Genomic DNA, 461,373 nt, shown 5'->3' with positions numbered 1-461,373 from the left:
ATCAGACAACGCCTTATAACTTAGATGAATTAAATGCGAGTGTATAATTCGCGTAGTGCCGCAGACTGAGATGTATTAATGAGTAAAACTAAAGAATTACATGACCTTGCGCGACAAAGGATCCTGATTTTGGATGGGGCAATGGGTACCATGATCCAGCGTCACAAACTGACTGAGGCCGACTACCGCGGCGAGCAATTTAAGGATTGGCCTACCGATCTCAAAGGCAATAACGATCTTTTGGTGTTAACCCAGCCGAATATTATTAAGGGTATCCACGCAGAGTATTTTGCTGCAGGTGCAGATATCATCGAGACCAATACATTTAACGCGACAACCATTTCAATGGCCGATTATGATATGCAATCTCTGTCGCGTGAGATCAATGTGGCCGCTGCGAGAATCGCGCGGGAAGTAGCCGATGAGTTTACCCGGCAAACTCCGGAAAAGCCGCGCTTTGTTGCGGGTGTGTTAGGGCCAACCAATCGCACGGCGTCAATTTCTCCAGATGTGAATGACCCGGCTAAACGCAATATTACCTTCGATGAGCTTGTCGCCGCTTACACTGAATCGACTGAAGCTTTGATTGAGGGCGGCGTGGATTTAATTCTTATCGAAACTGTGTTTGACACCCTGAATGCTAAAGCCGCCGCCTTTGCGGTACAACAAGTGTTTGAAGAGCAGGGCTTGGCGTTACCGGTAATGATTTCAGGGACTATTACAGATGCATCGGGTAGGACTTTGTCAGGGCAAACAGCCGAAGCCTTCTATTACTCATTGCGCCATATTACGCCTTTTTCCTTTGGGCTAAATTGTGCACTCGGGCCAGACTTGTTGCGTCAGTATGTGGCTGAAATTGCGCGAGTCAGTGAGTGCTATGTGTCTGCTCACCCTAACGCAGGGCTACCCAACGAGTTTGGTGAGTATGATATGCAGGGAGATGAAATGGCTCAGCATATCCAAGAATGGGCGAGTAGTGGTTTGGTTAATATTGTTGGCGGCTGTTGTGGCAGCACACCAGAACACATCCGTGCAATTGCTGCGGCAGTCGCGCATGAGTCGCCGCGTCAAATTCCTCAAACTGAGGTGAAAATGCGTTTATCTGGCCTCGAGCCGTTCGTCCACTAGGAGTTGTATTGTGACCGAAGAGATAGCTACTTTTATCAATGTGGGTGAGCGCACTAACGTCACAGGCTCGGCTGTATTCAAGCGTTTAATTCTCAGTGGCGATTTTGAAGCTGCATTGGATGTGGCACGCCAGCAAGTCGAAAACGGCGCGCAAATTATTGATATCAACATGGATGAGGCAATGTTGGACTCAAAGGCGGCGATGGTGCAGTTTTTGAACTTGATTGCGGCTGAGCCAGATATCTCCCGTGTACCCATCATGCTGGATTCGTCGAAGTGGGAAGTGATTGAAGCAGGCTTAAAGTGTGTGCAGGGCAAAGCTATTGTTAACTCCATTAGTTTGAAAGAGGGCGAAGAATCCTTTATTGCCCAAGCTCGTTTGATAAAAAAGTACGGTGCTGCCACCGTGGTCATGGCGTTTGATGAAAAAGGCCAGGCAGATACTGAAGATCGTAAAGTCGAGATTTGCACACGGAGCTATAAAATTCTGACGGAAGTGGTTAAATTCCCGCCCGAAGACATTATTTTTGACCCCAATATCTTTGCCGTTGCAACAGGGATCGAAGAGCATGATAGTTATGCAGTTGACTTCATTGAAGCCACGCGACGGATCCGACAAACCTTACCGCATGTGCATGTCTCTGGCGGGTTGTCCAATATTTCGTTTTCATTTCGCGGAAATAATCCAGTGCGCGAAGCCATGCATTCAGTCTTTCTCTATCATGCTATTCGTGCCGGAATGGATATGGGGATCGTGAATGCCGGGCAGCTGGAAGTGTATGATGAGATCCCAGTTGAACTGCGCGATGCAGTGGAGGATGTGATCCTTAACCGGCGCAGCGATGCTACCGAACGACTGCTTGATCTAGCTCCGAAGTATCAGGGGGACGGCAAAGCTGCTGCGGTGGAAGACCTATCCTGGCGTGAATGGCCCGTTGCCAAACGGCTGGAGCATTCATTAGTCAAAGGGATCGGTGACTACATTATAGAAGATACAGAAGAAGCGCGCCTAGCCGCCGAACGGCCACTGCATGTGATAGAAGGCCCGTTAATGGACGGCATGAATGTTGTGGGTGACCTGTTTGGTGAAGGTAAGATGTTTTTACCGCAGGTGGTAAAATCTGCGCGTGTAATGAAAAAGGCTGTGGCTCACTTACAACCCTTTATTGAAGCTGAGAAATCCGGTGGCAGTGGTAGTAATGGCAAAGTCCTAATGGCTACGGTGAAAGGCGATGTGCACGATATCGGTAAAAATATCGTTGGTGTTGTGTTGCAGTGCAATAACTTTGAAGTTATCGACCTCGGTGTAATGGTGCCTTGCGCCAAAATACTGGAAGAAGCCAAGGCCCAACAAGTAGACATGATAGGCTTGTCGGGTTTAATAACCCCGTCGCTCGATGAAATGGTATATGTCGCCAGTGAAATGGAGCGTTTGGGCTTTGATATTCCTTTGTTGATCGGCGGGGCAACAACCTCTAAAGCCCATACGGCGGTTAAAATTGAACAAAACTATTCAGGTCCTGTGGTCTATGTGCCTAATGCAAGTCGCGCCGTAGGCGTTTGTCAAAAATTGATTTCTGCAACGACGCGGCAAGAGTATGTGGCACAGTTAGATGCCGAATATACGAAAGTAAGAGAACAACACGCGAATAAGCGCCCGCGCACTAAACCGGTCACATTAGCACAGGCTAGGGCGAATAAATTCTCAGCAGACTGGACAAGTTTCACTCCCGTCAAACCGCAGCAGTTAGGCGTTACACCGGTTACTGCAGATATTGAAACGCTGCGCAACTTCATTGATTGGACACCCTTTTTTATGACGTGGTCGTTGGCGGGCAAATACCCGCGCATTTTAGAGGATGAGGTTGTTGGCAAGGAGGCTCAGCAGTTATTTGCCGATGCTAATCAAATGTTAGATAAGCTTGTCGAAGAAAAATTGCTCATGCCGAAAGGCGTTATTGGGTTATTCCCAGCTAACGCACTGGAAGACGACATAGTGGTTTATCACGACGAGTCGCGGGCAGAGCCAAAACTGCGCTGTCATCACTTACGTCAGCAAACCCACAAGGGCGATAAGCCCAATTACTGTTTGAGCGATTTTGTTGCGCCAGCAGACAGTGGTTACACTGATTATATCGGCGCATTTGCGGTTACAGCAGGTGTGGAAGAAGATGCCCTCGCGAATGCATTCACGCAAGACGGTGATGATTACAATGCGATCATGGTGAAAGCGGTGAGTGATCGTTTGGCTGAGGCATTTGCTGAGTATTTACATCAACAGGTACGCAAACGCTATTGGGGTTATGTGCCAGAGGAGCAACTCGATAACGAGGCTTTAATCGCAGAGAAATATCAGGGAATACGCCCCGCGCCTGGTTACGCGGCTTGTCCAGAGCATACAGAAAAGCAACAAATTTGGGATTTGTTGGATGTTGAACAGCATACCGGCATGAAGTTGACGGAAAGCTATGCTATGTGGCCTGGCGCGTCAGTTTCGGGTTGGTATTTCGCCCATCCAAGCGCGCGCTATTTTGCGGTTGCCAAGATCCAGCAGGATCAATTAGAAGACTACGCCTTACGCAAGGATTGGTCATTGGATCAGGCGCGCAAGTGGCTAATGCCGAATCTGGATGACTAGCTGAGCTCATGCAACAAGAACTTCCCTATAGTCAGGCGTGTGAAAACAACAAAGCGGTCATTCTCGCTGAACTGAAGGTCCACTTCGCGAGAGTGCATCGTGTGTTAGAAATTGGTTCGGGAACAGGGCAACACGCCGTGTTCTTTGCACAAAGCCTCCCGCATTTAGTATGGCAACCGACCGAGCAGGGCGAATATTTACACCGTTTGTCCATGCGTCTGACAGCCTTTCCGCAAGCCAATATGCTCGCTCCGCTACCATTTTCTATTGGCCAGACTGAATGGCCAAGTGACACATTTGATGCGGTTTTTACCGCTAATACTGCGCATATTATGCAGCGGGAAGAAGTGAATCAAATGATGGCATTGATTGCTGAGCGTTTGCCTAACGGAGGCGTATTGTGTCAGTACGGTCCATTTACTCACCAAGGCCGTTTTACCAGTGCCAGTAATCAAGCGTTTCACCAGCGCCTATTGGCGCAAGGCTATGGTGGCTATCGCGATGTAGAAGAGCTCATCGACTGGGCTTACCCTCTCAAACTTAGTAAGATCTATGCTATGCCAGCCAATAATCACTTACTGGTTTGGCAGAAGTAGTGTTGCCCACTAGGATCGATACTTCTAAGCTTACACCTTTTGCATAACACTAAGCTTATAAGCTAGGGCGTTTAGAGTTAGGCTTAGAATAAATAGGTGTAGGTTAAATAGCCAAAAGTAGGCATAACTGAAGTACAAGGCGCACATGGAAATCGATAATCCGAGCAGCACAACGAGTATCGAATGCGCGGTTTTTGTCTGCGTTTCAAAAGGATTGTTCCATTCCCAAGCCTCGGCTAATTCATTGAGTGGGTTATTTTTTCTCAACTCTTTGCCTAACCAACCCAGCAGCAAGTAAACCAACAGGACATACTCAGAAAATCCGAATATCAAAGCGAACACAGCTGAATTCGTAACCCTGTATAAGGATATCGGCAACAGGAAACATGCAGCGCACATTACCACCAAACCGAGTTTGTAACAGGTATTTCGATTCAACATTGAAGCGCTCTAATTTATTGGTGATTAAGTGTTTGTATGCGTTTACCCAATTAGTTCATACCCGCGCTTGATGTTGCGACGAAAGTTAACCGCGAGTATTCCCAAAAGGGAGATAAACCAAATCAAAGCCGTTGTAGGCTCAGGCACTTGATTGGCAGGGGCCGCAAGGTAAGTAATTTCAAACAGTGACCACGGTGTATTGAAATCAGAAAAGGTCCTGCGCAAGCGAAAGTCGGTAGCAGATGTGTTGGAAATGCCAAGAAACGCGCTATTCCAGGTCATTGCAGGCGTATCGGTAATTTGAGTACTAAACAGCGCAATACCAGCAGCAGCATTACTGACTTGTAGATCCCATACACTGCGGCCCGACTGACCCTGATGATCTTCGTAGGCTAAAATACCAAAGGCCTGTACGGGAGATTGGAATTGGATATGCAATGTTTGCGTGGTAAATCCATCAACGGCACCACTGGAATTTTGGATCCCAACCCGAATACGCGAGTCAGGGTTTGTGCCTACACCAATCCCGAATGGGGCTAAGTAAGTGATGCCATTAATCATTTGCCCGCGTAGTGAAGTGCCATTGGCAATTCCGTGAAAATTTTCTTCAACAAAGCCTGCTGTTCCATAGTAGTTAGAAACAAACGCACGGTGGGATTCCCATTTAATAAAGCCAGCTTGCACTGTCATTGAGCATGCTGTAGTTAGCGTCAGCAGTAAACGTAGTAACATATTTGATCGTCCCTGAAAGTAGTGCTATTTAACCTTAGTTAATAAGAACGGGGGAATAGAGTCAAGTCAGATTCGGATTCAAGAATTGATGTAACTTGCGCCTTGCGACATTAAGACGCGTAAACACTGCAGGAAAATGAGCATTAAATAATGTGTCAAATGCACCTGATTGCATCGCTTTTAAAAGTCCTGAGTCAACCCTTTGGGCTACATCGGAGCGTTTGGGATTAATCAAAAAAACTAACGGCAAGGGATAGTGAATGACATGATTGGGCTCGATGACAAGTCCACGGCCGGTGCAATCATACTCGTTAAATATGGCTTCAATTTCGTTCGCTCCAAGCGGGACATAGTCACATTGCCCATTCTCAAGTGCCTGAAGTATGTGTTCAAGATTGCCGTATTCATAAACTTGGCAATGATTACTCCGCAGAATATCTGCATCTGCCCAAGTGGCAGGGATCCCCGCAGTTAATCGTTGTAAGTGCTGGTAAGTCAGATCCGGTGAAAAGGTATCCAGTTGGTCTTTTCTCGTTATTACTAAGCGATGACTCAGTAAATCTTTGCACAGTGGCGTGTTAATTTTGATATACGGTTTTCCAGCAAACTTTTGATTGCCATCAACAGTGATTAGCACGTCACACCCGTTAGCAAAGATATTGCCTTCATCTTCAGCACGCGGGTAGTCAGTTTCATCGATAATAACGCGCGAGTCCCAGCCATCTGCGAGGTTTAGGCATAACGCAATTAACGCTTTTTCATATTGTCGTCGGATCGGAGACTTATTGCCGTTCCAAAATATAATTGGTGAAAGTGACAAATTTAAACCCTTTAAAAACAGGTGGTTACAATATTTATTTGAATAAATGATTAATTAGTATGCGATTTCTAACTGTGATCTTTATTCTTCACACCATCAAGCGAAACATTCATTTTATTTTACATTTTTGGAGAGACTATTATGAACAACAATATCGAAATGATTAAACAAACTGCTGCTAACGCTGAAGAAATCGCACGTAACATCTGGTTAGCGGGTATTGGTGCATACGGTAAAGGCATTGAAGAAGTTAAAGGTCGTTTTGACACACTTTCTGCTGATTCAAACAAATTGTTTGCTGAGTTAGTAGCGAAAGGTGAAGTAATCGAAGCGCAAGGTAAAGCAAAAGTTGCAGAAGTTAAGTCTTCAGTTACAGCTAAAGCTGATCTTGACGCTCGTGTTGAGACCGTGCGCACTAAATTGGGTCTAAACAAGACAGATGCTGATGTAAAAATCGAAGAGCTAAATGCAAAAATCGATGCATTGACTGCAGCAGTAGCTAAACTAAACGCAAAGCCAGCAACTAAAACTGCGGCAAAAAGCGCATAAGTGATTGTCTTATAAATAAAAAGGGAGCCGCGGCTCCCTTTTTTTATGGTTAACGGTTGGTCAAACTCTTACCAAATACGCACGCGTTCTTCTGGCGCTAAGTACAACGCATCACCCGGTTGAACATTAAAGGCTTCATACCACGCATCATGATTGCGCGGCGCTAATGCCCGATAGCGGCCAGGTGAGTGTGTGCCACCACGCAATTGGTTCAACATGCTCTCTTCAGTGCGTTTTTCTTTCCACACCTGAGCCCACGCAAGGAAGAAGCGTTGATCGCCAGTAGTACCATCAATTACCGGCGCTTCCTCACCGTTGAGGCTAAGCTTATAGGCATGATAGGCCATCGCCAGTCCACCGACGTCGCCAATGTTTTCACCTAAGCTGTTTTGACCATTGACGAAGTTACCTTCAATAGGCTCATACGCGCTGTATTGCGCGATTAACTGCTGTGTTTTAGCTTCAAAGGCGGATCTGTCTTCATCAGTCCACCAATTGCGCTGGATGCCATTGGCGTCTGATTTAGAGCCCTGATCGTCAAATCCATGCCCCATTTCGTGTCCAATAACAGCGCCAATAGCACCGTAGTTCACTGCCGGATCGGCGTTAGGATCGAAAAACGGCGGTTGCAATATGGCTGCGGGGAATACGATTTCGTTGAAGGAACTGTTGTAATAAGCGTTAACGCGCTGCGGTGTCATGCCCCAACGGTTACGATCGGTTGGCTCTAATTCTTGGGCAACTGATTTATCTTGGAAGAACTGGCGAATGCGTTGCACATTGGCGACTAGGTCGTCACGTGAAATTTCTAAACCGTCAAAACTTTCCCACACATCCGGGTATCCGATTTTCGGATTGAACGCAGCCAGTTTAGCTTGTGCATTTTTCTTGGTTTCTTCGCCCATCCAATCGAGGTTTTCAATACGTTCACCCAACGCTGTTCGTAAGTTTTCGACAAGCTCTGCCATCTGAGCTTTTGAACTTTCAGGGAAAAAACGCTCGACGTAGACTTTACCAATTGCAAAACCCAGTGATTCGGTGCCTGACATTTGGCTTACCGCACGCTTCCAGCGGTCACGCGGCTCTTGCTGACCGTTCAGAGTAGTGCCGAAGAACGCAAAGTTGGCGTTATAGATGTCCTCAGACAGTAGTTCAGCATTATTGCTGATCGTATGGTACTGCAGATACGCTTTCCAAGTTTCGAGTGGTTCCTGATTGATCAAGTTGATCGCGCCGCGTACCGGCTCTGGTTGCGTCACATTTAGATTGGGTACTTGATAACCTGTGGGTTCAAAAAATACATTCCAATCGAAATAGGGATAGGCGTCTGCCAGCTCGCTGCGGTCGATTTGATTCAGGGTTAAATCGCGGTTACGGCGTTTTTCCCGTGGCCATTGGATTTCAGCAATTTTGGTTTCAAGGGCTAAAATTGCCGCAGCATCCTCAGTGGCTGTCTCGCTGCCGGTAAACGCAAGCATTTCAGCAATATGCGCTTGATAGGCTTCGCGAATTTTCACAAAACGTTCGTCTTCACTTAAATAGTAGTCGCGATCAGGTAAGCCTAATCCACCCACGCCGACATTCACTTGGTATTTATTTGGATCTAAGCGGTCATACCACATGCCGGCCCACAAGGGAGAATTGCTGTCTGTCAACCAGGCTTTGCCAAATTCGCGGGTGAGATCGGTGACAGATTCAATGGCAGCGATATCGTCAAGCTGTGATTGAATCGGCGCGATACCTTTGGCGTTGAGCGTTTCCGTATTCATATAGCTGTGATAAAAGTCAGCAATGAGTTTTGCCTCACCGCTAAGGTTGTCACTGCTGTTTAAATCGTCAATGATACTTTTGACCTGTTCTTCACTGCGTTCAGCTAACGCAGTGAATGCGCCAAAGCGGGTTTTATCAGCCGGCAATTCATAGTTGTCATACCACGTGCCTGAAGCATACATAAAGAAGTCGTCACCAGGTTTAACCGCCTCATTACGGGCGGTTAAATCAACCCCAAAAGAGCCAATCTCAGCGGCTGCGTTTACTGGGGCTTGTGCTGCTTCAGGCGCTGACCCACCGCTGGCTACTTGCTCTGTTGATTTTGGGCTACACGCAGCTAAGCCAAGGCTTGCTGCAATGGTTAAAGCTAATACTGATTTTTTCATGATATTCCTGTGTTTTTGAGGTGACTTGACCAGAATTTATGGCTTGTCACTCTGTTTTCTTAAATGGCATAACCGCCTGAAGTTGAGCATGATACGCCTCAACTGAGTGGCGTTCTTGCTCGGTAAAATCAATCACCGCTCGTTGAAAAGCAGGTTCGCAGCAATGATGGTAAGACTGACAAAATATGGGTTCAAACCCGCGCAGTAACTTGTGCTCTCCTTGCGTCCCCGGATTAAACAGGGGCAATTGCTGTTCGATAGCGAATTCAATGCCTTGATAGTAACAACATTCAAAATGCAAACTGTCAATGTCTACCAACGTCCCCCAATAGCGACCATATAAGCCGGACTGATTGTACAAGTACAATGCAGCGGCGACAGGTTGATCATTTTGATAGGCGAGTACCAGCATCAACGAATCCTTTAACATATCACAAAGCTGAGAGAAAAAATCTGCTGTGAGATAACCTGCATGCCCGCTGCGTTTAAGATACGTAGACTGATAGCAGCGATAAAAAAAGTCCATCAAAGGAGCTGAGATTTGGGCATTATTGTAGCGCTCGATGCGTACGTTTTGCTGCGCAACTTTATTTCTCTCTTTACGGATATCTTTGCGTTTGCGAGACGTAAACCGCTGTAAAAAGTGCTCAAAGTCGATGTACTGGTTGTTTTGCCACTGGAACTGCACCGATAGGCGTAGGGGGAGTACAGATTCATCTAGCGCGGAGTCTAAGCAGTTGTCAAACAACCAGTGGAAAGACGATAATTGATAGTGTTGGCAATAGTCAGCAATTGCAGCAGGTAAATAGGCAGCAATCCTTGCCGTGTCTTGTTCGTCACAAAGCAACTTGCTCGCGGTAACGGGTGTAAAGGGCACAGCAATCAACAATTTGGGGTAATACGCCAGGCCGTGTTGATGATACGCATTCGCCCAAGCGTGATCGAAAACGTACTCACCATAGCTATGGTCTTTTAAAAACGCGGGTATGTAGGCGATTTCGCGCTGCGAGCTTGGTTCAACCACAATCAGATAATTAGGTTGCCACCCCGTATCACGGCCCACGCTCTTGCTGGTCTCCAGTGCCTGTAAAAAGTCATAGTGCAGAAATGGCGGTGCTGCAGCCGACAATCTGTTCCAGCGTTCACGATTGCAATGACGAATAGATGGAACCGATTTAAGCGCTAAATTCATGGTCACTTTGGGTATACTGCACGAGTAATTTATTTCAGTTTAAGGTTGTTTTTGCTTGATAAATAATGCCCCTGAAGACGATAAACAACAAATTTATCATGCGTTGGTGCGATTACTGAGTCGTCGTGAACACAGTCAACTCGAACTATTACGCAAGTCATCCCAAAATGGATTCGCTAAAAAAACCGTTGCCGAGGTTATTGAACGTTTAACAGAGCAAGGCCTGCAGTCCGATCAGCGCTACACTGAAATGATGGTACGATCGGCTGCATATAAAGGGCATGGACCATTGCGGCTACAACAACAGTTGCAGCAAAATGGTGTCGCGAAGCCGATAATCCAGCAAGCGTTAGACAATGCAGAGATTGATTGGTGGGAATTGGCCAGGACGGTTAAAATAAAGAAATTTGGTGCAACCATTGAGACAGATGCGAAACGCAAACAAAAGCAACAGCGGTTTTTAGTTGGGCGCGGATTCTCCTTTGAGCAAATAAATTACGCGATCCACGCGGATCCTTTATCTGACGCTTAACAGCGCACAGTAAAACATGCTATCTTTGCGCCCTTGAATGCGGGGGCTTGCGCCAGTCGCAGCGACTTTTAATTTTTCTATCAGACAGGATTTTTCATGACGCTATCAACTGCTCAGATTCGACGGAAGTTTATCGATTTCTTTGCCAAACATGGTCACCAAGAAGTGGCGAGCTCTTCGTTGATCCCCCATGATGATCCAACCCTGCTATTTACCAATGCGGGTATGAACCAGTTTAAGGATGTGTTCTTAGGCACAGACAAGCGTTCCTATACGCGCGCGGTGTCGTCACAACGCTGTGTACGCGCCGGTGGCAAGCATAACGACTTAGATAATGTTGGTTATACCGCACGTCATCATACGTTTTTTGAAATGTTGGGTAACTTTAGCTTTGGCGATTATTTTAAACAGCAAGCAATTGCGTTTTCTTGGCAGTTCTTAACCGAAGAATTAAAGCTGCCAAAAGAAAAGCTGCTAGTCACTGTTTACTCAGAAGATGACGAGGCATACAACATTTGGCTCAATGATATCGGTATCCCAGCGGAAAAAATTATCCGTATTTCTACCTCAGACAACTTCTGGTCTATGGGAGATACAGGCCCTTGTGGTCCTTGCTCAGAAATTTTTTATGACCACGGTGAACATATTTGGGGTGGTCCTCCAGGCAGTCCAGAGGAAGATGGTGATCGCTTTATCGAGATTTGGAATCTGGTCTTTATGCAGTTCAATCGCCAAGCTGATGGCGAAATGCAGCCACTACCCAGCCCATCGATCGACACAGGGATGGGCTTAGAGCGGATCAGCGCAATCTTGCAGAACGTACATAGCAATTACGAAATCGATTTATTTCAAGCTTTGATCAAGGGTGCAGCTGAGATTGTAGGTACCACTGATTTGGAAGATAAGTCATTGCGCGTGATTGCGGACCATATTCGTTCGTGTAGTTTCTTAATCTGTGATGGTGCGATGCCATCCAATGAAGGACGCGGTTATGTTTTGCGTCGCATCATTCGCCGTGCGGTCAGACATGGCTATAAACTGGGGGCCAGCGACATTTTCTTCTATCGCCTAGTTGAGGTGCTTTGCCAGCAAATGGGAGAGGCTTATCCGGAGTTGGTTGAACAACGCGTGGTGATTGAAAAAGTATTACGCGTTGAAGAAGAACAATTCAGTCGCACCCTTGAGCGCGGGATGAATTTATTGAATCAGGCGTTAGAGGACATGAGCGGTGATACAGTGCCTGGTGATGTGGTGTTTAAGCTTTATGATACGTATGGCTTTCCGGCTGATTTAACTGCCGATGTGGCGCGTGAAAAAGGCTTCAGTATTGATGAAGCTGGGTTTGAAGAGAATATGCAGCAGCAGCGTAAACGCGCGCAGCAGTCCAGTCAGTTCGGCGCTGATTACGCAAATGTTGTTAGCGTGGATAGCGTGACCCAGTTTACTGGTTACGAGCAACTGGAATCGAACAGTACCATTGAAGCAATCATTGTTGACGGCAAGCAGGTGGAACAAGTGACTGATGCCAGCGCAGCGTTAATTATTCTAGATAGCACCCCGTTCTACGCTGAATCAGGTGGCCAAGTCGGTGACACAGGATTGCTTGCGGCACCGAACGCTGCGGTGACTATCGTCGATACAGTCAAGCTTGGTAGTGCCTTTGCGCATAAGGGTAATGTGCAAGGCACCCTAAAAGTGGGTGATACGGTAACCGCAACCATTGATGCAGCCTTACGTCAAAGTATTAAGCTAAACCACAGTGCAACACACTTACTCCATGCCGCGTTAAGAAAAGTGCTGGGTGAGCATGTGAATCAAAAAGGTAGTTTAGTGGACAGTGATAAATTGCGCTTTGATTTCTCACATTTTGAAGCGGTAACTGAAGAACAATTGCTAACAATCGAGCGCATGGTCAATCAGCAAGTACGTGCCAATCATGCCTTAACTACACGTTTAATGGCACTTGAAGACGCAAAGGCTGCTGGCGCAATGGCACTGTTTGGCGAAAAATATGATGATGAAGTTCGTGTAGTGAGTATGGGCGAGTTCTCGACCGAGCTTTGTGGCGGTACGCACGTGACGAGCACTGGAGAAATAGGCTTGTTTAAGATCGTATCCGAAAGTGGTATTGCATCAGGCGTGAGACGTATTGAAGCGATTACCGGTGAGGCCGCACTCGGCTACGTGCAACAGCAACAATCCAGAGTTGCGCAAGCCGCTCAATTGGTCAAGGCTGATCCAAATGCCTTGGTAGAGCGAATTAAAGCTGTATTACACAGCAATCGTGAACTAGAGAAGGCCAATCAACAATTAACGCAAAAGCTCAACGCGCAAAAAGGCGCAGATGTGCTGTCGCAAGCAACTGAGATCAATGGAGTTAAAGTTTTAGTGACCGAAATGCCAGGCATTGAAAGCAAAGCTTTGCGAGGTATTTTGGATGATCTGAAAAATAAGATTGGCTCAGGTATTATTTGTTTGGGTACCGCGAGCGATGGCAAAGTAGGCTTAATTGCTGGGGTTACCAACGATTTGACTGGCAAGGTGAAAGCCGGTGAATTGGTCAATTTTGTTGCTGCTCAAGTCGGTGGTAAAGGTGGCGGTCGCCCTGATATGGCACAAGCAGGTGGTAGCCAGCCAGAAAATTTGGCAAAAGCGCTGAATTCAGTTAATACTTGGTTACAGGAAAAGTTATAAAAAAGGCCGAGTGGTTTGCAGTGACATCAAGCCACATGGAGCGCTGTCGTTAATTGCTAGAGCTGAGTAATTAGCGTTTGTAGATAGGGACTTGAACTTAATCGTTAAGGAACAGGAGCAATAGAATGCTTATTTTGACCCGTCGTGTAGGTGAAACATTAATGGTAGGTGACGAAGTAACCGTCACCGTTTTGGGAGTGAAAGGGAATCAGGTTCGAATCGGCGTAAATGCTCCGAAAGAAGTCTCTGTGCACCGTGAAGAGATTTATATGCGGATCCAAGCTGAAAAAGGTGGTAACGCAGCAAAAAATCCCGGCAACGAATAAACTTTCTGCAAGTGGTTAAGGGGCCGAGCAGCTTTCCGCGCTCGGCCCTTTTTTATTCTGGGGATTTGCCGTTTTGGTGTGAAACTGAACAATTAATGAAGCTTTTTGAATCAATTGGTTAAAATATCCGCGACCCGCAGTTTTAGCGCTAAAAAAGGTTTGACTTCCCCTTGTGAATCATTAAACTGCGACTCCACATTTTGGAGAGGTGGGTGAGTGGCTGAAACCAGTTCCCTGCTAAGGAACCATACGTATTGCGCGTATCGAGGGTTCGAATCCCTCCCTCTCCGCCATTTTGCTTGTACGCGTGTGTAGCTCAGCTGGATAGAGTACCTGGCTACGAACCAGGCGGTCGGAGGTTCGAATCCTTCCACACGCGCCACTTGCTTAACTGGTAATTTACGCTAAATTAAAATGTACAGCGCGTGTGTAGCTCAGCTGGATAGAGTACCTGGCTACGAACCAGGCGGTCGGAGGTTCGAATCCTTCCACACGCGCCATTTCTTTCTTTCGAATATTCTATGGCTAGAGCGTTCGGCCCGGTGACCGGAGAGGTGAATCCTTCCACACGCGCCATTTTTTTCTGGTGTTCGGCCTCGTGACCCAAAAGACGAATTCTTTCATACGCAACATTTCTCTGTTCTTGAAGCTCAATCACCAATAACACCAATATTGACAATTTTGTTGCTGTAGAAACGATTCGGCTGACGAGCCTTGCAGTAATGCGAGAGTCGCTAATAGGCCTGCCTGAGTGCAATGTGCTGCAGCGACGGTTACAGAGCGTGGCGCACCTTCAATTGGATAGCCTGTCATAGGGTTGAGAACGTGCCCATAGCGTTTGCCATCTTTGAGTAAGAACCGTCGTGCATCGCCGCTGGTTGCTAATCCGCCCCCCAAAATTTTTACTGCCCGTTGTTGATCGTTCTGTGGGGTGGGATTTTCAATACCAACTACCCAGTGTTGCTGGTTGCGGCGTGGCTGTGTGACCTGAATATCACCGCCGAAGTTAACGAGCACTGAGGTGTCCGGCGCGTGCGCCGCACAAATTGCGGCTACGTTGTCAACGGCATATTCTTTACCTATGCCGCCTAAATCTAATTCAAATCCCTGTGGTAAACGAATAACTTGCTCATTGTACTCTACACGTTGCCAACCAATATAAGGTAGCAACGCATTGACCTGTGCCGGAGTTGGCAGATGACTTGACCCGTCAAACCGCCATGCTTTGCGTAATACCCCAGAGGTAATATCAAAGCGTTGCTGACTCAGCGCATAGCATGTATCGGCAAACTCAAGCAGGCGGAATGTTTCTGCATCAATTTCAATCGCAGCACCATTGCTTTGATTCAGTCGACTAAGCACACTGGTTGGTTGGTAACGGCTATACTTTGCTTCAATGCGCGCAGCTTCTTGCTGCGCGAGTTGAACCAATAACCGCGCTAACTCAGTGTCTTGACTGTCAATCAATACCTCACAGGGACTGGCCATCGCGGTAAACTTACCAATAATGAAGTCGTCCTTTACTTCAATCTGAATATTCACTGCGACGCACCTGCATACTGTTGACTAAAAGCTATAGCTTACCTGGGTAATGATGGCTTTTACACTGGGAAACAAATCAAGCCCCTGCAGCGCGCCGATTGGAGTTATACCAGGGTTTTCTGGGTCTTGTTGATAGTACTCCACCCTAAATGCCAGTTCATTGCCATTGTTAAGTTGCATGGCGTATTTCAGACCAAGTGTGATGGCTGTCATTTCACCAATGCGATAGTCGGCACTGACGAATTCGACCGGTAATGTATCTGCGGTTAAAAACGGCTGGTAAAAGTCGGCTGCAGATTGCTGGTAATAACGCACATGTGGCTCAATATAGCTTGCATCAGACAAGTGATACCGTAAGCGTGATTCGATCGTATGTGAATCAATTTCCCAGTCATCAGTTGCAAAGCGATAGGACGCGTCTAGCGTCGCGTTATCGAAGGCGTATTTTGCTTGCCCATAAAAGCTATGTTTAGTGCGCTTATCGGGGCGTGACTCATACCGCAGATCTTGAGTGATCCCCTGCGCATCAACTAAGCTCACGACTTTATAGGGGTCATTATGGTACCCGTCAGATTGTGAGTAACTGTAATTAAGCTGGGTGATCATGCGCCGATTGATCACTTGAGTTAAGCCGAACAAAACATCCAAGGTGTCTTTGTTGTCTGTGCCCGCTTGCCTTGTAGCATCAAATGCTGGTTTAAAGTCTGGCGGTAGTTCAGAGCTTCCCTCTTGATAATTGGTATTGATTGCCATACTGGCAAGCGGTACTGGTCGACCGCCAACAGCGTCGATTTCATCATTCGCATAATTAAAGCCAATGGATGTTGTGGTGTTCTTCAAATTGAAGTCATAGGCTAATGACGCGTTGACGGAGAGCGAAAAGTAATCATATTCATTGGACACTTGACCACCAAAACTGCCGCGCAAATCTTTGCCGAGCGGTTGAGTCCACTGCGCATTGGCCTGCACCCGAGTGTCTCTGAATGTATCGTCAAGCGGAGTTTCGCCAGCAGCTACAGTGTATTGTCCAACACCTGAAGGTCGGGTAAAGGTTTGTACGTCAGGTTGCGCAACAGCGCCTGATGCAGAAGCACCGGTGAGTGTGTCCAGTACTAACTTACCACTGAATATATGCTCCTCACCAAAGTCTTTCTTCGCGGCGAATACGCCCTCAAGCAGCTGTACTCGGTCGGTTTCGCCATAATATAAAAGCGCGGTATCCAATTCCCATGCTTGCTCCTGTGCTTGCACCGGACTGCCTAAAAGCGCGCAAGTTGCCGCAGCGAGCGAACAACTAATATTTTTCGTATTACTTAGTTGCATCCGCAGCCACCTCCAGCAAATGCGCGCCCACCACTGGTGCCTTCTTTACTAAAATAGATGTGATCATCAAGGCCTGTATCGATACTATTGCTACCAATTTGCATTTCTTCTTTTGCGAGCAAGTCTCGTTCCCAGGGTTTAACGCCAAGCGAGCTACAACCGCCCAGCGAGAGTAGTACGCTGATCACAGCTAGCTGTTTAATTCGTTGGTGCATTGCTTTATTCCTCGTTTAATAAGAGCTCAAGTTCATATTCGTATTTATCTTGCATCCCGACAAAGAAGCCTTGATGAGCAAAGCGCACCTTGCCTGCTTTATCGATAAGGTAGCTACTAGGCATGCCTAATAATTCAAAATCAGTCGCTATGTTGCCGTCAGGATCGCGAACAATCGGAAAGTTCGTCGCGAAGCGAGTTAAAAAAGCATCAACAGCCTCAGGGTCGGTATCAAGGTTAATTGCAATGACCTGTAGCCCTTGCGAGCTATGCTGGTTTTGCATGTCAATCATCCATGGAAATGAGGTACGGCAGGGGACACACCAACTGGCCCAAAAATCGAGGTATACCACTTGACCCTTAAAGTCACTGAGTTGCACTGTTTCTCCATTCTGAGTGAAAGTGAAATCAGGCGTGGCATAACATATAGGGCTCAAGGCAATGCAAAAGCAGAATAGATAGAGATACTTCATAAGGTATAACGCTGGTATAGTGATATTCATAACTTAACCATCTAACCTTAAGCTAACCTTAAGAAAACTCATTTAAGCTTTAATAAATATAAAATTATGCAGTGCATGGTTAACGCTAAAGAGATAAATTTTATTCATGCGTATATTACTCGTTGAAGACGATATTCCCCTCGCTGACGGACTTAAGCGTTCATTGAAACGCGAACAATATGCAGTCGATTGGGTTGAAACAGGGCGCTATGCCATCGCCGCTATATCGACTGGCGCTGCAGACATGGTGATCTTGGATTTAGGGTTACCCGATATGGATGGTTTAGAGGTCTTGCGCCACGCCAAACAAGCGCAAAAAGCACTGCCGGTTTTAGTGCTGACGGCACGGGATGGTATTGATAACAAAGTGAAAGGTCTGGATCTAGGCGCTGACGACTATCTTGCAAAACCCTTTGATATGGCCGAACTGTTAGCGCGCATCAGGGTTATTGAGCGACGTCAGGGTACTGCTAATACATCACGCATAAGCATCAATAATGTGGTGTTAGATAGCGCTGCAAATTTGGTCGAGGTAGACGCCCAACCCGTCAATCTCTCTCGCCGCGAGTATATGATTGTTAAATCGCTAATCGAAGGTGCAGGGCGGATCCAGTCAAAAAGTCAACTTGAAACCAAGCTGTACGAATGGGGTGAAGAAGTCAGTAGTAATACCATTGAGGTGCACGTGCATAATGCACGCAAAAAGCTTCCTGAAGGCTTTATTCAAACCGTGCGTGGGGTCGGTTATGTGGTGAGAAACAAGTAGTGTCAATCAAGCGTCAACTGACTCTGTTAACCATTTCAACCTTTGTGTTGGCAACGTTTTTGGCGGCACTGCATGGTTATCGCAATAGTTTGGCACAATTGGATGAACTGTTTGATCAAGAATTGCGCACGGTTGCGGCATTGCTGGTGAACCTTGTTGAATCAGGGTCGCGCATTCCGACCGATTTTGACGCCGAATTGGCGTTTCAGGTTATTCAACAAGGAGTCGTCACGAAAGCCAGTAGTAATGTCACGCGTCAACAAATAAGCAATGTCCCAACAGGGTTTTCCAATCAAAGCTATAACGGTAAACGTTGGCGTGTTTTTCGTGTTGCGAAGGTGGAATTTGAAGTCATAGTCATGCAGCCCATTAATCTGCGGGCTGCGTCTGCGGAGTCTATTTTGCGCGTGACAATTACGCCGATTATTTTAACCATCCCGCTCATTGCATTGCTCATTTACTATATCATCAAACGCAGTCTGTCAGGCTTGATATCACTATCTCATCAATTAAAGCGGAAAACCGCAAACGACCTCACAACCGTGTCATTGCAAAACAGTCCTGATGAGTTAGTACCGGTCGTTGAACGCCTCAACAATTTGTTTGAGCGTCTCGCACAGTCTTTTGAACGTGAACGCGAGCTAACGGCAAATGCAGCTCATGAGTTGCGTACACCAGTCAGTGTTTTGACCTTAACTGCGCATAATTTAGAGCAGGATTTTATTAATCAACAACTGTCAGGTGCTGGATTTACCGAGTTGAAACAAAACATACAACGCATGGCACATGTGATTGAGCAGATGATTGCCTTGTACCGTTTTTCGCCTGAACAGTTTACCAATGAAATGCAAGCGGTTGATATACAACAAGTCTTGCAGGACGTAATTACGAGCAACTTTACCGAGATTGACAGAAATCAGCAGGCCATTGAGTTAGATGCGCAGCAAAGTATTGTGCATGGCGATTATTTTGCCTTGTACACAATGTTTGAGAATATTATTCGCAATTCAATTAAATACGCCGGCATAGGAGCAAGAATCCAAGTCGCAACCCAATGCAATGCAGAGCAAGTAGAAATCATCATCGAGGATTCGGGAAAGGGCATTGATGATGCTGAATTAGAAAAAGTATTTGGTCGTTTTTATCGCAGTGAGTCAGCCGCGATCCGGGAAAAAGGGTCAGGCTTAGGATTATCGATTGTCGCTCACATCGTAAATTTGCATCATGGCAAGGTTTCCGTTGCCCGCTCCACACTCGGTGGATTGCAAACTCACATAAGTATACCGACGGGTAGGTAATATGAGAGGTAAACTCGTTCGCAACTTATTTATGTGCGCCACGGTGTGTTTGCTGACAGTGTCTGGGATCGCAGCTGCCGCGCAGGACAATGTTTTCGAGTTGGAGCTCGTTGAACATACGTTTTCACCCAGTGAGTTAGTGATACCAGCGCACACTAAAGTCCGCTTAGTGATCACCAATCGAGATTCAACCGCAGAAGAATTCGATAGTTTTGATCTTAATCGTGAGCGTGTCATTTTCGCCAACAGTCGTTCAACGATTTTTATTGGCCCATTACCGCCAGGGCGTTATGAATATTTTGGCGAGTACCATCCGGTTTCAGCGCGTGGATATATCCTCGTTAAGGAGGCTATTAATGCTGACTAATACAGTGATTGTCTTTTTACGCGATTTCTTGCCAATCGTTATTTTGTTGTCCTATCTCGCCGTGTTCACGCGCCAACCTATAATCAGTGCGGCAGTGTGGCAACGATGGTTTTTGCCAGGATTTGGTTTATCCATCATTACCATCTTTGTTATTCAAACCATAGCTGCGATGTTTGCCGGTGCTGGCCTGGAAGTGTTTACTGCGAGCCTCCTTGTTATCGCCTATTGTTCATTAGCATTGAGTGCGGTAAATCTGCTGCACGCAACGACGAGTTCTCGAGCTGCAGAGGTTTGGCTGATGATTGGGGCTGCTGCATTGGTTACAAGTAAATTGTTAACGTTGTTTATTTTCTTCGGAGTGTACCTGCAGCAAATAGATTCACTCCAAACCGTGACGATGGGAACTATTGTTGGACTTGGCATTTGTTTCAGCTTTGCGGTCATATTTCATTTTTTAATTAATGAGCTTTATCAATCCTCTTGGTCTTTATTGGTATTGCTACTCTGGGCAGCATTTATCGCAGGTCAACTGGCTCAAACTACCGGACTGTTAGCCCAGGTTGATTTGGTTTCATTGGGTACGCCGATGGTAAATTTAAATGCTTGGGTGGCAGACAGTTCTGAGTATGGGCATGTACTCAACACATTGATTGGCTATGAAGCATCGCCCTCATTTGATTTTTTACTGGTATATCTATTCGCCATGTTTACCCCTTTAGGCGTTTACTATTTCCGCGCGCGGAACGGCGGTAAACAAAATAGGAGCAAGCGCCATGTTTAGGTGGTTAGTTAGTTTTGCCGTCATTTGGGCATCGGGTGTATGGGCCGATGGAATGGTGGTTGATAAAGTTTATCACCCTTATGTCACCGCAAATGAACGCGAATTTGAGTGGCGTTTTATGTCGAGCCAAACAGACGACACCAATGTATTGGCACAACGCTTTGGCTATGGCCATGCGTTATCTGAATCAGTAGCGCTTGAGTTTTATCTGTTTGGCGAGCGCGACGAAGCCGATAATTTTGAACTGGCCGGGTATGAAATTGAAACCCGTTGGATGTTAACTCAACAAGGCCAGTACTGGGCAGATTGGGGGGCTGTATTTGAGTTTGAAAAACGCAAGGCGCTCGATAACTATGAAGCAACAGCCGGTTTAATTGTTGAAAAAGAAATCGGTAAAACCAGTATTACCATGAATCTATTTGTGATCCGAGAATGGGGCGAGACAATCAGCAGTGAATGGGAAACCGAATTTAGATTGCAATATCGTTATCGCTATTTACCCGCCGTCCAACCCTCATTAGAGCTATACAGCGGTGAGGATTTCGTTGGTATTGGTCCGGGCTTTATGGGGGTTTATCGGATTGATGGGCAAGAACAGATTAAATGGGAATCAGGTTTTATTACTGAAATTGCGCATTCTGGCAAGAATCACACATTACGATTCGCTATAGAATATGAGTTTTAGTCAGCGGTTTGTAATAATTATGTAAAAATACTGAATAAATAGTGTTTTTTGAGGGGTTTTTATCACGCCTTGATAAATTTTTATGCATATTGGTTGGCGTGACGATTGCAAATCTTCAGGCTCCATGATACTTATGCATGAGTAATTTTAGCCAAATGACTATCTTCGGGATTAGTTATGTCAACCGTCAATACCTTAACATCACAACTGGGCGAAGCCGCTATCCTAATGGGCGTTGGCATGGTTTCTGTGTTTGCGTTTTTGACTCTGCTAATTGTCGCAATGAATCTGCTCAAACGCTTTGTAGAACGATTCCCGCTACCCGAAGTAGAACGACCTGCGAAAGCAAACAAAACAGACCAAGCGAGTCTTCCTGATCAGTCAGTTGTCGCAGCTATAACGGCTGCCGTTCATCAATACCGCCAGTCGAAATAATTAAGTCCAAGGAGATACTATGCGCCAACCATTAGCGTTAACCGAGCTAGTGCTAAGAGACGCACATCAGTCACTGTTAGCTACGCGTATGCGCCTGGAAGATATGTTGCCAGTCGCTGAGCAATTGGATAAAGCCGGCTACTGGTCTGTGGAATCTTGGGGTGGAGCAACATTTGACGCATGTATTCGCTACTTGGGCGAAGACCCTTGGGAGCGCATTCGTGCGCTTAAGGCGGCAATGCCAAATACCCGCCAACAAATGCTGCTGCGTGGGCAAAATTTATTAGGTTACCGTCATTATGCTGATGATGTGGTGGCAAAATTTGTTGAACGTGCGCATACCAATGGCGTCGATGTGTTTCGTATTTTCGACGCGATGAATGATGTGCGCAACCTACAAACTGCGATCAAAACTGCCGTTGCTATAGGTGCTCATGCACAAGGCACGATTTCTTACACCGTAAGTCCAGTGCACACCTTACAAATGTGGTTGGATATGGCTAAAGCGCTTGAAGACCTAGGTGTGCATAGTATTTGTATTAAAGACATGGCAGGCCTGCTTAAGCCTTACGAATGTGAGACCTTGATCACCGAACTGAAGCGCACGGTTGATGTGCCGATTGCCATGCAGTGTCATGCCACTACAGGCCTAAGCACAGCAACTTATCAAAAAGCGATTGATGCAGGCATCGACATGCTTGATACCGCGATATCACCCATGAGCATGACTTATGGGCATACGGCTACCGAAACCATAGTAGCGATGCTGCAAGATACCCCTAGAGATACTGGGTTAAGTTTAGAGCAGCTAGCGCCGATTGCAGACCATTTTCGCGCGGTAAGGAGTAAGTATGCACAGTTTGAAGGCAGCTTGAAAGGCATTGATGCGCGCATTTTGTCTGCCCAGGTACCGGGTGGAATGTTGACTAATATGGAAAATCAATTGCGTGAGCAAGGCGCTGAAGATCAGTTTGCTGCAGTACTCGATGAGATCCCCCGTGTGCGCGAAGATCTAGGCTTTATTCCGCTAGTCACACCAACCTCGCAAATCGTCGGTACACAAGCGGTAATGAATGTGTTATCAGGCGAACGTTACAAGGGGATCAGTAAAGAAACGGCAGGTGTGTTAAAAGGTGAATACGGTGCAACTCCAGCACCAGTGAATGCTGATCTACAAGCACGTGTGCTGGCGGGAGAAGCACCGATTACTGATCGTCCTGCCGACCACCTGCCCCCGGAATTGGAGAGTCTACAGGCAGATTTAATCAGTCTCTCAGGGTCGGAGGGGTTTACCCTTGCCGATGCCGTTGTGGACGATACGTTAACTTTTGCATTGTTCCCGCAAGTTGGGCTTAAGTTTTTAAAGAACCGCGGTAATCCTGACGCTTTTGAGCCGACTCCTGACGCGACTTCGGAGCGCTCGAATCAACCGGCGTTGTCAGCCAGCCCTGCATCAACGGCGGTTGCCTCCTATGACGTTAATGTGAATGGCACGCTGTATCATGTAGATGTAGCGCCTAGTGGCGAACTGCAGTCGATCCAGCCTGCTACTGCGCCTGACAATACACAGGGAGCAGCGGTAACTTCGGCGGCAACCTCCCAGTCAATTGATGCACCTTTGTCAGGGACGATTATAAAGATTCTGGTAAAACCGGGTGAACCAATTGATGAGGGTGAAGTTGTGATCATTTTGGAAGCCATGAAAATGGAAACTGAGGTGCGCAGTGCCATCAGCGGAACTGTGTCGCAAGTCAATGTATCAGAAGGTGACAGCGTGCAGTCTGGCCAAGCATTAATCGTGGTGTAGTTCATGGACAAACTAATGATCTTGTGGGAAAGCACAGCGTTGCCACACTTTAGCAGTGGCCAGCTGGTGATGATGGCTGTTGGTTTATTGCTGCTCTATCTTGCCATCGTGCGCAAATTCGAACCGCTATTATTATTGCCCATTGGCTTCGGTGCTCTACTGACTAATATCCCGTTAGCGGGATTTTCAGATGCGGGTGGAATACTGCATTATATTTATGCCGTCGGTATTGAGACTGGGGTGTTTCCGCTATTAATCTTTATGGGCGTTGGTGCAATGACCGATTTTGGTGCCCTGATCGCGAATCCCCGGATGTTGTTGCTCGGAGCTGCTGCTCAGTTTGGTATCTTCGCGACCTTATTTGGTGCGATTGCACTAAATGCCCTTCCGGGATTTGAGTTTAGCTTAAAAGATGCTGCTGCTATCGCGATTATTGGTGGTGCGGATGGGCCAACAGCAATATTTCTTGCTTCACGTTTAGCCCCCGACTTACTTGGTGCCATTGCGGTTGCAGCCTATTCATACATGGCGTTAGTCCCGATTATTCAACCGCCCATCATGAAGGCATTAACCACGCCAGACGAACGGGCCATCAAAATGGAACAATTGCGCACCGTATCCCAACGCGAAAAAATACTGTTTCCGCTTGCAGTCTTAATGCTAACGATCTTGTTTTTACCGACGGCGACTCCACTGGTAGGTATGTTTTGTTTCGGCAACTTGATGCGCGAATGTGGTGTGGTCGAGCGCTTAAGTAATACTGCGCGCAATGAGCTGATCAATACCGTTACCATTTTCCTCGGCCTGGCCGTTGGCTCCAAGTTGTCGGCAGATAAATTTCTGACTGTAGAGACCTTAGGGATCTTGGCCTTAGGCGCGGTAGCATTTGCCATTGGTACTGCTGCGGGAGTTATCATGGCTAAGATAATGAGTAAGCTCAGCGGCGGTACAATTAACCCACTGATCGGGGCGGCTGGTGTGAGTGCCGTGCCTATGGCTGCACGGGTGGTGAATAAAGTGGGGTTAGAATCTAATCCGCATAATTTCCTGCTGATGCATGCTATGGGCCCTAATGTTGCGGGTGTTCTGGGGTCTGCTGTGGCGGCTGGTATTTTGTTGTCGTTGGTAGGTTAAACGCAACAGAGTTTGAACCCAGTCAAAGCGAGGCTCAACGTTAGTTTTGGGCCTCTTTGAGTCGGTTAGCTACTTCGTGCGTTGCGATTGTGGCAGCAACGATTGGTGAGCAGAAATCAGTTTCTGAGTGACTTCGTGTTTCGGCCAGCGAAACAGCGTATCAGTCTTGCCCGACTCAACGATTTTGCCATTGTCCATCACCAGTAACCGGTCAGCTATATGCCTGACAATACCAAGATTATGGCTGATAAAGACGAATGATAAGCCTAAGTCACGTTGCAAGCGTAAAATCATGTTTACCGTTTGTGAGCGAACCGAGGGATCGAGAGCGGCAAACGGTTCATCGGCAACTATAATACTTGGGTTTAGGATCAATGCCCGCGCCATAGCCACACGCTGTTGTTGTCCATCTGACAACATATGCGGGTAAAAGAAATAATGCTCGCGTAATAATCCAACCTGGATCAAGGTTTGTTCAATCCGTTCATCCCGCTCGCTGGCTGTTAAATTTGTATTTAGCTTCAACGGCTCTTGCAGAATACCGCCAATGGTTAGCGCTGGGTTCAAAGACTCTGAGCTACGTTGGAAAATCATACGCACTTGGCATTTCTGCCATTGGCGTTGGGCATTACTGTTGTCTTGAAATGCATCCTGATGAAATACTATCTCGCCAGAGCTTGGCTCTAATGCACCGCACAATAGCTTCGCCAAGACCGACTTTCCTGAACGGTTGCCTCCGATAATTGCTACTGTTTCAGCGCGTTCAATGGTCAAATCGATAGGGCCTAAAACAAACGCCTGCCCAGTGTCTCGTTCAAAGAACGAGCGCTGTTTTGGATTATAAGTGAGTGCCTTCGCAGAAAGTAATGTGTTCATGATGACTTGGTGTGCAGCGGAAAGTGACAACTGTATTCATGGTCATGTATTTTGCGTACCGACGGGGTTTGCACACAGGTTTTTTGTGCGCGATTACAGCGTGGTCCTAAACGGCAACCAATGGGCAGATGTTGCAGTGTTGGAATGGTTCCGGGTAAGGTGACCAATGGCGATTTGGGAGGTAAATCGATCCGAAAGCTGGGCGCACTGTCGAGCAGCGCTTTGGTATAAGGGTGCAAAGGGCGCTTTTGCAATTGTTTTAACGGGCCGGATTCGACCGTTTGACCACTGTATAAAACCGTCATTGAGTCAGCCATACTTGAGATGGCTAACAAGTCATGGCCAACAAATAAAATGCTCAGGCCCTTGGTTTGATTTAATCGTTTAAATAATTTTAGGATTTGGGTTTTGGTGGTCGCTTCCATTCCGCGGGTTGGATCATCGGCAATCAACAACGCCGGCTGAGACACTAACGCCATTGCGATCATGAATTTTTGCCCAATGTCGTTGGTTATCTGATGGGGATACGAGCGCATAATGCTTTGATGGTCTCTCAGCCCCACTTTATGGATCAGTTGAGCCGCGATTTTTCTGCGCTGCTGTTGTTTTTGCCAAAACCAGCCACGACCTACAAACTCGCGCGGTACGCTTTCCTCTAGTTGCTCACCTAATGGGACCGTGGGATCTAAGGTCGCAAGCGGATCCTGAAACACCACGGCAATATCGCGCCGCATGATCTCACGGCGTTCGGCACTCGACATTGCCAACAAGTTATTCCCGCGCCACGTAAGGCGATCTGCGGTTAAACGCATTTGCTGGGGTAAACCACCAGATATGGCTCTAACAATCAAGCTTTTGCCCGATCCTGACTCCCCAACCAACGCTTGGATTTCGCCATCGCGCACATTCAGATTCACTTTGTCTAAGGCCTTGATCCAGCCTGACTCGGTGTCTATTTCCAGGGTGAGGTTTTTAATGTCAAGTAATGCCATTAGTGTCGTAATCGTCTTTTTAGTGCAGCCCGCAACCCATCGCCGACCACATTGATTGAAAATACCATTAAAAAGATCGTCAAGCCGGGGAGCGCGATATTCCATGGCGCGATATATACCACATTTAGACTTTCTGCGAGCATCGCTCCCAACTCAATCGTTGTGCCTTGTGCCCCGAGGTTGAGAAAACCTAAGGCACTGATATCAAGCACCGCAATGGAGAGTGCAATAGTGCCTTGTACGACGAGCATTTCGATCATATTAGGTAATAAAGAGTATAGAAATATATGGGGCTTACTGGCGCCGTCTAACTTGGTCGCAATAATAAATTCCTTTTCCATCAACTCACGAATAGTGTTTCGCGTATGGTGTACAAAATGAGGGATCAAAGCGAGGGTAATTGCCCACATACTATTAACGAGTCCGGTACCCAAAATTGCAACGATGATTATGGCTAACAGTAAAGTAGGGATCACCATAAGGCCATCGAGTAAATGATTAATGATGCTGGCTCTCACGCCATCGCTCATGCCGGCCATAACGCCAATAGCAACCCCAACCAGCATCGCTACAATAACTAGCATGACGCTGGTTCCGAATGTCACCTGAGCACCATAAATGAGGCGCGAAAATAAGTCTCTGCCAAGCGCATCTGTACCCAATACATAGCGTACGGTTCCACTGGCATCCCAAGACGGAGGAATTAGTGTGGTATCTGTGTTTTGCATGAGCGGGTCATAGGGAGCAAGCAGCGGCCCAATGATCGCTATCAGGGTAAATACGCCAAGCATAATGAGCCCAGCCATTGCGACATGACTGTTCTTGAACTCACGCCATGTTTGTTGCCAGGGAGAGGGATGATGCTCGTCTTGGTAGAGATCAAAGCGCGACACGTTCAAACTTCTCCCGGCTTGGATCGATCAATCGATTCAATAATTCAATGAGTATGGTCACTACGATAACGGCGCCGGCTACCGCAAGCATACCAGCACGGATTGCTGGATAGTCTTGCTGATAAATAGCCTGTAACAACCAATTACCTATACCTGGCCATGAAAAAATAGATTCTACAATCATGACATTAGTAATGATCGCGGTAACTTGCATAGCAAGAATGGGCAAAATCGGTAATAGGGCATTCCGCAGCCCGTGTTTGAAGAAGATCTGGGCGTTACTTAAACCACGTGACTGAGCTGCAATAATATAGGGTTTTCGCATGACCTCTATGGTTGATCGGCGTACTGCGCGGATTATGGTTGCCATGGTTATGATTGCAACCGATAACGTTGGCAGGATCATATGTTTGATTGCATCACTGAAAGCGGCTGCACGGTCAATATCTCGGGCAAGAGCAATATCGATAAGGATAAATCCCGTCTGTTGCGGTACATCCATTAATAAATTAATGCGCCCGGACATCGGGAGCCACCCCATGGTTAGACTGAACACCAGTACAAACAGCATCGCTAACCAAAAGACCGGAAAAGAATACATGACCGCGCTTATTCCAAGTACGCCGTAATCAATCGTTCTATGTGGATTAAGAGCAGCCCAAAAACCACAAGGCAAGCCTATTAAAAGCGCTAATAGCAGGGCGTAAAAGCTCAATTCAAGGGTCGCCGGAAGGGTGAGTGTGATTTCCGCATACAGGGATTGACCCGTTTTTAAACTTTGCCCCCATTCTCCATTTATGACGGCTTCCACATACCCCCCAAACGCACTGAAAATGCTTTGCTGATGAAACGCTTGCATACCTGCAGTATCGGTTAATCCGGTTAGGTTAGTATAGGGATCGCCCGGAAATAGATAGGCCAAGCCGAAAGAGAACACGGTAATGACAATGAGTGTCAGTACTAAAAGGTTAAAGTAGCGCAGAAAAATATTAATCATTATTTTTCTCTACCGCACCAAGTCTTACGCCACCAAAGGTGTTGATAGCGACATTTTCAACCCCACGGCGTTGTGCTTGATAACGAAAAGCGTGCGCAATAGGCATTAATGGCATTTCTTCATACAACATTCGATTGGCTTGCGCGTATAGTTGTCGCCGCCGCTCAGTATCATTGACTAATAAGGCTTGCTCAATTAATTCATCATAGGCCTTGTTGCACCACATTGCTCGATTCGTTCCGCTGGGGATCGCGCTGCACGTCAAGAGTGGACGATAAAAGTTGTCCGGATCAACATTATCGGCTGACCAACCAATCAACACTGAATCGTGCATACCCTGTTGTAGGTTATTGCGGAAGGTCGTCCAATCATAGCTAACAATCGTCGCAATAACACCCACTTCGGCAAGATATGCTTGCATCAAGCGCGCCATTTTCATGGCGTTTGGATTGTAAGCTCGTTGTACCGGCATTGCCCAAAGGGTCATTCTGAAGCCAGGTTCAACACCCGCCGCGCGCAGCAACCGTTCGGCTTGTACGGGGTTGTAATTTATATCATCCGCATTGGCCTGATAGGCCCAGGAGGTCGGTGGTAAAATACTGGTTGCACGTCTGGCACTACCAAAGTAAACCGTATCTAACAGAGTGCTTTTATCAATAGCCATGGCCAGTGCGCGTCTGACATCGGGATTATCAAATGGTGGTTTTTGCGTGTTAAATGCCCAAAAACCGACATTCAGCCCCGGTCGCTCAAGCAGCGTTAATTGTTCATTTTCACGGATGGTATCCAATTCACTCTGCGCTGGGAAAACGGAAATATCACATTCGCCGGTAATTAGTTTTGCTAAGCGCAATGCACTCCTTGGCGTAATGTCGAATACCAGGTGTTCGTTGTTAACCGTGTGGCGCCAATATTCTTCGTGACGAGCAAAGCGCACGTATTGGTTGGGGCGATAGCTAACGAAGCGATAAGGGCCTGTGCCGATTGGACGTTTATCAATCAAGTCAGTTTGTTGCTGTACCAATAACTGTTCAGCATATTCGGCTGACAGAATAACCGCAAAGTCAGTGGCTAAATTGGCCAGAAATGCACTGTCTGGGCGATGTAAATGGATTTCTATTCGATAGCCGTTGATACGTTTAACGTCGGCGATGATATTCGCTAAATCAAGGCTTTGAAAGTAGGGATAACTGCCGCCAGACACGTCATGATAAGGGTGTTCGGGTAGGCGCCAGCGATTAATGCTAAATAACACATCATTGGCATTAAAGCTGCGTGACGGCGTAAAGTATTCAGTGCGATGAAACATAACGTTGCGACGTAACTGAAAGGTGTAAACCAAGCCATCCTCGCTGACCAGCCAACTATCAGCCAGCGCGGGCATTATCGTGCCCGTTTCCTGATCAAAATCAAGCAGTCGATCATAGATCTGATGTGCAGTAGCATCAGCGGTTGTGCCAGAGGTATCTAGCTGAGGATTGAAGGTGTTGGGATCGCTTTCAGAGCAAAAGACCACACCTTTATTACGCTCAGGTGCCTGCTCGACAGGCGCGCATCCAATACCGCAGATTAGCCCCGAGGCAATAAGTACAATCCTAAGCTTCATCATCACCGTCTTGCGTACTACTTGATTCAAGCAGATTGTATTTCTTCAGGTAACCGCGTAACTGATGGTATGTAAGCGAAAGCTTTTCCGCAGTTTTCTTTTGATTAAATTGGCTGTCTCGCAAGGCTTGTTGGATCAAGTCAATTTCGAAATCTTGCGCTGCTTGTTTCAAGTCGACCGGGTATTCTAGCTGCCGTTCTGGCTGCATAGCAGACGTTGCCACTGCATTATTTTGTGTGCTTGCAGTTGGTGGTGTTTGAGCTTCCGCTGTGTCTACTGCGTCTACCGCTTGAGGTTGCCGATCGACCGTCTTGATCCGTTTTTTAGGGCGATAAATTGACTCAAACGGATCGAGTACAATTTCGTGCACGGGTAAATGTGGGTTGTTGGCACGATACACTGCACGTTCAACGACATTCTTTAATTCTCGAATGTTTCCCGGCCAGTCATGGTCTAATAGCGTACGCTTAGCCTTTTCAGTAAAACCACTAAAGAGTTCCAGTTCTAATTCTCGGGTCATGTTGATCGCGAAATGTTCCGCCAACATTAAAATATCTTCGCGTCGCTCGCGCAGTGGCGGGATCGTAATGACATCAAAGGCCAAACGATCCAATAAATCTGCTCGGAACTCGCCACTCTCCGCAAGGCTTGGTAAATCTTCATTAGTTGCTGCAATCAGACGCACGTCAACCTTCACTGGGCGCGAGCCGCCAACCCGCTCAAACTCACCATACTCAATGACACGCAACAATTTTTCTTGGATCATGCCAGACGTATTGGCGAGTTCATCAAGAAACAGTGTGCCATTGTGAGCTACCTCAAAGCGCCCTTCGCGACGTTTTGTGGCCCCGGTAAAAGCACCGGCTTCATACCCAAACAGTTCAGACTCCAGAAGACTTTCACTTAAAGCTGCACAGTTCAGTTTTAGATAATTTTGATCCCAACGCTTAGATAAGTAGTGCAGCCGTGCCGCAACCAACTCCTTACCTGTACCGCGTTCACCGATAACTAATACCGGTTTATTTAATGGTGCGATTTGTGAGATTTGCTCAAGCACCTCTAAAAACGCATTGGCCTGGCCCAGTAAATTGTCTTGCTTACTAAAACGACTCATTTATTTAAAAGGTTGGTTAATTTCGCTAACAGTTAGTGTAATTGATTATAAGTGAAATGACAGCGTTTTTATCTTGCAACTATAAATTTATAAAAAACATAGAGTTAGCAGCATTGTCTTATTGGCATCGTATTTGAATAGCTTTACCTAGACTTTTAGTATGAGTTTTAACCAAGAGGTAATAAACATGGGAATTTTCTCGCGTTTCTCAGATATCGTAAATTCAAATATCAATTCTTTATTAGATAAGGCGGAAGATCCTGAAAAAATGGTTCGTCTTATCATTCAGGAAATGGAAGACACACTTGTTGAAGTACGCTCGGCTTCTGCTAAGACGATTGCGTCAAAAAAAGAAGTGAGTGCTCAGATCGCGAAGCTGCAAGCTGAAGCCGCCGATTGGGAAGCGAAAGCTGAGTTGGCCTTAAGTAAAGACCGCGAAGATCTTGCACGTGCTGCCTTGCAGGAGAAAAGCAAATGCGAGGACGCCGCCAGTTCGCTGGAGAAAGAGTTTGCCATTATTGAAGAGCAAATTGGCAAACTACAGGATGAAACCGCACAGCTACAAGATAAGTTAGCCGATGCCAAAGCACGTCAAAAAACCATTATTATGCGTCAAAAGACGGCGAGTTCACGTTTGGAAGTCAAGAAAAGCCTGGACAGCGGTAAAGTTGATTCGGCGATGGGACGGTTTGAACAATATGAGCGTAAAATTGACGATTTAGAATCGCAAGTTGAAGCCTATGACCTAGGCAAAAAGTCCTTGCAAGACGAGTTTGCTGACCTGGAGTCAGATGGAAAAGTTGATGATGAACTTGCAGCATTGAAGAAAAAGATGCAAGCGAAAGCAAAAGCCAAGAAATAAACACCCGTCTCGGTTAGCATTTACGCGTAGAGTGATTGAGGAGTATTCACATGAATGAGGGAATTATAGCCATAATTGTCGCCCCGATACTGTTGTTTTTAATATTCGTGGCACCGATCTGGCTGATCTTGCATTACCGCAGCAAGAAGCAAGTTAATCAGGGCTTAAGTGAAGAAGAATATATGCGCCTGCAAGAACTGGCTAATAAAGCAGAATTAATGAGCGAGCGGATCAATACGTTAGAATCTATTTTAGATACTGAAGCGCCGCAGTGGAGGGAAAAAGTATGAACTTAAACAAAACCCTTTATCGAGATGAAGCGAATGGCAAGATTGCCGGAGTTTGTGCAGGCATTGCGCAATACTTTGGGATTGAAACTTGGTTGGTTCGAATTCTGACCGTCACTAGTTTCTTTCTGCTCGCAGGTCCGTTTATCTTTGTCGCCTACATTGCGTGTTGGTTTATCATGGATAAAAAACCAAAAGGTGCAGAGGGAATAAGCAAAGGCTATGCGACAGCGTCACACAAGACACAAGGTAAAGGTTGGGTGAGCAGTTCGGCCGCAAGTAAGCCCATCGAAGTAAAAGCTAAAGTGTGGCAAGCCGGCGAGCCGCCCAAACAAGCGTTTTATGATATTCAACAACGTTACCGGAGCGCTGAAGAACGGTTGCGTAAAATAGAGTCATATGTAACGTCCAAAGAGTTTCAATTGAATCGAGAGCTGAGTCGTTTATAAACGTCAATCGAGCTAAGTAAAAAAGACCACCCCCGGGTGGTTTTTTATTAGGTGTAAAAAAACTGTTACATTCCGGTGAACTGGGTTGCGAGGTAAACACTGATGTTAATGTCGCAAAGCATTAAACTGTAGCGACTAGTAAATGCGATGTAGTGGTTATGAAAAAGCAAACTCAATATCAATCCAAGCAGTCTGACGCCAACGGTTTTATTGCGTGGACCGACGAAGAAAATCAGATTTGGTCAGAATTGCATGCGCGACAAGTCAAGCTGCTTGACGGGCGCGCCTGTGATCAATATATCAAGGGGCTAGATTTGCTTGGCATGGATAGCCAAAAAGTACCGCAACTTCCCGACGTAAATGAAGTGTTAATGGCAACTACCGGTTGGCAAACCGCTGAGGTGCCAGCGCTGATCCCTTTCGGCGAGTTCTTTCGGCTATTAGCTAATAAACAGTTTCCTGTTGCGACCTTCATCCGTACGCGCGAAGAGTTCGATTATTTGCAAGAGCCTGACATCTTTCATGAACTCTTTGGGCATTGTCCGTTATTGACCAATCCTGCTTTTGCGCATTTCACTCACACTTACGGTAAATTAGGTCTAGAGGCGAGCAAGGAAGATCGTATATTCTTAGCGCGCTTGTACTGGTTTACAGTAGAGTTTGGTTTAATGAAAACGGCACAAGGTTTGCGAATTTATGGTGGGGGCATTCTATCCTCTCCTGGCGAAACGCTTTACGCGTTGGAAAGCGATAAACCTGAGCGCCGCAAGTTCGACCCCATTGATGTATTACGCACGCCTTATCGCATCGATATAATGCAGCCAATATACTACATCCTCGAGCAGGCGGATGATTTGGATGCATTGGCGGATCAAGACATTATGGGCATGATCGCAAAAGCCAAGGCTTTAGGTTTGTTTGCCCCAGCATTTCCCCCCAAGGAAGCTATGGCGAGTTAAGCCTAACGACCAGCAAGTCATTGGTCTATCTGGGTCGGCACTTTGGCGCAAGGGTGTAAAATAAACATTACGAAGTTGGTATGTGCATGCTATTATGTACAAAAAACTTTACAAGCACCCTATGCGCCTAGAGATTACATGCCAAGATCGCTTGGGAATCACCCAAGACGTGCTCGATATTCTGGTAGAGCATAAGATTGATTTGCGCGGAATTGAAATTGATCGAGCCGGTAAGATATTTCTTAACTTCCCCAATATTGAATTCGCTGACTTTCAGCACTTGATGCCAAAAATTCGTCGTATCGACGGCATTACCGATGTTAAAACCACTGCTTTTATGCCGGTAGAGCGCGAAAAACACCAATTGCGCGCCATCTTACAAACATTACCAGACCCTGTGTTTTCAATTGACCGCAAAGGGATCATCACACAAATCAATGATGCGGTTGAACTTGGATTGCCTGATCCTAAAACTGAGTTATTGGGAGCCGAAATCAGCGAAGTCGTCAAAGGTTTCAACTTTGCTAAATGGCTCGATAGCGAACAAGTGTTAGCGCAAGCGCATAAGTTACAGTTTGCCGAGCAAGATTACTTGGCCGATATTTTACCCATTTACATCAGTGATTCGCATGACGAGAAGATCCTCGCTGGGGCTGTAGTGCTGTTAAAATCAGAAGTTCGTTTAGGTGAACAACTATCAGCGTTTAATCGCCCGAATGCAGAAAATTTTGACCGCTTTGTTGCCCAGTCAGTAGCGATGCAACGCGCCCTGTCTGAGGCGCAACGGTTGGCCGCGATTGAGCAACCATTATTGATCCTTGGTGAAAATGGAAGCGGGAAAAAATTACTGGCCAGTGCCATTCATTACGCATGCTCGTTGGACAAAGTGCAACTAGCAGTTGTAGAAACTGCGGGTAAGTCGACTGAAGCATTGCTGCACGAAGTGTTTGCAGCGGACGGTTGCCTCATGTCATTGCTTAAGTTGAGTGTTTCTGATAATCATACTGCGCAGCAAGGAACATTAGTTGTTGATGAGGTTATACACCTTGACGTGGCAATCCAGCAACGCTTGTTAAGACTGATCGAAAAGCAAGAATTTACGCCGCTTGATAGCCATGAAAATATCCAACTAGGTGTACGCATTATTGTTTGTAGCAGCCAGGATCTAGAGCGGGCAGCAGAGCAAGGTTCATTATTGCCTGAACTATTAGTGCGGCTCACTCCCTTCGGCATCGCGATGCCTTCACTGCGCGAGCGCAAAGCAGATATTTTGCCGCTGGCGGAGCATTTTATCCAACATCACTGTATGGCGCTGGGGCGCAAACGCTTAAGGTTAGCGAAATCGGCAGGTGATTACCTGATTAATTATCCATGGCAGGGAAATGTGCGACAGTTAGATCAGATCCTGCAGCGCGCAGTGGCGCTAACAGAGCAATTAGAAATCAAAGTCGAAGACTTACAATTGCCGGCGCCAACCTCGCATATCAGCTTTGTTGATGAAGACTTTGAAGGGAGTTTAGATCAAGAGGTGAAACGCTTTGAAAAACAGGTTTTGGCGAAACTGTATCCGTTTTATCCAAGTACTCGGCAATTAGCCAAAAAACTAGGGTTAAGCCATACCGCGATTGCCAATAAGCTACGCGATTATGGGATTAGTAAAAAATAATTTAAAGTGAAGGGTTTGGCTTTAACGAGTCATGCTTAAGAGGTAGTTATGAGTATACATGTTTATGGTTACTGGCGGTCTTCAGCCACTTATCGCTTGCGCATCGCGCTCAATCTGAAAGAGTTGGAGTATCAATACACGCCTATCCATTTAGTCAAAGAGGGCGGCCAACAGCACTCAGACGACTATCTGCAATTAAACCCATCAGCGCTGGTGCCGACTTTTGTTGATGACGATGAAGACTTCACCCTTAATCAGTCATTAAGCATCATTGAATATTTGGATGAGCGCTATCCACAACCGTTGAAATTTTTACCTGAGCACGCGCTAGATCGCGCCCGTATCCGTTCGATCGCGCAAGACATAGCCTGTGACATTCAGCCGTTGGCTAACCTACGTGTTCTTAATGCTGTCGCTGAATTAAGTGATGCTGAAGACGCCAAATCAAAGTGGGCTCGGCATTGGATTGATAAGGGATTTACCAGCATTGAAAAACGTCTACAAACGCGGGCTGGAAAATATTGTTTCGGCTTTGATATATCCCTGGCTGACATCGTGTTGGTGCCGCAAGTTTATAATGCACAGCGTTTCAATGTAGATATGCAAAAGTATCCTTTGATTTGGTCAATCTATAATAATTGTCAAGAGTTGGCTGCTTTTGAGCGAGCTCGCCCCGAAAATCAGCCTGATGCTCAGTAGCGGTTTTATCCCGCTACTGGTTTTTTATGGGTAGCTCTGTGGTGTTTTTTACTTGCTTTAACGCAAAAGTTGAACTGAGATGATCGACGAGTGGTAAATGGGTCAGTTTTGATTTGAGCAAGTGTTCATACTCTTCAATGCTTTCAACGATAACTTTGAGTAGGTAATCGCGATCGCCACTTGTTGTGTGGCATTCGACAATTTCTTCAATGTTCTGGACCGCTTTTTCAAAATCATTGAGTGACTCACCGTCATGGTTTTTAAGTGTAACGAAGATAAATACAGAGACTCCAAGACTTAGCTTTTTACCGTCCAACAGCGTGACTTTGCCCTTAATAATGCCTTCCGCTTCTAAGCGTTTCACCCTGCGCCAACAGGGCGTATGCGACAAGCCTACACGTTGACTTAAATCAGCCATTGAGACTGTTGCATCACGTTGCATGACACGCAGTATTTCTCGGTCAAACTTATCTAGCTTCATTTATTTCCTTTTTCCTGCCGAAGGGCTGTTTTCTTTATTTAATAATTATAGGACAAGTATCCTACCATTTACGAGCAGCTTGCAACTGTTATTCAAGCAATTTGTTTAGCATGAACAAAAAGGCAACACGTGTCCTCCTCGCATTCTATTACTATGACCAAATTCAGTATAAAAATGACGAGTACCCGACAGTGAGTGTTTTTGATCATAGTGAATTTGATAACCACGAGCGTGTGGCCTTTTGGCACGACAGTAAGACCGGATTAAAAGCCATAATTGCAGTGCACAATACCAATTTGGGGCCAGCCCTCGGTGGCTGTCGCATGTGGCCTTATGCGGACAGCGAAGAGGCGCTTACAGATGTTCTCAGACTCTCCCGCGGGATGACCTATAAGGCCGCGATGGCTGAGCTTAAACTGGGCGGTGGTAAGTCGGTTATTATGGGCGATCCGCGCACAATCAAAACTGCTGAAATGATGGAGTCTATGGGACGGTTTGTTGATTCGCTCGGTGGCAGTTATTTTACTGCTGAGGATTCGGGTATCAGCGTCGAAGACTTACAAAACATGGCAAAGCATTCGAATTACATTGCTGGCATTAACGCTAAGTTTAGGTATACCGGTGAGCCCTCAGACGGTAATCCTGCACCGTCAACAGCCTACGGCGTTTATGTTGGCTTGTTGGCAGCGGTCAAGCACAAGTTCAACGCTGACGTCAATGGTTTGACAGTGGCTATTCAAGGCCTGGGGCATGTTGGGTATCGTCTGGCGCAGCATTTACACCAAGCGGGCGCAAAATTAGTGGTCGCGGATATTTATCCAGAAAACGCCGAGCGCGCGCGCACCGAGTTCGGTGCAACGATTGTGGCCGCTCATGAAATTAATAGCGTTAAAGCCGACGTATTGGCACCCTGTGCAATGGGGGCAACCATTAATCCACAAAGTCTTGAAGCTATTCAGGCGCAGGTCATTGCAGGGGCTGCAAATAATCAGCTGAGCACCGAATCTATGGGTGAGGAATTACGTAAGAAGGGGATCTTGTATGCACCTGACTATGTGATCAACGCAGGGGGGGTTATCGATATCTATCATCAGCGTTTTGACTCAAATGCAACGGCGATGAAAGCCCATATTGAACGCATTGGTGATAACCTGGCTGATATTTTTGCGCGTGCAGATGCTGAGCAAGCCGCAACGAATCAGATTGCTAATGCAATCGCAGAAGAACGTTTCAATGCTTGATTAGAGGCGTGGATTTTTTTGCAGAGCGGTTGCAATCGCAACCGTTACTAGGGATAATGCGCGCCGCTGTGAAGGCAGCGCACTTTTCTTCAATGGTGGGTGCCTGGTTCCTCCGCAATGATAATTCGTAAACCCGGTCAGGCCCGGAAGGGAGCAGCCGTAGCGAATGACTCATGTGCCGGAGTGTGGCTAGGTACCTGCCACCCTAAATCTGTTTATCTATCTCGGTGTTGATTTAAAAACGCAAGCGCTTTGTCAACGGCATTAACCACATTCATTTCCATTTGTTGGCGTTCGTTTTGCGGCAAGTAAAATGCCATATCAACTTCGTAGCGAATATAGCGAGGCGGTACCTGATTTAATGCCAAGCAACACAAGTCAGCAAGAAAATCGCTATCTTTGGTTTTATCTAAATTTAATTTTGCTATCCGTTCAATCACCAGATGCTCATAATAGTTATGAATGTCATCATCTAGTTTCATAGTTACCTCCGCGTTTTATGCTGCAATAACTATAGGCATTGCCGTGCAGGTTTGTCGACTAATTTATTTCACCAAAGGCGCACGGGTCAATAACCACCGGTTTGCGTTTTTTATGGATAAAAATGGCATATGTCCGAACACCCACTAAAATAGGCTATGTAGCAGTAGATAAAAAACGTGATGTGTGAGTTTCTATGATTGATGCAACTGAAAGACCATCGATTTTTCAACCTCATGGCCTAAGTGATTTGTGGTGTGCCAACAATATCGTATATGCGAAGTTACTCGGCACTTGGAATTTGCAGGCCGCCGAAGCGTTTGCCGCTGAATTTAAGCAAGTAGCAGCGCCATGCGTAAAGCAAGGCGCTTGGGGGCATTTGGTTTTGCTTGAAGATTGGGATTTATGCGCTGCAGAGGTCTTCCCTGTCATTGCAGAATTGGTGGATTGGTGTATCTCAAATAATCTCAAAAGAGCGGCACAAATCTATCCGCCATCACCAATAAAAAGCTATTTCATCGATCAAATGGTTATTGAGGAACAGGGGGACTTTAAACGGCGTACGTTTGATTACGAAAATGAGGGCCTGCAATGGCTGCAAGCAGAGATGTCAAAGCTGCACGGATAGCCAAATAAAGCAATGTTCTGGTATTCTATGCGCAAATAAAACAAGAATAACAATTATGAAAAATAAAGTGCCTCCAGTTTACTACGGCGATTATTTGCAACTGGATAAAATTCTATCCGCTCAGCACTTACAAAGCGCAAAATATGCCACGCCAGCGCATGAAGAAACCTTATTTATCATCGTGCATCAGGTGTACGAGTTGTGGTTCAAGCAAATTTTGCATGAGCTCAACAGTATTATTAAAGTGTTTTCCGCAGATACGGTCGATGATCGAGACTTAACGATTGTGGTGCATCGATTGCGTCGAATCACCGCCATACAACAGTTAATGAACGACCAGATTAGCGTAATGGAAACCATGACCCCACAAGAGTTTTTGGCCTTCCGTGACTATTTGGTGCCAGCGTCAGGTTTCCAGAGTATTCAATTTAAACAGCTGGAAATATCGCTCGGACTGAAACGTGAGTATCGCATTGATTTTGATAAACAATCCTTTTATCTACGTTTAACCGATGAGGATAGAGCTTATCTCACCGAGCTTGAGGCACAGCCCAGTTTGTTTGAGCTGGTGGATCGATGGCTGGCACGCATGCCACTATTGGAGATTGATGGGTTTTCTTTTTGGCAATTATATAAAGATGTTACATCGAGCTATCTTGCTGAAGATCGTGAGATAGTTGAAACCAATGACGGCTTGTCTAGTGAAGATAAGGCGCGCGAATTGGCTGGTTTAGACGAGACTCAAGCGAAATTCGATGCCTTGCTCGATGAAGCTAAATATGCAGAGTTGCTAACTAACGGTCAATTTCGTCTGAGTCAAAAGGCCATGCTGTCAGCACTCTTTATCAAACAATATGCTGAAGAACCCATTTTTAATCTGCCCTTTCAATTTATAACACTATTAACTGAAGTTGATGAGAAATTGACCATTTGGCGTCACCGTCATGCCATGATGGTGCACCGTATGCTGGGTGGCAAGATTGGCACAGGCGGCTCGGCGGGCCATCATTACCTGCACCGCACGACACAGGCTAACCGAGTGTTTACCGACTTTTTTGATATGGCGACTTTTTTATTACCGAAAGCGTTACTGCCGCAATTACCGCCTGAAGTACGGCGCTATTTGGAATTCCATTTGTATCAAGCGGGTCGATAACTCTGACCGGATGTAACTTTTTGTTTACGGCTAGTAAAAATAAGCAAAAAAAATAATGAACTTTTTTTCCTCTCGTCGTAAACGCTGTTGACCGCGCCCTAGGGATGTGGTTATTATCAACGTGAGGTTCACTACCTTACTAATAAAAAACCGCCTAAACGGTTATAACAAATCACTAAACATATTAGTGGTCCAGGGAGACAATACATGTTTACAAACTCTAAGCTGGCACAGTCAGTCAAGTTGGCTTGTGCTTTCGGCGCAGTATCATCACTCGGTTTTGCCGCTCCAGCAATCGCTCAAGACGCTGGTGCAGATGAAGGCGCTGTTGAAAAAATCCAGGTAACTGGTTCTCGTATCCGTCGTGCAGACATCGAAGGTGCGAACCCAGTATCTGTTCTAGACTCAATCGAAATTGAAAAGTTCGGTATCACTTCAATCGGTGACGTTCTTCAGTCAATTCCTGCAGCTGGTTCAGCAATCAACACTAACAACAACAACGGTGGTAATGGTACAACGACGATTAACATTCGTGGTATCGGTTCTAACCGTACGTTGGTATTGGTAAACGGTAAGCGTTGGTCTCCAGGCCTTGGCGGTTCTGTTGACTTGAACAACATCCCTTCTTCAATCATCGAGCGTATCGAAGTATTGAAAGACGGTGCTTCTGCGGTTTACGGTTCTGACGCAATCGCGGGTGTTGTTAACATCATCACTAAGCAAGATTTCGACGGCTTACACGCAAGTGCTTACCAAGGTGAGTACATCAGCGAAGGTGATGGTAACAAAGAGCAGTATGATATCGGCTTCGGTGTATCTAATGACAAAGGTAACGTTTACTTCAACGTATCTTACGTAGAAGAAGAGCCAACATTTGCAGGTGACCGTCCGATTTCTGCAGTGCCAGTATTCGGTACTCCAGATGGCTTCGGTGGTTCTTCAGGTACTCCAGAAGGTCGTTTTTTCTTCTATGATAACGATGGATTTGTTAGCGCTAATGGTTACGAGAACGGTGCCTTTACCCCTTGGGATAACGTTGGTAGCCGCTTTAACTTTGCTCCGCTAAACTATTTATCTACACCGCAAGAGCGTACTAATATATACACGCAGGGTCGTTACGAGTTGACTGATAATGTATCAGTAACTGCTACAGCCTTTTACGGTAACCGTAAGTCAGCTCAGCTTCTTGCACCTACTCCATTATTCATGGGTTGGGCATTTGGTGAGTTCGGTTACAATATTGCAGCAAACAACCCTTTCAACCCTACTGGCTTGGATTTGAACTCAGATACAGCTCCAGGTGAGCCTGGCTCTCTTGCAATCTATGGCCGTCGGATGTTGGAGACTGGATTCCGTCAATTCTCTCAAAATGTCGATCAGTTCCAGTTTAATGGTGGATTCGAAGGTGTGCTAGAGCTTGGCGACCGTGAGTTCTACTGGGATGTTGGCTATACTTATGCAGACATCGCACAGAACACTATTACCGATGGTCTATTAAACACTGACCGTGTTAAGCGTGCAATCGGCGATGTAAATAATTGTGTTGGTGCAGATGATGGCTGTGTTCCTTTAGACTTGTTTGGTGGCGCTACAGCAATCGGTCAAGGTACAATCACACAAGAAATGATCGACTACATTAGCTTCACTGCACAAGACGCTGCAGGAACTACTCTTGAGAGTTATGCTGCGAACATTACAGGTGATGTTGTTGAGCTACCGGCTGGCTTCATGTCATTTGCTGCGGGTTATGAGAAGCGTTGGCAGTCAGGCTACGACCAGCCAGATGCATTGATCGCTGCAGGTATTACTTCTGGTAACTCTCGTCAGCCAACTGAAGGTTCATTCAGCGTTGAAGAGTTCTACTTGGAGTTAGCAGTTCCATTGGTGGCTGATGTTGCTTTTGTTGAAGCGTTAGACTTAGAACTTGCGACTCGCTACTCTGATTACAGCAACTTTGGTGATACGACTAACTCTAAAGTAGGCATTAAATGGCGCGTAAACGAAGAATTGATGGTTCGTGGTACTTGGTCTGAAGCGTTCCGTGCTCCTTCAATCTCTGAGTTGTTCCTAGGTAACAGTGATAGCTTCCCACCACTAACTGACCCATGTAATGGAAGCAATCCTGACCGTGCTAGTCTGCCTGGTTGTGCTGGTATTCCGGCTTCCTATGAGCAACCAAATTCACAGATCCGTATCACTGTTGGTGGTAACCAAGATCTGAATGCCGAAGAAGCAGAGAGCTTCACTTACGGTGTGGTTTATGCGCCAACTTGGTTAGAAGGTGCGTCATTAACGTTTGACGTATTCGATATCGAAGTAGAGGGTGCAGTATCATCTGTAGGTGCTCAGTCTATCCTAGATGCTTGTGCACAGACAGGTGTTACATTGTGTTCTCTAATTGAGCGTGGTTCTCAAGGTAACATTCTTGATATCTTTAACGGTCTCGTTAACCTTGGTGGTCAAACAACGAAAGGTTTCGATATGGAGTTGGCTTACAACTTTGAAACTGATTTCGGTGATTTCAAATTCCGCGTAGACGCAACGTATGTTGACGAACGCAGCGTAATCGTAGTTGACCCAGTTACAGGAACTTCAGAGGTGTTCCGTGAACATGGCCGTGCATTCGACCGTGATGTAGTTCCTCGTATCCGTTCTAACATCAGCTTAAACTGGGTTAACGGTGACTGGACTGCGAACTACTTGATTCGTCACATCGGTTCAACAGTTGAGAACTGTTCAATCGGAACTGCCGGTGGTGTAGACCTGAACGACGCACTATGTAGCTTGCCAAACAGTGGTCCTGATGGCGAAGATTACAACGAGTTAGGTGCAATGGGCTACCATGACGTTTCAGTTGGTTACTTCATCAATGATAACCTTCGTGTAACTGCTGGTATCAACAACTTGTTGGATCAAGATCCACCAGTATCATTCACTACGTTCGCGAACAGCTTTGACCCGTCAATGTACGAAGTACCTGGACAGTTTGGTTATGTTCGTTTCAGCATGACGTTCTAAGAGTTTCTTAGTACTATAAAAAGCCTCTCTTCGAGAGGCTTTTTTTTTTGCTATTGACGTGTCTGTATCGTGCAAAATAGCGTTGACTCGTTTCAAACATATTAATGCGGCAGTATTGAATATAAAGAGTGTGCGTCTGCTATAGGGATTTACGATAAAGGCAAAATCAGCGTTGGTAGAATTAGTGGACAAAGGTGACAAAACTATTTCTGAAGTTCATTGGCTTAATGCTTTCGTGTGATAAGGATGCCCACTCAAATTGATTACAGCATGAACGAATCTAAACTTCGTCTAAGACCGAAGACCGAAGACCGAAGACCGAAGACCTAAGTAAAAAGAAAGAATAACCAAAAAGAATTTATCAGCGAGAAGCCATCGGTACGACACAATTAACAAGAATCAAGAATCAAGAATCAAGAATCAAGAATCAAGAATCAAGAATCAAGAATCAAGAATCAAGAAGTATGAATAGTGAAGCGTTATTCCAACAAGCCATGCAGCATTATGCGCAGCAAAATAATGCCGCAGCAACCCAAGCCTTGGAACAGGCCGCACAGATGGGCCATACTATGGCGACCTTGTACTTGGCCGAGCAGTACTTTCGGGTAGAGCCAAAACGCGCCTTTGGATTTCTTAAAGAGCAATGGCAACGTGGGGTAAAGGGCACACTACACCGTTTAGTTACATTGCGCGCGTTCTTTACAGAGGAAGTTTTATCCTGTGAAGATTTCGAATTGTTGTATGCTGAGGCAAAGCAGGGCCACGTAGAATCTGCGCTCATCCTATTGGATTTCACTTATGCACATGCGGATAGTTATCTATTTACGCGTTTAATAGAACAGTACGCACCGGGTTTATTAAGTGATCTTGGTGTTGAAGTGCCTACTACCCAACCAATACAAGGGCTTACAGAAGATAAAGAGAAGCAATTGTTTGAAGTTGCTTTAGCGCATTGGCAGCGGTTAGGCACGAATAAACCAACGTTAACAATGCAGTCCTGTGGTATTCGCTATTATCAAGGGGTGTATTCACAACTTGCCTGTAATTATATTAAGTTGCGCTTACAACCTCATTTAAAGCCTTCGCTAGTGCATGATCCTGTCACCGGGAAAGGGATCCAGAACGATGTTAGAACCAGTTACATTGTGCATGTGACACCTGAACACCTCGATTGGTTTGCATTGCAATTAGATATGATTTTAGAGAAACTGACAGGAGTCTCACGGGCACGCGGTGAGTCACTTAACTTATTACGCTATGAAAATGGACAGCAGTATAAGCCGCATTACGACGCTATCGTCGGGCAGGGGCCGCATTTTGAACAAATACGCGCCGATGGCGGCCAACGCATGCGTACGGCTATTACCTATCTATCTGACGGTTATATGGGTGGCGAAACCCAATTTCCACGCTTAGGTTTGAATGTAAATGCGACGATTGGTGACGTTCTGGTCTTTGATAATTTGGACGAAAATGGTAATGTAGACCGCGATTCTTATCACGCTGGTGCGCCAGTTACTGAAGGAACGAAGTGGATCCTAACTAAATGGATCCGAGAATCAGCAACACACTATGGCAGTGTTGTTTATCCAAAAAAGGTGAATAGTTTATGAAATACTTATTAGTATTAGCAGCATTTATGGCGCTTGCAGGGTGTAACAGTACGTCTTCTTCTAAGACAAGTGCGCAAGAAAGCAACAGTGAAGTTGCATCAGTCAGTGACGACGATGGGGTTGTGTGCAAAATGGAAAAGCGCATTGGTTCAAATATGATGACCCGTGTTTGTCGTACGGCAGAGCAGCGCGCTGCACAAGAAGAAGCCGGGCGTGAAGGTATGTTGCGTTTACAACGTGGCAGCATGACGTCGGGTGCTGATGGCGAGTAATCGCAAGCTTGATTTAATAAAAGCGCCCTTTATGGGCGTTTTTTTATAAATGATGACAGAATTTACGAATAAAATAGAACTAGCGCTTAGTCACGGTCACTTTGCGGTTGCTTTAGAACATTACCTTGAGTGGTTTGAAACTTTGGGAGCGAAGCACGAAGAGGCTGCGCGACAATGGCACCCAACACATCGAGCCAATGCGGCCAGTCTTTCTCGGCAGAACTTATTTCAGCGTGTGGCTGATGAAGCTAGGGTATCCGAGCGCTGTCAAAAGGCAGTATCGAACTTCATTGGTCTGCACAGAGAACCTTGGCAAGACGATTTGCAACAGCCGAGCTTTTTTTACTTCCCAGATCTCGTGGCAAAGCCTTTCTACCAAGAAGATGAAATCGGAGGTCTAGCTGACGCGATTGATAATATTCAAGCCGATAAACCGCAGCTAGAGCAATTCATTGGTGAATGTGAAAAAAGTTATATTGACCATATTGGCAGCGCACCGAATACGCAAGAATGGGTTGAGCTTAAACAGAGCTGGCGAGCGACACATTTTATTGATGGACAGGGACTGTGTCAGGCGCTGGGTACTGTCCCATCCTGTATCAACGACCTACAAAAATCATTATTGCCACAGTGTCCGCCTTTAGCACCTGAAGCCTTTATTTCAAATCTAGAACCTGGTGGTTATATCCCCCCGCACTATGGTTTGAGTAATATAAAGTTGACGGTACATGTGCCACTAAGAGTAAATCCTGATGCGTGGCTGCGAGCAGGTGACGAAACCTATAAGTGGCAAGCAAGCGATCGTTGTATGATTTTTGATGATTCATATCAACACAGTGCTAAGAATTCAGGTGATACACTTAGAAGTGTATTGATTTTCGATGTTTGGCATCCAGATTTAACCTTAGCTGAGAAAAATTTTATTCAACATTTTGTTGAGCAACACAATGACTGGTCGAACAGTGTGGGTATGTTGGCAGGATTAGATAAGAATTAAGCAAATGAATATGCAATTAAATCAACAAATTCTCGGTGCCTATCAACAACGTAATTATGCTCAAGTGGTGAATTTATTTAATGCACAGCTGTCGGTTAAACAGTGTGAGCCAAACCTCGGGTTATGTTATGCCAATGCCTTACGCCATACCGGTCAAATCAAGCTTGCTCAGCGAACCTTTGAATTATTAGTCAAGCGATTCCCTGCATTACCGCCGGTACTGAACAGTTTTGCCAATTTTCTGATCGCACAGAATCGCTGGGATGAAGCTGCTAAGCAATTAAAAGGTGCGATTCGCCTAGATGCGAATTTCTGTGATGCCTATGTCAATCTTGCGCGCTTACAACTGATGCAAGGTAAGTCTGAATTGGCGATCAAAACGTACTCGAAGGCCAGTCAACTTAGGCCGCAAGACCCGAATATTCAAATCGGCTTGGCCGGTGCTCTGGTTGCACAGAATAAGCTCAGTGATGCTGAGACTATTTTTCAACGATTGCTAGCTACTCCGAGTGGGAAGAATGATTATCGTGTACTGACACAATATGCAGGGTTACTGCGCAGCAAACAACAGTACCAAGATGCGCTAGCCCTGCTGCAGCGTGCGCAACAGGTAAACCCCAATGACGCACAATTGTATACCATGCTAGCTGCTAATCATGCTTTGGCTCAGCAAATGCCTGAAGCGCAAGACTGTTACGAGCGGGCGATAGCAATTGCGCCGACGGATGTGACCATTCAGATAGAGTTTGCGCATTTTCGTTGGTCGCAAGGAATTGAGGAACCTTTTGGTCCATTGTTAGCAGCAGTTAATGCTCCTGCGCAGCAATATGAATTGACTGTCGCAGCATTAGATTTATTGATTAATGCTGAACAATTTGAATTAGCGAAAACTCTGCTTGACCGCGCAATTCCTGTCCTTAATAAAGACCCAATGGTATTAATGTTTGCTGCCAGAGTCGCACGCTTAACCAATGATCTTACACATGCTGAGGATTGCATTAAAGAAGCCATTAAGCAAAGTGGCAAACCGGTCCCTGTGTCTTTAGAAAATGAGCGGGGTTATATTGCGCTGGCAATGGCCGATGGTGATACGGCCAAAAAGCTATATCGTCGTCTACAGCAGCGCGAGCCGGCTGATCAGGGGTGGTGGACGCTGTACTCTACTGCGCTTAAATTGGTCGATCCATGGTCTGCTGAATACGCTAACCTATGTGACTATTCTTTAACTCACAGTGCCCTGATCCAAAAGGATAAAGGCTATGAGTTTTTACAACGGTTAACGCGCAAATTGGAGCATGTGCACGCAAATACCCATCATCCCATTGGTCAATCATTACGCAATGGTACGCAAACCTATGAAGATATTTTTGATGATCAAGATGAGGTGATTCAAACCTTAAAGTTATGGATCAAAGCACAAGCAGAATCCTTTACTAAGGGGTTAACACGGCAATCAAAACATCCTTTTTTGAGTCGAGTAGGGCAGGATATCGCATTTACTGGCTCATGGTCGGTTTGTCTCAGAACAGGCGGGTACCACACCTCGCACTTTCATCCCCAAGGCTGGCTGAGTGGTGTGTTTTATGTGGATGTTCCCGCTGATGTTAATCATGGTGGGCAAGGCTGGCTGCAATTCGGTGTGCCTGAAATCAGTCAGCTTTCGTTACCCGCTGATTATATGATTAAGCCTGAAAATGGTCGCTTAGTGCTGTTTCCGTCGTATATGTGGCATGGTACGCGCCCCTTCAGTGGAGGCGCGCGGCGCATGACTGTTGCATTTGATATGGTGCCGGCTTAAGCGTCGAATTTTTACTGCGCGGGTTCGAGTTTAAATGCCAGTGTATAGCGCGGCTTGTAACAAATGCGGTTAGGAGGGCGGCCGACGTGCTTTATCGCACCGTGAAAAACCACGACACGGCCAGGTTTTGGGGTGCATGCATAAGCGCAATCATCATGCTTATTGAAAAACAGCGTTTCACCACCCCATTCAATATCCCATTCAGGGCATACATAAACCAGAGCTGTCATTTCATCACTATCCGGTAGACAGTCAGTGTGGGTAAACAGCATGTCTCCAAACGCGGCATGATTGCAGTACCCACGATAGGCTTGGTAACGCTTACCCGCACTCTGTTCAACCGCATTCATGAGCTTTGTATACAGAGGAAGCGCTTGGATCTGTTCGTTATTAAGATTTACTGCCCAATGCTTGAAATCCTGTGTGTCAGGGCGGGCAACTTCGTTTTTCCGGTAGGCGCTATTGTCTAATCCTGCATAGAGTGATTTTACTTCACTCAAATCACAGACATCGTCAAATACGTATACGGGACGTCCATCGACGTCAAGTTGGTAACTGGGCTTATACTTCATGGCAATTATCGTTTGCTTAATAGTAAAACGCCAGCAGTGGCTGGCGTGAATATTTAATTAAGTATAACTTTTTTGGCCGCTCAGTAAGAGCGCTTTTCGCAAATAATTTCACGAATATTTGAACCTACCTGAGTTCGTTTCAAACAGCTCAAGTCTTGAGCATCGGCGCCATATTTGGCAATGTGTTCTGCGACAAAGGGTTCCATTGCTTTGATAAAGTCTGCAGGTAATGCCGCAGTTAATTGTCGCTCGGCATCACGCCATTCTTGTGTGCGCTGCTCAAGCGCGACTTTAAACCACATCCAGCCTTGCTTGTAGTCTGGCTCCATGCCCCAACCGTTAAGATACATCTGTGCAAGGTAGAATTGCGCTTCTTTACTACCTAACTTTGCGCCTTCAGTGAGCTTTTCATACGCTCTTTCATAATTTTTAGAGTTCAGGGCATACAATCCGTTTTGCACGGTATTGGTGTACTCTGTCATCCACATACCTTCCTTAGTTCGTTCTTGCGCCAACGACGGTAAGCTAATGGTGGCAATTGCCACGCACACCAAAAGTTGCTTTCTAATCGACATAATGTTTCCTTTACACTGTGATTCGTATTTGTTTATAAGGATACGACCTCGCGCTAAAAAAGCACCTGTACCATTGTTACGAATTGTAAAATCTGTTTCATATTCTGTAGTGTCCAATCGTGAGCCCAATAAAACTGGTATGAGCTGCTTACAAACCTGTAACAAATAATCTGCATTTGATCCCAGCCAGCTTGACTTTGTTAGCGTATCCATGTGACCATCCGTAAGTCGTGGGCAATTTTCGATTGTCTACATCTATCAGAAAATTAACTAACGGTTTAATAGCCCCTCGCTGCAACATTCGGTTACAAGCGAGGATTCGAACAAGAAAATTGGTTGGGAACTATGTCCAATATGAGCAAGAGAACTCTTATTGCTGCTACCGTCATGGGTGCTTTCGCACTTGGTAGTAGCGCCATTGTCTCTGCAGATCCGCTTAAAGATCTTCATGAAGAAGAATTCAAGATCCACGCTGCGGCTGCAAAATCTCAAGAAAAAATTAACGCCTTGTTTGAGCAATCACAGGAATTGCTTGTTGAGTATCGGTCGGTCGTTGATGAAACAGAAAACTTAAAGGTCTACAACGACTATCTCGCAGGCTTAGTTGCAGACCAACAGCGCGCGATTGACTCTTTGCAGCGCCAAATCGATAGTATCGAAGACACGAAGAAAGGTATCGTGCCATTGATGTATCGTATGATTGACAGCTTGGATAAGTTCATTGACTTAGACATTCCAATCAACCTAGTCGAGCGTAAAGAGCGTGTGCAACGGTTGCGCGATATTATGAGCAACTCGAACGTAACGGTATCTGAACAGTTCCGTCAGGTTATTGAAGCGTATCAAATTGAAAATGAGTACGGCACGCGTATCGCTTCGTATCAAGGCACGTTGGATGATGCGGGCACTGAAGTGACCGTTGATTTCTTCAACTTAGGTCGTACAGCGATGCTCGCTCTATCGTTGGACCAAACCGCAGCATGGCGCTGGGATAATGACGCACGTAGGTGGGAACGCTTAGGTGACGAATATCTTAACTCAGTTGTTGATGCAGTGAAGATGGCGCAAGGCATCATTCCTGCTGACCTCATTAAATTACCTATCAAAGCTGCGGAGTAATTAGTAATGAATAAGATTATTAAAACATTACTGACAGCGGCAACTGTAACGGTTTTGTCTGCAGGTGCCTATGCACAGGACGCTAAGTCGCTGAAAGAATTGCTTGAAGAAGTTAAAGAAAATCGTGTTTCTCAAGCGCGTATCAATGAACAACGTGAAGCGGAATTCCGTAGTGAACGTGCCGATAAACAAGCACTTTTGCGTCGTGCTGAAGCGCAGTTGAAAGCTGAGCAAGACCGCGGTGACCGTTTACAGCAACAATTTGCTGATAATGAAACCACGCTAACAGAAAAAGAAATTGAGCTGGACAATGCAACCGGTACGCTAGGTGAAATGTTCGGTGTGGTTCGTCAGGCCGCTTCTGAAGCTTATGGTCGAATCGCTACGTCAATCGTTAGTGCTGAGTATCCTGGACGTGATGCCTTCCTAGCTGAAATGTCTGAAGAGTCTAAAGGCTTACCAAATATCGGTGAATTAGAAGACCTTTGGTTTGCACTACAAACCGAAATGACTGAATCTGGTCAAGTTTCGCGCTTCACTACTGAAGTTATTAGCTTAGACGGTGGTACGACAACGCAAGAAGTTGTGCGTGTTGGTACGTTTAACCTTATTGGTGACGAAGGCTACCTAGTATACGACGATGCGAACGATGCGGTGCAGCCTCTTGGTCGTCAGCCAGATGGTTATTTGGTCGATTCAGCGATGGAATTACGCGGCGCAAATTCTGGTGTTGTACCTTTCTATGCAGACCCTTCACGTGGCGCGATCCTTGGCCTATTGAAGCAAAAAGCGACGCTTGAAGAGCGTTATCACGCAGGTGGTGTAGTGGGTTACGTAATCACTGGTATGTTGGTTATCGGTCTATTGATTGGTTTATACAAACTCATCACATTGACCTTGGTTGGTGGCAAAATTAAAGCACAGTTGAACAACCCTGATAATCCTTCTAGCTCTAACCCATTAGGTCGTATTCTTGCGGTTTATCATGAAAACAAGAATGCTGACGCAGAAAACCTAGAGTTGAAATTGGACGAAGCCATTTTACGTGAATTACCACGCATCGAAGCGGGTATCAACGTAATCAAGATTTTTGCTGCTATCGCTCCGCTACTTGGTCTATTGGGTACGGTATTGGGTATGATTGCAACCTTCCAAACAATCACATTGTTCGGTACAGGTGACCCACGTATGATGGCGGGTAGTATTTCAATGGCGTTGGTAACAACGGCTCAGGGTATCATTGCGGCACTACCGCTTATCCTTACGCATAGCATCGTGGCGTCACGCAGCAAGTCTATTGTACATATCCTAGACGAACAAACTGCTGGCATCATTGCAACTCACGCAGAGACGGAGAAAGCTTAATATGCTTTACCTGATTGGATTATGGGAATCGGTCAGGGAGTTTATCGCTACTGGCGGTGACGTGCTGTATTTCGTTGCCGCTGCGCTCTTTCTCATGTGGGCTTTGATGATAGAGCGCTACTGGTATCTGTCAGCCGTGTTTCCCAAAGTTAAAAGCAAAATTATTGCTGATTGGGACGCACGGAAAGACACTACCTCTTGGTATGCGCATAGAATCCGTGATGCCTGGATTTCACAAGCGTCAGACGCTTTAAATGCTCGTTTATTGATTATTCGAACTTTGGTTGCCATGTGTCCTCTAATAGGATTATTGGGAACGGTAACTGGTATGATCACAGTATTTGAAACGATGGCGACACAAGGTACTAGTAATGCCCGTTTGATGGCCGCTGGTATCTCAATGGCAACAATCCCAACAATGGCTGGAATGGTTGCGGCGTTATCTGGCTTGTTTGTCAGTTCTCGTCTAGAGGCTAAAGCAAAGATCGCCAAAGAAGGCTTAGTTGATAGCCTGCCGCATCACTAAAGAGAGATTGATATGGGTCGTAAAGTAAGAGAGCCAGAAGAGGAAGCGGCAATTGATATGACGCCGATGCTAGACATCGTGTTTATCATGCTGATCTTCTTTATCGTAACCACGGTTTTCGTTAAGGAAGCCGGTATTGAAGTGAATAAACCAGACGCGAGTCGTGCGGTACTGCATAAAAATGCCAATATTTTTATCGCAGTGACCGAAGATGGTGACGTCTGGTTAGATAAGCGCCAAGTCTCTGCCGATAGTGTCAGAGCAAATATTGAACGTTTGTTGACGGAGCAGCCAACTGATTACGTAATCATTCAAGCCGATGTCAAAGCCAAGCATGGCTTAGTCGTTGAGATTATGGATCAGGTTAAAGCGGCTGGTGTCGATCGCGTTTCAGTAGCGGCGAGGGGGTAAGATGGTTAGATTCATACTATCTATTTTAATTGGTGCAGCTATAGCTTTTGGTTTGTTCGTTGTGATGGCGAAACTGATCGAAAACTCGGCGCGTCCTGCGGACGAAGTCGCACCGGCCCCAATCATTGATATTGTTATGGCCGAGCCGGAAGAAGAGACGCAAACGCGTACTCGTAAGCCGCCTCCGCCACCACCGCCACCACAAGAGCCGCCAAAGCTTGAACAAACCGAGCCTGAAGCGGAAGAGCCTAGCACGGACGGTTTTAGTCTAGTCGTTCCTGGTATTGATACCGGCGGTGTTGGTGTTGATATTGGTGGTGTTGGCGCAATGGCGCGTGATGGTGAAGCAACGCCGATCGTTCGTATCGATCCGAAGTATCCTGTGCAGGCTGCTCGTGACGGTAAGGAAGGTTGGGTAAAACTTCAGTTCACGATTAACGAAGTGGGCGGAGTTGAAGACATCGTTGTTCTTGAAGCCGAGCCAAAGCGTCTGTTTGACCGCGAAGCGCGTCGTGCGTTAGCCAAATGGAAATACAGACCAAAGATCGTTGATGGTAAGCCAGTTAAGCAGTTCAACATGTTTGTGCAACTTGACTTTACCTTGGAGCAATAATCATGATGAAGAAAATGTTTAATCGTTCAATCGTCGGGTCAGTGCTTGCAGGTACATTTTTACTCTCGGCGCAAGTGTACGCGCAATCGCAACCGATCGTGTGCCCGGGGTATCAGAAAGGCAAAACTCAGTTAGTGGGCGAGCGTACGGGCAAGAAAGTGCAACAAGCTTTTGAGTTCTACAATCAGGACTTGATGACCGAAGCACTTGAAGTTTTGTACGACATCGACGCTTCCGATGACTTTGATAGAGCCTACGTTGATCGTTTTATAGGGAACTTACTTGCAGCACAAGAAGGTCAGGGCACTAAAGCCTTGGATTATCTTAAAGGTGCCGTAAGTACACGCGTGCTAAATGACCTTGAATATACCCAAACGCTAAAATTGCTTGGCGATTTGAGTATGCAAGAGAAGAAGTACGGTGATGCGATTGAGTGGTACACTCAGTGGATGGACATCACGTGTAAACAAGATCCTGATGTTTATACGCGTATTGCCCAGGCGTATTATGAAAATGGTCAACTCGACAAGATGATCGACCCTGCTGATAAAGCGATTGCGCTGTATGAAGAGCCTAACAAGAACCCCCACGTTCTGAAGCTTACTTCATATTACGAGCGCAAGCTGTATCCGCAAACGGTTGAAGTTGCAGAAACTCTGGTCAAACTATTTCCTGAGACTAAGCAGTGGTGGACGCAATTAGGGTTCTTCTACATGTTAGTTGAAGACTATAAGCGTGCGCTTTCAATCTTTGAAATTGCCCATGACCAAGGGTTTTTGACCAAGACTTCAGAAGTTAAAGCATTGGCGCAGTTGTATGCGACAAATGATATTCCTTACAAATCAGCCAAAATACAACAAAAGTATATTGAGCAAGGTTTGATTAAGCGTGATGCTGACAGTTTGGCTGCACTTGCTAACACATTGCACCAAGCCAAAGAGTATCTTGACGCAGCGAAGTTTTACGGTCAGGCGGCTAGCCTGAGCTCAGATCCAGAGCATTTCCGTAAGCAAGGCGTATTATTGTTAACTGCTGAGCGCTATAAAGACGCGATTGTTGCATTGAATAGTGCACTTGAGCGTGGCGCACCTGATGAAGGACGCATCCATTTCTCACTAATGGAAGCAAACTTCTATACGGGTAACTTCCGTGAAGCCTATCGTCACGTGCAACAAGCGAAGAAAGACAATTCAATCCGACGTAACGCACTTGCGTGGGAACCTTATATTCGTGAAAAAGCGAAGAATAGAGGCATTAATCTTTCCTAATGAAAAGCCCCGCAAGGGGCTTTTTTTATGCGTTCAGGATTGTCCTAGTTATTCTACTCGCTGATTTAAAATCCCTGCGGCGCTGCTTGCCATTGACACTTTACTTATCGTTCGCAATCGGTGGGCAACACAATTTGCAACTCGCTACGCAAGTTATCAGCGAACTGTTTCTTACCTCCTGGTGCAAATGTACTAATAAGTTCTTGCAGATCGCAGCGTTGTTGCACGGCGATGTGGCTTAAGATTGGTAGATTTTCGTTGTTAGCGGCTATATAGCTACAAGCTATCAACGCCTCTTGAATAGTAGCCACTCCGCGCCATCCTGCAATAAAATCTCGCAGTTTTTGTTTCTGTTGGTCCTCAGTTAGGGATCCCCCCTGACTAAACCATTGATTCACGGTAGGGTTTAACACCTTGGTGTACAAAAGATTTAGGCTGTTGCTGGCTTTGTTGGGGCGGCTGCCCGTATAAAACTTGGAATAGCCGTTTTTCTCCCAAAACTTTTTCAATAAGGTTTTTTCGCCAAATATTGTGGTCATAATATCGGCATGGTTGCTGATTGCGCTTTGTTCCGCAAAATCCAATAGTGCACTGGCTGTTCCCTGCTGACGGTACTCGTCTGCAACAACAATTCGATTCACTCGCCATGCGCTCAGGTGACAATATTCAAGCTGGGTCGTATGGAAAGCCATTAATTGTAATGAAAGATGGCCCTGTGGACGCCTCTGTCCGCGAGCAATGGGGCTGGCAAGGTCGGCTAATTGTGAATTCCCTTCCTTGATCACCACGCACGCACCCAGCAATGTAGCGTTTTCTTGAGCAATAAAAATCACGTGGTCCGGCGAGTCTAGTAAGCGGACAAGGTCAGCGATTGTCGTTTGATAGTGTGCGTCGCGTAACAGTGTAAATAAGGCCTGAAGCATCTGCGGAGATTGCACTAAGGCTGCAGGCTCTATGAGATTACAGGTAAATGCTTGCGTCTCTTGCACATTGCTATGTTCGGTTGCCAGTGGCATGGATTTACAACTTAAATGAGCGAGGAGGTTTTCGAGGCTATCATTGCGATACCAACGGATGGGTTGTTCAAGTTGGTATTGATTTAGTTGTTGGTAAAAAGGTTGAATGGCAGGGAGCAAACGCTGCAAAAATCCCTGACCAGTCCCCTCGTAACCGTCAGTTGTGGTCGTTAACAGGCAGGTTGACGCTGCTTGGCATATCCTTTCGAGCATGGGGGCGGGTATGCTCGCGGCTTCATCAATGACGACTAAGTTATATACCGATAAATCTGAGATATCTGTGTCAGGAGCGGCAAATTGCAGGAGCTTTGCTGAATTATTTTGATCGGTTTGCTTAAAGATAGTTTGTACCGCAGTAGCACGTGAAGAGATAAGTAACACAGGTTGCTGGTTTTGGTTAAACTGTTGGATAAGCCAGCCTGCCAGCCAGCTCTTCCCGCGGCCACGCGGCGCAGTGATGACCGCACATTGCTTGTGCGTCGATGTTAGCTGCTGCAAGACTCTCTTTGCTACATTGCACTGGTCTTGCGTTTTAAATGGCGCTGCTACATCAAACTGAACGATGTCTGATGGGGCAACAGGGGATTGCGGTAATTTTACCTGCAACGTTTGCTGCTCTATCAAGGCGACGTTTGGTTGGCTCTCAATAACTGCGTTGAACCATTGCCCGAAATAGCTGTGCTTTACCTTAGTACCCAACGACGGGTGTTGCATGTAATTCAGTCCTGTTGACCAAGTGTCGCGCGGTGGACACAGCAGTACAATCAACCCCTGATGACGCAAGGTACCACAGATGGCTAGCAATCCATCAATATCGAATCGCGTATGCGCGCTGTATATTACTAGGTCGAGCTCTTGGCCCAACCACGCCTTCGCATTGGTTAAAGGCTCATATTGCCCATTGCAACTGCGCTCGCCAAGCCAAAGACCCTCTAAAACCGTGTTACTGAGTGTAGAACTAACACGCCAACACTCTTCAGCAATAGTTTCGCTCCAGCTTTGCTCACCGCATAGCAACAATAACTGACGATGATTAACAGTTTGGCTACGTTGGCTTAACCAATCAGCAATTTGTTTAACAGCATCAGTTGGAGCAATCATCTATACTCAACGCTAATATAATTTGAAAGCTATAGTGTATAGGATTTTGTATGCGGTTTTTATCTCGTCGTTTAGTTATGCCCGGGGATCTCAATTATGCCGGCTCTTTATTTGGGGGGCGGGCGTTAGAATGGATCGATGAAGAGGCGGCGATATATGCCATATGTCAGCTTGAGACCAATTGTTTGGTTACCAAGCACATCGGTGAAATCAGTTTTGAATCGCCGGCCTTACAAGGGGATATTGTCGAGTTTGGTCTTGCCACGAAGGCGGTGGGTAGAACGTCGATTACCGTTACCTGCCTTGTGCGCAACAAGGCGACAAAAAAAACCATATGTCTTGCGGACGATATTGTCTTTGTTCAGGTTGACCCGAGCACGCGTCAACCCGTAGCGCATGGGAAGACGCCGGAAGATTTAGAGCAACAAACTAAAGATGAATTAAAAACCCTTAACTTTTTACCAGACGTGTAAAAAATAGTTGGTTTATCCACTGCAGCAGGGATAGTGCAAGCCAGCATGGCGTGTTAGACTTTAGCTGTCATTTGAGACAAATAACCTAGGGGTGCTCGATCATTGCTTTGGCAATATCAGCTGAGATCCATTGGGAAACCCTTATACCTGATCCGGATAATACCGGCGTAGGAATGGTAAAGCCTTATCTTTAACACCTGCCGTGAAAACCGGGTCTTTTCATGTATTTTTACGAAGAGATCCTATGACCATGAAACTTGCGAAGTTGACGCCGCTAGCCGCGTTCTTTTTAGCTCACACTGTACAAACCAGCGTATTTGCGCAGGGTAATGAGTCTCCACCAGCCGAAGAGTCAGCCCTTGAGCGTATTGTTGTTACCTCAGATTTTCGCCAAGCCTCGCTCGAACAGATAGCCGGCAGTGCCACCGTGCTTTCAAGTACAACCATTGCACAGCGGCAAGCACAACACATTGATGCTCTGATCGGGGCGATCCCGAATGTTAATTTTGCTAGCGGTGCTTCACGTGGACGCTTTATTCAGATCCGTGGCATCGGTGAACGCAGTCAGTTCAGCGAACCTTTAAATCCGTCGGTAAGCTTTACTCTGGATAATATTGATTTAACCGGCTTGTTTGCCCTCGCACAGCCTTTTGATATCACCCAGGTTGAGGTACTCCGTGGCCCACAGGCTACCGAATTCGGCTTAGGCGCTTTAGCGGGCGCGGTCAACATGCACAGTGTGCAGCCGGGCGCAGAGCATGCAAGCCAATTACTGTTGTCCTATGGCACTGAGAACACCTGGCGCACGGGATTAGCGATTGGTGGTGATTTGAGTGCCAGAGTAGGGTATCGAGCGTCTTGGCTAGAGCAACGTAGTGATGGTGGTATCACCAATACATTTTTAAGTCAGGACGATACCGACAATATTAATGAGCGCGCAGGGCGCTTAGCCTTGCAGACACATGTTGGAGACAACAGCAGCATCGTGTTCAATTATCGCTACTTTGACATCGATAATGGTTATGATGCGTTTTCTCTCGATAATGATCGTAAAACGCGTTCAGATGAGCCTGGATTTGACCGCAATGAAACACACGCAGCCAGTCTGCGGTTTGACTCTACCACTGACCGAGCGGATTGGTTGGCGGTTTTTTCTGCCACGGACAGTGAATTGGGTTATGGCTATGATGAAGATTGGACGTTCAATGGTTTTCATCCGAACGGTTATAGTTCATTTGATGCCTATTACCGCGATGTAAGATCCCATTCATTAGAATTGCGCGCGACGTCCAAACAGTCATTGATTATCAGGCAACAAGCGTTTGATTGGGTGGTAGGTGCGGTTTACCGTAGCCGTGACGAGGACATGCGGCGAGACTATACCTTTGCCGACAGCCCGTTTAGCAGTGCATATTCGCCGACTAATTTCGCCGTTTATGCGCGCCTGGATACTGAATTAGATAACCAACTGGGTATTCAATGGGGCATGCGTATCGAACATTCAGCATTGGAATACGCTGATGTAACCGGCTTTAATGATGAAAGCAGTGATACTTTGCTCGGCGGCAAGCTAGCGGTTAATTATCCAATCGCGCAAGGGTTAATTTACGGGAGTGTTGCACGCGGTTATAAAACCGCGGGGTTTAATCCCGATGAAAGAGTTTCAGACGCAGCGCGTTTGTATGCGCCCGAGTATAATTGGAACTACGAACTGGGACTGAAACAGCGCTTGCCTCAGATCGATGCCAGCTTCCGCTTGGCATTGTTTTACATGACGCGCGAGGATACCCAAGTCGCTGACTTTGACATCTTATTGCGTGATAACGGCTCAACGGATTTTATCGATATCATCGGCAATGCAGACATCGGAACTAATCGCGGCATTGAATTGGAAGCGCAGTGGCAGGTGTCTAGCCATTGGGCCATTGACGCGGCGGTGGGCTACCTTGATGCCACGTTCGAAGATTACATCACTAGCAACGGTGAACGCATAGCTAAGCAGCGGCAAGCGCAAGCGCCAGAATTTACCGCAAATCTGGTTTCTCGCTTGGATATCGGAGACGATTGGTTATGGCGAGTTGAAGTTGATTTCACTGACGATTATCGCTTTTCTGATGGTCACGATGTGACTTCACCGGGTTACGCATTAGTCGATACATCGCTGGAATGGCATTGGCAAACGTTGCAAGTACAACTCTGGGTAAAAAACCTGTTTAATCGCGATTACTATGTGCGTGGCTTTGGTGGTTTTAGTAATGATCCGAGAGATGGTGAATTCGGCTATGCCGAGCCAGAAGCTTATTATCAATTTGGCAGTGAGCGCCAGTTGGGCGCCACCCTTAATTGGTATTTCTAACTAAACACCGGGAGTTTAAGGATGGCTTTGTGCACCGCCGAGTTATCGCTGTATCCATTGGCTGATAATTATTTGCCAATCATTAAAGATTTTATTGGTCATTTACGGGGTTATTCCGAACTTGTGATAGTGACTACAACAACGAGTACACAAATTCGCGGTGAGTATAGTCAGGTATTTGCCATCCTTGCGCGCGAGCTTGAAACATTGCACGAGGCAACTGGGCAGGCTATTTTAGTTTGCAAATTTCTGGCGGGAGCAGAGGTAGCACCAGGGTTGTACAAGGATGAGTAATGATAAGCTAACGCTGAGTGACGTGTTGTGGCAACAGCTTATCGCGCTGCAAGGATTAGAGGCGTTTGCGGTGGTGTTAGCCATTGCTTATGTCGTGTTGGCAGCACATAAAAATATCTGGTGTTGGTTGTGCGCCGGAGTGAGTACGCTGCTGTATACAATCGTCTTTTGGCATGTGAACTTGCCTTTTCAGGTGGCGTTGAATGCCTATTACGTGGTGATGGCTATCGTCGGTTATTGGCAATGGCAGCGCGATGATACTGAAGCAGAGGTCACGCGTTTAACGCTTTCTCAGAACACCGTAATCATTACAGGGATTGTACTTCTTACCGCGGTTTTAGCGCATACAGTATCGAGTTATGTGGCTACACAATATGTGTATATCGATGCATTTATTACTATCGCTAGTGTTGTGACCACGGTGATGGTGGTTTATAAGAAAATTGATAACTGGGTTTATTGGTGGGTGATCAATGCGATTTCTTGCTGGTTATACTGGCAGGTTGAGCTTTATCTGACCAGTCTACTGTTCTTGCTATATGTTGGGTTGTCAGTCTATGGTTTAATGCAATGGCAAAAAAGTACCGGACTGTCTACCGCGAAGGATTAAGGCTTATGCTTGGTCACAAGGATTTACCCCAGTCATTATTTGATTCCTTAGGGATCGACGATGACTTTGAAATACGCGAAATAAATGCGACTCCGGTAAATACTACCTATTGTATTTCTGCTGATGGTGAGCGCTACCTTATAAAACGTTTTCATGCGGACCATGTGACGGGCCGATCAAGGCCGACGCTTATGGCTATGCAACGTAAAATAGCACGTACTGGGTTGGCACCCATGCCGTTGTACTTAAACCAAACGCAAGGTTTATACGCCGAAGATTGGGTGAGACATTCGATGGAACCGCTCACTGTACTAGATGACAGTATAAAAATGGAGCGTTTAGCCAAAGCATTGAGTTTGATCCATGAATTACCGATTTCCACGCTCACGAATGATTTGCCGAGTCAGTGGGCGCAATATCTTACCGCCATTCCAAATTCAGAACTCCGAGTATTAGAGGACAAGATTGCTCAGGTTAAAGCTGTTTATGAACGGGAATTTGCTGATTCTGAGCATTGCGTGTTTTGCCACAATGATTTAGCGCTGAATCATATTATCGATCATGCCAAGCCAGTAATCATCGATTGGGAGTATGCCGCCTCAGGCAATCGTTTTTTTGATATTGCATCAAGCATTAAGATCAACCAGCTAAATCGCCATCAAGTAGAATGTCTAACCGAACAATATGCGCACTTTTCAGGACTCAGTGTTACCGAACTGCAAGCTGGACTCGCGCGGGTCCACCCATTGGTCGAATTAACTTATCAGCTCTGGTATGGCGCGGTTAAGGCATTCACAAAAATTACGGAAAAGTGACTTTTTTCTTTACCTTTAAGCGCGCATACGTATAATGCGAGCGCGCTAGGGGTGTAGTTCGAATTGGTAGAACAGCGGTCTCCAAAACCGATGGTTGGGGGTTCGAGTCCCTCCACCCCTGCCACTTTTCTCTGTTACACTATGCGTCTATTGAGAATCTTCTTTATGGCGGCTCGCAATGTCCACATCTAGGCAAAACTACCAAAATGCTGTGCTCCAAGCCATGGGGATTACCGTGTGGCGAGCAAACACTGAAGTCACAGAGGCGCAGTTAAACCCGGTGGAAACCTCAGAGTCTGCAGCTAACCCAGTGCCACTTGGTACAGTGGATGATAAACCCATTGCCGCACCGTTGCTTTCACCCGAACAACTACAAGACCTTACTATTGCCGCACAAAGTTTACGTCCTGACTGTGCGCCAATGGTGGAATCTTCGACACGATTCCCCACTCTGCAAATCGAAGGCTCAAACATTTCTTTGCCGCACGGAGCGAGCGCTCTAACTCCGGCATTAAAGCGCCAGATTTGGCAACAACTGATTGACCGTGGTTAGTCAATTTCGGCGCTTAGAGGCTGGCTCAAACTTGTGTGGTCAGGCTTATCAGGTGTGTATGAATGCTCATCCGGTACCCTGGTCTGAGAAGGTATTTAATGATTGCTTAAGCTCACCGTATTTCGCTAATGCCGCGGTGGAAAGTGATGACTTACTGGGCTATTACATCGGACTTATGGTTGCTGACGAGGCGACCTTGATGGACATCGCAGTGCATCATGTTGCGCGAAAACGGGGCATTGGAAGGCGTTTGTTGATGCACTTTATCGAACACTGCGAACGGCACAACGCGGTCACTTGTTGGTTGGAGGTCCGCGCGTCAAATACGCCTGCGATTGCATTGTATCAGCAGTATGACTTTGTCCAAGTCGCGCGCAGAAAAGGCTACTACGCCATGGCTTCAGATAAGAACGCCAAAGAAGACGCGATTATTATGCAGCGTGTCTTAAAAAATTCATGAAACTTGGACTTTGCCCAAGACTTAGCGCCAAACCCTTGTATAATACGCGGCATTCAAAAAGCTCGCGATGATTTTGGCAAATGAGAGGGGTTAGCCCACGTCGTTAGCTGAGGTCGAAGTCGTCAAGCAAACTCAGAGATTAACTGCGTGATACTGAAGCACGCACAGTGGGACAGAATTGAACATGGCTAATGCCAAACTTTTAAGTGAAATCAACAAACGCCGAACCTTTGCGATTATATCGCACCCCGATGCGGGTAAGACTACCATTACTGAAAAGGTATTGTTGTTCGGGAATGCGCTGCAGACTGCAGGTACCGTGAAAGGTAAGAAGTCCGGTCAACATGCCAAATCAGACTGGATGGAAATGGAAAAAGAGCGGGGTATCTCGGTAACGACCTCTGTTATGCAGTTTCCTTATGCCGACTGTTTAGTCAATCTGTTGGATACTCCAGGGCACGAAGACTTTTCGGAAGACACCTATCGTACGTTAACAGCTGTCGACTCTTGTTTGATGGTTATCGACGCAGCGAAAGGGGTTGAGGATCGGACTCGCAAGTTAATGGAAGTCACGCGCCTGCGTGACACGCCAATACTCACCTTTATGAATAAACTCGACCGTGATATCCGGGATCCTATGGAGTTACTCGACGAGGTTGAGACAGAATTGGATATCTTATGTGCGCCAATCACTTGGCCAATAGGCTGCGGTAAGTCGTTTAAAGGTGTCTATCATTTACATCGTGATGAGACGATTTTGTATCAGTCGGGGCAGGGGCATACCATCCAAGCGGTTAGGATCATCAAAGGTCTGGATAACCCCGAGTTGGACTCATCGATCGGCAGTGACTTGGCTAGCCAATTGCGCGAAGAACTCGAATTAGTCGTGGGCGCATCTAACGAGTTTGATCACGAAATGTTTATGCAAGGGCAATTGACTCCGGTCTTTTTCGGTACAGCACTCGGTAACTTTGGTGTTGACCATATGCTTGACGGATTGACCCAGTGGGCGCCTACGCCGCAAAGCCGAGAAACCGATGCGCGAGTTGTAGAATCCACCGAAGATAAGTTCAGCGGCTTTGTATTTAAGATCCAGGCCAATATGGATCCTAAGCATCGTGACCGGATCGCGTTTTGCCGAATTGTTTCGGGCAAGTATGAGAAAGGCATGAAAATGCGTCATACGCGGGTCGGCAAAGATATTCGTATTTCTGACGCCTTGACGTTCTTAGCCGGTGATCGCGCATTATTAGAAGAAGCCTATGCCGGTGATATCATTGGTCTGCATAATCATGGCTCTATTCGCATCGGTGATACGTTTACCGCAGGTGAAGACCACCGTTTTAAAGGGATCCCGAATTTTGCACCGGAGTTGTTTAAGCGGATCCGTTTGAAAGATCCGTTAAAGCAAAAACAGTTGCTTAAAGGTTTGATCCAATTGTCGGAAGAAGGGGCGGTACAGGTGTTTCGTCCACTCATTAACAATGACTTGATCGTTGGCGCTGTGGGCGTTTTGCAGTTTGATGTCGTTGTGGCTCGCTTAAAGGCGGAGTACAACGTTGAGGCCATTTATGAGTCTGTCAATGTTTCAACCGCGCGTTGGGTGTATTGTGACGATGCTAAAAAGTTGGATGAATTCAGACGTAAATCTGAGAGCAATCTAGCACTGGATGGCGGTGAAAATCTCGCTTATATCGCACCGACTATGGTGAACTTGTCCCTAGCGCAGGAGCGCTACCCTGACATTACCTTCAAAACCACTCGAGAACATTAAGTTAATCGATTATGAATTTACACGCGTTAATCACCCAACGATTTCAACAGGCCCTGCAACAACTCGGCTTTGATGACAGTAAAGTGCCACTTAGCCGGAGTACACGGCCAGAATTTGGTGACTATCAGTTTAATGGCGCCATGGCGCTAGCGAAAGCGTTGAAAAAGAATCCGCGCGAGATTGCGCAACAAGTTTTGACGACAGTGCAATTGCAGGATATTGCCAGTCAGCTTGAAATTGCCGGGCCTGGATTTATTAACATTCATTTGAGTCACGACTTCTTAGCCAGTTGGGCAACCACGGCAAGTCAAGATGAGCGTGTCTCGATTAATGAACAGTCCGCACAAACGATTGTGGTTGATTATTCTTCACCCAATCTTGCCAAAGAGATGCACGTGGGACACTTGCGTAGCACCATCATCGGTGATGCTACGGTTAAAGTTCTTGAGTTTCTTGGTCACAAAGTTATTCGCCAAAATCATATGGGTGATTGGGGCACGCAATTCGGGATGCTGTTGGCCCACCTTAGCGATCAACTTGCTGAGAATACCGTGGCAGAAACCGCACTGAGTGACTTGGAAGACTTTTACCGAGCAGCTAAGGTGCGCTTTGACGAAGAAGCTGGCTTTGCCGACCGCGCCCGCGAGTATGTGGTTAAACTGCAAAGTGGAGACGCGCAGTGTATGGCGCTTTGGCAACAGTTTATCGACGTGTCTATTCAGCATAGTGAAGAGGTCTATGCGCTACTTAATGTAAGCTTAACACGTGAAGACGTTATGGGTGAAAGTGCCTACAACGATGACCTTGCTGCGGTGGTAGCAGAACTCAAAAGCCAGGGTATTGCGGTTGAAGATCAGGGCGCGCAAGTGGTCTTTCTGCCGGAAATGGCTGATAAGGAAGGCAAACCAGCCGTTTATATTATTCAAAAATCGGGTGGTGGCTACTTATATGCAACGACAGATTTAGCGGCTATTCGTTACCGCAATGGTAAGCTTAATGCGGATCGTACGCTGATTTTTACTGACGCGCGGCAAAGCTTGCACTTTAAACAAACGGAAATAGTCGCACGTAAAGCCGGCTTTATCCGCGAAGAGCAAAGCTATGAGCATTGTCCCTTTGGCATGATGTTGGGTAAGGACGGAAAGCCATTTAAAACCCGCACGGGTGGCACGGTTAAACTACATGATTTATTGATTGAGTCAGTGCAACGCGCGCAGCAGCTGCTGACCGAGCGAGCGGCAGGTCAATCAGTGGATGCTGAACTGGCTAAGAAAATCGGTATTGGGGCGGTAAAATACGCGGATTTAAGTAAAAACCGCACGACTGACTACATCTTTGACTGGGACCAAATGCTCAGCTTTGAGGGCAACACAGCCCCCTACTTGCAGTACGCATACACTCGTATCCAGAGTGTTTTTGAGAAGTTCGCTGGCGAATTCAATCCAGCGACGGTACAGATTGGTGCAAGTGAGGAAAAGGCTCTCGTAACAAAACTGGTGCAGTTTGAGGATGCCTTGTTGACGGTTGCTGACGAGGCGACTCCACATGTGCTATGTGCTTACCTTTATGATTTAGCTAGTGGCTTTATGCGTTTTTATGAAGCCTGCCCAATCTTAAAAGAGGGCGTCGATCCACAGACTCAAGAGAGTCGTCTGACGCTGGCTCACTTAACTGCCAATACATTGCAGTTAGGTCTCAACTTGCTCGGCATTGAAACAGCGCAACGGATGTAATGATCAAAATAGTGTTGCGTCCGTAACAGTTAACATTGAATTCGCAAGGAACTGAAATGACAAAAATACTCGCTTTTTCCGGTAGTGCGCGCAAAAACTCCTATAATCAAGCGGTTGCTGCCGCAGCAGCGAAGGCTGCTGAGGCAGCCGGTGCTGAAGTTACGCTGATTAATTTGGCAGATTTCCCAATGCCAATTTTTAATGAGGATGATGAAGCTGAGCAAGGGATTCCAGCCAATGCGCAGGCATTTAAGGAGCTTTTAATGGCACACGACGGTTTTATTATTGTGTCGCCAGAATACAATTCCAGCTATCCTGCGTTATTGAAAAATGCCATTGATTGGGCCAGCCGTAAAGTCGGAGACGAGAAGCCATTACAGGCCTTCAAGGGCAAGAGTGCATTGATCATGGCATCATCTGCGGGAGCGCTTGGCGGCATGCGAGTGTTGGTCGTATTGCGCATGTTATTAGGCAATATCGGCATGCACGTACTACCCGACCAGAAAGCCATCGGCAAGGTCGATACATTAATGAACGATGCGGGCGAGCTAAGCGATGAAAAGACCAACCAGCAAATTGCGCGCTTAGTTGGTAATTTGATTTCCTTTACTCAAGGACTGAAGAATTAAAATGGCGCAGTAGCGCCATTTCTTTGGTATTGGCAGACGTCAAACGGCAACGATAAGAGGCCTAAACGGCAAGTTAACAGTAACCATAGAAACGCCTGTGTTAAGACAACGATTAGTTTGACACTGGGGGATAGGAATTATCCGATAAAGTTTCCGTTTGTATTGACACGTTCTGCCTCACTCAATTCATCTAATCTATAGCAAATCAAGCTGTAAACTCAGCGCTAAATTCGGTAGTATCCGCAATCATTTTAGTAATCCGAAGTTCAGCATGTTTGAAGTGAATCCTGTCCATACCGCTATTGAAGATATCCAATCCCGTACGCAGTTGCTTAGGGGGTATCTTTGACTACGATCTTAAAGTAGAGCGTCTCGAAGAAGTTAATCGTGAATTGGAAAGTCCCGATGTGTGGAATGAGCCAGACCGAGCTCAAGCATTGGGCAAGGAGAAGGTCGCTCTAGAGCAAGTAGTAGAAACGATTCGCGAACTGGAGCTAGGCAGTGAAGATGTTCTGGGTTTGGTCGAACTGGCGGTAGAAGCAGAAGATCAAGAAACCTTTGACGAGGCTCAGCAAGAGCTTTCCGCGCTAACTAACAAACTCGAAGTATTAGAGTTTCGCCGTATGTTTGCAGGCCCGCACGATGAGTGTGATTGTTACTTAGATATACAGTCTGGCTCAGGCGGCACGGAAGCGCAAGACTGGGCAAATATGCTGCTGCGCATGTACTTGCGTTGGGGGGAAGAGCATGGTTTCAAAACGGAATTGATTGAAGTATCTGACGGGGATGTGGCTGGTATCAAGAGTGCCACCATCCGTTTTGGCGGTGAATACGCGTTTGGTTGGTTGCGTACAGAAACTGGCGTACACCGGTTAGTGCGTAAATCACCGTTTGATTCGGGTAATCGTCGGCACACCTCCTTTGCTTCGGCATTCGTGTACCCCGAAATTAATGATGATATTGAGATCGATATCAATCCTGCGGACCTTCGCATCGACACTTACCGCGCTTCAGGTGCGGGTGGACAACACGTTAACCGGACGGACTCTGCCGTGCGGATTACGCACATTCCGACCAATATTGTTGTGCAGTGTCAAAATGACCGCTCACAGCACAAAAACAAAGACCAAGCGTTTAAACAGCTAAAAGCCAAGCTATACGAATTCGAGTTACAGAAGCAAAACGCTGAAAAGCAAGCGATGGAAGACAATAAATCGGATATCGGCTGGGGCAGTCAAATTCGCTCCTATGTGCTCGACGACTCTCGAATTAAAGATCTGCGCACCGGCGTAGAAACCCGAAATACACAAGCCGTGCTCGATGGCGATCTCGATCGCTTTCTGCAAGCAAGCTTAAAATCTGGACTCTAAACAGGACCTGCAATGACTGAATCAAATACCACTGTGTCACAGGCGACACTCGAAGAAAACAAACTAATTGCAGAGCGTCGGGCGAAACTCGATAGTATTCGTCAAAATTGCGCCGCCAATGGCTTTCCTAATACCTTTCGGCGAGAGCATTATGCCCAGCAATTGCAGGATACCTTTGGTGAGCAAACAAAAGAAGCGTTAGCAGAACAAAACATTCCCGTAAGTATTGCTGGCCGGATCATGGCGAAGCGTGGCCCGTTTCTACTATTGCAAGATATGACGGGGCGGATCCAGTCGTATGCTAGTAAGGATACGCAAAAAGTTATTAAGGAGCGTTACGGTAGCCTTGATATTGGCGATATTATTGGCGTTAGTGGGCCTTTACATAAGTCGGGTAAAGGAGACTTATATGTTGATATGCAAAGCTTTGAGTTGTTGACAAAAGCGTTGCGCCCGTTACCTGAAAAGTTTCATGGACTTGCAGATCAAGAAACCAAGTATCGGCAGCGCTATGTAGACTTAATTACTTCTGAACAAACCCGTAAGACCTTTAAAGTGCGCAGTCAGGTTGTATCAGCGATCCGTCAGTTTTTAGCTGAGCGCGATTTCCTCGAGGTTGAGACTCCCATGCTACAAGTGATCCCAGGCGGTGCAACAGCAAAGCCGTTTATCACTCATCATAATGCGATGGACATCGATATGTACTTGCGTATTGCACCTGAGTTGTACCTGAAGCGTTTAGTCGTCGGTGGTTTTGAGCGCGTATTTGAGATTAATCGTAATTTTCGTAATGAAGGTTTATCGACGCGGCATAACCCGGAATTCACAATGCTTGAATTCTATCAAGCGTATGCGGATTACCATGATTTGATGGACCTGACCGAGGAAATGTTGCGTTCGGTTACCCAAAAAGTCCTTGGCACTCATAAGGTCACAAGCACGCAAAAAGACAGTGAAGGCAACATTGTTGCCTCGACTGATTATGATTTTTCTCAGCCATTTGTGCGCTTAACCATGAACGATGCGATTTTACGCTATTGGCCTGAGCAACAACTCGGTCCTATCTCGGCAGGGGATAAAGACGCTATTCAGGATCCGGAATCAAACCTAGAAGCTTTGCAGCGCATTGCTAAGCAACTGCATATTAAAGAGCCAGAAGTTGAGGGGATTTGGGGTGCGGGTAAATATTTGTGTGAGATTTTTGAAGCGACAGCGGAAGAAAAGCTCGATCAACCTACATTTATCACCGCGTATCCTTGGGAAGTTTCACCGCTGGCGCGCCGTAACGATAAAAATCCGTTCATCACCGATCGATTCGAGTTTTTTGTCGGTGGACGTGAGATTGCTAACGGTTTCTCAGAGTTGAACGACCCTGAAGATCAGGCCGAGCGTTTCCTTAAGCAAGTGTCAGAAAAAGATGCTGGCGACGACGAAGCCATGCACTTTGACGCGGATTACATTCGTGCTCTTGAGCATGGATTGCCACCAACTGCGGGTGAGGGTATCGGTATTGATCGTTTAGTCATGCTGTTAACAGACAGCCCAACGATTAAAGATGTCATTTTATTCCCGCATATGAAACCAGAGCTCTGATAGGATAGCCGTTTGCATCCAACAAACGGCTATGCTGGTTTTTTTAGTGCCCGGACTTGTGCTAACAATTGTGCATTGCAAGGGCACGCCAAACCGAGTGCTCGTGCACGCCGTACAAGATACCCATTAATTTCCTCTATTTCAGTTTCTCGCCCATGCAGGACATCTTGGTGCATCGAAGAATAATTCCGTTGCGTAAGCATGGCTATGGTGTTGACGCGTTCGATAATGGTTGCGCAGGTCGTTTTTAGTCCCTCAGCACCCATAATCTTATCTATTTCATCGGCTAATTGAGCAATCGCCTCGTGCCACTCGGGTTTAAGCAAGGCGCCATTGGGAAGGTTATGCAGAGCCGTTAACGGGTTGATAATGGCATTGACCGTTAATTTGTCCCACAAGGTCTGCTGAATATCATTGGTCCATTTTACTGTGCCAAATCCAGTGCTGAGTAATTGTACAATCGCCTGTTGTTGCGCCTTTGGAACCTGTTGACGACTTCCGATTAGGGTTAAGCCGCTGCCCGTTTGTTGACATGTGGTGGGTGTCGTTTTGATTGCCCCGATGCTCGTCGTTGCTAGAAACACGCGATGTTGATCTTCATATTCGCGCAACAGCGCCGGATCGAGCATGCCATTGTGCAGCAAGAGTAAGCTCGTATCGGCGCTAAAGTGTTGCTTAAATTGCTTTAGCGCTGCTAACACCTGATAGCTTTTTACCGGGACGATCACCAGGTGCGGCGAACCTGCACTGGCCCACACGTTGAGTTTCGTGTGCAGACTATGTTCAACGCCGTAAAGAGTGATAAACCGACTAGCCGCTGCAGTGCGCACATGACGCGCCAAGTGCCCAATGTGGTCAACTGTTTGCAGGTGATAAGCGAGTACATTACCAATGGCACCATTGCCAATAATATCGATTTGTCGAAATGCCATTGCGGTATTCATTGGGCTAATTGTGCACGCGGCCAGTTTAATTCATTCAAGGGGCCGATTTCGGCTCTCCAACGATGGTAATCGGGCGTTTGAAAGTGAACTCCTGAAGGGGATAAATCGCAGAAGCTATAGGTCTGATTGCGCCATTCAAAGGTGATTTGGGCGGCGTGCAAATACATCCGATCGGAAGTGCTTTTAGCGTAACGAGGGTCGCCTAAAATGGGAGAACCAAGAGCTGCCAATGAAACTCTTAACTGATGGGTCTTACCTGTATACGGTTTTAATACGAAGAGCCTACCTGTGCCTTCTGATAAAACACAGTGATAACTAAAAAATTGGGTGTAGGCGGGATTCTCCCATCTATTTGTCAACTTGTAGTTACCCCGTCTGACTTTTTGCATATCGCCTAATATATGGCCTTGTTTTTTGCGTGGTTTCTTATCACTGATCGCAAGGTAATACTTTTGCACACTGCGTTCACTGAACAGTTTATTTAATTCAGCCGTTGCGACTTTGTCTTTACCTATCAGCATTAATCCTGAGGTATCAGTATCAAGGCGATGCACTAAGTAAAAGGATCCTATTCCCGCATGAGTTAAATGTTGTTGCAAATTGTTCTCACCATCGGCGTAATGCATACAAATTCCCGCCGGTTTGTTGATCACGGCAAAGGAATCATTCTGGTAAACAATGGTTATCTGCGGTGTAAGACTTGCCTGCTGCATCAGTTACCAATTAGCGCTTGCGCAGTGGCATAGTCTAAGTCGGCAATGGCAGCGTGGATTGCTGGATGTTTGCTTGCTGGAACCTGCGCTGCAGTTAGCCAGTCGTCAAGCTGATCAGGGCTAATAAAGCGATGAGCACTCAAGGCCTGCCGTAACTCGTTAAGTGCTTGATTGTCCGTACCATCGCTCGCCGCATCACTATCGCAGTATTCGTCAATCTGGGCTAATGTTTGGTTGAGGGCAGATTGCAGGTTGCCAAGTTCCGCTCCCGCGCCTTGGATTTTGATATTATCATCAGTGCTTTTGGCCGCCGCGTGCAAATAGTCTAATCCCAAGTTGCCACTGACACCTTTGATCGTGTGCACGAGTAATTGCATCGCTTCTTGGTTGTCTTGCGTTTGAAATTCCGCTACCGTCTCAGCACTTTCACGATACTCCTGCAAAAAACGCATTAATAATTTTTTGTACAGAGATTCATTGCCACTGAGTTGTTTTAAGCCGAACTCTTTATTGATAAACGGTAAATCTGCAATCATGGTGAGCCTCTGAAAAAACCTATCGTTTGAGTGTACTTGAATATTCTGGGCAGGTGTAGCCTTGGAATGAGTTGAAGAATAAAGATTGGTAGCAAATGAATAAATATGGATGGTTTTTGGCAACGGTGTGTCTAATCGTTGCTAGTTGTTCGTCGTCGTATAAACCAGAAACGACCGCGCAGAAGCAAATTTCAATTAACCATGAAAAGTATCAGTTAGCCAACGGATTAACGGTAATTCTGCATGCAGATCATTCAGATCCGTTGGTGCATGTCGATGTTACCTATCATGTTGGTTCAGCGCGCGAACAAGTGGGCCAGTCTGGCTTTGCGCATTTTTTTGAACACATGATGTTTCAGGGCTCAAAGCACGTCGCAGATGAACAGCATTTTGCAATGATCACTGAAGCAGGCGGTGATATGAATGGTACAACCAATTCCGATCGAACTAACTATTATCAAACCGTGCCACGCAATCATTTAGAGAAGGTTCTATGGTTGGAAGCAGACCGTATGGGATTCCTACTCGACGCTGTTACGCAAAAGAAATTCGAGAATCAGCGCGAGACAGTCAAAAATGAGCGCGCGCAACGGGTTGACAATCAGCCGTATGGGTTACGCACTGAACGTGTAAGTGAAGCTCTGTATCCAGAAGGGCATCCATACTCTTGGCCAGTTATTGGCTATATTGAAGACTTAGAACGTGTCAACGTAGACGACCTGAAGGCGTTTTTTCAACGCTGGTACGGGCCCAATAATGCGATTCTAACGATTGGCGGCGATATTGATATTGCACAAACCAAAGCATGGATTGAACAGTATTTTGCGCCGATCCCTGCAGGCCCCACGGTTGCCAAGCTTCCCAAAACACCGGTAACTCTTGCAGAAACCAGACATGTAGTTCTGAAAGACAGTGTGCATTTACCTTTAATCCAAATGACGTTCCCAACGGTGTACGCGCGCCACCCCGATGAAGCCCCCTTGGATGTATTAGCAGACATTTTAGGCGGTGGGAAGACGTCAATTTTTTATCAGGACTTAGTGCTCACGGGTAAAACCGTGCAGGCTGCAGTCATGCATCCCTGTCGAGAACTTGCGTGTGAGTTTCAGATGCTAGCACTGGCGAATCCAGCGGTGACCCAAGATTTGGACACACTGCATACGGCGTTTCAACAAGCCTTGGCCGATTTTGAACGGCGTGGGGTTGAGCCCGACGATTTAACGCGCGTTAAAATGAGTATCGAAGCAGGCACGGTTTTTGGTTTGCAAAGTGTTGCCAGAAAGGTCAGTTCATTGGCAAATGGTGAGTTGTACGCACAACAACCTGACCTCGTGCAAGCTGATATTGATCGCTATAATGCTGTGACAGCTGATGATGTTATGCGGGTTTTTAACCAATACATTAAGAATAACCCGGCAGTTGTAATGAGCATTGTGCCAGAAGGGCAAACTCAAGCAGCCGTTAATCTGCCCGAGTACACTATTCCGCCGCGTGACATTCCGCCGCAACAAGCGCATGCAGCTGTTACTCCTAAGTCGATTACTGACACCTTTGATCGCAGTCAGATACCGCCAACAGCACCTGCACCATTGGTTGCTGTACCCGATTTTTGGCAAGCTGAAATAGCGGCACAAATACCGGTATTGGGAGTAAATACTGACGAGACGCCGACGGTTAGTCTTACCATCAATCTCGAGGGGGGGCCGCTTTTAGATCCTATCGAGAAAGCAGGGCTAGCGTCACTCACTGCGCAAATGATGAATGAATCCACTGCGTCACGTTCGGGTATCGAGTTGGCCAATGAGTTGGCTAAATTAGGCAGTGATATCCAGTTTTCAGCATCGGGACGTTTCACTACGGTGTATGTCAGTAGTCTGACTAAAAACCTTGCAGCAACCCTGACAATACTATTTGAGAAACTCTTCACGCCAGGGTTTAACGCGGCAGATTTTGCACAGCTAAAACAACGCACCTTGCAAGCTATGCAACAGCAAATGAAAAACCCCAATACGCTGGCTCGGCGTGTGCAAGATGCCATTCTCTACGGCAACGACAATCGAATTAGCTTGCCTGATAGTGGCACCGTCACTACGGTAGAGGCGATTACTTTGGATGATATCAAAGCGTTTTACCAAACCTATTATAATCCAGCACAAGCCAATATTGTGGTGGTGGGAGACGTGACACAAGACCGAGCTTTGGCCGCTTTGACACCGTTACAAGAGTGGTCTGCTAAACCCTATGAAATACCAGATTATAATCCCTTTCCGGAGTACGCGGCGGGCAATATTTATTTAGTTGATAAACCTAATGCAGTGCAGTCGGTGATCAGTATTGCCAAACGCTCTATGCCTTACGATGCTACTGGTGACTATTTCCAAGCGCGACTGGCAAACTTTCCGTTAGGCGGGCATTTTAATAGTCGCATCAACCTTAATTTGCGTGAAGACAAAGGATTCACCTATGGCGCAGGGAGTTATTTCAGTGGCGGTAAAACCTTAGGTACGTTTTCCATCGGTGGCGATTTCAATGCGAGTGCTACGCTTGCAAGCATTCAAGAGATGCTGCGTGAAGTGAGCGCGTATCAGCAGCAAGGGCCGACTGACGCTGAACTGGCATTGCTGCAAAAAGCCTTTACCCAAGGCGATGCATTGGATTACGAAACGCCTGCAAATAAGGCTCGCTTTTTACGCCACTTGCTAGTCTATGAATTATCGCCAGACTTTACTGAGCAACAGCTAAGTATCATTCAAGCATTAACGACCACGCAGCTACAGCAGTGGGCGCAGCAATACATGGATGTTAATGAGATGCATATTTTTGTGGTCGGCGATGCACAAACATTAAAGCCGCAACTCGAAACTCTAGGGCGCACTGTCATTGACTATACGGTGGCTGATTGATCTAGGTTAGTGTAACAAAATCTAAGTAAGGCAAGTTTTGCGGATAAAACGCGATATACTTGTCAGGTAACTATTTTCAACAATAAGTGAGTGATCCTTTGCCGACTGTTTCATTGAATCTAGAAAACATTCTCACAGGCCTTGATACTGCAGAATTTCGTGCCGCGTTAACCGGGATTAAACATGGGGTAGAGCGCGAAGCGTTGAGGATCACTCCACAAGGACAATTGTCGCAACAAGCTCATCCACAGGTATTAGGTTCAGCGTTAACCCACGACAGTATCACTACGGATTTTTCTGAGGCTTTATTGGAGTTTATAACTCCGCCAGAGGAAGATCCGCTAACCACATTGGCGCAATTAAGCGATATTCACAAGTTTGTCTTAGGTGAACTGGACGACGAAGCGCTTTGGCCAATGAGTATGCCGTGCTATGTCGATAGTGAAGACCAGATCCCGATCGCACAGTATGGGTCGTCGAATATTGCGCGAATGAAAAGCGTTTATCGGCAAGGTCTTAAAAATCGCTATGGCGCGATGATGCAGGCGATATCAGGCATCCACTTTAACTTTTCACTCTCGGATGATTTTTGGCAGCAGTATGCCGAGCTTAAAGGGAGTGTCTACAGTCAAGATTTTGTTTCGCAGCAGTATTTTGACTTGATTAGAAATTATCGGCGCTGGTGCTGGTTGATCCCCTATCTTTATGGAGCTTCTCCTGCGCTGTGTGGTTCTTTCCTGCGTGGCAAAAAGCATAACTTTGAGTTTGAAAAAATCGGTAAAGGCACCTTATATTTGCCGTATGCGACATCTTTACGCATGAGCGATCTCGGCTATACCAATAGTCAACAATCGGGTCTGCATGTGTGCTACAACAATTTATCGGATTATGTGGCGTCAGTGCGCAAAGCCATTCGGACTCCAAGTGCTGAATACGCGCGTTTTGCTGCTGGGGAACAGGGCGTTTATGAGCAGTTAAATAGCAACATCCTGCAAATAGAGAATGAGCTTTATTCGCCCATCCGCCCGAAACAAGTAGCGCGTTCATTAGAGAAGCCCACCGACGCTCTTGAAAGCCGTGGGGTTGCTTATGTTGAGGTGCGAGCGTTAGATGTTGATCCTATGCAACCAGTCGGTATCAGTTTGGAGCAGTTCTATTTCTTGGATGTCTTTTTGTTAAGCTGCCTAGTGACTGAGTCGCCAGATTTCACGCCACAAGCCTATGCCGATACAGAGCGCAATATTAAACGTGTGGTTACCCAAGGGCGGGATCCTGAATTAAGGTTACTCCAGGAAGCTCCGCATGCGGCAAGTACTGAAGTCGCATTAAAAGATTGGGCCGTGACACTATTTGAGACCTTTGCTGAAGTCGCTAAAGTATTAGATAAAGCCTACCAAACGGTGAATTTTAGTGCTGCTGTAACACGAGAATTAGAAAAAGTCATCGATAGTAGTAAAACCCCTTCAGCGAAAATACTGGCTACATTGCAGCAGCAAAATAAGGATAATGGCCAATGGGGGTTGGAGTTATCACGTCAGTACAAAGCGTCGTTTTTACATCAGCCGTATCAGCATTTTGATCAGGCGTTTTTTGAACGCCAAAGTCGTGAGTCTTTGCAGCAGCAACAAATGATTGAAGCCAATGATAAAGAAGATTTTGATACGTTTCTTAAAACCTATTTTGCGCGTTAACCACAGGGCAAAAAAAAGCCTGGTAGTGACCAGGCAGATAAGGTTCCAGGGAAACACACACAATACTAGAACACTAGATTTGAATAAAAAATGACCATAAAGTTCCTGAGAAAGTCGATTTTTTTTGCTGGTCTGATGAGTGTGCTTGTTTTGGCTGTCGGTTGTACCGCGACTCCCCCCACTGACATCAGTAATCTGTGTGCAATCTTCGAAGAGAAACCCGATTGGTATGACGCGGCTGCTGATGTGCGCGATAAATGGGGCGTCCCAATCCATGTACCGATGGCAATGATGTATCAAGAAAGCTCGTTCAAGGCCGATGCTTTACCGCCGCGTGACTACGTATTTTTTGGGCTGATCCCTTGGGGGCGCGTCAGTTCCGCGTATGGATATTCTCAAGCAAAGACGCCTACTTGGGAAGACTACGTGCGCGAAACGGGTAATTCGTGGGCAGATCGCGATGATTTTGCTGATGCCATAGACTTTATGGGGTGGTTTATCAGCAAGACGCATACGATTAATGGAATTTCTAAGTGGGATGCGCATGGGCAGTATTTGAACTATCACGAAGGGTGGGGCGGTTTTAAACGGCGCACCTATATGAAAAAGCGTTGGTTGGTGAATGTCGCAAGTATCGTTAAAGCGCGTTCATTACGCTACGCCACACAACTTAAAGGGTGCGAAAAAGATTTGCAGCGAGGATGGCTCTGGCGATTAATATGGTAGTAGATAGGCAAATTCAAATCATTCAGCAGCGCTTAGTTACGGTTCGTCAATATTTGCGTAACGGGAATATTGCAGCGGCTTGGCAGCAATTAGCTGAACTGGAAGCGCAGGCGCCTGAGAATGCAGAAGTATTAACCCATATGTTGGGTATTCTACTTGGGCGTAAGCAGCAACGGGCGACTGAATACATTGAGCGTTTGGCTAGCTTGATCCCTCAAACACCGGATAAGAGTTTATTCGTACATGTATTACGTCTACTGTGTCAGTACCATCAATATGCTGCTGCATTGGCAATCGCTAAAAATGTACCTGAGGACCTAAAAGCAAGCCTTGATATTTTAGTTGTGCGTTGTAATGTTGCCGTGCAAGCACGCGCTTTAGCGCTTGCTAGGCAGTGGTTAGATGACCGGTCGGCAGAAGTAGAATCTAATTGCGAAGCGCGTTTAATGCGCGCGAATATCGCGGCGATGCAGGGTGATTTCAGTGCCGCTAAGGATGACTATCTAACAATTTTACAGGCTCAGCCAGCGAATAGTTATGCCGCAAAAGGTTTAGCCAAGTGTCAACAACTTTCCGTCGAGTTAGGTGAGCGCTTAGCAAGCGTTCCTATTGCTAAGGGCGATGCTGAAGCAGCAGCTCGCACTTTATTCGCTCAAGCGAAGGCCAAAAATGATCAGGGACAATATGCACAGGCATGGCAACTGGCGACTCATGCGAATAAGTTAAAGCGTCAGTCGAGTCGTTTCAGTTCAGCAACATTGCATCAGCAAGTTGATTTTCTGCTCGCGGCGTTTAGCCTTGAAAGTTATCAATTGGCTAGGTCGAGCGCTAAGGCCGAGCATGTATTTGTGGTTGGCATGCCGCGTTCAGGCACCACTTTAGTGGAACAAATATTGTCATCGCTACCCGATTATTATGCCGGTGGCGAAACCCCGGCCGTGGAAGTCGCATTAGCCGCCTCGGAAGCGGGAGAACACTATATTCAAGCTTTGATGCAGCAAGAAAGCATCGATTGGGAGGCCGCAATTAATGCCTATGAAAGCTACTTTCGGGAGTTTGCCAACTTTTCCGGTCAGCGCATTATCAACAAAGTCCCCACCAACTTTTTTCACATAGGTTTGATCAAGCTACTCTTTCCACGTGCCAAAATTATCAATATGCAGCGCAACCCATTAGATGTTGCAGTGTCTATTTATTTTGAGAACTTCTCCCGTTATTTTGCCTATACCAACGACTTAGATGATATCTTCTTTGTTTATGATCAATATCAACGCTTGATGGCGCACTGGCAGACGCTATTTGGCAATGATATTCTCAATGTGTCGTATGAAGAGTTGGTAGCAGACTATACCGCGGGCACGGCACTGATCGGAGACTTCCTTGGTGTGACATTACCGGCACCAGAAATTATTCGCAAGGCAACCAATCACGTTGAGACGCCAAGTATTTGGCAAGTTCGACAGCCGATTACGACGCAAGCCGTTGCGCGCTGGCAACGTTATACTGAATTTTTAACGCCTTACATTGAGAGATATCGCTAAATGACACAATCGACGCCCTTTCCGGCAGGAATGCAGTACGTGAATGCCGATAATGATCGGGTTATGCTTGCACGGGGCGGTATTTTACATACCGATATATGGCGTACCATGGTGCCGCGACATACTGAATTAAATCCAGTGCTGAAGCAAGAAATCCTCGATTATCAGGCGCATAATCCAACGGTTGATCCGTTAGCCAATCCGGGTTGCTGGCGAGGCAGTAGTGATTTTAGTGGGTGGCTACCTCTGCAGCGTTTTATTATTGATAATGTTAAAGCTATTCACCGACACTATTTAAATATTGGCGCGCCATGTGCAGCGCTAGAGTCTTTCACTGCAGACCGCTTTGAAATGAATTACTGGGCGAACGTTAACCAACCCGGCAGTGCCAATGCTATTCATACTCACTCTAAATGGCATTGGTCGGGCGTATACTATGTGCAAGGAACGGGAACTGGCGATCTTGCGCTATACAGTCATGCTTTTGTTAATCAGCAAGTATCTCATGGCCTGCCTTTTGGGCAGTCATTTACCGTGCCAGCCGAAGATGGTTTGATGGTAATGTTTCCAAGTTATTTGATCCATGAGGTATTACCGAATCCTTCAGATAAGGCACGCATCAATATTGCCTTCAACGTGAAAATTCTGTTTTAACTCGCCTCAATGCTGCTCAAGGCAAGGTTGAAAAGGCAGTTAAAAACAGACGTTTGATCTAACGCAAACTTTGCGCAGCATTAGCCCCGATACATTGATCAAGATCAGTATCTATTTACCGTTGTAGGTGACAATAAAGACATCATTGATGTGCAGGAGGAAAGCACCATGCCTTTAGAACTTTTCTTAGATCCGGTTGTGTGGATGTCATTATTGTTAATTGCCATTATTTGCGTCATGGGTGGCTATTACACATATCTGTTTTTACACAATAGTGCCGACGATAATAAATAGTTACCCCAACTTCGGATCACTGTGTACGAGCTGAACTAAAATTGCACCGTTCCCGCCCCACTCCAGTGGGGCTTGGTGAAAGGCAACAATGTCTGGATGTTGGATCAACCAATGTGGGACCTGTTGTTTTAAAATTCCTGAGCCCATCCCATGCACAATGCACACGCATTGCACATGCTGTTGTTTGGCGTGATACAGCAGGGCGGCAATTTCCAGTTTCGCCTCTTCGCGCGAAAGCCCATGCAAATCGAGGATGATCTCGGGTGCATAGTCTCCGCGGCGTAAGCGCTTGATTTGATCATGGTGTTCACGGTCTACGGCATAGCGAGTAGGCCCTTCCGGCGGAATATAGCCGTGAAAGGCATCGGAAAAGGTAAAATAGGCATTGGCTTGGCGTTGCGACTTGTCGCCTGCGCTGTCACGCTGGTGCCTGCGCTGCTGCTTGGCGTGCAGTCGTTGTTGTTGGGTTAATGCGACTTTTTCATTCTCCCGTAATGGTTTGACGCCACGTATCGACTGGCGAAACAACTGCATGTCATCATCGTCATCCAAACTCTGTTTCCCCCTTGAAAAAAATTCAAAATAGCACGCCGAAATTCAATATTTTTCGGTATGATAGCAGGCATTACTCGTTGGTTTAACTTTTGCAATGACTGATAAAATTTATCTTGATCAAGCCATTAACGATTTGGCCAGTATTTTGGATCTCGTACGTTGGAGTGTAAGTCGCTTTAATGATGCCGATTTGTATTTTGGCCACGGTACCGATAACGCGTGGGATGAAGCCGTGACATTGGTGATGTCAGCATTGCATTTACCGCAGGATCTTACGGATTTGACTGGCGATGCATTATTTCACGCAAAGCTTACCCATAGTGAGCGACAAAAAATTGCTGAATTAGTGTTAAAACGTGTACAAACCCGTTTGCCATTGCCCTATTTAACCAATCAAGCGTGGTTTTGTGGCTATCCCTTTTATGTCGACGAACGAGTGCTTATACCGCGCTCGCCCTTCGCAGAGCTCATTCAGCAGGCGTTTGCCGGCTATGTGGACGAGCCCAAAACAATTTTAGATTTGTGTACCGGTGGCGGTTGTATCGCAATTGCCCTTGCGCACGCCTTTCCCGATGCTGATATAGATGCATTGGATATCAGTGCTGATGCGATTGATGTAGCGAATATTAATATTCAAGAACATGGATTGGAAGCGCGCGTTGTGGCAATGCAATCCGATGTTTTTTCTGCACTCACAGAACAACGCTACGATCTAATTGTGTCTAATCCACCCTATGTTGACGCCGAGGATATGGCGGATTTACCCGCAGAATTTCAACATGAGCCAGAGCTAGCCTTGGCAGCAGGAAACGATGGCTTGGATCTAGTCGAAACTATTATTCAGCAAGCGGCGAACTACTTAACTGATGGTGGCTGGTTATTTGTTGAAGTCGGTAATTCAATGGTCCATTTTGCAGAACGTTTTCCCGGCTTGACGGTAGAGTGGATAGCCTTGGAACAAGGGGGCGACGGTATTTTTGCAGTCTCTAAAACGGCGTTAATCGATTACACACAAGGATAATTCATGTCAGGAAATAGTTTTGGCAAATTATTTACCGTAACAACCTTTGGTGAAAGTCACGGTATCGCTATCGGCGGCGTCGTGGATGGTTGTCCTCCCGGACTCGAGCTACATGAATCCGATTTGCAAGGCGATCTCGATCGGCGTAAACCAGGAACGTCACGTTACACCACGGCTCGTCGCGAAGATGACGAAGTACAGATACTATCTGGCGTATTCGAAGGTAAGACCACCGGCACATCGATAGGCTTGTTGATTAAAAATAAAGATCAGCGCAGTCAGGATTACTCTAAGATTGCCGATCGATTTCGCCCAGGTCATGCGGATTACACCTATCAGCAAAAATACGGTCTACGCGATTATCGTGGCGGTGGTCGTTCATCAGCACGCGAAACCGCAATACGTGTTGCTGCTGGTGGTATTGCGAAAAAATACTTGAAGCAAGTGCATGGGATTGAAATTACTGGATACTTGTCGCAATTGGGTCCTATCGAATTGGCATTAAAGGCGCCAGAAAGTATTAACGATAACCCATTCTTCTGTCCTGATCCTGAGCAATTGGATGCGCTTGATGCTTATATGCGTGATTTGAAAAAGTCGGGTGATTCCATTGGCGCTAAAGTGTCAGTAATAGCCACTAATATGCCTGTTGGGTTAGGTGAACCGGTATTTGACCGTCTTGATGCGGATATTGCACATGCCATGATGGGGATCAATGCGGTAAAAGGCGTGGAAATTGGCGATGGATTTGCCGTTATCGAGCAAAAGGGCAGTGAACACCGTGATACATTGACTCCACAAGGTTTCACCAGTAACCACAGTGGTGGTGTATTGGGAGGAATATCCAGCGGGCAAGATTTGATAGTACATATGGCGTTAAAGCCTACGTCAAGTATCTCGGTTCCCGGCGAAACCATTACGGTCAATGGTGAAGCAACGGATATCGTCACTAAAGGTCGACATGACCCATGCGTGGGTATTCGTGCAGTGCCGATCGCTGAGGCCATGTTGGCGATTGTCATAATGGATCACCTATTGCGCCATACCGCCCAGAATGCTCACGTTACGCGAGTTACGCCAACTATTCCCGGCGCCGTCGAATGATCCGTATAGCAAATACAAAGGTCAATGATTGAAACGTCTATCGACCACGTATTTTCTGTATTTTGCGCAATTAGGGATTATTGTTCCGTATTTAGGATTGTTCCTCGATGGTAGAGGCTTCAGTTCTGCGCAAATCGGAGAGTTGTTTGCGTTAATTACCTTCGCTCGTATCTTTGGCCCAGGTATCTGGGCCAGTTTGGCTGATCGCACTGGTCATACGCTATTGGTATTGCGGATCGGTTGTCTGCTAACGGTACTCAGCTTCGCCGGTGTGTTCTGGGCCATGTCATTTTGGACGTTGACGTTAACATTTGGCCTAATGATGATGTTCTGGACCGCGGTTTTGCCGCAATTAGAAGTCATTACGCTCAAGCAAGCTAAAATACGCGAGAAGAGTTATGGTAGCGTGCGTTTATGGGGCAGTATCGGTTTTATTTTGCTGACCATGCTGACTGGCTATCTGCTCGATATTTTCGGTACTGAGGTACCGATTTGGGTAAGTATTAGTATTTTGTCACTATTATTCTTATCGACGTTAGTGTTGGAAGACGTAACGCGTGAACAGCACTCGCAAAAAATCGCTGACAACGGTTGGAAACAGACTAGAACCCCGGTGTTTTTGTTGTTTTTGTTGTCAGCAACCTTGTTGCAAGTCAGTTTTGGTCCGTATTATGGTTTCTTTGCCCTTTACATGCGTGACCTGGAACACTCGGGTCAATTTACTGGTTTTCTGATTGCGCTAGGCGTTGGAGCCGAGGTGATCATCTTTGTGCTAGCTAGCCGTTTGATCCAGCGCTTTGGGGTGAAATGGTTATTGATAACAAGCCTCTTGCTTACGGCTTTACGTTGGTGGATGCTCGGGTTTCACGCTGATTCGACAACGCTTTTAGTGCTATCGCAAACCTTACACGCCTTTAGTTTTGGCCTAACCCATGCGGTCAGTGTCGCTTTTATTCATCATTATTTTACCGCAAGTTTTCAAAGCCGAGGACAGGCCATTTACATTGGCGTTGCTTTTGGGGCCGGTGGCGCGTTAGGCAACTGGCTGGCGGGGCATTTATGGGAGCAGGGTAGTGGCGCAGCCGTCAGCTTTTCGGTTGCGGCAGCATTAGCCATGTTTGCAGCGCTCATATTGTTTCCATTGGCGAAAGAAAAGCTCGCGTAATCGTTTACAGGAGATAGCAATGCGATTAACCCTAACGGCTCTGGCGATGTTCTTTAGTATCGGCTCACTGCATGCTCAGCAACCGCCAGGCTCAGATATTTGGTTAATAACCTTACCCCAACCCAACCTAGCACAACCGGCTAAGAGCCAAGCACAGTGGCAGCAAATCACCGACGCTCCCTTCTACCATAATCAGCCTTACTTCAGTCAGAATGGAAATCTGCTTTATTTCACCGCTGCTGACGAGACGGGGCAAACAGATTTATTTGAGTACGACTTAGCACTCGGTAGCACACGTAATATCACGCAATCGGCAACCAGCGAATATTCGCCAACCCCGAGGTCAGGTCAATCCGCATTATCAGGGATATGGGTTGATGAAAATGGAAAGCAGTGGTTAACCCAGTGGTCACTTACTAAACCTAATCCGAACAAGCTATTGACGCTAGAGCCGATTGGTTACCATGTATGGATAAACGACTCTGAGGTATTGGTTTTTGTATTGGCGACAGAGGATGGAGGCAAGCACACCCTCCAGCGCGCAACCGTTTTGCCCGCGCCTAATAAAGCCAAAATCATTGATGTGGATATTGGTGCTAGTCTTTGGTCGATCCCGCATCAATCAGCTAAATTCAGCTATTCCAAACGGGTTGGCGATACGCATTACTTAATGGAGTATGATGCCAGAGAGGATAGCACACGCCAGTTAGCGTTGCTGCCAGCCAGTAGCCAATATTATGCATGGACACCCGCCGGTCAGGCGGTAACCGTTAATGCAGAACAAAACGGGTTAATACGCTGGGAATATCGCACAGCCGATGGGTGGGAGCCTTACTTGTCGTTCGCTGATCATTGCCCTGCGGGCGCCAGTCGCATGGCTTTTAGTCCCAATGGAGAGCGGTTGGCATTAGTCTGTCCACGCGCTGAGTAATGCATAAAAAAACCAGAGTTTCGCATCAGCCAAACTCTGGTCTTGGATGGGATTTTAGCAAGTCGGTTATTTAGACACTCACTTAACCCCGTCTATTTTTGTATTGTTAACGTGGGGCCTAGGCGAAGTTTTCTGCCGCAAATGCCCAGTTAACTAATGCCCAGAAGCCTTCTAAATACTTCGGACGTGCATTACGATAGTCGATGTAATAAGCGTGTTCCCACAAATCAACAGTGATAAGCGGCGTGACACCTCCTTCTGTGATTGGCGTAGCAGCATTGCTGGTGTTGACGATATCAAGACTACCGTCAGCAGTTTTAACTAACCATGTCCAGCTAGAGCCGAAATTGTTTACGGCCTTATCGTTAAACGCTGCCTGGAAATCGGCAAATGAGCCCCATTTGGCATTAATGGCGTCGGCTAGCGCACCCGTAGGTTCACCACCGCCATTCGGACTTAGGCTGTTCCAATAGAAGGTATGATTCCAAATTTGCGCAGCATTGTTGAATACGCCACCTTCAGAGGATTTTACAATCTCTTCAAGGCTTTTATTTTCAAGGTCAGTACCTTCAATTAAACCATTTAGTTTAGTGACGTAGGTAGCATGGTGCTTACCATGGTGGAAATCCAAAGTTTCCGCTGAGATATGCGGTTCAAGCGCGTTTTTTTCATAAGGTAAAGCAGGTAATTCAAAAGCCATGCGATGGTCTCCGTTATTTTCCTTGATTAAGATTGCAAACGTTATCAGGCATAATAATCGATTAAACCTGACGACAATTTACTTACGTTATTGATATTACTGATTATCAGCTAAATGGGGTCATTTTTTTAAAGGGCAAGGACTTATTTTTACTCAATGATTTGCCTTGAAAGTGACAAGCGTAGTACCTATATTGCCTACATGTCAAAAAATAGAGGCCGTTATGGACGCATACGATAGTCAAGCGACAATAGATAAGATTAAACAGCAGATCGCAGAAAACCCAATTCTGTTATACATGAAAGGGTCACCTAAGTTGCCCAGTTGTGGATTTTCTGCACAGGCATCGCAAGCATTGATGTCTTGCGGCGAACAGTTTGCCTATGTCGATATATTACAAAACCCGGATATTCGCGCTGAGCTGCCGCGCTATGCTGATTGGCCAACATTTCCGCAACTTTGGGTTGACGGTGAGCTTATTGGTGGGTGTGACATTATTCTTGAAATGTTTCAGCAGGGCGAATTACAGCCTCTAATCAAAGAGACAGCAGAAAAACAAACCGAACAAAAAGGGTAAGCAAGCGAGAAGTCATATTCACGGATGTTGCAGTATTAAAAAGCCAGCGTAAGCTGGCTTTTTAATACCCAGCATGGGTTACCTAAGAGCATTGGATTTGCAGCTAGCGCTGATCTGGATTATGTTGAAAGCAAGATTCACGCACTATAACAATGTAGTTAGGGCAGAATATAAAATATGTTTTCTTTTCGCGTAACGATACTCGTGCTTGGGCTGCTGCTGTTTTGCGTAGGCGCGGTCGGGCAAGAAAGAGTATTTCGCATCGGTGTTTTTCAAGATCAACTGCAGTTTTACGATGTGTTACTGGATGAAAACGGTTGTGCGGAATTAGACAATGCAAAATTGGATGATAACCAAGTTGTTTTTGAGTATTTACTGTTCTGTAATCTAGTTAAAGCGAAAGTACCAGAGGCAAAGTTCAGACTGATAGGATTCCCCGTTGTCGCGCGTATTGTTAATGCCTTAGATAATGGCCATGTAGACGCCAGTGGATTTGGCATATGGCAGGGAGAATCAGAACGACCGGGAACTATCCTATCGAATCCATTATTGCGTAAAGGCGAGTTTAATAAAGGGTTATTTGTTAAGCAGCAAACCTTGGATGAGTATTTGCGTGTGGGGGACGCCTTGTTACCGCAACTGATTGCCGTTTCCAATAAAAATTGGACTTATGACTGGCGGCAGCTCGATTGCTCACCACTTAACGTAACGCATGTCGATACTTATTCTCAAATGTTTAAAATAGTCGAGTTAGGTAGAGCGGATGTATTGCCAATAATGTTTGGCTCGCGTGCCGATTTATCGCGGTCGGAGTACGGGATCACACTGCATGCGTTACCGGGGAAAAAGTTAGTGATCCCCGATTCAAGCCATTTTGTGTTTGCCAGTCAGTCTGCCGAGGTACATTTGCTGGTTAATATTATCAATGCCGGGCTGGCTGATCTGCGAGACAGAGGCATGTTATTAGAGTGGTATAACAGAATTGGCGTGTTTCATCCTGAAGTTCGTGACTGGCAACCGATATGTCCGCCTCAGCGAGCACATTGAGACACGCAAGTGGGCGGTTTTAGCCTACTTCTTTAAACAGTGTTTCGTCTATAATTGTGCTATCGATAATTTGCTGTGCCATTTGTACGCAACGACCGCATTCGGTGCCAAGCGAAAGCACTTGGTTTAACTCCCGCAAATTACCGACTCCATGCTCTTGCACGGCTTGTTTTATTGCGCGGTCAGTAACGCCATAACACAGACAGATAAACATGCGGTAACCCATTAAACCTAACTGCAAATGATAATAATTGTTATTTGCATCAAAATCAAGGCAAATGTTTAATCCAATTTACGTTATTTGCTGATGAGTGATTAGGATGACTTTTGAGCAGCTCTATTGCTGTACTTAATGTGCGTGCGATAGTTGTTTTGAAATTTAAGTGTTGATGCGACTTGCATTTATTTAAAGCGCACCAATATATGCTGAAGTTGATTGGTTGCTGAGCGGTGCGATGCCTTCGACCAATCCTTTCCCAAGACATAAACATAAAAATGGAGACTCGCATGAGCGTACTTGTAGGCCGTCCAGCCCCAGATTTTACTGCTGCTGCAGTGCTTGGTAGCGGAGAAATTGTTGATCAATTTACGTTAAGTGAAGCAATCAAGGGCAAAAAAGCCGTTGTATTCTTTTACCCTTTGGATTTCACCTTTGTATGTCCATCAGAACTGATCGCATTTGACAAGCGTTATGCTGAATTCCAGAAGCGCGGCGTTGAAGTTATTGGCGTATCAATTGATTCACAGTTTAGCCACAATGCATGGCGTAATACTGCGATTAATGATGGCGGTATCGGACCTGTTAAATATACTTTGGTCGCTGACGTTAAACACGAAATCTGTCAAGCTTACGACGTTGAGCATCCGACAGACGGTGTAGCGTTCCGTGGTTCATTCTTAATTGATGCGGAAGGTATGGTACGTCATCAAGTGGTTAATGATTTACCTTTGGGTCGCAATATTGATGAAATGCTACGTATGGTTGATGCTTTGAGCTTCCATGAAGAACATGGTGAGGTATGCCCAGCAGGATGGCAAGAAGGCAAAGCAGGTATGGATGCAAGCCCAGCCGGTGTTGCAAAGTACCTTTCAGAAAAGTCTGACGACCTATAAGAGCGTCGAAACAGACAAAAAAGCCAATCGTTCGATTGGCTTTTTTTATTGACATGCGGATATTGGTCTAGCCGTTTGGCGGCGGGGGCCACCCGCCCAAAGCTTGCCACCGATTTACCATATAGCAAAACAGCTCAGCCGTTTTTTGTGCATCATACAGGGCTGAATGCGCCTGTTTTGCATCAAACCGGATACCAGCTGCTTGGCAAGCCTTGATCAAAACCGTTTGTCCCAGCGTAAGCGCCGCTAAGCTGGTGGTATCGAAGGAGACAAACGGATGGAACGGCGTGCGCTTGATCCCTTGCCGTTCGATAGCGGCATTTACAAAGCCCTGATCAAAGCTAGCATTATGTGCCACAATTACGGAGCGCTGACAGTCTGCCTGCTTTTGTAATTTTCGGATTGTTTTGCACAAATCTTTCATGACCTCTGATTCAGCTACTGCACCACGTAATGCACAGTCTGGATCGATACCATTAAAATCCAATGCAGCCTGTTCCAGATTAGCACCTTCAAAAGGGATGACGTGGCGATGGAAGCTTTGATCGGGTACCAGAATATCATCACTATCATATTTCACCGTCACCGCGGCGATTTCAAGTAACGCATCGGTATGGGCGTTAAATCCGGCAGTTTCAACATCGATGATTACGGGAAAATAGCCGCGAAAGCGACTCACCATTGCATTGAGGGCATAGGACATGTATTGCTTATCTTATATAGTCGTTTAAAACTGCGTGAAAACGGTATGACTGCGTATTGCCTTGCAGTATGACAATTTACGCGCTATCTATCCAGTACAGGATTAAACTTTTGCCCTAGGGAGACGATAAAAGATATGATCAGGTTTGGATGTAGAAACTCGCCTATGCTGGCGTCCAAACATCATTGCATTGTCAATTGAGGCAAAGAGGCTTTTATGTTGTTAAAGAAATCACTGGCATTCCTCTGCTTGGGAGTCATCGCAGCTACACCGCATGCATTAGCAAACATGCGCCAGTATGCCGCTGAAGTTGAGCAGTCAGATTGGCATGTGAGCACCGAAACACGTATTGCCTGTGATCTCCAACACGAAATCCCTGGTTATGGACAAGCTGTATTTACTAGCCAAGCATCGAAACAACTCAATATGATGTTTGAGCTCGATATGTTGATGCTGCCGAAACGTTTCGATGTTGCCGCAGTCTATTCCGTGCCACCCAGCTGGATGCCTGGTCAACAACAAAAGCCATTAGCTGAAATGACCATTCGTACTCAGTACGATGGCGATTTACCCGAGTCTACTGCTTGGACCATGCTGAGCGAACTAGAGAAAGGATATTGGCCGACCATTTATTATCAAGATTGGTACAATCGCTTTGATAAGGTTGCAGTAGCCCTTAACGCGGCCAACTTTATTCCAGCCTATCGTCAATTTGTTTCCTGTGTTTCAAACCTCTTGCCTTATAGCTTTGAGGATATCGCCTATACCGTACTGAGCTATAAGAAAAATAGTGTGGAATTAAACAAGTATTCTGAGCGCCGTTTGGCCATGATTGCGGATTATTTGAAAGAAGATCCTGAGCTGGAATTGGTACTGCTTGATGGATACACCGACAGTTACGGTGGCCGCTGGAATAACGAACAGTTATCAATTCGTCGCGCGAATGAAATCCGTGACTTTTTTGCCAATGCCGGCGTCTCACCAGATCGGATTGATGTTACAGGACATGGCGAAAAGCGTCATATTGCTCCGAATAACACTGAAGCGTCACGTGCACAAAACCGTCGCGTGGTGATTCGGATGGCTAAATCCTAGTTGTTATCAAGCAAACTGGATTGCGTTAGGTGGCTGTGAACTACATCCGTTTGATCGGTAAACAATCCGTCGATTTCCAACTCGTTAAATAACTTCTCTAGTAACGTTGGGCTTGTCCATTGCGCGGGTAAATCATCATTGCGAAAAGTATAGGCGTGGACCAGCAATTGCTGCTGATGCGCCCGTTGTGTCAATGTTAGTCCGCTGCTGTCCGGTTGCGCAAGTATTTGCGGTAGCCAAGGGCCAATCCCATCGGCATAACGAGCGATTTCCGTGAGTCCCGCTGTGGACTGCAGATACGCATAATCGCTATCTGATTCCTGCCACTCATTAGCGCCAATCAACTGGATTAGCGGCACTTTAACGCCCAACTCTAAACGAAGCCGCTTTACTTCTGAGAAATCAAAACATTGTAAGTAGACTTTGGCTGATGGCGTATTCAATTGCCATTTGTCTAGTGCAGCAACTGTTGCCTGACTGATATCTTTACCTTGCATGCGATGCCAATCGGGTGCCTTTATTTCTGGATAAACACCCACTTGCTTACTGAAGATTTGATTCAATGCTTGGATCAATTGAATGTGTTCGTCAAAGGTTGCTATTTTAAACGTAGCCCCACCGTTGTAGCGGGTGGGGTAAACCTTCGAGCCATCCGCCTTACGGCGTTCAATGACGGCTAATTGCTTAAGCTCATCAAGATCAAAATCAATCGCATAGTATCTACCATCTTGCCGCTTGCGGTCGGGGAAAACCGCAGCCACATTGGTTACGCGGTCGATATGAATATCATGCAAAACGATCAAGTGGTTATCGCGGCTCATGACCAGATCTTGTTCGATATAGTCAGCACCCTGTTGATATGCTAATAGTGCCGCGTTGAGTGTGTGTTCGGGTAAATAACCACTGGCGCCTCGGTGAGCGATAATTACAGGGGAGGTGGAGAGCTTTGCTTGCTGTTGAGCGGTCTGAGGTTGCGATTGGCAGCCTATGAGTGCAAGTGACATTAGCCAGACTAACAGCAAAGGCATTATTCGAATATTGGCAAGCCAACTCATTGCTTTTCAATTAATTCGATAGCGTAACCATCGGGATCGCGTACAAAGGCAATCACTGTTTTGCCGCCTTTTACCGGCCCGGGAGGGCGGTATACATCAGCGCCTTTCGCGGTCAACTGCGCACAAAAAGAGTAAATATCAGTGACCGCAAATGCAATATGACCAAAGGCATCACCATGCGTGTATTGCTGAGTATCCCAATTGTAAGTCAGCTCTAAGACCGCTTGTTCAGATTCATCAGCATAACCTACAAATGCTAATGTATAACGGTACTCAGAGTTTTCGCTGGTACGGAGTAAGCGCATGCCCATGGTGTCGGTATAAAACTGGATAGAACGGTCTAAATCGCCCACCCGCAACATTGTGTGTAGCATACGCATTTGCAAAGCCTCTATTCGCTGGTTTTCTCTTTAAACTCACATAAGTCTTCAATTATACATGAACCACAGCGCGGTTTGCGCGCCACGCAGGTATAGCGGCCATGTAAAATTAGCCAGTGGTGCACATCCACCTTAAACTCGGCAGAGTAGAAAAGTTGTTTCCCTAGTTAATTAAAATAGTAGGCGTGTTTATCCATAATTGATTGAGCAACTACCTTTAAATCTATGGAATGCCCAGCGCTATAGTCGTAGGTATCTAGGTCAATATTATACATATGGCTTACCCAAATAAATTCGGCTAAATCGAGTAATAAGCCATTGCCATGCCCGTGACCTTTTTGATCTGAAAATATAGACGTATCAGCATTGCTACCTATAAGCTCTGTAACACCTGGCAATTGTCCTGCCTCAAACATATGTCTTAGTTCGATTGCCGCAAAAGCGTATGGTAAATGAATAATCTCAACCTGAGGATAGCTTACCCTGAGTGCATCAATATCGACTTTTATTTTACTATCTATGCCGTCAATAATCGTATTTTCATAAGTGGCTGCATCGCTATAGTCAGCGGGGAAGTCTAACCAAGGTGTGCCTATTACGAATCTGGTATTTGGGTTTTTAGACAAAGCATAATCTATCCAAAGTGTATAACCTTCCATGGTTGGGCTAGCAGTCATACCAAATAATTCAACTTCTCCGGTATCAAGGATAGCTTGAACTGTATTTCTATGGCCTTCGTCCTCCCAAAGTGCGATGGGGGTGCCTGTTTCACCTGGTGAAGATTCTACGTGTTGACTGTGAGCATCAACTCCTAGTCGCGTCATATGAGTAGGAATTTGTCTGGCGATAGGGGCAAAAAAACTGTGCCCCATAAATACAGTGTTATACCCTGCTAAAGGCGTGTCGACTTCCTCATCGACTATGGCAGCGAACTCGGCAAAGTAATGCATTGTGTGAGCGTCATTAGTCCAACCACCATTATCTCCGCGAAAGTCTCCCCACATATCAACATGACGAGTTATTTTTTCGCCGATGCCTAGTTCGTCATAACGAGCTAGAACAGGGTCGACATTCACTGGGTTATGACCGTCATCATCATCAAAATCAGGGCCATAAACCAAATAAGTGATAGGACTATCAAGGGTGATCTCATCCACAGGACTCCATGTGCCCACATCCTGCCATGCTGATTGCGGTAGTGCGTTATACATATAAATACCTTTAATCGATGGATGATTACTGTGGGCTATTTGCCAGCTAATAATCGAGCCACGAGAACGACCACCAACAACAATGTGGTCAGGGTCTAAATTGTATGTATCTGCATTAGCAATTACCCAATCAAACATCACATGCGCATCGGCAATACCTATGGCGGCTTCTTCAGGGCTTTTGATTGTTGGTATAGATTCCCAACTGATAATCGCATAACCTTCGTTGGCGAGAGCATGTAATTCATTTTCGCTCACACCATCAGCTGAACCACCATTGCCATGGGCAAGCAGGTATATAGGCATTGGCTTAGATTGGTCATAGGCTAAGTGAATATTAAGCCACTGGCGATTGGGGTCGTCTGTGCCGTAGGGGATGTGAACATAATCCCATTGTTCGATGCCTGACAGAGGAGTTATTTCAACTTCAACATTAGCAGAGAATTGCCCTCCGTTTCCAGAACAAGAAATTGTATAGACTTTAGTATCTATTTGCACTTCGGTAATGGTTTCGCTACCAGAGGTCGCTTTATCTCCGTACCAATCTCCTGACGCTGTGCAGGAATCTGCGTTAGTCGTAGACCAAGTTAAGGTAAATTCAGAATTTACTTCAACACTTTCGGAGGAGGTTGACAATGTAACAGTTGGACTGGGGGGCGCCGGAGGAGGTACAGAGTCACTATCACTGCTACTGCCACCACCACATGCTGATAATCCTGTGATAAACAACCAACTACAAATCAACAGAAAACGATTATTACGCATACTAACCACCCAACTAAACTACAGATTGAATTAATGGTAGTACAAACTACCAAGAATCAGTTTAGTGTTAAAGGAGGTTTACAAAACTTTACTCGACTTATTTCTGCTGTTTAACCAGTAGCGTTTTACTTTGATATCATTATTTTCTATACAGATTTTTTATTCTGTTTTATCTTTAAATTCACACAAATCTTCAATAATACATGCGCCGCACTTTGGTTTGCGCGCCACGCAGGTATAGCGGCCATGTAAAATTAGCCAGTGGTGCACATCTACCTTAAACTCGGCAGGTACTACCTTTAATAACTTTTGTTCGACCTGATCGACATTTTTACCCATCGCAAACTTAGTTCGGTTCGATACCCGGAAGATATGTGTATCGACCGCAATCGTCGGCCAGCCAAAAGATAGTAAAGTTAGATATAAGCCATGGTAACTGAGGTTATGCCACACGCCTTTACGGATGGTGGGTAAAATTTGAACTGTGGTGGCAAATCCAGTATGTTTAACGCTTAAAAATAATGAGCAGGATGCATGACATTTTTTACTGAGTTAAAACGACGCAATGTGTTTAAGGTTGCCAGTGTCTATTTAGTAACTTGCTGGATTATTTTACAAATTGTTGCGGTGGTTTCGCCGTCATTACACCTGCCTATTGTATTTAGCACCATTACCACCGTTATTCTGGCGATTGCGTTTCCTTTCGTGTGTATTTTTGCCTGGGCGTTTGAACTCACTCCAGATGGGCTTAAACGCACCCATGAGTTGGATGTTAACGAGTCAATTCGCGAGCATACCGGCAATAAAATTAACTATATATTGATCACAGCTTTGATACTCGCGCTGGGCTTCATTGCCTATGAAAAGCTCTTTCTCCCCAATGTCGATGACAGTTTAGAGCGCTCGATTGCCGTATTGCCGTTTGAGGATATGAGCCCGGATAAGTCGCAGGGCTATTTTGGCGACGGCATTGCTGAGGAAATTCTTAATTCATTGGCGCGTTTAGAGCAGTTAGTCGTCATTTCTCGCACCTCATCGTTTAATTTTAAAGACAGCAACACCGATATTCGTGAAATAGGGCAAAAGCTTAATGTTAACTATGTGCTTGAAGGCAGTGTACGCAAAGATAAAGACAAGGTACGTATTACCGCGCAGCTGATTGAGGTGGCAAGTGGTGCGCATATCTGGTCGCAAACATACGACAGAACCCTCGATAGTATCTTTGCCGTGCAGGATGAACTCACCTATGCCATTACCCAGGCACTTAAACTCAATCTATTGCCAGACGATGTATCCCACGAGGTGGGGATGACGACGAATCCAGAAGCGTACGAATTGTTTGTTCAGGGCCGAGAGTTACAATATCAGCGTTTGCCGGAATCGCTGCAGCGAGCGGCCATTGTATTGCAACAGGCACTTGCATTGGATGATCAGTTTCATCTGGCCAGAGCACAATTGTACATGGTATACAAGCTTGCCGCTTACCATGGGGGGTTCTCTATGGCAGAGCGGGATGAAAACAAAGAGAGACTGCTTTGGCCATTGTTCGCGGCCCCTAATTTTCCGTTGAAGTTTTTGGTTCTGGCGGACTATGCGGAAAAGCAAAACAAAGAAGATGTCGTCAACAGGCTGTACGAAAAAGCCTATCAGCTAGCCCCCAATGAACCACTGGTTCAAAATCTCTATCTGTTGAATCTGCAGGACTACGATCGGGTTATTCGTGAACGTGAAAAAATAATCAAGACCAACCCCGAAAGCAGAGTGAACTATGGCAACCTGCTTAGCTTATATGCCGAAACCGGACGCTTTGAGAAGGCTAGAATGCTCTTACGTGAGTATGACCAAAAATTTCCAGATGACTGGACTACCTTTTTTTACTATATCGCCATTATGTTTAGTAACAAGCAAAACATTGACGATACACTGCACTATGTTGAGAACTACGCTGGCCCAAGGCCAGAAACAGACTCTATTGCGATGGTCTCATCGGCACTTCATCTGGTGGAAGGCAATATCGATAGCGCCCTTGGTCACCTTGAAAGGGCGTTGCGTTCATCACCGGAAGCGGACCAGTATATTACCGATAGCCTGGTTTTGCTCGAGCACTTTAAGCAAAGTCAGGCGTTAAGCAATGAGCAGATGTCGCGGTTGGACAAGCTCCCAATTAGTGAAGAAACGGCCACGCTAGCGGGTATTGAATATCAACTAAACCAGGGTAACCCAACGCTTTTTGAGGCGGTTTATGCGTTAAACGCCGATGAAGCCGCTAGGCAGTTTCAGGAGGAAGGTATCAACTACTGGAGTATTCTGATGTATGCCGCTGTCAAAAAACGTCAAGGTGACTCTTCGTTTGCAGAGGCATTGAAGCCATTTTTAGAGCCTGAATTGGTGGATTGCCGCTATCCGGCGCCAGATTATCCGCGGTGTATGTTAGTTATGTATTTGGAGGGAAGTTATTCCCAGGCGCAAATGGCTGCGATCTTTGCAAAATCGCTCCACGCATTATCCTTAAGCTACGTCGGAACCGAAGCTTATATGCTTACGTCACCGGCCTATTATGGTGTCCATGACTTGCCGGAGTTTACCGATAAAGCCAACGCTTTTCTGCAACGAACCTATGCAAAATGGAATCCTGGACTGTTTAGTACCACACAGACTCCGGATTAGGGAGTAAGCTGGTAGACTGCTTATTAAAAATCGTCACTTACTCTGTCTTTTCCTTAAACTCACACAAATCTTCAATAATACAAGAGCCGCAACGCGGCTTTCGGGCAATACAGGTGTAACGGCCGTGCAGAATTAACCAGTGGTGCACATCGACTTTAAATTCTGCAGGTACGACTTTGAGCAGCTTTTCTTCGACTTTTTCAACCGTTTTACCCATGGCCAGCTTGGTGCGATTAGACACCCTGAAAATGTGGGTGTCTACGGCGATGGTAGGCCAGCCAAACGCAGTATTTAACACCACGTTTGCGGTTTTTCTCCCTACGCCAGGCAAGGCTTCTAGTGCCTCTCGATTTTCTGGGACTTGCGAGTTATGTTTGTCTATGAGGATCTTGCACGCTTTGATCACGTTTTCCGCTTTTGAATTATATAACCCGATAGTCTTTATATATTCTTTTAGACCATCTACCCCTAGGGCATAAATAGTTTCTGGCGTATTCGCCACCGGAAACAACTTGGCTGTGGCTTTGTTAACACCAACATCTGTCGCCTGCGCAGAAAGGGTTACTGCGACTAACAATTCAAACGGTGTATTAAAGTTTAACTCAGTCGTTGGGTGTGGATTAGCCGACCGCAAGCGAGTGAGAATTTCATGACGTTTTTGTTTATTCATTAGTCTGTAAATTAATTATCATTCTGCAGTCACACGCGCGCGCTCGACCACTTTCGTCGCCGGTGCTTTGAGGCTTGCGAGTCGCGCGTCCAGCGTGTTTTTAAATGCAATAATGAAGCCCATCGCAAGAAAGGCGCCAGGTGGTAGTATAGCCAACAAAAATGGACTCTCGGTGGTAAAGACTGTAATTGTTAGCACGCTGGCCCAGTCACCCAATAGTAATTCTGCACCAGAAAGCAAGGTACCGTTACCGAGTAGTTCGCGAACGGCCCCTAATACCACGAGAACTGCAGTAAAGCCTATTCCCATAGCCAAACCATCATAAGCTGCAAAGCCCACTGGGTTTTTAGATGCATAGGCCTCAGCGCGGCCGATAATGGCGCAATTAGTGACAATCAGTGGGATAAAAATCCCAAGTGCTAGATAGAGCTCATAGGTAAATGCGTTCATCAGTAATTCGACGACGGTTACAAAAGCTGCAATTACCATCACAAAAATAGGAATGCGGATTTCAGACGGGACCCAGTTGCGTACCAATGATACGGTCACATTGGAGCCGATCAAAACCAGCGTTGTCGCAATTCCAAGGCCTAACCCATTGATCACTGAAGCGGTTACAGCTAACAGTGGACACAAGCCTAACAATTGAACGAGTGCAGGGTTATTGTTCCACAATCCTTGCCAAGTAAGATTCTTTAGTTCTGTTTTGTTGGATTCGTTCATGCTACACCCTCTGTCAATGCACAGTTGATGGGGAGTGCAAACCATTGCTCCTGATACTCTAGGGCGGTGATGACTGTTTGTCTGATCTGGTGAACCACGGCTCGTGGGGTAATCGTCGCGCCGGTAAATTGATCAAATTGCCCACCGTCCTTTTTAACCTGCCAGCGGTCGGCATTTTCAGTGGTCACTTGGGTGCCGAAAAACGACAGGATCCAGTCACTCACTCGCAAGTCAATTTTATCTCCCAGTCCCGGTGTTTCTTTGTGTTCAAGTACCCTAGCTCCAGTTACTACGCCATCTAGGGTTAACCCAACCAGTAGGTGAATATTGCCACTGTAGCCATTCGGGGCTGTGGACTCCACAACAAAACCCACGGGCTTACCCGCTAGGGTGGCACGATAAACTCGCTGTTCACCGTCGCCATACAACTGCGCATTATTGACCAAGGTGCAGGAGCTTGCCAAAGGATTGTCATGGTAAGCTGGTGGCATTACTGCTTCTAATGTTCGTTGTAAAAGAGCCAACCGCTGCTGTTCGATCTCTGCGCGAGTGCCCACATAGGTCAAGGCAATTGCCGCCGTTGTCACGATCGCAAAAGCACTAAGTATTAAGCCGTTTTTGGTTACACTATTAAGCATTTATAGATTCCATTAGGCTTTGTGTCCGTAGGTACGCGGTTGGGTGTAGTAGTCGATCAAAGGTACAGCCATATTCATGAGCACAACAGCAAAAGCAACTGCGTCAGGGTAATTTCCAAACAGACGAATGATCACTACCCAAAAACCAATCAGGATACCAAAAATAAGTCGTCCACGCGGCGTAGTGCTCGCTGAAACAGGGTCTGTTGCGATAAAAAACGCGCCAATAATCGCACTGCCATTGATAAGGTGAAACAGCGGTGATGGGTAACCATCAGGGTTGAGTAAATAGAAAAAGCACCCAAAAGCAGCCACGCCGGCCAACAATCCGAAGGGGATCTGCCAATTAATAATACGTTGTTGGAGGAGAATAATCCCGCCCAATAAATACGCTAAACTTACCCATAACCATCCAGCGCCAAGACTCCCGATAAAAATGTCCGAGTTCAGCGACTCTGAGTAGGTTTGCCCCGATAGTAGAGCCGTTTTAACGTGATCCAGTGGGGTTGCCATCGTGACGCCATCGATATTGCTTTGCAATTGCGCTAGGTTGTAGCCTTCAACCGTGTACTGGGTAAAAACCACAGCAACCGCATCAATTAAAGACACTGATTCATAGGTCAGTGATTGTGGCGGTAACCAGTTGCTCATGTGCACTGGAAAACTGATCAGTAACATTACATAGGCTGCCATGGCAGGATTGAACATATTAAAGCCCAAACCACCGTATAGTTGCTTGACCACAATGATGGCGAATACACTGCCGATTACCACTAACCACCAAGGTGCCAGTGGCGGAATGCTGATCGCAAGCAGTGCACCAGTCAGAACTGCAGAAAAATCCTGTAGCGTGCGCTGTATTGGTTTATTGCGCAGTCTTAATATGCAAGCTTCTGCTATCACAGCACTGATAATCGCAAGGGTTAATTGCAGTAAAATCCCCCAGCCGAAAAATACCAGCTGAGCGAGAATGCCCGGTAGCATGGCATAACAAACTAAACGCATAACTTGGCCGGTATCGCGACGAACATGCTGATGAGGGGAGCTGGTGAGAGAAAGTTTCATACTTAGTTATCGGATCCCTTGCTCGCTTGCTGTGCCTTCTTCGCTTTCGCGCGAGCAACAGCCGCTTTTATCTTAGCTTGCTTGGCAGCCGTGTCAGTAGTCTCGGAGTCACTATGTGTCGCGAGCTCTTCACTTGCCTTTTGCGTTTCCTGTGATGGCGCGGTTGCTGATGTGTTAGCCGCTTTCTTTGCTTTTGCGCGGGCAACAGCTGCCTTTATCTTTGCTTGCTTAGCGTCGGCCTGAGCATTCTCAGAAGTGTTACCTACTGCAGATTCCTCAACTGGCGAAGACGCCTCGTGGTGTTCAGTTGCTGCCGATTGGCTTGCCGCTTTTTTGGCTTTAGCACGAGCTATCGCTGCTTGTACTTTACTTTGACGCTCATCGTCAGCCGACAATTCATCACCTGTCGTGAGCGGCTCCGCGGTTTGGGTTTGTGCCTTCTTAGCTTTGGCACGCGCAAGTGCGGCGGCAATTTTGGCTTTTGCTCCGCTACTTTCTTCTTTGTTTTCAAGTGCCTGTTTGCGTTGTTCTGCCGCCAAACGATGCTTTTCTTCGCGCGCCACTTTCTCAGCTAGCAATCTAGCTTTACGAGCTTCAAAACGTTGCTTGGCTTTTTCTGCTTTATCATCAGCATCTTGTTGATTACGAATATCCGCTTTAGCTTTGCGGTAGTAATGTACCAGTGGAATTTCACTCGGGCACACGTATGCACAGGCACCACATTCGATACAATCAAACAGGTTGTACTCTTGCGCGTTGTCGTACTCTTTTGCTTTGCTATACCAATATAACTGTTGCGGGAGCAGCGACGCGGGGCAAGCGTCAGTACAAAACCCGCATCGAATACAGGCTCTTTCATCCTGCGCACTCACCAGTTCGTCTTTTGCTGGTACCAATAAACAATTAGTGATCTTTACGACTGGAACTGCCAAATTGGCGACCGTGAAACCCATCATGGGACCACCCATAATGACCTGCTGTTGACTTTGTTGGTGAGGTCTATATCCAGCGTGAGATAACAAATGTGCGACTGGAGTCCCCAATAAGGCCCACACGTTTTGTGGTTGTTCTACCGCTTCGCCCGTAATTGTGACCACTCGTTCAATTAACGGCTTACCGGCAAAAACTACATCCGCAATAGCATAGCAAGTGCCGACATTAAACATGACACAACCAACATCGCTAGGTAGTCCGCGCCGGGGCACTTCACGTCCCGTCAGCACTTGGATCAACTGTTTTTCACCGCCAGCAGGATATTTGGTGGGAACACTGATAATACGTATATGCTCATGGTCCTGACAGGCGATACTCAACGCTTTTAAAGCCTCTGGCTTATTGTCCTCGACAGCAACGATAATTTGTTTTGGATTAATCAAATGATTGAGTACATCGATACCTTGGCGAATTTGCCAGGCATGCTCTCGCATCAAGCGGTCATCAGACGTGATGTAGGGTTCACACTCAATGCCATTGATAATTAAAAACTCAATCGGTTTTTGCGGCGCGACTTTAATATGGCTCGGAAAGCCAGCGCCACCAAGTCCAGCAATACCCGCATCACAAATGCGTTCAATCAACGATTGCTTGGTAAGGCTTTGATAGTTCGCAATTGGCGAGAGCTCAGCCCAAGTATCATTGCCGTCCGGATGAATCACAATGGCTAATTCTGGCACCCCTGATGGATGTGCACTCGGGTGTTCTCCGATTTCAACCACGGTGCCTGACGTGGGGGCATGAACGGGCACAGAGTAGGGCAGCACTGAGCGTGTTAGTGGCTGCCCTTTAAACACATATTCTCCAACTTGCACACAGGTTTCACCTTCAACGCCTGTGTGTTGTTTAACTGGTACATAAAGTACTTCAGGCAGTGCTGGGCGTGTTATTGTTGCCGTATTGCTCAGTGTCTTACGTTGTGGTGGATGGACGCCTCCTGGGAAGCTCCATATCGCCCCGGCGTCAAGTTGCTTTATGATGTGTTCATAGGTCGGTGTTATCGCCATTACGACACCATCTTGACCGGAATATCGCCGGCTTTCGTTTTGGTTAAATCCCACTGCCAGGTTTGAGTTGTGGTCTTGATGGGGATCATATCGATACAATCAACCGGGCATGGGTCAACACACAAATCGCACCCAGTACACTCATCAGCAATCACTGTATGCATTTGTTTTGCAGCACCTAGAATGGCATCTACAGGACACGCTTGAATACATTTAGTACAGCCAATACATTCGTCCTCGCGAATAAATGCGACCTTTTTTACATCTTCAACGCCATGTGCTGCGTCTAAAGGCTTTGCTTCTACACCCATGAGATCGGCCAGTTTCTTGATCGTTGCTTCACCACCCGGAGGGCACTTATTTATATCGTCGCCGTTGGCAATTGCTTCTGCGTATGGTTTACATCCGGGGTAACCGCATTGTCCGCATTGCGTCTGCGGTAGGATACTGTCAATTTGCTCGACTAAAGGATCGCCTTCAACGCGGAACTTAACCGCAGCAAAACCGAGTACAGCACCAAATAAAAGCGCCAATACACCCAGTGAGATAATCGCTGCTAACATCGTCATTAGAATTTAACCAGCCCCACAAATCCCATAAACGCCAATGACATTAAACCTGCCGTTATCATACCGATGGCGGCGCCTTTAAATGGCACGGGAACGTCGGCTGCGGCTAAACGCTCGCGCATCGCGGCAAACATTATTAAGACCAGTGAAAAACCCACTGCGGCTCCGAATCCATAAAAGATGGACTCTAAAAAGGAGTGCTGTTCGGTAATATTTAACAAAGCCACCCCCAACACCGCGCAATTCGTCGTAATCAAAGGCAAAAATATACCTAACAAGCGATATAAAGTAGGGCTAGTTTTATGTACAACCATTTCGGTGAATTGAACTACAACCGCGATGACCAGAATAAAACTTAATGTGCGCAGGTATTCGATGCCAAGCGGAGCCAAAATGTAGGTCTCGACCAAATAGGACGACATCGAAGCCAGCGTTAACACGAAGGTAGTCGCCATCGACATACCGATAGCCGTTTCTAGTTTGCTGGAAACCCCCATAAACGGACAGAGGCCGAGAAACTTGACCAAGACAAAGTTATTGACCAGTACGGTACTTACCAACAATAAGAAGAATTCAGTCATCTAATAAGCGTCTTTGCGTTGGGTGCCACGATGGCAAGAATGCAACTAAACAAGCGAATGATGATTATCGCTGTTTACGCAACAATTAACAACTTGATAAATCTATGGTTATTGCAGAAATTTACGGAGCAACACAAAAGTGGCTCCCCCTCCCCGACTTGAACGGGGGACCTGCGGATTAACAGTCCGTCGCTCTAACCAACTGAGCTAAGGGGGAACAATTTTGTGCGTGAAAAGTGGCTCCCCCTCCCCGACTTGAACGGGGGACCTGCGGATTAACAGTCCGTCGCTCTAACCAACTGAGCTAAGGGGGACCTGCTTTTCAACGGACGCGAATATTAAAGAGCAAGCGCATTGGTGTCAACATCTGGATGCGCTATTTTTTAAAATATCTCTTAAGCGATCTTTTTTTAACCAATCACACGAAAGGGTGCCTTCTTCGCAGGTTATTAAAACTTCTACTAATTACTAATTGAGATAAAAAAAAATTTATCCCGTATAAAAGTTATTAAAAAACCGTTGACCACTGTACGGTTGTTCAGTGTTTAACAAAACTGTAATGAAGGGATGGGCAAACAAAGGTTAGTAACAACTTACCTAAATTTTAACCAATCGCCATTAACGTGGCGGTTTTATTGAGTTTTCTCAGTTATCCACTAAATCTGTGGATAAATATGTGAATAAACATCTTTCTAGCAGTCATGTAAATCTATAAATAATGTCAATAGTTAAAATGGATAAATATTAAAAATATTAAAAATAATAAACAAAAACAGTGTGTTAGGGTTGTTACCCAAAAAAATGGTTGATCATGCTTTACCAATCCATTAAGTCGCTTTTAAGCCTGTGTGTTAATTAACCGAGAGAGACTGATATTCTTCGTTTTTTCGTCACTGTAAACGGTTTCATTTACACCATTGTCATAGAATTGACACTGGTTGTGAACGCGCTGAATTAGCAGTGCCGGGGCATCATGGTCAGGAACCTAGGTTTTGTTGTTGCGCGGCTCTCATGTCGTGGACACGATAAAAAAGGTGATTAAAACGATAAATGAATGAGGGCAACTGCAGACTTTATTGTTACCATGGAAAACTTGCCGTCTACGGCTTCTAATCAATCGAGAATTTGAGTGAGTGCTAAATCCCCAACCAATATGTTAAGTGGCGACATTGCCTCAACCCTGCGAACCATGACCATACCAATGATCCTAGGCATGATCATGCTGATGACTTTTGGCTTGGTGGATACCTTTTTCGTGAGTTTATTGGGCACAGAACAGCTCGCGGCAATCAGTTTTACGTTTCCGGTAACCTTCACCTTAATCAGTTTAAATATCGGTTTAGGGATTGGTACATCAGCAATTATTGGGCGTTATCTCGGCAGCGGCGATCAAACTCATGCTCGGGAGTTTGCAACTGGGTCTCTGATGTTGGCGACGCTTATGGTTGGTATCCTTGCCGCTGCTGGCGCATTAACCATTGAGCCAATTTTCTTATTACTCGGTGCAACTCCGACCCTAATGCCATACATTTATGATTATATGGTCGTTTGGTACGCCGCTGGGGTCTTTCTTGCTCTACCTATGGTCGGGAATAGCGTGCTGCGCGCATCAGGCGATACCAAAACCCCAAGTATCATTATGGCTGCTGGAGGGGGAATTAATGCGCTGCTCGATCCATTACTCATCTTCGGTTTGGGACCAATACCCGCGATGGGCATTCAAGGTGCGGCTGTTGCAACCATGATTGCGTGGGGTATCGGGGTAATATGGATTTTGTATTTACTGATCCGCCGCAATTTAATGATGCCACGCTTACTGACTATCTCCGAATTGCGCTTTACTAGTGCAAATATATTAAAAATTGGTTTACCTGCCGCAGGTGCCAACATGTTAACTCCAATTGCTGGCGGAGTACTTACCAAAATCGTATCAGCCTATGGCGCTGGTGCCGTAGCCGCATGGGGGGTTGGCAATCGATTAGAGTCTATCGCGTGTATTGTCGTATTGGCGATGTCAATGTCGTTACCGCCGTTCATTAGTCAAAACTTCGGAGCGGGCAAAGTCGAGCGCGTGCATCAGGCTTACACGTTGAGTGTCAAGTTCGTGCTGTTATGGCAACTGGGCATATTTGTCATTATGGCTTTGGTATCGCCATGGTTAGCCGCTGCATTCACGGACGATCCCTATGTTGCAGGATTAATCCAATTGTTTTTAATGATCGTTCCCCTCGGTTACGGCTTGCAAGGTGTAGTAATTCTCACCAATTCATCGTTTAACGCAATGCATAAACCAATGTCAGCGCTTGTATTAAGTATCATCCGATTGTTCGTATTCTTCGTACCCATGGCTTTCATTGGTAGTCTTTTATATCAATTAGAGGGCTTATTTTGGGGCAGTGTATTAGCGAATCTATTGATGGCTATCGTGTCATTTTATTGGTTTAGTCGCGCGATAAACCGCGATATTAGTAGCGCACTGCTTGAGAACAGTAAAGGTAAAGCATGAGTAAGCAGTTTGAATTAGTGTCGCAGTATCAGCCAGCGGGGGATCAACCCAATGCTATTCGAGCATTAGTTGAGGGGTTGGGAGACGGCCTAGCCACTCAAACCTTACTTGGAGTCACCGGTTCGGGTAAAACGTTTACCATGGCGAATGTGATAGCCCAAGTACAACGCCCGACCTTGATCCTTGCGCACAATAAAACATTGGCTGCTCAGCTATACGGTGAGATGAAAGAATTCTTTCCACACAATGCCGTAGAGTACTTCGTGTCGTATTACGATTACTACCAGCCAGAAGCGTATGTGCCGACGACGGATACTTTTATCGAAAAAGACGCCTCGATCAATGATCATATTGAACAAATGCGCTTGTCTGCCACTAAGGCGCTAATGGAGCGGCGTGACGTGGTTATCATAGCCAGTGTGTCAGCCATATACGGCTTAGGAGATCCCAAGTCGTACATGAAAATGCTCTTGCACTTGCGCCAAGGCGATACCATGGATCAGCGCGATATACTGCGCCGGTTGGCGGAACTTCAATACACACGGAATGATATTGCGTTTGAGCGCGGTAACTTTCGTGTTCGCGGAGACGTGATTGACATTTATCCGGCTGATTCCGACAAATTTGCCGTGCGCGTTGAATTATTCGATGAGGAAATCGATAAGATCAGTATTTTTGATCCACTCACTGGAGCGGTCGACAAACAGGTGGTGCGCACAACGGTTTTTCCTAAAACCCATTACGTCACGCCGCGTGAGAAAATTCTTAACGCGATTGAGCATATCAAGGTCGAACTAAAGGAGCGGCGCGCACAGCTAAAAGAAAACCAAAAACTTCTCGAAGAGCAGCGCATTAGTCAACGCACTCAGTTTGATATCGAAATGATGCTTGAGTTAGGTTATTGCTCAGGGATAGAAAACTATTCTCGCTACCTCTCTGGGCGCGCTCCGGGCGAACCACCACCGACGTTGCTCGACTATTTTCCAGCAGATGGGTTGCTATTTATTGATGAGTCTCACGTCACGGTATCGCAAATCGGCGCCATGTTTAAGGGCGATCGTTCACGCAAAGAAACCTTGGTCGAATATGGCTTTCGCTTGCCTTCAGCGCTGGATAATCGACCTTTGAAATTCGAGGAATTTGAACACATTTCACCGCAAACCATTTATGTGTCTGCGACACCGGGTAAGTATGAGCTTGAGCGTTGTGACAATGATGTGGTGGAGCAAGTGGTACGCCCAACCGGATTGTTGGATCCGCAAATTGAAATTCGCCCGGTCGCGACGCAGGTGGATGATGTCCTGTCTGAAATTCACGCCTGCGTGCAGAAAGATGAACGAGTACTGATCACGACACTGACCAAGCGCATGGCTGAAGATCTTAGCGAATATCTAAATGAGCATGGGGTCAAAGTGCGTTATCTGCACTCCGATATCGACACGGTTGAGCGTATCGAGATCATCCGCGACCTGCGATTAGGTAAGTTTGATGTGCTGGTGGGTATCAATCTTTTGCGTGAGGGCTTAGATATGCCTGAGGTGTCACTGGTTGCGATTCTTGACGCCGACAAGGAAGGCTTCCTACGCGCCGAAAAATCCTTGATCCAGACCATTGGTCGCGCAGCTCGCCACGTTAATGGTAGAGCTATCATGTACGCGGATACCGTGACTGGCAGTATGCAAAAGGCGATTGATGAAACCAACCGGCGGCGAGAAAAGCAAGAAGCTTACAACAAAGCCAATAATATTGTTCCGATGCGGTTAAATAAGCCGATCACGGATATTATGGATCTTGGTGAAAGCGCCCACCCAGCTTCAGGTAAAATTAAACTGCGTAAAGTGGCGGAAAAACAAAAGACTTATAAGGCACTCACTGCGACTGAATTAATGGAGCAGGTTGCGGCCTTAGAAAAGCAAATGTTTGAATATGCGCGCGAGCTTGAATTTGAAAAAGCTGCCAGTCTGCGCGATGAAGTCGAACAGTTGCGCAAGCAAATCGTGGCGCTCTCTTAAATTAAGCGTTGTATTTAATCGTGGGCTTGCCTACTATTAGCAAAGCGTATCAATAACTATACCTATAAATGGTGCACCATGCTAAACCGTCTTCAAGAATCCGACATTAAGTTGTTGCGTGTTTTTTACGCGGTGGCGAGCTGTAATGGCTTTACTGCTGCCGAACCGGTGCTGCGTATGCAGCGACCAAATATCAGTGCAGCGATTAAAAAGTTAGAGGAGCGCTTGGACTTAGTGCTCTGTCACCGAGGACGCGGTGGCTTTCAAATGACCAAAGAAGGTGAAATGGTTTTTCAGGAAACCAAACGTATTTTTAATGCCTTCGATAACTTTGTTTTTAATCTCAAAAGTTTGCATGACGATTATTCTGGGCACATTACCATTGTAATGATGGCAGGCTTACCTCTTTCGATGCAATTGGCCATCAGTAAAGCGGTTAAGAGCACCATGAAAAAGTTTGATGATATCCATGTCAATATTCAGACCCGGTTATACAACGAGGTTGAACATGTTGCCGTTTCAGGTGAATGCCATTTGGTGGTTTCAACCTATGACATGGTTAAACCAGAATCAGTAACCTTTCATCCCACCGGTACCTCATGTGCTGGAAGGTTGTATTGCGCACCAACTCATCCATTGGCCAAGTATCGAGATACCGAACTACCCAAAGATGTGCGGATTGAAGATTACCCTGCGATTGGGATCAGTGGTTTATCTTCTGCGAATTACATTGAAGACGAACGCCGTTTGGCAATCCAAACCTTCTCTGATTCATATGATGCGTGCATGTCTGCGATCATGACGGGTGAATATGTCGGATTGTTACCCGATTACATGCGTAAAGAGCAGGGCGCTAGCTTAGGCCTAGTGCCTATCGCCAACGGTGAATTGTTTAAATTTTCCCATGAATTATTCATTATGAATGGGAAAAATACCCGCTTAAATCCGGTGCTCAGACATTGTATAAAAGAGCTTTCTTACTTCATTACTGAAAGTCAAAAGTAAACCCTCATTAGTTCAAGGCGAATAGCTAGCGGCGGTTCGTCTTAACTTTCCTCGTAGTCGAGTGGGTCGAGCGCGTTATTGTCGCGAAACGCCTCTAAGCGTTCTTGGCATGCCCCGCACTTTCCGCACGCGCGTTCGCGCCCATTGTAGCAAGTCCAGGTGTTGCTGTAGTCTAAGCCCATTGCGAGACCATCACTTAATATTGCTGTTTTACTATGCCGTAAATAGGGCGTTACGATTTCTACGGCTTGATAATTAGCGATTCGACAAACGGCATTCATTTTCTCAACAAACTCGGGGCGACAGTCGGGATAGATCGCATGATCACCAGAATGTGCACCGTAATAGACTTTGTCAGCGCCAATAGATACTGCATAACCGACCGCCAGTGAAAGCAAAATCATATTTCGATTAGGCACCACCGTTTGCTGCATTGATGGTTCTTCATAATGACCTTCTGGAACGTCGATGTCTGATGTTAACGCAGAGCCCGCGAGTAATTGATTAATACTGGTAACATCTACGACCTTATGTTCGATGCTAAGGCTTTGACATACATGCGCTGCGACGTCCAATTCTTTGCTGTGGCGTTGACCATAGTTGAACGAGACTGCTGCAACTCGCGCGTGGGCGCGCATGGCTTTGTGCAGTACGGTAAAAGAATCCATGCCACCCGAGTACACAACGACGGCAATATCATCGGTGTTTTGTTCTTTTACGTTTGATGTTACGGTCATAAACGTGCATTTCTCCACAATTACTAAATAATTCGCGCGCAGTGTATGCGATCCCTGTTAAAATCCCAAGTATAGAGTATTTACCTGAAGTGTTATGTTGAAAGTCAATGAAGTTTTTGAAACGATCCAAGGAGAGGGGAGTTTCACCGGTGTGCCCGCGGTTTTTGTGCGTTTACAGGGCTGTCCTGTAGGGTGTCCATGGTGTGACACGCAGCATACATGGGCGGTAGACGACAACGCACAAATTCCAGTCACCGACCTGCTGGCTAAGCATGGCGACTCTCCACAGTTTAGTTCGCTAACGACCGCTGATTTAGTGCTGGTATTGAAGCAACAGCAATACACGGCGCGTCACATTGTGATCACGGGGGGCGAACCCTGTATGTATGATCTCACCGAACTGACGCAAACCCTACATGCACAGGGCTTTAGCACGCAAATAGAAACCAGCGGAACCTTTGAGGTGCGCTGTGACGATGCTACTTGGGTTACCGTATCTCCCAAAATTAATATGCCAGGCGGCTATCCGATTCTGGCGAGCGCGATGGCGCGCGCAAATGAAGTTAAACACCCGATTGCCATGCAAAAACATATCGATGAATTAGATGCATTATTGGCAGAGAATCCGGTGCGTGATGACGTGTGTATTAGCTTGCAGCCAATCTCACAGCGACCACGCGCAACAGAATTAGCAATCAGCACTTGTATCCAACGAAACTGGCGGCTATCGTTACAGACACATAAGTATTTGGGGATAGAGTAATCGTGATCAGTACTCAGGATGAACAAGCGCTTGAGCAGTTCTTTAACTCTCTCAGCCATGCAATGAGTGAAGTGTCGTTAAGTGAGCTATTGGCCTTCTATCATGTACCCAGCGTTTTTGTTTCCAACGATGATAAAATTGTCTGCTCTACAACCGAAGAGGTTACCCAACGTTTGACCCGATTGTTTGAGCGTTGCCAACAAGCCAATGCCATCCAGCATGAAGCAACGATTGTGCATGCGATGTCACTGTCCGACCGTGTATTGTTTGCTAAAGTCAGCTGGCAAATTAAAAATAGCCAAAATGATGTGTGTTTGACCTGTGCAACATCTTATACGTTAGAAAAAGGTGGTGAGTACGGTTTTGATATTATTGTCTCAGTGATTGATGAGGAAGAGCGCGCAATTGAAGATATGTGCTCAACTCTGGAGGCATAAATGACGCCTCGGTTATACCGTTGTCGAATGCTGGGAATGCTTCATTTTGGATTGCTTGCTTTGGGTTTGACGCTGTCATTCAATAGCGTTGCCGCGGTCTGGAATATTACCTATCCTCGTGCCTTAAACGCTGACGATGTCCGCAATGATTATCCTGTAGAACTGTTGGAATTAGCACTCGAAAAAACGGGCGTACGGTATCAAATTTTACCCTCAGATAGGATCCTGTTGCAGGGTAAAGCATTGCGGCAATTGCGCGAAAATCGCTCGGTTAATGTGGTCTGGAGTATGACTGATGAGCAACGTGAGAAAGACTTGTTGCCGATCCGGATCCCCATTTTTAAAGGCCTTATTGGTTTACGGGTATTTCTAATTCATCGTGATAAACAACGTGAATTTAGTGCTGTGCGTTCGTTAGCAGCACTGCAGCGTTATGTCCCTGTGCAAGGTGAAGATTGGCCAGATACCAAAATCTTACAGTCCAATGGATTCGATGTGGCTTCAGCGACCGAATATTTAGACAATTTCGCTATGTTGAGCCGGTTTCAGGCTGATTTTTTTCCTCGATCAGTCGTTGAAGTGATGAGTGAGGTGGGCATGGCGGGTGTTGATACTGATATCGTCTTGGAGCAACACTTAGCCATTCAATACCCAGCGGCTATGTATTATTTTGTCAATCGTGCCAATCCAACCTTGGCGAAGTTGCTTGAAACGGGATTACGTCGCGCTTTACAAGATGGCTCCTTTGATGAGCTATTTATGCAGCACTACGGTGGGCTTATTGACACGTTTAACCTGACTAATCGACGGGTGTTTCAGCTTGATAATCCACTATTAAGTGAACAGACACCTTTAAATGATGCCGCTTTGTGGATCGACGTAAGTACGGATTAGTGCATGGCCTGTAAGGTCGAACGAATTGACGTTAACAAGTAGACCGATAACCTGTGCTCGGGAGTAAAAAAAACCGCCTAACGGCGGTTATTTTTTATGCTTTTCCATGTACGCCCACCATTGAGCGCCCGGATGGGTCAGCCATGGCTTTAAAGCTTTCATCCCACTCCAACGCTTCAACGGTGCTACACGCAATTGATTTACCGCCAGGCACACATTTAGCTGCAGTTTCCTGAGGAAAATAGCCTTCAAAAATAGTGCGGTAATAGTAGCCTTCCTTGGTGTCAGGAGTATTGATCGGGAAACGGAACTCGGCAGTGGCAAGTTGCTGATCGGTTACTTGGGTGTCGACGAATTCTTTCACCGAGTCGATCCATGAATAGCCAACGCCGTCACCAAACTGTTCTTTTTGCCGCCACAAGACTTCAGCCGGTAGCGTCGAGCCATCATCAAATGCCTTGCGCAAAATCCATTTTTCCATGCGCCCATTCAGGCACATTTTATCCTCAGGGTTTAAACGCATGGCAACATCCATAAAGGCTTTGTCGAGGAAGGGAACCCGAGCTTCAACCCCCCAAGCGGAAGTGGCTTTGTTGGCGCGTGCGCAATCAAACATATGCAAGCGCTCCAATTTACGCACGGTTTCTTCGTGAAATTCTTTGGCATTGGGGGCTTTGTGAAAATACAAGTAGCCTCCAAAAATCTCATCCGAACCTTCACCAGACAGCACCATCTTGATCCCCATCGCTTTAATCTTACGGGTCATAAGGTACATGGGTGTTGCAGCACGAATAGTCGTCGTATCGTAGGTTTCTAATTGGTAGATAACGTCACGAATGGCATCTAAGCCTTCTTGTATAGTAAAGTGAATTTCATGATGCACAGTACCGATCATATCAGCCACTTTCTGTGCAGCTACCAAATCAGGTGCTCCTTCCAAGCCTACGGCAAATGAGTGTAAGCGTGGCCACCACGCATCCGATGCATCATTATCTTCCACGCGCTTAGCAACGTAACGAGCCGCTACAGCTGAAACCAACGAAGAATCCAATCCACCGGATAACAAAACAGCATAAGGAACGTCAGACATCAGGTGCGACTTAACGGCTTTTTCAAACGCGTGCTTCAGTTCCTCTAAATCAGTGGTATTGTCTTTTACGTTTTCGTAATCCATCCAATCGCGCTGATAGTACTTCTTCAGCTCACCCGTTTTACTCCATAAGTAATGTCCCGGTGGAAATTCTTGAACCGTTTTACACACAGGAACGAGGGCTTTCATTTCGGAGGCCACATAAAAGTTACCGTGCTCATCAAAACCTGTGTAAAGCGGAATAATGCCCATGTGGTCGCGCGCGATGAGGTAAGCGTTTTCCGTTTTGTCGTACAGAACAAAGGCAAACATGCCATTAAGCTTATCGATAAAATCCACGCCATGTTTAGCGTATAGGGGCAAGATCACTTCACAATCAGAGCGAGTCTTAAAGGCATAGTCTGAGCTTAACTCTGCGGCTAACGCTTTGTGATTATAAATTTCGCCATTGACTGCCAGTATGTGGTCTTCAGTATTATTCAAAAGCGGCTGAGCGCCAGTGTCGACGTCAACGATAGCAAGACGCTCGTGACATAAAATTGCGTTGTCATCGTTCCATACACCAGACCAGTCAGGCCCGCGATGACGTAAAAGCTTGGCAAGCTCTAAGGCCTTGCTGCGAAGTTCAATGGGATCTGTTTTGATATCCAAGATACCGAAAATACCACACATATAATGCGTTCTCTCTGTTTAATTCAATTGTCGGGATTTCTGTCGATGCCCAAGATAGGGAACTTGCGGTACCAAACGGTGCGTGATTGATATTATTATTTTCGCACATCATGGAATGTGCCATTGTGAGGATAAATTGCAAGCGCTTTTTGGGATAACATATAAAAAAGCCGGTTTCTTTATAAAACCGGCTCAAGGTTGTCTTGCGTTTCTGTGATTAACGCTGGAACTCGCTGGTTTCGCTCCATTGTGGCCACTGATCTGTGGTGCTGAGCGCATACCCGACATCAAACAGTAATTGTGTATCTTCTTCAATACCGCCAAAGTCCCAATTCTCGCGGAACTGATCGCAGACCTGGTGATAACATCCGGTCACAATCACGTTTGCCCGTTTACGGTACTCGGCAGTGGCTTCATCGATGGGTTCATCGCCACCTTTCGCGTACAACGCAGGAACGCCCAGTTTAGCAAAGCTGAAATGATCAGAGCGATAATAATAACCCGCCTCTGGTCGCCCCTCTTGCGTTAAGACACGCCCTTGGCGGGTCGCTGCGTCCGCTAAGTAGGTTTCGAGCTCTGATTTACCCATGCCGATGACGGCAACGTCTTTGGTTCGTCCGAGCACGTTCATCGCATCCATATTGATATTAGCTACCGTTTTATCCAGCGGAATAATTGGATTCTCAGCATAATATTTACTACCCAGCAAACCCTGTTCTTCAGCGGTTACGATAAGGAAACTAACCGAACGTGCCGGGCGTGGAGTAAGGTCGGCAAAGGCCTGGGCCATTACCAGACTGGCGGCAGTGCCCGTAGCATTATCATGCGCACCATTATAAATCTGATCACCTTCCTTACTTTCGTCTTTACCCAAATGATCCCAATGCGCAGTGTAGATAATGTGCTCATCCGGTTTCTCGCTGCCGGGCAGGGTGGCTAGAACGTTGTAGCTCTCCGAGCGCTGAATACTATTTTTTACCGTTACGCTAGCTGCAATCGGGAGGGCTTGATGATACGGACCTTGCATAGCCTTGGCTTTTTGTTCAGCAAAATCAAAGCCAGCATCGGCAAACACTTTGGTCGCCGCTTCGAGGGTTAACCAACCTTCAACCGCAACGCGACTGGCACCTTTATCGGCAGAAGGAAGACCGTATTGAGGGCCTGACCAGCTATTAGCCACCACCGACCACCCATAGGAAGCTGGGGCTGTTTCGTGCACGATCAGTGCGCCTGCAGCGCCTTGGCGGCTAGCTTCTTCATATTTATAACTCCAGCGCCCATAGTAGGTCATGGTAGTGCCTTGAAATTTACCTGATTCAGGATTTTCAAAGCCGGGATCGTTAATCAATATGACAACGGTTTTACCGCTAACGTCCAAGCCTTCGTAGTCATTCCAACCATACTCGGGCGCGTTCACACCATAACCAACGAATACCAATTCAGACTCGCTCAGCGAGGTCTCATCCTGTTCACGCTTTGATGACGCCACCATATCTTCTTTATAGGTAAAGGCATTGTCGCCGATAGTGAGTGTCATATTTGGATCAGCAGTGATTTGAATTAACTCAACCGGCTGTAAAAAACTGTCGCCATTACCGGGTTCAAGCCCGGCCTTTTTGAATTCGCTGACTAGATAGTCCAGTGTTTTCTCTTCGCCGACGGTAGCGGGTAGACGGCCTTCAAATTCATCCGAGGCCAAGGTTTTGGTATGGGCTTTTAATGCTTCTGCGTCAATACTGGCATACACATCTGCAAAATTACTAGTAACCGGTGATGCTGGTGCCACGGTGGGCGTATCAGCCTGTTTAGAACAGGCACCTAATACCAGTGACGCGGTCACGGCAAAGGGGAACAAATAATGTTTCATAGTTCTGTCTTTTCTAGTTGTAATGGTTGTTTTATAGTGCCGAGTTTGCAGTATAGAGAATTGCTTCATGCAGACAACCACTAAAATACAATTTAGCCATGATCTGCGGTGGGCCGATTTTACTGCAATGGCCAGCAAGGGGCCTTATCTTGCTTGGTTGGCTGACGTTTTTGCCCTGGCTGAGTTAAACGTCGGTGATAAAACGGTTGCAAGTGTGTTAAACGCGCTTGCACAAATGCAATCCTCCAACTCTGACCTGCAGTTTGTCGATCAAGCGAGTCTTACTGGTGATCCACGCTATTACGAGCAAATCATTGCGGAGGAAGGTGTTATCCCTACCCGTGAAACTAGCTGGCATGATTTCTTCAACGGCTTGATCTGGTTGCAGTTCCCGCGTACCAAGCGCGCGCTAAACCAGTGGCATATGCAAGATATTGCTGCTTGCGGTTTACACCCTCGAACCCCCAGACGCAATCGAATAACGCACTTTGATGAGTGCGGTTTAGTGCTGGTAGGCAATAACAGTAAAGCCAAGGATATCGTCGCGGCCCTACGGCAACATGATTGGGAGGATGCGTTATATCTACAACGTGACTCTTGGAGCAAGGACATTGTGCCCGTAGTGTTCGGGCATGCCAATTTAGAAATGCTCATGGCACCTTTCCCTGGGTTAACGGCCAAGTGGTGCCAACTCAGTTGTGATAGTCCAGTGTCAATATGTGAAGATGTGTTTACTGGAGCCAGCATTGATGAGGCGTTGTTGGAAACATTAGAACGCGAGGAAATATTGTCTAAACCGCGTCAATTAAAACCATTACCTCTGCTTGGTATTCCGGGGTGGAGTGACGGTCAGAACACTGAATTTTACCGTAATCGCGAAGTGTTTAGGCCGCGCAGAGACTCGCACGGCCAGTTAGCCTAGAAAATGATCAAAAAATCAGGATCGACAAGGTCCAGATTGACCACAATAATGCATTAGGGATACATGCGGTAATCAACGCTTTTTTGGTACTGAAGCTGGTCCACTGAGTAATGCCAACAGTCATTAGATAGATGGTCCAAAAGCTCTCTAAACGCACGGTTTGGCCTAGCCCGAACCATTCTGAGTCCATTTCTAAACCGAGTAAAAATGCCAAGGACGTGGGGCTTAAACTCACTGGCGAAAGCTGGTGGTCACTCGCTAAGGCGATAACAACAATCGCGATAAAGGCAGAAAAGATAACCGGCATACTGATCCACCAAGTAAAACCATACCAATCAGTAAAACCATTAGTATTGGTTTCATCATTGCGCGTCATCAAGTTCAAATACGTTGCCACGATGGCATTCATCAAGACATAACCAATAAAACCACCGACGGTGCCTACCAACATCATTCCATTGACATTCATGTTAGCGCGCATCATTTGCTGTTCGTTAGGACTGGAGTCACCATAATTAGTGGCAATAATCAGGTCACGGTACCAATCAAAATCAACAAAGTTGAAATACAGGTAGGTCGGCAGTATAGCCATACCTATCACCAGGATGAAGGGTACCCACGACCAATTATGTTTAACGTTTATGGTGGCGAAAACTCCATTAGGTTTAAAAAATATTTCGCTACAGGCCTGGATTGGGTTTGCAACAGCTTGCATCATGACTTCCTTGAAGATAGTAGGGTTTATTTGTTTACGTTATTACAACGTGACTATAAGATTCAATTTCTTTTGCAAAAAATGTAATAAAAACCGCTCGCGCAAGACTATAAGCTTGAACGATGCAAGTCATCCATTAAAAAAGGACGCTGGAATGATAGAAGTTAAGCAACTCGCAAAGAAATTTGCGGTTGAAAACCCAAAGAAGCTCAGTGAGCAAGAGAAACAAGACCCACGCTTGAAAGGGCGGTTTTTCCATAGTGTAAAAGACGTCAGTTTTCATTGTGAGAGTGGCCAAGTATTAGGTTTATTAGGTCCTAACGGGGCGGGTAAAACCACAACCTTGCGTATGTTATCAACCGCCTTGCAACCCGATGCAGGAAGTATTGTTATCAATGGCATTAACGTGATTGATAAGCCGCTCGTGGCGCGTCAGAAAATTGGTTTTTTGTCTGGTTCTACAGGCCTTTATGGGCGCCTGACAGGGCGCGAGAACATTGCCTATTTTGGTCGCCTACATGGCATGAACGATACACAGATTGAGCAGCGAATTAATGAACTCGCCGATTTGTTAGAGCTCCACGAATACCTCGATCGACGCAGCGAAAATTTTTCCACCGGCATGAAACAGAAAACCAATATTGCGCGGGCCGTTATTCATGAACCGGAAGTCGTGATCTTGGATGAGCCTACGACAGGGTTGGATATCATGGCAGCCCAGACAGTATTGAATTTTATTCGTCGCCTTAAATCTCAGGGGGTACCGGTTATTTTCTCCACTCATCATCTAGAGGAGGTGGCTGAATTGTGTGACCGAGTTACTGTGATTGATCGCGGTGAAACACGTTTTGATGATTCGCTGGATGCTTTTAGACAAGTGGCTGGTGATTCATTGAGTGCCGCTTTTCTTGCCACAATAAACAGGGAGGCATAATCATGTGGTTAGTCATGTTAAAAGAAATTAAAGAATTATTGCGTGATCGTAAAACGTTATTTTTTATGATCGCGCTGCCGTTGTTACTGTTTCCAGTGATCATCGGTGCGGTTGGTTATTTTTCTTCGCAGGCACTACAGAAAGCTGAAAGCAAAGTATTAAAATTTGCGGTAGTTAACGAAGCCTATGCGCCGGAGCTAGTCGCCGCGTTAGAAGCCGATGCTTTGCTTGAGCGCATCGAATTACCGGCTGATGCGGACATTACTGATTGGGTTAAGCAGGAGCAAGGCGATTTCGTGATTGAAATCCCGCAAAACTACAGTAATGACTTACTGCAAAGCGGGCAGATCACCCTCAAGGTCTATTTTAATGATGCTGGACTCAATCGAATTGAGCGGCGCATTCGCGATACGGTTGATGTGATTGCTGAAAATAATCAGAAAGCAGTTTTTACCCAGTTAGGCCTAACCGCAGAGCAACAACAGGGCGTGCTTGAACCGATTGTATTAGAAAAGGTTGATGTGGCTGACCAGCGTGAGAACTGGGGTGAAAAACTAGGTGGTTTGGTGCCTTACCTAGTATTTATCTTGTGTTTACAGGGGGCAATGTTACCAGCAACTGATATCGGCGCTGGGGAGAAAGAACGTGGCACACTTGAAACCCTACTGATTTCTCCAATTGAACGTCACAAGCTGGTGTTAGGAAAGTTTTTCGCCATAGCTTTGTCCGGTGTGGTGTCTGCGCTGATAACAGTGCTCAGTATGGGCGTATGGGGTACGGTATTGAGTCAAGGAATGGCGATTGAAGCGGTCATGCAGTTTATGGCGGCAATTAGTGCACTTGATTTTGTCTTGATGTTCTTGATGCTAGTACCGGTGGTTGCAATTTTTGCTTCTGCATTGCTTAGCCTATCCATATATGCCCGCAGTTTTAAAGAAGCACAAGGTTATATGACCCCCATTGTCTTCGCGGTGATTATTCCGGTTATTCTTGCGATGCTACCCGGTGTAGAGCTGAAAGGCGGATGGGCATGGGTACCGCTCACCAATGTTGCGTTAGCGATTAAAGAGCTGATCAAAGGCACTATGGATTATTATGCATTGTTACCGATTTTCGGTTCAACGGCATTGATCGCTGGCGGATTGATCTACTTCTGTATTTTCTGGTTCAATCGCGAGAAAGTCCTATTTAGATAAGCGATATGGACTCCATAACGGAGTTTGACCAAAGCCGACGTGTGGATACCTACATGTCGGCTTTTTTAGTCGCGACTCAACCTCACTTATTTTTTCTTGCGATCGACGTCTGATATTAAAAATAAACCCAATTCAGTAGGCTAAGCACAATCGTTGAGTAGACAATGGAGATTGGTAATCCGATGGCACTGAAGTGCTTAAAACGGTACGACGTTGCGGTATAAACTAATAAATTAGTTTGATAACCATAGGGCGAAATAAAGCTTGCACTGGCGGCAAAGGCGATGGCTAATGCAAAGGGCATCAAAGGCGCTTGAATTGCCTCAACCAGACCATAGGCAAAGGGAAACATTAATGCTGCCGCTGCATTGTTGGTTACAAACTCAGTTAATACCACAGTCACAATGTAAACGGTGATAAGCGCAGTTAACCAGCTGGTGGTAGTCAGCACTGGCCCAAGAGAATCAGTAAAGAGTGCGATCACGCCTGCATTTTCTAGGGCTGTTGCCATACTGAGCGCACCGACAATTACAATAATTAAGTTCAGCGGGAGGTTGCGCTTAACTTCGTTGTTAGATGTGACTTTTACCCCAACCAGAAGAGCGATAAAAAATACCAATCCAATGGGTAACGGGACAAGTTCAAATGCAGCCAATGCCACAGTCAGTAAAAATCCCAAAATGGTGATCAGTTCATTTAACGAAGAGAGTGGACGGGAAATTTTTTGATCGTTAAGAATGAAAAAATTTTTCGCCAAATTGTGCCGTTTGTCAAAATCGGGCCCAGTCGCTAACAGCAGAAAGTCACCGGCTTGTAATGGAATTTCGCCTAATTTACCCGATAGACGTTCGCCATCTCGACGAATGGCCACAACTGCGGCATCAAATAATGCCCTAAAGCCGACCTTTTTCAAGGTCTGACCAATAATTTGCGCTCGGTTCGACACGATCACTTCGGTTAAGTTGTCGCGCAATAGCCCGTCTGCTTCGGCAAATAATTTCAGTCCCTTGATGTGTGAAAGTGAATCAACGCGACTGATATTGCCAGAAAAGATCAGTTTATCCCCAGCTTGGATGATTAAATCAGGTTTGACCGGAGAAATTAAACTTCCGGCACGAATCACTTCGACGAGAAAAAGCTCCGGGAGGTTTCTTAAATGGTTTTCTTCAACACTTTTACCCACTAACTCAGACTCATCTTCCACCTTCGCTTCAATGAAATATTGTTGAAAGTTGCCTTTTGAGTTCGCCAGTGCTGGCAGCATGGGCGATAAAATAAACAACAATAAACCACAGCTTAATCCAGCGACCAAACCAAACAGGGTGAAGTCCCAAAATTTAAACCCTGCATGCCCATGTTCCAGTAAAAAACTGTCGACTATCAAATTGGTTGAAGTGCCAATAAGGGTAACCGTTCCGCCGAGGATAGCGGCATATGAGAGTGGAATGAGTAAGCGGCTGGGTGGATGATATTGGTTCTGCTTTACCGGGCCAATCAAACTGGCGACGATCGCGGTGTTGTTGAGCAATGCAGAACTGAAAAAAGTAACACCGAATAGACGCCAATAGCTAGCAGCAAATTTAGGCGTAATCAGTGTGCGGCCAAGGCGCTTCAGCAAAGCGGTCTTATCGACAGCACTGCTGACCATAAGCAATAGCACTAAGGTAACTAAGCCTTGGTTGGTGACGTTGACCAGTATTTCTGAGAAGGTCAGCGATTGACTGACAAGTAATAACAGCATAGCCCCCGCAAAAATAGTCGAGGGGCGCTGCTGAGAAAAAACGAGCGCACCAATCGTACTGGCGAAAACCCCCAGTACGATCCATTGGCTGAAATCCATGAATATCTCTATGTTAGCTCTGACTTATATCAATCGCATTCCAATGTGGGAAATGTTTACGCACTAAGGCATTGAATTCAAGCTCAAATTCAGAGTAATTATGCTCACTCGTGGTGCTTGCCTGACTTTCCTCAATGATCATCCCAGCCCCTACAGTGCCATTGGTCAAACGGTCTATGACGATAAAGGCGCCGGTTTGGCGATTGCGGGTGTATGGGTCACAGGCAACCGGCTGGGTGAGCTTAATATCAACCACAGCGATTTCATTGAGATTTAAATGTACCGCTTGACTGTGTTCCATAGTGTTTACATCAATCTGATAATCAATCGTTGAAACACTGCCGGTGACCACCTTGGTGGCAAACTTAAAGCTATATTGCTTATTCGGCATGAGTGGCTCATCTGACATCCAGACCAGATGGGTTTTCAAGCGACTGGCATGTAGCGGTAGGTTGTCCGATTTGACAATCATATCACCACGGGAAATATCAATCTCGTCAGCCAGGGTTAGGGTTACCGCTTGCGGGGTAAACGCATGCTCTAATTGTCCTTCAAAGGTCTCAATTGTTGCTATGGTGGACGTTTTACCTGACGGCAGTGTTGTGACTGCATCACCTGGCTTTATTTCACCCGATACAATAGTACCTGCAAAACCACGGAAGTTAAGGTTAGGGCGATTCACATACTGAACTGGGAAGCGGAAATCTTCGTGATTAGCATCTTCACCAATCTCTATAGTCTCCAACGTATTCATCAGTGTCTCACCGGTATACCAGGGCGTATTCTCACTCTTGTTGACAACATTGTCGCCTTCTAACGCGGATATCGGCACAAACTGAATATCCGGTATATCCAATGCCTTGGCGAAGTCCAGGTAATCTTGTTTGATCCCATTGAAAACGGACTCGCTGTAGTCCATAAGATCCATTTTATTGATCGCGACCACGACATGTTTAATGCCGAGGAGAGAAACCAAAAACGAGTGACGACGGGTTTGGGTTTTCACCCCGCCGCGCGCGTCGACTAAGATAATGGCCAAATCACAGGTGGACGCGCCAGTGACCATATTGCGGGTGTACTGCTCGTGCCCTGGTGTATCCGCAATAATGAATTTGCGTTTGTCAGTGGAAAAGTAACGATAGGCCACGTCAATCGTGATCCCTTGTTCCCGCTCAGATTGCAGTCCATCAACCAGTAAAGCAAGGTCGACTTTTTCGCCAGTGGTGCCTACTTTTTTGCTATCTTGCGTAATGGCAGCCAGTTGGTCTTCATAAATCATCTTCGAATCATGTAATAAGCGACCAATCAGCGTACTTTTACCATCATCAACACTACCGCACGTCAACAACCGCAGAAGATTTTTACGTTCATGTTGTTGTAGATATTCGAGAATGTCGGATTTTAATAATTCACTTTCGCTATTCATGATTAACAGCTCACTAAAAAATAGGGGTTGAGTAACGATTCTTTTTGATTGTACTTGAGCACTGGCCGGCTGCTGGCGAGAACATCTTCGGCTGGAGAATCGGCGCTTAATACGCTAACCGAGCCACCAGCAGCTAACACAAACGCATGTGCGGCTGCAGTGTCCCATTCAGATGTGGGTCCAATGCGTGGATAGAGGTGCGCCTCGTTACAGGCGACAAGGCACAATTTCAACGAACTGCCCATGGCCACTAACTCAGTCTCACCTGGAAGAGCATCTAACAACGCCTGGATTTCTGGGCTTTGATGGGAGCGACTGCCGACTACTTTCCACACTTCACCAGCTTGGTGGGGTTTAGCCTCGATCCGCTCTCGTTTGCCATTTTTTTCGCGCCAGGCTCCATCTCCTTGCACACCGAAAAAAGACTGCTCTAACGCTGGCGCATATACGACACCCATGACCGGCACACCTTTGTCGATAAGTGCGATATTGACGGTAAACTCACCATTTTTCTTGATGAATTCTTTAGTGCCATCTAACGGGTCAACAAGCCAATAACGAGTCCACTGTTGCCGCTCTGACCACGCAATATTAGCAGACTCTTCGGATAAAATAGGCAAATCAGAAATTTCCGCCAGCCCTGAGCAAATAGTATTGTGTGCTGCCAGATCAGCTTCGGTTAACGGACTTTCATCGCTTTTTTCCATCACCGCAAAGTCACGTGCATAGATTTGCATAATCTTCGCGCCAGCTTGTTTAGCAATGGACAGTACCTGTTCCATTAATTCGCTTTGTGACATTACAACAATCCTTTCTCAACTAGCGCGGCATATAAGCGCTCGACCGTTAGTTCAGCAGACTCATCCACATAATTAAGGTGGATCTCAGGGTTATGTGGAGCTTCATAGTCCGCATCTATACCGGTAAAGTCTTTGATATCGCCACTGCGCGCTTTCTTATACAGCCCCTTAGGATCGCGTTGTTCACAAACTGCCAGCGGTGTATCTACAAATATCTCTATAAACTCCTGTTCGGCCAATAGTTTGCGACAAAAATCGCGGTCCGCTCGGAACGGTGAAATAAACGCAGTGATAACAATTAATCCAGCATCCACAAATAGTTTGCTGACTTCACTAATACGGCGAATGTTTTCCACGCGATCCTGTGCACTAAAGCCTAAGTCGCCACACAAACCGTGCCGCACGTTGTCACCATCCAGTAGGTAGGTATGCTTGTTTTGCGCGGTTAGTTTTTGCTCCAACAGATTCGCGAGCGTCGATTTTCCAGAGCCACTTAGCCCGGTAAACCAAAGTACCCGTGGCTTTTGCCCAAGGGCTTCTGCGCGGCGTTGTTTATTCACTTCATGTTGGTGCCAAACAATGTTAGTAGCCATTAGAAGTAGCCCTCCATTTTCTTCTTCTCCATTGAACCTGATGAATCGTGGTCGATAACCCGGCCTTGGCGTTCGGAAGTCTTGGTCAACAGCATTTCTTGAATGACCTCAGGCAAGGTGCTGGCTTCAGATTCAACCGCGCCAGTCAAAGGGTAGCAACCGAGGGTGCGAAAGCGTACGGACTTCATTTCAGGCGTCTCACCGTCACGCAACGGCATGCGGTCATCGTCGACCATGATCAAGACACCATCGCGTTCAACCACCGGACGGGGTTTAGCAAGGTACAATGATGGTATTTCAATATTTTCCAGATAAATATATTGCCAAATGTCTAACTCGGTCCAATTAGACATAGGAAAGACGCGGATACTCTCGCCTTTATTGATTTGGCTATTATAAATATTCCATAACTCTGGGCGCTGATTTTTTGGGTCCCAGCGATGATTTTCGTCACGAAACGAATACACCCGCTCTTTGGCACGCGATTTTTCTTCATCCCGACGCGCACCACCAAAGGCTGCATCAAATTTATATTGGTCTAGCGCTTGTTTAAGGGCCACTGTTTTCATGATATCGGTGTGCTTGGCACTGCCATGATCGAAAGGATTGATATTTTGTGCAATCCCGTCAGGGTTGGTGTGCACGAGCAAATCGAGATCGTATTTCTTTGCCATGCGATCACGAAACTCAATCATTTCGCGGAATTTCCAAGTGGTATCCACGTGCAATAAAGGAAATGGAATTTTGCCTGGGGCAAAGGCTTTTCTGGCCAGATGCAGCAAAACAGAGGAGTCTTTACCCACTGAATAGAGCATTACAGGGTTTTCAAATTCAGCAGCAACCTCACGGAAAATATGAATGCTTTCAGCTTCAAGTTCTTTTAAGTGGGTTAAGCTTGGGATTGTTGCGGTCATACTCTGACAGTTCTCCATTTGCTATATAGCCAGTAGTTCTATAGATAGAACTTTACCATATTCGGCACAGAGGTTGTGCCGAAATGTAAGGCTTACTAATAACTTTTTTCTCTACCTATTTCTTTATTGATAACTCAAACTCGGCAAAAAAGTGCATTACTTCAGGATCCTGACAGGGTTTGATTTTGCTGAGCAATAGAATAGTCAGTGTACTGACAATAAAGCCAGGTACAATCTCATAGATTACATTACTTAGGGGCTGGCCATTTAGCGTCAGCGGCGCGTAGATCCAAAACAATACTGTCGCTGCGCCACTAATCATGCCACCAATGGCAGCCGTACGTGACATTTTCTTACTAAACAGTGACAACAAAACGAGTGGCCCAAACGCCGCGCCAAAACCTGCCCATGCATTACTAACCAAAGACAGTATCGTGGAGCTACGGTCAAAGGCCAATACAATAGCTACCAAGGCGACAGCAATCACGGCTATCCGGCCAGCGAATACCAAGTGCGCTTGCGAGGCATCTTTATTCGTCAGCGAGGCATATAGGTCATTAGCCAGTGAGCTTGAGGTTACTAATAATTGCGATGATATTGTGCTCATGATTGCTGCCAGTATTGCAGCGAGTAAGAAGCCTCCAATCAACGGATGAAACAGTAGTTGACCCAACAGAATAAACACGGTTTCAGGGTCTTCGAGGGGGATTTGCTTGGCCTGTACCCATACTGCGCCGAGTAAACCTGTCGATAAAGCGCCAATCAATGAGATGATCATCCAGCTCATACCGATATTCCGCGCGGCTGGGATGTCCGCAACTGAGCGAATGGCCATAAAGCGGACGATAATGTGCGGTTGACCAAAATAACCTAATCCCCAAGACATGAGCGAAATCACCCCGATGAATGATAATGTCTCACCCGATGACATATCTATCCATAAACTTAAGGCGTGTGGGGAAAACGCGGCGACTGCATCGATGGTTTGGACAATCCCGCCCAATTCAAACATAACGACTGTAGGCACCATAACCAGGGCCACAAACATAATACAACCTTGGACAAAGTCAGTAACGCTAACCGCCATAAAACCGCCGAATAGGGTATACAGGACTACCACACCAGCAGTAATGAATATGCCCGTTTGGTAATCGTAGCCGAAGGACGATTCGAATAGCTTGCCACCAGCTACTAATCCTGACGAAGTGTACAGGGTAAAAAAGATGACAATCACTACAGCCGCGACCACGCGTAAGATACGGGACCGGTCATTAAACCGATTTTCAAAGAAATCAGGCAATGTGATGGAGTTGCGCGCAACTTCAGTAAATACCCGCAAACGGGGCGCAACCAACAGGTAATTGAGCAGTGCGCCAATACTTAAGCCGATCGCAATCCAACTGGCGGATAACCCAGATATGTACATTGCCCCCGGCAGACCCATTAACATCCAGCCACTCATATCGGAAGCGCCTGCTGATAATGCCGTCACCGATGGACTCAACTGGCGGCCACCCAACATATAGCCTTCCACACTGACTTCGTTTTTACGGTAGGCCCATAGTCCAATGCCAAGCATGACAATAAAATACAATGCTAAAGATATTAAGGTGCCGGTTTCCATAGTTTTTTCATTATTGTTATTCGGAATGTGCCAGCATAGCAGGAATTTTTGCAGCAGAGTACATCGCGTTGCCAAGGCCTTTTAGGAATGGATGACCGAGCACAACGCAGCGAGGGGCTCTGCCGCTCTTTGCGAGAAGTAATGCCTATAACCAGGGCAGGGTAGCCGCGTGATAATTTTGCTGACGCCAAGCAATACTATGGCAAACTAGCAAGTTACGCGGAGAATAAAAGCTTTTGCTCAACTTCGTGTTTTACCGGGGTTAAATCTTGCCCTTTGTCACCCACGACCAAAACATTGGCGCGCTCCGGCTTTAAGATCTCCCCGGCATACTGCGTGTCGGAAAACGTGGAGAGAACTTCCATTTCAGGATCATTAGGGAGCACAAAAACTGATACCAACCCACTCGCGGTTTCCAAAATAAGATGCAGCGATTTAACTGAATCCAGACGACAATAGTTGGCCGATTTAATAACCCCAATTTCACTGGCTAATGAAGCGCCATAGCCGGCTAATTTATCATTCACATAATCGAGCGATACGTTACTGGCGCGCGGCGCTTCTTGCGCTTCGGTATAATACATGTGGGCTAAAGCTTCACTACTGATATTTAAGGTTGCATGTTGTTGCCACAGGGTAAAACTCAAACCAACCACAAAAGCCACAGAAGCCGCAAGGCTAAGATAGATCCGTGAGCGTTTTTTGTGGCGAGCAAAGTCCGAGATGGTGCCTTGCCAAATCAGTTTGTGTGCCAAGTCTTCAGGTATGGGTACTTTACTGGCACTAGCAAGCTGTTTATCCAATGCCTTTAATTCATCCAATAACGCTTTTTTGGCAGGGTCAGCATTTGCCGCCGCTAAGATCGCTGGATCTTTGGTATTCGGATCAGCATATACTGCTCTTCTGAATGCTAAATCATCCATGGGCGTGACCTCGTGCTTCATGATTTTCTGCTAATGCCTCTTTTAACTGGTTTCTGGCTCTAAATAAACGTGTCATCACGGTGTTTTTATTTAGACCTAATTGTTCTGCAATTTCTTCCCCGCTGTAACCAAATAATATTTGTAACATCAGCGGCTCACGGTATTCTTCACTTAAATTCGCCATTAGTCGGCGCAATTCGGCATGCTCCAATTCAGTTTCATTGCCAATACTATCGTCGGCAACCGAAACATCATCAATGTCGACTAAATCAAACTGTTTGCGTTCAAATCGCCGCGCATTCTCACGCCGCAAAATCGTGATCAACCATGACTTTGCGGCTTTGGGGTCCTGTAACGAGTCCAGTGATTTCCATGCACGCAAATAGGTCTCTTGCACGACATCTTCGGCAATCGATTTGTCTCTGATGAGCCAATAAGCATAGCGATACACGTCTGCGTGGGTCGCGTTGACTAAGGCTTCATAGCGCTGCTGTTTATTTATCATGTCTAAGGAGACCGCAGACGCTTGCTTTTTATTTCGCGAGAACATGAAAAATTCCCAAATTAAGTATTCACTCAATGGTTACTTGCGCAAAATTGCTACCATGGCATCCATTGTAAGCAACAATAGAATAGGCGTATCGTATCATCAATAACCTTTTATGATTGCTCGGTGGTTAGCATATAAGCTATTCGTTAAACGTGATTTCCATGCCCGTTGGATGGTCTTACCCGCCAATAACTACGCAGTACAATGTTTATTATTTACTATACAAAAAAACTCGGTAAAACCGAGTTTTTTATTCGTTCTTACGTCAATTAGCGTTGCTATATCGTGCAAATTTTCACGTTGGGTATAATCCAGATAGCGCTGACTCTGTGGCGGTTTGATTTGCGCGCTGTTGACGCAACGACGTGAGGTGTTGACTCATGGTTTTGCCATCCCATGGCTGTTGCGCTTGTGCGAATTTTGCTTGCAGCATCTGGTTGACGAGGTGCTGAAGCTCTTGGTCATTCATCCAGATTAGGGCTTGCGCCAAAGAATTAAATGACTGGCCAGAAATCACTTCTATCCAGGCTTGTAAGGCGCGTTGAATCTGACCTTTATCATTGCGTTTTATTGCTCCTTGCAACGCCTGCCAGCAGTGCTTTTCTGGCATTGAAATACCTGTTTGCACGGGCGCTGGCGCGGTGGTATTGGCATCAGAACGCCGCGTATATAAAGCGAGTGCGATTAGCGATAATAAGACGGTTGTCCACATCCAACCATTATTCCAACGCCACTCAAAAATGGCCTGCGGCGGCTGACTTACGACCGCACGACTAGCTGTATCCAACCCATTAGACTGAGTTCCCCCGTTCGTTGCTGTTGCATCTGGTAAGGATGCTGAGGCGGGGGCAGACGGGCTTACTGTTGGACTAGTGGTTGCTGGCTGCACGGTAATTGTGCGTGCCGGTAGCACCGCTTTTTCAACTTGCTTGGTCAGTATATTAAACCATTCAACCTCAACGGGAAGTAATACAAAACTACCCGGTTTAGATGGGATCAAGGCAATGCTTTCAACCCGCTGGGCAACGATACTTTGTGCATTTTCGGCACTGGTGCTATTGGCTTGATCGGGGTAGGTTTTGATGGCAGGCGGGTAGCGATCGTCAATTTCTGGTAATATAGCGTCTGTAAGGCCAACCGCTGTCAGTGTTAATGTACGAGTGATGGGTTCACCCACGGTCCACGCCGTAATGTCGCCACTCCATTCTTCGCTAATATCAACAAATTCACTGGGTAAAAACGCCCCTTGGACGACATCTGGCACTGGTAGTACGGTGAGTTTTTGTGCTGGCCCTACACGATTAACTGTTTGGGTTCGATTAAAGAAACCAAAGCTTTGGCGGGTATTAGCAATGACCTCGCCCTGAAATACGGGGCCATTAATGCTGTAGTCCCCTGACTTTTGCGGGATAATGGCAAATGTGCGCTCAATGACGCGGTAGCGCTTGCCGTTAACAATCTCACTATATTCAGCATCTTTACCGATTTGCCGAATTTCTGCATCAATCAGTTCTGGCGCCTGCAGGCTGCCGCGCTCAATATCTTTGGCGAGGTACAGTTTAACCGTGTAGATCAATTGCTGATGAATATATACCTCGGTATTGTCAAGCTCTGTGGTTACAAATATGTCGCGTGTCTCTTGGTTACTGTTATTACTCACCGCGATTACGTCGAGCTCTATCGGTTCGCTAGTGGCGCCAGCAATGGTGAGAGCTGGAATAGTATAAGTACCCACTGCGCGAGGGAATAAAATCACACTCCATGTGGTCGACCGTGAGGTTTCAAAATTAATCATCCGGGTTTGGCTGCTGACCGAGGTTTGTCCAACCACAAAATCGCTAAGCAAGATTGATGCATCGAAAGCATTTCGATCAACATCGCCGTCAGCCGTTACGCTTAATGTGAATGACTCATCAAGCATGACCGGATTTTTGTCTACCTGCGCGGTCACGCGCGTTACGTCAGCCTGGACCGAGGTGACAAAAAAACTAACGCACACTAACAATAGAGTCATTGTCCATCGCTGTAAGATAGTATTGTGGATCCTAGTTACTGTCATTGATGTACTGCCTTAAAACGAAAACTGCAGAAATTGTTTCTAGCCATGAATAATCTACCACTCGGACGTTTGGCTGGGCGGTGCGCGTTCACGCCGTCGCTGCTGACTTTCCAATTGCATTTTGCGTTGCAGCAAGAATGCAGGATCGTCAGGGATTTTACGGAGTAAGGTTTGCATGCGTTGCAGCTCTTCCTTTTGCTCATCAGTTAAAGAGTCTTCTCCAGCCTGCACCGCAGGACCCTCTTGCGGGTTAGCCGCCGAATTTTGTTCATTAGCCTGCGGCTCAGATGGTGCTACCGAGTTTTCTTGCTGCGACGTGTTGCCGTCTGTTCCGCTCGATTCGCTCTCTTCAGGAACGGGCTCTTGCTCGCGCATGGGGGCTTGCTCAGCGTCATTGGTTGGCGAATTTTCCGCGCTTTGCTCTGACTCATTAGTTGAGTTTTGAGATTGTTGTGTATCTGAGTTTTGCGTCGGCTGTTGTTGCTCGTTTTGTGAGCTATCTCCTTGCGCTGCATTTCCATCGTCTTGCTGCGTGTCAGAACCGCCTGACTGGCTATTATCATTCGACTGCTGCTGGTCACTCTGTCCATCTTGGTCCTGTGATTGCGGACTATTTTGCTGGTCTTGCTGCTCTTGTTGCTCCAACAAATCTTCGAGCAATGCCTTGTTTTCTTGTGCGGCTTGATGCTCCGGTGCTCGTTCCAGTGCCTCGGCGTATTTTTCGATAGCTTCTTCCAAGCGGCCAAGCTGTGCTAATGCATTGCCTTGGTTGTAAAGCGCATCAACCGAATCCACCTGTGTGTAAGCCTCAAGCGCCTCTGCATAGGCTTGATTGCGATAATGCGCTGCACCCTGCCACATGGGGTCGGTAAATAAATCAGCCGCGGTACTGAAGTCTTCTTCCGTGTAAGCATTTTGGGCGCGTTGATCAGCGGTTTTGAATGCACTATCTATCCAGTTGGATGTTGAGTTTTCAGATTCTGCAAATGCGGGGGAGGGTGAAGAAAGTCCCCCGAGAGCGAGTAACGGTATGCACATGATAATACCGCGGCGAAAGGCATACGCAGCAAGCGGCAACAGTATCACAACTAAGTACGCTCCCATGTCACGCCATATATCGCCTTGCATTGGGTTGTCATTCTCAGCCAGTGATTCTCCATCGACAAAACGACTACCTGCTTGGATTAACTGTTGAATATCGCTGTCGTTAGCACTTAGGCGAGCAAATGCGCCGCCGCTGCGACTACTCACGGCCCTGACTCTGCTTGGATCCATGCGCGGCACGACGATAGCCCCTTGACTATCTTTAAGAAGTTCGCCGTTGACTTGTCGGATGGGGGCTCCTTCTTGTGTGCCAATGGCTAGGGCATGCACTGTAAACGGGGAGCTCTCAACAAAATCAGCAATCTGCTTAAACTGTTGTTGCTCCATTCCATCGGTAAACCAAAAAATATTCCCCTGCTGGTAGCCAGCATTTTGCAGTAACTCATTCGCCACCTCAAATCCGCGCAGGGGGGCACTGCCTGGTATCGGCATAATTTCAGGACTGATACTGGGGATCATCGCAATTAGATTATTAACGTCTTCAGTCAGCGGACTGATCACAAACGCGTCGCCAGCGTAGGCAACCATGCCAACTTCACCGTCGCCGAGTTGAGAGACTAAATCAATCGCTTTAAAACGTGCACGAGTTAAGCGATCGGGTGCTATATCAGTAGCCCGCATCGACAGCGACATATCCAATACGATGACATTGCCCTGTTTTAAATTGAACACCGGTTGTGGCAGTCTTTCCCACGTTGGTCCAGCCAAAATAACTGTTGCTAGTAGCCATGCAAGCGCTAACAACCAAAATGGTGGTCGACGACCGTTGCTACTGCTGCCTGCATCACTCAGAATGACCGCTTGCAAATGCTGCGGGAGCACCTGTTGCCAACCACTGTGCTGGCGATATAACACGATAAGTGCAATCTGCAGGGCAGCCAGTGGTAGCAATGACCACAACCACATGGGACGAATAAAATGAAAATCTTGCCAGTTAAATTCAGTTAACAATGCCGTCATGACGAGACTCCTAACTGCTTATTTGCGCGCTGGGCAAATATTTTTTCAAGGACTCGCCGAATGAGTGGGGTTAAAGCCAGTAGCACGGTAAGCAATAGGCATAGTGCGAGTGGATACATAAACAGACTGGTTTGGGGGCGCATTTTTCTGGCTTCACCTGCAACCGGTTGGAGTTGATCAAGCATCCGGTAAATCTGTTCTAAACTTTCGCGGTCACGGGCACGAAAATACTGGCCACCAGTCTCGCTAGCGAGGCGGTTTAACATACCCTCATCGAGTTCTCGTGCAGGATTGATCCGGCGGCTGCCAAAAATACTTTGCACTACCATGCTGTCGGCCGCGACACCGATGGTATAGATGGTTACTCCTTCAGACTTGGCGAGTTCGAGCGCTTGTTCCGGAGAAATGTTGCCGGCGGTATTTTGCCCGTCGGTGAGTAACACCAAGACTTTATTGCCTTCTTGTTTGGCTTGGAAACGCTTCACCGCTAAACCTATTGCATCACCAATGGCCGTCTGCTCTCCAACCAATCCAATCACCGATTCGTTAAGCAGGGTTCTGACAGTTTCGCGATCAAAGGTTAATGGCGCTTGGAGATAAGCGGTATCAGCAAATAAGATCAAGCCCAAGCGGTCACCTACGCGACGCTCGATGAAATCTTCTAATACACTTTTGATCATGACCAGTCGATCCACCTGACGACCATTAATTTGCATGTCTTTAGTTTCCATGCTGCCAGACAGATCTACCGCTAACATCATTTCACGGGCTTGATTAGGAATGCTGATAGGCTCACCTAACCATTGCGGCCGAGCGGCAGCTGTGACCAATGCCAGCCATGCGAGAACACTCAGCCATCGAACCAGCCAATGGCTCGACCGGGATATGCTTGAAGCTGGTAAATTATTCGGCATTACCGGCATTAAGAGCGCTTTTTGCTGTTGTTGCTTGCGTGCTGGAAGGAGCCAAAATAATAACGGTAAAGGCAGGGCGAAAAATACATACCACCAAACAAACTCAAACATCACCGACCTCCGGGATAGCTTTAAGGTTGGTTTTTGTGAGCCAAAGTAATGCTGCACGTTGGTAACTGAGTGCGGTATCGGCGTCGACTTGTTGCGGGGGCAGGTAATGCACAGCAAAGCTATGGGTTGCTATGGCCGCAAACTTTCCCTGATACCGTTTGGGTAAGGTGGAATGTAGCAAGGCAATCCAGCGTTGACCGTGTAACTGTTGTGGTTGTGCTTGTGGAAAATAGTGCATCAGTGTTTGTTTCAGCAGCGCATTAACTTGTTGTGCACGTTGCCAAGGCGCTTGCGCCATATCTAACTGTTGAACTTGTTGACGCGCCAAGCGCAGTACGCGATATTTACGATAGCGATGCAGAGTATAGGCTGCCGCCCCCGCCAGCGCACCGCATGAAAGTCCGATCAGCAACCACCACCCCCAAGCCAACGGCCACCAACTGACGGGGTGGGTTAAGGCGATATCATTGAGTTGGGCGAGCGGATCCATATTATCGACTCTCCATGACATAGTGACGGGGTTGAAGCGTTAAATTCTGACTTAACAGCGGCACTCCAGCGCTGACCTTAAAGCCGGCAATTTTGGTACGTTCCAACGCCTCACTGAGTTGTGTTGTACGCTGTTTTGCCCAATCACAATAGCGTTGGTTGACTGCTGAGTCGCCAAGGGTAAGTGCACGTTTAGTTTTGCCATCGGTAATGGTCAACAGCTGTTTACTTTGCGTGGCGGGTAACTGATATTCCAACGGGTCGTAAATAGCCGCAGCGCGCACTTCTGAATGGCGATTTAAATCGGCCAGGATCCGCAACGTTTGTTCATCCAAGTGATGAAAATCGCTGACTATCCAGATCAGGCTACCCGGCTTAGCGAGGCGCAATAAACGCGCACAGTTTTGATTAAATAGCTGGTGCTGATTTGCGCTCTTGCTTTGCTTGAGGGTAACTGCCTGTTGCTGTAATTCGATGATTTGATGGATCAACTGGAGCACTGCTGTCTGACGACTTTTCGGTTTACACTCGATGTGCGTGGCTTGGTTAAATGCCAAAGCACCTAGTTTGTCGCCACGTGCGATGCCGGCCCATGCAATGAGTGCGCTGATATGTGCCGCTTGCACTGCCTTAAACATAAACTCGCTGCCAAATTGCATGGAGTTCGATAAGTCGGTCACAATATATACAGGGCGTTCACGTTCTTCACGAAAAATCTTGGTATGGGTTTTACCGGTACGTGCGGTTACCCGCCAATCAATGGCCCTGATATCATCGCCAGCTTGATAATGCCGCGATTCATCAAACTCCATCCCGCGTCCCTTTAACTTAGACACATAGCTGCCCGCCAAGCGTGCGGCTGGCGTTCGCGAGGGATTAAGATTGATCTTCTGTACGTGATGGCGATAACGAATTAACTCGTTTGCGCTTAAATGAACACCATCCGTCAGATATTCATCGAGCCAATGCTTAAGCATCTTATCTTGGTGCATAGCCACTGTCCCTAGGGTACTGCCACCGCATTTAGTACCTGAGTCAGAACTTGATTTGCGGTATTGCCCTCGGCTTGCGACTCATAACTCAGAATGATGCGGTGACGCATCACGTTGTGAAACACCGCTTGTATATCGTCAGGGCCGACAAAGTCACGGCCACTGAGCCAAGCGTGAGCTCGGGCGCAGCGTTCGAGTGCAATGGTCGCACGCGGACTTGCGCCAAATTCAATGGTGCTTGCTAGCGCGGGATCGAACTTAGCGGGTGTGCGCGTCGCCATAATCAGTTGCACAATATATTCTTCCAGCGAAGGCGCCAAATAAAGTCCGAGGACTTCTTGTCGTGCAGCAAAAATGACCGCTTGAGTGATTTTCTGGTCAGGCTTACGCACGGCATGTTTCGCTTCGTCGCGGGTTAGACGCAAGATTTGTAGTTCACTTGCGGCGTCTGGATAGGTGATCTCAATGTGCATCAAGAACCGGTCCAATTGAGCTTCCGGTAGCGGGTAAGTGCCTTCTTGTTCTAATGGGTTTTGTGTGGCCATAACCAAGAAAAGTTGCGATAACGGATAGGTTTTATTACCTACCGTTATTTGTCGTTCTGCCATGGCTTCCAACAGTGCACTTTGCACTTTCGCTGGAGCCCGGTTAATTTCATCGGCTAAAACCAGATTATGGAAGAGGGGACCTGATTGGAAAATAAACTCTCCGGTTTCTGGGCGATAAATATCGGTACCGGTTAAATCGGCTGGCAGCAAATCAGGAGTAAACTGGACACGGTGAAAATCGGCTTCTAAGCCATCTGCTAGTGCATTGACTGCACGCGTCTTCGCAAGCCCTGGGGGACCTTCAACCAACAAATGTCCGTCAGCCAATAATGCAATTAAGATATTGCGGGTCAATTCTTGCTGCCCGATGATTTGCGAATCTAAATACTGTTGTAATTGTTCAAACTGCGAAACTGCCATCGATGACATCCTTTTTTCACTAACGCGAGATGTTTGCGCTTTCCTTTGTCAACAAGAAAGCTTATTGGTTCAGGTTAACCGTTGCAATTTTCTGTGCTTCTGCATAGATGTAGGCAAACGCTCATTCACTGTCCACAATAATACGTTCGGTAGCACGAGTACTACGATTAATCTGTTTCTATTTCGATTTGCTTGATATAGGGATTCTGGCATAAATCTCAACAGCAAAATCTGTAAATAGCCACTATGCTCTAATGGAAGAATTGCGAGGTAATTCGAATAGTCGTTGAAATTTCGCTCACACTTTGTAAGAATCAGCACACTTCTACAGGTCAGACCACTTGGTTTGAATTATTATAGGACCGGAATATGGCTACTAAACAGAACCTGACAACCCGTGACGGTGACCGCATCGCAATAGTTGCAGGACTCAGAACCCCATTTGCAAAAATGGCGACCTACTTTCATGGTGTACCCGCCGTTGACCTGGGTAAAATGGTGGTGAATGAACTCTTGATCCGTAACAACGTTGATCCGCAGTGGGTTGAGCAAGTGGTGTATGGGCAAGTTGTCCAAATGCCAGAAGCGCCGAATATTGCGCGGGAAATTGTGTTGGGTACGAATATGCCGGTGGCAACTGACGCATACAGCGTGTCACGAGCCTGTGCGACAAGTTTTCAATCCACAGTTAATATCGCTGAATCGATGTTAGCTGGGAATATCAGTGTTGGCGTGGCCGGTGGTGCAGACTCTACCTCGGTATCACCCATTGGGGTTTCAAAGAATTTGGCACGAGCGCTGGTCGATCTGCAAAAAGCTAAAACGTTCAGCCAAAAATTTGCAATTTTCCGCCGTTTGTCGATCCGAGATTTGGCGCCTGTACCACCAGCGGTTGCTGAGTATTCTACTGGTCTTTCGATGGGCCAAACCGCAGAGCAAATGGCCAAAACCCATGGTATTACTCGCCAAGCACAGGATGAACTCGCGCACCGCAGCCACACGCTGGCAGCCCAGAGTTGGGAAGAGGGTAAATTAGCGAATGAAGTAATGACTGCTTATGCCGAACCTTTTAAAGGGGCTTTGGAACGCGACAATAACGTACGTTTTGATTCAACACTGGAAGGTTATGCCAAACCGAAGCCGGTCTTTGATCGCAAGCATGGCACCGTGACTGCGGCAAATGCGACGCCGTTGACTGATGGTGCATCAGCAGTATTAATGATGACTGAGAGCCGTGCAAAGGCGCTTGGTTACACGCCGCTCGGCTATATTAAAAGTTATGCATTTGCTGCGATAGATGTTTGGGAAGACATGCTAATGGGGCCTTCATATGCCACACCAATGGCGTTGGATCGTGCAGGTATGAGCTTAAATGATCTAACCCTGATTGAAATGCATGAAGCATTTGCCGCACAAACCTTGGCAAATGTGAAAATGTTTGCCAGCGATAAATTTGCCCAAGAAAAGCTCGGGCGTGCAAAAGCGACGGGTGAGATTGATATGGACAAATTTAACGTGATGGGGAGCTCTTTGGCGTATGGGCACCCATTTGCAGCAACGGGCACACGTATGATCACCCAAATGCTCAATGAACTGCAACGCCGCGGTGGTGGTACTGGATTGTTGACCGCTTGTGCAGCAGGTGGTCTGGCAGCAGCAATGATTGTGGAGACAGAATAATGACGGCAAGTGCATTTACTTTAGACAAGCGTGGAGACGGGATTGCCGTATTGACCATGGACGTGCCAGGTGAGTCCATGAATACGTTAAAGCAGGCATTTGGTGAAGAGATCACCGCCATGCTCGATGAAATCGAAAAGGATAGCGCCATCAAAGGGGTGGTTCTACAAAGTGGCAAACCTGATTCGTTTGTAGCCGGAGCCGATATTAGCATGTTAGCGGCATGCGAGACTGCGGCAGATGCTGAGGCACTATCGAAAGGCGGTCAGGATGTCTTTAATCGCATTGAGAATATGCCTAAGACTTTTGTCGCCGCAATCCACGGGCCAGCGCTTGGAGGTGGTTTAGAACTGGCTTTAGCTTGCCACTATCGCGTATGCAGTGATTCGGATAAGACCCAGCTTGGATTACCTGAAGTGCAATTAGGATTATTACCCGGCAGCGGTGGTACTCAGCGTTTACCGCGTCTGATCGGTATTCAGCAAGCCATGAAAATGATGCTGACAGGGTCGCCAGCACGGGCAAAACAAGCAAAAAAATACGGTATCGTCGATGATATGGTGCCGCAATCTATTTTATTTGATGTGGCCGTTGAATTAGCGAAAAAATCAAAGCCGAATCGCGAGAAGCCTAAGCTTTCGATGGTCAATCGCGTGCTCGAGGAAACGCCTTTTGGGCGCAATACGCTATTTAGTCAGGCGCGCAAGCAGACCTTGGCTAAGACCAAAGGTAACTACCCGGCACCGATGCGTATTATTGATTGCATTGAAACGGGTATTAGCGACGGTATGCGCGATGGCTTGCGGGTTGAAGCCAGACATTTTGGTGAACTCGTGATGACGCCAGAGTCTGCGCAGTTGCGCAATATCTTTTTTGCTACAACTGAAATGAAAAAAGAGCAGGGCGTTGCAGGTGTTGAACCGACCAAAGTACGCAAAGTGGGCGTATTGGGTGGCGGCCTGATGGGCGGTGGTATTGCTTACGTAACCGCAACCAAAGCGAAGGTGCCTGCACGGATCAAAGATATTCGTCCGGAAGGCATCGCCAATGCGATCCGTTACAGTTATGACATTCTGAATAAGCGGGTTAAGCGCAAGATCCTGATGAAGTCGAAGATGCAGCAGCAATTAGCATTATTGACTGGCGCGACCGATTATAGTGGCTTTAAAGACGTAGATATGGTGATCGAAGCCGTGTTTGAAGATCTTAATCTCAAGCAGCAAATGGTTGCCGATATAGAACGTGAGGGGCAAGAAACAACGATCTTCGCATCCAATACGTCGTCTATTCCGATTGGACAAATAGCCGCAAAAGCCGCTCGCCCAGAAAACGTTATTGGTCTGCATTACTTTTCGCCGGTAGATAAAATGCCGTTGGCCGAGGTTATTGCTCATGACAAAACCTCTGACCAAACCATTTCTACAACGGTAGAATTTGCCAAGCGTCAGGGGAAAACGCCGGTTGTGGTTAAAGACGGCGCTGGTTTCTACGTCAATCGTATCTTGGCACCCTACATGAACGAAGCGGCGTGCATGGTATTGGGCGGTGAGCCCATCGAGCACGTTGATAAATCATTAGTTAAATTTGGCTTCCCAGTAGGGCCGGTTAAATTGTTGGATGAAGTGGGCATCGATGTAGGAACTAAGATCATCCCGTTCCTAGTCGAGCAGTTTGGTGAACGTTTTACTGCTCCTAGTGCGTTTGATAAAGTTTTAGAAGATGGTCGCAAAGGCAAGAAAAACGAAAAAGGTTTTTACCTGTATGAAGGGAAGAAACCCGGCAAAGAGGTTGATGAATCAGTTTATGAACTATTAGGGATCAGCCCTGAGAAGCGTCTTAGCGGTGAAATAATCGCTGAACGTAGTGTCTTGATGATGTTAAATGAAGCGGCACGCTGTCTCGATGAAGGGGTGATCCGTAATGCCCGGGATGGTGATATTGGCGCAATCTTTGGCATTGGGTTCCCACCATTCCTTGGTGGCCCTTTCCGCTACATGGACAGCTTAGGTATTCAATTTGTTGTTGAGCGATTGCAGCATTACGCAGACAGTATCGATGGTAAATTTGCCCCAGCTGAAGTGTTAGTCAATATGGCAGCCGAAGGTAAAACTTTCTATTGATGTTAAATAGGTGCTTGCCGCCTGTTAATAATGTGTTAAAAAACCGGGTTAAGCCCGGTTTTTTACGTAAAAGCCTTAAAAAAACATATTATCTGTGGTTTTTTTGAGTATAATTTGACCAGTTTTATGTGGGCGTTATTTTCTCTAACCCCGCGCGTTTGAAATGAGGTCATAATGGTAGTTGTGTTGTTTTTGGTATCAGCGCTAAGTTCACTGTTTTACTATGTGAATGCATTCAAATCAGGCCTCAATGCCAAAGTCTGGGCAGTCGTAGGCTTGATTCTGGGCCCTTTTGCGTTACCTATGTTTAGTATCTCTAAGCATGTCGCGTGGCGCCGCGCAGTCGGTTTCGGGAATGTTAGTTTACTGGCCTAATACTGGCCTTTAGCCGTTAGAAAAAAGAGAGGCATAGCCTCTCTCCAAAGTTCTTTCCTAGAAATAATGCTTCCTTCATAGCCAAAATTAGTCGAAACGCGTGTTTCGAGGGCGTTTTTTGCCCATTGGCTTTTCTACTACAACAATAGACTTACTCACTGTTGGCGCTTTGGCACCGTCGTTGTCCGCAGCTACTGCTGGTTGTGCAGTGGTCATCGCTAGTGCTATTGCAAACGCTTTCAACATGGTTGACTCCTTTTAGTCTTACGTAATTGTTGGTTATCACGCCATTTATATGGCGCGCTGCCTGATAGGAGCTAAAAGTGTGCCAAGTTGATAAAAGGGAGGGGGTTGACTCAGCTTTGGAAACAAAAAGGGTGGCGATTAAATTGAAATAAGGTTTTTTAAAACAATCACTTAAACTTTACTTTGGCCAATTAATTGATGAAGTTTTTGGTTTTCTCTAAGCAGTTTTTCAAACTTTTCCGCGCTTAAAGGTTTGCTGTACAAGTAGCCTTGCAACATCTCGCAATCGTAGCGACGTAAAATTGACAGTTGTTTCTCTTGCTCGACACCTTCAGCCACAACTTTCAGACCGAGGTTGTGGGCAATATTAATAATTGCCGCGGCCATGTGCCGGTCGACGCTGCTTTCTGCTATATCATCAATAAAGGCTTTATCGATTTTTAGGGTGTTAAGCGGGAAGCGTTTGAGGTATGCCAATGACGAATAGCCGGTGCCAAAGTCATCTAACGCAAGGTGGATGCCTTTCTCGCGCAAGCGCTGCATTAATTTTAAACCCTGCTCTGGGTTCTCCATTAATGTTCCCTCGGTTAATTCACACTCGAGGTGAAGGGGAGATAAACCCACTTGGCGGAGTATATGTTCAATGCGATCGTCAAGGTCTGGCAATTCAAACTGCTTGGCCGAAATGTTAACGGCCACTCGCCCAGTGAATAGCCCTTCATTAACCCAACGCTTGGTATCTTCACAGGCCTGACGCAATACTTGTTCGCCAATCTCTACAATTTGGCCGGTTTGTTCGGCTAAAGGGATGAACTGATTAGGTGAAACTATTCCTTTCTGGGGATGTTCAAAGCGAACTAAGGCTTCCATACTGACCAGCTTACCCGACGCGATATCAACTTTAGGCTGATAAAAAACGGTAAATAAATTGTCACGCAAGCCTTGTCGGATAAGGTTCTCTATTTGGAGCTGACGAACCGCGTTTTGATTCATCTCACCACTGAAAAACTGGTAACTGTTACCACCACCGTTTTTAGCAAAATACATGGCGGTGTCAGCATTTTTTAGTAGCTCCTGTGGCGAGCGACCGTCTTCTGGGTAGAATGCGATACCGAGGCTGGCGCTAAGCACAAACTCCTGCTTATTGATTACAAAGGGGCGTGATAACGAGTCCAGTATACTCTGTGCGAAATGCGTGACCGTATGCACATCTTCTTTGTTTTCGATGAGCAAGCTAAATTCGTCGCCGCCTAAGCGGTAACAGGTTGCCGATGCTCCGGTGATCCGTTGCACCCGACGGGCAATTTGCTTGATCAGAATGTCGCCGGTTTGGTGACCCAGGGAGTCGTTAATTTTCTTAAAGTTATCCATATCCAAACATATCAGGGTGTGCGGTACATTTTTACGCACTAAGTTATGGTGACTTGCTTGGAAGAATGAGCGGTTGGGCAAATCCGTGAGTGGGTCCACATTGGCCAACTTAAGGAGTTCTTTTTCGGTATTCTTACGTGACGTAATATCCGAAAAAACACCCACATAGTGACTCGTCTTTTCGTCGTCCCCGACCACCGCGTCGATGTTGAGTTCAATTTCAAAACGCTCACCATTAGCCCGTATCGACTCCACTTCTCCTGACCAGTTGCCTTTTTGGCGCAGTGCTTTCTTGATTTCATCAGTAAAAGCATCAGGGTACTGATGGAAGAATAGATAACTCGCCAGGGCTTTTTCGCGGGTTTCACCGGTGTATTTGCAGTAGGCGTTATTGACAGAGACGAAGCGGAACTCAGTATTGGTAATAAAAACACCTTCTGAGATGTTTTCAATTGAGCGTTTAAACAAATACAGTTGTTCTTCTGCCTGCTTAAGATGCTGGATATTTTTTAATGTGCCGGTCATACGCAGGGCATTATTGTGCTGGTCTCGCTTCACTACCTTGCCGCGATCAAGCAACCAAATCCACTCACCCTTGAAGGTTTTGGCGCGGTAAGCCACTTCGAAAAAGTCGGTTTTACCATCGAGGTGTTGCTGCAAAGCGTCTTTAACCCGCTCAATATCATTGTGATGGATATTCGCCTCATAAGCGCTGGAGGTACGCATGTCATCTTGTGGAAAGTCGAGCGTACCCCAAGTATTCGAACGATGAACTTGACCGCCATAGATATCCCAGTCCCAGAGTTCATCACCACTGCTCCAAAGGGTCAGTTTCAAGCGTTCTTCACTCTCTCGGATGGCTAATTGAGAGGCCTTTCTAGACTGATACTGACGCACTAAATAAATCGTCATTAAAACGATAAAGAATGCATAAAACACAATGGCATGCCGATGCAGCCAAATGGGGGGAGCAATTGTGATGTCGAGGGTCCGGCTTTGTGACCACTCTGAATCATAGACCTTTGCTTGAACTTCAAAACGGTAATTACCGAAGGGGACTCGGCTATAGCCCTCGACCCGATTCGTCTCATTGTATATCCAGCCATCATCAAAACCGGCTAAGCGATGACGATAATGCGTCTGTTCAATATCGATAGGATTAATTACGCCGTATTCAATACTGAACTTTTCATTGTGCTCGAGTTTAATTTGGTCAGCTAAATAGATGGGCTTTTGCAAGATTGCATCAGTCTTGTCGTTCGCTTCGATGGCGGTATTGAATACTTTTAAGCTGAGTAACTGAGGAACTTCTGCGATCCCCAAATTAATCGTGGGCTGTAACAAATAAGAGGGATAAATGCGGGTAATTCCTTTTTCACCGCCAAAGAAGATGGCTCCATCAATGCCTTTGCTGATTGAGCCATCATAATGCTCGTTATTACTATACAGTTGAGAGGTGAGAGATAAACCATGCTCTAGCTGTGGTAGATTGACCTCGTGTATCGCTTTGATGCCTGAATACCAAAGTGCATCGTCGAGCCCAATTGCCGACATGACTTCACTAACATTACCAGGCAAGTGGTCAACCACAGATAAGTCGGCCTTAGCAAGTTTGAAGATCCCTTGTGTTGCTGAGACTACATAGTAATGCCCAGCATAGGCATAAAAATAGCGCAGTTCTTCGGAATGCAGGGGATGATTAGCGTCGGCCTGAAACGGCGCCTCAAATAGCGAGGTGTTAGTTTCATAAATAATCGCTCCCATGTTGGAGTTGAGCCAAATTCGTCCTAATGCGTCCTCACCGACCGGCATAGCTGTGGTAATCATACTTGGCGCGTCAATGGTTTTTACGTCGCCAGTCGTTAAATCGATTCGCACCAAATCGTAATTGTCATGCCAGAACCATAACGCTTGATCGCCAGCATACAATTTATCTATCAGGCTGCCGGGGTATAAATGCTTGATTTCTTCCAATTGGCCATTGGCGGTCATCGCAAATTGAAAAACCCCATTCGACGAGGCCAACCAAATTTCATTATTGCGGCCTAATACCAGATCCCAAATTGGGCTGTTAGCAAGATTTTCGAACACTACACTTGGGCCATCAGTGCCTGTCATGCGGATCACCTTGTCGGGCGAACTAATAAACCAGACATCTCCACTACGGGATTGCTTAACTGACCAAATCTCACCGATTTGAAATTCACGCGTGTCTACATTGACGCTAGAAATTAAGGTTGGTGCTTCACGATTGTAGGGAAGCTCACGAAAAACCCCGCTGAAAGTGCCAACCCATTTCACGCCATTGTTGTCTACATGCATAGACATCAGATAGTTGCTGCGACTGTTTATTTCCGTCGGGTTTATCAGACGTTGTTTGATGACCCGATCGGGCCCCATGGTTAAAATACCACTGCTGGTTGTTAACCACATAGCATTTTCAACGATATGAATATCCCTGACTTCAATGGTGCCTAAATCTTTTGACAGAACATTTCTAACACTGCCATCGGCAAGGACTTCGAACAGCCCCTCGAATGTGCCCACCCAATCACTGCCGGCATAGTTCTGTACCGCATAGATAGAGGATTGATAGAACTGGATATTCCAAGGATTGACATCATTTAGATCAAACACGGTCATCGTCGTCTTATCTAATGCATAGCTGCCTTGCTCTTTGGTACTGAGCCAAATTTTCTCACTATCTTCATGAATGAAATTGATTTGTGCGGGGGGGATGTTTTTGGCTTCTAAACGTTGCAACGTATCGTCACTCACGTTGTAGCGGTATAGACCATCACTATCTGCGATTAGCAAGGTGCCGTTCAATCCGAGGGCCAGAGCGCTAATATCAGCGCTGAGTAGGGCTGAATTCTGCGCGGTGTAGCGAATAAATTGTTCTGATTGGTCATCATAGCGCGCCAAACCTTGACTCCCGGCAATCCATATACGCCCGAGTTGGTCTGCTAGTAGTACTTCAATAACGCCATTTTGCAATGAATTTGGGTCATCTGGCATGTGCTCAAACAGGGTAAGTTTGTAGCCGTCATACCGGGTAATCCCTTTTGAACTAAGGGTCCAAATAAAACCATGCGCGTCTTCGGTGATGCTTTCAACTGAGGCTATTTGAAGATCGGTGCCGACAAATGCCGGCTTAAAATTTTGTGCAAAAGACGCTGTGCTCACCGCCCAAAAGAGGAAAGTAAGTATGATTGGTACTAGCCGTAATGTTGAGGTGCTATGGTTTTGCACTAAACGCCTTTGACAACTCAAGCTGCCTTATAATTATTGTAAAAAAATTGGGTAATACGGTTTAAAGGTTAAATATGCCAAGAGAGGCCTAACTCTACAAGTTATTTCTTGCTTTAGCGCAGACTTTGCCTAATCCATAAACAGATGAATTTGTTCAATAATTGATATTGGCTTTAAATGTCTCGATATCGCTTATTTCGATGGTATTGCTGCGTCTAGCAAACTGCGCATCGGTTGACCATTTTCCGGCGCAATACAGCACCATTTCACCAAACAATTCTCGCTGCTGGATGGCTTTCGCGTGAGTCACTAACTGGGAAAAGGAGAGCTGTTGAATGGACTTTGCAATTGCAGTGTTACGATCAAAATTGGGCGCTGCAGTACCTAATGCAATCCACAATCGTTGGGCTCTGGCGCTACTACTGAGGTCGGGACTTAACAGTTGCCTGATCAGATTATTGCGGATTTGTGGCCAAAAGCGTTGGTAATAATCAATGTTGTTGATTTGCTGGATTAAAAAGTGAGTAATTTCATGCACTAAGGTATTAGCATCGTGGGTTGGGGATTGCACATAAAAGACCATACCTGGATGACTATTGTGCGTAACAAAACCACTACCAACCACATAGCCAAGTTGCTTTTGCGTGCGTAATGAGTCGAAAAAAGGCGTAGCGAGCATTTGCTCCAATAACATGGTTAATGCGGTGTCCTCGATACTATCACTTGGGGCCTGCAGAAAGAGTAAGGCAGCAGCTTCATCATGGCAGTTTTCAACCGCTTGATAGTAAGTCTTAGCCGGCGTCAGTTTGGCGACATCACGACTAAGCGTGGATATGGTTGTTGCAGATGCGCTGTAGCGCGCGATAGCCTCACCAACGGCATGAATATCCTCTACGCGCCATCCGCCATGCATGAAACCCTGCAAGTAACAGTCTTCTAATAATGAGTGCCATGCTGCTTGTACTTGCTCTAGTGACAAGGCTTGCATGGCGGTCATTACGTCGCTAGGCGAATGACTGTGTCGTTGCATCAATACACCCAGTCGAGTAAACAGGCGGTTTACCGGTTTGTTCAGAAGATTATTGCGTAAGCCTTGTAGTTGCAGTGCTTTTATACGCGCAAAGGTGGCTTTGAAATCGTGCCGCTCAAATAATTCTGCAAATAAGGTCAGCATGAGGCTTTTTTGCTTGAAAGCGAAACCTGTGGTGTGCAGGCTTAATCCACCCTGATGTCCATACAACCGATAACTAAGCCCCGCGACTTCGGCAGCATAGTAGCGTTGCTGTACATGATCATTTAAACAGCCGAGCCACAAACGTTTGGCTGCTAACATTTCCACACCTTCGGCGTTGGCAGGACATTCCAGAGAAATATAGCCATCCGCTTTGGCACTATCGTCAGCAGGATCAGATGCCGCCCACAATTCACAATTTTGCGCTGTAAACAGTCGCTCAGGTATTGTCGGGAGCGGCGTTTTCTTGCGGCGCTCAGTCGTTGTGGCGATAAACGGGTTTGGGTCTGGTAAACGTAGTTGTGCTAGGTCAATAACTGCATTGTGAGGTTGAGACCATTGCTCTAATTGCTGCAGTGACAATGACATAAGGCGATAGGGCGTTTGATACCAACGGGCTATTTTATCCCCGCTAACGGCATGGCTGATCAGCTTTATCCGCAAGTTAGTCAAACTAAATTGGCGTAATAATGAGGCCACATCAGCAACACTAAAAACGACATTGCCAAATTGTAATTGCAGCAAGGTTGGAACCGTGAAGCGAAATAAGCCCTCAGCCATCAGACTACAAATTTCAGTATCCGCGCCGATTGAGGCACTTGAAGCCATTAGCAGGGCTAATTGATTTTTTTCGCGCAGTCGCCATTCCAGCGTGTCGGATTGGCGGATTAATTCGATATAGTGAGTTACACAGTGAACGATATCGTCGACATGTTCAGTACCTTCGCTGGTCAACTGTAAGCTAATATTGAAATCTTTAAAATTAGCTCCTTCAATGCCGCCTCCAGCACTGAGTGATATCACCCAGTCATAGGATTTTAACACTGCCAGCAGACTGCCAGGACCTTCGTCACCAAGCAAATGACTGATCAGACCAAGTGCTTCGATATCTTTAGCGCTAAGTTCACTTAATGCATACGTGATAATTAATCGGCGTGCCTCCGACAAGGACTGCACTGCAATAAGCACTTGTTTTTGCTTATCGGTGTAGAGCGGGGGTAAGGCAAGTTGTATTGCAGGCACATCGGTGGAATAGGGCGGGCCGATCATCAGCTGTTCGAGTGCACGAAACGGCGGAGCAGCACTCACTACTGCGATCTTGCACTGTGTTGGGCGAAATTGGCGTTGATGTAATTGTTGTAGCTTGTGACGCAGTTCATCACGGGTGAATTGCGCGAATACCTCCGCATTACCCACCGAAAACTGGCTAAACGGGTGAACTGGATTACATGTTTCCTTGTGTACCTGATAGAGCCGCCGCAAGTCATCTTTGCGCTTGTATTGATATTCCGCATCAATGGTAGCAATTTCCTGCTCTATATCGGCTGTTCGAAGGAGGGGCGCGCTCAGCATTGCGCTCAATAAGTCGACGACTTGCGCTATATCTGCAGCAGAAAACCGGCTGTGAATAGTCATGAATTCGGTACCCGTATGGGCATTTAACTGGCCGCCTAGCATCTCGATAGACTGCAGCACCGCATTCGGGGCGGGAAAGCCTTCTGAGCCCATGAATAGCATATGCTCTAACAGGTGGGCGAGACCCGGACAATCTTTGTCATCATAAAAGTGACCACACTTAACACTAATCGCAATGGCTGATTTTTCGGTGTCATCGCCTTGAAGCCAGAGAATCTCTGCACCATTCGCTAAAACCTGACTCGACGAAACGATTTTTTGGGTTGTCACTGCATACCTGCATGTTGCTGCTGTCCCAACAGCATAGCGCAGTTAAATTGAGTTACAATCTGCTGGGCCAAATAAAACGGATAAATCGCATAAAAGGCTTTGCTAAAGTCATGTGAATATGCCTACACTTGCGAGTATTGAATAGCAGCAAAAAGATGTGCGTTATGTCTGCTCAAGAAGATGCAACAACACGGGTCATTATTATTCGACATGGCGAAGCTGAGGCTGCCCTGATTGATGATAAGTCACGTCAGTTGACGGAGCGTGGGCGTCACCAAACGCATTTGGCGAGTGTTGCCATGGCCAAGTTTTTGCCCAGCCAAAAAATTGATGTGGCGCTCGTAAGCCCCTATCGTCGGGCGCAGCAAACCTTTGATGTTTTGTCGATACGGATTGCGGTAAAACAGCGGGTCGACTGCGCTGACATTACTCCCATGAGTTCGCCACTTGCAGCGCGAAATTTAGTTTTTGGTTATACAGAGACTGCAACCGCACCGCGACAAACCCTGCTGTTAGTTAGTCACATGCCGATGGTCAGCTTTCTAACCGCAGAGCTGGCGCATTTGGATACGCCACCCATATTCTCTACCAGCGCATTTGCGGTCATTGATATCAATAACGCCAGTGCGCGTGGTCATTTGCTTGAATTGAATCAACAGCACAATTAACCATTCAGAAAATGGCCTAATTTCCGATAATAGGGTATTGCAACCTTTGACGTTAGAAAAGTAACCATCCAATGACAAGCAAAGCCGTGTTGGCATTGCCAGAGCAGCTAAAAAAAGCGCTCGAGCAACACCGTAATCAAGCTGATATAGCAGACGACGATGATCTGAGAGTGCTGCTGGATAAATTGGATCTGCTCAATCAACGCGTTAGTTTTTATAAAGATAAGATTAAAGCGCGGCGCACCGCAAATTAACTGTTAGCATCAATCGAAGTCAGACTGGGCTTATAGAGTTCAGGCATTACGCGCAGTGTTTTCACTTTGTTTTCAGACAAGTCAACAATCTCCATTGGATAACCGGCCAAGCGGAAGCTGACGTTGTATTCTGGAATTTCTTCTAAATATTCGATGACCAATCCGCTTAGCGTTTTCGGCCCTTCGGTGGGTAGTTCCCAATTCATTTCTTTATTCAATTCACGCACGTTAGCACTGCCATCAACTAACACGCTACCATCTTGTTGCACGGTCACTTCCTTGCTGTGCGTTGGGATCATGCTGGTCGTAAATTCACCTATGATTTCTTCGAGAATGTCCTCGAGAGTGACGAGACCTTGAATATCGCCGTATTCATCCACAACCAAACCAATCCGCTCTTTTTCTGCTTGGAATTTGTACATTAGGGTATGTAACTTGGTTGACTCAGGGGTGTAGTAGATTTCTCTAACTGCTCGGATCAAAGTCGCTTTAGAAAACTGGTCCTTGGACAGTAACCTCAATGCATCGCGCACATGCACGAAACCAACGGCATCGTCGATCGTATCGCGATACAACAGTACACGGGTATGTTGCGAATTAACCAGTTGGCGCTGAATATCCTTCCAGTCGTCGTTAACATCAATCGCAAAGATTTCATTGCGTGGCACCATAATGTCTTCGGCAGTAACATTTTCAAGATCCAAAATCCCCACCAGCATGTCCTGGTGACGCTTGGGGATCATACTGCCAGCTTCAAACACAATAGTACGCAATTCCTCGCGACTCAATGAATCATCGCTACCGTCAGTTGGGCGTATTCTTAGCAGTGCTAATAGCCCGTTTGTTACTCCATTGATGGCCCATACAAACGGATACATGAGTGTCATTAAAGGCAATAATAGCAGTGAGCTGGGAAAGGCGATTTTTTCTGGATACAGCGCGGCAAGGGTTTTAGGCGTTACTTCCGCAAATACCAGAATCACCAGAGTAAGACCAACGGTAACAATAACCGGCCCCCAAATCGGGCCAAACAAACGCATACAGATTTCGGTTGCAACGACGGTTGCTGCAATGTTCACTAAATTGTTGCCAATCAGGATCAAGCCAATGAGACGGTCCGGACGCGCCAATAGTTTTTCCACGCGCAATGCAGCACGATGTTTTTCATTGGTGAGATGTTTTAAACGATACCGGTTAATCGACATCATCCCCGTTTCAGAGCTGGAGAAATACGCCGAGCAGAGGATCAGAATGGCAAGAATAGTAAACAGCGTACTGGTAGTGAGTGCGTCCAACTAAGGGTCCTTTACTAACAAAACAGGGATTAATTTAAAGGTTGATGTAGTCCGGTTCAAGTACATTGTTGCTCGTGCTCAGCTAACTACAAGAGTATTTCGCGGACAAAACGACTGCCAAAATAAGCCAGTGTCAACAAACCACTGCCAATGGCGACTAAAATGAAAACTGGGCGCCCACGCCAACCCCAGCGGTGGTTTGCAAACGCAGTAAATACATACAGACCAAAGGCAATAAGGGTTAGCGTTGTTTTATGTGCATGTTGGCGATCGAACATGCTATCTAAAAACACCGCGCCACTGACAATCGCAATCAAGAGTAATAGCGTACCGGTGTACAGAAGCTTAATTAAAATTTGATCAAGCATCATCAGCGGCGGTAATGAAGAATGTAGCAAATCGCTGTCTTTGCGTTTCAATCGCGTATTAATGTATTCAACTTGAAGGGCGTACAACATTACCATGATTAACGCACCATAAGCCAATAAGGACAGAGTAATATGGACGATCAATCCAGGCTTGAGGCCGATACTGATTGCGTAACTACCGGGCACGGCAAGCGATAAAATAATCGACAATAGGGCAAAACCAAAGACCACTGGGAGTAATAGGGTGCTGCGGAAATACCAACTGCTGACTAAAATTGAGACTGTCACAATCCAAGCGACCAACGTGAGAACGTTGGTTAGACTCATATTCTGCCCATCGCCAGCAGCAATCAATAAATACAGCAAAATTACATGTGCAAGGGCAGCCCCACTGGCAAACCAACGTGCAACAGTTGGTGAAGTAGTCGACTTTTGAAAAAATTGTTGCGTTAACAACAAAGCAGCCACGGCATATGCCAAAATGGCTACGAACGCGAGACTATGAACAGTTATACTAATAATGGATTCCACGTAATCTTTCAGTTCCTACGCTAGATAGTAATCAACGCATCGAGCAATTTCTACGCTTTTATTTAGTGGGCGAAGAATTTTCGGTATACTGCTGACAAATCAAGTGAAACAAGCGGTTGTCATGTTTGAAAATTTAACGGAACGTCTGTCGAAGACACTGAAAAATGTTAGCGGTAAAGGCAGGCTAACAGAAGACAATATCAAAGATACCTTACGCGAAGTCCGGATGGCTTTACTCGAGGCTGACGTCGCCTTGCCTGTGGTCAAAGCCTTCGTTAATCAAGTGAAAGAACGGGCCTTAGGTACTGAGGTATCGAAAAGTCTTCAGCCAGGCCAAATGTTTATCAAAGTTGTCCAATCTGAACTTGAGTCAGTTATGGGGGCTGCAAATGAGAAGCTAAATCTTGCGGCCAAGCCGCCGGCAGTGGTCTTGATGGCTGGCCTGCAAGGGGCTGGTAAAACTACCAGTGTTGGTAAGTTAGCTAAACACCTGAAAGAGCGGGAAAATAAAAAGGTTCTCGTGGTCAGTGCGGACATTTATCGCCCTGCCGCGATCAAACAGCTTGAAACTCTGGCTAGCGATGTGGGGGTAGGCTTCTTCCCGTCGACAGTATTGCAACGGCCCGTTGATATTGCTGAAGCAGCCATTGAACATGCCAAAGTGAAATTCTTCGACGTGGTGCTTGTGGATACTGCCGGCCGCTTGCATGTCGACGGCGAGATGATGGCTGAAATTCAGGCCTTGCACAGCGCCATTAAGCCCATTGAAACCTTATTTGTGGTTGATGCAATGACCGGGCAAGATGCGGCAAACACTGCAAAGGCGTTTAATGATGCATTGCCGTTGACTGGGGTTATTTTAACTAAGGCCGACGGCGATGCGCGCGGTGGTGCGGCGTTATCCGTCCGGCATATAACCGGTAAACCGATTAAATTCATCGGCATGGGCGAAAAACTGGATGCGCTCGAGCCATTTCATCCTGAACGCCTTGCTTCACGTATCCTTGGGATGGGGGATGTGCTTTCACTCATCGAAGAAGTTGAGCGCAAGGTCGATAAGAAAAAAGCTGAGCAATTAGCCAAGAAAGTTCAGAAAGGCAAGGGCTTTGATTTACAAGATTTTAAAGAACAGTTGGAGCAAATGCGTAACATGGGCGGCATGATGTCACTTATGGACAAGTTACCGGGTATGGGCAATATGTCTGCGCAAATAAAAGACAAAGCAAATGATAAGCAATTTAATCAAATGGAAGCTATCATTAACTCGATGACGCCCGCCGAGCGTCAACGTCCAGATATCATCAAAGGCTCGCGCAAAAAACGCATAGCGGCCGGTTCGGGTACGCAAATTCAAGACGTTAATCGCTTGCTTAAGCAATTTACACAAATGCAAAAAATGATGAAGAAAATGTCCGGCGGGGGCATGAAAAAGATGATGCGTAATATGAAAGGGATGATGCCACCGGGTGGTGGTTTTGGTGGCCCAGGTGGCATGTTCCCACCTCGTTAACGTTGATATAGTTCCATGGAGGCATTGTGAAACTCAGTATTGTAGTCATTCTGTTACTGGTTTTTAGCAAGCTTGCCTCTGCGAATGCTCTCAGCCCGACCTGCGAGCGGGCGCTAGTCTTATCGTTTTCTGGTGACTGGCCGCCCTATTTCTTTCAGCTTTCTGCTGAGCGTTTTGATGGTGAAGACTTCCGCTTATTAAACCGCGTTTTGACCGCCATGCAATGTCGAATTGCAGTGCTTGAAATGAATGAAGGGCGCACGCACAGAGAACTACAAAAAGGGACGTTTGATCTGTCTGTAGGGGCCAGTTTCACTGAGCAACGGGCAAAGGATTTTTATTTTTCGTTACCGTATCGCAATGAAACTATTGGTTTTGCCTATCGCGATAAGGCGCTGCACATGAGCGCAGACATCACTTTTGCACAAGCGTTAACAGCGGGGGCGACGGTGGCGATGAATATGAATGGATACTTTGGGCCTATGTTGGCAAAGCTGCAACAACAATTCCCCACCCAATTTGTACACGCTTTTGGGCTCAGTGAGCGTTTGCAGTTGCTGCAAAACGAGCGGGTCGATATTGTGGTTGATGATCGCCATGCGTTATGTTTAAAAGCGCTGGAACAAACCGGACAGCTTTGGCGCGTGGCACCTGAGGTGCTGCACGAAAATGGCGTGCACTTTATTTTCAACAAGCGTGCGGTTAGCACCGCGTGGGTCGACAAATTTAATCATGTTCTCACAACAAGCAAGCAATCTACCCAGCCATCCGGTCTCTCTTGGGTGCAGTGTTAAGCACTGAAAACTTTAAATTTTTACGTGCGTAAAGCTTGCTATAAATGCTCAATCCCGTATAATCTCGCGACCTTAATTTTGGGGTGGCTCTGTTTGCCCTGAAAATAAGGTAATTAGTTAACGGTAACGCTACAACGAGTTGAGGCATTTATGGTTATTATTCGTTTACAGCGTGGTGGTGCGAAAAAGCGCCCATTTTATCAAGTCGTGGTGGCAGACAGCCGCCGTGCACGTAACGGTCGTTTTATTGAAAACATCGGCTTTTTCAACCCGACTGCACAAGGTCAAGCTGAGCGTTTACGCTTAGACCTAGACCGTGTTGAGCACTGGGTTGGTCAAGGCGCAGGTCTTTCGGACCGCGTTGCACGCTTGGTAAAAGATGCAAAGAAAGCGGCTGCGTAAGCAGCATTTAAGCAATGGCTTAAGAGGTATAGATGAGTCACGCGTCTGACAGACTGGTGGTAGGCAAAATCGGCGCGCCGTATGGCGTTAAAGGTTGGGTCAAAATCAACAGCTATACCGATGAATCAACGGGTATTTTTGATTACACCCCATGGTATTTGGGCTGTGAGAAAGAGTACACGATTGAACAATGGCGTTTCAGTGGGAAGACACTGGTAGCTAAAATTGTGGGAGTTGAAACCAGAGACGATGCTGAAAGCATCAAGAATCTGGATATTCAAATAACCGCAGACCAGTTGCCTGAGTTATCTGCTGACGACTATTACTGGCGTGATTTGATAGGCATGCAGGTGGAAACTCTGCAAGGCTATGGGTTAGGTACAGTAAAAGAGATGTTTGAAACGGGTGCGAACGACGTCATGTTAGTCAAAGCCCGGAGTAATGACGCTTTTGGTCAAAAAGAACGTATGCTGCCGTTTATTCGCGAAAGTGTGATTAAAACGGTCGACATGCAGGCGCGAACAATCATTGTTGATTGGGACCCCGGATTTTAATGCCAACCACGAGTTGGTTTGGGTTAGTTAGCTTGTTTCCTGACATGTTTAGCAACATGGCTCAGGAAGGTGTATTCGGACGGGCAGTTAAGTCTGGTCGAATTGAACTAGCGCATTTTAATCCACGGGATTATACCCACGACAGACATCGCACGGTTGATGACCGCCCTTATGGCGGTGGGCCGGGCATGTTAATGATGGTTCAGCCTTTAACTGACGCAATTCTGGCAGCGAAACAAGCTGCTGGAGATAACGCTAAGGTGATTTACATGTCACCGCAGGGTCGCAAGCTGGATCAGCAAGGTGCGCAGCAGTTAGCTGAGCACGAAAAGTTGATTTTAGTGTGTGGACGCTATGAAGGGATTGATGAGCGCGTAATTGAAGCCCACATTGACGAAGAATGGTCAATTGGGGATTACGTTCTCAGTGGTGGTGAACTTGCTGCAATGGTGTTGATGGATACCGTCGCTCGCTTAAAACCGGGCGTACTAGGGCATCAACAGTCGGCAGAGCAAGATTCATTTAGCCATAACCTACTTGATTGTCCGCATTATACGCGGCCCGAAGTGTTAGGTGATAAAGCCGTACCCAGTGTTTTACTGAGTGGTGATCACGAGAAAATCAGGCAGTGGCGTTTACAGCAATCGCTCGGAAGAACGTGGTTGCGACGTCCTGAATTAATTAATCATCGAGCTCTGACTGAGGAGCAGAAACGCTTGCTAGATGAATTTCAGCGAGCGTGGAAGCAGCAAGATGACAGTTAACTCGAACGAGAGGATATGATGAGTAAAGTTAGTCAAGATATCATCAAGAAAATTGAGCAAGCACAGCTCAAAACTGATGTCCCGGCATTTGGCCCTGGTGACACAGTTATCGTTAAAGTGCGTGTAAAAGAAGGCGATAAAGAGCGTCTTCAGGCGTATGAAGGTGTTGTTATCGCGAAGCGTAACCGTGGCCTGCACTCGTCTTTCACAGTACGTAAAATCTCAAGTGGTGAAGGTGTTGAGCGTGTGTTCCAAACTCACAGCCCAGCTATTTCAGCAATTGAAGTCAAGCGTCGTGGTGACGTGCGTCGTGCTAAGCTTTACTATCTTCGTGAGCGTTCAGGTAAATCTGCACGTATCAAAGAAAAGCTTAGCTAAATTAACAATTTCTGCGTTAACGTTAACTAATTCGAAAGCCCGCATTCTGCGGGCTTTTTTGTGGCGTTCAACAAACCCAATAACCCGTCAACGGAAAATCATGAGCGTTACCTCACTTTCTCAAGGGCCAAATCCACTAAAGCATTGGGTGTTAAGTTAAGTGGGAAGAACTCGGGTTGCTTGGGGCTATCTCTGTAACGGCTTAACATAGGATTAACCCTAGACATCGAGCCCTCCACAAGCAAATAATGCCCCAACCACTAATTGTTATCGGTTATTAATGTGCCAGAATATCAAACGCTCGCGCCCGATGAGCCCACGGTCAAAATGCGCCGACATCGCGCCAAACAGTTGTGTTATCAACTTAATCAGCTCAGTCCTGATGCCAAAGCAGAGCGTCGTGCGGTGCTTGCAAAGTTATTGCCGCATGCCAAAGGCGCTATTGTTGAAGCTAATTTCCACTGTGACTATGGTGCCAATATCCATGCAGGTGAAAATCTGTTTATCAATCAGGGGGTAACTATTTTAGATGGTACTGACGTCTATTTAGGTAACAATGTGCTGATTGGTCCGCAATGCGTACTTACGGCAACCACTCATCCAAAGGACCCTGCGCTCAGATTAACGGGATTACAACACGTGGCGCCTATTCATATCGGCCATGGTGTGTGGATTGGTGCACATGCGACCATTTTACCCGGCGTTAGAATCGGCGATGAGGCCATCATTGCGGCTGGTGCAGTTGTAGTCAAAGACGTACCGGCAAAAACCACCTTTATAAAATAGCCAGGTGGGCAGAGCTGTGGTTAAATAGAGCGGCTTTTTAGAACTAGAATAATAGAAGTAAGGCAACCTATGACAACAACAAACTCTACTTGGGTGACCCGCGCTCTCGACAAAGTCGAAGTCGTCGGTAACAAACTCCCTGATCCTGCGATCATCTTTTTTATCTGTTTAGTGATTGTATGGGCTCTATCGGCTGCACTCTCGGGTGTTAGTTTCGATACCATTGACCCACGCACAGGCCAAGCCGTTGTGGTTAATAATCTTTTGACGGGTGACGCCATGGCTGATTTTCTCAGCCGCATGGTCAAAATCTTCACCGGTTTTGCTCCCTTAGGCGTTGTTTTGGTCGCCATGCTGGGGGTCGGGGTCGCAGAGCATTCGGGCTTTATCAGTGCCGGTTTAAAGCGTATGCTGGATGCGACACCTAAAAGTTTATTGACACCGATGGTTGTCTTAGTGGCAATCATCAGTCATACCGCGACAGATGCTGGCTATGTGCTGGTTATTCCGCTAGCTGGGGTTATTTTCTATGCCATGGGGCGTCATCCTCTGGCCGGTATCGCGGCTGCCTTTGCCGGCGTTAGCGGTGGGTTTTGTGCCAACTTTATTCCGTCTGCGATTGACCCTTTACTGCAAAGCTTTACGCAAAGTGCGGCGCAGATTATTGATCCAGCCATCCAAATTAATCCGTTGAACAATTGGTTTTTCAATAGTGCTTCGACTCTGTTGATTGTCAGTATAGCCTGGTATTTAACGGATAAGGTTATTGAGCCGCGCTTAAAAGACGTTGAGGTTGATGGTGACCCGGCAGATATCCCGAAGTTTGACGACTTAGATCCACGCCAGACGCGTGCCCTGCGTTTTGCTACAGCGACCATGGTATTGGGTATCATTGCCTTAGTGCTCATTTTGTATCCAGCCGATTCACCGATGCGCGACGCCAACGGCGAATTAACCAGTTTTGCCGCGCCCGTGATGCAATCGATTGTGCCGTTAATTTTCTTGTTGTTCCTGCTGCCCGGTATTGTGTATGGCTATATGTCAGGCACATACACCAAAACCAAAGATATGATCGACAGCATGACCAAAGCAATGCAGGGCATGAGTTACTACATTGTAATGGCATTTTTCTGCGCGTTGTTTATTGATGCGTTTGGAAAATCTAATTTAGGCGCATTATTGGCCATTGAGGGTGCTCAAGTGCTTAAAGCTATGGCGCTGCCAAGTATGGTGACCATCGTGGGGATTATTTTCCTTACCGCGTTTGTAAATCTATTTATTGGTTCATCGTCGGCGAAATGGGCGCTGCTAGGACCCATTTTTGTACCTATGTTGATGCAATTAAATATTTCGCCAGATTTAACCCAAGCGGCTTATCGTTTAGGTGATTCGTCATCGAACATTATTACCCCACTGATGCCTTATTTCCCCTTGGTGGTGGTGTATTGTCAGCGGTACGTTAAGTCAACAGGGATCGGCACATTACTCTCCTTGATGTTACCGTTTAGTATTTCCATCTTGCTATTATGGACAGTCTTCTTGCTCGCCTATTGGGGCTTAGATATTCCGCTGGGGATCCAAGCCAGTTACGTTTATCCAGCAGCGGGTTAGACAATCTAAAACTACTTATTGTGTGGCTAGCATGCGCTAGTCGCACACCATTTTATACCCTTCAAAAACATGTAATCTAAGCTATATCCAATGTTACAGCCTGCGTTAAAAACATGCGCTTTCTCGCCCACTTTAACGAAAGCGGATCCTGATTGCAGCGCGTGACCCTTAGTAAATAAAATAAACTTCGTCTTTTACCGGATTTCACTTGCTTATCAGTGCTCAAATTGATAAAAAGTCAAGGATTGCTGGCAAATGTTTACAGGCTGGTTGTAAACATAATAATACAAAGACAGAACGCCTCACCCTCGCACATTCGCTGCAATGGAATTAATGCTTTTATTTTCTAATTTTTATTGAGATCCCAATGTTCAAGGACACCATAAATAATATTCATGTCAGCTCAGAAGAAGTCTTGCTGACACCTGAGGAACTCGCGCGTGAGTTGCCGGTAAGCGACAAGGCGTTACACGCCATCGCACAATCAAGACAGGTTATTTCCGATATCATTCATCGACGCGATCATCGCTTGCTAGTGGTTTGCGGTCCCTGCTCAATCCATGACACGGAAGCCGCGAAAGAGTATGCGCTCAAACTAAAAGAATTACACGAAACCTGCAAAGACAGTCTATATATAGTCATGCGGGTATATTTTGAGAAGCCGCGCACGACAACCGGTTGGAAAGGGCTGATTAATGATCCACATTTAGACGGTACGTTTGATATTGAAGCGGGGTTGCGTAAAGCCCGTGAGCTATTGATTTGGTTAGCCGAGCTTGAATTGCCACTTGCGACTGAAGCGCTGGATCCGATTAGCCCGCAATATTTGGCTGAATTATTTAGTTGGGCCGCCATTGGTGCGCGTACCAGTGAATCACAAACGCACCGTGAAATGGCCAGTGGTTTGTCGATGCCAGTAGGCTTTAAGAATGGTACCGACGGAAGTTTAGAAATCGCGATAAACGCACTGAAATCCGCGGCCTCTGGGCACAGTTTCATGGGCATCAACAAACAAGGGCAGGTGAGTATTATTAAAACTCAAGGCAACCCAGACGGACATATTATTTTGCGCGGTGGCAAACAGCCAAACTATGACAGTGTCTGTGTATCTGAATGTGAGCGTGAGCTAAAAGAAGCCAATCTCTCTGCCAGTTTGGTGGTCGATTGCAGTCATGCCAACTCATCGAAAGATTATCGTCGCCAACCCTTGGTTGCGCAAAACGTGGTGAATCAAATCCTGGAAGGGAATCAGTCCATTATCGGTATTATGTTGGAAAGCCATATTAATGCGGGCAACCAGAAAAGCGACGGGGTAGCTCGTGAAGCGCTACAGCACGGTGTTTCGATTACTGATGGTTGCATTGATTGGGCGACCACCGAAGCGGTTATTTCACAAGCGCGAGAACGCCTGATCACGGTTCTGCCGATGCGCCAAAGTAAATTTACCAGCCAGCATTGATATGGACCAAACACCAGCGGCTAAATTGGCAGCGTTACGGGCGCAGATCGACGAGTTGGATACCCAGCTGGTTGATTTACTGCGTCGCCGTGCCGAGGTAACGGCTCAAGTCGGCAAAGTAAAAAGCCAAACGGGGATGCCTATATACGTGCCAGAGCGCGAAGCCGAGCTCATCGCTAAGCGCCGTCAGCAGGCCGAGCAGGAGGGGGTCTCGGCGAATATGGTTGAGGATTTATTGCGCCGCATCATGCGAGAATCCTATGCCACTCAAGATGGCGAATTTTTAAAAGCGAAGCCGGGGATCAACAACGTGGTTGTTGTGGGGGGCGGCGGTGCTCTTGGCCGCATCTTTACCGAGTTATTTCGACGCAGCCATTATTCGGTAAGTGTGGTTGAAAAGGAAGATTGGGGGAGTGCCGAGCCGTATTTTTCTCAGGCTGATTTAGTATTGATTTGTGTACCCATTACACTGACTGAAAAGGTTATCCAGCAGCTCCCCTCATTACCGCCACATTGCGTGCTTGCAGATATTACCAGTATTAAACAAGCCCCCTTAACTGCTATGCTAGCTCAGCATACTGGACCTGTGGTGGGGTTACATCCTATGTTTGGCCCTGATTCTGTTGGTATGGTTAAGCAGGTGGTTGTGGTTTGTGATGGCCGGGGCGCAGAGCACTATCATTGGTTAATTGAACAAATGATCATCTGGGGTGCCAAGGTGCAAGAGTCAACGGCTGAAGCGCACGATTCGGCCATGGCATTTATTCAGGTGATGCGCCACTTTAATACCTTTGTTTATGGTTCGCATTTGCAACATGAAAATCCCGATCTACAATTACTCACAAACTTTAGTTCTCCGATTTATCGTCTTGAATTAGCCATGGTAGGGCGACTTTTTGCTCAAGACCCTGAATTATATGCCGATATTATTTTCAATGATCGGCGCAACATTGCTCTCTTGAGGCGTTTTGCCGAGCGTTTTGTTGAGGCGTTAGCGGTGTTAGAAAGTGGCGATAAGGCAGCCTTTATTAAGCAGTTTATGCAAATAGGTGGTTGGTTTGGTGAATATGCCAAACAATGCCTGGTGGACAGTAAAAAGCTGTTGCTTAAAGCCGATGATGACCAAATGCTACGTTGGCAAAAGTAAGCGCTCAGGTCAGACCTCTTTAGGTGCATATTTACTATAGGTTAATCCTTTAAGTGAAGTGGTTTCAGTAGACATAAGGGCTCTGCTATGACATTTAAGTTAAGGTTATTAATAACCGTTTTGTCAGTGGTTTTTGGTGCAATCGTATTAACCGCTGTGTTGTCTTTAAATACGGCAGTGTCAGAGTCCACCGCCGCGTTGGAAAAGTCGGCGCGTGAAAAGCTTACCATAGAAAATACCCAAGTAGCTGAAGCTGTCGAGGGGTATTTCCATGCCATCGAATCACAAATACGGGTTAAGTCCAGCGAACCTTATATTATTGAGGCTGCCAAGGCCTTTATTCCGGCATTTAATCAGTATCAGTCACAACGCTCAGCGCTCAGTGGCGGCGAGCGCGCCGCGCTGCAAAGTTACTACACCAATGATTTTGCCCAGTTATATCAAGCGCGTAACAACCAAGCGGTAAGCGATCCAGAGGCGCTGGTGAGTGGCTTAAGTGCGAATGCCCAAACCTTACAATACGACTTTATTGCAGGATCCAGTTTTGCCATTGGTGAAAAAGACGGTTTGTCGCGGTTATCGAATAGCACTGAATATGCCCGCTTACATGCCCAGTATCACCCAACCATCCGACAATTCCTGAAAGAGTTTGGTTACTACGATATTTTTATTGCCGATATTGCCACCGGCAATATTGTGTACAGCGTATACAAAGAGCTGGATTATGCCACAAGCTTGCGTTCCGGTCCCTACGCCAATACCGGTATCGGCGACGCGTTTAAGCTCGCTGCCGCAGCCCGCGAAGGCGATGAAGTATTTTTCAGCGAGTTAAAGCCGTATTTACCCTCCTACAATGCGCTAGCCGGTTTTATTGCCTCACCGATTTACGACAATGGGCAGGCGATTGCGGTATTGATTTTCCAAGCGCCATTGGATCGTATTAATCAAATATTAACACACGGTCAAGAGTGGCAAAAGCGCGGGTTTGGCGAGTCGGGTGAAACCTACATTGTGAATCCTGCGGGTTTATTGTTAACTGAAAGCCGGTTTTTCTTGGAATCTCCGGATGCCTATTATGCTGCGGTTGCAGACAAGTATCCGAACGTCGCCAAAAATGCCCGCTCAAGTGGCACTACCGTGGGTATCCAGCCAGTGCGCACGGCCACTGCACAAGCCGCATTGCGCGGTCAATCTGGTTTTGAGGTGGTTGAGGATTATCGCGATGTGGCGGTTTATTCCGCGTATTCGCCGATTAAAATAGGTGATTTTAACTACGCACTGCTTGCTGAAATTGATGAAGAAGAGGCATTACGAGCTGCAGCTGAGCTGTCTGCATCGTTAACGACTTCGGTCACCATCGTGGGTATGATCATTCTTTTGATCGGTGCTGGTATCGTGATTTTCATGGCACGTATATTGTCTGCGCCTATCAATAAGCTTGGTGATACCTGCGAGGGGCTCACCACCGGCGAAGGCGATTTAACCATTCGCTTACGTGAGAGTAATATCCCCGAAATCGACCGCGTGGTGCGCGCATTTAATACCTTTATTGGGCAAATTCGCGACTTAGTGGCACAAGTCAAAGAAGATGCGCATTCATTGGCATCGGCTTCAGAAGAGCTGAGTGCAATTACCGAACAAAGCGAGAAAACCTCTAAAGAGCAACGTGATCAAACTCACATGGTGGCCTCCGCGATGCAGGAACTTTCGGCGTCCATAGCTGAAGTGGCGCATTCCACTGTGACGACGCGCGACTTCAGTGTCAAGGCGAAAGCCAGCTTGGATGAAAATATGGAGCGCGCGGACATGGCAGCGGAGAATATTAAGTTATTGGTTGACCTTATTCGTGACTCCAGTGAAGTGATCACCTCATTGAAGACTGAAGTTAATCAAATCACTACCGTGTTAAATGTGATCACCAGTATTGCTGATCAGACTAATTTGTTAGCTTTAAACGCCGCCATTGAAGCAGCACGTGCCGGCGAGGCCGGGCGCGGTTTCTCAGTGGTTGCCGATGAAGTGCGCGCGTTAGCCACCCGTTCCCAAGAAAACACGGTGGAAATATCCAAAATCGTAGAGAAGATGAACCTATCGTCAGATAAATCCGTTAATGCCATGGAGCGCGCTGCGGCCGCGGCTGATGGTGGTATTCATTTGGTTGATCTAGTAACACTTGCAATGAACGAGTTATCGGACACCATCGACAAAGTTCAGGAAATGACGGATACCGTTGCATCTGCGACCACCGAGCAAGATACCACCTCTGATTCAGTCACCGAAAGCATTACGCAGATTTCTGATATGTCAGCGGATGTAGAACAGGGCGCGACGCAAACCAGTGCTGCCGCTCATGACCTCGCACGGATTGCCGCGCAGGCCAATGCGCTGGTGGATCGATTCAAAGTTTAACTGGGAATGAGGTCAAACGCTGGCGGATTATTCCGCTAGCGCATTGACTGCAGCCACTCGGGTTGGACTGATTTCCTCGCTGGGATAACACCCCAAGACCTTGAAGTACCGCGTGATCTTGCTCAATTGTTCTAAGGCATTTTGCATTGGGCCATCTTCAATGTTGCCATCCACGTCCAGGTAAAACATTTCTTCCCACGGATTACCCGGGATCGGACGCGATTCAAGTTTAGTCATATTAATCGCATTGTCTTTTAATACTAATAATGCTTCGACTAGTGCGCCAGGTTTCTGCACGGTAGACATGACCACCGTTGTTTTGGCTGGTACTTGCAGCGGCACGCTCACTGCCTTGCGTGAGACCACGATAAAACGCGAATGATTTTCTTTTTGATTGGCTAAGTTGGATTTAATGGCGTGCAAACCATACAGCGACCCACCCGCTTCACTGCCAATCGCCGCTACCGTCGGATCTTGCAACTCGTTCACTTTGATCATCGCCGCCGAAGTACTGTCACAGGGTTTTACTTCCACACTGCCTAACTCAGCCAAAAAGTGACTACATTGAGCAAACACTTGCGGATGCGCATAAAGAACTTTAATCGCTGCAACTGACGTATCACCACTCACTAACAAACTGTGTCGGATAGGGTGGGTGAGTTCACCAACGATACTTAGCGAGGTATGTTGCAGTTGGTCGTAGACCTCATTAATACTACCTGAAGACGTGTTCTCAATGGGCAAAACCGCGTAGTCGGCTTCGTTGTTTTCAACCTTATGAATGATTTCAGCAAAACTCTGACAGCCGATTTCGAGTAATTCACCGGCACGCCGACTAAAATACTTTTGCGTGGCCAAATAGCTATATGAACCTTTATCACCGAGGAAGGCAACGCGGTTAAGGGGCAGGGAACTACCGGGATTGGCACGTGCCGCTAACATGGCTTGCTGGTTTAGCACCGAGTCTTCAATGATCACATGAAAGATTTGCGTGACATAGTGGGGATCAAGTCCCACGGCTTTGCCTTGCTGGATCAAGCGCACCAGCAATTGTTCTTCGCGTTTTTGATCGCGGACCGGGATATGGTGTTTGATTTTAGTTTCGGCTACCTGATTGGTAAATTGACGGCGCTCGGCCAGCAGTTCAAGTAGTTTCGTATCCAGTTCAGTAATGGATAAGCGCAAAGTCTCTAGAGCGTCAGTCGGCATAGACAATCCTTCATTGTCAAAAAAAAACCTCCCAAGAGGGAGGTTTTAGTTAAGTACACGGCACCACCCTGCCTAATTTCTAATAGACATAAAGGTAAAAAAGCGAGTGGTGTTGGTTAATCGTTGCATGACTTGACTTTATGTGGATGCCAGAGCCTTGTCAATGCTTAATTACTCGCTTAACAAGGCCGCCAGCATCGCGCGTACCTCATTGGCTTCAAACGGCTTATCGCACAACGCGTTGACCCCGGTTTGCTGAATGTTCGCCATGTGCGCACTGTCTTGTGACTCTGAAGTCACCATAATGATCGGAATGTGTGTGGTCTCAGGATTAAAGCGAATGAACTCAGATAACTCGCGCCCATCCATTTCCGGCATATTGTAGTCGGTAACCACCAGGTCAAATGCTTCGTCTTTAAGATAGGTGAGGGCCAAAGCGCCATTTTCAGCCTCGCGGATTTTGCGTAATCCCATACCCTCTAGAACCCGACGAATATGATTGCGGGCAAGCCGACTATCATCCACCAATAACACTCTTACATCTTGTATATCAAACAGGTCAAGTTCTAACTCATCAGTGTTGATCAGATCTAAACTCGCATTGAGCGCGCGAGATAAATGCAGTGGTTCAAAAGGTTTGGGTAAAATAGCGGCCACGCCAGCTTGCTTGAATTGTTCAAGCTTTGCCAAGCGATTTTCGCTCGACACTAACATAAACGGAGTAGCAGCAATGCTTTCGGTTTCTTTGATCATTTTGAGCAAATCGAGTCCGGTACCGTCTTCGAAGTACATGGCGCTCACCACTAAATCGGCGGCGTGGTTTTTTAACGCCGCAACGGCTTCTGCAACCGTCGACACGGCATCAATCTCTTTCACTTTTTCTTTTAACAAAAGTGAGGTGATAATTTTACGTTGGGTATCTGAAGGCTCAACCAACAACAGGCTTAGGTCAGAAATCGAAAGTTTGTCCATAGTGTATCCAAGTTATTTAACGCATTGGGTTGCGTTAACGGCAATACGTAAAGTGTAGACGATCGTGCAGAGAAGCAACATGCGAGGTCTATTAACCCCCCGCAAGTTTTACGGTAAAGCCTTGCTTTTGCAATAAATCTTTCAGCTTTTCACGCACATCGCCTTGGATCTCAATGCTGCCGTCTTTCACCGAGCCGCCACAACCACATTGCTGTTTTAAGCTTTTGCATAATGCTTTTAACTCGCTTTCGGCGAGATCCAATCCTTTAATGATCGACATCCCTTTGCCTTTACGACCTTTGGTTTCGCGGTGGATACGTACAATTCCATCGCCTTTTTCAACGCTTTTCTTGGGCATCTCTGGCTTAATCCTGCCAGTGCCTGTGGAATATACTAAAGGATTGTTTGCCATGCGTAGATTACACCTGAATTAATAATTGATTTTTTATTATTGTTTAATTAAAACAAAACACTAAGTTCAGTGCTACACTGAACTGTGATTAATTAATCCTCTATTTAGCAAGCGAGTATTTCACTTATGGCTCTTGAAGCAATGTTGTCGGCTGACGAAAAAACCATGACCATCAAGATGGATGATAAATTCGATTTTGGCAAAGTGCAGGACTTTCGCAATGCCTATTCAAACCTGCCGGAATCAGTGAAAACCATCGAGGTTGATTTGACTGACACTGAATACATGGATAGTTCAGCCTTGGGTATGTTACTCAATATGCAAAAAGTGCTCGGAAGCACTGTATCACGTTATATTATTTCGCACAGTCGTCCGCAAGTGCTAAAAATTCTCACTATTTCTCGATTTGATAAAAAATTCGATATTAAATAGCGAACTGCAATGCGCGTTTTAATCGTTGACGATGAGTCCATTAATCGCTTCCTACTTGTGCATATGCTGGAGGAGCAGGGCTACTTAGACGTCTACGAAGCTCGCTCTGGGCATGAAGCCCTAGTCTTGTGTGAGAAGGTCAACCCTGATCTCATCCTGCTGGATGTTGTTATGCCTGATATGGATGGCTTGGAAGTGGCCAGTCGAGTGAAGTCGGGTAACGACGCGGTGTATTTACCGATTATTTTTATCACATCTTTGGATGAACGCGAGACGGTGGTCCGTTGTCTGGATGTTGGCGGTGATGACTTTGTCTCTAAACCTTTTGATAAAACTGTCCTTATTGCAAAAGTTAAAGCTCATCTCAGGACGCGCGAGCTGAGTAAAAGTCTCGACGCGCAAAATCAACAATTAACTTACTTTCGCAATTCAGTCGAGCGCGAGCGAGAAATCATTGAACACATCTTCAGTAAAGCGATTGTAAATAATCCGGCAGTAACGCCGTATTTTGATTATCGCAACTTTCCTGCCGACGAATTCAGTGGCGATGTGTTTTTATGTGAAGCGAGCCCGAATGGTGGACTGTATTTTTTAATGGGCGACTTTACCGGCCATGGTTTAGCCTCGGCCATCGGTGCGTTACCGGTAACGCGTGCGTTTCAGGCGATGGCTAGTAAAGGTTTGTCAGTATCAGAAATAGCTACAACCCTTAATAAAACGCTGGAAAAGCTGCTCCCTATTCATATGTTTTTCGCTGCGGCTATTGTTGAGGTTAGCGAAAGTGGGCGGCGTTTTAATGTGTGGAATGGCGGTATGCCGGAGTTGTTATTGCAAGGGCCTGATGGGGCCCTGCTCAAACGCTTTGCCTCTCAACATATGGCCTTGGGGATCCTTGAAAACGACGAATTCGACGATATTGATGAAACCTTTGAGGTGGAGTTAGGCTCTCGTATTATTGCATACTCCGACGGCCTGATTGAGTTACACAACCAAGACGGGGACATGTTCGGTGAAGAAGGGTTAGAGCGCCTGTTTATCGGTAACCCCACGATTACGGTTGAACAAATCCTGGCGGAAATACAAAAATTTGCAGCGGACGAATTACCGCACGACGATGTCAGCTTAGCCATATTTACCTGTCAAGATTTAGCTAGCTTAAAACGGGAGCACACAGTTTCATCTTTACCTTTTGCCGTGACCTCGCATTTATCTCCTGAGCTATTGCGGAAGGGAGATGCCTTACCACACTTTATTGACTTAGTGTGTAGTCAAATGGGGCTTTCTTGGGTGCGTTCTGACCTGTTTACAATCATGACTGAACTCTACAGCAATGCACTGGAGCATGGCGTTTTGCAATTGCCTTCTGCTATGAAGTCAAGTAGTGAAGGATTTATTGAGTATTACACCTTGCGGGGAGAGCGACTCGAGACACTCACTGAAGGCTTTGTGCAATTAAGTGCGCGCTATGAACCGGTAGAACGACTGCTTATCATCTCTGTTACCGATAGTGGTGAGGGCTTTGAACCTGCTGGAATAGAGGTTGTTACGGATGAATATAATTACGGCCGCGGGCATGTTTTACTGCGTGAGCTGGCTCAATCCGTAGAGTTTAAAGAGGGGGGTAAAACCACCGAAGTGACGATTAGTATTTAAGTGTTCAGCTAACTTATCCCAAATCTAGGACAAAACTACAAAAGCAGTTGAGTTTAATGTAATTGAGAATTATTATCAGTTACTGATAAAAAACAGGAGTGCTTTGTGTCCATCAAATCTTTGTTACCTGCCGTAATTTTCTCTGTGGTGTTGTCAAGCCCAGCTTTTTCCGCCGAGCTCAATGTGTACTCCGCACGCAAAGAAGCACTGATAAAACCTTTGTTGGATAAGTTCAGCCAACAAACCGGTGTGCAAGTAAATTTGGTGACTGGGAATGCGGATGCATTGATTACCCGCATGCAAACTGAAGGGCAATTTAGTCCCGCCGATGTGCTCATTACAACTGACGCCGGACGTTTAGTGCGGGCCAAGCAGGCCGGTATTACCCAACCGCTAGCAAGTGCAAAGGCGAAAAATCTGATTACCGACAATCTGCGTGATGCCGACATGCACTGGATTGCATTGACTAAGCGAGCGCGCCCGTTAATGATCGATCCTGACAAAGTGGATCCCAGTGTGATTAACAGTATTTTCGATTTGGCAGATGCACGTTACCGCGGACAAATTTGTGTGCGCTCTTCAAGCAACATCTACAACCAGTCAATGGTCGCGGCGTTATTGATCGAACATGATACAGCGACAGTAGAAGCCTGGGCGAAGGGCATTGTGGCGAACATGGCGCGTACGCCAAAAGGTGGGGATCGTGATCAAATCAAAGCGGTTGCGGCAGGTCAATGTAGTATCGCTATTGCAAACACTTATTACCTTGCAGGTATGCTCACTTCAGCAGATGAGAACGAGCAGGCGCAAGCACGTCAAGTGCGCGTGCATTGGGCCGATACTGATGCTGCTACACATATAAATATTTCCGGTATAGCGATAGCAAAACATGCACCGAATGTGGCTCAGGCGCAGGCACTGATTGACTTTATGTTATCGGCTGAAAGCCAGCGCTGGTACGCTGAGGAAAACAATGAATATCCCGTAGTTAAAGACGTGCCATGGAGTGAAGTGTTAATGTCATTCGGCACATTTAATGCGCAGGCTGTGGATCTGCAACAGGTTGGCGAGTTAAATGACGATGCATTGCGTCTAATGGATCGGGCAGGGTGGAAATAGTCAGCATTGCACTTTAGTCATGTGAATCGATACACCCTACTGATAGGGCTCTTGGCAATGGCGCTTTTAGCGCCATTGTTGATTATTGTTGGTCATTTATTTTTTCCTGACTGGCAGGTGTGGCAGCACTTGGCAGCTACGGTGTTAGTGGACTATATCAGCAATAGTATTGGTTTGGCTCTTGGGGTCGCCCTTGGCACGCTGCTGATTGGCGGCTCCTGTGCTTGGTTGATGACTACGTTTGAGTTCCCATTCCGCCGCGCCGCCCGGGTGTTATTGTTATTGCCCCTAGCGATGCCGGCTTATATCAGTGCGTACAGTTATACAGGTATGCTTGATGTCGCGGGTCCGGTGCAACGTTGGTTACGTCAGCTATTTGACTGGCAATACGGCGATTACTGGTTTCCAGAGGTGCGTTCATTACCTTTTGCCATCTTATTGATGTCTTTAGTTCTCTATCCTTACGTATACATTTTAGCGCGCACCGCATTTGCCGAACAAAGCGCACGGATGTTTGAAATCGCACAAACCCATGGTCATTCCCGCTGGCGTTTTTTTTGGCAAGTAAGCCTACCATTGGCTCGCCCCGCATTGCTGACAGGGGCAGCATTAGCGATGATGGAGGTGCTGGCGGATTATGGCACGGTACATTATTTTGGTATTAATACTTTCACTACAGGCATATTCAGAGCATGGTACGCGATGGGGAACCGTTCGGCCGCAGCCCAGCTCGCAGGGTTATTGTGCTTGTTTGTTTTACTCGTTTTGGTGCTGGAACAATACAGCCGGCGCAAACTGAAATTTTATCAAAGCGGACAACCCCATAGTAACCAAAAGCCTAGGTTGCGCTTACAGGGCTGGCGCGCATTTGCTGCATCGACCTGGATATTAGCGCCAGTGGTCTTAGGTTTTATTCTCCCAACGCTGCAATTAATACTATGGGTCATGGATAGCTGGCAAAATGTAGCTTGGCAGGACTATTTTGAGTTGATCAAGGCAACCTTCAGTGTGGCACTACTAACCGCTGGTGTCGTAGTTACACTGGCTTTAATTTTTACCTATCAAGCACGTTGGCTCGGTTCCTGGTGCAGTGTTTGGCAAGTCCGTTTACTCAGTTTAGGTTATGCTCTGCCGGGTATGGTCATAGCTATTGGTGCACTCATTGTGTTGGGGCAGATTGACCATTGGCTAAATACGGTTTGGCATGCTGCAAACGGAAGATATATTGGCTTGTTATTTTCTGGCTCACTGTTTGCGTTAGTATTTTGTTATGCGATACGCTTTTTAAGTGTCGCTTTACAAAATACAGAGGCTGGCGCGGCGCGTATCGCCCCTTCGATGGACGACGCAGCGTTAACCTTGGGGCAGGGTCGATTAGGCACGTTTAGCAAAATTCATATGCCGCTAATGAAGGCCAGTATATTGAGCGCCAGTTTATTGGTATTTGTGGATGTTCTAAAAGAATTGCCCGCAACCCTGGTACTGCGACCTTTTAACTTTAATACTCTGGCAGTGCGCGCCTACGAACTGGCATCTGATGAGCGCTTATATGATGCGGCGTTACCGGCATTGACCATTGTCGGGGTCAGTTTACTGCCCATTTTTGTACTTACGCGTATGCTTGATAAAGGATGATAAAACCATGTTATCGGTAGATTCTCTGGCTGTTGGATATTCCAAAGACGCGCGTGCAGACGTTTTACGTAACGTCACCTTCCAGTTACGCGAGGGCGAAATTGGGTGTTTATTGGGTCCATCTGGGTGCGGAAAAACTTCCTTGCTACGCACAATTGCAGGCTTTTTAGCACCGCGAGAAGGGCAAATAACGATTGATCATACTTTGGTTTCTTCAGCAACTCATATACAGCCTGTCGCGCAGCGCGAAATTGGCATGGTATTTCAAGATTTTGCCTTATTTCCACACTTAACTGTGCGTCAAAACATAGCATTCGGCTTGACTCAGCATGGAACAAAGGCTGCGCAAGAAAGAGTCAGCGAGATGTTGGTAATGGTCAATTTGCAAACGCACCAAGACTGCTATCCACATGAACTGTCTGGCGGCCAACAGCAACGAGTTGCTTTGGCGCGCGCGCTCGCACCGCGACCTAAATTGTTGTTACTCGACGAACCGTTTTCTAGCTTAGATACTCAGTTACGCGAACAACTGGCCTTTGATGTGCGACGTTTATTAAAAGAACTCGGTATAACCGCATTAATGGTCACTCATGATCAGCACGAAGCCTTCGCGATGGCTGACAAAATTGCGGTACTACAAGGGTGTAAACTGCATCAATTTGGCACTGCATATGAACTTTATCACGAGCCCGCGTCGGCATTTGTTGCTGGTTTTATCGGTGAAAGCGTGTTCGTTCCGGTTACCCTTGACGAGCAGCGGATGCTGCAAACGCCGCTCGGGGTATTTGACGCCAAAATACTTATCGCAAGGGAAAATGCTAAATTAGTCGCGAACGCTCGCTTGAATCTTTTAGTGCGACCGGATGATATTGTGCATGATGACGTGAGTCCGTTTAAAGCCAAGGTCATACATAAAAAGTTTCGTGGTGCCAACATACTCTATCGTTTGCGCTTGCAGGCGAGCACTCAAAGTACCGAGGCTGAAGTCTTATGTTTGGCGCCAAGCCATCATAATCATGCTTTGGGCGAGAACTTTGGTATTCGTTTGGCGCTTGAGCATCTCTTAGTGTTCCCACAGTAAGCGTTAATGGACGCTCGTCAAGTGCTGGTATACACTGCACAGATCACACAGAGGCAAGTCGTATGATCAAATCTTTTTTGGCCTTATTCGAAGAGCGGGTCAATCAGCAAGCCGATGAGCAACATACCTTGGAGTTAGCCACTGCGGCGTTAATGTTTGAAGTCGTGCGTGCTGACCGTACATTGGACGCCGCAGAGCAAGCACACGTCGGTGCGCTGCTGCGCGAGCAATTCAAACTAACGGCAGAAGAATTAGATGCACTGTTGACACAAGGACAAGAGCACGCTGAAGAAGCGATTGACTTAGTCCAGTTTACGCGTGTTTTAAATCAACACTATGGCTTAGAGCAGCGTGCAAACTTTATTCAACAATTGTGGTCAATTGCGTTGAGTGATGGCCACATCGACATGCATGAAGAGCATGCCATCAGGCGTATCAATGATCTCTTACATGTACCTCATTCAATGTTCGTTCAGGCTAAGCTGAAAGTGGTATAAGCGGGATTATGTTACAACGATTTTTTTCTAGCATTCGCACCTCACTACTGCTTTCTGCGTTAGGTTTTACGCTGTTATTGACCTGTGCGGTTATGTGGTTAGTTGTTAAAGAACATCAAAAACTTTACTTGGATGGCGCAACGGCGAATCTTACTGCGCTCGCCGATAATATTGGCAATGATTTGTTGCCTTTGATTGGCCCTGATCTGGATATTGTCGCAGTGACCTCAGCCTTACTTCGCCTTGATGCGTATCCGGACATTATCACTGCTAATTTATATGACCGTAATTTAACCCTTGTCCAGCAATACGTGGGGCGAGCTGGGAGAAATCAAACTGCACTGGTACAAGCTTTAACGGGGTCTCTATCCGAGCCGAGTTTGGGGACCTATTTACACAACGATTATCTCTACAGTGTTAAGCGCATCGGCGAGCGTGATTTTCCGAAGGGCTATCTGGTGGTAGTCAATGACATCAATACCACACTGCAGCGCAGCCAGCAGCAATTGGTGATAGCCAGTTTGCCGTTGCTATTAATTATTTTTTTGGTGTTGTCGGTGATCTATTCATGGGCACTTCGAAAGCGCATGCGGCCACTGATCGCGTTATCTGATTTCACTCAAAGATTACAATTTACTAAAGATTACAGTCAACGATTTGAGGTGAAAGGAAAAGACGAAGTGTCAGGGCTGGCGCGTAATATCAATGGCTTAGTGGGTACGATTGAGCATGAACTCAAAATTAATCGTGAACAAACCGCGAAATTGATCGAGCAACAACGCACGATGACGCGCTTAGCGAACTATGACAGTTTAACCGGGCTACCCAATCGTCAGTTTGTGATGGACACATTAAAACTTGAATTGGCCCGAGCCCTGCGTTCAGAACAAGACCTCGTGTTGATGTTCTTTGATCTGGATGGGTTTAAGAGTATCAATGATTCGCTTGGGCATGAAACCGGCGATAAAGTGCTGGTCGATGTGGCCGGGCGAGTCAGCTCATTAATGCGTGACGGTGACCTGGTGGCGCGCCTTGGAGGAGATGAGTTTTTGGTGATCCCATCGCGCGATACCACTCAAGCAAACATTCACCGCATGGCAACACGCCTGATTGATGCCTTTCAGGAACCGTTTTGTTACAACGGTTTAGACCTCTATGTTGGGGTCAGCATCGGTGTATCCAAAGCGACGGACGCAAACTTTGACATTAATGAATTGGTTGGCAATGCAGACATTGCAATGTACCGATCGAAGGCTGCTGGTAAAGGAACCTATACCATATTTGATAGTTCTATGATCGAAGATCATAAGCGTAAGTTAATGATCGCAAATAGTATCAATTCAGCGATTACCAATGATGAGTTGCGAGTGCATTATCAGCCCAAAGTTGGGCGTGATGGTACCATTGTTGGCTTTGAAACTTTGCTGCGCTGGGCACATCCAGTACTAGGAATGATCCCACCGGCCGAATTTATTCCAATTGCGGAGCAGGGCGGTAAAATCCCCAGTATTACCTCATGGGTGCTAGAGCGCGCGTGTAAGGATCTTGCGCGTATTAAAAGTATGTTCCCGCAACGTTTTAGAGTATCAGTCAACCTGTCTGCATTTGATCTAAAGAACCCTTCACTGTTTGATTTTATAACGAATTTATTTGAGCGCTATGCGGTTGACCCGCGATTTTTTGAACTAGAGGTGACGGAGTCTGCTTATCTCGAAAGTTTTGCTGCCAGTGATAAATTCTTTCGGCGAGTAAGCAATATGGGCTGTGCGATCTCACTGGATGATTTTGGTACAGGCTATTCGTCATTGGGGTATTTAACCCAAATTAGCATTGATACACTCAAGATTGATCGTCAATTTGTACGTGAATTGAAAACCTCTGAGCGCAGCCGTATGGTTACCGGTACAATTATCGATCTAGCAAAGCGACTGAACCTAACCATCTGCGCGGAAGGTATTGAAGAGGTCAGTCAGATAGACTATCTGTTTAGCCAAGGATGCGATCATTTGCAAGGGTTCTACTTTAGCAAGCCGATATCCCTTGATGCGCTGGCTGAGTTACCGGCTAAATTCAGCATGCCAGAATTACAGCAGTCTCCACAATTAAAAATTCCCTATGATATGGCGAACGAGTAGCTCAACTCCGTCAGCTGGTGCTAATAGGCGACAGATTGCGGCCTGATAATGCTTCGCATTATAAAAATAAAATTCAATTAAAACATAGATTTATATTTATCTCCTAAGAGGCTAAGACGAACACTGTTGAATTTTTTAGGGGCTGAGTGACGTTTTAATGCAAAACCACTAGCGTTGTCGTCTGATAGCGACGAATTACTCTTTTTTTCATTATTGAAATCAACACTATTTAAATAAAAACAGTACGTTACAAGTTCTGGCATCGGTTCTGCAAATGACGCTTTGGCAAGGCATGGGCCTGCACTCAATAGCAGTGCGACGGAAGTATTCATGTCAAACAACAAAGTGAGGAAACGAGAATGAACAAAACACAGAAATTTTTGGCGGTATTATTTTCAGCAATGGCGTTACAAGCGTTCATCACTGCGAATACAGATGCGCAAGATAGGCCTGATTTGATGGCATTACTTGACGTTGACCAAGATGGGTTTATTAGCTTAAAGGAAGCGGTTAGCGATACCAATTTATTGAAAAATTTTGGCCTCATTGACACTGATGAAGATGGCAAAATCAGTAAAGATGAATTAACCGCCGCAGACTTAACCGCCGCGGTCGATATCGAATAAGCACTCGTATGCTTGCTTGTGCCCAGCGTGAATGTTGGGCGCTTTTAATTGCTGCACGACAGTGACTGTGCGATCCTTATAACGATTTTATAAACAAGGATTGCTATGCAACTGGGCTCTTTACGCCAGCTAACGCTGATCAGTTTTGTGGTTGCCCTAATCCCACTCGTCACTTTACTTTGGCAAAGTCAAAAAGATCTCGCTGAAGTGGCACGAATGACAGCTGATGACAATCGTTTTGTTGTGAGTATGGTCAGTGCGATGCGAAATTTAGAAAATGACGCAGTCGACATTGAACGACTGACCCGCCAGTATCGCGTCGTGCAAAATGATACCTTGGCCACCTTGCTGAATAATCGATATGTAACCTTTAACCGCGATTTGGATACCATTTGTGACGCGTTACTAGGGATTGACTGTCAAAACATGTATGCCCATGTCAAAGCCCTTGCTCAATTGGTCGGCGATGAACCTACGCCAATTCTTGAGCAACGGCTGACCCGATTTAATCGTGAGATGTCGGTATTAGAGCAAGCGTTAAGTGAGACGATCAATCATCGCATTGAACAACAGCAAGCAACGTTGCTGGCGATCAAGCATAGGCAAGCCTGGTCTACAGCACTGTTAGCCGCTTTGTCGCTAGCTCTGGTGATAGTCGGCAGTCAGCTTATTGTGCACCCTTTTAAAAAGCTGAAAGCGGTTATAAAAGCCATTGCTCAGCAGGCCTCTGAACTGCCGCCGCTGAGTCAAAACGGCCCAAGAGAATTGATTGCTATAGAACATGATTTGCACTGGCTTGCCGATCGTCTCGAGCAATTAGAACATCTGCGCACAGCGTTACTCCGCCATGCTTCACATGAGCTAAAAACGCCATTAGCCAGCATCAAAGAAGGATGTTCAATATTAAGTGAAGAGGTCGTTGGAGAGTTAAACCGATCGCAGCGCGAAGTCATCGAACTGCTGTTGTCGAGTACCGACCGACTAAATTTACTGGTCGAAGGGTTACTGAATTATAATTTATTGTTGCAACAAGCGGAGCCACTGATCCAGCGATATGATGTTGCGGCCATGATTAGTGAGTGCTTGACTGATAATGCACTGGCATTGCAACAAAACGGGCATCAGGTAGATGTGCGAGTAGACGTTCAGCAGGCGTCCGTGGATGAAGCCTTATATCGCCGAATTTTGGATAATCTTGTGTCAAATGCGATTGCCCACGGCACTCCTCACACAACCATCAGATTGCATGTCTATCAGGCCGATAGTTACATCATACTTGATGTGGCCAATAGCGGGCAGCCTATTGCGGTAGAACAGCGGGAGGCATTGTTTGAGCCGTTCATTCGAGGTTCTGGCAAACGTAACGATAAAGTTATCGGTGCTGGACTGGGGTTATCGATTGTCGCGGATTGCGCGCGTTTAATGCATGGCTATGTCACCATCGTTGATGTAGATTATGCTGATGTGTGTTTTCGTGTCGCTATCCCTGTGCTCAGTGGGAGTGAAAAGTAGCTTATGGTACGAGTATTAGTTGTAATTACTGCGGCGCTACTTATGGCTGGGTGTCGCACATTGACGACACCTTTCTTTGGCTCCATGGAACAACAGGAAGGGACTAGCGACACGTGTGTGTTTGTTGCTAACGTTCGTGACATACCGCAGAAGAGTATATCGCGAGAGCACTGTAACCTGCTGTTTTGGCTGGAGTATTGGGCTAATCAAGCGGAAGTGGCTTGGCCAGAGCGGAAACAAAAAATAGCTCAACTTGACCAATCCTTGGTGGCACAATTGCAGTTATTTATTCTCTCGCAGCCGCTCGATACACCTTATCAGACTCGCTTGCGGGCGCAGTCAGTATTTACCGCGTTAAGTCCAGAGCTGGCGCCTGATTTTCAGCGTTTATTGCATGAACTGGCTTATCTTCCTAGCCAAAAGCTACTTGAGTATGAGTCTGCAATCACGGTTTTAAGTCAGGTTAATACGCGACAAAATCAACAAATCAAAGAACAGGCGCAGTTATTGCAGGAGCAAGCGGAAAAGCTGGATCAATTATTAAATATTGAAGCCGCTATTCTGGAAAAGTCTTCGGAGCGTTAGCCAATGCAAAATACCCCATCACAAGTGAGCCCTACCATTTTGTTAGTTGATGATGATCATAGCCTCTTGCGGTTAATGACCATTCGGCTGCAGGGAGAGGGGTTTGAGGTGATCAGTGTTGCCAGCGCTAAAGAAGCACTGCAGCAAATCAATGTAGCAGCAATTGACGTGGTACTGAGTGATCTGCGGATGCCTGGGCAGGACGGGTTAGCACTGTTTGAAGAAATTGTTGCCAATCGCAAGGACTTACCCGTCATCATTATGACAGCCCACGGCACTATCCAAGATGCAGTAGCAGCCACCGAACGCGGCGTATTTGGGTTTTTAACCAAGCCGGTCGATCACCGCGAGTTACGTAAATTGTTGGATAAGGCACTGAGCCAAAAGACGGCTGCGCAACAAAGCAATTGGAGTGACGAAATTGTTACCCGTTCAGCAGACATGTTGCAGGTGCTGGACCAAGCTCATCGCATTGCTCAACGTGATGTTAGTGTACTGATCACCGGTGCGAGTGGAACGGGTAAAGAGTTATTGGCGCAGGCTATTCATAAGGCCAGTCACCGGAAAGACCGTGCATTTGTGGCGATCAATTGTGGCGCACTGCCCGAGAACTTGCTTGAGTCAGAATTGTTTGGACATACTAAAGGCGCTTTTACAGGCGCGGTGCAGGCTAATCCTGGCTTATTTAAAGAAGCCGATGGAGGAACTTTATTTCTGGATGAGATCGGTGATATGCCGACGACGCTGCAGGTTAAGTTGCTGCGCGCGCTGCAGGAGCAACAAATTCGTCCGGTTGGCAGTAGTAAGGTTATCGATATTGACGTCCGGATAATATCGGCGACGCACAAAGATCTGGAAAAGGAAATGCGTACAGGGACTTTTCGTGAAGATTTGTATTACCGTTTGAATGTCGTCAACTTGAAGTTACCCACGTTAAAGCAGCGAGCGGAAGATATTCCTTTATTAGCTCGCAATTTGTTGCAAAAAAGCGCCAGTCGTCACAATGTCAATGTTAGTCGCTTTTCTGACGACGCGATGCAATTATTAGCAACCTCAAACTGGCCCGGCAATGTTCGGCAACTGGTGAATGTAGTAGAGCAATGCGTCGCACTGACGCAAACCCCAGTGATTGCCGCACACTTGGTAGAGCAGGCGCTATCCTCATCGTCGCAAAGTTGGCCAACACTCACTGAGGCGCGCGACGCGTTCGAGCAACGTTATCTTGCTAAACTACTGAAAATTACCGATGGCAACGTGACACGGGCAGCTGAAATGGCAGGCCGCAATCGCACTGATATGCATAAGCTAATGAAAAAGCACGCACTTGAGGCGGCTGCTTTTCGTCAATAGGCGGGTTGGTCATACCTTTCGTCATCTCAGGATCCTGTGCTATTGTGAACCCATTCTTGTTAACGGAGTCAGGCCTTGCTGCGAGCGTATGCATTTGAGAAGTTAGTTTATGTGATTGGCTTTCTCATGTGGGTTACGGTGTTGATCCTTGGAAGCGTAGCCGTATATGCCCAGCAACAAAGCCAGACGGGTCAGTATGCAACACTAGTACTGCCATCTCCCTTAGCCGCCAGCGATTTACGTGGCGTTTCCACGGATAGTATTATTCGCCACCTCGAAGCGTTACAGGAGTCGGACCAAAATGAACCGTTGCAACTGCTTGACGATATTCAAGTCATCATCAAGTTTGCGCAAGGGGAAGGGTTGGAAAGCCTTGAGATTGAAGCGATTTCTGCTGCGGTACTGATCCATTCTGCGCTTAATAACACACCTGAAGTGGAACGACTGGTGGATTTGCATTTACCCCGAACAGTCAACCTTGGTTCCAGAACTGCGCTTTCAAGGCTGTATCGAGCGGCACTCAGAGCCACGGTCATCACCGGTGATGTCGACAAACGTGTCGCAATAAAGAGACAGTTAGGTCAATTATTGACACAAGGCTTACCCCCTCGCCAAGAGGGGCTTGTTTATTTGTCGATAGGTACCAGTGATTACTTCGCCCGCGAATACTTTTCTGCTATCCAATATTTACGCAAAGCACAGGCCATTTTTGTAAAGCAAGGTCTGCGGGTTGACGAAGATCGGGTATTGGGTATTTTGGCGGTGGTAAACTCCAAGTTGGGGAATGAGCAGCGCGCTATCGATATTCAGTTAAGTATTTCCCAGCGGATGCGCCAGGGCGCCAAAACCATTAACTGGTCAATCGTTGATTTTAATATCGCTAAATCATATTTCGATTTGGAGAATTACCAAAAATCTCTGTTTTACGCGCAACGTTCACGGGATATCGCGCAAGAATTGAATGATACCGTGGGGGTAGCTTACGCCAATGAATTAATTGCACGCATTAATGTAAAGCAACAGCGTTTTGCCGCAGCGATTGCGCTCGCAGATAGCGCTGCTGAGATGTTTGCTGCAGCCAATGATGCTGAGAAGCAGTTAGATGCTTTGGTCAGTAAAGCGACAGCACAGTTGATGCTGGAGCAAATGGTCGAGGTCGAAGCGACCCTAGCAATGATTAGTGCGCTACAACAACAGGTGCAGTTGGCCGAATCGAATGCAGAAGTCACTGAGATGCTGTCGTTGTATTACTCAAAACAAGGCGATTACGCTAAGGCACTTGAGTACTTTCGTCACTTTCATCATCAATACATCGATCTTGAGTTGAAAGGACGGGGGGAAGCGATTGATCGAATGATGGCAGAGTTTACGAGTGAAGCGCAAGAAAGTGAAAATCGCTTTTTGGCACAACAGAATGTACTCAACCAGATCCAGTTGCAAGAGCGTAAACGCCAGCAAACCTTTTTGACTATTGCCGTGGCATTAGCAATTTTAGTGGTCTTAGCGATTATATCGCTATTGTATTGGCAGTGGCGTAAAAGTCGTTTGATGCGCGCCCTCGCACTGACCGATGATCTCACTCAAGCCCCTAATCGGCGCGCTTGTCTGCGTGCGGCTAAATTGGCCTTTGATCAAGCCAATGCTGGGCACTATTCAATGATCCTTGCGATAGTAGATTTAGATCACTTTAAAGCCATCAATGATAAATTCGGTCATGATACCGGTGACAGAGTGTTGCAGGTGTTTGCCGCCGCCGTGCAATCAGTTTTGCGTGACGAGGATGTATTTGGACGGATGGGCGGTGAGGAATGGTTACTTATTCATCCGCACAAAGATTTGCTCCACTTTGATAGTATTTTTACCCGTTTACGCGACGCGTACCAAGCGCAGGCCAAGCAAACTGGGCTAAACGTCGAGCCTTTAACATTTTCAATGGGGGCCGTGAGTTCAGTGGATAATTTCCCGTCAGTCGAGGCCATGATCACGCAAGCGGATAAACTGGTTTACCAAGCGAAATCTAACGGTAGAGACCGGTTAGAAATTCAGTTAGCCACAAACAAGGCGTGATTACCCTAAGGCATTGGTTTATACTATCGCGTCAAATTTTTCATCGATGTTAACTCTCGGGTGGCCCAACTACTCCTTGCTATTAGAGCCGCCGCTTATTGTTTTTTTGAGGAATGCAAATGCGCACTGATTATTGCGGTAATATCACTGCAGACTATATGGATCAAACCGTCACGTTGTGTGGATGGGTAAACAAACGTCGCGATTTAGGCGGCGTAATCTTCTTGGATTTGCGCGATCGCGAAGGCATTGTCCAAGTGGTATTTGATCCAGATGTGGCGGATGTTTTTGCGACTGCCAACACAGTGCGGAATGAGTTTTGTGTTGAAATCAGCGGGCGTGTGCGTGCGCGGCCTGAAGGGCAGGTTAACGCAACCATGCGTACGGGTGAGATTGAAGTTTTGGGTAAATCAATCAAGGTTTTCAACGCCTCAGCGCCGTTACCACTGGATAGCAACCAAGAAAATAGCGAAGAACAACGTTTACGTTACCGTTATTTAGATTTACGTCGTCCACTGATGACTCAACGTCTGTTGTTCCGTTCAAAGGTAACCGCCTTTGTACGTCGTTATTTGGAAGACAATGGTTTCTTGGATATTGAAACGCCAATATTAACGAAAGCAACACCTGAAGGTGCACGCGATTATTTAGTACCCAGCCGGACCCACAAAGGCGAGTTCTTTGCGTTACCGCAATCACCACAATTGTTTAAACAGTTACTGATGATGTCTGGCATGGATCGCTATTATCAAATCGTTAAATGCTTCCGTGACGAAGACCTGCGTGCAGACCGTCAACCAGAGTTTACTCAGATCGATATTGAAACAACGTTTCTTGATGCTGACGGTGTGATGGCAATTACGGAAGATATGATCCGGCAGTTATTTAAGTCTTTGTTGGATGTCGACTTAGGTGACTTTCCGCGCATGAGTTATGCCGAAGCCATGCAGCGCTTCGGCAGTGACAAGCCGGACCTACGCAATCCACTCGAATTGGTGGATGTGGCAGACTTGGTCAAAGATGTTGAGTTTAAAGTATTTAGTGGGCCGGCAAATGACTCTGCTGGCCGTGTGAGCGTGATCCGTGTACCGGGTGGCGCACAGCTATCGCGTAAGCAATTGGACGATTATGCTAAGTTCGTCGGTATCTACGGCGCTAAAGGACTGGCATGGATGAAAATCAATGAGCTGGCGGCAGGCGAGTCAGGGATCCAATCTCCCGTGTTTAAATTTTTGGGTCTAGAGGTTGCTCAAGCGCTCATCGAACGCACCCAAGCGCAGGACGGCGATATACTCTTGTTTGGCGCTGATAACGCGACTGTAGTGACCGAGGCATTAGGCGCATTACGCTTGAAGCTTGGTGAGGACTTAGGTTTACTTGCTGGCGACTGGAAACCGCTATGGGTGGTTGACTTTCCGATGTTTGAGGCTGTAGATGGTCAATACCATGCCTTACACCACCCATTTACGGCACCTCGTGATATGACACCAGAAGAGCTAAAAGCAGACCCTGCTAATGCGTTATCCAATGCTTATGACATGGTATTGAATGGCGTTGAGCTCGGCGGTGGTTCAGTGCGGATATTTGATGAAAAAATGCAATCGGCGGTCTTTGATTTGCTGGGCATTGATGAACAAGAAGCACAAACTAAGTTTGGTTTCTTACTTGAGGCGTTAAAGTACGGCACGCCACCCCATGCTGGTTTAGCTTTTGGCCTCGATCGAATGGTGATGTTGATGACGGGAGCATCCTCGATTCGTGATGTGATGGCGTTCCCTAAAACTACCACTGCTGCATGTCCGTTAACGGATGCTCCAGGAGCCGCAAATCCAGCGCAATTGCAAGAGTTGGGTATCACCACTGTGCAAACGCAAGAGTCGCAGGATTAATCGGCACTTGATTGAACTGAAGCGACCCGAATCGGCGTTGGTGGTTATTTATGACCACCAAGGTCGGGTGTTGCTGTTGCAACGTAACGACGATGCTAACTTCTGGCAATCAGTCACCGGTACGGTTGAAGAAAACGAGGCACCGATTCAAACGGCTTACCGCGAGGTTGCAGAGGAAGTGGGCATAACGCTTGATCCGGCGGAATTGCGTATTCAAGACTGTCATACCGTCAATCAATTTAAGATCCGTGAACGTTGGCTGTATCGCTATCCGCCAGGCGTGACGACCAACACCGAATATGTCTTTGCGTTAATGATTGATAGTGCAACCCCAATCCGGTTAAGTGAACATTCCGCTTATCAATGGTTGGCAAAAGAAACGGCTATTAAGCGGGTGTGGTCAGAAACTAATCGCCTTGCGATAGCTCAATTTGTGCCGGAGCATGTGTGATTATACTTGGTATCGATCCGGGTTCACGCGTCACTGGTTATGGTGTGTTACGCTACCAGAATAACCAATTACAGTATGTCGGCAGCGGTTGTATTCGGGTCAGTGGCGAGCTTGATAATCGACTCGACCAGATTTTTTGTGGGGTTAGTGCCATTATTGCTGAATTTGCGCCAACTCAGTTTGCAATAGAACAAGTATTTATGGCAAAAAATCCCGACTCAGCGCTCAAGTTGGGGCAAGCCAGAGGGGCTGCGATAGTGGCTGCTACGCAGCAACAATTACCATTTGCTGAGTACTCTGCTCGGCAGATAAAGCAAGCTGTGGTAGGGCGCGGCAGTGCCGAGAAAGCACAGGTACAACACATGGTGACGCAGATGCTCAAGCTTAATGCTACACCACAAAGTGATGCGGCTGATGCTTTGGCTGTGGCCATGTGCCATGCGCATACCACACAAAGTCTTGTGCGGCTGTCAGGACATGCATCCAAAACGGTGCGTGGCCGGTTACGATAAATGACTAGGTAAAAAGTACATGATCGGTCGATTACACGGAACATTATTAGTTAAACAACCCCCCGACATATTGTTGGATGTGAATGGCGTAGGATATGAAGTGCAACTACCCATGACGTGTTTCTATGAGCTCCCCAATGTGGGTGAGATAGCAACGATTTATACCCACTTTGTGGTGCGCGAAGATGCACAATTACTGTATGGTTTTATGGACGTAAGCGAACGCGCTGTGTTTCGTGAATTGATTAAAGCCAACGGCGTGGGACCCAAGTTAGCATTGACCATACTGTCCGGCATGAGTGCTCGTCAGTTTATGCAATGCGTGCAGTTTGAAGATGTTTCGACACTGGTTAAATTGCCCGGTGTGGGTAAAAAGACCGCTGAACGTTTAGTGATTGAATTACGCGATAAATTGGCTAAGTTGGAGCTCGGTGGAAGTGCTGAAAGACCGCCACCGATTAACGTCGGTGATGCTGACTCGAGTACGATATTACCCGTTTCTGACGTCAAGGAAGAAGCCATCAGTGCCTTAATTGCGCTCGGTTATAAGCCCGCACAAGCCAGCAAAGCTATCAACGCCGTTTATCAAGAAGATATGAGCAGTGAGTCACTGATCCGTGAATCGCTGCGTAGCATGGTGTAAGGAGATCGCATGATAGAAGCAGATCGGATCATCAACGCCACTAGCAGTGCCGAAGATGAAGTTATTGACCGTGCTATTCGGCCAAAGTTACTGGCGGATTACGCTGGTCAACCCCATGTGCGCGAGCAAATGGAAATTTTCATTGAAGCAGCACGTAAACGCAACGACGCCCTCGATCACTTATTAATTTTTGGTCCGCCTGGCTTAGGTAAAACTACCTTGGCGAATATTGTCGCCAATGAAATGGGGGTGAGCATAAAAACCACCTCTGGCCCAGTATTAGAAAAAGCCGGTGATCTTGCTGCACTACTGACTAACTTAGAAGAAAACGATGTCTTGTTTATTGATGAAATTCATCGGTTAAGCCCTGTAGTTGAAGAGGTGCTGTATCCGGCCATGGAAGATTACCAACTCGACATTATGATTGGCGAAGGGCCTGCTGCGCGCTCCATTAAACTGGAATTGCCACCGTTTACATTGGTCGGAGCGACCACACGAGCGGGCAGTTTAACCTCGCCGCTGCGTGACCGGTTTGGCATTGTTCAGCGTTTGGAGTATTACAATATTCCGGACCTAACAGCCATCATTCAGCGTAGTGCAGAATACCTCAATATGCCTCTAGTAGCTGAAGGAGCGCGCGAAATTGCAGCACGTTCACGGGGTACTCCTCGTATCGCCAATCGTCTACTCAGGCGCGTACGTGATTACGCGGAAGTGAAATCCAGTGGCGAGATCAGCACTGTTGTCGCTGCTGCAGCGCTCGACATGCTCGATGTTGATCAGCAAGGCTTTGATTATATGGACCGCAAGCTTTTGCTGGCGATCATCGATAAATTTGATGGTGGTCCAGTCGGGCTTGATAACCTCGCTGCCGCAATTGGTGAAGAGAAAGATACCATTGAGGATGTGCTCGAGCCTTTTTTAATCCAGCAAGGTTTTTTGCAGCGCACCCCACGCGGTCGCATTGCATCGCAGCGTGCTTACCAGCACTTTGGCTTTAATCGAAGCGACGAGTAGGTAAAAAAAAGCCCGCTCAGAGAGCGGGCAAATAAACAACAAGTGTTTAAGGAAGGAAATAAAATCCAGGGAACTCATGTCAACAAAAAAACAGGGTGTCTTGGTGACAGATGCGCGCATTATATAGGCAACAAGGATATGCACAATTGAGAAATAATTCGCTAAAAGATTAGAAAAACTAATGTGTTAATAATTTGTTTGTTTTTTTAAATAATAGTTAAGTCTTACTTTCTTTGGCTTGTATGGGTGGTCAGGCCACTGTCTTTGATTAAGTGATTCATCTTCCGTATGCGAAAATCTAATTATGAATAAGAATTCCAGAACCTTACATGAATGGCCGCTCAGAGTTTATTACGAAGACACTGATGCGGGTGGTATCGTTTATTATGCCAATTATCTCAAGTTTTTTGAGCGCGCTAGAACAGAGTGGCTGCGTGAAATCGGCTTTGAACAAGATGATTTATTGGAACAATCAGTGGGTTTTGTCGTCAAACACGTTGAAATGCATAATCTTGCGCCTGCTAGGTTCAACCAGCTATTGAGTATTTGTACTGAACTAGTAAACTGCAAGGGCGCTAGCTTGGTGTTCAAGCAAATAATAAAAGGGCCAACGCAACAGCGATTGGCTGAAGCAACAATAAAAGTCGCTTGTGTGGATCTATCGGCAATGAAACCGATGCGGATCCCGAGTGCTATTTTAGGGGAAATAACGCGTGTCGACTGATATGACGTTTATCGGCCTGTTTTTACAGGCAAGTCTTGTAGTGCAACTGGTTATGTTGCTACTGATGACCATTTCAATTGTCTCTTGGGCCTTCATTTTTCAGCGCAATGCAGCACTCAAGCGGGCCAACGCAGAGATGGTCAATTTTGAAGATAAATTTTGGTCCGGCGCGGACCTAAATAAACTCTATCAAGAATTATCAGCCCGCCAGTCGGTTGATGGTATGGGCAGTATTTTTTGTGCGGGTTTCAAAGAGTTTGTGCGTATGCGCAAAAGCGCCAATGTCGCAACTCAATCCATTGTCGATGGCACGTATCGCGCGATGCGTGTGGCCATGTCGCGCGAAATTGACAGTCTGGAAAACCGCTTACCGTTCTTGGCCACAGCGGGTTCCATTAGCCCCTATATTGGCTTGTTCGGCACGGTCTGGGGGATCATGAATGCGTTTATTGCGCTGGGGCAAGTGCAACAGGCCACGTTAACCATGGTTGCGCCAGGTATCGCCGAAGCACTCATTGCGACCGCGATTGGTCTTTTTGCAGCTATCCCTGCAGTTATCGCCTACAACCGTTTCAGTAATCAGGTTGAAAAGTTGGAAAACAATTACGGTATCTTTATGGAGGAATTCTCTGCCATTCTGCACCGTCAAGCCTTGGCGTCTAGCTCAACTAACTAATCGGGGCCACCATTATGTATGTACGCAAGCGTCGTCGCCCGGTTTCCGAAATCAATGTGGTGCCTTACATTGACGTGATGCTCGTGCTGTTGATCATTTTCATGGTCACAGCGCCATTAGTTTCACAAGGCGTAAAGGTTGACTTACCCGATGCCAACGCTGATGCAATTGAACAGGAAGATAACCCACCGATCATTGCATCGATTGATGCTGACGGGGCTTATTACTTGAATATTGGTGAAGATGAAGAAGCGGCTATGACCGCGGCTGATCTCGCTACCTTGGTGGCTGCGCAATTGCAAAAGCAACCGCAAACACCGGTCGTGGTAAAAGCCGACGGTGCCGTGCCATACAATGATGTGATCCAGCTCATGGTACTGTTGCAGCGCGCGGGCGTGCCATCCGTTGGCTTGATGACCGATCCGGTTGAAGGTTAAGAGTAGCGGCATTCGCATGAAACTCAGTGAAGACCGTCAGTCATTACTCAAATCTCTCGGTTTACATCTTGGTATCGCCTTGGTGTTGCTGTTGAGTGTGGCGTTTGGCCATGAGTCGATTGTGCCGATGTCTCAACCCGCCCCTGTGATCCAAGCCACCTTTATTGACGCGCAAGAAATCTATGATCGGCAACAGGCAGCCGCGGCAGCTGCTGCAGCCGAGCAAGAAAAACAGCGCGAGGCCGAGCGTAAGCGCCAAGCACAAGAGCAAGCGAAACGCCGCGCGGCTGAAGAGAAAGCACGCAAGCAACGCGAAGAAAAAGCCCGTGCCGAGCAGCGTGAATTAGAACGAAAGGCACAGGAAGCTGCTGAACGTAAACGTCAGGAAGAGGCGCGCAAGAAGCGTGAGGCCGAGGAGAAGGCGCGTCAGGAGCAACAGCGCAAAGAACAACAAGCGTTGGAACGACTCATGCAAGAACAGTTAGCACAGGAGCAAGCTGCGCAGGCACAACGACGATCACAGCAGGTGCTATCGGAAGTCGAGCGCTATCAGGCGTTGATCACCAGTGCAATTCAACAGTACGTGTATAAAGATGATAGTTTTCGCGGGAAATCTTGTCTATTGAATATCCGCATGGCGAGTAGTGGATTGGTGACGCAGGTCAGCATTCTCGAAGGCGATCCCGCGCTTTGTCGGGCGTCCAGACAAGCTGCATTGCGGCCAGACAAGCTGCCTATGTCAGATGACATTGAGGTTTATCAACAACTCAAAGATTTTAACTTACGGGTGAAATTGTGAAAAAACAAACGTTGGGATTGGGTTTAGGTTTGTGGTTAGTGGCCACAGCAGCCTTTGCTAAGTTAGAACTGATCATTACTGAGGGCGTAGACGCGGCGCGCCCCATTGCCGTGGTGCCATTTAAATGGCAAGGCGAGGGGCTTTTGCCAGAAAATTTAGACCAAGTGATCACCAATAACCTGCGTCGTAGCGGCAAGTTTAACCCTATCGCCATGAGCACCATGCCGCAGTTTCCTGCGACTGATGATGAAGTTAATTATGCCTCATGGGCAGCGACTGGGGTGGATACGATTTTGGTCGGGCGTATCGAAATGGAGTCAGTGGACCGTTACCGTGTTTCCTATGAGTTGATTGACGTGCTGCGCGGGCAGATCACCGGCGGTAATGCACAAATGCTAGTTGATGGAGCGTTGCAATATAGCAACGATCATATTGTGGCGCGTGGCACATCGATTATTGATGGTAAAGGCTTTCGGCGACACGCCCATCAGATAAGTGACGCGGTTTATGAGAAGTTGACGGGTGAACGTGGCGCCTTTTTAACCCGTTTGGCGTATGTCATTGTACGTGACCGCGAGACAGTTGAATTACCTTATCAGTTAGTGATTTCGGACTATGATGGGGCCAATGAGACGCGCCTATTATCATCGCCTGAGCCATTAATGTCGCCGGCATGGTCGCCAGATGGCGACAAGCTTGCTTATGTCAGTTTTGAAAATCGTCGGCCACAAATTTATATTCAAGATATTTATACCACCAGCCGCACACGTTTGACTGACTTTCCTGGTATCAACGGTGCGCCCAGCTTTTCGCCAGACGGCAAACAGATGGCCATGGTGCTATCTAAAGATGGTAACCCAGAAATTTATGTCATGGATATTGCTACACGTAATTTACGCCGAATTACGCGTCATCGGAGTGTAGATACTGAGCCATCTTGGGCGCCAGATGGAAAAAGCTTAATATTTAGTTCAGAGCGGGGTGGTAAACCTCAGATTTATCGCGTAAATTTGTCATCGGGGAAAGTCCATCGTTTAACCTATGAGGGTGAAATGAACTTAGGCGCCTCAATGACACCCAATGGCGAGGATATCGTGCTAGTAAACCGGACGAACGGAGACTACCATATTGCTCGTCAACGGATTAGCGATGGCGCGATCCAAGTATTGACTCGTACGTATCTAGATGAGTCTGCGAGTATCGCGCCTAATGGAAGTATGATCATATACAGTACGTTACATCAAGGTAAGCAAGTGTTGTCACTGGTCTCACTTGATGGACGCTTTAAAGCGCGCTTACCTGCTGCAAATGGTCAGGTGAAATCGCCAAGCTGGTCACCCTTTCTGTTTTAACGTTTACACACAATAAGGAAAAGAAAATGCAAATGAACAAGTTTATGAGAACACTAGTCCTCGCATTGCCTGTGGTCACGCTTATGGGTTGTCAATCAGGCCCAAGCGAAGAAGAACTTGCAGCTGAGCGTAACCGTGTTGCGCAAGAGCAAGCAGCGGCTGAAGCGCAAGCTCGTGCTGCTGAAGAAGAGCGTGTTCGTTTAGAAGCGGCTGATCGTGCAGCTAAAGCTGAAGAAATGGCAGAGCAGCAACTTGAAGCATTGCGCAATGACAGCACAGTCTATTTTGATTTTGACCGGGCTACTGTAAAAGCGGAATTTCTTCCAGTATTGAAGAAGCATGCAGAGTTTTTGATTGCTAATCGCGGTCAATCAGTAGTGATTGAAGGGCACACCGACAACCGTGGTACGCCAGAATACAACATCGCGTTGGGTGAGCGTCGTGCCAAAGCGGTTGAAACGTATTTGTTGAATGCCGGCGTCAGCAGCTCACAAATCAGTGTAGTGTCATACGGTGAAGAGAAGCCTGCCGTGATGGGTGCTACTGAGTATGCATTCGCACAAAACCGTCGTGGTGTTGTTGTATATCAATAATGACCAGCAAACGACTTTTATTAGCTAGTCTACTATCCGTCGCCAGTGCAGCCGCTGCTGCACAGGCGCCGGTTGTTGATGTTAATTCTAGCGATATTGAAGCCCGCCTAACAGCGCTAGAGCGCATTGTCGATTCACGCACCGAAAGTCAGCAGCGGTTTCAATCGCAGCTGGATATGATGCAACAAGAAGTCGACGAGTTACGCGGTGCGGTAGAACTACACACCCATCAACTTGAAAAAATCCTCGAGCGCCAGCGTGAGCTGTACCTTGAGATTGATAAGCGTGTTGAAGCGTTAAAAACAGCCGTTCCAGCTGGCAACAGCGCGACAACCAGCAACGTTGCAAACAGTCCGACAACTGCACCAGTGAACTTACCTGCGAACAGTGCGGACAACGAGACTGATGCCTATGAAGCTGCGGTTAACTTGATCCTCAAGGAACGCGATTACGACCGTGCTATCCCTGCGTTTCAGGCATTTATTCAAGTCTATCCGGATAGCCAGTATGCCGCTAACGCACATTATTGGTTAGGGCAGCTGTTGTTTAATCAACAGCAGTGGGCGGATGCGCAACAGCAGTTTGCTGTAGTCGTCGAGCGCTTCACAGATAGTAGTAAGCGTGCGGATTCTTTGCTGAAGATGGGCATTATCGCCGAGCGTTTGGGTAATGCTGCGTTAGCGCGGCAAAAGTTTAATCAAGTGGTCGCGGAGTATCCCGATTCTTCAGCGCGTAAGCTTGCGGATAGCCGATTATCACAATTAGGTGGTTAACTGACGGTTTCGTCTACACCTTTTGTATGCTTATTGAACAGTAATTCAGGAAAGGGGCCTTTTGTTGCATTTTTCCTGAATTTTATCTTGCACCGCGCAAGGAAATAAGTATTATATGCCGCCGTTGCCGAGTACCGAGATAACCTCAGCTTGGCAGGCACTTGAATGGGTCGTTAGCTCAGTTGGTAGAGCAGTTGACTTTTAATCAATTGGTCGCTGGTTCGAATCCAGCACGACCCACCATTCAAGGCCCCTCGTAAAGTAAAAAATCGTTAAGGGTCGTTAGCTCAGTTGGTAGAGCAGTTGACTTTTAATCAATTGGTCGCTGGTTCGAATCCAGCACGACCCACCATTAACGATTGATCAAAACCCCGTTAGATAGCCAAGAATGAACCCGTTACTGCAGGGTTATAAACCAGCGTTACAGTTAATGCTTTAACTCGCCAATTAACCCATATTCGTCCGCCAGCCAACGGTTAGTTTGTTGCCACTTTGGGTAATCCATAATCCCAATTTGATAGTAATACAACTCGCATGTGAAATTATTATGACACTCTTGTATAATCCCCCAGTTTTGTTTCTGGACTCACACATAGAACGGTATTATGGCTGTAACGCTTCGTATAGATGAAACTTCATATCCTTTTCCTGCTAAACCTAAGCCACTGACGCTTGAGCGGGAAGCATTTCTGAAAGCTGAGATCAAGCAACTGCTAAAGCAGAAGAATGCGGTTCTTGTGGCGCATTATTATACTGATCCGGAAATTCAAGCCTTAGCGGAAGAAACTAACGGCTGTATTTCTGACTCGCTGGAAATGGCGCGCTTTGGACGCGATGCCGAGCAGCAAACGCTGATCGTCGCTGGGGTAAAGTTCATGGGCGAAACCGCGAAAATTCTGAGCCCAGAGAAAACGGTATTAATGCCAACGTTAGAGGCAACTTGTTCTTTGGACCTAGGGTGTCCAGCTGACAAATTTGCCGAGTTCTGTGATGCCCATCCTGATCATACGGTAGTGGTATATGCGAATACTTCAGCAGCGGTAAAAGCCCGTGCCGACTGGGTAGTCACCTCAAGCATAGCGTTAGAGATTGTGGAACATTTGGACGCTAATGGTGAAAAAATCATTTGGGCACCTGATCGCCACCTTGGGAGCTACATTCAAAAGCAAACCGGTGCCGATATGCTAATGTGGGATGGTGAGTGTATTGTGCATGACGAATTTTCTGCGCAGGCGTTACGAGACATGCGTCATGTTCATCCCGATGCGGCTATTTTGGTCCACCCAGAATCGCCCGCTAGCGTCGTTGAAATGGCAGACGCGGTTGGTTCAACCACGCAGTTAATTAATGCTGCGCAAGCGTTACCGCATGACAAGTTCATCGTAGCGACCGATCGCGGTATATTTTACAAAATGCAGCAACTAGCGCCTCATAAGACCTTTTTCGAGGCACCAACCAGCGGTAATGGTGCAACGTGTAAAAGTTGTGCGCACTGTCCGTGGATGGCGATGAATGGCTTAGAGGCCATTTACAGTGCCTTAACGGGGAATCATGCAGAGCATGAAATTCACGTTGCTGAGAGTCTGCGTATCGAGGCTATGAAACCGCTAAACCGGATGCTGGATTTTGCCGCGGCGCTAAAGCTAAAAGTCAAAGGTAATGCTTGATAAGCCAAGCAGTTTTCCCTACTATACGCGCGCTTTAAAACTAATTCCCAATTTCGGAGAGATGGCTGAGTGGCTGAAGGCGCACGCCTGGAAAGTGTGTATACGTTAATAGCGTATCGAGGGTTCGAATCCCTCTCTCTCCGCCAAAACACAAACCCCGCTAATGCGGGGTTTTTGTTTTTTAACCTGCGCAGCACGGCCCGCAGGGCGAAGGGCAGGATGCCCGAAGTAATCCTGCTGGTAATTTTGCACGTGCATTTCGTTTTCTCTGCCCGAATTAATGGTTACACTCAAACTACATATTCTGCTTTACACATAGCACCAACCAATGCCAGAAATCACCACAGCCCAAGCCATGCGTTATAGCCGCCAGATCATGTTGTCAGGTTTTGACTTTGCTGGCCAAGAGACGCTACTAAATAGTCGTGTGATGATTGTTGGGCTAGGCGGGTTGGGGTGTGCTGCAACACAATATTTAGCCACTGCAGGCATTGGTGAGATGTTACTCATTGATGATGATCAGGTTGAGCTGAGCAACTTGCAACGTCAAGTGCTGCATACTGAAGATTCCATTGGCTGCACTAAGGTTCAATCTGCCGCAACCCGCCTGCGCCAGTTGAATCACGAGCTTAAAGTGTTATGCCTAGAGCAGCGTCAGTCTGAGGCGCAATTGATGGAACTCGCGCAAGGCTATGACTTGGTTTTAGATTGTAGTGATAATCTCGAAACCCGCCAGCAGCTCAATCGAGTGGCGTATCATACTGGCAAACCGTTGGTCTCTGGGGCGGCCCTTCGTATGGAAGGGCAAGTATTTTGTGTGCTGCCTGCTGAACAAAGTAGCTGCTATCAATGCCTCAGTGATCACCTCAAGCCGGTTACATTAAGTTGTGCTGAAGCTGGTGTGATGTCACCCATAGTTGGCGTCATTGGCTCAATGCAAGCGTTAGAAGCGATTAAAATCCTTGCTAATTATGCGAGCCCATTAGTCAATCGGATGTTGCACTTTGACGCGCGTTTTAGTGAGTGGACGAGTTTTGATGTTAAACCGCGCGAACACTGTGAAGTTTGCGCGGTAAATTAAACCAGCATCCAAATTGTCCAGTGGTGAGTTGATTACACTCTCAGGCTATGGCACCACTGTTGGAAGAAATCAGCTTTTTATAATGCTTTCTTGGTTGGCATCAAAACGTTAGCGAAAATCAGTCCTGCCACTAAAGACATAAAAATTACGAAGGTTTCTTGCCCGATGTGCTCGGTTTGCACAAAGTCCTGCCCCGAAACAAACGAGTTTAAGCCAATATAGGTTTTAGATCCTGGGACCAACACAATCAAGCCCTGCATCAAAACGATACTGGCGGGGGCATTGGCGATGCGGGTGAATAAATTGGCAAAAACGCCAACCGCGAACGCGCCAACAAAGGTGCCCAAGCCGAATTCCAAATACTTAGATGCCCAGAAAGTACCAAAGTACCCGATAAAGCCGCAGGTGATAGCCCAGGGCGCATGTTTCAGGCGCAGTTTGAAAATTACCACCAAGGCCGAACATAGGACCAACACAGCCACAAATACGGCCCATTTCGGCATCGGTTGCGTGGGGGTCATTTCCACTTCGTTAAACAGCCAAAACCCCAGCGCGATGCCAAGAAAAGCACCAAAATACAGCTTAAACAGTTGCATCAGTGCATCCATAACCCGCGCTGTGCCTGATACCACATGGCGAGCGGATAGTTCGGCTAAGCCAATGGTTAAAGCTAATCCGGGCACGAAAATAATAATCGACGATAGCACTACCAAACGAATATTAATCGCAGGATCGATAAAACTGCTGATAGCACAAGCACACAATCCGGCAATCATGGCGACTGCCGGTTCAAGCATGAGGTTTACACGTTTACTACGCATCGCCCAGCGGGTGTACAAATACATGATTAGGCCAATAGCACCCGCAGCGAGAGAATCATCCATTGATGACCCCATAACCACAGCAAAGGCTCCGGTGGATAAACCAAAGGCGATGCATGAAATAATGGGGTGATAAAACTCGGGTAATATGTCGATTTCACTCAACCGCTGGTCGGCTTCCTGTAAGGTCATTTCGCCGCTCAACAGCTTGTTAACCAGTTCATCAGTGCGCGACAGCGAGCCTAAATCAAGATCACCCGGTTGCACACGGGCGACATGATTATATTCTTCTTCATGCTTATCGCTCCAGATGCTGACACTTAACGATGTAGGGGTTGACACGAAGCCTGCATGGACACCTAAGTAGGTAGATACTTCCATCAGGTGTGCTTCCAGTCGAAAGGCTGGGGTACCATACTTATGTAACATTTTACCCAGCCGAACGATGAACTTTCGTATCTGGACAAACTCTTTTTTATCCACGCGATCCCTCAAGTGAGTTTTTTGCAGGTGCAGTGTGACGGCCGTCGAATACTAATAAGGCGGCAGGCAGGAAGATTAAATCAACCACAAGCGCCACGACGATTATGATACTGGTTAACAAGCCCATGTCTTCATTCAGCGCAAAGCTTGAAAGCGTTAAGGTTGCAAACCCGAGCGCCAATACGACCGTTGTAATCAATAAAGCTCGACCGACGCTATTGAATGCGTATCGTACACTGTCTTCGGCACTATCACCACGCTGTCGAGCATAATTATATTTACTTAAAAAGTGTACGGTGTCGTCAACAATGATACCCAAGGTCATACTCAACACGACGGCTAAAGCCATATTGATTTGCCCAGAGATAAGAGCCCAAATACCAAAGCCAATACCTGCCGGTAGCATATTCGGGAGCAGGCTGATAAGACCCATGCGCAGGGAGCGTAACGCAAAGATGAGCAAGCCAGAGATCAGCAGCAACGCGATTGTGGTTCCGTTAATCATGCTGCGCATATTGGCTTCACCGACATGCGCAAACATTAATGGTGGGCTAGCTGCGGTGATCCTTAGCTCGGGTGCGAGTTGGGCGAACCATTGCAATGCGCGGTGTTCAAAGGCGATAAATTCGTTACTCCCCAAATTCTGCAGCGTCGCCATGATACGTGTGGCTGATTTGTCGATATCAATTTGATTGTTGAGGTCAAGGCCATAGGGCAGAGACATTTCAAATAGTAGTAAATACTGTGCCGCCAGCTCCTTATCGTTTGGCAGGTGATATTTGTTTGGATCATCGTTATGCATGTTTTTATTTAAGCGTTTTAGCGTATCCGTTATGGAAACGACATGCACTACCTCAGGTTGGGCGCGCAACCAATTAGCGAACGCATCAATGGCAATGAGATTTTCGGGGCGATTAATATTCGTTGCTTCATCGGTATAAATAGCGAAATCAGCGGTGGACATGCCTCCCATTTTTGCGGTTTGAAAATCGGATGCTTGGCGAAATTCATTATCCGTATCAAAGTACTCTATGGCGATGTCGTTAAGTACATTGGTAAATGCAAGAGCAATAGCCGCAATAAAAACAATGGCACTGTATGGCAAGATCCGCTTGTAGTGGCTAATGACCCAATTAGCAAGGCTATCGGTCCAAGTGGATTTCTGCGCAGCCATAGGGGGTGGGATGATCCGCATGAGCATTAACAGGGCAGGTAAAAATGTTAATGACAGCCAACAAGCTAATAGCATTCCGAATGCGTTAAGATTGCCAAGATCATTTAAGATTGGAACCTGAGAAAAATTTAAGGTTAAGAAGCCTACGGCAGTAGTCACACTGGTAATAACCACTGGCATTAAGTTGATGTCCAGACTATAGCGAATGGCTTCCGCTTTGCTTTTACCTTGTTGCATGGCATAAAGCATAGATGCAATAACATGGATGCTGTCAGCCACCGCTAGCGTCATAACCATGGTCGGTACATTGACGGTAGAAACACTGAGGAAAAAGCCCGTCCAGCCAGCAAAACCCATGGTTGCCGCAATGGAAAACCCCACTACGAGTAATGTCGCAAGGGTGGCAACTATTGAGCGTAATAACAACCACATGACCACGACAATGACGCCAAACATTAACGGTATGAGCGTCTGAGCATCACTGTTTGCGGATTCCTGAAAAGCGTTATTCAGCATGACCATGCCGGTTAGATAGAACTGATGGTCGGGATATTCGCGTGCATACTCGGCACGTAATTCGCGCACAAAGTTCACGATGGTTGTGACTTCTTGAGTCTGATCGCCATCGGGCAGCTGCACCGTAATATTGATGTTCGCCACCGATCCATCTTCCGCTACCAGGCGCCCTGCTACTGAGGGTTCGCTTAACGCAATACGTTGGATTTTAGCGATTGCCTGAGCGGATAATTGCGCCGGATCGGCAATTAAGTCTTCAACCATCAAATCATCATATTCAGCATAGGTGTGTTGATGATTACTCATTGAGTCGACGCGGGTTGAAAAAGGCGTTTGCCATGCGGCTTCCGTGAGACGGTGGATCAAGCCGAGGGTTTCAGGGGTAAATACTGAATTGCCCGACGCCGTGACCAGCAGTGATACATTTTCATTCTTACTAAAAATGTTTTGCATATCTTCAAAGGCAACACGCTGAGGGTTGTCAGGTTGAAAGAAAACTTTGTAGTCACCCCTAAAATACAGATTTTGCGCACCAACCGTCAGTGCAGCAATGGTGACGAGGTTGAATATGAGCACCCACCATGGGTGGTTGATGACAAAATCCATCCAGCGTTGTTTCATTGTCCCGGCCTTTTTCTGATTGCGCTCTTTGATTACAGCTTAAAGAGCGTTGTTGATCAATGCTTTAGCTGTGATATTTACGCATGATCCCAAATCAGGTGAAATTAATCAGGGAAGGGCTGCATAGCGCGTGAGTTAGACGCATAAAAAAGGGTGAAGCCGCACAAGCTTCACCCTTGATCCATTAGCGTTGATATCAATCGCTGGAAGTGCTTGACGCTGGCGTCAGTGAAATCTCTTGCGCGTCTTTACGACGCTTAAAGCGTGCTTTCACTGCTGCAAAGGGTCTGGCGAAATCGAGTAAAATCAAATACAAGCAAGGCACCAGTATTAAGGTTACTAAGGTTGCAAACATGACTGCGAAACCGAGCGCAACCGCCATTGGTATTACGAATGCGGCCTGTAAGCTGGTTTCAAACATGATAGGCAACACGCCCGCAAAAGTTGTGATAGAGGTTAACGTAATTGCCCGGAAACGCGCACAACCCGCCTCAAGCACAGCCTCACGGATAGAATAACCCTGTGCGCGGCGCTGATTGACAAAGTCAGTCATGACCAAACTATCATTGATAACAACACCCGCTGCTGCAATGAGTCCGAAGAATGACATCATGCTCAGATCAAGGCCAAAGAGGAAGTGCCCCCAAATAGCTCCGGTTAAACTGAACGGGATAACCGACATGATGATTAAAGGTTGACCATAGCTCTTCAACGGTACGGCCAAGAGGATATATACCATGATCATCCCAGCAATAAAGAACATCAATTGTTCGTTTTGCTGTGCCTGCTGTTCTTTAATATCACCGCCCAGTTCAGTTTTAACCCCAGGGAATTGTTTAAACAACTCAGGCAACAGATTCTCTTTGATTTCCTCAACCACTTCATTCGGTTCAACTAAACGTTCATCAATCGAGCCCCAAACGTACACGCTTTGATAACCAGCTTCGCGACGAATGTAGCTGATCCCTGGATTTTCACTCAGTTCAACCACATCACCAAGCATCACCTCGCGACCGCCAGGGGTGCGGATCACTGCGTATTTCAGTGACGCAAACTGTTCACGGGTCAAGCGAGGATAACGCACCATAACGCGCACTTCCTCACCATTGCGGATCACGCGCTGGGCTTCGCCTCCGAAAAAGCTGGTGCCGACCTGATTGGCGATATTGGCAAGGTCTAGACCAAGATCATACGCCACGGGTTTGAGGGTCATTTGAATTTCTTTGCTCATCGGGTCGATGGTAGAGCTGATATCAAACAAACCTTCTTGCTGCTGTAGTAGGGTAATGAACTGACGACCGGCGGCATTTAAGGTTTTTAGATCCGGTCCAAATAATAAGTAACCGAATTCACCATTGTCACCACCGCCATTCACATCATCTTGTACCACAAAAGATTTCATACCGGGGATGGGTGGAATAGCCTCACGCCAACGACGTGCCAATTCAAAGGTATCAAATGGGCGCTCATCTTCGTGCACTAAGGGCACTACAATGCGCGCTTCGGTGCGGCCCTGATTAAACGCGAGCAAGTCTCTAATCATGCCTGAGCCATGCTCTGCAATAGTGTCTTCTTCGATTTGCCAAATCACGTTTTCAATGGTTTGTAATGCTTCGATAGTCGCCGTGTCTGAAACCGTTTCGTTCATTTCGATGCGCACACTGGGGAAGTCATGCGGCACTTTAGGGTTGGGGACAGTGCGCACATAATTAGCATTGATCAACCCAATGCTAACCGCTAACAAGGCGATAAAGGTCATTAACACGGCCCAACGCCACTCCAGACAACGGGCGATGAAATTCTTATAGGTACCGTTAACGAACCCAAAAAAGCGCTTATTAAAACGTGCTCGCCAGCTGTCGGGTTTGACGGGGGGGAATTTGGTATGCGCAATATGGGCCGGCAGTATTAGTTTGGATTCAATTAAGCTGAACACCAGACATAGAATTACCACCACCGAAATATTATAAAAGAATGCGCCTTCAGGGCCCGAGCTCATGGTCGCCGGTGCGAAAACGGCAATGGTAGTTAACACCCCAAATGTTGCCGGAGTTGCCACTCGTTTGGCGCCGCGCACGACATTTTCGACACCACCGCCCTTACTCTCTATCTCGGTGTAGGCACTCTCTCCAATCACTATGGCATCGTCGACCACAATACCTAGCACCATAATAAACGCGAACAGCGAAAGGATATTAATACTAACACCAAACACTGGCATCATCATTACGGCACCAAGGAAACACACGGGCAATCCTACCATTACCCAAAACGCTAAACGGAAGCGCAAGAATATCGTTAGTAGTAGGGCCACTAATATGGCGCCTTGAAACAGGTTGCTTAGCATCATATCCAGGCGCGCATTAAGGTAATACGTCATATCCACGAGGATTTTTAGTTGGGCGCCGTCGGGTAAGGTTTTATTACGTTGTTCGATATACTGCTTAACACTCTCTGCCACTGGGATCATGTTTTGATTCTTAGTGGCTTTTACAGCCATCCACATGGCGTTTTGCCCAGAGTATTTGAAGTAACGCTCACCTTCGGTGAATCCATCAGTCACAATCGCGACATCGCCTAACAGCACGCGAGCGCCATTGTCGCCAATTTTTATTGGGATCTGACGGAATTCTTCACCGCTGTAAAACTGATTTTCAACGCGCACAGAAATAATCCCTGAATCGGTGCGCAGCTGACCGGCCGATATGTTGGCAGAGTAACGACGGATAGCTTGGGTGATATCGTTAATGGTTACATTGTATTTGCGCAACATATCCGGTTGGATTTCAACGGCGATTTCATCATCAGGCGCACCCATTTGCACGAGAGACACATTGCTTAACTGTAGCAGCTCAGTCTCTATCTGTTTGGCTAATACTTTTAACTCCGATAGGGGAAGATCACCGACCAGGGGCATCTCAAGTACATCTTGGCGAAACTCGACTTGGGATACCGTTACTGGTTCCATGTCAGCAGGAAACGTTGCAATACTGTCGACCCGCAATTTCACTTTGTCTAATACATCAGTAAGGTCTTCTTCTGGGAAGATCTCTAATGTAACGCGCCCACTGTTGCGAAACGCACGTGAAACAATCCGTTTGATCTCAGTCACATCCTTGAGGGATTCCTCGATTTTGATCAGGATGGATTCTTCAATTTCCTGTGGTGACGCGCCGCGGTATTGCGCACTAACGTTGATGTAATTAATCTCAATGTTGGGGAACATTTGGCGTTGGATAGTAAAATAACTGACCACGCCCATAATGATGATAAACACCATTAACAGGTTAGCTGCGACCGAATTTCGCGCGAAAAATGCAATAATCCCGCTTTGCGTATCGTTATGTGCGCTCATATTTTGTGCCTTTTATTCTGCGTTGCCACTGATGGCTTGATCTTTTTCGTCAATCACGATGACTTCCATACCGTTTTGTGGGTACTCAGGTAGGGTTAAGACAATCCGCTCACCACTATTCAGACCGCTACTGACCAAGAAGAAATCGCCTTGTTCGCGGATCACTTCTACATTGCGTTTGCGCATTTTGTTGTCTTCATCCAACGTCCAAACGCTGCGATTGTTGATCAGGTCTTGTTTAATCTTAAACACGTTCTCCAACACCGTGCCGTTGAAACTCACTTCCACATAATTACCAAATTTTAGCGCAGGAACGTCTGAGTTGAGTCCGTATGGATCATTGACTCGCACTACTAAGTTGGTCATGCGTGTGGCTTCATCTACCACGCCTAGGTCGCGAGCGATGGTGCCACGGCGAGAAATCGTGTTGCGTCCGCGGGTGATCACTTGTGCCGGTTGGCCGGCCAATGTGGCGGGTAAATAATCATTGTCAAATCCAGCAATCGGGAATATCACCTCTGCCACTTCAATATTGTGTAAAGTGGCTACGCTGGCACCCGTCTGTACAAACTGACCAACACCGACGTCACGGGTAACGATCAACGCATCATAGGGGGCCGTCACGCGGGTATTGTCCAAGTCGCGCTTGGCAATGCGTAAACGTGCTTCGGCGGACTTCACGCGGGCTTCGGCACTCATCACTTGCGGCTTTCGCAGGTATAAGTCACTGACTTGTTGCGATGACAGGGCACGCGCCTCTCTAGCGGCAACGTCGGCACGGGCTTGTTCTTCGATTAACTGTGCTTGAGCCTGAGATAATTCGGCTTCTGCTTGCAACAATGCCGACTCGTAGGCGTCTTGTTCAATGGAGAACAAAACTTCACCGCGCTTCACAATACCACCGGGCACAAAATTAGGGTTCCATGCGACGACTTCACCTGAGACTTGCGCCGACAAACGGGTGGATTCAAGCGGAGCGACTTCACCAAAGCTCTCGATTGTAACGGTATAGTCTATGGCGTTGAGCATTTGAATGCGCACTGTCGGACGGGTGTCTTTTTGTGCCTCTTCAGGCTCTTCTGGCGCGCTGGCTTCGATACTAAATTTAACGCCAAGGCCGACGATTAATATCAAAATCGGGACGGCAACTTTAATCCATGTTTTATTCATAGCAGTGCATGTTCAGTGAGTTAATTCCAGCTCCTATACTAACTGTCTGATAAAAAAAAACGATCAATCAAATGTAACGAACTGTTATTAAATTTTTGTCATTAGAGTGTGCAACACTGCACCCTTGGGGCAATATTTAATATGGAATAGATTTAGTATAGACGGAATTTATCCCTCGATTGTCCAAATCAAGCCAAGTCGTCGTGGTAAAGCGCCTATTTTAGTATGATAAAACAGGCCCCCTTGGGCCACCATACGGTGGGTTGAAAATCATTATTGAAGACCAAAGCTGCTGACCATAATCTCGGATAAACTATTCCCACACAACTTTGTTACGGCCTTGTTGTTTTGCGAGGTAAAGCCGCTTGTCGGCAAGATTAATCGCTTCGTCAATGCCGGTTTCAGCGTTCACTTCAGCAGCACCAATGCTAACGGTAACCGTCACGGGGCGTTGATTTTGCCACACCGGTTGACTCGCGATGAACGCGCGTATTTTTTCTGCGACTTCTGCGGCACTGGTCACTGGAGTTGTGGGCAATAAAAAGAGGAATTCTTCGCCACCCCAGCGCGCAATTAGATCTTGCGATCGCAACACTTGCTGAAAGCGTTCAGCCAAGCGACACAACACTTCATCGCCGGCATCGTGGCCGAGGTTGTCATTGATCTGTTTAAAATGATCAACATCAACCAACAATACTGAGAAGGCCTGCCCATCTCTTACTGTGCGCTGGTATTCATGTTTTAACTGCTCATTTAAATTACGGCGATTAGGCAATTGAGTTAATTGATCGTGCAGCGCCTGCTCTTCAAATTCGTCGCGCAGTTTACGCACTACCGCAAAGCTCTGTTCACGGCTGTACTCATACAGTGCCGACAGAAATATAATGGTCATAAAAGAGTAGAGTAAACGGGTTTTGAACTCATAGGTGTACTGCGTTGCTAAAAGCGCATCGTTGGGGAAAAACAACACAAAGGCAACACAACCGGTAAACCCTATGGTGGCGATCAACCCACGCTTAAAGCCGCCTAAGAACATACAAACCGGCGGCACAAGATACACCCACAATGGTCCGGTATTATTGTTGCCTCCGCTGATTATTAGATATAGCGTAAGCACCATTAAACAGCATTGTAAGACGGTCGCTGAAACAATTTGGTAGAAGCGGTTGGGTCTCACTACTTGCAGCAAACGGGTGGCATAGAACAGGAAACTGGCGGCGGCAAGTGAGGTCGCAAGCACCCAATCAGCGGCAAAAGCTGCGCGAACGAAGAGCAAAAAGGTAATACTGCTGCCGACCAAGGCGAACAAGTTAACGATTACGACGCGGCGGTTTGTATCTTCTTCGAACGCATCTGAGCAGCCTGCGTTTACGTAATCATTAAAGTGGCGGCGGATAAATTCCAACATAAAAACTACGGCTCACCTGCAGTTGTTGATACGAGTAATGTTTGCGCTATATCGTTGCCTAATTGGGCCACCAATTGTCGCATTTGTGCGACAGCATGCGTATAGCCGTCTTGGGTCAGCGCCTGCCGATAATAAAAACGCTGCGGGGCAAGGTCATCGGCAGCTTGCGCATACCAATAACCACTCAGCACCACGTCACCGCTAGCGATGGGAATGAAATGTTCAATCACCAGATTGATACGGTGTTGAGTATTGCTCAGCTCGAACTGTGCTGAGGGGGCGTAATAAGCATCAAATTGGCCTGAGTCGCGCATTTTGCGCGCCAATAGCTTGCCAAAATCATCTTCTAAGGGCTCTGCCCAGAGGTGCTTGGTCGCTAAGGACAGCGTTAAATCCGATTGTTGCATAACCAGATTACGCCCGCGCAAATGTTCGGCTAAAAGAACCGCTTGGATTATAATGCTTGCCCGGTTCGGTTGGCTGGTTGCGTTACTCAGATCTTCTGCGCTATCTAGCTTGTAATAGTTTAAGGTGATCGGTTGCGACGCACATCCTTGCAGTAACAAAAAGGCGCACAGCAGACTGAACTGAAATACTTTACTCATTATCCTTCCTTTGCGGCTGCGGATCCGCGCTCAGGTTATCACCAAATACTAGTCCATTGGGTTTTTCATTCAGTTGATGCAACACTGGCTGCATATCCTTGAGCGTTTGCTGCAAGGTGCGTAGGCTCTGATTAATGTTTGAATAGGAACGTGACCCATTCGAATAGTCAGCCATTAGGGCTTGTAGTTGTTGACTGATTTGCGCTATCGAACGATTGATTGCAGTTATGTCAAGCTCGTTAATCCGAGTATTAAAGTTATCACTGGTTTGTGCTACGGAGGCTGCCGTGGCAGACATGTCGTCGATAACGCGGCGAATGTCATTGGCTAACGTTTCCAGCGGAACACCATTGAGTTTATTCAGCAGGGCATCGACTTTTTGTGTGATCTGGGTGAACTCGTCAGAAGCACTTGGGATAACGTCGTAGCCAAGCAATCTGACCGTATCCGCCGGCACCGCGTTTTCAACGTGTTGTAAGTCGACATATAGCGCACCGGTCAACACATTACCCATGCGCAAAGTGGCGCGCAAATCTTGTTGCACCCAATGATTAATTTGTCGCCGCACAAACTCTAAACCTTGTTGATTATCGGGTTGACGCACTTTACCCGGATAAATATTAATCAAGACAGGAATGTCATAGTCTTCTTCCAGGATTGTGCCCGGCAACGCGTTGGCCATATTAATCGCCAAAACCTCACCTATTTCAATCCCGCGATATTCTACTGGTGCGCCCACGGTTAATCCGCGCACCGTTTCGTCAATTAACAATAAAAATTCAGCGGCCAGCTTAAAGCGCTCACTCGCCGCCGACTCGAAGGACGGATAAATATCAAAATAAGCCCGACTGGTAATTTGCTCACCTGCGGCAACGCCGGGAGGAATGCCGAAGGTGACACCATTGGTCAATAAGGTTTCTAAACTCCCAGTTTCGACACTTACGCCGGTGGAGCTTAAATTAAAGCGCACGCCACTGACATTCCAAAATCGGGTGTTTTCAGTGATCAGCTTGTGATAGGGCGCTTCGATAAAGGCGTTGTAATACACCACACGTTCTTCAACATTAAAAAAGGTGTCTTCAAATTCGCCGACCTTAAATCCTTTGTAGATGATGGGATCGCCTTCTTTAAATGCAAACTCGTCAGCACTGTTGAGGGTAACATGCAGACCGGGTGTTCCTGGCGGTGTCACGGGGGGGCGGCTCAAGCCAATGAAGTCGGTTCTGGATTGCCCATTTTCTGCAGGCTCCATGGCGATGTAGCTACCGGACAGCAGGGTATTTAATCCTGACACACCACTGAAGGATACGCGCGGAGATACCACCCAAAACTCAGTATCAGTGGTCAATAGGTCAGCGACAGATTTGTCCATGCGGGCGGTAATGATAACCCCGTCCAAATCAGGTTTAAGGTCAATCTTCTTAACCATGCCGACATCTAAGTCACGTGCCTTGATCGGCGTCTTATTAATTTCAATACCACTGGCCGAGTCTAACTCAATGGTGATCAGCGGGCCTTGATTTGCCCATTGTTGAAACACCATCCAAACCCCGATTAATAGGGCAAGGAGTGGAATAAACCACACTTTCGAGAATTTAGCAGCCGGTTTTACCGCGGCACTTTGGCTGGTATTAAGATCTGTCATCAGTGTAACGGTACCATATTAATCGACTGTCAAAGGTCATAGCAGCTAACATTGTGATAAACACGACAGCGCAAAATGCCAGCACTGCCGGACCAGGGTATATGGATAATGTATTACCCAGTTGGATCAATGCAACCAAAATAGCTACCACAAAGACATCGATCATCGACCATCGCCCGATCAGTTCAGTCATGCGGTAGCTGATTGCTCGTAGTTGAGTCAAATTTTCTTGCTGTCGTTGCACCGAGTAGTTGAGCCAGGCTAACACTACCAGTTTTGTGATAGGCACCAATACGCTAGCCACAAAAATAACGGTTGCAACAGGGTAGGAGCCATCTTCCCATAACGTGCGCACCCCTCCAATGATCGTGCTTGGTTGTTGATCGCCTAGCACATTGGTTTGCATGATGGGGAGCATATTGGCAGGAATATAAAGTAGTGTTGCAGTGAGTAACAGCGCCCAGGTACGCTGAATACTAAATTGTGCCTGCGCTTCGGTCAGAGGAATGTCATGCCCGGCATAGTAGTCACTGAGCCAAGTATGCATCTCGGTTTTCTCATAATACAGTAATGTGCAGGCTGAGCAGAGGGTAAAGGCAATGTAAGCGTAAAATGAAAGGCCAAAATAGACCTCAGCGAGTGATGTGATTTTTATTAGACTGACTAGCGTGCCGACCAGGAATATCTCAGCCATGCTCCAAGGTAATAGCCTTTGCACCCAAACATGCACGCGATAGGCAACAAAACTCGGTTTGGCATATTGATATTGTAAATACAGATAAGCAATGCCCGCTAAAGACGCACCTGGCAACACAAGGGTGCCAAGCGCTGTGATAATGGCCAGTGACGCATATTCGTTGTCACTAAGGGTCAACAAGCCGGAAAACAAATCCATGGCATGGGTTTGACCACTGGCGCGAAACTGTAAAAATTCAAAGGGTAAAGCCAGAGCGAGAAAGATCAACCCAGCAATCGCAAAGGCAGGGGCAAGACTCGTATTATGCCTTCGATGCGCCAGTAGTTGATTTCCACAGCGCGGACACAGCGCACGTTCCCGATGGGCAAGTGGCGGAACATCTACTGACAAAAAACAGTGCTCACAGCGAACTTGAGTCATACCTGACGTTTATCTGCACAATTATCTTCTTATCCGCAAGCATAGTGCAAAGCTATGAGCTAAACCAGTCAATCAGGTTTGCTAAACTTACAACTCTTGCTGTAACCGGAGCTGTAATGTTTACTGTGTGGGTGAATAAAAAAAAGCCCGATTACTGGACAAGTCAAGTAATCAGGCTGTTCGATATCATTCGGGCAAGATTGGTGCAGCGTATTGGCTGCAAAACCCGGTAAAAATGCATTTAATAGTTGGCATTACCCGGTGTACGCGGGAACGGGATCACATCACGGACGTTTTGCATACCAGTAACATAAGCCACCAAGCGTTCAAAACCTAATCCAAAACCACTGTGTGGCACAGTGCCGTAGCGACGCAGGTCGCGATACCATGCGTAATCTTCTTGGTCGAGACCCATTTCAGCAAGACGACGATCAAACACATCTAAACGCTCTTCACGCTGTGAGCCACCGATGATTTCACCAATTCCGGGGGCCAATACATCCATGGCGGCAACGGTTTTGTCGTCATCATTAATGCGCATGTAAAACGCTTTAATATCTTTCGGGTAATTCTGCATGATGATTGGCGCACCGACATGCTCCTCAGCTAAATAACGCTCGTGCTCTGAGGACAAATCCACACCCCATTCCACAGGGAATTCAAAATTCTTACCGCTGGCCTGTAAAATTTCAATGGCATCAGTGTAATCCATGCGCACAAATTCAGAATCAATCACCTGTTGTAGGCGGGTAACTGCTTCTTTGTTAATGCGCTGGGCAAAAAACGCCATATCATCTGGGCGCTCGTCCAATACCGCTTTAAATACATACTTGAGTAGGTCTTCAGCCAGTTGCGCAATATCGCTCAGGTCGGCAAAGGCAACCTCTGGCTCTATCATCCAGAATTCTGCTAGATGGCGGCTGGTATTGCTGTTCTCTGCACGAAAGGTGGGCCCAAAGGTATACACTTTGGACATCGCACACGCATAGGTTTCAACGTTTAATTGACCTGATACCGTGAGGTAGGTTTCTTTGCCGAAAAAGTCTTCAGAATAATCAACATTACCTTTGTCGTCCTTGGGAATATTCAGCATATCCAGGGTGCTGACACGAAACATCTCGCCGGCGCCTTCAGTGTCACTGGCAGTCAAAATTGGCGTGCTGATCCAAAAATACCCGCGTTCGTGAAAGAAGCGATGTATCGCCTGCGATAAGCAGTTGCGCACGCGAGTTACTGCGCCGATCACGTTGGTGCGGGCGCGTAAGTGAGCATGCTCACGTAAAAATTCGATGCTGTGGCGTTTCGCTGCCATCGGGTAGGTATCTGGGTTTTCTACCCAGCCATTAATTTCGACGCTTTGTGCATCTAATTCGATGGCTTGACCTTGCCCTTCCGACTCTTTTACAGTGCCTGTTACGGTTAACGCACAGCCGGTCGTTAGGCGCTGAATATCAGCATAATTTGGCAAGCTGTTGAGGGCAATCACTTGGATTGGATCAAAACAACTACCATCATGCAGCGCAATAAACGACAAACCCGCTTTAGAGTCGCGGCGGGTACGAACCCAACCTTTCACGGTAACGGTGTCACCGATGGCAAATTGACCCTTGAGCACGTCAACAACAGGGGCGTGCGACATATATAACTTCTCCATTTAACAAAGGCAAAAAATCAAACCTCGTAGTATACCGATCCCAGCGCCTTATACCAGTGCGGATAGAGCCCACAACACGGATTAATACGCTTTTTTTTAAGCAATATTCATTCTACAGCGAGTGATGCTCATCGTTATCTGTTTTAGCGCTGCAAGCGAGCACCGCTAGCAAGGCCAGCACGAGGGCTAAAAATTGTATTATTACGATTTAATATGCGGTTGGATAGCGGTCAAAAGTCATGGTTTCAACGAGTAATAACTGTCATTCTCAGTGTGCAGGTAGTATTGTTGGGTTGCTGAAACAACGATAAGCAAGCTGCTGGCTTAGCATAATGTTGGGGATTAAGATGCAAGATGAACCTCCAGTCGAGCGGGGTAAAATTAGCACCTCAGAATATCGTAAAATGTCTGGGCGCGACAGACGTGAACGCCCACGCATCCACGATCGGTTATATCAGTTAGCGGTCGCATTGAATGTTCTTTGCTGGCTGGGTTTGGTAGTGGCACTGGTGCTGTTTCATTATGCCCGACCTGAACTTGTTACCGGTGTACAAGAGTATCTAGGTTTGACGGTCCGCGAGGATTGGTCTGAAGAATTGGTTAGTTGGCTAAATCTTTTGTTGCAAGTGTGTTTGCTCTTAAGCCTGTTGAGCATTGGGCTAAGGCAACGCCGTTCACGTCGCTCTACTGATAGCGTTGGTATCAGCTTTATTATCTTGGTTTTGCTTGTGGTGATCAGTTTTATCACGCTGCAGATCACCGTTTTACCGACGCTTTAATTTACCTGGGCGCAGTTAGATTAACTGCAGAGCGCCATCTTCCCCGGTGCGGTCGGCGACTAACCATACCTGTTTAAAGGGGTGCTCTAAGGGTAAAATACATTCGCGTAACGCGTAAACCGTGGCCAGCGGCCGCCACTGCGGATGCATGTTACGGATGATCAGCCATACATTCTGACTGTGATAATGTTTGCCCGCTTTTTGTTGAAGAATACGCGCTAGTGCTTTGTGCAGGCGGCGCTGAGTATTATCGGTCGCCGCGAGCGCACTTAGTTCTGAGCGAGTTTGCTGCGTCAATTCGCGCCCCAGAATTTGCATCGCTTCAGTTTCGCTGCCATACAAATGGGCAATTTCAAAATCCACTTTAGTTCCACCTATTTGGCAAGTGACATCTGGCTTGGCGGGTAGATTTGATTTGACTATCCGGCACGGCAGATGGGTGTGCTGCTGATACCAATTGAGGAAGACGTCTGCTGCATCGAGTTCCAGCTCACGTTTTTCGGTTTCACTGCTGCGCGACATTGGCTTCTTCGCTTTCTGGCGGTAATTTAATATTAAGGTGAGCAAAGTTGGTCAATTTGTCTTTCAGGCGCTGTGAATAAGTCACAAAATTGATCAGTGCGGCCGCGTCTTTGCGCTCCGGATCGAGCACTAATAACAATAGGGCGCGATTAGCATCATTGATTTCTTGTTGCATGGCCTTAGCTTTTTCTTTCAACACAATTTGGTCGTTACCAATCGCCTTGTCATGCATTTCTGTTGCAATTTCCGCAAAGTATTCCAGCGTTTGGATCGACAGGCCGCGGGTAAGAATGAGCAAGTCGCTTTTCAACTCTAAATAACTGTCATTAATAAATTTTTTGGTTTCGAATAGGTCTTTAATCGAATCATGGATCTGAAACAGATAATCAAATTGATTGATCAGCTTTAACAGCGCGCGCGATTCGGCTTTTTGATTGATCAAGGTTATCGCACTGGCAAAGAAATACTGATATTGGGTTTTTAAAAAATCCACGTACGCCAGTCGCTTTTCAGCCGCGTCAAATAAGCCGCGATAGTTGGTTTCTATGCTTAAAGTCACGGCGTTGTAGTTTTCCTGCAAAAATTGAAATAAGTATTCGGTGCTGGTATCCAGCTTTTGTTTGACCGAATCAAAGGTGTCCTCCGCGTTTACCTTCGGCAGAGTAATGCGCTCAAAGTCCATGTCACCTTCGCCCAATACGGAGTCAACAAAACGCGTAAAAGGGCCAATGAAAATGGTAAATATGATGCTCGCGGTCAGATTGAAAACCAAATGAATGTTGGCTAACGCCATGGCTGGATTCTGATCAAATTGAGCGAGTAGATGGCCATACATAAACAACAGCGGTAAAAATAAAATCACGCCACCAACATTGAACAGAAAGTGACTTAGCGCGGCCTTTTTGGCTGAAATATCCATGTTAAACACCGCAATCAGAGCAGTGGCTGTAGTGCCGATGTTAGCGCCCAAGATTAGGGGCACTGCGTTTTCCAGCCCGATCATGCCTTGCTGAGTAAAAATGATCGCTAATCCAGTCGTCACCGAACTGGATTGCACCAGTGCAGTGAATACACAGCCGATGAGAATGGCATAGATCGGGTTTTGTGGTTCAGTCAAAAAGGCAATTAAGGTGGGGTTGTGTTGTAGCGGTTCAAGGGTGGTAGAAATCAGGTTAAGACTAAAAAATACAAAACCAAAATAAAATACGGCTTTACCAAATAACGATGCGCGATTGCGCATAATGCTCAGTATAAAACCTAACACAATGAAAAAGGGCGCAAAATGGGTGAGTTTAAAGGCGACGAGCTGCGCCGTCACGGTGGTACCAATATTACTGCCAAAGATGATCCCCACACTGTTTTTAAACGACAACACGCCAGCGTTAACCAAGCCAATACTGATCACAGATGTGGCTGAACTGGACTGAATAAACATGGTGACCACAGCACCGATTAATACACCGACCGCAGGATAGCGAGTGGCGTTGCTCAAGGCATGACGAAAACGCTCACCAGAAATACGCTCAATTTCGCGCGAAAAGTTTTCGAGACCAAATACAAAAAGGATAATCCCTGTAAGACCAGCAATAACTAAATGCAAATATTCCAAAGGGTATCCTTTGCAGTGTCTGGTTGACGCATAAGAGTAAATCTAGCTTGATAATCCTTATTTTGCAGTGATTTACATCAAGGTTTTAATCAGTTCGTCATAGGTGTTTTGCAATACGGCTTCACTGTTGCCGCCCGTAGAGTTAACGAATATGACCAATGTAGTGTCGCTATTTGGCAAGTAGGTGGCAATACTTTGGTACCCAGGCAACCAACCGGAATGGTTATAAAAATAGGCATACAACTCTGACTCTTCGGTAGTGAACACGCTACCGTCGTTGAGGGCACGAACAAAGCGACCAATATCGTCCAAACTGGACACCATTGAGCCGCCAGGGATGGCGTAGGTTTGGGGTTTGCGATCAATACCTTGCCAGTAACCATGCACTAAGCGCTCTTGTGGGGCGTCAGCTTGCAACCCGTATGTATTATGCATGGCAAGTGGGGTAAGTATTTCATCCTGAATGTATTGTTGGTGGGCAAAGGTTAATACGCGATCAAGAATAAGGCCCAGTAACAAATAGTTGGTGTTCGAGTACTCATAGCGGCTATCGGGGGCGAAATCAGCAGGCTTGTTGAGGGCAAAGGCAAGGGTATCCGCTATGCTGACATGCGCATCTTGCCAACTAAAGCCGTTCTGGCTGTCAAAGTCAGGAATGCCGCTGCGATGCATGATCAATTGCCGCACAGTGATCCGCTCTGCATTTTCGATTTGTGCGGTATATTCAGGCAGCCATAAGGCGAGACTATCGTCCAGGCCTAAACGTGCATTTGCCGCAAGACGAGTGGCCGCAACAGCGATAAATAATTTGCTGATACTGGCCACTTTAAACAGCTGATCAGTTTGCATTGGTGCTGCGGTCATACGATTGCTTACAACGGCTGCATATATCTCGGGGGCAGCGGTCGCTTGCTGCACATACGCTAACACGCCTGCCACGTCATTATCTTGCGCTGCCTGTTGGACAACCTCAGCTGCAGAGCGTTGTGGAACTGGCGCTTGCGGGTTATTCGTTGGTGGCGTGACCGCTTGACCATTGCCACCGCCGCCACCACAGCCGACAAACAACGTCACCAGGATTAAACTTATGCACAAACGTAACATGGTCACGGCCCACATAACGCTATCTATTTATGCAATTAGCGTATCACACTGCTTATGAGTAATGCTGCAATGTGCGATAAATGGCGTTGCACAGCTGTTCAAGTTGTTCACTGCGAGTGATGTAAGGCGGCATTATGTACACCAACTTACCAAACGGCCGGATCCAAACCCCCGCGGCAACAAAGTGCTTTTGCAGTTCTGCTACCGGCAAGGCTTGGGTGGTTTCCACCACGCCGATGGCACCGAGCACGCGCACATCTTCTACGATTGAGAGACTCGTGCAGCGCGGCAGCAATGCCTGCAAGATCGTTTCGATATTACTGACCTGCGCTTGCCAAGCGTTGGTATTGATTAACTGTAAACTGGCATTAGCCACAGCACAGGCCAGTGGGTTTCCCATATAGGTCGGGCCATGCATAAACACGCCTGGCTCTCCTTCACAGATCCCCATTGCAACCTCATTGCTACAGAGCGTGGCGGCCAAGGTCATGTACCCGCCGGTGAGCGCTTTACCCAGACACAGAATATCGGGTGATATACCCGCGTGTTCGCAGGCAAATAAACGCCCGGTGCGCCCAAAACCAGTGGCTATTTCATCGCAAATGAGCAGAACTTGATAGTCATCACAGAGCTGGCGCATGCGTTTTAAATATTCTGGGTGGTACATACGCATACCACCGGCACCTTGCACGATAGGTTCAAGGATAACTGCGGCGAGTTCATGATGATGCTGGGCAAACAAATCCTCCACAGCAAGCATTTCATCAGCATTCCAGGTTACACCAAAGCGCGTTTGCGGTGCCGGCGCAAAAATTTGTTGTTGTAACGTGTTTTGAAACAAACTGTGCATGCCGTTGATCGGATCACACACTGACATTGCAGCAAAGGTATCACCATGGTATCCATTGCGTGGACTTAAAATGCGATGCTTGCTCGCTTGGCCCTGCGCGGCCCAGTATTGAATAGCCATCTTAATTGCCACTTCAACCGAAACCGAGCCTGAATCTGCCAGAAACACGCGCTCAAGACCTTGCGGTACCATAGCTAATAAGCTGCGACACAGGTCAACTGCCGGTTGATGGGTTATCCCGCCAAACATGACATGGGCCATTTTATCGATTTGCGCATGCGCAGCTTGATTGAGTGTCGGGTGGTTATAACCGTGAATAGCAGCCCACCATGATGACATACCATCCACCAATCGGCGGCCATCAGCTAACACTAGCTCTACTCCATGAGCCGCACTCACTTCATAGCAGGGTAGAGGGTCAATAGCCGATGTGTAAGGATGCCAAATATGTTGTCGATCAAATTCAATATTGTTCAAAATATAACCACTAGTAAATAATCAGCATTGGTCAGAGTTGACAAGTCGTAAAGCGCGCTTAGACTAAGCCAGTCTTTTTTAATAGTAAAGGGTTACTCATGGGCACGAATGCCATCAGCACGTTAATTTCCGGTGAAGTACGTCACGACTGGACCACGGCACAAGTTAATCAGTTGTTTGCCTTGCCATTCAACGATCTCGTGTTTTACGCGCAAAGCATTCATCGTCAGCATTTTGACCCGAACCATGTGCAAGTGAGCACGTTACTGTCGATCAAAACGGGCGCGTGTCCCGAAGACTGTAAATATTGTCCACAGAGCGCACGCTATGACACCGGTTTGGAAAAAGAACGTTTGTTAGAAATTGAAAAAGTGATCCAGCGTGCGCGCGAAGCCAAAGCGACTGGTTCGACGCGTTTTTGCATGGGCGCCGCATGGCGCAATCCAAAAGATCGTGATATCCCGTATGTGGTTGACATGATCCGTGAGGTTAAAAAGCTAGGACTAGAAACCTGCATGACCTTAGGGATGTTAACCCGCGACCAAGCCATTGCGTTAAAGCAAGCGGGATTGGATTATTATAATCACAATTTAGATACCTCACCCGAATATTACGGTGACATTATCACTACACGCACCTACCAAGATCGCCTAGACACGCTAACGCATGTGCGCGAGGTGGGTATGAATGTATGCTCTGGTGGCATTGTGGGAATGGGTGAAAGTGCTGATGACCGGGCGGGTTTATTGCTCCAATTAGCTAACTTACCACAACAGCCAGAAAGTGTTCCGATTAATATGTTGGTTAAAGTTAAAGGAACGCCATTAGACAATGTTGACGATTTGGAGCCTTTTGAATTTGTGCGCACTATTGCAGTCGCTCGGATCATGATGCCCAAGTCATTTGTGCGCCTCTCAGCCGGTCGTGAACAAATGAATGAGCAGATGCAGGCGTTGTGTTTTATGGCTGGCGCAAACTCAATTTTCTACGGTTGTAAGCTACTTACAACCTCAAATCCGGAAACGCATGAAGATGTCATGCTGTTTAACAAGCTCGGTATCAATGCTAAGCAAACCCGCGAGTATTCTGATGAAGCCCACTCAGCTGCATTGCAGGATGAAATTGCGCGTAATCAACACTCGGATTTGTTTTATGACGCCAGTCAGCCAACATCGGCGCAGCAAACGGCAGAGGTGGTTGGCGCGAAATAATACCGATGCCTTTTGAGTTTATTCAGAGTGAAGTCGATCGCTGTCAGCGCGAGAGCTTACTGCGTCAACACCACATCATAGAGCAAGAGCATCAGGCGCTGATCAGCGTTGATGGTTCAGCCTACCTGAATTTTGCTAGTAACGATTATCTTGGGTTGCGCCAAGATCCACGCGTCCTTCAGGCATGGGTGGAAGGGTTGGAATTATACGGCGGTGGCAGTGGTGCATCACCGTTGGTCACGGGGTATAGCCGCGCTCATCAAGCCTTAAGTGAAGCCCTTGCAGCAGTGACCAACCGTGCGGCGACGCTGCTATTTACCTCCGGTTACGCTGCTAATCAGGCATTGTGCCAAGCGCTTTTTAAAGCCGGTGGAGCATTGCTCGCAGATAAACTGTCACACGCCTCGTTGATTGAGGCTGGGCGCTCGATCAACGGCGAATTCAAACGCTTTCGCCATAATGATATGGGGCACTTACAAACACTATTAGAAACAAATGCAAGAGAGCCGTCAGGCACTCATACCCTGATTGCATCGGAAGGTGTCTTCAGTATGGATGGCGACTGTGCTGACGTCGCAGGACTAGAGGATATGGCTAAGCAATATGGTGCCTGGCTCATGCTCGATGATGCCCATGGTTTTGGGATTATGGGGGCGCATGGGGAAGGTGCGGCCGCAGGGCAAACCACACCCGAGAGTTGTCAAATCATCATGGCGACCCTAGGTAAAGCGTTAGGCACGGGGGGGGCATTTGTTGCCGGTAGTCAAGCGCTGATCGATTACCTCACCAATTTTTCCCGCCATTATATTTATTCCACTGCGATGCCTCCCGCCCAAGCGCATGCCTCACTTAAAGCGCTTGAGCTTATGCAAGCGGGAGAACAACGCGAGGTTCTGCATTTACGGATTGATTATTTTCGCTCCAAATTGCACGCCGCAGGCTTTACCAGTAGTGACTCTCGATCAGCGATCCAACCCATTATTCTCGGCTCTCCAGAACAAACCATGGCGGCAGCTGCAAAATTGAAGTCACTGGGTATTTGGGTTGGTGCAATGCGTTATCCCACGGTACCCAAGGGCACCGATCGCTTACGCATTACGTTAAACAGCTTGCATCAGCCACGGGATATTGATGCGCTGATAGATGCACTTTGTATTGTCAGGGATGCACAATGAGTGCGTTACTTCAGCCTATCGATACGGCACCGGATAGTCCCAAGGTGGATAAACAAAAACTGGCCTCGGCGTTCTCACGTAAAGCCAGTGTTTATCTGCGTCAGGCAACCGTGCAGCGCACCATTGCCGATGAATTAAAGCGCCTAGTAGAACACCAACAACCGGTAGAACAAGCGCTTGATTTGGGTTGCGGCACGGGCTATTTATGTCAACAATTAGCCCATCACGCCAGTGCATGGGGGTGTGTTGATATCGCATTCAATATGCTGCGTGAAGCGAAAAGCCAAGCGGGAGTCGTGGGCGACAAAGAATCCCAGTTTTATGTGCAAGCGGATGCTGAGGCGTTGCCTTTTGCGGGCGCACACTTTGATTGCGTCGTCTCCAGTATGGCGCTGCAATGGGTCGCGGACCCTCGCCGTTGCATGTACGAAATTGCCCGTGTGCTGCGTGCGGGTGGATCTGCTTACCTTGCGATATTGCGGCACGATAGTCTGCCCGAATTGCATCAAGGCTGGCAGGCGTTGGAGCAGTCTTTTCGCGTCAATCGGTTTGCGCCTCGAGCCGCGTGGTTAAGTGCCATACAGAACAGCGGTTTAGTTATTCAAGCAATTTCTCAGCAATGCTTTGTTACCCACCATCCAACGGTGTTGAGCTTACTTCATTCGATCAATGGGATAGGTGCAGGCACCACCGCCCATGCAGCTCAAAAATCATTGCGAAGAAGCGACTTACACCGATTGCAGGATTGGTGGCAACAGGTCCACTCTGACGCCAGCGGATTGCGCTTAAGCTACCACGTGGATTTTTATCAGTTAATTAAATCGTGAGTTTTCGTTATGCTTAATTTGTTTGTGACCGGCACTGATACGGATGTGGGAAAAACTGTCATCAGTGCGGCTTTATTGCATGCTTATGCCAAGTTAGGGCACAAAGTGGTTGGTTATAAACCGATTTCTGCAGGCTGTGAAGAGGGCGTAAATGGGCTTGAAAACGCTGATGCCAAACAACTGCAAGCTGCCAGTAATTTGCCCGTGACTCTGGCTCAGGTCAATCCCATTGCATTCGCTCCGCCAATTGCGCCGCACATTGCTGCCGCGCAAGTCGGCGCAAGCATCAGCCCACAACAAATAGTGACAGGCTGGCGAGAGCTGCGTGCCCTGCAACCCGACGTCATACTCACCGAGGGCGCTGGCGGTTGGTCATTACCGATAAGTACCCAAACCACGTTACCTGAAGTTTTAATCGAGCTACAGCCCAAAGTTGTGTTAGTGGTCGGTATGCGCCTTGGTTGTCTTAATCATGCTCTTTTAACTGCATCAGCTATCCGGCAAGATGGGTTTGAACTGGTCGGGTGGGTGGCAAATCATGTCACCGCCGAAATGCCGGTTCGAGCAGAAAATATCGAGACCCTTGCGCAGATGCTAGATGCCCCCTTGATTGCCGAAGTGCCATTTTTAAATAACCTGACTGAAAGTGAAGCATGCGCAGCACAAGTCGGCGCATTATTTACTTCAGAGAACCTGCCGAACTAAGCGACCGATTGCGATAAACCGCTGCGAGAGTGCGATAACTATCTGATCATCTTAGTCCTTCACTGCGTAACAAACAGTCGAGTCTAAAAACAAGAGTACAGTCTGTTGCGCATGACAAGAACGGTTTTAATGCTACTCGGTATCTTTACCGGGCTGTTGGGTATGCCTGCGGTGGGGCAATGGGGCGGTAATAACCGGGCAACTTTGGTATTAGTTGAACCGATCGCCTTTGAGTATGCAGAAAGCAAAGTTGAAGCGGTTGGTACTGCGGAGGCTTTTCGCTCGGTGACTTTGTTTCCGGCTGTTGGAGATATAGTCACTGCGGTAGAGTTTAGTCCAGGCGATTATGTTGAAGCCGGGCAAGTGTTAGTGCGACTGGATGATCGTCGGCAACGCGCGGCGCTGGAACGAGCACAAATTGAACTCAGTGACGCGCGGCGCACTTATAAGCGCATTAAAAACAGTCTCAACGAAGGCGCAGCAACCCAAAATGAGCGTGATCTTGCGCAAACGGCACTCGCATTAGCGGAAGTGAGCGTGAAGGATGCCCAAGTAAACCTTGATGACCGAACAATCCTTGCGCCCTTTAGCGGTATTGTCGGCTTGTCTGATATTGAAGTTGGTGATCGGATCAGTGAACAAACAGTCATCACGACCATTGACCAACGCGATCAACTCTTCGTCAATTTCAGTGCGCCAGAGTCCGCCCTGCAGGTGCTCGCCAACAATCCGTCTGTGGAACTGCAACCCTGGAGTGACCGTGGCATACAACTCGCTGCCGATATAGCCCAGGTCGATTCGCGCATTAATAACACTGACCGCACTATTCGGGTACGCGCACTATTGAATAATGAGAATGACCGGTACCGCCCAGGTATGAGCTTTAGAGTCAGTTTAACCCTGCGCGGCGAGCGGTATGCTGCAATCCCTGAGGCCGCATTACTTTGGGGGGCTGCGGGTGCTTATGTGTGGAAAGCGGTAGACGGCAAAGCCGTCAAAGTCCCGGTTAATGTCAAGCAACGCTTGCGCGGCCGGATCTTGGTTGAAGGTGACCTCGAAGAAGGTCAAACCCTAGTCGCCGAAGGTGTGCAGCGTTTGCGTGAGGGGCAATCCGTGCGTGCACAGAACACTGAAATGGCGGGTAAAAATGAACCTGTCACCCGCGCGCAGGAGACCAAAGGATGAGCGAGCTCGATCCCGCCACACGCAACGATTTACCCTCGTTAGCGATCCGCCGTCCGGTACTGGTGGTCGTATTAAACCTGCTCGTTGTACTCGCTGGCTTCGCCGCCATTTTTGGTCTTGAGGTGCGAGAATTACCCGATGTTGACCGCCCGATCGTTACAGTAACAGCGAATTACCCTGGTGGCTCGCCGGAAACTATCGATGCTGAGGTCACAAGCCGACTCGAAGGCGCTGTCGCTCGGGTGAGTGGGGTTAAATCGATCCGTGCCCAAAGTGAAGAGGGAAATTCGCGTATTCGTGTTGAATTTCGCCCTGGGATAAACCTTGAAGATGCAGCTAATGAAACCCGGGAATCAGTGTCGCGGGTGCAGCGCGAACTACCTGATGATGTGGAGCAATTGTCGATTATCAAAGCGGATAATGACGCAGAATCCGTGGTGAGTTTGGCGGTTTCTAGTGAAACCTTAAACCTTGAAACCTTAACTGAGCGGGTGGAAACCGATCTCGCGCCATTGTTTCTCAGTATCCCTGGCGTCGCAGACGTGCGTCTCAATGGCGCGCGCGAACGAGTGCTGAGGGTGTCAGTTGATCCGCTGCGTCTTACGAGCTTTGGCCTATCTATGACACAGGTAGCGGATGCGTTGCGCTCAGCGCCATTCGATGTGCCAGCCGGCAGTTTGCGTTCCAGCGACCAACAATTGATTGTGCGTGCTGATGCAACGTCGGTAACTGCGGCTGATGTTGAAAATATTGTGATCCGCGGGTCCACGCGCGTGGGTGATGTAGCCAGTGTTTATTTTGGTCCGGCCGATCCGCGCAGCTTTGTGCGTCTTAATGGCACCCCTGTGATCGGAGTCGGCGTTATCCGACAGGCAAAATCCAACACCATTGAAATCTCTGATGAAGTACTGGCAATGGTCGAACAGCTCGATAAACGGTTTCCAGACATGGACCTTGTCGTGACCTCGGATGATGCCGAGTTTATTCGTGATTCGGTGCAAGAAGTCATGATTTCGTTGTCGTTTACTGTGGTGTTGGTGATCTTAACTTTGTGGCTGTTTATTGGGAATTTCCGTCCGACATTGATCCCTGCTTTTTCGATACCCGTGTCGCTCGCCGGCGCGCTTGCCATTGTTTGGATGCTGGGATTCTCCATTAATATTCTCACCTTATTAGCTTTAGTTCTGGCGACGGGACTCATTGTGGATGATGCCATCGTTGTATCCGAGAACATTCAGCGTCGCCGCGCGATGGGTATGGGGGCACGTGCGGCTGCCGTGATTGGCACGCGCGAAGTGTTTTTTGCTGTGGTCGCGACTACGGCAGTATTGGCTGCCGTATTCATACCCATTGCATTTTTACCATCCACCGCGGGACGGTTGTTTCGGGAATTCGGTGGCGTATTGGCCGGTGCGGTTATCATTTCATCGTTTGTTGCGCTGTCTCTAGTCCCCGCGTTAACTGCCCGGCTGCCAGTCAAAGGTGCAGCCAAGGGCGCACTTGGGCGTAGCATTGCGGCCTTTGGAAATGTTTGTTTGCGTGCGTATCAACGCTCGCTTGCATGGTCATTACGTTATGCCTGGCTCGTAATTATTTTTAGTTGTGTCGCAGCTGGCGGCGCGTATTTCACCTATCAGCAGTTAGAAAACGAACTATTACCGCCAGAAGATCGCGGCACTGTCCGAATATTCGCCCGCGGTCCAGATGGGGTAGGGATCAACTTTATGGACCGCCAAGCTTACGCCATGGAGGACAAACTTCTTCCTTTTGTTGAGCAAGGTGCAATAGACAGCATTTATACCGTCGTTGGCCAATGGGATCCTAATATCGTGTTTATCACGGTTCCGCTCGCGCATTGGGATGAACGCAATCAATCACAACAAGAGATAATAGAATTGTTGCGCCCTGAATTAGGCGATATACCGGGCGCACCAGGCCGCGCGTTCGGCGCTAACAGTTTGAACTTGCGTGGTCAGGGCGGTGGCTTAGAATTGGCGTTAACCGGTTCAAACTACACCGAGATTTACCAAGCGGCACTCGATTTTACGGCAAAAATTGAGGCGCAATTACCGGATCTTGGCAGCCCGCGTATTTCATATCAACCTACGCAGCCCCAATTACGTGTGAATATTGATCGGCGTCGCGCGGAGGAACTTGGCGTGCCCTTTGCTGATATTAACCGCACCTTACGTGCGGCTATCAACGGTGATGATATCGCTGATCTGAATGTGGGGGATCAGGCTATTCCTATCATCCTGCAATCCAGTAACCGCGCGACTAGTGCGCCATCAGATTTAACCAATCTGTATGTCGCTTCAAGCTCGGGTAACTTGGTGCCACTCTCCAGTGTTGCGTATATCAGTGAAGAGGGGGTCGCGGCCGAACTTGAACGCCATGCCCAGCGCCGCGCCATTGAAATTGATGTTGAGCTCCCTGAGAGTGTGCCGTTGCAAAGCGCAGTGGAATCTCTGCGGGAGTTGGCGCAAAGCAGCTTACCTGATGGTATCGGCTTGGTCTTCTTGGGCGAAGCGCAAACCTTTGAAGAAACCTCACAGCAAGTCGCATTAACCTACATTTTGGCCTTTGTGATTGTATTTTTGGTATTAGCTGCCCAATTTGAAAGTGTAAATAGTGCCGTCGTGGTCATGTTAACGGTGCCTTTTGGGATCGCTGCGGCAATTTTTGCACTCTATATTACCGGCACATCGGTGAATGTTTATTCGCAAATCGGTTTGGTAATGCTAATTGGACTACTTGCCAAGAACTCCATTCTTTTGGTCGAATTTGCGGACCAACTGCGCGATCAGGGGCATTCGGTTCAGTCGGCCATCATGCAAGCTGGAGAAGTCCGGTTACGGCCAATCATGATGACCTTAATGTCAACATTATTGGGTGGATTACCGCTGATCCTATCCACGGGGGCTGGCGCAGAGTCGCGCAATGCGATTGGTTGGGTGGTGTTTGGAGGCTTAGGTATCGCTGTGGTATTTACACTTTACTTGACCCCTGTGCTGTATAACTTGCTGGCGCGCTTTACTCAACCACGGGCAAATGAAGCGCATCGGTTAGCGCGTGAACTCTCGGACGCCAAGCAGCAACTGAATTAGGCGAGAGCGGATGGTCTCGCCAAACATCTGCTGGCGTAATGCAGCAGCTACAGGTACTGACTCAAATCCGCGCCAGCTGAAAGTGGTGTCTTGGTGCTGCCAGTGAACACAAACCCACCTAACTCACCGAGTAAGGTCATGCGCTGGCCTGTGCGCTGCAACGCAGTACCCTCGCGGATCGCCAATACCGGCGTTGCCGGGTTTAGCTGGGTAAATTCAAATAACCGTTCATCCCGAGTTTCACCATTGTGATTGGGCGGCTGGTAGTCGGTGTAGTGCGGATTAATTTGCGCATTGACCACCCCCAAGGCAGTAAAACTTGGCGGCTCAATAATCGGCATATCATTGGTAGTGCGAATAGTTAAACCACAAATATTCGAGCCTGCGCTCCAACCGATATAGGGCATACCGGCGGCGATGCGTTCGCGTAACGGTGTCAGCAAATTAAGCGCATAAAGCTGATGCAATAAATGAAAGGTATTACCACCACCAACCAATACCGCGTCTGCTTGCTGCAGCGTGGCAATCGGATCAGAACTCTGATGGAGGCCTGTAATGTTTAGTTCAGGCAAGGCTTGTGCGACTTTGGCGGTATATGTGCTGTAATCGATACTGACCCCAGCAAAGGGGATAAAACAAACGTTGTTGACGGTGTGTTGACTGTTGTCTAGGTGGGCTGATATCAGCGGTTGTGCGTGGGCCAAATAGTCCTCGCTGCCAGCGCGTGAACTGCTCAACATCAAAACGTGGTGCATAGTACTTCCCGGTCATTAAGTTAGGCGGCAGTATACGCCAATTCATTGGTAAGCTTAAACCGTGAGAGCACGGCCAAGTGATACCCTAAGTAATTCGGCGCGGGCTTGGATTTCCTATTGCGCAAATGAGGCATCTCATTACAATAACCCTCTTGAGTTCAAACCACTGATTGCATGAAGCATCAAAAGGAATCGCGAATGTCATCTTCTGAGTCATCAGTACTCTTTGTCTGTTTAGGCAATATTTGTCGTTCTCCGACTGCAGAGGCGGTATTCAGACACAAGTGCAAGCAAGCGGATGTTAGGGTCAAAATAGACTCTGCCGGTACTCACGGCTATCACATTGGAAAAGCGCCGGATCAGCGCTCGCAGCAAGCGGGTAAAGCGCGTGGTTATGATTTCAAAGGACTAGCCTGTCGGCGCGTTGATGACAATGATTTTATTGATTTTGAACATATTTTCGCCATGGACCAGGAGAATTTAAACAATCTGCTTGAACGCTGTCCTGACGAACATAAACACAAAGTGAAATTGTTTTTAAGCTTAATTGATGCTGAGTTTGATGAGGTTCCCGATCCTTACTATGGTGGTCAACGTGGCTTTGAGCTAGTGTTGGATCTCATTGAAGAGGCGTCTGACGCCTTGATCCAGCAGTTACGCTAATTGATCGGTGCTGCTGTGTCTGCTATTGCCAACGTCGCGGATCCACAGCGCGCGCGTAAGCGTTGGGTACTTATTATTTTGGCCGGGATCACGCTGGCATTAATCACCGCCATCATCGAGTTGCAATTTCGGCAGGTCGAAGAGGGGCCTGCACAGTTATATCTTTTACTGCACTTCACATTGCCCATGATAGCAACTGCGGTGTTGGTCGGCGCTGCATTGTCAGCCAGTGCCGCAACCTTGCAGGTACTGTTAGCCAATCCACTGGCCGATCCAGGTATCATTGGTATATCCAGCGGTGCCAGTTTGGTTGCGGCGATTGTCCTACTTACCGGATTCTTTGACGCCAACGCTTACGTCCATTATCTGCTACCGCTGAGTTGTTTTGTTGGTGCTATGTTGTCAACTGCATTGATCTATCAAATGGCTAAACGCCTGCGTGGTGCGCCAGTGGCGGTTATCTTGGCCGGGATTGCCATTTCCACGGTGAGTGGGGCTGTAGTCGCTTGGTTGTACTACTTTGCTGACGCACAAGCGATGCGCAATTTAACCTTTTGGTTGATGGGCAGTCTGTACCAAGCTGATGTCGTGATAGTTGCTATAGCGAGTCCAGTCGTATTGCTCGCACTGGGTTTCATCCTGCTGCAGAGTCGCCAGCTAAACCGTTTATTTTTAGGCCAAGAAGCAGCACTTGCGGCGGGTGTAGATGTGCGTCGTGTGAATCGGCAACTACTCTTGGCATGTGCTGTCGCAGTCGGTGTTGCGGTATCACTGGCCGGCTCGATTGCGTTTATTGGTTTATTGATCCCGCATAGTATCCGTTTATTGCTGGGCCACGATAATGCCTATGTTATTCCTGCATCGGCGCTTTTAGGCAGTGCACTACTGCTCGCCATTGGCTATGTGACCGAGTTGTGGGCAGTAACCACCTTGCCGGTCTCCATGCTAACGGCAACCATTGGTGGGCCGCTATTTGTTTACGCCTTACTCAAAGGACAGTTGCGTGCACAGTAATGCGTCAAGCAAAACACTCCCGCTGCTGCAAATCGACGATTTGCGCGTGGGCCAACGTTTGTCAGTGCCTCACCTGAGCATCGGATCTGGCTGCTTATATACCATTTTGGGAAGCAATGGCGCTGGTAAAACAACCTTGCTCGCTACGCTCGCCGGAATGCCTGTGGAGTTTCACGGCTGCGTGAAGTTTATTGGCAGTCCAATTCAACATTGGGGCGTCTCTGAACTTGCTAGCCGGCGCAGTTATTTGGCCCAAGAAGTCACTTCACAATTTGCTCTTAGCGTTGCCGAGCTCTTACGCTTCTACGCAAGCAGCGTTGCGGTACCTGAGTCTGTTGAGGCGGCGTTACAGATAAATGACTATTTGAATACGCCATTATCTCAGCTGTCTGGCGGAGAATTACAACGCGTGCATATTGCACGCATTTTGCTACAACAATGGTCATTATTGATGCATGGTGATGGCGTATTGTTACTTGATGAACCGCTACAAGGCCTTGATATTGTGTTTCAATTGAGGGTCATGGAGTTATTCGCCGAGTTAAAGAATAATGGCAATTGCATCATAATGACCTGCCATGATATTAATTTGGCCCATCGTTGCGCTACCCACGCGATGTTGCTTAAAAAAGGTGAAATCGTAGCTGAAGGCCGCGTTGAAGAGGTAATAACCACGGCAAATTTAGCGACGTGCTTTGCGTGTCATTTTTATCTTAATTATTCTGAAAATGCATACGAATTCTTTACTTCTGCGCTAAATACTCACGACAGGCTGTGATATTCTGCAGCGCAGAGAACAATCAATCAGGATGTGAGCGCACATGAACAACTGGCGACCGGACAGCTGGCGAGAAAAACCCATACTGCAGCAGCCTACTTATAATGACCAAGCTAAATTAAGCGAAGTTGAACAAAAATTGGCTACCTATCCACCTTTAGTGTTTGCTGAAGAAACGCGACAGCTGCGTAAGCAACTCAGCGATGTCTGTTTAGGTAATGGTTTCTTGTTGCAAGGTGGCGACTGCGCGGAGTCTTTTGACGAGTTTAATGCGCCTAAGATACGCGACACCTTTAAAGTCTTGTTGCAAATGGCGATTGTATTAACCTTTGCAGGGCGCTGCCCGGTGACAAAAGTCGCGCGTATGGCTGGTCAGTACGCCAAGCCGCGTTCCGCCGATACCGAAACCATAAACGGGGTTACGCTACCGAGCTATCGTGGTGACATCATCAACAGTTTTGAGTTTACTGCTGAGGCTCGTGAACCGGATCCTACACGGCTGCTGGATGCGTATCATCGCAGCGCGTCAACGCTAAACCTATTAAGAGCGTTTGCCCAAGGAGGCTTAGCCGATTTACATCAGGTTAACCGTTGGAATATGGCGTTTGTGGAAAATAACCCACTGAAAGAACGCTACCATGATATGGCCACACGGATCCAAGACACCTTGGATTTTATGAACGTGATTGGTATCAACTCGTCTAACACTGGCACCTTACATGAAACCTCATTATTTACGTCTCACGAGGCTTTGTTACTGAATTATGAGCAAGCGTTAACGCGCATCGATACGTTAACAGGTAAACCTTATGATTGTAGTGCGCACATGGTATGGATTGGTGAACGTACGCGTCAGTTAGATCATGCGCATATTGAATTTTTTAAGGGGATCCATAACCCTATTGGAGTAAAAATTGGGCCGAGTATGCAGGGGGATGAGCTGATCGCGTTGATTGACGCGTTAAATCCGCTGAATGACCCTGGCCGGTTGACGTTGATCACGCGCATGGGGGCCGATACCCTTGCAGATAAGCTACCACCGTTGTTACGTCGTGTTAAGCAAGAGGGGCGTCATGTAGTATGGAGTTCAGATCCCATGCACGGCAATACATTTAAGGCTAGTAGTGGGTATAAGACGCGTGATTTCGACTCAATTTTGCGTGAAATCCAGCAGTTTTTTGCGGCGCATGCGCTTGAGGGGACTCACGCTGGCGGGATCCATTTGGAAATGACCGGCCAACATGTAACTGAGTGCACCGGCGGTGCCTATAAGATCAGTGACGATGATCTGGCCCAAGCCTATCAAACACAATGTGATCCGCGCTTAAACGCGGATCAGGTCTTGGAAATGGCGTTCTTAGTTGCTGATCGCCTGCGTACTCACCGCTAAACTATTGCGTCAATCTGATCGGCTATCGGATTGACGCCATCGATACTGGCCGCTATGGTTAAGTCAAGTTACCCTGACTTGATGCATAGTATGCGAGTTTATTGGCTAGCGGTGGTTTACGTTATTGCTTTCTGCGGGCTGACTGCGCCATCAATTACCTGCGCGCAAAATAAAAGCCTTACGGTGGCTGGTGCTCACTGGCCAGGGTTTGTTGAACCCGATGGCAGCGGCACCTATCTTGAACCACTGCGTGCAGCCTTTCAAGATACCCATAGTATCCGTTGGGATATCGGTGAATTTGAACGGGCACGGCGTTTGTTTCTTGCCCAACGTGCGGATATTTTAGTGGGGGTATACCGCACAACGTACCCCGATAAACTATACCCAAAGTTACCCATTGATATTGAAAATGAGCTGCGCGCTTTCTATTTACCGGAACGGCTCAATTTGCAAACAGTCGCTGATATTGATGGCAAATTGGTGGCTTGGCGCAATGGCTACCAATTTGAGGGTCTGCTAAATAACTATACCTCGCATTTGCGCTACGATGACGTCACGCGCGCTTTTGCCCTCCTGGAGTCCGGTAAAATAGAGGTGATTTTGGATTATGCCCACAATGTGCCTGAGGCGCTGCGAGACCGTGTTGAGTCAATTATTATCTTGCCCAAAGAAACCCTGTGGTTAGTCTTTCAAAATACTCCGCGTGGACAGCAATTGTTAGCGCAATATGAAGCCGCATTAGCGCAAATGAACTAAGGTATTCCTCTTCTTAACCCGAACACTCGCCATGACGTCTAACCGCAACGGTGTACAACCTTAACTAGGCGACGGAGTGCTGATTGGTTAAATTGTTAGACGTTATTTAAACATCTGACGCTTCTATCAATCACTCATCATCTTGCTTTTGTTGCGCTTGCCAGAGCGCGGCGTAGCGACCATTTTGGGCAATTAACTGCGCATGCGAGCCTTGTTCAATCAAGCGGCCCTTGTCTAATACTAGTATGTTATCAGCATCCACAATGGTCGAAAGTCGATGGGCGATCATGATGCTGGTATGGCCGCGCGCGATGTCGCGTAAGGCCCTTAAAATTGACCTCTCAGACTCAGAATCCAGTGATGATGTGGCCTCATCAAAGATTAAAATAGGTGGGCGTTTTAAGATGGTTCGTGCGATGGCAACGCGTTGTTTCTCGCCGCCGGAGAGCTTTAAGCCGCGTTCTCCCACGGGAGTATTGCCTGCTTTAGGTAAGCTCGCGATAAAAGCGTCTAAGTGTGCTAAGCGAATGGCTTCGTTGACGTCTTCGTCGGTTGCACTAGGTCGGCCATAGCGAATGTTTTCTAACAATGTATCGTTAAATAGTACGGTATCTTGCGGGACCATACCCATTTGCTCGCGCAGGGACGCTTGGGTAACAGACTGGATAGGAATGTCATCAATAGTAATCGAGCCACCCGTGGGGTCGTAAAAGCGAAACAGCAATTTAAAGATGGTCGACTTGCCAGAACCACTTTCGCCGACAATCGCAACTTTTTGACCAGGCTCAACACAAAAGCTGACATCATGCAAAATTTGGCGTTCTGCTGAATATCCAAATGAGACGTGCTCAAACTGGATCCGCCCGTTAGCCCCAGGCAATGGGGTCGCGGTAGGCGAGTCAGTAACCTTGGGGTGTTGCGCGAGTAAATCAAATAGGTTGTCAATATTGGCTAATGAGCCGCGGATTTCGCGGTACACAAAACCTAAAAAGTTCAGTGGCATAAAAATCTGCATGGTAAAGGCGTTGATCAGTACAAAATCACCAATTGTCATTTCACCATTGGCTACGCGCACAGCAGCCAGTGCCATCATAGCGGTCATCGCGGCGGCAATAATGAGGGCTTGCCCACCATTCAGAGCAAATAACGATAAACGGTTTCGGCGTCGGGCGGTTTCCCAATTGGCTAAGTCATGGTCGTAGCGTTTAGCCTCATAATCTTCGTTGCCAAAATACTTGACCGTTTCAAAATTAATTAGGCTATCGATTGCCCGTGTTGAGGTGGTGTTGTCAGCCTGATTCATGGCGCGTACATAACGGGTACGCCAATCGGTGGCTTTGACTGAGAAAGCGACGTAAGTCACCACGGAGATCAGAATGATCCCAGCAAATGCAGCCCCATAATTGAACAGTAAAATACCTACCACCAAGCCGATCTCGAGCAGGGTAGGGCCAATGTTGAACACCATAAAGCGCATTAAAAAGCTGATGCCGCTGGTGCCGCGCTCAATGTCACGAGAAAGACCACCGGTCTGCCGACTCAGATGAAAATCCAAATCCAGTGCGTGCAAATGTTTAAACACCGTTAAGCCAAGCCGCCGCATCGCCCGCTCGGTCACACGGCCAAACAGGGTGTCGCGAATTTCGCCAAGTAGCACATTAGCCAGACGCAACACGCCGTAGGCGACAATCAACGCGATGGGAACCACGAGTAATTGAGCTTGAGTGTTACTGACATTCAGTGCATCGACAGTATGTTTGAGCACAAAGGGCAGGCCAACACTGGCAATTTTGGCGGCGACCAAACAGGCAATGGCCAGCCATACCCGTTGTTTAAATTCTAACAGGTAGGGCCATAGTTTCTTGAATATCTGCCAGTTAATGGGTTTATCGTGATCAGTAATATTGCGTGAGCGGCGCATAGTGAGTTGCGAATAGTCAGAATCAGCATAGTGTGCCATAGAGAGCTGGTGCTCGTCATTCGTGCAATTGACTAAGACATGAAAAATATGGTCCAAAAGTTCATTAAATACGAATAAACAATCAATAAACATCAGGTATTAATTGCGGCTGAGCATGCGTATGCTGAGCATAAGCAACAGGAGAACAGCATGCGTGATCTACAAAAATTAGTCGGCGGTCTATCCAAGTCAGGAGCTATCAGTGGATTTTTGGGCGGAGTTGCCGGTGGTGGCCTAACCAGTATGGTCGCTAGCAAGAAAGGCCGAAAAGTCGGTAAAACCGCGTTAAAAGTCGGTGCACTTGCCGCCGTAGGTGGTCTTGCCTGGAAAGCCTATCAGCAATACTCCGCTAACCAAAAGCAGCCCACGGGACACCCCAGCAGCAACACGCACAGCTATGCCGACCCACAGCAACCATTACCACAAGCGAATACGTTTAATTATGCACCAGCGCGTCTCCATGAGGAGCAGTTTAGCGAGGTTGTTGATGAGCAGAATGAATCGGGTCAATTACTGTTAATGCGGGCCATGATTGCAGCTGCCTATGCCGACGGGCATATCGACGATGCTGAGAGAAACCACATTTTCGAGCAAGTAGAAACGCTCGATCTTAGCGTTGAAGAAAAGGCCACGTTGTTTGATGAACTGCGTCGACCCATGACACTGCAAGCATTAGTTGCAGCAGTGCCCGATGCGCAAACCGGCATTGAAGTGTATGCGGCAAGTGCTAGCGCTATTGATTTAACACAACCTGCGTCAGGTGAATATCTTGATGCTCTCGCTCGGCAGTTATGTATTCCTAACGCGCTGGTGAGCAATATTCACCAACAATTACAGCAGACTTAAGATTATCAATGTGAGTGACTTGCGCGTACCTGTTGTGCTAAAAATCTACAACCTGGCTTGATGTGAGAATAGTCTATTGGCGAGTCGCTATACCTTAAAAGAATCATTGGTGGTCGTTACCTTAACAGAAACGGTATATGCCCAAGATATTATGACGGTGCATAAGGACCCTGAGTTTTTGCGCTTATGCCGCGAGTATTTGCGCGTGGTGTATGACTACTCGCAGGCGCAATCGATTGCTATTAGTCAAGATAACGCGACTGATTTTGCTAAGTTAGCGATTATAGAAAGTCAAATTACACCGCAACTGCGCATCGGCGTTATCCCAAAAGATAGTACCCATCGCAAGGGCGCCCAATTTTATTGCGATACTGCCAATGCCGCAGGTGCTAACGTGATTATTGTCGATTCCGTTTATCAATTTCTAGAGCAATGTTAATGCGTATACCAGCCAGTGATCGTTTGGCTTTTCGTCTCCTTGATCCAACGTCTGGCGACGATATTGATTGCCTATATGCCCTTGATCAGGATCCGCACGTGATGCGTTTTATAAACGGTGGACATGTAACCACGCGAGAGCAATTGCACGACGTTATGTTACCGCGTTTAGCATCCTACACTGAGCCGCAAAAAGGCTGGGGTATGTGGGGCGTTTTTGAGCGCCGTTCGAAGGCCTTTATTGGTTGGATTTTAGTGCGCCCAATGCATTTTTTTAGCGCCGAACCCCAATGGCAGAATTTGGAATTAGGTTGGCGCTTTATGCAGCCCTATTGGGGCCAAGGCTACGCGACTGAAGCGGCCGCACAGGTCATGGCGCAGTTACAAAGAAACACCGACGTGCAGGTGTTTTCAGCCATAGCGGTGAAGGAGAATACGGGGTCGATTGCAATAATGAAAAAGCTTGGCATGCATTACGTTGCTTCAGGCATGCACAAAGATCCACTGGGTGATATGCAGGTAGAGACCTATCAATTGAGCGTTGTGAAGCGATAATTGCCTCAACGGGTAATCTGAACAAGCGCTATCCGCGTAGCAATGGTTTAGCTGCTTATCTGGAGAAAACCATGACCAAGAAAATACTGCTCATTACAGTGCTGACTTTAACCGGCTGCATTAGCTGGGTGTTTGCTAAAAGTCCGTTTTCAGAATTACCGGCAGGTCAATACAAACTTGACTTAACGCATGCCAGTATAGTCTGGAAAGTTTCACACTTTGGCTTGTCTGACTACACTGCGCGCTTTACCCGTTTTGATGCAGCGATTGATTTTGACCCGACTGATATTGCTGCCAGCAAAGTCAATGTAACCATTGATCCAACATCCATTCAAACAGCCTATCCCAATCCTGAACAAGAAGACTTTGATAAGACGCTGGCGCAGGATAGTGGTTGGTTCAATGCTGGGCAGTTTCCGCAAATCTCGTTTACGTCAACCAGTATAACTATGCGTAACGATAATCAGGCGACAATGACCGGTGATTTAACGTTTCTCGGTCAGACCAAACCCGTCAGCATGGATGTAACACTCAACGGCGCCATGTTAAAACAGCCGTTTAGCGGTTTACCCACTATGGGCTTTTCTGCAACGACTACCATCAAGCGCAGTCTTTGGGGGATGGATAAGTTTGTACCCAATATTGGTGATGATGTAACGGTTATGATTGAAGGCGAATTTGCGCTGCAAGAATAATGCATTGAAAAGCGCTCTACACGTTGGCTTGTAGGGCGTAGCGGCGCAACGTGTGATAGGCCGCGACAATGCGCTGCGCGTGTGCTGCATCACCTCCTTTGTCGGGGTGGTATTGGTGCAGCAGGCGCTTATAGCATTGCTTCACTGTGGCTAAGCTAGTTGCTGCATCTTCGTCTAATCCCAATATTGCTAAACTCTCTGAGAGGATGTCAGGCTCTATGGTGGAATTGCTTGAGCCTCCAAACTGCTGCCAAAATTGCTCCAACAGCTCATCGACATCTGCGCCACTGGTATTCGCAAACTGGCTCCAGTCCAGATAGTAATCTTGCAATGGATCGCTGTTAGTCAGCGCAGCTTCGGTATGCTGATGAGGCCGAAGCTCAATCGCAGTAGTATGGATATGCAATTCGCCGATTTGCTGAGTTCGCCACTCTTGGCGCAATCGATACAAGCAATGGAACAGAATAAAATGGCTTTGAAACAAGGCTAACGAGCCATGAAGCGCATCTGGCTTAAACAACGCGTAGGGCGATGCCATAAGCTTTTGTAATAAATCGAACTCACTCATTCCGTTGCGCAATTCTAGCCGCATACTGTCCAGCGCATCGATGATAGCTTCTATGTATTTATTTTCGTTTGCGCTTGGCATCGTCAATTACTGGGTTTGCCGTAATTGCGCGATGATCGTGCGGAATTGCTCATGCTCACGGCTACCCAACCATTCAAATAACAGCATCTCGGTGCTGACTAACTGGCAACCGGCTTCCTGTAGGCGCCTCGCGGCTAGATTTTTGTCCTCGTTATAACGTGAGCCACAGGCATCCCACGCAAGCACGACATCATAACCTAACCGTTTCGCATCTAGCGCGGTTTGTAGCACGCAGACATGCGCTTCGGTACCAAGGATAATTAATTGCTGGCGTTGTTGGTGATCAAGGTGCTGCACAATAGCGGGTGTTTTAAGCGCTGAAAAAGTCTGTTTGCTTAGCACTGGTGCATCCGCACAAAGGTGCAGCAAATCGGGCAGGGTAGGTCCGAGCCCTTGGGGATATTGTTCAACAACCGTGATAGGAATATGGAACGCATGCGCGCTAAACAATAATTGTTTGGCGCGCAGCAGTACGTGCGTGTTGGCGTCAATATGCGGTAGCAGTTTGGCTTGCATATCGACCAGCAACAACTGGGCATGTTCGACGTTAAATGACATTACGGCCCGCTATCATCAGGGTGTTGCGCCATGATAGCGAACTAATCGTTTAAGCGCGAATTTGACCGTCACCGTTAACTAAGTATTTCTCTGTTGTCAGTGATTCTAAACCCATGGGGCCATATGCGTGCAACTTGGTGGTGGCGATACCAATTTCGGCGCCCAAACCAAGCTGACTGCCGTCAGAAAAGCGTGATGAAGCATTTACCATGACTACCGAAGCATCCACAGTGCGCTGGAAGCGCTTAGCTGTGACTTCGTTTTCGGTGCAGATCACTTCGGTATGATTACTCCCAAACCGCGCGATGTGGTCCAATGCCATATCAGTATTGTCCACAATGCGAATAGCAATCTCTAAATCTAAATATTCTTCACCAAATTCACCTTCCGTGATCACGTTAGTTGCCGGAATGTAACTGGCCGTTTGCTGACAGCCATTGACGCGCACGCCGTGATCAGCGAAGAGTGCTGCGACCTTGGGCATGATCTTGTCGGCAATAGCTTTGTGCACCAACAAACCCTCAAGCGCGTTACATACCCCAGTACGCTGAGTTTTGCCGTTTTCAAGTAGATTCAGTGCTTTTTCAATGTCGGCGTCTTTATCAATATACAGGTGACATACACCCTTAAAGTGCTGGATCACGGGTACTTTACTGTTATCAGTCACGAAATTAATCAAGCCTTCTCCGCCACGCGGGATGATTACGTCGATCAAATCGCGCTGCTCCATCAATTCCATCATGTGCGCCCGATCGGGGTCGGGGACTACAGAAACTAACGCCTCTGGTAGGTCATGCTGATTCAGTACTGATTGTAAGATTTCAGCGATCGCCAAACTGCTGTTAAGCGCTTCTTTTCCGCCGCGCAAAATAACGGCATTGCCTGATTTAAAGCATAATGCGCCTGCATCCGCCGTAACGTTGGGGCGAGCTTCATAAATCATGCACACCACACCTAACGGCACCCGCATTTTACTGATTTGGATACCGTTTGGACGTTCGCCTAAGTCGCGTACTTCACCCACGGGATCATCCAGACTCACAATCGTCTCAATACCCACCGCCATATCTTCAATACGTTGGGGATCCAAGGTTAGGCGATCAATCATGGCCAGTGCCAGATTGTTTTTGCGCGCTTCAGTTAAGTCTTTCTCGTTGGCCGTTAAAATAGCCACTTGGTTTTCGCGTAGCGCTGCAGCCATGTCGTTCAGCACTTGATTTTTCTTTTCTTCTGATAACACAGCTAATTGACGTGCCGCGGTTGCAGCGGCCGTTGCGATAGTATTAATTAAACTCATTACTTCTCCAAAATTGCGATATTTTTTTCTGACAGGATCGGGCCGGTGTTCTTCTGGAACTCATCGGCATATTCGGGATTATCCTGTTCAGCGATAAAATTCAGTAAACAACTGCTGTAGTTCGAGCGCGCTTTGGCTATTTTGGTGCCGTCTTCTTTGCGCACAAGTACCGTATCACCCACATTAAATTGGCCTTTAACCTCTTTCAGGGTCGCTCCCGTTAAATGCTCACTCGTCTCCTCAGGTGGAGCATCAAAGGACTCATCAACAACCAGTTCACCTTGTGCATTGGAAGTATGAGTCATCCAATGCTGGTGGTCACTCAAGGGTTTGGCCAGCGGTTGAAAATGCGTTCCCGGATTTTTTCCAGCCAACAGCTGATTAAATGACAATTCAGTAAAGCCATTGACGATGAATGTATCAATGCCGTGTGATGTGGCTTTTTCAGCTGCTTGGATCTTGGTTTTCATGCCCCCCGTGCCAACGGCACTCACCGCATCACCAGCCATTTCATAGGTACTTTCGTCAATCTTACTGATCCACGATAAGAGCTTAGCATCATCGTATTTGTGTGGATTTTTGTCGTATAAGCCGTCCACATCCGAGCAGATGATCAGGGCGTCAGCATCAAATGCCGCCGCGACCATCGCCGACAGATTATCGTTATCACCGACTTTTAATTTGTCGGTAGTAACCGTGTCGTTCTCGTTAACGATGGGCAGGATCCCATTTTCTACTAAGCGATCGATAGTGTTGCGAATGCTGACGTAGCGTTCGCGGTCACGCAGATCAGCGTGAGTAAGCAAAATTTGCGCAGTGGCAAAATCAAATAGTTTATCCCAGGTCGCCATCATTTCGGTTTGGCCCGCAGCGGCCATGGCCTTCTTGGTCGAAATCGACTTCTCCTGATCATCAAATAAATGACGACCAGCAGCTACCGAGCCTGACGATACCAACACCACATCAATACCGCGCTCACGACAGCGTAGAATAAAATGTGCGATGCTGAGCAAGTAGTGGCTACTACAGCCATTTTGTTTCGGTGCAATAAGTGCACTCCCGCATTTAATAACAATGCGTTTCCAATTAGTGTTATCCACACGAACCTCTATTTATGAATGTTGGGTCACAAGTTGTTGCGTCTTTTCGAATTCATCTTGAACTTGCTGCGACGGTGACGCGTCAAGTGCAGCGACGCCCATAATGGTGGTAAAGCTCACGAGAAAGCCGGGTATAATTTCATACACCACAGAGCTCAAAGTAGCGCCGTCTGCCAACACCGGTACGTAGATCCAAAACAATACCGTGGCTGCGCCCGAGACGATGCCCGCGATCGCGGCTTTATGCGTCAAGTTCGCCTTGTACAAGCTACACAGCACCAGAGGGCCAAACGCAGCGCCAAAGCCTGCCCAAGCGTTACTCACGATACCTAAGATGGTATTGGAACGGTCAAAGGCGAGCATGGCAGCTACCAACGCAACACCCACCACGCCAAAACGACCGATCATCACCGAGCGATTGTCGTCTTGCTGAGTAACATCTGTTTGGCGAAATACGCGGTATAAATCTTCAGTTAACGAACTGGCAGAGACTAACAGCTGTGATGAAATCGTGCTCATGATCGCCGCTAAAATGGCTGCGAGTAGGAAGCCACTGATCAACGGATGGAACAGGATTTCTGAAAAAATAATAAAAATCGTCTCCGCATCGGCCACTGCCAAATCGAATTTATTGGCGTAAGCAATACCGACCAGTCCCGTGCCCAGGGCTCCGATTATGGTAACCAGCATCCAGCTCATGCCAATGTTGCGTGCGGTGGCAATATCTTTAATCGAACGGATTGCCATAAATCGTACGATGATGTGCGGCTGACCGAAATATCCCAAGCCCCAAGCTAAAGCGCTCAGCAGCCCTAGTAATGAAAGCTGCGTCAACCCGTCAGTTACCGATGGGATCGACTGGGTGGCGAATGCGTTCATTTCACTCACGCTGTCAAACGACTGAAAGGCAACCACTGGAACTAATACCAGTGCGATAAACATAATGCAGCCTTGTACAAAGTCAGTCATGCTGACCGCGAGGAAGCCACCGAGTAGGGTATAACCCACGACTACGCCAAGCGTAACAAATAAGCCAATGTGGTAATCAACCGCAAACGCAGATTCAAATAACTTACCGCCAGCGACGAGGCCTGCACTGGTGTACAGGGTAAAAAACATCACGATGATGATTGCCGATACGATACGCACTGTTTGCTTGTCACCACCAAATCGATTGGCGAAAAATTCGGGTAGCGTTAGAGAGTCGCCAGCGACTTCTGTGTATACGCGCAGTTTCGGTGCCACGAGGAAGTAGTTTGCCAGCGCGCCAAGCAACAGACCCAAAGCAATGTAAACAGTCTCAAAGCCAACCAAAAACATAGCACCGGGTAAACCCATCAGCATCCATCCGCTCATGTCGGATGCACCTGCAGACAATGCCGTTACATGAGGACTTACCTTACGACCACCCAGCAGGTAGCCAGAAACATCATCAGTGGATGTACGGTACGCAAACACCCCAATTCCCAGCATGGCAAGGAAGTAAATGCTAATGGATATCCATTGCGTAAACTCCATTTAAAGACCTCTCTAAATAGTTTCTATAAAAATAATTAGTATGCGAACTATTATGATGCGTTAAATTGGTTACGAAATCAACCTAAATGGAATCTATGTTGGATTTTAGCGTGGTTTTAGTGCGTTTTATATTGCATTAATGATTAGTGTAGAAGTTATTATGTGATTTGTGTTACTGTTTTATGGTCGCGTTGAAAATAGTTTTAACGATTTCGGCGGATCGAAACAAAAACGACGGCAGCGCACACGTTTGGACAAACTCTATCGATAGGCATGATCAAAACCAACACTATGAGAGAGCAACGCTACGACGAATTACTCATTGCCTTGCGTAAGGTCACGCGAGCCATTGACTTGTATTCTAAGAAACTAAAAAAAGAAACCGGTCTTACGAGTCCGCAATTATTAGTTTTGCATGAGATCGATAATCAGGATGGGGTACTAGCGAAAGATATCGCGAATGCCATTAATTTAAGTTCTGCCACAGTCACCAGTATTTTAGATCGGCTCGAAGCCAATCACTATGTGGTAAGGGAACGGTCGGAACAAGATAAACGCAAAGTATTATTGCATTTGTCAGAGCGCGGAAAGCAAGCCATGCAAGATTCTCCCAGACCGTTACAAGCACACTTTATCCAACGTTTTGATCAGTTAGAGTCGTGGGAGCAAAGTATGATGATCGCCAATATGCAGCGTATCGCATCAATGATGAATGCCGAAGACATTGATGCATCACCGGTGCTTGATGTGGACATGCTCAATCATTCATATTGATTGCACATCCTATGACGCGAACGTGATCGACTGATCAAAATCTTCCCCTAGCAGCTTAAGTTAAAGTGAGTGCTCAGAACGCCAGTGAATTTACCGTTAGCGGGTATGAATCTGTGAGTAAATCGGCGACAATGGGCACTCTTAACTTACGAGACTACTATATGCTCATTTGTGGCGTCGACATCCAAGGCACTGAAGCCGTGATTTGCTTACTTGAATACCGGGAAGGTGTATTTTTTATGCCTGATTGTCGGGTACGGAAATTAGCGTTGAGTAAACGAAACCGCACCACCGACATTCGTTATTTTCAGTCCAGTTTTAAACAGCTCATGGGCGATTACAAAGTCACTCGTGTGGTGATCCGTGAACGGCCATTGACCGGCAAGTTTTCGGGTGGAGCATTAGGCTTTAAAATGGAAGCGGCGATCCAGTTGATTGACTCTCTTGAGGTTGAAACCCTTGGTGGACAACAAATGAAAGCCTCATTAAAGCGTCATCCTGTGGCAGTTAATTTTAAAGAAACCGGACTCAAGCAATTTCAAGAAGGTGCATTCCATGTGGCTCATGCTGCGCACATGGGAGGCTTTGACGCAGAATAATTTGATTCCTTAAGGATCAACGTGAAACTGACCAACAGCAGTCTACATAACCCCATCGCGGTGGTAATTATTACGTTCATGGTACTAGCTTTGGGCGTTATTTCCTTATTTAAGATCCCTGCTCAGCTCTTGCCGAACATTGAGAAGCCGATAATTACCGTGATCAGTTCCTGGCCGGGGGCATCACCGGCTGAAATTGAGTCGGAACTTACCGTGCCCATTGAAGAAGTATTGGTCGGTACGCCCGGCATGACTGATATGGTAGCTTGGAGCATGTCGGATTTTGGCTTTATGCAGTTGGAATTTGCGCTGGAAACTGACATGACACGCGCCCTGATAGACGTGATCAGTCGGCTTAATCGCCTGCGTCCATTACCCGCCAATGCGCAAAAACCACAGATCATGATGGGGGAGTGGGGGGACGCCAACGACACCTTAATTGATTATTTTATTCAAAACGAAGAAGGCATCACGCGTGCTCAAAAACAGGCCAACAGTAACTTTGTTCGCGACTTTGTCCTACCCGAATTACAAGCCCTGTATGGGGTTTCACGCATTGAGTTTGATGATGGCAGCTGGGGCGACGGTGAACAATTGCAAATCGTTTTTGATATATACCGGGCTGCCGATTTAGGTATTGATATATCGCAAATCCCCGCTCTGGTAGGGCGTTCACAGGATATGTCTAGTGGCTTTGTGGATATTGGCCGCAAGCAATATACCGTGCGCTTTGAAGGGCGCTATGACATTGATGAGTTAGCCAATTTGATCCTCGAAGAGCGTGATGGCGTGGAGATCAAATTGGGTGATATTGCACGGGTTGAAGTAGGTCCCGGCCGTGCGGGTGGCTTCATCTATCAAAATGCCAATCCGGCATTTCGTCTAGCAGTATCGAAAACCAATGATGCCAATGTACTTGAAGCCTTAGATGGCGTTAAGCGAAAAATGGATGAACTCAATCAGACGGTGTTTGCTGAGCGTAACATGTACGCACAGTTTTCCTTCGATCCGGGTTTGTATATTAAACGCTCCATGGGCCTACTAACCAGCAACTTGATTGTCGGGATGTTGTTCGCGGTTTTTGTGTTATGGCTGTTTTTGCGCCAGTGGCGTGCCACGCTGTTAATTGCTACGGCAATCCCTGTATCCCTGTTAGCCACGTTTGTGGTGTTGAACTTTGCCGGGCGCTCGCTCAATGTGATTTCTCTCGCTGGGCTCGCATTCGCAACGGGTATGGTGCTTGATGCTGCTATCGTGGTACTGGAAAACATTGTGCGCTTGCGTGAAAAGGGGGCCAGCGTGGATGTGGCGGCCTCCGAAGGTCCAACCCAAGTCTGGGGTGCATTACTGGCCTCAACCGCCACCACGGTCGCGATTTTTATTCCGATCATGTTTTTAGAAGACGCCGAAGGCCAAATGTTTGCCGATTTGGCGTTAACCATCGCCATCGGTATTTCCGTGTCGTTAATTGTCGCGATTACTCTGCTGCCAACCGGTGCCAAGTACTTCTTGCGCAGTGATGATCTGGCCGAAGGCAAAGCCCATAACCATTGGCAAGGGATGGTGCGGGCACTGATGGTACTCAGTAATACCACTGCCAAACGTTGGTTCTGGGTGACAGGGCTGATCTCTGTGCCTTTGGCGTGCATGATCCTATTGTGGCCAACGAGTAATTATCTGCCCCCGGTGAAGCGTGATACGGTCGATAGTTTCTTGTTTTTCCCGCCGGGGACTAACGTGGCCACTGCGGATCGTGAAATTGCCCAATTGATTGCGAAGCGCCTAGAGCCGCATTTGAGTGGTGAGAAAATGCCGCACGTGCGGGACTATTTTTTCTGGTCTTTTCCTGGCGGCTCTGGCGGTTGGTTGGCGCTGAATGGCGCTGAAGGAACTGATTTGGATGTGCTGCAGCAAACCATTCAGCAGGACATCATTAGTGGCATTCCCGATATGTTTGGATTTTCCATGCGGCGCAGTTTGTTTGGCGGATTTAGCGACACTAATAGCGTACGTATAGAGATCACCAGTACTGATCTGGCTGCCGCGAAAGGCGCGGCAATGATGGGCATGGGTCTGGTTATGCAAGCAATCCCAGGCGCCACTGCGAACCCAGAACCCGACCCGTTTTCTGAAACCACAGAATTACGCTTTATGCCCAATGATAGTCGCCTTAAAGAAGTGGGGTGGACGCGGGATAATCTCGCCGCGGTGATTGCTCAGCTAGGTCAGGGGTTGTGGCTGGGTGAATACTTTGATGGGCAGGAACGCTTGGATATTTATCTAAAAACTGAACGCTTCGCAACACCTGAAGCGCTGGCCGAATTGCCGGTGAGCACCCCAAAGGGCGGCGTTTTACCGTTGTCTGAATTGGTTGAGATTGACACCGTTTTGGCCCCTAGCGCCATTGTGCGTATGGAGCGCAAACGGGGGTACAGTTTAGTGGTAAATCCACCCCAAGATATGTCACTAGAGGCACTCATTGATGCTTTGGAAGAGCGTGTTGAACCGCAATTATTAGCACAGCTGCCAGCCGATGCATCGGTGCAATATACGGGGAGCGCTGAAGATTTAGCGCGAGCGATGTCTACCTTGAGCCTTAACTTTGTCCTCGCCTTCTTATTATTACTATTGATCATGACTGGTTTATTTAAGTCGTTGAAGGCGGCTTTGCAAGTGTGTATTGCCCTGCCTCTCGCAGGCGTGGGAGGCGTTTTAGCCATTCAGGTGCTCAACCTGTTCAAGTCGCAGCCGCTGGATCTGCTCGGTATGATCGGGTTTATTATTTTACTTGGGCTCGTGGTGAATAATGCCATTTTGCTTGTTGCGCAGACCCGCGACGGCTTAAAAGCGGGTTTACGGGTAGAAGATGCGGTAGAGCAGGCGCTATCCATCCGCTTGCGACCGATATTCATGAGTACTTTAACCAGTTTATTTGGCATGCTACCTTTGCTGTTGATCCCCGGTGATGGCAGTGATATTTACCGCGGGATGGCGGCAGCAATTGTTGGTGGTATGAGTGTTTCTACCGTGTTTACCCTAATACTTTTACCTTGCTTACTACAACTGACTTTTACTCAGAGAAAACCTAATGCGACCACTGTTTAACCTTCACTTATCTTTGTTTGCGCTTGCACTGGCTGTCACCAGTGTTGGTGTGTGGGCGCAAGAGATGCCGCCGGCACAAGTCGAAGTGGTCAGCGCTGAGCGCATGGACTTGGCACCCAGCATGCAGCTCAAAGGGAATGTCGTAGCGCTGCAAGATGCTGTGATCTCTGCCGAAGTCGAAGGGCGCTTGGTGAATGTGGAATATGTAGGGGGCAAATTTAACCAAGGAGCGACATTAGCACAACTTGACGATGCCCGCGCACGTTGGGCGTTGACTAGTCGTGCGGCGGATTTAGCGGCACTGAAGGTGGATTTAGAGTTTCGCCAAAGTGAAGTTGAACGCTTTGAACGACTCGCCAGCCAAGATAACGCTTCGAAGAATCAACTACAACGCGAGCGTGCCGCGATGTTGCGCATTGAACAAGAAATTGCGAGCGCCAACGCGTGGTTACAGAATGCCCAACGCGCACTGGATGATACCCGCGTGAAAGCACCGTTTGCTGGCGTTATCGCTGAACAATTTGCGCACACCGGCGAGTATATTCGGATCGGTGACCCCATTGTGCGCTATGTTAATGAATCACTAAAAGATCTATCCATACCCGTGCCTATCCGGTTGCTAAATTTGCTCAGTGAAGGCCTGTCGATCAGCGTTGAACATGGCGATCACGCGCACGATTTTCCGATCCGAAAAATCGTCCCCATCGGAGATCCAGCTTCACGTATGGCTGAAATTCGTCTTAACGTGAGTGAAAGCCACTTGATCATTGGTGATTCGGTGACGGCAGATATCCCAGTACAAATGCCTGAATCTGTAGTTGCTGTGCCGCGCGATGCTTTGGTTATTCGCGGTAATCAGCGCTTTATTTATGTAGTGGATAGCAACAATACCGCGCAACAAATCACGGCGAATGTGCGCTTTGCTGATGGTCCTTGGGTGGTTCTGACTGAAGGCGTAAATGCGGGAGATAAAGTGATTATTCGTGGCGCTGAACGCTTACAACCAGAAAGCAAGGTAAGCTATTAGCGGTTCGCTTCTACACTCAATTATTTCATCGCTCTAGACCACGTCCTTCAAAAAGCTTTTTACGTTATGATATCGCTGCTCTTGCTCAGGGGTTAGCGTGCCATTCTCGATGGCTTTGATGCAGTTACGCACTAACGTGGGCGTATTATCGGCCACGCCTTTTTCTCGGATCTCCACGGCGGTCGCTTGGAGTAAATTAAGCGCGATAGAAGGGTTCTTCGGCATGATAGTAAACGCCTGGCGGAAAATATGCAGAGCTTCGTCCAAATCGCCCTTTTGGTAATGGGTAACCGCGGCATTATTAAGCTCTTTTGGACTGGATTGGATCGCGGTCTTTTCATGCTTCTCTTGCTCGATGTAATGTAAAAACAACTCACCTTGCTCGGGATCATGCTTACAGCGTCGTTCAATTACATCTAACATATTTAACGCATGTTCTACCAAGCCAACTTCATGAAAGGCTTTGGCTTTGTCGAGCAATCCCTCCATGGGCTCGGCTTCCCATGCCTCATTACTTAACTGGCTGAGGAGCGCTTTTGCATTATCAGTTTCGTCCTGCAGGTACAACAAGCGCGCATCGATTACTTTAACCTGATCATCAACATCCGCCTTGGGGAAGTGGGATTTAAGCTGCTTGAGGTACTCAGTGGTTTGCTTGATCAACTTGTACGTTTGTGACTCATCTGCCGTCATGGCAAAATCAATCCCGGCGCGTGCCACTGCCAGATAGTTTTCCGGCTTATCATGGATCGAATGTTTGGCAAATTTTACGATCCGCTTAGCCGCTTCAAACTGGGCCGCATAGTCGTGGGTGATGCGGGACAACTCCATCGCCGTTTTATGGCGGCGAATATTGCGTGGTGACAATTCCGTCGCGACTTCTACACTCTCCAGCGCATCATCAAATTCTTGTTGTTTGATTTGTAGAGCAGTCAATAAGTCGTAGGCCGCAAGCTTACAATCTGGCTTAAAGGCAAGCTCTAGTATGCGTTTTTCAGCATCGTCGTCATGGTCAGTTTTGATCAGTGCACGTACTAACCCCAACTGCGCCCAAGCAAAGGATTGCACGTTAAGTATTGCCTGATAAAAATCGATGGCTTGTTCAAAGAAGCCACATTGTTCCAGCAATTCGCCCTTGGTTTTTAATGCCAAAGGAAAGAATTCGGAATTTTTCGGTTCTCCCAAAAAGTTTTCTAACAGGGCGAGGGCTTTTTCGGGTTGTTGGCGTTCCATTAGCTGGTAAATGGGTTTGAGTGCTTGCTTGCGTTGCAGCACGCGTGTTAAGCGCTTATCCAATTCACGCACAGTAAAGGGTTTAGCAAGGAAGTCATCCGGCTGCAATTCAACGATACTGTGCACAATATCCGGGGTTGTATCAGCACTAATAAAAACGAAAGCGGTACTCGGCGCGATGTCACCATCTTGTTTGAGCTGATCGTAGAGGTAATAGCCGTCCTGTTCGTTTTTGAGATCATAGGAACAAATGATCAAATCAAAATAGTCACGCCGAATGGTCGCCAGTGCCTGATTCACCTTGTCGTTGTACTCAATGTTCTGAAAACCTAGCTCTTCCAACGAGTACTTCATGTAGCCCTTGGCTAAAACCTGATCATCAATGATGAGGACTTTGGATTGTCGGGCTAGTTTTAAATTCATACTCAGTTCAACGGCTTGGCTGTAATTAGGTTATCGTACATCAGCGCAAAATTTTGAGCTATTTTACCTGTGTTATTGGATTTCACGAGCAAACAGTTGAGTAGCATTAACCGCCGCTTGCCAACGCTGCAGGCTTCGTTTTCGTTGCGCATTATCCATCTGACTGTCAAAACAACGGTCGACTGGATTTTGCTGGCTTAGCGTGTCCAAATCTGCGTACACGCCACATTGCAGCCCAGCCAAATAAGCCGCGCCCAAGGCGGTAGTTTCCATAACCTGAGGCCTAACGACCGCAACATCAATGATATCTGCTAAATACTGACACACCCAGTCGTTATTCACCATCCCCCCATCAACGCGGACGGCTTGTACATCGATGCCGTCTTGTTGCATTGCCGAGAGGAGATCATGGGTTTGAAAACACACCGACTCCAGTGCCGCGCGGGCCAAATGTGCTTCGGTGGTACCGCGGGTTAACCCAAAGACACTGCCACGCGCATGCGGATCCCAATGCGGCGCGCCCAGCCCGGCAAAGGCCGGCACCAGTACTACCCCATGACTGTGCTCTACGGTTTCAGCCAGAGCTTTAGTTTGTTTGGCATCGCTGATCACTTTAATGCCATCGCGTAACCATTGCACCGCTGCACCGGCGATAAAAATTGACCCTTCCAATGCATAAGCCGTCTTGCCGCCAATGCTATAACCCACGGTAGTTAATAATTGATTGCTGGAAAACCGCGGCGTGTCGCCTGTATTGACCAGCGCAAAACAGCCGGTGCCATAGGTGCTTTTAAGACTACCTGGAGAGAAGCAACACTGGCCGATTAACGCGGCCTGTTGATCGCCTGCTACACCACCAATTGGATATTCCTGCGCTAGCACCCCGGGAGCGGTAGTGCCGAAATCATCAGCGCTTTGCTTGATTGTCGGTAGCAACGAGCGGGGCACAGTAAACAGCGCTAAGAGCGAATCATCCCATTCCAGGGTATTAATATTCATCAGGTTGGTGCGACTGGCATTCGTTGTGTCGGTGGCATGTACTTTGCCATTGGTTAATCGCCAAATGAGGAAAGTATCGATGGTTCCAAACGCCAGTTCACCCGCTTCAGCGCGTGCGCGCGCACCGTCGACGTGATCCAATATCCAAGCGATTTTGCTGGCCGAAAAGTAGGGATCTAAACGCAAGCCACTGCGCGCTGAAATATCATGCCCTTGCTCAGAGAGAGTACTGCATTGCTGTGCTGTGCGCCGGTCTTGCCACACGATGGCATTATAAATGGGTTTGCCGGTGGCGCGTTCCCACATCACAGTGGTTTCACGCTGATTGGTGATCCCAATACCTGCAATCGTAAAGCCGCGATCTTCCGCGCTGGCGATCGCTTGCTGGCAGACACTGAGGGTGGTAGACCAAATTTCTTCCGGATCATGCTCAACCCATCCATCGTCAGGATAATGCTGGGTAAACTCTTGTTGCGCCGTGCAAATAATTTCGGCGGTCGGTGAAAATACGATGGCACGGCTTGAGGTGGTGCCTTGATCAATGGCAAGGATAGCTGTCTTTGGCATATTTATTGTCTTATTTATATTATTATTTAATTGTTATAGTATCTTTACCGCAATCAGGTTTCAAATTGGGTGACTACGTTCAATGTAGGCCATCGAACCTTATCTCTCAACAGGAAATAACAAAAACGTTTAAGATGCTGTCACTAAGGTGCTAATCTATGAATGAGGCAGGTTTAAAAGGTGAAGAAATGCGCGATAAAAAGCTGCGTGAGACCAACATCAAAAAATTATCGACATCAACCTTTGATGTGTTGATCATCGGTGGTGGCATCAATGGTGCCGTCTCGGCAGCAGCATTGGCAAAAAAGGGCGCCAAAGTCGCGTTAGTTGATAAGGGCGACTTTGCTGGATTTACCTCATCGAACTCATCCAATTTGGCCTGGGGTGGGATCAAGTATTTAGAAAACCATGAGTACCTGCTGGTTAATAAACTCTGTAAAAGTCGTAATCACTTAATGCGCAGCTATCCTTCAACCGTTAAAGAGATCCGCTTTTTAACAACGTTGCAGAAAGGCTTTCGCTTCCCGCATTGGTTTGTTTACCTCGGCGCGTGTTTGTATTGGCTGATGGGGCGCTTTTTTACCCAAGCGCCCAAGTTACTCAGTGCCGCACAAATTAAAGCGCGTGAGCCAGCCATCAATGTCGCTAATGCCGCGGGTGGCTTAGAGTATTCGGATGCGTTTTTATTTGATAATGACGCGCGCTTTGTATTCAATTTTATTCGCTCCGCGATGGATAACGATGCATGCGTGGCCAATTATATTCAGGCGACACAAGCGATGCGCGTTAACGGGGTATGGCATGTTGATATGGAGTGTCAGGAAAGTGATCAGCGTTTTAGCGTAACCGCAAAAACGATCGTCAATGCCTGTGGACCCTATGTCGACACCTTTAATCAGCTGAATCGAGTAACTACCGAGCACTCTCATGTATTTTCCAAGGGCGTGCATTTGTTAGTGAGAAAACTGACCCAAGTGGATAAGGTTCTAGCATTTTTTGCCTCTGATGGGCGGCTGTTTTTTGTTATTCCGATGGGTAAGCGCACGTGCATCGGTACAACAGATACTCAGGTAGATAAACCTGAGACAGAAGCCACGGAAGCCGACCGACAATTTATTTTGGATAACGTGAATAAACTACTGGCGTTACCCGAGCCGTTGACGATGGCTGATGTGATTGCTGAGCGTTGCGGCGTTAGACCGCTGGCAGTAAAAGGTAGTGGTGGTAAAGCTGATTGGGTGCAGTTGTCGCGCAAACATGCCATTGACGTGGATCCTAAGCAGCAGTTTATTAGTGTATTCGGCGGTAAGCTGACCGATTGTATCAATGTGGGCGAAGAGATCAGTGCGCATGTGGCAGCTCTGGGGATTGATTTACCGGATCCTAAAGCGAAGTGGTATGGAGAGTCGACAGAGGCTTTCAAACAAGCGTTTTTACGCCGAGCTAAATTGATGGATTTAGATGCACTAACGCCGGCTTACTGCTCTGAACCATTAACCACACGCTTATGGCGGCGCTACGATGCCAATGCCATCCAAATCTTGGATGAAATTCAACGTGATCCCTCACAAGCCGAGCAGTTGATCGAGAACGCTGAGTACATTCGTGCTGAACTGCACTATGCCGCTCGACGCGAGATGATTACGCGCTTGGAAGACTTTTTACGCCGCCGCTCGAAGATAGAGATGGTGCTAACCAAAGCTGAAATTGTCTCTGCCAGGGGGCTGCAAGAAGCCTGTGCGATTTTATTCGGTGAAGAGGCCGAGACAAAGCTGCAAGAATATATCGACGGGCATTAACTATCGTTACTGCGTTTGTCAGTTACCATTTTGAGAAGCGTTGTTTCTTGAATAGAACCACGATCCAAGGGTTAATAGCATGTAAATCGCTCCAATAAAGAACATTTGCTGGGGTTGATTAGTGAATTCATAATAAAAAATCAAAATTGTTCCAACCATAAGCCCGATGATAGAAATAACAGTAATAATCGGCGAGGAATTGGTTAAGTGTTTAATTTTATAATTAGCATATGCCATTAACAGTGATACTAATAGGAAGGTGACACTACCAAATTCTAGGATTACTTGAAGGCTGCCAGCCAGCACAAGAACAAATGCCAGCACAGACATACATATGATTGAATAGATAGGTATGTGGTTAATTTGTTTACCAAGTATACTGGGGAAATAGCCATCTCGAGCAATTACAGCCATTTGTCTTGATGCCCCGAATACCGTGCCGCTAATTGCGCTACTAGTTGCAAGTAAGGCACCTACAATTATGAGCTCAGTTCCCCAGTGCCCTAACACATGTTCAGCACCAGAAGCCAATGCATATTCTTTGTTTTTGATTATCTCATCGAAAGGGATAGCAAGTATGGCGCCGAGTGAAATAACAACATAAATTAAAGCGGCGAGAAATATAGCTGAATAAATAGCTTTCGGGATATTGATTTCCGGCGTTTCCATTTCATTAACGGCGTTAATTACGAGCTGAAATCCTTCATATGCCACAAACGTAATTGAAGCAACTATCAAGATAGTTAATGCGCTAGTGTCATTGTTATCTTGTAATAGTACAGGTAGCGTTGTTTGACTGTTGTTTATCAGGACAAATGAAACTAAAACTAGTATCGCCAGTTTCGTATAAACCATAATATCTTCAAGTTTACCCATACCTTTAACGCTCCATATATTGATTAGGGTAAAGATGAGTATTACGGTGCCAGCGACAAGTTTGCGCATCCATTCGCTATCAGCAAAAGAAAAGCTGCTGATAGCATAAGATGAGAAGGTATAGGCGTATAGAGCCAGTGTACTTATGTACCCAAAAATGACACACCAGCCAATTAACGAAGCAGCAAAAGGAGATTGAGGAAATGTTCTTTTATAAAATGAGTATGTGGCGCCTTCATCTTTATAATACACGCCTAATTTAATGTATGAATAGGCGGCTAGCGATGCGATCACCGCGCCAAGAATTATCGCCAAGGGTGTATAAGCGCCAATCATAGAAACAGAAATACCCAGAATGGTGAAGATCCCGCCACCCACCATTCCCCCAAGTGCAATAGCAATTAGCTCTGCAACGCCAAGTGCTTTGTTCCGTTTTCTATGGATGGAGCAGCTATGATTTTTTGTGAAAAAAGCCTTTTTTTTCAATTTAACTCCGAGTACCTAACACTTTGCATAAAGGGCAGCTACTTGTTGGCTAAACTTGCGCGCAGCGCGAGCCAGCGAGTAGGTGTCCCCACGAACGCAGTGAGGTTTGATGCATTTGTATGGATAATTCTTCCCTAAATTCACCTTTAATCCTTTTACAAGATGGGTAAAGTGAGGCCCAGACTTTGGCGGCCACCAAAGTTGGCTAAGTAGTAGTTCGATTGATGCGAGGTTCCTCTATTGAGAGACCGATAACAAACGTGAACGCTACTAAGCACTCCGAGCAACAACTCGAATAGTCGACTGAGCCTCGAGCTCGCATTTAGCAAACTAGAGTAAAGCTTATTATGAAAACACAAAGTGCGCAAAGAATTACGGTTGGTGTAGATACAGGCAAATCAGCATTAGATATTCATATTCGCCCACTGGGGATGGACCTAAGTGTAGCGAACGATGCTGAAGGTATTGCAACAGCGATAAAGCAATTAAAACCATTAAAGCCTGAGCGCATTGTGATTGAGGCGACAGGACGTCATGAATTAGCATTCGTTGTAGCCGCAGCAAAAGCAAAGCTTCCATTTGTTGTAGTTAACCCTATTCATGTAAAACGCTTTGCGGGTGCTATTGGGCGGCGAGCAAAAACGGATAGATTGGATGCCCAATTAATTGCCCATTATGGTGAAGCTATTGCACCGAAGCTGTCAGAACTTAAGCCAGATTCAATCAGGCTGATGGCGGATTTGGTTTCGCGTAGGAATCAGTTGCTCGTCATGCGTACGATGGAGAAGAACCGACTGAAGATAATGCCCAAAGCGCTAGTATCTATGATCAAGCCGATTGTGACAGCCTTGGATAAACAGATAGATAAGATTGATAGGAAACTAATTACACTGATAGAAAGTTGTCCAGATTATCGGACTAAAAGCGACCTTGTGCAGAGTATGCCAGGCATTGGTAAAACAGCAGCTGCTACGTTACTAAGTTATATGCCTGAGCTAGGCTGCATGAACAATAGACAAGCTGCGTCACTGATTGGCGTAGCGCCTATGAACAAAGAGAGTGGTAGATTCAAAGGCAAGCGAAAAATCCAAGGTGGAAGAGCACAAGTCCGAACAGTTTTGTATATGGCAATGATGTCAGCGATACAGTGCAATCCAGTCTTTAAACAAAAATATCAGCATCTAGTGACTGCGGGTAAACCCAAAAAAGTTGCGTTGGTAGCCTGTGTCAGAAAGATGATTATTATCTTGAATTCCATGGTGCGAGATGGAACTGAATGGGAAGCGGCTATGGCGTGATTTGAAGGAATTGACACCATAGTCGTTTGTTAGCTGTCGGAGTGCAAGACATCCTATGAATCCATTTAATAACCAATAAAAGACACCTCAGGTTTATAAACTAAAGCAACAATTACGAATATAACGATTAAAACGAAAAACAGGGTTTCAAGCGTACTATTGAGTAGCAGTTCTTTGAACATTTCCGCTTTATTTGGATTTTTCTTTTTATTGGCTACGTACAGTGAATAATAAATCTTCTTGTACTTTAAAACAGCAAGCAAGCCAACAATGCAACCGACGGTAAATAAAAGAACAGTAATCCATGAGCCGTACATTCAATTTCCTTTTGGCAGCTAACTTTCCGATAAGGGGCAACGAAGTGTGCGGCACGATTTCAGGAGGCCGTACACGTAGTTGTCCCAGCGACTGCAAGGAGCGAGCTTGATTGGCTTGTTAGAAATTGGCATGAGGAAAGGCCACTCGTCCTTGAAAAAACCTGAGTTGCAGAATACGACTTGGACTTAAATAAAACAAGCCATTGAGCCTAGACGAGGGTAGGGCGACCTAAAAACTGCCTTTGAGATAAAACACTTTAACGAAGCAGCAACTGAAGTTGTTTGATTGAAAAATAGCTCGAACAGGCGACGGCCTTAAATGAACTGTCGATGCAGAAAGGCGGCACACAACCGCGTTGTGTGCGCAGCAAAAAGTTAACATTCGCGTGGTGTGTTGATCGAAGAATTGAGGCTGAAGAACGTGCTGAAGTTGATACGACTTAAGCTAAAAGCGAAATGGTTTCTAACACCCCGATAAGGGGCAATTACTTGCATGCGAAAATCGCGGAGCCGCATGCGAGGAATTGTCCCAGCGAGCGCAGCGAGTGAGCTTGATCGGTTTGTTATAACTACTCATCCTCTTCATCCAATAAGAACTGTCTTAGCATTGGGCGAACTACTGCAAGAATAAGAACAATGATAACTAATGCACCCATGACAAGTTTAACTAATGGGAGAAACGTTGGTTGTTCCCAGATTTGACCGTTTATTTCTTTTTCTTCCTGTAGCTTTATGAATTCATCATATGCTGTATTTAAATCGCTATGCTTAGTTATTTCGGGGTATTCAATAACAAACCCTCTCTTTGCGAGAGCTACCCTTGCTAAGTCAGATTTCGCTTGGTCTACATACAGCATATGGTTTTTGACATCCGAGTAATACCTGATGTCTTCTTGGTCTAAAACGTCCACTATTTCAACGGAGTCTACTAGGCGCATATCTTGGATTAGAGGTCTGTATATAGGACTCTCTGTTCGAGCCCAGATCAGCACAAAATAGCAACAGTTACTGAAATAACCAAAGCAATGATTAGTTGAATTTGTCTACCTAGGGAATTAGAAATTTTATCTCTCCTTGAATGAAAAAAATCACCACTGCTACCTGTAGTTATAACAACTTATTGGACACCAATTTGGGGCAAATTTTTGCGCCAATCTGGTGTATTTTCTGTATTGCTAGTTTAGCGGATTGGCCTGGAGCGTCCAGCATTATTGACTTGGAATTTAATTGGACGTTTTGGGGGAATTTATTGTGCCAAATTGGTGGAATAGGCGGAGTCATCTATAAATCTCCGAGAACTGGTACTTTATACAGGCCTTTTTGGCTTGAAATTACCGATGGTTTGCTCGCAAAGTGTCGGTAAAACTGAATGGTTGTTAGCGGTGAACATCAAAAAGCGCATACAGCGATTTACCGTAACTGAATAAACATTAATAAAATGGGAAAGTGGTGGACGCTACTGGGCTTGAACCAGTGACCCCCGCCTTGTAAGGGCGGTGCTCTCCCAACTGAGCTAAGCGTCCGAAGAATTTTTTGTATTTTGAAAAGAGTGGTGGACGCTACTGGGCTTGAACCAGTGACCCCCGCCTTGTAAGGGCGGTGCTCTCCCAACTGAGCTAAGCGTCCATCTTTTCCCGCTGAAGCGGTTAAGTGGGCGGTATTATAGAGTCGTAACGCGCCCTGTCAACCGTAAATTTTACGTAAATTCCATTTGTTCAAATTGTGGTCAGAAATTGATTTGTCTAGACTCAATTAATGCTTAAAAAATGTGCGACGCTTAATTTTGTCGCTGGAACGTTTATGATGAAAGGTCTAATTCAGTTAACGTTGATTATCAGCTTAAGTCTGACGCTTGTCGCCTGTGGGGGTTCTGACAGTGGCGAAACTCCAACCCCGACTCCGACCCCGGAACCAACGCCCACTCCAACGCCTCCTCCCACACCGCAACCGCCTGAGCCTAGTCTTTGGGAACAACGGGTGGATGCCGCGCGTTTGCTCCAACAGGCGACTTTCGGAGCCACGTTAAATGCGATCGATGCCGTCGTTGAGGCTGGAGCCGAAACTTGGCTGGATGCGCAATTAGCCATGCCTGCCACTAGTCATGTTGAGTACTTAAATGCGCTTACCAATCAGGTCGAGCGAGAAGATATATGGCGCGAACATCGAATAGAGGCGTGGTGGAATGCCGCACTGCTGGCACCCGATCAAGTGCGCCAGCGAGTGGCCTATGCGCTGAGTCAGTTAATGGTCATTTCCGATAAAAGTATATTCTCTGAAGACCAATTTGGTATGGCCAATTATTATGATTTACTTGCTTCACATGCCTTTGGTAATTATCGCGATCTGCTTGAGGATGTTACGCGCTCTCCGATTATGGGTATGTACTTAAGTATGCTGGGTAATGAAAAGCCGGATAGCGCGAGAAATATTCGGCCGGATGAGAACTATGCCCGCGAGTTAATGCAATTATTCAGTATCGGACTGGTTGAATTAGATATCGATGGCTCGCCTATCATTGGCACCAACGGCGACCCGATCCCAACCTATGACCAAGCTATAATCGAAGCCTATGCGCACGTGTTTACTGGTTGGAATTTCAGCCCAGCGACCGAGTTTACTTGGTACAACTGGTGGCAGAATTACGATACCTTAAACTCGATGGAGCCCGTAGAAGCCTTTCATGATAAGGGCGAAAAGCAATTATTAAATCAAGTGGTTGTGCCAGCAGGGCAGTCTGCCGAGCAAGATCTGACGATGGCGCTGGATAGTTTGTTTATGCATCCCAATGTTGGGCCATTTGTGAGTCGGCACCTCATTCAACAATTGGTTACCAGTAATCCAACTTCTGCTTACATTGCGCGCGTTGCCAGCGTGTTTAATGATAACGGTGAGGGTGTTCGTGGTGACTTGGCGGCCACAATCAAAGCCGTACTGTTAGATGCAGAAGCGCGCAGTGGCCACCTTGATTTGCCTGAACAGTATGGCAAATTAAAAGAACCGATTATTAAGCAAGCGCAATTGTGGCGGGCATTTGCTGCGTATTCACCCAATCAGCGTATGCAATTAGGTTATCCCGATTATATCTTTAATCAGGCGCCTTTATCGTCACCTTCAGTATTCAATTTTTACTTACCAGACTATACCGAGCCGGGCGAGCTCGCGAGTAATCAACTGGTTGCCCCGGAACTACAAATTATCACTGAAACCTACGTGGTGCGAGCGACTAATTATATTGCTTATTCCACCCTGTGGGGGCATCAACAGCGGCGTGAGCCAGTCGAAGAGAAGGATATTTTAGTCTCATTTGACGCGCAGGTAGCGCTATTGGAGCAGCCTGACGAGCTATTGAAGCAGTTAAACCTGTTGCTTTTGTCTGGCGCAATGGTAGACGAGTACCGCACAATCCTACTAGATGCATTGGCGCTAACTGAGGGGTGGGAACCCGCTGATCGCGTAGCTAATCTGGTGTTTCTAATTCTTTCATCACCGCAGTTTGCGGTACAACGGTAGGGAGGTGTTCATCGTGCCGCTATCGAGAAGACAGTTTTTACAGCAATCCCTGATATCAGCTGGCTCGCTTACGACCGCCGCATCACTCGGAGTAAACTTGACCTTATCGCAAGCAGTTATGGCGCAAAGTTCGGCCCGGTTCAACGATTACAAAGCCTTGGTGTGCGTATTTTTATATGGTGGGAATGATTCATTTAATATGCTGGTACCGACCACTCCAAGCGATTACGCAGTGTATCAGAGTGTCCGTCAGTCGTTGGCGTATCCGCGCGAAACACTATTGCCCATAACCAGTGCAGTCCCGCCTGCCTATGCTGTCGGATTGCCGCCCAGTGCAGCGCCACTGCAGGAGCTATTTGCCGCCAATAAGCTTGCGTTTGTGTCGAATGTAGGCCCAATGCAACGGCCCTTATCAAAAGCCATGTTGCTGAATGACAACAGTTTGCTACCGCCTCAGCTGTTTTCGCACAATGATCAGCAAGCGCTCTGGCAAGCGGGCTCAATGAACACTGCGTCACGCACCGGCTGGGGCGGGCGAATGGCCGATTTATTGCACGACAGCAACGATACTTTATCGATGAACCTTACGTTGTTTGGCAACAATTTATTGCAAGCGGGTACGCAAGTGGTGCCGTTTGCAGTGTCTCCTGAAGGGCCTGAAGCGTTTGCTGCATTAAACCCAAATCAGTCTTGGGATGCTGAGCGGATCACCCTGTTTAATCGCATGCTCGAATTAAGTGCTAATCCGCTGGAGCGCGCATATGCCCGCAAACTAACCAGTGCTAACAACAATAATGAGCGCATTTTGACCGCGATAGAAAGCGTGTCGCCGAGCACGACCATTTACCCAGATGGCAACGATTTGGCCGCGCAACTACGCATGGTTGCCACCTTAATTGCCAGCCAACCGGTGTTAGCCCAGGCGCGGCAGATCTATTTTGTTGGCTTAGGCGGGTGGGATACTCACGACGCACAAGCGCAATTACATCCACAGTTACTGTCTACCTTAAGTCATGCATTGAAGTCTTTTCAGGATGATATCGATGCTCGAGGGTTAAGTGATAACGTAGTCACGTTTACTGCATCAGAGTTTGGTCGCACTCTCACCAGTAATGGTGATGGTACCGATCACGGTTGGGGCGGTCACCAATTGGTAATGGGGGGACCTGTTGACGGTGGTGTTGTGAAAGGGCAGTTACCGGCTCTGGCGCTCAATTCCGCGGATGACATTGGTGATGGGCGCATGATCCCAACTCTGGCACTTGAGCATTTAGGTAGTGAATTGGCCGCGTGGTTTGGCTTAAGTGATAACGAATTGGCTGCTGTATTTCCGAATTTAAGTGAATTTGATCGCAGCGCGTTGCAATTGTTTTAGTCGGGGGTTCGCTTCGCGCCACAGCTAAGGTAGAATGCGCGCCAAATTTGTTTTAGGTAATGTAACAATGACTGTAGTGACTCGATTCGCGCCGAGCCCAACGGGCTATTTGCACGTAGGCGGCGCACGAACTGCGCTTTACTCTTGGTTGTATGCCAAAAGCCAAGGCGGGCAATTTGTTTTGCGTATCGAAGATACCGATATTGAACGCTCTACCGAGGAAGCCAAGCAGGCCATCCTTGACGGTATGGCATGGTTAGGTTTAGACGCGGATGTTGGTCCGGTCTATCAAACTGACCGCTTTGACCGCTATCGTGAAGTCATTGAGCAGTTAATGGTCGAAGGTAAAGCCTATAAGTGCTTTATGCCAGCAGATGAGCTTGACGCCATCCGCGAGGCACAAAAAGCCAAGGGTGAAAAACCGCGTTACCCCGGAACCTGGCGGGACCGTACCGACCATCCAGAAGGGGAGCCTTATGTGATCCGCTTCAAGAATCCGCAGCAGGGCAGTGTGGTCTTTACCGACCACGTTCGCGGTAAGATTGAAATCGCCAACGCTGAAATGGATGACTTGGTGATCATGCGCAGCGATGGCACACCCACCTACAATTTCTGTGTAGTCGTGGATGATTGGGATATGGGGATCACTCACGTGGTGCGTGGCGAAGACCACATTAACAACACGCCTCGGCAAATCAATATTTTGCAGGCATTAGGTGCACCGATCCCTGAGTATGCGCACGTGTCGATGATTTTGGGCGATGATGGTAAGAAGTTATCTAAACGCCATGGCGCGGTGAGCGTAATGCAATACCGTGATGATGGTTATTTGCCTCAGGCCGTACTCAACTATTTGGTGCGGTTGGGTTGGTCGCATGGCGATCAAGAAATCTTTTCCGTGGATGAAATGATTGAGCTTTTCTCATTAGATGCGATTGGCCAGTCGGCGTCAGCATTTAATACTGAAAAACTGATTTGGTTAAACCAGCATTATATTAAAACCTTACCGGCAGAGGTTGTCGCTGAGCATGCGCAGTGGCATTTTGATCAGCAGGGTATCGATATGTCTGATGGCCCAGCGTTAACCGAGGTGATCAGCGTGCAAGCTGACCGTGTGAAAACCTTGGCAGAGTTGGCCAGTATCAGTCGTTATTTTTATCACGACTATGATGAATTTGATGCCAATGCAGCGAAGAAGCATTTACGCCCCGTGGCCAAAGAAGCGCTGTGCTTGGTGCAAACAAAACTGGCTGCAGTCACCCAGTGGACGGGAGAGAATATTCAGACTGCGATCAATCAAACGGCTGAAGAGCTAGAAATTGGTATGGGTAAAGTCGGCATGCCATTGCGGGTTGCTGTAACCGGTGGCGGCAATTCTCCTTCCTTGGATTTGACCTTGGCGTTGATTTCTCAAACAAAGGTTGTACAACGAATAAACAATGCACTGGAATATATCGAAAACCGCGAAAATTCCTAAAAAAATCGTTGACACTTTAAGGTCTGATGCCTAGAATGCGCCCCGCTGTCACGGAACGGACTCAGCTTGAGTCAGGTTCATTAGCCGGGGCCATAGCTCAGCTGGGAGAGCGCTTGCATGGCATGCAAGAGGTCGGCGGTTCGATCCCGCCTGGCTCCACCAAGTTTAAGTGACACAATACTAGGTAAGGTCGCTCAGTAACTAACGTTACTTCGCCTTACAGAAGATCAGCAAAGCGATGCTTTGCAAAGCCGATTTTCTGTCCCCTTCGTCTAGAGGCCTAGGACACCGCCCTTTCACGGCGGTAACAGGGGTTCGAATCCCCTAGGGGACGCCATTTTCATCCTTTACTGGTTAAGTTAAAGGGTCAAGCAAGGTCAAGCTTGCACGTGATTGTTAACCCAGTCACAACGTTCTAGGTTTAGGTTAGCGTTAACTTCGGTTAACTCGCCTACAAAGAATCATCACCGATTGGTGGTAGTAAGATTTTTTGTCCCCTTCGTCTAGAGGCCTAGGACACCGCCCTTTCACGGCGGTAACAGGGGTTCGAATCCCCTAGGGGACGCCATATACAAAAACACCCGCTTTTGCGGGTGTTTTTGTATATGCGTTTTGGTTTTTCAAAGGGTTTGTAACCACTCTTGTGCATGTTGGATATCATCAAAAAAGTCAAAGGCAATGCCGCATTCTTGGTAAATGTCGTGCATTTGTTGGGTTACTGTAGTTTTACCTTCAACATCACCCACCACAACCGCTGATGCAGTTAATCCTTTTGCTTTGCGCATCAATACTGTTTGCTTGAGTCTTTCTGCGCCATCTGGCGTGAATAAACTGAGCCCGTGCAGAATGATAATTTGCGTCCAATTGCCACCGCTTAAAATATCGATCGCCCCTGCAATCGCTTTTTCATATTCTTGTACGAGCTCTTGATTGTAGGGGCCTCTACCGTCAACAATAAGACAGTTGCCATCTAGTTCAATGGTAAAACTGCCGTGTGATGCAAATACGTTTTTGTTCATATACTGACTGCAATTAAGAACAAGATGAAGGTTTAATTCGCGGCCACTTCGGCGCGCAAACATGCTTTGAATCTAGTCGCTTTATTGAAAAAGTACAAATCACTTTAATGTCAGTGCAGACGATGGTTAAATCAGTACATATAATAATTCTTCACGCAGGGTGTATCTGCACAAATGGAAATTTCGCTTTTCCAGCAGTTAATGAAGGCAACCGCAGCTGCTCTTGAAAACTCACATACAGCAGAGTCTCACGCTCACCTTGAGTCTGAATACGCAATTACGCAACGGCTGTATAGTGCAGGGCAACGCTTCACCAATGACACATTGGAGCTTTACACCAACACCTTGTCGACGTGTGCCAGTGTTGGTGCTTGGCTCGATACCTTTGTTTTGATGCTGGAAGATCTCAGTGGCGAAGAATCGCTTTGCGTTATTAATACTGGCGTATCTTCAGTCACTATTAGTATGACTAAGTCACAGGAATTGCCCCATGCACAGTTGGTGTTCTGTGGCTTAATGATTAAACATATACGCCTCAGTGGTTTGCTACTCGATGGGCTTATTGAGTGCCAAGTGCACAGCTCGATTGTTGATTGGCAAGGCCAGCGCTTTGCTGAGGATACCGATTTGATATTCCGCTTAAGTGTGCAAAGGGATAAGCTGACGCAACCCATGCGCAACGCTAATCCGCGAGTGCATGACGCATTTAAAGGCCAATTAAATATTTACCGACGTGGTTTGGGTAATCACAAAAATATTGAATTTGCAGTGATGCGCGAGGTTGCTCGCACAGAAGATTGGGATGCGCTGTCGCAAACCACGGTCGCATCGCAACTCGCTATGAGCGAGAGAACCTTGAGCCGCAAGCTTCACAGTGAAGGCTTAAAGTTTCGCGACATTGTTGCGGCTGCGCGCAATGCCAAGGCGCTATCATTGCTATTTGCTGGCCAATCCATTGACGCTATCAGTCTGCAATTAGGCTTTTCAGATCGTGCCACCTTTGAGCGTTCATTCAAAAAGTGGCAGGGGATTTCTCCAGCGAAAATTCAGGCCCAGTATGTGTCTTTGTCGCATGCCAGCAATGTGAAGGATATCATCGACGCTGAGCAACTCCCGCATTTGCCCTCTACGGTGTCAAAACTGTTGGATTGCCTGCGCGATCCGGAAGCAACCATTGAGCAAATCATTGAGCTGTTGCAGGGTGACCCGGTACTCGTAGCGAAAATCATGAAGATTGCAAACAGCAGTATGTATGCGCATATCAAAGTTGCCAATTTAAAACAGGCAGTAATTGCGATTTTCGGGGTCGAGAAGTTGTACGCGTTAACCTTGGCGATCATGTCTTCGCAGACCTTTGCGGATAAACTTCACGGCTTTAATTACGCCCATTTTTGGCACCGTGCGTTACTCGCCACACACATTGTGGACGCACTGAATGAAGCGAGTAACGCCAATAAAGTAGATGCTGAAACCGCATATCTTGCAGCGTTGTTGCATAACATTGGCGAGTTGGTTTTACACTTTTACCTACCCGATGACATGCGTGACTGTGCAGCAGAGCTGGATGAGTTAAGTACCTGGCGAGAACAAAATCGTTTTCAACAGCATCGTTTGGGTACCAGCACCGTGGCGGTTAGCGCGTTTGTAAGCCGTTTGTGGCACATGCCTAAGGAAATGTGTCGAGTGCTGGAATCGTTAGGTCCTATTGGCGACCATAAGCAGGGTATTGTGCATCACAGTTTGGATATTCTCGACTACTTAATGTTACCAACCCAGCAAACCCAACGTCAGATCAAACCATTACTCCAGCAGTACTTTGCGAGCGCTGAACAACAAAAAGCTTTTCTCGTGCGCAGTCGGGAAGTGCGCGATGAACTCTTGAGCTTGGCTGAAGAATTGAGTCCTTCCGTATAGGCATAACCTTGGTTTGCTATGTTGTTGTGAGCGCAAAGCGGGTAAAATAACCGCGCTTTAATCAATTGAGATGTTGGGTGTCGGAAATAACTAAAACGGCTGCGTTAAAGGTCATGCTCGCGCCGATGGAAGGGGTTGTTGATCACTTGATGCGCGATATGTTAACGCGCATTGGCGGCTATGACTTATGTGTGACTGAGTTTGTTCGCGTTGTCGAACAAAAAATCCCTAAGCATGTTTTTTATCGCTTGTGTCCGGAGCTGCAGGCGGGCGGTAAAACGCCAAGCGGTGTGCCTGTGCGAGTACAGTTATTGGGGCAGCACCCAGAATGGATGGCTTACAACGCCGCGCGGGCCATCGAGCTTGGCTCACCTGGCGTGGATCTAAATTTTGGTTGTCCAGCCAAAACCGTGAACAAGAGTCGGGGGGGAGCGGTACTGCTCAACGAGCCGCACACTCTGCATGCGATTGTTAAAGCGGTGCGCGAGGCGGTTGATCCGGCTTTTCCTGTGACGGCAAAAATCCGTTTAGGTTTCGAAGAAAAGCAACAAGTTTTTGCTAATGTGCAAGCCCTAGAAGATGCAGGCGTATCGGCGATTACCATCCACGCACGTACCAAAACCGATGGCTACAAGCCACCGGCCTACTGGGATTGGATAGCCAAGGTCAAAGCCAACTGTCAGGTACCGATTATTGCCAACGGTGAGATTTGGCAACGTAGCGACGCTTTGCAATGCCTACAACAATCAACGTGTCAACAACTGATGGTTGGGCGGGGCGCATTATCGATGCCAAACCTCGCGTTACACATTAAAACCCAGCAAAGTCCAATGCCTTGGTCTGAAGTGACAGAATGGTTAGTGGCTTATTCCGGCTACGAGATATTCGGTGATAAAGGCCGCTATTATCCGAACCGCATAAAACAATGGTTCGGCTACTTAAAAAACCAATATGCCGAGGCGGCAGTGGTGTTTGACCAGATCAGGCGTCTGCGTGAGCCGGCAGAAATTGTCGCCAAATTGCATGCAAATCAGCACCAGGTACTAACCGGCACAACAGAATAAATCAAGAGCGCAGCAATCTAAAATGCTTGTGCTATGGTATGCATACTGTTTACGATAATTTTAATTAAACCAACCTAAGAAAAATGATGAAAAAATCCAGCACATTACCGCTTTTTACTGCCAGTGTTCTGACACTGGCAATGATGGCCGGTTGCGGCGGGGAAGACACTGCGAATGTTGAACAAAATGAGAAGTTCGTTATCGCTAAAAATCCTTACCCGAGTACCTACCAGCCGTTACCAAGCCAGCCCACTGTTCTGACCAATGTCACACTACTTGATGGGATTGGTGGCAAACAAGAATCTACATCTATTCTACTCAACGATGGCAAAGTAGCCGCCATTGGCAACGATCTCTCAGTGCCTGAAGGGGCTGTGGTTATCGACGGTTCGGGTAAATGGGTTACCCCAGGTATCATTGACACACACAGTCACCTAGGCGTTTATCCTGCACCATCGACGCAGTCGCATTCTGATGGTAACGAAATGACAGGGCCTGTTACTGCGGGGGTGTGGGCTGAGCATTCGGTGTGGCCGCAAGATCCAGGGTTTGGTCGAGCACTAGCCGGTGGGGTAACAGCGATGCAAATTTTACCGGGCTCTGCCAATTTGTTTGGTGGCCGGTCAGTAACGCTGAAGAACGTACCTAATCGTACCATGCAGGCGATGAAGTTTCCGGAAGCGCCCTACGGCGTCAAAATGGCCTGCGGTGAAAACCCGAAACGTGTGTATGGGCAAAAAGGTGGCCCCATGACACGTATGGGGAATGTTGCTGGTTACCGACAGGCGTGGGCAGACGCGCAGCAGTATCGCGACCAGTGGGAGCGCTACTATGCCGAATATGAAGCTGGGAAAAACCCCAAGCCGCCCAAGCGTGATCTAGATAAAGACACGCTTGTTGGCGTACTCGATGGTGAGATTATTGTGCATATGCACTGCTACCGGGCCGATGAAATGACGGTAATGATGGACGTCATGCAGGAATTTGGCTATCAGATCGGCAGTTTCCACCACGCGGTCGAGTCCTACAAGATTGCGGATAAACTAGCTGAGAACAATGTGTGTTCATCCATGTGGGCAGACTGGTGGGGCTTTAAGATGGAGGCGTACGACGGCATTCGTGAAAATATACCGTTAGTGCACAGCGCCGGTGCCTGCGCCGTGGTGCACTCCGATAGTGACTTAGGGATCCAGCGCCTCAATCAGGAGGCAGCCAAAGCTTGGGCAGACGGCAAACGCGTTGGTTTAGAAATATCGCAAGCTGAGGCTTGGCAGTGGTTATCAGCTAATCCAGCTAAGTCATTGGGTATATTTGCGCAAACCGGTTCACTTGAAGCCGGCAAAAATGCAGATGTCGTGCTTTGGTCAGGCGACCCCTTCTCAACCTATAGCCAAGCGGAAAAGGTCTTTATCGATGGTGCGCTGGTGTATGATCGCGCGCAGCCTGATAGTTGGCCTGTGAGTGATTTCGAGTTAGGACAAGTCGCTGAAGGAGACCACAAATGAGACGTTTACCACAGTTTTTAACCATAGCGGCGCTGTTCACGGCAATGCTCCCGCTGGCACAGGCTGAAAATTTGGCGATTGTTGGTGGCAAAATTCATACACTCGGTAGTGCCGGAACCATCGAAAACGGCGTTGTGCTTGTGAATGATGGTGTCATTTCAGGCGTGTTAACCGATGCTGCTGACATTCCCGGCGACTATACTGTTATCGATGCTAATGACAAAGTGGTTACACCGGGTTTAGTCGGTGCATTAACCACGTTGGGACTGGAAGAGGTGAGCATGTCTGCAGGGGTTGTGGATAGTCGGGTTAAAGCCCATTCGGTATCCACTACGGGGGCTGCTTATGATGCCAGTTTTGCCTTTAATGCAGATAGCAGTTTGTTTGCGATCACGCGCATTGAGGGCTTTACCAGTGCGGCTAGCGGTATCGCTAGTACTGGGCAGTTGTTTAATGGGCAGGGGGCAGTGATCACGCTCGCCAGTGGAACATCGCCAGTACTTAAGCCGCGTGCATTTGTGCATACCAGTGTAGCCAATGATGGTGCGGAAACTAACGGTGAATCCCGCGCTGCGTTGTGGGTAGCGCTCAACCAGGTATTGAATGAAGCCCAGCAAGCACCTGCGTCGCTAGCTGTCGGCGCTGAATGGCACGGATTAACCACAACGGCCGATATTAACGCGCTAAAACCGGTACTTAGTGGTGCTACACCGCTGCTAGTCAGGGCCAACCGGAAAGCTGATATCGAGCAGGTTATCCAACTCAAAAGTCGTTACCCTAAGTTGCGCTTGGTGCTTGTTGAGGGCATTGAGGCCTGGCGGGTGGCCGAGCAATTGGCAGCCAATTCGATCCCGGTGATTGTAAACCCAGAATATAACTTACCGGGCGGCTTTGATCAGATGGGCGCAACACTCGCAAATGCCGGGCGTTTAGCAGCCGCAGGTGTTACTGTGGCCATTGGTATGGATACACATAATATTCGCCTAGCGACCCAGCATGCCGGTAATGCGGTTGCGAATGGTATGGAGTATTCACACGCGCTAGCTGCCATTAGTTTGAATCCAGCGAAGATATTCCAAGTGGATGATCAGATTGGCAGTATTGCGCCGGGTAAGCGAGCGGATTTGGTGATCTGGTCGGGTGACCCACTCGAAGTGACCGAAGCGGCAGAGCAGGTCTTTATTGCGGGTAAAGCGGTGGTTATGGAATCGCGTCAAACGAAGTTACGTGACCGTTATCTAGCCTTAAGCAAAGGTGAAAATGCCACCACCCCTGCGTATATCAGACCGTAAAACGGTATGAGGTTGCCAAGCATGGCAACCTCTTATTTGCCCAATAGCAGGGGTTCCAGTTGTTGGCGCATGAATTCAGCAATAATCGGTTGGGCTTCGGCATTGGGGTGGATCCCATCGCGCTGCATCAAACTCGGATCTAAGGCCACATCCATTAAGAAGAAAGGGATTAGCGGGATGTCGGTTTTCTCTGCGACATAGCTAAAGCTCTCGGTAAACAATTCGTTGTAGCGACGTCCGTAATTGGTTGGAATGTGCATTTCTTGCAACAAAACGTCGATATCCTGCGCCTTTGCAAGTTTGACCATTTGTAACAAATTAACTCGCATTTTGTTTACGTTGTGCCCTTGTAAACCGTCATTTCCACCCAATTCAATGAGTAGATGGGTCGGTGCATGTTGTTCGAGCAAACGTGGCAGGCGAGCTAAGCCGCCGTCAGTGGTTTCTCCACTGATCGCAGCATTTATTACGTCAATCGTAGAACCGTTCTCTTGCCAGGTGTTTTGTAGCAGACTGACCCAGCCCTCTGACGCTTTTAGACCATAGGCCGCGCTTAAACTATCGCCAAGCACGAGTAAGCGTACGTTTTCACGCTGTGATGCAGCATAAATGTGATCTGAAACCGCGAGCAAAGGTAAAAAGAGTAAGGCCAGTACGATCCACGCACCGCGTCGGTTTCGTTGATGATTAACCAATGTAAAGACTCCTCGAATGCAAAAAATGATTGAAACAAAATCCATCACTAAGACAGTTAATACCAGCGAAGGCGCACTTCAGATCCTTCAGCCTATCTCTTTTCAAGTCAAGGCGGGTGAGTCGATTGCCATAGTAGGCGCGTCAGGCTCCGGTAAATCGACATTATTAAGTCTTCTTGCCGGGCTAGATGAAGTCACTAGTGGTGAGATTTTACTCGACGGACAACCCCTGCATACCATGGACGAAGAGCAGCGCGCGCGCTTGCGGGGTGACAAAGTCGGTTTTATCTTTCAAAGCTTTATGTTGGTGCAAAGTTTAACTGCGTTGGAGAACATTATGTTACCGGCCGAAATCAATGGATTGGCAAATCCAAGAGCACGCGCCAAAGAAATTCTGGAACAGGTCGGGCTTGGGCACCGTGCACATCATTACCCGAATCAATTATCCGGCGGTGAGCAGCAGCGCGTCGCAATCGCCCGCGCGTTTATCACGCAGCCCAAAATCCTTTTTGCTGACGAACCCACTGGTAATCTTGATGCCGCCAATAGTGATAAAATTGAAGCGCTTTTGTTTAAGCTCAACCAAGACAACGATACCACCTTGGTGTTAGTAACCCATGACAGCCAACTGGCCGCCAAGTGCAACCGTCAATTGCATATGCAGGCGGGTGAGTTGAGCGAAGAAGTCTCAGGTGTAGCCAGCGACGATGTTGCAGAAAGTCCTGTACAACGTGAGGCGAGCTAAATTATGGCAACCACTTTTAACCTTGCATGGCGGTTGTTCCGTCATGAAGCCAGACGCGGCGAATTAACCATTATTCTGCTGGCGATTGTTTTATCCGTCGCCGCCGTGCTATCGCTGTCACTTTTTAGCGAACGATTACAACAAGCGTTGACTGACCGTTCTGCGGAATTTATTGCCGCTGATCGACGCCTAAATTCTCGCCATCCAGTGGATGAAAACTGGCTCGTAGAAGCACAAAATCAAGGCCTGCAAACGGCGCAACAAGTCAGCACGCGTTCAATGGTGTTTGGTGAGCAGGAAATGGCCTTGGCAGATTTGCGTGCAGTAGACGCGCAATATCCGTTAAAAGGTGCAATCAGTGTCGCACCAGCGCCGTTTGAACTCGCCAGTGATACCACAGGCCGTCCAGCACCGGGAGAAGTCTGGATGGATTCACGCTTGTTTCAACTGCTGGATGTTGAGCTAGGCGATACGGTATACGTGGGTGATGCTGCCCTTAAAGTGTCGCAAGTATTAGGTGAAATTCCCGATGCGGGCTTTAGTGTATTTAACACCGACCCCATCTTGCTAATGGCCATTGAAGATATCACCCAGACCAACGTGACGGGGCCAGGTAGCCGGGTAACTTACAAAGCCTACTTCACCGGCGAGTCTGCAAGCTTGGATGATTATTACGATTGGTTACGTCCCCAACTCAATGACGAGTTGCATTACTGGATGTCTGTGGAAGACGATGACTCAGCGGTTGGGCGCGCGGTCGCCCGCGCTGAACGGTACTTTTTATTGGCGAGTTTATTGGCGATAGTTCTCGCGGCAGTATCGATTGCTGTTGCGGCGCAGCGTTACAGCCAGCGTCACTTTGATCCTGTAGCCATCATGAAGACGATTGGCGCCAGTAAACAACAGATCCAGCGTATTTACGTGCTGCAAATTAGTTTTATTACCTTGTTAGGGATTTTTATTGGCAGCGTGTTAGGTATCGCTATTCAGCAAGTGGTTGTAAGTGCTTTGGGTGACCGAGTGGAAGTTTCGCTCAACGTTTGGCATTGGCGGCCTCTTGTGATCGCGCTGTTCACAGGGTCGTTATGTGCCATGATGTTCTCGCTGTATCCGCTATTGCAATTGTTTTCAGTGCCGCCTCTGCGCGTGTTGCGTAAAGATATAGCGGCTAATTTGAGCTCGCGTACCCTGCAGTTTGCTGCGGCGGGATCGGCAATTTTCTTGCTGATGTGGGCTTACAGTCGCGACCTCATGATCAGCGCGATCTTGTTTGGTTCGGGTATTCTGTTGGTATTGGGGCTGTTGGCGGTAACCTTTGGCCTAATTGCCCTTGGGCGCAAATTAGGTGGCGGGGCGATGGGGCCTTGGCAGCTGGCATGGGCGCGGATCCGCCGGCGCGCGATGGATAATTCAGTGCAGCTGATCAGCTTCTCTATCACGATCATGCTGTTATTAGTGGTTTTGGTGATGCGTAACGACATGATTGCCCAATGGCGCGCGCAGTTGCCCGAGGGCACGCCGAACTATTTCGTGAGCAATGTGACTGAGGCGCAAAAAGCGCCGTTAATTGCCCAGTTTGAACAATTCAATGTGCGTCATGATGACTTTTTCCCAGTGGCCCGTGGACGTTTTGTCGCGATTAATGATGAGCGCATTCGTACCGAAGTGACCAAAGAAGGCGATGAGCAACCACGCGAAGGTCGAGATGGGCTAGGGCGTGAGGCCAACTTAACCTGGGACACTCAGCTGCAAACCGAGAATCGTATCGTCGAAGGGCGTTGGTTAGATGCTTGGCAGCCGGGTATGCCTCATGAGGTATCAGTAGAGGCTGAGGTGGCTGAACGTTTGGATATCAAACTGAACGATAAGCTTACTTTCAATATCGGTAGTGAAATTGTTGAGGTTACGGTGACCAGCTTGCGTGAAGTCAATTGGCAGACCATGCAGCCCAACTTTTTCTTTGTCTTGCATCCCGCGGCGATGGAGTCCTTTGCGGCTACCTATATTACCAGCTTCCATCTTGACCAATCGCGCAAGGCAGAGATCACCCGGATTATGCAACCATTTGCGTCGGTGACTCTATTTGATGTAGATGCGCGGATCAATCAACTCAGAGAAGTGGTTGATCAGGTTTCACTCGCAGTCGAGTTTATTCTGATATTGGTATTAGCTGCGGGCAGTTTGGTGTTAATCGCACAGGTGCAAGCGAGTATGGATGAGCGTCAACAAGAGCTCGCAATTCTGCGTACCCTTGGCGCAAAGGGTAACTTGATCCGTTTAAGCGTCATCTTTGAGTTTTTGATTATTGGTATTGTTGCTGGCTTTATGGCGGCGCTCGCAAACGAATTTAGTTTATGGTTACTGCAATCGCAAGTCTTTCAAATGGAGGCGAGTATTCATTGGGAATACTGGTTAGTGGCGCCGTTGGCCGGAGCGGTAGTGGTCGGTTTACTGGGTGCGATTGGCTGTTGGCGCTTATTAGCGTTAAATACAACCGCGTTGTTACGGCGCATGGTCTAATCTGCGACAGTCATTCTTTGCAATGCTATTGCGTGAGTCGGTCTGGACGGAACCGGGCCGACAATCTCGATTATGCTTGCTGGCAGTTGTTTTGCTTCACCGCTAGAGGTGCGGCCTTTCTGAGAAAAGAATAAACCCTAAATATTGCCAAAGCCTTCCTGATTGAGCCAACTGAACGCATCAATATAAGTACGGAAGTACCGAGCATAATAAAGCTCATCAGGCGGCATCATGGCGTCAATCTGAAACACTTTGACTTGGCTTTCATCGATCACATAAGCTTCACGCCGCAAACCCATGGCAACTTGTTTTTCTGTGCCAGCGGTGATTATGTCTTGAAATTCCGGCGTTCCTAACTCCCATTCCCGCACATCCACAATGGTGGACCATGGTCGCCCCTCTAAAGGAGCAATCAAAATTTCGACTTGAGCCAAGAACTCATAAGCTAAGCGTTCATCCCAACGGCCAATGGCAATTAACTCGAGAATGTCGCCATTGCGTTCGAGTTGAAAGCTTCCCTGTTTTCCAGAATATCCTGTCATGACTTAATCTGTGCCTTATACTTCTGCTAATTAATAGTAGGTCATGGATCTGCGATCGTACAGGTGACCATAGAGATTCTTTAGAATTTTCTTTTTTACATATCTAACTAAATGATTTTGTTTGAATATAACGTTTTCTTATAGCGGCAAACTAGCGCTGTTATGACAACTGATTAAGTACATTTTCATAGTGAATAAGCACCGTTCTCGCTGCTGAATTCTAACTTGGTAAGCCCAGTTCTTTCGTGACCGCACTGAATCGCCTGTAACATACTTGAACAGCAATAATTCCTGTTCAAGTATCCTATGCAGTCTTTACTCGATTCTGCATAGCGCAATATTGGGCTTTAGCAGTGTTCGATTGCGCCATCTGGCTAAACTGTATTGGCAATATTAGGTCAGGTCGGTCAAAGCATCTTCAAGGTGCGGAAACAAAAAATGAAAATCTTCACGCAGCAATGCCTGAGGTACTACATTTTGCCCATAGACCAGTAGATCAGCAGCTTCCCCCATCATTGCTCGGAGCACAAACTCAGGCATCGGAAATATGCAGGGGCGGTGTAACGCGCTGGCCAGCTTTTTGGCAAATATTCTATTGGTTTCTGGGTGAGGTGCAGTCAGATTATAGATACCCTTACTGCGCGGACGCTTGAGTAAGTGATGGATCGCGTTAACCATATCGCGAATGTGGATCCAAGACATGTACTGACGACCTGTGGCAATAGGCCCACCTAATCCACACTTGAAGGGTAACAACATTTTATCTAAGGCCCCACCATCTTCTGCCAAGACAATGCCGGTGCGCAAGATGCAAACACGTGTCTTTGCCGACTGGGCCTGTTGTGCAATTGCCTCCCAATCGCGACATAATTGATGAGAAAATTCGTCAAAGGGAGTACTAAAGTCTTCGCTAATGGGCGTGTCGCCTTGGCGCCCGTAATAACCAATTGCTGACCCGCTGATAAATACCTCAGGCGGCAAGCGACTATTGTTAATCAGGTCAGTTAGCTGTTGCGTGGTTGTTAAACGACTCTCGCGGATCACCGTTTTCTGTTGCTCACTCCAGCGCTTATCCACAATAGGTTCACCGGCTAGATTGATCACCGCGTCGTACGCATCAAGATGTTGCAATACTGAAAGATCGTTAATGAATTCACAGCCTTCAGGCAGCTTTTGCGCTGCGCGCGTTTTATCGCGCGTCAGCACAGTGAAACGATACGTTTCAGCATATTGCTCAATAAAGTGACGTCCAATTAAACCGGTACCACCTGTTAGCAGGATATTCATTGTAGTTAGCCTTTATTACAGGACAGAGTAAGTGAAACCGAGTCTGAAAAGCGCAATGCATGTGGTTTATCCACTTCAACCTCGGCATAACTGACCCATGCATGCTCAGCAGCAATGGCTAATACATCCGCGGTCAGTTTTTCTAACAAATAGAAGCGATTGTCCTCAACGAGCTTGATAATCGCCTTGGTAATGGTTTTGTAATTTAGCGCGTCATCCATTTGATCACTATTTGTGGCCTGTTCCGCGTCATAATGGATCTTCACATTAACCACTACATCTTGCTTATTCTTAATTTCATCTTCATTAATGCCAATGTAAGTGCGTAGACGTAGGTTTTTGATCCGAATGGTCGCTTGGTTTAGTTGCATGGAGTCGTGTTGTCCTTTTAATAGTGTTCAATAATGGCAAGATTTGTTAGTTTGTCTTATCCCGCGCGTTAATTAAATAGTTATGGAATTAAAATCACCCACCGTTAAAGCCTTGATCATAATGGCTTGTGTTATCGTTGTGTTGGCCGGCTTAAAAGCTGCCAGTGAAATTGTCGTGCCGTTTTTACTCTCCGGTTTCATTGCCATTGCCTGTAGTCCAGTGATCCAATGGGCGAATCGGTATAACATACCGCGCTGGTTATCGGTGTCTTTAGTTATACTGCTGATCGTGATTTTTGGTTTCATGCTCGCGGGTTTAGTGGCGCAATCCATGTCGGAGTTTCGGCGTAACCTACCCGAGTATAGTGCCCAACTCAGTGAACAATTTACCTGGGTCGTTACGCAATTAGAGGCGTTAAATATCAGTCTGAATACGGATCTGTTGCGCGAACATCTCGATCCCGGCATGGCAATGTCGATGACGACCAACTTGCTTGGCGGCTTAGGCGGCGTGTTATCAAACTTATTCCTGATCTTGCTAACTGTGGTGTTTATGCTGTTTGAGGCTGACTCAATGCCGCGGCGTATCCACGTTGCGCTTGCCGACCCAGACATGAAACTCAATCATATAGACCGCTTTATCCGTTCGGTAAATAGTTACTTAGCGATTAAAACCCTGGTTAGTTTAGCGACAGGATTGATCATTGGTATCTGGTTATGGGTATTGAATGTCGATCATTTCTTGCTGTGGGCGGTACTTGCATTTTTACTCAACTATATCCCCAACATCGGTTCGATAATTGCGGCCATACCAGCAGTTTTAATGGCGTTTGTGCAATTTGGTTTCGGTATTGCGGGTTTAGTTGCGGGCGGTTTTATTTTGGTCAATACGGTGATGGGGAATGTGATAGAGCCTCGTTTGATGGGGCGTGGGCTCGGACTATCGACCTTAGTGGTATTTTTGTCCTTGATATTCTGGGGCTGGCTGCTGGGCAGCGTGGGTATGTTACTCAGTGTGCCGCTGACCATGATTGTGAAAATTGCCTTAGAAACGCGCAAAGAAACCCAATGGTTGGCGATCCTGCTGAGCAGTGAAGATGATAAAATTAAGGCCACAGCAGCCTCTTGACACTGAAGGGTTGAACCTTAATGGGGCAATTGTACGGTAAAACGTGCTCCGCCGAGCGGACTGCGTTGGATCCGCAATTGCCCGTTGTAGGTTTCCATTAGATCAATTACGACAGCTAAGCCAATGCCTTGTCCCTCAGCGTATGTGTCGAGGCGTTCGCCGCGGTTTAAGATGGCGTTGGCATCCGCTTCATTAATACCACTGCCATCATCATCCACATAGATATGCACGCTGTCTGGAAATACCTGTGCGCTTACCATTACTTGCTTACTGGCCGATTTACACGCGTTATCCAGCAAATTCCCAAACAGTTCCATCAGATCCGTTTCATCGGCTTTGACAGTCAAGGTAGGGGCGACGTCTAAGGTCAAGGTCAATGACTTATCGGCGTGTACTTTACGCATTGCGCCGACGAGTTTGGCTAGGGTATCAGCTAGCATTACCGTTGGATAACGTTGCGCGTTGCCGGTTACGGCACGTTTTAACTGGCGTTGAATAATCGCGTTGATCTGCTGCAGAGGCTCGTGAATGTGTTCGGGTAGCGGCTCTGTTGACTGAATAACTGCCAATGGCGTCTTTAAGCTATGGGCGAGGTCACCAAGACTATTTTTATAACGTTGACGTTGCTGTGCTTCACTGTTTAATAGTTGATTGATACTCAGTTTTAAGGTTTCTAATTCGGGCGGATAGGTTTGCGTTAACCTTTCTATTTCACCACGCTCGGCGGCCCGAATGTTGCCAATAATACTGTCAACAGGTGCCAACACCCGGCGGGTGATCAAAATAATCGTTGCCAGAATCAACAAGCTTAATACGCCTAGCCATTGCCAGAGAGTATTAATAAAGGTTTGCCGGTTTTGTTGAAACTCGCCATCTTCGTTGATCACAATGAACGAGACAGGTTTAAACTGGCCACGGTCTTCGTATTCAACGCTATACGCGTAATAAAACGCATTGACTTGCGTGGCATCAAAATCACGGGTGATGGTAAAATCTCCCAGTTGTTTTTCATCGCCTACGGCGGGAAGTTGTAATTGCACAGGGTCGCTATAATCCAAGGCGGATAAACTGCGCCAGACGACATCCTGTTGCCACACGATATAACCAATATAACCAGAGCCAAGTAAATTCAGCTTTTCTTCAAATAGCTGTTGTGGCATGTAAGGCACGCTATCATCAAGTTCAAATTCAGTGATCATCGCCAAGCTCATTAACTTTAATTCATTGAACTTGGCCTGCTCTAGGCTGGTGGTGTAGCTGCGCTCAACCGTTAACACAAAGCCAGGCACAATGATCACGAGACTGGCGATAGCCAATAATAGGCTACGAACCCGCAGGGACAAGCGTTGCATCATCAATACGTTATTCTTCCGACATTTGTCGGTTTAGGCGATAGCCTCGCCCGCGCAGGGTTTCGATTGGCTTAAGACGGCCTTCGGGGTCAATTTTTTTGCGTAGGCGACCGACAAATACTTCGATGACATTGCTGTCTAAATCGAAGTCCTGATCGTAAATATGTTCTGTCAGTTCGGTTTTGGAGACGATTTTATTTGGATTCATCAATAGATACTCCATCACCTTATATTCATACGCGGTCAAATCCAAAACTCGACCTGCCACGCTAATTTCTTCGCTGCGGGTATCCATGGCTATCGGGCCCAGTTCAATTAATGGATTTGGTTGCCCTGATGCGCGTCGGATCAAGGCTTTAACGCGTGCGAGTAACTCTTCGTTATGGAAGGGCTTGGTCAGGTAGTCATCGGCACCCGCATCCAGTCCCTCCACCTTCTCTTGCCAACGATCACGGGCTGTTAAAATCAACATTGGGCATTGCACATCGGCAGAGCGAGCCTTACGGATCACCTCAAAACCGTCCAGTTTAGGTAACCCGATGTCAATGATGGCTAAGTCGTAGGGATGTTCTTGGAGTAAGAAAAGGGCTTTTTCACCATCATCGGCAAGGTCGACACTGTAGCTGTTATTGCGCAGAAAAGTATCCAATTGCATCAATAAGCGACTGTCATCTTCAACTACCAATAACCTCATCGCTTGTCCTTTTTATCATTGCTGCGCTTAACCGTGCCAGATTGTTTATCTACGTCGACAGAGACAACGCGCCCAGACTTTTGCAGCACTTTAACGCGGTACTTGTCTTGGCGTTTCTCTACCTTTAAAACACGCCCATTGACTTGTTCACGTGCGCGCTCAGCGGCCTGAGTTTTATCCATTTTTTCGGTTTTTGCCGCTTCCTCTTTCTTTTGTGCCAGCGCGGGTGGGGCCGCAGTGAGTAAACCACTGAATACAAGGATGCTGGCAACAACGACTAACCGCTTTGATTGCATAGTATTAACTTTTCTCCGCGCACTGTTTGCAATGATTGTACTGTATAATCACAAGCATACGCTAGCTGCATGAATGCTGGCTGAATTAACTGATGTCGATTTTACCGCGCAGTTGTTTATTCAGGCCGTGGCGTTTTTTCGCGTCCATACGACGTTTTTGCGAGGCGCGGGTCGGTTTAGTCGGTTTGCGCGGGGGCGGCACATAGGCTGCGTGTTGGATGATTTCAATCAGACGCGCTAAAGCATCTCTACGATTGGCCTCTTGTGTGCGCTGACGTTGCGCTTTGATAATCAGCACGCCCTCTTGATTAACTCGCGAATCAGAACCGTGCAACAACTTGGCTTTGATCCGCTCAGGCAAACTTGAGGCGGCAATATCAAAGCGTAAGTGAATGGCCGAAGAGACCTTGTTGACATTTTGACCACCGGCACCTTGCGCGCGCATCGCACTGAGTTCAATCTCATCCAGAGACAGGCTTAAGTGTTGATTGATCTGCAAAGTGTCGGCCATGTAGAAGTCTTTATACTCGGTTATGGAAGCACTTTTTTAAACGGCTTAACTTGCACTGACTCATATACCCCTGCACTGAAATAGGGGTCAGCATCGGCCCAGGCTTGCGCGTCTGTAAGGCTATCAAACTCAGCAATCACCGTGCTACCGGTAAACCCAGCCTGTGCGGGGTCGTCTAGATCGGCAGCTGGATTAGGGCCTGCTACCAATAAGCGCCCTTCGGCATTTAATGCTTCTAGACGCGCTAAATGGGCCGGACGCGTTTGTAAACGCTGCGCCAGAGAATCTGGTGCATCTTGGGCAAATATTACGTACAGCATGCAAATGTCCTTAAAAGTTTTTGTGCGTTGCGGCTTTCATCGCGTTCACAAACTGGTTGAGTGCAGCCAGCATTGCATCTTCATCGTGTAAATGTTTGGCTATGATGTTAACTGTCGCTGAACCCGATATAGCGCCAGCGGCACCAGCCTGGATGGCTGATTGTACTTGTTCTGGGGTAGAAATTCCAAAGCCTAGCAGCGGCGGGGCAACGTGATACTGCGTGAGTTTATCAATGAGCGCTTTAGCTGGCACATCAGCGGCAGTCTCGGCCCCAGTGACGCCCGCTCGGCCAAGCAGATAGGTGTATCCAGATGACAAACGACCAATGGCTTGTAGAGTTTCTTCAGTGGCGTTGGGCGGCGCAATAAGGATTTGTTCAATGTTGTGCTGTTTGGCAACCGCGATAAACCGGTCAGCTTCGCGCAATGGCACGTCGGCAATTAAAATTGAATCAACGCCCGCCTTTGCAGCCGCAGCATAAAAGTCATCAGGGCCGCGCTTAAGCACCAGATTGCTGTATAGCAACAAGCCAATAGGGATCTCAGGGTGGGACTCACGGACGCGCGCAATAATCGCAAAACAGTCATTGGGAGTGACTTTGTTGGCCAGTGCCCGGATACTGGCGGCTTGAATCGTAGGGCCATCGGCAATCGGATCTGAGTATGGGATCCCCAGTTCCAATGCATCCGCGCCGCTTTCAATTAACTGACAGATAATTTTATACGACGTCTCTGGCTCAGGATCACCTAACATGACAAAGGGAACAAACGCGCCTTGGTTATCCGCGTTTAAACGACTGAACATAGTTTCATAGCGCGACATTAGGCATTTTCTCCCAAAATATTAATCACGTGATTGAGGTCTTTATCACCACGGCCAGATAAGTTGACCACAATAATGGTTTCATCTTCGGCGTCATCTGCCATGTTCAGCGCATGGGCGAGGGCATGGGATGACTCCAATGCGGGAATGATCCCTTCTTTGCGGGCTAACAGTTTAAATGCATTTAATGCTTCATCATCAGTAACTGCAACATATTCAGCGCGCCCCGTTTCGGCAAGATAGGCATGCTGTGGCCCGACTGCAGGATAGTCCAAGCCAGCTGAAACCGAATAGGATTCCTCAATTTGGCCGTCATTGTCTTGCATTATAAAACTGTAGGCGCCATGCAATATACCTTTTGAGCCGGTGCAAATGGTTGCACCGTGCTCATGGGTGTGCAAGCCTTTACCGGCGGGCTCAACCCCAATCAATCGCACTGTTGGCTCGTCAATAAAGTCAGCAAACATGCCAATGGCGTTACTGCCACCGCCCACACAGGCCACGACCGCATCAGGTAAGCGCCCCTCTTTCTCCAGGATTTGACGGCGGGTTTCTTCGCCAATCATGCGGTGATACTCGCGTACAATGGTCGGGAAGGGATGGGGGCCTGCTGCGGTACCTAGGAGATAATGGGCTTTATCATAATTGGCTGACCAATCGCGCATAGCCTCGTTTACGGCGTCCTTGAGCGTGCCAGAACCAGAATTCACTGGAATAACTTCTGCACCCATTAAGCGCATTCTAAATACGTTCGGCGCTTGTCGTTCCACATCTTTTGCGCCCATGTAAATTCGCGCCTTAAGGCCAAGTAATGCACACGCCAGTGCGGTAGCGACACCATGCTGCCCAGCGCCAGTCTCAGCGATGACTTCGCTTTTACCCATGCGCTTGGTGAGTAAAGCCTGACCTAAAACCTGATTGGTTTTATGCGCCCCCCCGTGCAGTAGATCCTCGCGCTTGAGATAAAGTTTAACTTTCGGGTTGCTCACTAGATTGCGGGTTAGCGTCATTGCAGTAGGACGACCAGCATAATCGGTGAGTAGTGCCATAAACTGTTGCTGGAACTCAGGATCTTCTTTTGCGTCTAAAAAGGCCTGTTCCAGCTGATCGAGTGCAGGGATCAATAGTTCGGGCACATACATGCCGCCATATTCACCGAATTTCGAGTCCAACTTATTCATGATAATCCTGTATTAGTAAAGTTAAGCTGTACGCAAGTGAGCGTACAGTTGGTTAATTTTGGTTTGATTTTTTTCGCCGGGAGAGTCTTCTACGCCCGAGTTAATGTCGATTAGCGCAACACCGGTAGCTAATGCTTTAAGACTATTATCTATTCCTATCCCGCCCGCTAAGATCAACTTCTCTGGATTAACCATCGCGGCGATTAACGCCCAATCAAATTCTTGTCCTGTGCCACCACTGCTTGATCCAACTTTGCAATCTACCACAACACGGTCAACCATGAGCCATAGCGGGTCGTTATCGTCAGTCAGTGCTGGCGGCAGAGAAGCGGGGTTTGACAGGCTGGCGTCAATGCCAATCGCCTTCCAAATCTCGCAATTATCCTTGAGCATTTGCTTAAGTGCCGTTATCTGTTCAATGCTCTCATTGCCATGCAATTGCACTGCGGCTAAGTTGAGTGCTTGTGCATACTCAGCAACTAAATCAATGGGTTGATCAACAAACACACCGACATACGCATTGGGAGCCGCAGTAACAATGCTTTTGGCTGTATCAAAAGAAACTCTCCGTTTGGATTTATCGGCGAAAATCAGTCCGACGTATTGCGTAGGTGCTGCGCTTAAATACTTCGCCGTCGCGACATCGGTTACACCGCAGATTTTGGTCGCCGGGAACACTAAACGTTGCACTGCACGACGTAAATCTGTTTGCGCCATTAATGCACTCCCCACCAAGAAACCATCACATAGCGGGGCAAGTCGCTGCACATCTGTCTGGGTATAGATGCCACTTTCTGAGATCACCACATGGGGATACTCTACGTCCGCTAACATTGGTTTAAGCCGTTCGGTGGTTGCAAGGTCAGTCGTTAAGTCACGCAAGTTCCGGTTATTGATGCCAATAATGTTAGCCTTTAGTGCAATAGCGCGCAGCATTTCCTCGGCATTACTGACTTCGGTCAATACCGCCATATTATACTTCGCAGCAAGGTCTGCGAGCGCTTGATATTGTGTATCGTCCAGCACTGATAACATGAGTAAAACGGCATCTGCACCATAATAACGGGCGAGGTGGACTTGGTATTCGTCAATAAAAAAATCTTTATTGATCACCGGCTGGCTCACCTGCGATGTTACGGTTTGCAAGTATTCAAATTTACCTTGGAAATATTTCTCATCCGTCAATACCGAGATACAGCTCGCATAGGGCGCATAGGCAGCAAGAATTTCCTCTAAATCAAAGTTTTCTCGGATCAAGCCTTTAGATGGCGACGCCTTTTTACACTCCAATATGAAGCTAGAGCCTGGCGCAGCCAAAGCCGCAAAGAAGGATTTGGTGGTCGGTTTTAAATGATCAACAAACTGTTCCAGCGGGAAGATCTGCTTGCGCTGTTCAATTTCTACGCGCTTGTCGTTGACAATGGTTTCAAGCACATTAGCCATTTAGTCGTTGTCCTTTTGGGTTGTTTGACTCAAGCGGGCCGCTTGATGAATGGTTTTTAATGGCAGGCCTTCAGCCAATGCGGCTAGGGCTATTTCTGTCGCAGCTTTAAATGTTGTGGCTTTACCACTGAGTTTTATCAGCGCTGCTGCATTGATCGCAATAGCATCGCGGTGGGCCGCTTTCCCACCACCGCTGAGCACGTCGGCGATCAATTGACGATTCACTTCAGGCTCATCCCCTTTGATGTCTTCCAGGGTATAAGTCGGTACACCAAAGTCGCTGGGCGTCACCTGATAACGGTTTTGCTGACCCGCGCTGACCTCAATAATCTCAGTGGGCCCATGGATGGCTATTTCGTCCAGGCCACTGCCATGCACAATCATGGCATGAGGTAACGCGAGGCGTTGGGTAACATCAGCATAAACTTGTAATAAATCTGGGCTGTAAACACCTAGCACGCTATACGTTGGTTTAGCCGGATTGGCCAGGGGACCGAGAATATTAAACAACGTACGGGTTTTTAACGCAGTACGTATCGGCATCGCGTGTTTCACGCCACTGTGATAAACCGGGGCAAATAAAAAGCAGAAGCCGGCATTATCTAGGCTTTTACGTGCTGCTGTTGGCGGCGCCATCAGTTCATAGCCAAAGGCGGCGAACAAATCCGCCGAGCCAGATTTAGATGACACGCTGCGATTGCCATGTTTGGCCACCGGTACTCCGCAGCTAGCGGCCACGATAGCCGCAGCGCTGGATATGTTAATCGTGTTATGACCATCGCCACCGGTACCAACGATATCAGCGAAAGCATAGTCAGGACGTTCAAAAGGAGTGGCATTGGCACGCATAGCGTCAGCAGCGCCAGCAATTTCGGCGGCTGACTCACCTTTAATTTTGAGCGCGATGAGCAATGCTGAGAGTTGACTGGGATCCAGTTTGCCTTGCATGACATTACTAAACAGAGCAAAGGTGGTTTCCTGTTCCAACGATTCACCGCGATAGAGTTTTTCTAAGTTGAAAATGACCTGTTGATTATCCATCATCGCGCTATAGCTCCCCATTCTTGTCGGTCGGTTGCGTTAGATATTCGATACTTTGCATTAACAGCTGGCTGCCTTGTGCCGTTAATATAGATTCGGGATGAAACTGAAAACCGATCATCTTTTTTTCTGCGTGATAGACCGCCATAGGGAGCCCATCGACTTGTGCAATCACATCAAGTGAGTTAGGCAGATCGGTACCAATCAACGAGTGATAGCGAGCCACACTTAGCGGGTTGGGTAATTGCTGAAACAATGCGGGCATAGCATGGTTGACCGCTGACGATTTGCCATGCACAACGGTGTTTGCTCGAACCACACGTCCACCACAGTATTCGACGATAGCCTGATGGCCTAAACAAATGCCAATGACGGGGAAAACACCGGCGCACTGCGCCAATAATTGTGGCATACAGCCAGCTTCTGCAGGACACCCAGGGCCCGGAGACAACACTAAAACCACAGGATTATTCTGCTGCGCTGCATGCATCTGCTGTAGGATAACTGCATGATCAACGGTATTGCGAAAGACTTTAACATTAAGCGCAAGCGCGCGTAATTCGTCGACTAAGTTGTAAGAGAATGAATCCACATTATCGAGTAAAAATACGCTGATCATTGTGCGTCTCCTGCTACCTGCGGGTGCGAAAGTGCGGACTCTATGGCGTTGATAACGGCTTGCGCTTTGCTACGGGTTTCATCGGCTTCCGCCTGTGGATCGGAGTCATATACAACGCCAGCGCCGGCCTGAATATAGGCAATATTGTTGCGCACAAAGGCACTGCGGATAACAATACAGGTGTCCATATCACCGTTGCCGGTTATGTAGCCAACAGCGCCGCCATAGCTGCCACGGCGTTTTTGCTCAACTTCTCGAATAAGTCGCGCAGCACTCACCTTAGGGGCTCCCACCAACGTGCCCATATTCATGCAGGCTTGATAGGCGTGCAAGGCATCTAAATCCTCACGCAGTTGGCCTACCACGCGGGACACCAAGTGCATCACGTGGGAGTATCGATCGACTTTGAGTAAGTCTTTGACATACCGCGTCCCTGGCTGACTCACTCGGGCTACATCGTTGCGGGCTAAGTCGACTAACATTAAATGCTCAGCCTTTTCCTTATGGTCATCACGTAGGGATAACTCAATGCGACTATCAAGATCGGCATCTAAACGACCATCCGCGCGTTTGCCTCTCGGACGTGTGCCCGCAATTGGATAGATTTCGACAATATTGGTATCAGCGGCATACTTCAGTGCTGACTCGGGCGATGCTCCGAACATGCAAAAATCCTGATCTTTAAGATAAAACATGTAGGGGCTTGGATTTTGTTGGCGTAACTGAGCGTAGGCTCGCATGGGGTCTGGACATGGCAGCGAGAACGTACGTGAGGGAACGACTTGGAAAATATCACCGGCCAGAATGTGTTCTTTCAGCGCATTCACGTCAGCAATGAATTCGCTATCGGTTTTATCGACTTGTAATGCACCCGATTGATGCGCTTGGCTGACATCAGCTAGTTCATTAGGTAGTTCGGTTAACGTCGCTCTGATAGCCTCGACGCGCTGACTTACCCGTAAGTATGCATTGGCCACCTGAGGACCGGAAAAAACGCTACCTAACACATTGGTGGTGCGCGTTTGATGATCAATCCGCAGTAAAGTTTCGGCAACATAGAAGACGTAGTCAGGGCAGATATTCTCGCTGTCTGCCACCACTGGCAGCTGTTCAAATGTAGCGAGTAGGTCATAGGCAAAGGCACCGCCTAAAAATACCGCATGCGGATCGTTGCGGATGGCTTGAATATGTTGCAAAACCAAGCGTAGTGCGTCGAATACCGAAGGCTGCTTGAGGCGCTCATCCTCATCAATGTCAGTAGATGAGGGCAGGCACTGTAGCGTGAGCCGATTGGCACTTACTGTTTTGTTGATACTGGGTGGGCAAATGTCATCTATCAACGTCAAAATATGCTCGCCGTTTTCGGTCAATGCCTGGCAAACGACGGTATCTTGATTGCATTCAAAACGCAGCGCTGCATCTACCAGAATAATACTTTGCAGGTTGTCCTTACTTTCAATTTCGGCAGACTCTAGCAACATCGCATATGGACTGTGGCTAGATAGCTGCTGAAATGCGATGAGAGGATCCATGACATACTGGGCTGACTGGCAAATAGATTCGACTTTGCCCACTGCATTACCCAATTCCGCTAAACTCATGTAATTTTTCACTCCTGCAAAAACAAAAAAGGCCCGTTGAAAACGGGCCTATATAGTCTAAACGCACACACGCGCACCGCCCGTTAGTTCAGGGAGTGCCACCACCAGATGTTTGCTTGGTTGAATCGTTGCGTCATAAAAATCTACAAATTCGGTTAAGGACTTAGGATATTTGTTGCTATCCACGTATACTATGCGTATAGAAGAAAACAAAACGACGCTTGTGTCAACCGTAAATTTCCCCAATCAGCAAAAAATCGATCTGCATACCCATACGCGCTGTTCAGATGGTCAGCTTACGCCAGCGGAATTGGTACAGCGGGCGCACACTATGCAAGTGGATGTGCTTGCTATCACGGATCACGATACCGTATTAGGCCTTGCGGAGGCACGTGCATTTCAGCAGACGCAAAAGCGTCCGCTCAAAATTGTCAGTGGTATTGAACTATCTACTCGCTGGCATGGCTTCGATATTCATGTAGTCGGCTTAAATGTAGATGAAGACGATCCACAATTTATTGAACGTTTAGCGCGACAACATGCGTGTCGCGAGCAGCGTGCAATTAAAATCGCCGAAAAATTAGCGAAATGCGGTATGCCGGACGTGGGAGAGGCGGTGTTATTCGCGCAACACAGCGAGCAAGTGACGCGTTCGCACTTTGCCAAAGCAATGGTGGCTCTCGGTCATGTAAAAGATCCGGCCCAAGCGTTCAAACAATATTTAGGCAAGGGTAAGCGCGCCCATGTGAGTCCGCAGTGGATCACCATCAGTGACGCCATCGAGTGGATCCAAGCAGCGGGTGGGCAAGCCGTTCTGGCCCACCCAAGCCATTATGATATGACCACAAAATGGCTGCGCCGTTTAGTCGCTGAGTTTAGCCTTGCGGGTGGTGATGGGATGGAAATTAACTATCCAAACTTAACCCCGGACAAACAACGATTGTTGCTCGAAATGCTAAGCGAACATGCGCTCAAAGCATCAGTTGGATCGGATTTTCATATGCCAGGTCGCTGGACTGAATTGGGCCGCCGTTCAAGATTACCTGACGGCGTGACACCAATATGGCATGATTGGTCAATAATCGATAATTCATCGTCACAGAGAGCCTCATGAGTCAGTTTTTTTACCTTCATCCGGATAACCCGCAAGTGCGTTTGTTAAAACAGGCCTGCGAGCTCATTCGTCAAGGAGAGGTGATTGTGTACCCTACGGATTCAGGGTATGCCATTGGGTGTCAGCTTGATAACAAACAGGCCTTGGAGCAAATTTGCCGCATCCGAGACATCGACAAAGATCACAACTTTACTTTGATGTGCCGTGATATGTCGGAGTTATCGCTTTACGCCAAAGTGGATAACACGGCATTTCGGCAAATAAAAAACAATACGCCAGGGCCCTATACCTTCATTTTAAAAGCGACCAAAGAAGTGCCCAAACGGTTACAAAACCCGAAGCGTAAAACCATCGGGATCCGCGTACCTGATAATTCCATTGCCCTACAACTGCTCGCAGAGCTGGGTGAACCGTTGATGTCTACGACCTTGATCTTACCGGGTGCCGACATGGCAGAGTCTGATCCCGATGAAATTCGTGATCAATTAGAGCGTCGTGTTGGTTTAATTATTCATGGTGGTTATCTCAGCGAACAGCCAACCACTGTGGTTGATTTATCGGAAGGTGAAAGTACCATCATTCGTTACGGAAGCGGCGATCCGAGTCCATTTCAATAATGACCGATAACGAGCACGATCCTCTATCCCAACCGGTGCAACAACCGTTGCCTTTGGCTTTTGTCAATGGTCAAGCGGTAATAGAAAAGCCGGAAGATTTGTATATTCCACCGGATGCCCTGGAAGTTATCCTTGAAACCTTTGAGGGGCCATTGGATCTATTGCTTTACCTGATCCGCAAACAGAAGTTTGATATTGTGAATATGCCGGTACTGCAAGTGACTAAACAGTACCTTGAGTATGTTGACATGATGCAGGATCTCAAGCTGGAGTTAGCCGCTGAATACCTCTTAATGGCGGCAATTTTAGCCGAAATAAAGTCGCGCTTGCTACTGCCAAAGCATACCAGCGATGACGATGATGAGGGTGACCCGAGAGCGGAATTAATTCGTCGCCTACGTGAATACGAAGTGGTTAAGCAAGCAGCTGAAGAGCTTGATCAGTTGCCGCGCTTAGAGCGCGATGTCTTTAATGCTAAGGCAGTCGCTGCAGACGATGTCACACCAATAAAAATCATTCCACAAACCACGCTTCGTGAACTTGTTATGGCCATGCATAGCGCCATGCAGCGAGCGAAGGCGTTTGAGCATCATCAAATCGCCCGTGAAGTACTCTCTACCCGAGAGCGCATGGCGAAGATCCTCAGTGTACTTAAACATCAAGAGTACACGCCAATGCAGCAACTCTTTACTCCGCAAGAGGGGCGCAGTGGTGCCGTCGTTACTTTTTTGGCTATTCTCGAATTAGTGAAAGAGGGCATGATCGACTGTATTCAGGCACAGCCTTTCAGTAATGTGCATGTGCGCTTACGTAATGATGAGTAGTTATCCATGGCGAAAATAAATTCCACGCAATTAAAACAATTGGTTGAAGCTGCGATTTTTGTTGCCGATGAGCCGCTGTCAAAGGCGCGCATGCAGTCGACAATTTTGGCGGAGTTTACCGTCTCCACTCAGCAGCTCAATAAAGTCTTGGATGAGATCAAGCAAGACTATGCGGCGCGTGGGATCCAGTTACATGAATTAGCTTCAGGCTTTGCTTTTCGTTCATTAGATTCGCTTAGCCCATTTTTATCCAAATTATGGCAGGAAACAGCACCACGGTATTCCCGAGCATTACTTGAAACCTTAGCATTAATAGCCTATCGCCAACCGATTACACGCGGTGAGATTGAAGACGTTCGTGGCGTTGCGGTGAGTAGTAATATCATCCGTACGCTAACCGAACGCGAATGGGTTCAGGTTGTTGGACATAAAGAAGTACCGGGGCGTCCGGCATTATATGCAACAACCGATCGGTTTTTAGATTACTTTGGGTTAAACTCGCTGGCTGAATTACCCACTGAAGCAGCATTTAATGCGCTGGTTGAAGAGCAAGCTTCAATGTCGCCAGAGGCGACAGAGTCCAGCGATGAAGCGGCAGCGCCAACTAACACTGAGCAGTTACATTAATGAGTGAAAAATTACAGAAAATTCTGGCGAATTATGGCCTTGGCTCACGTCGGGAAATGGAAAAGTGGATCGAGCAAGGGCGCGTTTCTGTGGATGGTAACGTTGCGGTCTTGGGTGATCGTGCAGAACCTACAGCGCAGATACGAGTTGACGGACACATTATTTCGGGGCTGAGTAAAGACAGCCATTGCCGCGTTTTAATGTACAACAAACCTGAAGGTGAGTTGTGCAGCCGCAGCGATCCTGAAGGTCGTCCAACCGTGTTTGACCGCTTACCGCAAATTCGTCCGGGACGCTGGATAGCAGTAGGGCGTTTGGATATTAATACCTCTGGATTACTACTATTCACCAATGACGGTGAACTTGCCAACCGGTTGATGCACCCTAGCCATGAAGTTGAACGTGAATATAGCGTTAGGGTATTTGGTGAGGTAAACACCGCGCACCTAAAAGCGCTCAAAGCCGGAGTCAAATTGGACGATGGTATGGCCAAGTTTACCGACATTAAAGTTAAGCCGCGGGCCAGCGAAGATGAAAGTTTAAATCATTGGTTTAACGTGACTTTATCTGAAGGGCGTAATCGCGAGGTGCGCCGCTTGTGGGAATCTCAAGGGTTGCAAGTCAGTCGTCTGATCCGTGTACGCTATGGCAAGTTAGACTTGAAAAAGCGTTTGCCACAGGGGGCATGGATTGAACTTGGCTTAGACGACATTAATGCGCTGCGCGGTATGGTGCAATTGCCGCCTGAAACCGAATCAAAGGTGGTTGAGCATTTGAACCAGTTGGATCACGCCCGCTTGTCGCGCATGCGCCGTTCGGTTAAGAAACACAAGCTAATCAAATCTCGTACTCACAAACCCAAGAAAAGGACACCGCGTAAGTAAATGACAGTCAAGGACGATGCGACACAACAGCAGGTCGAAAGTAACGAACTCTACGGTATTAAAGGTTGGTTGATCTTGGTGGCTATTGGCGTGGTTATAGCACCCATCCGTTTAGCCTTGATTTACATTCCGTTGTATTACGGTATCTTTACTGATGGTACATTCACAGTCTTAACGACGATTGATTCAGAGGCTTACCACCCCTTGTGGGGGCCACTGTTGATTGGCGAAGCGCTATTCAACACTGCACTATTTCTGGCATCTGTGTGCTTGGTGCTCCTGATGTTTATGAAGCATCATTGGTTTCCAAAATTATTTATCATTATTACTTTAGCCAGTGTCGTTTTTATTCCGCTAGATGCCTGGCTTGCTTCCTTCGTGCTACCCGATGAGCCAGTCTTTGATCCCGATACTACCCAGGAATTTCTGCGCAGTGTGTTTGCCACGCTAATCTGGGTACCTTATATGCTGAAGTCGAAACGGGTGAAAGTGACATTTGCGCGGCGCTTAAAAGCGCAAGATCTACCAATTTCAGTTGTCGCACCAAAGGTATACCTGCGCCAAGAGTAACCGCTATAAGCAAGGCTTGACCTTCGACTGGCTCGAAGGTCTATGCTAGTTATAATGAATGTGAATAGCGGAAAAACAATGCCTAGCTTGCTCGAATCAACCCCTTTACTTAATTATCAACACGCGGACATACAAGCCTTAGTCGCTCATAGACAGTGGCGAGAACTGCCAATGTATGAACGTATTGGCGCGGTCTATGATTTTGTGCGCAATGAAATTGCGTTTGGCTATAACGCGCATGATGCCATTTCAGCTGCACAGGTTTTGCACGATGGTTACGGTCAGTGCAATACCAAGACAACCCTACTGATGGCTTTGTTTCGAGCGGTTGATATTCCTTGCCGATTTCACGGATTTACTATTCATCAAGGGCTACAAAAGGGTGCCATCCCGAACTGGCTATATGCTTTCGCACCACGAAAAATCATTCATAGCTGGGTGGAAATTGAATTCAACCAGCAATGGCTAGCATTAGAAGGTTTTATTCTGGATCAAGATTATCTAACCGCCATCCAGCAAAAATTTTCCGCACAGCGTGGCGCATTTTGTGGTTATGGTATCGCAACACCAGATTTACATGCGCCACCGGTGCAATGGCAAGGAACAGCGACCTATATTCAACAACAAGGTATAGCCGATGATTTTGGCCTATATGCTTCCCCAGACTTATTTTATGCTGAGCATGGGACTAATCTGCGCGGACTTAAACGCTGGTTTTACCAATGGATAGCACGCCATTTGATCAACTGGAATGTGGCGCGGCTAAGGGCCAAACGTCAATCCCGAGAAGAAAATGAAAAACCAACACAGCTGTTAAGCTAACCCTATCCGACGCGTATTCAGTTTTGTAACCGTAACGCTAACACAGTTTCAACCAGGCCATGGGAATCCCTGGCCTAGCGTTTAGACGATAACAAAAGTTTAAAACGTGCCGAACCGCTTAGTTAGTCTGGCGTCTCCAACTGAAAATCAATTGTAGGTGTCCTATCTATGGCTATTCACCAAAGTGTTTTATGACTTTGTCATGGAGTTGCGGATCAGCAAATTCTAAGTTTACCGGGCGGTGCAAGACAATATTGCCGCCTACTGTTGAGTCTGCATCTATGCGCAGGGTAGGGCGGTCATTGTCCCACTGACGACTATTATTGCGTTCATATATAATATCGCCACTGACTGACGTACCGCGTTGCAGATGGATATCACCATTAATAGTAACAATATCGTTATTGACGTTAGTTTCGCGCAATTCGATATCGCCGTTAACGGTTTTAATCATGCCATTGATCATCCCATGAGCGGCGATTTGAATATCGCCATTCACCGATTCCATGCCGTGTTGATTGCTAAAATGTTCACCCGCTTCAATATCACCATTAACGACGTCAATACTTCCTACTGAGACGTGCTGACCTATTTCAATGTCACCATTAACTGAAGATGCACGCTCAGCCTCGACGCGGTCGTGTAATTCAACATCACCGTTGACTGAGGAAACTTCGCTAACGTGCTTGCCAGCGCTAACACTAACATCGCCAAACACACTACTGACTGCGTGATCGTCCGAATCCCAGTCATGGGCATCAGCACCGACATGGATAACACAGCCACTGAGGGAGATTGCCATGAATAACGCCATTGTGGTCTTTTTAAATGCTACAGGGTTAAGTTTCATTAGATTTCCTTAATCAGTTTAAATTGGCGAGATTGCATAAACCAAGCCAGTTATTTACCTTAATAAATTCAATAAGATAAGTCAGAGGCTGTGAGAAAATTCACACGCTTGATGCAGATAAGCGTAATTATTGGTGAATTTCACAACTTAATGGTTGAGTCGTAAAAAACGTAACAAAGGTTTAAATAGGAAAAATATTTTCTGCTAAGCAAGAGGACCCATGCTTAAAATAAGCAACGGATTGACAGTGGAATAAAGGCGGTTATCGCTGAGTCAGATTTACAGCTTACTGATCCAGCGGCGTCATAAAGTCTTCAGATAACTCAAAATCACCGTCGACAGCAGATATTTTGTCGTTTTCGAAACGCACGATCAGTGATTTTTTAAAGTCATCACCGCGCTTTTTCATGCCGCGTTTCATTTCATAGACGTAGTACCAGGTGTCGTGGTCGAAAGAATCCTGAACGACAGGGTTGCCGAGGACGTAAATCACTTGTTCTTTGGTCATGCCAATGCGCAATTGCTTGACATCGCGATCATCTAAAAAGTTACCTTGGGGTACATCAATACGGTAAATCCAATTTGAGCAACCGGACAAGAGAACAGAGAAAATAGCGATAACAGCAAGAAACTTCATGAGCACCTTAATAAAAAGCAGAAAACAAATATAATCACATGCATAAGCGGGTACGCATGCTACCTCAGCAGCATATGACCAATCAACTGCTAAATAGTTCTGGCAAGGGTAAAAATCAGGTTACCGCGCTAACGGTAACCCAAATATATTCAATCTACGCTTAACCGTGCTGATTTATTTATCGCTTAAAAGAATTGCGGTTAAACCATTTGGGCGGGATCGAGCAATGCTACCAATTCCTGCTTGGAAAGATCCGTCATTTCTGCTGCCACATCAATAATTGAGCGTGCCTCACGAATTGCTTTTTGTGCAATCTCAGCGCCTTTTTCATAGCCAATGCGATGATTGAGAGCCGTGACTAAGATCGGATTTTGACTCAGTTTTTCTTCTATTTGCTGAGTGTTATAGGTCATGTTTGCAATCACTTTATCAGCCAAGTGAACGCATGATTTTGCCAGTAATTGGATAGACATAAGCAGATTGTACGCGATGAGTGGAAGCATTACGTTTAATTGAAAATTTCCTGATTGAGCAGCAATTGTCGTTGCCGTATGCATGCCTGTTACCTGTGCACAAGCCATGGCGACAGCTTCTGCGATAACCGGGTTGACTTTACCCGGCATAATGCTGCTACCCGCCTGTAATTTGGCCAGATGAATTTCACCTAGTCCACTATTTGGGCCACTATTCATCCACCGTATATCATTACTGATTTTCATTAAAGCGGCTGTAAGGGTATTCAATTGGCCAGACAGTTCTAGGGCATTATCCTGTGAAGATAAGGCTGCAAAATGGTTATTAGTCACACTGAAGGATATGTCTAACTGTTCGGTTAATATTTGTGTGACTTTGGCGCCAAAGGCTTTATGGGTATTGATCCCGGTACCCACTGCTGTTCCACCAATGGCCAGCTGACATAAACGTACCGTCGTATCCGTAAGTCTCTCTCGTACATGAGTAAGTTGTGCATTCCATCCGGATAGTTCTTGTCGACACTCAATCGGCATTGCATCCATCAAGTGTGTTCTGCCTGTTTTTACTAGGGGGCCTAATGCGTCGATTTTCTTCTCGATAGTTGTTTCTAAATGCCGTAATGCGGGAAACAGCTGCTGCTGGCACGCGATCACGCTGCTCACGTGAATTGCCGAGGGAATAACATCATTTGAGCTCTGGCCGCAGTTTACATCATCATTCGGATGGATAGTTAAACCAGTTGAGTGACTTGCCAAGGTAGCGATGACCTCATTCACGTTCATATTCGTGCTCGTCCCAGAGCCCGTTTGTAAAACATCGATTGGAAATGCGTCCGCATGTTCGCCATCAGCGACTTGCATGGCGGTTTGCCAGATAGCTTCTGCTTTTGCCTTTTCTAACTGGTCCAACGCGAGGTTTGCACGTGCACTAGCGGCTTTGATTATGGCAATTGCGCGAATGAATCGGTTTGGCATTAGCGCATAATCAAAAGCAAAATTCTCGATAGCTAATTGAGTTTGAGTTTGATAGAGGTTTTCAATCTTCATTGTAAGGCCTTGTGCAAGAGTGCTGAATAATCGCGAGAGATTGGCTTGAATTGATATAACAGTATATCTTCACATGCACCTACATTGCGGCCGACGGCAAGGAAGGGGATGTCAGTTAGCTGACTAAATGTCATCATAATTTAATCCTTAGGGGACTATTCTCCTGTTAAGTATCTACGCTTTCCTGTTTAGTATAGCGGGATATGCATAAACAAGTGGAATCGGTTTGTCATCTTTTGATATCCCACGACCTTAGGGTAAGTTTGGATAAAATGAAGAAACCTTATCGATTACGCACCCCGAGTAAATTAGACTATAATTTCATCAACTAACTTTTATGTGAAAATGTCAGACCGTGCTTCAGCGATTATTCCTGCTCCTAATTATTATTGCGCAGTTGCAAATGGCAGCACATGCAGTACCAGAGTCCGTCAAAGTTTGCATGATGGATACCGACCTTTTCCCCTTGTGGCGTAAGCCTAGAGATGAAAACCTAGCTCATCCCGGTATCAACATAGAACTGCAACAATATATTAGTTATCAATTAGGGCATTCAATTGTGTGGATCAGGGCGCCATTTCCACGTTGTCTGGTATTGCTTAAACAGAACGAAGTTGACTTGCTAAATCTGGCTAGTTACAGCCCAGAACGTGAACAATACGGGTATTACCCCAAAAACAATGGTGCTATTGATATCGAGAAGCGCTTAAAGAGCGATGTATATAACGCCTACACATTACAGCACAGCGATGTACAGTGGGACGGAGAGTCTTTCTACCATCTACAAGACAAGCCGATTGCGATTGAAATTGGCGCATCTATTCGCAAGTTTCTAAACGAAAAATCTATCCCTGTGTATGAAGTCAGCCGTGTTGATCAAGCGTTCGGAATGTTGGAGCTGGGGCGAGTTGCTGCAGTCGTTACTAACAAATTCAATGGGCTGTCATTTATTTCGGATGATATTCGCGAGCTACCACTCCCATTGACCACAAAACCCTATTACATAATGATTTCAGAGCAGTTCTATCAAGACTATCCAGATTATGCAGAGCAAATCTGGTCACACTCTACGGATGCCCGCGAGACGTTGTATCATGGCCTGTTAAAAAAATATGGCCAATTTGAATATTGGCCTAAGTGATGTGGTTGCACTAACTCTTATGCTACCGCCGCTAGCAATGAACGGGCATTGGAAATAGCACTTTCAGTAACCGTGTCCCCGGCCAGCAAGCGAGCTAACTCGGCAACGCGTTGCTCATTTTCTAGTTCAGTAATCGCGGTTTCTGTTGAGTTCGCTGCGACGTCGGCGTTTTTGCTTACATATAATTGTTGGTGTGCTTGGGCAGCTACCTGAGGTAAGTGGGTAACACACATCACTTGGGCCTGCTTGCCCATACGCCGTAAGAGTTGCCCAACAATACTAGCGGTAGGCCCGCTGATCCCGGTATCAATTTCATCAAATAATAAGGTGGGTGATTGCTCCTTATCTGCTGCTATAGCATGCATGGCAAGAGCAATACGCGCTAATTCGCCACCAGAAACGACTTTCTCCAAGCTATCAGCAGCTTGACCAGGGTTGGTTGCGATCAGTAATTGGATATCGTCAAAACCCGTAGCCGATAATTTTTCAGGGTTGTTAGTTATTGCAATTGTGATTTTGGCGTGCGGCATATTCATCCGTTGGATGGATTGTTCTAATTGCTTAGCCAGCATGGGAGCTGCCAACTGCCGCTGTTCTGATAACTGCTGGCAATGCTCAATCGCGGCTTGCTGTAAATTAGCAAGTTCACTTTGTATACCGTCTAGTTCATCGTCTGCTTGATTAATCGAATTCAGTTCTTGGAGTAAATTTTGATAGTGACAATACAGCATCTCCGGCATGACACCATGCTTGCGTGCCAGTTCATTGGCTTTATCGTAGCGCTGCTCAACCTGCTGCATGCGCATCGGATCAATATCTAAATCATCACAATACTGGCGTAATTCTCGCGCGGCTTCTTCAACTTGAATATTGGCTTCAGTCAATAAGTTCACAATCGGCGTTAACTGGGCATCACTCTCACATAAATCGCTAAGGCTATCGATACTCTGCTGGATTGCAGCGCAGGCAGAAAAGCGTTCATCATCGTACAGGCGATGAAAACTCAACTGACTTTGTTCGAGCAGACTTTGACTATTTGATAAGCGTTTGTATTCAATTTCAAGCTCGCTAAATTCGTGTTCTCCGAGAGAAAATTCATCTAATTCAGAGACTTGATAGCTCAATAAGTGCTTACGGTCATTACGTGTTTGGGCTTGCGTCTGCAACATCTCAAGGCGCTGTAGGGTCTGCAGATATTGTTTGTAGGCATTATGCGTCTTTGCTAACAGTTCATGATTGTCTGCAAATGCATCAAGGAGCTGTCGCTGAACCGCAGGTTTTAACAATTGTTGATGACTGTTTTGGCCATGGATAGTCAATAATAAGGGGCCAAGCTGTTTTAGTTGTTGCAGTGATACCGGGGTACCGTTAATAAACGCCTTTGAGCGTCCTTCTGCTGAAATGACACGGCGAATAAAACAGGTGTCTTCTTCAAACAATTCGTGCTCGTTGAGCCAGGCTTGAGCTTTGACGTTTTTAGCAATATCGAAATGGGCTAGGATCTCGGCCTTATCAGCGCCACTTCGGACCATGCCTGCGTCGGCACGTTCACCAATACATAATGACAGCGCATCGATGCCAATGGATTTCCCCGCACCTGTTTCACCGGTAATGGCACTCAAGCCTTGCTTTAACTTGATTTCGATGTGTTTAACGACAGCAAAGTTCTTAATTGATAAATGTGAAAGCATACAGACACCTATATATCCATACAGTATGTGTAAATATATACAGTGTAGGGGTGTTGGTAAAGTAATTTTATCAGGATTGTTGTAATTTATACCCTGGCTTTATCTAAACGGTGAATGGTCTTGGTTTTTTCTTATCGATAAAGTGTCGCGTGCGCACATAACACGCTTAACCACTAAACTGATCCGATGGAAATGGTTACCCCACTGCCGCTTGCTGTTTCTTGTAGGCAGATGGGGTGGAACCCATGATCTCCTTAAACGCTTTGCTAAAGGTTACGCGGTTATTGAAACCTGACTCAAATGCGATGCGCTCTAAGGTCCAGTTCAGCTTGTCATCGTCAATTAATTCGATGGCATGTTGCACTCTGAAGGTATTAATTAACTTATAGAAGTTAGTTTTCATGGTTTGATTGATGACTTGCGACAAAGTGTGGGCTTTGATCCCTGACGCTTTGGCTAAGTCGGTTAAGCTGAGGCTGTCATTTAAATATAGCTGCTGCTGATTGATTAACTGTTCAACTTCTTTTGCCATCATCTCAGCTGCGGTTTCTGGCAAGGCTGAGTGAAAATATTTCACGTTATCCGTTGCAACTGGTGTGTTGGGTGCATTTACTTGATACTGTTGAGCAATCTTTTGTTCTTCTTGGCTAAACACCAGATCAGGGCGTTGTAAGCCGATGTAAGCGATGCTAATTACCATGGTTGCAACAAATAATAGCCAAACATCGCTTACCATCGACAATGTACCAATACCCCAAAACTGTTGGGCTACAAATAAGCTGACCCAAACAAGTTCTAGCCCAAAAAAGGCCACAACAAGCCACTTAAAGCTCTGCACCACATATTGACTATTATCAGAGCGCAGGTTTGATGCTGCTGACACGAATAAATTGATTTTACGCCAAGAAAGAAACAGGTATGTCGAAAGGTGTACTTTAATGCTTAAAAATAAAACCACGAAAACGAGTGGCAAACTGCTAGGGCCGTCATGCTCAGCTTCTATTTTCCACATTGCGATTTTGGCTTCAGATCCGACTACTACTGATGGAAAGTTGTATAACCATAACGCGATCGCTGGAACAAAGTGCAAGACCAACACGTAGGGTTTACGCACAGGGTTACCCATTAATGCATTAACGTATAACCACAGCATCGGACCTATCCACAGCACCATTCCTGGTATCAAACCCATACTATGCGACAGGTAAATATATAGACCCGAGTATAAGGCGCCGCCTTCATACAATTTATAACCAATCACTGCCGCTATAAGCGCCAGTATTCGACCCGGTGAAGTTGCAGCAGCACGCTGCCACAATGACGCGCATAGCATCAAGGCATGACTACAGGCAATAAAATACACCACTCCTAATAGGGTTTGATACATGGCTGCATCCAATGGTTAACGATGGTTCCAAGCATAGGTGATCGTAACGTTAAGGGTGTAAATCTCAAGCGAGATTAACAAGTGTTTTTGGCATTTTACGTAATTTACTCTGGACTACATGAATTAGAGAGAAGATTTTATGTTTCCATTTAGCCAGCACAGGCGAGCCATTGCAATACTCTGTTTAGCCCTCCTGTTGCCATTAAAAAGCGTCGCTATCGAACAAACAAGCATCTCCAGTATAAAACCCGATTACAATCAGACTTCATACTTTCGCCACATTATGTTTCGGGAAAGTCCTTATGCGCCATACCGAGGTATTTACCCGCTAGATGAAAGCACACCACCTAATGTGGCTCATTATCAATTTAGGCAAGATAGACAAGGGCGGATCACGCAAATTACTTATCAACAAAAAGACGCACTGATCCGCGGCAATGAAGTGTGGGATTCGTTTATCTGGTTTGCTCCAAGGGTCGATATTGCTTATGAAGGCAATACAGAGATACATACCTATTATGACAGTAAAGGTAATCGAATAGCGGCGCATGGAAATGTGTATACAGCGATATATGAGTTGAATAATAACAATCAACGCGTTGCGCTGCGTTTCTATGATCAGCAAGGAAATTCCTCTGAAAGCGAGTGGAATGTTCATCGCTATGAATGGCGTCATGAAAATGGCAAAGTGTATGAAAAGCGTCTCAATTTGAACGACGAGCAGCAACCATTGCGTCCCGTATTTACATTCTATGAAGTGGAGCTCGAATATGATCGTGATGGTAAATTGGTTTTTCTACGTAATCTAGGCCTAACCGGCGAACCTACCAACAATGAAAGCGGCGCAGGTATCGATCGGATCACCTATGACCACAACGGTAACTTTACCCGTTGGCAGGTTTACGACAAAAATGGCAAACCTGTTGAGGGCAACCGCCCAATGGTGCACCTTGGCGAACACCTGTATGACGCCGAAGGAAACAAAGTCGGCATGCGAGGCTTTGATCGTTATGGAAAACAAATCACCTTTAGCTGGGGTATCTATGAGCACGTACGCGCGTTCAATCAATATGGCAATATGGTGGAGGAGGCCATGTACAACGTCGACGGCTCTTTGAATCGACATCTGCTCATTGAATATAATCAATCACAAACAGATATTACGTGGCTTAAGTCATTAGATGAAACGCGTCAGTTAGTGAATAGCCCCCTGTTAGGTGGTGCAGCCGCACTACAGTATGAATATCAGACTGATGGCAGCGTTGTTAGGCATCCCTTCAACGCAGATATGAGTGTGTTCAATCCACCTCAGCAAGATACATCAGAGTAAGTCATGCCAGCTCACTTTACATTACGTACCCTTGCCGCATGTCAGCTTGTTATTGCTGGCACCGCTTGGGCGAACTTACCCGCGACAGCAGCCAGTGACTTTAACAATGCTGTTCTGGCTATCACGCAACAGCTTAATCAACAGCCACTGCAGCCGGTTCAGTTAGACTTTGTAGCGTTTCTGCAATCACTTGAGTCGGAAGCTCAACATAGCATGCAAACGCTTGCTAAACTGACAATACAAACAAATGCGCTTGCGCCAACAGATGCCTGCCAATCAATTACAAAGCAGAGTTTAACTTTTCAGCTAAATTTGATGACCGAGCGCCGTCGCTTAACCCAGTCTAAGAAAACTGAGTATCCCGGCGTGTTTAGCCAAATGCCTAATGGATATCAATGGTATAAGCACTGGTTAGCATCATGGCTTCTAGAAGAAGTATCATTAACAGAGCTGCAAGCCATGGCTCATGATGAACTTCAAAACGTTAAAACGCTGCGTCAGCAGCTTGAACATAAAGCGCTCCCTAAGGGACATGAATACGCTTATACAAGAAACCAGCACAACACAATAGTTAAAGCTTTTCAGCGTCGAGAACGAACCGTCAATACTCACTTAACGCAGCTATTTAGCTTCGATTCACGTGTTACGCCAGTTAATATTGCATCTTCTACTTTACCCAAAGCGTTTCCAGCGCCCGGTATTTATGACCCTGCCAGTGGCACCTTTATTTATCACTTACAAACTGACGAATTACCGGAAGCACATATGGATTGGCTGTTCGTTCACGAGGGCGTTCCCGGGCATCACTTTCAGCATATTCTGACCAATAAGTATGCATTATGCCCATCCCTTAACGGCGTCCCTATGCCAATGGTAATGCGAGAAGGCTGGGCCGCATATGTTGAAACCTTAGGGACAAAAATAGGCCTATTCAATGATCATGCAAGTTATGCTTACGCGCTCGAGTGGCGAACGCTACGTGCATTGCGTGTATTGATAGATATCGGTATTCACGCACACGATTGGCCCGATGAACGAGCAGAAACGTTGTGGCAACGATATTTGCCAGATACCCCTAAAATAATGCGGCGAGAAATCGCTCGCGTAAAACGCTGGCCTGTGCAGGCTATCACTTATGTATATGGAAAATACTTGATCGAACAGGCACTACTTAAATACGCCACGCCGCAAAATGAAAAAACGGTGCGAAGTATTATTTTTCAATTGACTAATCACAACCCACTGGCATTGGACTTTGTACCGCGGTTTATAACGCCCACTTCAGATAATCCGGAGACCTCTTTATGATTCCTGTGTTTCAGCGCCTATCACTTATATTCGCCCTTATTTTATGTGCATTTCCCATCCATGCTGAAGATTTACCTCGTGCAGTGTTGTTAGGCGTTGGTCCTGCTCAATCTGACAATCGAGACGGAATTGTCGTTGGCCATATTGCACCAAACAGTACTGCACAATCGCTGGGGTTACAGGTCGGCGATAGACTTACTCATGTTAACGGTCAGTCAGTGGCGCAGTTCGCTGATTTAGTCAGCCTTATTCAAAACATGCATGCTGACAATCCCATTAGCGTGAGCATTATGCGTGAAGAACAGACACTGCAACTCGAAGGGTTGATGCAACCTCGCCCCTACGAAGTGAGCGATATTGCCGATGTGAGTTATGAAACAGTCGAGTTTACAGGTAATCGCCTTCGCGCAATCGTCCATACGCCTAAAGCACGTCGAGCCAACGAAGTGCTCCCTACCGTGTTTTATATACAAGGGTATACGTGTGGTTCGATTGATTTAGGCATGATGCCACACAGCTCATTGTCTCAGTTGGTCAATCAATTTGTAGCTGCGGGTTATATTGTATTTCGTGTAGAAAAACCGGGGGTTGGTGACAGCGTTTCACCTCGTCCTTGCACTGCGATTGATTTTACCGAGGAATCTCAAGCCTTTGTACACGCGCTGCGCGCGCTGAAACAACGTGAGCAAGTAGATCCTAATCGTATCTATTTATGGGGCCATTCTTTGGGTGTATTGCACAGTGCGGTAATGGCCGACCAAGAAAGCGTTGCCGGGGTTATTGGTTACGGCGGCGTGTACAAGCCATGGTATGACTATTTGCTAGACATATACTCACAACAATCGGTTAAGCATTTTAACGTAGCGACTGCACAAGCAAAGCGCAACACAAGCATTGTTAAGCCCTTGCTAAATGCGTGGTTAAATACCTCAGCACCTTGGCAAGATGTTCTCGCCGATCCTGCAAATCAATCCGCGCTAAATAGTGACTTATTGCCTATCAATGGCGAGCAAATTTTCGACCGTCATTACAGTTTTTTTCGCGATATGAATGGCTATGACTTTCAATCCATGTGGAAACGAATTGATGCACCTGTTCTGATGTTGCATGGCTCACTTGATATTCAAGCCATTACTGCCGATTGGGCCAGTGCAATTGCCGACGCAAGCGGGGATCCCCATAGCGCGTCACACATCATAAAAGGTGCTGAGCATGCATTTATGCGTTACGGCGATGCAGAACAATACGCCAGTGCCAGAAGTTCAGGCAGTTTTAACCCTGGTAATGCCGGAGACCGCTATGATGCGCGTGTCGGAGAGAAGTCTTTGGAGTGGATTGCTGCCTTACCAAAGCACTCAGGTAAGAACCAATTGAGCTTCTATGACAAGACTCACGACAAAGCATTTGTCGGCAATGGGTTTGTTATTTCACACAACGACACCTTGTACGCCGTCACGGTAAAACATGCGCTACTAGAAGCGAAAACGCCACAAATGGAACATGTAAGTATTGAACAAGCCGTACAGCAATGGTCACTGGCACAACATCAAGGAAATTCTGACCCCATTGTATTGGGCAAACTGCTCAATACAGACCCCAATGAGCCAATTGATATGTCCGTTCTACAACGTGATTGGTTAGTCTTTGAGCTAGACCAGACGCTGGCGAATATGTTCTTAAAACCGCTTAAACTTCGCAGTTCTGCCCTGATCAACAACGAACGTTTGATCGCGATTGGCTGTACATACGCCACCCAAAACACATGTGAACAAGACACCTACGCTGGTCACTATATTGATACTGAGGGGAATAATCTTCGCGTGCAAATGGACAACTTAGATCCAGCAGCTTTGCGAGGCTTAAGCGGTAGTCCTGTGCTGGATAGTAATGGCCAAGTCGTGGGCATTGTGTCTAATGTGTTGCGGTCAAAAAGTGGAGACGGTTTTGATTTTGCGCCGGCAAGCACGGTTTATCTGAAGCAGGTTTTAAAAACTTTTGCAGATGCAAGGAAGTGAATGGTAATACTCTGCAAAGCGTCGAAAAACTCGCTCCGCACTAATTTTACTCAGTATAGTTTGCTACCCCAGCCCAATTTATTACGCAGTACGGTAAAGTAACTATAGCCTTTGGGGTGCACTAACGAAAGTTGGTCGGGATTTTTGCGGATACGGATTTCATCCCCGGGCAATACCGGTAGTACGATGTGGCTGTCACAGCTCACTTGTAGGTTGGAGCTATTGACCTTTGATACCCGCATAGACACCGTTGAGTTTGCATCGACCACAATGGGGCGACTGCTTAAGGTGTGTGGGAACATTGGGACTAAAGTGAGTGCATCAAGCTTGGGCATCAAAATAGGACCACCGCCAGAAAGGGAGTAAGCCGTGGATCCAGTGGGTGTCGCAATAATCAAGCCATCGGAGCGTTGCGAAAAGACGAAGTGGTCATCAATGTAGACCTCAAACTCCATCATGTGCGCCACTTTACCGTGGTGCAACACAACCTCATTCACCGCTGAACTGGCGCTTTTCAATTGCTCATGGCGATACACTTCAACTTCCAATAAGAAGCGCTGCTCGGTGACTGATTCACCAGCGAATAGCAGGGCCAGCTGTTGTTGGATTTCATCTGGGTGGATATCGGTTAAAAAGCCGAGATTCCCACGATTAACGCCGACCACTGCCACATTAAAGCGCGCCAATACGCGTGCCGCGCCGATCATGTTGCCATCACCGCCTACGACAATGGCTAAATCGGCCTGCTTACCAATATCAACCAAGCTGCAACTGGTTAAGCCTTGCTCTTGGAAGTCTTTGGCAATGTGCTCCTCGAGCAATATGTCACATTGCTGTTCGCGCAAAAAATCGATCACTGCAGATAGACTCTGCTGCGCGCCTTGGTGTGCGGGTTTGCCAATCAGTCCAATGGTTTTGTAGGTCATGCGTTATTGTGCAGATTGCTAGTGCCAAAACACTAGCATACTTCATTGGGAACACAAATCCTCATTTTTTCATCCTAAATGCAGTGCTACCGCCGGCTCGGTTGAGGGGGCAGCTAACTCCACGTCAGCGCCAAATTAGGCGACTCGATTGCAGATTATCGACAGGTCCAACCACCATCCAAAATGAGAGTTTGCCCAGTAATATTGCGGGCACTGTCTGAGATTAAAAACTTGGCGCTATCTGCGAGTTCCTGAACATTGATAAAGGCCTTTTTCGGCATAGGCTCCAACATGATCTTGTTGACTACATCCTCTTCCGAAAGGTTATGCTCCGCAGCTTGCGCCGCGATCTGTTGTTCCACGAGTGGGGTTTTTACATAGGCAGGACATAGGGTATTGATCGTGACATCACAATCACCGGTTTCCAATGCAACAGTTTTGGCAAAACCTAACAGCCCATGCTTGGCCGCGACATAGGCCGATTTATACGGCGAGGCGATTACAGAGTGGATCGAGCCCACATTGATGATCCGGCCAAAATTTTGTTGGCGCATATGCGGCAGTAAAGCTTGGGTTAGTAGTGCTGGCCCAACCAACATCACTTGGATCAGTTGTTGCCATTTGTGGGCAGGGAAGTCTTCTAACTTTGCCACGTGCTGAATACCGGCATTATTGATTAAGATATCGATCGGGGTGGCTTGTAATTGTTGCGGTAATTGCGCCACCTGAGCGGGATCACAGACATTCAGTTCTAGTGCCGTGGCGCTTCCTTCGCCCGCAGCTAGCTTTCCAGCGGCGCTTTGCGCGGCCGCTAGGGATAAGTCAGCGATAATACAATGGTGCCCAGCGGCGACCAAACCTTCAGCAATGCCAAAACCAATCCCACTGGCACCGCCAGTGATCAAAATGTTGCGTCTAGTCATGGTGTTTTCCTTATCTATTGTGACCGACTATTTAACTGTTCAATCATATTTTTGATGGCGACAATCTGGGTGCCGCTGGCGGTGGCATAGTTGGCACCGCTGTAACCCCACCAGTCCCAACAGCCTTGTGGATTAAGCGGCATAATCATTGAGGTTTGGGTTTGCGGATAAAGCACAACCATGCGGTTACTTTCAGCCCACTCATTCAACCCTGTTGAGCTCGCATATAGGTCACCGACGGCTTGCGCGTTTTGATTGCAGCCATGGAAACTAATATGTAAACGACATTCCTCAGTGGTGCAGGCGGCAGGAATATATACATAGCCGAATTCAGCTAATCCTTGTGCCTGCTCACCGCCCAAAGCATGCTGATTAAAACGCTGCAAATTTTCCGGCTGTGCGGTGGTTTTCGCATCCAGTTCACCCACCAGTGCTTGCAGTAGTTCACCGGCAGCATCATAGCCACAGGCGCCAATATAGGGAGATTCTGACTGTGCACAGCTGGTCCCTTGTTCTAGCGTAGGAAAATGATGAGCAAACGGCTGGTCGTTGATATAAGTCACTGTGCCGCTAGTAACCCAATGTTGGTACTGCGCGACTAGTGCATCGGCTGCGCCACGGTTGACGGTGGTGTCTTGCGTGCCGTGCAGGATCCACACCCGGTCATCGGCGAGGTTATCCAGCGCCGGTAATTGGTTCGCTTTGGCATATTCTTTAGCTTTCGCTAACAAAGCCGGAATATCAATCGGACTATTCAATTTCGAGACACACTGCCCCAAAGCGATACCAATATCACCGCGGGCACAATAATAGGGGCCGGTGCCAATCAGTGCTGCACCGCTGATCCAGTCGCTATTGGCGAGATGAAACTGGGTTGCCATATATCCCCCCGAAGATAACCCACTCACGGTGGTTTGGCTCAGATCTAAGGCTAAAGGTGGGGGGGTATCATTTGCACCAGCAGGGTTAGCAAGGGCTGCTAAGCCCGCAACGATATAGGGTACTGAATTTTTCATACTGAATTCTCACTTGTGTTCAACAGCATTTGCTTGTGCCTCTAACGCCAAAAAGTCACGAATGGTCGTCGCGTGTTGGGCGATACCCAAGACACCTTCAAGATGACCTAAATCACCCGCAAGTTCTTGGTAAGTTGAAGATTTATTTAACGCTTGCAGCTGCTCATGGGCTTGCTTGGCCAGATAGGGCATAAGGAGCAAGTCTTGACTGGCCGGTAGAAGTAACGTTTTGGCTTGAATGTGCGCTAACCCTTGACTCAAATCTTGTTGTTGACCGGCAAGAAATAACTGGCAGGCCCTTACCAGATACAGGAGATGATTGGCATCCATAAGTTTAGCGCGCTGAGCAGCGCGTTGTCGTAACCAAGCGGTAATCGCATGTTCAGCTTGGATATCCATGAGTGGCTCGGACTGTAAAGCATAATGACCAAGTTGCTCACCTTGCTGCTGAAAAAACGCAGGGGTGAGGGCGTCTTGGGTAATGAACATAAGTGCTGCAGTTAATCCCTGCAGGGGCTGATGTTTGCCATAATAGTCACCTTGTTGCCACGCCGGATCGAGTTTTATTGGGATCGCCCATTGCTCCAGCAACGTTGTAGTCCATGGGTCGGCTTGCGCGGCGCCAATCACTGAAATTAGGCGTGGCACCCATGTCGGATAAGCACTGGCCCATTCAATGGCTTGCATTGAACCCATTGAGGGCCCCGCAACCGCGTAGAGCTTCTTAATGCCTAAGCTCTCGAGTACGCGCTTTTGAATATTGACCAAATCACGCATGGTGATAACCGGAAAGGTTAAGCCGTAGGGTTTACCTGTTGTGGGGTCAATCGATGCTGGGCCAGTGGTTATCACATTCGGGTCATGCACTGAGAGGTTGGCTAAACTATCCACGCTGATGACAAAAAAGCGGTCAGTGTCGATGGCTTTACCAGGTCCAATGATGGCATCCCAATAACCTGTAACCGGGTCATCGGGGTGATATTTTCCAGCCGCATGGGAGTTCCCCGTGAAATAATGGGTGATCAGGATCACATTGTCTTTTTGCGCATTGAGCGTACCGTAGCTTTCCCAACCAACTTTCACCTCAGGCAAGATGCGACCATTAAAAAAAGTGAAGTCGGTAGTGGTAAATGTTTGTTTGCTGGTCAGCAACGTTTGTGCAGTACCTTGGCCGTTGAATAACAGCAAAGCTAATACGCCAAGTTGGATGTATGAAATGTAGCGTTTAACCATTTGCATGATGAACTCTAGAATAGGGTAAATAGAGTGATGGCCATGGCCAAACCTACGGTAGGTACCACCACGGTTAGAGCCGCCAGTGGCCAATAGGCCGCTTGATGCGTTTCTCCACAGATCGCGCGAATCGTAGTAACGACATAGCCATTATGCGGCAGCGAGTCTAATGCCCCTGAAGAAATAGAAACAATGCGGTGCAATTCTTCTGGGTCAACCCCTTGGTCCATATAATGCGGACCGACCAGCGGTAAAGCAATGGCCTGTCCGCCCGATGCAGAGCCGGTTAACCCTGCAATAACGCTCACCGCAATCGCTGCGCCAATTAATTCATTACCGGGAATTTGCGTCATCACTTCCACGGTAGTTTGGAACGCTGCTGTTGCTTTTGCAATTGAACCAAACCCCACCACAGCGGCGGTATTTCCAATCGCTAACAGCGCGCCCGTGGTACCAAGATGGACCGCCTCAGAAAGATTGTGAAAGTGCTGAAAGTTAATGGCCATCAAGGTTAATACGCCGCCACCTAGCGCAACGATGAGTGCTAACTGAGCCAGACTTTCGTGTAGTGTAAAGGACAGCACTAACACAACAATTAACGGCACAATACCGGTCATAGGGTGCGGATAATCGCGCACTGGAATTTCCGGATCGGTTTTACGTGCCTCAAACTTCTCACCATTGGCCACTGCTTTACCAATCATGCGTTTGAGCCACCAATAGCCAAACAAGGCCATAAATACGGCCACTACAAAGCTGACTTCCCAAGCAGCAAATGGGGAGGTGCCTAGGTATTTAATCGGGATCCAGTTTTGAATTTCCGGGGAGCCGGCGGAGGTCATCGTAAAGGTGACTGAACCAAACGCCATGGTTGCCGGAATAAAGCGCCGTGGCAGATTGGCATCTTTAAATAAACTTAGCGCCATTGGGTAGACAGAGAAGGCCACAATAAACACGCTCACACCACCGTAGGTCAATATGGCACAGGCCAACACTACCGCTAAAACAGCACGATGAAAGCCAAGTTTATCGACTATCCATTTTGCCACTGCGTCAGCGGCACCGGTGTCCTCCATAAACTTGCCAAACAGCGCACCGAGCAAAAACATAAAGAACCAAGAAGCGATAAATCCGGTAAACCCTTGCATGTAGGTAGTAACAAAATTGCCATCGCCAATAAACACGGGTAAGCCACTGGTTAATGCAACAATGAGTGCACAAAGCGGCGCAGCAATAAACAGGTTCATACCGCGTATGGTTAGAAAAATAAGCAGCGCTAAGCCGCCAATTAATCCAATTAAACTGAGCATAATATAGTTTCCTAATTGAGTACTGTGACCGCAGACTCCTGAAAACGAAGTTCATTGTGGCGGGATCGAAGATTTATGCCATAGTACCATCGTACTACATACCTTAACGAGATTTTCACATAGATTTAACACCAGACCGTAGCCCTGCAATTGTGTTTAAAACCACTAACGATATTAAAAAAGGGACAACCCTATGTACCAGCAAAATAATACTCAACCGTTTGCCAAGCATGCCTGCGCAATGGCTATCAGCGCAGCCTTGTTGGGCTTCAGTAGTCATTCTTTGGCGCAAGAAAACAATCCAACCGACGCCGCACAGGACAAGCAAAAGCTTGAACGTATTGAGGTGACAGCGCGTAAAACCGTCGAATCCTTGCAGGAGGTTCCCGTCGCTATTACGTCGATTGGCGCTATGGAACTTGAACAAAAAGGGATTGCTGTACTGACTGAACTGCAGCAGTTTTCACCGAATACCACACTCCAAACCAGCCGTGGTACCAACTCCACCCTTACTGCATTTATTCGCGGTCTGGGTCAGCAAGATCCTTTGTGGGGATACGAGCCGGGAGTAGGTATTTACATTGATGATGTTTATTTGGCCCGTCCGCAGGGAGCAGTGCTCGATCTGATGGATGTGCAGCGAATTGAAATTTTACGTGGCCCTCAAGGCACGCTGTACGGTAAAAATACCATTGGTGGCGCAGTTAAATATGTGACCAAAGAAATGACCGGTGACATGAACTTTAATGTGCAGGGCACGGTTGGTAGTTATTCTCAACGCGATCTTAAAGTCACCGGTCAGATCCCTGTGGTTGATGACACCTTTTATATCGGTTTTGGTTATGCTGACCTTAGTCGCGATGGCTTTGGTACGTATTTACAATCAGCTATTCCTAATCAAGATCTTGAGAACTACAACAAAGATCTTTGGGCTGCGCGGTTGTCTGTTGAATTGCGTCCAGCGGATGACTGGTTTATCCGTATTGGTTGGGATAAAACTAAAGATACTTCAAATGCCAAAGGCGGCTATCGTCTGATGCCCAGCCTGCTGACTGACGCCCCAGTACCAGACAGTGTATTTGATTCCTACACCAGTTTACCCACGTTCAATGAGGTAACGCTTGAGGGGATCAGTTGGTTAGTCAGACATGATTTCTCTGAAAACCTCGAATTAAAATACATTGGCTCATCGCGTGAGAGTTACTCTCCAACCAATATTGATTTTGATAACACCGCGCTGGATATCTTTGACGTACCGGCTGAATATGATGATGAAAACACCACCCATGAATTACAAGCCAACTACAGTGGTGATGCCTATTCAATTGTCGGCGGTGTTTACCTGTACGATGGTGAATCCTGCGGTAACTTCGATGCTGTGCTGGGCTTCTTAGGTCGAGCTGCCTTTGGTGTACCGGGTTTGACGCGTGAGGTCACTGGTTGTAACAACAGTGAGAGCTGGGCGGTGTATACGCAGGCTAATTTTGACTTAACCGAACAACTTTCTATGTCTGTAGGTGCTCGCTATACCGATGAGGAAAAGTCTGCCACAGTTAATAACGGTTTAGTCTTTGCTAACGTTTATCCTTACAGCGACTGGATCCCAGGTTATCAGCGTCCGGCTGGCGACCTGGTGCCGCAAGTACTGGGCAGTGATACTGACGGAGATGGTGTGCTGGATGCTCCAGCGGTGGAAAGTTGGTCACGCTTTACTCCCCGCGTAGGTCTCGAATATCAAGTTGATAGAGATCTGATGTTTTATGCCAGTTATTCACAGGGCTTTAAGTCTGGCACATTTAATCCGCGCGCAACGATTAATGAACCAGGGGTTAAACCTGAAATTGTTGATTCCTATGAAGTGGGTATGAAGAGTGATTGGAGCGATAATTTACGTGCCAATATCGCGTTGTTCACCTATGACCATAGTGATCGCCAATACATTGGTATTGAAGGAAACAGTGATGACCCCACAGCGCTATTACAACGCTTGCGCAATGCTGCGGAAACATCTGCAAAAGGCATAGAAGCTGACTTTACCTATGTAGCTACTGACAATCTGCAGTTTGGCTTGAATATTGGTTACATCGATTTTGAGATTAAACGCAATGACGCAATTCCACCGTTAATCGGCCTGTCTAATACGCCTGAGCTAACCTACAATTTGTCTGCAGGTTATGTACTCGAAAGTGGGGTGGGTGATTTCGTTTTCAGTGCCAACTACTATCATCGTGATGATTACTTAATCTTTGAAACCAGTGATCTTATCCAACAAGATGCCTACGGCATGCTGAATATGAGCGTCAGTTGGGAGAGTCAGGAAGGGAATTGGTTTGCTAGTTTACACGGCAAAAACCTAACCGATGAAGAGTACGTGATTGGCGGCTATGACTTTGTTACCCGTAATGATGATGGTACGTTGGGGCCGGGTTTGGGCGGTGATACAACCCTCATTGGTTACTATGGCGATCCGCGCACAATTCACTTGACCGTTGGGTATCGCTTCTATTAAGTTTGTTCGTGTGTGTTGTGGCGGCTTCGGCCGCCTTTTTTGTTTAGAGGGAACCCATGCAAACATCTCCCGCTTGCCACGTCTTAATTGCCGATGATCATCCCCTGTTTCGCGCTGCTATGAAGCACGCGCTCGGTGACATTATTGTCGGCACATTGTATGAGGCGGAGGATTTTTTTCAGGCCAAGGAACAATTGGCTGAACACCCAGAAATTGAGCTGGTTTTTCTTGATCTTGCAATGCCCGGTAATCAGGGATTGACGGGATTAAGTCAACTGCGTTTGGATTACCCGAATACTTTGGTTGTGGTGGTTTCCGCGCAAGAAGATATCCATCTCATTCGTCGTGCAATTGCGCTGGGTAGCAGCGGATACATTCCAAAATCGACACCACTACCGATCATTTCCACTGCGGTACAAGCTATCCTGAATGGCGACACGTGGCTACCGGCGGATATCGATGTCAATGCTGAGGTGCCGCGCGATCAGCAGACTGAACAATTCATTACCCGGCTTAATCAACTTACGCCACATCAATTTAAGGTGCTTAATTTGATGGCCAATGGTTTACTCAACAAACAAATCGCCTATGAGCTGGACATTTCTGAATCGACAGTCAAACAGCATGCCTCTGCAGTATTGAAAAAATTGGGCGTGATCAATCGTACTCAAGCCGGGGTTTTGTTTAAACAAGCCTTACAGTCAGAAGAATAAAAAAAACCGGTAACTGGGTTACCGGCTATCCGCTTGGATGAATAAGAAGCAAGGTGCTTCTTCAGGGTTGGAACGGGAGAATGCTTAACTATTGCGCTGACTCTTCTTGTTGCACGCGCTGAAACAATGCGTCTTTCAAAAAGACCCTGCGCCGCTTTTGTTCCTCAAGGTACTCGTCAGTTGTGTTCTTTTCACCCGACTCAATCGCATACACTTCATGATCGAGTTCGTGATATTCTTCGAACTGCTTGGCAAAATGCATGTCATGCATTTTAAGGTGTCGAATGGTGTGATGATGGTCGGGGAATTCTTTTAACAGACTGTGTTTTTCTAACGACATTTTTTGCTTCCTGTGTTGAGCTTATGGATCCAGTATGTGGCAATCTGAGCGGCGCTTTATTGATCTATGTCAGCAAGTGAGTGGGTTTGGCACTACTGGCGTGCCTGTGCACAGATTATGTAGCTGCACGGATTGGATCCGGTAAATCAGTTTAAGAGGCGTTTTAGCAGGCGCTTGAGTGCTACCGGTTTGACCGGTTTTGGTAAGAACGTCAAGCCAACGGCTAAGGCTTGATCTTTGACATTATCATCGCGATTAGCGGTGGTTAGCACACCTGGCACCTGTCGTTGCCAGCGATTAGAGGCTTGTTTAATGACGTCGATGCCGGTTTCACCCGCGTTTAAATGATAATCAACAATGAGTAAATCTGGCGCTTCAAAAGCCACCTGACTAACTTGTAAACCAGATTCAGCGACGCTCACTCTCGCACCCCAGTCAGCTAATAAATGCGCAATGGCTTTTTGAATTTGCTCGTCGTTTTCCACCAACAGGACATGTTTACCACTGAGGAATTGTTCGTTTTGGAGTTCGGTGGTACCTGCGACTGATGGTCGTAGTGGGGCTGATTTTGCTGCATGGCCGCGCTTAACTATTAAACTAAACGTACTGCCAACATTGAGTTGTGAGGTCAGCTTAATTTCGTGGTCAAGCAGTGAGGCCATGCGCTCGACAATAGTGAGTCCCAGCCCTAGACCTTGATGATTTTCTGTTTGAGTGAGTTGGTGAAACTCAGCAAATATGATCTGCTGGTGTTGCTTATCAATACCCAAACCATTGTCGGCAACAATTAATTTTAGTTGCTCAGGACCGTGCTTGCGAACCCCTAATACGACTCTAGGACGCTGACTGGGGCGGGCGTATCGAATAGCATTAGATAGCAGGTTTTGTAAAATACGGCGTAATAGTTTCTTATCGGAAACCACTGAGTGCTGCGTTTTTACATAGTGCAAAGAGACGCCTTTTTGTGCAGCGATCACTGAAAATTCTTGGCATAACGACGCAAACAGGTCGTCGAGTGGAAATTCCGAAACATTCGGTTGTAGTACGCCAGACTCTAGCTTGGTCATATCTAAAAGTGTATGCAACAACGATTCTGCACTGGTTAGAGACTGCACAATCCCATCACTGATTTCACGTAGCTGTTGTTTTGATGCTGGGGTATTCACGCGTTGAGTAAGCATTGACGCATACAACACTGCGGCATTGAATGGTTGCATCAAATCATGACCCGCGGCAGCGAGGAACTTGGTTTTGCTGCGGTTGGCTTGATCGGCCGCTTGCTTCGCTTTTTCTAATTGTGCGGTGCGCTCAAGCACCCGCTGTTCAAGACCTTTTTTCGCGTCCGTTAACTCGTCTTGAATGCGAATGTATTCACTAATATCCGAATAAGTCGTCACATAACCGCCACCAGGCAATGGACTGCCATTAATTTCAATAGTGCGATTATCCGGCTGCTTGCGAATGTACTTATAGCGACTACCAGAGCGCATATAACTGATACGTTTACTGATTTCCGCGTCAATATCACTTACCTCACCAAACATGCCGCGTTCAGCGTTGGTGCGCAGCACGCTCTCAATCGGTTTGCCAACTGTGATGAAATCTTTAGGATAGGCAAACAGTTCCAAATAGCGTTGGTTCCACGCCAACATATTTAGGTCGCGATCCAATACGCTGATCCCTTGTTGAATGTGCTGCACAGACGACTGCAAAACTTCATGGTTAAACTGCAATGTTTGCGATGCTTGCTCGGCCAGTTCAACGCGCTCGGTGATACTACTGTTTTGTTTACTTGCAACTGTCGAGAGCAAGATACGTGCGCCGGCTAACCCGACCTGACTCGCCAGTAAACGCTCGCAATGCATAACTAATGGCGCACTGGCAATAGCCTGCGCGCCATGGCCCTCGACTTGTTGCCCAAACTGAGAGAATTCTGCGCTCGGTAGTATGCGCTGTAATAAGCGTGATAGATCGGCGATTGGGATCACTAACGATGGTGACATTTGCTGATTGGTGGGGAGACTTTTAATTCCCGCAGATGGACGCAAGGCAAATAGCCAATAGGTGAGTAAATTGAGCGATAAACTCAGCACCACGCTATTACCCAGTTCGGCATCCGTGGGGGCAGGGGCAAAATAGTACGTGGAGGTAATCGCTGGCCATAACATGGTGATAAACCAACACCCACTGCCCACGATGATTCCCATCCAAGCGGATAGAGCGTTACTTCTGTGCCAAAAAAACGGTAGCAATAATGCGGGTACGAGTTGGGCTAATAACGCCATCGCGATAGTACCGCTTTGCACCAGTGGTGCACTTTGACTGATGTAAAGGTGATACGCATAGGCAACCGATAGCACCACCAATACTGTGATCCGACGGATAGCTAATATGCGTTTGGGAGCCAGCGACTGCTTGGAGCGACTCGACAGCGTGAAGCGCAGCCATAGAGGAGTAACCAGGCTGTTCGAAATCATAATGCCCAAAGCCAGTGTCGCTACAATAACCATACTTGTGGCGGCACTAATCCCACCAATAAAAGCAATCAATGCCACCGACGCTTGGTTTTGCGCAATCGGGATTGCGAGGGCAAAACTGTCAGTGCTGTAACCGCTGCCGTCAAGCAGAATATGCCCAGCCAAGGCGATGGGTAGGATAAACAGTGTCATCAAACTGAGGTAAAGCGGAAACATCCAACGCGCGGTGCGCAATTCATCATCGCCATTGTTTTCCACAAATGTGATATGAAACTGGCGAGGTAAACAAAATGCGGCACAAATACCGAGCAAAACGTGGCACAAGAATACGCCTATTGCACTATCGGCATAGATGACTTCCCGCGCTTGGGGATGACTCGCCGCCTGACCAATCAAATCAAGAGGGCCATCAAACAAGAAAAAGCAAACGTATATGCCTACTGCGGTGATGCCGGCAAGTTTGAGGAGAGATTCAAACGCAATCGTCGTCATTAGGCCGGGATGTTTTTCAGTCAGGCTAAGGGTGCGGGTGCCAAATAATATCGCGAACAAGGCCATTAATGCGGCTACGTACAAACCGATGCCGGCAGTCGTTGCTGGAGATTCATTGGAAATCAGCGCCAATGCGAGAGTGATAGCATCTAACTGCAACGCAATATAAGGGATAACGCCAATAAAACTGATGACAGTGACGAGCGCAGCCAGACTAAAGCGACTGTTGTAGCGAGCGCCAATAAAGTCTGCGAGTGAACTGATTTGCTGACTTTGGCAATAGTTTGCGAGTTTTTTAACCAGCGCAAAGCCCAACACAAAAACGATGATCATCCCTAAGTAGGTTGGAATAAAAGCCCAACCATAATTACTGGCTTGGGTTGTGGTCCCAAAGAAAGCCCATGAGGTGCAATGTACGCCCAGGGCAAGACTGTATACATAAGGATGTTGTTGATGTTCCCGCTGGCGGCGGTCAGACCAGAATGCAACGGCAAATAGGGCGATAAGATACGCAATAATAACCGCAGTTACCGTCCAGAAGTTAAACATAGTTAGCTACACATTGACTTATAAAAAACAGCCTGTCATGGCGCCAACAGACGCATAGATATGACTTTTATGAGTGAATATGTTCACTTTACGCGTCCTTTATACTGCATTCAATCGCTATTGCTGCCAAGCGCCACTCGCAGCGGTAAGAATTAATTTCATCAGCTATTTTCATGGCAAATTAAAAATAATCCTTAAAAAGTGAAGGGATAACCCTTGAACCCTCTGAAACTAACCCCATAAATGCCCCCAAAGTGAATTAGTTGGTCAAGAAAGTGGAGGCATGCATGAGCGACAATCGCGACGTGCAAGATGAACAGCAAGCCCAGCAGGCTGCAGAGGTCGAACAAAACGAAAGCGCTGGTGAGTCGGTTGAAGTTGAAATCAATCAAGACGGTGCAGTAGAAGGCGAACTGGAAACCCCAGAAGAAATTATTGCGGCGTTACAAGCTGAACTAGCCGCAGCGCAGGCAACCATTGATGGGCAAAAAGAGAGCGTATTGCGTGCTCGCGCTGAAATGGAGAACGCTAAACGTCGAGCTGAAGCGGAAGTATCCAAAGCGCGTAAGTTTGCGTTAGAGAAATTTGCTGGCGAGCTACTGCCTGTAATCGACAATCTTGAACGAGCAATTCAAGTCGCTGACGCTGAGAATGAGGTGATTAAACCTTTACTCGAAGGCGTTGAGTTGACTATGAAATCTTTCTTGAGCACGGTGGAGAAAAACGGTTTAACCCTGATTGATCCGCAAGGTGAAGCGTTTAATCCAGAGCTGCATCAGGCTATGTCGATGCAAGAGTCAGCGGATGTTGCGCCCAACACAGTAATAGCCGTGATGCAAAAGGGTTATCAGATCAATGGCCGTTTATTGCGTCCAGCGATGGTTATGGTTTCGCGCGCACCTGACGGTGGCGTTGACACGCAGGTTTAATTGATTATTTAGCAACTTTTTTTGTGGGTCGGATTGAAATTAGTGCAAAAGGCCCCACAACTAATGCAGGTATTTGAAACAGTTTTTGGAGACACACAATGGGTAAAATCATTGGAATCGATTTAGGTACAACAAATTCATGTGTCGCAGTTCTAGACGGCGACAAAGCGAAAGTTATTGAAAACGCCGAAGGCGATCGCACAACCCCATCGATCATCGCTTACACACAAGACGGTGAAACGTTAGTGGGTCAACCGGCGAAGCGTCAGGCTGTTACTAACCCGAAAAACACCTTGTTCGCTATCAAGCGCTTGATTGGTCGTCGTTTTGAAGACAAAGAAGTGCAACGTGATATCGACATTATGCCATTCAGCATTGTTAAAGCTGACAATGGTGACGCTTGGGTTGAAACTAAAGGCGACAAAATGGCGCCACCACAGATTTCTGCTGAAGTCTTGAAGAAAATGAAAAAGACGGCAGAAGATTTCCTTGGTGAAGAAGTGACTGGCGCGGTTATTACTGTTCCTGCTTACTTCAACGATTCACAGCGTCAAGCCACTAAAGACGCTGGCCGTATTGCTGGCCTTGATGTGAAACGTATCATCAACGAGCCAACAGCGGCGGCACTCGCCTACGGCATGGACAAAAAGCAAGGCGATAACGTGATTGCGGTTTATGACTTAGGTGGTGGTACGTTCGATATTTCAATCATCGAAATTGATGAAGTCGATGGCGAGCACACCTTTGAAGTACTAGCAACCAACGGTGATACGCACCTCGGTGGTGAAGACTTTGATAATCGCATGATCACCTACTTGGTTGACGAATTTAAGAAAGACCAAGGCGTGGACTTACGTAAAGATCCGTTGGCGATGCAGCGCTTAAAAGAAGCCGGTGAGAAAGCTAAAATCGAGTTGTCTTCAGCCCAACAAACGGAAGTTAACCTACCGTACATCACTGCTGATGCCTCGGGTCCTAAGCACTTAGCGATTAAAGTTACACGAGCCAAACTTGAGTCGTTGGTTGAAGATATGGTTAAAGCCTCGCTTGAACCGGTTAAACAAGCGCTTGCGGACGCTGACCTTTCGGTAAGCGATGTGAAAGACATTATCTTGGTCGGTGGTCAGACACGTATGCCATTGGTGCAGAAGTATGTCACTGAGTTCTTCGGCAAAGAGCCACGTAAAGATGTTAACCCTGATGAAGCCGTAGCCGTGGGTGCTGCAATCCAAGGCGGTGTATTGTCAGGTGAAGTGAAAGACGTATTGCTGCTTGACGTTACTCCATTGTCACTGGGTATTGAAACCATGGGTGGCGTAATGACAGCGCTGATTGAGAAGAACACGACGATCCCAACGAAGAAGTCGCAAACCTTCTCTACTGCAGAAGATAATCAGTCCGCGGTAACCGTGCATGTATTGCAAGGCGAGCGGAAGCAGGCACAAGGCAATAAATCGCTCGGGCAATTTAACCTTGAAGGTATTCGCCCTGCAGCACGTGGTGTGCCACAAATTGAAGTGACTTTCGATATCGACGCCGATGGTATTTTGCATGTGTCTGCCAAAGATAAAGACACGGGCAAAGAGCAGAAGATCACAATTAAAGCGTCTTCTGGTTTAAGTGACGATGAAATCGAAAAAATGGTGCAAGATGCTGAGGCCAATAAGGAAGCGGATAAGAAGTTTGAAGAGTTAGTGCAAACCCGTAACCAGGCTGACGGTATGGTTCACGCCACGCGTAAGCAGGTTGAAGAAGCGGGTGATGCGTTGCCAGCGGACGAGAAAGCGAAGATAGAAGAAGCTATCAGTGATTTAGAAGCAGCGATCAAAGGCGAAGATAAAGAAGCCATTGATGCCAAGACTCAAGCACTTGTTCAGGCCTCTGCTAAGTTGATGGAAATCGCACAAGCGAATGCGCAACAGGCGGGGGCAGAGCAAGCCACTGATGCCACGCAAGAAAAGTCGCAAGACGATGATGTGGTTGACGCCGAGTTTGAAGAAGTTAAGGATGACAAGAAGTAATCGCGAGTCGTAAAGACTTTCGAAACAGTCGCAAACACAGGCGTAGCAGATTTCTGCCTACGCCTTTTTGCTGAAATAAGGGCGAAGCCAGTAGTACAAGGTAGGATAAGCACGAAATATGTCAAAACGAGATTACTATGAAGTTTTAGGTGTTGATAAAGGCGCTAGCGAACGCGACATTAAGAAAGCGTATAAGAAGCTGGCGATGAAATATCACCCTGACCGTACGTCGGGGGACAAAGCACTAGAAGAAAAATTCAAAGAAATCCAAGAAGCTCATGAAGTGCTTACGGATGAACGCAAGCGTGCTGCCTATGATCAATACGGTCATGCCGGTGTTGATCCAAACCGTGGTGGCGGTGGATTCGGTGGTGGTGCTGACTTCGGCGATATCTTTGGTGATGTCTTTGGCGACATCTTTGGCGGTGGCCGAGGTGGCCGTCAGTCGCGCGCCCGTTCAGGTGCTGATCTGCGCTACAACCTTGAAATGACGTTAGAAGAGGCGGTTCGCGGTAAAGAAGTTGAAATCCGTGTACCAACCTTGGTGGGCTGCGATGTCTGTGATGGATCCGGTGCGAAAAAGGGCTCTAGTCCTACAACATGCCCAACCTGTCATGGTAATGGGCAAGTGCAAATGCGCCAGGGCTTTTTTGCCGTTCAGCAAACCTGCCCAACCTGTTCGGGTAAAGGCAAAATCATCAGCGACCCATGCAGCAATTGCCGTGGTCATGGCCGCGTAGAGAAAACCAAAACGCTGTCAGTGAAAGTGCCTGCAGGTGTTGATACGGGAGATCGTATTCGCCTCAGTGGTGAAGGTGAGGCAGGTGAGCATGGCGCTCCAGCCGGTGACCTTTATGTGCAAGTGCATGTGAAGGAACACAAAATATTTACCCGTGACGGCAATAATTTGTATTGCGAAGTACCCCTCAGTTTTACCACCGCAGCATTGGGTGGTGAGCTGCAAGTACCGACATTAGATGGCAAGGTGAAACTGAAGATCACCCCGGAAACTCAAACCGGTCGCATGTTCCGCTTACGCGGCAAAGGCGTTAAATCGGTGCGCAGTGGTGCCGTAGGTGATTTGATGTGCAAAGTGGTCGTTGAGACACCTGTGAACCTGTCAGCACGCCAAAAAGAGTTGTTAAAAGAACTGGATGAATCTATGGGCAGCGGTTCAGAGGCCGCCAAGCACCGTCCGAAAGAGCAAGGATTCTTTGATGGTGTAAAGAAGTTCTTTGACGACCTAACGAATTAGAATAGCGTAACGAATAATACTAACAGGCACCCAACTGGGTGCCTTTTTCATTTCAAATAAAAACTGTACTGCATAGGGGACCATTGGCAATCAGCTTAACGGCCGCAATTTATCGTTAGATTGAACCCAAAGAGAAGATATTTGAGTATAAGCTGGTAGCCATGTAATCTTCAGCCTCAATCATTAGTCAGTAAGGAACAACGATGAAAAAATCTTTGGCATTAGTAATTTCTGGTTTAATCGCAGCAGGCACACTCACGGTCAGTGCAACAGCTTATGCTGAAATGGCTGCCAATGAACGCCAAGCGGCAAATGCTGTGAAGTTTCGTCAAGCATTATTACAGTTAGTGCGCAGTAATATGGGACCATTGGGTGGCATGGCCAAAGGTCAAATTCCTTTTGATACCGAGGTTATGCAGACCAATGCCGTGCGGTTGGAGCAGTTAGGTAAAATGATGCCGGATTATTTCGCGCTTAATACCACGGCTTTTGAGCTTGATACGGGCGCACTGCCGAAAATCTGGGACAACATGGACGATTTCAACGCCAAATCAGCAGATATGGTCAGTGCCGCACAAGCATTGCAGGCGGCTGTGGCAAGTGGGGATGAGGGAGCGTACCGCAAAGCTATTGGTGGCGTAGGCGCAACCTGCAAAGGCTGTCACGATAGCTACAAAGCCGACTAGCGATTTAGGCGCCTGAGATCAGTAGTAAAATTCTGGCTCGGGCGCATACACCGCAACGGCAAGGTATACAGCTACTGCGACTAATAGCGCTATAAAAAGTGCCCGGATCAGTTTCGATGAAGAGATACTGAAGGCCGATACTAGCGGTTTTTTCCCCGTAATCATCGCATTGATAATGGGTTGTTTTTTGTAGAACTGATAAAACAACACCGCTATTACGTGCAAACCAATGACCACCAGTAACAAATCGAAAAGTTGAAAGTGGATAAATTCCATCACTGTTAGCACCGCTGGTGTAGCCACGCTGCGATAGGGTCCTTCAGTGAAGATATCATCGCTGACGAATAACCCGCTGATGGCTTGTAATATCAGAAGCAATAACATGATGATCACGGCCCAGCTACCGATTGGGTTGTGCCCGGCATAGACCTGCGAATTTCGCTGTAACAGATGTTTGCTGTATTCGACTGTTTTTTTAGGGCTGAGCGCGAGGCTATTAAATTTTGCATAGTGGGTCCCAACGAAGCCCCATATTAATCTGAATACCAACAGTCCCAGCATTACGTAGCCAATACGGACATGCCAAACAATGGCGTCATCGAGCCATTCAGCCGTTGCCCACTGGATAACTAACCCAAGCACCAATAGCCAATGAAACAGCCGCGTCGGTAAGTCCCAAATTAATTGTGATTTCATCTTTAGTTCGCTTTCCACTGCAGGTGTTTTTAGTTTACGGATACACCGACTAAACACCAAGACCTTTGGTCATTTAAACACGTCAATCCAACTCAACGTCGGCCAAGAATCGCACATTAATTGGATGCTGCTTGAATTTGTAATTCAGCTAATGCACGCATCGCACGATCAGCGTTACTGATCTGCACAAAGATATGGTCATGAAAATAGCCAGCCATCACGTTTGCACTGATGGCGAATTTAGCTAGCTGCTGGGCAAATGCAGCAGTCAGTCCTACAGCATCTAAACTGGAGTGAATATCAAGCGTAATGCAATTAAACACTGAGTCGTACGACAAGTTATGCGCCTTTGCCTGCGGCTCGCGAATGACTAACGTCATGCCTTCATCTTCCATAAACATCGCTTTGGGCTCAAGCGCCGCATAATCACCGTAACGACCGTTGGTTAACGTTACAAATACATAGCGCTCTGGCGCTAATCTAGGGCGCATTGCTTGCAATAGTTTTTGTAGATTAGTTTCACCGCTCATTACAATCCTCATTAAACACGATCAAATGCGAAAACTGGTCTTTCCATAAGATCACTTATTTAAATGGAATATCCTTCCCTTGCATTTCTCTTTGCACCGCAATGCGCTGATTTTTACCGAGTATAATGCGTATTTGATTCAGTGTTTCTTGTGCTAGGATTCGCCGCTCTTTGCCATTCCAAATTTTTTGATACAGGCGTTTTACCGTTTTATTGGTATCCGGCGAGCGATTTACCAATGCCTTGGCTAGGGCGATAGCAGCCTCAAGTGGTTGCTCTTGAACGTCGGTGATGAGCCCAACGTGTAATGCTTCATCTGCGCTAATGATGTCACTGGTCATGGTTAAGCGCATGGCCTGATCCAGTGCAACACACTCACGCATAGCTGGCGTACCGCCCATATCGGGGATCAGACCCCAGCGACTTTCCATTATGGCGAGGGTGCAATCAGGGGATGCGATGCGGAAATCGCCGCCCAGCGCAATCTGCATACCACCGCCCCAGCACTTGCCATGCAAGGCCATGATCACCGGCACGTCTAAGCGCCGCCAACCAATACTCACACGCTGTGCCAGGTTGGCATTACCCGGTAACCATTTCCACAGTAATCGCAGGGCGTTTTTGCCACTGGACAATACCGACTTTATATCCAGTCCTGAACAAAAACTGGCACCTTCGCCACTGACAACCACCGCACGAATAGCCTTTTCCTTGCTGATCGCATGAATGGCTTTATCGATTGCGAAAAACATCTCCATATCAAGCGCATTATGTTTTTCCGGCCGGTTCAATCTGACAAATGCAAGTGGGCCGTCGATATTCAGGGTTACACGCTCTTGCATTGGCAAGGCTCCTTTACTTGATCACAATTAGGTCTGTTTGTGGTGCTATGAGATATTCTGCACCTTCGGCAGTTATCACTACCATTTCTTCTACCGAAATGGTCTTGGTCTCGTCATTGGGTAATTGCCAGCTATGAAAACCGTCAAACGCAAATGTCATTCCGGCGCGTAATTCGCGCTGTGCAGCAGGGCGCACACTGACGGCTTTAGAACCGCCCAGATTCGGGCCAGTATCATGTGCGACATAGCCAACGGGATGGCCTGTGCTCCACATGACGGGCAGTGAACCAGTCGCCTCCAATACCGCCCGTTGGGCAGCATCGACGTCAATGCCTTTGACCCCCGGACGCATGGCGGCGAAAGCTGCATCACGACCTTGCTTAGCGCTTTGCCAATAGTATGCAATGTCTTCTGGTAACTCTTTTTCATCGGGTTTTAAAACATACGCAAAACGTTGAATATCCGTAACCCAGCGGTCAAAGACGCGGATCCCAAAATCGGTTTGGATCACATCTCCGCCTTGAATAACTTTGTTAGTGGCATGGGAGTGGCCGCGATCGCCCCCCGAATTGACATTCGGATTTTGGTCCGGAGCCCAGGCGTCAGACACTCCGGCCTCACGCATTTTTTGCTTTAGGAATCTGGCAACGTCGGCATCGGTAGTTTTACCCGGTACAATGGTCGCATATGCTTCCACTTGCCATTGCGCTGTTAGCGCAGCGGCTTGACGCATGATCGCAACTTCTGCGGGGAGCTTTATAGAAAGCCACTGATAAACCAGTTCTTCAGAAGATACTAGGCGGTCAACAAATTCAGGTTGCAGCGTTTGAGTAAGCGCCAAATATTGGCTGTGACTTAACCCGTCGGCTTGCGCATTCTTGGTTGAGGTGTTGATCGCTATCCGCTGAAAGTCTTGCTGCTGCATAAATTTAACGGCTGTTGCAATCGCTGAACCACTGCGTGGGATAGGTTCAACATGATCGAGTAACGCTAAATCGGCCAGCGCAGTTGCTTCACCCATCGGCGAATAGGCGATTGAATGAAATTTATCAGCTTGTTGGTAAAACAAAAACACCGCAGTCTGTCCCGCATTTTCGCAACCAATATGATCGGCCAGCGGGTCATTATTATTTTCTCTGCATACCACTAACCAAGCATCCACATTCGCTGCCTTTAATGCACTTGGCAGTATTTGTTGGATCCGCTGTTTACGGATCTCAGGCCAAGGAGATGGGCCTTTGAAATCAAAATTAGGAGCGTTATTTGCGTTGGCTGCAAATTGATAACTGAGCATTAACCCGAAAACCAATAAAACCTGTTGGCGCAATCCCATGGTAGCAATCCTCCGTTACCAAAGCTGAGCGTAAAGTTAAAAACCACCGATGAGAGAGTGGCGTTAATAAAGCCTGATAAAATTCAATGTGTCAGTTAATACGTGCTGCTGCAAGCATAAATCAATCCTAGTGGATCACATCCAACGCTGGTGCGGATCAGCTGCCGCATGCAATGCATGCTCTAATAGCGAGATTGCATCTACTTGTTTGAGCATAGGGATAGTGATGGCTGCGGATGCTAAACCTAACTGGATACTGGCAAGTTGATGACGCTGTTGCAGCCAACTCATACTCAGTTGAGTAAACTGAGTTTTAACCAAAGGCGCAACAATCACAGTGCGCCCAAATAATCCCTTGCGCACATAAAGTTGATTCTTCTCGTAGGCAAATCCCCAGTGGTACCAGCGCAGGATCACCAAGCCCTGCACGATTACAGGAATTGCAAAAAGCGTAAGAAAAGGCAGTGCAAAGTGAACACTGATATTGATGCTAAGTACTATCAATGTTGAAAGCCCGGTAAATAGCAGCGAATGCTGGATCATGAAACGGCGACTAATGGGTTGAAAATTAATCTCGTTCGGTTTGGTGTGTTGAAACCCAATCTGACCTAACTGTTCGGCTTGCGACGCTGTTATTGATGGCACCAACAGGGACTGTTTTTCTTCACCCGGCAGAGCCACGGAACGCGCTAATTGTTGATAGATTAAATTAACCCGACCAAACACCCGGTCGAGCCAGGATTGTCGGTATTCAATATGCTGGATACGCAGTAGGTTCATACTGACTTGGCGCCGGGTAATAAGGCCACCTTGTTGCAACAAGCGCTGTGGCCCTTGCAATAGCTCGAAGCCGTAAAAGTTGATAATTGCACCAGCGATTGAAAGCAGTGTAACCATAGCCAATATCAATAACCCGGTTAATGCTATTGCTAGACCAACAAAGATAACGCCGTGTTCGCTAACCGCATAGAGGCTGCTCAAATCAAGGGTGGTTATCGAGCGATCAATAATGTTAACTGCATCATCAATAAATGGCGCAAGTAAACCTAAGAAAATCCACACACGATTATTGCTCATGCCATGAATGATGAGATCAGGAATACTGCGTTGCAGTAGCAGAGCGGTGTTGTTACTGGTTGCTCTTTCTTGCTTTGCGTTCGCGCTGCTTGGTGCACGACCATGCGCGGTTATCCAATCACTTAGGGTATCAGCCTGTACTTTGGGCAGTGCAACAATAATACCTTCATCTTTGCCTGATCCTGCCGTGTCTAGGGTAACCACACGCATATCAAGCAAACGATAATAAATGGGTTGACTCAAACGTACATCTTGAATTTTATCGAAGGGCAGGCTGAGTTTGACTCGCTTGAATATGCCCCTATGGATCTCTACGTGCTGGTCATGTACGCGAAATTGAAATGCCAGATAATTAGCAATAATAAAGCCGATCCCCAAAGCGCAAAGCACACTCAGCAAAACCAATATTTGCGTCGGGTTTTCCGAAAAGGACGCGCGTAACGCAACTGCCAGCGGGATCACCACAACTAAATTACTGACGGCAACCCGCAGCGCTTGTTCGGCAAAGTACAACAACGCGATGGGATGTACCCGCTGCCATTGCGTAAGCACTTTAGTGATCACCTTGTGCCTCAGCGGCGCTGATTTGGTCGGCTTGTTGTGAAATTTGGGTTCGCAGCTGATGCGCAATCGCACTCGGTATGCCTGGAATGGTAAAACTTTGCCAGCCGCTACCCGCAGAGTAAACATGTAATTTGGCCAGATCTAACCAGCGTTCAAGCAGTCCTTGAGTGACTTCCACATGTTGCACACGTCCAATGGGTTGAGAGATAACCCGCTTGACCAAAAGCCCATGCAGATAGTGGATGTCATGCTGACATAAGGCATAGCACTTGCGCTTGTCGCTAAGCCACCCCAAGCTAATTACCAGCAAGCCAATGCATGTGACCAGTGCAAGCCAGAGCACTGGATGCTCGGACACAATGCTGGGAATGTTGAACCATGCTTGCCAAAACATAACTGCTAGAATAAGCAACACTGTGAGCAAAAAGGTTGCACGCAGCGCCAAGCGCGCATAGGCATAGGCTGGGCTCAATGCCACGGTAGAAAGCTTAGTTAAAGAGGTGTCACTAGGTGATTGGGGTATTGATACGAGCATACTGCAACATTTATTAGCGGTAACATTCAAGGTACGTCGACTATATCAGTAATGCATAATTTGAGCGTAAACAATACTGTAAAATAGTGTTTTTTTAGGCACAATGAAGAAAAAAAGAAGGAAGCGTAATGAATATTGCAATTTTAGGTGCGAATGGGCGCATGGGCAAAGCCTTGATCAATGTTGTAACCGAGGATCCGAACGCGCGACTAGCAGCGGCATGCGTACGCTCAAGTTCGACGTTTTATGAGCAGCCTGTTACGCAATCTTCATTATATTACACCACGCTCAGTGAAGCGCTGTTAGATGACGTTGACGTGATTATCGACTTCACTCTGCCAAGCGCGCTGCAGGGGCATTTGCAGGAGTGTGTTGCAGCGAAGAAACCGGTGGTGGTTGGTACCACGGGGTTATTGCCACAGCAAACTGCGGCTTTGGCGTCTGCTGCGCAACAAATTCCAGTGGTTTTTGCGGCTAACTACAGCGTTGGCGTTACGCTAATGACAAAACTAAGTCGAATGGCGGCGAGTACCTTAGGAGAGACTGCCGACATTGAAATTATTGAAGCGCATCATCGGCATAAACGTGATGCGCCGTCGGGTACAGCGAAGGCGATTGGCGTAGCGATTGCTGATGAGTTGCAAATTGATTTAGACCAACACGCAATATATGGTCGTGAGGGTGATACTGGAGAGCGAAACCAGAGAACCATCGGTTTTTCAACTATTCGCGGTGGTGACATCATTGGTGAACACACGGTGTTATTTGCTGATACTGGCGAGCGTTTAGAAATTACTCACAAAGCCAGTAGTCGCGAGACGTTTGCATTAGGCGCGGTACGCGCGGCAAAATGGGTCGTTGGAAAAAAGCCAGGTTTATATGACCTAGAGGACGTGTTGGGGATTAAATAATTGCTATTTTTAGAGGGTTTGTTAAAAAATCATTAAGAAGCACTTATTTTTAATAATTATCCGAATTAACATGGATCTGTCTAGGCGCTTGCTATATACTCAGCGGAATTTGCCAAAAATCTGCGTTTTGTGCTTTAAAAACGCTTTTTGATTAGCTGCAAAGACCCTTAGTAAGTAGCTTTTTAGTTACTTATGAACTGTCACGTATCGGGTTTAGCTGGCCCGGTGCATGAGTTAACTTATGCTTGGAGGTTGACTTGGCTAATTCTGCCCTGCTAGTGCTTGAAGACGGTTCTGTTTTCAAAGGCACTGCCATCGGAGCTGACGGGCTCACGGTTGGTGAAGTGGTATTTAATACGTCTATGACGGGTTATCAAGAAATACTTACTGATCCTTCTTACACCGAACAAATCGTCACTTTAACGTATCCCCATATCGGAAATACCGGAACCAATGAAGAAGACGTTGAATCAGACAACGTAAGTGCCAAAGGCCTTATCATTCGTGACCTCCCACTACTTTCCAGTAATTTCCGTAATACCCTTTCTCTCTCCGATTACCTTAAATATCACAACATAGTTGCCATCGCCGATATCGATACTCGTCGTTTGACGCGGATTTTACGTGATAAAGGTGCGCAGAACGGTTGTATCATAGCTGGCAGTGCGCTGGACGAACAACGCGCGTTGAGTGAGGCTAAAGCGTTTCCGGGTTTAAAGGGCATGGACTTAGCCAAAGTTGTCACTATCAAGGAACAACAGGCTTGGACCGGAAATGTCTGGGAGTTGGGTGTAGGCTACAAGCCAGCGCCAGAGGTCACTGACTATCATGTCGTGGCTTATGACTTTGGGGCTAAACACAATATTCTACGGATGTTAGTAGAGCGTGGTTGTAAAGTCACTTTAGTGCCAGCAACAACGCCAGCGGAGGACGTGTTAGCACTTAATCCAGATGGTGTCTTCTTATCTAATGGTCCAGGCGATCCAGAACCCTGCGACTACGCAATAGCTGCGATTAAAGTGTTCTTGGAAAAGTCATTACCGATTTTTGGTATTTGTTTGGGCCACCAGTTGCTGGGCCTAGCTTGCGGTGCACAAACTGTAAAAATGAAGTTTGGGCATCACGGTGCCAATCACCCCGTCAAGGATTTACGCCGCGGCGTAGTCATGATTACCAGTCAAAACCATGGCTTTGCGGTGGATGAGGCTAATTTGCCCGACTGTCTAGAAATCACCCATGTGTCATTATTTGATGGTTCACTGCAAGGGATTGAGCATAAAACAAAACCTGCATTTAGCTTCCAAGGGCATCCTGAAGCAAGCCCAGGTCCGCAAGATGCAGCTCCCTTGTTCGATCACTTTATTGAATTAATGTCTAATCAACATCGTCAGGACAACTAACGCATGCCAAAACGTACCGACATAAAAAGCATCCTTATCATCGGCGCTGGCCCGATTGTTATCGGTCAGGCCTGCGAGTTTGATTATTCTGGTGCGCAGGCGTGTAAAGCGCTGCGTGAGGAAGGGTATAGAGTCATATTGGTGAACTCTAACCCGGCTACTATCATGACCGATCCTGAAATGGCCGATGCAACTTACATTGAGCCTATTCATTGGGAGGTTGTGCGTAAGATCATAGAAAAAGAGCGTCCTGATGCGGTGTTACCGACCATGGGGGGCCAAACAGCGCTTAACTGCGCACTCGATTTGAACAAGCATGGCGTACTTGATGAGTTCAATATTGAGTTAATCGGTGCCTCTGCTGAAGCGATTGATAAGGCCGAAGACCGCGAACAATTCGACAAAGCGATGAAATCCATTGGTCTTGAATGTCCACGCGCAGAAATCGCGCATACGATGGAACAAGCCCATGATGTACTAACGCGAATCGGCTTTCCTTGCATCATCCGTCCTTCATTTACTATGGGCGGGACCGGCGGTGGGATTGCTTATAATATTGATGAGTTTAATGAAATCTGTGCGCGTGGCTTGGATCTTTCACCCACCAGTGAACTGTTAATTGATGAATCATTAATTGGCTGGAAAGAGTATGAAATGGAAGTGGTACGCGATAAAAACGATAACTGTATTATCGTGTGTACCATTGAAAACTTTGACCCTATGGGGGTGCACACGGGTGACTCAATCACCGTAGCGCCGGCCCAAACGTTAACGGATAAAGAATTCCAAATCATGCGGAATGCGGCGATGGCTGTCTTGCGTGAAATCGGTGTAGAAACGGGCGGTTCAAACGTGCAGTTTGGTATTGATCCTAACACTGGACGTATGGTCATCATTGAAATGAATCCAAGGGTATCGCGTTCTTCAGCTCTGGCATCAAAGGCGACCGGATTCCCCATTGCAAAAGTTGCCGCTAAGCTAGCCGTTGGTTTTACGTTGGATGAACTTGCGAATGATATTACAGGCGGCGCTACGCCGGCTTCGTTCGAACCGGCTATTGATTATGTAGTGACTAAAATTCCACGCTTTAATTTTGAAAAGTTTGCCGGTGCAAACGACCGCTTAACGACGCAAATGAAGTCTGTGGGTGAGGTAATGGCCATTGGCCGTAATCAACAAGAGTCGTTGCAGAAAGCATTGCGTGGATTGGAAGTTGGTGCTAATGGACTGACCCCTATTTTGGATTTAGAAGATCCAGACGCGCGTACCAAAATTGTATATGAGTTGCGTGAACCGGGTGCCGAGCGCATCTGGTACATTGCCGATGCCTTCCGCATGGGGATGAGCATTGATGAGGTATTTGAGCTAACCAATATCGACCGCTGGTACTTGGTACAAATAGAGGAACTTGTACAGTTGGAAGCGCTGGTCGAGCGAATTGGTATTTCGGCCATCGATGCCGATTTAATGCGCAAATTGAAGCGCAAAGGCTTTGCCGATTCGCGCTTAGCTGAATTAACGAATGTGGCCGAGAGCGATATTCGTGATATTCGGGCAAAGTTCGACATTTTCCCAGTTTATAAGCGTGTGGATACCTGTGCTGCGGAGTTTTCTACTAGCACTGCATACATGTACTCGACCTACGATGAAGAGTGTGAATCGCAACCCAGTGATAAAGACAAAATCATGGTATTAGGCGGTGGTCCAAACCGCATCGGGCAGGGGATAGAGTTTGATTACTGCTGTGTGCATGCGGCATTGTCAATGCGCGAAGATGGTTATGAAACCATTATGGTTAATTGTAACCCTGAGACAGTTTCTACCGACTATGATACCTCTGATCGTTTGTATTTTGAGCCGGTTACATTGGAAGACGTGCTAGAAATTGTGCGCGTTGAGCAACCCAAAGGGGTTATCGTGCAATACGGTGGGCAGACCCCGTTAAAACTAGCCCGAGCGTTAGAGGAAAATGGCGTGCCGATTATTGGTACGAGTCCTGATGCCATTGATCGCGCAGAAGATCGTGAGCGTTTCCAACAAATGGTGAATAAGCTGGGCTTAAAACAGCCAGCCAATGCAACGGTCAGTAATATGGAAGAAGCGCTGATTAAAGCCGAGGAAATTGGCTTTCCGCTGGTGGTGCGCCCGAGTTATGTACTTGGCGGTCGCGCCATGGAAATAGTGTATGACCTTAAAGACTTAAAGCGTTATTTAAATGAAGCGGTAAAAGTGTCTAATGACTCGCCAGTGTTACTGGATCGTTTCTTGGATGATGCCATTGAGGTTGATATTGATGCAGTTTCAGACGGTGAAACGGTGGTCATTGGCGGGATCATGGAGCACATTGAGCAAGCCGGTGTTCACTCGGGTGACTCAGCCTGTTCTTTACCACCGTATTCCTTGCCTAAAGCCATTCAGGATGTGATGCGTGAACAAGTGCGTGCAATGGCATTGGAACTCAATGTCATTGGCCTGATGAACACGCAGTTTGCGGTCAAAGATGGTGAAGTCTACTTGATTGAGGTAAACCCTCGCGCAGCGCGCACCGTGCCGTTTGTCTCTAAGGCAACGGGCGTTCCTTTAGCGAAGATTGCAGCGCGGGCTATGGCTGGCCAATCGCTGCAAGCCCAAGGCTTTACTGAAGAAGTGATCCCACCGTTCTATTCGGTGAAAGAGGTGGTTTTACCGTTTGCTAAGTTCCGTGGTGTGGATCCTTTATTAGGGCCAGAAATGCGCTCAACGGGTGAAGTCATGGGCGTTGGCGATTCTTTTGAAGAAGCCTATGCAAAAGCCAATCTTGGCGCTGGTTCACCGGTACCGCAAAATGGTAAAGCACTGATTTCAGTGCGCGAGCATGATAAGCAGAAGGTTATCGAGCTGGCCAAAGAGTTAGTGGCCAAAGGATTTGCCATCGAAGCCACGCGTGGCACGGCAACGACCTTATATGATGCAGGCATCATGAGCACGGTTGTGAACAAGCTATCCGAGGGGCGACCTAACATAGTCGATGCGATTAAGAACAAGACGTATACCTACGTGGTTAATACTACTGAGGGGCGTCAAGCGATTAATGACTCGGTGTATATTCGTCGTGAGGCACTAGCCAGTAAGACTACTTATACCACGACGTTGAATGCAGCATTTGCCACCATTCGTGCCAAGGACTTTGATGACCGAACCAAAGTGGCGTCGGTGCAAGAACTGCATGAACGGGTAAAACATCGCTCTTAGAAGAGTGACAAAACGGTAAAATCAGAGTATTCTACTGATTGTGGAAGTGCGCTTTTTTAAGCGCACTTTTTTATGAGAAGAATAAAGAGAGAGAAGCAATGAGCCAATACCCAATGACTGCAGAGGGTGCACAAAAATTACGTGATGAACTCCATGAATTGAAGACGGTACGCCGCCCTAAAATCATCGAAGCAATTGCTGAAGCACGTGAACATGGCGATCTTAAAGAAAATGCCGAATATCACGCCGCGCGCGAGCAGCAAAGCTTCTGTGAAGGGCGTATTCAGGATATTGAGGGCAAACTCTCCAATGCACAGATTATCGATGTAGCCAAGATGGAAAACACTGGCAAAGTCATTTTTGGTGCAACCGTGACCATTTTAAATTGCCAGACTGACGAAGAAACTACATACCGCATCGTGGGTGATGATGAAGCGAACATCAAGCAAAATCTCATCTCCGTAAACTCTCCTATTGCTCGTGGTTTGATCGGCAAAATGGTAGACGATGTCGCGAATATTCAAACGCCGGCCGGAACTGTAGAATTTGAAATTATTGAAGTGGAATACATTTAGTTAGTTTTGCAGACTTAACAAAATTACAAAATTTTTGCCTAGCTTGATGTATATTTTTGGGCTACTAGATAACAGCCGCTCTATTGAAAGTCCGATATGCGTTTGCCCAATCGGGCTTTTTTATGCTCTGCACATTGTATTGCACTCTAGCGCATTGCATTCAAAGTTATTAGCAATTCGAGCTTATGGAGCCGGCTTGTCGACTCTACCTGAGTGTAAAGAATGATCCCTGCGAATAACCCCAACACCAATAATACTGGCACAGACTATCGCAGCATAACTCAGGAGCGGTTCTTGCGCGTTAACCAGCCATTGTTGCGTTTGAAATAATAGCATGCCGATACAAACGCTCATCCACAGCATAATTTTAGATTTTAGGTCACGTGACTGTGCCATTATTAATGTGACAAACAGTAAGGCTATGCAGTAAAAGAAGGGAATTAAAGCCACCGAAAATGCACTATATTCATTGCTCAAAGTGTTTGTCTCTTGAACGAACAAGTGCATAAAAAATGCAGCAAAAATGCTTAGTGTTAGTAAAGTTACAGTAAGGCTTTTTTTCATTGAGTTTACACGGCGGTTTACACCACCGTGCTTCCATAGTTAAAGACGGTTTGTAGCCAACGCCATATTATGCTGCTCCATAAGGGCAAACCCTCCGTTATTCGCGGCATAACCCAAGGCATTCATGCCAAGTCCGAACGCCCAACCGCCGATAATTCCACCCCAGCCTGCACCAGAAACTGCTTGAATCTGTGTATAATCAAGTTGTTCAATGATTGCGTTATCAGTGTTCATAATAAATCCTTTTAGTAATTAATAGGTGGTCATTCACCCAAAATTCATAATACGTAATGCTTGCACATTTAAAACTGATCTTTTGGCTGGTTCTTACTCCAGCAAAAGTGCGATCGATACACACTACTTACCAGTGGAAAAGCGCCAATGATCAGCATCACGAGCATTGCACTCGCTGGCAAAATAGCAGACGGTGTAGCGAATATTCAAACGCTGTAATAATTTCTGTCAACAACTTTGCCATGCTGGAAGCTGCTGGCATCAAGGGATCTACCAACTTTTAGCGTTTTCTGCCAGCCTGGCGGTAACTCTTCGCCTTTAGCCGCTGTCTTATCCGCGAATTACATTGTTGTTGAGTAAAACTCGTGCACGCTTGGCTTCATATTCAGAAAAATGTTGGGATAGCCAGTTTAATTGCTCCTTTTCAGCAACCTGCTGATAGCTTGCGCGCAAAGATTCGAGACGTTGGGTAAAACTATCCCGTTGTGCCCATTGCGCAGCTAAACGGTCGGCAACTGCATCGCCAAACTCTGCACGCACTAATGCTAAGCGGTGCTCATCAGAGCCTTTCTCTGTTATTAATGTTTGTAATGACTGTACTGCTAGGGTGGGTACAAAAGCGTTTTTTTGCTGCGCCGGTAAGGTTGCAAAGTGTTGCTCTATCAATGCGTGCTTATGCTCTCGCTCAAGCGTCGGATCAGCGGCAATGTGCAAACGTTCCAAAGCTTGTGCATCAACCGCATTATCATGCGCAAATAGCACCTCGACTTCTTGCGTGGAAAAGTGTTGATACTGAAGGTCGACAACGCGCTGTATGCGCTGCGCCACTTCTTCATAAACAGCAGAATAATTGACACTAGATTGCTCAATGTTGAGTAATTCAGCTTTGTAATCAATATAACGAGAAAACAATGCTAAGAATTCAGAACACGCGTCAAAACTTAATGCTTGGTCGTCGCAGTATCGTTTGGCATGGTCCAATAAGATTATTTTTGTGGTGCTGTCCGCTTGCACCAATAAGCCATCAAACACATCTTTTAGCTCTGCACTAAGTCTGAACGGTTGCCCCTGTTCGATGGGTAAAGTTGGTAAGGCAGAAACATCGGTTTTGCTATTGGAAATAACGCGGTCGTCGGCAACAGACACACGGTTATATGCAAAATTTTCAGGGGCTTTAATCCTAACGACCACAAGGGTAACGAGCACTAAACTCGCTACGCTTAAAACTATCCGTAAACGCATGATTGTTTACAGGCCCATTTGTTTTAGTCGGTTACCATGCCGCAAAAACACACTGACGGGATCGGTTTCAAATAGATGATGAATACCGAACGTTTGATTGACTTCATCAAGATGGTTCATGCGATAGTTATCCTTCAACACATAGCCTAAATGTGAACTGCATGATGAGACCAAGCCATCACTGGGTTCATTGAACGCGAGGCCGAGGAGTGCTAAGACCGGATCAGCAATATCAAATACATTGGTATAGGTGGATGCTCCGCTCCAGGAGAAGTAGTACACCCCATTGTCAGCCAAAAGGTCACCATCGTTGGCACAATACGCTGAGGGCATACCTTCGGGGTAGCGTTGATTAAATTGTAAAGTGCGTTCGGTGGTTAGAGCCTCCAATGCCGCAATAGTATCAGTCGGTAAATTAGCGGGATTACTGCCTGACACTAACTCCAGAAAATTAGTAAAGGCATTGGCAACGGTGCCTGCGACAGATTCAAGGCCGGAACCGTTGGGAATTTTATTGCGCACAATATCTGCAACGTTTGAGCCCCAATTAACGCCGGCCACAGAGCTGACTGAAGCCACGTATTGAGGCGCGACACTGGCAACATAGCGGATGGTTGGACCGCCATGGCTGTGACCAATTAGATTGACTTTTTCCGCACCCGTGTAGGCCAAGACAGCCTCCACATACGCTAACAATTGTTCGCCACGAATTTCGGTCGAATTCGCTGGTGAAACGGTCGCAACAAACACGCGAGCACCGTTTGCGGCTAATTTATTGGGGACCTTGTAAAAGTAATCAGCCCACAATATGTCATCAAAACCAAACAAGCCATGGACTAATACTATTGGATATCGGGTTTTTGCGTAGGTGCTAGCGGTGCTGATTGGTGAGGCGATAAGCAGCGTTATCGTCATGACCAGCAAAATAAATAACTTTCTCATTGATGTACCTTTAGTCAACTTTGTACCGTTTTTGTGGTATGACGTCTGACCACTAAGTGTTAATAATTCGTTATTTAATTAACAAAATCAACACAAAAATAAACGCTGATCAAAATTAATGTCATTCGGTGGCTTTTATGACCGGTTGCGAGGCGTTAAAAAAGCGTGCACTTTGGCGTTTTTCTGGTATACAGCAAGGGTGAATTTTTAAATCCCACATGAACACGTTATAACTTCCTTATGAGGACCATGTGTCAGCTATCTTTCAATTAAATGCAGAGCTGGGTGGTAGTACTACCCATGACGATCTGTTTGCTGCCATTGCAGCTGATTTGCAGCAACAAGGCTATAGTATCCGACCTGGAGCATTGCCATTGGAAGTCGGCCATGCATTATTAGAATGCCAGCAGTCGCTAAGCCAGCAAGCCTACACAGAGGCTGGTATTGGACGGCGTGAAGACTATGCCAAAAATGACTTTGTGCGAACCGATGAAATTTGTTGGATCACTGGAGAGTCAGAGGCTGGCCAAATTTGGCTTAATTGGGCATCTGCTCTGCAGCTGTACTTAAATCGGCGCTTATTTTTGGGGTTATTTTCATTTGAAAGCCATTTTGCGCATTATGCACCCGGTCAGTACTATAAGCGTCATTATGATGCTTTTCGTGGTGAAATGAATCGCGTATTGAGTGTGGTAGTGTATTTGAATCCCGGTTGGGGTAATGAAGATGGTGGCGAGTTGATCCTGTACGCCGATGATAGTGACCGTATTGGTACCAAAGTTGTGCCGTTATTTGGCACTGTAGTGGTATTTCTCAGTGAGGAGTTCCCGCATGAAGTTTTGCCCGCATTACGCGATCGACATTCAGTCGCCGGCTGGTATCGGGTGAATACCTCAATTAATAACAAAATTGATCCGCCAAAATAATATGCGTATTAGTTTGAGCAAGATAATCCGTTTGTACCTTATTATCGCACTGGTACTAGGTAGTCTTTATTGGCTTAGGGGCTATGGTTTTATTTATGCCATTCAATCCGCAGCCCTGTGGGCTGCGATTACATGTGGAACATTTGTATTCGTTAGAATGTATTGGCAATCGCGTGGCCAATCGTGTGAGCAATGCGACCAATTGATCAGCCAAAAGGTTGATAAATCTAACGATTAAGATCCTGAATGGCCTTTTCTAAGGCAACGGTACGATCATTAGTAAAGGCATCGTCACCGAGCAGTTCTTCTAACCCCATGCGTTTAAGTTTTTCCTCGGCTTTGCGTGTTTTCATAACCACATATACCGCTTTGTTCAGTTCTTTTGCTTCTTGCACCACGTTCTCAATTGATAATGAGATTGTGTCATCAAGCATGGACACATCACTGAGATCGATAATAATAACATCATGATCCGGAATGCTGGCGCGCTCACGCGCTAACGCTTTGGAAACACCGAATATCATTGCACCACTAAGATAAAAGAATAAAATTCTGCCATCACCTAAATTAAGTAAGCGCTTTTGTTCCCGCGTCAGTGGTAGCTTGTCATCCATATCGCTGATAGCTCGAATGTTTTTAGATTGGCTGGCACTTAACTTTTCAATAGTAATGACATTAGCGATAAATACCCCGATCCCAACAGCGATGATCAGATCAACAAATACTGTGAGAAGCATTACGGCATACATTATTAGGGTGGAATGGAATGACACCCGGTGGGCACGTTTAATAAAGCTCCAATCGAGGATGTCGACACCCACTTTCACCGCAATCCCGGCTAGCACCGCCAGTGGAATGTTGCCAATCAGTGATGCTGCACCAAAGATAGCAACGACTAATACAACTACGCGTGTTACGCCTGAGAGTGGAGTCTTTGCTCCACTTTGAATATTCACTACCGTTCCCATGGTAGCGCCAGCACCAGGCAAACCACCAAATAAGCCGGACATAATATTACCTAAGCCCTGACCAATTAACTCTTTATCAGACTTATGCTCGGTGCGCGTTAGGTTGTCAGCGATGACTGAGGTCAGCATCGAATCAATACATCCCAACATACCCAAAACCATTGCATCGACCAGCATGGTTTGGAATTGCTCGGCGGTAAACGTCGGTAATACCAAAGAGGGGAGGCTAGCATTGATTTCGCCAATCCGCTGAATGCCATCATAATCAAAAAATATGACCGAAATAAGTGACACGATGACTAGCGCATAAAGTTGTGGTGGTACAAATTTACGCCAGCGTTGTGGCGTGAGAAATAGAATGGCTAGGGTAATAACCGCCAGCGACAACTCACCCCAATGAATATTGGCCAACAGAGTCGGTAAATTAATCAATGTGCCACTGACTCCGCCTGCAGGAGCAGACTGACCAATCAATGGAGCAAATTGAATGATGATTAAGATACAACCTATCCCCGACATAAATCCGGAGATAACACTGTAAGGCATGAGAGTAATGTATTTACCGAGTTTGAGTAAGCCAAACGCAATTTGAAACAAGCCGGCCATCATTACGACGGTAAAGGCCATAGCCAGACCGTTATCCGGGTTGTCGGCGATTAATGTTGTGACAACGGCTGCCATAACCACGGTCATTGGACCGGTGGGCTCTGAAATCAACGTCGAGGTACCGCCAAACAGCGCGGCAAAGAGACCGACTAAGATCGCACCATATAAACCCGCTTCAGCACCTGCGCCGGAGGCAACACCAAAGGTCAATGCCAAGGGTAACGACACAATGGCTGCCGTTACGCCCCCCAAAACATCACCGCGTAAATTTCGCGTATGTAGCTGATTAATAAAACTCATCATGCTCTCTTTTGGTTTCCGTCGCACGAATTATAAAGATCAAAATATATAAATCTATATAAAATCAACCTTAATTTATATTTATATACATAAATTGTTGTGCATTATTGGCCTTTGACCACTGCGCCTTCTTTCATTACGAATTGCACATTCTCCAGCAAGGTAATGTCACTTAATGGATTACCTGCAACCGCAATGATATCGGCATGCTTACCGACTGAAATACTGCCTAAGCTGTCCTGTTGCTTCAGCAGTGTGGCAGCATTGATAGTCGCGGCTTGAATCGCCTGGATTGGAGTCATGCCGTAATCCACCATGCGTTTGAACTGCTTGCCATTATCGCCATGTGGATATACGCCTGCGTCAGAACCAAAGACCATGTTCACACCAGCGTTAACCGCTTTTTGAAAGTTGTCGCGTTGGCGCTTTCCGACAATTCGCTCTTTCGCCAAACTTTCTTCGAGGATCCCTGCCTTTGCACCTTCACCGAGAATATACTCAGTGACGTAGATATCCATGGAGAAATAGGTCCCATGTTTTTTCGCCAGTGCGATGCCCTCGTCATCTAATAAACTGACGTGTTCAACTGAGTCCACACCGGCTTTTATGGCTGTCTTGATACCGTCTGTTCCGTGGGCATGCGTGGCAACCGTTAACCCGCGCATGTGAGCTTCTTCAACTAAGGCTTGCATTTCGGCCAAGCTGTATTGTTGCACACCTACCTTGGTGCCTTTTGATAACACGCCGCCAGTAGCACAAAATTTAATAACGGTGGCCCCATATTTGATGTTCTCTCTGACTTTTTCGCGCACCGCCCAAGGACCATCGGCAACACCTTGTCCTTTAACCGCATATTCTGCAGGTAATAAATTGTTATCGCAGTGACCACCCGTCACGCCGATCGATGGGCCCGCCACAAACATGCGTGGTCCAAGGATATCGCCATCTTGAATGGCATCACGCAGTGCAATGTCGGCATAACCTGGTGCGCCGACGTTACGCACGGTCGTGAATCCAGCCAGCAGCGTTTTCTCTGCGTGTTTTACACCTGTTATGGTGGCGCGCGGCGTAGAAACAGCTAAGCGCTTATAACCATGCAACGCAGCGTCGCTGGTTAAATGCACGTGCATGTCCATTAGTCCCGGCACTAACGTATGTTCGGCAAGATCAACAACAGTGACATCCGTGGGTACAGGATCCTTCTTGTGGTTTCCCACCGCGACGATCTTCCCTTCTCTGACAATAACCAGCGGGTTTTTAACGATTTCGCCGTTTATGACATCGACTAAAGCGGCAGCTTTAATCGCCGTGTTCGCGATTGCTGAGTGGCAAAAGATAAGCGTAACAATGAGTGCGATGAAGTATTGCATGTTGACCTTTATTGCAAATTGCTTGAATAAGGTCAGCAGTATAGCAGTCGACCGATGATCAACAATGGATTAACTGGTACGACGATCCAGCCACATGGCGGTGGCGGCAAAGAGCAGAAAAATCAGCCAAGCAGTGGCATCACCAAAGTAGCGATACGGTGTAGTACCTGTGACTAGGCGCACAGAATGTTGAGTCGCAGCTCGCTCAAACTGGGGGATACTGGCTTCGATTTCACCACGATGATTAATGTAACCACTGATCCCATTGTTCGTCGAACGGATCACTGGCAGGCCCAGCTCTTTGGCGCGAACTTGGGCAATTTGCATGTGCTGAGCGGGCCCGTGTGAACGGCCAAACCAAGCATCATTACTGACGGTTAAGATAACATCTGTTGCTGCGTATAGATTCGCGCGAACTTGCCGAGGGAATGCAATTTCAAAACAAATCGCTGGCGCAATGTGGTAACCGTTAGCCACTAGATTGCGCTGTTGAAAGTCGCCACGATTAAAACTCGACATGGGTAAATCAAAAATAGGCGCTAACGCCCGCAGAACGGATTCAAAGGGAACAAACTCGCCAATCGGCAGTAGGTGATGCTTGGCAAAACGATTACTATGATTGTAGCGATAATGACCAATACTATCTTGCGGGTTCTTTTTACCGAGTACGATCAGGTTGTTAAAGACTTTCTCGGTTTCGAAATTGTAATTAACAATGCCGGTTATCAATGCAGAATTATGTGCTGCAGTGATTTGATCGATCTCCTGGATGTAATCTTGTGCCAAGTACTCCAGTTTAGGGATTGCGGCTTCTGGCCATACAATCAAGTCATTGCCTAACAAGGGCAAGGTTTGTTCGGCGTAAGTGCGCATGGTTGGCGCGTCTTGTTCAGGCACCCAGCGTAATTCTTGCTTAATGTTGCCCTGTACCATGGCCGACTGAATGGTTTGGCCTGACAGCGGTGTCCAGTTGATACGATCGAGCAGATAACCACTGCTAAATGGAATTGCAAGCATTAGCACAATGGCAAGCCAGCGCTTGCGCAACAGCAACTGTGCGCTACCGGCACAGATAAGAACGAGTAGGGCACTGACACCCGTTTCACCAAGAATCGGCAACCAACCCGCTAGCGGTGAATGTAATTGACTATAACCCAAAGATAGCCAAGGGAAACCGGTTAACATCCAGCTGCGCAGCCATTCAGTGAATAACCAAGCCAGCGGTAATACCAGAGACCAGCGTTGTTGGGTGCTAAGTATCGTGGTGATTTTCAGCGCCAAGGCAGGGTAGATAGCCAGATAGGCACACAAAATGACCATAAGGCCCACTGAACCCAGCAGGGGAAGTCCGCCAAAGTCAGCGATACTGACATGCACCCAACTGATACCAGCACCAAACCAACCAAAACTAAACCAGCCAATTAACCAGACTTTATTGTAGCGTTGTTGCGCGAAAATAAAGGTTAGGGCTACTGTCAGTGCAAGGGGTGTCACCCACCAATAGTTGAAGGGTGCGTAAGCTAATGTTAGCAACGCACCCAAAATAGTTACACACAGATAGGCGAACAGCTTGTGCAGGGTTTACTCTTCCGTATTGACTGTCGTATCACCTTCTTCAGGTAACACGACTTTAAGTTGTTGGAGCCGGCGCTTGTCGGACTGAGTGACTTTGAAGAGTAACTTGCCCACCTTGATCTCTTCACCGGTTTCAGGCATATGACCAAACGCTTTAAGCACTATACCACCAATGGTATCGGCCTCTTCCTCATTAAACGAGGTCTCAAAGAAACGGTTAAATTCGTCTAGCGCGGTCAAGGCTTTCACAGAATAGGTGCTTTTGTTAAGCGGGCGAATGTCATCCGTACTATCTTCTTCAACATCAAATTCGTCTTCAATCTCGCCGACGATGAGTTCAAGAATATCTTCAATAGTGACCAGACCGGAAACGCCGCCATACTCGTCAACCACAATCGCCATATGATAGCGCTGTTGCCGGAATTCCTTGAGCAATACATCCACACGTTTGCTTTCTGGCACAATAACCGCAGGTCGCAATACATCACGCAGTGCAAACTCTTTACCAGGAATAAACGCATAGGCGAGCAAATCTTTGGCTAATAAAATCCCTTCAATATGGTCCTTATCTTCACTGATTACCGGAAAGCGCGAGTGCGCGGAATCTAGCATTAAGGGCAGAAATTCTTCTACGCTTTGATCGATATCGATGGTGATCATTTGTGCGCGTGGGATCATGATTTCTCTGACGCGCATGTCATGTACGCCGATCACGCCCTCGATCATTTCGCGAGTTTGTGGGTCGATAACCTCACGGGCTTCGGCTTCTGAGATAACTTCTCTTAAGTCTTCTTTGCTTTTCGGTTCTCCACCAAAAGGTTGCAGTATTTTATCAAACCAACCTTTCGAAGTAGAACCGCTGGTAGAGTGCGGGTTGTCGTCGCTCATGTTTAACGTACTTACTCAATTATGCCGTTGACGGCTGTTAATAGTTAATGATCTTGGTAGGGATCGTCAATCCCTAATTTTGCAAGTAAATGTGTTTCTAAGCTTTCCATCTCATTTGCTTGCGCTGGATCAATATGGTCAAAGCCGAGTAAATGCAAGACACCATGAATACACATATGCGCATAATGATGTTCTAGTGGTTTACTTTGTTCCTTGGCTTCTCGTTCAACCACTGCTGGGCAGATCACCAAATCGCCGTAAAAGTACATTTCAACTTCTGGAGGGCATTCGAAGGGAAATGACAGTACATTGGTGGGAGAATTTTTACCACGATACTGGTGGTTCAGCTGTTGCGATTCGTCTGGCTCAACCAAGCGAATGGTAATTTCTCCTTGGCTAATCTGATTGGCAACTAGGGCTACCGATGCCCACTGTTCAAACTTTTCAGTGGCTGGTATTGCAGCGTCACACGCGATTTGCAGATCGACAACGTTGGTCACGATTCAGTGTTCTTCAAACGGGCTTGCTCGGCATCATACTCTTCGTATGCACCGACAATTCGTGCTACTACAGGGTGACGTACAACGTCATTGGCATTAAAGAAATTAAACGATAATTCTTTTACGTCTTTTAAAACATCAATCGCATGGCGCAAGCCAGAGCGTGCATTGCGTGGTAGGTCAATCTGAGTGATGTCACCGGTAATGACGGCTTTACTGTTAAAGCCGATACGGGTAAGAAACATTTTCATTTGTTCTACCGTTGTATTTTGACTTTCATCCAAAATGATAAACGCGTCATTTAATGTACGACCGCGCATGTACGCCAGCGGTGCAACTTCGATGACGTTGCGCTCAATTAGTTTCTCAACTTTCTCAAAGCCCAGCATTTCAAACAGCGCGTCATATAACGGGCGTAAATAGGGATCGACTTTTTGCGACAAGTCGCCGGGTAAAAAGCCAAGTTTTTCACCCGCCTCTACAGCCGGACGAGTTAATAGAATCCGGCGGATCTCTTGGCGTTCCAGTGCGTCAACAGCGCAAGCGACAGCCAGATAGGTTTTACCCGTACCTGCAGGTCCAATGCCAAAAGTAATATCATGATTAACAATGTTCGCAACGTATTGAGATTGATTCGGATTACGCGGCTTGATCACCCCACGTTTGGTTTTTACATGCACTTCTTTGCCATACTCACCGGCTTCAGCACGTTCTAAGCATTTTACTTCCTGAATGGCGAGATGGACTTTTTCAGCTTCGAGCTCTGGGATACGACCTTTGACTGGTTGAGTTTCAATGTACAGCAACTTCAGCAATTCACCAGCACCGCCCGCCCGCATGGGCTCACCAATGACTTTGAATTGGTTATTGCGATAGGTGATCTCAACGCCTAAACGTCGTTCGATTTGCTTAATGTTATCATCAAAGGGCCCACACAGACTCGATAACCGTTTCTGATCTTCGGGCTCAAGGATAATTTCGTTACTGGTAATATTGCTCACGGTTCCTCGTATTTACGCTGGTTGATATTGACTTACGCCCAATGCATCAGGCGCAACAGTAGATTCTTTTTGCATGATACTTTGTGGACTTACCGCAACGCGCAGGCCCATATCTTGTTCACGGCGCACAACATCGCCCCGTAGTGAATTAGCAAACACGTCAGTGATCTTAATATCCACAAACTGACCAATCATGTCAGGTGTGCCTTCAAAATTAACGACACGGTTATTTTCTGTGCGCCCGGATAATTCCATTGGGTTCTTCTTCGAGGGACCTTCGACCAACACCCGCTGTTCTGTGTCGACCATATTACGCGCGATACGCAATGCTTGTTGATTGATGCGCTGTTGCAATAGGTATAAACGCTGCTTTTTGGTTTCTTCACTGACGTCATCAACAGCATCTGCTGCAGGAGTGCCTGGTCGAGCGCTATAGATAAAGCTGAAGCTAAGGTCATAATCTATGGCTTGGATTAGATCCATAGTGGCTTCAAAATCAGCATCAGTCTCACCTGGAAAGCCAATGATGAAGTCAGACGACATGCTTATATTCGGGCGGATCTTACGTAACTTGCGGATCTTTGATTTGTATTCAAGCGCCGTATGACCGCGTTTCATTAAGTTAAGGATCCGGTCTGAGCCGCTTTGTACCGGCAAATGCAGATGATCAACTAATTCTGGAATGGTCTCGTAGGCGGCAATAATATCATCGGTAAATTCGACCGGATGCGAAGTGGTATAACGAATACGATCAATGCCGTCGATGGATGCGACTAATTCCAGCAATTCGGCAAAACGGCAAATGCTCCCGTCGTGCTGCTCGCCGCGATAGCCATTGACGTTTTGACCCAACAGATTGACTTCGCGCACCCCTTGTTCAGCCAACTGGGCGACTTCCAGCAGTACGTCATCGACCGGACGACTGACTTCTTCACCGCGGGTATAAGGAACTACGCAAAACGTGCAGTACTTTGAACAGCCTTCCATGATTGATACAAACGCAGTAGGCCCCTCAGCTCGCGGTTCAGGTAAGCGATCAAACTTTTCAATTTCTGGGAAACTGACATCCACAACCGCCTTTTCACCCGCCTGAATTTGTTCGATCATTTCAGGTAAGCGGTGCAAGGTTTGTGGCCCAAACACGAGATCAACAAAAGGAGCACGCTGGCGAATTGCGTCGCCTTCTTGTGACGCTACACAGCCGCCAACACCAATAATCAATTCAGGTTTGGCTTGCTTTAAGGTTTTCCAGCGCCCCAATTGATGAAACACTTTCTCTTGAGCTTTCTCACGGATAGAACAGGTATTTAACAGAATGACATCAGCTTCTTCTGCTTCTAATGCTTCCGTGAATCCGTGGGTACTGTCGAGTAGATCGGCCATTTTCTCCGAATCGTACTCGTTCATCTGACAACCCCAGGTTTTAATAAACAGCTTTTTGCTCATACTCGTTAACGGCTCAAATAATTCGGTAATTGTTTGCTTTTACAAGGTTTTAATCGGTGTGTGGATGACCACCACCTAACCCCAGTAAAAAACTTCAAAATAGCCGCGTATTATACGCTGAAAAGGGGCTTCCTGCCAAGCAAATCACCAAAACCAGCGTTGCCGAATTGTCATGTTGGCTGCCCAAATGATAATCAACGATCCCAATAGTAGTGAGGGCGTAATCGGTTCTTGCCAAGCGAGTGCCCCAATGAGCGCGGCAAACAGTAAACTGGTATATGACAATAGTCCGATTTTTACGGGTGATGCCAGAGCAAATGCGCGAGTCATCAAGAGTTGACCAACAGCAGCAAGAACACCCATGGCGATTAAGCCTGGCAGTACTGAAAGAACAATGGGGTGCCAATAAATTAGCATTGGAATAAGCGATACTAGTGAGGCAATACCGGTAAAATAAAACACGATACGTAACGATGGCTCGCTAACGGTTAGCTTGCGGATAGTGCACTTAGTGGTGGCAACCAAGACGGCACATCCTAACGCGATTATTACGGCATAAATGGGGTAAGGCTGCATGGCATCCGGCTTGTTCAGCAAAATACATGCGGCGCCCACAAAACCGATGATTATAGCCATCCAGGTTTTAACTTGGATGGCTTCGCGTAGCCAAATGCGGGCAATTATGGGGACGATAAAGGGGGCCAATAATAACGTCATCATGGCCTGTGTTAAAGTTAAAATAGTTAGCACATAAAAGAACCCGTACATGGCAAGCATGCCGCATAACCCACGAAATACGTGTAAGCCTAAATGTTGGGTACGCAAGAGCTGTAACGGACGTCGCTTGGCATGTTTCAGCAGGATAGGTAATAACACAACTAATGCACTGGCGTTACGGAAAAATACCAACTGGGTTTGATTCATATCCGAGCTTAACACTTTGACCAAAGCGCCAACGAGTGCGAAACAGAATTCGGCACTGATCAGGCAAATTGCACCAATAAGGAGTGGGGAAAGTGCGGGCTTATTGATTGACATGAGGCGGTAGTATTGAAATCCTTTGGGGGCATAGGCAGGGCCGGTGTTTTACTTCATAATGATAAAGACTACAAGTGAATAGCGAGAAGATGTTGAATATAATTGTGGTTGGCGGGGGGATGATTGGTGCCGCAACAGCGCTTGGCTTGTTGCGTCAGGGACATCACGTTACCTTGATCGAGCAGCATATGCCAAAGCCCTTTGCGCCAGAGCAAGAGCCGGATATCCGCATGTCAGCGTTAAGCTTGCATTCTGCTGATTTGTTGGACCGTTTGGGCGCGTGGTCGGCGATCCGAGACATGCGCTATCAGCCCTATTCACGTTTAACTGTGTTTGAAGACGCCCATACTGAGGAAAGTAAGACGCATTTTGACGCCGCGAGTATTCAACAAGAATGGCTCGGGTATTTTGTCGAAAACCGAATTACTCAGTTAGGTTTGCATGCAGCATTGGCTGAGTTTGAAGCCAACTTAACCTGGGTAACCGATAGACAGATTAAAGAGATTGATGTCAAAACAGGCAGCGTGCTGCTGGATAATTCGATGCAAGTCCAAGGAGATTGGATAGTCGGTGCCGATGGCGGCAACTCAAAGGTACGAGAATTATCTGGGATAGGCCAAACGGGTTGGCAATATGGTCAGCAAGCCATGGGGCTCATTGTAAAAACACCGTTTACTGCAACCCATGAAACCTGGCAACAGTTTCGTCCGCAAGGACCGATCGCTTACTTACCCATGTTCGACTGTTACGCTGCATTAATTTGGTATGATCAGCCCGCTAAGCTCGCACAATTAATGGGTTTAAACGACGAGCAGCTATTACAGCAAGTGATAACGACATTTGGCGCTGGGTTCAAAGATTCATTGCTGTTGCATAAAGCTCGCTTTCCACTGACTCGGGCGCATGCCAATGAGTACGTCAAAGGGCACGTTATATTGATTGGCGATGCAGCGCACACCATCAACCCATTAGCCGGCCAAGGAGTGAATATTGGGTTTAAAGATGTTGAAGCACTGTTAAAGGTTTTTGCGACTTATGCAGAACCTACAGTAACCGCATTAGTTAATGAATATCAGCGCCCTCGGCAGCGTGCTAATGCGCTCATGATGACCACGATGGATGCGTTCTATTTGGGCTTTAGTAATCATAACCCAGTATTAAAGTTGGTGAGAAACGCAGCGCTTAGAGTCGCAGATAATGCGAGTGTATTAAAGCAACAAGTTTTAAAATATGCGGTAGGTTTATAAATGGAATTGTTAATTATTTTAGCAGTGTTATTCGCTGCGTTATTCATTATTGTGCCGTTGCTTGAACGCTCTAAAGTGCGGATCAGTGACGAAGAGACCAGTAAGATATCACGGTGGATATTTCCACTTATTATGATCTTACTGGTCGTGCAATTGTTTATGTTCGTATTCGACTGAATCGGCTACATTCTAAGTCTGCCAGCCTTTTTTTTGGGGCGCTTATTTGCGCCAAACATGATCTTCATTTTCGCCTTGGATAACACAATCACCTTCGGCATACTCGGGCAGCTCACCGCGGTCACGTTTACTGAAATAGTCCCGACTAATGGAGACTATAGTTGGCGTTAGCCACACGATTGCGATGATATTGATCACCGTCATTAGTCCCAGTGCCATATCCGCCATGGCCCAGACTTGCGGAAGCGCAGCCATCGAGCCCCACAAGATCATGAGCAAATAGCCGACAGTGTAAAATGCCCGCCCTAACTTATTGTCCAAACGGAACATATGCAAATTACTTTCGCCATAAGCATAATTGGCCACCACAGAGGTAAAGGCGAAGAGAGTAATTGCAGCAGCGACAAAATCTTCACCACCTTCACCCAAGTGTGAGGCCATCGCGGTTTGGGTTAAACGGATCCCCTCCATTTGCTCTCCTGCAGAGCCGCCAGCAAGCAGAATGATAAACGCCGTACACGTACACAAAATCAGCGTATCAATAAACACCCCTAGCATTTGCACATAGCCTTGGGAAACGGGGTGATTGGGGTAGGGCGTGGCACTGGCTGCAGCATGCGGCACACTGCCAGAGCCAGCTTCATTGGAGTAAAGCCCACGCTGGATCCCGTTTTTAACTGCCGCAGCAAAAGCGCCAGCAGCAGCCTCCGTTAGGCCAAAGGCACTCAACACAATGTCCTTGAGTACTGCGGGTAACAATTCTATATTCAGCGCAGTAATACTAAGTGCTACTAATACGTAACCAATCCCCATGAAAGGGACAATCCATTCAGCAAAGCGAGCAATCGCGCGCAATCCACCTATGACAATGAGTCCGGCGACGAGAATAATGACCAGCCCTGAGTGTAGCGTAGGAATGTCATAAGCATTATTTAACGCATCGGTGATGGTATTGGCTTGTACCGCGCTGAAAATAAAGCCATAACCCATAAATAAACAGAGTGAAAACAGGACGGCTAACCATTTTTGCTTAAGACCTTGCTGAATGTAATACGCAGGACCACCACGATATTCACCATTCGCATCTTTTACTTTGTAAAGCTGACCGAGTACGCTTTCAGCAAATCCGGTAGCCATACCTAAGATAGCAATCACCCACATCCAGAAAATCGCTCCAGGGCCACCCAGCGATATAGCTACTGCCACGCCCGCAAGGTTACCCGTGCCAACACGGGCACTGAGGCTGGTACACAACGCTTGAAATGAACTGATACCCGCTTTATCGCTGCGTGTACTGCCGCGCATTATCGAGAACATATGCACGAAATGACGAATTTGAATGGCACCTAATCGCCAGGTAAACCAAATACCACAGCCAAGTAACATATAGATAAGGACCTGGCCTTCGCCCCATAGAACGTTATTAATTCCGTCAACAATGGTGTTGATCACGCACACTTCCCATTTTCTTGATAATTAAGAATAAAGTCTGCCGCTGATTGCAAGGGAAGTCTAGAACCGATTGGCATATCAAGGAACTTATTATGCGGGCGACTAATTACCTGATCTCAAGGGCAGCCCGATTCTTGCGGAGATACGCTACATGAGAATTTATTGGAATCGGCAGGATACAAAAAAGCGCCGACGATGCGGCGCTTAATGTATGGCTGGGGTAGCTGGACTCGAACCAACGAATCGCGGGATCAAAACCCGCTGCCTTACCAACTTGGCTATACCCCAATTTGTGGTGTAACGCGACTCTTGCCACATTACTAAAAAGTGGCTGGGGTAGCTGGACTCGAACCAACGAATCGCGGGATCAAAACCCGCTGCCTTACCAACTTGGCTATACCCCAACAATGGTGCGGAAGGAGAGACTTGAACTCTCACGCCGTGAAGCACTGGAACCTAAATCCAGCGTGTCTACCAATTCCACCACTTCCGCATAGACAACCTTCTACCAAAGTAGAAAGTGGTGGCTACGGCGGGACTCGAACCTGCGACCCCATCATTATGAGTGATGTGCTCTAACCAGCTGAGCTACGTAGCCACGTGGAAACTCCGTTTCGGAGTGGCGCGTATTATGCTGATTAGGGTATTTACCGTCAACCCCTTTTTCACACTATATGCAACAGATATCACCGTTTGCACAATATCTAAGCAATTTGATCACTTCAAACGAATATTGGGCGGATTAAAAGGGTTGGAGAGAAACTAACTAACGCGCTAACGCAATGATAAAAATTCGTTATTTGCCCAGTTTAGTGATCCAATCGGTGTGGGAGTCATTGGCGTTGGGATATTGCTCAAATAATGTAATGATTTCTTGAGCAGACTTGTTTGCCATAAGGGTTTTATTAATTAGCGCTAAATGCTCAACGGCTCGCGTATTGGTGGCGAGCGTAATTACATGCACACTATCGGTCGCGTATAAAGGGCTCACTTGCCGCATACATTCATTATCTTTTGCCGTACTGAAGTGAATGCAATAGTAATCAATGATGCTAGTTCCAAAAAAGAGAAGATCAAGGCGTTTAGCTGCAAGCATGTCATAAAGTTGCGGGCGATCAATGGTTTCATAAATTTTCTCAAACCCGAGTGAACGTGCGAGGTCAGCTTGTACTGAATTGGCAGAAACGCCAACCATCATGGTTTTGGTGTCGATATCACTAAATTGCTTTATATCACTATTGGGGTCTGCAAATAAGGCCGAACCTTCAGTGATCAGCGGTAAAGAAAAATGCGCCCATTGTTCTCTTTCTGAAGTGCGCAGTGCCCCGAATACAAAATCGACCTTTTCATTTTGAAGCAATGAAATAGAAGCCCGCCATGACGAAGGGTATACTTCCAATGTAAATCCGGCTTGTTTGGCAGCGTGGGCAAACAGTTGCCAAGATAAGCCATAGGAACTGGATGCTTCAACATAGCGCTCATGATCTTCAAACACTGCAATAGAAAGAGTGTTTTCAGTAATTTCTTCTCCATCGCAGGCAATGCTGAAAACCAGCAGGATTGTTGACCAAAACGCTAATACCTTGCTGCTCATTGCTAAAAAATCCCTGAATTTAACATTGCAATTATGAAAAAATTTATAACGTCACCCACTACTAGGTTACGACTTTTTAAACAGAACAACAATTAATCGTTTAGGCAGACAGTGTGAATTACCCGTTTAACAGGTATAAAAAAGCCCCTATCAAGGGGCTTTTTTGCACGGGTATAGGTTAGACATTAAAGCGGAAATGGATAACATCCCCATCTTTAACAATGTAGTCTTTGCCTTCTAAACGCCATTTTCCTGCGTCTTTGGCACCTTGTTCACCTTTGAATTCAATATAGTGATCGTAGCCAACGATTTCGGCACGAATAAAGCCTTTCTCAAAGTCAGTATGGATTTTACCTGCGGCTTGCGGTGCGGTAGCTCCTTCAGGGAAGGTCCATGCTCGGACTTCTTTAACACCGGCAGTAAAATAAGTTTGCAACGTAAGGAGGCTATAACCTGCTCGAATAACGCGGTTGAGACCGGGTTCTGATAAACCCATCTCGTCCAAGAATTCCGCCTTTTCTTCATCATCTAATTCAGCAATTTCTGATTCAATCGCTGCACAAACAGCAACGACCACGGCATTCTCAGTAGCGGCTATGGCTTTGACTTGATCAAGGTATGGATTGTTGTCAAAGCCGTCTTCGTTAACGTTGGCAATGTACATGGTAGGCTTTAACGTCAACATATTCATGTAGCTAATCGCAGCGAGTTCTTCTTTACTCAGCTCAAGTGAACGTAACAGCAGGCCTTCGTCTAAATGAGGCTTGATTTTTTCAAGTACTTTTAGTTCATACTTGGCATCATTATCACCACCTTTGGCCCGTTTACCCACGCGGATTAGTGCCTTTTCTGTGGTTTCTAAATCGGCCAAAGCTAACTCGGTATTAATCACATCTATATCATCTTTCGGACTGACTTTACCGGCAACATGGACAATATTCTCATCGTCAAAACAACGCACGACGTGACCAATTGCATCAGTTTCACGAATATTGGCGAGAAATTTGTTACCCAACCCTTCACCTTTCGAAGCGCCTTCAACCAAGCCAGCAATATCGACAAACTCCATGGTAGTCGGGATCACACGTTGTGGCTTGACAATTTCAGCCAGAGCAGTGAGGCGCTCGTCTGGAACGGGCACTACGCCGGTATTCGGTTCAATTGTACAAAATGGAAAGTTAGCGGCTTCAATACCCGCTTTCGTTAATGCGTTAAACAGTGTTGATTTACCCACATTTGGTAAACCGACGATGCCACATTTAAAACCCATAGCTGTGTCCTATAAACAGTAGTTTGCTGCGTATTAGCCGACTTTGAAAGAATGTAAGCGCTGCTGGGCAGCGGTTAGATCCTGCTTGATGAGCAACTCGGTACATCGGATTGCTTCATCGATAACGTCATCCATCGCATGTTTTTCTTCAGTAGACGGCTTGCCCAGAACAAAACCGGTCACTTTTGATTTATGGCCGGGATGGCCAATACCTATACGCAGACGCAAAAAATCTTTGTCATTACCCATCTTACTTACAATATCACGTACACCGTTTTGGCTAGAGCTTCCACCAACCTTAAATTTAGCGACGCCCGCAGGGAGATCTAACTCATCAAACGCAACCATGATTGAAGAAACGGGAATTTTGAAAAAATTAGCCATTGCTGCTACAGCTTGACCACTGCGATTCATAAACGTTGAGGGGTATAGTAAGCGAACATCTCGGTTAGCAATTGATATTCGTGCCGTTTGTCCAAAAAACTTACTTTCTGGTGTGAGCGTTTGATTGTAACTGTGGGCTAGCCGCTCAAGAAACCAAGCACCAGCGTTGTGACGTGTATGTTCGTATTCGGGGCCTGGATTACCCAGGCCCACAATAAGGCGAATATCGGCCAAAGGAATTATTCCTCTGTAGCCTCTTCACCACCTTCGCTAGCTTCTGCATCAACAGCGGCTTTCTTCGCTTTCTTGATGGTGATTACCGCTAGGTTATGTGCTTCGTCGTCTTTTGCAAGCTCAACAGATTCAACACCTTTAGGAAGATTGATGTCTGATAAATGCAATGTGTGGTCCATCTCTAAACCAGCAACGTCAACTTCGATGAATTCAGGCAAGTCTTTTGGTAGACATGTGATTTCGATTTCAGTGACGTGGTGCTCTGGAATACCACCGGCTTTAACCGCTGCAGATTTTTCTTCATTGATGAAGTGGAGCGGTACATTGGTGTGTAGTTTTTCGCCTGCGATTACGCGTTGAAAGTCAATGTGCGTAACTTTTGGCTTGAACGGGTGACGCTGCATGTCTTTAACTAGCGCTTGTACTTCTTTACCTTCGATATTCAAAGTAAGAATGTGTGAATAGAACGCTTCAAAATCTTGAGCTTGGATAACTTTGTTATGCTCAAGAGTTAACGCTAGAGGTGCTTCATTACCACCATAAAGGATCGCTGGTACTTTATCCGCGTGACGTAGGCGGCGGCTCGCACCTTTCCCCAAGTCAGTACGGACTTGCGCATCCAAATTAAAAATTGCTTCAGACATTAAAATGTCTCCAAAATAAAAAGTTTAAGTACAGTGCGTACTTGCGACCAGCACACACGCGTTTGCCCAAAATAATGGACTCCCCAAAAAAGGGCGGCGAATTCTAACACTTTGGACACTGATAAACAACGTGCAATTTAGCGGTACTATCAGGGGGAACAATCAGGGGGAACGTACGTGGCATTCAACTTACGATATTGCAGTGGCGTATACCCGGTATCTCGTTTAAACGCACGACAAAAGTAGTTGGATTGCGCAAACCCTAACGCTTCGCTCAATGCCTCTACGGGTAACCTAGAATATATTAAACGACGCTTCGCTTCAGTATAAATTCGTCCTTGAATGACCTGGCTCGCGGTTTGGAGTAAGTGTTGCTTACATAATACATTTAAGTGCCCCGGCGTTACTCCGAGCATAGCTGCATATGCTTGAACATGATGATAATGGCAGAAATGGCGATCAACCAGACTACGGAAGCGCGCGACGGTGGGATGGCTCTGCGTCTGGTTGGTACCATGATAACGTTCGCTAAACCAACGATTAAGACGCAGTAGGAAAGCAGCACATTGATAAGCTAACAGGCTCTCAGAATCTGTTTGCAACTGATTGATTTCGGTTTGCATCAGTTTGAGTTGCTGTTTTAGCCAACGTTCCTGTTGACCATTTAGGACTAGGTCTGAGTTCGCTTGAGAATCGCGAAAAAATTGCAACTGATGAAGCAACAATGGATCAGAAAAGTATCGCTGAAACAGTTCCGCAGGGAAAAACAAACAAATACCTGCTAAATCTTTGACATACCAGCGCCGGATCTGACCAGGGGTAGTAAACAATAACTGGCCAGGTGTTAGTGGATATTGTTTGTCGTCTAACCAGAATGCACCGCTACCACCGGTAACAAAAGTAACATCGTAAAAGGATAAAAAATAGGGCTCTACCGTACGTGCAAAGGCGGGCATCGCCTGAATTTCAGCGATATCGATCAACAGCTCTTGGCCATACTTGTGACGGTTAAAATCTACCGCTCGAGCATCAACCGGTAATGAATAAATAGAAACAGTCATTAGTCGCGTTATTTCGGCAGGATCGTTGAAAAGTATCATTATTCCCACAACTTGCATATACCCGTAAAGTGGGCTTGTCGCTAAAGTGAGTAGAACAGCATTATTAAATAACGAGGATATATGAATATTCGTCCAATGCTAATGAGCGCACTTAAGTGTCTTATATTAATTGCAGAGCTATTTGTTGTGTCAGCAGCGATAGCTAGTGAATGGATACCCGCAGATGATGGGGTGCAAACACTCAAATCTCAAGAGGGCGTTGAGTATCGTTTTGGGCGTGGCTTCTTAGATTACCAAAATGATGATTTTTACAATGGGATCATTGAATTTGAACTTAAGCCTAGTGCCGAAAGAGCCTTTTTTTATGTCTATTTTCGCCATAACGATGACAACCAATCGGAAGTTATTTATTTTCGCACGCACAAGCCCAATGCCCCAGATACCCTGCAATACTCACCGGTGTTTCAGGGACGTAGCGCATGGCAGCTTTACCATGGCGAAACCGGTACTGCTGCGGCAAATCTGAGGGCCAATGAATGGAATAAGATCCGCTTAGTGATTGAAAACGATCGTATTTCAGTTTGGGTGGGCGAAGAGCAAACCCCGGTGTTTGAAGAGCTGCAACTCGGTGGAACGGACCGTGCCGGAAAATTACGTCTGCGTGGGAATATTCCTAATGCCTCGAAGGCTGAATTTAGTGGTCTGGTGCGTAATATCCAAGTCACTCCGCAACCGCGTTCTCAGCGTTCAATGCCAAGTGGCTCGAACATTAAGGCTGGTATGTTAACCGGGTTTCGAGTTTCTCCGGTGTTTGCCGCGACCAAGGCTGCGTATACCAGTGTCCCTGAATCTGTTAACACAGCGCATTGGACTTGGGTACCGAGCAATGCAAACGGCATTGTTGAATTTCTCAAACATCGTGCAATCCCAGCCGGCAGCCGAACTTACGCGGTCGTTGCAGAAGTGCAATTAGTGGCCGATAAGGCGACCATTTGTCCAATTAACTTTGGCTTCAGCGATACCATAACGTTACTTCATAATCAGCGTCCGTTATTTTTTGCTGATGCCAGTTACCGTTACGCGAATAATCGACAGGAAGGTTTATTGCATGCACAACAAGCGAGTGTTTATGTCCCTTTGACGGCGGGAGAAAATACGTTGCAGGCTATCGTTGCAGATAGTTTTGGTGGGTGGGGATTATCTATGCAACTGCAAGCATGCGCTGGGGTGACAGTTCTGACACCTCAGCAAGTGGAGAATTCCCTTGGGGTTAGCGAGCACGTGCACGCTGCTGTCTCTGCGGAAAGTCGATTAGATGAGCATGTGCAGCGAGATGCTCTGCGCAAGCCGGCTGAACTTATTAGTCTGGTCGGCACGTTAGGTGGCGATACAGTTGTTGAATTAGCCGCTGGTTCCGGCTATTACGCGGCTCTATTGTCACGTGTTGTTGGCGACTCTGGTCATGTTTTTGCGGTGGATCCAGAGAAAATATTCACTGCTTTTCCGTCAGCAAGGGAAACATTCAATACTTTCATTAAACAGGACCCGTTACCGAATACGCAGTATTCAGTGCAACACTTTGATGCGCTAAAGTGGCCGCAATTGGCCGATGCGGTCTATATGAATTTGTACTATCACGACACCGTTTGGACCGGTGAAGATCGCACAAAAATGAACGCAGCTATCTATGCTGGCTTAAAACCTGGTGGACGATACATTATTGTTGATCACCACGCTATAGCGAATGCATCTGTGGATGATCATCAGCGCTTACACCGCATGGATGCTACTAAGGTTATTCCAGAGGTGAGTGCTGCTGGTTTCCAACTAGTGAGAACCAGTACATTACTGGCTAGTCAAGGTGATGATTATACGTTGAGTGTGTTTGATGCTGCGATGAAGGGCAAGACTGACCGCTTCATCTATTTATTTGAAAAGCCAGTGCAGTGATTAATCAGTTACCCCATTGAAAGCAGGATTAAAGAAAAAAGGCATAAAGCAACAGGTTGACTACACTGTATCGAGCAATAAATAACTCGGTGTTTAGTGTATGAAGCGGATCAACGCATGTTTTGGGTTCATTTTAATCGGACTAGCATACAGTTCGTTATGCGGCGCACAGCCGTCTAGTGTGGTCGCGGCTGCCAATACCAATCAGAACGTAGCCCTGGTTGGTGGTCGATTGATAGATGGATTTGGTCATCAACCTATCGCCAACAGTGTCATTTTGGTTGCTGATGGCGTTATTCAGGCGGTGGGCACTGTCAACACACTGGCGGTGCCAAGTAACTATACCGTCATCAGTACAGAAGGGCATGATGTGTTACCGGGGTTGTGGGAGAACCATGCCCATTTGATGCTAACAGGGCATGCCGATTACGAGCACTGGCGTAAACATTACACGGAACGCTTGGCCAGTGAAATTATGCCAGCTTCGGCTGTGCAACTGCTGTTGGCCGGGATCACCAGTGTGCGCGATCTTGGCGCACCGCTGAATGACTCGCTGCAGGTACGCCAGCTTATTCGTGAGGGTAAAATTCCTGGTCCGAATTTGTATATTTCAGGCCCTTTCATACAAAAAGAACCGTACCCTGGCACCGACCATTATCGCTGGGGGGTGGATGGCCCAGAGGATGCCCGCTCTAAGGTTAATCAGTTGGCCGATGCTGGCGTTGACTTTATTAAACTGGTTGATCAAGACAGCATGACAGAGGCAGAAGCTGAGGCCGTTGTTGAGCAGGCGCATGCCCGTGGGCTCAAAGTCATTGGCCATAGTCACCGCCCGAACGAAATTCGCCGCGGCTTAGCATTGGGGATTGATAATTTTGAGCATACTGGCCTTACTACAGCGCCCGAATATCCAGCAGATGTTATGCAAGCTCTAAAAGAACGTACAGCACGCGGGAGAGTGGCTGGAGGACCATTGTTTTGGACGCCCACCGTTGAAGGATTATGGAATTATGAGTTAACCGTGGCCAACCCTGAGCGCTTAGACAACCCTTGCTGGCATCGCGGATTAGCTGCGGATACCATTGCTGATATTCGTCAATCTCTAGCAAGCCCAGGGCAACTCGCCTACATGCAGTTAACGCCACTGCGCAAACCCACACTTAAACGCAAGATCCAGCAACTCCGTGACGCTGGCGTAGTTTTTTTAACCGGCACAGATAGCGGGATCCCAACGAAGTTTCATTGTCAAAGCACCTGGAACGAGCTCGCTGTCTGGGTGGATGAAATGGATATCCCTGCGATGGACGCTATTCGTGCTGCAACCTATTGGCCCAGCGTATTCATGGGCGTAGATGATCAGTATGGCACCGTAAGCGCTGGTAAAGTTGCTGACATTATTGCTGTTAAAGGAGATGTATTGCGGTATATCAGTCTGTTACAAGACGTAAAACTCGTGATGAAAGGTGGCACGCTTTATAAATATCAAGGGCTAGTCGTTGAAGAACAGCTTTAATTGGCTCGATGCCTCGTGCCGTGATTAGCGAGTGAAAATATCAGCCAAAAAATGAATGATAGTATTTACGGTTCTTTCCGCTTGCCGCGATCTCTCAGCATTTTTTCCGGCATCGATGCACACAGACGCTACGCAGCTTCTTGCGGCAGTGTTCCATTAAATTTCATCCGGAGATGCAGGGCGTTTAGTTACTGGCGATTCGTCTACGTTACTGATTGATTCCACTTGCATAACGGTACCGAATTGCGTGGTAGTCATCATGTTTGGCATTGGCATGCCGGTAACAGTTAATCGCAGGCCATGACGATGATAGGTTTTATCCAATCCTTGCAGTACCCATTTGCTGCCGTCATCGCCAATAAACGCATAGAACCCACCTTCAAAGGGTTTAAATTCAATCTGACCGCTGAGCGTCATAGTTGCATTCTCCTTAATTTCACTAACGTCATTGGCCGGTGCAACAACGACCACATCGTCGCTTTGTTCGTCTGCGGCAGGCGCAGACTCTTGATTGTTGCATGCAACCAGACCACTTATAAGCAATGAGCCAAATAGCAATTTCAGTAGTGAATTAATGTGCATATTCCTTTGTACCTTGCATTGGATTTACAACAAGTTAACGCAATTGGTTGATAAAAACCATAGCCAAAAAGCGGCCTTAGATACCCATTCAGATTCGATTCAGTTTTTTGTCGTTACTCTAAATTGGCAGATCAATAAGGAACAAGTACGTATGAACGATAAACCGAGCAAGTTTAGAAAACGGGTGAGTGTTCTCTTCATCATTTTGGCTGGAATGACGGGAACCGCTGTGAGTGCCAATGAACCGGTATCAGAAATAGAAAATATTGATGTTACCGGTGAACGTCTTGAAGCGCTTAGCACCAATGTCACTGAATACGGTTTAAATATGGAAATGGGATTGGAGGCATTGCATGCTAAGAACTACGCACGCGCACTTGAACGATTGACTGAAAGCGCTAAGCAGGGCAATAAAATCAGTCAGTTTTATTTGGCATCCATGTATTTAAAAGGGTTAGGTACCCAGATAGACAATAAAATGGGCTGGCTTTGGTTAAACGTTGCGCTAGAACAAAAAATTCCCCGGTGGCGCTTTGTTTACCAACAAGTAGGTAGTGCGATCCCCGATAAATATAAGCGTGCATGGCAACCAGAGGTCGAGCAATTTACCGCTAAATATGGCGCAAAAGCCACGGATCATGCCTGTCGACCGCGCCGGGAAATTGGCAGTAATCTGGTGTTTATTATTTGTGAGCGGATTTCAGATGGCACCTATGAACATCGCCAATGGCGCACCATTCAAGCCTTGTTCTTTGGCGGCTAAAAAGCGCATGCAAGAGAGTTCAATGAGAACCCGCACAACTCACCAATGGAGCAAGCGAATATGTTTGTAAAATTTTCGTACTTATGCAGCTTTTGGCTAATGCTTGCTATGGCTACCACAGTAACAGCACAAGATAATGAAGGGGATATTGAAAATATCGATGTTACCGGTGAACGTCTTGAAGCGCTTAGCACCAATGTCACTGAATACGGTTTACATATGGAAATGGGATTGGAGGCATTGCATGCTAAGAACTACGCACGCGCACTTGAGCGATTGACAGAAAGCGCTATGCAGGGCAATAAAATCAGTCAGTTCTATTTAGCGTCAATGTATTTTAAAGGGCAGGGCGTTGTTATTGATAACCAGCTAGGTTGGGTGTGGCTTAATGTGGCGCTCGAACAGAAGATCCCGCAATGGCGTTTCGCTTACAAGCAAATCGCGGATGCGATCCCGGATGAATATCAAGACAAATGGCAGCCGCTAGTTGATGAATACAAGGATAAATACGGCGCAAAGGCGACCGACCATGCGTGCCGCCCACGTCGTGAAATTGGCAGTAATCTGGTGTTTATTATTTGTGAGCGGATTTCAGATGGCACCTATGAACACCGGCAATGGCGAACATTGCAGCATCTGTTTTTTGATGTTAAGTGAAAACGTAGTGTCTGTTTTGTATTAAGTTGGATAGGCGATGTGAGGTCGCCATCTATGCGGCACCAACGATTGAAAGTGTTAAACGTACAGCAGTATCTGCTATGTCAGATAAACGCATCTGTTGAGTTGTGCACTAACTGAAATTACTTAGAATAAAAAACAGCGGCCAAGGGGCCGCTGTTTTCAGGATTTACTGAAGCTTTCTGGGTTGAAGAAGCGCTTAATACTCAAACATTGCCGAGATAGATTCTTCGTTGCTAATACGGCGAATGGTTTCGGCCAGCATTTGCGACAAGGTTAATTGTTTAACCTTGGCTAACTTCTGCATGTCTTTGCTCAGTGGAATCGAGTCAGTTACGATGATTTCGTCAATCACAGAGTTACGCAGATTCTCACAGGCATTACCTGAGAAAATAGCATGCGTCGCGTAGGCGTATACGTTTCGTGCGCCATGTGCTTTTAGTGCCTCGGCCGCCTTAGCTAAGGTGCCCCCTGTGTCGATCATATCATCAACAATAATACAATCACGGTCGTTAACATCACCGATGATATTCATGACTTGCGCGACATTAGCTTTCGGTCGACGTTTGTCGATAATCGCCAGATCAGTATCGTTGAGTAATTTTGCTGTAGCCCGAGCACGCACTACGCCGCCGATATCAGGCGACACTACGACCGGTGAGTGGAAATCGCGTCGACACATATCATCTAACAGGATTGGTGTACCAAAAGCATTGTCTACCGGCACGTCAAAGAACCCTTGGATCTGCTCTGCATGCAAATCGATAGTTAACACGCGGTCAACCCCGACATTGGAAAGGAAATCTGCTACCACTTTCGCGGTAATTGGCACCCGCGCGGAACGCACACGACGGTCTTGTCGGGCATAACCAAAATAAGGAATTACAGCCGTAATACGGCCTGCTGATGCGCGCCGTAAAGCGTCTATCATCACGATCAATTCCATTAAATTATCATTGGTGGGCGCACACGTGGACTGGATAATAAAAACGTCCGAGCCACGGACGTTTTCATGAATTTCAACACTGATTTCACCGTCGCTAAAACGACCGACACTGGCATTACCCAGTTTAGTGTAGAGTCTATCGGCAACTTTCTGGGCAAGCTCCGGTACGGCATTACCGGTAAATAGCTTCATATCTGGCACGTGTCTATCCTCAGTGCATTTGTTCATGATTTGGCTGGGGTAGCTGGACTCGAACCAACGAATCGCGGGATCAAAACCCGCTGCCTTACCAACTTGGCTATACCCCAATAAATTTGCTCATTGACGCGACGCTCACGTTATTCGCTAACGCAAGTATTCGTCTGTTTTTCCAGTTCCGCTAACAGCGGTGAGTGGTCAACCCCTTTAGCTACAAAGCCTTGCCATTGCGAAGGTAAAGCCCGTAAGGCACTTTCTGCGGCACTTTTGTGGTTGAAAACAGCAAACACGCAGGCACCAGTGCCCGTCATTCGCGACGGTGCGTAGTTTATCAACCACTGTAATAATTTTGCAACTTCGGGATAGCGATTAATTACCAGTTCTTGGCAATCATTGCGTGTTTGCGCAAAATCATAGTCACTGGCAGCAATCGTAGCACTGTTTCTTGGCAATTGCGGAGCAGCAAATATTTCGGCAGTTGAAATATGACATCCAGGATGGACCACCAGATAATAATGTGGAGCGACTTGTATTGGCGTTAAGGCTTCACCGATACCATTAGCAAAGGCCGTGTGCCCGTGCACGAAAACGGGTACATCAGCGCCTAATTGCAATCCCAGCTCAGCAAGATCAGACACCGTTAAATTGCATTCCCATAATTTATTTAAAACCCTGAGTGTGGTTGCCGCATTCGATGAGCCACCACCAATCCCGCCCCCCATGGGCATTACTTTATTCAGGTAAATGCGACATCCGTGTGCGACACCAGCATTACGCTGGAGCAAACGCGCTGCTTTGATGATTAGATTGTCCTCATCGGCTACGCCAGGAATAGGGTTTGCAAGTGTAATAGCAGGATTTTTAGGCGTTATTGTATAGGCGAGTCGGTCACCATAATCGAGCATTTGAAATACACTCTGTAGCTCATGATAGCCGTCGTCCCGACGCCCGGTTATGTGCAGAAAAAGGTTGAGCTTCGCCGGCGATGACCACCAGATCATAAGATTTCCCATTGGTTAATTTTTAACTTCAAAGAGAGGTTTTGTGATTGCCGGATCGTTAATAGTTGCGGCAGTACAGTCTGTTGTGATTGGGTATACTGGGCATAGTCAACTTGCCACTGTGGCTGACTCTGTAGTACCTGCAATTGTTCGATAAGGCCTTGTTGATTGCGTTTTACCCAGTCGCTTTGACGAGCCAAGCCTTTCACCCAAAACTGCATATCTGCAACAGGGATAGGCCAACCGCTAACTTCGTAAATTAAGGTCTCAGCATCGTCGTGCTGATAAGTTTCACCATCTGCTTCTAGGGTTACACCACTTTCGTTTGCCGTCAGGGCAAGCAAGGTAACGCCGACTAAGTTGCTAAGCACAAGACTGTAGTCATTGCCTCGTTGTTGCCAGCGGATATAGGCTGAAAAGGATTCCTGTTCGCTTTTAAAAGCGAGACGGCCACTCAGGTTCCAATGCGTCATAGAGAGCAGTCGTTCATCATTTGCAGTTATATTGATCAGGTCGGGTAAGGGCGGTGGCGTTTTACACGCAGTCAAAGTAACCAGTGCAAAAAAGGCAATAACTATCAGTCGACGCATATGAAACGGGGCATCCTAGCGCATGGATATCGGTAATGCGTAATAATATATCAGTAATCAGCGTGTGTTGGGAAATAACGGCGAGTCCGGTACTTTCTTTCAATTGGCGTTTTTCGTACAATGCCGGGGCTTTCAGTCACATCAGTACTCAATGACCTTAATTGCACTCGGAATCAATCATAAAACTGCACCTGTCGCGTTGCGCGAGAAAGTTGCGTTCAATGCTGACAGCCTTGTTGAAGCGCTATTGTCATTAAAAGAAAAACGCCAAGCGAAAGAAGCTGTGATTGTTTCAACATGCAACCGTACGGAAATATACGCACTGGCAGAAAACGAAGATTCTGAAGCTGGCGCCAAGGATTTGAGGCATTGGTTGGCTGAGTTTCATGCCCTCAATGATGCAGCAATTGAGCAACACTGTTACACGTATTTTGGCGACCATGCAGTACAACATATGATGCGTGTTGCCAGCGGTCTAGATTCTTTGGTGTTAGGGGAGCCGCAGATCCTTGGGCAAGTAAAGCAGGCGTTTAATGATGCCAAGCATACGGGGGTTGTGGGGAATGGACTGGAGCGTTTATTTCAGTATACGTTTTCAGTTGCGAAACGGGTGCGTACCGAAACCGAAATTGGTAATAATGCGGTTTCTGTTGCCTACGCAGCCGTGCAATTAGCCAAGCATATATTCGCCAAGTTAGATAAGCAGACGGTATTGTTAGTGGGGGCGGGTGAGACCATCGAATTAGTCGCGCAACATCTTAAAGAGCAGGGTGTTGCAAAGATCATGGTGGCTAATCGAACGCTAGCGCGCGCCGAATCACTGGCACAACAGTTAAACGCAGAGGCATTAACGCTGGCACAATTGCCAACTCACCTTGGCCAAGCAGATATTATAATTTCCAGTACGGCAAGTCAGCTACCACTGATTGGTAAAGGCATGGTTGAACATGCGCTTAAGGTGCGCAAAAACCGGCCTATGTTCATTGTTGATCTGGCCGTGCCCAGAGATGTTGAAGTTGAAGTTGCCGAGCTGGATAACGCGTTTTTATATACCGTGGATGATTTGCAGCACATTGTTGAGGAAAATATTGCGAGTCGGCAAAATGCCGCTGAAGCAGCCGAGACGCTGATATTAGAGCAGTCCAAGGCCTATGAAACGTGGAAGAAAAGTCGCGACTCGATCGATTTAGTCCGCACTTACAGACAGCGCAGTAAAGAGCAAGCGGACGCTATTCTAAGTAATGCGCGGCAACAATTAATGGAAGGCAAGGATGCTGACCAGTTACTGCAAGAATTGACGCATAAACTGAGCAATTATTTGATGCATGCGCCAACTAAAGCGCTAAATGTTGCGATTGAGCGCAACGATGAAGAACTAAAACGGACGCTGTCAGATGCTTTTGAGCTTGAGACAACGCCGCACAACAAGAACAACTAAGAGAGTCACATGAAAGAATCTGTGGTAGCGAAATTAACGTCATTGGTGGAGCGCTTTGAAGAGGTGCAGGCCCTATTAAGTGCTCCGGAAGTTATCGCCGATCAAGAGCGGTTTCGCGCATTATCAAAAGAGTTTGCACAATTAGAAGCGGTGGTTAAGGCATTTAATCAATATCAGCAAGCACAAGAAGATTTGCAATCTGCGTCGGAAATGATGAATGAAGATGACGCTGACATGCGGGAAATGGCACAAGAAGAGTATAAGGCCGCGAAAGAGCAAATTGATCAACTTGAACAAGAGTTGCAAATTCTTTTGCTGCCGCGTGATCCGAACGATGATCACAATTGCTTCATTGAGATCCGTGCTGGCGCGGGCGGCGATGAGGCTGCCATTTTTGCGGGAGATTTGTTCCGGATGTATAGCCGCTATGCAGAAACCAGCGGCTGGCGTATGGAGGTTGTCAGCGCCAGTGAAGGAGAGCATGGCGGTTTTAAAGAAGTGATCGCCAATATCTCAGGCGATGGCGCTTATGGGATCATGAAATTTGAATCCGGCGGTCATCGTGTGCAACGGGTACCCGAAACCGAATCACAGGGCCGCATTCATACGTCTGCCTGTACAGTGGCGGTGTTACCCGAGGTACCCGAATCAGAAGCCATAGAAATCAATCCTGCAGACTTGCGCATTGATACGTTTAGAGCGTCGGGCGCAGGGGGGCAACACGTTAACAAAACTGACTCTGCGATCCGCATAACGCACATTCCAACCGGCGTAGTCGTAGAGTGTCAGGATGAGCGTTCACAACATAAAAATCGAGCCAAAGCGATGTCTGTGTTAAATGCCAGACTGAATCAGATTGAACAGGATAAACGTGCCGCTGAAGAAGCCTCAACGCGTAAAAGTTTGGTTGGTAGTGGCGATCGTTCAGAGCGTATTCGGACCTATAATTTTCCACAAGGTCGCGTAACTGATCACCGAATTAACCTAACGCTATATAAATTAGATGACGTCATTGAAGGCGATCTGAATGCGCTGTTGGAGCCGATCCGACAGGAGCATCAAGCGGACTTGCTTGCTGCACTTGCTGAGGAATAAGTCTCATGCGTTTGGATCTCGCCTTGCGTGAGAGCCGCCAACGGTTGGCATCCTCTGGCAGTGACACTGCTGCACTTGATGCGCGCGTCTTGCTAAAAGCGATTTTGCAGTGTGATGACCGGTATTTGTTTACCTATCCAGAACAACCGCTAACGGAAGAGCAACAGCAACGACTGACACAAGCCGTTGAGCGACGTCTGCAAGGGGAGCCTATTGCTTATATTACGGGTAAGCGGGCCTTCTGGGATTTTGAGCTTGCGGTTTCAGCAGCAACATTGATCCCGCGACCAGAAACTGAAGTTTTGGTGGAAACCGCTTTGCAGCATGTCACGCATTCACAAGCACGGGTCTGTGACTTAGGCACAGGTACCGGAGCCATCGCCCTCGCGTTGGCCAAAGAACGGCCGACTTGGCACGTTATTGGCGTAGACAAATCAATCGATGCTGTGTCCCTCGCTGAGTTAAATTGTGCACAATTGGCTATTCCTAATGCGACTTTTGTGCGCAGTGACTGGTACTCGGCGTTGGGCGCGCAAACGTTTGATTTGATAGTTTCCAATCCACCTTATGTGGAACCTGATAGCCCCTACCTAACAGAGGGGGATGTGCGTTTTGAACCTCACAGTGCACTGACGGCGGCTGACAATGGTTTCGCGGATCTGGCGAAAATTATACGCCGTGCGCCTGAGTTTCTTGCTAATGGCGGGTGGTTAATGGTAGAACATGGATATCAGCAGGGGCCGCACGTGCAAAAGCACCTTAAAGACACCGGATTTCAGTCTATCAAGACGGTGCTTGACCTTCAGCATTTGCCGCGGATTACGATAGGTTCCTGGTTTTCGCCACAATAATAAGAAGTAAAGGCAGCGCGCATGAATGATGAATTGTTATTTGTTGATGAACCTGAAGAGCTTTCGAACGACCCGCTTGAGGTGTCAGGTGGTAGATGGAAAATTCTAATCGTTGATGATGAACCTGAAGTTCATGCGGTCACCAAACTCGCCCTTAGCGACTTTGTATTTAACGGCAAAACGCTGCAGTTCGTCAGCGCGTATTCGGGAGCGGAGGCGAAGCAGATATTCCAAGAACAGCACGATATAGCGGTGGTGTTGTTGGATGTGGTAATGGAAGAAGATGACTCTGGCCTGCAAGTGGCAGAGTATATTCGTGACGAATTGCACAATCATTTTTGTCGTATCATTTTGCGTACAGGCCAGCCGGGCCAAGCGCCAGAAAAAGACGTAATCATTAATTACGATATTAATGATTACAAATCAAAGACCGAATTGACGGCGCAGAAGTTATTTACTGTTGTTATCTCGGCGTTACGTTCCTATAACGACATTATTGTTATTGAAGAGAACCGTGCAGGTCTGCAAAAAATTGTCGAAGCTTCTTCAGACCTCTATTGCGCTCGTTCACTGGAAACCTTTATTCAGGGGCTGGTCCAACAGTTAGCCTCGATTCTCGGGTGTTCCAAAGATGCTGCTTATATCACCAGTGCCGTTGCTACACCTAAGCCGTTTTATCAATCAAATTCGGATGAGTTATATATCTTCGTGGGTAATGGGGAATATGCGAATTATGAAGGGAAACCTTTAACGGATGTGGTCAATGGTCAGCAATTAACGTCATGTCAGCAGGCACTTGCGCAAGAGGATATCGTCTACGGTGATGACCATTTGGTGGCGTTTTGTCACAGCAAATCGAAACGTGGTTCGCTGTTATATCTATCCGGTTTACCGCGTAAATTGAGTCAGAACGATAAACTGTTAGTCGATGTTTTTGCGCAAAATGTGCAATATGCCTTTGAAAATGTGCTTGCCACACGTGATATCGAAGACACGCAACAAGAAGTAATCGAACGCTTGGGCGTGGCGATGGAACATGCAACAGTCTCTGGTGAGCAACTGCAGCGGATGCGTTTGATGTGTGAGTTAATCGCCCGAGAGCTAGAGTTTGACGAGGCGCATGTCGAGCGTTTTAGTATGGCCGTGCCATTGCACGATATTGGCAGTACAAAGGTCCCACATGCAATCATTCAGAAGCCAGAAGAACTCAGCAAAGACGAGCGTGAACAGATCAAACGTCATACGCAATTTGGCTTTGATATCCTCAAAGATTCAGAACGTCCAGTTATTCAATTAGCGGCGGTTTTGGCTCATCAGCATCATGAGCGCTGGGATGGTACAGGCTATCCCCATGGTCTAAAGGGTGAAAATATTGCTATCGAGGCTCGCATTACCGCGTTAGCGGATGTTTTTGATGCGCTTTATAATAAACGCCCACACAAAGAGGCTTGGCCTCTAGATCGTGTGGTTGACCATATTCAGGAGCAAAGCGGCAAGCACTTTGATCCCCAATTAGTGACTATTTTGCTGGCCAAATTGGATGCAATAAAGGCCATTCAAACACAACATCCCTGTTCAGACTGAGGCGAAGGAGCCCCCTATGTATATGATGATGAAACATCTTCATCTCACCGCTATTGCACTTAGCATTCTGTTATTTATATTCCGCTTTGTTTTGCTGCAAATGAATGCCGCAATGTTGCAGCAAAAGTGGCTGCGGATATTGCCGCATATCGTTGATACAGTGTTATTAGCCTCAGCTTTAGTACTGTGCGTTTTGCTGAGTCAGTATCCGATTGTCAACGGATGGCTAACGGTAAAACTAGCCGGCGTCATTGCCTATATCGTGTTTGGGTTAATTGCATTGAAGAAAGCCACTACTAAAGGTGGTCAATGGGGCGCATTTATAGCCGCACTGGTGTGTTTGGCAATAACCGCCAAAGTTGCTATTACTAAACAACCCTTATTCTTCTGAGGCGCCGTATGATTACTCATGTCAACGTTGCTGATATTCGCGTTGCCAACGATGCTCCAATGGTGTTGTTCGGTGGTATGAATGTTCTGGAGTCGCGCGATCTTGCCATGCGCATTGCGGAGCACTATGTCGAAGTCACACAAAAGTTAAATATCCCGTATGTTTTTAAGGCCTCATTTGACAAAGCGAACCGGTCGTCGGTGCACTCCTATCGTGGACCGGGATTGGAGGAAGGGCTAAAGATTTTCAGTGAGATCAAGCAGCAGTTTTCGGTGCCAGTTATTACTGACGTGCACGAGCCCTATCAGGCGGCCCCAGTTGCCGAAGTGGTCGATATTATTCAGCTACCCGCATTTCTTGCTCGACAAACTGACTTGGTAGTCGCAATGGCTAAAACAGGTGCAGTTATCAATGTAAAGAAACCACAATTTCTAGCGGCGCATGAGATGCGGCATATTATTAAGAAATTTGCTGAGGCCGGTAACGAGAACATTTTATTGTGCGAACGCGGCAGCTGCTTTGGCTACAATAACCTTGTTGTGGATATGCTCGGCATGGACGAAATGAAGGCCTATGCCCCAGTCATTTTTGATGCTACCCATGCTTTGCAAAAACCCGGTGGTCGCAGTGACTCTGCTGATGGACGACGCGCGCAAGCTGCGCAGTTAGCCAGAGCAGGTATGGCGCTGGGTCTTGCGGGTTTATTTATTGAGGCACACCCAGATCCAAATCAGGCGTTATGCGATGGCCCATGCGCGTTGCAATTGGATAAATTAGAGCCATACTTGGCACAAATGCAAGCGGTGGATGAACTGGTGAAGCAGTTCGCGCCATTGGATACCAGTGCTTCGTAAGGTATTCTCTCTACACTGAGCGTGCTCGGGCACGCTCAGTCGACACATGCGGTTTTTTACGCCATTGCATTAGGCGCAGTATGGCAACAGGGTTTAATTACTCGCCAATAATCACTTTAAATTGATTGCGTGGTAACGTTTGACGCGCAAGATCTAAGCGCTGGTCAATTTCATGTTGCAGTGTTGATTGTTTAAGGGCTGCCGCAATTTGTTGCGATATCGCAGGAGCTTCAAGTGTTTGCATGTTTTGCGCAAGCGTGTCGGCGATGGCAACGTGCAATTCATGTTGAGTTAACACTTCGTTTTGCTCGCTGCTTGCATATGCCGGCACCGTAGCGCTAAACCCAAAGGTCATTAAAGTAAGAGTAATCATTGTTTTTTGCATGGTCATTTACAGTATTTAAGTTAATTTAATTTGTTAAAAATCTGTTTTGTTTTTAACATTCGATTAAATAAAATAGTCTTTATTTATAGTGGTTTATGTTTCGAGTTGAGTAAATTATACGCAACTATTTGAATTGTTATACTGACAAAAATTAAATATTTAAATTAGAAAAACTAATGCATCTGTAGCATAATTGTCATGCTGATAACCGAATGAGATTGAAATGAATCGACGCTTGCCTCCGTTAAATGCGCTAAAAGCGTTTGAAGCTGCCGCTCGTCATCTAAGTTTTACTAAGGCAGCGGATGAATTATTCGTTACCCAAGCGGCGGTGAGTCATCAAATCAAGTCGCTGGAAGAGTACCTTAGTATGAAGCTCTTCTTACGCAAGAACCGGGCGCTACTGCTTACTGAAGAAGGCCAAAGCTATTATCTGGAATTACGTGACGCATTTAGGCATATGCAAGATGCAACGGAGCGCTTGTTAGCCAAGGGAGCGAAAGGAGCGCTAACGGTAGCGACACCGCCGAGTTTTGCTAGCCAGTGGTTGATCCCCCGGATCAGTCGTTTTTCGCAGCACAATCCAGACATTGACGTACGCATAAAGGCGGTCGACCATGATGAGGGTTTTTTACAGGCGGATACCGATATTGCTGTCTATTATGGCCGGGGGCGTTGGTCGGGACTACATGCTGAGCCGTTGCATGCGGAGTATCTTACGCCTTTGTGTTCGCCGCTTTTACTGACAAGCAACAAACCACTGGAAGTTTTAGAAGACCTTAAATTTCACGTGTTACTGCATGACTCAAGTCGCGAAGGCTGGATCAATTATTTACGTCAATTCAATGTAAAGGGTGTAAACGTCAATCAGGGGCCGATGTTTAGTCATTCAATGATGGTCTTGCAGGCAGCCGCATTGGGTCAGGGTATTGCACTGGGTAATACCATTTTGGCCCGTCCTGAAATTGAAGCTGGTCGTTTGGTTGCGCCCTTTGCAGAAAAACTAAAAAGTAAAGACAGTTTTTATTTGGTGTGTGAAGAAAACCAAGTGGATTTGGGCAAAATTGTGGCCTTTCGCGAGTGGATCCATAACGAAGTTGATTACGAAAATGATGCAATGCTTTAAACCGCCTAACGGCATTACACCACATCTGCAATTGATCCTTGCGCATGGTGCAGGTGCGGGTATGCAATCCGATTTTATGCAAAGTATGGCAACGGCACTTGCTGAGCGCGGTGTGTTAACGTGGTTGTTTAACTTTCCGTACATGCAAATCCAAGAATCAACGGGTAAGAAGCGCCCACCCGATCGCGCGCCGAAATTACTGGATGCAATTTCTACCGTAGTAGACCAAGTGACCAGTGCACATGAGTATCAGTCGAGTATGCCTCTATTACTGGGTGGCAAGTCCATGGGCGGCCGTATGATGAGTCTGTGGGCGGCGGAACAAGGTCGGCAAGTAGAGCATGTGAATGGCATTATTGCACTCGGTTATCCTTTCCATCCACCGGGGAAACCGGATAAGTTGCGAGTCGAGCATCTAGCACAATTACCCTGCAACATGCTGATCATCCAAGGCGAGCGGGATACCTTCGGAAATCATGCCCGGATTATGGAATTGCAATTACCCGCTGCGGTAAATGTGCGCTGGCTGGCTGATGGTGATCACAGTTTTAAGCCACGTAAATCATCTGGGTTATCGCAGCAAACGCACATCCTTCAGGCCGCCGATTGGATCGCAAAATGGTAAAATCAGATATCATAGCAGCTCGATTTTTAGTGATAGCGGCGGTTTGTTGTGGGCTTGCTGTGATGCTTGGTGCGTTTGCCGCGCATGGCCTTAAGAGCCTGTTATCTGAGCAAGCATTGACAACTATCCGCACAGCCGTGTTGTATCAATTCATACATGGGCTGGCATTAGTTGGTTGTGGATTGGCGCTGGTGCAACCGCAATGGCAGCTGGCAAAGGGCACTATCTGCTTCGCGGGTTATTGCTTCGTCGTCGGGATCATACTGTTTAGTGGTAGCTTATATGGATTAAGCGTATTTAACTGGCGAATACTTGGTCCGGTAACCCCTGTGGGTGGTGTGGCATTCATTTTAGGCTGGGGGGCTTTGTCGGTTAGCGGAGTGAAACTATTGCGGCAATTGAGGCATTCAGATGACTAATTCGTCAGCACTATTAGCCTACTGTCGGGTAGGGTACGAGAAAGACGTGGCTGGCGAATTAACCAGTGTTTTGGCCGAACGTGGTGTCTATGGTTATCCTGTGTTGCGGTCAGGAGATGGTTATGTACGGTTTATTGTGCCAGATAACGCAGCCCATGTGGTGATCCGCGAACTAGCCGTGAGCGATTTGATTTTTGTACGGCAATTGTTCGCTATTATCGCCGATGTCGAACCATTCCCTGCACAGCAGCGCGTTGAGGCGATTACCGTTGCCTTAGATAATGCGGTAACGGCAGTACAAGAAGTTTCATCAGTACCCACGCTAATGGGTTCCCTTGAGGTCGAATATCCTGACTCCGAGAGCGGTAAAGGTGTGGCACGCTTTGCCAAAAAGTTTGCCGTTCCACTGCGTCAAGCATTGCGCAAACATCACTACCTCGCGCCTAAGGAGCGCAATGATTTGCCCTGCTTACGCGTGTTCATCGATGATTTTGCGCGCTGTTTCGTGGGCTACTCTTTGCCCAAGCAGCACTCGCCGCATGTGAATGGCATTCATAGGCTAAAGTTTCCGCCGGCGGCCCCCAGCCGCTCTACTCTCAAGTTGGAAGAAGCCATTCTTGATCTATTGACAGACAGTGAGCGGCAAATGCTGTTTCGTGAGGGCGCTCGAGCGGTAGATTTAGGTGCTTGCCCTGGCGGCTGGACCTATCAATTGGTGCGCCGCGGTATGCACGTTGAGGCGGTAGATAATGGTGCAATGGCTGATGCGTTAATGCAAACCGGGCAGGTGAGCTACTTTGCAGCGGATGGCTTTAAATACAAACCACAGTATGGCAGTGCCCAGTTATTGGTTTGCGATATGATTGAACGGCCTGATCGTGTAGCCGTGTTGATGCAGCAATGGTTGCAAAAAGGCTATGCACAGGCGGCAATTTTTAATCTGAAGTTACCCATGAAGAAACGCTATGACACCGTTATTGAATTACTGATAGGGTTGCGCCAAGGGTTGGGGGATTCATTTTGGATCCGCTGTAAACAGCTTTATCATAATCGTGATGAAGTCACGGTTAGCATCATGCCCAAAACATAATTATTAGTGAATTCTGGTGTTTGAGAGCAGATAAACCACTTTTTTTCGCAATAAGTGTAAAAAAAGTATAAAAGTCACCCAGAAATCCTATATAATCCCCGCCGTTTTTTTCCTCGAACCAATAACGAAGTAGGGCTATGTCAGACTTATCAAAATACAGAAATATCGGCATTTTCGCGCACGTTGATGCGGGAAAAACCACGACCACTGAGCGTATTCTTAAACTTACCGGTAAAATCCATAAAACCGGTGAGGTACACGATGGTGAATCAACAACCGACTTCATGGAGCAGGAAGCAGAGCGTGGTATTACTATCCAGTCAGCTGCAACAACCTGTTTCTGGAAAGACCACCGTTTTAACATCATCGACACTCCTGGGCACGTTGACTTCACCGTTGAAGTATACCGTTCTTTGAAAGTACTAGACGGCGGTGTAGGCGTATTCTGTGGTTCTGGTGGTGTTGAACCGCAATCAGAAACTAACTGGCGTTATGCTAACGAATCTGAAGTAGCACGTATCATCTTCGTTAACAAACTTGACCGTATGGGCGCGGATTTCTATCGCGTGGTTGGTCAGGTCAAGAAAGTACTTGGCGCAAACCCACTCGTTATGACACTCCCTATCGGTATCGAAGATGATTTCGTTGGTGTAGTAGACGTACTCGAGCGTAAAGCATACGTATGGGATGACTCAGGTTTACCTGAAAATTACGAAGTACAAGATATCCCGGCGGATATGGTTGATAAAGTAGAAGAATACCGTGAGCAACTCGTTGAGACTGCTGTTGAGCAAGACGACGAGTTGATGATGGCTTATATGGATGGTGAAGAGCCGTCAATTGAAGATCTTAAGCGTTGTATCCGTAAAGGTACGATTGCACTAGACTTCTTCCCAACATTCTGTGGCTCAGCATTTAAGAACAAAGGTGTTCAGTTAGTTCTGGATGGTGTGGTTGACTACCTACCTAGCCCGACAGAAGTTGAGCCTCAGCCATTGACTGACGAAGAAGGTAATGAGACTGGTGAAGTTGCAACAGTTTCAGTTGATGAGCCTCTACGTATGTTGGCGTTCAAAATCATGGACGACCGTTTTGGTGCTTTAACCTTCGTGCGTATTTACTCTGGTAAGCTTAATAAGGGTGATACCATCCTTAACTCAGCAACCGGTAAGACTGAGCGTATCGGCCGTATGGTTGAAATGCATGCGAACGAGCGTACTGAGCTTTCATCAGCACAAGCGGGTGACATCCTCGCGGTTGTTGGTATGAAGAACGTACAAACAGGTCACACACTGTGTGATCCTAAGCATCCATGTACACTTGAAGCGATGGTATTCCCTGAGCCAGTAATCTCGATTGCTGTTGCACCGAAAGACAAAGGTTCAACTGAGAAAATGGGTATAGCTATCGGTAAGATGGTTGCAGAAGATCCGTCATTCCAAGTCGAAACCGATGAAGATTCTGGTGAAACTATCCTGAAAGGTATGGGTGAGCTTCACTTGGATATCAAAGTTGACATCTTGAAGCGTACTTACGGTGTTGAGTTGAACGTAGGTCAACCGCAGGTTGCTTACCGTGAAACTATCACTCAGCCAGTTGAAGACAGCTACACGCACAAGAAGCAGTCAGGTGGTTCAGGTCAGTTTGGTAAGATTGATTACCGCATTCGTCCAGGTGAACCTGGCAGTGGCTTTAATTTCGTATCAACGGTTGTGGGTGGTAACGTTCCAAAAGAATACTTCCCGGCCATTGAAAAGGGCTTTAAGTCTATGATGGAGCAGGGCGTACTAGCAGGCTTCCCGGTACTAGACGTTGAAGTTGAGTTGTTCGACGGTGGTTTCCACGCGGTTGACTCATCAGCGATTGCGTTTGAAATTGCTGCCAAAGGTGCATTCCGTCAATCAATTCCTAAGGCTGGCCCGCAGTTAATCGAGCCAATCATGAAAGTTGACGTGTTCACGCCAGAAGATCACGTAGGTGACGTAATTGGTGACTTGAACCGTCGTCGCGGCATGATCAAAGACCAAGAAGCGGGTGCTACTGGTGTTCGCATCAAGGCTGACGTACCTCTATCAGAAATGTTCGGTTACATTGGTCACTTGCGTACTATGACTTCAGGTCGTGGTCAGTTCTCAATGGAGTTCAGCCACTACTTACCTTGCCCACAAAACGTGGCAGAGAAAGTAATCGAAGAAGTTAAAGCGCGTGACGCGAAGAAATAAGATCATTTGTTGATCATATGAAGGGCTCCCATACGGAGCCCTTTTTTTTGCTCAAAAGACGGATAGATACAAAGCTAAACATCGGTTCAATGGCTGAGTTTTAGGGATAGCTGTTGTCGTTTACTCGTTGCTCTATTGGCTGCGGAGCATTGCAACATGGCTAGACTCATTCTGATGGTATTAATAATAAACCGCACTTGCTGAGTAGGAAACTCAAGGTTGACGCTATCAGTATTGTAAATTGCGAGGGAACCAAGCAGCTAGGTCACTTTATCGATCTGTTGTTTAAGGTTTTTACGGTAATGTCGCATCTGTCTTAACAGTTTTTTCTCATCCCCTAGATTGGCTGTTTGACGGTATTCCGCTTGGACATAATGGCGGGTGGCTTCAGCAAAAACTTTGGCTATGGCGGGGGGCAGATCTGCGCGCACTTTGGCTAGGTATTCGGACGCTCCTAAGGTACCTCGTTTGATACCCGTCAAATCCTCGACCAGTTGATTACATTGATGATAAACCGTGTTCATCGGGTACATATTGCGGCGACGTAGCTGTGGGAGAATATACAGGCTCATCAGTACGCTGATCATAATAACCGCTCCAACCCCAATAAAGGATAACTTTTGCGCCGTTAACTCACCGAACCACTGCTGTAACAGATCATATTGCTGTTGACTGTCGAATCCAAGTATCCATTTGCTCCATTGGTAATCGATTTCTGCGAACCACAGACGCAATTGATTCAACAGTTCAATATTTTTGAGGCGGGCCAGCGACAACGGAGCATCTTCTAAAAAACTTCCTTCATCGCGCATTGCATGCTCTAAACCAAATTCTATGCGGCCTGGAGATACCCAAGCGGTCGGATCCAGTCGTATCCATCCGCGTTCATCAAACCAAGCTTCAACCCAAGCATGCGCATCATATTGATGCACACTGATCACGTTGGGGCTGAGTTCTTCGCCGCCTTGATACCCTGTAACCATGCGAGCGGGGATATCCGCCAAACGCAAGATGTAGGCGAGAGCACTGGCGTAATGAGCACAAAAACCGGCTTTGTGCTCAAATAGGAAATTATCAACAGGATCGTTGGGCATTGGGTTGGGCTTTAAGGTATAGCGAAAGCCAGTGGTGACAAAATATTCTTGCAGTTCTTGAATAAAGGTTTGGGGATCAGGATATTGCCGGCGAAGGTCTTGTACCCATTGCTGGGTTCGCGGGTTTCCGCTCGTTGGTAGCTGACGATTGATGCGCCGATCGACACTAAATAACGTTTGATCCAGTGGCTCAGTGTAGTAAGACTTAACCGCGTAGCGCACGGGAGAAACTAGGGGCCGAGACGCGACTAATTGATACTCATGACCATGCCTGATTTGGGTATCGCCCATGGTGCGAGCACGCGCAATATCCAGCGCAAAAAGCCAGTATTGATGAGAGGGCTCTGCGATAACTTCGTAGTGCCAAAATGGCCCATCCAGTTCTGGTGTGAATTCACGACCTACTTGTTGGTATTGGCGATTCAATTGGCGCCGCAACGGACTGATAGACCAGGTTTTGCCATCAAATGCTTCTAGCGTCATAACCCGCCAATAGCGTTGATAATTGGGCGGCGGCTGCTCGGTGAAAATGGCCCGAAAGGCTAAATCTGTTGACTGACTGAGTTCAGCAAAGTCGCCTGCAGTCACGCTATCGGAAAGCCCTGTGAGCGCTTGTTTACTGGTCGGCATTTGCCACAGTGGCGGTAACTGAGGAAGTATCAAAAACAAAGTGACGGCTATCGGTAACGCTTGGGCAAGCATCAAACCGATGGACTTTAAGTGGCGTTGCAGGGGTAAACTGGGTGCATTGAAACTGTGTAGAGCAGCAAGTACAAGCATGGTTATCATGATGTACAGGAGCGAATATGCGATGCCTTGCTGAAAGATAAAGCCACAGCCGACAAGAAATAATAGGGTAGCCACCAATTGACGAATATCTTTGTCAGCATTAATCCGCATCAGTTTAAACGCACATGCCATCACCAAAAGATTGACCATCGTCAGCAGCAGACCAAGCTGTAAGCTAAACCAGGCGAGGGCAATAGCCGCGAGAACCGCGAGTAGATTAATACTTCGATTGGTTAGCGGTTGGTAACTCGGGCGAGCAAATAAAACGATGCGCGTTGCAGTGGTGCTGGCCGCAAGGATCAGGATCCAAATCAACAGTGGAGTAAACATGGTTGCCGTCACAAGCGCATAGGCGATAGCGAGTATCAGTACACACAAACTGCGTTCGTGTGAAGCGCCAGTATTGGGCTGCAGAGAAGTAACCGCGGTCATGCTGAGCCCCGTGGTGCATCTGGATAGTATGCCAGCGCTTGCAAGCAAGTAACTCGATGGCTTTCGCCCCGATCCGGCGGAATTTGTATGCTTCCTAGTTGGAGACCAAAGCGTATGTTTTGTTGACTGCATTGATTCACTTGGTATGCAAGTTCTGACAACGCCCGTTCTAGCTCACCTGATTCAATAATCGCTAGGCGTATCCAACCTGAGGCGGCAGTTGTTGCTTCAAAACGTTTACTTAACCATTGTTGCTGCTTAGCGACTTGTTTCCATGCCACACGGTTTATATTATCGCCCGCGACATATTGGCTTAATCCAGCAAAATCTTCAGATCCGGCCGTTGGTAGAGAACTGCCTCCTTCTTCTTGCGCATCAGCTTGCTGTATTAGGTTTATCTGACACGGCTGAGGTTTTGGATATACGATGACATCTCGGGCAAAATCAAGATGGGTCCAACAGCGGAAAATACCAAGTGGATAGAAACTTTCAAAGGTTAAGCGTGGCAAGCGATGCACGCCACGTGTGACGAGTTCGTAGCGCATTGTGCCCCCTTGAGTAGCATCAAGGTCAATACTTTGCGGCTGCGGATTATTTAATACTGATACCAATAGGCGGCCGTGGGCAATTCTCGACTGTTGCGGCGCTTGAGTCGTTAATTTAACGGTCACACTATCACCGGCGTAACCCGCGGGAAATGAGGCAATTGCCAACTGTAAGCGAGCGAAATTCCAATAACTGACGTGTAAATTGATCAACAAGACACCCACCAACCAAAAACACAGCAGTAACATTAAATTATTCTGATAATTGGTACCCAAAATGAACAGACTGACGCATAAGGTAATAAATAACCAACCAAATCGGCTAGGGAAGATAAACACGTTCTTCAGATTAAGTTGATGGCTAGGAGCAGGTGGAATACGCCGGTCGAGCCAACGGAGCCAGCGATTTCGAATTTTCGTCTTTACGGCAGTAACCACAATCAGGCGAAGGATTGTTTAGGCCGCTATGGGGTCGACAGCTGCGAGCAGTTTTTCACTCACTCGCGTCGACAAATCGGCATCACTGTTGGGGACACGCAAACGATGTTCGGCAACCGCTGCAAATATATGCTGCACATCCTCAGGAATCACAAAGTCGCGCCCATCCATCCAAGCCCATGCCTTTGACGCGCGCAACACCGCCTTGCTTGCTCGCGGAGATAGTGGATTAGTGAACAAACCTGATTCGCGGCTATGACTAACCAAGCGCAAAATATAGTCGATAACGGCGTCTGAGCTGTGCACCGTGTTAACTTGAGCCTGCCATTCTTGCAATTTTTCTGCCGATGCTATGGGCATTTGAGTACTCGGTTGCTGTTCTAGTAGCATTTGCTTTTCCGCTTGCCAATTGGGATAGCCAAGTGTGATCCGCATTAAAAAACGATCCAGTTGCGACTCAGGCAATGGATAGGTACCCGATTGATGCATGGGGTTTTGTGTTGCAATAACAAAAAATGGCGTGGGTAGTGGGTACGTTTCACCGTCCAGACTGACCTGCCTTTCTTCCATCGCTTCTAGCAACGCGCTTTGGGTTTTCGGGCTAGCACGATTAATTTCGTCGGCCAGCACAACTTGACTAAAAATAGGCCCGGGATGAAAGGTAAATTGCTGCTTCTGCACATCAAAGATGTTCGCCCCCAGCATATCTGCAGGGAGTAAGTCCGACGTAAACTGAATACGGGAGTAATCCAAACCGAATAGATTTGCAAGGGCGTGCGAGAGGGTCGTTTTTCCCATGCCAGGTAAATCTTCAATGAGTAAATGACCATGGCTCAGTAAGCAACTCACCGCTAGTTTGATGGCATGGGTTTTACCAATAATGACTTTATCTAATGCCGAAATAATAGGGACGATGGTGTTATTCATAATCAGCTCTTTTTTGCGCTTATTTAAACTGTAGCTGAGTTTTGCTGCGCGATCAGGATTTCCTTTTGATACCGACGTATAGGTAAATCGGATTATTGTCATGATTTTATCTTTTGCTATGCCTATAATAGGCGCCAAAAAATAATAAGGATTTGCATGAAAACCATTACCATCGATGACGAGCTTTATGCCTTTATTGCGGCGCAAACTAAGTATATTGGTGAAGACGCTTCAGATATTTTACGCCGTTTGTTATTACCTGATGCAGCGCAAGTTCCAGTAACTGTGCCAATTGAAACTGCTTCAGCAACACCCAGTACGACTCCTGCAGCGGGTGCCGCACAGACATCAATTGATTCGTCGGTTGCAGCAACATTCATCCCAGATAACCAAGCGCTTGCGCAATGCAATACCGTGGTTGAGCGTTTTTTACTGTTGCTGAGTGAATTACACGCGCATCATCAAGCCGACTTTTCGCGCGTACTTACAATCAAGGGTAAAGGCCGAGATTACTTTGCAGTATCGAAAGAACATTTGTTAGCCACCGGCAGTAGCACTAATCCAAAAGCTATCCCGCAGTCAGACTATTGGGTTGTGACCAATAATAATACGGGGAAGAAAGCGGCTATTTTGCGGCAGGTAACTGAAACACTGGGTTATTCGCCGTCGCAACAAGATGCAATTATTGCGGGATTAACTCAAGCGTAACGTTTTTACATAAGGAATCTACTATGGCAATTCATCCACAGGCAGGACAACCCGCTGATCCGGCACAACTCATCAATGTTGCAAAACTTGTCAGCGAGTATTACACCACGCAGCCTGATGCAGATGATCCGCGCCAACAAGTGGCATTCGGTACGTCAGGGCATCGTGGCAGTGCCTTATTAGGTTCTTTTAACGACCTCCATATAGCCGCTATATCGCAAGCGCTTGCGGAATATCGTCAAAAACAGGGGATTACTGGCCCGTTGTTTATCGGCAAAGATACACATGCATTGAGTGAACCTGCACACGCCACTGCGCTGGAAGTTTTGGTGGCGAATTCAGTCGAAGTCGTCATTCAGGAGCGCGGCGGCTTTACTCCAACCCCAGCTATCTCACATGCCATTTTGACGTTTAATCGCGGCAAAAGCTCTGGCCTGGCCGACGGCGTTGTGATTACGCCTTCACACAACCCTCCTGAAGATGGCGGGTTTAAGTATAATCCGCCACACGGTGGTCCGGCTGATACCAATGTGACCAATGTGATCCAGACTCGCGCAAACGCAATCATGCGTGATGGTGGGCGTGGAATTAAGCGGATTAGTCTAAATGCAGCCTTGCAGTCTGCCAAAGTAACGCAAACAGATTTTGCCAAACACTACATCGACACCTTAGATGAAGTGATCGATATGCAAGCTATTGCCAATGCCAAAATCCGCATGGGCTGTGACCCACTCGGAGGGGCAGGGGTTGCCTATTGGGATCGAATTGCGGAGCAATACGGGTTAAATATTGAGGTAGTAAACCCACAGGTTGACCAGCGTTTTGCATTTATGCGGCGTGACAAGGATGGTAAATTAAGGATGGATTGTTCATCTCCCTATGCGATGGCAGGATTGATCGATATGGCACCGCGCTTTGATGTAGCGTTTGGTAACGATACTGATTTTGATCGCCATGGTATCGTGACACCGAGTGCAGGACTGTTGAATTCGAATCATTACTTAGCCGTGGCGATAGATTATTTATATCAACACCGTCCGCAATGGTCAGAGCAACTGCTGGTTGGGAAAACCTTGGTGTCGTCGAGTATGATTGATCGCGTTTGCGCCAATCTCGGACGCGGTTTGGCTGAGATGCCGGTGGGCTTTAAATGGTTCGTTGATGGCTTAACGCACGGGACGATTGGTTTTGCTGGCGAGGAAAGCGCTGGGGGTATCTTTTTGCGTCGTGACGGGACGCCATGGGCGACCGATAAAGATGGTTTTATTATGTGTCTGTTAGCGGCCGAGATTTTAGCTATTACTGATTTGGATCCGGGGCAGCGCTATACCCAGCTAACCGCACAGTTTGGTGAACCCGTGTACACTCGAATTGATGTAGCAGCTGAATTAGAACAAAAACAAGCGTTATCGCAAATGCAAGCGGATGTAGTAACCAGCCAAACGCTGGCCGGTGAGCGAATAACACAAATCCAAACACATGCATCCGGTAATAATGCCGCCATTGGAGGTGTGAAAGTCTCTAGCGAGAATGGTTGGTTTGCAGCACGACCATCGGGGACCGAAAATGTCTATAAAATTTATGCTGAAAGCTTTTTAGGTGAAAGTCATTTACAAGAACTGCTTGCTGAAGCACAAAAAATTGTGGATGGAGTAATTAAATAAAGCAATGCAATGGTGACTTTGCAAACGTATTCAGAGTGAATTTGTAAATAAAATGTTAAAAAAGAGCAAAAAATCAGCAAAAAGTTGATAAATTAACAAAGAATTAACAAATATTCGGTTTTTTCATTGCTATATTGGTGGGTAATAACCAAGAAAACTGTTGTTTAATTACAACTATTGCCAACCTTTTGAGCAATGAGAACCGATCATGAATACCAAAGTTACTCCAACACGTAAAAACAAAGCTGCTGTCAGCGCTGCTATCGCAACTGAAGCGCAATCTCCCGCACTTAGTAAGGCTGAGCTTAAGTCAGCCATAGTCAAACATCTGCATTGTTCCTTAGGTACCGACGAGAACAAGGCGAACAACCATGCTTGGTGGAAAGCAACTTGCGCCGCTATTCAAGAGCTTGTTCTAGAGGGCCTACGTAAGACCCAAAAAGCGCACTATTTTAACGACACGCGAGCAGTCCATTATTTTTCAGCTGAGTTTTTAATGGGGCGTTTGTTGTCAAACAATATGCATAATTTGGATTTGTTTGAAACGGCTAATGAAGCATTAACTGAACTCGGCGTGAATTTGACTGACATACTTGAAGAAGAGCCTGATATGGCGCTTGGTAATGGAGGTTTAGGGCGTCTAGCCGCGTGTTTCATTGACTCATTGGCTACTATGGAAATGCCTGCCATAGGCTATGGTATTCATTATGAGCATGGTTTGTTTCGCCAAGAAATACGCAATGGTGCGCAAATTGAGCGCCCAGATAGCTGGCGTGACTATGGCAATCCCTGGGAGATTTGCCGTCCGGAATCAATTCAAGAAGTGTCGCTGTATGGGTATGTGGAAACCAAATACGGTGAAAATGGCCGGATCCAAAAAGAGTGGCATCCAGGAAGTATTGTGAAAGGGGTGCCTTGGGACATCCCTGTAGTAGGTTACGGCGGTAAAACCGTCAATGTACTGCGTTTGTGGCAAAGCCAGTCATCAGGTTATTTTAATTGGGATGTGTTTAATGCAGGCGGTTATGTCGATGCACAACGTGAAAATGTCCAAGCAGAAACGATTTCCAAAGTGCTTTACCCGAATGACGAAACGGAAGCGGGTAAAGAACTTCGTTTGATCCAGCAATACTTTTTCTGCGCATGCTCGTTAAAGGATATCATTCGTCGTTATAAGCGCGCCCATGGTGATGATTGGAGCCGTTTTACCGATCAGGTAGTGATCCAATTGAACGATACCCACCCAGCCATTGCGATCCCAGAGTTAATGCGCATATTAGTGGATCGGGCTGAGCTTGACTGGGATAAAGCATGGGAAATTTGTACCAAAACCTTTGCTTATACCAACCACACATTGCTACCAGAAGCCTTGGAAAAATGGCCAGCACGCATGTTGGAGAAGATCCTGCCTCGTCACTTAGAAATTATTTATGAAATAAACCACCGCTTCATGACAGAAGTAGAAAAGCAGTGGCCGGGTAATAATCAGATCAAAGCCAAACTTTCAATTATTGAAGAAAGTAGCGAAAAGATGGTCCGCATGGGCAATTTGTCGGTGATCGGATCATTCCGAGTCAATGGCGTAGCAGAAATTCACAGTAAGTTAGTGAAACAAAACTTATTTCCTGAGTTTGATCAGTTATGGCCCAATAAGTTAACTAATGTTACTAACGGTATAACGCCGCGACGTTGGTTAAAAGCCTGTAATCCCGCGTTATCCGCGTTGATCGATAAAAAAATTGGTGATCAATGGCCGCTGGATCTTGATTCGCTCACGGGGTTAGCCGCCTTTGCTGACAATAAGGCTTTCCAAAAGCAGTTTATGCAAGTCAAGCAAGACAATAAGGTTGCTCTTGCAGCGACAATCAAAGAGCTAACCGGCCTTACGGTAAATACGAACGCGATCTTTGACATTCAAATAAAGCGTTTGCACGAATATAAGCGTCAGCATCTCAATTTATTGCATATTCTTGCGTTGTATCGTCGTTTACTGGAAAACCCGAGCTACGACATTCATCCGCGCGTATTTATATTCGGTGCTAAAGCCGCACCAGGCTATAAGTTAGCCAAGGATATTATCTATGCCATCAACAAGGTTGCCGATAAGATCAATAACGACCCGCGGGTAAATCAGAAGTTGCAGGTCGTATTCCTGCCCAACTATCGCGTGTCGCTGGCAGAGAAAATGATCCCTGCCGCCGATGTCTCCGAGCAGATTTCAACTGCCGGTAAAGAAGCTTCAGGTACCGGTAATATGAAGTTGGCACTTAACGGCGCGGTGACTGTCGGTACTTTGGACGGTGCGAATATTGAAATTGCCGAAGAGGTTGGCGAAGACAATATTTTTATATTTGGTCTTACGGTTGATGAAGTCACTGCTCTGAAACAAAAGGGCTATAGTCCAGATGATTACTATTATAAAAATAGTGAAATTAAAACAGTCCTGGATTGGTTAGAAAGTGATTATTTCACGCCAGGTAAACCGGGCGAGTTGGCGTCTGTGAAGCACAGTTTACTATCAGGGGGCGACCCGTATTTGTGTTTAGCGGACTTTGAGTCTTACTCGGCAGCGCAAAAAGCCGTTGATGAGGCTTATCGTGATAAAACCCGCTGGGCAAAGATGGCGATAATGAACACGGCGATGATGGGTAAGTTTACGTCCGATCGTTCAATCAAAGATTATGTCTCGCGAGTGTGGCAACTAACCCCTTGTAAAGTGGACGAATAATTATTATGAAAGGCGGAGGATCCGCCTTTTTCGTTTAAAAATTCAACACATGGCGGGTGAGTGCTAGTCAAAGCATAAATTTCGCTTTACACTCGAAGAAAATTGGCAATGAGCAGTGATGTCCTTTTGAGCCGTATTCACCCAAAACTGAACGCTATCCCTAATCGATTCGCGTTTATTCATTGTATAGAGCAATGTGCGGAGCAACATGACGCGATCTCGATCATGCTCATTGATGTTGTCCGTTTCTCCGATGTAACCACTAGTTTTGGTACTCATATTGGGGATGAATTCCTGCTATCTATTGCCAATCGTATTGGTATGTTGTTCAAAGATGCCCAAGTTCTTGGTCGGGTCAGTGGTGATGTGTTTGCGTTATTATTTGCCGGCCACTTGTCAGAATCTGAGCTGCATAAAAAGTTTGAACACTTAGTCGAGCATTTTAAAACACCCATTCAACGCGCCGATCACTCTTTTATCGCAGATTTTAATGTGGGGGCCACTGCCAGTAAGAGCTCACAGTTCAAAATCACTGACTTCGTCGCGCGTGCTGAAGCGGCATTAAAACAAGCTAAGCAAAATAAATATGAAAATTTTGCCTTTTTGTTGGATCGCAAAGATCATGTCAGTGCACGTAGCTTGACCTTAAAAGCCGATTTGCAGCGGGCGCTCGACAACAACGAGTTAGAGCTTTATTTTCAACCTAAAATCCAGCTTGATGATCTTCAAATTATTGGTGCAGAGTGTTTGTTGCGGTGGAATCATCCACTCGATGGTGTGCTGTTTCCAGGGCCTCTGATTGAGGCAGCCGAGTCATACAATATGATGAATGAATTGGGTTACTGGACGATTGAAAATGCATTCAAACAAATGCGGCGCTTTGCCCAAGCAGGACTCACGTTAACGCTTTCGGTAAACATTTCACCGACCCAACTTTACGATTCTCGCTTAGTTTCCTATCTGCAACAATTTTCAACCACCTATGAAATCCCGTTATCACGTTTTGAGTTAGAATTGACTGAAGACGTCGCATTATCCAACAGTTTGATGGTTAAGCGTCAGTTAGACGAGTTACGCCACTTGGGTTTATCAATTTGTATCGACGACTTTGGTAAAGGATATTCCAATCTCTCGTATATCCGCGAATTAGCGATTAATACGCTCAAAATCGATAAAACCTTCGTGCTTGAGCTTGAGCAAGACACCATTAATCAAGCGATTATTCAGGCGGTTAAATTGATTGGTGATGCCAAGGGCTGTCAGGTGGTTGCCGAAGGGATTGAGTCTATTCATCATTTGCACGTGTTACGCGAGGTGGGGATTGAGCAAGGGCAAGGTTTTTTGTTTACTAAAGCACTGCCATTTGATGAGTTTATCCAGTTTGCGCAGCAGGATATATCGGTTGGAACATCACCACTGCATGCGCAAAGACGCTCTTCATAAGCCTTACTTCAGTAGCAGAATCAGTTACCATAGTGGCATTTGAGTCGTAAAGTGGTAACTATGGAACTGATTAATCGTTTTGCACGTGAAGGATTCTTAACCTTAAGTCGGCAAGAGCCCGTACTCTTTAGCAAACCTGTAAGCGATACATTACCCGATGGAAGCGCTGTGACCTGTCATGCGGAAGGTGTCATCGAGTTTTGTCCTGCACACGCGGCTGCTGAGTCTACGAATGCCATCGTGTTGTCCTGCGGTATTCATGGCAATGAGACCGCCCCGATAGAAATTCTCGACGCCTTGGTGCAGGATCTGTTAACTGACCAGGCAACATGCGCGCACCCGGTGTTATTTATTTTTGGCAATTTGGCGGCCATGGAGATTGCTGAACGTTTCTGTACAGAGAATATGAATCGATTATTTTCTGGCGCGCATAGCGAAGGGCCGGGCGCAACTAATGCTGAGCGCCTAAGAGCTAAGCAGTTAGAAGAACTAGTGACCCAGTTTTATCAACAACACACCAACGTCGCGAATCGCCTACATTACGATTTACATACTGCTATTCGCGCGTCGAAAAATGAGAAGTTTGCGGTTTATCCGCTGCTGCATAACCGCAACCATAGCCGCTCTCAGCTCGCATTTTTAGCCGATTGTGGCGTACGCACCATTTTATTGTCGGAAAGCCCAACGACAACATTTAGTTATTTTTCTTCAACCCAGTTCAATGCCCATGGATTTACCGTTGAGCTAGGCAAAGTGCGTCCTTTTGGTGAAAACGATATGACCCGTTTTGCGGATGCTAAACGGGCGATTACCGGTTTAGTCTGTGATCCCAATTATCAACCGCCAGCGATTGCGCTGAAAGATTTACTGATTTACCGAGTTAATCAGGTTATCAACAAACAAGAAGATGATTTCACTTTGCATTTCGCTGACGACACTGCCAATTTTACAGATTATCCCAAAGGCACTGTATTAGCCTCAGAAAGCGGTGTTGAGTATGTTGCTGAATATAACGGGGAAGCGATTGTTTTTCCCAATGCAAATGTGGCAAGAGGACAACGGGCGTTATTAACGGTCATTCCTACAGCACTGAGTGTAACTGATGAATAAGGATTTTGAACTCGACTCACGCTTAGTTAAGGATTGTGAATATTTGTATTCATTTTCTTTATGTGAAGTGTTATTGAATAAGGACGCGAATTATCCTTGGTTTATTCTGGTTCCTCGCATCGCTGGTGTGACCGAATTGCTCGACCTAAGCGACTCTCAGCAGCTCCAGCTGATGCAAGAGAGTAACACCATCAGTCGATTTTTGCAGTCTACCTTTAAGCCCGATAAGCTTAATATTGCAGCTTTGGGGAATGTGGTCAGTCAATTGCACATTCACCATATTGTACGGTTTGTCGGTGACGCAGCGTGGCCAAGCCCGATTTGGAATGCCGTACCTGCGCGGCCCTATAAAACGACTGAAGTGGCGAATATTAAACAACAACTACAAAACTATTTAACCGCTAAGGAGCGAGTATGATCGTAACTACCACCCACCATTTACAAGGCAAAAATATCGATAATTACTATGGGATTGTCGTTGGTGAGGCCGTTATGGGGGCTAATTTATTCAAAGACTTGTTTGCCTCTATTCGCGATATTGTCGGCGGCCGTTCAGGTTCTTATGAGGATGAGCTGACGCGCGCACGAAAAATTGCTTTTGCTGAAATCGAGCAGGAAGCACGGATGTTAGGGGCAAATGCGGTTATCGGAATCGATATTGATTATCAGGTGATTGGTGACAAAGGCAGTATGTTGATGGTGAGTATTGCCGGTACTGCGGTGCGCTACTCAGACGCCTAAGGAATAAGACATTTTTTTATTGGCTGCGCGGTCTTGTTTGTAACTATCTGATAACTGCGATATCAAGGGAACATAATGGCTAAAAATGCATACGTACCACCTAAAGTTTGGACCTGGGATAAAGCCAGTGGCGGGAAGTTCGCGAATATCAATCGTCCCATCTCGGGAGCGACCTATGAGCAATCGTTACCGCGGGGTGAACACCCATTGCAGCTGTATTCGGTGGCGACACCCAACGGCGTGAAGGTCACTATATTGCTCGAAGAGCTACTAGCTGCTGGTGAAACGGGTGCAGAATACGATGCATTTTTGATTGATATTATGGAAGGCGAACAGTTTTCTTCCGGATTTGTTGCCGTTAATCCAAACTCTAAGATTCCAGCGCTGCTGGATACTACCACTCAACCCGCAACGCGATTATTCGAGTCTGGATCTATTTTGCTTTATTTGGCTGACAAGTTTCAGCGCTTTATTCCAGCGGCACCCGCTCAGCGAGCAGAATGTATAAATTGGTTATTCTGGCAAATGGGCAGTGCTCCGATGTTAGGTGGTGGTTTTGGCCATTTTTACGCCTACGCACCAGAGAAATATCAGTATCCGATTGACCGGTACGCCATGGAAGTAAAGCGTCAACTGGATGTGCTCGATAAGCATTTGACAGAGCGTGAATTTATACTCGGTGATGCCTACAGTATTGCAGATATGGCAATCTGGCCTTGGTATGGCGCAATGGTGTTAGGGTATCTTTATGAAGCTGGCGAGTTTCTTGATGTTAAAAGTTATACTCATTTATTGGCGTGGGCAGAACGCATCGCTGCCCGACCGGCAGTAAAGCGTGGAAAAATGGTTAATCGCACCTGGGGAGATCCTGCGGGGCAATTACATGAACGGCATAATGCCAGTGATTTTGACACGCAAACGCAAGATAAGGTCGGCCCACCTCAGCAGTAATCGCGCTGGCTGATAAAGCCGCTACTGCGGCTTTTGTTTATCTTTTTGGGCTTGATTTGCTTCCGAGAGGCTTGATTTAAAAGGCATTTTAGCAGAATGCTTAAGGAGCATGATATTGCTTAAAATAACCGCTAATACAATCACAATAATGACTACTACCCACCAAACGTTCATAAAATAGGGATCCCTTTGTTGAGCACATAGCGATAATAAATTTCATCGAAATGCGCCTCGATTGTTTGCCATCCCAGTAAGTTGCTTTTACTTAGTAGGGTGAATAGTGCTTGTTTATCAAATGCCTGTGCAATTTCGTCGGCAATAGGGCGATAACTCAGGTGCCAAGGCTCGGCGCCAATCCCACCAACGTATTTTTGATAAGGGCGATAGAAATCAAATTGTGTGGCATGACTATCCAGCCAATCACTCAACTTAGCGCACGGGCCGTCATTGCAATATTCTGCGCTAATAAGATGAAACTCTTTGCCCCACTGCTTAACGGCAGTGCGATCATAGACATCGATATCGGTGCCCCAATGATGCCGTGATGCACCGGGTAGGGCTGACCACAACAGAATGGCATGCATTTTTTCTACATCGCTCAACGACGCAATATCAATGATCTGGTTGTGCTTATCACGCAGAACGGCGTCTCCCTGCCATTTTGCATTCCAGATTGCGCTTTGACGCGCAAAATTGCGATAGGCGCTAACTAACTGTATGTCGATACCGTCGGCTTGCGCTGCTATCTGCATTTCCTGCAAGGCTGTGTGCGTGGCAGGCAATAACCAGTGGTCGCCTCCTGCGTTGACCAAGTGCGAGTTATCGAGACCGAGAAAATGCGTGGCGTTCATCGGAGCAATAACTCATGCAGCACACCTTCATACAGTTCAGCTAGAAGATCTAGATCAGCGATCCGAACGTGTTCGTCGACTTTGTGAATACTGGCGTTCACCGGACCTAATTCAATGACTTGCGCCCCCGTGGGTGCAATAAAGCGCCCATCCGAAGTTCCGCCGGCGGTTGAAAACGTCGGCTTGTTGCCCGTTCTAGCATGTATTACTGATTCAACAGCGTTAACCAACTCGCCGCGTTGCGTTAAAAAAGGTAAGCCGTTATATGTCCATTTGATACTGTAATCCAACTGCTGTTGGTCAAGAATGTCAGTGACACTTTGGGTGAGTATTTCGGCCGTCACTTCAGTTGAATAGCGAAAATTAAAACAAATATGACATTCACCGGGGATCACATTACCGGCGCCAGTTCCGGCATTGATATTGGATACTTGAAAGCTGGTCGGTGGGAAATCATCATTTCCCTCGTCCCATTGTATTTCGGTCAATATTGTCAGCGCAGGCGCAATCGCATGCACTGCATTCTGGGCTAAATGAGGGTAGGCAACATGGCCTTGTACACCATGCACTACCAAATCACCCGTCAGTGAACCGCGTCGCCCGTGCTTTACAACGTCACCGACGGAAGCGGTACTCGAAGGCTCACCAACAATACACCAGGTGATTTTTTCATTGCGCGCTTCGAGCGTATCAATAACGCGGGTTGTACCGTTAATAAATGGACCTTCTTCATCGCTGGTTAATAAAAACGCGATGGAGCCTTGATGATCCGGATTTTGTGAGAGGAATCGCTCAATCGCAACAACCATAGCGGCTAGGCTGCCTTTCATGTCGGCAGCCCCACGGCCATACAGCAAACCATCATGCTCAGTCGGTTCAAATGGGGGATATGTCCATTTACTCTCTGGTCCACTCGGGACCACGTCCGTATGCCCAGCAAAGCAAAAGACGGGTCCGCTCGAACCTTTACGAGCCCACAAATTCGTGGTGTCTGCAAACACCATGGTTTCCAATTCAAAGCCCAATCTCGCTAAACGTTCGCCAATCAATTTTTGACAATCGGCATCTTCGGGCGTGACCGAGCGCCGTGCGATTAGGTCCTTGGCTAAGGTTAGAACATCACTCATTGCGCAAATGCCTTGGCGTAATCGTCCGCCTTAAAGCCGACCATCACTTGATTGTCGATGTAGAGCACAGGACGCTTAATGAGGGTTGGTTGTTCGGTCATTAGTTGCACCGCGAGCATATTATCCAGGTTGGCTTTGGTATCTTCATCTAATTGGCGAAAGGTGGTGCCACGCTTATTGAGTAACACATCTACGCCCACCTGTTGCGCGGTGGCAGCTACCCAATCGGCATTTATGCCATCTTTTCGAAAGTCATGGAACTGAAAATCGATTTGTTGTTGTTCAAGCCACTTTTTGGCCTTTTTTACCGTATCACAATTGGCGATACCATACAGAGTTATAGTCATAATGATGCGTGTTTCAGTCGTTAAATATGAATGCTCATAAGCGTATCAGTAAGCGCTAAAATCTGCTTACCTTTTGTGGCTTGTGGTATGTTTAATTCGATTGATTTTACCGGATTTAAAACGGTGATTACTAGGCCAATTTCATGATTGAATTGTCGCCAAGTCAGTGGATCAAAATCCATTAAGCAGCTGCCTTGAGCCACCTCATTTCCAACGTCGCAATGGCGCTTAACCCTTAGGCCGTTTAACGAATGTATTGAGGGGTAAAAGCTCAGTTCTAATTGCAGACCGTTAGCGGCTTGTAATTTCAATAAGTCACCGGTCGCTGAAAATGTGAGAATGCGCGCGTCAAAGGGAGTAAATAATTGATAGCCACTCACCCTCATAAAGGCACCACGGCCTAATAAACCAAGGGTATGAAGATTGGTCGGCGCATGCTCCAGCGGGTGTAATGTGCCCGAGCATGGTGCGGAAATAGAAAGTGCTGTTCGCTTCCGAGTTTCATCTGGCATTAGCGATTTACGCTGTAACCATCATTTTCAAGTGCCTTGATGGCTGCTTCCAATGACTTTTGTTTGACTAAAAAATAATCGGTTTCAAAGGTCGAAAGTACAAAGATACTCACTTTCGCTTGCGCTAATACATTGCAGATTTTAGCCATTATTCCAACCATGGATAAGCTCAATGGGCCGAGTACCTCTAATGTCCGCCAATCACCATCACTGTCATCTGCCTCAATGTCGATAGATTCAGGCACGACGATAGAGAGTTCATCTGCTGTTTTACCTAAGAAATATAATGGTGATTGCAATACTTCTGTAGGTATCTGAGCATCAGGTGGCAGTGTGTGGATCACCATCGTATCGGGCAGAACGGCTAAAGTTTGCTTGGGCATAGGATACGTACATTGGACTCAACAGACCCACAGGTTAGCACACCTTACAGCGCCGAATGAAGAGCACGTTGTGGCTGATTTGATCTGGGTTAAGAAATTTGCCACTCAGCGACTATCTATGGGATGGATAGTACGTGTGATCGGACCTTGGCAAAGCTCATGGAAATCCTCAGCTAGGTGCTCAGTCATAGTTAAGACCTGTTGCCAATAGGTTATCCGTTGTTGCGATTCTAGTTGGGTGAAGTCCTCTCGATCGGGAATTTTTGCGTAGGGCAGTTGCGCAACAAATTCGGCCGAGGGTACCAGCATGACTACGTTATCATAATTGGTCGCGCTGACTCTCCGGGGCAATGATTTGTCAAACCATCCTGCTCGTGGAGACGCGCTAAAGTGTGGATAAAGCACTAAGCCTTCCGCACTATCGATGTGAAGGTCAAAATGGTAATCAATGATCCCACCGTCACGATACATGCCTTTGGGGGCGCCGGGTATGTTAGGTATGCCTTGCATGACTAACGGAATAGAGCCTGAGGCGAGCAGTGCTGGTTTCAAGTTATCGGGGTTAAAATTAATATGTGTCGTCTGAAACGCAATCTGATCGGTAAAGCGGAAGTCGCTGGATGGCGCTTGAAAAACAAAGCGTTGATATTGTGGTTTAAGCCAATGCCTGCTGACTTTGTTGCTTAGATAGCTGCGTGTTAGCCCAATAAGTTGGAGGAATTTTTTCTCTGACGCCACTAAGCCCCGAGTTTTGGCTACGATGAAGTGAGCTTTCATTACTGGATTGTTGATAATTTCTATGACGTTGTCGTCAGGAACAACGATATCCAGCAACGCTCGCGCTTTGTTGGTGATCTCCATAGGCGTCGGCTTAGCGGAATAGGTAGTCGTAGAATAGTGCTCGGCTAAACGACAAATTGCGGCGACGGGATCGCGCTGGGCGAAGCACGCAGAACGGAATGCACCCGCTGAGGACCCAACCAGTTGCAGCGGCTGCTGGCGGTTTTCAAAGAATTCGCCAAATAGGTATTTGTCGAGACCAAAGAGGGTAAACCACTTCGGTCCTCCTGAAGCGCCTAAAAAAACACTAAATAAGTCAGAGTGAAAGCCTTCTTCCTGAAGTCGACGAGCAGCATGCTTGCCTGCATAAATTGTTAGCATAGATCCACAGAATAAATTGTTTAACGGCTATCATAGCCGCAAGTAGGCCACTAGTTAAACTGTTAGTAGATACTTGCAGCGAAATTGAACTCAGGTATGATTAAAGAAACTAGAAAAAGAGTGCGTGGCATGGAAAAGCACCAAATCCTTATCGTCGAAGATGATCCAGTAAATATTAATGTGCTGATTGCGACATTGCGTGATCGGTTTGTGCTATCGATTGCCAAATCTAAAGCTAAAGCCTTGTCGATTTTAGAGCAAAAGCCGATTGATATTATCCTATTGGATCTAAATTTGCCCGATGGCAACGGTTTAGAAATCTGTCAGGCGGTGAGGGAAGGGCGAGATACCTACTCACAACCGTCAATAATCGTCATGACAGGCAGCGAATCCACAGATGATGAAATTCGTTCTCTTGAGCTCGGTGCCAATGATTTTATTTCCAAGCCAGTGCATAACCGCATATTAAATGCACGAATAGACATCCAGATTGATTTATTACGTAAAACACGCTTACTCAATCAGTTGGCACGTATCGATGGCCTAACTGAGGTTGCTAATCGTCGCGCGTTTGATGAGACTCTAGTGCGCGAGTGGCATCGCTGCAAACGTGCGCGTCAGCCCTTGTCGTTGCTGTTGGTGGATGTTGATGAATTTAAAATTTACAACGATACCTACGGCCATACCAGTGGTGATGCCTGCTTACGCAAAGTGGCAAAGTTGCTCACTGACGTGTTTAAGCGAGCGTCTGACTTAGTCGCGCGCTTCGGTGGTGAAGAGTTTGCCGTTATCATGCCAAACACGCCGCAACAAGATGCGCTAGCATTGGCCAATATTGCGCTAGGCAAAATGGTTGAAATGAATATTCCACACAGTGCGTCGTCGGTTCATGACGTAGTGACTTTTAGCGGTGGATTAATCACCACATTCCCAGTTGATATTGATCTTAGTGCTGACGAAATTATTGACCAAGCAGATTCGCAGCTTTACGCCGCGAAGAATGAGGGTAGGGCGAGGATCATGCCGGCGTTAACCAGAACGCTGAGTGAAAAGGTCGGTTAATCGGCTTTAAAGGGTTTTAGAAATTGCTCAATGGGCTCCGGTTTGTGTAAGCCAAAGCCCTGAAGGTAGGTAATGTCCATTTTACTCAGGATGTCTTTCGCGGCGACCGACTCGACGCACTCAGCGACTACCTTGATGTCTTTCGCCACTGCAATGCCGACAATTGACTCGATCATTTTCTGATTGACTACATCATTTTCCAAGTCTCGCACAAACATGCCGTCGATTTTGACAGTATCAATGGATAATTCTTTCAAATATTCATAAGACGACGTGCCTGTACCGAAATCGTCTAATGCAAATTCGCAGCCTAAGGTTTTCAATTCTTGAATAAATTCAATGGTCGCTTGCAGATTACTGATCGCTGATGATTCGGTGATTTCCAGGCATAAGCGTTGGGCATCGACCTGTTGCTCTTGTAATTGTTGTTTGATGAAGCTCGCGGCACCTTCCTTAACGATATAGGCCCCACTTAGGTTCACTGAAAGTTGGATATTGTCAGTAGCCGCTAGATGCGCAATGCTATGGCTGAGTACGTAACGGTCAATAGCATCAATAATGTTAAATTTTTCGGCTACTGGAATAAAGTAACTGGGGGGCTGTAAGCGGCCTGATGAATCAATTAAGCGCGACAATACTTCGGCTTTTTGCAATGATCCACCATTCTCAGAAAATATGCCTTGGGCAAATAATTGAATTCGAGATTCCTCTATGGCCTTGCGGATAATCGGAACCAAACGCATTTGTTGTTGCGTTTTATCAACGTGGGCGCGAGTCACGTTGTACACCGATATTTCACCCCCTCCTTTGAGTTTACTCTGATAGCATGTGCGCTCAGCAACACTCATTAAATGGGAGACTGAATCTATACTTTCATCGACCTCCACCAAGCCCATGCTGACATTGTGGACAAATTTTTCGTCCATCCACTCAAACTCGTATGCCTCTAGTGCATGTTTGATGGCGCGGATTTTCTGAATTGCAAAACCCATATCAGGTTGTTCAAAATAGATGGCAAATTCATCGCCACCAATCCGGGCAACGATATCGGTAGTATCGAGCTGACCGCGCAAAATTTCTGCCAGCTGGCGCAATAACTCATCACCTGCCACATAACCACAAGTATCATTGACAATTTTAAACTGGTCCAAATCGATTAGACACAGAAAACTATTCTCGCGCTTTTGTGTAGATGCCAAGCACTCGGTGAGCTTTTCTTCCAACGCAAAACGGTTGTACATGCGGGTTACAAAATCATGATGCGACAAATACGACAGTTTGTCTTGTAAACTGCGGCGTTCATTAATCTCTTTGCGCAGATTACTGTTCGCTGCCACTAACTCACGCGTTCGAGCTTCTACTTTTTTCTCTAAACGCTCGTTGGCTGAACTTAACAGAATATTGGTCTCATCCAATGCCTTTAAGGTGGCAGCAAGTTTTAAGTGGGTCATAACCCGCGCTTGCAATGCATCGCTATCCACCGGCTTTACGATATAGTCCACCCCACCAACGTCAAATGCCGCTGCGGTATCTTCTTCACTGCCGGTTAAAAACATGATTGGGATATGCGAATACCCCTCCATGGATTTAATTTTCTGACAGACTTCCAACCCAGTCATGCCAGGCATATTGATATCAAGCAAAACTAAGTCTGGCGTTTCTTCTTGCAGAATTGAGAGCGCCTTTTCGCCACTATTGGCGACTAAAATGCGCGGGTCGAGCGCTTGTAGTTGTTGCGTGATGACACGTAATATAATCGGATCATCGTCAACCGCGAGAATAGTAAAACGGGATAACTCATTCATTGGTTTTCATCTATTAGAGATAATGCGAGATCGTAATCAAACACATCGAGCGCATTGACTAATGCGACTTTGTTCTCGTTGCTAAGCACGCTTTCGTCTAGAGCTTCTACTTCTTCGATTAACTCAGATGGGATGACCTCACTACGTTCTAAGTGTTGTCTAAGTTCACTGATTACATCAGATGATTGCATCTGTGTATTTGTTTCCTTATCAGTTTGGTTCGCGAGTAGAATTGCATTGGCATCTTGGATTGACGCTTGCGCCAAATCAACAAAGCGTTGTAGTGATTCTTCAGTCACATTGCCGTCTTTTATTTGGCCTTCAAAGGCCTGACAATATTCGTAGAAACGCATAAACCCCATATTGCCACTGCTACCTTTGACGGTATGCACTAGACTGTACAATTCTGACTCTTCTGCACGGTTTTGCGGAACTTTTACTTGGTTTTCGATAGCCGAATATTGCGCCACATAAACATTTAACGTTTTCAAGTACAGCTGTTTCTGCTGGCTTAGACTGGGACGATGGGCTTTCCAGTCCATGGTTGATAAGCTGTCAGGGATGGTTAACGCTTCGCTATTATTCACTGTTTTATTGGCGTCATCTGCTGACAGTGAAGGGCGCGGAATAAACGATTCGCTGGCATGCAAAGTCTCTATCAACTTGTCGCGCAAAACGTCGATTTCAATTGGTTTAGGAATATGGTCATCCATACCCGCAGCTAAACATTTTTCCCTATCACCTTTCAGTGCATTAGCCGTCATTGCAATGATTGGTATACTCTTATTTTCAGCTCCGGCTTTTCCTTCTCGGATCAATTTAGTTGCAGCATAGCCATCGAGCACCGGCATTTGGCAATCCATTAACACAGCAGAGTAAAAACCCGGCGGATGCTGATTCAGCATGTCTATTGCTTCTTGCCCATGCATCGCATGTTCACATGGGAGGTGCAGCGTACCGAGGAGCCCCTCAGCAACCATTTGATTAACTTTGTTGTCTTCTACCAGTAAGACCTTTGCATCTGCGGGCCATTCAACAGCGGTAGGATTATGTTTGTGTAGCCGCTGCAACGCATGTTCCGAAACGAATACCCCCTTTTCATCACCTTGCTGATTGACGGCGATTAACGCTATCGCGTTAAAAAGGTCACTGGTGATCACCGGTTTTGTCAGGCAGCCATCGAGACCGAGACGCGCCAAATCTGCACTGGCGATTTGGCTCGACACAGAGCTTAACATCAAGATGGGTAACTCTTTATTAGTAAAATGGCGACGCACTGATTCGGTCAATTCCAATCCATCTTTACCCGGCATATGCATATCGGTCAGGATTAAGTTAAATTCTACTGGCTCTGGATGGTCTGCAGAACTCTGGTTGATCCGCAATATATCCAAAGCCTCATCCACATGATGTGCGGTAACGACCGACGCTCCCCAATTTTCGAGATGAGCGGTGAGAATATCAATATTGGTTTGGTTATCATCAACAACCAATACTTTCCATTGCTCCAGGCTGATACTTGGCAACTCTGAAACAACAGCATCGGTGTTTTGCAGAGAAACACTGAATGCAAAGCAACTGCCTTTGCCGTACTCGGTATCAACTGAGATCTCGCCGTCCATTAAGTTGACTAAGCGTTTGCATATTGCCAGACCTAAACCACTACCACCGAAATTACGTGTGGTGGAGCTATCAACTTGCGAGAAAGACTCAAATAATCCGCTGACTTTATCCTCTGGAATACCAATTCCGGTATCTTTAACCGTGCATTGTAAACGCATTTGCTCACCATCTTTGACCAGTGAAGCTTCAACATGTACTTCGCCATCCTCGGTAAATTTAATCGCGTTGCCAATTAAATTAGTCAGGACTTGTCTTATCCGCAGGGGATCGCCGGCAACAAAATCAAGATTGATATCAGACACATCGACGAGGAGTTCAAGGCCTTTGCTATCTGCGCGAATGGCCAAGGATTGAGCGGTTTCTTCGATCAATTGACGCAGATTAAAGTCGATACATTCGATACTTAATTTACCGGCTTCAATTTTAGAAAAGTCGAGAATATCATTGAGTACTGAGAGTAGGGCATCTGCACTGCTCTTAGCTACTTTCACTTTTTGCCGTTGATCAGAATTTAGCGAGGAACGGTTTAATAACTCCAACATACCAATGACGCCATTCATTGGTGTGCGGATTTCGTGTGACATTCGCGCTAAAAACTCGCTTTTAGCACTATTCGCGTTATTGGCTTGTTGGGTCGCTAACTTTAACTGTTGTTCCGCGAGCTTGCGCTGCGTAATGTCACGGCTAATCCCAAGAATATAATCACGATGGTCATCAGGTAGCTGAAACACAGACTTGCGGGTTTCAAATAAGATTTGGCTTCCATCTTTGGTTGCCGTCCACCGTTCACTGATACGTGGCTTTTTACTCGCTAGCGTTTCTTTATCATCCAATAAAAACGCGTTAGCCTCGGCCCGACTATACAGCTCGTTGTCGTGTTTACCTTCAACATCAGGAACTTTTAAGCCGAGTAATGTTGCATATGCTTGATTGACTCTAAAATAATGACCATCATCGGTTTTGCAAAATATCGGGTCGGGAATAGAGTCAAATACGGTACTGATTAGGGTTCTCTCGCTCTTTAATTGATCAGCAGTTTTGCGCAACTCGGCAGTGCGTTCAGTCACTTTAGCTTCAAGTGCTTTCGCCGACGAATTTATCAGGCGGGTAGCACGGCTATAAAACACAAATAGTACACTGCCGAGAGCGAGGGTGAAGCCAATAATCACCGCGAGCAGTGAAACCACAGTGGAACGCGCGCTAAAATAGGGCCGCATAGCCTCTTTAACGTCTATTTCCGCGGTTATACCAAGCGATAGAAAATCCAAATAAGCCCAAACGCCGATGACCGGTACACCACGATAATCGCGATACCCTTCTAACATCATCCCGCGTTCGCCTTCATTTACGCGCTGCGCCATAAGGGTCAGAGGCTGCTCACTGCGCTGTAATTCCGATACTTCACCTGTGGTCAGATTTACACCTGGATTCCTAATGTCGACAGCTAGAATTGACGATACTCCGACAGGAATAAGCTTGGCATTGACCAAGTCAGAGATAAAACGGGATTCTGACACCAGCACCCCGTTGTCATTCACTAAATAGGTTTCTCCGGTATTGCCGAGCCGACCCAATTGGGTAATCGAGGATAATTCTGCCTTGGGAGAATGATGTGATGCCAATAATGCAACGACGTTACCGTTAACCATGATCGGTGCGAGAAAGTGCGAAGTAATAAAGTCACTTTGCTTAACTCTTTCTTTGGTGGGTGGAATATAGGCAGGCTGCGCATCTTCAATCACACTAGCCACGAGCTCAGGATATTGACCGATAAACACTGGGGTTTCATGGCCTGCATTATTAGCAGTGGTAATAATACGTTGCCCATCCAGTTGAAGAATATCAAAGCCATTGTGGCCTTGCAGGCGCTGCAGCTCAAAAAAGCGCGTGTGCAGTAATTCGTCTAAAACAGCGCGCTCTGCTGCCGATGTCGCAGGGTCAATCAGTGTGGCTACAGCCTCACCTACACCTTCAGTTGAGGCGGCTTCGGTTATTTGTAACACGTTATTGTCATGCCACAATTGCAATGCAGTGGTTGTCGTTTCAAGTACGACGGTTAAGGCATTACCTACTTCGCCGCGCACATTGTCGCGGATCTTAATAAGCGCATAGCGAGTGACAAATATGGATACGATTATAAGAGCAATCGCTGCTACCAAAGCAATGCGCAGGAGGCGAGTGTTACTCTTATCCAGGCTTTTATTATTCAACGTAAAGGCTGCCCGTAATTTCTCGTTAATAAAGACTGTAGCAGCAGGCTCTAGCGGACGTCCAGTGTTTGACGTGGCTAAAATCAAGTGCTGACAGAAAAACCTATAAAAATACGTAAAACTGCTTGCAGAATGAAAATCGAATCGCTAACATACGCGCCGCTTAGTCAAGCACACATATGCGTCTATAGCTCAGTTGGTTAGAGCGCTACCTTGACATGGTAGAGGTCCCCTGTTCGAGTCAGGGTAGACGCACCAATTATACATCCAATAAAGTCCAATGTAGACTTATAACTCCATAATATTCAATGATTTAAGGCTGCAGTAGTCCAGCTCGGTCCAATCTTACTCAACCAAATCCAACAGTTTTGGTAACATATGTAGTAACACAATAAATCGCTCCGGAAACTGGTGTTACTAAAATGGCTAGAAAGGTCCCTCCCTTAACAGACTCAAAAATTGCGAAAGCCAAACCACTTGCCGACAAAGACACAACACTTACTGATGGCGATGGTTTATTTTTGCGTATCAAGTCGAACGGCTCAAAGAGCTGGATTTTCAATTACTATCACCCAATAACCAAAAAAAGAAAAAACATCAGTTTTGGTAGATACCCAGAGGTAACACTTTCTAAAGCCCGAAAGTTGCGTAGTGATTGTAGGGAACAATTGGCTAGTGACATTGATCCTAAAACCTATCGGGATGAAGCAAAGCATGAGCGAAAAACGGCACATGAGAATACATTTCAAGTAATCGCTGAACAATGGATTAAAAAGAAAGAAACAGAAGTGAAAGCCACAACAGCAAAGAAGTCATGGCAGTTGATGGAAAAACACGTTCTGCCATTTCTTGGCAAGATGCCCGTCGATACACTGAAGCCTAAGCATGCCATCGACGTTATTAAGCCTATATCAGCGCGTGGTAATCACGAAACGGTAAAGCGCTTATGTCGACATATAAACGAAGTAATGCGAGTTGCCTTAGCATCTGGGCTAATCGATACAAATTATTTTGTTGATATCACTAAACTCTTCCCGGCACCCAAGAAAAAGCATATGCCGACGATTACCCCAGACCGTTTGCCTGAATTGATGCAGAGGTTATCAAATGCTCATATTTCAACAAACACGCGTTATTTGATTGAGTGGCAATTACACACAATAACAAGGCCTATCGAGGCGGCTAGTGCAAAATGGTCTGATATTAATCTTCAAGACAAAATTTGGGTTATTCCCGCTGAACAAATGAAGATGGGGCGCGATCATGTGATCCCACTATCTCAACCAGCTTTAAAGCTACTAAGTCGCTTAAAAGAAATTAACGGGCACAGACCTTATGTGTTTCCTGGTCATAGAGATCCGCTAGGGCATCTGAATAGCTCAACAGCAAATGTGGCCCTTAAAAGAATGGGGTTTCATGGAGAATTGGTTGCGCACGGTTTGAGGGCACTAGCAAGCACAGCACTTAATGAGCAGGGTTTTGATCCAGACTTGATTGAAACAGCGCTCGCGCATATTGATAGGAACGCGACACGTCGGGCCTATAACAGAGCTGAGTACGTGGAGCAAAGAAGAGGTATGATGGAGTGGTGGTCTAGCAAGATCGTCGATGCTGCAAATTTGAACGTTAGTCTTACTAACATTTAACCGATTAAAACGAAAAAAGAGATAAAGTCGACGCTTTGTTAATAAACTCAGTGTTTTATGTTGAATATAATCTTTCAAGTGTTAATTGTTACTTTGCCAAAAATAATAGTTAATGGATGTATAAAATAAAAGGAGAAAGGTTTGAGTAAATCTCAAATTGAATCGTTAAATGATTTTGCGCGCGTTAGATTATCAAAACACTTTTTTATGCGCGATTTTCTATTTTCGGAGACTGCTTCAGTACTTGGAATAAACAACGTACCAAACAATAAGGAATTAGCAATCGAGGCAGGGAAGGGCCTATGTGATAATGTGCTTGAGCCTATTCAAGCTGTATGGGGGCGAATACACATACGGTCTGCGTTTCGGAGCGAAGAAGTTAATCAAGCAGGCAATAAGATTGGAGCGAGTTGCTCAACAAACGACAGGAATTACGGTGGGCACATCTGGGATGTAAAAGGAACTGCAATAGACGGCAATAAATATCCTGGTGCAACAGCCTGTATCGTAATACCGGCTTACCTTGAGTATTATGAACAAACCGGAGACTGGACATCACTGGCTTGGTGGATTCACCATCACATTCCCGCTTACAGAAGCATGTATTTCTTCCCAAAGCTTTGCGCATTCAATATGTCATGGTTTGGTTACGCAGAGCAACCTAAAACAATTTCTACGTATATCGAAGACCCAAAAACAGGGCATAAAAAGCGTATTTTAAGTAAAAATGTGGTCTCTGATTTTTACAGGGTTGTAGAAGCTTATGAGCGCTATGGAAATTGTTTACAGCTAATCGAGTAAAAAATCTTATTTCTTTTCCAGCAGCTTCTATTTTCTATGGCCGCTGAATTAGTATTAAGGTGCTTTCAATAGCATGGCGAGTGAAAGTTGGCACTTCAAAAAGTATTTCCAAAAAGAGCTAAGGAAGTAACAATCTATCAATATCAAACTACTTTTTATAGCCAATATGGCTAGTTGTTGTTACGATTGAACCTAATGAAAAAAAGTAGGTTGCTTGATGATATTCAATCGATGGCTTCCTGGTTTTAAATGATTAGGGCTTGTCCCGGATGGATTGAGAGGCTGACATTGCAAGACAACACTGGACTTGAAGAGCTTAGCCAAGCACAGAGAGAACGACTCGCTCATATTGATTTCACTTTGTTATTTAAAGGTGAAGCTGGGCGTAGTTATTTAACCGAGCGATTTAGCGTAGCGCCGTCTGTGGCAACACAAGATTTTGCGCGGTACAAAGAGTTGGCTCCTAACAACGTTATGTATGACGAAAAGCGCAGAGTGCACTTGAAGACGAGCGCATTCCAGCCGTTGTTTGATTATGACGTTGTTCGAACTCTTGCGACGATAAGCCAAGGGTTCGGTGATGGCTTTCTTGGCAAGGTCAGGCCACCTATGGCTTGTGAAGCACCATTCCATCTCAATAAGCCGAAATTGGAAGTTGTAGCGGCTATTAGTGAAGCCATACATAAGCGCGCTGTGATTAATATTGAGTACACCTCATTGTCGAGTGGTCATGGGAGCAGGCAAATAGTTCCTCATACCTTGATTGACAATGGCTTGAGATGGCATGTCCGAGCATTCGATAGAAAGCATAGAGAATTTAGGGATTTTGTTTTAACCAGAATAAGTGAAGTTGAGTTGTTAGAGGATGAGGTTAACGACGAAGTTGAGACTCTTCAGTGGGATAAGCAATGGAACCGAATTGTTGAGCTAGAGCTGATACCTCATCCAAAACTAGCACATCCAGAAGCTGTATCGATGGACTACGCAATGGAAAACAATAGGTTGCGTGTAGAGATAAGAGCTGCGTTCGCTGGATATTTACTGCGTTTATGGAATATCGATTGTTCAAAGAATTGTAAGAGCAATGGGCGAGAGTTCCATTTAGCACTTAAAAATCCAGAAGCACTATACGGCGTTGACAATGCTGCACTCGCTCCTGGATATAGCGAATCGTGAGATGAATTTATGAATATAAAAGAATATTTAGGCGATCTTATCGGAGGCAGTTTATTGATAACTGAATCCAGAATAATCGGAGAATCGCTACTGAAAAAACTCCCAGAAGATGAGTGGAAGTCGCTGATCGTTGAGCAAAATGTTCTTCAGAAAAAATCCGGTCAGACGGCTATTCGTTATGCCAGAACAATCCGTTGGCGTATTGAAGGCCTGGGTGATGAGTTTATGACTGATCTTTTAGCCGCGAGTGAACGTGCCTATGTCCAAATGCTGATGATGTCATTACTCATTCATTCTCCGGTTGTCGCTGATTTTATGAGACTTACCTTAGCCGAAGCTCGTCGCACCTATAAACCCTCTTTAACCGCTGATGCATGGTCTGAGTTTTATGACACGAGAGTGCGGGCATATGCTGAGCTTGGCGGTTTTTCTGACTCAACTGTCAAAAAAATGGGTAACAACGCAATTAAGGCACTGGTTGATAGTGGCTACCTGAGTGATAGCAGGACAAAGAAAATACAACCTGTTTATCTAATGCCAGAAGTTAAAGACTGGATAGTTCGTCTGGGCCGGGAAGATTTGATTGAGGTAATGGAGTGCACAATATGAAGGCTCTTCAGACCAGGCTTGATCTGATATTGGAACGAATTGAAAGCCCTAAGTTTTTGAAAAACGATGGCTTGGGCAATGAAATTGGATTTTGGGTATTTGACTATCCAGCCAAGTATGAACTGCTTGTACGAGAGCACCTTAAGCACGTTGACGAAAAACTCAACAAGCGTGGTTACCGCTTTGTCCATCTCAATATTTTTGAAGTCTTGATAGATATGCTTGAGGAGCGAGGCCTTTTCGACCGAGCTTGCCAGCGTGAATTGCAAGTCGGTGTCGCTGGCCTTCGAAAAACACTAGCCGGGCCTCTGAGCCAAGAGAAAGTGGCAAGGTATATCGCGGACAAATATACGCCATCAGATCTTGAATTTGTGTTGATGTCAGGCTTAGGCAGTGCGTGGCCTCTTGTCCGAGGACATGAGTTACTTAGTGCTCTACAAGACGTTATGGGTAGCACGCCATTAGTGCTTTACTATCCGGGTGAATATAGCGGAAGAGATTTGCATCCTTTTGGCATGATCGAATCTAAAAACTACTATCGCGCCTTCAAGCTTGTGCCTGAAGACGGTAAGAAAAATTAAGAGCAAGGAGCCTCCCGAATGAAAATTGAACAGATTTTTTCCAAGAAGTTGACGCGTGATATTAATGGCGTTGTTAAAGCTGAACAGAAAGACAATGACAGTGTGTATGTCGAACTTGATGAGTATGTTGTAACCCGAGAGCTAGATCGACATTTTCGCGCTTTCTTTGAGGCTTACGTTCCATCTGTGACGCAAAGCGGCGCATCAATGTCAGGTAAAATTGGTGTATGGATCTCTGGCTTCTTTGGTTCGGGTAAGTCTCACTTCCTGAAAATTTTGTCTTACCTCCTCGAAAATAAATCTGTCGAAAAGGATGGACAAGGCCGCCAAGCATTTGAGTTTTTTAAAGACAAAATCAACGATGCAATGCTGTTGGCCGATATCCAAAACGCTGTTACCAAAGATACAGACGTTATTCTTTTTAACATCGATTCACGAGCCAATACGGATGACCGAGAAAATGCCATTCTTAAGGTCTTCCTCAAAGTCTTTAATGAGCGTGTAGGATACTGCGCTGATTTTCCTCATATTGCGCACTTAGAACGCGAGCTTGATAAGCGTAATCAATACATGTCTTTCAAGGACAAATTTGCTGAGTTGACTCAATCAACTTGGGAAAAGGAGCGTGACGCCTATGACTTCTATCGAGACGAACTTTCAGAAGCACTCGCTCATGCCAGTGAGCAATCATTAGAGTCTGCCAAAGCGTGGGTTGAGCAGGTTGAAAACAATTTCCCGCTAGATATCCGAAACTTCTGTAAGTGGGTTAATGAATACTTAGATCGAACTGGAGATCGTAACCTTCTTTTCTTAGTCGATGAAGTCGGTCAGTTTATCGGTAAGAACACACAAATGATGTTGAAGCTTCAGACCATTACTGAAGATCTTGGCACATATTGTGGTGGCAGAGCTTGGGTCGTTGTTACCTCTCAGGCAGACATTGATGCTGCCATTGGTGGTATGGATAAGCGCGATGGTGAGGACTTCTCTAAAATTCAAGGGCGTTTTAGTACCCGCTTGCAGCTGTCGAGCTCGAATACCTCGGAAGTTATTCAAAAGCGTTTGTTGTCCAAAACGGAAGAAGCTCGTACACACCTCATCGATGTCTTTGCAGAAAAGGGCGACATTCTTCGTAACCAGCTGACATTTGATAAAACGACAACCGCTTCTCTAAAAGGTTACACCGACGCACCGTCTTTCGTGGACAACTATCCGTTTGTGCCTTACCACTACACGTTGGTTCAAAAAGTGTTTGAGTCAATTCGAACAAAAGGCGCGACGGGTAAGCACTTAGCCATGGGTGAGCGTTCATTACTTGATGCTTTCCAATCAGCTGCAAAACAGATGAAGGACTCTGGCCTTGATGTCTTAATCCCGTTTTACAGTTTCTATGCACCGATTGAAAGCTTTTTGGAGCCAGCTGTTAAGCGAACGATTGACCAAGCCTGTGAGTTGGATTCCTTAACAGAATTCGATGGCAAGATTCTAAAAACTCTTTTCTTGATCCGTTATGTGGACGTTGTCAAAAGCACACTAGACAACCTTGTGACGCTGTCAATTGATCGAATCGATGCAGATAAAATTGCTCTGCGTAAACAAATTGAAGAGAGCTTGAATCGTCTTGAACGCCAATTGCTGATTGCGCGTAATGGTGATGAGTTTATCTTCCTGACCAACGAAGAAAAAGAGATCGAAAACGAGATCCGCCACACTGACGTTGAAATGTCAGAGGTCTCTAACAAGCTTTCAGCAATCGTATTTGACGGTATTTTGAAAGGTAATCGTGCCTATCGTTACCCGATTAATAAGCAAGACTTTGCGGTGAGCCGTTTTTGCAATGGTCATCCGAAAGATGGCACCACGCTGGAAGACCTAGTCATTAAAGTCATTTCACCTTTGGATTCGCACTTTGAAAATTACTCCCACGATCAAGCGTGCATCAATCATACGCTTGAGGCTGATGGGTGCGTGCTCGTCAAGCTGGGCGAACATAAGCGTCTTTGGGATGACCTGACAACCTTTATTAAAACTGACCGATTCTTAAAACAAAATTCAGGACAGCGACCAGAGCAAGAACACCTTCTCCGCGAAAAGCAGATGGAAAATATTGAGCGTGAAAAGCGCTTAAGAACGGATTTTGAAGCTTTGTTTGCAGAGGCTGACGTTTACGCTATCGGCACAAAACTACCGAAGAAATCAGCAACGCCAAGTGCCATCGTCGAAGAAGCATACAAATACGTTATCGAAAACACCTTCGCTAAATTGAACATGCTCAAGGCGACACCTGGTGAAGTTTTGCGTGAGCTACAGGCCGTACTTGTTGCTGATGATATTGCTCAGATTGGACTGGATCTTCAAGCGGATGAATGTAACCCAGAAGCTACGCGTGAGGTTGAGCAGTACGTAACGCTAAAAGTCGAGCGTAATGAGCCTGTTTACTTACGTGACATCGTTGCCCGCTTCGGCAAGCGTCCGTATGGCTGGCCAGACAATGAAATCTTATTGCTCACTGCAAGGCTGGGCTTGGCTGGAAAGGTATCTTTTAGTACCCAAGGCACAGATCTGGCGTTGAAAAAAGCTTACGAGCCGTTTACCAGTGTGCGTAAACGCGGCGAGATCCGTGTACATAAGATCAGGCAACATGACGAGCGCCAAATTAAAAAGGCTGCTGGTCTTGTTAAAGAGATCTTTTCAAAAACCTTTACCGGCTCTGGTGAAAAGGAGCTCTACGAATTAGTGCGCGATGAATTACTGGCTTGGAATGAAGAGCTCAAATCATTCAGAACCAAGTCACAGACAGGCCATTTCCCAGGTAAATCTCAAATTGACGATGGTCTTGCATTGGTCGCGGGTATTCTTGAGCAAACTTCAAGCTTCGCCCTTATCGCACGATTCATAGAAGACGCTGATGCCCTTGAAGAGTTTGCTGAGGACTTTGAGGATCTTGATGACTTCTACAATAGCCAATTTCAAACTTGGCAAGCCCTTGCTGGCGCATTGAACGAGAAGTTTAAGGCCAATAGACCTGCGTTAGAAAAAGACAGTGAAGCATTAAAAGCGCTCACTGAATTAGAACGCATTTACAATATGCCCTCACCGTATGAGCAACTGCGCCACATTAATCCGCTTATCGAGCAGGTGGCAAAAGTTAACTCAACATTGGTTGAAGAAAAACGCACTCATGCCTTAGAGCGTGTTGATCTGCGCATCGGACGTGTAAAAGAAGCGCTAGCTGAAGCTCATGCACCGTCTGAACTACAGAACCAAGCACTGCGCCCGTTACAAATGTGCAGACAGCGCATTGAAGCAACCTCTTCAATACCACAAATTATCAGTGAGCAAACTGAAGCGGAAGGTTACGAGGACGAAGCCTATGAGTTGCTGAATGGCTTTATCGAAGATCAACGCAAAAAAGTTGAAGCTGAGCAAAGACGTCGTGAACTCGAACAGAAGAAACGCGAAGAAGAAGCAGCGAAAGCCGGTAAGGCAGCTCCAGCACCCGAGCCAGCTCCCGAACCAGTGCAGCCACAGCCGGTTGCAAAACGTACCGTAACGATTAACCCAACCGATGCCATGGCTAAGTCAGTAACAACCGGATTCATTGAAAGTGAAGCCGAAGTTGATGCCTATCTTGCCGCTTTAAGAGAGCAGCTGATTGCTGCGGTCAAAGCTGGCGACCGAGTAAGAATTAAGTAAGAGGCAACGGATAGCTATGTATCAAGCGGGTGGAACAATAAGATCATTACTCGACAAGGTTGCTGAGCAGGAATACCTGTTACCGGCCATCCAGCGAGAGTTTGTATGGCGACCAGAACAGATCTGTCGTCTATTTGATAGCCTGTTGCAAGGTTACCCGTTTGGGACCTTTCTATTCTGGAAGATAAAACCAGAGAACCGGGATAGCTATCAGTTTTATCAGTTCATGCAGCATTACCATGAGCGCGATAACTACCATTGTGAAAATGTCACTCAGTTACCGGAACGTGAGTTCATTGCCGTCCTAGATGGACAGCAGCGGATTACCGCTTTGAACATCGGCCTACGCGGTTCATTTGCGTGGAAGCTGACAGGTAAATGGTGGAGCAATGATGACGCCTTCCCAGTGCGCAGGCTTCACTTGAATCTTTTAAGCCAGCCCGACTTGGAAACTGGGTCGATGTATGACTTTGAGTTCCTAACCGACGATAAAGCCTCTTTGGATGCATCTGAACAATATTGGTTCCGTGTAGGCCGGATTATGGAAGAGGAAGAGGATGCACTTATCGATGAAGTTGCTGATGATGACAGGTTGAGTTCGGAGCAACGCAAAGAGGCTCGCTCAACTCTTCGTCACTTGTATCGAACCATCCATGACAAAGACAAGATTTCGTTTTACGAAGAAAGTGATCAGAGCCTTGAACGTGTTCTGAATATCTTTATCCGCATGAATAGCGGCGGTACTACCTTGTCCTATTCAGACTTACTACTTTCAATAGCAGTAGCGCAGTGGAGCTCGTTAGATGCCCGTGAAGAAATTCATGCATTAGTAGATGAGATGAACCGTGTTGGTGATGGATTCAACGTATCAAAAGATCTCGTTTTAAAAGCAGGCTTAATGCTCTCTGACATCGGTAGCGTGGGCTTTAAGGTTGAGAACTTTAACAAGGAAAACATGGCGATTCTCGAAAAGAACTGGACGCCAATTCGTGATGCGTTATTGCTCTCAATGCAGTTGCTGGCAAGTTTTGGTTTTAATGCACAAAACCTCAGAGCAACAAGTGCCATCCTCCCGTTGGCCTATTACCTGCACCACCGAAAGTTAACGGCAAGCTACCTTTCTAGGGTTGAATATGCGGTCGATAGAGAATGCATCAGAAACTGGCTCATTAGGTCGTTGTTGAAAGCGTCAGGCATCTGGGGAAGTGGTTTGGATACCCTGCTTACTATGCTTCGCTCAGACATTAAACAATCGGGTGATACGAGTTTCCCGCTAGCAAAAATTGAAGCGACCATGCAACAGCGAGGTAAATCGTTGCGCTTTGACCCAGAGGAAATTAGTGAACTAGCGCAGTTGGATTATGGTAATCCGCGTACTTTTGCCTTGTTGACTTTGTTGTTCCCAGGATTCGATTTTTCACGACACTTTCATGTGGACCACATTTACCCCAAAGGTTTGTTTACGCGTAACAAGCTTGCAAAAGTTGGTGTCCCAGCTGAACAGCTAGATGAACTCATCGAGGCATCTAACAAGCTGCCAAACCTTCAACTGTTGGAAGGGACAATCAACAACCAGAAGCGGCAAAAAATGCCCCATGAATGGTATGCGCAGCAGTGGCCTGATGTGAATGCAAGACAAGCACATCTGCAATCGCAAGCCATAACATCATTACCTGAACAACTAAACCAGTTTATGGATTTTTACCGCGAGCGTCAGGAAACACTGCTTGCCCGCATTAGAACTGCATTACAACCCGCAAGCAGCATAGAGACAGAGTAAGAGGCGCAAAGTCATATGAATACGAACAACATTAAAAAATACGCACCAAAAGCGCGCCGCGAATTTATGGATGCGGTTGCTAAACGATTAAACACCTTTGGTATCACCGCGAATAAAAAAGGCGAGCTACAAATTGCAGAAGCGAACCTACAAGGTTCTGTGCTTCAAATCGCCGGTAACAGTTTTGACGGTAAACTGGCTGAGCCCAGAAAACGCATAGTAGCCAGAAGCCAGAAACTTGGGTATACACAACTTATTGAACAAGTAGCTTATACCTGGTTCAACCGTCTCTGTGCTATTCGCTATATGGAAATCCATGACTATCTAGGTCACGGTTTTCGCGTTTTGTCACACCCAGACAACTCCCAAGGCGCTGGCGCAACGAACAAAGGGCGCTTTGAAATTATCGATCATGCGCAAGATGCTGCGGATGAACTCGGATTAGATAGAGCTCGCATTATTGAACTCAAGCTTGCGGGCAACAAAGACGAAGAGCTGTATCGTGAACTGCTGTTGGGCCAGTGCCATAAGCTTCATGAGGCGATGCCTTTCTTGTTCGACGCATTGGACGATGAAACAGAACTTTTGCTACCAGACAACCTAACACGTACCGACTCAATTCTGCGTGGGTTGGTAGACGGCATTCCTGAAGAGGACTGGCAACAGGTAGAAGTGATTGGCTGGCTTTACCAATTCTACATTTCTGAAAAGAAAGATCAGGTAATGGGTAAGGTGGTGAAGAGTGAAGATATTCCTGCCGCTACCCAGCTATTTACACCCAACTGGATTGTGAAGTACCTGGTACAAAACTCAGTCGGTCGTCAATGGCTGCAAACCTACCCAGATTCTGCCATTAAAAGGCAGATGGAATACTACATTGAGCCTGCTGAACAATCTGACGAAGTTAACCAACAGCTAAAGGCTATTACGCCAGAATCTATTGAACCTGAAACCATCAAAGTACTCGATCCCGCTTGTGGCTCGGGCCACATACTGATTGAAGCTTACAACGTACTAAAAGCCATCTACGAAGAACGTGGTTTCCGCTCACGTGACATTCCAAAGATGATTCTGGAGAACAACCTCTACGGCCTGGACATAGATGATCGTGCAGCGCAGTTATCTGGCTTTGCGCTGATGATGATGGCTAGAGATGACGATAAGCGTATTTTTACCCGTAACGTGCGACTCAATGTACTGTCATTGCAGGAAAGTAACCATATCGACCTGCCAACGTTGTGGAAAGCACTCAACCTATCGGGAAGTTGGCAAAGCGGCACATCGCAAGGACTGTTCTCTGACGAAGAGCAAGATTTAAGCTCGTTCAACGCAGACAACCGCTACCAACTGCTGAAGCGAACGTTGGCAAGATTTACTCAGGCTAAGACCTTTGGTTCTTTGATTGATGTTCCAAGCGATGATCATGAGCAGCTAAAAGAGCTACTGAGCACTCTAGTCGAGCTACAAGAGTCAGGTGACTCAATGCAAAAGCCTGCGGCGAAGCAATTGATTGAATTTGTACATCAGGCACTGGTTCTGTCCATTCGTTATGATGCTGTAATTGCTAATCCTCCGTATATGGGCGGTAAAGGCATGAATACAGATTTGAAAGAGTTTGCTAAGAAACAATACCCAAATAGTAAATCAGACTTGTTTGCCATTTTTATCGAACGAGGATTTGGCTGGCTGAAAAAAGCAGGTCTTAATTCAATGGTAACAATGCAAAGCTGGATGTTCTTATCTAGTTATGAACAAATGAGGGACTTTATATTAAGCCATAAAACTATTGAAAACATGGTGCATATGGGGAATGGAGTTATGAAAATTGCATTTGGTACGAATGCAACCATTTTCCGGAATATTCAAATGAGCGGTTATAAAGGATTTTTCTCATATGCTGATAATGAAGATATAAATGAATATGGTGTGCCCTATGAGTTTCCTGTGAAGAATGAACGATTGTCGGTAGCTGCATCAGATGATTTCACAAAGATTCCGGGGAGTCCGATTGCTTATTGGGTTAATGAAGATCTGAGAAACTCTTTTGTGTTAAATGAAAATTTAGAGTCTATTGCGCCAACACGTAAAGGAATGGTGACTGCTCGAAACGAAGACTATGTTAGGTATTGGTTTGAAGTTTCTATCATAAAAAGTGGATTAGATAGATTTCCTGATCGAGAGGCAGCTCTCCAAAGTGGCCTTAAGTGGTTTTCATATTTAAAAGGTGGTGGTTATCGAAAGTGGTACGGGAATAAATTAGATGTTGTTAATTGGGAGAAGGATGGTTGGCTTCTACAAAATAGAAAACATCCGTCGGAAGATAGGGTTTGGGCGACAAACTTCAATTTAGATTATATATTCAAGCCAAATGTAAATTGGGGGGCTATATCTTCGTTTGGATTTTCAGCTCGCTTTAGTAAAGGAGGTGAGCTCTTTGATGCGGGTGGGTCAGCCTGCTTTCCAGTAAAAATAAGTGATCAAGCCGTTATAGGTTTTTTAAACTCTGATATGGCTCAGGTTCTTCTAAAGACATTAAATCCGACATTAAATTTTCAAGCTGGAAATGTTGCCAGTTTGCCTATATCTAAAAAATTAGACGTTAAAGAAGTCAGAGATCTGGTAGATAGATTAATTAAAATTTATAGAGATGATTGGGACTCCAAAGAATTTTCATGGGATTTCAAAAATAATTGTTTTATTGAACATAAAAATTCATCATCTTTGGCTGAAGTATTTGAATCTTATGTTGATGGCCTGGCTCTGATTGTTAATGCGGCGAAAGGGCTCGAGTCTGAGTTAAATAAAATAATTTGTAGAGCATACGACCAATCAGATGATATTTATCCTACAGAGTTAGACAATATTACTTTGTTTGCTAATCCTGTATATCAATATAATTCCCGAGAAGACAATAGTAAAAAACAACAATCAGACTATCTGGTTGAATTTTTGTCATATAGCATTGGTGCTATGATGGGGCGTTATTCTCTAGATAAAGAAGGTTTAATTTACGCTCATTCTGCTAACGATGGCTTTGAGCAACTTGTTGCCGAAGGAGCTTACAAAACCTTCCCAGCTGATGAAGATGGAATCATCCCGTTAACTGACCAAGAATGGTTCAAAGATGATGCTACCAACCGGTTCCGTGAGTTTGTTCAAGTTGTTTGGGGTGATGATCATCTGCAAGAAAACTTGGATTTCGTCGCCGAATCTCTATGCCTAAACGCCATTAAACCGAAAAAATCTGAATCAGCGTTGGAGACAATTCGCCGCTATTTATCGACCCAGTTCTATAAAGATCATCTTAAGACTTACAAAAAACGGCCTATTTATTGGTTATTTAGCTCAGGCAAACAGAAGGCTTTTGAGTGCCTGGTGTATTTGCATCGATACAACGAGGGTACGCTTTCTCGTATGCGTACCGAGTATGTCACCCCGTTACTAGGCAAATACGATGCTTATGCAGAGCAACTTGAGAAGCAGATTGAAACGGCAGACTCGACCAGTGAAGCGAACCGCTTCAAGAAAGAAATGGATGCTTTAACCAAGAAACAGGTCGAGCTACGAGAGTTTGATGACAAGCTAAAACACTACGCCGATATTCGTATTTCACTGGATCTGGATGATGGCGTGAAAGTGAATTACGGCAAGTTTGGTGATTTGTTGGCTGATGTTAAAGCAATTACTGGTAAGAAGCCGGAGTAAATACATGAATATACATAAACTAGAAATTAAAGGCTTCAAAAGTATTGCTCATATTGAATTTGGCAACACCTCGCCCTTTCTCGTTCTGGCTGGAGCTAACGGCTCGGGCAAAAGTAATTTGAGCGATGCGCTTGCTTTCTTAAGTGCGGTAATAAAAAGAGGGGCGACCCAAGCAATACGTGAGTTTGGTGGATTTAGTCAGATCCACTGCTTTAAGTATCGCAAGGAGCAGCGCACTACGATGACGTTTCAGTTAGAAATTGATATTGACAATGTCCGCTACGATTACTTCCTCAAAATTCGCGCAATGAATAGCAAACCTGAGATATTAGAAAGCCTCAAGGCAGATGGTGATGTGCTCATTGAACGAAAGTCACCAACAGACATTCAAATTAAATTAAGCGGTTCAGACAGCTTACAGAAGCTGCCTAACTACACAAAAGAAATGTCAGCCTTGATGCTGTTAAGTGATTTCCCGCTGTATCGCTTTCTGACCAATATTCGGGTGTTTCGTATTGATCCATTTGCAGCAAAAGCCCCAGACACCTCAGTTGCTGATGCCGCAGCCTTAGATCCTAACGGCAAAAATGTCGCCACGATGTTATCTGAACTAGAAAAAGATGATGATTTTCGTGAACAGGTTTTGGAGTGGATAGAATTAATTGTTCCCGGGATGGAAAATGTCAAAACCGAAAAGCAACGGCTAGATGCGTCGACCGTTATTACGTTTAAGGAAGAAGGCACGAGAGCTCGTTTCCCAGCGTCATTAATTTCAGACGGAACAATTTACGCCTTATGCATATTAACAGCGGTGCTAAGTCGTGCTAGAGAAGATGGGATCACGATTATTGAGGAGCCTGAACGTGGCATTCATCCCAAGGCCATCGCTGAGTTGGTGCAACTTATGCGAGAAAATGCCTCAACCAAGCACCCTGTATTTATTACAACTCACAGCGAATCCATTGTGAGAAGCTTGGAAGTAGAAGAGCTTTATTTTGTCAGTAAACAAGATGGCAAAACTCAGATAAAGAGTGCTAAAGACTCAGGTGTTGATAAAAATAAAATTGCACTAGACACCGCGTGGTTAACCAATCTTTTTGATGGAGGTTTGCCATGGTAGCCGTGAATCAAAAGAAAAAAGTTGGTTTTATCGTTGAAGGTGGAAGCGAGAAGGTTGTCGTTGAATCAACTCAATTCAGAGATTTTCTAGATAGAAATGGTTATGAGTTGGTTACTCCGGTTATTGATGCAGAGGGTGGTGGTAATCTTTTGCCTCAAAATATCGAAGTGTTTATCGAGCGGTTTGACTTAGAAAATGTTGAACAGATTTACGTGCTAACAGATCTTGAGGATGATCCAAGTATTGAATCCGTCCGACAGCGTATCGCACATGCATCGATAAAATTTTCATTTATTGCCGTAAAAGCTTTAGAGGCATGGTACCTTGCTGACTCTTCCGCTATGAATAGCTGGTTAGGAATAACTGATTTCAATGAAATCCAACCAGAACAAACGCAAGGAAAGCCTTGGGATCGGCTAAAGGAAATCGCTATTGAGAGAGGAAAACGAGGTCCCGGACAGAAAATTTCATTTGCAAAGAAAATTACAAAACATTATGGCTTCTCATTAGTGCATGCTGCTCAGCACCAAAACTGTCCTAGTGCCACTGAGTTAGTGAACTATTTTACTCAAGGAATAGCGGATGCAGATTAGTGAACTGGCGCAAGGTGTCGCCGCCAAGCTCGAACAAAGCCGCATTGTGTTTTGGTACGACCCAGAGCAAAGCTTTACTGAAGAGCTTGAGCATTTAGCTAATTCCCTATCTATTGCAAAAGAAGGGCTTACAAAAGAATCAGGTGATAAAGCGGCAGATATAACTGCTAGGGTACTGCCAAATGATTTGACCATCCTCAATATGGGCAATGAGTCTGTATTGGCAGTGAAAAAACGCATTGAAGTAGATGAGCGTGAAGCTAAATTCCTTATCTATTTTCCAAGCGCTGAGCCAGAGCCTGATCGTGATTGGTTGCTAGACGTGCGTTTGTATAGCGAGCAGTTTTTTGCTGATCACAGCTCAATGCTGCTTAATGAGCTGGGTATCCCGAAAATGGCGCTTCGCACGCACATTCGTAAGCGCCAAAGCTTTTTTGCTAATAAACAGCGCATAGCCGGTTTAAAGAAGTGGGTGACTGAAAACGAAGACGAACTGTCGTTAGACAGGAAGATGATGGCAGTGGTTGTAAAAGCTGATTCTGCGTCTTTGTCGGACATTCTGCTTGGGTTACTTCGCACTTATTCTAAGGAGCTAGACGCGCCCGCCGCAGGCGCTGACGGCTTATATGAAGATGAAAGCCTTGGCCAACCCGATGTCTTTAAACCACTGTGGAGCCAGCTAGGAAAGTTTGATCTTGAGACCTCACTCTGGACATATTTGAGTGAGGGTTTTGGCTATACAGTCGAAGAGCCAACCTTCTCAGATTTCGTGTTGAAATTATTCTGTACTGAATTCTGGAGCCAGATTGAAGGCGTTGAACGCGATTGGTTGCTTAACAATGTTTTAAAAAGCGCATCAGGCCGGGCGACAGCCTTGGCATTTATGGTGAGCTGGCGCGACAGCCGCTCCTTCGCCGCCTACTACGAAAGTATCTCTAAGGTACTTAGCCAACAGCTAGAAATTTCGACTCGTGCTGGCCAGTACCATCCGGTCGAGCTTATCGAATGCGAAACGTTCGAAGCTGTGGAGCAGGCCATAATCCGTGGTTTAGTTCGTGATTTGCTCGATAGCAGTAAAGCACTAGACCGGGTTCAGTTTGATACGGTCTTATCAAGACGTCTTGCTAGCCACTGGACAATGTCACGTAAAGAATACTTCGCAATTTATGAAGCTATCCGCAACGCTGAAGAGTTAATGCACTTGCGAAATCGCTATGTGGACGGGTTCCACTTTGATAACGCGAAAGCAATGTACGACGCCTATACCACAGACATTTATCGTTTTGACCAGGCTTACCGTTTGTTCAATGAGCATGTGCACTCTGTATTGAGTAAAGGTGCAGACATACTGCGTCAGCTCGACGACGAAGTCGAAAGCATTTATACCAACTGGTACTTATATGAGCTTGGCCTTGCCTGGGATCGTCACTTGGCCAATGAGAAACTACTTGAAAAGTGGCAGATTTCTGGCGTACCGCACCAGTATGACTTTTATGAAAAAGAAGTTCGCACACGACTGAGTCTGAAACAGACAAAACGAGTGTTTGTGATCATCTCTGATGCCCTGCGTTTTGAAATTGCGAATGAGCTTGGCGCTATCATTAACAACGAGAAGCGATTTAAAGCTGAAGTGTCCACGCAGTTGGGTGTTTTGCCGAGTTATACCCAACTTGGGATGGCGGCATTATTGCCTCATAAGGCGCTCAGTTACCAGCCGCTCTCTACCTCTGGCGCAAGCGGAGGCACGGCTGTTTATGTGGATGGTATTTCTTCACAGGGTTTAGACAACCGCAACGCCATCCTACAAAAAGCAGGTGGTATGGCAGTGAGTTCTAAGGAACTGATGAGCTGGAGTAACCAGGAGGGGCGTGACAAGGTTCGAGACGTAGAAGTAGTTTATATCTATCACGATACCATTGATGCGATTGGTGATAAGGCTGCAACTGAAGAGAAAACGTTTGAAGCCTGTCGTAGTGCCATTGAAGAGCTAAAAGACCTCGTTGGGCGGGTCATCAACCGTCTAAACGGCAGCCGAGTTGTGATCACCGCTGACCATGGCTTCCTCTTCCAACAAAAAGCTCTCTCTACGCCAGAAAAGACTAAGTTACTTAGTAAGCCAAGCGGAACCCTCGAAGCTAAGAAAAGGTATATCGTTGGTAAATCGCTGCCCGATGATGAAAGCTATTGGAAAGGTTCGATTTCAAACACGGCAAACGGCATTAAAGAGCCAGAAAATGATTACCATTTTATGGTGCCGAAAGGTACTCAACGTTTTCACTTCGTTGGTGGTGCCAAGTTTGTGCACGGCGGAGCGATGCTACAGGAAGTATGTGTTCCTGTATTACACGTACGAGAGTTGCAGAAAAAGCAGGCTGCTCAACATGAGAAGCAGCCCGTAGGTGTTGTTACAGCCACACAGCCAATAAAAATCGTAAACAACATAGAAAAAATTAAGTTTATCCAGACAGATCCAGTAGGCGAGCGCTTTATTGCTCGCCTACTGGACATTTATGTTATTGACGTGGATGGAAATGAAGTTTCTAGTCGTGAAACTGTTAATTTCGACAGTATAAGCAATGTAATGGATGAAAGAACACGCGAGACAAGATTGAAGTTAATTGGTTCGCAGTTCGATAGGAATGCACAATATACTCTTGTGTTAGAGAATGTCGAAACCGAGACTCGATATACGCAATACGCAGTAACTATCGATTTAGCATTTCAAGATGACTTCTTTTAAGAAACCGAGGTAATAATGATAAATGATTCATCAGAGGTAGGCCGCGACAACAATGAACATGTTATTGAGTGCGATGCAAATAACTCGGATTTAGATACGTTACTGAATAAGTACTTTAAAGGACGCGTTGTTAGAAAGGACCTCACAAAGCAGCTTAAAGAGGGTGCAAACGTCCCCGTATATGTACTGGAATACTTACTGGGTATGTATTGTGCGTCCGATGATGACGAAGTCATAATGCAAGGTCTTGAAAACGTTAAGAATATATTGGCTGAGAATTACGTTAGACCCGATGAAGCCGAAAAAGTTAAGTCTCTGATTCGAGAACGTGGCGTATTCAAAATTATTGATAAAGCGAGTGTAAAGCTTAATCAAAGGAAAGATGTTTACGAAGCTTCTTTGTCTAATTTGGGGATCAAAGATGCTTTGGTTCCAACCAAAATTGTAAAGGACAATGAAAAATTACTGACAGGGGGAATATGGTGCATTATTACCGTGCAGTATTTCTTTGAGGAAGGACAAAAGACTTCACCGTTTTCTATAGCAACACTGAAGCCAATACAGATGCCCTCTATGAACATGGAAGAGGTATTCTCAACTAGAAAGCAATTTAATAGCGAACAATGGATGGACATCTTATTGCGCTCTATAGGGATGGAGCCTACTAACCTTGAGCAGCGAGTGAAGTGGCATCTTATTACTCGTATGATTCCATTTGTTGAAAACAATTATAATGTATGTGAGCTCGGACCAAGAGGAACGGGTAAAAGCCACGTTTACAAAGAGTGCTCACCTAATTCGTTACTTGTGTCTGGTGGACAAACAACCGTCGCAAACCTGTTTTACAACATGAGCTCTCGTCAAGTTGGTTTGGTTGGAATGTGGGACGTAGTCGCTTTTGATGAGGTAGCTGGGATAAGCTTTAAAGACAAGGATGGTGTTCAGATTATGAAAGACTACATGGCCTCAGGTTCGTTTGCTCGAGGTCGTGACTCTATTGAAGCAAAAGCCTCCATGGTCTTCGTTGGAAATATTAATCAAAGTGTTGAAACACTGGTCAAAACTAGCCACCTTTTAGCGCCATTTCCAGATGCAATGATCGATACGGCCTTTTTTGACCGTTTCCATTCTTATATTCCTGGATGGGAAATACCAAAGATGCGCCCTGAATTCTTTACCAATAGCTACGGATTGATAACGGATTACCTAGCGGAATATATGCGCGAAATGAGGAAGCGTAGCTTTTCAGATGCCATTGATAGATTCTTCAAACTAGGGAACAATCTCAATCAGCGTGATGTAATTGCTGTCAGAAGGACGGTATCGGGCCTGTTGAAGTTGTTACATCCCGATGCTCAATATGCTAAAGATGATGTTAGATCATGCCTAGAATATGCTCTGGAAACTAGACGTCGAGTTAAAGAGCAATTAAAAAAACTCGGTGGCATGGAGTTTTATGACGTTCATTTCAGTTATATTGATAATGAATCGCTTGAAGAATTCTTTGTGAATGTGCCTGAACAAGGTGGCAATAAGCTTATTCCGGAAGGATTACCTCGTCCGGGTGTCGTGCACCTCGTAACTCAGGGGAGTTCTGAACAACTTGGTCTGTATCGCTATGAGACTCAGATGATGGCCGGTACAGGAAAGCACTCAGTGTCGGGCCTTGGTTCGAATACCTCAGCTAAAGAGGCTATTCGAGTCGGTTTTGATTATTTTAAAGGTAATTTGAACCGTATTAGTGCATCCGCAAAGTTTTCAGAGCATGAATATCATTTGCACGTTGTAGAATTGCACAATACTGGGCCTAGTAATAAATCGTCACTTGCCGCGTTAATTGCTTTTTGCTCAATTCTGATGGATCGTCCAGTACAAGAGCAAATGGTAGTATTAGGAGAGATGACGTTAGGGGGAGTTGTTAACCCTGTTCAAGATCTCGCCGGCAGTCTTCAGTTGGCAATGGATAGTGGCGCTACACGAGTATTATTGCCAATGGCTTCAGCGTCCGATATCCCAACTGTTCCCGCAGAGCTGTTTGCAAAGTTTCAAATTAGTTTTTATGCAGAACCGGTAGATGCGGTTTTTAAAGCGCTTGGTGTTAATTAGAGATTATTGTGAAACGCCACTTCGCATACCTAGCCATTTTGTTGATTTTTTGCATCACGCTAATTATTGTTTTTATAAGTGGTATTCAGCTAGGTTTTTCCTCTTCAAGAAACGAATATGAAAATAGCATAATACCTGCACTTTCTGCATTGGGAACGTGGTTTGGCGTTATTGCAACATTTTCCGCTGTGTTCGTATCACTATGGCTTGCATTTCGACAGATAAATCAGGACAAAGAAATTTTGGATTGTAAGCTCAGTATGAATATTATCCCTGGGTACCAAGAGCAAGCATGTATATCTCTTATCATAGTATCCAAAGGGCTTAGACCCGCTAATATTTCTTCAGTGACCTGGCTTGATGAAGGTAAAGGAGATTGTGTTGCAATGGCTGTAGTTAGGTTTAATGAGCATAGCGACCAGTTACCTAAAGTTTTGTCTTATGGCGAGCGATTGATGGTCATGCATACACCTAATTTTGAGAAGGTCTTGCATGATTACGTTGAGAATCAGCTCAAGGGTAATTATGGAAGGCTGCATGTTCACGTGAATACAACAACGACTTCAGTTGCGCTTAAAGTCGATGATGATCTACTGATGCTCATAAAAAATGCGCGTTAAAGGCCATTGGGTTTGTTTTTGTTGAGGTGTTCACTGCTAACAGTCATGAATCCTTTTTGCTGATGGATTTAAATATTTACCCTGTAGTTTATTGAAAAATAAGCTATACGTTACCAACTTCCAGAACACAAAAGACTTCACACCTACATCATTTCTGAGTATTGCCATCTAGGATATGGCATGCAATTCAAACAATGATTAGGAGTAAATTATGCCACTAGCTTTTATTGCCGGGTTCATCACCGGCGTGAGTCTTTTTGAGTTTTTATCAAAGGAAGAGCGCCAATGATGCCAATACCATCAACCAAACCAATACTCGAGCTTTTCATAACCGGCGTTATTGCTGGTTATAACTGGGCTAATCGAAGAGTACGATAATTAAAAGAAGGGGCCTTATGGCCCCTTATGCCGCATTCGTCATTTTTTTGGACCTACATCACCTGTTGGCATTAACATCACTTGAGGAAATGACAATGCCAATTAACTCACGTATTACCGACACCTATTCTGAAACCGATATTCTGGCCTCTGCTGCCAATATCCTGGAAGAGAAGTTTACCCAATCACCCGCGTTTAGCTCCGCAGCCGAAACAAAGTCTTTTTTGCAGTTCAAGCTCACCTCTTTGGGCCATGAGACCTTTTGCATTATGCATTTGAACTCACAGCACCACCTGATTGAGTTTGAAGAGCTTTTTAGAGGTACCATCAATGCCGCGGCGGTCTACCCGCGAGAAGTCGTTAAAACGGTTCTCGCGCACAACAGTGCAGCGGTTATCCTGGTTCATAACCATCCCTCGGGCATCGCTGAGCCCTCTCAATCTGACAAAGACATTACGCACAAACTCAAAGAGGCGCTTGCACTGATTGACGTGCCTGTATTGGACCACGTTGTTGTGGGCCGTGAGTGCGTCTCCTTTGCCGAATGCGGCTTGTTGTAGCCAGTATCTGTAATGTTCCCAAATTGCTCAAACGGGAACATTGCAGGCCTTTAAAACCAAGGGGGCAGGGCAGCGACTGCCCGTTAACTTCCCAAAATGTCCATAATTCAACAAAAGAGGAACATACCATGTCTGAAGTCTTGGCAATTAAAGACGTAGAGACCATCAAGCTGGTGAGTCTCTTGCTCAAAAAGCGCTATGGCCAGCAGATGGCCGATGTCTGGGATTTGGGCCTCAACCTGGCACTTCGCATATCAGACTTGCTCTCTATCCAGTTCTCACAAATCAGCGCCAACCGGTTAACGCTTAAAGAGGGCAAAACTGGTAAGCACGCAACCATCTTACTTAACCCCAAAGCGATGGACATCATCAACCGTATTCGTCTCGATAATCCTTACCACCTGTATGTCTTTCAGTCCTATCGCAGTCGCTATTCGCTTAATAAAACTCCGCGTCCACTTACCAGGAGAGCCGTCAGCAAAGCCTTCAAGGAAGTTGGCGATGAGCTGGGGCTGTCACTTGGGACACATAGCATGCGTAAGACGAGGGGCTTTCACCTCTACAATGCCACCAATGACCTTGCCAGAGTAATGAAGATGCTGCGCCACTCCTCTGAGGCTCACACGCTTCGTTATATTGGAATGACACAACAAGACGTTGATACGGATTTTAGGGAGCTTGTGTTGTAGCGTCTAGCAGTGCAGGAACAATTTCATAGTCCCTTGGTATCCGGGACGAGCCAAAGTTTCGGGTACCGTCGTTAATCGTCTTAGTATCAACTTTTGCAAAATAGCTTAATCTGCGGAACAAGGCTCTGAAATCCTGGGCGTTAGTCTGATTGACAAGGTTTATATTGGCATCTTGGAAACGCTTAAGCAGTTTAACGCCATTTCGCGTGAAGGTAACAAGTGACGGACTAAATACAAAAGGAGTATGAAGAAAACGTGTCTCTAGGGCACTTTGCCATGAATTAACGATTTTGCTAAACAAGGTTGATTGTTGATAGTCATAAATTCCAAGTTTTTGTTTGGCATGACCATTGAGAAACAAACAGAAGTGGTAGTGTGGTTTTCCCTCTTCTAAGCTTTCTCTTCCTACCTCCCTTACCCAGACAAAATGCAGTCCGGGTGGATTAGCATGCTTACCATACAGTATTTTTTTTTGGTATTCGTAGTCGAGCTTTGCATTTAGCGACTTAAAGAATCGAGTAATGACTTCAGTATCTTGATAGTCATATCCATCAGGCATATGCAATATACCTTGAATAGTCAGTACTTTAGAATACAGTTGTTGAGTGTAATTGAGGATTTCATATATCCTGGTGAGGATACTGTTATAGCTTCCTCTTTGAAACTTCATGATCCTATATGTGCACCATGTATTACTTTTAACAATATCGTATGACATGATAATTACCTAATGGTTGGTTAGTGTCATACATAGGGAATAAAATACGAGTAGAATCCCTTTTACCTGAGTAAATTGGATGCGATTCGGAGCGGGAACTCGCCTTTTAGAGAGGGTTTGCAGGCTAGTCTTGTGAAAAAAACCTATTCGAAGATTATTTTTGAGCTTGCCTTTTTTTGGGGAGAATTAAGTTTGGCTCTCACTGGTTTTTGTTAAATCAGATATATCGAATATGATTGTCTCTTGGAGCATCTTGCTATCGAGTGACACAGCCATCAAAAATGGAGTAGAGATGGGTAGCGTTCTAAAGATATTTAAATTGTCTGACTTGCTTGCTGATGTTACTGAAGATTATGTTCTTCAGGTTGCTTTGGCCGAGGAGATTTTGAGCTTCCCAAACAGCGACTACCATGTCACGTTTATTTTTCCGGGCTTAGACTACTCGGCAGTGCAATACGATAAAGACTCAGTTCACATGGAAGCCGTGGGCGAGGATGAAAGTAATCTACAATTCATTAAGTTAAAGCAAAACGTAGGCTCCGGTGTTTTATCGTTATGTTCACGTTACTGTGCAGATTTTTTTTCTATAGATGCCGCCCATCTTCAAAGAGTTCTCGATGGCTCAGGTGAGAAAGTCTGGTTCAACGGCGCTTATAATGCGGTATCTAAGCAACGTGACAGGTTGTTTGTTGATATTAATTCTATTTCGGATAATGAGATTATTCGTCTCACATCAAAAGCAGTAAGTGTTACCAATAGTCTAATCGAAACCGGTATTGATCCATCACTCAACATCCTTGATGCGTTTATTGCCGTTCGGCCTCGGCGCAACGATGCAGAGTGTATTAGTGACCTTAAACAGATCCGGCAGGCTATTGGCATCGATGATGAGGTTCCCTTGGCCGTGCGGGAAAGCAAGCTTTCATACCCCAACAACGATGTAAATGGCTTTATTCGGTTAGGTTATTTGAGCGCTGTTTATGACCAGTTCTGGACTGATTGTGCATTTACAAGTGATTTTGCTTCGGATAGCACGAGTAAGGTCGAAAACAAAGTTTATGATTCAGTAGAATTTAAAAACTTAAGTTTGCGTCAAGCAGTTGTCACTGAAATCAAAAAAAGAAAAGAGCTTTCGATTAACGAATTTTTGAGGTTATTTTCAAACGAAGCGCTCGGTGACAAAGACAAGCTTCCGGCAGGTGCCAACCTAGAAAAAATAAACAGCGTTAGAAAGAGACTAAAGCTATCTCGAGATGGTTGGAGTGGCGGTAAAGAATGCTCTGAATACGCAACAAAAATGATAATGCCCGTTTTTGAGGCTCGTTCAGATAGACGGATTATCAGAGCGTTGGTTTTACATTATCCTTTAAAGCTCTACCTGTTGCATCACGTAGCTGCTTTCTTTTGGGAGGGTGAAACGCCAGATAGTTCCAGTTCCCATCCAACAAATAAAAAAGTCCAAACATTACTTTTGGCTTTTACCCGTAAAGCTGCGAATTGCATGAATAATGAACAAGCTTCTTTGTTCGCTAAGTTTTTGGAGCGTTTTCCCGAGTTGCGTAACGTACCAAACATCCGCCTTACAGAACAAGAAACTCATTACGGAGCCATGTTGATCAGACCAATTTGGGCCTATGCAAAAAACAAAAAGACTTAACCTGTCAATAGGGTCCATTTAAAAAATGCTATGATGATACTTTAATGTACCGTCTCGTTTAACACCCCATTACTTTCTATTGTACCTCGTGACCATGCACAACGATGTGCGCGGATCATCGTGTTAATTTTTATATTGAGGAAACTACAATGGATAATATCGGTCGAAACGAGCCCGAATATGTTTTTAAGAAAGTTAGTGATTATAGGGTGAGAGTTCAACGCAAACCTTTAAACAAGAATAGTCCAATCACTCCAAAGCCAATGTCATCGAGTTTTACAAAGAATCTCGAAAATCATTCTTTATGTCTCCCACCTTCTAATTCTGAAGTAGTAGGGGGACATGATTTACATGAAATCATTCGAGCAAAGGATACGCCAAAATATATCGGTGTTAGTAAGAGCACGTATCACAACTATCGCAATAGTAGTTCCAAGTATTTTGACTCAAGCTTTCCGGCGCTTATTGCGATCTCTCGACATTGCAAGGGGCATCTGAAACACGAATTAAATGCGTGGTTGGATTGCAAGAAAGTAAAGTTTGAAGAGAAAGGGGGCGTCAATGGTTAACTATGGAACCGATTTCAAACCACCCGTCTTATCCCCACATTTGACCCCCTCTCGCCGACATCGAACGTCTGGACAAAACTTGCCTTACCGCAATATCTACAACTTACCGACGAGAAAATTTTATGATGCAGTTGTTCAGTTGAGTAAAAATCTTGGCACTAACTATGACATGACAATGTTAGTTGCTTTAGCCTTTATCGCTCTTTGTTGTCAGGGTATGGCTAAGGTAAAAAAACCAAGAGGAGGTTTAACACCATTATCTCTAATGATTTTAATATTAGCTTCCTCTGGGGCCAGAAAAAGCCCCTTGGTTAAAGCATTGTTTCGAGTGATCAAGGAGCTACAAAAGGAACTTAATGAGGAATACATTGAAAAGATTAGAAATTTCGAATTTGAGTATGAATTATGGAAGGAAACTACGCGGGAGTTGAGAGCAAAAGTTCGTTCTACTATCAAGAATGACGGCTGTATGTCTGAAATAGAAGCCGAGCTTCGAACCCACCTCAGAAACGAGCCCAAAAAACCTCTTAAACCAAAATTTCTTTACGAAGATATTACTGGTCCAGGTTTGTGGAAAGCCATGAAAGAAAGTGCAAGAAGTGCGGCTGTGGTTACGTCTGAAGCCAGTGCAGCTCTTGATAAATGGCTTCTGCAAGACCTTTGCAATTTCAATACTGCGAATGACGGCGATACCATCGATATTGCGCGAGCTGGTGAGGGGGCTTTTGAAATTCCTGCAATACTGACGTTTTTGCTTATGCTCCAACCTGAATTGTTTGACAAGTTTCAGGATAAAAAAGGTGGTGATTTAAGGGACCTTGGTTCATTTGCAAGATTTTTAATCTGTCAGGCCGAATCATTAGCGGGTTGTCGTTTCGATGACGGTGCCACTCAATGTGAGCATTTTCTGCAAATCTTCCAAAAGCGGGGAAGAGAGTTGATGCTTAAATCATATCGCGTAATGTGCGGCAACGAGAAAGCTGTGGAGATCGATTTTGAACCAGAAGCAAAGCGAATTTGGATTGAAATTTACAATGATATTGAGATGAAGCAACAGCGTGGTGGCGAATTCGAAGAAATGCGCGATCACGCATCAAAATTAATGGATATCATTTCTAGAATAGCTGGTTGTTTACATTTATTCGAAGGGTATAAAGGAGGAATTTCATCACAGACATTACACTGCGCCAAAGAAATCTGTTTTTATTGCGCGGACTACTATAAGTCCCAATTTGTGCGTCCGTCAGAGTCTATAAGGGATGCGATCTACATCAACAATCTAATTAACAGGGAATTGCGTGCTGAAAACGTTAGATGGATTAAAAGTTCGGATCTTCGAAGCTCCATGGGTATAAAAGGACTTAGGAGGGCCTTAAGATACAAACCAGCTCTTTACCAGCTGAAGGCTGAAGGACTTATTGCCGAATGGCATCAGAAGATCCCTGGTCGAAGGACAATCGTGTGGATAGATGTTTTTCCAAAAAACCCGCTTTATACTCCAGATTCTCAGGGAGAGTGGTATCGAGTCTGACTCAGCTGCACTTGTTAGAACCAGTGCTCTTTTTGCTTTTAAAGCAAAAAGAGCATTCTTTTTACTTATCTTCAAAGCACATTTACTTGATGTAATTAATCTCGCTGTCTGTATTGTTGTTGAAAAAATCCAATGTGTTAATCTATATAAGGAAAAAACAAGCGACAGACATTCAAATATTTGTTTTGACCTTTATGCTTAGTGCCAGAAGCTGTCGGTCACAAGCTGGCATTTAAACGGCTGAACGATAAGTATTTCAGACATATATATACTTCTAAAATGGATGCCATTTAATTCCTATGTGATCGTAATCTGTTCAATGCTTTTAGACGCCAGCTTAGGAATGCAAAGCTGAAATAATTTTGTTCTGACTGTTATAAACAGATGTTTGCATCTATATTCATGAAAACGACCCGATAGCGCATTATTGTCCGCAATGATATCTTCGAAATTGTTTTGCATCCGTTGTATTCATTGACTTTCAGGAACTTGTTAATCGTGGCACTATGGATAAAAACGAGCAAACGCTCGGTAGAAAAACGCTTAACTTGCGCACTATTAAATTTTAGCTTTACTCACGAAGGAATGAGATGAGTCAATATCAACAGAAATACTGGAGCCTTCTAAGAGAATTAAAGACTCACGTGATCTATTTGCACAATTACGCTGCGAAGTCAGAGTGGTGGGATAAGGCAATAAATATATTTCTGGCTATAACGTCCTCTTCAAGCATTGCCGCGTGGGCAATTTGGCAGCAGTATCAAATTGTATGGGCCATAATTATTGCATTGTCTCAAGTGATTACAGCGGTAAAGCAGTTTCTTCCATTCAGGCAAAGGCTAAAACCAATCAGTGATTTAAATGATCAGATTCAGGAAATATCTCTTGAGTGTGAAAGGCATTGGTTTGCTGTTGCAGAGGGAGAGCTATCCGAGAAAGAAATTCATGATCTTTATATCAGCCTCAGAGATAAATCTTTAAAAGCAGAGAAAAAGGCCCTGAAAGATATAGTATTACCTAAAAACAGCAAGATTTTGGCTCGGGCTGAAAGAGAAGCCGACTTATATCTATCCAATACCTACCACTAAGGTGAATTTAATGTCAGATGAAAACAAATCAATATCAGGTGGTCAAAAAACAGAGTTTAAAGACAATGGCCGAGGATTACCCACAACCGGCACTAAAACACCTATGCCGCAAGTGAAGCCGCCAAAGCTCACAGAATCAAACAAGAAAAGCTAACAAACGGCTGCACCGGACATATTTTCGCCGTCACCTTTTGTGCAAAAACACGCACAAAAGCCGCTACCAAAAATTTGCTCGGTGAGCCGAGCGTTAACTGTACAAGGTAGTCGACATGGGAAGTCTAGATTCTTGGTCTGTTGAGTTCGAGAAAATTGGTTGGTTTATTCCTCCTTATGTGACCATGGGGCAAATGGAAGAAATACTAAGAAGAAATTTCGAAAATCCGAACGGCCTCACTCAATCAGATTTAGAAGTGATATTAGCGGAGATATACTCACCGTCTAATATGGCAAATCTCTATATAGAAAAGTACTCATCCACGCCTTTTATAAAAGACTATATGAAAATCCTAGGTGATGGGCTAGAAGCCCATTTTCTTGGCTTGCATTATGCGGCAGTAGCAACTTTGATTCCCGTTGTGGAGGGGGTTTCTAGGCGGCTGGCCGAGAAGAGGTGTGTAGAGCATAAATACATAAAGCAAACAATAAAAAACCTATGTGAAAGCTGTAAAACAGAAGTTAATAGTAAAAAACTGGGAGCGTATGAAGAAGTAGAGTCAACGATTGATTCATTCGAGCAGTTCGCAACAGAGAAACTGTATGCCGACTCCGCCCAGTATCCACATGACGACAATACTAACAGGCACGGAATTACACATGCTGCGTATGCTGACGCAGACTACGGAAAGCCAATTAACTTCTATAAAATCGTTGCAGCGATTAATTCGCTTTGCTTTTTGTCCGCAATTGATTCAGGGTTATCGTGGTTTCCACCAGAAGGAAGTGAGCTGGGTATGAAGAAGTCTTGGTATTATTCGATCTGCCAAAAGATAGCAGCAATTAGAGAGCAAAACAGTTAAGAAGCGCAGGCACGGTGACGGCTTTTTCGTTGCAGCTGTGCCTACACTATAAAGCCGCGCGTGCTGCAGGCGTTATTTTCGGAGTGTTTGGTGAGAACTGATATATCTCGTTACCTTTATCATTGGGTAAAAGCCGATACTGAAGAGTTGGCAATTGATATTCTGTGCAAAATTATAGAAAGTAGACAGTTATTAGGCGGTCATGGATTCATAAAAGGTAAACACAAGTGTATTTGTTTCACCGAAACACCGATGAATCAATTTCATAGAGAAGAATATAGGTACAAAAAGTTTGGAGTCCGGTTTGAGAAAAACTATATCTTCTCGCGTGGAGGAAGACCTGTTATCTATCAACCAAAATGCGACTACGAACTACTTCCTAACTCTCTAAAATGGAGGCATGTCACATTTGAACCACCGAAAATTGATTTTACATGGGAGAGAGAGTGGCGTATTGAGTCTGAGCGTCTAGAAATTGCTCCAGAAGAAGTAACCTTTATTGTGCCTCATGATGGTTTTGGGCAATGTCTAAGCACAACCTATTACTCGAAGGAATATCGAGAGGTTGTATATGCAGTACCAGAAGAGGAACCACCATCTTATTTATTACCAAAAAACTATAAGTTTATGGTGATTTGAACCTTCTGAAAGTAGCTTACTGTACATTCTAAGTTGGTAACACAGTTAGTAATATTGGTGTTTATGTCGGCTAATAAAAACTAATAAATACAGCTATATGTGCATTCTGTTCGAGTCAGGGTAGACGCACCAATTTTCCTCAGCTTTGCAGTCAGTAATAACACTGATTTTTATATTCTGTTTACTCTCAAATTAAATGGAGAGTTGATACGCACAAATACCCACAGAGCTGGCGAGATTAAGCGAGTCTATCACTCCATTTCCAGCGATAGTAAAGGGCTTTGCATTAAATTGAGTCAGCGCTTGATGCGGCACGCCGCGAGCCTCATTGCCAAAAAGATAGCACTCAAATTCAGCAAACCGAGGGGTGTTGATGGCAGTGCCTTGGAGGTCCAAATAGGCAAACGTAGTAAAACGATTCGGCAGTGTTTCCAGCGCCACATCCAACTCAATGGGCAAACTAAATATTGCGCCCATACTGGCGCGCACCACTTTTGAATTGTAGGGATCCACGCTGTTAGGGCTAAGCAGCAATTTAAATCCACCAAACCACGCCAATGTGCGGATGATAGTGCCTAGATTGCCAGGATCCTGCACTTCGTGCAGATAAATGCAGCGTTTTGCTTGTGTCGCAGAGAGTTTGGTATTTGCGCTCGGTAGTGGAACCCTAGCAATCATCCCTTGTGGTGTTTTGGTGTCACTAAGCTGGGCCATTTGCTTGTCGCTGACCACTGCTAATTCAAACCCAGCCGTAAGTTGTTTGGCCCATGCTTCGTTTGACTCAGTCACATAGAGAGTGATTGCACGAGCGGCGGTGGCGTCTGAAAATGCTTTTTGCAATTCCAATATGAGGTGTTCACCCTCGACCAGATAATAGCCAAATTGCGAGCGATACTTTTTCTGATGCAGTTTTTTGACATCGTCAAGCTTCATAGGGGAGAGCCCGTTAAACAGTGCGAGGTTTGTAATTCGAGCATGTGAGTATACAATATTTGCCGTTTTAGCGATACCAATAGAAGACGCACCCCATGGCCCGATCAAAGACCAGTAAAAAATGGCTGGATGAGCACGTTAACGACCCATATGTTAAAAGAGCGCAGATGGATGGGTATCGCTCGCGTGCCAGCTACAAACTCATCGAAATCAATGAAAAAGATAAATTGTACCGTCCGGGCTCTGTGGTTATGGACTTGGGCTCTGCGCCGGGTGGATGGTCACAAATCGTTGCGCCTGTAGTCGGTGAGTCAGGGCGTGTGATCGCGTCTGATATTTTGCCGATGGATTCAATTATCGGTGTTACGTTCATACAAGGCGACTTTACTGAAGAAGCGGTATATGAGGAAATTCTTCAAGCCCTTGATGGTAGTCCGGTGGATACGGTGATTTCCGATATGGCGCCAAACTTAAGTGGAGTGAAAAGTACCGATCAATACACGTCAATGTATTTGGTTGAGTTGGCGCTGGATATGGCGCGAAACGTGTTAAAGCCGGGGGGGAGTTTCTGCGCCAAAGTGTTTCAAGGTGTGGGCTACGATGAATACGTAAAAGACGTACAACGCTCGTTTGATAAGGTTATCGTACGTAAACCCGCCGCCTCACGGCCTCGCTCGCGTGAAGTGTATTTGGTGGGTAAAGGTTTTCGTGCCTAACGCTCGAGCAACGGCAGTTTGTTCGCTACGCCGTTCCATTCATCAGCATCGGCAGGTGGTGCCTTCAATTCATTGATGTTAGGCCATTGTTGGCAAAGTTCTGCATTAATCGCCAAATAGGGCTCTTGCCCGGGGGGCAGCGCATTATCTTGAAAAATCGCTTCGGCTGGACATTCCGGTACACACAGTGCGCAATCGATACAAATGGCCGGATCAATGGCTAAAAAGTTCGGACCTTCAAAAAAAGCATCGACAGGACATACCGCGACACAATCGGTGTATTTGCATTTAATACAATTATCGGTGACTACAAAGGTCATGTTAAGAGAACAGGGTGGTTGCGTGAATATGCCGCATAGTGTAATCCAGCCCAGTTAAAACACAAGTTGCTGTGGTTTCCCAACGCGCAAAAAGCTTAGTTTAGCTACCTAATTGAGGGTATCTGATTTACACTACGCGTCTTTGAAAGGTGCTATCCATTCTCTTAATGAGTAAGTCAACATGTTGCGTTTAACCGATATCCAATTACCCCTCGATCACGCTGATTCAGCGCTGGAACAAGCAGTATTAAGCAAGCTTAACATTCCAGCGAGTCAATTGTTGTCATTGCATGTTTTCAGACGTGGTTATGACGCGCGCAACAAGCGAGACATCAAGCTGATTTATACGTTGGATATCGACGTCGTAGGGGAAGATGCGCTGTTACACAAATTTTCCCCTCAGCAAGGGGTGCGTCAAACGCCTGATATGGAATATAAGTTTGTTGCTCAAGCCCCTGATGATTTAAATGAGCGACCCGTAGTTGTGGGCCTCGGACCCTGTGGGTTATTTGCGGCACTTATTCTGGCGCAAATGGGATTTAAGCCGATCGTATTGGAGCGCGGCAAAGCGGTGCGTGAGCGTACAAAGGATACCTTTGGTTTTTGGCGCAAGCAGCCACTTAATCCGGAATCTAATGTGCAGTTTGGTGAAGGTGGTGCTGGTACCTTTTCTGACGGTAAGCTGTACAGTCAAGTTAAGGATCCCAAGCACTATGGTCGCAAAGTGTTGCATGAGTTTGTTGCCGCCGGAGCGCCTGAAGAAATAATGTATGTCAGTAAACCCCATATTGGCACCTTTAAGTTGGTTAATATGGTGGAAAAAATGCGTCAGCAGATTTTGGACTTAGGGGGTGAGATCCGTTTCAGCACCCGCGTAGAAAAGCTCGATTTGGACAGCGAGGAAGACCAGCATAAAGTCAAAGGCCTGCATCTTTCTAACGGTGACTATTTACCTTGTAAGCATGTGATTTTAGCGGTTGGACATAGCGCACGTGACACCTTCCAAGCGTTGTATGAGCAGGGTGTTTATATTGAAGCTAAGCCTTTTTCGATTGGTTTTCGCATAGAACATGAACAAAGTATGATTGACCGCTGTCGGTTTGGCGATAACGCGGGTAATCCGATCCTTGGTGCGGCAGATTATAAACTGGTGCATCACTGTAAAAATGGGCGCTCAGTGTATAGTTTTTGTATGTGTCCCGGTGGCACTGTGGTTGCCGCTGCATCGGAGCCAGGCCGGGTAGTGACCAATGGTATGAGCCAATATTCACGCCACGAACGCAATGCTAACAGTGCAATAGTCGTGGGTATAGAACCCGAAAAAGACTACCCCGGGCATCCGCTTGCCGGAATTGCATTGCAACGAGAGTTGGAAGAGTTAGCATTTAAAGCTGGTGGGGAAAATTATCATGCCCCCGCACAATTAATCGGGGACTTCCTGCAGGGCAAGCCGAGTGTCGAATTAGGCGAAGTACAGCCTTCCTATACTCCGGGTATTACGCTCACGGATTTAAGTAAGGTCGTGCCTGACTTTGTAACCGAAGCGATTCGCGAGGCTATTCCAGCGTTTGATCGGCAAATCAAAGGTTTTGCTAAAGCCGAAGGTTTGTTGACTGGCGTGGAAACACGCACCTCATCGCCAGTGTGCATTAAGCGGGGCAATGATTACCAAAGCATTAACGTTGCAGGGCTTTATCCCGCTGGCGAGGGGGCTGGTTATGCCGGCGGCATTTGGTCTGCTGGGATTGACGGTATTCGAGTCGCCGAAGCCGTAGCGCTGTCTTTAGTGGCAAGCCGAGCTTAGTCGATAGCCATCATCAGCCGCGATTCTGCTTCATGCGCCGACTTTGCTCGGCGCGTTTCTCAGTGCGTTTTTCTTTACGTTCTTGTTTGTCTGGCGTTGCTGAGCCGTCTTTGAAGCGCTGCTTGCGCTTGGCTTTGTCAGCCGCTTTTTTTGCAGCGGTTGCAGCTATTTCAAGTTTTTCTTGAGCGAGCATTTCTGGGGTTTCAAGGCTGATCCGACCAAGTTTTCCTGACTGCAATTCGGTCAGTAAAATTTCACAAATCTTGTGCAGATTCACTTTGCCGCCACTCATAATAGCACCGCGCTTTTTGGCGGCAGCCTCAAGAAATGCGATTTCGGTGTCGGGCAGTTCATCCAGCTTATAGTTCTGTTGCATCAGCTCAGGATAGGCTTTGATCAAGTAGTCGGCAGCAAAAAAGCCGACGTCGTCAAATTCCATCGCAGTGTTTTTAACCGCCCCTGATGATGCCAGCCGATAAATTGAGTTGGGATTTTCCAGCTTCGGCCACAACACGCCGGGTGTGTCGTGTAAAACGATACCATTGTCTAGGCGAATACGTTGTTGAGCTTTGGTTACCGCGGGTTCATTGCCAGTCTTGGCGATTACACGACCGGCTAAGATGTTGATTAAGGTAGATTTGCCAACATTCGGAATACCCGTGATCATTGCATTGATGGCTTTTACCGATGCGTCTTTATCAGCACAGATCCGGCGGATAACTTGCATAATCTGTTTGCTCTCGGCCGGTTTGTCGCTTGAGGTCGTAATCGTGGTGACGCCGCGTTCGCTTTCTAACTGCGCTTGCCAGCGAGCGGTGATTTCTGGGTCGGCTAAGTCGTACTTGTTCAAGATCTTGAGGCAAGGTTTGTCGCCACGGATTTTTGCAATTTCAGGGTTTTCGCTGGAATAGGGAATGCGCGCATCTAACACCTCGATAAGGATGTCTACTTGACCGAGATTTTCTTTAATTTCTTTAAGGGCTTTATGCATATGCCCCGGAAACCACTGTAACGCCACTTGAAATGCCTTTTCACCAGATTAAAACCCTATTGTACTGGATTTCCGGAAAAATTTTTCAATTCAATTGGTCGAGCTACTACGTGTACTATTTGCAATGCTTCTTGAACGGAACGGCAAGAATTATTTAACGGGACGAGTAGGGTGAAGGTTTTAACTTTGTGCCAGACTTATGGGGGAAATATGAAAATCCTACTACCACTTTTACCGTGTTTGTTCAGCTTATTAACGACTATGCAAGTGACTGCCAATGATGCCATTGATACATCGGCGGTGACTAAACTATTGGCGTTAAAACAATCATCAACAGCCTTGACTGTTCCTGCCTTGGAACAGCAACTCTTAGCAGATGATGCGGGTGGCCTAACTATGCTGCGAGGTCGATTTCAGGATGCAGGGAATCTGCAAAAATTCTATGCATCACTGAAAGAACATGATTGGCGAGCAGTTCAACAATGTGCGTTGTTATTGAGGGAGCTTGAACCCGAGTTCAACCGTTTGAAAGCTCAGTTAAGTAAATTAACCGATGTACCGCTAGCCGATGCTAAGGCATTTGGTGTTATTGCTAGCGGAAACACAGCAGCTACAGCATCGCCCCAAAATATTGTTCTCGGTTTAGAAATGATCTGCACGCCGACCAAAGAAGCGGCTCAGACCAAACGAGAACTGCACAACTACTTAGCTCATGAACTTGTGCATGTCATTCAATATCGCCTCACTAGAAGAACCGATCTCCGGTTTAACCTATTAGAAATATCGCTATTGGAGGGGAGCGCTGATTACATTGCGTCAATGCTCCTAGACGAGCAGTATGTTCTGGATGATGCGCGCAAAACCTATGGCGATAAAGCACGCAATGAACTGCTATCTTCATTTGCAAGAACGATGATGTCATATGACTACACTCCCTGGCTTTATACGCCGCTTGGGGATAAACCAATGGATATGGGCTACTGGGTTGGAGCTACGCTGGCAGAGGCGTTTATCAACAACGGGGGAACCTTGGTAGAGCTATTAACCCTTGATGATGCTCAAGCCATTTACGCCAAAGCGGGCATATGAACGTTTTTAAATTGGGGCTTACGCCCCTTTTATTTGCAAATACCCTGCGTATTCGACACATTGGAACGATGTGCAAACTAAACCATACGCTGAGTAAATTTTAACCACTCGTTTCTCGCTATAGTCTTCCTATCTTAACAGCGAAGAGTAACAGCAACATGAAACACAATTTAAGCAAATTCTTGGTTATTGGTGCGTCAGGTAAAACGGGCGCGCGAGTCTATAACAAACTGTCTGCAATGGGTTTGAATGTCAAAGGTGCAAGTCGCGATGGCGAGATCTATTTTGACTGGCAACAACCGGAAACATGGGCCTCCGCTCTACTCGATATTGACTCAGTTTACTTAACCTACTATCCCGATCTTGCGATACCAGAAGCGCCAGCAGATATTGCTAAATTCTGTGCGTTGGCAAAAATCAAAGGTATTAAGCACATTACACTATTGTCTGGTCGAGGCGAGCCTGCCGCACAGGTGTGTGAAGACATTGTGCAAACATCGGGGCTAAGCTGGACAGTAGTTAGAGCCAGTTGGTTCAACCAGAATTTCAGCGAAGGCATGTTTCGCGAATTCATCGACGCGCAAACAATTGCGCTTCCCGTTGGCGCAGTGACCGAGCCTTTTATCGATGTGGATGATATTAGTGATGTTGTAGTCGCGTCGCTGTTGGATCAAACAAAGCACAATGGCAATCTGTATGAGGTTACCGGCCCAGAGCTACTCAGTTTCGGGCAACTCGCCGATACGTTCACTGCAGTACTTAAACGACCGATTACATTTATGCAGATATCCCAGAAAGCCTTTGTTACCGAAATGCAACAAAACGGGGTTGATCCCAAAGCGATCGAAATGCTGACGTATTTATTTACTGAAGTACTTGATGGTCGCAACGAGTATGTAGCTGATGGTGTAGAAAGAGCGTTAGGTCGACCCGCCAAGTCATTTCGGGATTTTGTCGCGGATCATGCCGATGTTTTTAGTGGAGAGTTGCAATGAGCGGACTTACTTTGATTGCGATAGTTGAAGCATTGCTTCAACTATCGATGATCCTAATGATCGGTCTCTATTTTGTTTTCAGTAATACGATTATGCGTGTTTTATCGCAACGCCAAGATGGTGCAGGCGTAATGATTGACATTAATCAGCAGATCCTTAATCCAATATTTTTGGTGGTATTTGGTATTTCCGGTCTGGCAGGACTGTACTTGTTTTTCTCTCAGTCAGGCATTCTGGCATTTGCCGGTAGTGTGTTTTTCGTAGGAACCACATTGGTGACCATGTTCTTTAATGTTCCTTTGAATAACAAACTGCAAGATGCTGCGCCCGATTGTCAGCCTATCGTATGGCAGTCTTATCTTAAGCGTTGGGTATTTTGGAATCATATTAGAACAGGTTGCGCACTGTGCTCAGGTTTCCTGCTTGTGCTTGCTTAATCTGCATATTAATTGAAATGTTAATTAGAAAAAGAAGAAAGCACTGATTGAATCTCTGTAGGGAGAAATTAAGCTGTAATGGTTAGACAGTGTTCTCTTCAATGTGCAGAAATTTATGTTGTCGGAGTGTGCTTGTTTGTCTGCTTTGGTCGCAACACGGTAAAACAGCGTTATATATGATAAAGGGTTACGGCTCGAACTGCAGACATATATTTAACGACGCATCTTGTTGCGGAGGGGGTCTGGTTTTTGCTCGAATTAATGCTAGTCTGTCAATATAAGGATATTCGCAAGCAATCATACGGGCCCACTTATCCATGAGTTTTGACTATAAGAATAGACTAAACGATGCTATCCGCGATGAGCCCATCGGCAAGCTACTTGATAGTTTGCGTATGGAAAGTGCCTTTTTCACCCAATCGACTTTACGTATGCCATGGGCAATGAGCATGCCACCTATGAGTAACTGTATGATGTTTCATCTTGTCGTACAGGGGCAGGCCATTTTTCGTATTGGCAACGATAAGGTTGAACTCAATACCGGAGACTTTATTCTTTTCCCCAAAGGCGAGGGGCATACGCTAGATGACGGCGCTTGCACCTCGTTTACACCACTTGGTGAACTGCCGATAAAAGCCATTACTGAACGCTATGAGACTTTGGATTTTGGTGGCAATGGTGCGCAAACCTCAATGGTATGCGGTGTGTTACTGTTTCAGCATCCGCTAGCCATTAAACTACTGGGGATCTTGCCCTCTCACATTGTACTGCGTCAGGATAGAAACACTTCGATCAGCGTTGTTGAGAATATTAGTGGCCTACTCGAAGCTGAAACAAAAGCGATCGGCATTGGTGCTGAGGCCGTTATAGCGCGTTTGGCTGATATAATGGTGATCACTGCAATGCGTCAATACTTGCTTGAACTTAGTGATGATAAAATAGGCTGGCTTGGCGCCTTAGAGGATGACCGCATAGGCAATGCATTAAAGGTCATTCATGAAGCGCCTGAGCATCATTGGTCCTTGGATGAGCTGGCGCAGAAGGTCGGTATGTCAAGAACAAGCTTTGCACAGCAGTTTAAGCGTTTAGTCGGTAACACACCCATGGAATACCTGACTGAATGGCGGATGTCGTTAGCCTATTCAAAGTTACAGTTGTCCAAAGACTCGATACTCGCGATCGCGCTAGATATCGGGTATCAATCTGAAGCTGCATTCTCTCGAGCGTTCAAGAAAATCATTGGGCAAAGCCCGAATGAAATACGCAAGGCATATCAGGCGTCTTAACCTGCTTACCAATCAAAGTAAGTTCTCATTAATTCGGTTTTTCTCGGCGTAACCGTACGTTCTGCAATAATATTCGGACACTGTATCAAGGCTCCTTTGTCCTAACGCATATACTTTTCATTCGCAATCTAAAGCGGAGTATCAAAATGAAAAAAGTATTGATTTCGTTGGTAGTCATTATTCTTCTGGCTGGCAGTTGGGGGGCTTTGTGGTTCACTGCACTCATGGAAGGTTGGTTGTTAACGCCTTGGAGTGAGCCGGATGATACGCCAACGTTTCTGCAGCGCCTGCAGGCGGAAGTGAATGAGCAATATGCCGGTAATGCAGTTTATGCTGTGATAGAGCAGGGCGAATTAGCCGCCATGCATTTTGTATCAGTTGGCAAACCCGTTAACCACCATTCAATTTTTGGTGTTGCTTCAGTGAGTAAATGGGTGACTGCCATGGCAGTCATGCGATTGGTTGAAAAAGGGACGCTTGACTTAGACGCGCCAGTATCGAATTACACTAAACGTTGGCAGCTACCCAACAGTGAATTCAATAACGAAGAAGTTACACTGCGCCGATTATTAAGCCATACAGCCGGCATCGAGGATGGCTTAGGTCACAATGGATTTGCCCCTACCGAACCTGTTCAGCCGTTAACGGAACACTTAACCCGGGCGGCTGACGCAGACCCTGGAGTCAGTGCCCGCGTTATCGTCACTCAGCCGCCGGGTGACAGATGGGAATATTCAGGCGGCAGCTACAATTTAGTTCAATTAATTATCGAGGATGTGACTCAGCAAAGCTTTCAGGAAGCCATGGCTGAATTAGTGTTTGAACCTCTAGGGTTGGTCAATACCTATTTTCAGGTGAAGCGCGAAGACCCATTGCTAGCCGAGTATTTTGGCGCAGATGAGCACCTTCTTGAATATCCTAATTACACCTCGTTAGCCGCCACAGGTTTATATACCAATCTGCGCGAAATGCACGAGCTCTTGCTAGCTAACATGCGTAGTGGCGAGTTGCACAGTCAATCACCTGCCTTACTCAGCAATGCAAGTTTGCAACAAATGCAGCAACCTGAGGCATATGTCAGCGGTCAGCCCATTTGGGGAGTAGGGGCAATGTTGTTTGCGCCTACTGAAGCAGGGTTTATCACTGGGCACGGTGGCAAGTCACCTTATCTAAACGCTACCGTTCGCTTCGACCCTGCAACAGGGGATGGATTTATCATGTTTCAGAGCGGAAATGATGAAGCGTTTGCATCGAATATGGCAACGCAATGGACTCTTTGGAAGACAGGTAAGCCAGATATTTATCTGATTAACAATCGAATAGGCGATGTTATTCGCGATATTGCGGTTGGAACATTCATTATAGTTTTGCTCGTGCTCGCTTTGGGCATATCGAGTGCTAAGCGACATAAAGCGCACTCTACAATTTGAATTTGCAGGAAACGGCTAAATTTTCACCACTGTCATAGCAGTGGCATAAAGAAGTCGTCACCGACAGGGTGTCTACTGACATAAAAAACACACAACAGAGGAGGAATCTAATGCTAGTTAAGAAACTAAGAGAACAGAAGCAGTGGTCACAGGAGCAACTAGCGACTATGGCTGGGCTTAGTTTGCGCACAATACAGCGGGTTGAAGCTGGCAATTCTGCCAGCCAAGAAACCATCAAGTCATTAGCCTCTGTTTTTGACATTGAAACATCTAGATTAACAGAGAGAATTAAAGTGATAGATAAAAAATCGGAAGATTGGCAAAGAGTGCCATTATGGGTTTCATGTGGCCTATTAGGTTTCAACGAGAGAAATCAGGCGCTAGTAAGTATTGTATTACTGCTTGTGTGTGGGATTGCATTCTTTCTATACGGTGGGTGGGGAGAGCCAGCAGACAAATCTGCGTTGCTTTGGTTTAGTTTGTATCTTCTTGCAACGGGCTGGTTTTTCGCCGCTGTGAGGTGGGTTGACAGCAAAAGCTTGTGGTAGTTATGCCAATTACTTGAAGGGGTAACGCAATCGGTAACACGGGCTACAGGCCGACGGTACTAGGTTAAAATCTCGCCCGTACTCATCGTCGGCCAGTTTTGTGCAAGGTTCAATTCAGTTTAAAAGCTATCCATGAAAATTACACATGGGTACTTGCAAAAAAAGCATTCAGCTGCAATTTATTCACCTTTTCTTCACCCTTTATTAGCTACGGTAATTCTTTTTAAGAATTTTGGTGCGTTATGACGAATAGATACCTCTATGGCTTACTCTTTGTGCTTTTCCCAGCCTTGGCCAATGCGAATGAGATTGGATTCAGCCTGAGTAGTGGTTGGCCTTTCCTGCTTAATCCATCGATATCAATCAAGCATCAAAAGATTGAATATTATGCAAACTACAAAATTGGACTAGATGATGGATTCTCCCTTGGGGCGGAAGCCCAATTGGGGTTGCATACATTCGGTATGTTTGTGGGAGCAATAGGCACAAGAAAGACCCGAGTATCCTGTGAGATCAATGCAACATGTCAAGCATGGAACATAATGATTACTGATCAGAAGACAACGCAAGGCGTCGGAATATCCTATGAATATCGCTTTTTACCTTATCGAAAAGGGTGGGCGTTGCGACTCGAGACAGGGTATGGGCAAGAATCTCGCAATAATACCAAACGCGTAGATGCAAATGTTCAAGTGGTTTATCACTTTTAATATTAAACGGGTGCTTTGCATTACTTCGAAGGGAACTATGGGATGAGCTCGACAGTGTTGTTGCGGCACAATTTTGTGACTCCCCGCTAACCGTTACTTGTTTACAACTACCTATACTTATAGCGGCATTTAAGTATCGTTGGCTATATTAATTAAAGGCTTGTTTATGAAATTTACTGCGAGAGTTCCAACAAAACTGACTTCCCGAATTATTCGCATACTTGTCGGGTTACTGTTACTCATTGCCCTTACGCTCAGTGTAATTTACGGTCTGTTTCGCTTCGCGCAAGTTGCCCATGATAGGGTCAGTAGAGGCGATGTTCACGAAGAATGGATATTGAGCAATGTCAATATAGTGGGAGTGAACGATGAATTTGATGTGCTCAAAGGGCAAGACATTTTCATTAGGCAGGGGGTTATCGAGGCCATAAGGCCCCATTCGCCATTAGCACAAGGTATTCATGTGGTTAATGCGAGCGGTCTATTTGTTTCCCCGGGCATCATCGATGCCCATGTTCACGTTGAAGATAGCGCTTACCTTGGTTTAGCACTCAGTTACGGAGTAACCACTGTACGGGGAATGAGAGGCAACAGCACACAGCTACGCTGGCGTAACGAAATCAACCAAGGTGATTGGTTAGGCAGTCGCTTCTTGGTTGCTTCACCCATAATAAGTGGCCAAAGCGGTGACCCGTTTCATCGCACAGTTACTAACCCCGAGCAGCTTGACCCACTGGTGAGAAGCTTTGCCCAAGACGGTTATGATCTAATTAAATTATACGCAACGGTTAACGCTGACACTTTTGATCAACTGGTAAAAAGTGCCAATCAATATGCGCTTCCGATAGCGAAGCATGGTCCTTATCCAGCAGCGGATAAAGGTGCAGAATCATTAAAAAGCATGCAATCCTTAGAACATATTGAAGACATTTATGCGAAATTACTCAATTACAGTATTGCCGATGCTGCACAAATGGATGCGACCTTTGATGAATTAGCTCACTTGGATATACCGATCGTAACCACACTAGCGGTTTTCGCTGAGCTTTCTGAGATAAGTCTTAACAAGTACGAATACCTTGAAACTCTTCCTCTTGAATATATGAGTGATGCCCATCGGCAATTAAGTTGGTTGTTTGGTGTTGAACGCTGGCTTGCCGCCTCTGAAGCACTGGCTCAGCGAAACACTCAGGATCTTGCTCATCTTAAATTCATTGTGGCAGAACTCCACAAGCGCGGTGTTCCTTTAGTTGTAGGCTCAGATTCGGGTGCACTTGTAGGACAGTCCGGTGCAGCAACACATCATGAAATTCAGCTATTGATAGACAGTGGTCTATCCCCCAAAGCTGCACTTACCGCAGCCACAGTAAGTGCAGCTAATATGCTGGGACTCGGTGATGAGATCGGAGTGATCAGTCCTGGATATGTTGCGGATCTAGTTTTAACTACGCAGAATCCACTGCAGGATATCAATGCGCTGACTCACCCGCATGCGGTAGTCTATCAAGGTCAATATCTAGATAACACTGCATTGCATGCGCTGCGGGAAAATTCGAAACAGACGTTACCTGTGTGGTTAGGATATCCGTTGATCCTGTGGCACTCGTTGGAAAATATTTTATGGTAATGATACGTATACACTCTTCAAGAACAGGGCAAATTAAGCATAAATTAATGAATGCCGGCGTTGCATTCGTTTTACTCGTATTGCCATTCATTAGCACAGCTGCCTCTCTGAACACGGCTCATTGGGAAGAGGATTTGCGAGTATACGCAAACGAGTTGCGTGCTCGCCATATCAATCTATTTCACCAGATAAGCGAGGAAGATTTTTCCGCTCACTTGCAGAATATAAAGCATGCGCTTCCGCATTTGGACCGTTGGCAGGTGATCATTGAACTGATGCGTTTGACTCGGCGAGTCGGTGACGGGCATACAGCAGTCCCTTTGTGGGGGGAATCATCGCTGATGTTACCTGTGAAGTTTGAGCCTGTAGCAGCAAAGTATATTGTCACAGCAGCATCGCCCACTTTTTCAGGATTGCTGGGAATGGAATTAACAGCAATCAACAATACAGGAATCAATGAGCTCAATAGCACGTTATCTGCGCTAGTTCCCTTTGTTGAAAACGAAAACTCTGCAACCGTCAGAATTGCACATGCACTTTCGAATGTCTCAATACTGATGGGAATAGGAGCCATACCCTCGCAATCAAGTATTGAACTCAGTCTATTAAATCTGCAAGGCAACCGAAAACGTGTAACTTTGCCGGTTCGTGATAAGCCTGCATACGAAAAAATAGTTTGGCAGGAGCTGGGGGAAAGCTTCCCTCTCGATTATTTTACGCATTTGCAGCACCTATCGATTAACGAGACGATCGATGTTGGATTTGATTCCAAGAGCAAAACCGCATACCTGAGCATAAAAACTTATCCTAGTTTCGAGGACATGCTGCTCTTTAGCGAAGCTTTGACGCGTTTTTTACAGGAACAGGCAAGCCGCCACATTATTATCGATTTACGTGATTCTTACGGTGGTGATTTATATATGGGCATGCTACTCGCTTCATTTTTGAATCAATTAGATTCGGTTGCTTGGGAAGAGGGCGTTTTTGTGCTCACCAGCAAAAAGACTTTTTCTGCCGCAATGGTCAATGCAAGGCAATTCTGGCGGCTTTTGAATGCACAAATAGTTGGACAGCCTACCGGCGCAAGGCCTAATGGTTATCAAGACATGGGCAGTTTTACCTTGCCACATAGTGGCCTTTTAATTACGTATTCCAAACGACGTTTTCGCATTGAAGATGAAGTAAACAATGCTGTTACTCCCGATCGACTGATCAATCCTACGTTACAGGACGTCATAAACGGACATGACCGCGTCATTGATGCCGTGATGACAACAATCAACTTAAACACTAAACGGAGAGAGCATGCAACGATTACACAATAAAGTCGCACTAATAACGGGCGCTGCTCAGGGCATAGGACAAGCCATTGCGGAACAGTTTGTGCGCGAGGGTGCGACCGTAATTATTTCAGATATTAACGATAATCTGGGCGAGCATACCGCTACTGCACTCGGAGGAAACACGTTATATAAACACCTTGATGTTAGCTCTGAGAGTGATTGGCAGGCTATTACGGCGGCTATAGCGCAGCAGTTTCAGCGGCTCGATGTACTGGTAAATAATGCAGGCATTACCGGTTTCTTGGAGACGCAAGGGCTGCATGATCCTGAACACATAACACTGGATAGCTGGCGTAAGGTTCACGCAGTTAACATTGAAGGGGTTATGCTGGGATGTAAGTATGGCATCGGGTTGATGAAGTCAGCGCAATCCGGCAGCATTATCAATATCTCTTCACGTTCTGGGTTGGTTGGCATACCGGCAGCAACGGCTTATGCTTCCAGTAAAGCGGCAGTGAGAAATCATACTAAGTCGGTGGCGTTATATTGTGCGCAGCAGCATTACGCGATCAGGTGTAACTCTATCCACCCTGGCGCAATACTGACTCCTATGTGGGACGCCATGCTGGGCAAGGGAGAAATGAGAAAGAAGGCAATTGATGCTATTGCCGCAGACATTCCGTTAGGTCAAATGGGAACACCTGAGGATGTTGCTTATGCTGCGCTTTATCTTGCCAGCGATGAAGCCAAGTATGTGACTGGCATAGAATTAAATGTGGATGGTGGTATTTTGGCTGGCAGTGCAGCTGCACCCGAGCCGAATGAGTGATGAGTGCTGTTGTCTAAGTTTTTCGCTGCTTTTCTATCCAGATAGTAGGGCAGGCAAATCCGTAACGGTACAGGCCAATCAAAGCAGGCAATGTGATGAGCAGTCCAAAGTTGAGAAAAAGTAATGCTTGAAGGTGGCTAGGATTGGCTATGACAACCAGATAGACCATCAATAAACTGGCACTTCCCCAAAGCACCGCAAGGCAACCGAACACCGTTATCCAAATGCCACGTGTGAGCAGGCGTTGCTGGTTTACATAACCGTGGATTCCATATCCGATTATCACTACCATCACTAATGGTCCAAAGCGGCTCAGTAACCCGCCTGAGTGTGTCATTATTTTTTCAAGGGTATGCACGGAAGCGATGACGAACAAACAAAGTAGATACAACCAATACCAGTAGCGACGCTTTTGCTTTATTGATGTCATTTCACACCACCAAGAAATAAGTGAAGGCACTTTATATGAGTGCCAGTTCTAATGATTCAGGGCTATGTCTTTTAAAACTTGCTTATCGATTTTACCAATCGGTAGCGTTGGGAAATTGGATAATAGGATAATTTTTTTAGGCACTTTATAATTCGCGAGGTGCTGTCTGCACAGCGCTTTTAGCTCTATGTCCGTTGGCGGATTAGTCTCACGGGCAACCACAAATCCGACACCGACCTCTTGGAAAAGTAAGTCAGGTATTCCTACAACACAAGCCATCTCAACGTCTGGATGGCTTTCTAGAATAGCTTCGACTTCTCGAGGATAGACATTGTATCCGCCAGATTTAAACATATCTGATTTGCGCCCCTGCAAGTGAACGTTACCCTCTGGGCTTTGGTACCCAATATCACCCGTTTTGAACCAACCGTCCTTGGTAAAAGCACTCTCGGTTGCAGCGAGATTGTTATGATAACCAAGCATTAAGAATCGCCCTTTAAATTGTAATTCTCCAATTTGACCTTGAGCAACCGGCTCATCCATATTATCCGCAATTCTGAATGGCATATTCAGATCCGGTTTTCCGATAGATGTATGCAGTTCTGCAAGCGATGCGTCTTCATTGCTATAGCATGTGTGAGCGGAGGTTTCTGTCATTCCGTATGCGGTCATCATTCGTCGCTGAAGTTTGGCTAATCGGGCGATGGCCTCCTTCGGCATTGAAGCGCCCCCCCAAATAATTAGTTCCACACTGGATAGGTCGTAATCATCAAAGTCTGGTTGTTCGAGTTGCAGTAGAAACATCGTGGGGACACCTGCCCAAATCCGAATGCGCTCAGCGCCGATCGCCGCTAACATGTTATGCGGAGAAAATTCGCTCTGAAAAACGATTTTGCCCCCTTTTATCAGTGTGGTGCAGCATATATCAGCTATACAAGCGACGTGATTGATTGGCATGTTACAGATGATCGAGGGGGTCGCTACGTTGAAATGCGAAACTTGCACACTGGCGCCGAAAACCAAACCATAGTGAGACAGCAGGGCACCTTTAGGTTTACCCGTACTGCCAGAGGTGTAGACGATAATTGCAGGATCGTCAGGATCTACCTGATTACACCTCGCACGATAAGTTAGACGTGACACCGACTGACCTTCCCTTAGGAAATCTTGATATTGACTGTCTTGCCGTCCAGTCTCTTGCATGGTGAGTGCGGTGCTGACAGATGAACACTCATCAAGGATCTTTTGCATGTCCTTAGAGTAGTCACGATCACCAAGCCTGCGAAAATACACCAAGAAACTGGGACGGGCATCTTCAATCACATATTTAAATTCGGTATAGGTATACTTTGGGTTAAGGCCAACCCAGATGCACCCGATATTTGTGGCCGCCAAATAGAACACTAAGAAGTCAAAACTTGGATTTGCTAGTGTTGCCACTCGATCTCCCGGTTTAAGCCCTTGGGCGATTAATGCGCACGCACACTTGTTAATTTCGTCTGCGAGTTCCTTATAAGTCCAGCGGTATTCACCTTGAACAATCGCAGGCAGATCGTCTGATTGTTCGGCAAAATGGGTGACATAGTCTGAAATTTTAGGGAATAAATCGTTTTCTACTTGCATATTAAAAAACCATCATTATCTGGCTTGGTATCGAAAGGCCAATAGTTACAGGAGAACGGTGAATAGTAGGTGAAATTTTTCATTCACTAGGCTTGAATTGAACGAAGAAAAGCCATTCTGCAATCAGTGCAGGTTTAATGAGACCTTTAATTTCCGTGACGACATCACACTTAGCGATACAAACGTTGTCACCTTTAATGATGGTCTCTTTTAACGTAATAACCGAGCGGACTTGAGAGTCTACAGTAACTGGTTGAATAATACGCACCTTGTCGTAGCCATAATTAAGTCCGTATAAAAATTCATCATTGTTTTCTGAAATAGATTCAGCCAGCGCGGTGTGCAAAGACAGTAGAAGGTTACCTTGCACAATCGTTTTTTTGTTAAAAGGGCTTTCTTTTGCACATCGGTCGGGATCGTTATGGAGCCAATCCATTTCACCACCGCTGGCTGAAAATTGATTGATGTGCTCTTGGGTTATCGTTCTCCAATCTCCAATGATAGCTTTATTTCCCATCATGCTCTCAAGGCGATCTACAACATTGGCTCTCATACTTAATCCTTAATTAATAAACTATTCGGTTTTAAATAATACCGACTGGACGGTTTTGTTTGTGTGTACAGTCGAGCTCAAACTGACGACCAGTGTTAGTTGGTCACTGGCAGTGAAATAAATGAAACATGGGTTTTATTGCGCTCCACTCTTAGGGTTGGGTCCCCTGTTTCAGGCACGCGAACGAAAGTGTCCTTGTCGTGACCAGCGATCGCCAACCTTAAGGAAAATCCGGCAGGAATTACTACCGACGTAGGTAATAACGCGAAGGTGACTTTTTCTACTTTATTGGGCTGCATCGGATGCGCATCCTCGCGCAGAAATGAGTGAAAAGGACCAAAAGTTTCAAAAGTCCGCCGGTTCTCCGAAACTTTACGATGAATGAGGCGCAGCCCGCCCTCTGTCAGCATGGTTACCTCACCTTCAGGAGACACGGTTTCTAAATAAGCGAGGAGTATTCCATCATTATGCGTAGATGCGACTTCCAGAGTAATTACGGGGGTGCCGGTTATTTCTATTTCTTCAGTGAGCGGTGTACTTGTGTAGTGCAATAACAGCTCATCTGCCTTTGCGCGATCAGCGTAGTACACATCAGTGCCGCCTAATTGTGTTGACCATCGAGTTTCCTTGCCTGTGCCGGCATTAAAATTTACGCGATAGTGATCAAATCCTGCATGGTTTTTTGGGGGGACTGTTGTGAGCGTTAAGTTTTCATTTAAGTAAAAACGCTTGAAAATGGTATTTTCCGGAGGCCATATTGAAGTGGTTTTCCACTCATCGCTACCCATAGTGAAGTAATGAAGTTCTTTTTTACCATCCCCATTGGCATTTTCATCGTTCATCATAAGCGCAAAGTAGTTTGCGATTTTTTTGTATTGCTCGGAACGCGACGGGGAGACACTCTTATCTTTAAATGCAAATGGATTTGCATCCTTATAGGCACCATGATTCCATGGCCCAATAATAAATTTACCCGTTCCTTTAAATGACGTGAATCGAGCCAGTACTCCAGCGGCTGTGCCGCTATCCATCCAGCTGCCCCAATGGAAAACGGCTGCGGGGCTTTGCTCTAGCAAATGTTGGAAACGATAGGGCGTTACCGTGTAGTGACTCGGATCGCTTAGACTTCTCGCCTCTGGCAAATCGTCTCTAAACGTAATGTTTGCCAGCGTTTGTGATACATGGGCATTGGCTCGGTGCTCCTTTACTGCTTGCTGCAACAGACTAACCCCTTCAGGACCGTCAACGGGGCTAACTCCCAATACTCTCTGTTCAGCAGCTGTAGGCACAGAAAAAATTGTGGTGTCATTCATATCTAATGCCCATACGTAGTTTCCCCAGGCGCTACTGATAATTTTATTGGGTATCCCACCTGGAAAAACGAGTGACGAATACCAATCAAAATCGCTAAATCTAGGACTGACCACCTTTAGCGCTGGATGCAGTGTAAACGATGCATTTTCAGCGGTATTTGCGGTATAAGATACGCCCGTGGCGCCGACTATTTGATTTGACCAAGGCTGAGCGATGACCCAATCGATCAAGTGATACAAGTCGTTAGTTTCAGCAACTGTAAACTCTCCGTCACGAGAGCCGAATGAGGCACCCGTGCCACGCACATCGACAGTAACAAAAGCAAATCCTTCGGCATTGAATATTGTGATAGCTTCATTGCGTTGCTTTTGACCGTTACCAAATGACTTGCTACGCCAATAACGCGTTGCATAAACAATGGTTGGCAGCTTTTGCTGTGGCTTGTAATCAGTCGGCAACCACACATCAACAGCTAGTCTTACACCGTCTGGCATAGCGACATACTCAGACCAATGATCGGAGTCGGTGGCCCAAGCATCAGTGGGTAAAAATATTGTTAAGCTGATAATCCATAGGGTCAGCAGATAACCTTTAACTACCTTTAAGCGCATAGGGCTTGGTTGATCGTTCAGCATGTAATGTTCTCACGAATGATAGGAATAAAAAGCCACTCGAGTGCAGATCCTGATCCAGGGCAGCAGGGGCTTAAGCGAGTGGAAGAAAACGTAATGCAGAGGTTACGAAATGATGATGACCTCATTTGATTGGCGCCTTTACTGCTTTGGGGCTGGTATTTACTTGAGTTTTTACCAGCATAGCAACGCCAATAGTCAGCAATGGGATGGTGACAGTCAGTAAAAAATAGCCTGCGCTGTATCGGTAACCATCTTTAATCAACGTTAGCAAACCGAAAAATTCTGCAAAAAATACGGAAAAAACTAAGCTGATGGCAGCTACACCCGTACGCAGAAGCCTGGGCATATTGATGGTCCTTTCCGCTAGCGTGGTTTCAATTCTTTGATTAACCGAGTGAATGATAGCGATAGCCGTTTCAATAAACGTACCTAGTATGATTATTTGGAAAACTAGGAGCAGGCTAGGGCTGTTAAGCTGTTCGATCACAAAATGGAGTGGTAAAACTTGAGTAGTAATCGCGGGGAAGTGGGCCACCATCGCGATAAATAGTAGCACGCCAGGTAACATACTCAATGGGCCGCACAACAAGCCGGCAGTGACAGCCTGCTTTGTTGAACTGATGCGTTTTAGGCAGAAAAGGGTAGCGGTAAAAACGACAATGTTATAACTGGTATAGCTGACCCCACTCGAGAGTATTTGAAAACCACTGACTGGCAAAGATGCTAGCGTGAATTCTGAGGCAATCTTTGCACCAAATGACTCAACAGTAAACGCGATCAATACAAACATGGCAGTGTATAGTAATACTGACCAATATGATAAAAACCGAGTGATCATGCCCGAGCCTAGTGTCAGGCAGACGCTCACAATCGCAATGAATGAAAGGATTCCTGCGAGTGCCGATACATTGAATAGCTCTTGTGATAATGCGCCTGCAGCGGCGCTCAATACGGATAAAACCAACATACCTAAAGCTAAATAACCAACCTCAAACAGCACCCATGACTTGCCCAGTAGTTGTTTAAAAAAGCTACGATAGTCATACAGTCCAAAGCGATGGGCAAAGGCAAAGGCAATCGCACAGATGACACTGATACAGACGGTTGTAAGCAGCATGGCAAGGAGACCTGACGAGGGCCCAAGTACAAGGAAAAATTCAACCAACTCTTTGCCAGTGGCATAACCGCCGCCAATCATCGTCGATTGGAATACCAAGCCGGGAATAATAATGTATTTAACTGTTCCGAAGTTTGTTTTCATCACTGCCTTTGAGGTTGACTATACGGTATGGCTTTACTTATCAAGCAAATGTAAGCAGTGCTCATCAAATGCATGAGCACTGTTACTGGGCTTTAAAAATAACGATAAGTGAAAGTTACGCCATAGGTACGCGGCGGTGCATAATTCACAAAATCGATATTAAACAGGGCGAGGTTTGAATCCCCTTGCTTAGCAATGACAATATCTTTATCAAGCAGGTTATTGCCCCACAGTGCAACTTCCCAATTATCATCCGAAGCCAGAGTTACTCGCCCGTTTAGTAGAGACGTAGAGCCAAATTCGGTACCTTGTGGGTTAGAGAAACGACCGTACGCTTTACTCTTATAGGTATAATCAAGGCCAAAGGCGAGGTAGCCTATGGGAACTTCCATTGTGTAGGTGGCAGATAAATGAGAATTAAGCTTGGGTCCGGAAAGCCTCAGGCCATCAAGTTCGTCGCCATCGATCGTGTCATTCGGATCAAATTGCGTGAAAATTGCATCACTGTACCCCACGGCGGCGTTTAAGTTTAAGCCACTGAATGGAGCTGCTTCAATTTCCACCTCGAAACCGCGACTTCTCGCGGCACCCGCGTTAGTTGTTACACTGCCCTCAAGCCCTTTGAACACCGATAGCTGGATATCTTCGTAGTCGATGTAGAATACAGCGGTATTGAGTCGCACAGAATTGTCGAACAACTGGGTTTTAACACCAACCTCATAATTTGTTAGCTTTTCGGGGGCAAACTTTATTGCTTCAAGTTGTTGCTCGGTTACTATATTTTGCGGCAACGGAAGAGGACCAAATGGCTGAGGCGAAGAAATCGTCGTTGCGTTCCAGCCCCCGCTTTTAAATCCTCGGCTTACTTTCGAGTACAAATTGGTTTGCTTGGCTAGCTGATAACTAAAACCGAGGCTAGGCGATAAATCACTGTCAGTGCGTTGGTCATCAAAGTCTGCATAAGAGGGGATTAGTACATTTATCCCTTGTTGAGAGTATGCTAACTCTTTATCTTCAGAAGTATAACGCGCGCCAAACAGTAAATTGAGCGTATCACTGAGCGCATAACTACCATCCAAGAATATCGCCGAACTTGTTGTCTCGACAGATGCTCTATTGGTATTCGTTAAACTACTTTCATCGAGCCAAGCCGGAAAGCCTAGTGGTGCGTTAAGTCCTGCGACAAAGCCTGCATCAACACCGAGTAAAGGAAACAATTCATTAGCAATATTGGCCACTATTGATTCTGCATCTTGTTGGTAGTAATACAAGCCAAAAACATATTTCAGCCGGTTTTCGACAGGAGAGGCGATTCGAAACTCCTGTGAAAACTGTTCGAAACTTTCCAGTTTATCGATGGTTAGGCGCTCAGCCGGTTGGAAATCTTGATCGCCCCTAATTGCGATATCAAAATCGCGGTAACCAGAAATTGAAGTAAACGTATAACCGTTCCGTGTGGTAAAGTCCGCCGTCAGTGATGTGCCTTTTATTGTGCGATCTTCGTCAGTGTCGTCTTGTGCAATTACGTGCGGTTTATTGCCCGCAAAACTAAGCCCATATTTATCGTTTTCATCAATTGACCAGGCCATAATTTTGCGTTTACTTTCAGACCAGTCCCAACGCAATGATAGCTCCAAATCTTTTACTGGAGTAAACAGAAGTTCTCCGCGCATCCCTTCTTGATTTTCATCGAGAGCATCGTTTGCTCCATCTTTTAGGTTTTTCTCAAATCCATCACGGTCATCGGTAAATACCGACAATTTGCCCAACAGTTTGTCATCGATAAGTGAACCGCTGACGCGCGCACGGGTGCGCAACAAATTAAAGTTGCCAGCTTCCAGCTGCAGATCAGCTTCAAAGTCTTCAGTTGGTCTGCGTGTCTTAATATTCAAAGCTCCAACAGTGGTGTTTTTACCAAATAGGGTGCCTTGTGGACCGCGCAATACTTCGACAATGTCAATATCGGTTAACGGCTGGTTAAGCGAGGCATTGCGGCCCATATAGACGCCGTCAATATAAACACCAACCCCCGCTTCAAATCCTATATTTCCAGCTGAAGCAGAAATACCACGAATCGTAATTGCAGGGTTATCATTTGTATGAGTGTTGCCAAAGTCCAAATTCGGGACTGAGTTTTCGAGATTTGCTACCTCTTTAATCCCTAAACGTTCGAGCCGGGATCCAGAAAGAGCACTAATTGAGATAGGGACCTCTTGCAAGTTTTCGGTACGTCGAGTGGCCGTTACAACAATCACTTCTAACTGAGAGTCAGTATTGCCAGTGCTTTCTTCTGATGCGTAAATCGGAACGCTGATTATTGAGAGGGGAAGTCCAACTATCAGCCCCATAGAGGTTAAGCTTTTGCGTAGTGTTGTGTTCATCACTTTAGGTTCACTCATGTTTCACTCCATACCTTTTATTTATTCACTTGTGTTTCTGTATACTTTAAAAATCCAAACGCACGCATTACAAACCGACTAGACGGTATTTTCCAAAAAATTTTCAACGTGAATCGTTATCTATTTTTACCCGCAGTGTGCGTAAGACAGAAACTATAGAATCCAGTGCCAAAAGAGTGATCATTGACTCTTCAGCTTCTAATTTAAAAACATAGTTTTGCCCTTCACACTGACAAAATGCTGCGATCGTTTTGCGGTCGTCACTTGTCCAGTACACCGCATAATGAACAAACCGCCCATTAATAAAGTCCGTTGCCTGAATAAATGGTGTTTCGACTTTTGCTTGTTGTTGGGCAACATTCAACCAATGCGTGTAATCAGCGTTGATGCGTTGACCACTGAAAACCGTTTCTGGGGAATCAGTCAGTGTTGCAACAAATGAGTTCGATTGCTCCAGTAGAGACCATTCAGAGGGCAATGTAAATTCAACACCAAGCGCCTTGAGTTGATGCTGTATTTGCCCACTTTTTGATGTCTGCAAGCGTTGAAAGGATTCACCTAAGATATTAATGGCCTGCACTGAACTTCCTTCATTTTGCTGAAAGTAACCGACGTGAGAATGCGCGATACTGCGGGCGACAAAAGCGGTGGGGTTAGCGAAATCAATATCAAAAGTCTCAGGGTAAATACCATCAGCATATTCAAATATCAAACCTTCGCTGCCGCCGGGTAATACCTCAATGCGTCGCCCACTCTTTGCGATATAGGTTCCCCAAAAGTTGTCCAAGGCAAAACTGGGCGTATAGGAGTTCAGTGACGGGTCCTGTTGACGTGGTTTGCCAAACGCTGATGGTGGTAGTGATTCCAATAGGCGTAGCGCGTTGTGTGCTACAAAAATTTTAGACTCGTTACGATACGGATCTAAATCTCCAGTGTTGTAAAGTATCACTATGCCCGTTTGTGCGGCCGGATTTATCAGCATCAAACTTGAGGACACGCGGAATTCACCACCATGAAAAACGTAGTTAATGTTGTCAATTGCAAGTCTCATCCAACCCATAGCATAAGCGCCTTGCTTGTTATTACCTCCCAATTCGTGGGGGAGTATGGGCATAGTGACTGCAGGATGCCACATCTCCTGTCGACTCTGCTTAGATAGGAAATTGAAGCGGCTCGGCTCGTCGTCTGCCAGCAGTTCGATAAGGTATTTGGCTAAATCATTCGCATTTGAATACAGACCTGCGCCGGAAGGTAAACTATTTTTAATGTAGGTAAAATTCGCTGGTTTAGGGGTGATCCCAGCATAATGACCATAATTAATATCATGCCCTAATAACCAATCCCGATCGGCTGAAGTACTGTGCATGTCAAGAGGGTTTAATACCTGCTCGGATAATGCGTTCTCCCATGATTGTCCGGTTATTTCCTCAATGACTAATCCGAGAACGTTCCAACCTTCATTAATGTACCTAAATGATTCTCCGGGTGGTGTAATAATTTGATATGAACTCAGCCTTCGTACGCCTTGTTCTATAGCATCATTATCGATTGACTGATGCCTTAACAGTCTAAACAAATGCTGTTCTAATCCAGAGGTCATGTTAAGCAACATACGGATGGTAATTTTATCACTCTGAGATTTGTCAGCGGCTCGAAACCAGGGCAAGTATTTGATGATAGGGTCGTCTAGGTTAAGTCGTCCTGCGTCACGCAATTGCAGAATCATCATTGCGGTAAAGGATTTTGTCAATGAGCCGATCCCGACAATTGTTTCGGGAGTAAAGGGGGCTGAATCACCAACCCTTTCAATACCATAGCCGTTGGAGAAAATAATGTTGTTGCCCTGCGCAACAATAACGGAAAAGCCTGGAGCAGAGATATTTGCTAGGTGTCGTTCAAACAACTCATGGAGCTGGTCTTGCTTCTTGTTTAATGCTGTATTTTGTGCCCACACTGGCCCAACAATAAGGCCTAGAAAGAAGTATAAACAACAGCGGTGCACTAACTTAATTGTCATATCGTATTATTCCAAGATCAAACTTCTGGGTTGGATCCGTGCTACCTGTTGCGACGGAAACCATGCACTAATAAAGCAAACACTCAATAATACGGGGACTACAAAGAGTGTCCCCTTAACGTCAAATACCACAGGGAAATTGGCCATTCCGAGATTGGCCATCAATAGGTTCATGAGCGGAATCGTCGCGACCGAATAACAGATAATGCCGACTAACAATGAGCAGCAGCCTAAAAACAGGAGTTTGCTAATGACAATCAGAATGACTTGTTTACGAGTAAATCCAATGGCGAAGAAGACGCCAAGGTGGCGCTTTGATTCATGAATACTCATTGTAGTTGAGTTGTAGATACTGACAACGGCGACCAATATGAGGACTGATGAGATGAATGTAAGTACCAGTCCCATTGTTGTTACGACCTGTTTCAGTTGAGATTGAACCAGTTTTTCTGCGGGTTCTGCCTGAACTGCTTGTCCAAGGGTTGTGTGTAACTCTGAGATAAAGGCGGCTCTGTCTTCATTCGCAGCAAGTTTCACTAACAGCGTTGAAGGAAAGAGGTTGGGGTCGATTTCTGCCAAAGCAGCATATGATAAGCGGTAAAACAAGCCGCTGTTGCTAGTCGTTTGAAATATGCCAACAACAGTAAATTGCACGGATTGACCGCGAATATCTAACACAATCTCATTACCTATCTCGAGGTTCAGCTTTTGTGCGACCGCAATACCAATACTGATTTCATTGGCGTCAGTTGGGCTTCTACCGCTTAAATTGATGTAGCCAATTTGGTCGAAGCTTCCATCAACGACATAGCCGTCTAATTCTGTAATCGCTGGGCTTTCATCATTTGATATTCGAGCCTCAAGACTCAATTGGCCTGCCACAGCGCTCACTCGCCCATCGCTGGATAAGCGCCCCAAAAGTGTATCGTAACTCATGCCAAATACATTCGAATTGCCAATAGTCACTCGGATATCAGCGTTATCGAGCCCCCAAAACGGCAGGTGTTGGTCCATCTGCGACATTGAGTGATAGATATTCACACTAAAGAAGAGGACGAAAGCTGTGATGGACAAGGCGATAAAATCGAAAATATCGCGCCGTTTACCCGATAGGAAATTTTTAATCGCGATTGTCAGTGGGAGCGACAGCGCCCGTGCCCTGCGTACGTCAAAGTAACTACTTTGGGCTGGGGCGACGGTAGGTGTACCGAAGCGGATCGCTGAAGCAGTAGGAACCTTGCCTGCTTTGGTTCCGGCGGCAACAGCTACAATTAATATAATACCTAAAATAAGTGCACTAGAGAAAATAGCTGGAAGCCAAAAATCTGCCTGGCTGCTATTTGAGCCAATACTTTCTAACATTAAATCTAATAATGCTGAAATGGTAAACTTCGCTCCCAGTACGCCAATTGGGATGGCAAGTAATGCAAGAACCAGGAACTGTAAACTGAAGATACTTATAACGTTATTGGGCGTCAATCCTAATGACTTTAAGATCCCAAAGGTTCGATAGTTGGACATCACTTCGCCAGAGATAGTGCTAGCGATAATAAATACTGCAACAAGCAATGAAATTACAGCAAAGGCAAATACGATTGCGCCCAGCAACTGAAAAGTTTGAGTATACGAAGTTACGACCTTATCGTAGGGTAGATATTCACCATTAAATCCGCCCTCGAATGTTCGATTAAACTCAGTCCAGAGCGTATTTAGTTGTTCAGGCTCATGCAATCGAAGGCCGAACATCAACTGATTGATTGTACTTAACGCAAAGTTTTCGATTAGTGCGCCCGGAGCGACCCAGCTGCGGGCTGGGCCAATGAAGCCACTAGAGTAATGGGGGTCAACGACGATTGCGGCAACGGTAAATTCCGTTAGACCACTATCAGTTGGTAGTTCGATGGTATCATTAAGAGCAATATTTGAAGCCAGTGCAACTGCGCTTGGAAGCCAGATTTCGCCGCTAGCGGGCACGTCTTTTGGGAGCCCACTAAGAAATTGCAACCTATCTTGAGTGGTCAGTGAAGTAGGGCGTTCGACTAGCATTAAATAGTCACTTATTTCCTTGCCATTATGAATAGGGCGGGCTGAAGTAGTGATATATGGCATCATCGGAGTGAGCGCGGAAACATCAGATTGTGCTCGCCACCACGCAGCTAACTGCACATGAGAATAGACTTGTGGATCAAACTTGATAACTGCATGAGAGGCATGCAAGTTGTTGAGCATATTTGTTACGGGCTGTCTTAAACCCAAAAGTGCACCTACGGCGGTCAAAAACAAAAGTGTTGAGAGCGCAATTGTCACTATAATCAATGACGACTTGAGTTTATCCTCTAAAATATTAGCTTTCGCTAATAGAAATATACTGTGTAGAACGCTGCGATTGGTAACGTTTATCATGCTCACCAGCCTCTATGTGTGAGCCAGTCAAACAGTGCAGCTTCTCTTGCTGCCAGTGCTTCTTCTTTAGCACTGAACCTGTAGTCGCCGTGTAGTGCGCCATCCTTCATGTAAAGTACTCTGTCAGCGCGACATGCAGCTCTCAGTTCATGGGTAACCATGAATATGGTTTGGCCTTGCTCTGCGAGCATTGAAAAATGATCCAGTACCATCTTTCCAGCTGAGCTATTTAATGCTCCGGTAGGCTCGTCCGCAAATAATATTGTTGGTGCGTTGATCAATGAACGAGCGATTGAGGCTCGCTGTTGTTGACCACCGGAAATCTGCGCGGGAAGCCGGTTGGCCAACGTGAGTAGGTCCATGCTATCCAGTAATCTTTCGGCATTGGCTTCAACCGTGGCTTTGTCGGTATCGGTAAGGTAGCCAGCGATCAGAATATTTTCGAGGATCGATAGATTCGGGACTAGGTTAAATGATTGAAAGACGAAGCCCATGCCTTTTCTGCGCAGCAATGCTTGGCTTTGCTCAGATAGAGTAGATAAATCAGTCGCTTCAAAATAGATGCTTCCACTTGTCGCTTGCTCTAAGCCACTCAACAAGTAGAGGAGAGTCGACTTACCCGAGCCAGAACCGCCCATAAGAACGGTAAATTCACCTTCATATACCTCCAACGACAGGTTCTTGATGACATCTATTGTATTGCCTTGGCTAGCGAAGCTCTTACCGAGGTTTTGGCAGCTCACCACTGGCTTAGGAGATAAAGTGGTATTAGTGGGTTTACAAGCATTCATATCATTAACCTAACATCCAGCTGCCTTCAGCTACGTTTTTGCGCTTACAATCAGCGTCAAACTGTTCATTAATGTAGCCAAGATAAAACAACTAATAGTCAAAATCAACCAATAAGTTTACAAACCGACCGCGCGGTCGATTTGGCTTTTGAATGAAACCATCAATACATAAATATTGCATTATTGCTGCACAAAGTTGGCGTTTTACAGGTTTAAAGTTATTTTGAGAATCGGCATTACGGATTATTCAAGCTGAGGGGATAGGTTAAACGGTGTTTTTGTTTCACGCTTGAGGACTTTACCAGGCGCTCTACCTGTTATGACACTCTTTTCGATAACCAATTCTCCATTAACGAATAAATACTCGATCCCTGTGGAGTACGCTAACGGATCCTTGTAGTTAGAGCGATCAGTGATTCGATCGATAGCAAAGATCACTAAGTCAGCGAAATTGCCCTGTCGAATAATTCCTCGGTTCTTCAATCCTAGGAACGCAGCAGGTTGATGAGTCATTTTATAAATAGCCTGCTCAATAGATAGAAGATTTAACTCACGTACATAATGGCGTAGTATTTTTGTAAAGCTGCCTGTAGAGCGAGGGTGATTATCATTACTGCTTGCGTTATTCACATATTGGCCGTCAGTTACGACCATATTCCATGGCTGAACCAAAAGATTTTGTACATCACGCTCATCTATCCCGCCTAGTGTAACCTGAATAGGATGGTCGGCAGAGATTATAAGTTCACGTAAAACGGCGAAGTTTTCTTTGTTTCGCGCTCGTGCAATCTGGCTTAGATACTGACCTTCTAAGCCAGGGAAGTCGAGACTTTCAGTGATACGAATACAACTATAGCCGACAGTTTGAAGCCATGAGAACTGCCCACTAATCCCTTGCTCACTCTGGATCTTGAGCTGTTCAATTAATGAAGGTAAACCTAATGCATCTTTAACATCCGGATATTGTGCACGTTGCTCATCGGTTAACTGTACAAGCGACGAAAGATATGCCGTTTTTGCTCCATCATAGGGATATTGGTCAGTGACGATATTGATGTTTCGCGCGCGATGTTTCTCTACGAGTGCAATAATCTCGGTTGATTGCCCAGCATTTTGTAAACAAACCGCCTTTATATGAGCAATTTTACCCGCAACCTCAGCGTGCGTAGCAATTTCAATCGCTTCACGATCGGAGGCAAGCAAATGATTGATAGGATCTCTTACGTGGGAATCATAGATACCACCGAATGAGGCAACTTGGCGGGTTAATCTGGTGACTTCCTCGGTATTACTGTAGCGTCCAGGAATGTACATCAACCCGGTTGAGAAGCCAACCGCACCGATTTCCATCCCTTTCCGAACTAATTGTTCCATCATCATCATTTCGGATTCGTTAGGTTTACGGTGTGAGTCATCGCTCATGATTTCGCGCCTAATCCCATTATGGCCGACATAGAATCCTACGTTTGTGCCTACGCCTTGTGTCTCAAACTGTGCTGTCATTGCTAATAGTTCAGCTGGCGAGAACTCTCCATCAGCACCAACTACGATACTTGTTATGCCTTGTGTAATAGCACTCTCGTTTAGTTTCTGATTTGGCAGCGTTAGGGCTATGTCTGCATGCGAGTGACTATCGATAAAGCCCGGTGCAATAATATGGCCCGAAGCATCAATTATCTGCTCTGCGATCACATGACGATGTGTGCCCACATACACAATTCGGTCGCCAGAAATAGCCACATCTGCATTAAATTGGGGTTTGCCTGTACCATCAATCACACTGCCATTGCGGATCACGATGTCGGCTCTTATTTCGTCTAGCGATGCGTTGGGTTGCCCAGTGGCATTAATGCTGCAGGTTATCGATAATGCAGTAATTAGACTTATATACAGTTGTTTGTTTGGCATGTTAGATCCAGAGTACATATCGTTTTGGGTACAGGGTGGTTGAGATTTGCGGCGTTACTCGGTATAGGTTGATGCTTGTCGGATCAATTCCTCAGGTTTGACCCCGTACTGAGTTAAATACCGACGCCGCAGTCGGTAATAGGCAGAGCCGGCAATAACGATGACGATTGATACTAGTGCCGTTAATGGACTTGTGTACGCACTTATGGCTAAAAATCCACAGGATAAAATAATCAGTCCAACGGCAAAAAAGTACAGCGAGATTGGGTTCAGTTTAAACGCATTATTGCTAAACGCGTCATTGCATTTTGCTGGGATGCGCATTGCAGTAATACTGAGCAGTATCTGACCGAACATAAGTCCAAATACAGTAACTATCGCATATTCACGGATATCCGCACCGATCAACACTATACCAATGGACACTGTCGACAAGGTAATGATGGCGTTGTTTGGTTGTCCAGTTTGCTTTGAGCCTAGCCCGAGGTTTCTGGGCATTAAGCCGATGCGTGCCAGCATCATTAGGTCGCGAGAAAAACTAAATAATAACCCATTAATAGAGCTTGCTGCTGCAATCAATATGGTGATAACCATGATGCGTGCGAATTCGACCGAATGAATCTGCTGAGCAATAGTTGCAAAGGGGGCTTTCGTCTCGTTCAGTGTTGACCAGTCCAGTACACCAACGATACTGATTGAAACACTTAAGTAAGTGCACAGTACAATAATGAAACTGATCATCAACGCGAGCGGTATCGTTATCTTGGGGTGCTTGATTTCGCCGCCTATTTCAATAATCACTAAAAAGCCAATAAATGAAAAATAAGCGGGAATTGCCGCACTGAGAACAGCACTCACTCCATTCGGAGCGATCGGCTCTAGTAAGTTAACATCTATATTGGGCCAAGCAAAATATGAGAAGATGACGAGTACTAACATAAACACAAATACCATGACAGCCTGACTCGTCACCGTAAGGTTCACTCCTTTAAGATTTACGAGCGTGAAAAAAACGATACATAGCACTGCGACAACATGCTGATTCGCTGTCGGGAAAACGTCAGAAAAGTACATCGCAAAGCCAAGTGCAACAACGGCTATCCCAATCGCGACGCCGATCAAAATTAACCAAATGTAAATAAAACCCAGATATGTACCAGTCAGTCGTGCCGTGGCGATAAAACTAGCGCCACTGACTGGGAAAACAGTTCCTACCTGTGCGCCAATAACGCACGAAAACATAGCCATTAGCCCAGCGATAGCAAATGAAAAAACAACGCCAGGTCCAGCTTGCTGAGCTAGTTCTGCGGGGAGAATAAAAACTGTGGCACCGATCACGAATCCGACCAGTGTTGCAATTGCTCCGAATAGCCCAATTTTTCTTCTTTGCATCACACCCTCAAAACTTTACGGTCATAAAAAAGACCGTGCGGTCTGTTTGGCAAGTATAGTGTATTTCAGATTGAATGCATCAACTTTTTAACAATGCATATAGGTGTTAACGTAATCTATTGACTTGTATATAGTCTTCTTGGTTGCCCAGGCGGCCACGTGGTTTGCAAATCTTCGCTTTCTCCCTATAATCCAGATTCAATTGACTTATATAAGGTTGACCGTCAATGGCTCAGGTGGATTTTGATTTATTTGATAGAGAAATGCTGTTCAATGCTAAAAAGCAAGATCTCTTGCGTGAGGCGGGTAGGCAATTTTCTAAAAAGGGTTTCCACGGAACCTCTATGACTGATATCGCTAAAGGTGTCCGTCTAACCAAGTCTGGTTTATTTCACTATGTCAAAACCAAAGAAGAGCTATTGTATTTGTGTTATGAAGACGCAATAGCTTCATCAGAACAATGTATGCAAGCGGCTTACGAGCTGGAGGGTAATGCGATTGATAAAATCAGTCACTACATTCAAAGTCACTTAGGGCAATTTGACCAACGGGGTGGTTATTTTGTTATTTTAAGTGAGCTATCAGTTTTTTCCGGCGAAAATCAGCAAAAATTGCTCCAACGAGCGAAGGATGTTGATAAAAAGATGCTAGCGTTAGTTGAAGCTGGTATTGAAGAAGGCTCAATTGCCGCTATTGATCCGAAAATGGTTTTGCATGCGATTGAAGGCGCGCTTAACTGGGTGCCACGCTGGTATTCACCGAGTGGCAAAAAGAGCATTGATGAAATTGCAAAAGACTTTATTCAATTTTTTATTGAGGGCTTGAGGAGTCGAGCCTGAGTATTAGGCCTCAGACAATCGCACAGCAGATGATACAGAACAATCACGCTTGTAGTATCGCAAGCGTGATTGCATTCACTGGTAGGCGATTTCTACTTACAGTTCATTAGCGAGAATACGCTGAATAAGCACGTTTTGTTCATATTCACATGCCTCAGCAACACCGCAGTTTATGAACATACTGATGGTGGTGTCCGAATGCGGCAGGTAGATGTTCGAACTACTATACCCAGGTTCATCCCCCCCATGGTGGTAAAAAGTAATACCCTCTATGGTTTCTTTCATCATGCCCATGCCGTAGTAAGTAGCACCACTGACTGGGGTTAGATTCTCATCTCCAACCATCAGCTCACTGATGGATGGCGAAATGACGCTATCAGCTGATGCTACCGCTCGTATGAGGCGTGATAAGTCTTCAACGGTCGAGACTAACGGAGCATCGGCAACACCAATATTTTCATACGCAGTTTTGGTATTGAGTATCTCTCCATCAAGGTTGAAATAGCCCGATATAATATTGCCCATTGGCTTTTCCAAGCCATTGTAATATGAATGGTTCATTCCCAACGGGATCAATACGCGATTACGCATGGCAACAGAGTGATGTTCACCCAAGACACTATCCAAGATAAGCCCAACTAAGAGGTAACCACTATTTGAGTACTTAAAACTCGTTCCTGGCGCAAAGTCGGCTGGCTTGTCGATAGAAAATTCAAGCGCGTAACTATCAGTTTTCAGTGATGTAGGATCATCCATAATTGCACTGAACCAGTCAGGAGCGGTATCAGCAGCCAAATAATCATGTACACCCGACGTATGCATCAGTAACTGACGCAGTGTGATAGTGCTCCCATATTCAATTCGAGCGACCAGTGCCTCTGGTAGCCACGTATCGATAGTGTCATCGATATCTAATAGTCCGTCCTCGTAAAGCATCAAGGCGAGTAATGCGGTCGCTTTCTTACCCGCACTGCCGACCGGCATTTGTGCATCTAATGGCATAGGCGTTTGCGTTTCAATATCACTTAGTCCAGCCGAGATTAAAACGTTTTTCTCAGGACTCTCAATGTGTAACACAATCCCGGGGATTGTGCTTCCTACAGAATTATTCAGTAATGTTTGATAATCCAAGGGTTGTGGAACAGGCTCAGGTGCAGCTGGTGGTGGGGGTGATGACGAATTCCCACCCCCGCATGCGGTGAGTCCGAGTGCGCAGATCGTTGTTAGGGCAATAAGATGATGTCGCATGATAATTCCTTCCAAATTAGAGTTAATAATTTACAGCCGCTGCAGGTTAACCAGAGTTAGGTAAAAAATGGGTGAAAGGAATGCAATTTGTGCATAAAAATAGAACAGCGGCTGTCTGCACATATTTATTGAGTTCTGTTCATCACTTGCCAATGGCGGCCAATGTGGCGAACGCGACAATCGCCACCGTAAAAATGGCAAACAAGCACAGTAACAATAATGCTGAATTAAGATTGCTTGCCTTTGTCGGAGGCCTTGCAAATTGAGTATGCGTAGATTGAGAGAGTGTTAGCGCTAGGTATAGGATCGGCAGAGCCAGCGCTATTCCAATGAGCTCAATTAACAGAAGTAGCGTCGGCATTGGTGAGGGGGACACGGGGAATATAGAGAGTAAATCCAATCCATATACAAGCAAATAGCTACCGCCAGTAAAGACAGAATAGCGAATTGCCCATTCATTCCCGCGGCTAACAAAGTATGCTTGAACCAGGCTACCAAGTCCCAACACAGTTAAAAATAAGTTGAATAAGGTTAATACAGTAAAAGGGATATGCGAGAAATCTCTTGTTTCAATCGGACCTCCGGGCACTAGGGTCATGAGTGCAATGGACGAGGTGAGAAGCAGGATAGCTAAAAATTGTTGCATTGTTTAATCTCCACGTTTTTTTTAGGAGATTACAAGGTGGGCGGTAAAAATTGGGTGAAAGCATCGTTATAAACCCAGTTAAATAGTAGCGATTCTTCACCAATGTTTCACTCCGTTATACATAGGCTAACCACCATACTCACCTGCGGCTAGTTGACCCCAAGAGTGATTCTTTTTACTTATATAATAGAGTTTGCCATGCAACGAACTAAATACTCCCTGATCACAATACTTGTCACTTCATTCTTTATTTTTCCGGTTAACGGCATCGAATATTCAGAGCGAGAGGGCTGTTCGCCATTTCAAAACTATGATGAATTTATAGAGTTCTTAAGTAGCAAAAACTTCTTCACTCCTTCGCTGTTCTTTAAATGGAAATTTCCGCGCGAGAATTTTAATGCATTTCAACAAGAGACAACGTGTTCTATCATCAATTATCAGGTGGAGAGTGCACTTGTTACCGGCTATTTCCTCAAGCCAAAAAATTGGCAAGGCGAACGTTTGCCATTAATTGTTTTCAATCGTGGTGGTAATGGCTCCTTTGGCGCACTCAATTTTGTGACACTCATGGAATATCTTAAGCCTTTAGTCGATCAAGGTTTTGCTGTGATTGCAAGCCAATATCGAGGCCATAGGAGGAAGCAACCGGAATTGTATGGCAAAGATGAATTTGGCGGTCTAGATGTGAGCGACGTACATGCGTTAATCGAAATTGCTAAAACAAAAAAAGAAGTCGATACGAACAATATATTCATGTACGGCGTCAGCCGCGGCGGTATGATGAGTTACATGGTAAGTCGTGATAGATCTGATATCAAAGCTATGGTCATCCATGCTGGCGTGACCGACCTACAGCAAGAACTTGAGTTTCGGCCTGAAATGGAAAACGTCTATCGAGCACTGATCCCAAGCTATACCGAGAATGCTGCGCAGCAGCTGAAGGAACGCTCGGTCATGCATTGGGTCGAGCAATTGCCCGATAATCTGCCCATTCTTTTAGTGCATGGCGCAGAGGATGAGAGGGTAAGCGTACAAAATTCTATTCAGTTGCATGCAGCATTAACGGCTTTAAACAGACCGGTAGAGTTATCAATTTACCCGCATGAAGGACACATGTTTACCGACAAAACGCGGCAACTAGAAGAAGTGACGCAATGGTTTAAATCACATGCGCATAAATTGAAATGACGTTTAAACTGAAACCGTGTTGGCTATCTCTGAATGAGTATTTCGCTTGCGTTGATAGTCACATAAGTACCAAACAAACTGGCATTTTGGTTTGGTAGAGCGTAGGGTCTATGGGTTTTGTTAAGAGCTGTAACGCTTATTCGGATAGCGGGGATCTGGGCTTAATTCTCTGCTACAAGCCCTAATGCAACGAATTGAAGTCGCACTATTGGAGTCATTCTGAACTCGATATCAGATTAAAAAATCAATGTGGGGAAATTATGAATAAGCCATTGTCTGTTTTATTAATTGAAGATAACTATGCGCTTGCTAAGCAAATAACCAGCTTTCTTGAAGGGCTAAAATGGCAAGTTGATTATGCTGCAGAGGGCAAATTAGGGCAAAACCTTGCATTGACACAATATTTCGATGTGGTGATTTTGGATTTAAACTTACCTGACTGTGATGGTTTGGAGGTGTGTGAGTATATTAAGCGCCATGCTCAGCGAGTCATCCCTATTCTAATGCTTACGGCACGTGATGCCCTTGATGATAAAACTCAAGGCTTTAATCGAGGGGCCGATGATTATTTAACCAAACCGTTTGATCTTCGCGAGTTATCACTGCGCTGCCAAGCGATGGCGCGGAGACCTTCACTCCATAACGATTTGGTGATTACGCGCGGAAAACTAAAGCTTGATGTAAGATCACGTACGGTTAGTTGGGGCGAGACTCCAGTTAAAGTGACAAAGATCGGATTTGATATTCTGCGTTTATTGGCTGAGGAGTACCCGCAGCCTGTAGCGAGAGGGGAGCTGATCAATCTAATCTGGGGAGATTCTCCGCCAGAAAGCGATGCATTGAAATCTCATGTTTATGGTCTGCGTAAGGCTTTAGAGAAGGCCGCCAATCATTCTCTTCTGCAGACTGTTAGTAGCGTTGGATACAAACTAGAGGGACTGGACGGTGAGAGCTAATGGTATTAAATGGCAGCTTTTCATCGCTTTTGGTGTGTTGGTGCTTGTCATCAACCTGTTTTATGCACGTTTAAATTATCTGTTTGTAGAGGCTACAGCTGGCATCGTTGCCACCTCAGTCATTGATATTGAGTTGACCCATCTCGAGAATGCTTGGCACAGAGATCAAACCTTAACACCATCTAAACCCTACTTTCGAATAGTAGATCAAGCGTCAGTGGATAAGTTAGGCGAACTCGAGTCAATCGTGCACGAACGGATGATTTTTACTTTTGGAGGAGCTGAACTTGAGGGCTATGTAGCGCCATTACAATTTATTTCCCCTGAAACAAACTATCTTGTTTTTAAAGTCACAGAGATGACGACGTTGGATGCTTTCAGTCATCTTTTCAATGTTTTCCTGTTCAGTGTGGCGGTCGCAGCAATGATCTTGGCGGTGTTATCTACATGGTTTTTGTCTAGTCGACTATCCGAACCTTTGCAACGTTTAGCTCGTTCCGTTGCCTTACAAAAGCCAGAATCACCCTGCAGTATTACTGGTACCGAGCGAGCCGACGAGATTGGTCAACTAGCCTCAGCATTTAACGATACTTATGCGCAACTACAAACATCCTGGCGCAGGGAACGGGATTTTGCGAGTGACGTTAGTCATGAACTTCGAACCCCAATCAGCCTAATTAAAAACACCTTAACTTTAAATGAAACCGGGGCATTGAGTAGCACTGAACGACAATTGTTGGAGCAGGCTACAGGCACCCTCCAGCAGACTGTTGAGGTATTGCTTGCGCTAGCTCGCAAAGAAAATCTTACGCAAACGGAATGCTTGTTTCGACCCGTGATCGAAAAGGCCGTTTTAGCGATCATCAAGTCTCATCCTGGTAGTCAATTTAATGTCGATCTCAATTTGTCTGACAGACTTAAAGTGTTTGGCAACCCTCATCTGCTTGCATTGCTGTGCCAGAATTTAGTGAATAATAGTTTTTATCATGGTGATGGGGAACAGCTAGACGTTTATACCAAAGGGGACGAGATAGTTTTTGAAAACCCGTTACTCAATAACGCAACACGGCAGAATTACCAAGGGCTAGGGCATGGGCAGTATTTGGTTAGACGCATTGCGGAAACGATGAGTTGGGGGATCAGCACTACACAAGAAAACATGACATACCGGGTGGTGCTCAAACCCAAATTAGCGCTGTAGCTTAGCGAACCTATGCGGGATAAACAAAGTTAGCCCCGCGCAAACGGTTGGCTTTTGTGAATAAGTGTAAAGCCTATCACCACAAACCAAATTAACTGGGATACGCCAAATATTGCACCGGCGACTGCATACCCCGGGATCAACGTGACAAGACCAACTATACCAATACTGAATCCACAACGATTCAACCATCGACGTTCGTTCTGGTATTTAAGTAAATGATAGTTTAATACGGTCATCCAAAGTCCACCGACCCATTCTACACCTTCGCCTAACCCAGCTTGGATTTCATATATGGCGAACCATAACGAGCGCTGTTCTTCTATCGGAATAGAAAATAGAAACTGAATGGTGAAAACTGATATTAGGCCACTTGCAAATACGTATGCCGACCAGATCAAGCTAACAATGAATGCAATTTTGAGTGCAATTGAAGGGGATGGAGACAGTAAGCGCCGCATCCCTAAGTTAAACACTGTCAGACTGATACCAAACAATACAAAGATCACGAAATACCAGACCTGAACAATTGTTCCGAACTGCAGAATAAACCCTAACCGCTCTTCGGCACCTTGATTAAGACCGGGTGCAATAAAAAATACCATTCCGAGGCCGATCGCATAGCAAATAGCACAGCACCATGCCGCCAGCCCGGTGAAACGAGAAATATCGTTCTCGGGTAGGGCTTGTTCGCTTCGCAATGAAAATACTGACTTAGGCACAGTTGTCCTTGAAAAACCGCGTTTAGGGACCCAAAATACAGAAATCAATATGTTCTTGCTAGTATTGCAACAGTAAGAATATATTTCTGCGCAGAAAATTTCACCGAACATTCACTCTCAGCCCATCATAGTAGTGCCTCACAACTAATTGAGGAACAATCATGACAAAGCTGTTTACTGCTACTGCGCTATTCGTCTTAGCGCCATTTTCATTCGCGCAACCTTTATCTGACAGTAACCCTGTAGAAAGGGCACTTGTACTACAGAGTGGTGAGGTCGCATTGGGGGCTGGATTGTATTACGGTGAAACCCGCTCGGAAGAGAATGAGTTTACTCCTTCATTTGAGCTATCTTACGGTTTTACCGAAAACCTAACGATTGGGCCAATTGGTGCGCGCTATAGTGTTATGCAGCGAAGTGAGGATAAGACGGGGTTAGAGCTTGCTATCGAAGGCGGTCTTATGGGCCTATACGAGGTCACTGATGCAGATGATAGCTTCGCGGTTGGTGTAGGTCTAAATGGAAAATATGTCTTTAATTCTGACGTGGCGTTAACGTTTGAATCAGCACTTGTGCATTGGGCCGAGGATAATCGCCCGAATCGCAAAGAAGCACGCGTGTCATTGGGTAGCTTGTGGCAGTTGCAACCTGGATTTACACTCAGTGCAAGTTTGCATTACAGGAAGTTTAAAGACTTCGCGCAAGATCATTCCACCGCGATCTCGACCAATTTGATTTGGGCACTTTCACCTCAGTGGGACATCACGTTTAGCGCTGCATATTCAGACTTCAATCCATTGTTAAACGGGTATGAGGAAGATGTTGAATATCAGCAGCAGGCCGGCGTTAGCGCAGTCTACCGTTTTTAGCCAGGGGCGATGAACGTCGCCTTTTTAGTAGGCTCTACTGGGATTAATTGTTGAGAAGTGACTCTTCCAATTATTATTAATATCGGCCAACGTAGCGACACAATGCTATGTCAGTCGTTAATGAATATGATACGTGGAATCAAAATTCGTTTATGTAATATCCGCCAAGAAGACTTACAGCAACTTGACCGATATAAATCTGTTTGCCTATCAACGAGCAGATTGGGATAGGGAACCAGCGATAGCTGTGCAGTCTTTATTGCCCTAGTATTAGCGATCTTGACTTGGCGCTCGGTCAAAAAAGTCTTTGTAGGCCCGGCTAAAGCTGGATTGGTTTTGGAAACCGACTTCGAAAGCTACCTCTAATATGGATAGCTTGGTTTCTCTAAGCAGTTTGCGAGCCTCTTGCATACGAAAGCTTTGATAATATTCATAGACACCGGTACCAAATAGTTCTTTAAAACCCATGGTTAATTTATTTCGGTTGAGTCCAATATTGCGACTGATAGTCGCCAAGGGGGGCGGGCTTGCGTAATTTTCCTGCACGTCATCTCTGACTTTATGAAGTAACCGGATCTCACGATCATTGAGCTTGATTTTAAGCTCTTTGTCATCTTGAGGTCGACTGATCGTGTGTACAGCCAAACACAACAATTCGGTAATTTTTATCTTTGCGTACGTTTCTTTTAGTTTGCCCTGAAATTGATTCTGCAGCAGGGTTTCGGCGGCTAAGCTCATGGTCGCCGAAAGCGGTAATGTGGCGCTGTAAAAATTATCTTTACGGCCATCAATAATTGATTGGATGGTGTTTGGCAAAAGGTCGTAATCGGCGCCAAACTGTTGCACTAAGAAATCAGGTCTAACAATCACGTTCACATAAGCAACATGATTGTCACCCATGTAAAACTTGGTCACCTTGGTTGGATGTCCAGTTGCGCATACATTAAATCTAGGACCGGAAAAATTCATTTGTCCATAGCCATCGACTACCGATATTTGATCCCCGCTAAGCGCAAACTGAAAACCAATCCAGCCTTCGTCAGTGATTGCTTTTTGGCTAAGGGGATCACTCAATTCCACATCAATGATCTGAGCAATACACTTCTCATTGATTTTTATGTAGGTCAGAGACCCCTCTACATTTGAGAATAGATTTAATGTATTGCTCTCATCACCAACATTAGTGCCTAAAACGGTAAGGGCATTTTTAGCTGCATCATTGATAACTTCTCGGTTTGAGACCCACGGACCCGCAGGTATCGCCATGGTTGGCGTATGAAAGTTATTCATTCGGTGCGACCTCAATAAAGAAGGAAGTATCTGGTAATGCTAGTCTTACATTAAATCTAGAACAGATTACAAGTTTTTACCGAGTAGAAATGGATGAAGGTGACAAATGGCAATGCATAAGTGACTGTTTGCTATCCCTTCGATATTGGTCAGTGACACACTCAGTACAGCTAGCAGAAATGAAATCATTAGAAAAATAAAATTGACCGACCTATCGGAGAGTATTGACCAATGAATCAATATCAAGCTACGAACAACAAGTGTTACCAATATTTTACACAATCAGTACTAAGCATTTCTGTACTGGCTGCTTTAGGATTAACCTGTGGTCTGGGGCAGGCCCAAGCGAATGAGCCTGAGTCAGATGACAATGAATGGGAAGTGATCAGTGTCACTTCGACTAAACGTGTGACCAATGTGCAAGATATCCCGTCAAGCATATCTACGGTATCTACCGCAGAGATTGAACGACAGGGGCTTGACGATTATGAATCGATTGCTCGAAGTCTTCCTGGTGTCACACTGAATCAACCCGTGCGTAATCGTTCCTTTTTTAATATCCGCGGCATTGCGACATCGTCGGCGGGTGTGAATACCCAAGATCCCGTCTCAGT

At 46.5% G+C, this 461,373-nt stretch carries 409 protein-coding genes, 20 tRNA genes, 1 other RNA gene, 4 pseudogenes and 1 riboswitch (2 of these 435 only partly in view); of the genes and pseudogenes, 247 read left to right on the top strand and 187 right to left on the bottom strand.

The genetic code is table 11. The features are described from left to right. The 4 genes in view from metA to AC121Z_RS11745 are tightly spaced (at most 31 nt apart) and all read left to right on the top strand, a layout consistent with a single transcriptional unit that may run on beyond the window. Positions 1–47, top strand: the end of a protein-coding gene (gene metA, locus AC121Z_RS11760) for a homoserine O-succinyltransferase MetA (protein ID WP_498124207.1). The gene continues 880 nt to the left of window position 1, outside the view; the window shows 47 of its 927 coding nt (coding positions 881–927); its start codon lies beyond the left edge, outside the window; the stop codon is at positions 45–47. A gap of 31 nt (positions 48–78) precedes the next feature. Then, complete coding sequence (locus tag AC121Z_RS11755) at positions 79–1,128, top strand: homocysteine S-methyltransferase family protein (RefSeq protein WP_498124206.1); 1,050 nt, start codon at positions 79–81, stop codon at positions 1,126–1,128. A 10-nt stretch (positions 1,129–1,138) separates the two neighbouring features. After that, complete coding sequence (gene metH, locus AC121Z_RS11750; RefSeq protein WP_498124205.1) at positions 1,139–3,766, top strand: methionine synthase; 2,628 nt, start codon at positions 1,139–1,141, stop codon at positions 3,764–3,766. Between the two features lie 8 nt (positions 3,767–3,774). Then, positions 3,775–4,362 carry a DUF938 domain-containing protein gene (locus AC121Z_RS11745; RefSeq protein ID WP_498124204.1) on the top strand — a complete coding sequence of 196 codons (588 nt, stop codon included), beginning with the start codon at positions 3,775–3,777 and terminating at the stop codon, positions 4,360–4,362. 30 nt (positions 4,363–4,392) lie between these two features. Here AC121Z_RS11745 and AC121Z_RS11740 read toward each other — a convergent pair whose 3' ends face one another. The 3 genes from AC121Z_RS11740 to AC121Z_RS11730 form a co-directional block, all read right to left on the bottom strand. Next, on the bottom strand, positions 4,393–4,704 hold the full coding sequence (locus AC121Z_RS11740; RefSeq protein WP_498124203.1) for a hypothetical protein: 312 nt from the start codon (positions 4,702–4,704) through the stop codon (positions 4,393–4,395). Between the two features lie 141 nt (positions 4,705–4,845). Then, a complete protein-coding gene (locus AC121Z_RS11735) occupies positions 4,846–5,535 on the bottom strand; it encodes a hypothetical protein (protein ID WP_498124202.1) in 690 nt (229 codons plus the stop codon). A 61-nt stretch (positions 5,536–5,596) separates the two neighbouring features. Further along, the gene (locus tag AC121Z_RS11730; protein ID WP_498124201.1) at positions 5,597–6,355 is read right to left on the bottom strand and encodes a transporter substrate-binding domain-containing protein; all 759 of its coding nucleotides are present in this window, start codon (positions 6,353–6,355) and stop codon (positions 5,597–5,599) included. Positions 6,356–6,496: 141 nt separating this feature from the next. Here AC121Z_RS11730 and AC121Z_RS11725 point away from each other — a divergent pair, with 141 nt between their 5' ends. Beyond that, the gene (locus tag AC121Z_RS11725; protein WP_498124200.1) at positions 6,497–6,904 is read left to right on the top strand and encodes a phasin family protein; all 408 of its coding nucleotides are present in this window, start codon (positions 6,497–6,499) and stop codon (positions 6,902–6,904) included. A gap of 68 nt (positions 6,905–6,972) precedes the next feature. Here the strand turns inward: AC121Z_RS11725 and AC121Z_RS11720 are convergent, their stop codons facing one another. Both AC121Z_RS11720 and AC121Z_RS11715 read right to left on the bottom strand, forming a co-directional pair. Next, positions 6,973–9,060 (bottom strand): M13 family metallopeptidase, encoded by a 2,088-nt coding sequence (locus AC121Z_RS11720; RefSeq protein ID WP_498124199.1) that lies wholly within the window; start codon positions 9,058–9,060, stop codon positions 6,973–6,975. A 46-nt stretch (positions 9,061–9,106) separates the two neighbouring features. Next, positions 9,107–10,252, bottom strand: a complete 1,146-nt coding sequence (locus AC121Z_RS11715; protein ID WP_498124198.1) for a GNAT family N-acetyltransferase — start codon at positions 10,250–10,252, stop codon at positions 9,107–9,109. Between the two features lie 55 nt (positions 10,253–10,307). Between AC121Z_RS11715 and AC121Z_RS11710 the strand changes: the two genes are divergently transcribed. The 6 genes from AC121Z_RS11710 to AC121Z_RS11685 all read left to right on the top strand — a co-directional run bounded on the left by AC121Z_RS11710 (position 10,308) and on the right by AC121Z_RS11685 (position 14,304). Beyond that, positions 10,308–10,784 carry a regulatory protein RecX gene (locus AC121Z_RS11710; RefSeq protein WP_498124197.1) on the top strand — a complete coding sequence of 159 codons (477 nt, stop codon included), beginning with the start codon at positions 10,308–10,310 and terminating at the stop codon, positions 10,782–10,784. A gap of 96 nt (positions 10,785–10,880) precedes the next feature. Then, positions 10,881–13,478 carry an alanine--tRNA ligase gene (alaS, locus tag AC121Z_RS11705; protein ID WP_498124196.1) on the top strand — a complete coding sequence of 866 codons (2,598 nt, stop codon included), beginning with the start codon at positions 10,881–10,883 and terminating at the stop codon, positions 13,476–13,478. 125 nt (positions 13,479–13,603) lie between these two features. Beyond that, on the top strand, positions 13,604–13,804 hold the full coding sequence (csrA, locus tag AC121Z_RS11700; protein ID WP_100655764.1) for a carbon storage regulator CsrA: 201 nt from the start codon (positions 13,604–13,606) through the stop codon (positions 13,802–13,804). Between the two features lie 202 nt (positions 13,805–14,006). Continuing rightward, positions 14,007–14,097, top strand: a tRNA-Ser gene (locus AC121Z_RS11695). A 12-nt stretch (positions 14,098–14,109) separates the two neighbouring features. Then, positions 14,110–14,186: transfer RNA gene (locus AC121Z_RS11690), tRNA-Arg, on the top strand. 41 nt (positions 14,187–14,227) lie between these two features. After that, a tRNA-Arg gene (locus AC121Z_RS11685) sits at positions 14,228–14,304 on the top strand. Between the two features lie 154 nt (positions 14,305–14,458). Here the strand turns inward: AC121Z_RS11685 and AC121Z_RS11680 are convergent. The 4 genes from AC121Z_RS11680 to AC121Z_RS11665 all read right to left on the bottom strand — a co-directional run bounded on the left by AC121Z_RS11680 (position 14,459) and on the right by AC121Z_RS11665 (position 17,386). After that, a complete protein-coding gene (locus tag AC121Z_RS11680; RefSeq protein ID WP_498128233.1) occupies positions 14,459–15,292 on the bottom strand; it encodes an FAD:protein FMN transferase in 834 nt (277 codons plus the stop codon). Between the two features lie 78 nt (positions 15,293–15,370). Continuing rightward, a complete protein-coding gene (locus AC121Z_RS11675; protein WP_498124195.1) occupies positions 15,371–16,669 on the bottom strand; it encodes a DUF3570 domain-containing protein in 1,299 nt (432 codons plus the stop codon). Further along, a complete protein-coding gene (locus tag AC121Z_RS11670; RefSeq protein ID WP_498124194.1) occupies positions 16,660–16,884 on the bottom strand; it encodes a DUF4266 domain-containing protein in 225 nt (74 codons plus the stop codon). The genes AC121Z_RS11675 and AC121Z_RS11670 overlap by 10 nt, the downstream gene beginning before the upstream one ends. 4 nt (positions 16,885–16,888) lie before the next feature. Then, positions 16,889–17,386 (bottom strand): TlpA disulfide reductase family protein, encoded by a 498-nt coding sequence (locus AC121Z_RS11665; protein ID WP_498124193.1) that lies wholly within the window; start codon positions 17,384–17,386, stop codon positions 16,889–16,891. A 106-nt stretch (positions 17,387–17,492) separates the two neighbouring features. Between AC121Z_RS11665 and AC121Z_RS11660 the strand changes: the two genes are divergently transcribed. From AC121Z_RS11660 to AC121Z_RS11625, 8 genes are all read left to right on the top strand, one after another. Continuing rightward, the gene (locus AC121Z_RS11660; protein WP_498124192.1) at positions 17,493–18,152 is read left to right on the top strand and encodes a response regulator; all 660 of its coding nucleotides are present in this window, start codon (positions 17,493–17,495) and stop codon (positions 18,150–18,152) included. Then, a complete protein-coding gene (locus tag AC121Z_RS11655; protein ID WP_498124191.1) occupies positions 18,152–19,450 on the top strand; it encodes a sensor histidine kinase in 1,299 nt (432 codons plus the stop codon). Before AC121Z_RS11660 ends, AC121Z_RS11655 begins: the two co-directional genes overlap by 1 nt. A gap of 1 nt (position 19,451) precedes the next feature. Beyond that, positions 19,452–19,817, top strand: coding sequence for a cupredoxin domain-containing protein (locus AC121Z_RS11650; RefSeq protein WP_498124190.1), 366 nt, complete (start codon positions 19,452–19,454; stop codon positions 19,815–19,817). Further along, positions 19,807–20,598, top strand: a complete 792-nt coding sequence (locus AC121Z_RS11645; RefSeq protein WP_498124189.1) for a hypothetical protein — start codon at positions 19,807–19,809, stop codon at positions 20,596–20,598. The genes AC121Z_RS11650 and AC121Z_RS11645 overlap by 11 nt, the downstream gene beginning before the upstream one ends. After that, entirely contained in the window at positions 20,591–21,283 is a 693-nt protein-coding gene (locus AC121Z_RS11640; protein ID WP_498124188.1) for a hypothetical protein, read from the top strand. The genes AC121Z_RS11645 and AC121Z_RS11640 overlap by 8 nt, the downstream gene beginning before the upstream one ends. 177 nt (positions 21,284–21,460) lie before the next feature. After that, the gene (locus AC121Z_RS11635; RefSeq protein ID WP_498124187.1) at positions 21,461–21,718 is read left to right on the top strand and encodes an OadG family protein; all 258 of its coding nucleotides are present in this window, start codon (positions 21,461–21,463) and stop codon (positions 21,716–21,718) included. A gap of 19 nt (positions 21,719–21,737) precedes the next feature. Next, on the top strand, positions 21,738–23,525 hold the full coding sequence (gene oadA / locus AC121Z_RS11630) for a sodium-extruding oxaloacetate decarboxylase subunit alpha (RefSeq protein WP_498124186.1): 1,788 nt from the start codon (positions 21,738–21,740) through the stop codon (positions 23,523–23,525). A 3-nt stretch (positions 23,526–23,528) separates the two neighbouring features. Continuing rightward, a complete protein-coding gene (locus tag AC121Z_RS11625) occupies positions 23,529–24,659 on the top strand; it encodes a sodium ion-translocating decarboxylase subunit beta (RefSeq protein WP_498124185.1) in 1,131 nt (376 codons plus the stop codon). 69 nt (positions 24,660–24,728) lie between these two features. Here AC121Z_RS11625 and AC121Z_RS11620 read toward each other — a convergent pair whose 3' ends face one another. Genes AC121Z_RS11620 through pspF form a run of 6 tightly spaced genes read right to left on the bottom strand, consistent with a single transcriptional unit; the run spans position 24,729 to position 31,137 of the window. Then, on the bottom strand, positions 24,729–25,535 hold the full coding sequence (locus AC121Z_RS11620; RefSeq protein ID WP_498124184.1) for an ATP-binding cassette domain-containing protein: 807 nt from the start codon (positions 25,533–25,535) through the stop codon (positions 24,729–24,731). Then, a complete protein-coding gene (locus AC121Z_RS11615; RefSeq protein ID WP_498124183.1) occupies positions 25,532–26,527 on the bottom strand; it encodes an oligopeptide/dipeptide ABC transporter ATP-binding protein in 996 nt (331 codons plus the stop codon). The genes AC121Z_RS11620 and AC121Z_RS11615 overlap by 4 nt, the downstream gene beginning before the upstream one ends. Then, a complete protein-coding gene (locus AC121Z_RS11610; RefSeq protein ID WP_498124182.1) occupies positions 26,527–27,420 on the bottom strand; it encodes an ABC transporter permease subunit in 894 nt (297 codons plus the stop codon). The genes AC121Z_RS11615 and AC121Z_RS11610 overlap by 1 nt, the downstream gene beginning before the upstream one ends. Beyond that, the gene (locus AC121Z_RS11605) at positions 27,407–28,417 is read right to left on the bottom strand and encodes an ABC transporter permease subunit (RefSeq protein WP_498124181.1); all 1,011 of its coding nucleotides are present in this window, start codon (positions 28,415–28,417) and stop codon (positions 27,407–27,409) included. Before AC121Z_RS11605 ends, AC121Z_RS11610 begins: the two co-directional genes overlap by 14 nt. Further along, a complete protein-coding gene (locus tag AC121Z_RS11600; protein WP_498128231.1) occupies positions 28,410–30,026 on the bottom strand; it encodes an ABC transporter substrate-binding protein in 1,617 nt (538 codons plus the stop codon). The genes AC121Z_RS11605 and AC121Z_RS11600 overlap by 8 nt, the downstream gene beginning before the upstream one ends. Next, positions 30,013–31,137, bottom strand: coding sequence for a phage shock protein operon transcriptional activator (gene pspF, locus AC121Z_RS11595; RefSeq protein ID WP_498124180.1), 1,125 nt, complete (start codon positions 31,135–31,137; stop codon positions 30,013–30,015). Before pspF ends, AC121Z_RS11600 begins: the two co-directional genes overlap by 14 nt. 187 nt (positions 31,138–31,324) lie before the next feature. Here pspF and pspA point away from each other — a divergent pair, with 187 nt between their 5' ends. The 6 genes from pspA to maiA all read left to right on the top strand — a co-directional run bounded on the left by pspA (position 31,325) and on the right by maiA (position 36,059). Then, positions 31,325–31,999, top strand: coding sequence for a phage shock protein PspA (gene pspA, locus AC121Z_RS11590; protein WP_498128229.1), 675 nt, complete (start codon positions 31,325–31,327; stop codon positions 31,997–31,999). Between the two features lie 50 nt (positions 32,000–32,049). After that, entirely contained in the window at positions 32,050–32,289 is a 240-nt protein-coding gene (gene pspB, locus AC121Z_RS11585) for an envelope stress response membrane protein PspB (protein WP_498124179.1), read from the top strand. Continuing rightward, positions 32,286–32,735, top strand: a complete 450-nt coding sequence (gene pspC / locus AC121Z_RS11580; protein WP_498124178.1) for an envelope stress response membrane protein PspC — start codon at positions 32,286–32,288, stop codon at positions 32,733–32,735. The genes pspB and pspC overlap by 4 nt, the downstream gene beginning before the upstream one ends. Positions 32,736–32,893: 158 nt before the next feature. Further along, the gene (gene phhA, locus AC121Z_RS11575) at positions 32,894–33,694 is read left to right on the top strand and encodes a phenylalanine 4-monooxygenase (protein ID WP_498124177.1); all 801 of its coding nucleotides are present in this window, start codon (positions 32,894–32,896) and stop codon (positions 33,692–33,694) included. A gap of 121 nt (positions 33,695–33,815) precedes the next feature. Next, positions 33,816–35,360 carry a sigma 54-interacting transcriptional regulator gene (locus tag AC121Z_RS11570; protein ID WP_498128227.1) on the top strand — a complete coding sequence of 515 codons (1,545 nt, stop codon included), beginning with the start codon at positions 33,816–33,818 and terminating at the stop codon, positions 35,358–35,360. 48 nt (positions 35,361–35,408) lie between these two features. Continuing rightward, positions 35,409–36,059, top strand: a complete 651-nt coding sequence (gene maiA, locus AC121Z_RS11565; RefSeq protein ID WP_498124176.1) for a maleylacetoacetate isomerase — start codon at positions 35,409–35,411, stop codon at positions 36,057–36,059. A gap of 13 nt (positions 36,060–36,072) precedes the next feature. On the opposite strand, the gene AC121Z_RS11560 is transcribed toward maiA, so the two are convergent. Next, on the bottom strand, positions 36,073–36,540 hold the full coding sequence (locus tag AC121Z_RS11560) for an Lrp/AsnC family transcriptional regulator (protein ID WP_498124175.1): 468 nt from the start codon (positions 36,538–36,540) through the stop codon (positions 36,073–36,075). 191 nt (positions 36,541–36,731) lie between these two features. Here AC121Z_RS11560 and AC121Z_RS11555 point away from each other — a divergent pair, with 191 nt between their 5' ends. Both AC121Z_RS11555 and ffs read left to right on the top strand, forming a co-directional pair. Beyond that, positions 36,732–37,781, top strand: coding sequence for a Glu/Leu/Phe/Val dehydrogenase dimerization domain-containing protein (locus AC121Z_RS11555; RefSeq protein WP_498128225.1), 1,050 nt, complete (start codon positions 36,732–36,734; stop codon positions 37,779–37,781). 101 nt (positions 37,782–37,882) lie between these two features. After that, positions 37,883–37,979: signal recognition particle sRNA small type (gene ffs / locus AC121Z_RS11550), an RNA gene on the top strand. 17 nt (positions 37,980–37,996) lie between these two features. Here the strand turns inward: ffs and AC121Z_RS11545 are convergent. Beyond that, positions 37,997–38,263 carry a late competence development ComFB family protein gene (locus AC121Z_RS11545; protein WP_498124174.1) on the bottom strand — a complete coding sequence of 89 codons (267 nt, stop codon included), beginning with the start codon at positions 38,261–38,263 and terminating at the stop codon, positions 37,997–37,999. Positions 38,264–38,457: 194 nt separating this feature from the next. On the opposite strand from AC121Z_RS11545, the gene AC121Z_RS11540 reads away from it, so the two are divergent. The 7 genes from AC121Z_RS11540 (at position 38,458) to AC121Z_RS11510 (ending at position 47,743) form a co-directional block, all read left to right on the top strand. Further along, positions 38,458–38,889 carry a hypothetical protein gene (locus AC121Z_RS11540; protein WP_498124173.1) on the top strand — a complete coding sequence of 144 codons (432 nt, stop codon included), beginning with the start codon at positions 38,458–38,460 and terminating at the stop codon, positions 38,887–38,889. A gap of 55 nt (positions 38,890–38,944) precedes the next feature. Then, on the top strand, positions 38,945–40,045 hold the full coding sequence (locus AC121Z_RS11535; RefSeq protein ID WP_498124171.1) for a tryptophan 2,3-dioxygenase family protein: 1,101 nt from the start codon (positions 38,945–38,947) through the stop codon (positions 40,043–40,045). A gap of 207 nt (positions 40,046–40,252) precedes the next feature. Next, on the top strand, positions 40,253–43,063 hold the full coding sequence (locus AC121Z_RS11530) for a TonB-dependent receptor domain-containing protein (protein WP_498124170.1): 2,811 nt from the start codon (positions 40,253–40,255) through the stop codon (positions 43,061–43,063). A gap of 464 nt (positions 43,064–43,527) precedes the next feature. Next, on the top strand, positions 43,528–44,676 hold the full coding sequence (locus AC121Z_RS11525) for a prolyl hydroxylase family protein (protein WP_498124168.1): 1,149 nt from the start codon (positions 43,528–43,530) through the stop codon (positions 44,674–44,676). After that, the gene (locus AC121Z_RS11520) at positions 44,673–44,948 is read left to right on the top strand and encodes a hypothetical protein (RefSeq protein ID WP_498124167.1); all 276 of its coding nucleotides are present in this window, start codon (positions 44,673–44,675) and stop codon (positions 44,946–44,948) included. Before AC121Z_RS11525 ends, AC121Z_RS11520 begins: the two co-directional genes overlap by 4 nt. A 49-nt stretch (positions 44,949–44,997) precedes the next feature. Next, positions 44,998–45,945: an aspartyl/asparaginyl beta-hydroxylase domain-containing protein gene (locus tag AC121Z_RS11515; protein ID WP_498124166.1), complete on the top strand. Its 948-nt coding sequence runs from the start codon at positions 44,998–45,000 to the stop codon at positions 45,943–45,945. A gap of 10 nt (positions 45,946–45,955) precedes the next feature. Next, complete coding sequence (locus tag AC121Z_RS11510; RefSeq protein WP_498124165.1) at positions 45,956–47,743, top strand: putative 2OG-Fe(II) oxygenase; 1,788 nt, start codon at positions 45,956–45,958, stop codon at positions 47,741–47,743. Between the two features lie 11 nt (positions 47,744–47,754). On the opposite strand, the gene AC121Z_RS11505 is transcribed toward AC121Z_RS11510, so the two are convergent. Then, entirely contained in the window at positions 47,755–48,315 is a 561-nt protein-coding gene (locus AC121Z_RS11505) for a 2OG-Fe(II) oxygenase (RefSeq protein WP_498124164.1), read from the bottom strand. Positions 48,316–48,395: 80 nt separating this feature from the next. After that, positions 48,396–48,890 (bottom strand): tetratricopeptide repeat protein, encoded by a 495-nt coding sequence (locus AC121Z_RS11500; RefSeq protein ID WP_498124163.1) that lies wholly within the window; start codon positions 48,888–48,890, stop codon positions 48,396–48,398. 354 nt (positions 48,891–49,244) lie between these two features. On the opposite strand from AC121Z_RS11500, the gene AC121Z_RS11495 reads away from it, so the two are divergent. From AC121Z_RS11495 to AC121Z_RS11470, 6 genes are read left to right on the top strand one after another with little or no spacing between them, the layout of a single operon-like run. Further along, positions 49,245–50,009, top strand: a complete 765-nt coding sequence (locus AC121Z_RS11495; protein WP_498124162.1) for a DUF3450 domain-containing protein — start codon at positions 49,245–49,247, stop codon at positions 50,007–50,009. Positions 50,010–50,015: 6 nt separating this feature from the next. Continuing rightward, the gene (locus AC121Z_RS11490; protein WP_498124160.1) at positions 50,016–51,374 is read left to right on the top strand and encodes a MotA/TolQ/ExbB proton channel family protein; all 1,359 of its coding nucleotides are present in this window, start codon (positions 50,016–50,018) and stop codon (positions 51,372–51,374) included. Position 51,375: 1 nt separating this feature from the next. After that, positions 51,376–51,900: a MotA/TolQ/ExbB proton channel family protein gene (locus AC121Z_RS11485; RefSeq protein WP_498124159.1), complete on the top strand. Its 525-nt coding sequence runs from the start codon at positions 51,376–51,378 to the stop codon at positions 51,898–51,900. Positions 51,901–51,912: 12 nt separating this feature from the next. Continuing rightward, positions 51,913–52,311 (top strand): ExbD/TolR family protein, encoded by a 399-nt coding sequence (locus AC121Z_RS11480; protein ID WP_498124158.1) that lies wholly within the window; start codon positions 51,913–51,915, stop codon positions 52,309–52,311. 1 nt (position 52,312) lies between these two features. Continuing rightward, positions 52,313–52,924 carry a TonB family protein gene (locus tag AC121Z_RS11475; RefSeq protein WP_498124157.1) on the top strand — a complete coding sequence of 204 codons (612 nt, stop codon included), beginning with the start codon at positions 52,313–52,315 and terminating at the stop codon, positions 52,922–52,924. A gap of 2 nt (positions 52,925–52,926) precedes the next feature. Further along, positions 52,927–54,192 carry a tetratricopeptide repeat protein gene (locus AC121Z_RS11470; RefSeq protein ID WP_498124156.1) on the top strand — a complete coding sequence of 422 codons (1,266 nt, stop codon included), beginning with the start codon at positions 52,927–52,929 and terminating at the stop codon, positions 54,190–54,192. Between the two features lie 104 nt (positions 54,193–54,296). On the opposite strand, the gene AC121Z_RS11465 is transcribed toward AC121Z_RS11470, so the two are convergent. Next, positions 54,297–56,309 (bottom strand): tRNA(Met) cytidine acetyltransferase TmcA domain-containing protein, encoded by a 2,013-nt coding sequence (locus tag AC121Z_RS11465; protein ID WP_498124155.1) that lies wholly within the window; start codon positions 56,307–56,309, stop codon positions 54,297–54,299. A 50-nt stretch (positions 56,310–56,359) separates the two neighbouring features. Between AC121Z_RS11465 and AC121Z_RS11460 the strand changes: the two genes are divergently transcribed. The 13 genes from AC121Z_RS11460 to lysS all read left to right on the top strand — a co-directional run bounded on the left by AC121Z_RS11460 (position 56,360) and on the right by lysS (position 68,969). Continuing rightward, complete coding sequence (locus AC121Z_RS11460) at positions 56,360–56,782, top strand: acyl-CoA thioesterase (RefSeq protein WP_498124154.1); 423 nt, start codon at positions 56,360–56,362, stop codon at positions 56,780–56,782. Positions 56,783–56,859: 77 nt separating this feature from the next. Then, a riboswitch (TPP riboswitch) is annotated at positions 56,860–56,973 on the top strand. Between the two features lie 53 nt (positions 56,974–57,026). Further along, entirely contained in the window at positions 57,027–59,138 is a 2,112-nt protein-coding gene (locus tag AC121Z_RS11455) for a TonB-dependent receptor (protein WP_498124153.1), read from the top strand. Between the two features lie 21 nt (positions 59,139–59,159). Next, entirely contained in the window at positions 59,160–59,432 is a 273-nt protein-coding gene (locus AC121Z_RS11450) for a YkoF family thiamine/hydroxymethylpyrimidine-binding protein (RefSeq protein ID WP_498124152.1), read from the top strand. After that, the gene (gene pnuC / locus AC121Z_RS11445) at positions 59,425–60,042 is read left to right on the top strand and encodes a nicotinamide riboside transporter PnuC (RefSeq protein WP_498124151.1); all 618 of its coding nucleotides are present in this window, start codon (positions 59,425–59,427) and stop codon (positions 60,040–60,042) included. The genes AC121Z_RS11450 and pnuC overlap by 8 nt, the downstream gene beginning before the upstream one ends. Before the next feature lie 5 nt (positions 60,043–60,047). After that, positions 60,048–60,857 carry a phosphotransferase gene (locus AC121Z_RS11440; RefSeq protein ID WP_498124150.1) on the top strand — a complete coding sequence of 270 codons (810 nt, stop codon included), beginning with the start codon at positions 60,048–60,050 and terminating at the stop codon, positions 60,855–60,857. 47 nt (positions 60,858–60,904) lie between these two features. Further along, positions 60,905–60,981 (top strand) — tRNA-Trp (locus AC121Z_RS11435). 54 nt (positions 60,982–61,035) lie between these two features. Continuing rightward, entirely contained in the window at positions 61,036–61,410 is a 375-nt protein-coding gene (locus AC121Z_RS11430) for a hypothetical protein (RefSeq protein WP_498124149.1), read from the top strand. Further along, positions 61,403–61,870, top strand: coding sequence for a ribosomal protein S18-alanine N-acetyltransferase (gene rimI, locus AC121Z_RS11425; RefSeq protein ID WP_498124148.1), 468 nt, complete (start codon positions 61,403–61,405; stop codon positions 61,868–61,870). The genes AC121Z_RS11430 and rimI overlap by 8 nt, the downstream gene beginning before the upstream one ends. A 184-nt stretch (positions 61,871–62,054) precedes the next feature. Continuing rightward, complete coding sequence (prfC, locus tag AC121Z_RS11420) at positions 62,055–63,644, top strand: peptide chain release factor 3 (protein ID WP_498124147.1); 1,590 nt, start codon at positions 62,055–62,057, stop codon at positions 63,642–63,644. Positions 63,645–63,655: 11 nt separating this feature from the next. After that, on the top strand, positions 63,656–65,377 hold the full coding sequence (gene argS / locus AC121Z_RS11415; RefSeq protein WP_498124146.1) for an arginine--tRNA ligase: 1,722 nt from the start codon (positions 63,656–63,658) through the stop codon (positions 65,375–65,377). 56 nt (positions 65,378–65,433) lie between these two features. Further along, on the top strand, positions 65,434–66,006 hold the full coding sequence (locus tag AC121Z_RS11410) for an NADPH-dependent FMN reductase (RefSeq protein ID WP_498124145.1): 573 nt from the start codon (positions 65,434–65,436) through the stop codon (positions 66,004–66,006). Between the two features lie 271 nt (positions 66,007–66,277). Further along, a protein-coding gene (prfB, locus tag AC121Z_RS11405; protein WP_498124144.1) for a peptide chain release factor 2 occupies positions 66,278–67,376 on the top strand; the annotation gives its coding sequence in 2 pieces (ribosomal slippage) (positions 66,278–66,352 and positions 66,354–67,376; 1,098 coding nt in all). 12 nt (positions 67,377–67,388) lie between these two features. Further along, positions 67,389–68,969: a lysine--tRNA ligase gene (gene lysS / locus AC121Z_RS11400; RefSeq protein WP_498124143.1), complete on the top strand. Its 1,581-nt coding sequence runs from the start codon at positions 67,389–67,391 to the stop codon at positions 68,967–68,969. 29 nt (positions 68,970–68,998) lie between these two features. On the opposite strand, the gene AC121Z_RS11395 is transcribed toward lysS, so the two are convergent. From AC121Z_RS11395 to AC121Z_RS11385, 3 genes are read right to left on the bottom strand one after another with little or no spacing between them, the layout of a single operon-like run. Continuing rightward, positions 68,999–69,901 (bottom strand): ketopantoate reductase family protein, encoded by a 903-nt coding sequence (locus tag AC121Z_RS11395; RefSeq protein WP_498124142.1) that lies wholly within the window; start codon positions 69,899–69,901, stop codon positions 68,999–69,001. Between the two features lie 8 nt (positions 69,902–69,909). Next, on the bottom strand, positions 69,910–70,626 hold the full coding sequence (locus tag AC121Z_RS11390) for a TIGR01621 family pseudouridine synthase (RefSeq protein ID WP_498124141.1): 717 nt from the start codon (positions 70,624–70,626) through the stop codon (positions 69,910–69,912). Then, complete coding sequence (locus AC121Z_RS11385; RefSeq protein ID WP_498124140.1) at positions 70,626–71,162, bottom strand: Hpt domain-containing protein; 537 nt, start codon at positions 71,160–71,162, stop codon at positions 70,626–70,628. Before AC121Z_RS11385 ends, AC121Z_RS11390 begins: the two co-directional genes overlap by 1 nt. Before the next feature lie 95 nt (positions 71,163–71,257). On the opposite strand from AC121Z_RS11385, the gene AC121Z_RS11380 reads away from it, so the two are divergent. The 6 genes from AC121Z_RS11380 to AC121Z_RS11355 all read left to right on the top strand — a co-directional run bounded on the left by AC121Z_RS11380 (position 71,258) and on the right by AC121Z_RS11355 (position 78,971). Beyond that, positions 71,258–74,065 (top strand): M16 family metallopeptidase, encoded by a 2,808-nt coding sequence (locus AC121Z_RS11380; protein WP_498124139.1) that lies wholly within the window; start codon positions 71,258–71,260, stop codon positions 74,063–74,065. A 98-nt stretch (positions 74,066–74,163) separates the two neighbouring features. Next, a complete protein-coding gene (gene gshA / locus AC121Z_RS11375) occupies positions 74,164–75,756 on the top strand; it encodes a glutamate--cysteine ligase (protein WP_498124138.1) in 1,593 nt (530 codons plus the stop codon). A 135-nt stretch (positions 75,757–75,891) separates the two neighbouring features. Continuing rightward, complete coding sequence (locus tag AC121Z_RS11370) at positions 75,892–76,482, top strand: transglycosylase SLT domain-containing protein (RefSeq protein ID WP_498124137.1); 591 nt, start codon at positions 75,892–75,894, stop codon at positions 76,480–76,482. Beyond that, positions 76,476–78,023, top strand: a complete 1,548-nt coding sequence (locus AC121Z_RS11365) for a tetratricopeptide repeat-containing sulfotransferase family protein (RefSeq protein WP_498124136.1) — start codon at positions 76,476–76,478, stop codon at positions 78,021–78,023. The genes AC121Z_RS11370 and AC121Z_RS11365 overlap by 7 nt, the downstream gene beginning before the upstream one ends. Continuing rightward, positions 78,024–78,677 (top strand): putative 2OG-Fe(II) oxygenase, encoded by a 654-nt coding sequence (locus tag AC121Z_RS11360; RefSeq protein WP_498124135.1) that lies wholly within the window; start codon positions 78,024–78,026, stop codon positions 78,675–78,677. A 168-nt stretch (positions 78,678–78,845) separates the two neighbouring features. Beyond that, positions 78,846–78,971, top strand: a complete 126-nt coding sequence (locus tag AC121Z_RS11355) for a DUF3149 domain-containing protein (protein ID WP_498124134.1) — start codon at positions 78,846–78,848, stop codon at positions 78,969–78,971. On the opposite strand, the gene smrB is transcribed toward AC121Z_RS11355, so the two are convergent. After that, positions 78,972–79,523, bottom strand: a complete 552-nt coding sequence (smrB, locus tag AC121Z_RS11350) for an endonuclease SmrB (RefSeq protein WP_498124133.1) — start codon at positions 79,521–79,523, stop codon at positions 78,972–78,974. A gap of 97 nt (positions 79,524–79,620) precedes the next feature. Here smrB and prmB point away from each other — a divergent pair, with 97 nt between their 5' ends. From prmB to AC121Z_RS11330, 4 genes are read left to right on the top strand one after another with little or no spacing between them, the layout of a single operon-like run. After that, positions 79,621–80,547 carry a 50S ribosomal protein L3 N(5)-glutamine methyltransferase gene (prmB, locus tag AC121Z_RS11345; RefSeq protein WP_498124132.1) on the top strand — a complete coding sequence of 309 codons (927 nt, stop codon included), beginning with the start codon at positions 79,621–79,623 and terminating at the stop codon, positions 80,545–80,547. Between the two features lie 3 nt (positions 80,548–80,550). Then, on the top strand, positions 80,551–81,651 hold the full coding sequence (gene aroC / locus AC121Z_RS11340) for a chorismate synthase (protein ID WP_498124131.1): 1,101 nt from the start codon (positions 80,551–80,553) through the stop codon (positions 81,649–81,651). Positions 81,652–81,679: 28 nt separating this feature from the next. Continuing rightward, on the top strand, positions 81,680–82,816 hold the full coding sequence (locus AC121Z_RS11335; protein ID WP_498124130.1) for an MFS transporter: 1,137 nt from the start codon (positions 81,680–81,682) through the stop codon (positions 82,814–82,816). 19 nt (positions 82,817–82,835) lie between these two features. Further along, complete coding sequence (locus AC121Z_RS11330) at positions 82,836–83,747, top strand: TolB family protein (protein ID WP_498124129.1); 912 nt, start codon at positions 82,836–82,838, stop codon at positions 83,745–83,747. Positions 83,748–83,865: 118 nt separating this feature from the next. Here the strand turns inward: AC121Z_RS11330 and AC121Z_RS11325 are convergent, their stop codons facing one another. Continuing rightward, positions 83,866–84,447, bottom strand: coding sequence for a Fe-Mn family superoxide dismutase (locus tag AC121Z_RS11325; RefSeq protein WP_498124128.1), 582 nt, complete (start codon positions 84,445–84,447; stop codon positions 83,866–83,868). A 223-nt stretch (positions 84,448–84,670) separates the two neighbouring features. Here AC121Z_RS11325 and AC121Z_RS11320 point away from each other — a divergent pair, with 223 nt between their 5' ends. Next, positions 84,671–85,024 carry a Grx4 family monothiol glutaredoxin gene (locus AC121Z_RS11320; RefSeq protein WP_498124127.1) on the top strand — a complete coding sequence of 118 codons (354 nt, stop codon included), beginning with the start codon at positions 84,671–84,673 and terminating at the stop codon, positions 85,022–85,024. 177 nt (positions 85,025–85,201) lie between these two features. Further along, a complete protein-coding gene (locus AC121Z_RS11315) occupies positions 85,202–86,071 on the top strand; it encodes a transporter substrate-binding domain-containing protein (protein WP_498124126.1) in 870 nt (289 codons plus the stop codon). A 19-nt stretch (positions 86,072–86,090) separates the two neighbouring features. Here AC121Z_RS11315 and AC121Z_RS11310 read toward each other — a convergent pair whose 3' ends face one another. After that, complete coding sequence (locus AC121Z_RS11310) at positions 86,091–86,285, bottom strand: (2Fe-2S)-binding protein (protein ID WP_498124125.1); 195 nt, start codon at positions 86,283–86,285, stop codon at positions 86,091–86,093. Between the two features lie 293 nt (positions 86,286–86,578). Here AC121Z_RS11310 and AC121Z_RS11305 point away from each other — a divergent pair, with 293 nt between their 5' ends. Further along, positions 86,579–87,184, top strand: coding sequence for a peroxiredoxin (locus tag AC121Z_RS11305; RefSeq protein ID WP_498124123.1), 606 nt, complete (start codon positions 86,579–86,581; stop codon positions 87,182–87,184). A gap of 67 nt (positions 87,185–87,251) precedes the next feature. Here AC121Z_RS11305 and rnt read toward each other — a convergent pair whose 3' ends face one another. After that, complete coding sequence (gene rnt, locus AC121Z_RS11300) at positions 87,252–87,887, bottom strand: ribonuclease T (RefSeq protein ID WP_498124122.1); 636 nt, start codon at positions 87,885–87,887, stop codon at positions 87,252–87,254. 288 nt (positions 87,888–88,175) lie between these two features. Here rnt and AC121Z_RS11295 point away from each other — a divergent pair, with 288 nt between their 5' ends. Next, the gene (locus tag AC121Z_RS11295; protein ID WP_498128224.1) at positions 88,176–88,982 is read left to right on the top strand and encodes a flagellar protein MotY; all 807 of its coding nucleotides are present in this window, start codon (positions 88,176–88,178) and stop codon (positions 88,980–88,982) included. On the opposite strand, the gene glpQ is transcribed toward AC121Z_RS11295, so the two are convergent. From glpQ to AC121Z_RS11270, 5 genes and pseudogenes are all read right to left on the bottom strand, one after another. Further along, complete coding sequence (gene glpQ / locus AC121Z_RS11290) at positions 88,979–90,037, bottom strand: glycerophosphodiester phosphodiesterase (protein WP_498124121.1); 1,059 nt, start codon at positions 90,035–90,037, stop codon at positions 88,979–88,981. The genes AC121Z_RS11295 and glpQ overlap by 4 nt on opposite strands. After that, positions 90,034–90,417, bottom strand: a complete 384-nt coding sequence (gene gloA / locus AC121Z_RS11285) for a lactoylglutathione lyase (protein ID WP_498124120.1) — start codon at positions 90,415–90,417, stop codon at positions 90,034–90,036. The genes glpQ and gloA overlap by 4 nt, the downstream gene beginning before the upstream one ends. An 11-nt stretch (positions 90,418–90,428) precedes the next feature. After that, positions 90,429–90,560: pseudogene (locus AC121Z_RS11280) on the bottom strand (iron-sulfur binding domain-containing protein); the annotation flags it as partial. Positions 90,561–90,584: 24 nt separating this feature from the next. Further along, a complete protein-coding gene (locus tag AC121Z_RS11275; protein ID WP_498124119.1) occupies positions 90,585–92,393 on the bottom strand; it encodes a hypothetical protein in 1,809 nt (602 codons plus the stop codon). Between the two features lie 159 nt (positions 92,394–92,552). Further along, positions 92,553–92,801, bottom strand: a pseudogene (locus tag AC121Z_RS11270) (iron-sulfur binding domain-containing protein); the annotation flags it as partial. A 126-nt stretch (positions 92,802–92,927) separates the two neighbouring features. Here AC121Z_RS11270 and AC121Z_RS11265 point away from each other — a divergent pair. Continuing rightward, positions 92,928–95,060 carry a hypothetical protein gene (locus AC121Z_RS11265; RefSeq protein ID WP_498124118.1) on the top strand — a complete coding sequence of 711 codons (2,133 nt, stop codon included), beginning with the start codon at positions 92,928–92,930 and terminating at the stop codon, positions 95,058–95,060. A 37-nt stretch (positions 95,061–95,097) separates the two neighbouring features. Here AC121Z_RS11265 and nth read toward each other — a convergent pair whose 3' ends face one another. The 9 genes from nth to AC121Z_RS11220 all read right to left on the bottom strand — a co-directional run bounded on the left by nth (position 95,098) and on the right by AC121Z_RS11220 (position 101,620). Next, positions 95,098–95,730 carry an endonuclease III gene (nth, locus tag AC121Z_RS11260; RefSeq protein ID WP_498124117.1) on the bottom strand — a complete coding sequence of 211 codons (633 nt, stop codon included), beginning with the start codon at positions 95,728–95,730 and terminating at the stop codon, positions 95,098–95,100. A gap of 18 nt (positions 95,731–95,748) precedes the next feature. Next, positions 95,749–96,453, bottom strand: a complete 705-nt coding sequence (locus tag AC121Z_RS11255) for an electron transport complex subunit E (RefSeq protein ID WP_498124116.1) — start codon at positions 96,451–96,453, stop codon at positions 95,749–95,751. Continuing rightward, a complete protein-coding gene (rsxG, locus tag AC121Z_RS11250; RefSeq protein WP_498124115.1) occupies positions 96,450–97,091 on the bottom strand; it encodes an electron transport complex subunit RsxG in 642 nt (213 codons plus the stop codon). Before rsxG ends, AC121Z_RS11255 begins: the two co-directional genes overlap by 4 nt. 12 nt (positions 97,092–97,103) lie before the next feature. Beyond that, positions 97,104–98,156 (bottom strand): electron transport complex subunit RsxD, encoded by a 1,053-nt coding sequence (gene rsxD, locus AC121Z_RS11245; RefSeq protein WP_498124114.1) that lies wholly within the window; start codon positions 98,154–98,156, stop codon positions 97,104–97,106. Positions 98,157–98,158: 2 nt separating this feature from the next. Then, the gene (rsxC, locus tag AC121Z_RS11240) at positions 98,159–100,156 is read right to left on the bottom strand and encodes an electron transport complex subunit RsxC (RefSeq protein ID WP_498124113.1); all 1,998 of its coding nucleotides are present in this window, start codon (positions 100,154–100,156) and stop codon (positions 98,159–98,161) included. Continuing rightward, complete coding sequence (rsxB, locus tag AC121Z_RS11235) at positions 100,156–100,725, bottom strand: electron transport complex subunit RsxB (RefSeq protein WP_498124112.1); 570 nt, start codon at positions 100,723–100,725, stop codon at positions 100,156–100,158. Before rsxB ends, rsxC begins: the two co-directional genes overlap by 1 nt. Next, positions 100,725–101,306, bottom strand: a complete 582-nt coding sequence (gene rsxA, locus AC121Z_RS11230) for an electron transport complex subunit RsxA (protein ID WP_498124111.1) — start codon at positions 101,304–101,306, stop codon at positions 100,725–100,727. The genes rsxB and rsxA overlap by 1 nt, the downstream gene beginning before the upstream one ends. Before the next feature lie 140 nt (positions 101,307–101,446). Then, positions 101,447–101,523 (bottom strand) — tRNA-Asn (locus AC121Z_RS11225). Between the two features lie 20 nt (positions 101,524–101,543). Beyond that, a tRNA-Asn gene (locus AC121Z_RS11220) sits at positions 101,544–101,620 on the bottom strand. A gap of 815 nt (positions 101,621–102,435) precedes the next feature. Here AC121Z_RS11220 and AC121Z_RS11215 point away from each other — a divergent pair. The 3 genes from AC121Z_RS11215 to AC121Z_RS11205 all read left to right on the top strand — a co-directional run bounded on the left by AC121Z_RS11215 (position 102,436) and on the right by AC121Z_RS11205 (position 106,829). Beyond that, positions 102,436–103,812: an MATE family efflux transporter gene (locus tag AC121Z_RS11215; RefSeq protein ID WP_498124110.1), complete on the top strand. Its 1,377-nt coding sequence runs from the start codon at positions 102,436–102,438 to the stop codon at positions 103,810–103,812. Further along, the gene (gene uvrB, locus AC121Z_RS11210; RefSeq protein WP_498124109.1) at positions 103,809–105,824 is read left to right on the top strand and encodes an excinuclease ABC subunit UvrB; all 2,016 of its coding nucleotides are present in this window, start codon (positions 103,809–103,811) and stop codon (positions 105,822–105,824) included. The genes AC121Z_RS11215 and uvrB overlap by 4 nt, the downstream gene beginning before the upstream one ends. 78 nt (positions 105,825–105,902) lie before the next feature. Next, on the top strand, positions 105,903–106,829 hold the full coding sequence (locus AC121Z_RS11205) for a LysR family transcriptional regulator (protein ID WP_498124108.1): 927 nt from the start codon (positions 105,903–105,905) through the stop codon (positions 106,827–106,829). 41 nt (positions 106,830–106,870) lie between these two features. On the opposite strand, the gene queC is transcribed toward AC121Z_RS11205, so the two are convergent. Next, positions 106,871–107,566, bottom strand: coding sequence for a 7-cyano-7-deazaguanine synthase QueC (gene queC, locus AC121Z_RS11200; RefSeq protein WP_498124107.1), 696 nt, complete (start codon positions 107,564–107,566; stop codon positions 106,871–106,873). Between the two features lie 94 nt (positions 107,567–107,660). Between queC and queE the strand changes: the two genes are divergently transcribed. Genes queE through AC121Z_RS11185 form a run of 3 tightly spaced genes read left to right on the top strand, consistent with a single transcriptional unit; the run spans position 107,661 to position 109,660 of the window. Beyond that, the gene (gene queE, locus AC121Z_RS11195) at positions 107,661–108,329 is read left to right on the top strand and encodes a 7-carboxy-7-deazaguanine synthase QueE (RefSeq protein WP_498124106.1); all 669 of its coding nucleotides are present in this window, start codon (positions 107,661–107,663) and stop codon (positions 108,327–108,329) included. 2 nt (positions 108,330–108,331) lie between these two features. Then, positions 108,332–108,766, top strand: coding sequence for a DUF6841 family protein (locus AC121Z_RS11190; protein WP_498124105.1), 435 nt, complete (start codon positions 108,332–108,334; stop codon positions 108,764–108,766). Next, positions 108,767–109,660, top strand: coding sequence for a transporter substrate-binding domain-containing protein (locus tag AC121Z_RS11185; protein ID WP_498124104.1), 894 nt, complete (start codon positions 108,767–108,769; stop codon positions 109,658–109,660). 94 nt (positions 109,661–109,754) lie between these two features. Here AC121Z_RS11185 and asnB read toward each other — a convergent pair whose 3' ends face one another. Beyond that, positions 109,755–111,422 (bottom strand): asparagine synthase B, encoded by a 1,668-nt coding sequence (gene asnB, locus AC121Z_RS11180; RefSeq protein ID WP_498124103.1) that lies wholly within the window; start codon positions 111,420–111,422, stop codon positions 109,755–109,757. 217 nt (positions 111,423–111,639) lie between these two features. Then, positions 111,640–113,289, bottom strand: a complete 1,650-nt coding sequence (locus tag AC121Z_RS11175; protein WP_498124102.1) for a M28 family metallopeptidase — start codon at positions 113,287–113,289, stop codon at positions 111,640–111,642. A 67-nt stretch (positions 113,290–113,356) separates the two neighbouring features. On the opposite strand from AC121Z_RS11175, the gene AC121Z_RS11170 reads away from it, so the two are divergent. Further along, complete coding sequence (locus tag AC121Z_RS11170) at positions 113,357–114,211, top strand: DUF3025 domain-containing protein (RefSeq protein ID WP_498124101.1); 855 nt, start codon at positions 113,357–113,359, stop codon at positions 114,209–114,211. 7 nt (positions 114,212–114,218) lie between these two features. On the opposite strand, the gene AC121Z_RS11165 is transcribed toward AC121Z_RS11170, so the two are convergent. After that, positions 114,219–114,926, bottom strand: a complete 708-nt coding sequence (locus AC121Z_RS11165; protein ID WP_498128223.1) for a YIP1 family protein — start codon at positions 114,924–114,926, stop codon at positions 114,219–114,221. A gap of 154 nt (positions 114,927–115,080) precedes the next feature. Here AC121Z_RS11165 and AC121Z_RS11160 point away from each other — a divergent pair, with 154 nt between their 5' ends. Together AC121Z_RS11160 and AC121Z_RS11155 are read left to right on the top strand one after the other, a co-directional pair. Continuing rightward, on the top strand, positions 115,081–115,860 hold the full coding sequence (locus AC121Z_RS11160) for an ABC transporter ATP-binding protein (RefSeq protein WP_498124100.1): 780 nt from the start codon (positions 115,081–115,083) through the stop codon (positions 115,858–115,860). Positions 115,861–115,862: 2 nt separating this feature from the next. After that, the gene (locus AC121Z_RS11155) at positions 115,863–117,056 is read left to right on the top strand and encodes an ABC transporter permease (RefSeq protein ID WP_498124099.1); all 1,194 of its coding nucleotides are present in this window, start codon (positions 115,863–115,865) and stop codon (positions 117,054–117,056) included. A gap of 115 nt (positions 117,057–117,171) precedes the next feature. Here the strand turns inward: AC121Z_RS11155 and AC121Z_RS11150 are convergent, their stop codons facing one another. The 14 genes from AC121Z_RS11150 to AC121Z_RS11085 all read right to left on the bottom strand — a co-directional run bounded on the left by AC121Z_RS11150 (position 117,172) and on the right by AC121Z_RS11085 (position 133,323). Next, the gene (locus AC121Z_RS11150) at positions 117,172–118,896 is read right to left on the bottom strand and encodes an SLC13 family permease (RefSeq protein WP_498124098.1); all 1,725 of its coding nucleotides are present in this window, start codon (positions 118,894–118,896) and stop codon (positions 117,172–117,174) included. 13 nt (positions 118,897–118,909) lie between these two features. Next, positions 118,910–120,322: a sulfate adenylyltransferase subunit CysN gene (cysN, locus tag AC121Z_RS11145; protein WP_498124097.1), complete on the bottom strand. Its 1,413-nt coding sequence runs from the start codon at positions 120,320–120,322 to the stop codon at positions 118,910–118,912. A gap of 2 nt (positions 120,323–120,324) precedes the next feature. Further along, complete coding sequence (cysQ, locus tag AC121Z_RS11140) at positions 120,325–121,122, bottom strand: 3'(2'),5'-bisphosphate nucleotidase CysQ (RefSeq protein WP_498124096.1); 798 nt, start codon at positions 121,120–121,122, stop codon at positions 120,325–120,327. Further along, on the bottom strand, positions 121,122–121,715 hold the full coding sequence (gene cysC, locus AC121Z_RS11135; protein ID WP_498124095.1) for an adenylyl-sulfate kinase: 594 nt from the start codon (positions 121,713–121,715) through the stop codon (positions 121,122–121,124). The genes cysQ and cysC overlap by 1 nt, the downstream gene beginning before the upstream one ends. Beyond that, entirely contained in the window at positions 121,715–122,629 is a 915-nt protein-coding gene (cysD, locus tag AC121Z_RS11130; RefSeq protein ID WP_498124094.1) for a sulfate adenylyltransferase subunit CysD, read from the bottom strand. The genes cysC and cysD overlap by 1 nt, the downstream gene beginning before the upstream one ends. Positions 122,630–122,744: 115 nt before the next feature. Then, positions 122,745–124,253 carry a sodium/proline symporter PutP gene (putP, locus tag AC121Z_RS11125; RefSeq protein ID WP_498124093.1) on the bottom strand — a complete coding sequence of 503 codons (1,509 nt, stop codon included), beginning with the start codon at positions 124,251–124,253 and terminating at the stop codon, positions 122,745–122,747. 215 nt (positions 124,254–124,468) lie between these two features. After that, complete coding sequence (locus AC121Z_RS11120) at positions 124,469–125,197, bottom strand: DUF3379 family protein (protein WP_498124092.1); 729 nt, start codon at positions 125,195–125,197, stop codon at positions 124,469–124,471. Then, the gene (locus AC121Z_RS11115; RefSeq protein ID WP_498124091.1) at positions 125,169–125,726 is read right to left on the bottom strand and encodes a sigma-70 family RNA polymerase sigma factor; all 558 of its coding nucleotides are present in this window, start codon (positions 125,724–125,726) and stop codon (positions 125,169–125,171) included. The genes AC121Z_RS11120 and AC121Z_RS11115 overlap by 29 nt, the downstream gene beginning before the upstream one ends. Before the next feature lie 295 nt (positions 125,727–126,021). After that, complete coding sequence (locus tag AC121Z_RS11110; protein ID WP_498124090.1) at positions 126,022–127,785, bottom strand: BatD family protein; 1,764 nt, start codon at positions 127,783–127,785, stop codon at positions 126,022–126,024. A 54-nt stretch (positions 127,786–127,839) separates the two neighbouring features. Beyond that, entirely contained in the window at positions 127,840–129,849 is a 2,010-nt protein-coding gene (locus AC121Z_RS11105) for a vWA domain-containing protein (protein ID WP_498124089.1), read from the bottom strand. Next, positions 129,846–130,874, bottom strand: coding sequence for a vWA domain-containing protein (locus AC121Z_RS11100; protein WP_498124088.1), 1,029 nt, complete (start codon positions 130,872–130,874; stop codon positions 129,846–129,848). The genes AC121Z_RS11105 and AC121Z_RS11100 overlap by 4 nt, the downstream gene beginning before the upstream one ends. Then, positions 130,867–131,364: a DUF4381 domain-containing protein gene (locus AC121Z_RS11095; protein ID WP_498124087.1), complete on the bottom strand. Its 498-nt coding sequence runs from the start codon at positions 131,362–131,364 to the stop codon at positions 130,867–130,869. The genes AC121Z_RS11100 and AC121Z_RS11095 overlap by 8 nt, the downstream gene beginning before the upstream one ends. 1 nt (position 131,365) lies before the next feature. Beyond that, complete coding sequence (locus AC121Z_RS11090) at positions 131,366–132,355, bottom strand: DUF58 domain-containing protein (RefSeq protein ID WP_498124086.1); 990 nt, start codon at positions 132,353–132,355, stop codon at positions 131,366–131,368. 11 nt (positions 132,356–132,366) lie between these two features. Next, on the bottom strand, positions 132,367–133,323 hold the full coding sequence (locus tag AC121Z_RS11085) for an AAA family ATPase (protein ID WP_498124085.1): 957 nt from the start codon (positions 133,321–133,323) through the stop codon (positions 132,367–132,369). 369 nt (positions 133,324–133,692) lie between these two features. Between AC121Z_RS11085 and fadI the strand changes: the two genes are divergently transcribed. The 3 genes from fadI to AC121Z_RS11070 all read left to right on the top strand — a co-directional run bounded on the left by fadI (position 133,693) and on the right by AC121Z_RS11070 (position 137,498). Continuing rightward, on the top strand, positions 133,693–135,003 hold the full coding sequence (gene fadI / locus AC121Z_RS11080) for an acetyl-CoA C-acyltransferase FadI (protein ID WP_498124084.1): 1,311 nt from the start codon (positions 133,693–133,695) through the stop codon (positions 135,001–135,003). After that, on the top strand, positions 135,003–137,123 hold the full coding sequence (gene fadJ, locus AC121Z_RS11075; RefSeq protein WP_498124083.1) for a fatty acid oxidation complex subunit alpha FadJ: 2,121 nt from the start codon (positions 135,003–135,005) through the stop codon (positions 137,121–137,123). The genes fadI and fadJ overlap by 1 nt, the downstream gene beginning before the upstream one ends. Positions 137,124–137,297: 174 nt before the next feature. Beyond that, the gene (locus AC121Z_RS11070) at positions 137,298–137,498 is read left to right on the top strand and encodes a hypothetical protein (protein ID WP_498124082.1); all 201 of its coding nucleotides are present in this window, start codon (positions 137,298–137,300) and stop codon (positions 137,496–137,498) included. An 87-nt stretch (positions 137,499–137,585) separates the two neighbouring features. On the opposite strand, the gene AC121Z_RS11065 is transcribed toward AC121Z_RS11070, so the two are convergent. The 3 genes from AC121Z_RS11065 to AC121Z_RS11055 form a co-directional block, all read right to left on the bottom strand. Next, positions 137,586–137,744 carry a hypothetical protein gene (locus AC121Z_RS11065; RefSeq protein WP_164084620.1) on the bottom strand — a complete coding sequence of 53 codons (159 nt, stop codon included), beginning with the start codon at positions 137,742–137,744 and terminating at the stop codon, positions 137,586–137,588. A gap of 171 nt (positions 137,745–137,915) precedes the next feature. Next, complete coding sequence (locus AC121Z_RS11060; protein WP_498124081.1) at positions 137,916–142,367, bottom strand: EAL domain-containing protein; 4,452 nt, start codon at positions 142,365–142,367, stop codon at positions 137,916–137,918. Between the two features lie 154 nt (positions 142,368–142,521). Next, positions 142,522–145,284: an insulinase family protein gene (locus tag AC121Z_RS11055; RefSeq protein WP_498124080.1), complete on the bottom strand. Its 2,763-nt coding sequence runs from the start codon at positions 145,282–145,284 to the stop codon at positions 142,522–142,524. A 164-nt stretch (positions 145,285–145,448) separates the two neighbouring features. Between AC121Z_RS11055 and AC121Z_RS11050 the strand changes: the two genes are divergently transcribed. Together AC121Z_RS11050 and AC121Z_RS11045 are read left to right on the top strand one after the other, a co-directional pair. Further along, positions 145,449–145,952: a SixA phosphatase family protein gene (locus AC121Z_RS11050; RefSeq protein ID WP_498124079.1), complete on the top strand. Its 504-nt coding sequence runs from the start codon at positions 145,449–145,451 to the stop codon at positions 145,950–145,952. A gap of 71 nt (positions 145,953–146,023) precedes the next feature. Beyond that, on the top strand, positions 146,024–146,206 hold the full coding sequence (locus AC121Z_RS11045; protein ID WP_498124078.1) for a hypothetical protein: 183 nt from the start codon (positions 146,024–146,026) through the stop codon (positions 146,204–146,206). On the opposite strand, the gene AC121Z_RS11040 is transcribed toward AC121Z_RS11045, so the two are convergent. Both AC121Z_RS11040 and AC121Z_RS11035 read right to left on the bottom strand, forming a co-directional pair. Beyond that, a complete protein-coding gene (locus AC121Z_RS11040) occupies positions 146,203–147,501 on the bottom strand; it encodes an HlyC/CorC family transporter (RefSeq protein ID WP_498124077.1) in 1,299 nt (432 codons plus the stop codon). The genes AC121Z_RS11045 and AC121Z_RS11040 overlap by 4 nt on opposite strands. Before the next feature lie 86 nt (positions 147,502–147,587). Further along, positions 147,588–148,400: a cytochrome C assembly family protein gene (locus tag AC121Z_RS11035; protein WP_498124076.1), complete on the bottom strand. Its 813-nt coding sequence runs from the start codon at positions 148,398–148,400 to the stop codon at positions 147,588–147,590. A 121-nt stretch (positions 148,401–148,521) separates the two neighbouring features. On the opposite strand from AC121Z_RS11035, the gene ffh reads away from it, so the two are divergent. The 12 genes and pseudogenes from ffh to AC121Z_RS10975 all read left to right on the top strand — a co-directional run bounded on the left by ffh (position 148,522) and on the right by AC121Z_RS10975 (position 160,214). After that, positions 148,522–149,910, top strand: a complete 1,389-nt coding sequence (ffh, locus tag AC121Z_RS11030; RefSeq protein WP_498124075.1) for a signal recognition particle protein — start codon at positions 148,522–148,524, stop codon at positions 149,908–149,910. A gap of 26 nt (positions 149,911–149,936) precedes the next feature. Beyond that, the gene (locus AC121Z_RS11025; RefSeq protein WP_498124074.1) at positions 149,937–150,704 is read left to right on the top strand and encodes a substrate-binding periplasmic protein; all 768 of its coding nucleotides are present in this window, start codon (positions 149,937–149,939) and stop codon (positions 150,702–150,704) included. A gap of 150 nt (positions 150,705–150,854) precedes the next feature. Next, complete coding sequence (gene rpsP, locus AC121Z_RS11020; RefSeq protein ID WP_100641973.1) at positions 150,855–151,106, top strand: 30S ribosomal protein S16; 252 nt, start codon at positions 150,855–150,857, stop codon at positions 151,104–151,106. 32 nt (positions 151,107–151,138) lie between these two features. Next, positions 151,139–151,660: a ribosome maturation factor RimM gene (gene rimM / locus AC121Z_RS11015; protein WP_498124073.1), complete on the top strand. Its 522-nt coding sequence runs from the start codon at positions 151,139–151,141 to the stop codon at positions 151,658–151,660. Beyond that, positions 151,660–152,424 carry a tRNA (guanosine(37)-N1)-methyltransferase TrmD gene (gene trmD / locus AC121Z_RS11010; protein WP_498124072.1) on the top strand — a complete coding sequence of 255 codons (765 nt, stop codon included), beginning with the start codon at positions 151,660–151,662 and terminating at the stop codon, positions 152,422–152,424. Before rimM ends, trmD begins: the two co-directional genes overlap by 1 nt. Positions 152,425–152,442: 18 nt before the next feature. Next, positions 152,443–152,802 (top strand): 50S ribosomal protein L19, encoded by a 360-nt coding sequence (rplS, locus tag AC121Z_RS11005; RefSeq protein WP_100642338.1) that lies wholly within the window; start codon positions 152,443–152,445, stop codon positions 152,800–152,802. Between the two features lie 327 nt (positions 152,803–153,129). After that, positions 153,130–153,177, top strand: a pseudogene (locus AC121Z_RS11000) (hypothetical protein); the annotation flags it as partial. 279 nt (positions 153,178–153,456) lie between these two features. Further along, positions 153,457–153,561 (top strand): annotated as a pseudogene (locus AC121Z_RS10995) (DapH/DapD/GlmU-related protein); the annotation flags it as partial. Between the two features lie 96 nt (positions 153,562–153,657). After that, a complete protein-coding gene (locus tag AC121Z_RS10990) occupies positions 153,658–155,199 on the top strand; it encodes an AbgT family transporter (RefSeq protein ID WP_498124071.1) in 1,542 nt (513 codons plus the stop codon). 367 nt (positions 155,200–155,566) lie between these two features. After that, on the top strand, positions 155,567–156,658 hold the full coding sequence (locus tag AC121Z_RS10985) for a 3-deoxy-7-phosphoheptulonate synthase (RefSeq protein ID WP_498124070.1): 1,092 nt from the start codon (positions 155,567–155,569) through the stop codon (positions 156,656–156,658). Between the two features lies 1 nt (position 156,659). Then, positions 156,660–157,805, top strand: a complete 1,146-nt coding sequence (tyrA, locus tag AC121Z_RS10980; protein ID WP_498124069.1) for a bifunctional chorismate mutase/prephenate dehydrogenase — start codon at positions 156,660–156,662, stop codon at positions 157,803–157,805. Positions 157,806–157,892: 87 nt separating this feature from the next. Next, a complete protein-coding gene (locus tag AC121Z_RS10975; protein WP_498124068.1) occupies positions 157,893–160,214 on the top strand; it encodes a methyl-accepting chemotaxis protein in 2,322 nt (773 codons plus the stop codon). 27 nt (positions 160,215–160,241) lie between these two features. Here the strand turns inward: AC121Z_RS10975 and pheA are convergent, their stop codons facing one another. The 3 genes from pheA to yciH form a co-directional block, all read right to left on the bottom strand. Further along, positions 160,242–161,423, bottom strand: coding sequence for a prephenate dehydratase (gene pheA / locus AC121Z_RS10970; protein WP_498124067.1), 1,182 nt, complete (start codon positions 161,421–161,423; stop codon positions 160,242–160,244). Positions 161,424–161,594: 171 nt separating this feature from the next. Beyond that, positions 161,595–162,395: a response regulator gene (locus AC121Z_RS10965; RefSeq protein ID WP_498124066.1), complete on the bottom strand. Its 801-nt coding sequence runs from the start codon at positions 162,393–162,395 to the stop codon at positions 161,595–161,597. A 91-nt stretch (positions 162,396–162,486) separates the two neighbouring features. Further along, complete coding sequence (gene yciH / locus AC121Z_RS10960) at positions 162,487–162,807, bottom strand: stress response translation initiation inhibitor YciH (RefSeq protein ID WP_498124065.1); 321 nt, start codon at positions 162,805–162,807, stop codon at positions 162,487–162,489. Positions 162,808–162,933: 126 nt separating this feature from the next. Here yciH and AC121Z_RS10955 point away from each other — a divergent pair, with 126 nt between their 5' ends. The 29 genes from AC121Z_RS10955 to AC121Z_RS10815 all read left to right on the top strand — a co-directional run bounded on the left by AC121Z_RS10955 (position 162,934) and on the right by AC121Z_RS10815 (position 190,113). Further along, complete coding sequence (locus tag AC121Z_RS10955; protein ID WP_498124064.1) at positions 162,934–163,239, top strand: STAS domain-containing protein; 306 nt, start codon at positions 162,934–162,936, stop codon at positions 163,237–163,239. A gap of 9 nt (positions 163,240–163,248) precedes the next feature. Further along, entirely contained in the window at positions 163,249–164,892 is a 1,644-nt protein-coding gene (locus AC121Z_RS10950) for a SpoIIE family protein phosphatase (protein WP_498124063.1), read from the top strand. A gap of 111 nt (positions 164,893–165,003) precedes the next feature. Beyond that, positions 165,004–166,011, top strand: coding sequence for an extracellular solute-binding protein (locus AC121Z_RS10945; protein WP_498128221.1), 1,008 nt, complete (start codon positions 165,004–165,006; stop codon positions 166,009–166,011). 57 nt (positions 166,012–166,068) lie between these two features. Next, on the top strand, positions 166,069–167,646 hold the full coding sequence (locus AC121Z_RS10940; protein ID WP_498124062.1) for an ABC transporter permease: 1,578 nt from the start codon (positions 166,069–166,071) through the stop codon (positions 167,644–167,646). Positions 167,647–167,653: 7 nt separating this feature from the next. Next, positions 167,654–168,727, top strand: a complete 1,074-nt coding sequence (locus AC121Z_RS10935; RefSeq protein ID WP_498124061.1) for an ABC transporter ATP-binding protein — start codon at positions 167,654–167,656, stop codon at positions 168,725–168,727. Between the two features lie 62 nt (positions 168,728–168,789). Then, entirely contained in the window at positions 168,790–169,224 is a 435-nt protein-coding gene (locus AC121Z_RS10930; RefSeq protein ID WP_498124060.1) for a tellurite resistance TerB family protein, read from the top strand. An 8-nt stretch (positions 169,225–169,232) separates the two neighbouring features. Then, a complete protein-coding gene (locus AC121Z_RS10925; RefSeq protein ID WP_498124059.1) occupies positions 169,233–171,359 on the top strand; it encodes a putative bifunctional diguanylate cyclase/phosphodiesterase in 2,127 nt (708 codons plus the stop codon). Positions 171,360–171,718: 359 nt separating this feature from the next. Next, the gene (locus AC121Z_RS10920) at positions 171,719–171,985 is read left to right on the top strand and encodes an EF-hand domain-containing protein (protein WP_498124058.1); all 267 of its coding nucleotides are present in this window, start codon (positions 171,719–171,721) and stop codon (positions 171,983–171,985) included. Positions 171,986–172,090: 105 nt separating this feature from the next. Beyond that, positions 172,091–173,497, top strand: coding sequence for a sensor histidine kinase (locus tag AC121Z_RS10915; protein ID WP_498124057.1), 1,407 nt, complete (start codon positions 172,091–172,093; stop codon positions 173,495–173,497). 3 nt (positions 173,498–173,500) lie between these two features. Further along, entirely contained in the window at positions 173,501–174,082 is a 582-nt protein-coding gene (locus AC121Z_RS10910; RefSeq protein WP_498124056.1) for a hypothetical protein, read from the top strand. 3 nt (positions 174,083–174,085) lie between these two features. Further along, positions 174,086–175,432, top strand: a complete 1,347-nt coding sequence (locus AC121Z_RS10905) for a sigma 54-interacting transcriptional regulator (RefSeq protein ID WP_498124055.1) — start codon at positions 174,086–174,088, stop codon at positions 175,430–175,432. Between the two features lie 75 nt (positions 175,433–175,507). Next, positions 175,508–177,499, top strand: a complete 1,992-nt coding sequence (locus AC121Z_RS10900) for a GGDEF domain-containing protein (RefSeq protein WP_498124054.1) — start codon at positions 175,508–175,510, stop codon at positions 177,497–177,499. Between the two features lie 119 nt (positions 177,500–177,618). Further along, positions 177,619–179,388, top strand: a complete 1,770-nt coding sequence (gene aspS, locus AC121Z_RS10895) for an aspartate--tRNA ligase (protein WP_498124053.1) — start codon at positions 177,619–177,621, stop codon at positions 179,386–179,388. Positions 179,389–179,398: 10 nt separating this feature from the next. Further along, positions 179,399–179,839, top strand: coding sequence for a dihydroneopterin triphosphate diphosphatase (nudB, locus tag AC121Z_RS10890; protein ID WP_498128219.1), 441 nt, complete (start codon positions 179,399–179,401; stop codon positions 179,837–179,839). Next, positions 179,836–180,351, top strand: coding sequence for a crossover junction endodeoxyribonuclease RuvC (gene ruvC, locus AC121Z_RS10885; RefSeq protein ID WP_498124052.1), 516 nt, complete (start codon positions 179,836–179,838; stop codon positions 180,349–180,351). Before nudB ends, ruvC begins: the two co-directional genes overlap by 4 nt. Positions 180,352–180,370: 19 nt before the next feature. Continuing rightward, a complete protein-coding gene (ruvA, locus tag AC121Z_RS10880) occupies positions 180,371–180,994 on the top strand; it encodes a Holliday junction branch migration protein RuvA (protein WP_498124051.1) in 624 nt (207 codons plus the stop codon). Positions 180,995–181,003: 9 nt separating this feature from the next. Beyond that, on the top strand, positions 181,004–182,011 hold the full coding sequence (ruvB, locus tag AC121Z_RS10875) for a Holliday junction branch migration DNA helicase RuvB (protein ID WP_498124050.1): 1,008 nt from the start codon (positions 181,004–181,006) through the stop codon (positions 182,009–182,011). A gap of 304 nt (positions 182,012–182,315) precedes the next feature. Then, on the top strand, positions 182,316–182,735 hold the full coding sequence (gene ybgC / locus AC121Z_RS10870; RefSeq protein ID WP_498124049.1) for a tol-pal system-associated acyl-CoA thioesterase: 420 nt from the start codon (positions 182,316–182,318) through the stop codon (positions 182,733–182,735). Beyond that, positions 182,725–183,411, top strand: a complete 687-nt coding sequence (gene tolQ, locus AC121Z_RS10865; RefSeq protein ID WP_498124048.1) for a protein TolQ — start codon at positions 182,725–182,727, stop codon at positions 183,409–183,411. The genes ybgC and tolQ overlap by 11 nt, the downstream gene beginning before the upstream one ends. 14 nt (positions 183,412–183,425) lie before the next feature. Next, positions 183,426–183,848, top strand: a complete 423-nt coding sequence (gene tolR / locus AC121Z_RS10860; protein WP_498124047.1) for a protein TolR — start codon at positions 183,426–183,428, stop codon at positions 183,846–183,848. A 16-nt stretch (positions 183,849–183,864) separates the two neighbouring features. Next, a complete protein-coding gene (tolA, locus tag AC121Z_RS10855; RefSeq protein WP_498124046.1) occupies positions 183,865–184,647 on the top strand; it encodes a cell envelope integrity protein TolA in 783 nt (260 codons plus the stop codon). Beyond that, the gene (gene tolB / locus AC121Z_RS10850; protein WP_498124045.1) at positions 184,644–185,999 is read left to right on the top strand and encodes a Tol-Pal system beta propeller repeat protein TolB; all 1,356 of its coding nucleotides are present in this window, start codon (positions 184,644–184,646) and stop codon (positions 185,997–185,999) included. Before tolA ends, tolB begins: the two co-directional genes overlap by 4 nt. Before the next feature lie 26 nt (positions 186,000–186,025). Then, positions 186,026–186,592 carry a peptidoglycan-associated lipoprotein Pal gene (pal, locus tag AC121Z_RS10845; protein ID WP_498124044.1) on the top strand — a complete coding sequence of 189 codons (567 nt, stop codon included), beginning with the start codon at positions 186,026–186,028 and terminating at the stop codon, positions 186,590–186,592. Further along, the gene (gene ybgF / locus AC121Z_RS10840; protein WP_498124043.1) at positions 186,592–187,365 is read left to right on the top strand and encodes a tol-pal system protein YbgF; all 774 of its coding nucleotides are present in this window, start codon (positions 186,592–186,594) and stop codon (positions 187,363–187,365) included. Before pal ends, ybgF begins: the two co-directional genes overlap by 1 nt. Before the next feature lie 167 nt (positions 187,366–187,532). Further along, positions 187,533–187,608, top strand: a tRNA-Lys gene (locus tag AC121Z_RS10835). Between the two features lie 33 nt (positions 187,609–187,641). After that, positions 187,642–187,717, top strand: a tRNA-Lys gene (locus AC121Z_RS10830). 253 nt (positions 187,718–187,970) lie between these two features. After that, positions 187,971–189,032 (top strand): quinolinate synthase NadA, encoded by a 1,062-nt coding sequence (gene nadA, locus AC121Z_RS10825; protein WP_498124042.1) that lies wholly within the window; start codon positions 187,971–187,973, stop codon positions 189,030–189,032. 55 nt (positions 189,033–189,087) lie between these two features. Next, positions 189,088–189,178, top strand: a tRNA-Ser gene (locus tag AC121Z_RS10820). A 182-nt stretch (positions 189,179–189,360) separates the two neighbouring features. Continuing rightward, entirely contained in the window at positions 189,361–190,113 is a 753-nt protein-coding gene (locus AC121Z_RS10815) for a HesA/MoeB/ThiF family protein (protein ID WP_498124041.1), read from the top strand. A 77-nt stretch (positions 190,114–190,190) separates the two neighbouring features. Here AC121Z_RS10815 and AC121Z_RS10810 read toward each other — a convergent pair whose 3' ends face one another. The 9 genes from AC121Z_RS10810 to asnS form a co-directional block, all read right to left on the bottom strand. Then, positions 190,191–191,417, bottom strand: coding sequence for a threonine/serine exporter family protein (locus AC121Z_RS10810; RefSeq protein WP_498124040.1), 1,227 nt, complete (start codon positions 191,415–191,417; stop codon positions 190,191–190,193). Continuing rightward, positions 191,410–193,728: an efflux RND transporter permease subunit gene (locus tag AC121Z_RS10805; protein ID WP_498124039.1), complete on the bottom strand. Its 2,319-nt coding sequence runs from the start codon at positions 193,726–193,728 to the stop codon at positions 191,410–191,412. The genes AC121Z_RS10810 and AC121Z_RS10805 overlap by 8 nt, the downstream gene beginning before the upstream one ends. Before the next feature lie 196 nt (positions 193,729–193,924). Further along, entirely contained in the window at positions 193,925–197,083 is a 3,159-nt protein-coding gene (locus tag AC121Z_RS10800) for an efflux RND transporter permease subunit (protein ID WP_498124038.1), read from the bottom strand. Between the two features lie 12 nt (positions 197,084–197,095). Beyond that, positions 197,096–198,253 carry an efflux RND transporter periplasmic adaptor subunit gene (locus AC121Z_RS10795; protein WP_498124037.1) on the bottom strand — a complete coding sequence of 386 codons (1,158 nt, stop codon included), beginning with the start codon at positions 198,251–198,253 and terminating at the stop codon, positions 197,096–197,098. Positions 198,254–198,566: 313 nt separating this feature from the next. After that, complete coding sequence (locus AC121Z_RS10790; protein ID WP_498124036.1) at positions 198,567–199,661, bottom strand: GGDEF domain-containing protein; 1,095 nt, start codon at positions 199,659–199,661, stop codon at positions 198,567–198,569. 5 nt (positions 199,662–199,666) lie between these two features. After that, positions 199,667–200,266, bottom strand: a complete 600-nt coding sequence (locus tag AC121Z_RS10785; protein ID WP_498124035.1) for a PqiC family protein — start codon at positions 200,264–200,266, stop codon at positions 199,667–199,669. Further along, positions 200,259–201,911, bottom strand: coding sequence for an intermembrane transport protein PqiB (pqiB, locus tag AC121Z_RS10780; RefSeq protein WP_498124034.1), 1,653 nt, complete (start codon positions 201,909–201,911; stop codon positions 200,259–200,261). Before pqiB ends, AC121Z_RS10785 begins: the two co-directional genes overlap by 8 nt. Further along, positions 201,898–202,998: a paraquat-inducible protein A gene (locus AC121Z_RS10775; protein WP_498124033.1), complete on the bottom strand. Its 1,101-nt coding sequence runs from the start codon at positions 202,996–202,998 to the stop codon at positions 201,898–201,900. Before AC121Z_RS10775 ends, pqiB begins: the two co-directional genes overlap by 14 nt. A gap of 271 nt (positions 202,999–203,269) precedes the next feature. Further along, positions 203,270–204,667 carry an asparagine--tRNA ligase gene (asnS, locus tag AC121Z_RS10770; RefSeq protein ID WP_498124032.1) on the bottom strand — a complete coding sequence of 466 codons (1,398 nt, stop codon included), beginning with the start codon at positions 204,665–204,667 and terminating at the stop codon, positions 203,270–203,272. A gap of 362 nt (positions 204,668–205,029) precedes the next feature. On the opposite strand from asnS, the gene AC121Z_RS10765 reads away from it, so the two are divergent. Then, the gene (locus tag AC121Z_RS10765) at positions 205,030–205,461 is read left to right on the top strand and encodes a hypothetical protein (RefSeq protein WP_498124031.1); all 432 of its coding nucleotides are present in this window, start codon (positions 205,030–205,032) and stop codon (positions 205,459–205,461) included. Positions 205,462–205,476: 15 nt separating this feature from the next. Here AC121Z_RS10765 and AC121Z_RS10760 read toward each other — a convergent pair whose 3' ends face one another. The 4 genes from AC121Z_RS10760 to bioA all read right to left on the bottom strand — a co-directional run bounded on the left by AC121Z_RS10760 (position 205,477) and on the right by bioA (position 210,023). Then, positions 205,477–205,983, bottom strand: coding sequence for a hypothetical protein (locus tag AC121Z_RS10760; RefSeq protein WP_498124030.1), 507 nt, complete (start codon positions 205,981–205,983; stop codon positions 205,477–205,479). Beyond that, complete coding sequence (locus AC121Z_RS10755) at positions 205,967–207,592, bottom strand: Na/Pi cotransporter family protein (protein WP_498124029.1); 1,626 nt, start codon at positions 207,590–207,592, stop codon at positions 205,967–205,969. The genes AC121Z_RS10760 and AC121Z_RS10755 overlap by 17 nt, the downstream gene beginning before the upstream one ends. A 72-nt stretch (positions 207,593–207,664) precedes the next feature. Next, positions 207,665–208,666 (bottom strand): serine hydrolase domain-containing protein, encoded by a 1,002-nt coding sequence (locus AC121Z_RS10750; protein ID WP_498124028.1) that lies wholly within the window; start codon positions 208,664–208,666, stop codon positions 207,665–207,667. Between the two features lie 82 nt (positions 208,667–208,748). Beyond that, on the bottom strand, positions 208,749–210,023 hold the full coding sequence (gene bioA / locus AC121Z_RS10745) for an adenosylmethionine--8-amino-7-oxononanoate transaminase (protein ID WP_498124027.1): 1,275 nt from the start codon (positions 210,021–210,023) through the stop codon (positions 208,749–208,751). Between the two features lie 98 nt (positions 210,024–210,121). Between bioA and bioB the strand changes: the two genes are divergently transcribed. From bioB to AC121Z_RS10715, 6 genes are all read left to right on the top strand, one after another. Then, a complete protein-coding gene (bioB, locus tag AC121Z_RS10740) occupies positions 210,122–211,234 on the top strand; it encodes a biotin synthase BioB (protein ID WP_498124026.1) in 1,113 nt (370 codons plus the stop codon). Between the two features lie 5 nt (positions 211,235–211,239). Then, complete coding sequence (locus tag AC121Z_RS10735) at positions 211,240–212,409, top strand: aminotransferase class I/II-fold pyridoxal phosphate-dependent enzyme (protein ID WP_498124025.1); 1,170 nt, start codon at positions 211,240–211,242, stop codon at positions 212,407–212,409. Next, positions 212,406–213,236 (top strand): methyltransferase domain-containing protein, encoded by an 831-nt coding sequence (locus AC121Z_RS10730; protein WP_498124024.1) that lies wholly within the window; start codon positions 212,406–212,408, stop codon positions 213,234–213,236. The genes AC121Z_RS10735 and AC121Z_RS10730 overlap by 4 nt, the downstream gene beginning before the upstream one ends. Before the next feature lie 9 nt (positions 213,237–213,245). Further along, positions 213,246–213,941 (top strand): dethiobiotin synthase, encoded by a 696-nt coding sequence (gene bioD, locus AC121Z_RS10725; protein ID WP_498124023.1) that lies wholly within the window; start codon positions 213,246–213,248, stop codon positions 213,939–213,941. 111 nt (positions 213,942–214,052) lie between these two features. After that, the gene (locus tag AC121Z_RS10720) at positions 214,053–215,126 is read left to right on the top strand and encodes an efflux RND transporter periplasmic adaptor subunit (RefSeq protein WP_498124022.1); all 1,074 of its coding nucleotides are present in this window, start codon (positions 214,053–214,055) and stop codon (positions 215,124–215,126) included. Beyond that, a complete protein-coding gene (locus AC121Z_RS10715; protein ID WP_498124021.1) occupies positions 215,123–218,233 on the top strand; it encodes an efflux RND transporter permease subunit in 3,111 nt (1,036 codons plus the stop codon). Before AC121Z_RS10720 ends, AC121Z_RS10715 begins: the two co-directional genes overlap by 4 nt. A 47-nt stretch (positions 218,234–218,280) precedes the next feature. On the opposite strand, the gene pepE is transcribed toward AC121Z_RS10715, so the two are convergent. Then, entirely contained in the window at positions 218,281–218,988 is a 708-nt protein-coding gene (pepE, locus tag AC121Z_RS10710) for a dipeptidase PepE (RefSeq protein WP_498124020.1), read from the bottom strand. 198 nt (positions 218,989–219,186) lie between these two features. Here pepE and AC121Z_RS10705 point away from each other — a divergent pair, with 198 nt between their 5' ends. The 5 genes from AC121Z_RS10705 to AC121Z_RS10685 are packed head-to-tail and all read left to right on the top strand — an operon-like array spanning position 219,187 to position 223,589. Next, positions 219,187–219,651 carry a low molecular weight protein-tyrosine-phosphatase gene (locus tag AC121Z_RS10705; RefSeq protein WP_498124019.1) on the top strand — a complete coding sequence of 155 codons (465 nt, stop codon included), beginning with the start codon at positions 219,187–219,189 and terminating at the stop codon, positions 219,649–219,651. Positions 219,652–219,666: 15 nt separating this feature from the next. Beyond that, positions 219,667–220,665: a FecCD family ABC transporter permease gene (locus AC121Z_RS10700; RefSeq protein ID WP_498124018.1), complete on the top strand. Its 999-nt coding sequence runs from the start codon at positions 219,667–219,669 to the stop codon at positions 220,663–220,665. Further along, entirely contained in the window at positions 220,655–221,443 is a 789-nt protein-coding gene (locus AC121Z_RS10695) for an ABC transporter ATP-binding protein (RefSeq protein ID WP_498124017.1), read from the top strand. Before AC121Z_RS10700 ends, AC121Z_RS10695 begins: the two co-directional genes overlap by 11 nt. Before the next feature lie 43 nt (positions 221,444–221,486). Beyond that, positions 221,487–222,833 (top strand): class II 3-deoxy-7-phosphoheptulonate synthase, encoded by a 1,347-nt coding sequence (locus tag AC121Z_RS10690; protein WP_498124016.1) that lies wholly within the window; start codon positions 221,487–221,489, stop codon positions 222,831–222,833. A 30-nt stretch (positions 222,834–222,863) separates the two neighbouring features. Beyond that, the gene (locus AC121Z_RS10685) at positions 222,864–223,589 is read left to right on the top strand and encodes a transporter substrate-binding domain-containing protein (RefSeq protein ID WP_498124015.1); all 726 of its coding nucleotides are present in this window, start codon (positions 222,864–222,866) and stop codon (positions 223,587–223,589) included. A gap of 130 nt (positions 223,590–223,719) precedes the next feature. On the opposite strand, the gene AC121Z_RS10680 is transcribed toward AC121Z_RS10685, so the two are convergent. After that, positions 223,720–225,510 (bottom strand): ABCB family ABC transporter ATP-binding protein/permease, encoded by a 1,791-nt coding sequence (locus AC121Z_RS10680; protein ID WP_498128218.1) that lies wholly within the window; start codon positions 225,508–225,510, stop codon positions 223,720–223,722. 189 nt (positions 225,511–225,699) lie between these two features. Here AC121Z_RS10680 and AC121Z_RS10675 point away from each other — a divergent pair, with 189 nt between their 5' ends. From AC121Z_RS10675 to AC121Z_RS10660, 4 genes are all read left to right on the top strand, one after another. Beyond that, positions 225,700–226,395 (top strand): tellurite resistance TerB family protein, encoded by a 696-nt coding sequence (locus AC121Z_RS10675; protein ID WP_498124014.1) that lies wholly within the window; start codon positions 225,700–225,702, stop codon positions 226,393–226,395. Between the two features lie 76 nt (positions 226,396–226,471). Continuing rightward, the gene (locus AC121Z_RS10670) at positions 226,472–226,834 is read left to right on the top strand and encodes a hypothetical protein (protein ID WP_498124013.1); all 363 of its coding nucleotides are present in this window, start codon (positions 226,472–226,474) and stop codon (positions 226,832–226,834) included. Then, positions 226,834–227,388, top strand: a complete 555-nt coding sequence (locus AC121Z_RS10665) for a GNAT family N-acetyltransferase (protein ID WP_498124012.1) — start codon at positions 226,834–226,836, stop codon at positions 227,386–227,388. Before AC121Z_RS10670 ends, AC121Z_RS10665 begins: the two co-directional genes overlap by 1 nt. 71 nt (positions 227,389–227,459) lie before the next feature. Continuing rightward, positions 227,460–228,083 (top strand): YceI family protein, encoded by a 624-nt coding sequence (locus AC121Z_RS10660; protein WP_498124011.1) that lies wholly within the window; start codon positions 227,460–227,462, stop codon positions 228,081–228,083. A 16-nt stretch (positions 228,084–228,099) separates the two neighbouring features. On the opposite strand, the gene AC121Z_RS10655 is transcribed toward AC121Z_RS10660, so the two are convergent. Genes AC121Z_RS10655 through putP (AC121Z_RS10635) form a run of 5 tightly spaced genes read right to left on the bottom strand, consistent with a single transcriptional unit; the run spans position 228,100 to position 233,205 of the window. Further along, positions 228,100–228,732, bottom strand: a complete 633-nt coding sequence (locus AC121Z_RS10655; RefSeq protein WP_498124010.1) for a DNA-J related domain-containing protein — start codon at positions 228,730–228,732, stop codon at positions 228,100–228,102. A 6-nt stretch (positions 228,733–228,738) separates the two neighbouring features. After that, positions 228,739–229,290 carry an isochorismatase family protein gene (locus AC121Z_RS10650; protein WP_498124009.1) on the bottom strand — a complete coding sequence of 184 codons (552 nt, stop codon included), beginning with the start codon at positions 229,288–229,290 and terminating at the stop codon, positions 228,739–228,741. A gap of 49 nt (positions 229,291–229,339) precedes the next feature. Continuing rightward, the gene (locus AC121Z_RS10645; protein WP_498124008.1) at positions 229,340–230,587 is read right to left on the bottom strand and encodes a glutamate-5-semialdehyde dehydrogenase; all 1,248 of its coding nucleotides are present in this window, start codon (positions 230,585–230,587) and stop codon (positions 229,340–229,342) included. Next, positions 230,587–231,687 (bottom strand): glutamate 5-kinase, encoded by a 1,101-nt coding sequence (gene proB / locus AC121Z_RS10640; RefSeq protein ID WP_498124007.1) that lies wholly within the window; start codon positions 231,685–231,687, stop codon positions 230,587–230,589. The genes AC121Z_RS10645 and proB overlap by 1 nt, the downstream gene beginning before the upstream one ends. 12 nt (positions 231,688–231,699) lie before the next feature. Beyond that, entirely contained in the window at positions 231,700–233,205 is a 1,506-nt protein-coding gene (gene putP / locus AC121Z_RS10635) for a sodium/proline symporter PutP (RefSeq protein WP_498124006.1), read from the bottom strand. A 273-nt stretch (positions 233,206–233,478) separates the two neighbouring features. Here putP (AC121Z_RS10635) and AC121Z_RS10630 point away from each other — a divergent pair, with 273 nt between their 5' ends. The 4 genes from AC121Z_RS10630 (at position 233,479) to AC121Z_RS10615 (ending at position 238,710) form a co-directional block, all read left to right on the top strand. After that, positions 233,479–233,979 (top strand): MarR family winged helix-turn-helix transcriptional regulator, encoded by a 501-nt coding sequence (locus AC121Z_RS10630; protein ID WP_498124005.1) that lies wholly within the window; start codon positions 233,479–233,481, stop codon positions 233,977–233,979. Positions 233,980–234,044: 65 nt separating this feature from the next. Beyond that, positions 234,045–234,578 (top strand): DUF3010 family protein, encoded by a 534-nt coding sequence (locus AC121Z_RS10625; protein ID WP_498124004.1) that lies wholly within the window; start codon positions 234,045–234,047, stop codon positions 234,576–234,578. 21 nt (positions 234,579–234,599) lie between these two features. Next, positions 234,600–237,683 carry an efflux RND transporter permease subunit gene (locus tag AC121Z_RS10620; protein WP_498124003.1) on the top strand — a complete coding sequence of 1,028 codons (3,084 nt, stop codon included), beginning with the start codon at positions 234,600–234,602 and terminating at the stop codon, positions 237,681–237,683. After that, entirely contained in the window at positions 237,667–238,710 is a 1,044-nt protein-coding gene (locus tag AC121Z_RS10615; RefSeq protein WP_498124002.1) for an efflux RND transporter periplasmic adaptor subunit, read from the top strand. The genes AC121Z_RS10620 and AC121Z_RS10615 overlap by 17 nt, the downstream gene beginning before the upstream one ends. 33 nt (positions 238,711–238,743) lie before the next feature. On the opposite strand, the gene AC121Z_RS10610 is transcribed toward AC121Z_RS10615, so the two are convergent. Then, positions 238,744–240,366 (bottom strand): response regulator, encoded by a 1,623-nt coding sequence (locus AC121Z_RS10610; RefSeq protein ID WP_498124001.1) that lies wholly within the window; start codon positions 240,364–240,366, stop codon positions 238,744–238,746. A 72-nt stretch (positions 240,367–240,438) separates the two neighbouring features. Continuing rightward, positions 240,439–241,932 (bottom strand): glycerol kinase GlpK, encoded by a 1,494-nt coding sequence (gene glpK, locus AC121Z_RS10605; protein WP_498124000.1) that lies wholly within the window; start codon positions 241,930–241,932, stop codon positions 240,439–240,441. 158 nt (positions 241,933–242,090) lie between these two features. Between glpK and AC121Z_RS10600 the strand changes: the two genes are divergently transcribed. Continuing rightward, a complete protein-coding gene (locus AC121Z_RS10600) occupies positions 242,091–243,731 on the top strand; it encodes a glycerol-3-phosphate dehydrogenase/oxidase (RefSeq protein ID WP_498123998.1) in 1,641 nt (546 codons plus the stop codon). An 18-nt stretch (positions 243,732–243,749) separates the two neighbouring features. On the opposite strand, the gene AC121Z_RS10595 is transcribed toward AC121Z_RS10600, so the two are convergent. Continuing rightward, the gene (locus tag AC121Z_RS10595; RefSeq protein ID WP_498123997.1) at positions 243,750–245,093 is read right to left on the bottom strand and encodes an APC family permease; all 1,344 of its coding nucleotides are present in this window, start codon (positions 245,091–245,093) and stop codon (positions 243,750–243,752) included. Between the two features lie 347 nt (positions 245,094–245,440). On the opposite strand from AC121Z_RS10595, the gene AC121Z_RS10590 reads away from it, so the two are divergent. After that, the gene (locus tag AC121Z_RS10590) at positions 245,441–246,391 is read left to right on the top strand and encodes an IS110 family RNA-guided transposase (RefSeq protein ID WP_498123996.1); all 951 of its coding nucleotides are present in this window, start codon (positions 245,441–245,443) and stop codon (positions 246,389–246,391) included. A 65-nt stretch (positions 246,392–246,456) separates the two neighbouring features. Here AC121Z_RS10590 and AC121Z_RS10585 read toward each other — a convergent pair whose 3' ends face one another. From AC121Z_RS10585 to AC121Z_RS10570, 4 genes are all read right to left on the bottom strand, one after another. Beyond that, complete coding sequence (locus AC121Z_RS10585; RefSeq protein WP_498123995.1) at positions 246,457–246,708, bottom strand: hypothetical protein; 252 nt, start codon at positions 246,706–246,708, stop codon at positions 246,457–246,459. A 569-nt stretch (positions 246,709–247,277) separates the two neighbouring features. After that, entirely contained in the window at positions 247,278–247,619 is a 342-nt protein-coding gene (locus AC121Z_RS10580) for a hypothetical protein (protein ID WP_498123994.1), read from the bottom strand. Positions 247,620–248,155: 536 nt separating this feature from the next. Further along, positions 248,156–248,231, bottom strand: a tRNA-Val gene (locus AC121Z_RS10575). A gap of 27 nt (positions 248,232–248,258) precedes the next feature. Continuing rightward, positions 248,259–248,334, bottom strand: a tRNA-Val gene (locus AC121Z_RS10570). Positions 248,335–248,508: 174 nt separating this feature from the next. Here AC121Z_RS10570 and AC121Z_RS10565 point away from each other — a divergent pair. The 6 genes from AC121Z_RS10565 (at position 248,509) to AC121Z_RS10540 (ending at position 253,638) form a co-directional block, all read left to right on the top strand. Next, positions 248,509–250,218, top strand: a complete 1,710-nt coding sequence (locus AC121Z_RS10565; RefSeq protein WP_498123993.1) for a DUF1800 domain-containing protein — start codon at positions 248,509–248,511, stop codon at positions 250,216–250,218. 97 nt (positions 250,219–250,315) lie between these two features. Continuing rightward, positions 250,316–251,593 (top strand): DUF1501 domain-containing protein, encoded by a 1,278-nt coding sequence (locus tag AC121Z_RS10560; protein WP_498123992.1) that lies wholly within the window; start codon positions 250,316–250,318, stop codon positions 251,591–251,593. A 67-nt stretch (positions 251,594–251,660) separates the two neighbouring features. After that, positions 251,661–253,070: a glutamate--tRNA ligase gene (gene gltX, locus AC121Z_RS10555; RefSeq protein ID WP_498123991.1), complete on the top strand. Its 1,410-nt coding sequence runs from the start codon at positions 251,661–251,663 to the stop codon at positions 253,068–253,070. Between the two features lie 86 nt (positions 253,071–253,156). After that, positions 253,157–253,232, top strand: a tRNA-Ala gene (locus tag AC121Z_RS10550). A 99-nt stretch (positions 253,233–253,331) separates the two neighbouring features. Beyond that, positions 253,332–253,407: transfer RNA gene (locus AC121Z_RS10545), tRNA-Glu, on the top strand. A gap of 155 nt (positions 253,408–253,562) precedes the next feature. Beyond that, positions 253,563–253,638 (top strand) — tRNA-Glu (locus AC121Z_RS10540). Positions 253,639–253,690: 52 nt separating this feature from the next. On the opposite strand, the gene AC121Z_RS10535 is transcribed toward AC121Z_RS10540, so the two are convergent. Then, positions 253,691–254,089, bottom strand: a complete 399-nt coding sequence (locus AC121Z_RS10535) for a hypothetical protein (protein WP_498123990.1) — start codon at positions 254,087–254,089, stop codon at positions 253,691–253,693. A gap of 174 nt (positions 254,090–254,263) precedes the next feature. On the opposite strand from AC121Z_RS10535, the gene AC121Z_RS10530 reads away from it, so the two are divergent. From AC121Z_RS10530 to AC121Z_RS10515, 4 genes are all read left to right on the top strand, one after another. Next, complete coding sequence (locus AC121Z_RS10530) at positions 254,264–256,003, top strand: HDOD domain-containing protein (RefSeq protein WP_498123989.1); 1,740 nt, start codon at positions 254,264–254,266, stop codon at positions 256,001–256,003. A gap of 113 nt (positions 256,004–256,116) precedes the next feature. Beyond that, the gene (locus AC121Z_RS10525; protein WP_498128216.1) at positions 256,117–257,067 is read left to right on the top strand and encodes a tRNA-dihydrouridine synthase; all 951 of its coding nucleotides are present in this window, start codon (positions 256,117–256,119) and stop codon (positions 257,065–257,067) included. A gap of 140 nt (positions 257,068–257,207) precedes the next feature. Next, positions 257,208–258,572, top strand: a complete 1,365-nt coding sequence (locus AC121Z_RS10520) for an amidohydrolase (protein WP_498128214.1) — start codon at positions 257,208–257,210, stop codon at positions 258,570–258,572. Beyond that, positions 258,569–259,864: an amidohydrolase family protein gene (locus tag AC121Z_RS10515; RefSeq protein ID WP_498123988.1), complete on the top strand. Its 1,296-nt coding sequence runs from the start codon at positions 258,569–258,571 to the stop codon at positions 259,862–259,864. The genes AC121Z_RS10520 and AC121Z_RS10515 overlap by 4 nt, the downstream gene beginning before the upstream one ends. Positions 259,865–259,896: 32 nt before the next feature. Here the strand turns inward: AC121Z_RS10515 and AC121Z_RS10510 are convergent, their stop codons facing one another. Further along, positions 259,897–260,559, bottom strand: coding sequence for an arylesterase (locus AC121Z_RS10510; protein ID WP_498123987.1), 663 nt, complete (start codon positions 260,557–260,559; stop codon positions 259,897–259,899). 25 nt (positions 260,560–260,584) lie between these two features. On the opposite strand from AC121Z_RS10510, the gene AC121Z_RS10505 reads away from it, so the two are divergent. Continuing rightward, positions 260,585–261,304, top strand: a complete 720-nt coding sequence (locus tag AC121Z_RS10505; protein ID WP_498128213.1) for an ABC transporter ATP-binding protein — start codon at positions 260,585–260,587, stop codon at positions 261,302–261,304. Between the two features lie 3 nt (positions 261,305–261,307). Then, positions 261,308–263,824 carry an ABC transporter permease gene (locus tag AC121Z_RS10500; RefSeq protein ID WP_498123986.1) on the top strand — a complete coding sequence of 839 codons (2,517 nt, stop codon included), beginning with the start codon at positions 261,308–261,310 and terminating at the stop codon, positions 263,822–263,824. 137 nt (positions 263,825–263,961) lie between these two features. Here the strand turns inward: AC121Z_RS10500 and AC121Z_RS10495 are convergent, their stop codons facing one another. The 3 genes from AC121Z_RS10495 to folX form a co-directional block, all read right to left on the bottom strand. After that, positions 263,962–264,366, bottom strand: coding sequence for a hypothetical protein (locus tag AC121Z_RS10495; RefSeq protein ID WP_498123985.1), 405 nt, complete (start codon positions 264,364–264,366; stop codon positions 263,962–263,964). A gap of 393 nt (positions 264,367–264,759) precedes the next feature. Next, complete coding sequence (locus AC121Z_RS10490) at positions 264,760–265,653, bottom strand: TIGR01777 family oxidoreductase (protein ID WP_498123984.1); 894 nt, start codon at positions 265,651–265,653, stop codon at positions 264,760–264,762. 5 nt (positions 265,654–265,658) lie between these two features. Beyond that, positions 265,659–266,024 carry a dihydroneopterin triphosphate 2'-epimerase gene (gene folX, locus AC121Z_RS10485; RefSeq protein WP_498123983.1) on the bottom strand — a complete coding sequence of 122 codons (366 nt, stop codon included), beginning with the start codon at positions 266,022–266,024 and terminating at the stop codon, positions 265,659–265,661. 82 nt (positions 266,025–266,106) lie between these two features. Here folX and AC121Z_RS10480 point away from each other — a divergent pair, with 82 nt between their 5' ends. Continuing rightward, positions 266,107–267,153, top strand: coding sequence for an AI-2E family transporter (locus AC121Z_RS10480; RefSeq protein WP_498123982.1), 1,047 nt, complete (start codon positions 266,107–266,109; stop codon positions 267,151–267,153). A 17-nt stretch (positions 267,154–267,170) separates the two neighbouring features. Here the strand turns inward: AC121Z_RS10480 and AC121Z_RS10475 are convergent, their stop codons facing one another. The 11 genes from AC121Z_RS10475 to AC121Z_RS10425 form a co-directional block, all read right to left on the bottom strand. After that, positions 267,171–268,508 carry an ATP-binding protein gene (locus AC121Z_RS10475; RefSeq protein ID WP_498123981.1) on the bottom strand — a complete coding sequence of 446 codons (1,338 nt, stop codon included), beginning with the start codon at positions 268,506–268,508 and terminating at the stop codon, positions 267,171–267,173. 7 nt (positions 268,509–268,515) lie between these two features. Next, positions 268,516–269,199, bottom strand: a complete 684-nt coding sequence (locus tag AC121Z_RS10470; protein WP_498123980.1) for a response regulator transcription factor — start codon at positions 269,197–269,199, stop codon at positions 268,516–268,518. Then, on the bottom strand, positions 269,196–269,495 hold the full coding sequence (locus AC121Z_RS10465; RefSeq protein WP_498123979.1) for a PepSY domain-containing protein: 300 nt from the start codon (positions 269,493–269,495) through the stop codon (positions 269,196–269,198). Before AC121Z_RS10465 ends, AC121Z_RS10470 begins: the two co-directional genes overlap by 4 nt. An 85-nt stretch (positions 269,496–269,580) precedes the next feature. Continuing rightward, positions 269,581–270,006: an alternative ribosome rescue aminoacyl-tRNA hydrolase ArfB gene (gene arfB / locus AC121Z_RS10460; protein ID WP_498123978.1), complete on the bottom strand. Its 426-nt coding sequence runs from the start codon at positions 270,004–270,006 to the stop codon at positions 269,581–269,583. Between the two features lie 20 nt (positions 270,007–270,026). Then, positions 270,027–270,326, bottom strand: a complete 300-nt coding sequence (locus tag AC121Z_RS10455; protein WP_498123977.1) for a YciI family protein — start codon at positions 270,324–270,326, stop codon at positions 270,027–270,029. A gap of 10 nt (positions 270,327–270,336) precedes the next feature. Beyond that, positions 270,337–271,149 carry a tryptophan synthase subunit alpha gene (trpA, locus tag AC121Z_RS10450; RefSeq protein ID WP_498123976.1) on the bottom strand — a complete coding sequence of 271 codons (813 nt, stop codon included), beginning with the start codon at positions 271,147–271,149 and terminating at the stop codon, positions 270,337–270,339. Beyond that, positions 271,149–272,330 carry a tryptophan synthase subunit beta gene (trpB, locus tag AC121Z_RS10445; RefSeq protein WP_498123975.1) on the bottom strand — a complete coding sequence of 394 codons (1,182 nt, stop codon included), beginning with the start codon at positions 272,328–272,330 and terminating at the stop codon, positions 271,149–271,151. Before trpB ends, trpA begins: the two co-directional genes overlap by 1 nt. Positions 272,331–272,351: 21 nt before the next feature. Continuing rightward, a complete protein-coding gene (gene trpCF / locus AC121Z_RS10440; RefSeq protein ID WP_498123974.1) occupies positions 272,352–273,773 on the bottom strand; it encodes a bifunctional indole-3-glycerol-phosphate synthase TrpC/phosphoribosylanthranilate isomerase TrpF in 1,422 nt (473 codons plus the stop codon). Next, positions 273,774–274,817, bottom strand: coding sequence for an anthranilate phosphoribosyltransferase (trpD, locus tag AC121Z_RS10435; protein ID WP_498123973.1), 1,044 nt, complete (start codon positions 274,815–274,817; stop codon positions 273,774–273,776). It abuts the gene before it with no gap. 4 nt (positions 274,818–274,821) lie between these two features. Then, positions 274,822–275,433: an aminodeoxychorismate/anthranilate synthase component II gene (locus tag AC121Z_RS10430; protein ID WP_498123972.1), complete on the bottom strand. Its 612-nt coding sequence runs from the start codon at positions 275,431–275,433 to the stop codon at positions 274,822–274,824. Beyond that, positions 275,430–277,034 (bottom strand): anthranilate synthase component 1, encoded by a 1,605-nt coding sequence (locus AC121Z_RS10425; RefSeq protein WP_498123971.1) that lies wholly within the window; start codon positions 277,032–277,034, stop codon positions 275,430–275,432. Before AC121Z_RS10425 ends, AC121Z_RS10430 begins: the two co-directional genes overlap by 4 nt. 223 nt (positions 277,035–277,257) lie before the next feature. On the opposite strand from AC121Z_RS10425, the gene AC121Z_RS10420 reads away from it, so the two are divergent. The 7 genes from AC121Z_RS10420 to AC121Z_RS10390 all read left to right on the top strand — a co-directional run bounded on the left by AC121Z_RS10420 (position 277,258) and on the right by AC121Z_RS10390 (position 282,492). Further along, positions 277,258–278,148, top strand: coding sequence for a PHP domain-containing protein (locus AC121Z_RS10420; RefSeq protein ID WP_498123970.1), 891 nt, complete (start codon positions 277,258–277,260; stop codon positions 278,146–278,148). Next, a complete protein-coding gene (locus tag AC121Z_RS10415; RefSeq protein ID WP_498123969.1) occupies positions 278,145–278,765 on the top strand; it encodes an L-threonylcarbamoyladenylate synthase in 621 nt (206 codons plus the stop codon). Before AC121Z_RS10420 ends, AC121Z_RS10415 begins: the two co-directional genes overlap by 4 nt. After that, positions 278,765–279,589, top strand: a complete 825-nt coding sequence (locus tag AC121Z_RS10410) for a segregation and condensation protein A (protein WP_498123968.1) — start codon at positions 278,765–278,767, stop codon at positions 279,587–279,589. The genes AC121Z_RS10415 and AC121Z_RS10410 overlap by 1 nt, the downstream gene beginning before the upstream one ends. A 6-nt stretch (positions 279,590–279,595) precedes the next feature. Continuing rightward, the gene (scpB, locus tag AC121Z_RS10405; protein ID WP_498123967.1) at positions 279,596–280,216 is read left to right on the top strand and encodes an SMC-Scp complex subunit ScpB; all 621 of its coding nucleotides are present in this window, start codon (positions 279,596–279,598) and stop codon (positions 280,214–280,216) included. Next, positions 280,216–281,100, top strand: coding sequence for a 23S rRNA pseudouridine(2605) synthase RluB (gene rluB / locus AC121Z_RS10400; protein WP_498123965.1), 885 nt, complete (start codon positions 280,216–280,218; stop codon positions 281,098–281,100). Before scpB ends, rluB begins: the two co-directional genes overlap by 1 nt. After that, a complete protein-coding gene (locus AC121Z_RS10395; protein ID WP_498123964.1) occupies positions 281,101–281,670 on the top strand; it encodes a DUF2569 domain-containing protein in 570 nt (189 codons plus the stop codon). Between the two features lie 78 nt (positions 281,671–281,748). Next, entirely contained in the window at positions 281,749–282,492 is a 744-nt protein-coding gene (locus AC121Z_RS10390; RefSeq protein WP_498123963.1) for a transglutaminase-like domain-containing protein, read from the top strand. A 172-nt stretch (positions 282,493–282,664) separates the two neighbouring features. On the opposite strand, the gene AC121Z_RS10385 is transcribed toward AC121Z_RS10390, so the two are convergent. From AC121Z_RS10385 to AC121Z_RS10370, 4 genes are all read right to left on the bottom strand, one after another. Beyond that, positions 282,665–283,342, bottom strand: coding sequence for a DUF4097 family beta strand repeat-containing protein (locus tag AC121Z_RS10385; protein WP_498123962.1), 678 nt, complete (start codon positions 283,340–283,342; stop codon positions 282,665–282,667). Positions 283,343–283,628: 286 nt separating this feature from the next. After that, positions 283,629–283,979 carry an outer membrane protein assembly factor BamE gene (locus AC121Z_RS10380; protein WP_498123961.1) on the bottom strand — a complete coding sequence of 117 codons (351 nt, stop codon included), beginning with the start codon at positions 283,977–283,979 and terminating at the stop codon, positions 283,629–283,631. A gap of 200 nt (positions 283,980–284,179) precedes the next feature. Next, positions 284,180–285,499 carry a class II fumarate hydratase gene (locus tag AC121Z_RS10375; RefSeq protein ID WP_498123960.1) on the bottom strand — a complete coding sequence of 440 codons (1,320 nt, stop codon included), beginning with the start codon at positions 285,497–285,499 and terminating at the stop codon, positions 284,180–284,182. Next, complete coding sequence (locus AC121Z_RS10370; protein ID WP_498123959.1) at positions 285,496–285,636, bottom strand: hypothetical protein; 141 nt, start codon at positions 285,634–285,636, stop codon at positions 285,496–285,498. Before AC121Z_RS10370 ends, AC121Z_RS10375 begins: the two co-directional genes overlap by 4 nt. A gap of 266 nt (positions 285,637–285,902) precedes the next feature. Here AC121Z_RS10370 and AC121Z_RS10365 point away from each other — a divergent pair, with 266 nt between their 5' ends. Then, entirely contained in the window at positions 285,903–286,640 is a 738-nt protein-coding gene (locus AC121Z_RS10365) for a substrate-binding periplasmic protein (protein ID WP_498123958.1), read from the top strand. Positions 286,641–286,657: 17 nt separating this feature from the next. Here AC121Z_RS10365 and recN read toward each other — a convergent pair whose 3' ends face one another. After that, positions 286,658–288,331 (bottom strand): DNA repair protein RecN, encoded by a 1,674-nt coding sequence (gene recN / locus AC121Z_RS10360; protein ID WP_498123957.1) that lies wholly within the window; start codon positions 288,329–288,331, stop codon positions 286,658–286,660. Between the two features lie 196 nt (positions 288,332–288,527). After that, a complete protein-coding gene (locus tag AC121Z_RS10355; protein ID WP_498123956.1) occupies positions 288,528–289,718 on the bottom strand; it encodes a helix-turn-helix domain-containing protein in 1,191 nt (396 codons plus the stop codon). A gap of 139 nt (positions 289,719–289,857) precedes the next feature. Here AC121Z_RS10355 and AC121Z_RS10350 point away from each other — a divergent pair, with 139 nt between their 5' ends. Genes AC121Z_RS10350 through AC121Z_RS10340 form a run of 3 tightly spaced genes read left to right on the top strand, consistent with a single transcriptional unit; the run spans position 289,858 to position 294,371 of the window. Further along, positions 289,858–291,048, top strand: coding sequence for a hypothetical protein (locus AC121Z_RS10350; RefSeq protein ID WP_498123955.1), 1,191 nt, complete (start codon positions 289,858–289,860; stop codon positions 291,046–291,048). Positions 291,049–291,051: 3 nt separating this feature from the next. Continuing rightward, entirely contained in the window at positions 291,052–292,356 is a 1,305-nt protein-coding gene (locus AC121Z_RS10345) for a DUF885 family protein (protein ID WP_498123954.1), read from the top strand. Then, a complete protein-coding gene (locus AC121Z_RS10340; protein WP_498123953.1) occupies positions 292,353–294,371 on the top strand; it encodes an alpha/beta fold hydrolase in 2,019 nt (672 codons plus the stop codon). The genes AC121Z_RS10345 and AC121Z_RS10340 overlap by 4 nt, the downstream gene beginning before the upstream one ends. Positions 294,372–294,421: 50 nt before the next feature. Here AC121Z_RS10340 and nadK read toward each other — a convergent pair whose 3' ends face one another. From nadK to AC121Z_RS10315, 5 genes are all read right to left on the bottom strand, one after another. Next, entirely contained in the window at positions 294,422–295,297 is an 876-nt protein-coding gene (nadK, locus tag AC121Z_RS10335; protein WP_498123952.1) for an NAD(+) kinase, read from the bottom strand. A gap of 155 nt (positions 295,298–295,452) precedes the next feature. Further along, the gene (locus AC121Z_RS10330; RefSeq protein WP_498123951.1) at positions 295,453–296,220 is read right to left on the bottom strand and encodes a 3-hydroxybutyrate dehydrogenase; all 768 of its coding nucleotides are present in this window, start codon (positions 296,218–296,220) and stop codon (positions 295,453–295,455) included. 14 nt (positions 296,221–296,234) lie between these two features. Beyond that, entirely contained in the window at positions 296,235–297,236 is a 1,002-nt protein-coding gene (locus AC121Z_RS10325) for an extracellular catalytic domain type 2 short-chain-length polyhydroxyalkanoate depolymerase (protein WP_498123950.1), read from the bottom strand. 9 nt (positions 297,237–297,245) lie between these two features. After that, complete coding sequence (locus AC121Z_RS10320; protein ID WP_498128211.1) at positions 297,246–298,469, bottom strand: E22 family MetX-like putative esterase; 1,224 nt, start codon at positions 298,467–298,469, stop codon at positions 297,246–297,248. A 14-nt stretch (positions 298,470–298,483) separates the two neighbouring features. After that, the gene (locus tag AC121Z_RS10315) at positions 298,484–299,779 is read right to left on the bottom strand and encodes a GntP family permease (protein ID WP_498123949.1); all 1,296 of its coding nucleotides are present in this window, start codon (positions 299,777–299,779) and stop codon (positions 298,484–298,486) included. Positions 299,780–299,972: 193 nt separating this feature from the next. On the opposite strand from AC121Z_RS10315, the gene AC121Z_RS10310 reads away from it, so the two are divergent. Both AC121Z_RS10310 and AC121Z_RS10305 read left to right on the top strand, forming a co-directional pair. Continuing rightward, positions 299,973–302,288, top strand: a complete 2,316-nt coding sequence (locus AC121Z_RS10310) for a TonB-dependent receptor (protein ID WP_498123948.1) — start codon at positions 299,973–299,975, stop codon at positions 302,286–302,288. Between the two features lie 56 nt (positions 302,289–302,344). Next, positions 302,345–303,001, top strand: coding sequence for a response regulator transcription factor (locus AC121Z_RS10305; RefSeq protein WP_498123947.1), 657 nt, complete (start codon positions 302,345–302,347; stop codon positions 302,999–303,001). Between the two features lie 88 nt (positions 303,002–303,089). On the opposite strand, the gene AC121Z_RS10300 is transcribed toward AC121Z_RS10305, so the two are convergent. Together AC121Z_RS10300 and AC121Z_RS10295 are read right to left on the bottom strand one after the other, a co-directional pair. Further along, positions 303,090–303,341 (bottom strand): HP1242/YdcH family protein, encoded by a 252-nt coding sequence (locus tag AC121Z_RS10300; RefSeq protein ID WP_498123946.1) that lies wholly within the window; start codon positions 303,339–303,341, stop codon positions 303,090–303,092. Positions 303,342–303,487: 146 nt separating this feature from the next. Next, entirely contained in the window at positions 303,488–306,859 is a 3,372-nt protein-coding gene (locus tag AC121Z_RS10295; RefSeq protein WP_498123945.1) for a PAS domain-containing hybrid sensor histidine kinase/response regulator, read from the bottom strand. A gap of 287 nt (positions 306,860–307,146) precedes the next feature. On the opposite strand from AC121Z_RS10295, the gene grpE reads away from it, so the two are divergent. The 4 genes from grpE to AC121Z_RS10275 all read left to right on the top strand — a co-directional run bounded on the left by grpE (position 307,147) and on the right by AC121Z_RS10275 (position 311,750). After that, on the top strand, positions 307,147–307,788 hold the full coding sequence (gene grpE / locus AC121Z_RS10290; RefSeq protein WP_498123944.1) for a nucleotide exchange factor GrpE: 642 nt from the start codon (positions 307,147–307,149) through the stop codon (positions 307,786–307,788). A 98-nt stretch (positions 307,789–307,886) separates the two neighbouring features. Then, positions 307,887–309,809: a molecular chaperone DnaK gene (gene dnaK / locus AC121Z_RS10285; protein ID WP_498123943.1), complete on the top strand. Its 1,923-nt coding sequence runs from the start codon at positions 307,887–307,889 to the stop codon at positions 309,807–309,809. Between the two features lie 118 nt (positions 309,810–309,927). After that, positions 309,928–311,064: a molecular chaperone DnaJ gene (gene dnaJ, locus AC121Z_RS10280; RefSeq protein ID WP_498123942.1), complete on the top strand. Its 1,137-nt coding sequence runs from the start codon at positions 309,928–309,930 to the stop codon at positions 311,062–311,064. 203 nt (positions 311,065–311,267) lie between these two features. Further along, on the top strand, positions 311,268–311,750 hold the full coding sequence (locus AC121Z_RS10275) for a c-type cytochrome (protein ID WP_498123941.1): 483 nt from the start codon (positions 311,268–311,270) through the stop codon (positions 311,748–311,750). Positions 311,751–311,768: 18 nt separating this feature from the next. Here the strand turns inward: AC121Z_RS10275 and AC121Z_RS10270 are convergent, their stop codons facing one another. From AC121Z_RS10270 to AC121Z_RS10245, 6 genes are all read right to left on the bottom strand, one after another. After that, positions 311,769–312,446: a cytochrome b/b6 domain-containing protein gene (locus AC121Z_RS10270; protein ID WP_498123940.1), complete on the bottom strand. Its 678-nt coding sequence runs from the start codon at positions 312,444–312,446 to the stop codon at positions 311,769–311,771. A gap of 116 nt (positions 312,447–312,562) precedes the next feature. Next, entirely contained in the window at positions 312,563–312,976 is a 414-nt protein-coding gene (locus AC121Z_RS10265; RefSeq protein WP_498123939.1) for an ACT domain-containing protein, read from the bottom strand. A 55-nt stretch (positions 312,977–313,031) separates the two neighbouring features. Further along, entirely contained in the window at positions 313,032–313,817 is a 786-nt protein-coding gene (locus tag AC121Z_RS10260; RefSeq protein WP_498123938.1) for a crotonase/enoyl-CoA hydratase family protein, read from the bottom strand. Between the two features lie 13 nt (positions 313,818–313,830). Then, a complete protein-coding gene (locus AC121Z_RS10255; RefSeq protein ID WP_498123937.1) occupies positions 313,831–315,150 on the bottom strand; it encodes a M24 family metallopeptidase in 1,320 nt (439 codons plus the stop codon). Positions 315,151–315,285: 135 nt separating this feature from the next. Continuing rightward, entirely contained in the window at positions 315,286–316,791 is a 1,506-nt protein-coding gene (locus tag AC121Z_RS10250; protein ID WP_498123936.1) for a PH domain-containing protein, read from the bottom strand. Further along, complete coding sequence (locus AC121Z_RS10245; protein ID WP_498123935.1) at positions 316,781–317,326, bottom strand: PH domain-containing protein; 546 nt, start codon at positions 317,324–317,326, stop codon at positions 316,781–316,783. Before AC121Z_RS10245 ends, AC121Z_RS10250 begins: the two co-directional genes overlap by 11 nt. A 128-nt stretch (positions 317,327–317,454) precedes the next feature. On the opposite strand from AC121Z_RS10245, the gene dapB reads away from it, so the two are divergent. From dapB to greA, 4 genes are all read left to right on the top strand, one after another. After that, positions 317,455–318,237: a 4-hydroxy-tetrahydrodipicolinate reductase gene (gene dapB, locus AC121Z_RS10240; protein WP_498123934.1), complete on the top strand. Its 783-nt coding sequence runs from the start codon at positions 317,455–317,457 to the stop codon at positions 318,235–318,237. A gap of 257 nt (positions 318,238–318,494) precedes the next feature. Next, complete coding sequence (carA, locus tag AC121Z_RS10235; protein ID WP_498123933.1) at positions 318,495–319,637, top strand: glutamine-hydrolyzing carbamoyl-phosphate synthase small subunit; 1,143 nt, start codon at positions 318,495–318,497, stop codon at positions 319,635–319,637. A gap of 3 nt (positions 319,638–319,640) precedes the next feature. Beyond that, positions 319,641–322,868: a carbamoyl-phosphate synthase large subunit gene (gene carB, locus AC121Z_RS10230; RefSeq protein WP_498123932.1), complete on the top strand. Its 3,228-nt coding sequence runs from the start codon at positions 319,641–319,643 to the stop codon at positions 322,866–322,868. Positions 322,869–322,966: 98 nt separating this feature from the next. Further along, entirely contained in the window at positions 322,967–323,443 is a 477-nt protein-coding gene (gene greA / locus AC121Z_RS10225; protein ID WP_498123931.1) for a transcription elongation factor GreA, read from the top strand. A 603-nt stretch (positions 323,444–324,046) separates the two neighbouring features. On the opposite strand, the gene AC121Z_RS10220 is transcribed toward greA, so the two are convergent. The 3 genes from AC121Z_RS10220 to AC121Z_RS10210 form a co-directional block, all read right to left on the bottom strand. Then, complete coding sequence (locus AC121Z_RS10220) at positions 324,047–324,241, bottom strand: hypothetical protein (RefSeq protein ID WP_498123930.1); 195 nt, start codon at positions 324,239–324,241, stop codon at positions 324,047–324,049. Positions 324,242–324,571: 330 nt separating this feature from the next. Further along, positions 324,572–325,483: a lipase secretion chaperone gene (locus AC121Z_RS10215; protein ID WP_498123929.1), complete on the bottom strand. Its 912-nt coding sequence runs from the start codon at positions 325,481–325,483 to the stop codon at positions 324,572–324,574. Positions 325,484–325,489: 6 nt separating this feature from the next. Then, complete coding sequence (locus tag AC121Z_RS10210; protein WP_498123928.1) at positions 325,490–326,425, bottom strand: lipase family alpha/beta hydrolase; 936 nt, start codon at positions 326,423–326,425, stop codon at positions 325,490–325,492. A gap of 251 nt (positions 326,426–326,676) precedes the next feature. Here AC121Z_RS10210 and AC121Z_RS10205 point away from each other — a divergent pair, with 251 nt between their 5' ends. Next, positions 326,677–327,351, top strand: coding sequence for a 2OG-Fe(II) oxygenase (locus tag AC121Z_RS10205; protein ID WP_498123927.1), 675 nt, complete (start codon positions 326,677–326,679; stop codon positions 327,349–327,351). A 227-nt stretch (positions 327,352–327,578) separates the two neighbouring features. Here AC121Z_RS10205 and AC121Z_RS10200 read toward each other — a convergent pair whose 3' ends face one another. The 8 genes from AC121Z_RS10200 to AC121Z_RS10165 form a co-directional block, all read right to left on the bottom strand. Next, positions 327,579–329,225 (bottom strand): SulP family inorganic anion transporter, encoded by a 1,647-nt coding sequence (locus tag AC121Z_RS10200; protein WP_498128209.1) that lies wholly within the window; start codon positions 329,223–329,225, stop codon positions 327,579–327,581. Positions 329,226–329,329: 104 nt separating this feature from the next. Then, positions 329,330–330,595, bottom strand: a complete 1,266-nt coding sequence (locus AC121Z_RS10195; RefSeq protein WP_498123926.1) for a Xaa-Pro dipeptidase — start codon at positions 330,593–330,595, stop codon at positions 329,330–329,332. 69 nt (positions 330,596–330,664) lie between these two features. Beyond that, positions 330,665–332,137, bottom strand: coding sequence for an apolipoprotein N-acyltransferase (gene lnt, locus AC121Z_RS10190; protein WP_498123925.1), 1,473 nt, complete (start codon positions 332,135–332,137; stop codon positions 330,665–330,667). A gap of 39 nt (positions 332,138–332,176) precedes the next feature. Continuing rightward, positions 332,177–333,058, bottom strand: coding sequence for a CNNM family magnesium/cobalt transport protein CorC (gene corC / locus AC121Z_RS10185; protein ID WP_498123924.1), 882 nt, complete (start codon positions 333,056–333,058; stop codon positions 332,177–332,179). A 44-nt stretch (positions 333,059–333,102) separates the two neighbouring features. After that, the gene (gene ybeY, locus AC121Z_RS10180) at positions 333,103–333,558 is read right to left on the bottom strand and encodes an rRNA maturation RNase YbeY (protein ID WP_498123923.1); all 456 of its coding nucleotides are present in this window, start codon (positions 333,556–333,558) and stop codon (positions 333,103–333,105) included. After that, the gene (locus AC121Z_RS10175) at positions 333,555–334,559 is read right to left on the bottom strand and encodes a PhoH family protein (RefSeq protein WP_498123922.1); all 1,005 of its coding nucleotides are present in this window, start codon (positions 334,557–334,559) and stop codon (positions 333,555–333,557) included. The genes ybeY and AC121Z_RS10175 overlap by 4 nt, the downstream gene beginning before the upstream one ends. Positions 334,560–334,571: 12 nt before the next feature. Then, positions 334,572–336,005: a tRNA (N6-isopentenyl adenosine(37)-C2)-methylthiotransferase MiaB gene (miaB, locus tag AC121Z_RS10170; RefSeq protein WP_498123921.1), complete on the bottom strand. Its 1,434-nt coding sequence runs from the start codon at positions 336,003–336,005 to the stop codon at positions 334,572–334,574. Positions 336,006–336,149: 144 nt separating this feature from the next. After that, positions 336,150–337,043 carry a DMT family transporter gene (locus tag AC121Z_RS10165; protein WP_498123920.1) on the bottom strand — a complete coding sequence of 298 codons (894 nt, stop codon included), beginning with the start codon at positions 337,041–337,043 and terminating at the stop codon, positions 336,150–336,152. 89 nt (positions 337,044–337,132) lie between these two features. On the opposite strand from AC121Z_RS10165, the gene AC121Z_RS10160 reads away from it, so the two are divergent. Together AC121Z_RS10160 and AC121Z_RS10155 are read left to right on the top strand one after the other, a co-directional pair. Beyond that, the gene (locus AC121Z_RS10160; RefSeq protein WP_498123919.1) at positions 337,133–338,290 is read left to right on the top strand and encodes an FAD-dependent oxidoreductase; all 1,158 of its coding nucleotides are present in this window, start codon (positions 337,133–337,135) and stop codon (positions 338,288–338,290) included. Continuing rightward, complete coding sequence (locus AC121Z_RS10155) at positions 338,291–338,467, top strand: hypothetical protein (protein ID WP_498123918.1); 177 nt, start codon at positions 338,291–338,293, stop codon at positions 338,465–338,467. Between the two features lie 42 nt (positions 338,468–338,509). Here the strand turns inward: AC121Z_RS10155 and AC121Z_RS10150 are convergent, their stop codons facing one another. The 10 genes from AC121Z_RS10150 to AC121Z_RS10105 all read right to left on the bottom strand — a co-directional run bounded on the left by AC121Z_RS10150 (position 338,510) and on the right by AC121Z_RS10105 (position 345,145). Further along, positions 338,510–339,919, bottom strand: a complete 1,410-nt coding sequence (locus tag AC121Z_RS10150) for an alanine/glycine:cation symporter family protein (protein ID WP_498123917.1) — start codon at positions 339,917–339,919, stop codon at positions 338,510–338,512. A 212-nt stretch (positions 339,920–340,131) separates the two neighbouring features. Further along, positions 340,132–340,207, bottom strand: a tRNA-Gln gene (locus AC121Z_RS10145). A 40-nt stretch (positions 340,208–340,247) separates the two neighbouring features. Continuing rightward, positions 340,248–340,323, bottom strand: a tRNA-Gln gene (locus tag AC121Z_RS10140). 4 nt (positions 340,324–340,327) lie between these two features. Then, positions 340,328–340,412, bottom strand: a tRNA-Leu gene (locus tag AC121Z_RS10135). Between the two features lie 28 nt (positions 340,413–340,440). After that, positions 340,441–340,517, bottom strand: a tRNA-Met gene (locus AC121Z_RS10130). A 198-nt stretch (positions 340,518–340,715) separates the two neighbouring features. Then, on the bottom strand, positions 340,716–341,513 hold the full coding sequence (locus tag AC121Z_RS10125; RefSeq protein WP_498123916.1) for a substrate-binding periplasmic protein: 798 nt from the start codon (positions 341,511–341,513) through the stop codon (positions 340,716–340,718). Between the two features lie 178 nt (positions 341,514–341,691). Then, positions 341,692–342,783: a redox-regulated ATPase YchF gene (ychF, locus tag AC121Z_RS10120; protein ID WP_498123915.1), complete on the bottom strand. Its 1,092-nt coding sequence runs from the start codon at positions 342,781–342,783 to the stop codon at positions 341,692–341,694. A 33-nt stretch (positions 342,784–342,816) separates the two neighbouring features. Further along, positions 342,817–343,401, bottom strand: a complete 585-nt coding sequence (gene pth / locus AC121Z_RS10115; protein ID WP_498123914.1) for an aminoacyl-tRNA hydrolase — start codon at positions 343,399–343,401, stop codon at positions 342,817–342,819. Positions 343,402–343,406: 5 nt separating this feature from the next. After that, a complete protein-coding gene (locus AC121Z_RS10110; RefSeq protein WP_498123913.1) occupies positions 343,407–344,045 on the bottom strand; it encodes a 50S ribosomal protein L25/general stress protein Ctc in 639 nt (212 codons plus the stop codon). A gap of 149 nt (positions 344,046–344,194) precedes the next feature. Then, positions 344,195–345,145 carry an AraC family transcriptional regulator gene (locus tag AC121Z_RS10105; protein WP_498123912.1) on the bottom strand — a complete coding sequence of 317 codons (951 nt, stop codon included), beginning with the start codon at positions 345,143–345,145 and terminating at the stop codon, positions 344,195–344,197. An 81-nt stretch (positions 345,146–345,226) separates the two neighbouring features. Between AC121Z_RS10105 and AC121Z_RS10100 the strand changes: the two genes are divergently transcribed. Together AC121Z_RS10100 and AC121Z_RS10095 are read left to right on the top strand one after the other, a co-directional pair. After that, positions 345,227–347,056 carry a hypothetical protein gene (locus tag AC121Z_RS10100; RefSeq protein WP_498123911.1) on the top strand — a complete coding sequence of 610 codons (1,830 nt, stop codon included), beginning with the start codon at positions 345,227–345,229 and terminating at the stop codon, positions 347,054–347,056. A 100-nt stretch (positions 347,057–347,156) separates the two neighbouring features. Then, complete coding sequence (locus AC121Z_RS10095; protein ID WP_498123910.1) at positions 347,157–348,569, top strand: amidohydrolase family protein; 1,413 nt, start codon at positions 347,157–347,159, stop codon at positions 348,567–348,569. A gap of 156 nt (positions 348,570–348,725) precedes the next feature. On the opposite strand, the gene AC121Z_RS10090 is transcribed toward AC121Z_RS10095, so the two are convergent. Next, complete coding sequence (locus tag AC121Z_RS10090) at positions 348,726–349,151, bottom strand: hypothetical protein (RefSeq protein WP_498123909.1); 426 nt, start codon at positions 349,149–349,151, stop codon at positions 348,726–348,728. Positions 349,152–349,302: 151 nt separating this feature from the next. Between AC121Z_RS10090 and AC121Z_RS10085 the strand changes: the two genes are divergently transcribed. Together AC121Z_RS10085 and AC121Z_RS10080 are read left to right on the top strand one after the other, a co-directional pair. After that, complete coding sequence (locus AC121Z_RS10085; RefSeq protein WP_498123908.1) at positions 349,303–349,914, top strand: hypothetical protein; 612 nt, start codon at positions 349,303–349,305, stop codon at positions 349,912–349,914. Between the two features lie 60 nt (positions 349,915–349,974). Continuing rightward, positions 349,975–350,571, top strand: coding sequence for a hypothetical protein (locus AC121Z_RS10080; RefSeq protein WP_498123907.1), 597 nt, complete (start codon positions 349,975–349,977; stop codon positions 350,569–350,571). Between the two features lie 220 nt (positions 350,572–350,791). Here AC121Z_RS10080 and AC121Z_RS10075 read toward each other — a convergent pair whose 3' ends face one another. The 4 genes from AC121Z_RS10075 to lolB form a co-directional block, all read right to left on the bottom strand. Next, complete coding sequence (locus AC121Z_RS10075) at positions 350,792–351,739, bottom strand: ribose-phosphate pyrophosphokinase (RefSeq protein WP_498123906.1); 948 nt, start codon at positions 351,737–351,739, stop codon at positions 350,792–350,794. 31 nt (positions 351,740–351,770) lie between these two features. Beyond that, positions 351,771–351,846: transfer RNA gene (locus AC121Z_RS10070), tRNA-Gln, on the bottom strand. Positions 351,847–351,876: 30 nt separating this feature from the next. Then, the gene (gene ispE, locus AC121Z_RS10065) at positions 351,877–352,749 is read right to left on the bottom strand and encodes a 4-(cytidine 5'-diphospho)-2-C-methyl-D-erythritol kinase (protein ID WP_498123905.1); all 873 of its coding nucleotides are present in this window, start codon (positions 352,747–352,749) and stop codon (positions 351,877–351,879) included. Then, on the bottom strand, positions 352,734–353,327 hold the full coding sequence (lolB, locus tag AC121Z_RS10060; protein WP_498123904.1) for a lipoprotein insertase outer membrane protein LolB: 594 nt from the start codon (positions 353,325–353,327) through the stop codon (positions 352,734–352,736). Before lolB ends, ispE begins: the two co-directional genes overlap by 16 nt. A 151-nt stretch (positions 353,328–353,478) precedes the next feature. Between lolB and hemA the strand changes: the two genes are divergently transcribed. The 6 genes from hemA to kdsA are packed head-to-tail and all read left to right on the top strand — an operon-like array spanning position 353,479 to position 359,540. Beyond that, positions 353,479–354,765 carry a glutamyl-tRNA reductase gene (gene hemA / locus AC121Z_RS10055; protein WP_498123903.1) on the top strand — a complete coding sequence of 429 codons (1,287 nt, stop codon included), beginning with the start codon at positions 353,479–353,481 and terminating at the stop codon, positions 354,763–354,765. Between the two features lie 9 nt (positions 354,766–354,774). Beyond that, positions 354,775–355,860, top strand: a complete 1,086-nt coding sequence (gene prfA, locus AC121Z_RS10050) for a peptide chain release factor 1 (RefSeq protein ID WP_498123902.1) — start codon at positions 354,775–354,777, stop codon at positions 355,858–355,860. A gap of 5 nt (positions 355,861–355,865) precedes the next feature. Further along, on the top strand, positions 355,866–356,711 hold the full coding sequence (prmC, locus tag AC121Z_RS10045) for a peptide chain release factor N(5)-glutamine methyltransferase (RefSeq protein WP_498123901.1): 846 nt from the start codon (positions 355,866–355,868) through the stop codon (positions 356,709–356,711). A 21-nt stretch (positions 356,712–356,732) separates the two neighbouring features. Beyond that, complete coding sequence (locus AC121Z_RS10040; protein ID WP_498123900.1) at positions 356,733–358,295, top strand: DUF3369 domain-containing protein; 1,563 nt, start codon at positions 356,733–356,735, stop codon at positions 358,293–358,295. 16 nt (positions 358,296–358,311) lie between these two features. Beyond that, positions 358,312–358,686, top strand: coding sequence for a SirB2 family protein (locus tag AC121Z_RS10035; protein WP_498123899.1), 375 nt, complete (start codon positions 358,312–358,314; stop codon positions 358,684–358,686). A gap of 8 nt (positions 358,687–358,694) precedes the next feature. Continuing rightward, complete coding sequence (gene kdsA, locus AC121Z_RS10030; RefSeq protein WP_498123898.1) at positions 358,695–359,540, top strand: 3-deoxy-8-phosphooctulonate synthase; 846 nt, start codon at positions 358,695–358,697, stop codon at positions 359,538–359,540. A 97-nt stretch (positions 359,541–359,637) separates the two neighbouring features. On the opposite strand, the gene AC121Z_RS10025 is transcribed toward kdsA, so the two are convergent. Next, on the bottom strand, positions 359,638–359,913 hold the full coding sequence (locus AC121Z_RS10025; protein ID WP_498123897.1) for a hypothetical protein: 276 nt from the start codon (positions 359,911–359,913) through the stop codon (positions 359,638–359,640). Positions 359,914–360,148: 235 nt separating this feature from the next. On the opposite strand from AC121Z_RS10025, the gene AC121Z_RS10020 reads away from it, so the two are divergent. From AC121Z_RS10020 to fusA, 5 genes are all read left to right on the top strand, one after another. Then, positions 360,149–361,051 carry a transcriptional regulator GcvA gene (locus tag AC121Z_RS10020; protein ID WP_498123896.1) on the top strand — a complete coding sequence of 301 codons (903 nt, stop codon included), beginning with the start codon at positions 360,149–360,151 and terminating at the stop codon, positions 361,049–361,051. Then, the gene (locus AC121Z_RS10015) at positions 361,035–361,676 is read left to right on the top strand and encodes an alpha/beta family hydrolase (protein WP_498123895.1); all 642 of its coding nucleotides are present in this window, start codon (positions 361,035–361,037) and stop codon (positions 361,674–361,676) included. Before AC121Z_RS10020 ends, AC121Z_RS10015 begins: the two co-directional genes overlap by 17 nt. After that, positions 361,670–362,095: a DUF423 domain-containing protein gene (locus AC121Z_RS10010; RefSeq protein ID WP_498123894.1), complete on the top strand. Its 426-nt coding sequence runs from the start codon at positions 361,670–361,672 to the stop codon at positions 362,093–362,095. Before AC121Z_RS10015 ends, AC121Z_RS10010 begins: the two co-directional genes overlap by 7 nt. Next, on the top strand, positions 362,088–363,185 hold the full coding sequence (gene rlmM, locus AC121Z_RS10005; RefSeq protein WP_498123893.1) for a 23S rRNA (cytidine(2498)-2'-O)-methyltransferase RlmM: 1,098 nt from the start codon (positions 362,088–362,090) through the stop codon (positions 363,183–363,185). The genes AC121Z_RS10010 and rlmM overlap by 8 nt, the downstream gene beginning before the upstream one ends. Before the next feature lie 137 nt (positions 363,186–363,322). Further along, positions 363,323–365,407: an elongation factor G gene (gene fusA, locus AC121Z_RS10000; RefSeq protein WP_498123892.1), complete on the top strand. Its 2,085-nt coding sequence runs from the start codon at positions 363,323–363,325 to the stop codon at positions 365,405–365,407. Between the two features lie 260 nt (positions 365,408–365,667). On the opposite strand, the gene AC121Z_RS09995 is transcribed toward fusA, so the two are convergent. The 3 genes from AC121Z_RS09995 to AC121Z_RS09985 form a co-directional block, all read right to left on the bottom strand. Beyond that, positions 365,668–367,722: a transglutaminase TgpA family protein gene (locus tag AC121Z_RS09995; protein ID WP_498123891.1), complete on the bottom strand. Its 2,055-nt coding sequence runs from the start codon at positions 367,720–367,722 to the stop codon at positions 365,668–365,670. Beyond that, on the bottom strand, positions 367,719–368,606 hold the full coding sequence (locus AC121Z_RS09990; protein WP_498123890.1) for a DUF58 domain-containing protein: 888 nt from the start codon (positions 368,604–368,606) through the stop codon (positions 367,719–367,721). The genes AC121Z_RS09995 and AC121Z_RS09990 overlap by 4 nt, the downstream gene beginning before the upstream one ends. A 117-nt stretch (positions 368,607–368,723) precedes the next feature. Beyond that, positions 368,724–369,632: an AAA family ATPase gene (locus AC121Z_RS09985; protein WP_498128208.1), complete on the bottom strand. Its 909-nt coding sequence runs from the start codon at positions 369,630–369,632 to the stop codon at positions 368,724–368,726. 156 nt (positions 369,633–369,788) lie between these two features. Between AC121Z_RS09985 and AC121Z_RS09980 the strand changes: the two genes are divergently transcribed. From AC121Z_RS09980 to yghU, 8 genes are all read left to right on the top strand, one after another. After that, positions 369,789–370,340, top strand: a complete 552-nt coding sequence (locus tag AC121Z_RS09980) for a hypothetical protein (protein ID WP_498123889.1) — start codon at positions 369,789–369,791, stop codon at positions 370,338–370,340. A gap of 23 nt (positions 370,341–370,363) precedes the next feature. Further along, positions 370,364–372,004: a phosphoglucomutase (alpha-D-glucose-1,6-bisphosphate-dependent) gene (gene pgm, locus AC121Z_RS09975; protein ID WP_498123888.1), complete on the top strand. Its 1,641-nt coding sequence runs from the start codon at positions 370,364–370,366 to the stop codon at positions 372,002–372,004. A gap of 208 nt (positions 372,005–372,212) precedes the next feature. After that, positions 372,213–374,732: a glycogen/starch/alpha-glucan phosphorylase gene (locus tag AC121Z_RS09970; RefSeq protein ID WP_498123887.1), complete on the top strand. Its 2,520-nt coding sequence runs from the start codon at positions 372,213–372,215 to the stop codon at positions 374,730–374,732. Between the two features lie 108 nt (positions 374,733–374,840). Beyond that, the gene (locus AC121Z_RS09965; RefSeq protein WP_498123886.1) at positions 374,841–376,175 is read left to right on the top strand and encodes a putative bifunctional diguanylate cyclase/phosphodiesterase; all 1,335 of its coding nucleotides are present in this window, start codon (positions 374,841–374,843) and stop codon (positions 376,173–376,175) included. Between the two features lie 60 nt (positions 376,176–376,235). Further along, positions 376,236–377,285: a succinylglutamate desuccinylase gene (gene astE / locus AC121Z_RS09960; protein ID WP_498123885.1), complete on the top strand. Its 1,050-nt coding sequence runs from the start codon at positions 376,236–376,238 to the stop codon at positions 377,283–377,285. Continuing rightward, positions 377,278–377,703, top strand: a complete 426-nt coding sequence (locus AC121Z_RS09955; RefSeq protein WP_498123884.1) for an HIT domain-containing protein — start codon at positions 377,278–377,280, stop codon at positions 377,701–377,703. Before astE ends, AC121Z_RS09955 begins: the two co-directional genes overlap by 8 nt. Next, complete coding sequence (locus tag AC121Z_RS09950; protein ID WP_498123883.1) at positions 377,700–378,026, top strand: heavy metal-binding domain-containing protein; 327 nt, start codon at positions 377,700–377,702, stop codon at positions 378,024–378,026. The genes AC121Z_RS09955 and AC121Z_RS09950 overlap by 4 nt, the downstream gene beginning before the upstream one ends. Before the next feature lie 75 nt (positions 378,027–378,101). Continuing rightward, positions 378,102–378,977 carry a glutathione-dependent disulfide-bond oxidoreductase gene (gene yghU, locus AC121Z_RS09945; protein ID WP_498123882.1) on the top strand — a complete coding sequence of 292 codons (876 nt, stop codon included), beginning with the start codon at positions 378,102–378,104 and terminating at the stop codon, positions 378,975–378,977. A 21-nt stretch (positions 378,978–378,998) separates the two neighbouring features. On the opposite strand, the gene AC121Z_RS09940 is transcribed toward yghU, so the two are convergent. From AC121Z_RS09940 to AC121Z_RS09910, 7 genes are all read right to left on the bottom strand, one after another. Next, complete coding sequence (locus tag AC121Z_RS09940; protein WP_498123881.1) at positions 378,999–379,151, bottom strand: DUF2897 family protein; 153 nt, start codon at positions 379,149–379,151, stop codon at positions 378,999–379,001. Then, complete coding sequence (locus AC121Z_RS09935; RefSeq protein ID WP_498123880.1) at positions 379,148–379,828, bottom strand: M15 family metallopeptidase; 681 nt, start codon at positions 379,826–379,828, stop codon at positions 379,148–379,150. The genes AC121Z_RS09940 and AC121Z_RS09935 overlap by 4 nt, the downstream gene beginning before the upstream one ends. Next, complete coding sequence (gene dapE, locus AC121Z_RS09930) at positions 379,825–380,955, bottom strand: succinyl-diaminopimelate desuccinylase (protein WP_498123879.1); 1,131 nt, start codon at positions 380,953–380,955, stop codon at positions 379,825–379,827. Before dapE ends, AC121Z_RS09935 begins: the two co-directional genes overlap by 4 nt. Further along, positions 380,952–381,302, bottom strand: coding sequence for an ArsC family reductase (locus tag AC121Z_RS09925; RefSeq protein ID WP_498123878.1), 351 nt, complete (start codon positions 381,300–381,302; stop codon positions 380,952–380,954). The genes dapE and AC121Z_RS09925 overlap by 4 nt, the downstream gene beginning before the upstream one ends. Positions 381,303–381,322: 20 nt before the next feature. Then, positions 381,323–381,814, bottom strand: a complete 492-nt coding sequence (locus AC121Z_RS09920; protein WP_498123877.1) for a PTS glucose transporter subunit IIA — start codon at positions 381,812–381,814, stop codon at positions 381,323–381,325. Then, positions 381,814–382,197 (bottom strand): ACT domain-containing protein, encoded by a 384-nt coding sequence (locus tag AC121Z_RS09915; RefSeq protein WP_498123876.1) that lies wholly within the window; start codon positions 382,195–382,197, stop codon positions 381,814–381,816. Before AC121Z_RS09915 ends, AC121Z_RS09920 begins: the two co-directional genes overlap by 1 nt. A gap of 105 nt (positions 382,198–382,302) precedes the next feature. Next, positions 382,303–383,358 carry a patatin-like phospholipase family protein gene (locus AC121Z_RS09910; protein WP_498123875.1) on the bottom strand — a complete coding sequence of 352 codons (1,056 nt, stop codon included), beginning with the start codon at positions 383,356–383,358 and terminating at the stop codon, positions 382,303–382,305. A 96-nt stretch (positions 383,359–383,454) separates the two neighbouring features. On the opposite strand from AC121Z_RS09910, the gene AC121Z_RS09905 reads away from it, so the two are divergent. Next, on the top strand, positions 383,455–384,420 hold the full coding sequence (locus tag AC121Z_RS09905) for a GGDEF domain-containing response regulator (RefSeq protein ID WP_498123874.1): 966 nt from the start codon (positions 383,455–383,457) through the stop codon (positions 384,418–384,420). Here AC121Z_RS09905 and AC121Z_RS09900 read toward each other — a convergent pair. Beyond that, positions 384,417–386,225: a two-component system response regulator gene (locus tag AC121Z_RS09900; RefSeq protein ID WP_498123873.1), complete on the bottom strand. Its 1,809-nt coding sequence runs from the start codon at positions 386,223–386,225 to the stop codon at positions 384,417–384,419. The two genes, AC121Z_RS09905 and AC121Z_RS09900, sit on opposite strands and share 4 nt — an antisense overlap. Further along, complete coding sequence (locus AC121Z_RS09895) at positions 386,222–390,058, bottom strand: response regulator (protein ID WP_498123872.1); 3,837 nt, start codon at positions 390,056–390,058, stop codon at positions 386,222–386,224. The genes AC121Z_RS09900 and AC121Z_RS09895 overlap by 4 nt, the downstream gene beginning before the upstream one ends. Before the next feature lie 181 nt (positions 390,059–390,239). On the opposite strand from AC121Z_RS09895, the gene AC121Z_RS09890 reads away from it, so the two are divergent. The 16 genes from AC121Z_RS09890 to AC121Z_RS09815 all read left to right on the top strand — a co-directional run bounded on the left by AC121Z_RS09890 (position 390,240) and on the right by AC121Z_RS09815 (position 412,858). After that, positions 390,240–390,316: transfer RNA gene (locus AC121Z_RS09890), tRNA-Val, on the top strand. 164 nt (positions 390,317–390,480) lie between these two features. Next, on the top strand, positions 390,481–391,704 hold the full coding sequence (locus AC121Z_RS09885; RefSeq protein ID WP_498123871.1) for an integrase domain-containing protein: 1,224 nt from the start codon (positions 390,481–390,483) through the stop codon (positions 391,702–391,704). A gap of 141 nt (positions 391,705–391,845) precedes the next feature. Beyond that, a complete protein-coding gene (locus AC121Z_RS09880; protein ID WP_498123870.1) occupies positions 391,846–392,505 on the top strand; it encodes a hypothetical protein in 660 nt (219 codons plus the stop codon). 288 nt (positions 392,506–392,793) lie between these two features. Next, positions 392,794–393,681 carry a WYL domain-containing protein gene (locus AC121Z_RS09875; RefSeq protein ID WP_001901419.1) on the top strand — a complete coding sequence of 296 codons (888 nt, stop codon included), beginning with the start codon at positions 392,794–392,796 and terminating at the stop codon, positions 393,679–393,681. 9 nt (positions 393,682–393,690) lie between these two features. Beyond that, on the top strand, positions 393,691–394,290 hold the full coding sequence (locus tag AC121Z_RS09870; RefSeq protein WP_498123869.1) for a DUF1819 family protein: 600 nt from the start codon (positions 393,691–393,693) through the stop codon (positions 394,288–394,290). Further along, the gene (locus tag AC121Z_RS09865) at positions 394,287–394,871 is read left to right on the top strand and encodes a DUF1788 domain-containing protein (protein ID WP_498123868.1); all 585 of its coding nucleotides are present in this window, start codon (positions 394,287–394,289) and stop codon (positions 394,869–394,871) included. Before AC121Z_RS09870 ends, AC121Z_RS09865 begins: the two co-directional genes overlap by 4 nt. An 18-nt stretch (positions 394,872–394,889) precedes the next feature. Continuing rightward, a complete protein-coding gene (gene brxC / locus AC121Z_RS09860) occupies positions 394,890–398,567 on the top strand; it encodes a BREX system P-loop protein BrxC (protein ID WP_498123867.1) in 3,678 nt (1,225 codons plus the stop codon). 16 nt (positions 398,568–398,583) lie between these two features. Continuing rightward, positions 398,584–400,347, top strand: coding sequence for a DUF262 domain-containing protein (locus tag AC121Z_RS09855; protein WP_498123866.1), 1,764 nt, complete (start codon positions 398,584–398,586; stop codon positions 400,345–400,347). Positions 400,348–400,362: 15 nt separating this feature from the next. Continuing rightward, positions 400,363–404,052: a BREX-1 system adenine-specific DNA-methyltransferase PglX gene (gene pglX / locus AC121Z_RS09850; protein WP_498123865.1), complete on the top strand. Its 3,690-nt coding sequence runs from the start codon at positions 400,363–400,365 to the stop codon at positions 404,050–404,052. Continuing rightward, positions 404,018–405,172, top strand: coding sequence for an AAA family ATPase (locus AC121Z_RS09845; RefSeq protein ID WP_498123864.1), 1,155 nt, complete (start codon positions 404,018–404,020; stop codon positions 405,170–405,172). The genes pglX and AC121Z_RS09845 overlap by 35 nt, the downstream gene beginning before the upstream one ends. After that, entirely contained in the window at positions 405,166–405,765 is a 600-nt protein-coding gene (locus AC121Z_RS09840; RefSeq protein WP_498123863.1) for a DUF4276 family protein, read from the top strand. The genes AC121Z_RS09845 and AC121Z_RS09840 overlap by 7 nt, the downstream gene beginning before the upstream one ends. Continuing rightward, complete coding sequence (pglZ, locus tag AC121Z_RS09835) at positions 405,755–408,505, top strand: BREX-1 system phosphatase PglZ type A (protein WP_498123862.1); 2,751 nt, start codon at positions 405,755–405,757, stop codon at positions 408,503–408,505. Before AC121Z_RS09840 ends, pglZ begins: the two co-directional genes overlap by 11 nt. 15 nt (positions 408,506–408,520) lie before the next feature. Continuing rightward, positions 408,521–410,611, top strand: coding sequence for a protease Lon-related BREX system protein BrxL (gene brxL / locus AC121Z_RS09830; protein ID WP_498123861.1), 2,091 nt, complete (start codon positions 408,521–408,523; stop codon positions 410,609–410,611). Between the two features lie 8 nt (positions 410,612–410,619). Continuing rightward, positions 410,620–411,231 carry a hypothetical protein gene (locus tag AC121Z_RS09825; protein WP_498123860.1) on the top strand — a complete coding sequence of 204 codons (612 nt, stop codon included), beginning with the start codon at positions 410,620–410,622 and terminating at the stop codon, positions 411,229–411,231. A 473-nt stretch (positions 411,232–411,704) separates the two neighbouring features. Next, positions 411,705–412,169 (top strand): RadC family protein, encoded by a 465-nt coding sequence (radC, locus tag AC121Z_RS09820; RefSeq protein ID WP_498123859.1) that lies wholly within the window; start codon positions 411,705–411,707, stop codon positions 412,167–412,169. 128 nt (positions 412,170–412,297) lie between these two features. Further along, on the top strand, positions 412,298–412,858 hold the full coding sequence (locus AC121Z_RS09815; protein WP_498123858.1) for a tyrosine-type recombinase/integrase: 561 nt from the start codon (positions 412,298–412,300) through the stop codon (positions 412,856–412,858). On the opposite strand, the gene AC121Z_RS09810 is transcribed toward AC121Z_RS09815, so the two are convergent. Beyond that, positions 412,839–413,528 carry an inovirus Gp2 family protein gene (locus tag AC121Z_RS09810; protein WP_498123857.1) on the bottom strand — a complete coding sequence of 230 codons (690 nt, stop codon included), beginning with the start codon at positions 413,526–413,528 and terminating at the stop codon, positions 412,839–412,841. The genes AC121Z_RS09815 and AC121Z_RS09810 overlap by 20 nt on opposite strands. A 340-nt stretch (positions 413,529–413,868) precedes the next feature. Here AC121Z_RS09810 and AC121Z_RS09805 point away from each other — a divergent pair, with 340 nt between their 5' ends. The 7 genes from AC121Z_RS09805 to AC121Z_RS09775 all read left to right on the top strand — a co-directional run bounded on the left by AC121Z_RS09805 (position 413,869) and on the right by AC121Z_RS09775 (position 420,076). Then, entirely contained in the window at positions 413,869–415,233 is a 1,365-nt protein-coding gene (locus tag AC121Z_RS09805; RefSeq protein ID WP_498123856.1) for a hypothetical protein, read from the top strand. 149 nt (positions 415,234–415,382) lie between these two features. Then, complete coding sequence (locus tag AC121Z_RS09800) at positions 415,383–415,802, top strand: hypothetical protein (RefSeq protein ID WP_498123855.1); 420 nt, start codon at positions 415,383–415,385, stop codon at positions 415,800–415,802. Between the two features lie 79 nt (positions 415,803–415,881). Further along, positions 415,882–417,333, top strand: coding sequence for a YfjI family protein (locus AC121Z_RS09795; RefSeq protein ID WP_498123854.1), 1,452 nt, complete (start codon positions 415,882–415,884; stop codon positions 417,331–417,333). A gap of 590 nt (positions 417,334–417,923) precedes the next feature. Next, a complete protein-coding gene (locus AC121Z_RS09790) occupies positions 417,924–418,421 on the top strand; it encodes a hypothetical protein (RefSeq protein ID WP_498123853.1) in 498 nt (165 codons plus the stop codon). 10 nt (positions 418,422–418,431) lie between these two features. Beyond that, the gene (locus AC121Z_RS09785) at positions 418,432–418,575 is read left to right on the top strand and encodes a hypothetical protein (protein WP_498123852.1); all 144 of its coding nucleotides are present in this window, start codon (positions 418,432–418,434) and stop codon (positions 418,573–418,575) included. A gap of 115 nt (positions 418,576–418,690) precedes the next feature. Continuing rightward, complete coding sequence (locus AC121Z_RS09780) at positions 418,691–419,437, top strand: hypothetical protein (protein WP_498123851.1); 747 nt, start codon at positions 418,691–418,693, stop codon at positions 419,435–419,437. Positions 419,438–419,527: 90 nt separating this feature from the next. Beyond that, positions 419,528–420,076 (top strand): hypothetical protein, encoded by a 549-nt coding sequence (locus AC121Z_RS09775; protein ID WP_498123850.1) that lies wholly within the window; start codon positions 419,528–419,530, stop codon positions 420,074–420,076. 192 nt (positions 420,077–420,268) lie between these two features. On the opposite strand, the gene AC121Z_RS09770 is transcribed toward AC121Z_RS09775, so the two are convergent. Further along, a complete protein-coding gene (locus AC121Z_RS09770; protein ID WP_498123849.1) occupies positions 420,269–421,009 on the bottom strand; it encodes a TrmH family RNA methyltransferase in 741 nt (246 codons plus the stop codon). Positions 421,010–421,104: 95 nt separating this feature from the next. On the opposite strand from AC121Z_RS09770, the gene rlmE reads away from it, so the two are divergent. After that, positions 421,105–421,725, top strand: coding sequence for a 23S rRNA (uridine(2552)-2'-O)-methyltransferase RlmE (gene rlmE / locus AC121Z_RS09765; protein ID WP_498123848.1), 621 nt, complete (start codon positions 421,105–421,107; stop codon positions 421,723–421,725). On the opposite strand, the gene fdxA is transcribed toward rlmE, so the two are convergent. After that, entirely contained in the window at positions 421,722–422,045 is a 324-nt protein-coding gene (fdxA, locus tag AC121Z_RS09760; protein ID WP_498123847.1) for a ferredoxin FdxA, read from the bottom strand. The genes rlmE and fdxA overlap by 4 nt on opposite strands. A gap of 181 nt (positions 422,046–422,226) precedes the next feature. Between fdxA and AC121Z_RS09755 the strand changes: the two genes are divergently transcribed. Beyond that, positions 422,227–423,849 (top strand): NAD(P)/FAD-dependent oxidoreductase, encoded by a 1,623-nt coding sequence (locus AC121Z_RS09755; protein WP_498123846.1) that lies wholly within the window; start codon positions 422,227–422,229, stop codon positions 423,847–423,849. Positions 423,850–423,862: 13 nt separating this feature from the next. On the opposite strand, the gene ylqF is transcribed toward AC121Z_RS09755, so the two are convergent. Then, positions 423,863–424,867: a ribosome biogenesis GTPase YlqF gene (ylqF, locus tag AC121Z_RS09750; RefSeq protein WP_498123845.1), complete on the bottom strand. Its 1,005-nt coding sequence runs from the start codon at positions 424,865–424,867 to the stop codon at positions 423,863–423,865. Between the two features lie 183 nt (positions 424,868–425,050). On the opposite strand from ylqF, the gene AC121Z_RS09745 reads away from it, so the two are divergent. The 10 genes from AC121Z_RS09745 (at position 425,051) to AC121Z_RS09700 (ending at position 435,074) form a co-directional block, all read left to right on the top strand. Then, the gene (locus AC121Z_RS09745) at positions 425,051–425,929 is read left to right on the top strand and encodes a DUF2268 domain-containing putative Zn-dependent protease (protein WP_498123844.1); all 879 of its coding nucleotides are present in this window, start codon (positions 425,051–425,053) and stop codon (positions 425,927–425,929) included. Positions 425,930–426,087: 158 nt separating this feature from the next. Beyond that, positions 426,088–426,924 carry an NmrA family NAD(P)-binding protein gene (locus AC121Z_RS09740; protein ID WP_498123843.1) on the top strand — a complete coding sequence of 279 codons (837 nt, stop codon included), beginning with the start codon at positions 426,088–426,090 and terminating at the stop codon, positions 426,922–426,924. Then, entirely contained in the window at positions 426,921–427,361 is a 441-nt protein-coding gene (locus AC121Z_RS09735; RefSeq protein ID WP_498123842.1) for an anthrone oxygenase family protein, read from the top strand. The genes AC121Z_RS09740 and AC121Z_RS09735 overlap by 4 nt, the downstream gene beginning before the upstream one ends. 317 nt (positions 427,362–427,678) lie before the next feature. Beyond that, positions 427,679–428,647: an AraC family transcriptional regulator gene (locus tag AC121Z_RS09730; RefSeq protein ID WP_498123841.1), complete on the top strand. Its 969-nt coding sequence runs from the start codon at positions 427,679–427,681 to the stop codon at positions 428,645–428,647. 146 nt (positions 428,648–428,793) lie between these two features. Then, entirely contained in the window at positions 428,794–430,077 is a 1,284-nt protein-coding gene (locus AC121Z_RS09725) for a serine hydrolase domain-containing protein (protein ID WP_498123840.1), read from the top strand. A 110-nt stretch (positions 430,078–430,187) separates the two neighbouring features. Then, positions 430,188–430,625: a helix-turn-helix domain-containing protein gene (locus AC121Z_RS09720; RefSeq protein ID WP_498123839.1), complete on the top strand. Its 438-nt coding sequence runs from the start codon at positions 430,188–430,190 to the stop codon at positions 430,623–430,625. Between the two features lie 242 nt (positions 430,626–430,867). Further along, positions 430,868–431,335 (top strand): hypothetical protein, encoded by a 468-nt coding sequence (locus tag AC121Z_RS09715; RefSeq protein ID WP_498123838.1) that lies wholly within the window; start codon positions 430,868–430,870, stop codon positions 431,333–431,335. Between the two features lie 166 nt (positions 431,336–431,501). Then, positions 431,502–432,962 (top strand): amidohydrolase family protein, encoded by a 1,461-nt coding sequence (locus tag AC121Z_RS09710; RefSeq protein WP_498123837.1) that lies wholly within the window; start codon positions 431,502–431,504, stop codon positions 432,960–432,962. A gap of 47 nt (positions 432,963–433,009) precedes the next feature. Further along, positions 433,010–434,287 carry a S41 family peptidase gene (locus AC121Z_RS09705; RefSeq protein WP_498123836.1) on the top strand — a complete coding sequence of 426 codons (1,278 nt, stop codon included), beginning with the start codon at positions 433,010–433,012 and terminating at the stop codon, positions 434,285–434,287. Further along, positions 434,268–435,074 carry a glucose 1-dehydrogenase gene (locus tag AC121Z_RS09700; RefSeq protein ID WP_498123835.1) on the top strand — a complete coding sequence of 269 codons (807 nt, stop codon included), beginning with the start codon at positions 434,268–434,270 and terminating at the stop codon, positions 435,072–435,074. Before AC121Z_RS09705 ends, AC121Z_RS09700 begins: the two co-directional genes overlap by 20 nt. A 13-nt stretch (positions 435,075–435,087) precedes the next feature. Here the strand turns inward: AC121Z_RS09700 and AC121Z_RS09695 are convergent, their stop codons facing one another. From AC121Z_RS09695 to AC121Z_RS09645, 11 genes are all read right to left on the bottom strand, one after another. Beyond that, the gene (locus tag AC121Z_RS09695; protein ID WP_498123834.1) at positions 435,088–435,504 is read right to left on the bottom strand and encodes a hypothetical protein; all 417 of its coding nucleotides are present in this window, start codon (positions 435,502–435,504) and stop codon (positions 435,088–435,090) included. 48 nt (positions 435,505–435,552) lie between these two features. Beyond that, positions 435,553–437,127 (bottom strand): class I adenylate-forming enzyme family protein, encoded by a 1,575-nt coding sequence (locus AC121Z_RS09690; protein ID WP_498123833.1) that lies wholly within the window; start codon positions 437,125–437,127, stop codon positions 435,553–435,555. Between the two features lie 79 nt (positions 437,128–437,206). Beyond that, positions 437,207–437,680, bottom strand: a complete 474-nt coding sequence (locus AC121Z_RS09685) for a MaoC/PaaZ C-terminal domain-containing protein (protein WP_498123832.1) — start codon at positions 437,678–437,680, stop codon at positions 437,207–437,209. A gap of 95 nt (positions 437,681–437,775) precedes the next feature. Continuing rightward, positions 437,776–439,629 (bottom strand): CocE/NonD family hydrolase, encoded by a 1,854-nt coding sequence (locus AC121Z_RS09680; RefSeq protein ID WP_498123831.1) that lies wholly within the window; start codon positions 439,627–439,629, stop codon positions 437,776–437,778. A 121-nt stretch (positions 439,630–439,750) separates the two neighbouring features. After that, the gene (locus AC121Z_RS09675; RefSeq protein WP_498123830.1) at positions 439,751–440,890 is read right to left on the bottom strand and encodes a YkvI family membrane protein; all 1,140 of its coding nucleotides are present in this window, start codon (positions 440,888–440,890) and stop codon (positions 439,751–439,753) included. Positions 440,891–440,982: 92 nt separating this feature from the next. Further along, a complete protein-coding gene (locus tag AC121Z_RS09670; protein WP_498123829.1) occupies positions 440,983–443,289 on the bottom strand; it encodes a TonB-dependent receptor in 2,307 nt (768 codons plus the stop codon). A gap of 103 nt (positions 443,290–443,392) precedes the next feature. Further along, on the bottom strand, positions 443,393–445,306 hold the full coding sequence (locus AC121Z_RS09665) for a serine hydrolase domain-containing protein (protein WP_498123828.1): 1,914 nt from the start codon (positions 445,304–445,306) through the stop codon (positions 443,393–443,395). Positions 445,307–445,312: 6 nt separating this feature from the next. After that, positions 445,313–447,709, bottom strand: coding sequence for an ABC transporter permease (locus AC121Z_RS09660; RefSeq protein ID WP_498123827.1), 2,397 nt, complete (start codon positions 447,707–447,709; stop codon positions 445,313–445,315). Positions 447,710–447,711: 2 nt separating this feature from the next. Next, entirely contained in the window at positions 447,712–448,500 is a 789-nt protein-coding gene (locus tag AC121Z_RS09655; protein ID WP_498123826.1) for an ABC transporter ATP-binding protein, read from the bottom strand. Between the two features lie 243 nt (positions 448,501–448,743). Beyond that, entirely contained in the window at positions 448,744–450,408 is a 1,665-nt protein-coding gene (locus tag AC121Z_RS09650; RefSeq protein ID WP_498123825.1) for an N-acyl-D-amino-acid deacylase family protein, read from the bottom strand. A 54-nt stretch (positions 450,409–450,462) separates the two neighbouring features. Next, positions 450,463–451,800 carry an APC family permease gene (locus AC121Z_RS09645; RefSeq protein WP_498123824.1) on the bottom strand — a complete coding sequence of 446 codons (1,338 nt, stop codon included), beginning with the start codon at positions 451,798–451,800 and terminating at the stop codon, positions 450,463–450,465. A 227-nt stretch (positions 451,801–452,027) separates the two neighbouring features. On the opposite strand from AC121Z_RS09645, the gene AC121Z_RS09640 reads away from it, so the two are divergent. Beyond that, positions 452,028–452,639, top strand: coding sequence for a TetR/AcrR family transcriptional regulator (locus AC121Z_RS09640; protein WP_498123823.1), 612 nt, complete (start codon positions 452,028–452,030; stop codon positions 452,637–452,639). 96 nt (positions 452,640–452,735) lie between these two features. Here AC121Z_RS09640 and AC121Z_RS09635 read toward each other — a convergent pair whose 3' ends face one another. Together AC121Z_RS09635 and AC121Z_RS09630 are read right to left on the bottom strand one after the other, a co-directional pair. Next, positions 452,736–453,887, bottom strand: a complete 1,152-nt coding sequence (locus tag AC121Z_RS09635) for a serine hydrolase domain-containing protein (RefSeq protein ID WP_498123822.1) — start codon at positions 453,885–453,887, stop codon at positions 452,736–452,738. Positions 453,888–454,029: 142 nt separating this feature from the next. Beyond that, the gene (locus AC121Z_RS09630) at positions 454,030–454,533 is read right to left on the bottom strand and encodes a DUF8051 family protein (RefSeq protein WP_498123821.1); all 504 of its coding nucleotides are present in this window, start codon (positions 454,531–454,533) and stop codon (positions 454,030–454,032) included. 198 nt (positions 454,534–454,731) lie between these two features. On the opposite strand from AC121Z_RS09630, the gene AC121Z_RS09625 reads away from it, so the two are divergent. The 3 genes from AC121Z_RS09625 to AC121Z_RS09615 all read left to right on the top strand — a co-directional run bounded on the left by AC121Z_RS09625 (position 454,732) and on the right by AC121Z_RS09615 (position 457,878). Continuing rightward, complete coding sequence (locus AC121Z_RS09625; RefSeq protein ID WP_498123820.1) at positions 454,732–455,721, top strand: alpha/beta hydrolase family protein; 990 nt, start codon at positions 454,732–454,734, stop codon at positions 455,719–455,721. A 260-nt stretch (positions 455,722–455,981) separates the two neighbouring features. Next, positions 455,982–456,677 (top strand): response regulator transcription factor, encoded by a 696-nt coding sequence (locus AC121Z_RS09620; protein ID WP_498123819.1) that lies wholly within the window; start codon positions 455,982–455,984, stop codon positions 456,675–456,677. Beyond that, the gene (locus AC121Z_RS09615) at positions 456,667–457,878 is read left to right on the top strand and encodes a histidine kinase dimerization/phospho-acceptor domain-containing protein (RefSeq protein WP_498123818.1); all 1,212 of its coding nucleotides are present in this window, start codon (positions 456,667–456,669) and stop codon (positions 457,876–457,878) included. The genes AC121Z_RS09620 and AC121Z_RS09615 overlap by 11 nt, the downstream gene beginning before the upstream one ends. A gap of 29 nt (positions 457,879–457,907) precedes the next feature. On the opposite strand, the gene AC121Z_RS09610 is transcribed toward AC121Z_RS09615, so the two are convergent. Then, positions 457,908–458,600: a hypothetical protein gene (locus AC121Z_RS09610; protein ID WP_498123817.1), complete on the bottom strand. Its 693-nt coding sequence runs from the start codon at positions 458,598–458,600 to the stop codon at positions 457,908–457,910. A 161-nt stretch (positions 458,601–458,761) separates the two neighbouring features. Between AC121Z_RS09610 and AC121Z_RS09605 the strand changes: the two genes are divergently transcribed. Continuing rightward, complete coding sequence (locus AC121Z_RS09605) at positions 458,762–459,469, top strand: hypothetical protein (RefSeq protein ID WP_498123816.1); 708 nt, start codon at positions 458,762–458,764, stop codon at positions 459,467–459,469. A 270-nt stretch (positions 459,470–459,739) separates the two neighbouring features. Here AC121Z_RS09605 and AC121Z_RS09600 read toward each other — a convergent pair whose 3' ends face one another. Continuing rightward, positions 459,740–460,759 (bottom strand): helix-turn-helix domain-containing protein, encoded by a 1,020-nt coding sequence (locus tag AC121Z_RS09600; RefSeq protein WP_498123815.1) that lies wholly within the window; start codon positions 460,757–460,759, stop codon positions 459,740–459,742. A 231-nt stretch (positions 460,760–460,990) separates the two neighbouring features. Between AC121Z_RS09600 and AC121Z_RS09595 the strand changes: the two genes are divergently transcribed. After that, positions 460,991–461,373, top strand: the 5' portion of a protein-coding gene (locus AC121Z_RS09595; protein WP_498123814.1) for a TonB-dependent receptor. Its footprint extends 1,888 nt past the window's final position; the window shows 383 of its 2,271 coding nt (coding positions 1–383); it begins with the start codon at positions 460,991–460,993; the stop codon falls past the right edge of the window.

The organism is Alteromonas sp. DYW1, from assembly GCF_059752595.1.
Note: the sequence above shows the minus strand (reverse complement) of the source record. Positions and strands in the feature narration are given on the sequence as shown.

Excerpts from the sequence above, each read along its gene's own strand:
- AC121Z_RS11755 (WP_498124206.1), top strand. The coding sequence starts at position 79 with ATGAGTAAAACTAAAGAATTACATGACCTTGCGCGACAAAGGATCCTG.
- AC121Z_RS11745 (WP_498124204.1), top strand. The coding sequence starts at position 3,775 with ATGCAACAAGAACTTCCCTATAGTCAGGCGTGTGAAAACAACAAAGCG.
- AC121Z_RS11735 (WP_498124202.1), bottom strand. The coding sequence starts at position 5,535 with ATGTTACTACGTTTACTGCTGACGCTAACTACAGCATGCTCAATGACA.
- AC121Z_RS11725 (WP_498124200.1), top strand. The coding sequence starts at position 6,497 with ATGAACAACAATATCGAAATGATTAAACAAACTGCTGCTAACGCTGAA.
- AC121Z_RS11720 (WP_498124199.1), bottom strand. The coding sequence starts at position 9,060 with ATGAAAAAATCAGTATTAGCTTTAACCATTGCAGCAAGCCTTGGCTTA.
- AC121Z_RS11715 (WP_498124198.1), bottom strand. The coding sequence starts at position 10,252 with ATGAATTTAGCGCTTAAATCGGTTCCATCTATTCGTCATTGCAATCGT.
- alaS (WP_498124196.1), top strand. The coding sequence starts at position 10,881 with ATGACGCTATCAACTGCTCAGATTCGACGGAAGTTTATCGATTTCTTT.
- csrA (WP_100655764.1), top strand. The coding sequence starts at position 13,604 with ATGCTTATTTTGACCCGTCGTGTAGGTGAAACATTAATGGTAGGTGAC.
- AC121Z_RS11680 (WP_498128233.1), bottom strand. The coding sequence starts at position 15,292 with ATGGCCAGTCCCTGTGAGGTATTGATTGACAGTCAAGACACTGAGTTA.
- AC121Z_RS11675 (WP_498124195.1), bottom strand. The coding sequence starts at position 16,669 with ATGCAACTAAGTAATACGAAAAATATTAGTTGTTCGCTCGCTGCGGCA.
- AC121Z_RS11670 (WP_498124194.1), bottom strand. The coding sequence starts at position 16,884 with ATGCACCAACGAATTAAACAGCTAGCTGTGATCAGCGTACTACTCTCG.
- AC121Z_RS11665 (WP_498124193.1), bottom strand. The coding sequence starts at position 17,386 with ATGAATATCACTATACCAGCGTTATACCTTATGAAGTATCTCTATCTA.
- AC121Z_RS11660 (WP_498124192.1), top strand. The coding sequence starts at position 17,493 with ATGCGTATATTACTCGTTGAAGACGATATTCCCCTCGCTGACGGACTT.
- AC121Z_RS11650 (WP_498124190.1), top strand. The coding sequence starts at position 19,452 with ATGAGAGGTAAACTCGTTCGCAACTTATTTATGTGCGCCACGGTGTGT.
- AC121Z_RS11645 (WP_498124189.1), top strand. The coding sequence starts at position 19,807 with ATGCTGACTAATACAGTGATTGTCTTTTTACGCGATTTCTTGCCAATC.
- AC121Z_RS11640 (WP_498124188.1), top strand. The coding sequence starts at position 20,591 with ATGTTTAGGTGGTTAGTTAGTTTTGCCGTCATTTGGGCATCGGGTGTA.
- AC121Z_RS11635 (WP_498124187.1), top strand. The coding sequence starts at position 21,461 with ATGTCAACCGTCAATACCTTAACATCACAACTGGGCGAAGCCGCTATC.
- oadA (WP_498124186.1), top strand. The coding sequence starts at position 21,738 with ATGCGCCAACCATTAGCGTTAACCGAGCTAGTGCTAAGAGACGCACAT.
- AC121Z_RS11625 (WP_498124185.1), top strand. The coding sequence starts at position 23,529 with ATGGACAAACTAATGATCTTGTGGGAAAGCACAGCGTTGCCACACTTT.
- AC121Z_RS11620 (WP_498124184.1), bottom strand. The coding sequence starts at position 25,535 with ATGAACACATTACTTTCTGCGAAGGCACTCACTTATAATCCAAAACAG.
- AC121Z_RS11615 (WP_498124183.1), bottom strand. The coding sequence starts at position 26,527 with ATGGCATTACTTGACATTAAAAACCTCACCCTGGAAATAGACACCGAG.
- AC121Z_RS11605 (WP_498124181.1), bottom strand. The coding sequence starts at position 28,417 with ATGATTAATATTTTTCTGCGCTACTTTAACCTTTTAGTACTGACACTC.
- AC121Z_RS11600 (WP_498128231.1), bottom strand. The coding sequence starts at position 30,026 with ATGATGAAGCTTAGGATTGTACTTATTGCCTCGGGGCTAATCTGCGGT.
- pspF (WP_498124180.1), bottom strand. The coding sequence starts at position 31,137 with ATGAGTCGTTTTAGTAAGCAAGACAATTTACTGGGCCAGGCCAATGCG.
- pspA (WP_498128229.1), top strand. The coding sequence starts at position 31,325 with ATGGGAATTTTCTCGCGTTTCTCAGATATCGTAAATTCAAATATCAAT.
- pspB (WP_498124179.1), top strand. The coding sequence starts at position 32,050 with ATGAATGAGGGAATTATAGCCATAATTGTCGCCCCGATACTGTTGTTT.
- pspC (WP_498124178.1), top strand. The coding sequence starts at position 32,286 with ATGAACTTAAACAAAACCCTTTATCGAGATGAAGCGAATGGCAAGATT.
- phhA (WP_498124177.1), top strand. The coding sequence starts at position 32,894 with ATGAAAAAGCAAACTCAATATCAATCCAAGCAGTCTGACGCCAACGGT.
- AC121Z_RS11570 (WP_498128227.1), top strand. The coding sequence starts at position 33,816 with ATGCGCCTAGAGATTACATGCCAAGATCGCTTGGGAATCACCCAAGAC.
- maiA (WP_498124176.1), top strand. The coding sequence starts at position 35,409 with ATGAGTATACATGTTTATGGTTACTGGCGGTCTTCAGCCACTTATCGC.
- AC121Z_RS11560 (WP_498124175.1), bottom strand. The coding sequence starts at position 36,540 with ATGAAGCTAGATAAGTTTGACCGAGAAATACTGCGTGTCATGCAACGT.
- AC121Z_RS11545 (WP_498124174.1), bottom strand. The coding sequence starts at position 38,263 with ATGAAACTAGATGATGACATTCATAACTATTATGAGCATCTGGTGATT.
- AC121Z_RS11540 (WP_498124173.1), top strand. The coding sequence starts at position 38,458 with ATGATTGATGCAACTGAAAGACCATCGATTTTTCAACCTCATGGCCTA.
- AC121Z_RS11535 (WP_498124171.1), top strand. The coding sequence starts at position 38,945 with ATGAAAAATAAAGTGCCTCCAGTTTACTACGGCGATTATTTGCAACTG.
- AC121Z_RS11530 (WP_498124170.1), top strand. The coding sequence starts at position 40,253 with ATGTTTACAAACTCTAAGCTGGCACAGTCAGTCAAGTTGGCTTGTGCT.
- AC121Z_RS11525 (WP_498124168.1), top strand. The coding sequence starts at position 43,528 with ATGAATAGTGAAGCGTTATTCCAACAAGCCATGCAGCATTATGCGCAG.
- AC121Z_RS11520 (WP_498124167.1), top strand. The coding sequence starts at position 44,673 with ATGAAATACTTATTAGTATTAGCAGCATTTATGGCGCTTGCAGGGTGT.
- AC121Z_RS11515 (WP_498124166.1), top strand. The coding sequence starts at position 44,998 with ATGATGACAGAATTTACGAATAAAATAGAACTAGCGCTTAGTCACGGT.
- AC121Z_RS11510 (WP_498124165.1), top strand. The coding sequence starts at position 45,956 with ATGCAATTAAATCAACAAATTCTCGGTGCCTATCAACAACGTAATTAT.
- AC121Z_RS11505 (WP_498124164.1), bottom strand. The coding sequence starts at position 48,315 with ATGAAGTATAAGCCCAGTTACCAACTTGACGTCGATGGACGTCCCGTA.
- AC121Z_RS11500 (WP_498124163.1), bottom strand. The coding sequence starts at position 48,890 with ATGTCGATTAGAAAGCAACTTTTGGTGTGCGTGGCAATTGCCACCATT.
- AC121Z_RS11495 (WP_498124162.1), top strand. The coding sequence starts at position 49,245 with ATGAGCAAGAGAACTCTTATTGCTGCTACCGTCATGGGTGCTTTCGCA.
- AC121Z_RS11490 (WP_498124160.1), top strand. The coding sequence starts at position 50,016 with ATGAATAAGATTATTAAAACATTACTGACAGCGGCAACTGTAACGGTT.
- AC121Z_RS11485 (WP_498124159.1), top strand. The coding sequence starts at position 51,376 with ATGCTTTACCTGATTGGATTATGGGAATCGGTCAGGGAGTTTATCGCT.
- AC121Z_RS11480 (WP_498124158.1), top strand. The coding sequence starts at position 51,913 with ATGGGTCGTAAAGTAAGAGAGCCAGAAGAGGAAGCGGCAATTGATATG.
- AC121Z_RS11475 (WP_498124157.1), top strand. The coding sequence starts at position 52,313 with ATGGTTAGATTCATACTATCTATTTTAATTGGTGCAGCTATAGCTTTT.
- AC121Z_RS11470 (WP_498124156.1), top strand. The coding sequence starts at position 52,927 with ATGATGAAGAAAATGTTTAATCGTTCAATCGTCGGGTCAGTGCTTGCA.
- AC121Z_RS11465 (WP_498124155.1), bottom strand. The coding sequence starts at position 56,309 with ATGATTGCTCCAACTGATGCTGTTAAACAAATTGCTGATTGGTTAAGC.
- AC121Z_RS11460 (WP_498124154.1), top strand. The coding sequence starts at position 56,360 with ATGCGGTTTTTATCTCGTCGTTTAGTTATGCCCGGGGATCTCAATTAT.
- AC121Z_RS11455 (WP_498124153.1), top strand. The coding sequence starts at position 57,027 with ATGACCATGAAACTTGCGAAGTTGACGCCGCTAGCCGCGTTCTTTTTA.
- AC121Z_RS11450 (WP_498124152.1), top strand. The coding sequence starts at position 59,160 with ATGGCTTTGTGCACCGCCGAGTTATCGCTGTATCCATTGGCTGATAAT.
- pnuC (WP_498124151.1), top strand. The coding sequence starts at position 59,425 with ATGAGTAATGATAAGCTAACGCTGAGTGACGTGTTGTGGCAACAGCTT.
- AC121Z_RS11440 (WP_498124150.1), top strand. The coding sequence starts at position 60,048 with ATGCTTGGTCACAAGGATTTACCCCAGTCATTATTTGATTCCTTAGGG.
- AC121Z_RS11430 (WP_498124149.1), top strand. The coding sequence starts at position 61,036 with ATGTCCACATCTAGGCAAAACTACCAAAATGCTGTGCTCCAAGCCATG.
- prfC (WP_498124147.1), top strand. The coding sequence starts at position 62,055 with ATGGCTAATGCCAAACTTTTAAGTGAAATCAACAAACGCCGAACCTTT.
- argS (WP_498124146.1), top strand. The coding sequence starts at position 63,656 with ATGAATTTACACGCGTTAATCACCCAACGATTTCAACAGGCCCTGCAA.
- AC121Z_RS11410 (WP_498124145.1), top strand. The coding sequence starts at position 65,434 with ATGACAAAAATACTCGCTTTTTCCGGTAGTGCGCGCAAAAACTCCTAT.
- lysS (WP_498124143.1), top strand. The coding sequence starts at position 67,389 with ATGACTGAATCAAATACCACTGTGTCACAGGCGACACTCGAAGAAAAC.
- AC121Z_RS11395 (WP_498124142.1), bottom strand. The coding sequence starts at position 69,901 with ATGGCATTTCGACAAATCGATATTATTGGCAATGGTGCCATTGGTAAT.
- AC121Z_RS11390 (WP_498124141.1), bottom strand. The coding sequence starts at position 70,626 with ATGCAGCAGGCAAGTCTTACACCGCAGATAACCATTGTTTACCAGAAT.
- AC121Z_RS11385 (WP_498124140.1), bottom strand. The coding sequence starts at position 71,162 with ATGATTGCAGATTTACCGTTTATCAATAAAGAGTTCGGCTTAAAACAA.
- AC121Z_RS11380 (WP_498124139.1), top strand. The coding sequence starts at position 71,258 with ATGAATAAATATGGATGGTTTTTGGCAACGGTGTGTCTAATCGTTGCT.
- AC121Z_RS11370 (WP_498124137.1), top strand. The coding sequence starts at position 75,892 with ATGAGTGTGCTTGTTTTGGCTGTCGGTTGTACCGCGACTCCCCCCACT.
- AC121Z_RS11365 (WP_498124136.1), top strand. The coding sequence starts at position 76,476 with ATGGTAGTAGATAGGCAAATTCAAATCATTCAGCAGCGCTTAGTTACG.
- AC121Z_RS11360 (WP_498124135.1), top strand. The coding sequence starts at position 78,024 with ATGACACAATCGACGCCCTTTCCGGCAGGAATGCAGTACGTGAATGCC.
- AC121Z_RS11355 (WP_498124134.1), top strand. The coding sequence starts at position 78,846 with ATGCCTTTAGAACTTTTCTTAGATCCGGTTGTGTGGATGTCATTATTG.
- prmB (WP_498124132.1), top strand. The coding sequence starts at position 79,621 with ATGACTGATAAAATTTATCTTGATCAAGCCATTAACGATTTGGCCAGT.
- aroC (WP_498124131.1), top strand. The coding sequence starts at position 80,551 with ATGTCAGGAAATAGTTTTGGCAAATTATTTACCGTAACAACCTTTGGT.
- AC121Z_RS11330 (WP_498124129.1), top strand. The coding sequence starts at position 82,836 with ATGCGATTAACCCTAACGGCTCTGGCGATGTTCTTTAGTATCGGCTCA.
- AC121Z_RS11325 (WP_498124128.1), bottom strand. The coding sequence starts at position 84,447 with ATGGCTTTTGAATTACCTGCTTTACCTTATGAAAAAAACGCGCTTGAA.
- AC121Z_RS11320 (WP_498124127.1), top strand. The coding sequence starts at position 84,671 with ATGGACGCATACGATAGTCAAGCGACAATAGATAAGATTAAACAGCAG.
- AC121Z_RS11315 (WP_498124126.1), top strand. The coding sequence starts at position 85,202 with ATGTTTTCTTTTCGCGTAACGATACTCGTGCTTGGGCTGCTGCTGTTT.
- AC121Z_RS11310 (WP_498124125.1), bottom strand. The coding sequence starts at position 86,285 with ATGTTTATCTGTCTGTGTTATGGCGTTACTGACCGCGCAATAAAACAA.
- AC121Z_RS11305 (WP_498124123.1), top strand. The coding sequence starts at position 86,579 with ATGAGCGTACTTGTAGGCCGTCCAGCCCCAGATTTTACTGCTGCTGCA.
- rnt (WP_498124122.1), bottom strand. The coding sequence starts at position 87,887 with ATGTCCTATGCCCTCAATGCAATGGTGAGTCGCTTTCGCGGCTATTTT.
- AC121Z_RS11295 (WP_498128224.1), top strand. The coding sequence starts at position 88,176 with ATGCGCCAGTATGCCGCTGAAGTTGAGCAGTCAGATTGGCATGTGAGC.
- glpQ (WP_498124121.1), bottom strand. The coding sequence starts at position 90,037 with ATGAGTTGGCTTGCCAATATTCGAATAATGCCTTTGCTGTTAGTCTGG.
- gloA (WP_498124120.1), bottom strand. The coding sequence starts at position 90,417 with ATGCGTATGCTACACACAATGTTGCGGGTGGGCGATTTAGACCGTTCT.
- AC121Z_RS11275 (WP_498124119.1), bottom strand. The coding sequence starts at position 92,393 with ATGCGTAATAATCGTTTTCTGTTGATTTGTAGTTGGTTGTTTATCACA.
- AC121Z_RS11265 (WP_498124118.1), top strand. The coding sequence starts at position 92,928 with ATGACATTTTTTACTGAGTTAAAACGACGCAATGTGTTTAAGGTTGCC.
- nth (WP_498124117.1), bottom strand. The coding sequence starts at position 95,730 with ATGAATAAACAAAAACGTCATGAAATTCTCACTCGCTTGCGGTCGGCT.
- AC121Z_RS11255 (WP_498124116.1), bottom strand. The coding sequence starts at position 96,453 with ATGAACGAATCCAACAAAACAGAACTAAAGAATCTTACTTGGCAAGGA.
- rsxG (WP_498124115.1), bottom strand. The coding sequence starts at position 97,091 with ATGCTTAATAGTGTAACCAAAAACGGCTTAATACTTAGTGCTTTTGCG.
- rsxD (WP_498124114.1), bottom strand. The coding sequence starts at position 98,156 with ATGAAACTTTCTCTCACCAGCTCCCCTCATCAGCATGTTCGTCGCGAT.
- rsxC (WP_498124113.1), bottom strand. The coding sequence starts at position 100,156 with ATGGCGATAACACCGACCTATGAACACATCATAAAGCAACTTGACGCC.
- rsxB (WP_498124112.1), bottom strand. The coding sequence starts at position 100,725 with ATGACGATGTTAGCAGCGATTATCTCACTGGGTGTATTGGCGCTTTTA.
- rsxA (WP_498124111.1), bottom strand. The coding sequence starts at position 101,306 with ATGACTGAATTCTTCTTATTGTTGGTAAGTACCGTACTGGTCAATAAC.
- uvrB (WP_498124109.1), top strand. The coding sequence starts at position 103,809 with ATGAGTAAGCAGTTTGAATTAGTGTCGCAGTATCAGCCAGCGGGGGAT.
- AC121Z_RS11205 (WP_498124108.1), top strand. The coding sequence starts at position 105,903 with ATGCTAAACCGTCTTCAAGAATCCGACATTAAGTTGTTGCGTGTTTTT.
- queC (WP_498124107.1), bottom strand. The coding sequence starts at position 107,566 with ATGACCGTAACATCAAACGTAAAAGAACAAAACACCGATGATATTGCC.
- queE (WP_498124106.1), top strand. The coding sequence starts at position 107,661 with ATGTTGAAAGTCAATGAAGTTTTTGAAACGATCCAAGGAGAGGGGAGT.
- AC121Z_RS11185 (WP_498124104.1), top strand. The coding sequence starts at position 108,767 with ATGACGCCTCGGTTATACCGTTGTCGAATGCTGGGAATGCTTCATTTT.
- asnB (WP_498124103.1), bottom strand. The coding sequence starts at position 111,422 with ATGTGTGGTATTTTCGGTATCTTGGATATCAAAACAGATCCCATTGAA.
- AC121Z_RS11175 (WP_498124102.1), bottom strand. The coding sequence starts at position 113,289 with ATGAAACATTATTTGTTCCCCTTTGCCGTGACCGCGTCACTGGTATTA.
- AC121Z_RS11170 (WP_498124101.1), top strand. The coding sequence starts at position 113,357 with ATGCAGACAACCACTAAAATACAATTTAGCCATGATCTGCGGTGGGCC.
- AC121Z_RS11165 (WP_498128223.1), bottom strand. The coding sequence starts at position 114,926 with ATGCAAGCTGTTGCAAACCCAATCCAGGCCTGTAGCGAAATATTTTTT.
- AC121Z_RS11160 (WP_498124100.1), top strand. The coding sequence starts at position 115,081 with ATGATAGAAGTTAAGCAACTCGCAAAGAAATTTGCGGTTGAAAACCCA.
- AC121Z_RS11155 (WP_498124099.1), top strand. The coding sequence starts at position 115,863 with ATGTGGTTAGTCATGTTAAAAGAAATTAAAGAATTATTGCGTGATCGT.
- AC121Z_RS11150 (WP_498124098.1), bottom strand. The coding sequence starts at position 118,896 with ATGGATTTCAGCCAATGGATCGTACTGGGGGTTTTCGCCAGTACGATT.
- cysN (WP_498124097.1), bottom strand. The coding sequence starts at position 120,322 with ATGAATAGCGAAAGTGAATTATTAAAATCCGACATTCTCGAATATCTA.
- cysQ (WP_498124096.1), bottom strand. The coding sequence starts at position 121,122 with ATGTCACAAAGCGAATTAATGGAACAGGTACTGTCCATTGCTAAACAA.
- cysC (WP_498124095.1), bottom strand. The coding sequence starts at position 121,715 with ATGGCTACTAACATTGTTTGGCACCAACATGAAGTGAATAAACAACGC.
- cysD (WP_498124094.1), bottom strand. The coding sequence starts at position 122,629 with ATGACCGCAACAATCCCAAGCTTAACCCACTTAAAAGAACTTGAAGCT.
- putP (WP_498124093.1), bottom strand. The coding sequence starts at position 124,253 with ATGGAAACCGGCACCTTAATATCTTTAGCATTGTATTTTATTGTCATG.
- AC121Z_RS11120 (WP_498124092.1), bottom strand. The coding sequence starts at position 125,197 with ATGAAGCACGAGGTCACGCCCATGGATGATTTAGCATTCAGAAGAGCA.
- AC121Z_RS11115 (WP_498124091.1), bottom strand. The coding sequence starts at position 125,726 with ATGTTCTCGCGAAATAAAAAGCAAGCGTCTGCGGTCTCCTTAGACATG.
- AC121Z_RS11110 (WP_498124090.1), bottom strand. The coding sequence starts at position 127,785 with ATGACAGTAACTAGGATCCACAATACTATCTTACAGCGATGGACAATG.
- AC121Z_RS11105 (WP_498124089.1), bottom strand. The coding sequence starts at position 129,849 with ATGACGGCATTGTTAACTGAATTTAACTGGCAAGATTTTCATTTTATT.
- AC121Z_RS11100 (WP_498124088.1), bottom strand. The coding sequence starts at position 130,874 with ATGTTTGAGTTTGTTTGGTGGTATGTATTTTTCGCCCTGCCTTTACCG.
- AC121Z_RS11095 (WP_498124087.1), bottom strand. The coding sequence starts at position 131,364 with ATGGATCCGCTCGCCCAACTCAATGATATCGCCTTAACCCACCCCGTC.
- AC121Z_RS11090 (WP_498124086.1), bottom strand. The coding sequence starts at position 132,355 with ATGCACCAAGATAAGATGCTTAAGCATTGGCTCGATGAATATCTGACG.
- AC121Z_RS11085 (WP_498124085.1), bottom strand. The coding sequence starts at position 133,323 with ATGGCAGTTTCGCAGTTTGAACAATTACAACAGTATTTAGATTCGCAA.
- fadI (WP_498124084.1), top strand. The coding sequence starts at position 133,693 with ATGGCTACTAAACAGAACCTGACAACCCGTGACGGTGACCGCATCGCA.
- fadJ (WP_498124083.1), top strand. The coding sequence starts at position 135,003 with ATGACGGCAAGTGCATTTACTTTAGACAAGCGTGGAGACGGGATTGCC.
- AC121Z_RS11070 (WP_498124082.1), top strand. The coding sequence starts at position 137,298 with ATGGTAGTTGTGTTGTTTTTGGTATCAGCGCTAAGTTCACTGTTTTAC.
- AC121Z_RS11065 (WP_164084620.1), bottom strand. The coding sequence starts at position 137,744 with ATGTTGAAAGCGTTTGCAATAGCACTAGCGATGACCACTGCACAACCA.
- AC121Z_RS11050 (WP_498124079.1), top strand. The coding sequence starts at position 145,449 with ATGTCTGCTCAAGAAGATGCAACAACACGGGTCATTATTATTCGACAT.
- AC121Z_RS11045 (WP_498124078.1), top strand. The coding sequence starts at position 146,024 with ATGACAAGCAAAGCCGTGTTGGCATTGCCAGAGCAGCTAAAAAAAGCG.
- ffh (WP_498124075.1), top strand. The coding sequence starts at position 148,522 with ATGTTTGAAAATTTAACGGAACGTCTGTCGAAGACACTGAAAAATGTT.
- rpsP (WP_100641973.1), top strand. The coding sequence starts at position 150,855 with ATGGTTATTATTCGTTTACAGCGTGGTGGTGCGAAAAAGCGCCCATTT.
- rimM (WP_498124073.1), top strand. The coding sequence starts at position 151,139 with ATGAGTCACGCGTCTGACAGACTGGTGGTAGGCAAAATCGGCGCGCCG.
- trmD (WP_498124072.1), top strand. The coding sequence starts at position 151,660 with ATGCCAACCACGAGTTGGTTTGGGTTAGTTAGCTTGTTTCCTGACATG.
- rplS (WP_100642338.1), top strand. The coding sequence starts at position 152,443 with ATGAGTAAAGTTAGTCAAGATATCATCAAGAAAATTGAGCAAGCACAG.
- AC121Z_RS10990 (WP_498124071.1), top strand. The coding sequence starts at position 153,658 with ATGACAACAACAAACTCTACTTGGGTGACCCGCGCTCTCGACAAAGTC.
- AC121Z_RS10985 (WP_498124070.1), top strand. The coding sequence starts at position 155,567 with ATGTTCAAGGACACCATAAATAATATTCATGTCAGCTCAGAAGAAGTC.
- tyrA (WP_498124069.1), top strand. The coding sequence starts at position 156,660 with ATGGACCAAACACCAGCGGCTAAATTGGCAGCGTTACGGGCGCAGATC.
- AC121Z_RS10975 (WP_498124068.1), top strand. The coding sequence starts at position 157,893 with ATGACATTTAAGTTAAGGTTATTAATAACCGTTTTGTCAGTGGTTTTT.
- pheA (WP_498124067.1), bottom strand. The coding sequence starts at position 161,423 with ATGCCGACTGACGCTCTAGAGACTTTGCGCTTATCCATTACTGAACTG.
- AC121Z_RS10965 (WP_498124066.1), bottom strand. The coding sequence starts at position 162,395 with ATGGACAAACTTTCGATTTCTGACCTAAGCCTGTTGTTGGTTGAGCCT.
- yciH (WP_498124065.1), bottom strand. The coding sequence starts at position 162,807 with ATGGCAAACAATCCTTTAGTATATTCCACAGGCACTGGCAGGATTAAG.
- AC121Z_RS10955 (WP_498124064.1), top strand. The coding sequence starts at position 162,934 with ATGGCTCTTGAAGCAATGTTGTCGGCTGACGAAAAAACCATGACCATC.
- AC121Z_RS10950 (WP_498124063.1), top strand. The coding sequence starts at position 163,249 with ATGCGCGTTTTAATCGTTGACGATGAGTCCATTAATCGCTTCCTACTT.
- AC121Z_RS10940 (WP_498124062.1), top strand. The coding sequence starts at position 166,069 with ATGGCGCTTTTAGCGCCATTGTTGATTATTGTTGGTCATTTATTTTTT.
- AC121Z_RS10935 (WP_498124061.1), top strand. The coding sequence starts at position 167,654 with ATGTTATCGGTAGATTCTCTGGCTGTTGGATATTCCAAAGACGCGCGT.
- AC121Z_RS10930 (WP_498124060.1), top strand. The coding sequence starts at position 168,790 with ATGATCAAATCTTTTTTGGCCTTATTCGAAGAGCGGGTCAATCAGCAA.
- AC121Z_RS10925 (WP_498124059.1), top strand. The coding sequence starts at position 169,233 with ATGTTACAACGATTTTTTTCTAGCATTCGCACCTCACTACTGCTTTCT.
- AC121Z_RS10920 (WP_498124058.1), top strand. The coding sequence starts at position 171,719 with ATGAACAAAACACAGAAATTTTTGGCGGTATTATTTTCAGCAATGGCG.
- AC121Z_RS10915 (WP_498124057.1), top strand. The coding sequence starts at position 172,091 with ATGCAACTGGGCTCTTTACGCCAGCTAACGCTGATCAGTTTTGTGGTT.
- AC121Z_RS10910 (WP_498124056.1), top strand. The coding sequence starts at position 173,501 with ATGGTACGAGTATTAGTTGTAATTACTGCGGCGCTACTTATGGCTGGG.
- AC121Z_RS10905 (WP_498124055.1), top strand. The coding sequence starts at position 174,086 with ATGCAAAATACCCCATCACAAGTGAGCCCTACCATTTTGTTAGTTGAT.
- aspS (WP_498124053.1), top strand. The coding sequence starts at position 177,619 with ATGCGCACTGATTATTGCGGTAATATCACTGCAGACTATATGGATCAA.
- ruvA (WP_498124051.1), top strand. The coding sequence starts at position 180,371 with ATGATCGGTCGATTACACGGAACATTATTAGTTAAACAACCCCCCGAC.
- ruvB (WP_498124050.1), top strand. The coding sequence starts at position 181,004 with ATGATAGAAGCAGATCGGATCATCAACGCCACTAGCAGTGCCGAAGAT.
- ybgC (WP_498124049.1), top strand. The coding sequence starts at position 182,316 with ATGAATAAGAATTCCAGAACCTTACATGAATGGCCGCTCAGAGTTTAT.
- tolR (WP_498124047.1), top strand. The coding sequence starts at position 183,426 with ATGTATGTACGCAAGCGTCGTCGCCCGGTTTCCGAAATCAATGTGGTG.
- tolA (WP_498124046.1), top strand. The coding sequence starts at position 183,865 with ATGAAACTCAGTGAAGACCGTCAGTCATTACTCAAATCTCTCGGTTTA.
- pal (WP_498124044.1), top strand. The coding sequence starts at position 186,026 with ATGCAAATGAACAAGTTTATGAGAACACTAGTCCTCGCATTGCCTGTG.
- ybgF (WP_498124043.1), top strand. The coding sequence starts at position 186,592 with ATGACCAGCAAACGACTTTTATTAGCTAGTCTACTATCCGTCGCCAGT.
- nadA (WP_498124042.1), top strand. The coding sequence starts at position 187,971 with ATGGCTGTAACGCTTCGTATAGATGAAACTTCATATCCTTTTCCTGCT.
- AC121Z_RS10815 (WP_498124041.1), top strand. The coding sequence starts at position 189,361 with ATGCCAGAAATCACCACAGCCCAAGCCATGCGTTATAGCCGCCAGATC.
- AC121Z_RS10805 (WP_498124039.1), bottom strand. The coding sequence starts at position 193,728 with ATGAAACAACGCTGGATGGATTTTGTCATCAACCACCCATGGTGGGTG.
- AC121Z_RS10800 (WP_498124038.1), bottom strand. The coding sequence starts at position 197,083 with ATGAGCGCACATAACGATACGCAAAGCGGGATTATTGCATTTTTCGCG.
- AC121Z_RS10795 (WP_498124037.1), bottom strand. The coding sequence starts at position 198,253 with ATGAATAAAACATGGATTAAAGTTGCCGTCCCGATTTTGATATTAATC.
- AC121Z_RS10790 (WP_498124036.1), bottom strand. The coding sequence starts at position 199,661 with ATGTTGGAATTTATCCGCCGCCACTTTAATGATTACGTAAACGCAGGC.
- AC121Z_RS10785 (WP_498124035.1), bottom strand. The coding sequence starts at position 200,266 with ATGAGTAAAGTATTTCAGTTCAGTCTGCTGTGCGCCTTTTTGTTACTG.
- pqiB (WP_498124034.1), bottom strand. The coding sequence starts at position 201,911 with ATGACAGATCTTAATACCAGCCAAAGTGCCGCGGTAAAACCGGCTGCT.
- asnS (WP_498124032.1), bottom strand. The coding sequence starts at position 204,667 with ATGTCGCACGCCCCTGTTGTTGACGTGCTCAAGGGTCAATTTGCCATC.
- AC121Z_RS10765 (WP_498124031.1), top strand. The coding sequence starts at position 205,030 with ATGCAAGATGAACCTCCAGTCGAGCGGGGTAAAATTAGCACCTCAGAA.
- AC121Z_RS10760 (WP_498124030.1), bottom strand. The coding sequence starts at position 205,983 with ATGTCGCGCAGCAGTGAAACCGAAAAACGTGAGCTGGAACTCGATGCA.
- bioB (WP_498124026.1), top strand. The coding sequence starts at position 210,122 with ATGGGCACGAATGCCATCAGCACGTTAATTTCCGGTGAAGTACGTCAC.
- AC121Z_RS10735 (WP_498124025.1), top strand. The coding sequence starts at position 211,240 with ATGCCTTTTGAGTTTATTCAGAGTGAAGTCGATCGCTGTCAGCGCGAG.
- AC121Z_RS10730 (WP_498124024.1), top strand. The coding sequence starts at position 212,406 with ATGAGTGCGTTACTTCAGCCTATCGATACGGCACCGGATAGTCCCAAG.
- bioD (WP_498124023.1), top strand. The coding sequence starts at position 213,246 with ATGCTTAATTTGTTTGTGACCGGCACTGATACGGATGTGGGAAAAACT.
- AC121Z_RS10720 (WP_498124022.1), top strand. The coding sequence starts at position 214,053 with ATGACAAGAACGGTTTTAATGCTACTCGGTATCTTTACCGGGCTGTTG.
- AC121Z_RS10715 (WP_498124021.1), top strand. The coding sequence starts at position 215,123 with ATGAGCGAGCTCGATCCCGCCACACGCAACGATTTACCCTCGTTAGCG.
- pepE (WP_498124020.1), bottom strand. The coding sequence starts at position 218,988 with ATGCACCACGTTTTGATGTTGAGCAGTTCACGCGCTGGCAGCGAGGAC.
- AC121Z_RS10705 (WP_498124019.1), top strand. The coding sequence starts at position 219,187 with ATGTCATCTTCTGAGTCATCAGTACTCTTTGTCTGTTTAGGCAATATT.
- AC121Z_RS10690 (WP_498124016.1), top strand. The coding sequence starts at position 221,487 with ATGAACAACTGGCGACCGGACAGCTGGCGAGAAAAACCCATACTGCAG.
- AC121Z_RS10680 (WP_498128218.1), bottom strand. The coding sequence starts at position 225,510 with ATGCGCCGCTCACGCAATATTACTGATCACGATAAACCCATTAACTGG.
- AC121Z_RS10675 (WP_498124014.1), top strand. The coding sequence starts at position 225,700 with ATGCGTGATCTACAAAAATTAGTCGGCGGTCTATCCAAGTCAGGAGCT.
- AC121Z_RS10665 (WP_498124012.1), top strand. The coding sequence starts at position 226,834 with ATGCGTATACCAGCCAGTGATCGTTTGGCTTTTCGTCTCCTTGATCCA.
- AC121Z_RS10660 (WP_498124011.1), top strand. The coding sequence starts at position 227,460 with ATGACCAAGAAAATACTGCTCATTACAGTGCTGACTTTAACCGGCTGC.
- AC121Z_RS10655 (WP_498124010.1), bottom strand. The coding sequence starts at position 228,732 with ATGCCAAGCGCAAACGAAAATAAATACATAGAAGCTATCATCGATGCG.
- AC121Z_RS10650 (WP_498124009.1), bottom strand. The coding sequence starts at position 229,290 with ATGTCATTTAACGTCGAACATGCCCAGTTGTTGCTGGTCGATATGCAA.
- AC121Z_RS10645 (WP_498124008.1), bottom strand. The coding sequence starts at position 230,587 with ATGAGTTTAATTAATACTATCGCAACGGCCGCTGCAACCGCGGCACGT.
- putP (WP_498124006.1), bottom strand. The coding sequence starts at position 233,205 with ATGGAGTTTACGCAATGGATATCCATTAGCATTTACTTCCTTGCCATG.
- AC121Z_RS10630 (WP_498124005.1), top strand. The coding sequence starts at position 233,479 with ATGATCAAAACCAACACTATGAGAGAGCAACGCTACGACGAATTACTC.
- AC121Z_RS10615 (WP_498124002.1), top strand. The coding sequence starts at position 237,667 with ATGCGACCACTGTTTAACCTTCACTTATCTTTGTTTGCGCTTGCACTG.
- AC121Z_RS10610 (WP_498124001.1), bottom strand. The coding sequence starts at position 240,366 with ATGAATTTAAAACTAGCCCGACAATCCAAAGTCCTCATCATTGATGAT.
- glpK (WP_498124000.1), bottom strand. The coding sequence starts at position 241,932 with ATGCCAAAGACAGCTATCCTTGCCATTGATCAAGGCACCACCTCAAGC.
- AC121Z_RS10600 (WP_498123998.1), top strand. The coding sequence starts at position 242,091 with ATGAATGAGGCAGGTTTAAAAGGTGAAGAAATGCGCGATAAAAAGCTG.
- AC121Z_RS10590 (WP_498123996.1), top strand. The coding sequence starts at position 245,441 with ATGAAAACACAAAGTGCGCAAAGAATTACGGTTGGTGTAGATACAGGC.
- AC121Z_RS10585 (WP_498123995.1), bottom strand. The coding sequence starts at position 246,708 with ATGTACGGCTCATGGATTACTGTTCTTTTATTTACCGTCGGTTGCATT.
- AC121Z_RS10565 (WP_498123993.1), top strand. The coding sequence starts at position 248,509 with ATGATGAAAGGTCTAATTCAGTTAACGTTGATTATCAGCTTAAGTCTG.
- gltX (WP_498123991.1), top strand. The coding sequence starts at position 251,661 with ATGACTGTAGTGACTCGATTCGCGCCGAGCCCAACGGGCTATTTGCAC.
- AC121Z_RS10535 (WP_498123990.1), bottom strand. The coding sequence starts at position 254,089 with ATGAACAAAAACGTATTTGCATCACACGGCAGTTTTACCATTGAACTA.
- AC121Z_RS10530 (WP_498123989.1), top strand. The coding sequence starts at position 254,264 with ATGGAAATTTCGCTTTTCCAGCAGTTAATGAAGGCAACCGCAGCTGCT.
- AC121Z_RS10525 (WP_498128216.1), top strand. The coding sequence starts at position 256,117 with ATGCTCGCGCCGATGGAAGGGGTTGTTGATCACTTGATGCGCGATATG.
- AC121Z_RS10520 (WP_498128214.1), top strand. The coding sequence starts at position 257,208 with ATGATGGCCGGTTGCGGCGGGGAAGACACTGCGAATGTTGAACAAAAT.
- AC121Z_RS10515 (WP_498123988.1), top strand. The coding sequence starts at position 258,569 with ATGAGACGTTTACCACAGTTTTTAACCATAGCGGCGCTGTTCACGGCA.
- AC121Z_RS10505 (WP_498128213.1), top strand. The coding sequence starts at position 260,585 with ATGATTGAAACAAAATCCATCACTAAGACAGTTAATACCAGCGAAGGC.
- AC121Z_RS10500 (WP_498123986.1), top strand. The coding sequence starts at position 261,308 with ATGGCAACCACTTTTAACCTTGCATGGCGGTTGTTCCGTCATGAAGCC.
- AC121Z_RS10495 (WP_498123985.1), bottom strand. The coding sequence starts at position 264,366 with ATGACAGGATATTCTGGAAAACAGGGAAGCTTTCAACTCGAACGCAAT.
- AC121Z_RS10490 (WP_498123984.1), bottom strand. The coding sequence starts at position 265,653 with ATGAATATCCTGCTAACAGGTGGTACCGGTTTAATTGGACGTCACTTT.
- folX (WP_498123983.1), bottom strand. The coding sequence starts at position 266,024 with ATGCAACTAAACCAAGCGACCATTCGGATCAAAAACCTACGTCTACGC.
- AC121Z_RS10480 (WP_498123982.1), top strand. The coding sequence starts at position 266,107 with ATGGAATTAAAATCACCCACCGTTAAAGCCTTGATCATAATGGCTTGT.
- AC121Z_RS10475 (WP_498123981.1), bottom strand. The coding sequence starts at position 268,508 with ATGATGCAACGCTTGTCCCTGCGGGTTCGTAGCCTATTATTGGCTATC.
- AC121Z_RS10470 (WP_498123980.1), bottom strand. The coding sequence starts at position 269,199 with ATGAGGTTATTGGTAGTTGAAGATGACAGTCGCTTATTGATGCAATTG.
- AC121Z_RS10465 (WP_498123979.1), bottom strand. The coding sequence starts at position 269,495 with ATGCAATCAAAGCGGTTAGTCGTTGTTGCCAGCATCCTTGTATTCAGT.
- arfB (WP_498123978.1), bottom strand. The coding sequence starts at position 270,006 with ATGGCCGACACTTTGCAGATCAATCAACACTTAAGCCTGTCTCTGGAT.
- AC121Z_RS10455 (WP_498123977.1), bottom strand. The coding sequence starts at position 270,326 with ATGCTGTACGTAATATTTGCCCAAGATGCACCAGATTCTCTGGCGCAG.
- trpA (WP_498123976.1), bottom strand. The coding sequence starts at position 271,149 with ATGTCGCGCTATGAAACTATGTTCAGTCGTTTAAACGCGGATAACCAA.
- trpB (WP_498123975.1), bottom strand. The coding sequence starts at position 272,330 with ATGAATAAGTTGGACTCGAAATTCGGTGAATATGGCGGCATGTATGTG.
- trpCF (WP_498123974.1), bottom strand. The coding sequence starts at position 273,773 with ATGGCTAATGTGCTTGAAACCATTGTCAACGACAAGCGCGTAGAAATT.
- trpD (WP_498123973.1), bottom strand. The coding sequence starts at position 274,817 with ATGATGGATAATCAACAGGTCATTTTCAACTTAGAAAAACTCTATCGC.
- AC121Z_RS10430 (WP_498123972.1), bottom strand. The coding sequence starts at position 275,433 with ATGATCAGCGTATTTTTACTCGATAATGTGGATTCATTCTCTTACAAC.
- AC121Z_RS10425 (WP_498123971.1), bottom strand. The coding sequence starts at position 277,034 with ATGAGTTTAGCGGAATTGGGTAATGCAGTGGGCAAAGTCGAATCTATT.
- AC121Z_RS10415 (WP_498123969.1), top strand. The coding sequence starts at position 278,145 with ATGAGTCAGTTTTTTTACCTTCATCCGGATAACCCGCAAGTGCGTTTG.
- AC121Z_RS10410 (WP_498123968.1), top strand. The coding sequence starts at position 278,765 with ATGACCGATAACGAGCACGATCCTCTATCCCAACCGGTGCAACAACCG.
- scpB (WP_498123967.1), top strand. The coding sequence starts at position 279,596 with ATGGCGAAAATAAATTCCACGCAATTAAAACAATTGGTTGAAGCTGCG.
- rluB (WP_498123965.1), top strand. The coding sequence starts at position 280,216 with ATGAGTGAAAAATTACAGAAAATTCTGGCGAATTATGGCCTTGGCTCA.
- AC121Z_RS10395 (WP_498123964.1), top strand. The coding sequence starts at position 281,101 with ATGACAGTCAAGGACGATGCGACACAACAGCAGGTCGAAAGTAACGAA.
- AC121Z_RS10390 (WP_498123963.1), top strand. The coding sequence starts at position 281,749 with ATGCCTAGCTTGCTCGAATCAACCCCTTTACTTAATTATCAACACGCG.
- AC121Z_RS10385 (WP_498123962.1), bottom strand. The coding sequence starts at position 283,342 with ATGAAACTTAACCCTGTAGCATTTAAAAAGACCACAATGGCGTTATTC.
- AC121Z_RS10380 (WP_498123961.1), bottom strand. The coding sequence starts at position 283,979 with ATGAAGTTTCTTGCTGTTATCGCTATTTTCTCTGTTCTCTTGTCCGGT.
- AC121Z_RS10375 (WP_498123960.1), bottom strand. The coding sequence starts at position 285,499 with ATGAAGATTGAAAACCTCTATCAAACTCAAACTCAATTAGCTATCGAG.
- AC121Z_RS10370 (WP_498123959.1), bottom strand. The coding sequence starts at position 285,636 with ATGATGACATTTAGTCAGCTAACTGACATCCCCTTCCTTGCCGTCGGC.
- AC121Z_RS10365 (WP_498123958.1), top strand. The coding sequence starts at position 285,903 with ATGGCAGCACATGCAGTACCAGAGTCCGTCAAAGTTTGCATGATGGAT.
- recN (WP_498123957.1), bottom strand. The coding sequence starts at position 288,331 with ATGCTTTCACATTTATCAATTAAGAACTTTGCTGTCGTTAAACACATC.
- AC121Z_RS10355 (WP_498123956.1), bottom strand. The coding sequence starts at position 289,718 with ATGTATCAAACCCTATTAGGAGTGGTGTATTTTATTGCCTGTAGTCAT.
- AC121Z_RS10350 (WP_498123955.1), top strand. The coding sequence starts at position 289,858 with ATGTTTCCATTTAGCCAGCACAGGCGAGCCATTGCAATACTCTGTTTA.
- AC121Z_RS10345 (WP_498123954.1), top strand. The coding sequence starts at position 291,052 with ATGCCAGCTCACTTTACATTACGTACCCTTGCCGCATGTCAGCTTGTT.
- AC121Z_RS10340 (WP_498123953.1), top strand. The coding sequence starts at position 292,353 with ATGATTCCTGTGTTTCAGCGCCTATCACTTATATTCGCCCTTATTTTA.
- nadK (WP_498123952.1), bottom strand. The coding sequence starts at position 295,297 with ATGACCTACAAAACCATTGGACTGATTGGCAAACCCGCACACCAAGGC.
- AC121Z_RS10330 (WP_498123951.1), bottom strand. The coding sequence starts at position 296,220 with ATGACTAGACGCAACATTTTGATCACTGGCGGTGCCAGTGGGATTGGT.
- AC121Z_RS10325 (WP_498123950.1), bottom strand. The coding sequence starts at position 297,236 with ATGAAAAATTCAGTACCCTATATCGTTGCGGGCTTAGCAGCCCTTGCT.
- AC121Z_RS10320 (WP_498128211.1), bottom strand. The coding sequence starts at position 298,469 with ATGGTTAAACGCTACATTTCATACATCCAACTTGGCGTATTAGCTTTG.
- AC121Z_RS10315 (WP_498123949.1), bottom strand. The coding sequence starts at position 299,779 with ATGCTCAGTTTAATTGGATTAATTGGCGGCTTAGCGCTGCTTATTTTT.
- AC121Z_RS10310 (WP_498123948.1), top strand. The coding sequence starts at position 299,973 with ATGTACCAGCAAAATAATACTCAACCGTTTGCCAAGCATGCCTGCGCA.
- AC121Z_RS10305 (WP_498123947.1), top strand. The coding sequence starts at position 302,345 with ATGCAAACATCTCCCGCTTGCCACGTCTTAATTGCCGATGATCATCCC.
- AC121Z_RS10300 (WP_498123946.1), bottom strand. The coding sequence starts at position 303,341 with ATGTCGTTAGAAAAACACAGTCTGTTAAAAGAATTCCCCGACCATCAT.
- AC121Z_RS10295 (WP_498123945.1), bottom strand. The coding sequence starts at position 306,859 with ATGTTTAACTTCTGGACGGTAACTGCGGTTATTATTGCGTATCTTATC.
- grpE (WP_498123944.1), top strand. The coding sequence starts at position 307,147 with ATGAGCGACAATCGCGACGTGCAAGATGAACAGCAAGCCCAGCAGGCT.
- dnaK (WP_498123943.1), top strand. The coding sequence starts at position 307,887 with ATGGGTAAAATCATTGGAATCGATTTAGGTACAACAAATTCATGTGTC.
- dnaJ (WP_498123942.1), top strand. The coding sequence starts at position 309,928 with ATGTCAAAACGAGATTACTATGAAGTTTTAGGTGTTGATAAAGGCGCT.
- AC121Z_RS10275 (WP_498123941.1), top strand. The coding sequence starts at position 311,268 with ATGAAAAAATCTTTGGCATTAGTAATTTCTGGTTTAATCGCAGCAGGC.
- AC121Z_RS10270 (WP_498123940.1), bottom strand. The coding sequence starts at position 312,446 with ATGAAATCACAATTAATTTGGGACTTACCGACGCGGCTGTTTCATTGG.
- AC121Z_RS10265 (WP_498123939.1), bottom strand. The coding sequence starts at position 312,976 with ATGAGCGGTGAAACTAATCTACAAAAACTATTGCAAGCAATGCGCCCT.
- AC121Z_RS10260 (WP_498123938.1), bottom strand. The coding sequence starts at position 313,817 with ATGCAAGAGCGTGTAACCCTGAATATCGACGGCCCACTTGCATTTGTC.
- AC121Z_RS10255 (WP_498123937.1), bottom strand. The coding sequence starts at position 315,150 with ATGGGATTGCGCCAACAGGTTTTATTGGTTTTCGGGTTAATGCTCAGT.
- AC121Z_RS10245 (WP_498123935.1), bottom strand. The coding sequence starts at position 317,326 with ATGCTCGTATCAATACCCCAATCACCTAGTGACACCTCTTTAACTAAG.
- dapB (WP_498123934.1), top strand. The coding sequence starts at position 317,455 with ATGAATATTGCAATTTTAGGTGCGAATGGGCGCATGGGCAAAGCCTTG.
- carB (WP_498123932.1), top strand. The coding sequence starts at position 319,641 with ATGCCAAAACGTACCGACATAAAAAGCATCCTTATCATCGGCGCTGGC.
- greA (WP_498123931.1), top strand. The coding sequence starts at position 322,967 with ATGAGCCAATACCCAATGACTGCAGAGGGTGCACAAAAATTACGTGAT.
- AC121Z_RS10220 (WP_498123930.1), bottom strand. The coding sequence starts at position 324,241 with ATGAACACTGATAACGCAATCATTGAACAACTTGATTATACACAGATT.
- AC121Z_RS10215 (WP_498123929.1), bottom strand. The coding sequence starts at position 325,483 with ATGCGTTTACGGATAGTTTTAAGCGTAGCGAGTTTAGTGCTCGTTACC.
- AC121Z_RS10210 (WP_498123928.1), bottom strand. The coding sequence starts at position 326,425 with ATGAGAAAGTTATTTATTTTGCTGGTCATGACGATAACGCTGCTTATC.
- AC121Z_RS10200 (WP_498128209.1), bottom strand. The coding sequence starts at position 329,225 with ATGAGTTTTATTAATCAGCTACATACGCGAAATTTACGCGGTGATGTT.
- AC121Z_RS10195 (WP_498123926.1), bottom strand. The coding sequence starts at position 330,595 with ATGCAATACTTCATCGCACTCATTGTTACGCTTATCTTTTGCCACTCA.
- corC (WP_498123924.1), bottom strand. The coding sequence starts at position 333,058 with ATGAGCGACGACAACCCGCACTCTACCAGCGGTTCTACTTCGAAAGGT.
- miaB (WP_498123921.1), bottom strand. The coding sequence starts at position 336,005 with ATGAGCAAAAAGCTGTTTATTAAAACCTGGGGTTGTCAGATGAACGAG.
- AC121Z_RS10165 (WP_498123920.1), bottom strand. The coding sequence starts at position 337,043 with ATGTCAATCAATAAGCCCGCACTTTCCCCACTCCTTATTGGTGCAATT.
- AC121Z_RS10160 (WP_498123919.1), top strand. The coding sequence starts at position 337,133 with ATGTTGAATATAATTGTGGTTGGCGGGGGGATGATTGGTGCCGCAACA.
- AC121Z_RS10155 (WP_498123918.1), top strand. The coding sequence starts at position 338,291 with ATGGAATTGTTAATTATTTTAGCAGTGTTATTCGCTGCGTTATTCATT.
- AC121Z_RS10125 (WP_498123916.1), bottom strand. The coding sequence starts at position 341,513 with ATGAGCAGCAAGGTATTAGCGTTTTGGTCAACAATCCTGCTGGTTTTC.
- ychF (WP_498123915.1), bottom strand. The coding sequence starts at position 342,783 with ATGGGTTTTAAATGTGGCATCGTCGGTTTACCAAATGTGGGTAAATCA.
- AC121Z_RS10110 (WP_498123913.1), bottom strand. The coding sequence starts at position 344,045 with ATGTCTGAAGCAATTTTTAATTTGGATGCGCAAGTCCGTACTGACTTG.
- AC121Z_RS10105 (WP_498123912.1), bottom strand. The coding sequence starts at position 345,145 with ATGATACTTTTCAACGATCCTGCCGAAATAACGCGACTAATGACTGTT.
- AC121Z_RS10100 (WP_498123911.1), top strand. The coding sequence starts at position 345,227 with ATGAATATTCGTCCAATGCTAATGAGCGCACTTAAGTGTCTTATATTA.
- AC121Z_RS10095 (WP_498123910.1), top strand. The coding sequence starts at position 347,157 with ATGAAGCGGATCAACGCATGTTTTGGGTTCATTTTAATCGGACTAGCA.
- AC121Z_RS10090 (WP_498123909.1), bottom strand. The coding sequence starts at position 349,151 with ATGCACATTAATTCACTACTGAAATTGCTATTTGGCTCATTGCTTATA.
- AC121Z_RS10085 (WP_498123908.1), top strand. The coding sequence starts at position 349,303 with ATGAACGATAAACCGAGCAAGTTTAGAAAACGGGTGAGTGTTCTCTTC.
- AC121Z_RS10080 (WP_498123907.1), top strand. The coding sequence starts at position 349,975 with ATGTTTGTAAAATTTTCGTACTTATGCAGCTTTTGGCTAATGCTTGCT.
- ispE (WP_498123905.1), bottom strand. The coding sequence starts at position 352,749 with ATGGGAAATCTTATGATCTGGTGGTCATCGCCGGCGAAGCTCAACCTT.
- lolB (WP_498123904.1), bottom strand. The coding sequence starts at position 353,327 with ATGCGTCGACTGATAGTTATTGCCTTTTTTGCACTGGTTACTTTGACT.
- hemA (WP_498123903.1), top strand. The coding sequence starts at position 353,479 with ATGACCTTAATTGCACTCGGAATCAATCATAAAACTGCACCTGTCGCG.
- prfA (WP_498123902.1), top strand. The coding sequence starts at position 354,775 with ATGAAAGAATCTGTGGTAGCGAAATTAACGTCATTGGTGGAGCGCTTT.
- prmC (WP_498123901.1), top strand. The coding sequence starts at position 355,866 with ATGCGTTTGGATCTCGCCTTGCGTGAGAGCCGCCAACGGTTGGCATCC.
- AC121Z_RS10040 (WP_498123900.1), top strand. The coding sequence starts at position 356,733 with ATGAATGATGAATTGTTATTTGTTGATGAACCTGAAGAGCTTTCGAAC.
- AC121Z_RS10035 (WP_498123899.1), top strand. The coding sequence starts at position 358,312 with ATGTATATGATGATGAAACATCTTCATCTCACCGCTATTGCACTTAGC.
- kdsA (WP_498123898.1), top strand. The coding sequence starts at position 358,695 with ATGATTACTCATGTCAACGTTGCTGATATTCGCGTTGCCAACGATGCT.
- AC121Z_RS10025 (WP_498123897.1), bottom strand. The coding sequence starts at position 359,913 with ATGATTACTCTTACTTTAATGACCTTTGGGTTTAGCGCTACGGTGCCG.
- AC121Z_RS10020 (WP_498123896.1), top strand. The coding sequence starts at position 360,149 with ATGAATCGACGCTTGCCTCCGTTAAATGCGCTAAAAGCGTTTGAAGCT.
- AC121Z_RS10015 (WP_498123895.1), top strand. The coding sequence starts at position 361,035 with ATGATGCAATGCTTTAAACCGCCTAACGGCATTACACCACATCTGCAA.
- AC121Z_RS10010 (WP_498123894.1), top strand. The coding sequence starts at position 361,670 with ATGGTAAAATCAGATATCATAGCAGCTCGATTTTTAGTGATAGCGGCG.
- rlmM (WP_498123893.1), top strand. The coding sequence starts at position 362,088 with ATGACTAATTCGTCAGCACTATTAGCCTACTGTCGGGTAGGGTACGAG.
- fusA (WP_498123892.1), top strand. The coding sequence starts at position 363,323 with ATGTCAGACTTATCAAAATACAGAAATATCGGCATTTTCGCGCACGTT.
- AC121Z_RS09995 (WP_498123891.1), bottom strand. The coding sequence starts at position 367,722 with ATGACCGCGGTTACTTCTCTGCAGCCCAATACTGGCGCTTCACACGAA.
- AC121Z_RS09985 (WP_498128208.1), bottom strand. The coding sequence starts at position 369,632 with ATGAATAACACCATCGTCCCTATTATTTCGGCATTAGATAAAGTCATT.
- AC121Z_RS09980 (WP_498123889.1), top strand. The coding sequence starts at position 369,789 with ATGAAAACCATTACCATCGATGACGAGCTTTATGCCTTTATTGCGGCG.
- pgm (WP_498123888.1), top strand. The coding sequence starts at position 370,364 with ATGGCAATTCATCCACAGGCAGGACAACCCGCTGATCCGGCACAACTC.
- AC121Z_RS09970 (WP_498123887.1), top strand. The coding sequence starts at position 372,213 with ATGAATACCAAAGTTACTCCAACACGTAAAAACAAAGCTGCTGTCAGC.
- AC121Z_RS09965 (WP_498123886.1), top strand. The coding sequence starts at position 374,841 with ATGAGCAGTGATGTCCTTTTGAGCCGTATTCACCCAAAACTGAACGCT.
- astE (WP_498123885.1), top strand. The coding sequence starts at position 376,236 with ATGGAACTGATTAATCGTTTTGCACGTGAAGGATTCTTAACCTTAAGT.
- AC121Z_RS09955 (WP_498123884.1), top strand. The coding sequence starts at position 377,278 with ATGAATAAGGATTTTGAACTCGACTCACGCTTAGTTAAGGATTGTGAA.
- AC121Z_RS09950 (WP_498123883.1), top strand. The coding sequence starts at position 377,700 with ATGATCGTAACTACCACCCACCATTTACAAGGCAAAAATATCGATAAT.
- yghU (WP_498123882.1), top strand. The coding sequence starts at position 378,102 with ATGGCTAAAAATGCATACGTACCACCTAAAGTTTGGACCTGGGATAAA.
- AC121Z_RS09940 (WP_498123881.1), bottom strand. The coding sequence starts at position 379,151 with ATGAACGTTTGGTGGGTAGTAGTCATTATTGTGATTGTATTAGCGGTT.
- AC121Z_RS09935 (WP_498123880.1), bottom strand. The coding sequence starts at position 379,828 with ATGAACGCCACGCATTTTCTCGGTCTCGATAACTCGCACTTGGTCAAC.
- dapE (WP_498123879.1), bottom strand. The coding sequence starts at position 380,955 with ATGAGTGATGTTCTAACCTTAGCCAAGGACCTAATCGCACGGCGCTCG.
- AC121Z_RS09925 (WP_498123878.1), bottom strand. The coding sequence starts at position 381,302 with ATGACTATAACTCTGTATGGTATCGCCAATTGTGATACGGTAAAAAAG.
- AC121Z_RS09920 (WP_498123877.1), bottom strand. The coding sequence starts at position 381,814 with ATGCCAGATGAAACTCGGAAGCGAACAGCACTTTCTATTTCCGCACCA.
- AC121Z_RS09915 (WP_498123876.1), bottom strand. The coding sequence starts at position 382,197 with ATGCCCAAGCAAACTTTAGCCGTTCTGCCCGATACGATGGTGATCCAC.
- AC121Z_RS09910 (WP_498123875.1), bottom strand. The coding sequence starts at position 383,358 with ATGCTAACAATTTATGCAGGCAAGCATGCTGCTCGTCGACTTCAGGAA.
- AC121Z_RS09905 (WP_498123874.1), top strand. The coding sequence starts at position 383,455 with ATGATTAAAGAAACTAGAAAAAGAGTGCGTGGCATGGAAAAGCACCAA.
- AC121Z_RS09900 (WP_498123873.1), bottom strand. The coding sequence starts at position 386,225 with ATGAATGAGTTATCCCGTTTTACTATTCTCGCGGTTGACGATGATCCG.
- AC121Z_RS09885 (WP_498123871.1), top strand. The coding sequence starts at position 390,481 with ATGGCTAGAAAGGTCCCTCCCTTAACAGACTCAAAAATTGCGAAAGCC.
- AC121Z_RS09870 (WP_498123869.1), top strand. The coding sequence starts at position 393,691 with ATGAATATAAAAGAATATTTAGGCGATCTTATCGGAGGCAGTTTATTG.
- AC121Z_RS09865 (WP_498123868.1), top strand. The coding sequence starts at position 394,287 with ATGAAGGCTCTTCAGACCAGGCTTGATCTGATATTGGAACGAATTGAA.
- brxC (WP_498123867.1), top strand. The coding sequence starts at position 394,890 with ATGAAAATTGAACAGATTTTTTCCAAGAAGTTGACGCGTGATATTAAT.
- AC121Z_RS09855 (WP_498123866.1), top strand. The coding sequence starts at position 398,584 with ATGTATCAAGCGGGTGGAACAATAAGATCATTACTCGACAAGGTTGCT.
- pglX (WP_498123865.1), top strand. The coding sequence starts at position 400,363 with ATGAATACGAACAACATTAAAAAATACGCACCAAAAGCGCGCCGCGAA.
- AC121Z_RS09845 (WP_498123864.1), top strand. The coding sequence starts at position 404,018 with ATGTTAAAGCAATTACTGGTAAGAAGCCGGAGTAAATACATGAATATA.
- AC121Z_RS09840 (WP_498123863.1), top strand. The coding sequence starts at position 405,166 with ATGGTAGCCGTGAATCAAAAGAAAAAAGTTGGTTTTATCGTTGAAGGT.
- pglZ (WP_498123862.1), top strand. The coding sequence starts at position 405,755 with ATGCAGATTAGTGAACTGGCGCAAGGTGTCGCCGCCAAGCTCGAACAA.
- brxL (WP_498123861.1), top strand. The coding sequence starts at position 408,521 with ATGATAAATGATTCATCAGAGGTAGGCCGCGACAACAATGAACATGTT.
- radC (WP_498123859.1), top strand. The coding sequence starts at position 411,705 with ATGCCAATTAACTCACGTATTACCGACACCTATTCTGAAACCGATATT.
- AC121Z_RS09815 (WP_498123858.1), top strand. The coding sequence starts at position 412,298 with ATGTCTGAAGTCTTGGCAATTAAAGACGTAGAGACCATCAAGCTGGTG.
- AC121Z_RS09810 (WP_498123857.1), bottom strand. The coding sequence starts at position 413,528 with ATGAAGTTTCAAAGAGGAAGCTATAACAGTATCCTCACCAGGATATAT.
- AC121Z_RS09805 (WP_498123856.1), top strand. The coding sequence starts at position 413,869 with ATGGGTAGCGTTCTAAAGATATTTAAATTGTCTGACTTGCTTGCTGAT.
- AC121Z_RS09800 (WP_498123855.1), top strand. The coding sequence starts at position 415,383 with ATGGATAATATCGGTCGAAACGAGCCCGAATATGTTTTTAAGAAAGTT.
- AC121Z_RS09790 (WP_498123853.1), top strand. The coding sequence starts at position 417,924 with ATGAGTCAATATCAACAGAAATACTGGAGCCTTCTAAGAGAATTAAAG.
- AC121Z_RS09785 (WP_498123852.1), top strand. The coding sequence starts at position 418,432 with ATGTCAGATGAAAACAAATCAATATCAGGTGGTCAAAAAACAGAGTTT.
- AC121Z_RS09780 (WP_498123851.1), top strand. The coding sequence starts at position 418,691 with ATGGGAAGTCTAGATTCTTGGTCTGTTGAGTTCGAGAAAATTGGTTGG.
- AC121Z_RS09770 (WP_498123849.1), bottom strand. The coding sequence starts at position 421,009 with ATGAAGCTTGACGATGTCAAAAAACTGCATCAGAAAAAGTATCGCTCG.
- rlmE (WP_498123848.1), top strand. The coding sequence starts at position 421,105 with ATGGCCCGATCAAAGACCAGTAAAAAATGGCTGGATGAGCACGTTAAC.
- fdxA (WP_498123847.1), bottom strand. The coding sequence starts at position 422,045 with ATGACCTTTGTAGTCACCGATAATTGTATTAAATGCAAATACACCGAT.
- AC121Z_RS09755 (WP_498123846.1), top strand. The coding sequence starts at position 422,227 with ATGTTGCGTTTAACCGATATCCAATTACCCCTCGATCACGCTGATTCA.
- AC121Z_RS09745 (WP_498123844.1), top strand. The coding sequence starts at position 425,051 with ATGAAAATCCTACTACCACTTTTACCGTGTTTGTTCAGCTTATTAACG.
- AC121Z_RS09740 (WP_498123843.1), top strand. The coding sequence starts at position 426,088 with ATGAAACACAATTTAAGCAAATTCTTGGTTATTGGTGCGTCAGGTAAA.
- AC121Z_RS09735 (WP_498123842.1), top strand. The coding sequence starts at position 426,921 with ATGAGCGGACTTACTTTGATTGCGATAGTTGAAGCATTGCTTCAACTA.
- AC121Z_RS09730 (WP_498123841.1), top strand. The coding sequence starts at position 427,679 with ATGAGTTTTGACTATAAGAATAGACTAAACGATGCTATCCGCGATGAG.
- AC121Z_RS09725 (WP_498123840.1), top strand. The coding sequence starts at position 428,794 with ATGAAAAAAGTATTGATTTCGTTGGTAGTCATTATTCTTCTGGCTGGC.
- AC121Z_RS09720 (WP_498123839.1), top strand. The coding sequence starts at position 430,188 with ATGCTAGTTAAGAAACTAAGAGAACAGAAGCAGTGGTCACAGGAGCAA.
- AC121Z_RS09715 (WP_498123838.1), top strand. The coding sequence starts at position 430,868 with ATGACGAATAGATACCTCTATGGCTTACTCTTTGTGCTTTTCCCAGCC.
- AC121Z_RS09710 (WP_498123837.1), top strand. The coding sequence starts at position 431,502 with ATGAAATTTACTGCGAGAGTTCCAACAAAACTGACTTCCCGAATTATT.
- AC121Z_RS09705 (WP_498123836.1), top strand. The coding sequence starts at position 433,010 with ATGAATGCCGGCGTTGCATTCGTTTTACTCGTATTGCCATTCATTAGC.
- AC121Z_RS09700 (WP_498123835.1), top strand. The coding sequence starts at position 434,268 with ATGCAACGATTACACAATAAAGTCGCACTAATAACGGGCGCTGCTCAG.
- AC121Z_RS09695 (WP_498123834.1), bottom strand. The coding sequence starts at position 435,504 with ATGACATCAATAAAGCAAAAGCGTCGCTACTGGTATTGGTTGTATCTA.
- AC121Z_RS09690 (WP_498123833.1), bottom strand. The coding sequence starts at position 437,127 with ATGCAAGTAGAAAACGATTTATTCCCTAAAATTTCAGACTATGTCACC.
- AC121Z_RS09685 (WP_498123832.1), bottom strand. The coding sequence starts at position 437,680 with ATGAGAGCCAATGTTGTAGATCGCCTTGAGAGCATGATGGGAAATAAA.
- AC121Z_RS09680 (WP_498123831.1), bottom strand. The coding sequence starts at position 439,629 with ATGCTGAACGATCAACCAAGCCCTATGCGCTTAAAGGTAGTTAAAGGT.
- AC121Z_RS09675 (WP_498123830.1), bottom strand. The coding sequence starts at position 440,890 with ATGAAAACAAACTTCGGAACAGTTAAATACATTATTATTCCCGGCTTG.
- AC121Z_RS09670 (WP_498123829.1), bottom strand. The coding sequence starts at position 443,289 with ATGAGTGAACCTAAAGTGATGAACACAACACTACGCAAAAGCTTAACC.
- AC121Z_RS09665 (WP_498123828.1), bottom strand. The coding sequence starts at position 445,306 with ATGACAATTAAGTTAGTGCACCGCTGTTGTTTATACTTCTTTCTAGGC.
- AC121Z_RS09660 (WP_498123827.1), bottom strand. The coding sequence starts at position 447,709 with ATGATAAACGTTACCAATCGCAGCGTTCTACACAGTATATTTCTATTA.
- AC121Z_RS09655 (WP_498123826.1), bottom strand. The coding sequence starts at position 448,500 with ATGAATGCTTGTAAACCCACTAATACCACTTTATCTCCTAAGCCAGTG.
- AC121Z_RS09650 (WP_498123825.1), bottom strand. The coding sequence starts at position 450,408 with ATGCCAAACAAACAACTGTATATAAGTCTAATTACTGCATTATCGATA.
- AC121Z_RS09645 (WP_498123824.1), bottom strand. The coding sequence starts at position 451,800 with ATGCAAAGAAGAAAAATTGGGCTATTCGGAGCAATTGCAACACTGGTC.
- AC121Z_RS09640 (WP_498123823.1), top strand. The coding sequence starts at position 452,028 with ATGGCTCAGGTGGATTTTGATTTATTTGATAGAGAAATGCTGTTCAAT.
- AC121Z_RS09635 (WP_498123822.1), bottom strand. The coding sequence starts at position 453,887 with ATGCGACATCATCTTATTGCCCTAACAACGATCTGCGCACTCGGACTC.
- AC121Z_RS09630 (WP_498123821.1), bottom strand. The coding sequence starts at position 454,533 with ATGCAACAATTTTTAGCTATCCTGCTTCTCACCTCGTCCATTGCACTC.
- AC121Z_RS09625 (WP_498123820.1), top strand. The coding sequence starts at position 454,732 with ATGCAACGAACTAAATACTCCCTGATCACAATACTTGTCACTTCATTC.
- AC121Z_RS09620 (WP_498123819.1), top strand. The coding sequence starts at position 455,982 with ATGAATAAGCCATTGTCTGTTTTATTAATTGAAGATAACTATGCGCTT.
- AC121Z_RS09605 (WP_498123816.1), top strand. The coding sequence starts at position 458,762 with ATGACAAAGCTGTTTACTGCTACTGCGCTATTCGTCTTAGCGCCATTT.
- AC121Z_RS09600 (WP_498123815.1), bottom strand. The coding sequence starts at position 460,759 with ATGAATAACTTTCATACGCCAACCATGGCGATACCTGCGGGTCCGTGG.